The sequence below is a fragment of the Sphingomonas sp. Leaf208 genome (genome assembly GCF_001421415.1).
Classification (GTDB): Bacteria; Pseudomonadota; Alphaproteobacteria; order Sphingomonadales; family Sphingomonadaceae; genus Sphingomonas.
Genome location: NZ_LMKH01000035.1, coordinates 56,536 through 517,908, shown reverse-complemented (window position 1 = coordinate 517,908; position 461,373 = coordinate 56,536). Strand labels below are relative to the sequence as shown.

At 65.7% G+C, this 461,373-nt stretch carries 418 protein-coding genes, 1 tRNA gene, 1 pseudogene and 2 riboswitches (1 of these 422 only partly in view); of the genes and pseudogenes, 192 read left to right on the top strand and 228 right to left on the bottom strand.

The genetic code is table 11. From position 1 onward, the window contains the following. Positions 1-5: 5 nt before the first annotated feature. On the bottom strand, positions 6-698 hold the full coding sequence (gene epsC, locus ASE69_RS17340; RefSeq protein ID WP_056057758.1) for a serine O-acetyltransferase EpsC: 693 nt from the start codon (positions 696-698) through the stop codon (positions 6-8). 162 nt (positions 699-860) lie between these two features. Between epsC and ASE69_RS17335 the strand changes: the two genes are divergently transcribed. Continuing rightward, the gene (locus ASE69_RS17335; protein ID WP_056052944.1) at positions 861-1,628 is read left to right on the top strand and encodes a sulfite exporter TauE/SafE family protein; all 768 of its coding nucleotides are present in this window, start codon (positions 861-863) and stop codon (positions 1,626-1,628) included. Between the two features lie 115 nt (positions 1,629-1,743). On the opposite strand, the gene ASE69_RS17330 is transcribed toward ASE69_RS17335, so the two are convergent. Together ASE69_RS17330 and ASE69_RS17325 are read right to left on the bottom strand one after the other, a co-directional pair. Then, positions 1,744-2,262: a carboxymuconolactone decarboxylase family protein gene (locus ASE69_RS17330; protein WP_056489297.1), complete on the bottom strand. Its 519-nt coding sequence runs from the start codon at positions 2,260-2,262 to the stop codon at positions 1,744-1,746. 128 nt (positions 2,263-2,390) lie between these two features. Continuing rightward, a complete protein-coding gene (locus ASE69_RS17325) occupies positions 2,391-2,936 on the bottom strand; it encodes a peroxiredoxin (RefSeq protein WP_056489295.1) in 546 nt (181 codons plus the stop codon). A 148-nt stretch (positions 2,937-3,084) separates the two neighbouring features. Here ASE69_RS17325 and ASE69_RS17320 point away from each other — a divergent pair, with 148 nt between their 5' ends. The 3 genes from ASE69_RS17320 (at position 3,085) to ASE69_RS17310 (ending at position 5,682) form a co-directional block, all read left to right on the top strand. After that, the gene (locus ASE69_RS17320; RefSeq protein WP_056057748.1) at positions 3,085-3,987 is read left to right on the top strand and encodes a hydrogen peroxide-inducible genes activator; all 903 of its coding nucleotides are present in this window, start codon (positions 3,085-3,087) and stop codon (positions 3,985-3,987) included. A gap of 256 nt (positions 3,988-4,243) precedes the next feature. Then, the gene (locus tag ASE69_RS17315) at positions 4,244-4,876 is read left to right on the top strand and encodes a fasciclin domain-containing protein (RefSeq protein ID WP_056489292.1); all 633 of its coding nucleotides are present in this window, start codon (positions 4,244-4,246) and stop codon (positions 4,874-4,876) included. Between the two features lie 134 nt (positions 4,877-5,010). Then, entirely contained in the window at positions 5,011-5,682 is a 672-nt protein-coding gene (locus ASE69_RS17310) for a fasciclin domain-containing protein (RefSeq protein WP_082453195.1), read from the top strand. Between the two features lie 112 nt (positions 5,683-5,794). On the opposite strand, the gene ASE69_RS17305 is transcribed toward ASE69_RS17310, so the two are convergent. From ASE69_RS17305 to pgsA, 3 genes are read right to left on the bottom strand one after another with little or no spacing between them, the layout of a single operon-like run. Further along, positions 5,795-6,244: a molybdenum cofactor biosynthesis protein MoaE gene (locus tag ASE69_RS17305; RefSeq protein ID WP_056489290.1), complete on the bottom strand. Its 450-nt coding sequence runs from the start codon at positions 6,242-6,244 to the stop codon at positions 5,795-5,797. Next, on the bottom strand, positions 6,241-6,498 hold the full coding sequence (moaD, locus tag ASE69_RS17300) for a molybdopterin converting factor subunit 1 (RefSeq protein ID WP_056489288.1): 258 nt from the start codon (positions 6,496-6,498) through the stop codon (positions 6,241-6,243). The genes ASE69_RS17305 and moaD overlap by 4 nt, the downstream gene beginning before the upstream one ends. Positions 6,499-6,500: 2 nt before the next feature. After that, the gene (gene pgsA / locus ASE69_RS17295; RefSeq protein ID WP_056489286.1) at positions 6,501-7,052 is read right to left on the bottom strand and encodes a CDP-diacylglycerol--glycerol-3-phosphate 3-phosphatidyltransferase; all 552 of its coding nucleotides are present in this window, start codon (positions 7,050-7,052) and stop codon (positions 6,501-6,503) included. A gap of 114 nt (positions 7,053-7,166) precedes the next feature. Here pgsA and ASE69_RS17290 point away from each other — a divergent pair, with 114 nt between their 5' ends. Further along, entirely contained in the window at positions 7,167-8,492 is a 1,326-nt protein-coding gene (locus ASE69_RS17290; protein ID WP_056489284.1) for an MFS transporter, read from the top strand. Between the two features lie 101 nt (positions 8,493-8,593). On the opposite strand, the gene ASE69_RS22640 is transcribed toward ASE69_RS17290, so the two are convergent. Continuing rightward, positions 8,594-8,758 (bottom strand): hypothetical protein, encoded by a 165-nt coding sequence (locus ASE69_RS22640; protein WP_165895150.1) that lies wholly within the window; start codon positions 8,756-8,758, stop codon positions 8,594-8,596. Positions 8,759-8,953: 195 nt separating this feature from the next. Here ASE69_RS22640 and ASE69_RS17285 point away from each other — a divergent pair, with 195 nt between their 5' ends. Both ASE69_RS17285 and ASE69_RS17280 read left to right on the top strand, forming a co-directional pair. Then, positions 8,954-10,072, top strand: coding sequence for a DUF47 family protein (locus ASE69_RS17285; RefSeq protein ID WP_056489282.1), 1,119 nt, complete (start codon positions 8,954-8,956; stop codon positions 10,070-10,072). Positions 10,073-10,381: 309 nt separating this feature from the next. Further along, entirely contained in the window at positions 10,382-11,380 is a 999-nt protein-coding gene (locus ASE69_RS17280; RefSeq protein ID WP_056489280.1) for an inorganic phosphate transporter, read from the top strand. A gap of 118 nt (positions 11,381-11,498) precedes the next feature. Here the strand turns inward: ASE69_RS17280 and ASE69_RS17275 are convergent, their stop codons facing one another. Next, positions 11,499-11,945: a phasin family protein gene (locus tag ASE69_RS17275; RefSeq protein WP_056489278.1), complete on the bottom strand. Its 447-nt coding sequence runs from the start codon at positions 11,943-11,945 to the stop codon at positions 11,499-11,501. Between the two features lie 131 nt (positions 11,946-12,076). Here ASE69_RS17275 and ASE69_RS17270 point away from each other — a divergent pair, with 131 nt between their 5' ends. The 7 genes from ASE69_RS17270 to ASE69_RS17240 all read left to right on the top strand — a co-directional run bounded on the left by ASE69_RS17270 (position 12,077) and on the right by ASE69_RS17240 (position 21,185). Further along, the gene (locus ASE69_RS17270) at positions 12,077-13,378 is read left to right on the top strand and encodes a UDP-glucose dehydrogenase family protein (protein WP_056489276.1); all 1,302 of its coding nucleotides are present in this window, start codon (positions 12,077-12,079) and stop codon (positions 13,376-13,378) included. A 64-nt stretch (positions 13,379-13,442) separates the two neighbouring features. Continuing rightward, positions 13,443-14,057 (top strand): TetR/AcrR family transcriptional regulator, encoded by a 615-nt coding sequence (locus ASE69_RS17265; RefSeq protein WP_056489273.1) that lies wholly within the window; start codon positions 13,443-13,445, stop codon positions 14,055-14,057. A 311-nt stretch (positions 14,058-14,368) separates the two neighbouring features. Beyond that, on the top strand, positions 14,369-14,767 hold the full coding sequence (locus ASE69_RS17260) for a hypothetical protein (RefSeq protein WP_056489271.1): 399 nt from the start codon (positions 14,369-14,371) through the stop codon (positions 14,765-14,767). Then, positions 14,764-16,041: an efflux RND transporter periplasmic adaptor subunit gene (locus ASE69_RS17255; protein WP_056489269.1), complete on the top strand. Its 1,278-nt coding sequence runs from the start codon at positions 14,764-14,766 to the stop codon at positions 16,039-16,041. Before ASE69_RS17260 ends, ASE69_RS17255 begins: the two co-directional genes overlap by 4 nt. A gap of 174 nt (positions 16,042-16,215) precedes the next feature. Beyond that, positions 16,216-19,395, top strand: a complete 3,180-nt coding sequence (locus tag ASE69_RS17250) for an efflux RND transporter permease subunit (protein ID WP_056489267.1) — start codon at positions 16,216-16,218, stop codon at positions 19,393-19,395. A 10-nt stretch (positions 19,396-19,405) separates the two neighbouring features. Continuing rightward, a complete protein-coding gene (locus ASE69_RS17245; protein ID WP_156362383.1) occupies positions 19,406-20,818 on the top strand; it encodes an efflux transporter outer membrane subunit in 1,413 nt (470 codons plus the stop codon). 91 nt (positions 20,819-20,909) lie between these two features. Beyond that, positions 20,910-21,185, top strand: coding sequence for a hypothetical protein (locus tag ASE69_RS17240; RefSeq protein WP_056489265.1), 276 nt, complete (start codon positions 20,910-20,912; stop codon positions 21,183-21,185). A 21-nt stretch (positions 21,186-21,206) separates the two neighbouring features. Here the strand turns inward: ASE69_RS17240 and ASE69_RS17235 are convergent, their stop codons facing one another. Beyond that, positions 21,207-21,464, bottom strand: a complete 258-nt coding sequence (locus ASE69_RS17235; RefSeq protein WP_056489263.1) for a hypothetical protein — start codon at positions 21,462-21,464, stop codon at positions 21,207-21,209. A gap of 137 nt (positions 21,465-21,601) precedes the next feature. Between ASE69_RS17235 and ASE69_RS22230 the strand changes: the two genes are divergently transcribed. Both ASE69_RS22230 and ASE69_RS17230 read left to right on the top strand, forming a co-directional pair. Then, the gene (locus tag ASE69_RS22230; protein ID WP_156362382.1) at positions 21,602-21,754 is read left to right on the top strand and encodes a hypothetical protein; all 153 of its coding nucleotides are present in this window, start codon (positions 21,602-21,604) and stop codon (positions 21,752-21,754) included. 48 nt (positions 21,755-21,802) lie between these two features. Continuing rightward, complete coding sequence (locus tag ASE69_RS17230) at positions 21,803-22,849, top strand: lactonase family protein (protein WP_056489261.1); 1,047 nt, start codon at positions 21,803-21,805, stop codon at positions 22,847-22,849. Here ASE69_RS17230 and ASE69_RS17225 read toward each other — a convergent pair. The 7 genes from ASE69_RS17225 to ASE69_RS22225 form a co-directional block, all read right to left on the bottom strand. Continuing rightward, the gene (locus tag ASE69_RS17225) at positions 22,846-23,121 is read right to left on the bottom strand and encodes a hypothetical protein (RefSeq protein ID WP_056489259.1); all 276 of its coding nucleotides are present in this window, start codon (positions 23,119-23,121) and stop codon (positions 22,846-22,848) included. The two genes, ASE69_RS17230 and ASE69_RS17225, sit on opposite strands and share 4 nt — an antisense overlap. A gap of 133 nt (positions 23,122-23,254) precedes the next feature. Continuing rightward, complete coding sequence (locus ASE69_RS17220; protein WP_056489257.1) at positions 23,255-24,799, bottom strand: DHA2 family efflux MFS transporter permease subunit; 1,545 nt, start codon at positions 24,797-24,799, stop codon at positions 23,255-23,257. Between the two features lie 277 nt (positions 24,800-25,076). Further along, positions 25,077-26,240, bottom strand: a complete 1,164-nt coding sequence (locus ASE69_RS17215) for an efflux RND transporter periplasmic adaptor subunit (protein ID WP_056489254.1) — start codon at positions 26,238-26,240, stop codon at positions 25,077-25,079. Beyond that, positions 26,237-27,646 (bottom strand): efflux transporter outer membrane subunit, encoded by a 1,410-nt coding sequence (locus ASE69_RS17210; protein ID WP_056489252.1) that lies wholly within the window; start codon positions 27,644-27,646, stop codon positions 26,237-26,239. Before ASE69_RS17210 ends, ASE69_RS17215 begins: the two co-directional genes overlap by 4 nt. Next, a complete protein-coding gene (locus ASE69_RS17205) occupies positions 27,643-28,113 on the bottom strand; it encodes a MarR family winged helix-turn-helix transcriptional regulator (RefSeq protein ID WP_056489250.1) in 471 nt (156 codons plus the stop codon). Before ASE69_RS17205 ends, ASE69_RS17210 begins: the two co-directional genes overlap by 4 nt. A gap of 200 nt (positions 28,114-28,313) precedes the next feature. Then, complete coding sequence (locus ASE69_RS17200) at positions 28,314-31,898, bottom strand: autotransporter outer membrane beta-barrel domain-containing protein (RefSeq protein WP_235518913.1); 3,585 nt, start codon at positions 31,896-31,898, stop codon at positions 28,314-28,316. 225 nt (positions 31,899-32,123) lie between these two features. Then, positions 32,124-32,273, bottom strand: coding sequence for a hypothetical protein (locus ASE69_RS22225; protein WP_156362381.1), 150 nt, complete (start codon positions 32,271-32,273; stop codon positions 32,124-32,126). A 131-nt stretch (positions 32,274-32,404) separates the two neighbouring features. Between ASE69_RS22225 and ASE69_RS17195 the strand changes: the two genes are divergently transcribed. Both ASE69_RS17195 and acnA read left to right on the top strand, forming a co-directional pair. Then, complete coding sequence (locus ASE69_RS17195) at positions 32,405-32,755, top strand: hypothetical protein (RefSeq protein ID WP_056489248.1); 351 nt, start codon at positions 32,405-32,407, stop codon at positions 32,753-32,755. Positions 32,756-32,960: 205 nt separating this feature from the next. Continuing rightward, positions 32,961-35,657, top strand: a complete 2,697-nt coding sequence (gene acnA / locus ASE69_RS17190) for an aconitate hydratase AcnA (protein WP_056489246.1) — start codon at positions 32,961-32,963, stop codon at positions 35,655-35,657. Positions 35,658-36,172: 515 nt separating this feature from the next. Here the strand turns inward: acnA and ASE69_RS17185 are convergent. The 9 genes from ASE69_RS17185 to ASE69_RS17145 form a co-directional block, all read right to left on the bottom strand. Beyond that, positions 36,173-37,042, bottom strand: a complete 870-nt coding sequence (locus ASE69_RS17185) for an S-methyl-5'-thioadenosine phosphorylase (RefSeq protein ID WP_056489244.1) — start codon at positions 37,040-37,042, stop codon at positions 36,173-36,175. Further along, positions 37,039-38,430, bottom strand: a complete 1,392-nt coding sequence (locus tag ASE69_RS17180) for an amino acid permease (RefSeq protein ID WP_056489242.1) — start codon at positions 38,428-38,430, stop codon at positions 37,039-37,041. The genes ASE69_RS17185 and ASE69_RS17180 overlap by 4 nt, the downstream gene beginning before the upstream one ends. 306 nt (positions 38,431-38,736) lie before the next feature. Continuing rightward, positions 38,737-39,090, bottom strand: a complete 354-nt coding sequence (locus tag ASE69_RS17175; protein ID WP_056057673.1) for a HesB/IscA family protein — start codon at positions 39,088-39,090, stop codon at positions 38,737-38,739. 148 nt (positions 39,091-39,238) lie between these two features. Then, the gene (locus ASE69_RS17170; protein WP_056489241.1) at positions 39,239-39,700 is read right to left on the bottom strand and encodes an SUF system Fe-S cluster assembly protein; all 462 of its coding nucleotides are present in this window, start codon (positions 39,698-39,700) and stop codon (positions 39,239-39,241) included. After that, entirely contained in the window at positions 39,697-40,875 is a 1,179-nt protein-coding gene (locus tag ASE69_RS17165; RefSeq protein WP_056489239.1) for a cysteine desulfurase, read from the bottom strand. The genes ASE69_RS17170 and ASE69_RS17165 overlap by 4 nt, the downstream gene beginning before the upstream one ends. 189 nt (positions 40,876-41,064) lie before the next feature. Continuing rightward, entirely contained in the window at positions 41,065-42,138 is a 1,074-nt protein-coding gene (locus tag ASE69_RS17160; protein ID WP_056489236.1) for a SufB/SufD family protein, read from the bottom strand. A 2-nt stretch (positions 42,139-42,140) separates the two neighbouring features. Next, positions 42,141-42,884 (bottom strand): Fe-S cluster assembly ATPase SufC, encoded by a 744-nt coding sequence (gene sufC, locus ASE69_RS17155; protein WP_056489234.1) that lies wholly within the window; start codon positions 42,882-42,884, stop codon positions 42,141-42,143. Between the two features lie 291 nt (positions 42,885-43,175). Continuing rightward, entirely contained in the window at positions 43,176-44,666 is a 1,491-nt protein-coding gene (gene sufB, locus ASE69_RS17150; RefSeq protein WP_056489231.1) for a Fe-S cluster assembly protein SufB, read from the bottom strand. Between the two features lie 130 nt (positions 44,667-44,796). Further along, a complete protein-coding gene (locus ASE69_RS17145; RefSeq protein ID WP_056057656.1) occupies positions 44,797-45,225 on the bottom strand; it encodes an SUF system Fe-S cluster assembly regulator in 429 nt (142 codons plus the stop codon). 288 nt (positions 45,226-45,513) lie between these two features. Between ASE69_RS17145 and ASE69_RS17140 the strand changes: the two genes are divergently transcribed. From ASE69_RS17140 to ASE69_RS17130, 3 genes are all read left to right on the top strand, one after another. Beyond that, a complete protein-coding gene (locus tag ASE69_RS17140; protein WP_056489229.1) occupies positions 45,514-46,593 on the top strand; it encodes a quinone-dependent dihydroorotate dehydrogenase in 1,080 nt (359 codons plus the stop codon). Between the two features lie 187 nt (positions 46,594-46,780). Further along, positions 46,781-48,517: a gamma-glutamyltransferase gene (ggt, locus tag ASE69_RS17135; RefSeq protein ID WP_056489227.1), complete on the top strand. Its 1,737-nt coding sequence runs from the start codon at positions 46,781-46,783 to the stop codon at positions 48,515-48,517. Positions 48,518-48,749: 232 nt separating this feature from the next. Then, positions 48,750-50,534 carry an AMP-dependent synthetase/ligase gene (locus ASE69_RS17130; protein WP_056489225.1) on the top strand — a complete coding sequence of 595 codons (1,785 nt, stop codon included), beginning with the start codon at positions 48,750-48,752 and terminating at the stop codon, positions 50,532-50,534. A 156-nt stretch (positions 50,535-50,690) separates the two neighbouring features. On the opposite strand, the gene ASE69_RS17125 is transcribed toward ASE69_RS17130, so the two are convergent. Beyond that, positions 50,691-53,603, bottom strand: a complete 2,913-nt coding sequence (locus ASE69_RS17125; protein ID WP_056489223.1) for a M16 family metallopeptidase — start codon at positions 53,601-53,603, stop codon at positions 50,691-50,693. Between the two features lie 297 nt (positions 53,604-53,900). On the opposite strand from ASE69_RS17125, the gene ASE69_RS17120 reads away from it, so the two are divergent. The 16 genes from ASE69_RS17120 to ASE69_RS17045 all read left to right on the top strand — a co-directional run bounded on the left by ASE69_RS17120 (position 53,901) and on the right by ASE69_RS17045 (position 67,057). Beyond that, positions 53,901-54,638, top strand: a complete 738-nt coding sequence (locus ASE69_RS17120; protein WP_056489498.1) for an aspartyl/asparaginyl beta-hydroxylase domain-containing protein — start codon at positions 53,901-53,903, stop codon at positions 54,636-54,638. Between the two features lie 98 nt (positions 54,639-54,736). Further along, positions 54,737-55,762 carry a patatin-like phospholipase family protein gene (locus ASE69_RS17115; protein WP_056489221.1) on the top strand — a complete coding sequence of 342 codons (1,026 nt, stop codon included), beginning with the start codon at positions 54,737-54,739 and terminating at the stop codon, positions 55,760-55,762. 152 nt (positions 55,763-55,914) lie between these two features. Then, positions 55,915-56,487, top strand: a complete 573-nt coding sequence (locus ASE69_RS17110; protein WP_056489496.1) for a NifU family protein — start codon at positions 55,915-55,917, stop codon at positions 56,485-56,487. Continuing rightward, complete coding sequence (locus ASE69_RS17105; protein ID WP_056489219.1) at positions 56,487-57,080, top strand: malonic semialdehyde reductase; 594 nt, start codon at positions 56,487-56,489, stop codon at positions 57,078-57,080. The genes ASE69_RS17110 and ASE69_RS17105 overlap by 1 nt, the downstream gene beginning before the upstream one ends. A 120-nt stretch (positions 57,081-57,200) precedes the next feature. Continuing rightward, complete coding sequence (tsaB, locus tag ASE69_RS17100) at positions 57,201-57,818, top strand: tRNA (adenosine(37)-N6)-threonylcarbamoyltransferase complex dimerization subunit type 1 TsaB (RefSeq protein WP_056489217.1); 618 nt, start codon at positions 57,201-57,203, stop codon at positions 57,816-57,818. Further along, positions 57,818-58,306 carry a GNAT family N-acetyltransferase gene (locus tag ASE69_RS17095; RefSeq protein WP_056489215.1) on the top strand — a complete coding sequence of 163 codons (489 nt, stop codon included), beginning with the start codon at positions 57,818-57,820 and terminating at the stop codon, positions 58,304-58,306. Before tsaB ends, ASE69_RS17095 begins: the two co-directional genes overlap by 1 nt. 74 nt (positions 58,307-58,380) lie before the next feature. Beyond that, positions 58,381-58,803 (top strand): Fur family transcriptional regulator, encoded by a 423-nt coding sequence (locus tag ASE69_RS17090; protein WP_056047123.1) that lies wholly within the window; start codon positions 58,381-58,383, stop codon positions 58,801-58,803. A 31-nt stretch (positions 58,804-58,834) separates the two neighbouring features. After that, positions 58,835-59,521, top strand: coding sequence for a lysophospholipid acyltransferase family protein (locus tag ASE69_RS17085; protein ID WP_235518910.1), 687 nt, complete (start codon positions 58,835-58,837; stop codon positions 59,519-59,521). A gap of 321 nt (positions 59,522-59,842) precedes the next feature. Continuing rightward, on the top strand, positions 59,843-61,159 hold the full coding sequence (miaB, locus tag ASE69_RS17080) for a tRNA (N6-isopentenyl adenosine(37)-C2)-methylthiotransferase MiaB (protein ID WP_082453191.1): 1,317 nt from the start codon (positions 59,843-59,845) through the stop codon (positions 61,157-61,159). Positions 61,160-61,542: 383 nt separating this feature from the next. Beyond that, positions 61,543-62,547, top strand: coding sequence for a PhoH family protein (locus ASE69_RS17075; protein ID WP_056489208.1), 1,005 nt, complete (start codon positions 61,543-61,545; stop codon positions 62,545-62,547). A gap of 48 nt (positions 62,548-62,595) precedes the next feature. Next, a complete protein-coding gene (locus ASE69_RS17070; protein ID WP_056489494.1) occupies positions 62,596-62,853 on the top strand; it encodes a type II toxin-antitoxin system VapB family antitoxin in 258 nt (85 codons plus the stop codon). Then, the gene (locus ASE69_RS17065; protein ID WP_056489207.1) at positions 62,850-63,245 is read left to right on the top strand and encodes a type II toxin-antitoxin system VapC family toxin; all 396 of its coding nucleotides are present in this window, start codon (positions 62,850-62,852) and stop codon (positions 63,243-63,245) included. Before ASE69_RS17070 ends, ASE69_RS17065 begins: the two co-directional genes overlap by 4 nt. 9 nt (positions 63,246-63,254) lie before the next feature. Further along, a complete protein-coding gene (ybeY, locus tag ASE69_RS17060) occupies positions 63,255-63,764 on the top strand; it encodes an rRNA maturation RNase YbeY (RefSeq protein WP_056489205.1) in 510 nt (169 codons plus the stop codon). Positions 63,765-63,772: 8 nt separating this feature from the next. Further along, a complete protein-coding gene (locus ASE69_RS17055) occupies positions 63,773-64,669 on the top strand; it encodes a hemolysin family protein (protein ID WP_056489203.1) in 897 nt (298 codons plus the stop codon). 73 nt (positions 64,670-64,742) lie between these two features. Continuing rightward, complete coding sequence (locus ASE69_RS17050) at positions 64,743-65,336, top strand: outer membrane protein (RefSeq protein ID WP_082453190.1); 594 nt, start codon at positions 64,743-64,745, stop codon at positions 65,334-65,336. Between the two features lie 392 nt (positions 65,337-65,728). Further along, on the top strand, positions 65,729-67,057 hold the full coding sequence (locus ASE69_RS17045) for a PQQ-dependent sugar dehydrogenase (protein ID WP_056489199.1): 1,329 nt from the start codon (positions 65,729-65,731) through the stop codon (positions 67,055-67,057). Positions 67,058-67,255: 198 nt separating this feature from the next. Here ASE69_RS17045 and ASE69_RS17040 read toward each other — a convergent pair whose 3' ends face one another. Both ASE69_RS17040 and ASE69_RS17035 read right to left on the bottom strand, forming a co-directional pair. After that, positions 67,256-67,453: a DUF2007 domain-containing protein gene (locus ASE69_RS17040; RefSeq protein ID WP_056489197.1), complete on the bottom strand. Its 198-nt coding sequence runs from the start codon at positions 67,451-67,453 to the stop codon at positions 67,256-67,258. Continuing rightward, positions 67,450-68,010, bottom strand: a complete 561-nt coding sequence (locus tag ASE69_RS17035; RefSeq protein WP_056489196.1) for a pyridoxamine 5'-phosphate oxidase family protein — start codon at positions 68,008-68,010, stop codon at positions 67,450-67,452. Before ASE69_RS17035 ends, ASE69_RS17040 begins: the two co-directional genes overlap by 4 nt. Before the next feature lie 49 nt (positions 68,011-68,059). Between ASE69_RS17035 and ASE69_RS17030 the strand changes: the two genes are divergently transcribed. Next, complete coding sequence (locus ASE69_RS17030) at positions 68,060-68,305, top strand: type II toxin-antitoxin system CcdA family antitoxin (protein ID WP_056489194.1); 246 nt, start codon at positions 68,060-68,062, stop codon at positions 68,303-68,305. Next, positions 68,306-68,596, top strand: a complete 291-nt coding sequence (locus ASE69_RS17025; RefSeq protein ID WP_056489192.1) for a CcdB family protein — start codon at positions 68,306-68,308, stop codon at positions 68,594-68,596. Here ASE69_RS17025 and tldD read toward each other — a convergent pair. Both tldD and ASE69_RS17015 read right to left on the bottom strand, forming a co-directional pair. Beyond that, positions 68,593-70,020, bottom strand: a complete 1,428-nt coding sequence (gene tldD, locus ASE69_RS17020; RefSeq protein WP_056489190.1) for a metalloprotease TldD — start codon at positions 70,018-70,020, stop codon at positions 68,593-68,595. The two genes, ASE69_RS17025 and tldD, sit on opposite strands and share 4 nt — an antisense overlap. Before the next feature lie 18 nt (positions 70,021-70,038). Beyond that, positions 70,039-70,272: a zinc-finger domain-containing protein gene (locus tag ASE69_RS17015; RefSeq protein ID WP_031393477.1), complete on the bottom strand. Its 234-nt coding sequence runs from the start codon at positions 70,270-70,272 to the stop codon at positions 70,039-70,041. A 299-nt stretch (positions 70,273-70,571) separates the two neighbouring features. Between ASE69_RS17015 and ASE69_RS17010 the strand changes: the two genes are divergently transcribed. The 3 genes from ASE69_RS17010 (at position 70,572) to ASE69_RS17000 (ending at position 74,315) form a co-directional block, all read left to right on the top strand. Further along, positions 70,572-71,510: an ABC transporter ATP-binding protein gene (locus ASE69_RS17010; protein WP_056489188.1), complete on the top strand. Its 939-nt coding sequence runs from the start codon at positions 70,572-70,574 to the stop codon at positions 71,508-71,510. Beyond that, on the top strand, positions 71,507-73,084 hold the full coding sequence (gene nadB / locus ASE69_RS17005) for an L-aspartate oxidase (RefSeq protein ID WP_056489186.1): 1,578 nt from the start codon (positions 71,507-71,509) through the stop codon (positions 73,082-73,084). Before ASE69_RS17010 ends, nadB begins: the two co-directional genes overlap by 4 nt. A 118-nt stretch (positions 73,085-73,202) precedes the next feature. After that, positions 73,203-74,315: a serine hydrolase gene (locus ASE69_RS17000; RefSeq protein ID WP_056489492.1), complete on the top strand. Its 1,113-nt coding sequence runs from the start codon at positions 73,203-73,205 to the stop codon at positions 74,313-74,315. 130 nt (positions 74,316-74,445) lie between these two features. Here ASE69_RS17000 and ASE69_RS16995 read toward each other — a convergent pair whose 3' ends face one another. From ASE69_RS16995 to hflK, 5 genes are all read right to left on the bottom strand, one after another. Further along, on the bottom strand, positions 74,446-75,690 hold the full coding sequence (locus tag ASE69_RS16995; RefSeq protein WP_056489184.1) for a M20 metallopeptidase family protein: 1,245 nt from the start codon (positions 75,688-75,690) through the stop codon (positions 74,446-74,448). A 171-nt stretch (positions 75,691-75,861) separates the two neighbouring features. Further along, positions 75,862-77,517 (bottom strand): helicase HerA-like domain-containing protein, encoded by a 1,656-nt coding sequence (locus ASE69_RS16990; RefSeq protein ID WP_056489183.1) that lies wholly within the window; start codon positions 77,515-77,517, stop codon positions 75,862-75,864. A 110-nt stretch (positions 77,518-77,627) separates the two neighbouring features. Then, on the bottom strand, positions 77,628-79,184 hold the full coding sequence (locus tag ASE69_RS16985; protein WP_056057567.1) for a Do family serine endopeptidase: 1,557 nt from the start codon (positions 79,182-79,184) through the stop codon (positions 77,628-77,630). A gap of 102 nt (positions 79,185-79,286) precedes the next feature. After that, a complete protein-coding gene (hflC, locus tag ASE69_RS16980) occupies positions 79,287-80,153 on the bottom strand; it encodes a protease modulator HflC (RefSeq protein ID WP_235518904.1) in 867 nt (288 codons plus the stop codon). After that, entirely contained in the window at positions 80,150-81,283 is a 1,134-nt protein-coding gene (gene hflK, locus ASE69_RS16975; RefSeq protein WP_056489180.1) for a protease modulator HflK, read from the bottom strand. Before hflK ends, hflC begins: the two co-directional genes overlap by 4 nt. A gap of 70 nt (positions 81,284-81,353) precedes the next feature. On the opposite strand from hflK, the gene ASE69_RS16970 reads away from it, so the two are divergent. The 4 genes from ASE69_RS16970 to ASE69_RS16955 all read left to right on the top strand — a co-directional run bounded on the left by ASE69_RS16970 (position 81,354) and on the right by ASE69_RS16955 (position 83,664). Further along, positions 81,354-82,304, top strand: coding sequence for an Mrp/NBP35 family ATP-binding protein (locus ASE69_RS16970; protein ID WP_056489178.1), 951 nt, complete (start codon positions 81,354-81,356; stop codon positions 82,302-82,304). 98 nt (positions 82,305-82,402) lie between these two features. Beyond that, entirely contained in the window at positions 82,403-82,834 is a 432-nt protein-coding gene (locus ASE69_RS16965) for a CoA-binding protein (RefSeq protein WP_056489176.1), read from the top strand. Positions 82,835-82,889: 55 nt separating this feature from the next. Then, positions 82,890-83,225 (top strand): hypothetical protein, encoded by a 336-nt coding sequence (locus ASE69_RS16960; protein ID WP_056489174.1) that lies wholly within the window; start codon positions 82,890-82,892, stop codon positions 83,223-83,225. Positions 83,226-83,235: 10 nt separating this feature from the next. Next, positions 83,236-83,664, top strand: a complete 429-nt coding sequence (locus ASE69_RS16955; protein ID WP_156362380.1) for a hypothetical protein — start codon at positions 83,236-83,238, stop codon at positions 83,662-83,664. A 327-nt stretch (positions 83,665-83,991) separates the two neighbouring features. Here the strand turns inward: ASE69_RS16955 and ASE69_RS16950 are convergent, their stop codons facing one another. Beyond that, positions 83,992-85,281: a homoserine dehydrogenase gene (locus ASE69_RS16950; protein WP_056489170.1), complete on the bottom strand. Its 1,290-nt coding sequence runs from the start codon at positions 85,279-85,281 to the stop codon at positions 83,992-83,994. 91 nt (positions 85,282-85,372) lie between these two features. Here ASE69_RS16950 and ASE69_RS16945 point away from each other — a divergent pair, with 91 nt between their 5' ends. Beyond that, positions 85,373-88,120, top strand: coding sequence for a [protein-PII] uridylyltransferase (locus ASE69_RS16945; protein WP_056489168.1), 2,748 nt, complete (start codon positions 85,373-85,375; stop codon positions 88,118-88,120). 166 nt (positions 88,121-88,286) lie between these two features. On the opposite strand, the gene ASE69_RS16940 is transcribed toward ASE69_RS16945, so the two are convergent. The 4 genes from ASE69_RS16940 to ASE69_RS16925 form a co-directional block, all read right to left on the bottom strand. Beyond that, positions 88,287-91,199: a TonB-dependent receptor gene (locus tag ASE69_RS16940; RefSeq protein ID WP_056489490.1), complete on the bottom strand. Its 2,913-nt coding sequence runs from the start codon at positions 91,197-91,199 to the stop codon at positions 88,287-88,289. 546 nt (positions 91,200-91,745) lie between these two features. Then, positions 91,746-92,276 carry a translation initiation factor IF-3 gene (infC, locus tag ASE69_RS16935; RefSeq protein ID WP_031396176.1) on the bottom strand — a complete coding sequence of 177 codons (531 nt, stop codon included), beginning with the start codon at positions 92,274-92,276 and terminating at the stop codon, positions 91,746-91,748. A gap of 98 nt (positions 92,277-92,374) precedes the next feature. Next, complete coding sequence (gene thrS / locus ASE69_RS16930; RefSeq protein WP_056489167.1) at positions 92,375-94,366, bottom strand: threonine--tRNA ligase; 1,992 nt, start codon at positions 94,364-94,366, stop codon at positions 92,375-92,377. Between the two features lie 75 nt (positions 94,367-94,441). Then, positions 94,442-95,257 (bottom strand): LD-carboxypeptidase, encoded by an 816-nt coding sequence (locus tag ASE69_RS16925; protein ID WP_056489164.1) that lies wholly within the window; start codon positions 95,255-95,257, stop codon positions 94,442-94,444. 52 nt (positions 95,258-95,309) lie between these two features. On the opposite strand from ASE69_RS16925, the gene ASE69_RS16920 reads away from it, so the two are divergent. The 7 genes from ASE69_RS16920 to ASE69_RS16890 all read left to right on the top strand — a co-directional run bounded on the left by ASE69_RS16920 (position 95,310) and on the right by ASE69_RS16890 (position 100,282). Then, positions 95,310-96,707 (top strand): UDP-N-acetylmuramate--L-alanine ligase, encoded by a 1,398-nt coding sequence (locus ASE69_RS16920; protein ID WP_056489162.1) that lies wholly within the window; start codon positions 95,310-95,312, stop codon positions 96,705-96,707. 24 nt (positions 96,708-96,731) lie between these two features. Further along, positions 96,732-96,986, top strand: coding sequence for a DUF6356 family protein (locus ASE69_RS16915; protein ID WP_056489160.1), 255 nt, complete (start codon positions 96,732-96,734; stop codon positions 96,984-96,986). Positions 96,987-97,188: 202 nt separating this feature from the next. After that, positions 97,189-97,596 carry a hypothetical protein gene (locus ASE69_RS16910; RefSeq protein ID WP_056057533.1) on the top strand — a complete coding sequence of 136 codons (408 nt, stop codon included), beginning with the start codon at positions 97,189-97,191 and terminating at the stop codon, positions 97,594-97,596. Continuing rightward, positions 97,593-97,796, top strand: a complete 204-nt coding sequence (locus tag ASE69_RS16905) for a helix-turn-helix transcriptional regulator (protein ID WP_056489157.1) — start codon at positions 97,593-97,595, stop codon at positions 97,794-97,796. Before ASE69_RS16910 ends, ASE69_RS16905 begins: the two co-directional genes overlap by 4 nt. 1 nt (position 97,797) lies before the next feature. Next, positions 97,798-98,727: an alpha/beta fold hydrolase gene (locus tag ASE69_RS16900; protein WP_056489155.1), complete on the top strand. Its 930-nt coding sequence runs from the start codon at positions 97,798-97,800 to the stop codon at positions 98,725-98,727. A gap of 20 nt (positions 98,728-98,747) precedes the next feature. Continuing rightward, positions 98,748-99,515, top strand: coding sequence for an alpha/beta hydrolase family protein (locus ASE69_RS16895; protein WP_056489153.1), 768 nt, complete (start codon positions 98,748-98,750; stop codon positions 99,513-99,515). Further along, positions 99,512-100,282 carry a hypothetical protein gene (locus ASE69_RS16890; protein WP_156362379.1) on the top strand — a complete coding sequence of 257 codons (771 nt, stop codon included), beginning with the start codon at positions 99,512-99,514 and terminating at the stop codon, positions 100,280-100,282. The genes ASE69_RS16895 and ASE69_RS16890 overlap by 4 nt, the downstream gene beginning before the upstream one ends. A gap of 45 nt (positions 100,283-100,327) precedes the next feature. On the opposite strand, the gene ASE69_RS16885 is transcribed toward ASE69_RS16890, so the two are convergent. Then, positions 100,328-101,437, bottom strand: a complete 1,110-nt coding sequence (locus tag ASE69_RS16885) for a fatty acid desaturase family protein (protein ID WP_056489150.1) — start codon at positions 101,435-101,437, stop codon at positions 100,328-100,330. 177 nt (positions 101,438-101,614) lie between these two features. On the opposite strand from ASE69_RS16885, the gene ASE69_RS16880 reads away from it, so the two are divergent. Next, the gene (locus tag ASE69_RS16880; protein WP_056489149.1) at positions 101,615-102,766 is read left to right on the top strand and encodes an N-acetyltransferase; all 1,152 of its coding nucleotides are present in this window, start codon (positions 101,615-101,617) and stop codon (positions 102,764-102,766) included. Between the two features lie 123 nt (positions 102,767-102,889). Here ASE69_RS16880 and ASE69_RS16875 read toward each other — a convergent pair whose 3' ends face one another. From ASE69_RS16875 to ASE69_RS16845, 7 genes and pseudogenes are all read right to left on the bottom strand, one after another. After that, positions 102,890-103,132, bottom strand: a complete 243-nt coding sequence (locus tag ASE69_RS16875) for a hypothetical protein (protein ID WP_056489147.1) — start codon at positions 103,130-103,132, stop codon at positions 102,890-102,892. Between the two features lie 84 nt (positions 103,133-103,216). Then, on the bottom strand, positions 103,217-104,005 hold the full coding sequence (locus ASE69_RS16870; RefSeq protein ID WP_056489145.1) for a transporter: 789 nt from the start codon (positions 104,003-104,005) through the stop codon (positions 103,217-103,219). Then, complete coding sequence (xth, locus tag ASE69_RS16865; protein WP_056489144.1) at positions 104,002-104,772, bottom strand: exodeoxyribonuclease III; 771 nt, start codon at positions 104,770-104,772, stop codon at positions 104,002-104,004. The genes ASE69_RS16870 and xth overlap by 4 nt, the downstream gene beginning before the upstream one ends. A 7-nt stretch (positions 104,773-104,779) precedes the next feature. Beyond that, positions 104,780-105,118 carry an iron-sulfur cluster insertion protein ErpA gene (gene erpA / locus ASE69_RS16860; RefSeq protein WP_056057508.1) on the bottom strand — a complete coding sequence of 113 codons (339 nt, stop codon included), beginning with the start codon at positions 105,116-105,118 and terminating at the stop codon, positions 104,780-104,782. 192 nt (positions 105,119-105,310) lie between these two features. Further along, positions 105,311-105,907 (bottom strand): annotated as a pseudogene (locus ASE69_RS16855) (M23 family metallopeptidase); the annotation flags it as partial. A gap of 443 nt (positions 105,908-106,350) precedes the next feature. Then, positions 106,351-106,803: a peroxiredoxin gene (locus ASE69_RS16850; protein WP_056489140.1), complete on the bottom strand. Its 453-nt coding sequence runs from the start codon at positions 106,801-106,803 to the stop codon at positions 106,351-106,353. Next, positions 106,796-109,480, bottom strand: a complete 2,685-nt coding sequence (locus ASE69_RS16845; RefSeq protein ID WP_056489138.1) for a bifunctional [glutamine synthetase] adenylyltransferase/[glutamine synthetase]-adenylyl-L-tyrosine phosphorylase — start codon at positions 109,478-109,480, stop codon at positions 106,796-106,798. The genes ASE69_RS16850 and ASE69_RS16845 overlap by 8 nt, the downstream gene beginning before the upstream one ends. Positions 109,481-109,556: 76 nt before the next feature. Here ASE69_RS16845 and ASE69_RS16840 point away from each other — a divergent pair, with 76 nt between their 5' ends. Beyond that, positions 109,557-109,739, top strand: a complete 183-nt coding sequence (locus tag ASE69_RS16840) for a hypothetical protein (protein ID WP_056489486.1) — start codon at positions 109,557-109,559, stop codon at positions 109,737-109,739. A 25-nt stretch (positions 109,740-109,764) separates the two neighbouring features. Here the strand turns inward: ASE69_RS16840 and ASE69_RS16835 are convergent, their stop codons facing one another. The 3 genes from ASE69_RS16835 to ASE69_RS16825 form a co-directional block, all read right to left on the bottom strand. Further along, positions 109,765-110,412, bottom strand: coding sequence for a sigma-70 family RNA polymerase sigma factor (locus ASE69_RS16835; protein WP_056489136.1), 648 nt, complete (start codon positions 110,410-110,412; stop codon positions 109,765-109,767). 96 nt (positions 110,413-110,508) lie between these two features. Continuing rightward, on the bottom strand, positions 110,509-110,646 hold the full coding sequence (locus ASE69_RS22220; protein WP_162236661.1) for a hypothetical protein: 138 nt from the start codon (positions 110,644-110,646) through the stop codon (positions 110,509-110,511). A gap of 74 nt (positions 110,647-110,720) precedes the next feature. Continuing rightward, on the bottom strand, positions 110,721-111,524 hold the full coding sequence (locus tag ASE69_RS16825; protein ID WP_056489134.1) for a response regulator: 804 nt from the start codon (positions 111,522-111,524) through the stop codon (positions 110,721-110,723). A gap of 347 nt (positions 111,525-111,871) precedes the next feature. Between ASE69_RS16825 and ASE69_RS23240 the strand changes: the two genes are divergently transcribed. The 3 genes from ASE69_RS23240 (at position 111,872) to ASE69_RS16810 (ending at position 114,028) form a co-directional block, all read left to right on the top strand. Beyond that, complete coding sequence (locus ASE69_RS23240; protein ID WP_162236688.1) at positions 111,872-111,961, top strand: NepR family anti-sigma factor; 90 nt, start codon at positions 111,872-111,874, stop codon at positions 111,959-111,961. 161 nt (positions 111,962-112,122) lie between these two features. Continuing rightward, a complete protein-coding gene (locus tag ASE69_RS16815) occupies positions 112,123-113,589 on the top strand; it encodes a sensor histidine kinase (protein WP_321163589.1) in 1,467 nt (488 codons plus the stop codon). Positions 113,590-113,893: 304 nt separating this feature from the next. Next, the gene (locus tag ASE69_RS16810; RefSeq protein WP_056055798.1) at positions 113,894-114,028 is read left to right on the top strand and encodes an entericidin A/B family lipoprotein; all 135 of its coding nucleotides are present in this window, start codon (positions 113,894-113,896) and stop codon (positions 114,026-114,028) included. Positions 114,029-114,107: 79 nt separating this feature from the next. Here the strand turns inward: ASE69_RS16810 and tatC are convergent, their stop codons facing one another. The 5 genes from tatC to ASE69_RS16785 are packed head-to-tail and all read right to left on the bottom strand — an operon-like array spanning position 114,108 to position 117,099. Further along, on the bottom strand, positions 114,108-114,890 hold the full coding sequence (gene tatC, locus ASE69_RS16805; RefSeq protein ID WP_056489130.1) for a twin-arginine translocase subunit TatC: 783 nt from the start codon (positions 114,888-114,890) through the stop codon (positions 114,108-114,110). 43 nt (positions 114,891-114,933) lie between these two features. Then, on the bottom strand, positions 114,934-115,458 hold the full coding sequence (tatB, locus tag ASE69_RS21570) for a Sec-independent protein translocase protein TatB (protein ID WP_082453188.1): 525 nt from the start codon (positions 115,456-115,458) through the stop codon (positions 114,934-114,936). A gap of 38 nt (positions 115,459-115,496) precedes the next feature. Further along, a complete protein-coding gene (locus tag ASE69_RS16795; RefSeq protein ID WP_056055794.1) occupies positions 115,497-115,742 on the bottom strand; it encodes a Sec-independent protein translocase subunit TatA in 246 nt (81 codons plus the stop codon). A gap of 35 nt (positions 115,743-115,777) precedes the next feature. After that, complete coding sequence (gene scpB / locus ASE69_RS16790; RefSeq protein ID WP_056489128.1) at positions 115,778-116,380, bottom strand: SMC-Scp complex subunit ScpB; 603 nt, start codon at positions 116,378-116,380, stop codon at positions 115,778-115,780. Next, positions 116,377-117,099 (bottom strand): segregation and condensation protein A, encoded by a 723-nt coding sequence (locus ASE69_RS16785; protein ID WP_056489126.1) that lies wholly within the window; start codon positions 117,097-117,099, stop codon positions 116,377-116,379. Before ASE69_RS16785 ends, scpB begins: the two co-directional genes overlap by 4 nt. A gap of 106 nt (positions 117,100-117,205) precedes the next feature. Between ASE69_RS16785 and ASE69_RS16780 the strand changes: the two genes are divergently transcribed. After that, positions 117,206-117,412 (top strand): ParD-like family protein, encoded by a 207-nt coding sequence (locus ASE69_RS16780; RefSeq protein ID WP_056055789.1) that lies wholly within the window; start codon positions 117,206-117,208, stop codon positions 117,410-117,412. Between the two features lies 1 nt (position 117,413). Next, positions 117,414-118,187, top strand: a complete 774-nt coding sequence (gene map, locus ASE69_RS16775; protein ID WP_056489124.1) for a type I methionyl aminopeptidase — start codon at positions 117,414-117,416, stop codon at positions 118,185-118,187. 302 nt (positions 118,188-118,489) lie between these two features. Here map and ASE69_RS16770 read toward each other — a convergent pair whose 3' ends face one another. Genes ASE69_RS16770 through ASE69_RS16760 form a run of 3 tightly spaced genes read right to left on the bottom strand, consistent with a single transcriptional unit; the run spans position 118,490 to position 125,666 of the window. Then, positions 118,490-119,491 carry a glycoside hydrolase family 3 N-terminal domain-containing protein gene (locus ASE69_RS16770; RefSeq protein WP_056489121.1) on the bottom strand — a complete coding sequence of 334 codons (1,002 nt, stop codon included), beginning with the start codon at positions 119,489-119,491 and terminating at the stop codon, positions 118,490-118,492. 38 nt (positions 119,492-119,529) lie between these two features. Beyond that, complete coding sequence (locus tag ASE69_RS16765) at positions 119,530-123,675, bottom strand: translocation/assembly module TamB domain-containing protein (RefSeq protein WP_082453187.1); 4,146 nt, start codon at positions 123,673-123,675, stop codon at positions 119,530-119,532. After that, complete coding sequence (locus ASE69_RS16760; protein ID WP_082453186.1) at positions 123,672-125,666, bottom strand: autotransporter assembly complex protein TamA; 1,995 nt, start codon at positions 125,664-125,666, stop codon at positions 123,672-123,674. Before ASE69_RS16760 ends, ASE69_RS16765 begins: the two co-directional genes overlap by 4 nt. Positions 125,667-125,798: 132 nt before the next feature. On the opposite strand from ASE69_RS16760, the gene ASE69_RS16755 reads away from it, so the two are divergent. After that, on the top strand, positions 125,799-125,996 hold the full coding sequence (locus ASE69_RS16755; protein WP_056489478.1) for a hypothetical protein: 198 nt from the start codon (positions 125,799-125,801) through the stop codon (positions 125,994-125,996). Between the two features lie 217 nt (positions 125,997-126,213). Here ASE69_RS16755 and ASE69_RS16750 read toward each other — a convergent pair whose 3' ends face one another. From ASE69_RS16750 to nadC, 3 genes are read right to left on the bottom strand one after another with little or no spacing between them, the layout of a single operon-like run. Further along, positions 126,214-126,927, bottom strand: coding sequence for a ribonuclease T2 family protein (locus tag ASE69_RS16750; protein ID WP_056489119.1), 714 nt, complete (start codon positions 126,925-126,927; stop codon positions 126,214-126,216). Then, complete coding sequence (locus tag ASE69_RS16745) at positions 126,924-127,382, bottom strand: hypothetical protein (protein WP_056489116.1); 459 nt, start codon at positions 127,380-127,382, stop codon at positions 126,924-126,926. The genes ASE69_RS16750 and ASE69_RS16745 overlap by 4 nt, the downstream gene beginning before the upstream one ends. A gap of 52 nt (positions 127,383-127,434) precedes the next feature. Then, positions 127,435-128,286 carry a carboxylating nicotinate-nucleotide diphosphorylase gene (gene nadC / locus ASE69_RS16740; protein WP_056489114.1) on the bottom strand — a complete coding sequence of 284 codons (852 nt, stop codon included), beginning with the start codon at positions 128,284-128,286 and terminating at the stop codon, positions 127,435-127,437. A 165-nt stretch (positions 128,287-128,451) separates the two neighbouring features. Between nadC and ASE69_RS22215 the strand changes: the two genes are divergently transcribed. Beyond that, positions 128,452-128,604, top strand: a complete 153-nt coding sequence (locus ASE69_RS22215) for a hypothetical protein (RefSeq protein ID WP_156348710.1) — start codon at positions 128,452-128,454, stop codon at positions 128,602-128,604. A gap of 85 nt (positions 128,605-128,689) precedes the next feature. Here the strand turns inward: ASE69_RS22215 and nadA are convergent, their stop codons facing one another. From nadA to ASE69_RS16710, 6 genes are all read right to left on the bottom strand, one after another. Next, a complete protein-coding gene (gene nadA, locus ASE69_RS16735) occupies positions 128,690-129,673 on the bottom strand; it encodes a quinolinate synthase NadA (RefSeq protein WP_056489112.1) in 984 nt (327 codons plus the stop codon). Positions 129,674-129,688: 15 nt separating this feature from the next. Then, positions 129,689-130,414: a DUF4230 domain-containing protein gene (locus ASE69_RS16730; RefSeq protein ID WP_056489110.1), complete on the bottom strand. Its 726-nt coding sequence runs from the start codon at positions 130,412-130,414 to the stop codon at positions 129,689-129,691. Beyond that, positions 130,396-131,253: an MBL fold metallo-hydrolase gene (locus ASE69_RS16725; RefSeq protein ID WP_056489108.1), complete on the bottom strand. Its 858-nt coding sequence runs from the start codon at positions 131,251-131,253 to the stop codon at positions 130,396-130,398. The genes ASE69_RS16730 and ASE69_RS16725 overlap by 19 nt, the downstream gene beginning before the upstream one ends. 249 nt (positions 131,254-131,502) lie before the next feature. Beyond that, complete coding sequence (gene grxD / locus ASE69_RS16720; RefSeq protein ID WP_056057434.1) at positions 131,503-131,826, bottom strand: Grx4 family monothiol glutaredoxin; 324 nt, start codon at positions 131,824-131,826, stop codon at positions 131,503-131,505. An 11-nt stretch (positions 131,827-131,837) separates the two neighbouring features. Continuing rightward, on the bottom strand, positions 131,838-132,068 hold the full coding sequence (locus ASE69_RS16715; RefSeq protein WP_056489106.1) for a BolA/IbaG family iron-sulfur metabolism protein: 231 nt from the start codon (positions 132,066-132,068) through the stop codon (positions 131,838-131,840). Between the two features lies 1 nt (position 132,069). Further along, on the bottom strand, positions 132,070-132,393 hold the full coding sequence (locus ASE69_RS16710; protein WP_056489104.1) for a DUF1476 domain-containing protein: 324 nt from the start codon (positions 132,391-132,393) through the stop codon (positions 132,070-132,072). Positions 132,394-132,552: 159 nt separating this feature from the next. Between ASE69_RS16710 and ASE69_RS22210 the strand changes: the two genes are divergently transcribed. Further along, entirely contained in the window at positions 132,553-132,696 is a 144-nt protein-coding gene (locus ASE69_RS22210) for a hypothetical protein (protein ID WP_156362377.1), read from the top strand. Positions 132,697-132,719: 23 nt separating this feature from the next. On the opposite strand, the gene ASE69_RS16705 is transcribed toward ASE69_RS22210, so the two are convergent. The 10 genes from ASE69_RS16705 to ASE69_RS16660 all read right to left on the bottom strand — a co-directional run bounded on the left by ASE69_RS16705 (position 132,720) and on the right by ASE69_RS16660 (position 141,308). Next, entirely contained in the window at positions 132,720-133,718 is a 999-nt protein-coding gene (locus ASE69_RS16705) for an NADPH:quinone oxidoreductase family protein (RefSeq protein WP_200924189.1), read from the bottom strand. Continuing rightward, positions 133,681-134,310 (bottom strand): 3-isopropylmalate dehydratase small subunit, encoded by a 630-nt coding sequence (gene leuD, locus ASE69_RS16700; protein WP_056489099.1) that lies wholly within the window; start codon positions 134,308-134,310, stop codon positions 133,681-133,683. Before leuD ends, ASE69_RS16705 begins: the two co-directional genes overlap by 38 nt. Positions 134,311-134,407: 97 nt before the next feature. Then, positions 134,408-135,844 (bottom strand): 3-isopropylmalate dehydratase large subunit, encoded by a 1,437-nt coding sequence (gene leuC, locus ASE69_RS16695; RefSeq protein ID WP_414883300.1) that lies wholly within the window; start codon positions 135,842-135,844, stop codon positions 134,408-134,410. 157 nt (positions 135,845-136,001) lie between these two features. Further along, complete coding sequence (locus ASE69_RS16690; protein ID WP_235518902.1) at positions 136,002-136,916, bottom strand: alpha/beta hydrolase; 915 nt, start codon at positions 136,914-136,916, stop codon at positions 136,002-136,004. After that, the gene (locus ASE69_RS16685) at positions 136,883-137,566 is read right to left on the bottom strand and encodes a glutathione S-transferase family protein (RefSeq protein ID WP_056489096.1); all 684 of its coding nucleotides are present in this window, start codon (positions 137,564-137,566) and stop codon (positions 136,883-136,885) included. The genes ASE69_RS16690 and ASE69_RS16685 overlap by 34 nt, the downstream gene beginning before the upstream one ends. Then, on the bottom strand, positions 137,566-138,201 hold the full coding sequence (locus tag ASE69_RS16680; protein ID WP_056489094.1) for a 3-oxoacid CoA-transferase subunit B: 636 nt from the start codon (positions 138,199-138,201) through the stop codon (positions 137,566-137,568). Before ASE69_RS16680 ends, ASE69_RS16685 begins: the two co-directional genes overlap by 1 nt. Then, entirely contained in the window at positions 138,201-138,509 is a 309-nt protein-coding gene (locus ASE69_RS16675) for a DUF5076 domain-containing protein (RefSeq protein WP_056489092.1), read from the bottom strand. The genes ASE69_RS16680 and ASE69_RS16675 overlap by 1 nt, the downstream gene beginning before the upstream one ends. Further along, entirely contained in the window at positions 138,509-139,393 is an 885-nt protein-coding gene (locus ASE69_RS16670; protein ID WP_056489091.1) for a 5'-nucleotidase, lipoprotein e(P4) family, read from the bottom strand. Before ASE69_RS16670 ends, ASE69_RS16675 begins: the two co-directional genes overlap by 1 nt. 71 nt (positions 139,394-139,464) lie before the next feature. Then, a complete protein-coding gene (locus ASE69_RS16665) occupies positions 139,465-140,175 on the bottom strand; it encodes a CoA transferase subunit A (RefSeq protein ID WP_056489089.1) in 711 nt (236 codons plus the stop codon). A gap of 233 nt (positions 140,176-140,408) precedes the next feature. Continuing rightward, a complete protein-coding gene (locus tag ASE69_RS16660; RefSeq protein ID WP_056489472.1) occupies positions 140,409-141,308 on the bottom strand; it encodes an SMP-30/gluconolactonase/LRE family protein in 900 nt (299 codons plus the stop codon). Between the two features lie 111 nt (positions 141,309-141,419). Here ASE69_RS16660 and ASE69_RS16655 point away from each other — a divergent pair, with 111 nt between their 5' ends. Then, a complete protein-coding gene (locus ASE69_RS16655) occupies positions 141,420-143,063 on the top strand; it encodes a thiamine pyrophosphate-binding protein (RefSeq protein WP_056489087.1) in 1,644 nt (547 codons plus the stop codon). A gap of 294 nt (positions 143,064-143,357) precedes the next feature. Here ASE69_RS16655 and alaS read toward each other — a convergent pair whose 3' ends face one another. Both alaS and ASE69_RS16645 read right to left on the bottom strand, forming a co-directional pair. Continuing rightward, complete coding sequence (gene alaS / locus ASE69_RS16650; protein ID WP_056489086.1) at positions 143,358-146,009, bottom strand: alanine--tRNA ligase; 2,652 nt, start codon at positions 146,007-146,009, stop codon at positions 143,358-143,360. Between the two features lie 347 nt (positions 146,010-146,356). Continuing rightward, entirely contained in the window at positions 146,357-147,637 is a 1,281-nt protein-coding gene (locus tag ASE69_RS16645; protein ID WP_056489084.1) for a M24 family metallopeptidase, read from the bottom strand. A gap of 71 nt (positions 147,638-147,708) precedes the next feature. Between ASE69_RS16645 and ASE69_RS16640 the strand changes: the two genes are divergently transcribed. Beyond that, on the top strand, positions 147,709-149,046 hold the full coding sequence (locus ASE69_RS16640; protein WP_056489082.1) for a dicarboxylate/amino acid:cation symporter: 1,338 nt from the start codon (positions 147,709-147,711) through the stop codon (positions 149,044-149,046). Positions 149,047-149,275: 229 nt separating this feature from the next. Here the strand turns inward: ASE69_RS16640 and ASE69_RS16635 are convergent, their stop codons facing one another. The 6 genes from ASE69_RS16635 to ASE69_RS16610 all read right to left on the bottom strand — a co-directional run bounded on the left by ASE69_RS16635 (position 149,276) and on the right by ASE69_RS16610 (position 157,321). After that, complete coding sequence (locus tag ASE69_RS16635) at positions 149,276-149,899, bottom strand: glutathione S-transferase family protein (RefSeq protein ID WP_056489079.1); 624 nt, start codon at positions 149,897-149,899, stop codon at positions 149,276-149,278. Between the two features lie 16 nt (positions 149,900-149,915). Then, complete coding sequence (locus ASE69_RS16630) at positions 149,916-150,752, bottom strand: class I SAM-dependent methyltransferase (RefSeq protein ID WP_056489078.1); 837 nt, start codon at positions 150,750-150,752, stop codon at positions 149,916-149,918. 512 nt (positions 150,753-151,264) lie between these two features. Continuing rightward, complete coding sequence (gene recA, locus ASE69_RS16625; protein WP_056047175.1) at positions 151,265-152,338, bottom strand: recombinase RecA; 1,074 nt, start codon at positions 152,336-152,338, stop codon at positions 151,265-151,267. Between the two features lie 637 nt (positions 152,339-152,975). Then, on the bottom strand, positions 152,976-153,920 hold the full coding sequence (locus tag ASE69_RS16620) for a 4-(cytidine 5'-diphospho)-2-C-methyl-D-erythritol kinase (protein WP_056489076.1): 945 nt from the start codon (positions 153,918-153,920) through the stop codon (positions 152,976-152,978). Between the two features lie 325 nt (positions 153,921-154,245). Continuing rightward, complete coding sequence (locus tag ASE69_RS16615; protein ID WP_056489074.1) at positions 154,246-155,631, bottom strand: tetratricopeptide repeat protein; 1,386 nt, start codon at positions 155,629-155,631, stop codon at positions 154,246-154,248. 28 nt (positions 155,632-155,659) lie between these two features. Continuing rightward, positions 155,660-157,321 (bottom strand): electron transfer flavoprotein-ubiquinone oxidoreductase, encoded by a 1,662-nt coding sequence (locus tag ASE69_RS16610; RefSeq protein WP_056489470.1) that lies wholly within the window; start codon positions 157,319-157,321, stop codon positions 155,660-155,662. A 139-nt stretch (positions 157,322-157,460) separates the two neighbouring features. Here ASE69_RS16610 and ASE69_RS16605 point away from each other — a divergent pair, with 139 nt between their 5' ends. The 4 genes from ASE69_RS16605 to ASE69_RS16590 all read left to right on the top strand — a co-directional run bounded on the left by ASE69_RS16605 (position 157,461) and on the right by ASE69_RS16590 (position 161,201). Then, complete coding sequence (locus ASE69_RS16605; RefSeq protein ID WP_056489072.1) at positions 157,461-158,243, top strand: uracil-DNA glycosylase; 783 nt, start codon at positions 157,461-157,463, stop codon at positions 158,241-158,243. Then, on the top strand, positions 158,240-160,111 hold the full coding sequence (locus tag ASE69_RS16600) for a lytic transglycosylase domain-containing protein (RefSeq protein ID WP_056489070.1): 1,872 nt from the start codon (positions 158,240-158,242) through the stop codon (positions 160,109-160,111). The genes ASE69_RS16605 and ASE69_RS16600 overlap by 4 nt, the downstream gene beginning before the upstream one ends. 5 nt (positions 160,112-160,116) lie before the next feature. After that, positions 160,117-160,644: a molybdenum cofactor biosynthesis protein B gene (gene moaB, locus ASE69_RS16595; RefSeq protein ID WP_056489068.1), complete on the top strand. Its 528-nt coding sequence runs from the start codon at positions 160,117-160,119 to the stop codon at positions 160,642-160,644. 311 nt (positions 160,645-160,955) lie between these two features. Continuing rightward, positions 160,956-161,201, top strand: coding sequence for a hypothetical protein (locus tag ASE69_RS16590; RefSeq protein WP_056489066.1), 246 nt, complete (start codon positions 160,956-160,958; stop codon positions 161,199-161,201). Positions 161,202-161,261: 60 nt separating this feature from the next. Here the strand turns inward: ASE69_RS16590 and ASE69_RS16585 are convergent, their stop codons facing one another. Next, entirely contained in the window at positions 161,262-161,444 is a 183-nt protein-coding gene (locus tag ASE69_RS16585; protein ID WP_056057360.1) for a hypothetical protein, read from the bottom strand. Positions 161,445-161,613: 169 nt separating this feature from the next. On the opposite strand from ASE69_RS16585, the gene ASE69_RS16580 reads away from it, so the two are divergent. Both ASE69_RS16580 and ASE69_RS16575 read left to right on the top strand, forming a co-directional pair. Next, a complete protein-coding gene (locus ASE69_RS16580) occupies positions 161,614-162,306 on the top strand; it encodes an outer membrane protein (protein ID WP_056489064.1) in 693 nt (230 codons plus the stop codon). A gap of 43 nt (positions 162,307-162,349) precedes the next feature. After that, positions 162,350-163,420: a PA0069 family radical SAM protein gene (locus ASE69_RS16575; RefSeq protein ID WP_056489062.1), complete on the top strand. Its 1,071-nt coding sequence runs from the start codon at positions 162,350-162,352 to the stop codon at positions 163,418-163,420. Between the two features lie 267 nt (positions 163,421-163,687). Here ASE69_RS16575 and ASE69_RS16570 read toward each other — a convergent pair whose 3' ends face one another. After that, positions 163,688-164,047, bottom strand: coding sequence for a VOC family protein (locus ASE69_RS16570; RefSeq protein ID WP_056489059.1), 360 nt, complete (start codon positions 164,045-164,047; stop codon positions 163,688-163,690). A 177-nt stretch (positions 164,048-164,224) separates the two neighbouring features. Then, the gene (locus ASE69_RS16565; protein ID WP_056489057.1) at positions 164,225-165,760 is read right to left on the bottom strand and encodes an aminoacyl--tRNA ligase-related protein; all 1,536 of its coding nucleotides are present in this window, start codon (positions 165,758-165,760) and stop codon (positions 164,225-164,227) included. Between the two features lie 85 nt (positions 165,761-165,845). Here ASE69_RS16565 and ASE69_RS16560 point away from each other — a divergent pair, with 85 nt between their 5' ends. Next, the gene (locus ASE69_RS16560; protein ID WP_056489056.1) at positions 165,846-166,742 is read left to right on the top strand and encodes a DMT family transporter; all 897 of its coding nucleotides are present in this window, start codon (positions 165,846-165,848) and stop codon (positions 166,740-166,742) included. Between the two features lie 155 nt (positions 166,743-166,897). Here ASE69_RS16560 and ASE69_RS16555 read toward each other — a convergent pair whose 3' ends face one another. From ASE69_RS16555 to glmU, 7 genes are all read right to left on the bottom strand, one after another. Continuing rightward, entirely contained in the window at positions 166,898-167,422 is a 525-nt protein-coding gene (locus ASE69_RS16555; RefSeq protein ID WP_235518900.1) for a CcdC protein domain-containing protein, read from the bottom strand. A gap of 225 nt (positions 167,423-167,647) precedes the next feature. Then, positions 167,648-169,309, bottom strand: coding sequence for an aminomethyl-transferring glycine dehydrogenase subunit GcvPB (gene gcvPB / locus ASE69_RS16550; protein WP_056489052.1), 1,662 nt, complete (start codon positions 169,307-169,309; stop codon positions 167,648-167,650). A gap of 139 nt (positions 169,310-169,448) precedes the next feature. After that, the gene (gcvPA, locus tag ASE69_RS16545) at positions 169,449-170,807 is read right to left on the bottom strand and encodes an aminomethyl-transferring glycine dehydrogenase subunit GcvPA (RefSeq protein WP_056489050.1); all 1,359 of its coding nucleotides are present in this window, start codon (positions 170,805-170,807) and stop codon (positions 169,449-169,451) included. Between the two features lie 113 nt (positions 170,808-170,920). Then, the gene (gcvH, locus tag ASE69_RS16540) at positions 170,921-171,292 is read right to left on the bottom strand and encodes a glycine cleavage system protein GcvH (RefSeq protein ID WP_056489047.1); all 372 of its coding nucleotides are present in this window, start codon (positions 171,290-171,292) and stop codon (positions 170,921-170,923) included. A gap of 1 nt (position 171,293) precedes the next feature. Next, positions 171,294-172,526, bottom strand: coding sequence for a glycine cleavage system aminomethyltransferase GcvT (gcvT, locus tag ASE69_RS16535; RefSeq protein ID WP_056489046.1), 1,233 nt, complete (start codon positions 172,524-172,526; stop codon positions 171,294-171,296). Positions 172,527-172,681: 155 nt separating this feature from the next. Beyond that, positions 172,682-172,785: riboswitch (glycine riboswitch) on the bottom strand. 257 nt (positions 172,786-173,042) lie between these two features. Further along, on the bottom strand, positions 173,043-174,866 hold the full coding sequence (glmS, locus tag ASE69_RS16530; RefSeq protein WP_056489044.1) for a glutamine--fructose-6-phosphate transaminase (isomerizing): 1,824 nt from the start codon (positions 174,864-174,866) through the stop codon (positions 173,043-173,045). Between the two features lie 26 nt (positions 174,867-174,892). Continuing rightward, the gene (glmU, locus tag ASE69_RS16525) at positions 174,893-176,287 is read right to left on the bottom strand and encodes a bifunctional UDP-N-acetylglucosamine diphosphorylase/glucosamine-1-phosphate N-acetyltransferase GlmU (protein ID WP_056489042.1); all 1,395 of its coding nucleotides are present in this window, start codon (positions 176,285-176,287) and stop codon (positions 174,893-174,895) included. A 62-nt stretch (positions 176,288-176,349) separates the two neighbouring features. Between glmU and ASE69_RS16520 the strand changes: the two genes are divergently transcribed. Then, positions 176,350-177,033 (top strand): HAD-IA family hydrolase, encoded by a 684-nt coding sequence (locus tag ASE69_RS16520; protein WP_056489040.1) that lies wholly within the window; start codon positions 176,350-176,352, stop codon positions 177,031-177,033. Continuing rightward, a complete protein-coding gene (locus tag ASE69_RS16515) occupies positions 177,030-177,389 on the top strand; it encodes a hypothetical protein (protein ID WP_056489038.1) in 360 nt (119 codons plus the stop codon). Before ASE69_RS16520 ends, ASE69_RS16515 begins: the two co-directional genes overlap by 4 nt. Here the strand turns inward: ASE69_RS16515 and ASE69_RS16510 are convergent. The 4 genes from ASE69_RS16510 to ASE69_RS16495 are packed head-to-tail and all read right to left on the bottom strand — an operon-like array spanning position 177,386 to position 179,922. Continuing rightward, entirely contained in the window at positions 177,386-178,375 is a 990-nt protein-coding gene (locus tag ASE69_RS16510) for a nucleotidyltransferase family protein (protein WP_056489036.1), read from the bottom strand. The genes ASE69_RS16515 and ASE69_RS16510 overlap by 4 nt on opposite strands. Beyond that, on the bottom strand, positions 178,360-179,220 hold the full coding sequence (locus tag ASE69_RS16505; protein ID WP_056489034.1) for an HprK-related kinase A: 861 nt from the start codon (positions 179,218-179,220) through the stop codon (positions 178,360-178,362). The genes ASE69_RS16510 and ASE69_RS16505 overlap by 16 nt, the downstream gene beginning before the upstream one ends. Then, complete coding sequence (locus ASE69_RS16500) at positions 179,217-179,453, bottom strand: HPr-rel-A system PqqD family peptide chaperone (RefSeq protein ID WP_056489032.1); 237 nt, start codon at positions 179,451-179,453, stop codon at positions 179,217-179,219. The genes ASE69_RS16505 and ASE69_RS16500 overlap by 4 nt, the downstream gene beginning before the upstream one ends. Before the next feature lie 43 nt (positions 179,454-179,496). Further along, complete coding sequence (locus ASE69_RS16495; RefSeq protein ID WP_056489030.1) at positions 179,497-179,922, bottom strand: hypothetical protein; 426 nt, start codon at positions 179,920-179,922, stop codon at positions 179,497-179,499. A 213-nt stretch (positions 179,923-180,135) separates the two neighbouring features. Between ASE69_RS16495 and ASE69_RS16490 the strand changes: the two genes are divergently transcribed. The 9 genes from ASE69_RS16490 (at position 180,136) to ASE69_RS16450 (ending at position 189,106) form a co-directional block, all read left to right on the top strand. Beyond that, entirely contained in the window at positions 180,136-181,362 is a 1,227-nt protein-coding gene (locus ASE69_RS16490; protein WP_056489028.1) for an ATP-binding protein, read from the top strand. Between the two features lie 46 nt (positions 181,363-181,408). Further along, entirely contained in the window at positions 181,409-182,467 is a 1,059-nt protein-coding gene (locus ASE69_RS16485) for a substrate-binding domain-containing protein (protein WP_056489026.1), read from the top strand. Between the two features lie 304 nt (positions 182,468-182,771). After that, positions 182,772-184,148, top strand: coding sequence for a phosphate ABC transporter permease subunit PstC (gene pstC / locus ASE69_RS16480; RefSeq protein ID WP_056489024.1), 1,377 nt, complete (start codon positions 182,772-182,774; stop codon positions 184,146-184,148). Then, on the top strand, positions 184,141-185,439 hold the full coding sequence (pstA, locus tag ASE69_RS16475) for a phosphate ABC transporter permease PstA (protein WP_056489022.1): 1,299 nt from the start codon (positions 184,141-184,143) through the stop codon (positions 185,437-185,439). Before pstC ends, pstA begins: the two co-directional genes overlap by 8 nt. Then, complete coding sequence (gene pstB / locus ASE69_RS16470; protein WP_056489020.1) at positions 185,439-186,218, top strand: phosphate ABC transporter ATP-binding protein PstB; 780 nt, start codon at positions 185,439-185,441, stop codon at positions 186,216-186,218. Before pstA ends, pstB begins: the two co-directional genes overlap by 1 nt. A 14-nt stretch (positions 186,219-186,232) precedes the next feature. Then, entirely contained in the window at positions 186,233-186,922 is a 690-nt protein-coding gene (gene phoU / locus ASE69_RS16465) for a phosphate signaling complex protein PhoU (RefSeq protein WP_056489018.1), read from the top strand. Then, complete coding sequence (phoB, locus tag ASE69_RS16460) at positions 186,922-187,614, top strand: phosphate regulon transcriptional regulator PhoB (protein WP_055873047.1); 693 nt, start codon at positions 186,922-186,924, stop codon at positions 187,612-187,614. Before phoU ends, phoB begins: the two co-directional genes overlap by 1 nt. Before the next feature lie 116 nt (positions 187,615-187,730). After that, positions 187,731-188,096, top strand: a complete 366-nt coding sequence (locus tag ASE69_RS16455; RefSeq protein WP_056489016.1) for a hypothetical protein — start codon at positions 187,731-187,733, stop codon at positions 188,094-188,096. Positions 188,097-188,191: 95 nt separating this feature from the next. Beyond that, entirely contained in the window at positions 188,192-189,106 is a 915-nt protein-coding gene (locus ASE69_RS16450; protein WP_056489014.1) for an SDR family NAD(P)-dependent oxidoreductase, read from the top strand. Positions 189,107-189,248: 142 nt separating this feature from the next. Here ASE69_RS16450 and ASE69_RS16445 read toward each other — a convergent pair whose 3' ends face one another. Next, on the bottom strand, positions 189,249-189,881 hold the full coding sequence (locus ASE69_RS16445) for a helix-turn-helix transcriptional regulator (protein ID WP_235518899.1): 633 nt from the start codon (positions 189,879-189,881) through the stop codon (positions 189,249-189,251). Positions 189,882-189,994: 113 nt separating this feature from the next. On the opposite strand from ASE69_RS16445, the gene ASE69_RS22635 reads away from it, so the two are divergent. From ASE69_RS22635 to ASE69_RS16430, 4 genes are all read left to right on the top strand, one after another. Further along, positions 189,995-190,171: a hypothetical protein gene (locus tag ASE69_RS22635; RefSeq protein ID WP_165895153.1), complete on the top strand. Its 177-nt coding sequence runs from the start codon at positions 189,995-189,997 to the stop codon at positions 190,169-190,171. Positions 190,172-190,173: 2 nt separating this feature from the next. Then, on the top strand, positions 190,174-190,494 hold the full coding sequence (locus ASE69_RS16440; protein ID WP_056489010.1) for a hypothetical protein: 321 nt from the start codon (positions 190,174-190,176) through the stop codon (positions 190,492-190,494). A 67-nt stretch (positions 190,495-190,561) separates the two neighbouring features. Beyond that, positions 190,562-191,746, top strand: coding sequence for an acyl-CoA dehydrogenase (locus tag ASE69_RS16435; protein WP_056489007.1), 1,185 nt, complete (start codon positions 190,562-190,564; stop codon positions 191,744-191,746). A 73-nt stretch (positions 191,747-191,819) separates the two neighbouring features. Further along, positions 191,820-192,959: a CaiB/BaiF CoA transferase family protein gene (locus ASE69_RS16430; RefSeq protein WP_156362376.1), complete on the top strand. Its 1,140-nt coding sequence runs from the start codon at positions 191,820-191,822 to the stop codon at positions 192,957-192,959. Between the two features lie 80 nt (positions 192,960-193,039). Here ASE69_RS16430 and ASE69_RS16425 read toward each other — a convergent pair whose 3' ends face one another. After that, complete coding sequence (locus tag ASE69_RS16425; RefSeq protein WP_056489003.1) at positions 193,040-194,335, bottom strand: sugar MFS transporter; 1,296 nt, start codon at positions 194,333-194,335, stop codon at positions 193,040-193,042. Between the two features lie 105 nt (positions 194,336-194,440). Here ASE69_RS16425 and ASE69_RS16420 point away from each other — a divergent pair, with 105 nt between their 5' ends. The 6 genes from ASE69_RS16420 to ASE69_RS16395 all read left to right on the top strand — a co-directional run bounded on the left by ASE69_RS16420 (position 194,441) and on the right by ASE69_RS16395 (position 199,850). Further along, entirely contained in the window at positions 194,441-194,986 is a 546-nt protein-coding gene (locus ASE69_RS16420) for a (2Fe-2S)-binding protein (protein WP_056489002.1), read from the top strand. 430 nt (positions 194,987-195,416) lie between these two features. Next, positions 195,417-196,406: an RcnB family protein gene (locus ASE69_RS16415; RefSeq protein ID WP_056488999.1), complete on the top strand. Its 990-nt coding sequence runs from the start codon at positions 195,417-195,419 to the stop codon at positions 196,404-196,406. Positions 196,407-196,506: 100 nt separating this feature from the next. Continuing rightward, positions 196,507-197,190: a prolyl hydroxylase family protein gene (locus ASE69_RS16410; protein ID WP_056488997.1), complete on the top strand. Its 684-nt coding sequence runs from the start codon at positions 196,507-196,509 to the stop codon at positions 197,188-197,190. Positions 197,191-197,621: 431 nt separating this feature from the next. Further along, positions 197,622-199,385, top strand: coding sequence for a single-stranded-DNA-specific exonuclease RecJ (gene recJ, locus ASE69_RS16405; protein ID WP_056488991.1), 1,764 nt, complete (start codon positions 197,622-197,624; stop codon positions 199,383-199,385). A 47-nt stretch (positions 199,386-199,432) separates the two neighbouring features. Beyond that, positions 199,433-199,507 (top strand) — tRNA-Glu (locus tag ASE69_RS16400). A gap of 145 nt (positions 199,508-199,652) precedes the next feature. Then, positions 199,653-199,850: a hypothetical protein gene (locus ASE69_RS16395; RefSeq protein ID WP_056488989.1), complete on the top strand. Its 198-nt coding sequence runs from the start codon at positions 199,653-199,655 to the stop codon at positions 199,848-199,850. A 188-nt stretch (positions 199,851-200,038) separates the two neighbouring features. Here ASE69_RS16395 and ASE69_RS16390 read toward each other — a convergent pair whose 3' ends face one another. Beyond that, positions 200,039-200,506: a DUF2239 family protein gene (locus ASE69_RS16390; RefSeq protein WP_235518893.1), complete on the bottom strand. Its 468-nt coding sequence runs from the start codon at positions 200,504-200,506 to the stop codon at positions 200,039-200,041. 402 nt (positions 200,507-200,908) lie between these two features. Here ASE69_RS16390 and asd point away from each other — a divergent pair, with 402 nt between their 5' ends. Beyond that, positions 200,909-201,760, top strand: coding sequence for an archaetidylserine decarboxylase (asd, locus tag ASE69_RS16385; RefSeq protein WP_056488987.1), 852 nt, complete (start codon positions 200,909-200,911; stop codon positions 201,758-201,760). 185 nt (positions 201,761-201,945) lie between these two features. On the opposite strand, the gene ASE69_RS16380 is transcribed toward asd, so the two are convergent. Together ASE69_RS16380 and ASE69_RS16375 are read right to left on the bottom strand one after the other, a co-directional pair. Beyond that, positions 201,946-202,311: a cupin domain-containing protein gene (locus tag ASE69_RS16380; protein WP_056488985.1), complete on the bottom strand. Its 366-nt coding sequence runs from the start codon at positions 202,309-202,311 to the stop codon at positions 201,946-201,948. 220 nt (positions 202,312-202,531) lie between these two features. After that, on the bottom strand, positions 202,532-203,155 hold the full coding sequence (locus ASE69_RS16375; RefSeq protein WP_056489468.1) for a TetR/AcrR family transcriptional regulator: 624 nt from the start codon (positions 203,153-203,155) through the stop codon (positions 202,532-202,534). A 114-nt stretch (positions 203,156-203,269) separates the two neighbouring features. Between ASE69_RS16375 and ASE69_RS16370 the strand changes: the two genes are divergently transcribed. Continuing rightward, positions 203,270-204,232 carry an alpha/beta hydrolase family protein gene (locus ASE69_RS16370; RefSeq protein ID WP_056488983.1) on the top strand — a complete coding sequence of 321 codons (963 nt, stop codon included), beginning with the start codon at positions 203,270-203,272 and terminating at the stop codon, positions 204,230-204,232. Positions 204,233-204,456: 224 nt separating this feature from the next. On the opposite strand, the gene ASE69_RS16365 is transcribed toward ASE69_RS16370, so the two are convergent. Then, entirely contained in the window at positions 204,457-205,815 is a 1,359-nt protein-coding gene (locus tag ASE69_RS16365) for a hypothetical protein (RefSeq protein ID WP_056488981.1), read from the bottom strand. 92 nt (positions 205,816-205,907) lie between these two features. Next, positions 205,908-206,129, bottom strand: coding sequence for a hypothetical protein (locus tag ASE69_RS16360; protein WP_056488978.1), 222 nt, complete (start codon positions 206,127-206,129; stop codon positions 205,908-205,910). 108 nt (positions 206,130-206,237) lie between these two features. Here ASE69_RS16360 and ASE69_RS16355 point away from each other — a divergent pair, with 108 nt between their 5' ends. Continuing rightward, positions 206,238-206,726, top strand: a complete 489-nt coding sequence (locus ASE69_RS16355; RefSeq protein ID WP_156362375.1) for a hypothetical protein — start codon at positions 206,238-206,240, stop codon at positions 206,724-206,726. A 1-nt stretch (position 206,727) separates the two neighbouring features. On the opposite strand, the gene ASE69_RS16350 is transcribed toward ASE69_RS16355, so the two are convergent. The 13 genes from ASE69_RS16350 to ASE69_RS16290 all read right to left on the bottom strand — a co-directional run bounded on the left by ASE69_RS16350 (position 206,728) and on the right by ASE69_RS16290 (position 223,307). After that, a complete protein-coding gene (locus ASE69_RS16350) occupies positions 206,728-207,567 on the bottom strand; it encodes a glucosaminidase domain-containing protein (RefSeq protein WP_056488974.1) in 840 nt (279 codons plus the stop codon). Positions 207,568-207,574: 7 nt separating this feature from the next. Further along, on the bottom strand, positions 207,575-209,605 hold the full coding sequence (locus tag ASE69_RS16345) for a serine/threonine-protein kinase (protein WP_056488973.1): 2,031 nt from the start codon (positions 209,603-209,605) through the stop codon (positions 207,575-207,577). Continuing rightward, the gene (gene tssH, locus ASE69_RS16340; RefSeq protein ID WP_082453182.1) at positions 209,606-212,260 is read right to left on the bottom strand and encodes a type VI secretion system ATPase TssH; all 2,655 of its coding nucleotides are present in this window, start codon (positions 212,258-212,260) and stop codon (positions 209,606-209,608) included. Next, on the bottom strand, positions 212,257-213,297 hold the full coding sequence (gene tssG, locus ASE69_RS16335) for a type VI secretion system baseplate subunit TssG (protein WP_056488971.1): 1,041 nt from the start codon (positions 213,295-213,297) through the stop codon (positions 212,257-212,259). Before tssG ends, tssH begins: the two co-directional genes overlap by 4 nt. Beyond that, complete coding sequence (tssF, locus tag ASE69_RS16330) at positions 213,261-215,177, bottom strand: type VI secretion system baseplate subunit TssF (RefSeq protein WP_056488969.1); 1,917 nt, start codon at positions 215,175-215,177, stop codon at positions 213,261-213,263. The genes tssG and tssF overlap by 37 nt, the downstream gene beginning before the upstream one ends. Beyond that, the gene (locus tag ASE69_RS16325) at positions 215,177-215,689 is read right to left on the bottom strand and encodes a type VI secretion system baseplate subunit TssE (RefSeq protein WP_056488967.1); all 513 of its coding nucleotides are present in this window, start codon (positions 215,687-215,689) and stop codon (positions 215,177-215,179) included. The genes tssF and ASE69_RS16325 overlap by 1 nt, the downstream gene beginning before the upstream one ends. Further along, a complete protein-coding gene (locus ASE69_RS16320) occupies positions 215,686-216,393 on the bottom strand; it encodes a type VI secretion system accessory protein TagJ (protein WP_200924188.1) in 708 nt (235 codons plus the stop codon). The genes ASE69_RS16325 and ASE69_RS16320 overlap by 4 nt, the downstream gene beginning before the upstream one ends. Positions 216,394-216,415: 22 nt before the next feature. After that, positions 216,416-217,858: a hypothetical protein gene (locus ASE69_RS16315; protein ID WP_056488965.1), complete on the bottom strand. Its 1,443-nt coding sequence runs from the start codon at positions 217,856-217,858 to the stop codon at positions 216,416-216,418. Positions 217,859-217,935: 77 nt separating this feature from the next. Next, positions 217,936-218,421: an Hcp family type VI secretion system effector gene (locus tag ASE69_RS16310; protein ID WP_056488962.1), complete on the bottom strand. Its 486-nt coding sequence runs from the start codon at positions 218,419-218,421 to the stop codon at positions 217,936-217,938. Positions 218,422-218,465: 44 nt separating this feature from the next. Continuing rightward, positions 218,466-219,956 (bottom strand): type VI secretion system contractile sheath large subunit, encoded by a 1,491-nt coding sequence (gene tssC, locus ASE69_RS16305; RefSeq protein WP_056488959.1) that lies wholly within the window; start codon positions 219,954-219,956, stop codon positions 218,466-218,468. Positions 219,957-219,984: 28 nt separating this feature from the next. Next, entirely contained in the window at positions 219,985-220,542 is a 558-nt protein-coding gene (gene tssB, locus ASE69_RS16300) for a type VI secretion system contractile sheath small subunit (protein ID WP_200924187.1), read from the bottom strand. 94 nt (positions 220,543-220,636) lie between these two features. Then, the gene (locus tag ASE69_RS16295; RefSeq protein ID WP_056488958.1) at positions 220,637-222,295 is read right to left on the bottom strand and encodes an ATP-binding protein; all 1,659 of its coding nucleotides are present in this window, start codon (positions 222,293-222,295) and stop codon (positions 220,637-220,639) included. Positions 222,296-222,554: 259 nt separating this feature from the next. Then, positions 222,555-223,307, bottom strand: coding sequence for a response regulator (locus ASE69_RS16290; RefSeq protein WP_056488956.1), 753 nt, complete (start codon positions 223,305-223,307; stop codon positions 222,555-222,557). Positions 223,308-223,617: 310 nt separating this feature from the next. Between ASE69_RS16290 and tssK the strand changes: the two genes are divergently transcribed. Genes tssK through ASE69_RS16265 form a run of 5 tightly spaced genes read left to right on the top strand, consistent with a single transcriptional unit; the run spans position 223,618 to position 230,988 of the window. After that, positions 223,618-224,964: a type VI secretion system baseplate subunit TssK gene (gene tssK / locus ASE69_RS16285; RefSeq protein WP_056488954.1), complete on the top strand. Its 1,347-nt coding sequence runs from the start codon at positions 223,618-223,620 to the stop codon at positions 224,962-224,964. Then, positions 224,961-226,346, top strand: coding sequence for a type IVB secretion system protein IcmH/DotU (gene icmH / locus ASE69_RS16280; protein ID WP_056489463.1), 1,386 nt, complete (start codon positions 224,961-224,963; stop codon positions 226,344-226,346). Before tssK ends, icmH begins: the two co-directional genes overlap by 4 nt. Before the next feature lie 3 nt (positions 226,347-226,349). Next, on the top strand, positions 226,350-229,745 hold the full coding sequence (gene tssM / locus ASE69_RS16275; protein WP_235518890.1) for a type VI secretion system membrane subunit TssM: 3,396 nt from the start codon (positions 226,350-226,352) through the stop codon (positions 229,743-229,745). Then, complete coding sequence (gene tagF / locus ASE69_RS16270) at positions 229,742-230,224, top strand: type VI secretion system-associated protein TagF (RefSeq protein ID WP_056488951.1); 483 nt, start codon at positions 229,742-229,744, stop codon at positions 230,222-230,224. Before tssM ends, tagF begins: the two co-directional genes overlap by 4 nt. After that, positions 230,200-230,988 (top strand): PP2C family protein-serine/threonine phosphatase, encoded by a 789-nt coding sequence (locus tag ASE69_RS16265; protein ID WP_321163586.1) that lies wholly within the window; start codon positions 230,200-230,202, stop codon positions 230,986-230,988. The genes tagF and ASE69_RS16265 overlap by 25 nt, the downstream gene beginning before the upstream one ends. 67 nt (positions 230,989-231,055) lie before the next feature. Here ASE69_RS16265 and tagH read toward each other — a convergent pair whose 3' ends face one another. Genes tagH through ASE69_RS16250 form a run of 3 tightly spaced genes read right to left on the bottom strand, consistent with a single transcriptional unit; the run spans position 231,056 to position 234,776 of the window. After that, complete coding sequence (tagH, locus tag ASE69_RS16260) at positions 231,056-232,276, bottom strand: type VI secretion system-associated FHA domain protein TagH (RefSeq protein WP_056488949.1); 1,221 nt, start codon at positions 232,274-232,276, stop codon at positions 231,056-231,058. Next, the gene (locus ASE69_RS16255) at positions 232,273-232,812 is read right to left on the bottom strand and encodes a DUF6931 family protein (protein ID WP_056488947.1); all 540 of its coding nucleotides are present in this window, start codon (positions 232,810-232,812) and stop codon (positions 232,273-232,275) included. The genes tagH and ASE69_RS16255 overlap by 4 nt, the downstream gene beginning before the upstream one ends. Next, positions 232,809-234,776 (bottom strand): type VI secretion system Vgr family protein, encoded by a 1,968-nt coding sequence (locus tag ASE69_RS16250; RefSeq protein ID WP_082453180.1) that lies wholly within the window; start codon positions 234,774-234,776, stop codon positions 232,809-232,811. The genes ASE69_RS16255 and ASE69_RS16250 overlap by 4 nt, the downstream gene beginning before the upstream one ends. A gap of 113 nt (positions 234,777-234,889) precedes the next feature. On the opposite strand from ASE69_RS16250, the gene ASE69_RS16245 reads away from it, so the two are divergent. Then, positions 234,890-235,879, top strand: a complete 990-nt coding sequence (locus tag ASE69_RS16245) for an ImpA family type VI secretion system protein (protein WP_056488945.1) — start codon at positions 234,890-234,892, stop codon at positions 235,877-235,879. Between the two features lie 207 nt (positions 235,880-236,086). Here the strand turns inward: ASE69_RS16245 and ASE69_RS22205 are convergent, their stop codons facing one another. Next, positions 236,087-236,251 carry a hypothetical protein gene (locus ASE69_RS22205; RefSeq protein ID WP_156362374.1) on the bottom strand — a complete coding sequence of 55 codons (165 nt, stop codon included), beginning with the start codon at positions 236,249-236,251 and terminating at the stop codon, positions 236,087-236,089. A 361-nt stretch (positions 236,252-236,612) separates the two neighbouring features. Here ASE69_RS22205 and ASE69_RS23060 point away from each other — a divergent pair, with 361 nt between their 5' ends. Beyond that, complete coding sequence (locus ASE69_RS23060) at positions 236,613-236,801, top strand: hypothetical protein (protein ID WP_056488943.1); 189 nt, start codon at positions 236,613-236,615, stop codon at positions 236,799-236,801. Between the two features lie 150 nt (positions 236,802-236,951). Here ASE69_RS23060 and ASE69_RS23055 read toward each other — a convergent pair whose 3' ends face one another. Together ASE69_RS23055 and ASE69_RS23050 are read right to left on the bottom strand one after the other, a co-directional pair. Then, on the bottom strand, positions 236,952-237,425 hold the full coding sequence (locus ASE69_RS23055; protein ID WP_235518883.1) for an NmrA family transcriptional regulator: 474 nt from the start codon (positions 237,423-237,425) through the stop codon (positions 236,952-236,954). After that, entirely contained in the window at positions 237,386-237,817 is a 432-nt protein-coding gene (locus ASE69_RS23050) for an SDR family oxidoreductase (protein WP_235518882.1), read from the bottom strand. The genes ASE69_RS23055 and ASE69_RS23050 overlap by 40 nt, the downstream gene beginning before the upstream one ends. 106 nt (positions 237,818-237,923) lie before the next feature. On the opposite strand from ASE69_RS23050, the gene ASE69_RS16230 reads away from it, so the two are divergent. Further along, on the top strand, positions 237,924-238,811 hold the full coding sequence (locus ASE69_RS16230; RefSeq protein ID WP_056488940.1) for a LysR family transcriptional regulator: 888 nt from the start codon (positions 237,924-237,926) through the stop codon (positions 238,809-238,811). A 240-nt stretch (positions 238,812-239,051) separates the two neighbouring features. Here the strand turns inward: ASE69_RS16230 and ASE69_RS16225 are convergent, their stop codons facing one another. The 4 genes from ASE69_RS16225 to ASE69_RS16210 all read right to left on the bottom strand — a co-directional run bounded on the left by ASE69_RS16225 (position 239,052) and on the right by ASE69_RS16210 (position 243,802). Continuing rightward, complete coding sequence (locus ASE69_RS16225) at positions 239,052-240,992, bottom strand: PAS domain-containing sensor histidine kinase (RefSeq protein WP_200924186.1); 1,941 nt, start codon at positions 240,990-240,992, stop codon at positions 239,052-239,054. A 123-nt stretch (positions 240,993-241,115) separates the two neighbouring features. Next, on the bottom strand, positions 241,116-241,433 hold the full coding sequence (locus ASE69_RS16220; RefSeq protein ID WP_056488938.1) for a hypothetical protein: 318 nt from the start codon (positions 241,431-241,433) through the stop codon (positions 241,116-241,118). Positions 241,434-241,596: 163 nt separating this feature from the next. Further along, a complete protein-coding gene (locus ASE69_RS16215) occupies positions 241,597-241,953 on the bottom strand; it encodes a hypothetical protein (RefSeq protein WP_056488936.1) in 357 nt (118 codons plus the stop codon). Positions 241,954-242,236: 283 nt separating this feature from the next. Next, positions 242,237-243,802 (bottom strand): amino acid permease, encoded by a 1,566-nt coding sequence (locus ASE69_RS16210; RefSeq protein ID WP_056488931.1) that lies wholly within the window; start codon positions 243,800-243,802, stop codon positions 242,237-242,239. Positions 243,803-244,069: 267 nt separating this feature from the next. Between ASE69_RS16210 and katG the strand changes: the two genes are divergently transcribed. After that, complete coding sequence (gene katG / locus ASE69_RS16205; RefSeq protein WP_056488929.1) at positions 244,070-246,295, top strand: catalase/peroxidase HPI; 2,226 nt, start codon at positions 244,070-244,072, stop codon at positions 246,293-246,295. A 464-nt stretch (positions 246,296-246,759) separates the two neighbouring features. Here the strand turns inward: katG and kduD are convergent, their stop codons facing one another. The 4 genes from kduD to ASE69_RS16185 form a co-directional block, all read right to left on the bottom strand. Continuing rightward, positions 246,760-247,515 carry a 2-dehydro-3-deoxy-D-gluconate 5-dehydrogenase KduD gene (gene kduD, locus ASE69_RS16200; protein WP_056488927.1) on the bottom strand — a complete coding sequence of 252 codons (756 nt, stop codon included), beginning with the start codon at positions 247,513-247,515 and terminating at the stop codon, positions 246,760-246,762. A 119-nt stretch (positions 247,516-247,634) separates the two neighbouring features. Next, a complete protein-coding gene (kduI, locus tag ASE69_RS16195; protein ID WP_056488924.1) occupies positions 247,635-248,477 on the bottom strand; it encodes a 5-dehydro-4-deoxy-D-glucuronate isomerase in 843 nt (280 codons plus the stop codon). Between the two features lie 110 nt (positions 248,478-248,587). Next, positions 248,588-251,314 (bottom strand): hypothetical protein, encoded by a 2,727-nt coding sequence (locus ASE69_RS16190; protein ID WP_056489456.1) that lies wholly within the window; start codon positions 251,312-251,314, stop codon positions 248,588-248,590. Positions 251,315-251,325: 11 nt separating this feature from the next. Beyond that, on the bottom strand, positions 251,326-251,985 hold the full coding sequence (locus tag ASE69_RS16185) for a DUF6250 domain-containing protein (RefSeq protein ID WP_082453212.1): 660 nt from the start codon (positions 251,983-251,985) through the stop codon (positions 251,326-251,328). Between the two features lie 181 nt (positions 251,986-252,166). Here ASE69_RS16185 and ASE69_RS16180 point away from each other — a divergent pair, with 181 nt between their 5' ends. From ASE69_RS16180 to ASE69_RS16165, 4 genes are read left to right on the top strand one after another with little or no spacing between them, the layout of a single operon-like run. Next, complete coding sequence (locus ASE69_RS16180) at positions 252,167-252,958, top strand: rhamnogalacturonan acetylesterase (RefSeq protein WP_235518881.1); 792 nt, start codon at positions 252,167-252,169, stop codon at positions 252,956-252,958. Beyond that, complete coding sequence (locus tag ASE69_RS16175; protein WP_056488920.1) at positions 252,949-254,181, top strand: rhamnogalacturonan acetylesterase; 1,233 nt, start codon at positions 252,949-252,951, stop codon at positions 254,179-254,181. Before ASE69_RS16180 ends, ASE69_RS16175 begins: the two co-directional genes overlap by 10 nt. A 1-nt stretch (position 254,182) precedes the next feature. After that, positions 254,183-255,157 (top strand): alpha/beta hydrolase, encoded by a 975-nt coding sequence (locus ASE69_RS16170; RefSeq protein ID WP_056488918.1) that lies wholly within the window; start codon positions 254,183-254,185, stop codon positions 255,155-255,157. A gap of 16 nt (positions 255,158-255,173) precedes the next feature. After that, entirely contained in the window at positions 255,174-256,475 is a 1,302-nt protein-coding gene (locus ASE69_RS16165; RefSeq protein WP_056489452.1) for an oligogalacturonate lyase family protein, read from the top strand. Positions 256,476-256,487: 12 nt separating this feature from the next. On the opposite strand, the gene ASE69_RS16160 is transcribed toward ASE69_RS16165, so the two are convergent. Continuing rightward, positions 256,488-258,407 (bottom strand): rhamnogalacturonan lyase, encoded by a 1,920-nt coding sequence (locus ASE69_RS16160; protein WP_200924184.1) that lies wholly within the window; start codon positions 258,405-258,407, stop codon positions 256,488-256,490. A gap of 339 nt (positions 258,408-258,746) precedes the next feature. Here ASE69_RS16160 and ASE69_RS16155 point away from each other — a divergent pair, with 339 nt between their 5' ends. The 11 genes from ASE69_RS16155 (at position 258,747) to ASE69_RS16105 (ending at position 276,019) form a co-directional block, all read left to right on the top strand. Beyond that, positions 258,747-261,932, top strand: coding sequence for a TonB-dependent receptor (locus tag ASE69_RS16155; RefSeq protein ID WP_056489450.1), 3,186 nt, complete (start codon positions 258,747-258,749; stop codon positions 261,930-261,932). Positions 261,933-262,066: 134 nt separating this feature from the next. Next, positions 262,067-262,870, top strand: a complete 804-nt coding sequence (locus ASE69_RS16150) for an IclR family transcriptional regulator (protein WP_056488914.1) — start codon at positions 262,067-262,069, stop codon at positions 262,868-262,870. A gap of 10 nt (positions 262,871-262,880) precedes the next feature. Then, the gene (locus ASE69_RS16145; RefSeq protein ID WP_056488912.1) at positions 262,881-263,645 is read left to right on the top strand and encodes an SDR family NAD(P)-dependent oxidoreductase; all 765 of its coding nucleotides are present in this window, start codon (positions 262,881-262,883) and stop codon (positions 263,643-263,645) included. Between the two features lie 14 nt (positions 263,646-263,659). Then, entirely contained in the window at positions 263,660-265,180 is a 1,521-nt protein-coding gene (locus ASE69_RS16140) for a glycoside hydrolase family 28 protein (RefSeq protein WP_235518878.1), read from the top strand. 73 nt (positions 265,181-265,253) lie between these two features. Beyond that, positions 265,254-265,568, top strand: a complete 315-nt coding sequence (locus ASE69_RS16135; protein ID WP_056488910.1) for an L-rhamnose mutarotase — start codon at positions 265,254-265,256, stop codon at positions 265,566-265,568. Then, the gene (locus ASE69_RS16130) at positions 265,561-268,584 is read left to right on the top strand and encodes a glycoside hydrolase family 35 protein (RefSeq protein WP_056488908.1); all 3,024 of its coding nucleotides are present in this window, start codon (positions 265,561-265,563) and stop codon (positions 268,582-268,584) included. The genes ASE69_RS16135 and ASE69_RS16130 overlap by 8 nt, the downstream gene beginning before the upstream one ends. Then, a complete protein-coding gene (locus ASE69_RS16125; RefSeq protein ID WP_056488905.1) occupies positions 268,581-269,813 on the top strand; it encodes a glycosyl hydrolase 53 family protein in 1,233 nt (410 codons plus the stop codon). The genes ASE69_RS16130 and ASE69_RS16125 overlap by 4 nt, the downstream gene beginning before the upstream one ends. After that, positions 269,814-270,926, top strand: coding sequence for a glycoside hydrolase family 105 protein (locus ASE69_RS16120; RefSeq protein ID WP_056488903.1), 1,113 nt, complete (start codon positions 269,814-269,816; stop codon positions 270,924-270,926). Between the two features lie 74 nt (positions 270,927-271,000). Next, entirely contained in the window at positions 271,001-273,520 is a 2,520-nt protein-coding gene (locus tag ASE69_RS16115) for a glycosyl hydrolase 115 family protein (protein ID WP_235518875.1), read from the top strand. Then, positions 273,510-275,054, top strand: coding sequence for an MFS transporter (locus tag ASE69_RS16110; protein WP_056488901.1), 1,545 nt, complete (start codon positions 273,510-273,512; stop codon positions 275,052-275,054). Before ASE69_RS16115 ends, ASE69_RS16110 begins: the two co-directional genes overlap by 11 nt. Then, entirely contained in the window at positions 275,051-276,019 is a 969-nt protein-coding gene (locus ASE69_RS16105) for a glycoside hydrolase family 43 (protein ID WP_235518874.1), read from the top strand. Before ASE69_RS16110 ends, ASE69_RS16105 begins: the two co-directional genes overlap by 4 nt. On the opposite strand, the gene ASE69_RS16100 is transcribed toward ASE69_RS16105, so the two are convergent. From ASE69_RS16100 to rhmD, 7 genes are all read right to left on the bottom strand, one after another. Further along, positions 276,016-276,852: an alpha/beta hydrolase gene (locus ASE69_RS16100; protein ID WP_056489441.1), complete on the bottom strand. Its 837-nt coding sequence runs from the start codon at positions 276,850-276,852 to the stop codon at positions 276,016-276,018. The genes ASE69_RS16105 and ASE69_RS16100 overlap by 4 nt on opposite strands. Beyond that, positions 276,852-277,934, bottom strand: coding sequence for a glycoside hydrolase family 43 protein (locus ASE69_RS16095; protein ID WP_056488899.1), 1,083 nt, complete (start codon positions 277,932-277,934; stop codon positions 276,852-276,854). The genes ASE69_RS16100 and ASE69_RS16095 overlap by 1 nt, the downstream gene beginning before the upstream one ends. After that, positions 277,931-278,998 carry an L-rhamnose/proton symporter RhaT gene (gene rhaT, locus ASE69_RS16090; protein ID WP_056488897.1) on the bottom strand — a complete coding sequence of 356 codons (1,068 nt, stop codon included), beginning with the start codon at positions 278,996-278,998 and terminating at the stop codon, positions 277,931-277,933. Before rhaT ends, ASE69_RS16095 begins: the two co-directional genes overlap by 4 nt. Then, positions 278,995-279,897, bottom strand: a complete 903-nt coding sequence (locus ASE69_RS22200) for an amidohydrolase family protein (RefSeq protein ID WP_056488895.1) — start codon at positions 279,895-279,897, stop codon at positions 278,995-278,997. The genes rhaT and ASE69_RS22200 overlap by 4 nt, the downstream gene beginning before the upstream one ends. 221 nt (positions 279,898-280,118) lie before the next feature. After that, positions 280,119-280,868, bottom strand: a complete 750-nt coding sequence (locus ASE69_RS16080; RefSeq protein WP_056488893.1) for an SDR family NAD(P)-dependent oxidoreductase — start codon at positions 280,866-280,868, stop codon at positions 280,119-280,121. Further along, on the bottom strand, positions 280,865-281,722 hold the full coding sequence (locus ASE69_RS16075; protein WP_056488891.1) for a fumarylacetoacetate hydrolase family protein: 858 nt from the start codon (positions 281,720-281,722) through the stop codon (positions 280,865-280,867). Before ASE69_RS16075 ends, ASE69_RS16080 begins: the two co-directional genes overlap by 4 nt. 43 nt (positions 281,723-281,765) lie before the next feature. Continuing rightward, entirely contained in the window at positions 281,766-282,950 is a 1,185-nt protein-coding gene (gene rhmD / locus ASE69_RS16070; protein ID WP_056065412.1) for an L-rhamnonate dehydratase, read from the bottom strand. Positions 282,951-283,315: 365 nt separating this feature from the next. Here rhmD and ASE69_RS16065 point away from each other — a divergent pair, with 365 nt between their 5' ends. Both ASE69_RS16065 and rpsU read left to right on the top strand, forming a co-directional pair. Then, on the top strand, positions 283,316-286,294 hold the full coding sequence (locus ASE69_RS16065; protein ID WP_235518871.1) for a TonB-dependent receptor: 2,979 nt from the start codon (positions 283,316-283,318) through the stop codon (positions 286,292-286,294). Positions 286,295-286,439: 145 nt separating this feature from the next. Then, complete coding sequence (rpsU, locus tag ASE69_RS16060; protein WP_031393196.1) at positions 286,440-286,640, top strand: 30S ribosomal protein S21; 201 nt, start codon at positions 286,440-286,442, stop codon at positions 286,638-286,640. Between the two features lie 261 nt (positions 286,641-286,901). Here rpsU and ASE69_RS16055 read toward each other — a convergent pair whose 3' ends face one another. From ASE69_RS16055 to ASE69_RS16025, 7 genes are all read right to left on the bottom strand, one after another. Continuing rightward, the gene (locus ASE69_RS16055; RefSeq protein ID WP_056488889.1) at positions 286,902-287,105 is read right to left on the bottom strand and encodes a DUF5818 domain-containing protein; all 204 of its coding nucleotides are present in this window, start codon (positions 287,103-287,105) and stop codon (positions 286,902-286,904) included. 148 nt (positions 287,106-287,253) lie between these two features. Beyond that, positions 287,254-287,613 (bottom strand): hypothetical protein, encoded by a 360-nt coding sequence (locus tag ASE69_RS16050; RefSeq protein WP_056488882.1) that lies wholly within the window; start codon positions 287,611-287,613, stop codon positions 287,254-287,256. Between the two features lie 40 nt (positions 287,614-287,653). Then, positions 287,654-287,842, bottom strand: coding sequence for a hypothetical protein (locus tag ASE69_RS16045; protein WP_056488880.1), 189 nt, complete (start codon positions 287,840-287,842; stop codon positions 287,654-287,656). 100 nt (positions 287,843-287,942) lie between these two features. After that, complete coding sequence (locus ASE69_RS16040) at positions 287,943-288,248, bottom strand: cytochrome o ubiquinol/quinol oxidase subunit IV (protein ID WP_056488877.1); 306 nt, start codon at positions 288,246-288,248, stop codon at positions 287,943-287,945. Then, positions 288,245-288,871, bottom strand: coding sequence for a cytochrome c oxidase subunit 3 (locus ASE69_RS16035; RefSeq protein ID WP_056488875.1), 627 nt, complete (start codon positions 288,869-288,871; stop codon positions 288,245-288,247). The genes ASE69_RS16040 and ASE69_RS16035 overlap by 4 nt, the downstream gene beginning before the upstream one ends. Then, entirely contained in the window at positions 288,868-290,967 is a 2,100-nt protein-coding gene (locus ASE69_RS16030) for a cbb3-type cytochrome c oxidase subunit I (protein WP_082453175.1), read from the bottom strand. Before ASE69_RS16030 ends, ASE69_RS16035 begins: the two co-directional genes overlap by 4 nt. After that, complete coding sequence (locus ASE69_RS16025; RefSeq protein ID WP_056488873.1) at positions 290,964-291,842, bottom strand: ubiquinol oxidase subunit II; 879 nt, start codon at positions 291,840-291,842, stop codon at positions 290,964-290,966. The genes ASE69_RS16030 and ASE69_RS16025 overlap by 4 nt, the downstream gene beginning before the upstream one ends. Positions 291,843-292,106: 264 nt before the next feature. Between ASE69_RS16025 and ASE69_RS16020 the strand changes: the two genes are divergently transcribed. Beyond that, positions 292,107-293,864, top strand: a complete 1,758-nt coding sequence (locus ASE69_RS16020; protein ID WP_056488870.1) for an aspartyl protease family protein — start codon at positions 292,107-292,109, stop codon at positions 293,862-293,864. A gap of 42 nt (positions 293,865-293,906) precedes the next feature. On the opposite strand, the gene ASE69_RS16015 is transcribed toward ASE69_RS16020, so the two are convergent. The 6 genes from ASE69_RS16015 to ASE69_RS15990 form a co-directional block, all read right to left on the bottom strand. Continuing rightward, positions 293,907-296,234, bottom strand: a complete 2,328-nt coding sequence (locus tag ASE69_RS16015; RefSeq protein ID WP_056488868.1) for a GH92 family glycosyl hydrolase — start codon at positions 296,232-296,234, stop codon at positions 293,907-293,909. A gap of 21 nt (positions 296,235-296,255) precedes the next feature. Next, entirely contained in the window at positions 296,256-297,689 is a 1,434-nt protein-coding gene (locus ASE69_RS16010; RefSeq protein ID WP_056489435.1) for a glycoside hydrolase family 125 protein, read from the bottom strand. Positions 297,690-297,703: 14 nt separating this feature from the next. Beyond that, positions 297,704-299,965, bottom strand: coding sequence for a GH92 family glycosyl hydrolase (locus tag ASE69_RS16005; RefSeq protein ID WP_200924194.1), 2,262 nt, complete (start codon positions 299,963-299,965; stop codon positions 297,704-297,706). Positions 299,966-300,087: 122 nt separating this feature from the next. Continuing rightward, positions 300,088-301,266 carry a glycoside hydrolase family 43 protein gene (locus ASE69_RS16000; RefSeq protein WP_235518870.1) on the bottom strand — a complete coding sequence of 393 codons (1,179 nt, stop codon included), beginning with the start codon at positions 301,264-301,266 and terminating at the stop codon, positions 300,088-300,090. Continuing rightward, positions 301,266-304,337, bottom strand: coding sequence for a TonB-dependent receptor (locus tag ASE69_RS15995; RefSeq protein ID WP_082453173.1), 3,072 nt, complete (start codon positions 304,335-304,337; stop codon positions 301,266-301,268). Before ASE69_RS15995 ends, ASE69_RS16000 begins: the two co-directional genes overlap by 1 nt. A 369-nt stretch (positions 304,338-304,706) precedes the next feature. Further along, the gene (locus tag ASE69_RS15990) at positions 304,707-305,906 is read right to left on the bottom strand and encodes an ROK family transcriptional regulator (protein WP_056488864.1); all 1,200 of its coding nucleotides are present in this window, start codon (positions 305,904-305,906) and stop codon (positions 304,707-304,709) included. Between the two features lie 361 nt (positions 305,907-306,267). Here ASE69_RS15990 and ASE69_RS15985 point away from each other — a divergent pair, with 361 nt between their 5' ends. The 10 genes from ASE69_RS15985 to ASE69_RS15950 all read left to right on the top strand — a co-directional run bounded on the left by ASE69_RS15985 (position 306,268) and on the right by ASE69_RS15950 (position 316,572). Continuing rightward, a complete protein-coding gene (locus ASE69_RS15985) occupies positions 306,268-308,613 on the top strand; it encodes a GH92 family glycosyl hydrolase (RefSeq protein WP_082453172.1) in 2,346 nt (781 codons plus the stop codon). A 73-nt stretch (positions 308,614-308,686) separates the two neighbouring features. Beyond that, positions 308,687-310,612 carry a CocE/NonD family hydrolase gene (locus tag ASE69_RS15980; protein WP_056488863.1) on the top strand — a complete coding sequence of 642 codons (1,926 nt, stop codon included), beginning with the start codon at positions 308,687-308,689 and terminating at the stop codon, positions 310,610-310,612. Between the two features lie 186 nt (positions 310,613-310,798). Then, a complete protein-coding gene (locus tag ASE69_RS22195; protein WP_156362370.1) occupies positions 310,799-310,972 on the top strand; it encodes a hypothetical protein in 174 nt (57 codons plus the stop codon). Between the two features lie 122 nt (positions 310,973-311,094). Then, positions 311,095-311,424, top strand: a complete 330-nt coding sequence (locus ASE69_RS15975; protein ID WP_056488860.1) for a hypothetical protein — start codon at positions 311,095-311,097, stop codon at positions 311,422-311,424. Between the two features lie 42 nt (positions 311,425-311,466). Further along, the gene (locus ASE69_RS15970) at positions 311,467-311,832 is read left to right on the top strand and encodes a CsbD family protein (protein ID WP_056488854.1); all 366 of its coding nucleotides are present in this window, start codon (positions 311,467-311,469) and stop codon (positions 311,830-311,832) included. Positions 311,833-311,836: 4 nt separating this feature from the next. Next, complete coding sequence (locus ASE69_RS15965; protein ID WP_056488853.1) at positions 311,837-313,369, top strand: PAS domain S-box protein; 1,533 nt, start codon at positions 311,837-311,839, stop codon at positions 313,367-313,369. Continuing rightward, positions 313,366-313,617: a hypothetical protein gene (locus tag ASE69_RS15960; RefSeq protein WP_056488848.1), complete on the top strand. Its 252-nt coding sequence runs from the start codon at positions 313,366-313,368 to the stop codon at positions 313,615-313,617. The genes ASE69_RS15965 and ASE69_RS15960 overlap by 4 nt, the downstream gene beginning before the upstream one ends. Positions 313,618-313,655: 38 nt before the next feature. Then, positions 313,656-314,549 carry a hypothetical protein gene (locus tag ASE69_RS15955; protein ID WP_056488847.1) on the top strand — a complete coding sequence of 298 codons (894 nt, stop codon included), beginning with the start codon at positions 313,656-313,658 and terminating at the stop codon, positions 314,547-314,549. A 171-nt stretch (positions 314,550-314,720) separates the two neighbouring features. Beyond that, positions 314,721-314,864, top strand: coding sequence for a hypothetical protein (locus ASE69_RS22190; protein ID WP_156362369.1), 144 nt, complete (start codon positions 314,721-314,723; stop codon positions 314,862-314,864). 124 nt (positions 314,865-314,988) lie between these two features. Continuing rightward, entirely contained in the window at positions 314,989-316,572 is a 1,584-nt protein-coding gene (locus tag ASE69_RS15950) for a phospholipase D-like domain-containing protein (protein WP_056488845.1), read from the top strand. A 35-nt stretch (positions 316,573-316,607) separates the two neighbouring features. On the opposite strand, the gene ASE69_RS15945 is transcribed toward ASE69_RS15950, so the two are convergent. After that, a complete protein-coding gene (locus tag ASE69_RS15945; protein ID WP_056064942.1) occupies positions 316,608-317,210 on the bottom strand; it encodes a TMEM175 family protein in 603 nt (200 codons plus the stop codon). A gap of 309 nt (positions 317,211-317,519) precedes the next feature. On the opposite strand from ASE69_RS15945, the gene ASE69_RS15940 reads away from it, so the two are divergent. Continuing rightward, positions 317,520-318,362 carry an alpha/beta fold hydrolase gene (locus ASE69_RS15940; RefSeq protein ID WP_056488838.1) on the top strand — a complete coding sequence of 281 codons (843 nt, stop codon included), beginning with the start codon at positions 317,520-317,522 and terminating at the stop codon, positions 318,360-318,362. Between the two features lie 68 nt (positions 318,363-318,430). Here the strand turns inward: ASE69_RS15940 and ASE69_RS15935 are convergent, their stop codons facing one another. Continuing rightward, entirely contained in the window at positions 318,431-319,780 is a 1,350-nt protein-coding gene (locus ASE69_RS15935) for a DUF3999 family protein (RefSeq protein WP_082453171.1), read from the bottom strand. Then, on the bottom strand, positions 319,777-322,602 hold the full coding sequence (locus ASE69_RS15930) for a DUF2339 domain-containing protein (RefSeq protein WP_235518869.1): 2,826 nt from the start codon (positions 322,600-322,602) through the stop codon (positions 319,777-319,779). Before ASE69_RS15930 ends, ASE69_RS15935 begins: the two co-directional genes overlap by 4 nt. Before the next feature lie 311 nt (positions 322,603-322,913). Between ASE69_RS15930 and ASE69_RS15925 the strand changes: the two genes are divergently transcribed. The 6 genes from ASE69_RS15925 (at position 322,914) to ASE69_RS15905 (ending at position 332,393) form a co-directional block, all read left to right on the top strand. After that, the gene (locus tag ASE69_RS15925; RefSeq protein WP_056488829.1) at positions 322,914-324,104 is read left to right on the top strand and encodes a glycosyltransferase family 4 protein; all 1,191 of its coding nucleotides are present in this window, start codon (positions 322,914-322,916) and stop codon (positions 324,102-324,104) included. A 180-nt stretch (positions 324,105-324,284) separates the two neighbouring features. Next, complete coding sequence (gene glf, locus ASE69_RS15920) at positions 324,285-326,483, top strand: UDP-galactopyranose mutase (protein WP_082453208.1); 2,199 nt, start codon at positions 324,285-324,287, stop codon at positions 326,481-326,483. Continuing rightward, positions 326,480-328,564, top strand: coding sequence for a glycosyltransferase (locus tag ASE69_RS22630; protein ID WP_200924183.1), 2,085 nt, complete (start codon positions 326,480-326,482; stop codon positions 328,562-328,564). Before glf ends, ASE69_RS22630 begins: the two co-directional genes overlap by 4 nt. After that, positions 328,557-329,657 carry a zinc-dependent alcohol dehydrogenase gene (locus ASE69_RS23045; protein WP_235518864.1) on the top strand — a complete coding sequence of 367 codons (1,101 nt, stop codon included), beginning with the start codon at positions 328,557-328,559 and terminating at the stop codon, positions 329,655-329,657. The genes ASE69_RS22630 and ASE69_RS23045 overlap by 8 nt, the downstream gene beginning before the upstream one ends. Next, a complete protein-coding gene (locus tag ASE69_RS15910) occupies positions 329,654-331,912 on the top strand; it encodes a glycosyltransferase family 4 protein (protein ID WP_056488828.1) in 2,259 nt (752 codons plus the stop codon). Before ASE69_RS23045 ends, ASE69_RS15910 begins: the two co-directional genes overlap by 4 nt. A 100-nt stretch (positions 331,913-332,012) precedes the next feature. Further along, on the top strand, positions 332,013-332,393 hold the full coding sequence (locus tag ASE69_RS15905) for a hypothetical protein (RefSeq protein ID WP_235518863.1): 381 nt from the start codon (positions 332,013-332,015) through the stop codon (positions 332,391-332,393). A 63-nt stretch (positions 332,394-332,456) separates the two neighbouring features. On the opposite strand, the gene ASE69_RS15900 is transcribed toward ASE69_RS15905, so the two are convergent. From ASE69_RS15900 to ASE69_RS15890, 3 genes are all read right to left on the bottom strand, one after another. Next, on the bottom strand, positions 332,457-332,972 hold the full coding sequence (locus ASE69_RS15900) for a ferritin-like domain-containing protein (RefSeq protein ID WP_056489424.1): 516 nt from the start codon (positions 332,970-332,972) through the stop codon (positions 332,457-332,459). A 110-nt stretch (positions 332,973-333,082) separates the two neighbouring features. Next, the gene (gene wrbA, locus ASE69_RS15895) at positions 333,083-333,685 is read right to left on the bottom strand and encodes an NAD(P)H:quinone oxidoreductase (RefSeq protein ID WP_056064956.1); all 603 of its coding nucleotides are present in this window, start codon (positions 333,683-333,685) and stop codon (positions 333,083-333,085) included. Positions 333,686-333,853: 168 nt separating this feature from the next. Continuing rightward, on the bottom strand, positions 333,854-334,573 hold the full coding sequence (locus ASE69_RS15890; RefSeq protein ID WP_056488820.1) for a pirin family protein: 720 nt from the start codon (positions 334,571-334,573) through the stop codon (positions 333,854-333,856). A gap of 225 nt (positions 334,574-334,798) precedes the next feature. Here ASE69_RS15890 and ASE69_RS15885 point away from each other — a divergent pair, with 225 nt between their 5' ends. From ASE69_RS15885 to ctrA, 4 genes are all read left to right on the top strand, one after another. Then, positions 334,799-335,704 carry a LysR family transcriptional regulator gene (locus ASE69_RS15885; RefSeq protein WP_056488819.1) on the top strand — a complete coding sequence of 302 codons (906 nt, stop codon included), beginning with the start codon at positions 334,799-334,801 and terminating at the stop codon, positions 335,702-335,704. A gap of 249 nt (positions 335,705-335,953) precedes the next feature. Further along, entirely contained in the window at positions 335,954-337,672 is a 1,719-nt protein-coding gene (gene mqo, locus ASE69_RS15880) for a malate dehydrogenase (quinone) (RefSeq protein WP_156362368.1), read from the top strand. Positions 337,673-338,037: 365 nt separating this feature from the next. Continuing rightward, positions 338,038-339,129 carry an AI-2E family transporter gene (locus tag ASE69_RS15875; RefSeq protein WP_056488799.1) on the top strand — a complete coding sequence of 364 codons (1,092 nt, stop codon included), beginning with the start codon at positions 338,038-338,040 and terminating at the stop codon, positions 339,127-339,129. A 152-nt stretch (positions 339,130-339,281) separates the two neighbouring features. After that, complete coding sequence (gene ctrA, locus ASE69_RS15870) at positions 339,282-339,983, top strand: response regulator transcription factor CtrA (protein ID WP_056064964.1); 702 nt, start codon at positions 339,282-339,284, stop codon at positions 339,981-339,983. Between the two features lie 110 nt (positions 339,984-340,093). On the opposite strand, the gene ASE69_RS15865 is transcribed toward ctrA, so the two are convergent. Continuing rightward, positions 340,094-341,530 carry a phospholipase D-like domain-containing protein gene (locus ASE69_RS15865; protein WP_056488783.1) on the bottom strand — a complete coding sequence of 479 codons (1,437 nt, stop codon included), beginning with the start codon at positions 341,528-341,530 and terminating at the stop codon, positions 340,094-340,096. A 100-nt stretch (positions 341,531-341,630) separates the two neighbouring features. On the opposite strand from ASE69_RS15865, the gene dinB reads away from it, so the two are divergent. After that, the gene (gene dinB, locus ASE69_RS15860) at positions 341,631-342,716 is read left to right on the top strand and encodes a DNA polymerase IV (RefSeq protein ID WP_056489422.1); all 1,086 of its coding nucleotides are present in this window, start codon (positions 341,631-341,633) and stop codon (positions 342,714-342,716) included. Between the two features lie 2 nt (positions 342,717-342,718). Here the strand turns inward: dinB and ASE69_RS15855 are convergent, their stop codons facing one another. The 3 genes from ASE69_RS15855 to ASE69_RS15845 form a co-directional block, all read right to left on the bottom strand. Beyond that, positions 342,719-344,569 (bottom strand): sensor histidine kinase, encoded by a 1,851-nt coding sequence (locus ASE69_RS15855; protein ID WP_235518862.1) that lies wholly within the window; start codon positions 344,567-344,569, stop codon positions 342,719-342,721. After that, complete coding sequence (locus tag ASE69_RS15850; RefSeq protein ID WP_082453170.1) at positions 344,569-346,479, bottom strand: putative bifunctional diguanylate cyclase/phosphodiesterase; 1,911 nt, start codon at positions 346,477-346,479, stop codon at positions 344,569-344,571. Before ASE69_RS15850 ends, ASE69_RS15855 begins: the two co-directional genes overlap by 1 nt. An 87-nt stretch (positions 346,480-346,566) precedes the next feature. Continuing rightward, positions 346,567-347,481, bottom strand: a complete 915-nt coding sequence (locus tag ASE69_RS15845) for an ROK family protein (RefSeq protein ID WP_056488750.1) — start codon at positions 347,479-347,481, stop codon at positions 346,567-346,569. Between the two features lie 165 nt (positions 347,482-347,646). On the opposite strand from ASE69_RS15845, the gene ASE69_RS15840 reads away from it, so the two are divergent. Next, a complete protein-coding gene (locus ASE69_RS15840) occupies positions 347,647-348,255 on the top strand; it encodes a Dps family protein (RefSeq protein ID WP_056488739.1) in 609 nt (202 codons plus the stop codon). Positions 348,256-348,335: 80 nt separating this feature from the next. Here the strand turns inward: ASE69_RS15840 and ASE69_RS15835 are convergent, their stop codons facing one another. Further along, entirely contained in the window at positions 348,336-349,016 is a 681-nt protein-coding gene (locus tag ASE69_RS15835) for a hypothetical protein (RefSeq protein WP_235518860.1), read from the bottom strand. A 79-nt stretch (positions 349,017-349,095) separates the two neighbouring features. On the opposite strand from ASE69_RS15835, the gene ispH reads away from it, so the two are divergent. The 3 genes from ispH to rnhA are packed head-to-tail and all read left to right on the top strand — an operon-like array spanning position 349,096 to position 351,465. Further along, positions 349,096-350,052, top strand: a complete 957-nt coding sequence (ispH, locus tag ASE69_RS15830; RefSeq protein WP_056064973.1) for a 4-hydroxy-3-methylbut-2-enyl diphosphate reductase — start codon at positions 349,096-349,098, stop codon at positions 350,050-350,052. A gap of 1 nt (position 350,053) precedes the next feature. Further along, a complete protein-coding gene (gene thrB, locus ASE69_RS15825) occupies positions 350,054-351,004 on the top strand; it encodes a homoserine kinase (RefSeq protein WP_056488736.1) in 951 nt (316 codons plus the stop codon). After that, on the top strand, positions 351,001-351,465 hold the full coding sequence (gene rnhA, locus ASE69_RS15820) for a ribonuclease HI (RefSeq protein ID WP_056488733.1): 465 nt from the start codon (positions 351,001-351,003) through the stop codon (positions 351,463-351,465). Before thrB ends, rnhA begins: the two co-directional genes overlap by 4 nt. Before the next feature lie 3 nt (positions 351,466-351,468). Here the strand turns inward: rnhA and ASE69_RS15815 are convergent, their stop codons facing one another. Continuing rightward, positions 351,469-352,569 (bottom strand): NAD(P)/FAD-dependent oxidoreductase, encoded by a 1,101-nt coding sequence (locus tag ASE69_RS15815; RefSeq protein WP_268795505.1) that lies wholly within the window; start codon positions 352,567-352,569, stop codon positions 351,469-351,471. Next, entirely contained in the window at positions 352,557-353,504 is a 948-nt protein-coding gene (locus ASE69_RS15810; protein ID WP_056488730.1) for an alpha/beta fold hydrolase, read from the bottom strand. The genes ASE69_RS15815 and ASE69_RS15810 overlap by 13 nt, the downstream gene beginning before the upstream one ends. 79 nt (positions 353,505-353,583) lie before the next feature. On the opposite strand from ASE69_RS15810, the gene ASE69_RS15805 reads away from it, so the two are divergent. Genes ASE69_RS15805 through ASE69_RS15770 form a run of 8 tightly spaced genes read left to right on the top strand, consistent with a single transcriptional unit; the run spans position 353,584 to position 361,188 of the window. Next, positions 353,584-354,057 (top strand): prepilin peptidase, encoded by a 474-nt coding sequence (locus ASE69_RS15805; protein WP_056488727.1) that lies wholly within the window; start codon positions 353,584-353,586, stop codon positions 354,055-354,057. Between the two features lie 49 nt (positions 354,058-354,106). Then, positions 354,107-355,144, top strand: coding sequence for a Flp pilus assembly protein CpaB (gene cpaB / locus ASE69_RS15800; RefSeq protein ID WP_056488717.1), 1,038 nt, complete (start codon positions 354,107-354,109; stop codon positions 355,142-355,144). A 1-nt stretch (position 355,145) separates the two neighbouring features. After that, positions 355,146-356,759: a type II and III secretion system protein family protein gene (locus ASE69_RS15795; RefSeq protein WP_082453169.1), complete on the top strand. Its 1,614-nt coding sequence runs from the start codon at positions 355,146-355,148 to the stop codon at positions 356,757-356,759. Positions 356,760-356,806: 47 nt separating this feature from the next. Further along, on the top strand, positions 356,807-357,439 hold the full coding sequence (locus ASE69_RS15790) for a CpaD family pilus assembly protein (RefSeq protein WP_056488711.1): 633 nt from the start codon (positions 356,807-356,809) through the stop codon (positions 357,437-357,439). Beyond that, a complete protein-coding gene (locus ASE69_RS15785; RefSeq protein ID WP_056488708.1) occupies positions 357,439-358,728 on the top strand; it encodes an AAA family ATPase in 1,290 nt (429 codons plus the stop codon). The genes ASE69_RS15790 and ASE69_RS15785 overlap by 1 nt, the downstream gene beginning before the upstream one ends. Before the next feature lie 46 nt (positions 358,729-358,774). Continuing rightward, positions 358,775-359,740 (top strand): type II secretion system F family protein, encoded by a 966-nt coding sequence (locus ASE69_RS15780; RefSeq protein WP_056489416.1) that lies wholly within the window; start codon positions 358,775-358,777, stop codon positions 359,738-359,740. Between the two features lie 10 nt (positions 359,741-359,750). After that, on the top strand, positions 359,751-360,743 hold the full coding sequence (locus tag ASE69_RS15775) for a type II secretion system F family protein (RefSeq protein ID WP_056488706.1): 993 nt from the start codon (positions 359,751-359,753) through the stop codon (positions 360,741-360,743). A gap of 52 nt (positions 360,744-360,795) precedes the next feature. Continuing rightward, complete coding sequence (locus ASE69_RS15770; protein ID WP_056488703.1) at positions 360,796-361,188, top strand: hypothetical protein; 393 nt, start codon at positions 360,796-360,798, stop codon at positions 361,186-361,188. Positions 361,189-361,237: 49 nt separating this feature from the next. Here the strand turns inward: ASE69_RS15770 and ASE69_RS15765 are convergent, their stop codons facing one another. From ASE69_RS15765 to ASE69_RS15745, 5 genes are all read right to left on the bottom strand, one after another. After that, a complete protein-coding gene (locus ASE69_RS15765) occupies positions 361,238-361,591 on the bottom strand; it encodes a hypothetical protein (protein ID WP_235518937.1) in 354 nt (117 codons plus the stop codon). Between the two features lie 27 nt (positions 361,592-361,618). Beyond that, on the bottom strand, positions 361,619-362,176 hold the full coding sequence (pnuC, locus tag ASE69_RS15760) for a nicotinamide riboside transporter PnuC (protein WP_056488697.1): 558 nt from the start codon (positions 362,174-362,176) through the stop codon (positions 361,619-361,621). Then, positions 362,176-363,306, bottom strand: a complete 1,131-nt coding sequence (locus tag ASE69_RS15755; RefSeq protein WP_056488694.1) for a phosphotransferase enzyme family protein — start codon at positions 363,304-363,306, stop codon at positions 362,176-362,178. The genes pnuC and ASE69_RS15755 overlap by 1 nt, the downstream gene beginning before the upstream one ends. Before the next feature lies 1 nt (position 363,307). Then, positions 363,308-365,617 carry a TonB-dependent receptor gene (locus ASE69_RS15750; RefSeq protein WP_235518859.1) on the bottom strand — a complete coding sequence of 770 codons (2,310 nt, stop codon included), beginning with the start codon at positions 365,615-365,617 and terminating at the stop codon, positions 363,308-363,310. Between the two features lie 53 nt (positions 365,618-365,670). Next, positions 365,671-365,780, bottom strand: a riboswitch (TPP riboswitch). A 299-nt stretch (positions 365,781-366,079) separates the two neighbouring features. Beyond that, positions 366,080-366,415, bottom strand: coding sequence for a hypothetical protein (locus ASE69_RS15745; RefSeq protein WP_056488691.1), 336 nt, complete (start codon positions 366,413-366,415; stop codon positions 366,080-366,082). A 185-nt stretch (positions 366,416-366,600) separates the two neighbouring features. On the opposite strand from ASE69_RS15745, the gene ASE69_RS15740 reads away from it, so the two are divergent. The 4 genes from ASE69_RS15740 (at position 366,601) to ASE69_RS15730 (ending at position 370,120) form a co-directional block, all read left to right on the top strand. After that, complete coding sequence (locus ASE69_RS15740; RefSeq protein WP_056488688.1) at positions 366,601-367,002, top strand: GNAT family N-acetyltransferase; 402 nt, start codon at positions 366,601-366,603, stop codon at positions 367,000-367,002. Positions 367,003-367,135: 133 nt separating this feature from the next. After that, the gene (locus ASE69_RS22185; protein ID WP_156362367.1) at positions 367,136-367,279 is read left to right on the top strand and encodes a hypothetical protein; all 144 of its coding nucleotides are present in this window, start codon (positions 367,136-367,138) and stop codon (positions 367,277-367,279) included. Positions 367,280-367,390: 111 nt separating this feature from the next. Beyond that, on the top strand, positions 367,391-368,818 hold the full coding sequence (locus ASE69_RS15735) for a deoxyribodipyrimidine photo-lyase (protein ID WP_156362366.1): 1,428 nt from the start codon (positions 367,391-367,393) through the stop codon (positions 368,816-368,818). Between the two features lie 96 nt (positions 368,819-368,914). Continuing rightward, a complete protein-coding gene (locus ASE69_RS15730) occupies positions 368,915-370,120 on the top strand; it encodes an MFS transporter (RefSeq protein ID WP_056488682.1) in 1,206 nt (401 codons plus the stop codon). A 17-nt stretch (positions 370,121-370,137) separates the two neighbouring features. On the opposite strand, the gene ASE69_RS15725 is transcribed toward ASE69_RS15730, so the two are convergent. Beyond that, entirely contained in the window at positions 370,138-373,167 is a 3,030-nt protein-coding gene (locus ASE69_RS15725) for a glycosyl hydrolase family 28-related protein (protein ID WP_082453168.1), read from the bottom strand. Between the two features lie 121 nt (positions 373,168-373,288). Next, positions 373,289-373,546, bottom strand: coding sequence for a helix-turn-helix domain-containing protein (locus ASE69_RS15720; protein WP_082453206.1), 258 nt, complete (start codon positions 373,544-373,546; stop codon positions 373,289-373,291). A gap of 285 nt (positions 373,547-373,831) precedes the next feature. On the opposite strand from ASE69_RS15720, the gene ASE69_RS15715 reads away from it, so the two are divergent. From ASE69_RS15715 to ASE69_RS15705, 3 genes are all read left to right on the top strand, one after another. Continuing rightward, positions 373,832-375,178, top strand: a complete 1,347-nt coding sequence (locus tag ASE69_RS15715) for a GntP family permease (RefSeq protein ID WP_056489407.1) — start codon at positions 373,832-373,834, stop codon at positions 375,176-375,178. Then, positions 375,168-375,899, top strand: a complete 732-nt coding sequence (locus tag ASE69_RS15710; RefSeq protein ID WP_056488679.1) for a FadR/GntR family transcriptional regulator — start codon at positions 375,168-375,170, stop codon at positions 375,897-375,899. Before ASE69_RS15715 ends, ASE69_RS15710 begins: the two co-directional genes overlap by 11 nt. Before the next feature lie 203 nt (positions 375,900-376,102). Then, entirely contained in the window at positions 376,103-379,120 is a 3,018-nt protein-coding gene (locus tag ASE69_RS15705; protein WP_056488676.1) for a TonB-dependent receptor plug domain-containing protein, read from the top strand. Between the two features lie 94 nt (positions 379,121-379,214). Here ASE69_RS15705 and ASE69_RS15700 read toward each other — a convergent pair whose 3' ends face one another. Genes ASE69_RS15700 through ASE69_RS15680 form a run of 5 tightly spaced genes read right to left on the bottom strand, consistent with a single transcriptional unit; the run spans position 379,215 to position 386,547 of the window. Further along, positions 379,215-380,270 (bottom strand): SMP-30/gluconolactonase/LRE family protein, encoded by a 1,056-nt coding sequence (locus ASE69_RS15700; RefSeq protein WP_082453167.1) that lies wholly within the window; start codon positions 380,268-380,270, stop codon positions 379,215-379,217. Continuing rightward, positions 380,267-381,679: a glucuronate isomerase gene (gene uxaC / locus ASE69_RS15695; RefSeq protein WP_056488673.1), complete on the bottom strand. Its 1,413-nt coding sequence runs from the start codon at positions 381,677-381,679 to the stop codon at positions 380,267-380,269. The genes ASE69_RS15700 and uxaC overlap by 4 nt, the downstream gene beginning before the upstream one ends. Continuing rightward, positions 381,676-382,962: an MFS transporter gene (locus tag ASE69_RS15690; RefSeq protein WP_235518935.1), complete on the bottom strand. Its 1,287-nt coding sequence runs from the start codon at positions 382,960-382,962 to the stop codon at positions 381,676-381,678. Before ASE69_RS15690 ends, uxaC begins: the two co-directional genes overlap by 4 nt. Continuing rightward, the gene (gene manD, locus ASE69_RS15685) at positions 382,956-384,167 is read right to left on the bottom strand and encodes a D-mannonate dehydratase ManD (RefSeq protein ID WP_056488667.1); all 1,212 of its coding nucleotides are present in this window, start codon (positions 384,165-384,167) and stop codon (positions 382,956-382,958) included. Before manD ends, ASE69_RS15690 begins: the two co-directional genes overlap by 7 nt. A 10-nt stretch (positions 384,168-384,177) precedes the next feature. Beyond that, positions 384,178-386,547, bottom strand: coding sequence for a glycoside hydrolase family 3 N-terminal domain-containing protein (locus tag ASE69_RS15680; protein WP_056489404.1), 2,370 nt, complete (start codon positions 386,545-386,547; stop codon positions 384,178-384,180). A gap of 154 nt (positions 386,548-386,701) precedes the next feature. On the opposite strand from ASE69_RS15680, the gene ASE69_RS15675 reads away from it, so the two are divergent. Together ASE69_RS15675 and ASE69_RS23040 are read left to right on the top strand one after the other, a co-directional pair. Further along, positions 386,702-388,825: an alpha-glucuronidase family glycosyl hydrolase gene (locus tag ASE69_RS15675; protein WP_056488664.1), complete on the top strand. Its 2,124-nt coding sequence runs from the start codon at positions 386,702-386,704 to the stop codon at positions 388,823-388,825. A gap of 36 nt (positions 388,826-388,861) precedes the next feature. Next, positions 388,862-390,997: a GDSL-type esterase/lipase family protein gene (locus ASE69_RS23040; protein ID WP_235518855.1), complete on the top strand. Its 2,136-nt coding sequence runs from the start codon at positions 388,862-388,864 to the stop codon at positions 390,995-390,997. 42 nt (positions 390,998-391,039) lie between these two features. Here the strand turns inward: ASE69_RS23040 and ppdK are convergent, their stop codons facing one another. From ppdK to ASE69_RS15655, 3 genes are all read right to left on the bottom strand, one after another. Then, a complete protein-coding gene (gene ppdK, locus ASE69_RS15665; protein WP_056488661.1) occupies positions 391,040-393,703 on the bottom strand; it encodes a pyruvate, phosphate dikinase in 2,664 nt (887 codons plus the stop codon). Between the two features lie 91 nt (positions 393,704-393,794). Further along, the gene (glyS, locus tag ASE69_RS15660; RefSeq protein WP_056488658.1) at positions 393,795-396,233 is read right to left on the bottom strand and encodes a glycine--tRNA ligase subunit beta; all 2,439 of its coding nucleotides are present in this window, start codon (positions 396,231-396,233) and stop codon (positions 393,795-393,797) included. Positions 396,234-396,282: 49 nt separating this feature from the next. Beyond that, positions 396,283-397,122 carry a glycine--tRNA ligase subunit alpha gene (locus tag ASE69_RS15655; protein WP_056488655.1) on the bottom strand — a complete coding sequence of 280 codons (840 nt, stop codon included), beginning with the start codon at positions 397,120-397,122 and terminating at the stop codon, positions 396,283-396,285. 202 nt (positions 397,123-397,324) lie between these two features. Between ASE69_RS15655 and ASE69_RS15650 the strand changes: the two genes are divergently transcribed. The 4 genes from ASE69_RS15650 (at position 397,325) to ASE69_RS15635 (ending at position 400,548) form a co-directional block, all read left to right on the top strand. Further along, a complete protein-coding gene (locus ASE69_RS15650) occupies positions 397,325-398,191 on the top strand; it encodes a TraB/GumN family protein (RefSeq protein ID WP_056489399.1) in 867 nt (288 codons plus the stop codon). A gap of 269 nt (positions 398,192-398,460) precedes the next feature. Continuing rightward, positions 398,461-399,159 carry a 50S ribosomal protein L25/general stress protein Ctc gene (locus ASE69_RS15645; RefSeq protein ID WP_056488652.1) on the top strand — a complete coding sequence of 233 codons (699 nt, stop codon included), beginning with the start codon at positions 398,461-398,463 and terminating at the stop codon, positions 399,157-399,159. A 205-nt stretch (positions 399,160-399,364) separates the two neighbouring features. Beyond that, positions 399,365-399,934: an aminoacyl-tRNA hydrolase gene (gene pth, locus ASE69_RS15640; RefSeq protein WP_056488650.1), complete on the top strand. Its 570-nt coding sequence runs from the start codon at positions 399,365-399,367 to the stop codon at positions 399,932-399,934. Further along, positions 399,931-400,548, top strand: a complete 618-nt coding sequence (locus ASE69_RS15635; protein ID WP_056488648.1) for a TIGR02466 family protein — start codon at positions 399,931-399,933, stop codon at positions 400,546-400,548. The genes pth and ASE69_RS15635 overlap by 4 nt, the downstream gene beginning before the upstream one ends. A 30-nt stretch (positions 400,549-400,578) precedes the next feature. Here the strand turns inward: ASE69_RS15635 and ASE69_RS15630 are convergent, their stop codons facing one another. Continuing rightward, positions 400,579-401,454: a hypothetical protein gene (locus tag ASE69_RS15630; protein ID WP_156362365.1), complete on the bottom strand. Its 876-nt coding sequence runs from the start codon at positions 401,452-401,454 to the stop codon at positions 400,579-400,581. A gap of 319 nt (positions 401,455-401,773) precedes the next feature. Beyond that, the gene (locus ASE69_RS15625; protein ID WP_056488642.1) at positions 401,774-402,838 is read right to left on the bottom strand and encodes an NAD(P)-dependent alcohol dehydrogenase; all 1,065 of its coding nucleotides are present in this window, start codon (positions 402,836-402,838) and stop codon (positions 401,774-401,776) included. 350 nt (positions 402,839-403,188) lie between these two features. Here ASE69_RS15625 and ychF point away from each other — a divergent pair, with 350 nt between their 5' ends. Next, positions 403,189-404,286: a redox-regulated ATPase YchF gene (gene ychF / locus ASE69_RS15620; RefSeq protein WP_056488639.1), complete on the top strand. Its 1,098-nt coding sequence runs from the start codon at positions 403,189-403,191 to the stop codon at positions 404,284-404,286. A gap of 18 nt (positions 404,287-404,304) precedes the next feature. Here ychF and ASE69_RS15615 read toward each other — a convergent pair whose 3' ends face one another. The 3 genes from ASE69_RS15615 to ASE69_RS22175 all read right to left on the bottom strand — a co-directional run bounded on the left by ASE69_RS15615 (position 404,305) and on the right by ASE69_RS22175 (position 405,472). Further along, the gene (locus tag ASE69_RS15615; protein ID WP_156362364.1) at positions 404,305-404,706 is read right to left on the bottom strand and encodes an excalibur calcium-binding domain-containing protein; all 402 of its coding nucleotides are present in this window, start codon (positions 404,704-404,706) and stop codon (positions 404,305-404,307) included. 107 nt (positions 404,707-404,813) lie between these two features. After that, positions 404,814-405,155, bottom strand: a complete 342-nt coding sequence (locus tag ASE69_RS22180; protein ID WP_156362363.1) for a hypothetical protein — start codon at positions 405,153-405,155, stop codon at positions 404,814-404,816. A 77-nt stretch (positions 405,156-405,232) separates the two neighbouring features. Then, on the bottom strand, positions 405,233-405,472 hold the full coding sequence (locus ASE69_RS22175) for a hypothetical protein (protein ID WP_156362362.1): 240 nt from the start codon (positions 405,470-405,472) through the stop codon (positions 405,233-405,235). Positions 405,473-405,596: 124 nt separating this feature from the next. Here ASE69_RS22175 and ASE69_RS15605 point away from each other — a divergent pair, with 124 nt between their 5' ends. From ASE69_RS15605 to ASE69_RS15590, 4 genes are all read left to right on the top strand, one after another. Further along, on the top strand, positions 405,597-405,950 hold the full coding sequence (locus ASE69_RS15605; RefSeq protein WP_056488635.1) for a hypothetical protein: 354 nt from the start codon (positions 405,597-405,599) through the stop codon (positions 405,948-405,950). Between the two features lie 51 nt (positions 405,951-406,001). Further along, a complete protein-coding gene (locus ASE69_RS15600; protein ID WP_235518852.1) occupies positions 406,002-407,651 on the top strand; it encodes a hypothetical protein in 1,650 nt (549 codons plus the stop codon). 276 nt (positions 407,652-407,927) lie between these two features. Further along, a complete protein-coding gene (locus ASE69_RS15595; RefSeq protein WP_414883356.1) occupies positions 407,928-409,238 on the top strand; it encodes an ectonucleotide pyrophosphatase/phosphodiesterase in 1,311 nt (436 codons plus the stop codon). An 11-nt stretch (positions 409,239-409,249) separates the two neighbouring features. Beyond that, positions 409,250-409,711 (top strand): MaoC family dehydratase, encoded by a 462-nt coding sequence (locus ASE69_RS15590; RefSeq protein WP_056488626.1) that lies wholly within the window; start codon positions 409,250-409,252, stop codon positions 409,709-409,711. Between the two features lie 265 nt (positions 409,712-409,976). On the opposite strand, the gene ASE69_RS15585 is transcribed toward ASE69_RS15590, so the two are convergent. From ASE69_RS15585 to petA, 5 genes are all read right to left on the bottom strand, one after another. Continuing rightward, positions 409,977-410,720, bottom strand: coding sequence for a hypothetical protein (locus ASE69_RS15585; RefSeq protein ID WP_082453166.1), 744 nt, complete (start codon positions 410,718-410,720; stop codon positions 409,977-409,979). 253 nt (positions 410,721-410,973) lie between these two features. Next, the gene (locus tag ASE69_RS15580) at positions 410,974-411,522 is read right to left on the bottom strand and encodes an adenine phosphoribosyltransferase (RefSeq protein WP_056488620.1); all 549 of its coding nucleotides are present in this window, start codon (positions 411,520-411,522) and stop codon (positions 410,974-410,976) included. 138 nt (positions 411,523-411,660) lie between these two features. Continuing rightward, positions 411,661-412,503 (bottom strand): cytochrome c1, encoded by an 843-nt coding sequence (locus tag ASE69_RS15575; protein ID WP_056488616.1) that lies wholly within the window; start codon positions 412,501-412,503, stop codon positions 411,661-411,663. Positions 412,504-412,524: 21 nt separating this feature from the next. Then, the gene (locus ASE69_RS15570; protein ID WP_056488614.1) at positions 412,525-413,856 is read right to left on the bottom strand and encodes a cytochrome b; all 1,332 of its coding nucleotides are present in this window, start codon (positions 413,854-413,856) and stop codon (positions 412,525-412,527) included. Between the two features lie 9 nt (positions 413,857-413,865). After that, positions 413,866-414,432, bottom strand: coding sequence for a ubiquinol-cytochrome c reductase iron-sulfur subunit (gene petA, locus ASE69_RS15565; protein ID WP_056489394.1), 567 nt, complete (start codon positions 414,430-414,432; stop codon positions 413,866-413,868). Between the two features lie 203 nt (positions 414,433-414,635). On the opposite strand from petA, the gene ASE69_RS15560 reads away from it, so the two are divergent. From ASE69_RS15560 to ASE69_RS15550, 3 genes are all read left to right on the top strand, one after another. Continuing rightward, positions 414,636-415,085: a tRNA (cytidine(34)-2'-O)-methyltransferase gene (locus tag ASE69_RS15560; protein ID WP_056488612.1), complete on the top strand. Its 450-nt coding sequence runs from the start codon at positions 414,636-414,638 to the stop codon at positions 415,083-415,085. 173 nt (positions 415,086-415,258) lie between these two features. After that, a complete protein-coding gene (hemF, locus tag ASE69_RS15555) occupies positions 415,259-416,101 on the top strand; it encodes an oxygen-dependent coproporphyrinogen oxidase (protein ID WP_056488610.1) in 843 nt (280 codons plus the stop codon). A gap of 4 nt (positions 416,102-416,105) precedes the next feature. Next, positions 416,106-416,705 (top strand): GNAT family N-acetyltransferase, encoded by a 600-nt coding sequence (locus tag ASE69_RS15550; RefSeq protein WP_056488608.1) that lies wholly within the window; start codon positions 416,106-416,108, stop codon positions 416,703-416,705. Between the two features lie 180 nt (positions 416,706-416,885). Here ASE69_RS15550 and ASE69_RS15545 read toward each other — a convergent pair whose 3' ends face one another. Both ASE69_RS15545 and ASE69_RS15540 read right to left on the bottom strand, forming a co-directional pair. Next, complete coding sequence (locus ASE69_RS15545) at positions 416,886-417,626, bottom strand: hypothetical protein (protein WP_056488605.1); 741 nt, start codon at positions 417,624-417,626, stop codon at positions 416,886-416,888. An 8-nt stretch (positions 417,627-417,634) separates the two neighbouring features. Next, on the bottom strand, positions 417,635-418,495 hold the full coding sequence (locus ASE69_RS15540) for a glycerophosphoryl diester phosphodiesterase membrane domain-containing protein (RefSeq protein ID WP_162236893.1): 861 nt from the start codon (positions 418,493-418,495) through the stop codon (positions 417,635-417,637). A 61-nt stretch (positions 418,496-418,556) separates the two neighbouring features. On the opposite strand from ASE69_RS15540, the gene lipB reads away from it, so the two are divergent. From lipB to ASE69_RS15525, 3 genes are all read left to right on the top strand, one after another. Further along, positions 418,557-419,267, top strand: a complete 711-nt coding sequence (gene lipB / locus ASE69_RS15535; protein ID WP_082453202.1) for a lipoyl(octanoyl) transferase LipB — start codon at positions 418,557-418,559, stop codon at positions 419,265-419,267. A 103-nt stretch (positions 419,268-419,370) separates the two neighbouring features. Further along, positions 419,371-419,652, top strand: coding sequence for a hypothetical protein (locus tag ASE69_RS15530; RefSeq protein WP_056065069.1), 282 nt, complete (start codon positions 419,371-419,373; stop codon positions 419,650-419,652). Between the two features lie 274 nt (positions 419,653-419,926). Beyond that, the gene (locus ASE69_RS15525) at positions 419,927-420,637 is read left to right on the top strand and encodes a hypothetical protein (protein ID WP_056488597.1); all 711 of its coding nucleotides are present in this window, start codon (positions 419,927-419,929) and stop codon (positions 420,635-420,637) included. A 159-nt stretch (positions 420,638-420,796) separates the two neighbouring features. Here ASE69_RS15525 and queE read toward each other — a convergent pair whose 3' ends face one another. The 5 genes from queE to ASE69_RS15500 all read right to left on the bottom strand — a co-directional run bounded on the left by queE (position 420,797) and on the right by ASE69_RS15500 (position 425,635). Then, positions 420,797-421,429: a 7-carboxy-7-deazaguanine synthase gene (gene queE / locus ASE69_RS15520; RefSeq protein WP_056488594.1), complete on the bottom strand. Its 633-nt coding sequence runs from the start codon at positions 421,427-421,429 to the stop codon at positions 420,797-420,799. Position 421,430: 1 nt separating this feature from the next. Continuing rightward, positions 421,431-422,135: a 7-cyano-7-deazaguanine synthase QueC gene (queC, locus tag ASE69_RS15515; protein WP_056488591.1), complete on the bottom strand. Its 705-nt coding sequence runs from the start codon at positions 422,133-422,135 to the stop codon at positions 421,431-421,433. Between the two features lie 303 nt (positions 422,136-422,438). Continuing rightward, positions 422,439-423,356, bottom strand: coding sequence for an Hsp33 family molecular chaperone HslO (locus tag ASE69_RS15510; protein WP_056488587.1), 918 nt, complete (start codon positions 423,354-423,356; stop codon positions 422,439-422,441). A gap of 32 nt (positions 423,357-423,388) precedes the next feature. Next, positions 423,389-424,306 carry an ornithine carbamoyltransferase gene (gene argF, locus ASE69_RS15505; protein ID WP_056488586.1) on the bottom strand — a complete coding sequence of 306 codons (918 nt, stop codon included), beginning with the start codon at positions 424,304-424,306 and terminating at the stop codon, positions 423,389-423,391. A 138-nt stretch (positions 424,307-424,444) separates the two neighbouring features. Beyond that, the gene (locus tag ASE69_RS15500) at positions 424,445-425,635 is read right to left on the bottom strand and encodes an aspartate aminotransferase family protein (protein WP_056489390.1); all 1,191 of its coding nucleotides are present in this window, start codon (positions 425,633-425,635) and stop codon (positions 424,445-424,447) included. Between the two features lie 240 nt (positions 425,636-425,875). On the opposite strand from ASE69_RS15500, the gene ASE69_RS15495 reads away from it, so the two are divergent. Next, positions 425,876-426,664, top strand: coding sequence for a hypothetical protein (locus ASE69_RS15495; protein ID WP_056488583.1), 789 nt, complete (start codon positions 425,876-425,878; stop codon positions 426,662-426,664). Positions 426,665-426,854: 190 nt separating this feature from the next. On the opposite strand, the gene parE is transcribed toward ASE69_RS15495, so the two are convergent. Next, positions 426,855-428,864, bottom strand: coding sequence for a DNA topoisomerase IV subunit B (parE, locus tag ASE69_RS15490; protein WP_056488580.1), 2,010 nt, complete (start codon positions 428,862-428,864; stop codon positions 426,855-426,857). Between the two features lie 159 nt (positions 428,865-429,023). Here parE and ASE69_RS15485 point away from each other — a divergent pair, with 159 nt between their 5' ends. Continuing rightward, positions 429,024-429,881 (top strand): outer membrane protein, encoded by an 858-nt coding sequence (locus tag ASE69_RS15485; protein ID WP_156362360.1) that lies wholly within the window; start codon positions 429,024-429,026, stop codon positions 429,879-429,881. A gap of 497 nt (positions 429,882-430,378) precedes the next feature. Here the strand turns inward: ASE69_RS15485 and ASE69_RS15480 are convergent, their stop codons facing one another. Then, positions 430,379-431,137, bottom strand: coding sequence for a GcrA family cell cycle regulator (locus ASE69_RS15480; protein WP_056488576.1), 759 nt, complete (start codon positions 431,135-431,137; stop codon positions 430,379-430,381). A 65-nt stretch (positions 431,138-431,202) separates the two neighbouring features. Between ASE69_RS15480 and ASE69_RS15475 the strand changes: the two genes are divergently transcribed. Beyond that, positions 431,203-432,057, top strand: coding sequence for an ABC transporter permease (locus ASE69_RS15475; protein ID WP_056065087.1), 855 nt, complete (start codon positions 431,203-431,205; stop codon positions 432,055-432,057). Beyond that, a complete protein-coding gene (locus ASE69_RS15470) occupies positions 432,057-433,328 on the top strand; it encodes a serine hydrolase (protein ID WP_056488574.1) in 1,272 nt (423 codons plus the stop codon). Before ASE69_RS15475 ends, ASE69_RS15470 begins: the two co-directional genes overlap by 1 nt. 163 nt (positions 433,329-433,491) lie before the next feature. On the opposite strand, the gene ASE69_RS15465 is transcribed toward ASE69_RS15470, so the two are convergent. The 18 genes from ASE69_RS15465 to ASE69_RS15380 all read right to left on the bottom strand — a co-directional run bounded on the left by ASE69_RS15465 (position 433,492) and on the right by ASE69_RS15380 (position 450,120). Continuing rightward, positions 433,492-434,019, bottom strand: coding sequence for a GNAT family N-acetyltransferase (locus ASE69_RS15465; protein ID WP_235518850.1), 528 nt, complete (start codon positions 434,017-434,019; stop codon positions 433,492-433,494). 41 nt (positions 434,020-434,060) lie between these two features. Next, positions 434,061-434,843 carry a LysR family transcriptional regulator gene (locus ASE69_RS15460; RefSeq protein WP_056488569.1) on the bottom strand — a complete coding sequence of 261 codons (783 nt, stop codon included), beginning with the start codon at positions 434,841-434,843 and terminating at the stop codon, positions 434,061-434,063. Beyond that, a complete protein-coding gene (gene apaG, locus ASE69_RS15455; RefSeq protein ID WP_056488567.1) occupies positions 434,840-435,238 on the bottom strand; it encodes a Co2+/Mg2+ efflux protein ApaG in 399 nt (132 codons plus the stop codon). The genes ASE69_RS15460 and apaG overlap by 4 nt, the downstream gene beginning before the upstream one ends. Continuing rightward, positions 435,235-436,440 carry a trans-sulfuration enzyme family protein gene (locus ASE69_RS15450; RefSeq protein WP_056488564.1) on the bottom strand — a complete coding sequence of 402 codons (1,206 nt, stop codon included), beginning with the start codon at positions 436,438-436,440 and terminating at the stop codon, positions 435,235-435,237. The genes apaG and ASE69_RS15450 overlap by 4 nt, the downstream gene beginning before the upstream one ends. Positions 436,441-436,648: 208 nt before the next feature. Continuing rightward, the gene (locus ASE69_RS15445; RefSeq protein ID WP_156362392.1) at positions 436,649-437,746 is read right to left on the bottom strand and encodes a glycosyltransferase family 2 protein; all 1,098 of its coding nucleotides are present in this window, start codon (positions 437,744-437,746) and stop codon (positions 436,649-436,651) included. A 10-nt stretch (positions 437,747-437,756) separates the two neighbouring features. Continuing rightward, a complete protein-coding gene (gene leuB / locus ASE69_RS15440) occupies positions 437,757-438,803 on the bottom strand; it encodes a 3-isopropylmalate dehydrogenase (protein ID WP_056488562.1) in 1,047 nt (348 codons plus the stop codon). A 41-nt stretch (positions 438,804-438,844) separates the two neighbouring features. Continuing rightward, positions 438,845-439,576, bottom strand: a complete 732-nt coding sequence (gene recO / locus ASE69_RS15435; protein WP_056488560.1) for a DNA repair protein RecO — start codon at positions 439,574-439,576, stop codon at positions 438,845-438,847. Between the two features lie 119 nt (positions 439,577-439,695). Continuing rightward, positions 439,696-440,673, bottom strand: coding sequence for a polysaccharide deacetylase (locus tag ASE69_RS15430; protein WP_056488557.1), 978 nt, complete (start codon positions 440,671-440,673; stop codon positions 439,696-439,698). Between the two features lie 155 nt (positions 440,674-440,828). Continuing rightward, complete coding sequence (gene uvrC, locus ASE69_RS15425) at positions 440,829-442,754, bottom strand: excinuclease ABC subunit UvrC (RefSeq protein WP_056055419.1); 1,926 nt, start codon at positions 442,752-442,754, stop codon at positions 440,829-440,831. Positions 442,755-443,072: 318 nt separating this feature from the next. Continuing rightward, positions 443,073-443,393, bottom strand: a complete 321-nt coding sequence (locus ASE69_RS15420) for a DMT family transporter (protein ID WP_056488555.1) — start codon at positions 443,391-443,393, stop codon at positions 443,073-443,075. A gap of 155 nt (positions 443,394-443,548) precedes the next feature. After that, on the bottom strand, positions 443,549-444,121 hold the full coding sequence (locus tag ASE69_RS15415; RefSeq protein ID WP_235518928.1) for a hypothetical protein: 573 nt from the start codon (positions 444,119-444,121) through the stop codon (positions 443,549-443,551). A gap of 37 nt (positions 444,122-444,158) precedes the next feature. Then, a complete protein-coding gene (locus ASE69_RS15410) occupies positions 444,159-444,653 on the bottom strand; it encodes an ATPase (protein WP_056065115.1) in 495 nt (164 codons plus the stop codon). A 54-nt stretch (positions 444,654-444,707) separates the two neighbouring features. Next, positions 444,708-444,935 carry a F0F1 ATP synthase subunit C gene (locus ASE69_RS15405; protein WP_055873230.1) on the bottom strand — a complete coding sequence of 76 codons (228 nt, stop codon included), beginning with the start codon at positions 444,933-444,935 and terminating at the stop codon, positions 444,708-444,710. Positions 444,936-444,974: 39 nt separating this feature from the next. Beyond that, positions 444,975-445,733, bottom strand: coding sequence for a F0F1 ATP synthase subunit A (locus tag ASE69_RS15400; protein WP_056056028.1), 759 nt, complete (start codon positions 445,731-445,733; stop codon positions 444,975-444,977). A 70-nt stretch (positions 445,734-445,803) separates the two neighbouring features. After that, positions 445,804-446,124, bottom strand: coding sequence for an AtpZ/AtpI family protein (locus ASE69_RS15395; RefSeq protein ID WP_056488546.1), 321 nt, complete (start codon positions 446,122-446,124; stop codon positions 445,804-445,806). 279 nt (positions 446,125-446,403) lie between these two features. Further along, on the bottom strand, positions 446,404-446,784 hold the full coding sequence (locus ASE69_RS15390) for a YdbL family protein (protein WP_056488543.1): 381 nt from the start codon (positions 446,782-446,784) through the stop codon (positions 446,404-446,406). 1 nt (position 446,785) lies between these two features. Then, positions 446,786-447,013 (bottom strand): YnbE family lipoprotein, encoded by a 228-nt coding sequence (locus ASE69_RS15385; RefSeq protein WP_056488540.1) that lies wholly within the window; start codon positions 447,011-447,013, stop codon positions 446,786-446,788. After that, positions 447,010-450,120, bottom strand: a complete 3,111-nt coding sequence (locus ASE69_RS15380; RefSeq protein WP_235518848.1) for a YdbH domain-containing protein — start codon at positions 450,118-450,120, stop codon at positions 447,010-447,012. The genes ASE69_RS15385 and ASE69_RS15380 overlap by 4 nt, the downstream gene beginning before the upstream one ends. Before the next feature lie 140 nt (positions 450,121-450,260). Here ASE69_RS15380 and radC point away from each other — a divergent pair, with 140 nt between their 5' ends. The 3 genes from radC (at position 450,261) to ASE69_RS15365 (ending at position 451,724) form a co-directional block, all read left to right on the top strand. Beyond that, positions 450,261-450,965 carry a RadC family protein gene (gene radC, locus ASE69_RS15375; protein ID WP_056488537.1) on the top strand — a complete coding sequence of 235 codons (705 nt, stop codon included), beginning with the start codon at positions 450,261-450,263 and terminating at the stop codon, positions 450,963-450,965. An 82-nt stretch (positions 450,966-451,047) separates the two neighbouring features. Continuing rightward, positions 451,048-451,257, top strand: coding sequence for a hypothetical protein (locus ASE69_RS15370; protein WP_056488535.1), 210 nt, complete (start codon positions 451,048-451,050; stop codon positions 451,255-451,257). Positions 451,258-451,322: 65 nt separating this feature from the next. Continuing rightward, positions 451,323-451,724, top strand: a complete 402-nt coding sequence (locus ASE69_RS15365) for a BLUF domain-containing protein (RefSeq protein ID WP_082453165.1) — start codon at positions 451,323-451,325, stop codon at positions 451,722-451,724. Positions 451,725-451,799: 75 nt separating this feature from the next. Here ASE69_RS15365 and ASE69_RS15360 read toward each other — a convergent pair whose 3' ends face one another. Next, complete coding sequence (locus ASE69_RS15360; RefSeq protein WP_056488529.1) at positions 451,800-452,228, bottom strand: calcium-binding protein; 429 nt, start codon at positions 452,226-452,228, stop codon at positions 451,800-451,802. A 231-nt stretch (positions 452,229-452,459) separates the two neighbouring features. Here ASE69_RS15360 and purB point away from each other — a divergent pair, with 231 nt between their 5' ends. After that, positions 452,460-453,758 (top strand): adenylosuccinate lyase, encoded by a 1,299-nt coding sequence (purB, locus tag ASE69_RS15355; protein WP_082453164.1) that lies wholly within the window; start codon positions 452,460-452,462, stop codon positions 453,756-453,758. Between the two features lie 430 nt (positions 453,759-454,188). On the opposite strand, the gene ASE69_RS15350 is transcribed toward purB, so the two are convergent. From ASE69_RS15350 to dnaK, 4 genes are all read right to left on the bottom strand, one after another. Then, entirely contained in the window at positions 454,189-454,641 is a 453-nt protein-coding gene (locus ASE69_RS15350; RefSeq protein WP_056488524.1) for a TM2 domain-containing protein, read from the bottom strand. A gap of 72 nt (positions 454,642-454,713) precedes the next feature. After that, on the bottom strand, positions 454,714-455,184 hold the full coding sequence (locus ASE69_RS15345; protein WP_156362358.1) for a hypothetical protein: 471 nt from the start codon (positions 455,182-455,184) through the stop codon (positions 454,714-454,716). 32 nt (positions 455,185-455,216) lie between these two features. Continuing rightward, the gene (dnaJ, locus tag ASE69_RS15340; RefSeq protein ID WP_056055383.1) at positions 455,217-456,350 is read right to left on the bottom strand and encodes a molecular chaperone DnaJ; all 1,134 of its coding nucleotides are present in this window, start codon (positions 456,348-456,350) and stop codon (positions 455,217-455,219) included. Positions 456,351-456,471: 121 nt separating this feature from the next. Beyond that, complete coding sequence (dnaK, locus tag ASE69_RS15335) at positions 456,472-458,379, bottom strand: molecular chaperone DnaK (protein WP_056055380.1); 1,908 nt, start codon at positions 458,377-458,379, stop codon at positions 456,472-456,474. Positions 458,380-458,547: 168 nt separating this feature from the next. Here dnaK and ASE69_RS15330 point away from each other — a divergent pair, with 168 nt between their 5' ends. Both ASE69_RS15330 and ASE69_RS15325 read left to right on the top strand, forming a co-directional pair. Next, positions 458,548-458,985, top strand: coding sequence for a copper chaperone PCu(A)C (locus tag ASE69_RS15330; RefSeq protein WP_056488518.1), 438 nt, complete (start codon positions 458,548-458,550; stop codon positions 458,983-458,985). Beyond that, positions 458,982-459,500: a hypothetical protein gene (locus tag ASE69_RS15325; RefSeq protein ID WP_056488515.1), complete on the top strand. Its 519-nt coding sequence runs from the start codon at positions 458,982-458,984 to the stop codon at positions 459,498-459,500. Before ASE69_RS15330 ends, ASE69_RS15325 begins: the two co-directional genes overlap by 4 nt. A 73-nt stretch (positions 459,501-459,573) precedes the next feature. Here ASE69_RS15325 and ASE69_RS15320 read toward each other — a convergent pair whose 3' ends face one another. The 3 genes from ASE69_RS15320 to grpE all read right to left on the bottom strand — a co-directional run. Further along, positions 459,574-459,813, bottom strand: a complete 240-nt coding sequence (locus tag ASE69_RS15320) for a hypothetical protein (protein WP_056488513.1) — start codon at positions 459,811-459,813, stop codon at positions 459,574-459,576. Between the two features lie 107 nt (positions 459,814-459,920). Further along, positions 459,921-461,144, bottom strand: coding sequence for a threonine synthase (locus ASE69_RS15315; RefSeq protein WP_056488512.1), 1,224 nt, complete (start codon positions 461,142-461,144; stop codon positions 459,921-459,923). A gap of 178 nt (positions 461,145-461,322) precedes the next feature. Further along, on the bottom strand, positions 461,323-461,373 hold the final stretch of the coding sequence (grpE, locus tag ASE69_RS15310) for a nucleotide exchange factor GrpE (protein WP_056488509.1). The gene runs 489 nt beyond the window's last position; the window shows 51 of its 540 coding nt (coding positions 490-540); the start codon falls outside the window, past its right edge; its stop codon occupies positions 461,323-461,325.

Sequence of the window (461,373 nt, the reverse complement as noted above, 5' to 3'; positions counted from 1 at the left end):
CACCATCATGCGCGGTCGCGGCGGTCCTCTGGATGCTCGTCGGCGAGCAGCGCGTCGAGCCGCTTGCGCATTGTCTCCAGCTCGCAGCGCATGATTTCCATCTTCTGCGTCGCTGGATCGAACATCTCGCTGCACGGCGTCCCATAGGGCACGAAGCGCGGCACCTCGGGCGCGTTGCCGCCCTCGATCGTCGTCGCGCGCGCGGGGATGCCGACCACCGTCGTGCCCGCCGGCACGTCGCGCGTGACGACTGCGTTGGCGCCGACCCGCGAGCGCTTGCCTAGCGTGATCGGGCCGAGCACCTGCGCGCCTGAGCCGATGATCGCGCCATCGGAGATGGTCGGGTGGCGCTTGCCCTGCACGCCGTTGTCGGGGCTGGTGCCACCGAGCGTGACGCACTGGTAGATCGTCACGTCGTCGCCGATCTCCGCGGTTTCGCCGATCACGACGAAGCCGTGGTCGATGAAGAAATTGCGGCCGATCGTCGCACCCGGATGGATGTCGATCGCCGTCGTGAAGCGCGACCAATGGTTGACGCAGCGCGCGAGGAAATAGAGTTTCGCCTTGTACAGGCGATGCGCGATGCGGTGATAGCCGAGCGCCCAGACGCCGGGGTACAGCATGATCTCGGCGCGCGAATGCGGGGCGGGATCGCGGGCGCGGATTGAATCCAGATAGGCCAGTAATCCGCTCGACATCCGCAGTCCCCTTCGCGATTTCCGTATCTAGGGTATCGAACGACCGATTTCCAGAACCGCGCGCATGGGCCGCCTCACCCGGTCAGGATCGGGGTAAAGCCTATCTTTGTTGTGGGATAAGCCCGCGCATTGCACTCTGCGCGCGATATTGAGGGGATGCCGATGTTCGACCTGACGACCTTGAGCTTCGAGACGCTGCTGCCGTTCATCCTGGTCGGGTTCGCCGCGCAGATCGTCGATGGCGCGCTGGGGATGGCGTTCGGGGTAATCTCGAACACGCTGCTGCTGTGGGTCGGTGTGCCGCCGGCTGCGGCGTCGGCGGGCGTGCATACCGTCGAGACCTTCACAACCGCGGTGTCGGGGATCAGCCATGTGCTGCACAAGAACGTCAACTGGACGCTGTTCCTGCGGCTGATGATCCCGGGGGTCATCGGCGGCGTGCTGGGCGCGTACGTGCTGTCGAACATCGATGCGAGCACGGCGAAACCGTTCATCCTCGCGTATCTGACGTCGATCGGTGTGTATCTGCTGTACCGCGGGCTCCGCTATCCGCCGAAGCAGAAGGAGCCGAAGATCGTCGAGCCGCTGGGGCTGGTCGGCGGGTTTCTCGATGCGGCGGGCGGTGGCGGCTGGGGCCCGGTGGTGACGTCGAACCTGCTGGTGCAGGGAGCTTCGCCGCGGACCACGATCGGGACCGTCAATACCGCGGAGTTCTTCCTGACCGCGACGATCTCGGCGACGTTCATCACGCAGCTCGGCTGGGCGGCGTTCACGCAGGCCACCGTGGGTCTGCTGATCGGCGGGGTGCTGGCGGCGCCGTTCGGGGCGATGCTGGCGAAGCGCGTGCCGGCGAAGACGCTGATGGTGCTGGTTGGCGTGATCCTGACGATCACTAGCTTGTTCGGGCTGTACCGAGCAATCTGGCACTGACCGAACTCCCCTCCCGCTTGCGGGAGGGGTCGGGGGAGGGGCGTGCCAAATACGACCCTGAGCTTGGGGCTAGCCCCTCCCCTAACCCCTCCCGCAGGCGGGAGGGGAACAGAAGTCACAGCGTCGCGTGGACCGTCGCAACCGCCGTCATCACCGCGCCGATCCGGACCGACGTTTGGATCGCCTCGGCCGAAACGCCGGCCTTCTTCAGGATCTGCTCGTGGCTGTCGATGCACATGCCGCAGCCGTTCATCGCCGACACGGCCAGGCTGAAAAGCTCGAAATCGACCTTGTCGATACCTGGCTGGCCGATCACGTTCATCCGCAGCTTGGCGGGCATGTTGCGGTATTCCTGGTTCCCGGCGAGGTGCGTGAACCGGTAATAGACGTTGTTCATCGCCATCACCGCAGCCGCCGCGCGGGCAGCATTGGCGGCTTCGGGTGAGAGCTTCGGCGCGCATTCGGCCTCGGCGGCCTCGACCAGCGGCTTGTAGCCCGAGCCGTGCGCGCAGGTCAGCAACAGGCCGTATTTGCGCTGATCGGTCAGGTGCGTCTCGTTCAGCAGCGAGCCGACGTTGAGTCGGATGTCCTTGGCGTAGTCGGGCAGTTGCCCTGCGAATTCCTTGAGCGACATGATAATTCCTTCTGCTCCCCTTCCGCCTGCGGGAGGGGTCGGGGGAGGGACTGGAGACAAAAAGAGAGGGCGGCCCGTATGGACACGCCCTCCCCCGACCCCTCCCGTGAACGGGAGGGGAGTTTCAGTTACGCAGCGAGCTGGAGGACGTCATCGCCCTTGTTCCAGTTGCACGGGCAGAGCTCGTCGGTCTGCAGCGCGTCGAGCACGCGGAGCGTCTCGGCAGGATTGCGGCCGACGTTCAGGCCGTTGACCTGGACCGCCTGGATGACGTTGTCCGGATCGATGATGAACGTCGCACGGAACGCGACATGCTCGTTGCGATCGACGATGCCGAGCGCATCCGCGAGCTTGGCGCCGTTATCCGCGAGCCACGGGAAGTCCGCGGCGGCAAGGTCCGCGTCCGACTTGCGCCACGCGAGGTGGACGTGCGCGGTGTCGGTCGACGCGCCGATCAGGACAGCGTCGCGGTCCTCGAAATCGCCGCGGATGTCGCTGTAGCCGACGATCTCGGTCGGGCACACGAAGGTGAAGTCCTTCGGCCAGTAGAACAGCACCTTCCACTTGCCGGGATAGGCCGTCGTCAGGTCGAGCGTCTCGCCGGCGGGCAGCGCTGCGATGCCCTGCTGGACGGGAATGGTCATCGAGGGGAACTGGTCGCCGATGGTCAACATGATGGAAGCCTCCTGGAAATAAACTTGGCTCCAGGCATCCTCAAGCGCGGCGGTTGTCCCACTCGGTCGTTGTGCAATGCGGTATATGGGGGCTGGTGTAATCGATCCAACGCTCTATTTATCATCTGATGATCGATAGAGGCGATTAATGGCTGCGACTTACCTACCCACGTTGAAACAGTTGCAATATCTTGTTGCGCTGAAGGATCACGGTCATTTCGGACGCGCTGCGGAGGCGTGTTTCGTGACGCAATCGACGCTGTCGGCGGGCCTGCGCGAGCTCGAAACGCTGATCGGCGTGGTGCTGGTCGAGCGGACGCGGCGAGTCGTGCGGTTCACGCCGCTGGGCGACGGGATCGCCGACAAGGCGCGGCGTGTGCTGCGCGAGGCCGAGGAACTGGGCGACATGGCGCGCGCCGCGGGCCAGCCGCTGTCGGGCGACATGCGGATGAGCGTCATCCCGACGATCGCGCCGTTCATGCTGCCGAGGATTCTGCCACGGCTGCGGAAGGATTATCCGGATCTGAAGCTGTTCCTGCGCGAGGAGCCGAGCGGCCCGGCATGCGAGGGGCTGCACAACGGCCGGACCGACTGCGTGCTGCTCGCCCTCCCCTATGCGTGCGGCGAGGTGACGTCGGAGACGCTGTTCGAGGACCGCCTGTTCGTGGCGTATCCGTCGGGCGAGGAGCCGACCGCACTGCCCGCGATCCCCGCGTCGGCGATCGACGAGACGCGGCTGCTGCTGCTCGAGGATGGACACTGCCTGAAGGATCATGCGCTCGGCGCGTGCAACCGGCCTGAATTGCGTGCGGAGGCGACGATGCTGGGGACGTCGCTGCACACGATCGTGCAGATGGTCGATAACGGGCTCGGCATCACGATGCTGCCTGAAATGGCGCTGAAGGCGGGGATCCTCGACAACACCAACATCACCGCGAGGCCGCTCGACGAGAAGAATGCGGTGCGGCGGATCGCGCTCGTCTGGCGCCGCGCCAGTCCGCGCGAGAAGGACTTCCGGTTGATGGCAAAGGCACTGGCCGACGTGCAGTAACTGCATTGTCGTAGCGCCCCGCCCTTACTGCTGCCCCCATCCCTGAAAGGGAGGGGTTGGGGGTGGGTCGGCCAGCTTGTGTTGCTGACGGTCCAAGATGCGGAAGCCGCCCCACCCCCTGCCCCTCCCTTTCAGGGGTGGGAGACCGTTGCGAACTGGGCGCGCTCGGTCTTCACCCCATCCCGAGATCGACTCGCTTGCGCAACCAACTCGGTCTTCGATCGTATGTTTCCCAGTTCCCGCTGGAGATCGAACGATGTCGAAGACGCTTCCACTGCTGCTGATGACCAGCGCGCTGGCACTCGCCGCGTGCAGCGGCAAATCCAAGGACGACGTGGCCAGCGCCTCGACGACGCCCGCCAATCCCGCACTGGCGGTACCGAACGGGCCGCCCGCAGTCGCCAACCCTACCGTCGGCGGCGTGCCGATGATGGCGACGCGGACGATCGTCGACAACGCGTCCGCCGCGCCGAACCTATCGACCCTGGTTGCCGCGGTGAAGGCCGCAGACCTGGTCGGCACGCTGTCCGGCCCCGGCCCCTTCACCGTATTCGCCCCGACCAACGATGCGTTCGGGCGGCTCGCGCCGGGCATGGTCGACACCTTGCTGAAGCCAGAGAACAAGGCCTCGTTGACCAAGGTGTTGACGTATCACGTCGTGCCGGGCGTCATCACTGCCGACGACCTTCGCCAGCGGATTGCTGCAGGCGGCGGCACCGCGACGCTGACCACGGTCGAGGGCGACCCGATCACGGCTACACTCGTCGGCGCAGTCATCGCGCTCACCGACGTCAACGGTAACAAGAGTTATGTAGAGACCGCAGATGTCCGCCAGTCGAACGGCGTCGTGCACGTCGTCAATGGCGTGATCGTCCCTAAACTCAGCTAAATATGAGTTAGCCAGGCTCGGTTCATCGTATAGTCGATACGGCCTGTCGGTCAAATAGTTGAGATTACCGCCTCGATCCCCAATTTCCATCGTTAGAGTTTCATCCGTCCCAATCACAATCTCTGGAGTTGCAGATGACTGTTAAGACCAACCTTATGATTGCTGCGGCAACGAGCCTGTTTATTGCCACTGGTGCGACTGCCCAGACGGCAGCGCCAACCGCGCCGCCGACTGCGGCACCGGCCGCACCACAGACGGCGATGCCAGCGATGCCAACCACTCCGGCGGCACCCGGCACCGCGGTTGCTCCGCAACAGCCGGGCGCGCCCGCCGCCCCGACTGCCGCGGCAACGACGACCATCGCCGCTGCACTGCCGACGCTGCCGAACCGCGCGACGCTGGCGAAGCTGGTAACCGCTGCGAAGTTGCAGGCGACGCTCGCAGGCCCTGGTCCGTACACGCTGTTCGCGCCGAGCGACGAGGCCTTCACGCGCCTTCCGGCCGGTGCGCTCGACACGCTATTGAAGCCTGAGTCGGCACCGACGCTGGCGACGATCATCAAGTATCACGTCGTTGCCGGTGCGCTGACTGCGGACCAGTTGAAGGCGCAGATCACTGCGGGCGGCGGCAAGGCCACGTTGACGACGCTGGCAGGCCAGCCGTTGATCGCAGGACTCGGGCCGAACGGAAACATCGAGTTGACCGACACGGCCGGTATCAAGTCGTATGTCGATACGGCGGACATCAAGGAGACGAACGGCGTCGTTCATCTCACCAACGGCATGAGCGTTCCCAAGCTCGGCTAATGTGACTGCGGGCCGCGATCCCATCCGGGAGCGCGGCCCGCACTACTTTGTTTCCCCGCGAAGGCAGGGACCGAGTCTGGGCTCCCGCCTTTGCGGAAGAACATTCTTTGGGTTAGCCCTTCGACATATCCCATCTAGCAGCGGCGGCGTGGTCGCCATCACGCGCTTCGACCCAGCTAGCTTCAGTGCCACGCGTTTCGCGCTTCCAAAATGGCGCGTCAGTCTTCAGCCGATCGATCAGATACGCGCAGGCCTCGAGCGCAGCGCCGCGATGCGCCGCCGTCGCTGCGACGAACACGATCCGCTCTCCCGGATGCATCGGCCCGACGCGGTGCACGATGATCGCGGCACTCAGCGACCAACGCTCGATCGCGCCTTCCGCTACCTTGAGCAACGCCACTTCAGTCGCGCCGGGATAATGTTCGAGTTCTAGCGTACCGACGCCGTCGTCCGCGCGAACCAAGCCAGTAAACGTCGCCACCGCGCCCGCCCCTGCCGCCTCAGCGCGCGTCATCTCCGCGGCGATATCGATCGGCGACTGCTGGACCGAGATGTGGATCATCCGCCGGTTACCGGTGGGAAGATCGCGATCTCTTGCGCGCGACCGATCGGCGTATCAAGCGGCACGAAATCCTGATCGATCGCCGCGCGCAACCGCGATCGGTTCTCGAACGCCCCCGCATGCGCCGGGCTCGTTTCCGCCAGCCAGTCGACCAGATCCGCTACCGTCACGACGCTTGCCGGCGGCTCGACCGACTCCTCACCCGTGCCGATACGCTCGCGTACCCAGGCGAAATACACCATCCGTATCGTCATGATTAGTCCATGTGCTTCAGGCCGACGCGGAGATAATCCCACCCAGTCAGCAACGTAAGGACAGCCGCGCCCCACAGCGCGACGATGCCGACGGTGTGCACCCAGACCATCTCGGGCACCGAACCGCCAAGGATGATCCCGCCGAGCGACACGAGCTGCAGCGTCGTCTTCCACTTGGCGAGCTGCGATACCGGGACCGAAACCTGCACCTGCGCCAGGAACTCGCGCAATCCCGACACCGCGATCTCGCGCAACAGGATCACCAGCGCGGCGATGACATGAATGCCGGCGATATCCCGCGTGCCGACCAAGATCAGGATAACCGCCGCGACCATGATCTTGTCCGCGATCGGATCCAGGAAAATCCCTAGCCGCGATACCGCGCCGCTCGACCGCGCGAGGTATCCGTCGAAATAATCGGTGATGCCCATCAGGCAGTACAGCACGAAGGCGATGCCGTACCCGGCCTCCCAGTCGGGCCACCACAGGAACCAGACCAGCAGGGGCACCGCGACGATCCGCGACAATGTCAGGAGGTTAGGCAAGCTCAGCACCCACCACCCCTATACCGGTCGGTCGCGGGGCGAAACCGGTTTAACGTTGGCGTGCGGATGACGCTCGGCTAAGGGTTCGACACATTACCGCAACGATCAGGGCTATTTCCCGTCATGCTCAATGCCCTCGGGTTGCTGAAGCAACGTCGCTTCCTGCCCCTGTTCACCACGCAGTTTCTCGGCGCGTTCAACGATAATCTGTTCAAGACCTCGATGGTCCTGTTCGCGACCTATGCCGTCTTCAACGATCCGAAGATGGAGGCGAACTTCAACGCGCTGGCGACGGGACTCGGCATCCTGCCGTTCTTCCTGCTGTCCGCGCTTGCCGGGCAATTGGCGGACAGCGAAGACAAGGCGCGGATCATCCGGATCGTGAAGACGGTCGAGATCGGCATAATGCTGCTTGGCGCGACCGGCCTGATGGTCGCGCGTGCTGGGCACCCGTCGCTGGGGATCGGGCTGATGCTCGGCGCGGTGCTGTGCCTCGGCGTGCACTCGACGTTCTTCGGGCCGATCAAATACGCGATCCTGCCGCAGCATCTGAAACCGTGCGACGTGCTTGGTGGCACGGGCCTCGTCGAGGCCGGAACGTATCTAGCGATCCTGCTGGGCACGGTGACGGCAGGCTGGATCCCGATCGAGGGTGCGGCTGCCAGCGTCTTGATCGTTGCCGTGATCGGCTGGTTCTCCGGCCGCCAAGTGCCGCCAGCACCGCGCGAAGGCCCGCCGCTCAAGCTCGATTACAACCCGTTCACCGCGTCGTGGCGGTTGATCAGCGCGACGCTGCATATCCCCCGCCTGTTCCTCGCGATCGTCGCGATCAGCTTCTTCTGGACGATCGGCGCGGTGCTGATCATCGTCTTCCCGCCGCTGGTCAAGAACGTGCTGACCGCCGACGAGCGAGTCGCGAGCTTCGTGATCGCGGTGTTCTCGGTCGGCGTCGCGATCGGCTCGGTGGTGATCAACTCGATGCTGCGCGGGCGGATTTCCGCGAAGTTCTCGCCCGCGTCGGTGATCGCGATGGGCGGGTTCGTGGTGCTGTTCTCGTTCCTCGCGAGGAACTGGACGCCCGCGGCTCCGGGACATTATTACGATTGGGCCGGATTCATCCATCAGCCGGGCGCGATCCCCGTGCTGGCGACGCTGCTGGCGATCGCGATCACCGGCGGGATGTTCGTCGTGCCGCTCTATGCGTTCCTGACGACCACCGTCGAGAAGGACCAGACCGCGCGCACCGTGGCGGCGAACAACGTCGTCAATTCGGGCGCGATGACGATCGGCTCGATCCTCGTGATCGGTATCACCGCGATGGGCGTGACGCCCGAAGACATGCTGTTCCTGGTCGCGGCGATGTGCCTCGTCTCGGCATGGCTGGCGCAGAAGCTGCACCGCGCGTGCGACGACGACGCGATCGGCTGTTTGCCGACGCTGAAGGGGTAGCTCGTTCACCGGCCCACCCGCATCCGTTCGTGCTGAGCGAAGTCGAAGCACCTTCGCCCGGGACGTGCCCTTCGACTTCGCTCAGGGCGAACGGAATGTAGTCAAAAAATGAAGCTGTAGAAGCACGTAAAGAACGCGGCGAAGCTAAGCAGGAACAGCTTCACGTCCTGATCGTCGTTCCTCGCGCTCGCGATCACCGGTGGCGGCAGCGAACGGCGCATCGGATGGCGGGCGGCTTCGTTGGTGAGGACTAGGCGTCTGGTCATGATGCAAACGTTAACGTCGCGTTTACCAATTCGACCAGTGACAAAGGTGGTTAAGGGAGCGGCGTCCGGCAATGGGACAGAAATGGACCCGTGGCGACGGTCCGAAAACTCTCCGCCGCGCCGCTATTCTTGCGTAAAAACCGGGTATAAGCTCCCGACTTTCCCCGCGATTCTGCGGGTGCGAGGACCCGAACCATCGAGCAGATCGGCGCACTTCCCTATGTGATCGACGAAGCCGGCCACGCCCGCGTGATGCTGATCACCTCGCGCGACACCGGCCGCTGGGTGATCCCCAAGGGCAACCCCATTGTAGGCCTCGCCAGCCACGAGGCCGCCGCGCAGGAGGCGTACGAAGAAGCCGGCATCCGCGGCATTTCCTGCCCCTCGCCTGTCGGACAGTTCGCGTACCGCAAACGCCGCCGCACCGGCCGCTACCGCGACATGATCGTGACGGTGTTTCCGCTAGCGTTCGTCGAGCAGCTCGACGACTGGCCCGAGCGTCATCAACGCGACACACGCTGGTTTACGCTTGATCGCGCGGCGGAGGCTGTCAATGAGCCCGGCCTGAAGGCGCTCATCGCTGCTTTCCGCGAGCCGCCGATCCCGGCGTCGCTCGCGCAACGTATCTTACCCGCCGTGCGCACGAGTGCGAAAAGGAGAATTCCGATGCTGGGCTGGTTCCAGTCGCTGATGCCGAAGCAGGGACGGTTCTTCGAACTGTTCGACGCGCATGCCGCGACCTTGGTCGCCGGCGCCGATGCACTCGCACGGCTGCTCCACGGCGAAGGCTCGATCGAGGGTCAGATCGCCGAGATCGTCAAGCGCGAGCACGAGGCAGACGATATCACGCGCGAGGTTCTCCAAGACGTCCGCCGCGTGTTCGTGACGCCGTTCGACCGCAGCGCGATCACCGACCTGATCGGCGTGATGGACGACGCGATCGACCAGATGAACGGCACGGCCAACGCGATCGCGCTGTACGAGGTGACCGAGTTCTCGCCGCAGATGCGCGACATGGCCGGCATCATCGTCGAGGCCGCGCGGATCACCGCGGAGGCGATCCCGCTGCTGCGGTCGCTCGGCACCAACGCAGGCCGGTTGCACGACCTGACCGCGCGCCTGATCCAGATCGAGGGGCATGCCGACGATATCCACGATACGGGCCTGCGCGCGCTGTTCCAGGCGTCGAAGATCAGTGCGGATCCGATGACCTTCATCATCAACCGCGAGATCTACAGCAGCCTGGAAAAGATCGTTGACCGCTTCGAAGACGTCGCGAACGAGATCCAGGGGCTGGTCATCGACCATGCTTGATGTGTCGCTTGGGTCCGCGACCTCCCGCAGAACTCCCCCCCGGCGAAGGCCGGGGTCCAGTTGGGGGACGGCAACAATTGAGGGCGGCGCGTCATCACTGCGACCTCTCCAACTGGGCCCCGGCCTCCGCCGGGGTGGTGGCTGTGAGCGAGCGATAACGCTTGGAGCAACCGCATCTGCTCCCCTCCCTGGAAGGGAGGGGTTGGGGGTGGGTCGGCCCGAGACGGATCGTGACACCCGCCCCATACCGACCCACCCCCTGCCCCTCCCTTCCAGGGAGGGGAGTCCGACGGCGTCCGGAGCGGCGGCATGATCCTCTCCCTCCCCCTCCTCATCGGTCTCATCGGCATCGCGCTGCTGTTCGACTTCCTGAACGGCCTTCACGACGCGGCGAACTCGATCGCCACCGTCGTGTCGACGCGCGTGCTGAAGCCGCAATACGCCGTCCTCTGGGCCGCGTTCTTCAACTTCATCGCGTTCGCCGTCTTCGGCCTCCACGTCGCGCAGACCGTCGGCACCGGCATCGTCCAGGCACACGTCATCGACGCACAGGTGATCTTTGCCGCGCTGATGGGGGCGATCGCGTGGAACGTCATCACTTGGGTGCTCGGCATCCCGTCGAGCAGCAGCCACGCGCTGATCGGCGGGCTGCTGGGCGCCGGCATCGCCAAGATCGGCTTCAGCGCGATCGTCTGGAGCGGCGTGATCAAGACCGTCCTCGCGATCTTCGCCTCGCCGGCGATTGGCCTGATGCTCGCGCTGGTCCTAGTGCTGATCGTCGCGTGGACGAGCCTCAAGCTCACCCCGCTCGGCGTCGACAAGCGTTTCCGCAAGCTCCAGCTGATCTCGGCCGCGCTCTATTCGCTCGGCCACGGCGGCAACGATGCGCAGAAGACCATGGGGATCATCGCCGTCCTGCTGTATTCGCAGGGCCTGCTCGGCGGCGAATTCCACGTGCCACTCTGGGTCGTCCTGTCCTGCCAGGCTGCGATGGCGCTCGGCACGCTGTCGGGCGGCTGGCGGATCGTCCACACGATGGGCTCGAAGATTACCCGCCTCACCCCAGCACAAGGGTTCTGTGCGGAAACCGGCGGTGCTATCACGCTGTTCGCTGCGACGTTCTGGGGCATTCCCGTATCGTCGACTCACACCATCACCGGCTCGATCGTCGGAGTCGGCGCCGCGCGGAGGTTATCCGCCGTCCGCTGGAACGTCGCCAGCAACATCGTCGTAGCCTGGACGCTCACTTTGCCCGCCGCCGGGTTGATCGGTGCAGGCACGTACTGGCTCGTGGGACTGTTCGTCTAAGCCAGAAATAGTTGAGGCTGCCCTGCCGCCGCTCCGTCATCGTATCGGAGCGGCGGCGTTCTTGCTCGTCCGTACGCCGCTCCACCCGGAACGGAGAGCGGCGTATCGGCCGGTCGGCTTACTTGATCCCGCCGCCCTGCAACGGCGCGACCGCGTCCTTGCCGAACTTCATGATCAGCTCGCCGATCTCGCGTGCCTGGCTCATGCTGCGCTGGCTCTGCTCGCGCAGGTAGTCGCCCTGGATCTTCATCACCTGAGTCAGGTCGCTGGCGCTCGCCGCCTCGCGCATCGCCGCGAAGGCCTCGCGCGCGTTCTGCTCGGCCTGGTCGATCATAGCCTTGCCGATCGTCGCGCCGCCCTCGGCGATCTTGCCGCCCGACTCCTTCATCGCCTCGCCTGCGCGCCGCGCCGGATCGACGACCTTCTCCGAGAACGCATCGCGTGCTTTCTCGGCATGGTCGCGCATCGTGTCCGCGGCGCCCTTGGCCGCGTCCGCCGCGCGATCGGTCGCCGCCTTGCTCGCGTTCGCACCGTCATCGACTGCCTGCTTGAAGTCGTCAGCCATCGTCTCTCTCCTGTGTTGCGCTGCCATTTGGTCGAAGTTTCAACCGGTATGCTCCGCTTTGGTTGCGCCCGCCAGCTTGCACCCGCGCGCATTAGTCTCGATAGGTCGCGCGGCTTTTACGGGGAACGTCCATGCGTATCACGATGATCGGTTCTGGCTATGTCGGCCTGGTGTCCGGCGCCTGCTTTTCGGATTTCGGGCATGACGTGATCTGCGTCGACAAGGACCAGTCGAAGATCGATGCGCTGCATGCCGGCCGCATGCCGATCTTCGAGCCCGGCCTCGACCAGCTCGTCGCGTCCAATGTCGCCGCGGGGCGGCTGACCTTCACCACCGATCTCGCCAGCGCCGTCGCGGAAGCCGACGCGATCTTCATCGCGGTCGGCACGCCGTCGAGGCGCGGTGATGGTCATGCCGATCTCAGCTACGTGTTCGCCGCGACCGAAGAGATCGCCGCGGCGGTCACCGGCCCGACCGTGGTCGTGACCAAGTCGACCGTTCCGGTCGGCACCGGCGACCGCGTCGAGGCTATCCTGCGAGAGAAGCGTCCCGACATCGACGTCGCGGTGGTTTCCAACCCAGAGTTCCTCCGCGAAGGCGCCGCAATCGGCGACTTCAAGCGCCCCGACCGCATCGTCATTGGTACCGAAGACGAGCGCGCCAAGCAGGTCATGCGCGACGTCTATCGTCCGCTCTACCTCAACGAATCGCCGATCCTGTTCGTCGGTCGCCGCACGTCCGAGCTGATCAAATACGCGGCCAACGCGTTCCTCGCGACCAAGATCACCTTCATCAACGAGATCGCGGACCTGTGCGAAGCGGTCGGCGCGGACGTGCACGATGTGTCGCGCGGGATCGGGCTCGACAACCGGATCGGCAAGAAATTCCTCCATGCCGGGCCGGGCTATGGCGGCTCGTGCTTCCCCAAGGACACGCTGGCGCTGCTCAAGACCGCCGAGGATTACGACACCCCGGTCCACATCGTCGAAGCCGTCGTGAAGGTGAACGACAGCCGCAAGCGCGCGATGGGCCGCAAGGTGCTCCATGCGCTGGGCGACAATCCGCGTGGCAAGACAGTCGCGCTGCTCGGGCTGACGTTCAAGCCCAACACCGACGACATGCGCGACGCTCCGAGTCTCGCGATCGCGACCGCGCTCGCCGACGCCGGCGTGACGGTCCGCACGCACGATCCCGAAGGCATGGCGCCCGCCAAGGCGATGATGCCCGACCTCGTCTATTGCGCGGACGCCTATGATGCGGCCGAGGGTGCCGACGCGGTCGTGATCGTGACCGAATGGGATGCCTATCGCGCACTCGATCTCGCGCGGTTGAAGCGCGTGATGGCCGGACCGGTGATGGTCGATCTTCGCAACGTCTATCAGCGCGCTGACGTCGAGCAGGCCGGGTTCGCCTACACCGCCGTCGGTCGGTGAGCGTCCCCGGCAACATATTCCAGTCACTGGACCTTTTGCGCGCTCTCACTATATACCGAACGGTATGAATAGGCTTTGCACGCTCACCGCCCCCAAGGGCCGCCCCCGCGAGTTCGATCTCGACCAGGCACTGGCGGGTGCGTTGCGCGTGTTCTGGCGCAACGGGTACGAAGGCGCATCAATGGCGGAACTGACCGCCGAGATGAAGATCACCAAGCCCAGCCTGTACGCCGCGTTCGGTAACAAGGAGGCGCTGTTTCACAAGGCGCTCGACCTCTACGAGCGCGAGAAGCTGGCTTATATGACGTCCGCGCTCGACGCGCCGACCGCGCGTGCCGTAGCGGAAAACCTCCTGCGGGGTGCGTTGCAGATGCAGATGAGCACCTGCGACCCCAAGGGTTGCCTGAGCGTCATCAGCAGCGTCGCGTGCAGTGCCGAAGCCGAGCCTATCAAGGCCGAAGTCGCCAAGCGTCGTGCGTCGTCCGAAGCTGCGCTCATGAAGCGGTTCGACGAAGCCAAGGTTGCCGGCGAGTTCCCCGAGGGTCTCGAGTCGCACGCGCTGATGCGCTACCTCTTCGCGATCATGCAGGGGCTGTCGATTCAGGCCGGCTCGGGTGCGAGCTGCACCGAACTCCAGCAGCTCGTCGAGACCAGCATGCTCATGTGGCCGACCAAATAGACACGGTTTCTACCGCGCCGCGAAAAAAAATACCGGCCGGTACAAAAGTCTTGTTGACTAGATGAACGTCAGGTTTATATACCGACTGGTATCGAAGCTCTCTCCTACTTCGGATGGGGCAGCCGGGGACACCAACCCGTGACCACGGTTAAAACCTAGGCTTCGGCCGAACTTTCGAAAATTCCAAGCGGGCAAGCGCGGCACGGTGATGTGCCGGCAACGACCGCGCACGCCCTGCGACCAGCTGACGTCGGTGGACCGTCCACCGACGAAGGCTAGCGCTTGCCCAAGATCAAAAGGGGGACAATCCCATGGCTTATCTCGACCTCGACAACATGTTCGCTTCGCCCGTGACCAGCCGCGCCCAGACCGTGGCAGCACCTGCCCCGACCGGCTTTTCCGCGCTGGAATGGAGCGTCATCGCGCTTGCCAAGCGCGACACGCTGCGCAGCCTGTCCGGCCCGAGCCGCATGTCGCGCGCGATGGGCAGCCTGTTCGGCCTGAGCACCGCGTCGCGGCTCGCCGATCCCCGGCTCGAGGCGTTGCGGCGGATGGCGGTGTACGCCTGGCGCCGCGGCTTCGCGCTGCCGATGGCCGAGATCCAGGGCTTCCTCGCCGCCGGTTTTGCCGAGGCACAGATCGAAACGCTCGTCGAGAGCGTGACCGGCATGCGCGTCGGCATCCAGCAGAAGCGGAGCATCGCAGCGTGAACCAATTGACCACGATCACGGCCGCGAACGACGCCGACGTCGTCGCGTCGCCGCCCGCGGACCGTCACCGACGGCCGGCCTGGCAGCGCGGCGCGATGGTGCTCGTGCCGATCGCGCTGCTCGGTGCGGTCGGCGTGAAGCTGTTCGACCATCCCGACGCGGCGATGGCGGCACCCCCGCCTGCTTCCGTCACGGTCGCGTCGCCGTTGGTGCGCCAGGTGAGCGAGTGGGACGATTATGTCGGCCGCTTCGCGCCGAGCCGCACGGTCGAGATCCGTCCGCGCGTGGCGGGCGAAGTCACCGGCATCCACTTCCGCGACGGCGAGATCGTCAGCAAGGGCCAGTTGCTCTTCACGATCGACTCGCGCCCGTTCGCAGCGGCTCTGGCTGAGGCGCACGCCAACGTCGCTAGTGCCCGCAGCGCTCTGTCGCTCGCCCGTACCGATCTCGGTCGCGCACAGCGACTGGTCGCCGATGAAGCGGTTTCGGCAGGCGAAGTCGACGCGTTGCGTGGCAAGCTCGAAGCAGCCCAGGCCGCGCTAGCCGCAGCGCAGGCTCGCGAACGCGCCCGCGCGCTCGACGTCGGTTTCACGCAGGTTCGCGCACCGATCGGCGGTCGTATCTCCGATCGCCGCGTCGATGCGGGCAACCAGGTCGCGGGCGGCGAAGGCACCGGCGGCACGGTGCTGACGACGATCAACGCGCTCGACCCGATCTACTTCACGTTCGACGGCTCCGAGGCGCTGTACCTCAAGACGCAGCGCGCGCGGCAGCCCGGCGCGACGCCGGCGGCGGTCGAGATCCAGTTGCAGGACGAGACCGAGCATCGCTGGAAGGGCAAGCTCGACTTCACCGACAACGGGCTGGACCAGCGATCGGGCACGATCCGTGGTCGTGCGGTTCTCGCCAACCCGGGGTATTTCCTGACGCCGGGGATGTTCGGCAACATGCGGCTTGCGAGTGCGGGGACGCGGCAGGCGCTGCTGGTGCCCGACGACGCGGTGCAGACCGATCAGGCTCGGAAGGTCTTGCTGACGATCGATTCGAAGAACGTCGTGAGCCAGAAGCCGGTAGAACTCGGCCCGGTGGTCGGTGGCCTGCGGATCGTGCGCTCGGGAATCGGGCCGAACGACCGGATCATCATCCAGGGGACGCAGATGGCGATGCCCGGTGCGACCGTCGCGCCGAAGGTCGGCCGGATCGTGGTCGCCTCGGGTGCGACGGCGCCGGCCTCGGTCCAGCCGATCTCGGGCGAGGCTACACTGGCCAAGTAAGCGTCCACCCCGGCGAAGGCCGGGGCCCAATTGGGATAGCGTTTCGACTAAATCACTGCGGTTCGCCCAATTGGGCCCCAGCCTGGGTTTCCATCGTAGTAATACTTCGATGGGGCCCTGCCGCCGGGGTGGTGTTGGGGCGTGTCCGTCGCTCTTCTTTCGAGGACACAAACCATGCGCTTCTCGCGCTTCTTCATCACCCGGCCGATCTTCGCGGGCGTGATCGCGGTGATCATCACGATCGTCGGTGCGATCGCCTACATGACGCTGCCGGTGTCGCAATATCCCGACATCGTCCCCCCCACCGTCACCGTCAGCGCGACCTATCCCGGCGCCTCTGCCGAGACCGTCGCCGAAACCGTCGCCGCGCCGATCGAGCAGGAGATCAACGGCGTCGACAACATGCTGTACCAGTCGTCGCAATCGACTGGCGACGGCAAGGTCACGATCACCGTCACCTTCAAGATCGGCACCAATCTCGACGCCGCACAGGTGCTCGTCCAGAACCGCGTCGCGGTCGCCGTCCCGCGCCTGCCCGAAGACGTCCAGCGTCTCGGCGTTGTGACGCGCAAGACGTCGCCCGACTTCCTGATGGTGGTGAACCTCATCTCGCCCGACAACTCGCTCGATCGCGGCTATATCTCCAACTACGCGCTGACCCAGGTCCGCGATCGCCTCAGCCGTATCGATGGAGTCGGTGACGTGCAGCTGTTCGGCGCGCGCGATTATTCGATGCGCGTCTGGATCGACCCCGGTCGCGCCGCCGCGCTCGACCTCACCGCCGGCGAGATCGTCGCCGCGTTGCGTGCGCAGAACGTCCAGGTCGCCGCCGGCACGCTCGGCCAGCCGCCCTATGACAAGGGCAACAGCGCGTTCCAGCTCAACGTCGAGACGCAGGGTCGCCTGACCGATCCCAAGCAGTTCGCCGACGTCGTCATTCGCACCGACGCACAAGGCCGCCAGGTCCGCGTCTCGGACGTTGCCCGCGTCGAACTCGGCGCGCAGGATTACGGCGCCAACACCTATCTCAGCGGCAAGCCCACGGTCATCGCCGCGGTCTTCCAGCGTCCCGGTTCGAACGCACTCGGCGCAGCACAAGCCGTCACCGCCGAGATGGAGAGCATGTCGAAGCGCTTCCCCAAGGGCCTCGAATACAAGGTCATCTACAACCCGACCGAGTTCATCGCCCAGTCGATCGACGCGGTGAAGCACACGCTCTTCGAGGCGATGGTCCTCGTGGTGCTCGTCATCCTCGTCTTCCTGCAGAAGTGGCGCGCGGCGATCATCCCGATCGTGGCGATCCCGGTCTCGCTGATCGGTACCTTCGCGGTGCTGGCGGCGGCGGGCTATTCACTCAACAACCTGTCGCTGTTCGGCCTCGTCCTCGCGATCGGCATCGTCGTCGATGACGCGATCGTCGTGGTCGAGAATGTCGAGCGCAACCTCGAACACGGGCTCTCCCCGTTGGAGGCGGCGCGCACGTCGATGGACGAAGTGTCGGGCGCGCTCGTCGCGATCGTGCTCGTGCTGTGCGCGGTGTTCATCCCGACCGTGTTCCTTACCGGCCTATCGGGCGCGTTCTACCGCCAGTTCGCCGTGACGATCTCGACCGCGACGATCATCTCGCTGCTGATCTCGCTGACGCTGTCGCCGGCACTCGCCGCGATGCTGCTCAAGCCGACTGCCCCCGCCGACTCCGGCAACCGCCTGACCCGCACCGTGCGGCGCGCCGGCGATGCCTTTAATCGCGGCTTCGAGCGGATGAGCGACAGCTATGCCCGCCTCACCGCGCGCCTGGTCACCGCGCCGCGCCGGATGATGATCGCCTATGCCGCGTTGATCGCGGTCACGGTCGGCGTGTTCACGATCACCCCGTCCGGCTTCGTGCCCGCACAGGACCAGGGCTATTTCCTGACCGTCATCCAGCTTCCGCCCGGCTCGTCGGTCGAGCGTACCGATGCCGTCATGCAGAAGGTCGCGAAACGCATCCTGCCGCTCGCTGGCGTCAAGGGCGCGGTCATGCTCGCGGGCTTCGACGGCCCGTCGCAGACGCTCGCCCCCAACTCGGCCGCCGCGTACATTCCGCTAAAGAGCTTCGAGGAACGCAAGAAGCTCGGCGTCACGCTCGCGAGCATCATGGCGGAATCGCAGAAGGCGACCGGCAACATCACCGAAGCGCGCCTGCTGATCGTCCCGCCACCGCTGATCCAGGGCATCGGCTCGGCCGGCGGCTATCGCCTGATGGTGCAGGACCAGGGCGGCCACGGTTACGCCGACCTCGGCAAGACGAGTTACGCACTGATCGGCCAGGCGAACCAGACCAAGGGTCTCGCCCAGATCTACACGTTCTTCGACACCGCCACGCCGCGCATCTTCGCCGACGTCGACCGCGCCAAGGCCAACCTTCTCGGCGTTCCACCTGAGCGCGTGTTCGAGGCGCTGCAGGTCTATCTCGGCTCGGCATTCGTCAACGACTTCAACCTGCTGGGCCGGACTTACCGCGTCACCGCGCAGGCCGACGCACCGTTCCGCAACACCACCGCGGACATCGCCAACCTGAAGACGCGCTCCAACTCGGGCCAGATGGTCCCGGTCGGTTCGGTCTCGACGTTCAGGGACAAGACCGGGCCGTATCGTGTGGTCCGCTACAACCTCTTCCCCGCGGTCGAGGTCGATGGCGACACCGCCAAGGGCTATTCCTCCGGCCAGTCGCTGGTCGCGATGGAGAAGCTCGCCGATGCGTCGCTCCCCGCCGGCTACGCGCACGAATGGACCGGCATCGCGTATCAGCAAAAGGCCGCCGGCAGCACCGCCGCGCTCGTCTTCGGCATGGCGGTGGTGTTCGTCTTCCTCGTGCTCGCCGCGCAATATGAGAGCCTGACGTTGCCGCTCGCGATCATCCTGATCGTGCCGATGTGCCTGCTGGCCGCAATGACCGGCGTGAACCTGCGGGGCATGGACAACAACGTCCTGACGCAGATCGGCCTGGTCGTGCTGATTGCGCTCGCCGCGAAGAACGCGATCCTCGTGGTCGAGTTCGCCAAGCAGGCCGAGGAACAGGACGGCCTCACCCCGGTCGAGGCGGCAGTGCGCGCCGCGAAGGACCGGTTGCGGCCGATCCTGATGACGAGTTTCGCGTTCATTCTCGGCGCGGTGCCGCTGGTGATCGCGACCGGTGCCGGTGCGGAACTCCGCCAGGCGCTCGGGACCGCGGTGTTCTTCGGGATGATCGGCGTGACCGGGTTCGGTCTGCTTTTCACCCCCACCTTCTATGTCGTCGCACGGGCGCTGGCGCTGCGGTTCGAACGCCGCAAGCCAACCGCTGCCCAGCCGACCCTTCAGCCAGCCGAATAGGACCAGCATCATGAAGTCCGCCCTCCTCGCGAGCCTCTCGGCGCTGACGCTCGCCGCGTGCGCCGCCGGCCCCGACTATGTCGCGCCGATCACCCCACCCAAGGCGGCGGCGTCGTTCGTCACCGCGAATGCTGCCACCGTCACGACCGCACCCGACAACGACTGGTGGCGGATGTACCGCGACCCGGTCCTCGACGGCCTCGTCGCGGACGCGCTCGCAGCCAACACCGACCTCCGCGTCGCGGTCGCGCGTCTCGACAGCGCCCGCGCCTCGCTGCGCGGCGCCAAGACCGACCGCGAGCCACAGGTGAACGCCGGCGCGAGCGGCAATTACGCGCGCACCTCGCAACTCCAGAACCTGCCCGGCCTCGACCGCGAGCGTGCCACCTACGACGTAGGCCTGGACGTCAGCTACGAGGTCGATCTCGCTGGCCGAGTCCGCCGCAACGTCGAGGCAGCCCGCAGCGACGTCGGCGCGGCGCAAGCCGATGCGGACGCCGTCCGCGTCTCGATCGTCGCCGCCACCACGCGTGCCTATGTCGACGCAGCCTCGTCCGCCGAACGTCTCGCGGTCGCGCGGCGGATCGTCGACCTGCTCGACAAGTCGAACACGCTGACCGGCAAGCGCGTCGACGCCGGTCGCGCCGCCCGCCTCGACCAGGTCCGGATCGCCGCCCTGCGCGATCAGCGCGCCGCCAACATCCCGCAGATCGAAGCCGAGCGCCAGGCCGCACTCTTCCGCCTCGCCACGCTCACCGGCCGCACCCCGCAGGACCTGCCCGCAACCGCCGGCGCCCGCACCACCACGCCGCGCCTCGATCAGCCGATCCCGATCGGCGACGGCGCGGCGCTGCTCGCCCGCCGCCCCGACGTCCACGCCGCCGAACGTCGGCTGGCCGCCGCCACCGCGCGGATCGGCGTCCAGACCTCGCAACTCTATCCGCAGATCTCGCTCGGCGGTTCGATCGGCTCGACCGCGCTCAGCGTCGGCGACATCTTCACCGGCGGCCCGATCCGCTGGCTGCTCGGCCCCCTGCTGAACTGGTCGCTCAACCAGTCGGCAGCCCGCGCCCGCATTGCCGGTGCCGAGGCGGACTCACGCGGAGCGCTCGCCAATTTCGATGGCAGCGTCCTCACCGCGTTGGAGGAAACCGAGACCGCGCTGTCGAACTACGCCCGCGAACTCGACCGCCGCACGCAGCTACAGTCCGCGCACGACAACGCCGCCACCGCCGCCCGCATCACCCGCGCCCGCCAGCGCGAAGGCCAGATCGATTTCCTCGACGTCCTCGACGCCGAACGTACGTTGGCCGACACGGACACGGACCTCGCCGCCGCCGACTCGCGGATCGCGGGGGCGCAAGTCGACCTGTTCCGTGCGCTGGGTGGTGGCTGGCAGGCGCCAAGTCGCCCCGCCGCATGAGGTAGATGCAGCCAGAAACGATACGTTAACAAACATAATGGTGTAAGGAGCGACTAAGATAGATCAAGTTTGACATCTGGCGGAATGCAGTATGACCGACGACATCGCACAGACGGATACGAACGCCGCAGCGTGGCGTGATCGGGCCACGTATTATGAAGACCGAGCGGCGCAGGAACGGGTACTTGCCGTTTCCGCGCGCTCGGACGCGGCCTATACCGCGCATCGGGTACTCAGCGAGCGACATCTTCAACTCGCGGCTACTGCCGAACTAGTCGCCGATATGCCGGATGCCGAACCACCGCAAAGCTCGTCGCTGGAGCAGACCGGCGACCTGATCCGCCGGAGTTACGGTGATGCCGGATAGCAGCCCATCCGACCGGGAATGTCAGGCGATGTCGGCCTTGCCGAGGTTGATCTTGTCGTAGAGCGCCAGCAACGCGGTCACTTCCTCGACCACGGTTTCCTGCTCCGCCCGCCAGCGCGCGGTGGCGTCGTGCGACGGAATACCATCCTGCCCGTCATGCAGGGTAAACCCTTGGTCTATCAGCCAGATCGCGTCGCTCGCCCGCGAACGCTGTCGTCGCAGGTGATAGACCCATTGCTCGATTATCCCCGAAGGTACCAGTCTATCCAGATCGCCCATGACGCCGCGGTAGGGCAACGCCGACGCCAATACCAGCCTTCGGAAATTTTGCCGCAACACACTCCTTCCGGGAGGGATTTCGAGATTAACCGTGTTGCGAAATCCGGCCGCAATATCGTGCGGCCAAAAGCATGGTAATGGATTTCCTCCCGCACCCTTCCGTGATCGAACGCCGGATGGACGACCAGTCCGTGCTCGCGATTCAGGCGCCGAACGCGATCATCGCGCGGATGCACGAAGAACTGGCGTTGCTGTACCGCGAGCAATTGGTTGCGCTGATCGAGCGCTGATCTGAATTGGGAAGCGATGCAGCACCGACCCCGGTTATAAGCCGACGGATGACCCGTTCCGACCCCCACCCCAACACCGCAAAATTCCTCTGGATCGGCACCTATGCCGGCGGAGGCGGTATGGGCATCTATCCGCTTGATCAAATTGGCACGCTTGCCGCACCCTACGCGGACGCACGCAACGCATCGTTCGGTACCTATTCGTCGCGGTTCGATCTTCACTACCTGGTCGACGAGCAGGACGACGGCGCGCTGGGCGTACACCGTCGCACCGCCTCGGGCTGGATCCGGCTAGCGCATGTCCCGGTCGGTGGCGCAGCACCGTGCCACGTTGCGCTGGATCGCACGCAATCCTGCGTCGCGGTCGCGAACTATGCGAGCGGGAGCGTCTCGCTGTTTCGGCTGGATCCACGGAGCGGCTTGCCGATCGGCCAGCCAACGGTGCACGCCAATGACGGCAGCGGCCCCGATCACGAACGCCAGCAATCGCCGCATGCGCACTGGGTCGGCTTTGGTCTCGACAATCGGTTCCTGTATGTTGCGGATCTCGGCACCGACGAAGTGCTCGCCTTTGCATTCGACGCGGGCCGCCAGACGCTCGGCACGCCGCACGTCGCGCTCAAGGCCGTGCCCGGATCGGGGCCACGACACCTGCTGTTCCATGAGCAGCACACGCAATCGGCGTATTTAGCCTGTGAACTCGATAGCACGCTCGTCGCGCTGACCGTCGAGGGCCGCGATCTGAAGCCCCGCGCGTCCGTTTCGACCCTCCCCGCAGGCTGGCACGGCGCGAACATCATCGCGCACATCGGTGCCAATACCGCAGGCGACCGGCTGTACGTCTCCAACCGCGGCCATGACAGCATCGCGGTCTTCGCGTTGAACGAACGCGGCGATCCCACACTCCTCCAGCATATCGCCAGCGGAGGCGCATCGCCGCGCTTCTTTATTGTCTTGCAAGAGGAAAACCGGATGATCGTCGTCCATGAACGCGATCAGCGCGTGACGATGCTCGATATCCTGCCGGACGGGACGCTCGCGCCGACCGACTTCGCAGTGCACGTTCCTGGCGCCGCGTTCGCCTTCATCGCTTAGCTGACGCTGGCGATCAGCAGCGTCAGTTCGGTACGGACCGGATTGTCGTCGATGCGGATCGGCTTCACCGCACGGCGCTTGACGGGATAGGACGCGCGCACCGCGTCGCACAGATCCTTGACCGAGACGCGCACGCACGCCCCTTCGTCGCAGACCAGGCGCGGCGTGCTGATCGATTGGATGCAGGTAGTTGGCGTACCGGCCCAGACTGGCGCCGCGCTCGACAAAAGGCATGCGGCTGCGATCCGCAAAACGGTGTTCTTGGTCATCATGGTAGCTGGCCCCCCACAGGCAGTTCGTATCTGGTAAAGCGACCGTTAGGGGCCAAGTGGTTGCGATAACGTTTCAATCGGCGGGCAATCGTACGACGGCCCGCCGGTGGTGAGAAAACGACAACCGGAGCGATCAATCCGCCGCGATCGGTCCTTGCGGCGGACTGGCACGCCGCGTGAACCAGACGATGATCACCATTGCCAGGCACAGCCAGGCCGAGATGCGGAACAGGTCGGTCGACGCGAGCAGATACGCCTGCGCCACCATCTGCCGTGTGATCGCACCCGCCGCCTGGACGTCGGTCAGCCCCATCCGCGTCAGCGCACCCTGCGCCATCTGGTACGGCGAACCGGTCCCGATCGCTTCCGACAACCGGCTCTGGTGGAGCGTCTCGCGGCGATCCCAGGCGGTCGTTATGATCGATGCGGCGAAGCTGCCCGAGGTGATCCGCGCGAAGTTCGAGATGCCCGTCGCCGACGGCAGCCGCTCCGCCGGGATACGGTCGAGCGAGATCGTCAGCATCGCGAGGAAGAACGTGCTCATCGCGATCCCCTGCACCATCAGCGGCAGCATCAGGTCGTAGAAGCTCGCGCCCGTCGTATAGCCCGAGCGCAAATAATAGGAGTAGCCGAACGAGGCGAACGCAACCGTGGCGAGGATACGCGCGTCGATCTTGCCACTCAGTCGGGCGACGAACGGCGTCAGGATCACCGCCACCGCGCCCGATGGTGCGGCGACCAGCCCTGCCCAGGTCGCGGTGTAGCCGAGCTGCGTCTGCAACCAGAGCGGCAGCAGCAGCGTGTTGGCGAAGAACACCGCATAGCCGAGGCAGAACGCGATCGTCCCGATGGTGAAGTTGCGGCTCTTGAACAGCGACAGGTTCACCGCCGGATTGGCGTCGGTCAGCTCCCAGATGATCCAGCCGACAAAGCCGATCGCGGCGACGACCGCGGCGATGACGATGCGGTCGGCGGCGAACCAGTCGTCGTTCTTGCCGAGATCGAGCACGATCTGCAGCGCGCCGACCCAGATCACCAGCAGGATCAGCCCGACCTGATCGATCGGCAGTTTCCGCGTCGGCGTGTCGCGCTTGCCGAGCTTGTTCCAGCACACGAAGGCGCAGAACATCCCGAACGGCACGTTGATCAGGAAAATCCAGCTCCAGTGGTAGTTATCGGAGATGTAGCCGCCCAGGATCGGCCCCATGATCGGCGCGACCAGCGTCGTCATCGACCAGATGCCGAGCGCGGTGGAGCGCTTATGGACGGGGAAAATCGCGATCAGCAGCGCCTGGCTGCCCGGAATCATCGGTCCGGATACCGCGCCCTGGAGGATGCGGAAGCCGATCAGCGACGGCAGGTCCCATGCGATCCCGCACAGGAACGACGCGATCGTGAACAGGAAGACGGACACGCAGAACGTCCGCACCACGCCGAACCGCCCCATCAGCCACCCGGTCAACGGCACCGCGACTCCGTTGGCGACGGCGAACGCGGTGACGATCCAGGTGGAGTTGTCGCTGGAAACGCCGAGATTGCCGGCGATCGTGGGCAGCGAGACGTTGGCGATCGTCGTGTCGAGCACCTGCATGAAGGTGCCGAGCGCGAGCGCGAATGCGGTGAGCGCGAGCGAGCCGCCGACGAGGGGGGCGGGACCGGGGCCGGAGGGGGCTGCCATCAGGTAGCACTCCGTTCAGGGAGCCCAATCCCAACCAATCCACCACCCCGGCGAAGGCCGGGGCCCAGTTGGGGGACGCAGGTGACGAAAGACAGCGCGTCGTTACGACCACCTTTCCAACTGGGCCCCGGCCTCCGCCGGGGTGGTGCACCCTGAAACGCGGTGGACTGCCCCAAGCTTGTTTCCCCGCGAAGGCGGGGACCCAGACTGGGCTCCCGCCTTCGCGGGAGAACAAGGAGGGCAGGACCGCACCGAAGTAATGGCCACCGCAAAATCATCACCGGTTAGCCGCAATGATCTGGCGGATCTTCGCATCGACCGCGGCATCCCCCTGCCCGGTCGCGAGCCCCTTGTACGCCGCCACCGCAGGTCGCCCGACCATCGTCCCCGACTTGTCCGCCGTATCGACGATCGCGTTCACCGACAGCCCGACCCGCAGCGGATTGCGCCGCAGCTCACCCTTGTCGAGCGCGATCCGCACCGGCACGCGCTGGGTAATCTTGATCCAGTTCCCGCTCGCGTTCTGCGGCGGCAGCAGCGCGAACGCGTTCCCGCTACCCGCGCCCAGCCCGACGACATGGCCATGATAGACCAAATCATCGCCGTACATGTCCGCCGTGACCGTCGCTGCCTGCCCGATCCGCAGATCACGCAACTGCGTCTCACGGAAGTTCGCATCGACCCAGACCCGGTCGAGCGGCACCACGGCCATCAGCGGCATCCCCGCCGAAACCTGCTGCCCAAGCTGCACGGTGCGTTGCGCGACGACGCCGTCGATCGGCGCAACAACGTGCATATGGCTCCGCGTGATCGCCGCGCGACGATAGGCCGCGATCGCCGCCAGCACCGCCGGGTTGTTCGACACCGTGGTGCCGACGACGCCGTTACGCGACTGCGCCTGCTGGCTGCGCGCAAGTTGCAGCGTCGCGCTCGCCACCTTCACCTGGTCCGCCGCGTGGCTCAGTTCCTCGCCCGAGATCGCGCCTTCTGCGGCCGCCCCTCGACGACGCGCGAGGTCGTTCCGCGCCCGCGCCAGTTCGGCCTCCGCCTGCACGACCGCGGCCCCGGTCTCGTTCACCTTCGAGAAGTCGGACCGCGTAGCCCGTACCGCCCGCGCGAGTTCCGCCTCCGCCGAGGCCACGCCGACATCGGCAGTCGCCGCATCGAGATCGATCAACGGCTGGCCCGCCATCACGACCTGCGTGTTGTCAGCATGGATCGCGGTCACCTGCCCCGGATCGCGCGCGGTGATCGCCACCACGTCGCCTGCGACATAGGCGTCATCGGTCTCCTGCTCAGGCGCGGCGAGCAGAAAGTGGAACACCGCCCACACGATCGCACCGATCACGACGACCACGCCTAGGATCGTCAGCGCGCGCTTTCGTGCGCGCGGATTGCCGGTCGGAGCCGCGGCGGGCGCCGGCGTTTGCGTATCGGTCATCGCGTCATCCCCTGAAAATCATAACCACCACCCAGCGCCAGCACGAGCTGCACGCGCTGTTGCGCGGCATCGGCGGCGAGGTCGGCATCGGCCTGTTCGGCGGCCAGCGTACGGACGTCGTTGTCGACGAGGTCGAGCCGGCTATCGAGGCCGCTCGACACGCGGATCGCATTAAGCCGCCCGGTCTCGGCATAGCCGCGCACCACCTCGCGCTGTCGCTGCCGGTCCGCGTCGAGCGCCCCGATCCGCGCAACCGCATCGCCCGCCTCGCGCACCGCGCCGATCACCCGGTCGTTGTAATCCGCGGTCGCCAGATCGAGCGCCGCGGTCGCGCCGGCGAGGTCCGCCTTCAACCGGCCATTGTCGAAAATCGGCAGATGGATTGCCGGCCCGACGCCGACCGTGCCCGCATCGAGCGAGAACAGATTGCCCAGCCCGACCGCCTGGAACCCCGCCAGCGCCGCCAGATTGACGTTCGGATAGAACGCCTTTCGCGCGACCTGACGCCCGGCGGCCGCAGCCTCGATCCGCGCCTGCGCCGCCGCGATATCGGCACGTCGCGCGAGCAGGTCGGCCGGCACGGTCTTCGGCAACGGCAGCGCCGCGTCGAGCCGCAACGCGGTCGCACCGATCGTCGCCGGATAATCCGCACCACGCCCGGCCAGCGCCGCCAGCGCATTTTTCGCGAGCACCTGTGCCGCCTGCGCACGCAGCAACGCCTGCCGCGCCTGCGCCAGCAATGTCATCGCGGCCTGCGCGTCCAGCTTGCTCGCCAGATTGTTGCGGATCCGCACGTTCACCAGCTTCAGCGAATTCTGGCGCGTCGCGATCGTCCGCTGCGCGATCCCCGCCTGCGCCTCGGCGCGTTCGAGATCGATATACGTCTGCACGACCGCCCCCGAAAGCGCCATCCGCGCCGCCGCGACGTCGAGCGAAGCCGCGCGCACCGACGCCCGAGCACCCTCGATAGCCGCCTTCTGACGTCCGAACAGATCGAGGTTCCAGCTGAGGTTCGCCGCGGTCGACCCGACGAACCGCGTCGACCCGGCATAGGGCGGCGGGATCGTGTAGCGACCGCTCAGCCGCGCGAGTTGCTCTTGCGCATCGAGCGTCACGTCGGGGCCATTGTCGGCACGCCGCGTCGAAAGCACCGCCTGCGCCTGCGCGACCCGTGCCAGCGCCGCATCGAGCGACGGGCTGCCCGCGACCGAATCGCGCACCAGCCGATCGAGCTGCGGATCGCCAAACGACCGCCACCAGTCGGCCGCGATCACCGGCGCGGCGTCCGGAGCCAGCCCCAACGCTGTGGCCGATACCGGCTCCACGACAGTCTTCGAGGCCGGGATCGCGCATCCCGCGAGCAGCCCCGCCACCGTGATCGGGGCTAGGGCAGTGCCAATCTTCATGCGCGGCGTCCTTCGGTCAGAGCGTCGTCCAGCGTCGTGCGGAGTTTCTGCATCAGTTCGATCAACTTCTCGATTTCGGCCCGGTCCCAGCCCGTCAGCAGGGTATTCCAGTATTCTATGATCTTATCGCGACACCGGATCGCAACCGCCTCGCCGTCGGCCGTCAGTTCGAGATTCAGCACTCGCCGGTCGTCACTCGCGCGCGACCGTGTGACCCACCCGTTCTGCTCCATCGCGTCGACCAGCCGCGTCGTCGCACCCTTGTCGTGCGAAAGATCGCGCGCGAGGTCGGCACACGTCGCCGCCCGGCCTGCGAGGATGGACATGAGCGCCGACCACTGCGTCCCGGACAGACCCTCCGCCGCGAACACCGGCTCGATCAGGCTCTGCCCGATCTGATGGATCCGCCGCGCGAGGTAGCCAAGCGAGCAGTCCGGCCCGAATTCCGATTTGGTGTAGAACGCCATGTCGTTGCCATGGCAACCATTGCCCAGGCAGTCAATTGCGCGTTTTGCATGTTGAGTTGAGGACAGCGGACTGGTGGATGGACGCGCCTCGAAAGCGTTCAGTCCCCCAAATCTCAGGCCAGCTCGGCCGCGAATACGAAAAGGGCCACCCGCACGAGCGGATGACCCTTTCGCCATTCCAACGATCTAACCGCCCCCGATCAGAAGCGGAACTTGATCGAGCCCTTGTACGACTGGTTCGACACGTCCTTGCGCTCGACGGTGGTGTCCGCACCGACCGAGATGTCGACGCTGTCGCCGACCAGCGTCAGCCCGGCGCTGATCTCGCCCCAGTTCTTGTCCTGCCCGGCCAGCGCGAACAGCGCGTTCGGACCGATCCCGCCGACGAAGTTCGCGCCGAACACGCCCGGCGTCGACTGGAAGTCATGGACGTAGTTCGCGGCGGCATAAGGCCGGAACGAACCACTGCCGCTGAGCACCAGCCCGGCGCGCCCCTGCAGGCTGTCGAAGCTGTCGCGATCGACGAACAGGGCTGGTCCGCCGCCATTCTCGATCGACTTGCCGAAGCCGATATGGCTGGCGCGCATCGACACGCGCGGGCCGACCTTGAGCATCGACAGGTCGAACGCCTTGCCGAGCCCGACCTCGCTGACGACCGTCAACGCGTTGTCGGTGCCGCGCAGACGATAGCTGGTGCCGACGAAGCCGACATTGCGATCGGTCTTGGCGACGAACGCGCCTGCGCTGAATTGCGTATCGAGGACGATCCCCGATGCGGTCTCCAGCTTGCCGTACAGCGTGCCCTGGAACAGTTCGCCCTTCGCGCGCTGCGCAATGCCGCCGGTCGTTCCGTCGGTGTTGGTGTACGAGAACGAGAAGCCGATCACGCCGCCCTCGCCTGCCTGCTTTTCAAGACCGACAGCCGCGAAATAGCCGTCGAACTTGTCATGCCCGCCGAACGGATTGGTCCCCGGCATCGACCGGCTCTTGCCGTCGATATAGCCGCCCGCGATGAAGCCGCTCATGTCGTCGGGCAGACGACCCTGCTGCAACACGGTGCCGCTCGAGTCGCTCATCGTGTCCTGCCCGCCGGGAAGGTCGCTCGCCATCAGCGAGGCGACCTGGACCGGCTTGCCGATCAGCGCGAGCGTACCGCCGAGCCCGCCGCGCGTATCGATCTGCGCGATGTGATCCCGGTAGAAGCGCGACATCGTGTCGATCGACGCGACGCCGAGGCTCGACTTGAGCGTCTCGGCCCGCGGCGCAAGGCCCTCCAGCGTCGAGCGGATCGTCGCCGCGTTCTGCAGGTCGAGCGAGCCATATACCCCACTCAGCGCCGCATAGTTGGAGCGGTTCTGGTCGAGTAGCCCGGCATAGGCCGACTGGACCGGCGTCGCATCGACGACGTTGCGATACTGACCCGCGAGGATCCGCACCTGCACCGCGTTGGCGCTGTAGACATAGCTTGGCGTCAGGATCGCGCTGAGCGGGGTCACCGCACCGAACGCGCCGGTGATGCCGCCCTGTGCCGTCAGGATCGTGTAGAGGTCGTTATACCGCACGGTATAGCCGGCGACCGGCGCGAACCCGACGCGACCGCTGAGGCTGACGATGCCATTGGTCGCGGCCCCTGCCGTATTGAACGTCGTCGCCGCGAAGGCGAGCTTGTCCGAGGTGCCGTTCGGGCCGAGATCGACCAGCAGGTTGGTGCTCGAGGCGAGCACGCCGTTGCCGCCGATCGTCAGCGTGCCGATCGTGCCCGTCGTGCCGGGTGCGATCATCCCGGCGACGCTGGTGAAGAACGGCGTGTTGATCCGGCCCGATCCGGTGAGCATGCCCGACAGCATGAAGTAATCGCCGGGCGTCGAGATCACGCCGTCGTTCTGGACGACGCCGGTCACCTGGTTGATCGCCATCAGGCTGGTGAGCGACCCGGCCGACGTTACCGCCAGCTTCGCCGTGCTGCCCGAAACGGTGAACTTGTCGACCGTCACCGCAGAGTTCAGCGTGGTCGTGCCTGCCGCCGACAGCGTGACGTCGTAATAGCGTGCGCTACGCTGCGTCGTGCGATCGGGGTCGATGTTGTTGGGCACGAAATTGCTCGCGCCCGGCAGGCCGTTGGCGAGCGTCGGCGACAGCACCGCCAACGCCACGGCATCGCCGCCAGCACCGATGCTACCCGCTTGCGCGATGCTCTCGGCGCTACCGCCAAGCGTCGCGATATCCACGTTGGTCTTCTGCGCAATCGACTCGACGATCTTGCCTTCGCCGACCGTACCCGGTGCGCCCTTCGACGCAACGGCAACACCAGCCGCAGCCGATGTCGTTGCGCCATTGGTCGCAACCGGCTTGCCGTCGACATAGGTGACGTTGGTCTTGATGTCTAAACAGACGTCGATGCCGAAACCGGGCTCCTGATCGCAAATCTGTCCGAACTTGTTCGCATCTCCTGTGATCCCGGCCCCGGTCGTGGTCGGCACGCCGTTCACAAGCTTGCCGTCGACGATGATCTGGTAATTCGGATCGAGCGCCGTCACCCAATGCGACGCATCGGTCCACAGCCCGTCGCCAGTCTTCGTCTGTGCATAGCGGTAAGGATTGTTCGCCGCGATATAGTCCGAGAACAGGTATAGCGGCTGGTGCAAGCTCGCCGTGCCATAGGCGCCGAATGGCTGTTCGTTGAAAAAGCGATTGCCGCCCGACAGCACGCCGATCACGACCTGTTTGGCGAACGTCCGATCAAGGATCAGCGGACCGCCCGAATCACCACCCGCCGTCGTGCCTTCCTTGGCCAGCGGAGCGTCCTTGAACACGTTGAAATCATACGGGCTCGCAGCGGCGGTGCCACGGCGGGGATCGTCGAAATCGAGCTGGTACAGGTTCTGCGGCATGCCATCGATGGAACCGTAGAGGAACCCGTTCAGGTCGTCGAACGAGCCGAGGATACCGATCGTGTTCTCGGCGATACGGCGGCGGTAATCGATGCCGTTGGTGTCGCCGACCAGCGTGCCGCCCTGACCGCTGCGACCATAGCCGGTGATCGTGACGTGATAGCCGGTACCGCTGGTGTCGCCGATCGACGCAGGCGCGGGCAGTGCCGATAGCAGCAGCGCCCAGGTCGGCACGTTGGCGGCCGGCGTATCCAGCGTCGCGATCGCGACGTCGCCCTGCAGGAAGTTCTGCGAGAGCCCGAGCTTCAGCGAGTCGGCGTTATAGACGACCTGGTTGACGTTATAGAGGAAGTTGGCGGTGTTGGTCTTGTACTGCTGCGTGTTGACCGCGCCGGTCGCGGTGGTCGGCAGGAACCAGTCGAGCAGGGCCGGACGGTTGTTCTGCTGGAAACCAAACGCGATCGGGATGCCACCGCCCTGCGCACCATAGCCCCAGGGGTTCTGCGCGCCGGTGCCGGCGGCGTTCTCGTTCACGCAGTGCGCGGCGAAGATCACCGTGCGCGGATTGATCAGCGTCCCCGTGCACAGGCCGACGCCGCCGCCGCCCGTCGAGATCGTCATCTGGCCTACGCCGTTGACGCCGTTGCCGGGATCCTGCGCGGTCGTCGGCGTGCCCGGTGCCGAGATCACGATGTTCGGTTCGGAGACGAGGTCGGCGGGGTTCAGCGCGCTTGAATAGGCGATCGATTCAGGCCGCGGCAGGCGATCCTGCGCGGCCGCGATCGACGGCAGCGCCGCCGCGGCGAGCAACGCCGTCGAGGTCAGCAAAGCCGCGCGCGCATGGCGCGATCCGGTGCGTGCGCCGCGCGTGCGCGAGGTAGCGATAGTCGTCACATTCATCCCCTTGTCCGCGCCGCCCGCTGTGGGGCGTACGCCAATGTGACGAGGGTATGCAGACCATTTTGGGAACGCAATCAATGACTACGCTTCGTTCACGCTATTGTAATATTCCGTCGTGAACGTTGTAAAATTGTCACCTCGAGGCCGTTGCGGGCCATTCGATGTTTCACTGCACCGCGAGCGTTACTGTTCCCTCGGTTGGCGCAGAACTGGGTATTGTCAGGCGCTCGCCGGAGGAGTGTCCGCCAGTTCGTCGAGACAATGCGCCAGCAACGCTGCCATCAGGTATCGCTGCTGACCGTCGGCGATCGCTAACGCGTTTTCGATTGCGTCACGGAGAATCTGGGTGTCGTCGGTATTGTCGCCCATGACCTGTGTTCGGGTATGATGCGACGCCGCGCAATGTGAGAGGTTATCCTCGCCGTTACCAACCTGAGTTAGTCTCTAGAATGACATGATTTTTGCTAGCGCGTCGCAACCGCGATCTGTCATGTTAGCGTATGGCAATCGACACCGACTCGGCCCGCACCGCGGAAAACCTCCTCACGGTACGCGACATGCGCGGGGACATATTTCCCAGCGAGATCTTCGACGAACACGCGTGGAACATGCTGTTGCGGCTGTTCGTCGCGGAAGCCAGCGATGAGGCCATTACCGCACCCGACCTGATGGCGCTTACGAAGACGCCGCCGGCGGTGGGCCAGCGCTGGCTCGCCCATCTCGTCGCGGATGCGCAGATCGAGCCCTATTCGGACGGTGGTACGATAACGCTCACCCGTTCCGCGGTCGATCGCATGAACCTGTTCCTGCGACGCGCGGCCGGCGTCCACGAAAGTGATGGTCCCGCCTGACGCGCCAGTGCACTCGTCCACTCGGCAACGCGAAGGCGGAATAACCGGCCCACGGCACTCCCGCGCCCTTCCCCGATGCGCTCCCCCTTGCTAAAGCCCTCCCGGTAACAGCATTTTTTCGCTCGGTCCCCGACGCGCCCGCGTGGCCTATACGGCTGCTTTCCCCTCGGCGCCCGGCGGCCCGACGCCCACGGGAAGGACCCCTATGACTGCCATTGGCCAGGATACCCTCAAGACCCGCACCAGCCTCTCCACCGGCGGCAAGTCGTACGACTATTACAGCCTCGCCAAGGCGTCGGAACAGCTCGGCGACATCAGCCGCCTGCCCTTCTCGATGAAGGTGCTGCTCGAGAACCTGCTCCGCTTCGAGGACGGCGTGACCGTCACGCGCGAGGATATCCAGGCGATCGTCGACTGGCAGAAGGAGCGTCGCAGCGACCGCGAGATCCAGTATCGCCCGGCGCGCGTGCTGATGCAGGACTTCACCGGCGTCCCCTGCGTGGTCGATCTCGCGGCAATGCGCGATGCGATGACCAAGCTCGGCGGCAACCCCGAGAAGATCAACCCGCAGGTCCCCGTCCACCTCGTCATCGATCACTCGGTGATGGTCGACGAGTTCGGCACGCCCCAGGCGTTCCACGATAACGTCGATCTCGAATATGAGCGCAACATCGAGCGCTACGAGTTCCTCAAGTGGGGTTCGAAGGCGCTCGACAATTTCCAGGTCGTCCCCCCCGGCACCGGCATCTGCCACCAGGTGAACCTCGAATATATCGGCCAGGCCGTCTGGTCGTCGGCAGCGTCGGGTGACCACGGCGCCAAGCTTCCGGGGGGCACGATGATCGCGTATCCGGACACGCTGGTCGGCACCGACAGCCACACGACGATGATCAACGGCCTGGGCGTGCTCGGCTGGGGCGTCGGCGGGATCGAGGCCGAGGCCGCGATGCTCGGTCAGCCCGTGTCAATGCTGATCCCTGAAGTCGTCGGCTTCAAGCTGCTCGGCAAGCTGAACGAGGGCATCACCGCTACCGATCTCGTGCTCACCGTCACGCAGATGCTGCGCGCCAAGGGCGTGGTCGGCCGCTTCGTCGAGTTCTTCGGCCCAGGCCTGTCGTCGATGACGCTCGCCGATCGCGCGACGATCGCCAACATGGCACCCGAATACGGCGCGACCTGCGGCTTCTTCCCGATCGACGACAAGACGCTCGATTACATGCGCCTCACCGCGCGTTCGGACGAGAATGTCGAGTTGGTCGAGGCCTATGCCAAGGCCAACGGCTTCTGGCGCGACGAGAACGCCGAGGACCCCGTCTTCACCGACACTCTCGAGCTCGACATGGGCACCGTCGTCGCCTCGCTCGCCGGCCCCAAGCGCCCGCAGGACCGCGTCAGCCTCAACAAGGTCGACGAGGTGTTCAACAGCGACCTCCACAAGCTGTACCACAAGGAGCAGCCCGCGCGCGTCGCGGTCGAAGGTCGCGAGCATGACATCGGCGACGGCGACGTCGTGATCGCCGCAATCACCAGCTGCACCAACACCTCGAACCCGTCGGTGCTGGTCGCCGCAGGGCTCGTCGCGCGCAAGGCGAACGCACTCGGCCTGAAGTCGAAGCCGTGGGTGAAGACCTCGCTCGCCCCCGGTTCGCAGGTCGTCACCGACTATCTCGACAAGGCCGGCCTGACCGCGGACCTGAACGCGCTCGGCTTCAACCTCGTCGGCTATGGCTGCACGACCTGCATCGGCAACTCGGGCCCGCTCGCGCCTGCGATCTCGGCTGCGATCAACGAGAACGACCTCGTCGCCGCGTCGGTGCTGTCGGGCAACCGCAACTTCGAAGGCCGCGTGTCGCCGGACGTCCGCGCCAACTTCCTGGCCTCGCCGCCGCTGGTCGTTGCCTATGCGATCAAGGGCACCGTCACGACCGACATGATCGAGACGCCGCTGGGCCAGGGTTCGGACGGCCAGGACGTGTATCTGCGCGATATCTGGCCGACCAACGAGGAAGTCCGCACGACGATGGACGCCAACATCGACGCCGGCATGTTCGGCGCGCGCTACGGCGACGTCTATGCGGGCGACGCCAAGTGGCGCGAGATCGACGTCACGGGCTCGGACACGTACCAGTGGCGTGCGGGCTCGACCTATGTCGCCAACCCGCCGTATTTCGACGGCCTGTCGATGACCCCCGCCCCCGTGCAGGACATCATCGATGCCAAGCCGCTCGCGATCCTCGGCGATTCGATCACCACCGATCACATCTCGCCGGCCGGTTCGATCAAGGCCGACAGCCCCGCTGGCCGCTTCCTGCAGGAGCATCAGGTCAGCAAGGCGGACTTCAACAGCTATGGCGCGCGCCGCGGCAACCATGACGTGATGATGCGCGGCACGTTCGCCAACATCCGCATCAAGAACGAGATGGTCCCCGGGATCGAGGGCGGCATGTCGAAGTACGACGGCGAAGTCATGGCGATCTACGACGCCGCGATGCGCTTCAAGCAGGACGGCACGCCACTCGTGATCGTCGCGGGCAAGGAATACGGCACCGGCTCGTCGCGCGACTGGGCCGCGAAGGGCACCAACCTGCTCGGCGTCCGTGCGGTCATCACCGAGAGCTTCGAGCGCATCCACCGCTCGAACCTGGTCGGCATGGGCGTACTGCCGTTGCAGTTCGCCGAAGGGACCGATCGCAAGACGCTCGGCCTCGACGGCTCGGAGACGTTCACGATCCTCGACGTGGCGAGCATCCGCCCGCGCCAGGACGTCACCGTCAAGATGACCCGCGCCGACGGCAGCAGCGAGACGTTCCAGACCAAGTGCCGGATCGATACCGTCAACGAACTGGAATACTTCCTAAACGGCGGCATCCTCCACTACGTCCTGCGCAAGCTGGCCGCGTAAGACTGCCCTACGATCCTCCCCCGCAAGGGGGAGGTGGCGCCGTAGGCGACGGAGGGGGAGGACACGGAACAGAGGTTTCCCTTACCTCCCCCTCCGTCAGGCAAGCGCCTGCCACCTCCCCCTGGCGGGGGAGGATCGATAGAGTTCCAAAATCTCAGGTTATTGCCGCGCGTCTTTCGCCGCGATTCCCCGCGCTCCCAGCACGAAAAAAGGCGGGGCGATCGCAAGGATCGCCCCGTAGTTCAGGGAGAAGACCGGGACAGGGGAGACCCGGTCAAGTCGCCGTCCACAGGGGGAGAGGGAGCGGCGACGCACTCCCCTTCGCCTCGATATGTTGCAGGAATATGTCGAACGCGGCGAATGACGAACTTTTCACCTGACGAAACTTGAATCCAAATCCTCCCCTGAAAGGGGAGGTGGCAGCGCGCAGTGCTAACGGAGGGGTATCGCGCTCTCGATAGCGCGATACCCCTCCGTAGCTTCGCGCCACCTCCCCTTGCAGGGAGGATCGCAGTTCAGACCGAAAGCGCCCGCCCCGCCACGGCATCCAGCTTCGCCACCAACGCCGGATCGCGAGCCTCCCGCGCCGTGATGATCGCGCTATCCAGGCACGTATCGATCGGCGAAGCCTCCCGCTCCACCGGCAACGCGCGCAGCAACGCCATCACCATCGCCCGAGCCTTCGCCGCATTCGCGCCAAGCTGCGCCACGACCTGCGCCACATCGACGCCCGCCTCGTCCTCGCGCCAGCAATCGTAATCCGTCACCATCCCGACCAGCGCGTAGGGCAGCTCCGCCTCGCGAGCGAGTTTCGCCTCGGGCATGGCGGTCATGCCGATCACGTCGCAGCCCCATTGGCGGTACAGCCGGCTTTCCGCGCGCGTCGAGAATTGCGGGCCTTCCATCGCGAGATAGGTCCCGCGGTCGTCGACCTGTGCGCCGGCTTCGCGGGCCGCGTCGGCGGCATAGCGTGACAGGCGCGGACAAACCGGGTCCGCCATCGACACATGCGCGACGAGACCGGTGCCGAAGAAGCTCGACGGCCGCCCCTTGGTCCGATCGATGAACTGGTCGACGACCGTGAAGCTGCCGGGCGGGCGTTGCTCGACCAGCGAGCCGACCGACGACACGGCAAGAACGTCGGTCACGCCGAGCCGCTTCAACGCATCGATGTTCGCGCGGGCGTTAAGCTCGGAGGGAGATATCCGGTGGCCTCGACCATGCCGTGGCAGGAACGCGACGCCGACATGCCCGACGCGGCCGGTATAGATCGCATCGGACGGCTCGCCCCAAGGCGTCTCCACCGTCTGCCAACGCCCGTCCTCGATCCCATCGACCGCGTACAGCCCCGAGCCGCCGATGATCCCGATCGTCCAGCCGCTCATTCGGCAAGCGCTCTCGGCCGAGCGTAAACGAAGTAGATCACCAGCCCGAGCAGGTTCCAAAGCCCGAAATACAGCTGCGTCTTCGAAGGCAGGCTGAAGAACAGGTACAGGCACCCGAGGATACCGATCGTCCCGACCACCGTCGCAGCCGGTGCCCGGAACGTCCGCAAGGCGTCAGGCGCACGGCGGCGCATCACCAGCATGCACGCACAGACCGCAACGAACGCGGCTAACGTTCCCGCATTCGCCAGTGCTGCGATTTCGGCAAGCGGTAACAGCCCTGCGATGACGGCAACGATCGCCGCGGTGATCCAGGTAATGCGGACGGGGGCACCTCGCTTGGAGACCTTGGCGAGGCTCAGCGGCAGCAACCCGTCGCGTGCCATGGTGAAGAAGATCCGGCTCTGGCCGAACAGGAACGCGAGCAGCACCGTCGGCAACGCGATGACGGCGGACGCACCGAGGAAGGTCGCAAACCCCGGCCGGCCGATCTCGCGCAGGATCAGCGCGAGCGGCTCGGCGCTGCCGGCGAACTTGGTGTAGGACAGCGCGCCGACCGCGGCGACCGCGACGAGGATGTAGATCGCGATGCACGCGACCATCGACCCGACGATACCGATCGCGAGATCGCGGCCTGGGTTCTTGGTCTCTTCCGCTGCGGTGGAGATCGCGTCGAAGCCGTAGAACGCGAAGAAGATGATCGCCGCCGCCGCCATCACGCCGCGCTCGGCGCCGTCGGGCTGCACCGCCTTGGGGAAACCGTAGGGCATGAACGGGTGCAGGTTGGCGCTGTTGAAATAGTGCAGCGCGATGAACACGAACACGGCGAGCGCGATCATCTTCACGCCGACCAGCACCGCGTTGAGCGTCGCACTTTCGCGCGTGCCGAACGACAGCACGCCCGCGACGACCGCGATGATGAAGATCGCCGGCACGTTGAGGATACCGCCGAGCTCGGGGCTGAGCGTCAGCGCTTCGGGGAAACCGAACGCGCCACGCAGCAACGGTGCGGCGTAGCCCGACCAGCCGACCGCAACGGTCGACACGACGAGCGAATATTCGAGGATGAGGCTCCAGCCGATCACCCAGGCGATCAACTCGCCGAGCACGACATAGCTGTAGGTGTATGCGCTGCCCGACGCCGGGATCATCGTCGCCATCTCGGCATAGGCGAGCGCCGCGCAGGCACAGATCCCACCGGCGATTATGAAGGACAGGATCACGGCGGGACCAGCGAGCCCCGCCCCCACGCCGATCAGCGTCAGGATACCGGTACCGACGATCCCGCCGACGCCCATCGCCACGAGATGCGGCCACGACAGCGTCCGCGCGAGCTGATGCTCGGGCGGCTGCTCGGTGACGATTTTTCGGCGAAACAAACTGGCCACGGATATCCCCTCTTGTTGCGCGGGGAGTGGCACAGGTGGGGCGCGGCGGGCAAGGCCAGCGGCCAACCACTTACCCGAGCGCCAATATCCTCCCCGGCGGAGGCCGGGGTCCAGTTGGCAAGGTCATTGTGACGATGCGCAGCGCTATATCAGCAGCGTCTCCCAACTGGGCCCCGGCCTTCGCCGGGGTGGTAGAAGGGGAGCCAAGATCGAACGGTAGTCCGCTCGTCCTTGTTCTCCCGCGAAGGCGGGAGCCCAGTCTGGGTCCCCGCCTTCGCGGGGAAACAAACTACCTTACGCTGGGGTTCAGACGGTGAAGCTCTCGCCGCACCCGCACGCACCCTTGGCATTGGGGTTCTGGAACACGAACCCGGCGGTGAAATCATCCTCGACCCAGTCCATCGTCGAGCCGATCAGATACAAAATCGACCCGCCATCAACGAACAAAGTCCCGCCCGGCGTATCGATCCGCTCGTCGAAAGGTTTCGCCTCGGTGACGTAATCCACCGAATAGGCCAGCCCCGAACACCCACGCTTGGGCGTCGACAGCTTCACCCCGATCGCATCCTCCGGAGCCCGAGCCATCAGGTCCGCAATTCGCGCATGCGCCGTCGCCGTAAGGTTCAGCGCCGCCGGCCGTGCTCGCAATGTCGTCGCCATCACCAATTCCTTCTGCTCCCCTCCCGCCTGCGGGAGGGGTCGGGGGAGGGCTTGAACAGCAGCGTTCCGCTCTCCCCTCCCCTAACCCCTCCCGCAAGCGGGAGGGAAATTCATACGGCACCCCCTCCCGCAAGCGGGAGGGGAATGATTACAGCATGCCCAGCTCGAGCTTCGCCTCGTCCGACATCTTTTGCGGATCCCAGGGTGGATCCCAGACCAGGTTCACTTCCGCAAACCCGACGCCCGGCACCGACCCGACGCGCATCTCGACTTCCGCCGGCATCGACTCCGCGACCGGACAGTTCGGCGTCGTCAGCGTCATCGCCACCACCGCATGCCCGTCATCGGTCACCTCGACGCCGTAGATCAGCCCCAGGTCATAGATGTTCACCGGGATCTCCGGATCGTAGATCTCCGTCAGCGCATCGATGATCGCATCGTACACCGCGCCACCGGGCTCGCCGGGCGAGTCCACCTGCGGCTTCTGCGCCAGGAAGCCCGCCAGATAATCGCGCTTCCGCTCAGCGTCGGAGTCCGTCTCCATCACGACGCGCGCCTTGGGCGGCGATGCGACGGCATCCACTTCCTCGATCTCGAACCGATCGCTCATTTGAAGATCCTCGTTACTCGCTCGATACCGCGCACCAGCGCCTCGACGTCCGCCGGCCGGTTATACACGCCGAAGCTCGCGCGCGCCGTCGCCTCGACGCCCAGCGCCTCCATCAACGGCTGCGCGCAGTGATGGCCGGCACGGATCGCGACGCGCTCCTCGTCCAATATGGTGCCGATGTCGTGCGGATGAACCCCCTCTATCGTGAAGCTCACGATCCCCGCCGAGTCCGCCGGGCCGTACAGGCGCACCGAATTGATCCCCGACAGCGCATCACGCGTCGCCGTCACCAGCGCCGTCTCGTGCGCGTGGATCGCGTCGAGCCCGATGCTCTCGACATAGTCGATCGCCGCATGCAACCCGAGCGCACCGACGATATGCGGCGTGCCTGCCTCGAACCGTCCCGGCGGCGGCGCGTAAGTGGTCTTCGCGAACGACACCTTGTCGATCATCGATCCGCCACCCTGGTACGGCGGCATCGCGTCGAGCAATTCCGGCTTTGCCCACAGCACGCCGATCCCGGTCGGCCCGTACAGCTTGTGCCCGGAGAACACGTAGAAATCACAGCCGATCGCCTTCACGTCGACCGTGATCCGCGGCACCGACTGGCACCCGTCGAGCAGGATCTTCGCCCCGACCGAATGCGCGATCTCGGTGGCGCGCTTGGCATCGAGCACCGAGCCAAGCACGTTCGAGACATGCCCGAGCGCGACCAGCTTGTGCGCGGGCGTGATCATCCGCTCCATCGCGTCGAGATCGATGCGGTGGTCGGGCGTCAGCGGCAACACGTCGATCGCGACGCCGACGCGCTCGGCGACCATCTGCCACGGCACGATGTTCGAGTGATGCTCGAGCATGGAGAGCAGAATGCGATCGCCCGCCTTCAACTGCGTTCCGGCCCAGCACTGCGCAATCAGATTGATCGCCTCGGTAGCGCCGCGCACGAACACGATCTCGTCCGACGATCCCGCGCCGATGAACCGCGCGACGGCCTTACGCGCCGCCTCGTACGCGACCGTCATGTCAGCGGATCGCTGGTACACGCCGCGGTGTACCGTTGCGTAAGTCTCGCCATACGCGCGCGTGATCGCATCGACCACGACCTGCGGCTTCTGCGCAGTCGCGGCGGTATCGAGATACGCCCAGCCCTCGGGGATCGCGGGGAAATCCGACAGGCGATCTTTTGCGTCTGTATCGGCATCGCCATAGTCGTTTCATCCTCCGTGCCCTGTCGGTGACTGCAACAGTCTTNCTGGTGGAGGGGGTTCTCCACTGAGCGTAGCGCCTGTGGAAGCCCCCCTCCACCCCGCCGCTGCGCGTCGCGGTCCCCCTCCCCGTGCCGGGGAGGATTTCTGTCCCGTCAATCACAACGCCCGCTCCAGCCACGCATCGGCGTCCGCCACGAAAGCCTCGCGCACCGTCTCGTCCGCGATCTGCACGAACGCATCGCCGACGAATGCGCGCGTGAGCAGCGCCTGCGCCTTGGCGTGCGGGATCCCGCGGCTCTGCATGTAGAACAGCGCGCGCTGATCGAGTTCGCCGACCGTCGCGCCGTGCGCGCACTTCACGTCGTCCGCGAAGATCTCCAGCTCGGGCTTCAAATTCACCGTCGCGGTGCGCTGCAACAGCAACCCGCGCAACGACTGCACGCCATCGGTCTTCTGCGCATCCCGCGCCACCTCGACCCGCGCCGCGAGGCTGGCCGTCGACTTGTCCGCCGCGACCGCACGCCAGATCTGCTTGCTCTGCCCGTTCAGCGCCGCATGCCGCACCGACAGCGCGCACTCCTGCCGCTGGTCGTTCCGCGTCAGCAACGCGCCGCCATATTCGGCAAACGCATCGTCGCCCGTCACCGTGATCGCCCCATCGATCCGCGTCCCGGCATCGCCTGCGCCCAACACAGTCACGATCAGGCTCGCCTCAGCCCCGACCTCGACCTCGTCGCGCAACGACACGAAACCACCGGCCTGAAGCAACCGCACCGCCCGCGTAAGTTTCGCACCCTTACCAAGCGCCATCCGCGTAGACCGGTTCGACCAGCCAGCCCCGACATAGGTCTCGACCACCGACGCACTCGCGCCATCGGCAAGCACGATCTCCGCCGGAAGCTGGTTATCCCCGCCCGTCGCGATGTGGACGATCTGGAGAAGCTCAACGCGGGTGTTCGCCTCGACTTGTATCGACCAACCGCTACCCGTGGTGCGACGACCAAGCGCATGCTCGCCGCCATCGATCGCCGTCATCGTGACATGGCGCAGATCGCTCCGACCCTGATCCAGCACGCCATCGACGAACAGCGCCCGCGCACCCGGCAGGTCCATAAACCACGCATCGGCGTCCAGCGCCGCGCCGCGCGGCAGTCCGGCCGCCGCAGCAATCGCCGCCGGATCACCCCAGCGCCACGATTCCTCGCGCGTCGAGGGAAGGTCGAGCAGCATGGTCACGCGGCGATCCCCACATAGCCTTCGCTCTCGAGCTGCTTGGCGAGGTCCTTGCCGCCCGAGCGGACGATCTTGCCGTCCGCCAGCACGTGCACGAAGTCCGGCTCCACGTAATCGAGCAGCCGCTGGTAATGCGTGATCAGCAGCACAGCCTTGTCGGGCGCGCGCATGATGCGGTTGATGCCGTCGCCGACGACGCGCAGCGCATCGATGTCGAGCCCCGAATCGGTCTCGTCGAGGATCGCGAACTTCGGGTTGACGATGCCCATCTGGACCATCTCGTTGCGCTTCTTCTCGCCGCCCGAAAAGCCGACGTTCACCGGCCGCTTGAGCATGTCGTAATCCATGCCGAGCAGGTCCGCCTGCCCGCGCGCGAGCTTCAGGAACTCGCCCCCCGACAGCGGCTTCTCGTCACGCGTCGCACGCTGGGCGTTCAAGGCCTCGCGGAGGAACTGGACGTTCGACACGCCGGGGATCTCGACCGGATACTGGAAGCCAAGGAACACGCCCGCCGCGGCGCGCTCATGCGCCTCCAGTTCGAGCAGGTCGACGCCGTCGAACGTCACCGAGCCCGCGGTGACCTCGTAACCGGGCCGCCCGCCGAGCACATAGCCCAGCGTCGACTTTCCCGCCCCGTTCGGCCCCATGATCGCGTGCACCTCGCCCGCGTTCACTTCGAGCGACAGGCCCTTGAGGATTTCCTTGCCGTCGATCTCGGCGTGGAGGTTTTCAATTTTTAGCATGTTGTGCCTCGCAATCTTTCATTCCAACGCGAAAGCGATTTTCGGAATTTTCTCGTTGGTTCATCAAAATCTGGATTTCTTGCGTACTTTGCGGTGCCGCGTGGCTTGTCGACGACTGGATTTCCCTGACGCGAGCGGCGACATGCGCCAAATCTCGCTCATGCCGCTGCTTCACCGCCGCACAAGTTGGAACACCAGAAGTCTCGGAACGGGTGCACGCGCCGACAGCCAAGAGAGCCACTAAAAGCGGCAGTCGCTCCACTGAGCGCCTAACGGCAGATGACGAAGCGCTCACCCCACGGAGCCCTCAAGCGAAATCCCCAGCAGCTTCTGCGCCTCAACCGCGAACTCCATCGGCAACTGCTGCAGCACTTCCCGCGCAAAGCCGTTGACGATCAACGCCACCGCCGCCTCCTGGTCCAACCCGCGCGACATCGCGTAGAACAGCTGGTCCTCGGAGATCTTCGACGTCGTCGCCTCATGCTCGATCTGCGCGGACGGGTTGCGGACCTCGATATACGGCACGGTATGCGCGCCGCACTGGTCGCCGAGCAGCAGGCTGTCGCACTGCGTGAAGTTCCGCACGCCCTCCGCGGTCGGCGCGACGCGGACGAGGCCCCGATACGTGTTGTCCGAACGCCCGGCCGAAATCCCCTTCGACACGATCGTCGAGCGCGTGTTCTTGCCGAGATGGATCATCTTCGTGCCGGTATCGGCCTGCTGGCGATTGTTCGTCACCGCGACCGAATAGAACTCGCCGACCGAGCCATCGCCGAGCAGCACGCACGACGGGTATTTCCACGTGATCGCACTGCCGGTCTCGACCTGCGTCCAGCTGACCTTCGAGTTCTTGCCCTGGCACAACGCGCGCTTGGTTACGAAGTTGTAGATCCCGCCGACGCCGTTCTCGTCGCCCGGATACCAGTTCTGCACGGTCGAATACTTGATCTCGGCATCGTCGAGCACGACCAGCTCGACCACGGCGGCATGCAGCTGGTTCTCGTCGCGCATGGGCGCGGTGCAGCCTTCGAGATATGAGACGTACGAACCCTTGTCCGCGACGATCAGCGTGCGCTCGAACTGCCCGGTATTCTCGGCGTTGATGCGGAAATACGTCGACAGCTCCATTGGGCAGCGCACGCCCTCCGGGATGTAGACGAACGTGCCGTCGGAGAAGACCGCCGAGTTCAGCGTCGCGAAATAGTTGTCGCGCTGCGGCACGACCTTGCCCAGCCATTTCCGCACGAGATCCGGATATTCCTTGATCGCCTCGGAGATCGACCGGAAGATCACGCCCGCAGCCTCGAGCTCCTTGCGGAACGTGGTCGCGACCGAGACGCTGTCGAACACAGCATCGACCGCGACGCGACGCTTGGGCGTGCCGTCCTCTTTCAACGGATCCTCGACCACGCCAGCCAGCATCTTCTGCTCACCGATCGGAATGCCGAGCTTCTCGTAGACGCGCAGGATCTCAGGATCGACCTCGTCGAGCGACCCGAGCTTCGGCTTCGCCTTGGGCTCCGCGTAATAATACGCGTCCTGGTAATCGATTGGGGGGACGTTGAGCTTCGACCAGTCGGGCGCTTCCATCGTCTGCCACAACGCGAACGCCTTCAGCCGCCAGTCGAGCATCCACTGCGGCTCGCCCTTCTTGGCGGAAATGAAGCGCACGGTGTCTTCCGACAGGCCCTTCGGCGCGAATTCCTGTTCGATGTCCGAGGAGAAGCCCCACTCATACGTCTTGTTCGCGGCGGCGTATGCCTCTGCGTTCCGGGTAGCCATTATCTGTCCTCGGCCGCAAAGCGGCTCTCTAAAATCTCCGCGTCTCCGCGTCTCCGCGTGAACAAAATTAATTCACGCGGAGCCGCGGAGACGCGAAGGAAAGGGTGAAGCGCTGCGCGCGATGTGTTCTTCATGCGGGCACCTGTAAAACCGGGGTTTGCGAAAGGCTGGCGAGCGACACGCCGGCGAGCGCACCACGGACCGCGCCGTTGACGGCGTTCCAGTGCGGCTTCACCTTGCACGTCTGCTCCACGCAGCAATCCTGCGATGCACCATCGACACACGACGTCAGTGCGATCGGGCCTTCGACCGCTTCAATGATGTCGGCGAGCGAGATCATCGCGGGCGGCCGCGACAAACGAAACCCGCCACCGGTGCCGCGCGTGCTCTCGATTAGCCCGGCCGCGGACAGTCGGCTCACCAGCTTCTGCACGGTCGGCAGCGGTACGCCGGTCTCCTCGGCGAGCAGCGTCGCGTTCAGCCGCGCGATACCGCCGCAATGACGCGCCGCGGCGCTCATCATCACGACCGCATAGTCGGCTAGGCTGGAAAGACGCATGGTGGCTTCGGAGTCCAATCGGACCGATATGATCCGATTGGTCAAATGGGCTTTGTGCAGTGCATCGTCAACCCGGCCAGGGGTGCTAACGACTCGCAACTGGAGGCACGGTTTTGTGCATCGCACATGACCCGAAAGCTTGACTTCCCCCCTCCTTGGAAGGGAGGGGCCGGGGGTGGGTCGGCTGCTGACGTCAGGGAGCACCCCCCCCCCCCCCAGCCCCTCCCTTCCAGGGAGGGGAGCAAGAATGACCCTTCCCGACAGGTGGAAGGAGCAAGGACGACGCGCATGGCCTTCTACCACCCGATCCTCTTCCGTCTCGACGCCGAGCGCGCGCATACCCTCACCATCGCTGCACTTGCCGCATGGGGGAAGGCCGGCACGCCGCTCGCCCCCAGCGTACCGCGGCTCGCAACGACCGTGGCGGGGATCGCCTTCCCCAACCCGGTCGGACTAGCGGCAGGCGTCGACAAGGACGGCCGTGCGATCGACGGCTTCTTCGGCTTAGGCTTCGGCAGCGTCGAGATCGGCACGCTCACGCCGCTCGCCCAGCCCGGCAACCCCAAACCCCGCATCTTCCGCCTCCCCGAAGACCGCGCAGTCATCAACCGCTTGGGCTTCAACAACGGCGGCCTGGACGCAGCCCTCTCCCGAGTATGTTCACCCGCGAAGGCGGGTGCCCAGTCTGGGCACCCGCCTTCGCGGGTGAACAAGGGGCCGGGCGGTGAAGGCGTTTTGGGCATCAACGTCGGCGCGAACAAGGACGCGACCGACCGCACCGCCGACTACGTCCACGGCGTAACCCGAGCCGCCCCCCACGCCGACTACATCACCATAAACATCAGCTCCCCCAACACGCCCGGCCTGCGCGACCTCCAGCACGGTGCAGCGCTCCGCGACCTCCTCGCCGCCTGCACCGCCGCGAAGGGCAGCACGCCGATCTTCCTCAAGGTCGCCCCCGACCTCGAACCCGCCGACATCGACGACATCGCCCGCGCCGCGATCGACAACCGGATCGACGCGTTGATCGTCAACAACACGACGATCTCGCGCCCCGGCCTGCGCTCGGCCAATGCCAAGGAAACCGGCGGCCTGTCCGGAGCCCCCCTCGCCCCGCTGGCCCACCAACGCCTGTCGGATTTCCGCAAGGCGACCGGCGCAGCGATTCCCCTGATCTCGGTCGGCGGCGTAGACAGCGGCGCCGAAGCCTATGCTCGCCTCCGCGCCGGCGCGAGCCTCGTCCAGCTCTACACTGCGCTGGTCTATGAGGGCCCAGGCCTCCCCGCCCGCATCCTCCGCGAACTGGACGCGCTGCTGACCCGCGACGGTTTCGCCACGCTCGCCGACGCGGTGGGCACGGACACCTAACGATCCTCCCCCGCCAGGGGGAGGTGGCTGGCCCTTGCCAGACGGAGGGGGAGGTAATGGACAACCTGTGTTCCGTGTCCTCCCCCTCCGTCGCCTTCGGCGCCACCTCCCCCTTGCAGGGGAGGATTGCGAGGTGGATCGGCGAGACGGGTTGCCTCATACCCGAACCACGCTAGGCTCACGCTCGATGAAGACCTCCCTCCTAGCGCTCGCCCTCCTCGTCCCCGCAGCCACCGCAGAGGCACGCCAACCCGCCCCAGCAAAAGACCAAGGCATGGTCAGCGCCGCAGACCCCCGCGCAGCCGCCGCCGGCGTCGAGATCCTCCGCGCCGGCGGCAGCGCCACCGACGCCGCCATCGCTACGATGCTCGCGCTCAACGTCGTCGAGCCACAAAGCTCGGGCATCGGCGGCGGCAGCTTCTGGATTTCTCACGCCGCCGGCGGCGCCCTCAGCACGATCGACGCGCGCGAAGAGGCACCCGCCGCCGCCGACGCGCGCTGGTTCTACGCCCCCGACGGCACACCGCTGAGCCACAGCGACGCGGTCCCCGGCGGTCGCAGCGTCGGCATCCCCGGCGCGCTCCGTGGCATGGCGCTCGCGCACCACGCCTCGGGCAAGCTCCCCTGGGCGCAACTCTTCGCCCCCGCGATCCGCCTCGCGACCAACGGCTTCCAGGCCTCCCCCCGCCTCGTCAACGGGATGACGGCCTATGGCGACCACATCACGCCCGAGACGCGCAAGCTCTTCTCCGCCCCCGACGGCTCGCCGGTCGCGATCGGCGCGGTCATCAAGAACCCGCAGCAGGCCGCGCTCCTCCAGCGCATCGCCACCCAAGGCCCCGACAGCTTCTACGTCGGCCCCGAGGCGCATAAGATCGTCACCGCGGTCAACACTGCCGCGCGCAATCCGTCGAAAATGACGCTCGGCGACCTCGCCAGCTACGACGCCAAGTCGCGCCCGCCGGTCTGCGTCAAATACCGCGTCTACCGCGTGTGTGGGATGGGCCCGCCCTCGTCCGGCGGCATCACCGTGCTGATGATACTGAAGCAGCTCGAACGCTTCGACATTGGCAAACTCGGCAAGGACAGCGCGCAAGCCTGGCACCTGTTCGCCGAGTCCTCGCGCCTCGCCTATGCCGACCGCGACCTCTACGTCGGCGATCCCGATTTCGTCCGCGTACCGGTGCAGGGCATGCTCGACGCCAAGTATCTGGCGTCGCGGTCGGCGCTGATCTCCCCTACGAAGACGATGGCGACCGTCACCGCCGGCTCGCCCCCCGGCGCCCCCGCGCGCACCCGCGCCCCGGTCAGCGAAGTCCCCGGCACCACCGACATCGCGACGGTCGACGCCCGCGGCAACGTCGTCGAGGTCACCACCACCGTAGAGGGCTATTTCGGCTCCGGCATCACCGTCGACGGTACGGTCCTCAACAACCAGCTCACCGACTTCGACATCGTCCCCGTCAAGGACGGCGCCCTCGTCGCCAACCGCGTCGAAGGCGGCAAGCGCCCGCGCAGCTCGATGTCGCCGACGATCGTCTACGGCCCCGACGGGAAAGTCCGCCTCGCGGTCGGCGCGGCAGGCGGCTCGACGATCATCGCGCAGGTGGCCAAGGCAATCATCGGCGTTGTCGACTGGAAACTGTCGGCACAAGACTCGATCGCGCTGGGCTTGCTGTACGCGCCCGGCCACGTCGCCGCCGCCGAAAAGGGCACCGAGCGCGAAGCGATGGTTCCTGCCTTGCAGGCGCTAGGCGAGACCGTGCAGGTCGCGGCACTCGGCCTCAAGGCCAACGCGATCGAGCGCGTTGGCGGCAAATGGGTCGGCGCCGCAGACCCCCGCAGCGAAGGCGTCGCGATCGCGGAGGACGGTACCGTCACCAAGATCCAGCGCGTCGGCGCCCTTCAGCGCGCACCGGAATAACGACAAACTCCACCTCCCCGGCGGAGGCCAGGGTCCAGTTGGGAAACCTTGCTAATTGACGTTCGCGCGTCGTTACTGCGACCTTTCCGACTGGACCCCGGCCCCCGCCGGGGCGGAGCCGAGTCCGTGGCAGAGGTTGGGGTTGAGCCCTCGCCGGTTATGACGCACTAACCGTCCAACGCTCAGAATCGCGTCGTACAAGGCGCAACGGCACAGCGCCCAGGGAGAGACAATGGCCCGCCAGCTCGAACGCTTCCCGAACCTCGTCACGATGTTCTTCGCGCGCGCCACCGAGAAAGGCGACACGCCGTTCCTCTGGACCAAGACGAGCGGCACATGGGTCGCCACCAGCTGGGCCGAGGCGGCGCGCCAGGTAGCCAGCCTCGCCACCGCGCTGACCGCGATCGGCCTGAAACGCGGCGACCGCGTCATGCTGGTCGCCGAAAACCGCCCCGAATGGTGCCTCAGCGACCTCGCGATCATGGCGGCGGGGTGCATCACCGTGCCGACCTACGTCACCAACACCGAGCGCGATCACCTCCACATCATCGAGAATGCCGGCACCTGCGCGATCATCGTCTCGACCGCCAAGCTCGCGAAGACTTTGCTCCCCGCGGTCATCCGCTCGAACCAGGCGCAGACCGTGATCGGGTTCGAGGACATGAAGGTCCCCGCCGGGATCGATTTCCACAACTGGCACGCGCTGATCGCCGCGCACCAGACCGCGCCCGAGACCGCCGCCGCCCGCGCCGACTTCGAACGCGAAGACCTCGCCTGCATCATCTACACCTCGGGCACCGGCGGCGCCCCGCGCGGCGTCATGCAGCACCACGGCGCGATCCTCCACAATTGCGCCGGCTGCGCGTCCGTCATCTCGGAGGATTTCGGCTGGGACGACGAGGTCTTCCTCTCGTTCCTCCCCTTGAGCCACGCCTACGAACACACCGGCGGCCAGCATTTCCCGATCTCGCTCGGCGGCCAGATCTACTACGCCGAAGGCCTGGAGAAACTCGCCGCCAACATCGAGGAAACGCGCCCGACGATCATGTTCGTCGTCCCCCGCCTGTTCGAAGTCCTCCGCACGCGCATCTCGAAGACGATCGAGAAGCAGGGCGGCGCCTCGGCGTATCTCCTGCGCCAAGCCCTCGACATCGGCGGCAAGCGCTATGCCGGGCGTCTCCGCCTAATCGACCGCCCCATGCAGGCCGCCGTCGCCACCCTCTTCAAGCCCAAAATCTCCAAGAAGTTCGGCGGCCGTCTGAAAGCGATGATCTCGGGCGGCGCGCCGCTCAACCCCGAGGTCGGCCTGTTCTTCGAAGCGCTCGGCCTCACCTTCCTGCAAGGCTATGGCCAGACCGAAGCCGCCCCCGTCATCTCGTGCAACCGCCCCAAGGCCGGCGTCCGCATGGACTCGGTCGGCCGGGCGCTCAACGACACCGAAGTCCGGATCGCCGAGGACGGCGAGATCCTGGTCCGCGGCGAACTCGTCATGCACGGCTATTGGCGCAACGACGCCGAGACCGCCAAGGTGCTCAAGGACGGCTGGCTCCACACCGGCGACATCGGCGAGATCGACGACCGCGGCCGGATCCGCATCACCGATCGCAAGAAGGACCTGATCATCAATGACAAGGGCGAGAACGTCGCCCCGCAAAAGGTCGAGGGGATGCTCACGCTCCAGCCCGAGATCGCGCAGGCGATGATCGCCGGCGACAAGCGCCCCTACATGGTCGCGCTGATCGTGCCCGATCCCGAGTGGACGCAGGAATGGTGCGCAAAGAACGGCGACGCGTGCAGCTTTACCCGGCTGGCGGAGAACAGCGAGTTCCGCACGGCGATCGGCCATGCGGTCGAGCGGGTGAACGCGGACCTGACAGTGACGGAGCGGGTGCGGCGGTTCGTACTGGCGGATGGGCCGTTCACGATCGAGAACGAGCAGCTGACCCCCAGCCTGAAGATCCGCCGCCACGTCGTGAAACAGGCCTACGGCGAGCGGCTCGACGCGCTCTACAAATAACCCTCTCCCCTCCGGGGAGAGGGAGGGGCCCGCGCGCCCTTGCGCGTGGGAGGGTGAGGGGAGTGAGGCTCGAAACACTCGTCCCAAAACCCCTCACCCTTCCGTCGCCAAGCGGCTCCTCCCTCCCTCTCCCCGACGGGGAGAAGGACTAGGCGATCACTTCTTCGCCGAAGTCGCAGCCGGCACCACGGCCATCGTCCAGTCCTTCTCCGGCCGCAGATACTTCGCCGCCGTCGCCTGCAACTCCACCGGAGTCGTAGCGACCAAATCGCTCGCGATCCGCTGCGTCGCCGCGATCCGCCTTGGATCGAACGTCGCGCCGCCAAGCTGCTGCAACCAGAACTGGTTCCCGGTCGAGGCACGCAGGATGTACTGCCCCATCGGCTTCTTGATCCGGTCCAGCTCGTCCGCCGCGATCGGCGTCGACACCAGCTCCGCCGCGATCTGCCGCGCGATCTGGAAGAAGAACGACACCTTGTCCGGCGCGACCTGCCCAATCGCGACCATCCGCCCACCGGTGTTCATCCCCACCGGCCACTGGCTCGACACGTTGGGGCTGTAGCTCGCCCCCGCCGCCTGCCGCAGCCGCTCGAACAGCCGGTCGCTGAACACCTGCGCCAACACGTCGAGACGCCGCGCCTCGACGATGTTGTCGATCCCGCCGCCGGTCGGCCATGCGATCACCGCCGCCGCCTGGTTCTCAGGCCCGGTATGCGCGCGCATCACCGGCGTCGCGTTATGCGCGGGGAAGCCGACCGGCGCCCCCACCGTCGACACCGCCGTCCGCGGCTTCATCGCCCCGAACGACTTCGCCACCGCGGCGATCGCATCCTCGGTCTTCACATCGCCGAAGATCGAGACCTCGATCGACCCGGTCTTCAGGATCGGCTCCCAGAACGCGCGGAAGTCCTTCGCATTCAGCGCCTCGACGGTCGGCTTCGACGGCGTCCCCCAACGCGGATCGCCAGCCCGCAGTAGACCTTCGAGATCGCGCGACAACACGCCGTCCGGCGACGAATCATACCCCGCAAACCCTGCCAGCGCCGCCACCCGGGCACGCGCCACCGGTGCCGGATCCCAAGCCGGGAACGCGAGCTTGGCGGCCATGAGCCGCAACTGATCCGAATAATCCGCCGGCGAGGTGATCGCGCTCAGCGTGAACGCATCGTCGTCGATCCCGAAGTCGAGCCCGATCCGCCGACCCGCCGTTAGCTGGTCGAGATCGCCCTGGTCGAGCTTGCCGATACCGCCGGCGACCAGTGCGAGATCACCCGCCCAAGCTGGCGTCGGCCGGTTCGACGGGATCGCGGTATAGCCGCCACCGAACCGCACGCGCACATAGACGCGCCCGGTCTCGCCCGCGTTCGGGAACAGCAGCACGCGCGTGCCGTTCGCGAAGTTCACCTGCTCCATGTCGAACGCGGCGATCTTCTCGCGGCTTGCGACGACACCCGGCTTGCCGAACGACGGCAGCCTCGAGAAGTCGACCGCAGCCTGCGCACGACGCTTGCCGGCAAGACCCGAAACGTCCGCCTTCAACGCAGTCGCCAGCTTAGCCGCCGCCCCCGCATCAGGCGTCTGCGTATTCACGAGCGCGCGAGTTGCGGTCCCCTCGAAGATCGCCTTGCTCGACGCGAGCAGCGTGGCGGGCGTGAACATGCCCTTCGCCTTGGCGTCCTGCAAAATCTTGTACGACGTCTCCGGCCCCGCCACCGTCTCACGGATGTCGAGCGCGCCGACCATGTCGTCCGCCTGCTTCGACCCAGCCTCGACCTTCGCCGTCTCGACGCTGGTCCGCATGATCGTGTCGAAATCGGCATATTCGCGGTCGACTTCGGCCTGGCTCGGCGCGTTGGTCTGCGCGTCGGCGATCACCGCGCGGACGTCCTTCAACGCCGCTTCCCAGTCGGTCCCGATCGGCACGATATTGACGCTGGTCAGGTTCGCCGAGCGCGAGACGTCGTCGATCGACACGCCCGCCTGCAGGAAGCTCCCGCCCGCGCGCGCCCGCGTTTCCAGACGACGACTGATGAGCCGCGTTGCGAGCACGTCGACCAGCCGCTTCTGGTTCATGATCGCGGTGTCGTCCTTATACTCCCAGGGCCGCACCACGCCGAGCGTCACCACGGCGGGAATAGCCGGCTCGGCGATCGTCGCGGAGACCGGCGCCTTCGGATCGGGCTTGCCGAAGCTGGGCGCGGGCGTGAACGGCCCCACACCTTTCCAGTCCGCGAAGTTCTTGACGATCAGCCGCCCGAACAGCGCGGGATCCATGTCGCCCGAGATGATGACGACGGTGTTCTCCGGTCGATACCAGCGATCGTGGAACGCCTTCACGGTTGCGCCGGTGGCGGCCTCCAGCGTCTTGATGTTGCCGATCGGCGAGCGATCCGCGAGCGGCTGCCCGGCGAAGAACGTCGCGCGGATCGCATCGCCGAACCGCACCTGCGGCCCCGGCTGCTCGCGCTGTTCGGCCAGCACGACCGGCCGCTCGGCGGTGACGGAGGCGTCGGTGATGACCGGCTTCTCCATCATTCCCGACATGATCTTCAGGCTCTCGTCGAGGCCAGCTTCGGTCGCCGACGGAAGATCGAGCTTGAAGGTGGTCGAGGTCGGCGTCGTCTGCGCGTTGGTATCAGACCCGAAGGTCGCCCCGAACCGCTGCCACACGCGCTTGGCCTCACCGTCCGGCACATACTCGGACCCGCGGAACGACAGATGTTCGATGAAATGCGCGAACCCGCGTTCGCTGTCGGTCTCGTTTAGCGACCCCGCATCGATCCGCACGCGCACCGACACCTGGCCCGGTGGCACGCCGTTCTTGCGTACCGCAAAGCGCATGCCGTTGGGCAACGTGCCGAACTTCCACTCCGGATCCCGCGTGAGATCGCTGCCCTTGTAGAGCCACGCGGTCGTATCGATTCCCGGCAGCTCGGGAAGCGTCGGCGCTTCCTTTGCAGGGGTAGATACGGCCTGCTGCGTCGCCATCTGGCCGCTCGCCGGAATGGCGATGCCGAGGATGACGGGGATGAGGACGGGAGCGCGGTACAAGCGCGAAAAGGACACCATGGTTCACCTGTAGCGGTCGCGGGCGTCGCTCGCCAGTGCCCTGCCTCCGCACCGGGCGAGTGGTGCCATCATTTCGTCCAACACTGCCGGTATATCGTGTCCGAACAAGGGGATCGGCGCCACCGCGCGCCCGGATGCAGGGTAGAGATGACGGTCGAAGCCGAACTGGGGCACGAACTGGGCCACGAACTGGGGCAGTGTTCATTGTGGCGGGATTCGGGCGAGCCGGCAGTACGCCGTAGCACCCGCGTGCCCGATCTGAACGTCATATCCGGCGCGCCCAAACCCGGCGCGCCGATGGTCGCCGAGGCCAATCGCCCGCTGATCATCCGCGTCGGCAAGCATTTGCGCGGCGTGTTCGACCGGATGATCGCCTCGTCCTCGCTGGTCGCCAACGATCCGGTTCTCGACGTCCGCGACTTCGCCTGGACCGCAGGCCTGCGCGAGAACTGGGCCGCGATCCGCGACGAAGCCGTCCGCGTCGCGCTGCAGGGCAAAGCGTCGCCCAGCCTGGCGACGATCTCGCCCGATCACCGCTCGATCGCAGAGGTCGACAAATGGCGCTCGTTCTTCCTCTACGGCTACGGCTACCCGATCGAGGAAAGCCTCGCGCGCTGCCCGCACACCGCTTCCGCAGTCGCCCGCATCCCCGGCCTCAACAGCGCGTTCTTCTCGATCCTCGCGCCCGGCACGCACATCCCCGAGCATCGCGGTGTCACCAAGGGCCTCATCACCTGCCACCTCGGCCTGATCGTCCCGCGCGACGGCGACGTCCGCATGCGCGTCCACGACCGCACCGTCCGCTGGGCGGAAGGCGAGACGCTCGTGTTCGACGACACCTACCAGCACGAGGTCTGGAACGACACCAACGGCACCCGCGTCGTGTTGCTGATCCAGTTCGAACGCCCTCTGCGCAACCCCGGCAAGTGGATCGCCGACCTGTTCCTCGGCGTCGTCCGCCGCTCCGCCTTCGTCCAGGACGCGGTCCGCAACATCGGCAGCTGGAACGCGGCAGTGAAGCAACTCGACGTCTGAGCGATCCCACGTGAGAGGTTGCACCGATCCGGACCGATTTCCGGACGTCGTTGTGGTCGCCTACTGAGACGCTCGGCCCAGCAGTGGGAGAAGGTGCCGTGGACAGTGATCGTACGAAACCGAGATTCATCCTGACGATCGATGGCGGCGGCACGCGCCGGTTGATCCCCGCGCTGATCCTCGCCGAGCTGGAGCGTCGGATCGGCCGGCCGCTGCACGACTGTTTCGATCTGATCGCCGGTACGTCGACCGGTGGAATCATCGCCGCCGGTCTCACCGCACCCAGCGAGGCGGATCCGAAACGGGCCGCCTGCTCGGCGAGCGACCTCGTCGATCTCTACCGCAACGAAAGCAAGCGGATATTCCCACACGTCTTCGGCATACCCCTTCGCGTACCGGGCTGGCCCTATAGCGCCCGGCCGCTCGAACGGATCCTGGCGGCGCGGATCGGCACGCGCGTGACGACGCGCGACGCGCTGACGAATATCGTCATTCCGGCGTATGACCTGCTGGCGCGCAAGGCGGTGTTCATGGCCGGCGGCCCCGATTATAACCGTAAGCTCGGCATCCCCGAGCGGGTTTTCCCACTACATATCGCCGCACGCGCGACATCGGCGGCCCCGACGTTCTTCAAGCCGGCCGCGATCGACGATCCCACCAAATTGGAACCGGATCTGCTGATGGTCGATGGCGGCGTGTTTGCCAACGACCCAACGATCGCGGCGATCATCGAGGGGCGCAAGCTTGGCTGGCATCTCGGCGACATCGAGATCCTGTCGCTGGGTACGGGCCGGTCCGATCGACCCTATCCCTCCGCGCGGAACTGGTCGTTCCTCGGCTGGGTGAACCCGTTCCGGGGCGTGCCGATCTTCTCGATCCTGATGCAGGCCAGTTCCAGTACGATCTCCTATCAGGCCCGGCGGCTGGACATCGCCGCATATGACCGCGCCGATTTCGCGTTGCCCTCTGGTGATGGCGGACTGGACAATTCGAGTACCGCGTATCTCGCCGCTCTCACCACGCTGGCCCAGGACTGGATCGCCGCCAACGATGCAATGCTCACCCGCTGGGCCGACAAGCTGCGGACCAAGCAGTCAGGTCCGCCACTGCCGCTCGCGGCGTAAGCCCCTGACGCAATTTACACGTTTCGCGTTGCCAGACAGCCGGAGCGCAGTACCGGCGCGAACGCGTTAGCCGGAATGCCCCTCACCCCCCGAAAGAAACCGTTTCCCGTTCCGCGCTTGATCCCCCGCCCCCTTCGGGCCACATGCCCTTCATGCTCATCGAAACGGAATCCACTCCCAACCCGTCGACGCTGAAGTTCCTCCCGGGACGCACCGTCATGGAAGCCGGCACGCGCGACTTCGCGACCCCCGAAGAGGCCGAGGTGAGTTCGCTCGCCGATGCGATCTTTGGCCTCGGCGACGTCACCGGCGTGTTCTTCGGCCGCGATTTCGTGTCGGTCACCGCCGCGCCCGGTACCGCCTGGTCGGACCTGAAGCCCGACGTGCTCGCGATCCTGCTCGATCATTTCTCCGCGGCGATGCCGCTGTTCAAGCCCGCGCGCGCTGGCTTCTCGGTGCCGTCCGACGAGCCGGCACTGTCGGACGATCCCGCCGATGCTGACATCGTCGCGCAGATCCGTGAACTGATCGACACGCGCGTCCGCCCCGCGGTCGCGAACGACGGCGGCGACATCGTCTATCGCGGCTTCGACAAGGGCAAGGTGTTACTTCAGCTCCAGGGCGCCTGCGCCGGCTGCCCGTCGTCGAGCGCCACGCTCAAGAACGGCATCGAGCAGTTGCTGAAATACTATGTTCCCGAAGTCACCGAAGTGAGAGCCGTCTGATGCGTCAGAAACTCGACGACACCGTCCTCGACGCCGTCTTCCGCGATGCCCGCAGCTATAACGGCTACACCGATCAACCGGTCGCCGAGTCCGAGCTGCACGCGATCTGGGACCTGATGAAATGGGGTCCGACCTCCGCCAACCAGCTCCCCGCGCGCCTGACCTGGGTCACCAGCGACGAGGCCAAGCAGAAGCTCGCCGATGCATGCAGCGCGCAGAACCAGCCGAAGATCCTCAACGCCCCCGTGTCGGTGATCATCGGCATGGACACGAATTTCCACGAGCATTTGCCCGAGCTATTCCCGCACGCCGATGCGAAGTCGTGGTTCGACGGCAACGCCGAACTGCGTGAGGCGTCCGCGTTCCGCAACTCGACGTTGCAGGGGGCGTATTTCATCATCGCCGCGCGGATGCTCGGGCTCGATACCGGGCCGATGTCGGGCTTCGACGCAGGCAAGGTCGATGCGGCGTTCTTCCATGAAACGCCGGCGGTGCGGACCAACTTCATCTCGACGCTCGGCCACGGCGATCCCGCGACGATCTACGCCCGCTCGCCCCGCCCCGACTTCGCGAAGTTCAACAGCATCGCTTGAGGCGGGACCTGCTCCCTCTCCCCTGCGGGGAGAGGGTCGGGGTGAGGGGCAGTTGGGAAGGGCAGCGCTTGCGGCGCTCCTCACCCTGCCCTCCCCCCTGAGGGGAGAGGGTAAGAAGTAATGCGCACTTTAGTCATCGAAACATCCACCACCGCCTGCTCGGTCGCCCTCATCGAAGACGGCGCCGTCATCGCCCGCGCGCACGAAGTCGTCGGCCGCGGCCACGCCGAGCGCCTCATTCCGATGATCGCCGAGTTGCCCGAAGGTGGCCGAGCAGACCGCATCATAGTCGATTGCGGCCCCGGCAGCTTCACCGGCGTCCGCGTCGGGATCGCCGCAGCCCGTGGCCTCGCGCTCGGCTGGGGCGCGGAAATTGCCGGTTTTTCCTCGCTTCCGCTCATCGCCGCCGCCGGTTTCGCCGACCGCTTAACCGACGATATTGCGGTGATCATGGAAGGCGGGCATGGCGAGGTCTTCATGCAAGCGTTCTCCGCCGATCTGTCGCCGCGATCCGACATGGTATCGCTGAAGCCCGACGCCACGCTCGCCGCGCTGGCAGGACGGCGCGCAGTCGGCAACGGCATCCGCTGGCTCGCCGCACTCGACGACAGGTTGGACCTCACCGAAGCACTCCCCGACGCAGCCGCCGCGATCCTGCTGCCGGCAGCACTGACCGCGCTAGCGCCAAGCCCGATCTACGGCCGTGCCCCCGACGCCAAGCCGTCGGTCCCGAAATAATGGCCACGCGCCAGGCCGCCACGCGCACCGTCACGCTCCGCACCGGCGACGCCCGCGATCTCGCGATCGTCGACGCACTGATGACCGAGGCGTTCGACCCGCGCTACGGCGAGGCGTGGACGCGCAGCCAGTGCCTCGGCGTGCTCGCACTGACCGGCGTCCACCTGACGATTGCGTTCGTCGACGATTTCCCCGCCGGCTTCACGATGACCCGGTCGGTCGCCGACGAAGCCGAACTCCTGCTGATCGCGGTCGCGCCAGACTATCGCCGCCGCGGCGTCGGCACCGCGCTGATCCGCGCGGCGATCGCCGATTGCTCGGTCGGTAGCATCGCCAAGCTCCACCTCGAGGTCCGCGCCGGCAACGACGCGGTCAAGATGTACGACGCGCACGGCTTCACCAAGGTCGGCGAACGCCGCGCCTACTACCGTGGTAAGACCGGCGTTGCGTATGACGCACATACATATTCGAAAGATATCAACAGCTAAGGCTTATTGCGAGTCACTATCCCTTTTCGCAACAGCGCGGAGGCCCTACATGGCACTCAACGAGGGAACGACACATGCCGCGCAAAATCGATCTGGAAGCACTCTGCAACGAGAAGGGCCTGCGCATCACCGAGCAGCGCCGCGTCATCGCGCGCGTGCTGTCCGAGGCTGACGACCATCCCGACGTCGAGAAGGTCTATGAGCGCGCATCGCAGATCGACCCCGGCATCTCGATCGCGACGGTGTACCGCACGGTCCGCCTGTTCGAGGAAGCCGGCATCCTCGACCGCCACGATTTCGGCGACGGCCGCGCGCGCTACGAGCCTGCCCCGGAAGCGCATCACGATCACCTGATCGACGTCGAGAGCGGCAAGGTGATCGAATTCGTCGATCCCGAACTCGAGCAGTTGCAGAAGGCGATCGCCGAGAAGCTGGGCTTCCGCTTGGTCGATCACCGCATGGAACTCTACGGCGTCGCGCTTACTCGCAAGGACTGACGCGATCGGCCGGATCCGCCTTGGCGCGCGGTTGGCGGCGCTGCTGGTCGCGCTGATCCTGGCGCTGCCGTTGCATGGGATGTGGCGGCTATTCGGGCGCAAATCGCCGTGGCCGCCGCGCTTTCTCGGATTAGTCGCGCGGATTGTCGGCGCCAAGGCGCATGTCGCCGGTACCCCGCTTCGCCACGACGTGGTCTTCGTCTCGAACCATCTGAGCTGGATCGACATCCTCCTCCTGTCCGGCGCGACGGGCAGCGCGTTCGTGGCGAAATCCGAACTCCGCAGCGCCCCGCTGGTCGGCTGGCTCTGCACGCTCAACCATACCATCTTCGTCTCGCGTGCGGACCGCATGGCGGTAACCGCCCAGATCGCTCAAATCCGCGACGCGTTGGCGGCAGACTGGCCCATAACCCTCTTCCCCGAGGGCACGACGGGAGACGGCACCACGCTCCTACCCTTCAAAGCCGCGTTGCTGGCAGCCCTCGACCCGCCCCCGCCCGGTGTGAAGGTCCAACCGGTCCGCATCGATTACGGCGCGGCCACCGATGAACTCGCCTGGGTCGGCGACGAGCCCGGCCAACACCACGCCGCCCGCGTTTTGAAGCGCCGGGGCAATTTCGTCGCAACGCTGCACTTCGCCGAACCCTTCGACCCCGCAGAATACGGCGACCGAAAAGCCATAGCCGCCGAAGCCCGCCGCCGCATGGAAGCGCTGTAAGCCACGAACAATAGAGTGTTCTCCCGCGAAGGCGGGAGTCCAGACTGGGCCCCCGCCTTCGCGGGAGAACAAGGGAGGGACGCTCCATCCATCCCCAACAGGAACACCACCCCGCAAACTGAAACTCCACCCCGGCGAAGGCCGGGGCCCAATTGGGGGACGTCGCTAACGGAAGACGGCGCTTCGTTACTGCGACCTTTCCAATTGGACCCCGGCCTTCGCCGGGGCGGTGCCTGACGCGAAGAGGTGCCCGGGAACCGTGGGAGGCAACCTAGCAACGCCCCCTCCCCCCACGCGCACAAATTTGGTAGGGCCTCCCGCATGTCTCCCCCAAAAACCTTCCACGTAAAATCCTTCGGCTGCCAGATGAACGTCTACGACGGCGAGCGCATGGCCGAACTGATGGCCGCCCAGGGCCTCACCCAGGCCGATGCGATCGACGCCGACGTCGTCGTCCTGAACACGTGCCACATCCGCGAACGCGCCACCGAAAAGGTCTATTCGGACATCGGTCGCCTCCGGAAGGACCAGCGCCGCAAGTCCGGCAAGACTCCCATGATCGCCGTCGCCGGCTGCGTCGCACAGGCCGAGGGCGAGGAGATCTTCACCCGCGCGAAAGTCGACATCGTCGTCGGCCCGCAAGCCTATCACAACCTTCCCGATCTCGTGGCGAAAGCCGCCGCCGGCACGCCCTCGCTCGACACCGACATGCCGCTGCTGTCGAAGTTCGGCGCGCTCCCCGCGCGTCGGAAGGTCGCCCCCTCGGCGTTCCTGACCGTGCAGGAAGGCTGCGACAAATTCTGCACCTACTGCGTCGTCCCCTACACGCGGGGCGCGGAAATCAGCCGCCCGTTCGCCGCCATCGTCGACGAAGCCAAGGCGCTGGTCGACGCCGGCGCGCGCGAGATCACTTTGCTCGGCCAGAACGTCAACGCCTGGAGCGAAAACGAGCGTGGCCTGCACGACCTGATCCGCGACCTCGACCGCATCCCGGGCCTCGCGCGCATCCGCTACACCACCAGCCACCCCAACGACATGACCCAAGGGCTGATCGACGCGCACCGCGACATCGAAAGCCTGATGCCGTTCCTCCACCTCCCCGTGCAGGCCGGCAGCGACCGCGTGCTGAAGGCGATGAACCGCAGCCACACCCGCGACTCCTACCTCCGGCTGCTCGACCGCGTCCGCGAAGTCCGTCCCGACATCGCACTGTCCGGCGACTTCATCGTCGGCTTCCCCGGCGAGACCGATGCCGAGTTCGAAGACACGCTCAGCCTCGTCGACGCGGTCGGCTACGCGCAGGCGTACAGCTTCAAATACAGCCCTCGCCCCGGCACCCCCGCGGCGTCGATCGTCGAGCAGGTCCCGGAATCGGTCATGGACGAACGCCTCCAGCGCCTCCAGGCCGCGCTCAACCGCGACCAGCACGCCTTCAACGCCGCCACCGTCGGCCGCACCTGCACCGTCTTGCTCGAACGCGCGGGAAAACTCCCGGGCCAGCTGATCGGCAAGTCCCCCTGGCTGCAATCGGTCCACCTGATCGGCAACCACGCGATCGGCGACCTGGTGGAAGTGACGCTGGCGGCGGCTGGCCCGAACTCCCTCACCGGCATCGAACGGATCGCAGAAGCGGCCTGAGCCCCCCCTAATCCTCCCCCGCCAGGGGGAGGTGGCAGGCACTTGCCTGACGGAGGGGGAGGCAAGCGCCAACGCATGGATCCGTGTCCCCCCTCCGTCACCTACGGCGACACCTCCCCCTGGCGGGGGAGGATCGCAACGGCGTCCCTGAGGCATCAAAGCAAAACGCGCGGGCCTTGAAACCACCCCCCGCGATTTCGCTGTCCTACACCCCGATCGCCTGTCACACTCGCACCCGATGCAGCTTCGCCCACGCGACTCGAATCATCTCTCGGCCAGCGCCCCGGCGCGGCTTGAACGCGTCGCTTGGCGTGCTCATCTTCCTTTCAAAGGTTACGGTTCGACGCTTCCAGGCGTAACCTTTGACACTCTGAAAGGACCGTATGAGCCGTAAACCCGTTCCCGCCCAGTCCGGTGACCGCGCCCGAGTCGAGCTGCTGTTCGACAAGCCCCAATTGCTCGTCCGGCTCTTCGGCCAGTACGACCAGAACCTGGTAGCGCTCGAAAATCGCCTAGGCGTCTACATCACCGCGCGAGGGAACAAGATCGGTTTGGAGGGCACCGCCGAGCAGGTCGCCAAGGCCCGCGACGTGCTCCACGATCTCTACGCCCGCATTCAGCGCGGCGAGGACGTCGACGCAGGCTTGGTCGATGCGTCGATTGCGATGGCGGACGAACCCGTGCTCGAAGGCATCATCCGTGCCGATGCCGGTGGCGGTGCTGCGCCCCCGATCATGATCCGCACCCGGAAGAAGACGATCGTCCCGCGCACGCCGGCGCAGGCGCACTACATGCGCGAGCTTGCCAACAACGACATGATCTTCGCGCTCGGGCCGGCAGGTACGGGCAAGACCTATGTCGCGGTCGCCCAAGCGGTGCAGCAGCTGATCAACGGCAGCGTCCAGCGGCTGATCCTCTCACGCCCCGCGGTCGAAGCCGGTGAACGCCTCGGCTTCCTCCCCGGCGACATGAAGGAGAAGGTCGATCCGTACCTCCGCCCGCTCTACGACGCGCTCTACGACTGCCTTCCCGCGGAACAGGTCGAACGTCGCATCGCATCGGGCGAAATCGAGGTCGCCCCGATCGCCTTCATGCGCGGGCGCACCCTTGCGGATGCCTTCGTCATCCTCGACGAAGCGCAGAACACCACGCCGGCGCAGATGAAGATGTTCCTCACCCGCTTCGGCCAGAACAGCCGCATGGTGATCTGCGGCGATCCGAAGCAGGTCGACATCCCCGGCGGCGTCGCGGCGTCCGGCTTGGCAGATGCAGTCCGGCGGCTGGAAGGCATCGAGAGCATCTCGATGTGCCGCTTCACCGTCGGCGACGTCGTGCGCCACCCGATCGTCGGCCGCGTCGTCGAGGCCTATGAAGGAACCGATGGTTGATGCGTGGGATATCCCGGAGTATATCCGGGATATCCCAGGAGGATGACGATGGCGTCTCTCTACATCAAGGACAACGAAACCGCCGAACTCGCGACGGAGCTTGCGGTGCGTCTCGGTGTGACAAAGACCGAGGTCGTTCGTGATCTACTGCGTAAGCGCAAAGCGGAACTGGCACCGGAAGCTGCTCCGCTGAGCATGCGAGAACGATTGCGCGTATGGCGCGAGGCGCATCCATTAGGCGAGTCCACAGGACTTGAGGCCGACAAGGCCTTCTACGATTCGTTGAACGATGAGGACGACGATTGACCATTCTCGTCGACGCATCCGCTATCGTCGCAATCGTTCACGGCGAGCCGGAAGCGGATGATTTCGCCGATGTGATCGAGGCGCACGTCGACCGCTATTATTGCGCGGTCGGCGCGTGGGAAGCAGCGCAGGCCGTCGCAAGATTGAAAGCCGTCAGCCTCCAGCAGGCGGCCGACCTCATTTCGAGCTTTGCGTATGAAGCCGGACTTCGTCTCGTGCCGATCGCGGAAAGTGAGCGCCGAGAGGCGATTGTCGCGGCGGCGCGCTACGGCAAGGGCCGTCACCCCGCCCGTCTCAACATGGGCGATTGTTTCGCCTATGCCTGCGCGAAAACCCATGGCGCGGAACTTCTCTACAAAGGTAATGATTTCGCCCTCACCGATCTCGCCTGAAGGACCTGCATGCTCGAAATCGCGCTCTCCTCCGACGCCCCCTGGCCTGAGCAGGATTGGGACGTCCTCGCCCTGCGCGCAGCAACGGCAGCGATCCAGCGGACCCCGCACGGCGAACTGCTGACGAGCGCAGCCACGGTCGAGATCTCGATCCGGCTCGCATCGGACGACGAGGTCCACACCCTTAACAAGCAATACCGCCAGAAGGACAAGCCGACCAACGTCCTGTCCTTCCCGATGGTCCAGGCGGACTTGCTGGAGACTATCACTCAGAATTCGGACGATGGCGAGGTGCTGCTGGGCGACATCATCCTCGCGCACGGCGTATGCGTCGCGGAGGCCGGCGAGCGTGGCATTTCGGTCGAGGATCACGCAATGCATCTGATGGTGCACGGCACGCTGCATCTGCTAGGCTATGATCATATCGACGACGACGAAGCCGAGGGCATGGAGCAGATCGAACGCGACGCGCTCGCCGCCTTGGGCCTCCACGACCCTTACCTGATAACAGAGGACTGACGACCACGATGGCCGATGGCCCCAATGCCGGTAACGGCGATAGTAGCGACAGTATCTGGCGCGGGCTCAAGGGCCTGATCTTCGGTGCTCAAGACGAATCCCTTCGCGACCAGCTCGAGGATGCGATCGACCGGCACGAGGGCGATCCCGCCCCCGATGCGAAGGGTGATCTCACCCCGCTCGAGCGCCAGATGGTCCGCAACCTGCTCCACTTCAGCGAGCGCGATGCCGGCGACGTCGGCGTGCCGCGCGCCGACATCATCGCGGTCGAGGAAGACACGCCGTTCGCCGATCTCGTCAAGCTGTTCGCCGAAGCTGGTCACAGCCGCCTGCCGGTGTACCGCGACAACCTCGATACGATCATCGGCATGGTTCACATCAAGGACGTCTTCAACATCCTCGCGACCGGTGCCGAGCATCCAACGTCGATCACGGGGCTTATCCGCGAGCCGCTCTACGCGCCAATGTCGCGTGGTGCGCTCGATCTGCTCGCGGACATGCGCCAGAAGCACGTCCACCTGACGATCGTGCTCGACGAATACTCTGGAACCGAGGGTCTGGTGACGTTCGAGGACCTGATCGAGGAGATCGTCGGCGAGGTCGAGGACGAACATGACGAGGCGCCACAGGTGCTGATGACGCCGATCGAAGGCGGCGCCTGGGATGCCGACGCCCGCGCCGAGCTGGAAGACGCCGCAGAACTGATCGACCCCCGTCTGGCGGAGGTCGATGGCGATATCGACACGCTAGGCGGCTTGGCGGCGCTTCTTGCCGGGCATGTCCCGCAGATCGGCGAATGCGTCGATCACCCGAGTGGCTGGAAGCTGGAGATCATCGACGCCGACGAACGCCGCATAAATCGCCTGCGCCTCCATCCGCCGAAGGTCGAATTGATCGAAGACTGATCAATCTCCTCGATCTGCAAAACCCCGTTCATTTCGATCCGGCAATGATCGTCACTCCATAGGGAGATTGGCGATGCGGTATGCAATGGGTCTGGCGATGATGACGATCGCGAATGGAGCCGCGGCACAGACTGTCGACCGTCCGTTCACCGGTCCGTCGATAGGGATTGAGGCGGGGCTGCTCGAGCATCATTTTGCGCTCGAGTTCGAAGAATATGAGAACGATACGCTCGTCTCCCGGTACGACCGCTATTATCGTGCCAATGGCTTGGGTGAAGGCGTATTCGCCGGCTACGATATCGCCGCCTCGCGTAACTGGCGACTGGGCGTCGAGATCGCGGGGACCGCTGGTGGCCGCGACAACAGGGCGACGTTCGAGGGCCTCGTCTACGACCAGAAGCCAAAGTTTGGCGTCCGGGGCACCGTGCGAGCCGGTTACGTTCTGACACCGCGCCTGATGGCATATGGCTCGGTCGGCTATGGGGGTAACAAATACCGCATTCGCGACCAGATCGGGATAGGCGATGAGTTCGGGTGGGGAAGCAGCTTCGTTGTAGGCGGTGGTGCCGAGTATCGGATCGATCGCCGCTACGGCGTGCGTATGGACGTCAAGCATGTCGACAACCAGACTTGGCAGGCGTTCGTGGGCGTGCCGATCAGGTTCTGACCTTCACAAGCTGACGTGGTCGGCAATAGTCGTAGCTGAACAATGCCGACGTGATCTATTGCCGGTGCGTGCGTTGGCGGAGATGCATACGCCGATGATGCGAACGAGACGTCGCGGGTGCATTCGTGAAGGTTTGGAACAAGGTGAGGAACGCCGGCTTCGGCTTGTCGGGCGTCTCGTAAAGCAAGGCGTCATGAGGACCAGCCATCAGCGGCAATCCCGGCCTTTCACCCCTCCCAGAAACGAAGGGCGGGACCGCGACGCGCAGCAACGGCACAGAGAAGATCATCGCAAGCGTATCGCTCGTGGAAGTCCCGCTCCACGGCTACGCGAATCCCCTTCCCGTGCGGGGGAGGATTGCCCCGGCCCCCTCGTCCCCCTAATCTCTCGCCATGCGCAAACACATTCTCATCGTCCTCGGGCTGATCCTGCTCGTGATCGCCGCGGGCGTCACGTATCTCGCCTGGCCCGATACGGCGGAATTGTCGGTCGACCAGGTCGCCGGCAAGCTGCCCAAGATCACCGATCCCCGCATCCAGACGATCCCGACCGTCAAGGTCGCGAAGGTCGTCGGCTGGCAGAACGGCGCGATGCCGACGCCTGCCGCGGGTCTCAAGGTCCAGCCGTTCGCGACAGGGCTCGACCACCCGCGCTGGATGTACCGCCTCCCCAACGGCGACGTGCTGGTCGCCGAGACGAACTCGCCGCCACGCGAAGGCGGCGGGATCACTGGCTGGGTGATGAAGGTGCTAATGGGCCGCGCCGGCGCCGGCGTGCAGTCGGCCAACCGCATCACGCTGCTGCGCGACGCGAACGGTGATGGCGTGGCGGAAACGAAGTCGGTGTTCATGACCGGACTCAACTCGCCGTTCGGCATGACGCTGCTCGACGGCCAGCTCTACATCGGCAACACCGACGCGCTCGTCCGCGTGCCCTACACTGACGGCGCGACCAAGATCACCGCCAAGCCCGAGCTCGTCATCAAGCTCAATCCCGGCGGCAATCACTGGGCGCGCAACGTGATCGCGGCGGCTGACGGCAAGACGCTCTACGTCGGCGTCGGCTCGTCCTCGAACATCGCCGAGAACGGCATGGACGCCGAGAAATACCGCGCCAACATCCTGCAGGTCTGGCCGAAGGACAAGAACTGGCGGATCTACGCCGCCGGCCTGCGCAACCCCAACGGCATGGCGATCAACCCCAAGTCCGGCGGGCTGTGGACCGTCGTCAACGAGCGCGACATGCTCGGCTCCGACCTCGCACCCGATTACCTGACGCAGGTCGAGTTCGGCGATCACTTCGGCTGGCCCTGGTATTATTGGGGCGGCTACCCCGACAGCCGCGTCGAACCAAAGAATCCTGCGCTACAGCAATACGCCAAGCGCCCCGACTACGCGCTCGGACCGCACGTCGCTGCGCTCGGCCTGACCTTCTCCGCGGACGCAAAACTCGGCGCGAGGTTCGCCAACGGCGCGTTCGTCGGCGAGCACGGCTCGTGGAACCGCAAGCCGGTGTCGGGCTACAAGGTCGTCTACGTACCCTTCGGCGACACCGGCTTCCCGGCGGCGAATGCAAAGCCGGTCGATGTGCTCGGCGGATTCCTGAACAAGGACGGCGACGCGCAGGGTCGTCCGGTCGGCGTCATCACCGACAAGACCGGTGGCCTGCTGGTCGCGGACGACGTCGGCAACGCGATCTGGCGGGTTAGCGCTGGGGGCTGATCATGGCGGGCAGGGATTTGGCACCGCCCGTCTAGATTTGCACGACCGGCACCCAATTCCCGTCATCCCCGCGGAGGCGGGGATCCATAAACTCAAAGGGTCGTCGATAACCCGCGAGCTTTGCCAGTATGGGTTCCCGCCTGCGCGGGAATGACGATAGGGGTAGGCGACTTCCTTAAGAGCGCTTGCCCCGTCCCCTCAACCGGTTAGGATTCTCCGGGCCTCGTCCAGGTCATCCTCGTCGACCATCACGCGGACCGGGATCAGCAACCAGCTGCCCTCCATGATCGACATCCCGCCATCGAACGCGATCGCGGGGATGCCTTCGCTCTCGAGCCGCCCGACGATGATATGCGCCTCGTTGCGGCCGTACCGCCCCAGTTCGACCAGGCTCATGCGCCGACGCGATCCGGCAGAACGGTGCCGAGCCGAACCGGCAAGCCATCGATGCTCGCAATCGGCCCCGCCAATTCCTCGGTCCGTTCGGCATCGGATTGCCTGGCGTGATATTTCGACAGGGTCTGGCGTTCGCGGTCGAGCGTCATGAACGGTACACCCCAGCCGCAACTCGTCTGCACCTCGTCGACCGCAATTACGAAGATCTGCCGCGTCCCAGGCAACGGCGTGAACTGCGCGTAGAGGTCAGCCCAGCCGTCATCCTGCGGCAACACCGCACGCCCCTTGCCGTAAATGCGAAAGATCAGCGCAGGCTGGTCGAACGCGCAGAACATGATCGTGATGCGACCATCCACGCCCAGATGCGCGTTCGTCTCGTTCCCCGACCCACCGACGTCAAGATACGCGACCGTCTTCGGATCGAGTACGCGAAAGCTGTCCATGCCCTTGGGACTGAGATTGATCCTCGCACCTTCCGCGGCCGTTGCGACGAAAAATACCGGCTGCCGGGCAACGAACGCGCGATGGTCGTCTGTGAGTGCGGGGAAGAAGTCCATCGTTCGGCTCCGAATTGACGCGCATCGTTGACGCGCATACTCTATGCCCATGAAACATGATCCCGTCGCAACCGGCAAGCGCCAATCGGTTAATATGTCGCTCGATACCGGCATCGTAGCGGCGGCACGGGAAGCAGGGCTCAACCTCTCCCAGATCAGCGAACACGCTATCAGGCACGCAACGAAAGTCGAACAGGAGCGGCGCTGGAAGGAAGAAAATCGCGAGGCGATACAGGACTGGAACCACTGGTACGAAAAGAACGGCGATCCGCTCGCCCATTTGCGGTCGCTCTGAATGGCACAGTTCGACGTCTACCGCGTTCGCGGCAACGTGCTAGTGATCGATTGCCAATCTGATCTTCTGGCTGATTTGCCGACCCGCTTCGTGGTGCCGCTTCGTCCAATCGACACCGTCGCACTCAAGAGGCTGACGCCAACCTTCGTTGTCGACGGCACGACACTGACCATGATCACGCCGCTGGCACGCGCAATCGATGTCCGCGATATCGAAGATACCGTCACTACACTCGACGCAGCACAGTTCGAGATCAAGGCTGCGCTCGATATGTTGATCTCCGGGTTTTAGGCCGCCGTCCCGCCGACCGTAAGCCCATCGACCAGCAACGTCGGCTGCCCGACGCCAGCCGGCACCGACTGCCCGCCCTTGCCGCAGATCCCGATGCCCTCGTCGAGCGCGAAGTCGTTGCCGATGCCGCGCACCTTGGTCAGCGAACTCGGACCGTCGCCGATCAGCGTCGCGCCCTTGATCGGTGCGCCCAGCTTGCCGTCCTCGATCAGATACGCCTCGGTGCAGCTGAACACGAACTTGCCCGACACGATATCGACCTGCCCGCCGCCGAATGCCTTGGCGAAGATGCCCTTCTTCACACGGCTCAACAGTTCGGCGGGATCGTCGTTGCCCGCCTTCATGAAGGTGTTGGTCATCCGCGGCATCGGCGCGTGCGCATAGCTCTCGCGACGGCCGTTGCCGGTCGCCTCGACGCCCATCAGCCGGGCATTCAAGCGATCCTGCATATAGCCCTTGAGGATGCCGTCCTCGATCAGCACGGTCTCGCGCGTCGGCGTCCCCTCGTCATCGATCGTCAGGGAGCCGCGGCGATCCTGGAGCGAGCCGTCATCGACCACGGTGACGCCCTCGGCTGCGACACGCTCGCCGATCCGGCCGGAGAAGGCCGATGTGCCCTTGCGGTTGAAGTCGCCCTCGAGCCCGTGGCCGATCGCCTCGTGCAACAGGATGCCGGGCCAACCATTTCCAAGCAGCACGGTCATCTCGCCGGCGGGCGCGGCGATCGAATCGAGGTTTACAAGCGCCTGCGACAACGCCTCGTCGATCGCACGGTTGTACGTCGCCGGTTCGAACAGGTCAGTATAGAGATAGCGGCCACCGATCCCGTAGCTGCCGGTCTCGCGACGGCCATTCTGCTCGGCGACGATCGACACGTTGAGGCGTACCAGCGGGCGGACATCCGTCGCAAAGAACCCATCGGCGCGGACGATCTCGACGACCGACCACGTCCCTGACAGGCTGACCGAAACCTGCGCAACGCGAGGATCGCGCGCGCGCGCGGCGGCGTCGATCGTCTGGCACAAATTCACCTTGTCGGCGAACGGCACGAGATCGAGCGGATCGGCGGCGGTGTAGCGATGGCGGTTGGTGCCCTGGGGAGGACCAGCCTTGGCGGCGACACCCGGCTCGATCAGCGCCATCGTCTCGGCAGCGCGACGGATCGCAGCCGGCGTCATCTCGTTCGAATGCGCGAACGCGGTCATTTCGCCCGAGACGGCGCGCAGGCCGAAGCCCGAACTCGTGTCGTAGGAGGCGGTCTTCAGCCGACCATCGTCGAACCCGAATGCCTCGGCCTTGCGGTACTGGAGATAGAGCTCGCCGTCATCGGCCTTGCCGAGTGCCTTGGCGGTCAGCGCCTGCGCCTGCTCGGGGTCGAGCGTGTCGCGGTAGAGGAACGAACGGGGGTCTGCTGCTATCGTCATCCGATAGATATAAGCGGCTTAGCGGCCTGCGCCATCCCCGTGATCGCGCAATGTCGACTGGTCCGCGCCATCGGCAGCGCCGCCGACGAGGATAAAGCGGCGGTCGCAATAGCCGCAATCGACATAGCCGGTCTCGTCGATCTGCAACCACACGCGCGGATGGCCGAGCGCTGCACCGCCGGGAATATCGGTGGCGCCGTCGCAGGCGACGCGGGCGTGGGTGACGCGGGTGGTTTCGAGCGGCGGATGCATGAGGGGGGCGATAGCAAGGGTACGCGGGCCGGGCAATTGCTTCTTCCCGTGATCCAGAAGGAAGAATGGGTTCACGCGGAGGCGCGGAGACGCGGAGGTGTTGCGCTCGTCGCGTAGCGACTTTCCAATCACCTTTGGCGAAGCAGCTTTCCAATCACCTTTGGCGAAGCAGGTAGTGATGTCTCCCGACCGAAGACCTGAGCGCAACCCCTCCGCGGCTCCGCGCCTCCGCGTGAACAAATCTTCTTTGCAACGCCCGAGGGGATGACCAGCCCCGCCGGCCCCGCTATGCCGCAGCCATGACCGAAGCCGCGATCGCCATCAAAAACCTCAGCAAGACCTACGCGCCCGTCGGCACCGCGCCGCCCAAGCGCGCGCTCGACGACGTGACGTTCGACGTCCCCCGCGGTCAGATCTTCGGGCTGCTGGGCCCCAACGGTGCGGGCAAGTCCACGCTGATCAACATCCTCGCCGGGCTGGTCAACAAGACCGACGGCAGCGCGGCGATCTGGGGGTTCGACATCGACGAACATCCGCGCAACGCCAAGGCGTCGATCGGCATCGTCAACCAGGAGATCCTGTTCGACCCCTTCTTCTCGCCCTTCGAGACGCTCGAAATCCAGGCCGGGCTCTACGGCGTCCCCAAGGCAAAGCGCCGCACGATGGAACTGCTCCGTGCGGTCCATCTGGAAGACAAGGCGCACGCCTACGCCCGCACGCTGTCCGGTGGAATGAAGCGCCGCCTGATGGTGGCGAAAGCGATGGTCCATTCGCCCCCCGTCCTCGTCCTCGACGAGCCGACCGCAGGCGTCGACATCGAGCTGCGCCAACAGCTCTGGACCTATGTCCGCAGCCTCAACCAGGCCGGCGTGACGGTCGTCCTTACCACGCATTACCTCGAGGAAGCCGAAGAGCTCTGCGACCGGATCGCGATCATCAACAACGGCCGCCTGATCGCGAACGAACCGACGCGCGAACTGGTCGGCAAGGCGCAGGAGAAGATCGTCGCCGTCACCGTCGATCGCGACGTGACCGATATCCCCGCCAACGCCTGCTTCCAGAAGATCACGCTCAAGGGCATGCGGACGCTGGAGATCACCTACAAGAAGGACCGCGTGAACGCCGGCGAAGTCCTCGCCGCGATTCAAGGCAGCGGCTTCGGCATCGTCGACGTCTCGACCAAGGAGCCCGATCTCGAGGACGTCTTCCTCAGCCTGACCCGCGCCGCCAACGCATGACGAGCGACATCCTGATCGTCGGCTCGGGCGCCGCAGGTCTAACCGCGGCGCTCAACCTCGCCGACCGCTTCAAGGTCACGGTGTTAGCCAAGGGCGCGCTCAACGAAGGTTCGACCGCCTGGGCGCAAGGCGGGATCGCCGCGGTGCTCGAACCCGGCGACACGTTCGAGAATCATGTCGAGGACACGATGATCGCCGGCGCCGGGCTCAACGACCGCGCGATCGTAGAAATGGTCGTCGAAGGCGCCCCCGCCGCGATCGAACGCCTGACGCATCTCGGCGTGCCGTTCGAGACCGAAGGCAACGCACTCCACCTGACTCGCGAAGGTGGCCACAGCCATCGCCGCATCGTCCACGTCGCCGACGCGACCGGCTGGGCGGTGCAGGAGGCGTTGCAGAAGGCCGCCGAGGCGCATCCGAACATCACGCTAGTGCCCGACCAGATCGCGATCGACCTTGCCACTGGCCGCCACGAAGAACGCTATTCTGGATCCGGCAACGTCTGGGGCGTCTACGCGGTCGACCGCAAGACCGAACGCGTCGCCCTCTACACTGCGCGCGCGACGATTCTCGCGACCGGCGGTGCGGGCCGCACCTACCTGTTCTCGACCGCGCCCCGCGGCGCGACCGGCGACGGTATCGCGATGGCATGGCGTGCCGGCGCGCGCGTCTCCAACATGGAGATGATGCAGTTCCACCCGACCTGCCTCTACAATCTGGAGGTCAAGAACTTCCTGATTACCGAGGCGGTCCGCGGCGAAGGCGGGCGGTTGATCAACCCATCGACCGGCAAGCGCTTCATGACCTATTACGACCCCGCGCGGATGGAGCTCGCCCCCCGCGATATCGTCGCGCGCGCGATCGATGCCGAGATCAAGCGCTACGGGCTCGATTACGTCCATCTCGACATCAGCCACATGCCGCCCGAGTTCATCCGGCATCACTTCCCGAACATCCACGAGAAGCTGCTGACAGTCGGCATCGACTTGACGACGCAGCCGATCCCGGTCGTCCCCGCGCAGCATTATACGTGCGGCGGCATCGTCATCGACGAACACGGCAAGACCGATCTTCCGGGCCTGTATGCGGCAGGCGAGTGCACCGAGTCCGGCCTGCACGGCGCCAACCGGCTCGCGTCAAATTCGCTGCTCGAATGCTTTGTATTCGGCGAGGCGGCGGCGGACAGCATCGCAGCCGCGTGGGACTCGCTGCCCCCGCCCCCGCCGATCCGCCCCTGGGACGAAAGCCGCGTCACGGACTCGGACGAAGAGGTCGTGATCAAGCAGACGTGGACCGAGATCCGCCGCTTCATGTGGAATTACGTCGGCATCGTCCGCACCACCAAACGGCTCGAACGCGCCAAGCATCGCATCGAACTGCTCAACGACGAGGTCGCGGAATATTACCAGCATTTCCGCGTCACCCCCGACCTGATCGAACTGCGCAACCTGCTCCAGACCGCCGAATTGATCGTCCGATCCGCGCTGCATCGGCACGAGAGCCGGGGGCTGCATTTCACGCTCGACTACCCCGAGACGCTACCGGAGGCGGTCGATACGGTTCTCGTTCCCTAGCATGACGGCGGCTCAGCGCATCGTCGGCGCGCTTCGTCGCAGCGACGTGCTGCCGCAGTTTCGCGTGGCCGATCAACGGATAAGGATCGATGCTTCAGTGCAGGGCGTTCAAACCATCATGACATCGGCGAGTGCGTTCAAGCGTCTTTTGGCAACCGCCCTGTTCGGCACGGCGCTCGCCGGATGCGGATCGGCGTCGCGGCCGACCCCGCCTGCCGTCTCCCCGGTGCATCAGTCCGAGGGGTTCGTGTCGATCCCGGTGCCGCCGCCCCTGCCACGTACGCCGCGACCCGCGCCCGCCGGTCTCGTCAACGCGATCTCCGAACTGCAGAGCGGGTTCCAGGGCAAGGCTGGCATCGCGATACGCGCAGTCGACGATGGCTGGACGGTCGAGGCTGGCGGGCGGCAGTTGCTGCCGCAGCAGTCGGTCAGCAAGCTCTGGGTCGCGATGACCGTGATGGACCTGCGCGACCAGGGCAAGATCCGCCTCGACGAGCCGATCGTCGTGCGGCCGCAGGATCTGACGCTGTTCCACCAGCCGATCGCGATGCTGGTCAAGGGCGACGGCTACCGGACGACGGTCGGCGAGCTGCTGACGCGCGCGCTGACGCATAGCGACAATACTGCGAACGACCGGTTGCTCACGCGTGTCGGTGGGCCATCCGCGGTGCGGTCGATGATCGCGCGCAAACAACTCGGCGCGATCCGGTTCGGGCCGGGCGAGCGGTTGTTGCAGAGCGGCACGGCGGGGCTGGTCTGGCAGCCGTCCTACGCGGTCAATGGCGGTTTCATGACCGCGCGGAACCGGCTGTCGCCCGCGGTGCGCGAGGCTGCGCTGAACGCGTATGTGCGCAATCCGCCCGACGGTGCCGCGCCGATCGCGATCGCCGATGCGATTGCCCGGCTGGCGAAGGGCGACCTGTTGTCGGAGACCTCGACCAAGATCCTGCTCGACACGATGGGCCGCTCGGTCACTGGCCGCGCTCGCCTGCGCGCCGCGCTCCCGGGCGGCTGGGAGATCGCGCACAAGACCGGCACCGGCCAGGACCTCGGCCGCCGCAACGCAGGCTTCAACGACGTCGGCCTCCTCACCGCCCCCGATGGACGTCGGTATGGAATCGCAGTGTTGATCGGCGACACGATCCGGCCGATGCCCGAACGCCAGAAACTGATCCAGGCGGCTGCGGCGGCGGTGGCCAACTATGCGGGCACCACGCGCCCAAGAGGCTGAGTTTCTGCTCCCCTCCCTGAAAGGGAGGGGTCGGGGGTGGGTCGGCCAGTTTGACCCGCCGCCGTCTGGATCTGCGGACGCCGACCCACCCCCTGCCCCTCCCTTCCAGGGAGGGGAGCAACAGGCGCGCTCAGTCGAACCCGTTCGCCAGGAACCGCTCCGCCACCGCGCAGTGCATCGCGATCCCATGCGCCATCACGCGTTCGTCGATCGTCATCTTCGTGTTGTGCAGCGGCGGGTTGGTACCCGGATCGCTACCCTCGGGCGCGGCACCGATGAACGCCATCGCCCCGGGCAGCTTCTGCAGCACGTACGAGAAGTCCTCCGCGCCCATCATCGGCGGCATCACCTGATACGCGCCCTCGCCACCGATCGCGGTCGCACACGCCTTCATCAAATCGGTCGCGCGCTCGTCGTTTACCGTGACCGGATAGCCCTCCTCGATCGTCGGCATCCCGACCGCGCCGTGCGCGGCGGCGATGCCCTCGACCATGCGGATGAACGCCGCACGCACCTGCTCGCGCGTCCGCTCCGACAGCGTCCGCATCGTGCCGAGCATCTCGACGGTCGACGGGATGACGTTGTGCGCGGAGCCGGCGTTGAGCTTGGTAATCGACAGCACCGCGGGGTCGGTGACGGCGACCTGCCGCGCGACATAGGTCTGCAAGGCCGTGACGATCTCGCAGGCGATCGGCAGCGGATCGAGACAGTCGTGCGGCATCGCTGCGTGCCCCCCGCGCCCGGTGATCGTCGCACGCAGCGTGTCGGTCGACGCCATCAGCGTGCCCGCGCGGCTGACGACGTGGCCCATCGGCATGTTGGGCGAGATGTGCAGCGCGAAGCCCGCCTCGGGGAGCGGCGAGTCGAGCAAGCCGTCGGCTATCATGTGGCGAGCGCCATGATGCCCCTCCTCGCCCGGCTGGAACATGAAGACGACCGTGCCGGCCAGTTCGTCACGACGGGCGCAGAGCGCCTTCGCCGCGCCGACCAGCATCGCGGTATGCGAATCGTGCCCGCAGGCATGCATTGCGCCGTCGATCTTGGAGGCGAACGGCAGGCCGGTTTCCTCCTGCATCGGCAACGCGTCCATGTCGCCGCGGAGCAGTACCGTCCGCCCGTTGCCGCCGGCATTGCCGCCCCGCCCGCCGCGCAGGATCGCGACGAAGCCGGTGGTCGAAGTCCCCTCGCGGATTTCGAGCGGGAGCCCCGCGAGCGCCGCCTTCACCTTGTCCGAGGTACGGGGGCAGTGGAGGCCGACTTCGGGATCGGCGTGGATCGCGCGGCGGAGGGTGATCGCTTCGTCGAGGCTGTCCTCGCCGATGGCGGTCCAGTCGGTCGGGGCCCAGTCGGTAGTGGATTCGAAATCGAGGGACATCGGGAACTCCTGTTTAGCATTTGGGCCCCACCCCGGCGAAGGCCGGGGCCCAGTTGGGGAACAGCAGTAACGGCAGACGGCGCCCCGTTACATCGACCTTGCCAACTGGGCCCCGGCCTTCGCCGGGGTGGCGTTTGTGTGGGGCAGCCAGCCCCCGATCGCTGAGGCAGTCTACCCCCGGAATAGGCCGCCTAACACCCCACGCAGAACCGTGCCGACCAGGCCACCGCTAGACGACGACCGCCGCGACTTAGTCCCGAAGACCTGCTTGCCGATCTCGTTCGCGACCTGCCGGCCGATCGAAGAGCTCGCCGCGCGCGTCGCGGAGGTCGCCATCTTGGTCCAGGGCGAGTTCGCCGCCTCGCGGTCGGCCTCGCGGTCGGCCTCGCGCTGCTGGCGGTCCGCCTCGCGTTGGTCCGCAATGCGAGCGCGTTCCGCCTCTTTCGCGGCCTTGGCATCAAGCTTCGCCTGCGCCGCCGCGGCCTTATCCGCCTCGGTCGTCGCCTTCGCCTCCGCCGCCGCAGCGCTCGCCTCCTGCGTCTTCGCCGCCAGCAGCTCCTCCGCAGACTCGCGATCGACCAGCGTGTCATACTTCGCCCCGACCGCATCGGTCTCGATCATCACCTTCCGCTCGGCCGGCGTGATCGGCCCGACGCGCGAGGCAGGCGGCTTGATCAGCGTGCGCTCGACCGGCGTCGGCGCCCCATCCGCCTGAAGCAGCGACACAAGCGCCTCACCGACCTTCAGCTCGGTGATGATCATCGCGACGTCGACGCCGGGGTTCGCCCGGAACGTCTCCGCCGCGGAGCGCACCGCAGCCTGATCGCGCGGGGTAAACGCGCGCAACGCGTGCTGGACGCGGTTGCCCAGCTGTCCTGCGACGGTGTCGGGAACGTCGATCGGGTTCTGCGTGATGAAATACACGCCCACCCCCTTCGAGCGGATCAGGCGGACGACCTGTTCGATCTTCTCCAGCAGCGCCTTGGGCGCCTCGTCGAACAGCAGATGCGCCTCGTCGAAGAAGAAGCAGAGCACCGGCTTGTCGGGATCGCCGATCTCGGGGAGATGCTCGAACAGCTCGCTCATCAGCCACAGCAGGAACGTCGCGTACAGCTTCGGCGAGGCCATCAGTCTGTCCGCGGCAAGGACGTTGACGATCCCCCGCCCCTTGTCGTCGACGCCGATGAAGTCGTTCATCTCGAGCGCGGGCTCGCCGAAGAAATTCTCCGCACCCTGCGTGCGCAATTGGAGCAGCGATCGCTGGATCGCGCCGATCGACTGCTTCGAGACGTTGCCGTACGTCACCGTCAGCTCGTCCGCCCGCCCCGCGCATTCGGTCAGCATCGCCTGCAGGTCGTCGAGGTCGATCAGCAGCAGCCCTCCCTTGTCGGCGACGTGGAAGGCGATCGTCAGTACGCCCTCCTGCACATCGTTGAGGTCCATCAGCCGCGACAGCAGCAGCGGCCCCATCTCGCTGATCGTGGTGCGGATCGGATGGCCCTGCTCGCCGAACAGGTCCCAGAACTGCACGGGATTGTCGGCATAGGCCCAGCTATCGTCGCCGATCGCCTTGGCCCGCTCGGCAAACGTCGCGTGCGTCTTCGCGGTCGGCGACCCGGCCATCGCGAGGCCCGACAGGTCGCCCTTCACGTCGGCGACGAAGCACGGCACGCCGTTCGCGGAGAAGCCCTCGATGATTCCTTGCAACGTCACCGTCTTGCCGGTCCCGGTCGCGCCCGCGATCAGGCCGTGACGATTCGCACGCTTCAGCTCGAGCGTCTGGGGCTTGCCGTCCACGCTCGCGCCGATGAAGATGCCGTCGCCCATGATCTCGTCCTCGTTATCCGAAAGCGACCCTAACCCCGCACGCCAGAAAGAAAAAGGACCGCCGCTCGGGTGAGCAACGGTCCTTTTCGGTCAATCGTGTCGGTCGTGGATTACTTGATCTTGACCGGCAGGAACGTGGCCGGGCTGCGGCCGCGCTTGACCTGCAACAACACCTGCGGGCGACCGGCTGCCTTGGCGACGTTGACCGCGTTCTGGACGTCGACCGCGGTGCGCACGGGCGTACCGTTGACCGAGATGATGACGTCGCCGCGCTTGAGCTTGCCATACGCGTCGCTGGTCTGCGCGACCACGGCGATGACGACGCCCTGCGTGCTCGCCTCGACGCCGACCGCCTGCGCGATCGCCGGGGTCAGCGGCTGGACGCCGATGCCAAGTGCCGCGCCTGCCGTCGGTGCGGCGGGGGTAGCCGAATCGTCGCCGTCATCGCCGTCGTCACTGCCAAAGCCTTGGGCATCACCGCCGACCACCGCCGCCAGCTTGTCCGCACTTGGACGCGGCACGACGACCACATTGGCGACTACCGGCTTGCCGTTGCGCAGGATGTCGAGGCGAGCCGTCGCACCCGGCTTCACGTTCGAGACGAGGTAGGACAGCGACTGGTCGACCGTCACGGCCTGACCGTTCACCTTGGTCACGACGTCGCCCGCGCGCACGCCGGCCTTCGCCGCCGGGCCGCCGGCCGTCACGTCGTTGATCAGCTCACCCTGGTTCTTGGCGATGCCGAGTGCCGCGGCGGTATCCTCGTTGATCGTGCCGCCCGGCTGCAGCTGGACGCCGATATAGCCGCGCTCGATCGTGCCGCCCTTCATGAAGGTCGCGATGATCGGCTTGGCGACGGCCGCGGGGATTGCGAAGCCGATGCCGATATTGCCGCCCGACTGGCTGAAAATCTGCGAATTCACGCCGATCACGTTGCCGTTGAGATCGAACATCGGGCCACCCGAGTTGCCCTGGTTGATCGACGCATCGGTCTGGATAAAGCGGTCGTACGCGCCGCCCTGTCCCGTGACGCGGTTGATCGCCGAGACGATGCCCGCCGTGACGGTACCGCCGAGCCCGAACGGCTCGCCGATCGCGACGACCCAGTCGCCGACGCGCGCGCCGTTCGAATCGCCGAACTTCACGAACGGCAGGTTCGCCGCGTCGATCTTCAGCAGCGCGAGATCGGATTCCTGATCCTTGCCGATGACCTTGGCGACATATTCCTTCTTGTCGCTCAGCGTCACGGTGATCGAATCGACCGTCGCGCCCTGCGCGCCCGGCGAGATCACGTGGTTATTCGTGACGACATAGCCGTCCGGCGAGATCAGGAAGCCCGAACCGAGCGAGGCGCCTTCGCGCTTCACCGGCGCGCCACCCTGGCCGCCGCCGCCCATGCCGCCGAACAGGTCGCCGAACGGCGTGCCCGCGAACGGATTGGCCTGCTGCTTCTGGACGATCGTCTGCTTGGTCGAGATGTTGACGACCGCAGGCTGGAGACGCGCGACCATGTCGGCGAAGCTCATCGGCGCGCCGGGTTTCGGCGAGACCGCCTGGATCGCACCGGGTTCGTTCTGCGCGACCTGCGCGCCGCTCGGTTGGAGCGCGAGCGTCGCGGTCGCGCCGCCGAGGAGAAGAGCACTGGTAATGGCGTAGGCGTAACGCACTAGATGTTGTCCTCTCGTTTCATCAATCGAAACAGGTACCCCGTAGGGACGCCGTCCTGAATGATGCTTGAATATGAACAGGGGTTCAAAGGTTCCGCAGGCTCAACGCCCGCGGCCCTCGAATTCCCTCAGGTAACTATTGTTCGGCGACAGAATGATCGAGGTCGATCCTTCCGGTGCCGGGCCACCGTCGGCACCGAACGTGTGCCGGTACGACTGCATTGCGCGGTAGAAATCGTAGAAATCGGCGTCCTTGCCAAAGCTCTCGGCGTAGATCTTCGCCGAATCCGCATCCGCCTGCGCACGAACGATCTGTGCCTGCTTCTGGCCTTCGGCACGGATCGTGATCGCCTCCTGCTGACGCGCGCTCGACATGCGCTTGAGCGCGCTTTCGAGTGGCAGGCCGACGGGAAGATTCGCCTGCTTGATACGGACGTCGACGATCTCGACGCCGTACTGGCTGGCGACGCGCTGGAGACCCTTCTGGATATTGTCCATCAGCTCGGAACGCTCCGGGCTCAGCAATTCAACGAAGCGCCGCTTGCCGAGTTCGTTGCGCAGTGCCGAGCCGAGGATCGGGCGAAGCTGATCGGGAATCCGGTCCTCGCTGCCGACTGCGTTACGCATCTTGCGCGGATCGACGATCCGGTAGCGCGCGTACGCATCGACCTCGAGGCGAAGCTGGTCGGTCGACAGCACCAGCGTGTTGTCCAACTCCAGGTCCTGGACACGCTTGTCAATCCAGACGATCCGGTCGACGAACGGAATGCGGGCGATCAAGCCCGCGCCGGTCTGGCCGAACGGCGTATTGGGCTGCCATGCGTTGACGGTGCGGATCGGCTGGCCGAAGCGCAGGATCACCGCCTGCTTGGTCTCGGGGACGATCGCGAACGTCGATGCGGCGAGGATCACGAGCAGTAGCGCGATAATCCCTGCGACGATCGGGTTACGAAAACTCACGGCGTTCACTGGGCAGCTCCAGGCTGGGGGGCAGCCGCTGCCGCGGCAGGCGCTGGTGTCGACTGGACAGCCTCGGGGTTCGGCAGGCGCTTGGCATTCGAAAGCGGCAGATACGGCACCACCCCGCCCGGCGTCTCGACGATCGTCTTGTCGCTCTTGGCGAGCACCGCCTCCATCGTCTCGTAATACATGCGGCGACGCGTCACTTCCGGCGCAAGCTTATACTGCTCATATACCTTGTCGAACGATGCGGCCTCGCCTTGCGCGCGGGCCACGACCTGTTGCGCGTAGGAGCGCGACTGGTTGAGGTTGGCGATCGCCTCCTGTTGCGCGGCGGTGACGGCGTTGAAGTCCTCGACGATCCGGGCAGGCGCGGCGGCCTGCTTGATCGCGACACCCTGGATACGGACGCCGGACTTATAGTCGTTGAGGATCTGCTGGGTGAGATCGGCGACGCGCTGTTCGATGACCGTGCGGCCGGTGCCGATCGCCTGATCGAGGGTCGTCGTCGCGACCACCGCGCGCATCGCGCTCTCGGCGGCGGCGCGGACGGTGTCGTTTGGCTCGGCGAGCTGGAACACGTAATCGCGAGGATCCGAGATGTCCCAACGGACCGAATACGCCAGGTCGATGATGTTCTGGTCGCCCGTCAGCGTCAGGTTCTCGCCGTCACCGACGGGAAAATTGTCGGTACGGATCTTCTGCACGTCGACCACCGTCACGTCGGCGATCGGCGCGGGCATCGTCAGGCGAACGCCCGGATCGAGCGTACCGGCGTATTTGCCGAAATAGGTGACGACGCCGCGCTGCTGCGGGCCGATCTGGTGGACCGAGGTGAACAGGATCCAGACGACCGCGATGATCGCGACGCCGATCGCCCAGAGTGCGCGGGCGTTAGCGCCCGAGGGCAGGCCGCCGAAGCCGCCCGTGCCGCCACCGCCGCCGCCCGAGCCGCGCGCTTTACGCAGGAACTCGTCGAGCGCGGTCGGCTTGGCGGCAGGCTTGCGGCCACCTGGAGGTTGCGCCCAGGGATTACGCGGGCCGCTGTTACCGTCGTCGCCCGAGCCGCCCCAAGGGCCTTTCGGTGTTTCGGTGGCGAGGATATCGGGGCGCCGGAACCAGCGCGAGAAGATCGTCATACCAACCTTTATAGGTGTGCGCTGGCGGAAAAACAGTGCCAAGCGGCCTTAGCGGTCCTATCTGGCGCGGATGATCGACATCGAAGGCGTAAAGGCGGCGGTTGCTGCGGTAGCGGGCAAGCGGGCGACCGTCCGGCTAGAGGGAACCCGAGCAAGCATCATCATCGACGCAACCGGGCTCGACCCGCAAGCGCGCGATGCGCTGGAGGCGACCGTGCGGATGGCCGCGACCCAGCCCGGCATCTCCGAAGTACGGATCGCCGTAACAGCCGAACGCTCCACGCGAAGGCTCATCGCGGTCGCCAGCGGCAAGGGCGGCGTAGGCAAATCCACGCTCGCCGCCAATCTCGCCATCGCAATGTCGCGTGCGGGGCGCCGCGTCGGGCTCGTCGACGCCGATATTTACGGCCCGTCGCAGCCCCGGCTGATGAACGTCGAGGGCATCCGCCCGACCGCCAAGGACAAGGTCCTCGACCCCGTCCCTACCCCGTATGGTGTGCCGCTATTGTCGATGGGCCAGCTCGTCGAGCCGGGCAAGGCGATCGCGTGGCGCGGGCCGATGGCGGCGGGCGCGCTCGGCCAGTTGGTCGAGGCGGACTGGGGCGTGACCGATACGCTGGTGCTGGACCTCCCGCCCGGCACCGGCGACGTCCAGCTGACGATGGTCCAGAAATACCGGCCGGCGGGCGCGGTGATCGTCTCGACCCCGCAGGATCTCGCGCTGATCGATGCGCGTCGCGCGATCGACCTGTTCGAGAAGGCCGGCATCCCGATCATCGGCCTCGTCGAGAACATGGCCGGCTATATCTGCCCGCATTGCGGCGAGGCGTCGGACCCGTTCGGCAATGGTGGCGCAGAGGCGGCGGCGCGAGAACTCGGCATCCCGTTCCTCGGCCGCGTCCCGCTGACGATCTCGATTCGCACCGCGTCCGATGCCGGCACGCCACCCGCCTCGAACCCGGACGATATGATTTTCATGCCGATCGCAGCTCAGGTCGTCGCATGGCTCGGAAAACTGTGAAACCCGCAGGCCTGATCCACGTTGTCTGATTACCGGTCGTACCCGACGCGTAGAGTCGCGGTACGAGCGGACCAGGTTTATTCTCGCAGGAGGCATCGATGCCGTTGACCGCCGGTGCCGATATCAAGACGCTGCTCGAAAACGCGCGCACGATCGCGATGATCGGCGCCTCCGACCGTCCCGATCGTCCTTCCTACGGCGTGATGGCCAAACTGCAGGCGCATGGCTACCGCGTGATCCCGGTCAATCCGCAGATTACCGGCGAGCATGTCCATGGGGAGTTCGTTTTCCGAGACCTGTCGCAACTCGGCGACCCGATCGACATCGTCGACATCTTCCGCAACTCGGCGGCTGCTGGCGAAGCGGTCGATCAGGCGATTGCAGCAGGTGCGAAGGCCGTCTGGATGCAGCTCGGCGTGGTCAACGAAGAGGCCGCGGCACGCGCCGAAGCCGCCGGCCTCCAAGTCGTGATGGACCGCTGCCCGGCGATCGACATTCCCCGGCTCGGAGTTGCCAAGATCGAGCAATGACGCTTGCCCTCCCCGGCGAACGCGGCCAGTCTGCGTGTCTGTGCGGGAGGCACCGATGCTCGCGATGCTGCTGTCGATACTGATCGAAGACCCGCTGATGGCAACTGCCAAGGCCCGAATGGCGGCCGAGCAACCCTGTATCCAGAGCGCGGACGAGACCGACATTACCGTCTGCGGTATGCGCACCGCCGATCGGTTCCGCGTGCCGCTCGTGGTCCATGAAGCGGGCGACCCAAAGCACGAGAGCGTCCGCAACGAGCGTACCCGCCTGCTCAATCGCACCTCCCCGCTCGCCGATCTCAGCCCGTTCCAGGTTGGCGGCGGGATGGCAGGCGTCACCATGACGGTCGGCGGCGAAGGCGGCACGTCGTTCCGCAAGCCCGCACCGTAAGGACCTGATCATGTTCGCCATAATCCTGTCCGCGCTCCTCCAGGCGTCCGCCACCACCGTTGCGCCTGCGGCGCCGCCAGTGCCGGAGCGCTTCTCGATCCTGGTCGACCCGTGCGCGACGCAGACGCGGAACGGGAACGAGGTCGTCGTCTGCGGCAAATCCGCGACGACCACGCCCCGCCTGCCGATGCGCGACGATCGCGGCCCGTCCGATCACGCGGTTGCCTCCAACCCCAACCTCAGCGCCGTCCGCGCTTTGGAATTGTCGGATACACCATGTGCAGCGCGACAGGGAGGATGCCAGGTCGGCTTCGGCCCACCAATCGCCCCGATCGCGAAAGCCGCGGTAGGGTTGATCAAGAGCGCCCTCGCCAAGAAACCCGACAAGCGCGACCGCATGCCGATCGATCTCGACGGCCCCGTCGGCACGGTGAATTAGGCGGCAGGCAGAAGCCGTACCATTCAAGCGCGTATCGACATGCTGGATGGAGTCGGTGAACTAAGTCTTCTCAACACGCTTCGCCGTAATCGCCCGGCCGATGTTTCCCCGCGAAGGCGGGGCCCCAGTCTGGACTCCCGCCTTCGCGGGAGAACAGGGAGGTGGTTGCCTCGCTGTCCTCCACCCCGGCGAAGGCCGGGGCCCAGTTGGGAGACGGCGCTAACGAGGCGCGCGCGTCCTTACTGCGACCTTTCCAACTGGGCCCCGGCCTCCGCCGGGGTGGTAGCCTTTAGACGGGTGTGGCAGTCATTACCGGTCGCTCTCGCCTCAATCCAGAATATGCATCCACATCGGCTGCCCCACGAGACTCTGCGATCCCCGCAGCTTCTCCAGCGCCTGCGCGATCGAGCGTTCCGGGCTCTCGTGCGTCACGATCGCGACGAGAACGCTGCCGTCCGCAATCGCCCCGCGCTGGATCAGGCTCTCGATCGAGACGCCCGCGTCCCGCATCGCTGCAGCGATCTCCGCCAGCACCCCGACCCGATCCGCCACGGTGAAGCGCAGATACGCACGCCCCCGCCGCTCGCCGCTGTCCGCCTTGGGTGCCGCCGTAAGCGAGACGACCGGCATCGCGAACGGCGGGCCGAACTCGCCGCGCGCGATGTCGATCAGGTCGGCGACCACCGCGCTCGCGGTCGGACCATCGCCCGCCCCCGCACCCTGGAACAACAGGCGACCGACGAAATTACCCTCCGCCACGACCGCGTTGAGCGAGCCGGTAACGTGCGCCAACGGGTGATCGATCGGCACCAGATGCGGATGGACGCGCTGGAACAGTCCGTCCGCGCCCGCTTCCGCCAACCCGAGCAGCCGCACGCGATATCCCAAAGCCGCCGCCTCGGCGATGTCCGCACCCAACAGATGCCGGATACCGCTGATCGCAACGTCGTCGAACGCCGGCTGCGTCCCGAACGCGACCGCCGCCAGGATCGACAGCTTGTGCGCCGCATCGACGCCGTCGATGTCGAAGCTCGGATCGGATTCCGCAAACCCCAGCGCCTGCGCCTCGGCGAGAACCTCGGCGAAATCGCGCCCTTCCGATTCCATCTTCGAGAGGATGAAATTGCAGGTACCGTTCAGGATCCCATAAACGCGCGCGATCTCGTTCGCCGCAGCACCTTCCCGCAGCCCCTTGATGACCGGGATGCCGCCCGCGACAGCCGCCTCGAATTTCAGCGCGACACCTGCCCCTTCGGCTGCCTGCGCGAGTTCGAGCCCGTGATGCGCGATCATCGCCTTGTTCGCGGTGACGAAACTCCGCCCCGCCCCCAGCGTGCTCCGCGCGAGCGTCAGCGCCGGACCATCGGAACCCCCGATCAACTCGACCACGACGTCCGCCCCCGGCTGTTTCGCCAGCGCGGTCGTGTCGTCGACCCACGCGAACCGCGACAGATCGACGCCGCGATCCTTGCCGCGATCACGCGCGGAGACCGCGACGATCTCGATCTCGCGCCCGGCCCGCCGCGCGATTAACTCGCGGTTCGCATCCAGCAATCGGATAACCCCGCCGCCAACGGTCCCCAGGCCCGCAAGGGCCACGCGCAATGGTTCGCTCATTTTCGTCCTCCACTCGCGCGTCCGGTTACGTTTCGCGGACGTTTTGCGCAATCCTGATGACGCACGTTCCAGGTGCCCCTATCTGAGCGTCATGTCCGGCCGCTTCGATCACCTCCCCAACCGTCGCACGATCATCGATCGCCGCGCCGTCGCCGAAACCATCGCCGCGTTGGAGGGCGTCGACCCGACCGCGCTCCGCCGCGACGCAACCACGCTGCTGAAGGCAGCGCTGGAGAAAGGTCGGGTAGAAGTCGAACGTCGTCTCGTCGAACACCCATCGCGCGGATTGGAAGCATCGAGTGCGCAGGCATATCTGATCGACGCGCTGCTCCGCATCCTGTTCGATTTCACGACGCAGCGGCTCTACCCCCTGCCTAATCCCACCTCGGGCGAGCGCCTCACGCTGATCGCGGTCGGCGGTTACGGCCGCGCGGAAATGGCACCGCACTCGGACGTCGATATCGGCTTCCTGACCCCCGGCAAGCAGACGCCCTGGGCCGAGCGCGTGATCGAATCGATGCTCTATGCGCTATGGGATCTCGGGCTGAAGCTCGGCCAGTCCAGCCGCTCGCTCGACGAAATGGTCCGCCAGGCCAAGAGCGACGTCACCGTCCGCACCGCGCTGCTCGAGGCACGCTACGTCTGCGGCGATACCGAACTGTACGAGCAGGCGTCGCACCGCTTTAAGACCGAGGTCCAGGCGGACACCGCGCGCACCTTCATCGCCGACAAACTCGCCGAACGCGACGCGCGGCACCGGAAGATGGGCGACACGCGCTATGTCGTCGAACCCAACGTCAAGGAGGGCAAGGGCGGCCTGCGCGATCTCCACGCGTTGTTCTGGATCGGCAAATACATCTACGACGTCCAGCGCGCCGCCGAACTGGTCGAGGTCGGGCTGTTCACCAAGGCTGAATATCGCCTATTCCACCGCGCCGACAATTTCTTCCAGGCGGTACGCTGCCACCTCCACAGCATCACGGGCCGCGCTGAAGATCGCCTGACGTTCGACCTGCAACGCGAAATCGCCGACCGGATGCGGTTCTCCGACCGACCGGGGAAGTCGAAGGTCGAGCGGTTCATGCAGTTCTACTTCCTGCAGGCCAAGACCGTCGGCACGCTCAGCGGCGTCTTCCTCGCGCATCTCGACGAGAAATTCGCGGCGCGGGGCCGGCGTTTCGGGTTGCCCACGATTCGACGCTCTCCGCGCAAGCTCAACGGCTTCGTGCTCGATCGCGGGCGGCTCGCACTGCCGAGCGACGACTTCTTCCGGGCCGATCCCGAACGCCTGATCGAGATCTTCCAGCTCGCCGACAAGCACGGCGTCGAGATCCACCCGCTGGCAATGCGCGCCGCCGCGCGGGATGCCAAGCTGGTCGACGACGTCCGCAACAGCCCGACGGCGAACGCGCTGTTCCTCGACGTGCTGGCCTCGCCCCGCGATCCCGAACTCGTGCTGCGCTGGATGAACGAGGCGGGCGTATTCGGCCGGTTCGTGCCCGATTTCGCGCGCGTCGTCGCGCAGATGCAGTTCGACATGTACCATCACTATACCGTCGACGAGCACACCATCCGCGCGATCGGCTTGCTCGCGCGGATCGAGAACGGCACGCTGAAGGAGGACCATCCGCTCGCCAGTGCGATCTTCGAACAGATCGTGTCGCGGCGTGCGCTGTACGTTGCGGTCTTGCTTCACGACATCGCCAAAGGCCGCGGCGGCGATCATTCGATCCTCGGCGCGGAGGTGGCGCAGCGTTTGTGCCCACGCTTCGGCCTGACGCCTGCCGAAACCGAGACCGTCGCCTGGCTGGTGCGCTGGCACCTGCTGATGTCCGCCACCGCGTTCAAGCGCGACCTCAGCGACTTCAAGACGATCCTCGATTTCTGCGACGTGGTGCAAAGCCCCGAGCGCCTCCGCCTGCTGCTCACGCTAACGATCGTCGACATCCGCGCGGTCGGGCCGGGCGTGTGGAACGGCTGGAAACGCCAGTTGCTCGGCGACCTCTACGAATCGGCCGAGGAAGTCCTGCGGTTGGGCCATAAGCAAAAGGGTCGCGCCGAGCGGATCGCGGCCAAGCAGCAGCATTTGCGGGACGCGCTAGGCTGGAGCGAGGAATCGTTCGCGACGCTCGTTCACCGGCTCCCCGAAGCCTATTGGATTGCCGAACCCGAAGACGTTCTGGCGCACAACGCCCGCTTTCTGGCGACCACGGGCGACGCGCAGCTCGCGATCGACGCGCATGTCTATCCCGGTCGCGGCGCGACCTTGGTGACGATCTACGCCGCCGATCATCCTGGGTTGTTCTACCGCATCGCAGGCGCGATCCACGTCGCCGGCGGCAACATCATTGATGCGCGCATTCATACCACGCGCGACGGGATGGCCGTCGACAACTTCCTCGTGCAGGATCCGTTCGGGCGGCCGTTCGACGAGTCCGGGCAGCTTTCGCGCCTGAAGACCGCGATCGAGGACGCGCTCGCCAACCGCGGCAAGCTTGCCGACCGTCTCGTCGCGAAACCGCTGCCGCGCACGCGTGCGGAGGCGTTTGATATCGTGCCGAATGCGCTGGTCGACAACAAGGCCTCGAACCGGTTCACCGTGGTCGAGGTCAATGCGCGAGATCGGCCGGCGCTGCTGAACCAGCTCGCCAACGCGCTGTTCCAATCGAAGGTGACGATCCACTCGGCGCACGTCGCGACCTATGGCGAGCGGGCCGTGGATACCTTCTACGTCACCGACCTGACCGGCGATCGGATCACCCAGCCCGCGCGGTTAAGGACGCTGGAGCGGCGCCTGCTGGCGGCGGCGGCAGGCGAAGAGATCGATCTGGCCGCTTAGCGCGCTTCCGGTTCTCCCGCGAGGACAGGAGTCCAGGGTAACAGAGCGTAGCGCCTGTAATCCTGGGCCCCTGCGTTTGCAGGAGAACCGGGGTTTTCAGGGAGCACGAGCACGAAAAAGCCGGCCCGCAGCGAACTGCGCGCCGGCTTTTCATTCAATCACCCGATCAGAAGCGCGAGCGCAGCGTCAGGCCGTAGGTGCGTGGCTCGGCGAGGAATGCCGAGTAGAGCGCGTTGCCGGTGCCACCATAGGCTGCGACGTTGGCCGACGACCCGGCACCCTGGAACGGCGTGTTGAACGCGACCTGGATGTAGTTCTTGTTGAACACATTCTGTGCCCAGAACTCGAGTGCCCAAGCCTGGTCCTTGCCGCGCAGGCCAACGCGGGCATTCACCACGGCGAAGCCGTCCTGCTTCTTCTCCGGCGCCAGATCGGAACCAGTATTATAGTCCGACGACAGGCGGCTATCGACATAGATCAGCCCCGACATGCCGTTCGAGCCGAGATCCGGTGTCCAGGCGAACGACGTCGTGACGACGTTCTTGGGGGCGTTCGACAACTGGCTGCCCGGCAGCAGGAAGAGTGCGCGGTCGAGCGGCTCGCCGGTGGTCGAGCTGCCGATCAGGTTCTTGCGGAAATGGGTATCCGCATAGGTATAGCCTGCCGTGAACGTGACCTGCTTGATCGGCGACATCGTCGCTTCCAGCTCGACGCCCTGTGAGATCACGCCCGGCTTCTTCGAACGGTTGGTTGGGCACCCTCCGGTCTGCGCACCAGTGACCGGATTGAACCCGTTGTCGCTATCGAGGCCGCCCAGGCTGTCCTTGCACGCTTCGATGTTCTGCACGACGAAGATCGAGCCGTTAAAGGTGTTGAGCTGGAAGTCGGTGAACTCCTCGCGGAACGCCGCGACGTTGAACGTGAAGCCGCGCGTGTTGAACTTCGCCCCGAGCTCGTAATTGTTCACCTTCTCGGCGTTGAAGCGCAGGCCCGGTGCGTCGGCATTGGTCCGCGGCGTGAGCACGCCGTTTACCCCGCCGAGATCCGAACGGTCGAGGTTGTAGCCGCCCGCCTTGTAGCCCTTGGCGAACGACGCGTAGGTCAGCAGCTTGGTGAACGGCTTCCACGACAGGACCGCCGTGCCGGTGAACTCGCCGTCGCCGAAGCTGTCGTTGAGGCTGAGCGCGTTCAACGCCGGGCTGGAGTTGCCGGTGCAGGTCAAGGTCACGATGCCCTGCGCGAACGCCGTGGCGCCGCTCTGCGACTGCGTGAGGGGAGCGAGAGCCGCCTGCTGGATCGGGCAGACCGTGTTGTTGTTGTTGAACTTCGCGTTGAACTTCTTCGTTTCGTGCGTGTAGCGAAGACCGCCGGTCAGCGACAACGTGTCGGTCAGATGCAGGATGTTGTGTGTGAAGAACGCGTAGTTCTCGCTCTTCTGGCGATAGATCGAGCCGGAGTCGCCGACGTTGTTGACCCCGCCACCGAGACCGACCCCACCGGTCAAGCGATCGAGCGCCGACGTGATCAGGCCGCCAGCCGGGCCAAAGGCGCCGGCAATTGTCGCGCGTCCGGCCGCGCTCATGCAGCCTGGGTTGTTCTGGTTCTGCAGCACGGCATTCGGGCTGACCGTTGCGACGAGGCGGCAGGCAGCAAACTGCCCGTATTGCGCGCCGAAGACGACGTTATCGACCAGCTTCAGTTTCTCGTTCGAGTAGAAGCCGCCGACCAGCCAGTCGAGCTTGTCGTTGAACAGCGAACCTTGGAGGCGCGCTTCCTGCGTGAAGGTCTTGAACTGGCGGTAGGCATTGCCGTCCGCCGCACGGTGCGTGAGGTCGACATTGGTATAATCGACATCGCCCGCATTGCCCGACTTGTACTGGCGATACGCAGTGATCGACGTCAACGTCGCGCCACCGAGATCCCAGTCGGCCTGCAGCGAGCCGCCGTAATCCTTGGTCGTATTCCGGAAGGTCTGGCCGGGCGTGATTGCGACGTCGCGGCTGAACGGATCAGGCGTGTTGCCGGCTAGCGGGAACACCGCGCCCTGGCGCCGCAGGATGTCGACGATGCGGTTCGTCGTGTTGTTCGTGACCGCGCCATCGGTGTTGACAGTGGCGAAGAACGGCGCGACGCCGGCTGCGTTCGGGGTGGGATCGGTTGTCTCGACCTGGTTGTAATAGACCGCACCGCAGCAGCTTTCCTTGCGGTGCGAATAATCGCCGATCAGGCGGAAGCTCAGGGTATCGGTCGGCTTGAACAGCAACTGGCCGCGGACGAAATACCGATCGCGGTCGTTGACGCGGCTCTCGCTGCCGTTGGCTGCCGTGACGTTCTTGTAGAAGCCGTTGCGATTCACGTAGACGCCGTCGACCCGGAAGGCGAGCGTGTCGGCGATCAGCGGCCCGGTGATGCCGCCTGCAAGCCGCTTCTGGTCGTAATTGCCGTAAGTCGCCTCGGCGTTGCCATGCCAGTCGAACTCGGGCGACCGTGTGATGATATTGATGAGACCTGCAGAAGCGTTGCGCCCGAACAATGTGCCCTGCGGTCCGCGAAGAACTTCGACGCGGTCGATCTCGCCCAGTTCGTTGAGACCGACGCCGGTGCGGCTGCGATAGACACCGTCGATGAAGACCGCGACCGAGCTTTCGAGGCCGGGATTGTCGCCGACCGTACCGATTCCGCGAATACGCGCGGACGCGTTCGATTCGTTACCGGTCGACGAGATCAGCAACGACGGCGCAAGCTGGTTGAGCGAGCGGATGTCACTGCCGCCCGAATTCTGAAGCGCTTCCTGACCGACCGCCGAAACCGCGATTGGCACGTTCGACAAACGCTCGGAACGGCGCGTCGCGGTGATGACGATGTCGCTGGCGTTACCCTGAATCCCGGCGTTGGCACTTGCCGCCCGCGTGGTGTCGGCGTCCGTTGCAGCGTTAGTCTGACCGGCAACCGATGCGTTGGCAGTACCCTGCGAGGGCGAAGCCTGCGCTTCGACGGTGGACGTCGCCTGTTGCGCGAATGCCGGCGTGACGATGGCCGCAGTCGCGACGGCGGACAACAGATATGCGGTCATACGCATCGGCATTCTCTCCCTGACGTGTTCGAATGTTTTCGAACTTATGGTTTGGCCGTTAGGTAGAGATATTCCACCCTTCACGTCTAGCGATTTCCGCATACGGAAATCTATTTTTGAACATTGTGTCTCCAAACCGCCACATAGTACAAACAGCAAACCCTAGTTTCAAATTGAAACTTGGTTGCCATGGGCCCGCGCGACCCGGGAGTGCTGGGTTCGGCTGGAAGACAGGAAATAGCGCTGCATTCTGAGCACCGGCCGTGGATACGAACCATCCGTCGGCTACTTGGAAAGGGAATTTGAGCAATTCCGGCCTATCGAACGAGGCTTCTCAGGTTGCGCATCCGGCAACCCGCCTCACCGGTAGGAGGGAAGCCCGCACATCCCGTTTGAACCAATGCATACGGCCCCGGAATCTCACAGGAGCCGGAAGTCGGGCGCTAGATGCGAGCAACCAGACACCCAGTACCGACAAACAAAAAAGGCTGGCCAGTCCATCAGGACTGACCAGCCTCAAATCTCGTGGTAGCGGCCTAAGCCGCTACGCCATCACTTCGGTGCGAGCACCATCAGCATCTGGCGGCCTTCCATGCGGGGATACGCCTCAATCTTGGCGATCTCCGCGACGTCGTCTTGGACGCGCTTCAACAGGTTCATGCCGAGCTGGCCGTGGCTGAGTTCGCGACCGCGGAAGCGCAGCGTGATCTTGACCTTGTCGCCCTCGCCGATGAAGTCGTTCACCTTCTTCATCTTCGTGTCGTAGTCATGGTCGTCAATGTTCGGACGCATCTTGATCTCCTTGATCTCCTGCGTCTTCTGCGACTTGCGTGCGAGGTTCGCCTTCTTCTGCGCCTCGTACTTGAACTTGCCAACATCGAGGAACTTGGCGACGGGCGGATCGGCGTTAGGCGACACTTCGACCAGGTCGAGGCCATGCTCGGCTGCCTGCTCGATCGCTTCGCGCGTGTACATCACGCCCAGATTCTCGCCCTCGTGATCGATCACGCGGACCTTCTGGCTCTGGATGAATTCGTTGAATCGCGGGCCGTTCATTGCGGGCGTCTGCATCGGCCGGCGCATCGTGGGAGGACGTATGGGGTTTGCTCCTGAAGTTTCTGACAATATTTGGGCCGGCGTATAGCGCAGAAACCCGCGCTCGGAAAGCCGGCCCCGTCAGATCACATATCGGGTGCGCGAGCCTCGTCCGCAAGACGCGCGATGGCCTCGTCGAGCGTCAGGATGGTCTGGGCCTGGCTGCCGAGCGTGCGCAGCGCGACCTTGCCCTCCTCGGCCTCGCGCTTGCCGACGACCAGCAGATTCGGCACTTTCGCCAGGCTGTGCTCGCGCACCTTGTAGTTGATCTTCTCGTTGCGCAGGTCCGTTTCGACGCGGATGCCCGCCGCCTTCAGCTTCGCCGCAACCTCAAGTGCATAGTCGTCAGCATCCGACACGATCGTCGCCACGACCGCCTGTACCGGCGCCAGCCAGAGTGGGAATCGGCCAGCATGATGCTCGATTAGGATGCCGATGAAGCGCTCGAACGTACCGAGGATCGCGCGGTGGAGCATGACCGGGCGGTGCCGCTCGCCGTCCGCGCCAACGTACGACGCGTCGAGTCGCTCGGGCAGCACGCGGTCCGACTGGATCGTGCCGACCTGCCACGTCCGGCCGATCGCGTCGGTCAGGTGGAATTCGAGCTTCGGCGCATAGAACGCGCCCTCACCCGGCAGTTCCTCGAAGTTCGCCTTGATCGTGTCGCTCAGGCCCGACTGAATCACCGCCTCGCGCAGTTCCGCCTCGGCCTTGTCCCACATCGAATCTTCGCCGAACCGCTTCTCGGGGCGCAGCGCGAGCTTCACCGCATAGTCTTCGAAGCCCAGGTCCTTGTAGACGCTGTTGAGCAGCTCGCAGAACTTGCGCACTTCCTCGACCAGCTGGTCTTCGCGGACGAAGATATGCGCGTCGTCCTGCGTGAACTGGCGGACGCGCATGATGCCGTGCAGCGCACCGTGCGGCTCGTTGCGGTGGCAGCAGCCGAACTCGGCCATCCGGATCGGCAGGTCTCGGTAGGATTTGATCCCCTGCTTGAAGATCAGCACGTGCGCGGGGCAGTTCATCGGCTTGAGCGCCATCAGCTCGCCGTTGCCGGACAGGACTGCGCCCTCATCCTCGCCGTTCGGGATCTCGTCGGGCACGACGAACATGTTCTCGCGGTACTTGCCCCAGTGGCCAGACTGCTCCCACTGCTTGGCGTCCATCAGCTGCGGGGTCTTGACCTCAGCATAGTCGGCGGCGTCGAGGCGACGGCGCATATACGCCTCCAGCTGGCGCCAGAGCACGAAGCCGTTGGGATGCCAGAACACCGACCCCTGTGCCTCGGACTGGAGGTGGAACAGGTCCATCTCCGCGCCAATCTTGCGGTGATCGCGCTTGGCGGCTTCCTCTAGGCGGAAGAGATGCTGGTCGAGCTGCTTCTTGTTGAGCCAACCGGTGCCGTAGATTCGGCTCAGCATCGCGTTCTTCTGGTCGCCGCGCCAATACGCACCGCTGACGCGCGTGAGCTTGAACGCGGCGGGGTCGAGCTTCCCGGTCGAGGCCATGTGCGGCCCGCGGCACATGTCGAGCCACTCGCCCTGGCGGTAGATCGTCAGTTCCTCGCCCTCGGGCAGTTCGGCGGCCCATTCGGCCTTGAAGCTCTCGCCCTGCTGCGTCCAGCGGTCGATCAGCTGCTGGCGCGACCAAACCTCGCGCAGGAACGGCTCGTTCCGGGCGATGATCGCGCGCATCTCGGCTTCGATCGCGGGCAGGTCCTCCTCGGTGAAGGGGCGGTCCTTCGGCGCGAAGTCGTAATAGAAGCCATCGTCGGTCGCAGGGCCAAAAGTGATCTGCGTGCCGGGGAAGAGGTGCTGCACCGCTTCGGCCATGACGTGCGCAAGATCGTGGCGGACGAGCTCCAGCGCATCCGCCTCGTCGCGCGCGGTCACCAGCGCGAGCGCGGTGTCGCCCTCAAACGGTCGGTTGAGATCGCGCACCTGCCCGTCGATGCGTGCGGCGAGCGCGGCCTTGGCGAGGCCCGGCCCGATCGCGGCGGCGACATCCGCGGGGGTAGTCCCGGGCGCAACCTCGCGGACGGAACCGTCGGGCAGCGTGATTCGGAACATGACGGACATGGAGGACTTTCTGGTGTTGGAAGAGCCGCGGCTTATGCAGTCGCACACCCTATATAGGCAAGCCGGGGTCGAACGTCACGCCACCCCGAACGGGACGACATGGTTTGCCTGCGTGTGGCCGACTTCCGCGCGACCGAGATACGGCACGCCCATGTCGCGGCTCCACCGCACCATCATGTAATCGAGCGTCTCGCCCCAGGGTGGATCGTTCTCCTGGACCGCGGTCACGGCGCCGAGGCGCAGGCCGGCGATGCCCTTCAACTGCGTGGCGTTGGCGACTATGAACAGCATGCGATCGATCGCGTACATCGGTTCGGACACCTCCTCGACGATCAGCACGTGATCGGTCAGGTCGGGCAGCCACGGCGTGCCGATCAGCGACGTGAGGATACTCAGGTTGAAGGCGGCCGACGGTTGCCCATTCAGCCCCGGCTCCAGCCCCGCCCGATCACCGCGCACCATCCAGCCGAGCGAGCGCGCGACGGTCGCCTCGCCGTCGTGGCGGTTGATGTCGCTGACCATCGGACCGTGTACCGGCCGCCCGATCCGCCGGGCGTAGAGTGCGCCGAGCAGGAAGCCTACGTCCGAATAGCCGAGATAGGTCTTGTGGCGAGCGGCGCGGCCGAGTTCGGGCATGACCATCGCCAGGATGCGGTTCGAGCCATAGCCGCCGCGCAGGAACCAGATCGCATCGAACGCCGGATCGTTGGCGTATTCGAGGAACGCCGCCGCCCGCCGAAAGTCCGAGCCCGCGAAATGGCCATCGGTCTCCAGGCATTGCGGGTGGAAGACGAGTTCGACTTCCGGGAACGCAGTGGCGGCGTAGGCGGTGATCCTGGCAATTGCCGCAGGATTGGTCCGGCTCGACGCGGCGAGGACACCGATGCGCATTGTTCGTGTTCCCGACCTTGCCCCGTTACCAAACCGCCCATATCGCGGGCCGATGGATATCAGCAAACCCTGTTTCTTCGTCGGCATCGGCGGCAGCGGCATGATGCCGCTCGCGATGATCCTCGCCGGCCGCGGCGCGACCGTCGCGGGCTCGGACCGCAACCTCGACCAGGGCCGGGTGCCTGCGAAGTTCGACGACCTCGCCGCGAAGGGCGTCTCGCTGTTCCCGCAGGACGGCAGCGGGATCGTCTCGGCCGACCAGATCGTGATCGCCTCCGCGGCGATTGAGGCGAGCGTGCCGGACATGATCGCGGCGGATGCGCTCGGCTGTACCCGCTCGACCCGTGCGGCAATGCTGGCGTCGCTGTTCAATGACAGCCGGTTGCCGATCGGTGTCGCGGGGACGAGCGGTAAGTCGACCGTCACCGGGATGATCGGGTGGATTCTGCATGCCGTCGGGCGCGATCCGACGGTGATGAATGGCGCGGTGATGAAGAACTTCGCTACCCCCGACGCCCCGTTCGCGAGCGCGCTGGTCGGCGAGGGCGAGGCGTTCGTCAGCGAGGTCGACGAGAGCGACGGATCGATCGCGGGCTATGCGCCGAAGATCGCGGTGCTCAACAACGTCAGCCTCGACCACAAGTCGCTGGAGGAACTGCGCGTGCTGTTCGGGGACTTCGTCGCGAAGGCCGAGACGGCGGTGGTGAACGCGAACGATCCAGATGCGGTGGCGCTCGCGGCGCGGCTGCCGCGGGGTCAGGTGACGACGTTTGCGATCGATGCGTCTGCCGATCTGCGTGCCGAGAATCTTAAGCCGGAGCCGTTCGCGATCCGCTTCGACATCGTCTCGCGCGGCGTGCGGACGCCGGTGAAGCTCGCCGTACCTGGGCGGCATAACGTGTCGAATGCGCTGGCTGCGATCGGGGCGGCGATGGCGGCGGACGTATCGTTGGCCGATGCGGTGAAGGCGATTGCCGGGTTCACGGGGCTGCGTCGTCGCTTCGACTTCGTCGGGGAGGCAGGCGGGGTCGCGGTGATCGATGACTTCGGGCACAACCCGGACAAGATCGCCGCCACGCTCGACACACTCCACGCGTTTCCCGGTCGATTGCTGCTGTTCTTCCAGCCGCATGGCTATGGGCCGTTGAAGGTCATGGGGCGCGAGCTCGTCGCTACGTTCGTCGAGCGGATGGCGGAGGACGACGTGCTCGTCCTGCCCGACCCCGCCTATTACGGCGGGACGGTCGCGCGGGAGGTCACCAGCGCGGACATCGTCGGGCAGATCGTCGAGGGTGGCCGGGACGCGCGGCACATCGCCGACCGCGCCGAGGCCGCCGCGGCGCTGGTCGCGGAGGCACGGCCGGGCGACCGGATCGTGGTGATGGGCGCCCGCGACGACACGCTGAGCGTGCTGGCGGCGGGAATGGTCGACGCCTTGGCCGCTACCTGATACGGAGCAAGTAGGAGACTGCCCATGTTCCGCCGCCTGTTCCTCGACCACCCCGCCACCGTCGGGGAGAGCTATGTCGAGCATTTCGGCGTCGCCGGGCGCTTCGGCATGACGATGATCAAGGGCGGCCTCGGTGCGCTGGTCCATGCGTTCGTGCCCGTTTTGTGCAAGACGAGCGGCAGCGATACGGTCGCCGAACTGCACCGCCAGATGGTGCTGAAGCGCGGCGCGGTTGCGGCCGATCAGACGCAGATGAAGACGGTCGAATTCATCATCTGACGATCTTTAGGAAGCCCGCCGGCTTCCGAAGGTTAGGATAAAGTCACGCCTAGGACGCGTTCGCGGCCGGGTTGAGGCCGTGTGCCCCTGCGCCATCTCGGCGCTCCCCTACCGACGATTAGGCAAGCCGGTGTAAAGCGACGTTGACTCTTCATTCAAGTCATGACAAGTTTCCTTTACTGATTCGAAAGGACACTTGACCATGCATAAGAGTCCCGCTCTCCGCCGTTACAATTACACCGTGTTGGGCCTCAGCCTCGCTTACATGGGCGCGCTGTTTGGCATCGTTGCGCTGTTCAGGACCCGTCCGCCCCACGGGGCCCTCGCGTATGCCGCCGCCATCCTGCCGGCGCTGCCACTGGTCGGAATTTTTCTGGCCTGGGGTCGCTATCTCACTGACGAGCCGGACGAATATATCCGAATGCTCACGATTCGACAGACGCTGATCGCGACTGGCTTCATGCTTTCGGCGACGACGATCTGGGGATTTCTAGAAAGCTTCGGCTTGGCTGTGCACATCCCCGCCTATGCGGCCGGTATCCTGTGGTTTGCCGGACTAATGCTGGGCGGTTGTGTCAATATCTTCGCGGTGCGGACCGGTCGCTCATGAAGAACCGCCTCAAGGTGCTGCGCGCCGAGCGGGACTGGAGCCAGGCTGACCTTGCCGATCGCCTCGAAGTCTCGCGGCAGAGCGTCAATGCGATCGAGACGGGGCGGTATGATCCGTCGCTCCCGCTCGCGTTCAAGATCGCCGAACTGTTCGACCTCGCGATCGAGGATATCTTCACCAGCCTGTCGAAGGAGCCGTGACATGATTTCGCACTTCAAAGCTCGCCTTGCAGCGACCGCCGTGACGCTGATGATCGTCTTGAGTCCCGCCGCGAGCTACGCGCAGGCTGCGACGGCCGCTATGCCGAAGGTCGATGCGGCCGAGGCGCAGATGCCGCACATCTCGGTGCAGACTGTTGGCAAGGGCACGCCGGTTATCCTCGTTCCAGGGTTGTCGTCTCCCCGCGCGGTATGGGCGGGCGTTGTCCCTGCCCTCGCCAAGTCGCACCGGGTGTACGTGGTGCAGGTCAACGGCTTCGGCGGCGACGATCCGCGTGCGAACCTGTCGCCCGGCATCCTCGATGGGATCGTCGCCGATCTGCACACGCTGATCGCCCAGTCGAAACTCGGCAAGCCGGCGATCGTCGGGCATTCGATGGGCGGGCTGGTCGCGCTGATGCTGGCGAAGGCGCATCCGGAGGACGTCGGCAAGTTGATGATCGTCGATTCGCTGCCGTATATCGGCGAGATCTTCGCACCCGGCGCGACGGTGGCGGCGCTCGAACCGCAGGCCAGCGCGATGCGCGCCGGGATGGCCGCGGCGTACGGGAAGCCGGCGAACCCGGCGGCGAACGAGGCGCTTGCCGCGCGCATGGCACTGAAGCCGGACTCACGCACGACCGTGGCCGATTGGGCAGCGAAGGCGGATGCGCGGGTCTCGGCGCAGGCGATGTACGAAGATTTGACCACCGACTTGCGTCCCGACATGGCGTCGATCGCAGCGCAAATTACGCTGGTCTATCCTTGGAACGCGGCGGGGCCGACCAAGCCAGTCGCCGATGCGCTCTATCGGAAGGCCTACGCGACGGCACCGCACGTGACCTTCGTCGATATCGGCGATGCGGCCCATTTCGTGATGCTCGATCAACCTGCCGCGTTCCAGGCTGCACTCGACGCCTTTCTCCGCGACTGAGGGGCGGCTAAGGTGTCGGCATGACCGATACCGCCACGCCGCCTGCACCGACGCCGCCCGCCAAGGAGCGCCCTCGCCTTGCCTATCATCACACGCCTGCGGCTGAGGGCGTGACGGGACCGACGATCGTGTTCCTGTCGGGCTATGCGTCCGACATGATGGGGACCAAGGCGGTGACGCTGGAGGCGTGGGCGAAGTCCGAGGGGCGCGCGTTCCTGCGGTTCGACTATGGTGGCTGCGGGCAGAGCGAAGGCGCGTTCGAGGACCAGACCCTGGTCGACTGGCGCGACGACGTGCTGGCGATGATCGATGCGCTGGTGGAGGATTCGGCGATCCTCGTCGGATCGTCGATGGGCGGCTGGCTGATGCTGCTGGCGGCGAAGATGCGGCCCGATCTGGTGAAGGGGCTGGTCGGCATCGCGCCGGCGCCCGACTTCACCGACTGGGGCTTCAGCACCGACGAGAAGATGGCGCTGCTCAGCAACGGGCGGATCGAGCGCAAGAACCCCTATGGTCCAGAGCCGACCGTCTATACGCGCCCCTTCTGGTCGTCGGGCGAGGCCAACCGGCTGATGTTCGGCGAGATCGCGTTCGACGGCCCGGTCCGGCTGGTCCAGGGGCAGCGCGATCCGGACGTGCCGTGGCACCGCACCGCACGCCTCGCCGAGCTGTTGCGTTCAGCCGACGTGCAGACGTGGCTGGTCAAGGACGGTGATCACCGCCTGTCGCGTGACAGCGACATCTCCCTCATCATCCGGGCGGTCGAGGATGTGATCGCCGCCTTATGATCCTGATAGTGTTGCTTGCCGCTGCGCAGGCCGCCGCCCCCAGTCCAGCCACCGTCCCTGCTGCCGGACCCGTCGATGCGCAGAGCAGTCGGTTCGCTCGCTGCGCCGCCCTGACGCAAAGCGACCCCGCCGCCGCACGCGCCGAAGCGGGTCGCTGGCGAATCAGCGGGGGACGGTATTTCGCGCGGCAATGCGCCGGGCTCGCCTTCGCCGCCGAAAAGAATTGGCCGTCCGCCGCAGCCGAATTCGAGGAAGCGGCGCGGGAGGCTCAGATCGCGAAGGACACGCGAGCAGCCAATTATTGGGCACAGGCGGGCAATGCATGGCTCGCCTCGGGGCAGCCCGCCAAGGCGCGTGTCGCGCTCGATTCCGCGCTTACCGCGGGGTCGCTGACCGGACTGCCGCTCGGTGAAGCGCAACTGGATCATGCGCGCGCGCTGGTCGCGGCGGGAGAGCTTGATGCGGCGCGGAGCGATCTCGATCTGGCGCTAACCACCGCCGGCGCCGACCCGCTTGCGTGGCTGTTATCGGCGACGCTAGCCCGTCGGATGAGCAACATTCCGCGCGCCAAAGCAGATATCGCACAGGCGTTGAAGCGCTCGGCCGACGATGCGTCGGTTCAGCTGGAAGCGGGGAACATCGCGGCGTCGGCTGGCGACGAAGCGGCTGCGCGGGAGGCATGGGGAACGGCGGCGAAATTGGCGCCGACGACTGATGTCGGACGTAACGCGGTTATGGCGCTCAAGCAGTTCGACGCTGCGAAATAATCTGGACTGTTGGGCCAGTCACTCGGGACCGGCCCGGCATTCTGATCAGCGGCGGACCATCGTGCTGCGTGCGATCTTGCTCACCAGACCGGGCAGACCGGGATAGCTCGCCTTGTGATACGGCGAGAGCGCGTCGAGTTCGGCGGTAATCCGCCGGTGAGCCTCGCCGAGTGCGTGGTAGGGTAGACCCGGCAACAGGTGATGCAGCGCGTGGTAGCGTAAGCCCACCGGCGCCCAGAGCGCCGGCAGCAACGCCGGCGGCGGCACGTTGACGGTATCGAGATACTGCGCCGTGACGGTCATCGGCTCGCCGTCATTTTCCCAGAGATGTGCGACCAGCGTACGGACCTGGTTGAGGACCGCGAAGGCCGAGGCAACCGCGAAGATCGTCACGAACGCACGCAGCGGCAGTACGCCGGTCACCGTAATCGCGATCAGCGTGATCGCCCACAGGCTCGCGGCAATCTCGAGCCGATCCCAATATACCTTCGCCTCGCCTTCGGGCGCGCGACGGCGGAACTGCGGGTTGATCGCAAGCGCCGAATAGCGCTCGACGATCATCGTCCGCAGCTTGGGCGACAGCAGCGAGATCGGCGACAGGATTGCGAACCGGATCAGCAGCGCGATCGGTGCGAGCGCCGATACGACGATGAACAGGGGCAGCGTCCACGGCTTCATGAGCGCGAGCGGCAGGTATTCGGGATCCTCGACCGTGCCGTAGCGGGTCTTGGCGTGATGGAGGTTGTGGACGCCCTCGTACATGAAGGACGGGGTCAACAGCGGAATGCCGACCAGCACGTTCCAGCCGAGCCAGAAGTTCGGGACGGACGCATGCTTCATGTGGCTGACTTCGTGGATGAAGCTCAACCCGCGGTAGAGCCCCAGCATCGCCACGATACCGGCAACGATCGCCACCGGCGTCGACGTCGAGGTGGCCGCCACTACCAGTGCACCGTAGCCGAGCACCATCGATGCGATCAGGTCGCCCCAGTAGATCGCCGGGCGCGGCTTCACCAGATCTCGCGTCAGGTCTGCGGCTGCACGCAGCATCGCCTTGTCGTCGGCAACGCGCTCCATCCCGCCGACGCGGGGCGCACCCGCGGGAATGGAAGCTGGAGCGGCCGTGCCGCGAGCGAGGCTGAGCGATGTGTCCATGGGCATATCCATTGCCCGAAGATAGTGGCGGTACCGTGGCATTTACAGGCCGCACGGATGCCGCCGTGGCGCAGGAAACCCGATCACTCTGACAGGGTCTTGCGATGACGCACGTGTCACTCGCCTTTATTCGCTTCGCTGGGTAGACACGCGCAACTGCGTATTTGGGAACACGACATGGCCAAGCTCATCATTCGACCGGTCGAGACCAAGAAGGACCGCAAGATCTTCATCGATCTGCCGTTTCGTCTCTATGCCGACGATCCCAATTGGGTGCCGCCTTTGAAGTCGGAAGCGCTGGGACTGATCACGCCCGAGAAGAATGGATGGTTCAGCCATGCCAAGGCGCAGTTGTTCCTGGCCGAGGAGGACGGCCGCGTCGTGGGGCGAATCTCGGCGCATATCGATACGCTGGCGCTGACGATGCCGCCCGAGCAGGGGTTCGGGCCTGGTGTCGGCCAATGGGGCCTGATGGAAGCGGAACGGCAGGACGTGTTCCAGGCGCTGCTGGAGCGCGCCGAGGCGTGGCTGCGCGAGCAGGGCATGACGCGCGCGCTGGGGCCGATCAGCATGTCGATCTGGGAGGAGCCGGGCCTGCTGATCGACGGTTACGATCATCCGCCGACGATCATGATGGGCCACGCCAAGCGTGAGTATCGTGGCTGGATCGAATGGGCGCAGTACCGCCCGATCAAGCAGCTGATGACCTACGAGGTCGACGTCACGAAGCAGTTCCCGCCGATCGTCCAGCGGATCATCAAGTCCGGCGAGAAGAACCCGCGGATCAGCGTCCGCAACGTCGACAAGACGAAGTTCGAGGAGGAGGCAGCGATCATCCTGTCGATCCTCAACGACGCGTGGCGCGACAATTGGGGATTCGTGCCGCTGACCCCGCCTGAGATCAAGGACGTCGGCGTGAAGCTGAAGCCGATCGTCTTCAACGACCTGATCCGGATCGCCGAGCTGGACGGCAGGCCGGTCGCGTTCATGATCACGCTCCCCGACCTCAACGAGGCGATCAAGCCGCTGAACGGGAGCCTGTTGCCGTTCGGCTGGGCGAAGCTGTTGTGGTGGCTGCGCAAACCCAAGGTTCGGACGGTGCGCGTGCCGCTGATGGGGGTGGTGAAGGAACTGCAGGCGTCGCGGATGGCGAGCCAGCTGGCCTTCATGATGATCGAATATATCCGTCGTGCCTCGGTCGAGAATTACGGGGCGCAGCGGGCTGAAATCGGCTGGATTCTCGACGACAACCAAGGGATGCGGTCGATCGCCGAGACGATCGAGAGCCGGGTGAACAAGGTGTACCAGGTGTACGAGCGGGCGCTTTAGGGCAGGGCGGCGACATTCTTTCACCGAAAAACAGGGTGTTTCCCCGCGAAGGCGGGGATCCAGACTGGGCTCCCGCCTTCGCGGGAGAACAAGGAGGCTGGACCCGACGGTTGTTGCTGCCCCCTACTCCCGTTTCCCATTGCCGAACGGAAGCTTGAGGGTGACTGCAGCCCCCTGCCCGCTTGCGCCGGGTAGCTGCGTTCGGATCGCGTGGACGTTCCCCTTGCCGCCACCCGGCAGCCGGAACGACAGCGGGTCACCTCGCGGCGGCTGGACCGGCTCGGCAAGCGTCGCCAGCCTTTGATCGGTCGGGCGCGCACAGACGACGATCTCGCCATCGGAATCGGTCTGGACCGGACACGGCATCGTCGGCCTAACAGGCCTTTTGCGCAATTCGGGGGGAAGCGGCGGCCCGGCTACCGCTTGGAGCAGGAGCAGGCAGGCCAGCATCTAGAAGCGCCGGGATATGCCAGCATATAGCCGCGCATCCGGCGTATTGGCGTTCAACCCCGCCGCACCGAATATGTCGAACTGGAGATTGTCGTTCGCCATCCATGCCAGCGACAGCGCCGCGACCGCCTGCGTCTCATGCTGCTGCGGATCGTCGTCGCGCAGCGCCTGCATCTCGCCGGTCAGCGTAAATGCCTTGTCGAGCTTGATCGCCAGGCCAGCCGTCGAACTGTACGCGAGATGCCGGCCATTGCCGTCCTGATCGACCGCCGCATCTATCTCTGGTGTGAGATCGAGCGAGACCGTGTCGGAGATCTCGTAGGTCACGGGAACGAGGAACCCTGCACCCCAATCACCGGCGCCGATCGACGAGCGGCCGACCGGGAGCGTCACGAACGGCAGCACCGATACCGACAGGCCGGCGCCGTCGGGATTGTGAAGGTTCGCCTTTATCCCGAGCGACACGTCACCGACACCGTTCACCGTATCGACGCCGGTCGTATCGCGCATCCGGTCGTGCCCGAACGGCGTCCAGCCAACCCGCGCCTCGATCGAGTCGCTGACGCCGACGCGGACGAGCGTATCGCCGAACAGGATGTTGTCCTCGCGCGAGCCGGGCTGGTCGTCGCGCGTCCAGTCCGCGATCGACGTCTCGACCGAGATCTTGCCGGGGGCGATCGTGCAGGCGGGCGTATCGATGCCAGGACGATCGGGGCAATATTCGCGGTCCTGCCCCATCGCAGCGCCGGACAGGCTCGCCAGCGCGATACCGAGAAGCAACCGCCTCATCGCAGGCGCACCCAGGTCGGCGCATGGTCGCTGGCCTTTTCGCGCCCGCGATAGGTCTTGTCGACGCCAGCATCGATCATCCGGTCGGCGGCCTGCGGACTGAGCAGCAAATGGTCGATACGGAACCCGGCGTCGCGCTGCCATGCACCGGCCTGGTAATCCCAGAACGTCCAGACGCCGCCCTTGGGAAATTGCGTGCGGAGCGCGTCGGTCCAGCCCTGTACGACGAGCGCACAGTAATGCTCGCGGCTTTCGGGTTGCATCAGCGCGTCGTCCTGCATCGCGCGGACGGAGAAGGTGTCGTCATCGTTCGCTATGACGTTGTAGTCGCCGGCGAGGATGGCCGGCTTTTCCTCCGCGAGCAGGACGCGCGCGCGAGCGGCGAGGCGGTCCATCCAGCGGAGTTTATAGTCGAATTTCGGGCCGGGCTGCGGGTTGCCGTTAGGCAAGTAAAGCGCGGCAACGATCAGGCCGTCGATCTCCGCCTCGATGTAGCGGCTGTGCTCGTCCTCTGGTTCGCCTTCGAGACCGCGCTGGCGGACGACGGGCGTGCCGCTCTTCGCGAGGATCGCGACGCCGTTCCAGGCCTTCTGGCCATGCCAGACCGCACCGTAGCCGGCGGCTTCGATGTCGGCGATCGGGAAGGTATCGTCGCTCGACTTCAGTTCCTGGAGACAGACGATGTCGGGCTGGTCTTCGGTGAGATACTCGATCAGCCGCGGCAACCGCGCCTTGATGCCGTTGACGTTGTACGTGACGATTTTCATGGCAGTCTCAGACCGAGAAGCTGGAGCCGCAGCCGCAACCCGATGCGGCGTTGGGGTTCTCGACCTTGAATGCGGCACCGGCGAGCGACTCGACGTAATCGACCGCGCAGCCACGGACGAGATCGATGCTGACGCTGTCGACGACGAGCTTCACGCCGTCATGCTCGGCGATCACGTCGTCGGACTCGACCGAATCGGCGAACCCGAACTTGTACTGGAACCCGGAACACCCGCCGCCATCGACCGAGAGGCGCAGGATCGCCGGCTTCCCCTGCTTGACGGCGATCGCCGCGACGCGCGCCGCGGCGGAGGGGGTGAGGATGATGTCTTGGACCAGCGTTGCCATGCGCTGGAGATAGGAGGTTGCGCTATCCGCGGCAACCTTGGGGTTTGGGGGGCTGAACCAGAGCCTACTTCTCCCCTCCCTGAAAGGGAGGGACCGGGGGTGGGTCGGCTTCCGCATTGTGGACGGTGGTGGCTTAAGCTGGCCTACCCACCCCCAGCCCCTCCCTTTCAGGGAGGGGAGCTAGAAGGCGGTTCAGTCCTGCGCGGCGGGGCCGCCTGTCGAAACCGGGATCGCATTTACCGAGCGGTCCTGTGCGGCGAGGAGGTAATCCGCGGTCGTCAGGAACGGCACCGGGTTGACCGCGTGGCCGTCGATGCGGACTTCGTAATGGAGATGCGAGCCAGTCGAGCGGCCCGTCGAGCCCATCAGCGCGATCAGCTGGCCGCGAACGACGCGGGCGTTGTCGCCGACGAGGATCTTCGATAGATGGCCGTAGCGCGTCGCGATGCCCTTGCCGTGGCTGATCTCGACCATGTTGCCGTAGCCGCCCTGGCGACCGGCGTGTGCGATGATGCCGTCGGCGGTGGCGTAGATCGGCGTGCCGACCGGGCCGGGGATGTCGACGCCGGCATGCATCGCCGCGGTGCCGCGGAACGGATCGGAGCGGATGCCGAAATTGCTGGTGAACGAGAGTGAATGGACCGGCTGGACCGACGGGATCGCGATCACGCCCTGCTGCGTCGCGTCGAGCTTCTTCCAGGTCTGGAACAGCGTGCGGAACTGCGCGTCGGCGCGGAGATCGGCGGTGGCTTCCTCGGTGTTCGCGGCGATCATCGGACCACCGGTTGCCGCGACGTGGTGTGCTACCTTCGATGCGACGACCTGCGCCTGGGCGGTCGTACCGACCGTGGCCATCCCCATCATGGTTGCGGCGACCGCCAAACGGCGAAACGTGAACGACTTGGACACCATCGACACGGCCTTGAGGCGCGTCACGATGGCTGCTGCGGTAAATTCGACCATTGGTCCCCGACACAAAAATGCAGGGCCGTTCGCTTCAAGGCGGACGGCTCCGAAACTCTGTCCTGACTCGCAGCCCCTCCGCGCACCAGACACTGTGGGTTAGGCCGGATACCGCCGTTCCGGGCAATAGCTCCGCGCGGTCGGCGCGGCGGAGCGGCAGGTTGATGCGGCGAGTTGATGCAAATTGGGACGATTATTACGGAACAGGATGCGGACGACGACATCGGACGTGAAATGTCGACGAATCTCCGAACGTTACTGCGGGCTGTTCAGAGCGCCTTGGCGGCGGCCAGAACCGTCTCGGCGTGCCCCGCCACGCGGACCTTGTGCCAAGCCTTGGCCAGCGTGCCGTCGGCGCCGAATAGGAACGTCGCGCGCTCGATGCCCATGTACTTGCGGCCGTACATCGCCTTCTCGACCCACACGCCAAAAGCCTCGCAGGCAACACCTTCGACATCGCTGGCAAGCCGTACCGCAAGTTCATGTTTTGCGGTGAATTTTGCGTGCGATGCGGGACTGTCCTTGGAGACGCCGACGACGGTTACGCCTGCCGCTGAGAACGCGTCAGAGAGTGCGGAGAAGTCCTTCGCTTCGGTGGTACAACCGGCCGTGTCGTCCTTCGGGTAGAAATACACCACCAGCGGCGCGCCGAGGCTCGCGAGCGAAACCACGGCGTCATCGATCGTCACCGATACGTCGGGGATCTTCGAACCTTCATCCATCCTGCTCTCCCGTCACCTGCGCCCAAAACCGGCGCACCTCCTGCCGCGTCGTTTCCAGCGTGGCAACCACCGCTGCCCAGTCCGCCACCCCGATCGCGCGCGCGATGAGATCCTCCGTGGCATGCCCCGGCGGCGCGGCATCGGGTGCGACGAGCCGCAACGTCACGAGCAGGCGGGTGAGGACGTCGTGAGCTGGGCGGAGCGACGGCGGGACAAGGTCCAATCGGATCAACGCGTCGATCGCGGTACCGAGATTGGGATCGAAGCCGGCCCTGTTCACGAGTTGGACGACATGAGTCGCGAATTCGAGATCGACGAGGCCACCGGGAAGCAGCTTGGCGTCGAGTGCCCCCTTGGGCGGCTTGTGCGCGGCCATGTCGTTGCGCATCGTCCGCGCGTCGGCGATCACGTCGCGCGCCGGTCGATCGCCTTCGAGCACGCCGCAGACGATCGCCGCCACCGTATCCCGAGCTTCGGCCGATCCGAACACTGGGCGAGCGCGGGTGAGCGCCATGTGCTCCCAGGTCCAGGCATCCTCGCGCTGGTAGCGGGCGAAGCTGTCGAGCGTGACGACCAGTGGCCCCTGCCCGCCCGATGGCCGCAACCGGGTATCGATCTGATACAGCGGGCCTGCCGCGGTCGCGACCGACAGAGCGCCGGTCAGCCTCTGGGCGAGACGATTGTAGTAGAGCGTCGCGCCAAGCGGTTTGGGGCCGTCGGACTCTGCCGCAAAATCGCCCGTAAACAGATAGATGAGATCGAGATCGGACGCGTGGGTCAGCATCGCGCCACCCATTCGACCTAGCGCCAGCACGACGAGTTCGCTGTCCGGCACGCGGCCATGGACCTTGGCGAATTCGTCGATCGTCGCGCACGCGAGGACGCCGATCGCCGCCTCCGCCACCCGCGCATAGCCTGCCGCGACGTCGAGCGGATCGGACGCACCGGCGACAATCTGTGCCCCTAGCGCGAACCGCAGTTCGCCGACCACGCGCCGGACATGGTCGAGCCGGGACTGATAGTCGCCGCCCGCCTCGCCCGCGCGCATGATCGCTTCGAGCGCCGCGACGTCGCCGACCGGTTCGAACGCGGTCGCGTCGATCAGCCCGTCGAGCAGATCGGGGCGGCGCCCGAGATCGTCCGCGAGCGTGGGCGCATGGCTGAGAATGGCAGCAAGCAACGTCGCCAGACCCGGTCGCGCCTCCAGCAACCGGAAGATGTTGATCGCGCTCGGTAGGCGTTCGAGCAGCGCGTCGAGGCGGAGTAACGCCGCCTGCGGGACAGGGGCAGCCGCCAGCGCGGGAACCAGCGTCGGCAGTACCGCCTCCAGCGCCTCGCGTGCGGCTGGACTGCGGAGTGCGGGATAGGCGCCACCCCGCCACGCCTCGATCCGCCGCCGCGCCTGCTCGGGCTCACCGAAGCCTGCCGTGGCAAGGTCGGCTTCCAGCGTCACGGCGTCATGCGAGAAGGCCGGGCGGACAGTATCGTCGAGCGCGTCGTAGATCCGGCCGGTCGCCGTCACGCGCGGCTCGAGCAACGCCAACAGCGCGCCCGAATCATCCAGCCCGTGCAGTTTCGCCACGCGGTCTAGCGCGTCTCCGGTCGGCAAGGCGTGCGTCTGGCGATCGTCGATCATCTGGACGCGGTGCTCGATCGTTCGGAGCAGCATGTAGCCCTCGATCAGTGCAGTCGATTCGTCTGTGCCGATCCAGCCTGCTTCGGCCAGACGGGCTAGGGCATCGCGGGTTGCGGGCGCGCGCAGGGCGGGATCGCGACCACCGTGGATCAGCTGATGGATCTGCGCGAAGAACTCGGCCTCGCGGATGCCGCCACGACCGCGCTTCAGGTCATAGCCGGGGCCGAATACCTGGCCTTGCGAATGATGATCGCGGATCCGCGCGGAGATGCCGCGGATTTCGCCGATCGCGCCGAAATCTAGCGCGCGACGCCATACGAACGGGCGGATCGCATCTAGAAATCGCTGGCCTAGCGCGATGTCCCCCGCCGCTGCGCGCGCGCGAATAAACGCGGCACGCTCCCATGGCAGCGCCTGCGCCTCATAATAGCCGATCGCCGCATCGACCGGCAGCGCGATCGGCGTGATCTCGGGTGATGGCCGCAGGCGGAGGTCGACGCGCAGGACATAGCCGTCGCCGTCACGCGCCTGGAGCAATTCGACGACGCGCTTGCCGATCCGGACCGCCGCCTCTTCCGGCTCCTCGCGCGGGCGCCGTGGCAGCGCCACCGGGTCGAACAACAGGATCGGATCGATGTCGGACGAGTAGTTAAGTTCGCTGCTGCCCTGCTTGCCGAGCGCGATCGCGACGAAGCCGCGCGGTTCGGCGCCGGGAGTCCGCTCCTCGATCGCGGTGCGGATCGCGGTGTCGAGCGCATAGTCGGCGAAGCGGGTCAGCGCGCCGGTCACCGCGGTGAGATCGAGAACGCCGGCGAGGTCGCCGATCGCGACGTTGAGCGCCATCGCGCGCCGTTCGATCCGCAGGCGACGCGAGACCGGCATGTCGGCTTCGGCGCTCGACACGGAGAGGTCCAGCTTTCCCGCCGCCAGCGATCGCGCCAAGTCCGGCTCACGGTTGAGGACCATCGCCAGGAATGGCGACCAAAGTCTTGCACGGTCGAGCGCGGCGTTTATCGCCAGTTCAGGTAAGACTAAGGCCATGCGACATCGCTATAATCCGCTGCCGACGCGTGTCACGACAAAGCAACGAAAACGCTATTGGCCCGTTGTAGCGAACATGACTTACGCATTCCTCACGATCAGGCGCGAAGAGAACGGCCAGCAGGTTGTGCGCCGCCCCCGCGCAACCGACGTTATCGGTCACGCGCTACGGGGCGCGTTCGACGACATGCACTCGATGCCCGACGATATGATGATGATGTTGCGCCGCCTGGACGCGATGCCGCATCGCCTGAACTGAGCGATGCGGCATTCGTTAAACGGGTTTAGCGACCGCGGCTGAGTTCTTCGACATCGCCCATGATCGAATCGAGTGCAGTCTTGCTCGTATCCGTCTCATGATCGCGTCGCGACGGTAGCGAACCATCGGTGAGGATCGTTTCGAGGGCAACACGACCACGCGCAACGCGGCTTTTGATAGTCCCGACGGCTACGCTGCAAATTTCAGCGGCTTCTTCATACGCGAAGCCACCCGCGCCCACCAGGATCAACGCCTCGCGCTGCGGCTGAGGCAGATGCATCAACGCGCGCTGCATGTCACCTAGCTCGACGTGACGGTCCTGGCTAGCAGGAGCGGCCAGGATGCGGTCGGCGACCAGATCATCCCACTCGCCCTTGAAGCGCGCCCGGCGCATCTGTGACAGATACAGATTGCGAAGAATGATGAACGTCCACGCGCGCATGTTCGTCCCAGCCTGGAACCGAAGACGCGCGGCCCATGCCTTGAGCAGCGTTTCCTGCACGAGATCGTCGGCAAGATCGCGGCTGCCCGACAACGAACGACCGAACGCGCGCAGATGCGGGATCACCTGGGCAAGCTGAACCTTGAACTCGGCATCCGACAAGGAAACATGCTCGACCGGCTCGACAACGTTCTCGATTTCGTCATCCACGGGCGAAGCAGGCTGGGTCATGGTAATCCGATCAATCCCGATAAAACACTGCCGTACGCGGACGACAGACATAGGCACAGGTCGCGGGAAATACCAGCGACCTGCTCATAATCCGGCTCAGCGCAGGATTATAAAGCCAAAGATAACAATGACCAAGACGAGGGAGATCGCCAGGATGTACCGGGTCATGTGCGGCGTGGCGCCAGCCCGTGCATCCTCGGTATCGATATGAATTGGTTCGTTCGGATCAGCCATAATCACCAAACTCGCGAAAAACGTTTTGGGTCCGTAACCGTCTTGCGGTCACGAACCCGGTACGCGCTGCCGCTTCAGGCGGTCGGAACGGTCGCCTGGTCGAAGAACAGCGCCTGGCTGATCGCGGCCTTCACGGTCGACCGCTGGAACGGCTTGGTGATCAGGAACGTCGGCTCGGGGCGCTCGCCGGTCAGCAGGCGCTCGGGGAACGCGGTGATGAAGATCACCGGGACCTCGAATTCGGCCAGAATGTCCTTGACCGCGTCGATGCCCGAGCTGTCGTCGGCGAGCTGGATGTCGGCAAGAACGAGGCCAGGGCGTGTTTCCATCGCCAGGGCGACGGCTTCGTCACGCGTGACAGCAACGCCGGTGACGTCGTGGCCGAGATCGCGGACGATCGTCTCGATATCCATCGCGATGATCGGCTCGTCCTCGATGATGAGAACCTTGGCACGAGTCTGGTTCTCGATCTCGGACAAGGCATCCGCGACCAGATCGTCGACTTCGCTGGTATCGACCTCGATCAGATACGCGGCGTCCTCAGGCGTGAAACCTTCCATCGCGGTCAGCAACAGCGCCTGACGCGACAGCGGGGTCATCCGGGCGAGGCGAGCGCGTGCGACGGCTTCGTGGCCTTCAGAGTCTGTCGCAGTTTCGTCAGCGACCTCGTCGAAGTTCGCCGAGTTCCAGATCACCTGGAACATCCGGTACAGGCCGAGACGGGGATCGACGTCGCGGGGAAATTCTTCGGGTGCGGCGACGATCGCCTCGAGCGTGGCGCGCACATATTTGTCGCCGTGCATCTGGCTGCCGGTCAGGGCCCGGCCATAGCGCCGCAAAAATGGAAGGTGCGGTGCAAGTTGCTGTCCAAGAGACATGGGTAACGAATACTCCCTGATCCTACGCGGCCCCTCATGTGTCGGGTGGCTCGCGTCATTGCAATGGTGTCGGTCGAAAATGCCCCGTGTCCACGCCATCGCCGCCAGGTATCGGCCGCGATCGAGCGGAGATGCGTATTTTTCGCTCGGGTGTGGAACCATCCAGACGCTATTTGGTTTCACGAACATCTTTCGCGAGTATGTAGTCCGGTGCCCATGGGCGCAGTTTTGCTCGTCATCACATATTGGTTTGCGTCGTGCAGGGGGAAGTTTTGAGTTTGGGCCACGACACGGAGAAGACAGTGCCTGCAACGAAACCCGCCAAGGTTCCTGATAAGGACCAACAAATGGGTTCGGCGCTGCGTTCGGTGTATCAGAAGACCGTGGACGAGACGATCCCGGACGACCTTCTCGAACTCCTCGGCAAGCTGGACTGACGGTGGGCCGCGAGCCCATAGCGACCGCTGTAGATACGATCTCCCCGGAGCCAGCGCCGCTAAATAGACGTCGCCTGTTGTTCGCGATGGGCAGTTTACCCACTGGCGCCAAACTTTTCCTGATCATCAGTGCGGCTCTATTGCCGTTGGCCTTGATCGCTGTGTTTGCCACGTTGCAAACGACGCGACTTGCCGACGCGGAGGCGCGTGCTCGGTTGCGCGTGACGGCGGACGAAAGTGCGCGGGCCATCGCGATCGAACTGGTTGGTGACATGACAGCGCTTCGGGTGGCGGTGAACGCGCTCGGAACAGATCCTGCCGATGCCCCGAGTTGCGCGCGCGCTCAGGGCGTATTTGCGCAACAATCCTCTGCCGGGACCCGCTTCATCATCACCGACCGCGCCGGCCATGTCTTGTGCGGCGTTCCGCTGCCCAACCCGGTGACCGTGCGGCAAGACAACATGCCCGTCGCGGCAGCGATCGTCCCCGACAATGGATTGATCCTCGCGATTTCCGGCCCCAGCGGCGACACATCCGCCCGCGCTTTCTTCCCGCGCGCCTTCCTGGAAAAGATCGGCCGCCCCTCGACACGTGCGTCCGCGTTCAGCAGCGCGATCGTACTCGACGAGAACGCACTGCACCTCGAGACGATCGCCGACGAGCGCCCGCTCGATCGCATGGAGACGATGCGGACCGAACTCGGCGTCGCCGGGCTTGCCTTGCGGACGAGCATCCGTAGCGCGCCGGTGACGTCGTCGCTGATCGTGGCGATGCTGTTGCCGCTGCTGATGTGGATCGCCGCGGCGAGCATCGCGTGGTTCGTGGTCGACCGGCTTCTGATCCGCCCGCTCCGCCGCCTGCGCGGTGCGGTCGCCGCCTTCACGCCTGGCGAGGAACTCAACTTCGGCACCGTCCACACGTTGCCCGCCCAGGAAATCCGCGAACTGGGGGAAACCTTCCAGTCGATCAGCCGGACGGTTGCGCTGCACGAGGCCGGCCTTGCCGAAGGGCTGGTGCGCCAAACCAAACTGACTCGCGAGGTGCACCACCGCGTGAAGAACAACCTTCAGGTCATCTCCAGCCTGATCAACTTTCACGCCCGTAGTGCGCCAAGCCCCGACGCCACCGCTGCCTATTCGTCGATCCAGCGCCGCGTCGATGCGCTGGCGGTGGTTCACCGCAACCACTTTGCCGAGCTCGAGGAAAACCGGGGCCTGAACCTGCGGACGATGATCGGGGAGCTTTCCGCCAACATCCGCGCGACCGCGTCGGATCGCTCGCACGGCCTGGGCATCACGCTCGATATCGATCCGTATCTGGTCAATCAGGACGTCGCGGTCGCGCTGGCGTTCCTGGTGACGGAGACGATCGAACTGGCGATGAGCTGCGATCCTGCGGCGCAGATCAGGATCGTGGTGAAGCCGGCCGACAAGCTTGCCGACAAGCCCGACCGGGCGGTCGTCCGCGTCGTTTCGCGTGCGCTGGTCGAGAGCGATGCGTTCCGAGAGGCCCTGTCGCGCTATGGTCGCGTCATGGAAGGCCTGTCGCGCCAGTTGCGGTCGCCTCTGCACCACGATCCACTGGTCGGCGCGTACGAGATCGCCTTCGCCATTACGGGGCGCGACTAAGCCTTTTCTGCAACGTCGGCTGATCCATATCAAACGACGCATTAAATTGAATAGATTCGAAGAAAAGCGGGAACCGACCATCGCCGTTGCCGTTCTACACTTCGGATAGCGACTTTATGCCCCCCCGCTCTCGCTATCCAGAACACAGGCCCGGTAGCACACCCTCCCCCCCCTGGTGATGCTGCCGGGCCTTTATTCCGAAAACAGGCTTTTCCTGCCGTGAGTTGGTTCCAGCGGCGGAACGAATGGCGCCCCCGAACATTCCCCCTCCCGTGGCATTCAAGCCCTTCTAGGAGGAAGTATCATGCGTAAGTTGGTTGGACTGGCGATTGTAGCCAGCGCTTTGATGGTGTCGGCATGCAACACGGTCGAGGGCGCAGGCAAGGACGTGGCTTCGGCGGGCAAGACCGTCGCGAAGACTGCGGACAACGCCAAGTAAGCCTTTGCGCTTATGATAATGAAACGGGGCCCGGTGCGTATACACCGGGCCCCGTTTTTGTTTCAGCTATGCCGCGTGGTCAGCTTTCGACGATGTCGGTGCCGTCGCCTTCGACCGCCTTGGCCTTCGCCCGGCTACGCTCGGTAAACCAGATCCCAATCAGCGCCAGTTCGTACAGGATCACCAGCGGGATCGCGAGCAGCAGCTGCGAACCGATATCCGGCGGCGTCAACACCGCCGCAATCGCGAATGCCGCGACGATCGCGTAGCGCCGCGCGCCGATCAGTTGCTTGCGCGTGACGATCCCTGCCCGCTCCAACAGCATCAGCAGGACCGGCAACAGGAACGAGATGCCGAAGCCGAACAGGAACTGCATCGTGAACGAGAGGTAGTTGCCGATCGCCGGCAGCGCTTCGCGATGGATCCCGCCGACCATGCCGTCGAAGCCGAGCAGGAAGTGCAGCGCCATCGGGATCGCGACGTAATAGGCCATCGCGGCCCCCGTCAGGAACAGAACTGGCGTGGCGAGGATGAACGGCAGCAGCGCGCCGCGTTCCTTCTTGTACAGGCCGGGCGCGACGAACTGCCACACCTGGTTCGCGATCACGGGGAATGACAGCATCATCGCGGCGAAGAACGCCACCTTGATCTGGACGAAAAACGCTTCGAAAATCTCGGTATAGATGACCTTGTTCTGACCCGCAGCGAGCAGCGGGTGAACCAGGAAGCCGAAGATGTTCTCGGCAAAATACATCGCCACCGCGAACGTCACGACCAGCGCGGCGATGCAGTAGAGCAGCCGCCGCCGGAGCTCGATCAGATGGTCGAGCAACGGCGCCCGGCTTTCGTCGATCTCGCTCATGTCTGGCTTTCGGCGTTATGGAGGATAGTCACGGCCGCTGCGTTCACGATGACGCCACGTCGGACTTGCCGGTCTTGTCGTCGTGATGGGGCGCGGTCGCGGCCGGCGTATCCAGCGGCCCGTCGAACAGGTCCGGACCGCGATCCGCCAATGGCTTATGCTCCTGCTCGGCCGGTACCGGCGAAGCAGGCTCTGAGGCAGCAGCCACTACCGGCTTCTCGACCATCACCGGCTCGTCGGTATGATCGACGGACCGATAGTCACGGCGATGCTCCTCCGTCTCCGGCGAGTGCACCACCTGCGTGGTATCGGCCGTCGAGTCCGTGCCCGTCTGCGGATGCTCGCGCATGATGCGTTCGTTTTCGGACGCCCAGCGCTTTTCCATTTCTTCGAGTTCGGCCTCGCGGACCATCGAATCGAAGCCCGAGCGGAACTGCCGCGCGACGCCTCGCGCCTTGCCGACCCAATAGCCGACCACGCGCATCGCCTTGGGCAAATCCTTCGGACCGATCACGACGAGCGCGACGAAGGCCACGAGCAGAAACTCGGAGGGCGCGATATCGAACATTCAGCCGCGCCTATCTAGTGTCGTCAACTCTGCCGGCTTCAGGCAGGACGGTCGTCGCGGACGCGATTGCCGTCGCGATCGAACGCAGGATCGGCAGTCTTCTGCGCTTCGATCCGGGCCGATGGCTTGGCTGGCGTCTCGTCGTCGTTCTCGGACATGCCCTTCTTGAAGTTCTTAACGCCCTTGGCGACGTCGCCCATCAGGTTCGAGAATCGGCCACCGCCGAGAAGGAGGATCGCGACGACCGCGAGAACGAGCAAGTGAATCGGGCTAAAACCGCCCATGGCAATTCTCCTGGAAACTGAACCCTATCTAAGCCTCATCCTGCCGGTTTGCCAGCCACCTCGCCATCTCCGCTGTCATCTTCGCTATCTTCGAGGCGATCGAAGGCGAGATCGACCGGATCGAGCAGCCCGGCGGCACGCAGATCGTCGATTCCGGGCAGGTCGCGGCGGCTCTGGAGGCCGAAATGGACGAGGAATGCAGGCGTGGTCGCGAACATCAGCGGGCGTCCCGGCACTTCGCGTCGTCCAGAGGGCTTCACCCAGCCCGCTTCCATCAGGACGTCGAGCGTCCCCTTCGAGATTTGCACCCCGCGAACCGCCTCGATTTCCGCGCGGGTGACGGGTTCGTGGTAGGCGATGATCGCCAGCGTCTCGATCCCAGCGCGACTAAGCTTGCGCGGTTCTTCGCGGTCGCGGCGGAGCATGTGCGCCATGTCGGGCGCGGTCTGGAACTGCCAGCGCTCGCCGCGCCGGACGATCGCGATGCCTCGGCCGGCATAGTCAGCCGTCAGCTGATCGAGCGCGGCGCGGACGTCGCCGGTGCCGACATGCGCGCGAATCGCGTCGATCGTCAGCGGGATCTCGGCTGCGAACAGCACCGCCTCGACGGCGCGCGTGAAGTCGTTGGGCGGGGTCACGCGCGGGCTCTCAGATACAGCGGCGCGAAGGGTGACGCCTGGCGCAGTTCGATCTTCCCCTGCCGTGCTAGTTCTAGTGCTGCGACGAAGCTGGACGCGAGCGCCGACCGCCGGAGACGCTCGCCCGCTTCGGGGAGGAAGCTTTCGATCACGCTCCAGTCAATCCGCTCGCCAACCAGCATCGATACGCGCTCCAGCGCCGCCTCCAGCGTCATCACCTCGCGGTCGGCGACGACGTGCATGACCGGCCGCGTCCGCGCGGAAATGCGGCCGTACGCGGCGATCAGGTCGAAGATCTCGGCCTGCCATGCGGCCTTGCGCACCGTTCGCAGTCCCTCGGGCGCGCCGCGCAGGAACACGTCTCGCCCGGTGCGATCGCGCGCCATCAGCCGCGCACCGGCCTCGCGCATCGCGCTCAGGCGTTCGAGCCTCAGTTGGAGCCGCAGCGCGAGTTCCTCCGGGTCGGGCTCGGCGAGTGGATCGCGCGGCAGGAGCAGCGCCGACTTCAGATACGCCAGCCATGCCGCCATCACGAGATAGTCGGCGGCGAGTTCAAGCTTCAGCGCGCGGGCGGAGTCGACATAGGCAAGGTACTGCTCGACCAGCGCTAGGATCGAGATTTTTCGCAGATCGACCTTCTGCCCGCGCGCGAGTGACAGCAGCAGATCGAGCGGGCCCTCCCATCCGTAGAGATCCAGGGTCAGTTGCGCATCGTCCATCGCCGGACGCTACAGCGCACGTCGCCGGGCATCCACCCTCGAAGTTTGACGTTCGACCATATGAACCGTACACGTTTTATATGGTCAAGGTGAATGTGAGGCTTGCATGGGTATCGTGAAGATAGACGACGCGCTGCACGAGGATGCACGGCGGGCGAGTCAGGTGTTGTGCCGGTCGATCAATGCGCAGGCGGAGTTCTGGATGAAGATCGGCATGCTCGCCGAGGCCAACCCGACGCTGTCGTTCAACGATATCGTCACCGCGCAACTCGCCGCGGCCTCGGTCCGCGTCGCCGACAAGACGGCAGCCTGAGATGGTGAAGACGCCGGCCGAACTGGCGCTGATGCGCGTGTCGGGTGCGTTGCTGGCGTCGGTGTTCGAGATGCTCGACGAGCGGGATCTGGCGGGGCTGTCGACGTTGCAGGTCAACGACATGGTCGACCGCTTCATCACCGACGACCTCGCCGCCCGGCCTGCGAGCAAGGGGCAATATGGCTTCGAATATGTCCTGAACAGCTCGATCAACCATGTCGTCTGCCACGGCGTGCCGAACCCGCGCGACGTCATCCACGACGGCGATGTCGTCAATTTGGACATCACGCTGGAGAAGAACGGCTTCATCGCCGATTCGAGCAAGACGTATATGGTGGGTACCGTTCCGCCTGCCGCGAAGCGCCTCGTGCGGATCGCGCAGGAGGCGATGTGGCAGGGCATCCGGCAGGTCCGGGCGGGCGCGCAGCTCGGCGATATCGGCTTCGCGATCGAGCGGCACGCGAAGAAGCACGGCTATGCGGTGGTGCGCGACTATTGCGGGCACGGCATCGGTCGAGAGATGCACGAGGAGCCGCAGGTGCTCAATTTCGGGCGCGCGGGGACGGGCATGACGCTGCGCGAGGGGATGGTGTTCACGATCGAGCCGATGATCAACCAGGGGACGCGCAAGGTGTCGACCGAGGACGACGGGTGGACGGTGGTCACCGACGACGGCAAGCTTTCGGCGCAGTTCGAGCATACGGTGGCGGTGACACGCGGCGGGGTCGAAGTGCTGACGTTGCGAGGGGATGAGCGGGCTCGGGGGTTGGGGTGATTGCGGGGGGATCGCGTTTCGCTCAACCGTATTCCTCCCGCCCCTTAACCGTTCGTGCTGAGTAGCGACTGAGTAGGCTCGCCAGAGCCGTATCGAAGGCGCGTATCGAAGCACAGGTTCCGAGCGCCAACCTGTCCTTCGAAACGCCGCTTCGACAAGCTCAGCAGCTACTCAGGACGAACGGGGCCCCTCCACCAACACCACCCCGGCGAAGGCCGGGGCCCAGTTGGGGAACGGTACTGACTACCGTTACGCTTCGTTACTGCGACCGGGGGGGGGGGGGGGATGATGATGGGCTAGAGTCAGGCCCGCGCCAGCAACGCATCGCGCTTTGCGATCAGTTCTGCAAACTCGCCTTTGCCCGGCCCGACCGACGCCGTCGCCCGATCGAGCCTCGCGCGCGACGCTTCCGAGATTTCGCCAAGCCGCCCGGCGATCTCGACCATCTCGTCCATCCGCGCCCAGCAATCGAGCACCAGGTCGCACCCCGCCGCGATCGCGCCCGCCGCCTTGTCGCCGGCGGTCCCCGACAGCGCCTTCATGTCGATGTCGTCGGTCATCAGCAGGCCGTCGAAGCCAATCCGTCGACGGATAATCTCGTCGATCACGATCGGCGACAGCGTCGCGGGGCGGTCGGCATCCCACGCGTCGAAGACGATGTGCGAGGTCATGCCCATCGGCGCTTGGTTGAGCGTGCGGAACGGTTCGATGTCGATCTCGAGTTCGGCATCGGTGGCGGTAACGGTCGGCAGATGATGGTGCGTGTCCACTCGCGCGCGGCCGTGGCCGGGCATGTGCTTGACGACACCGACCACGCCGCCTTCCGCCAGCCCTTCGAGCGTCGCGCGGCCGAGCGCTGCGACGCGCATCGGGTCGGAGCCGAACGTCCGCGAAGCGACGGCTTCGGTTGTGTCCGGCTGCGACACGTCGAGCAGCGGCAGGCAGTCCACGGTGATGCCGACCTCGCTGAGCATGACGCCGAGGGCCTGCGCATTGGCGCGTGCCGCCTGGATCGCGGTCATCGGTGCGCGTTCATAGGCTGCATCGAATACCGGGCCGACGGGGAATGCGGGCCATTCGGGCGGTCCCATTCGCGCGACGCGGCCACCCTCCTGGTCGATCAGGATCGCGAGGTCGTCGCGTCCGGCCAGCGCGCGGAGCGAGTCCGTCAGCGCACGGACTTGGGTACGGTCGACGATGTTGCGCTTGAACAGGATGTACCCGGCGGGCTCGCACTCGGCGAAGAACGCGCGCTCGGCGGGGGTGAGGACGGGGCCGGACAGGCCGAAGATGACGGGCTTCATGTTTCGTCTTTATCCCAGCACCGCGGAAGGATCATCCTTCAATAATCCTTCGACACGCGGACGTTGGCGCTCTGGCGGCCGAGCGTAGAGATGCTTGACAGCAGCGACAGCCAGCGGGTGACCTGGAACTCGACCTGCGTCGCCGAATAGCCCTGACCGTCGGTAACGATCTCCGCATACAGCCGCCGGGTGACGTATTTGCCGGCGGCGATCGAGGTGCCCTGCCCGGTCTGCGGATCGGCGGGGAGGATGCGGAGGCGATCGAGCCCGGCGGCCCGGCGCACCGCGTTGATCGGGTTGAGGCCGCTGCCACCGCCCTGCAATGCCGCGACCGCCGCCGCAAGCTGGAGAGCTTCGGGCGCGGACAGGTTGGTGATCGAGGTGCCGAACAACAGCCGCGAGAGGAGCTCGTCCTCGGGCAGCGCTGGCGTGCTGGTGAAGCCGATCTCGGGTTTGAGCGCGTAGCCGGTAACGCGGATCGATGCGCTCAGGCCCGTCGAGTCCGCGTTCGCCTCGATATCCAAAGCAGGATTCGCGGGCACCTGCCCGTCGAAGCGGATCACGCCGCGTGCCAACTCGAACTGCCGCCCGGCAAACTCGTAGTCGCCGCGGATCAGCGTCGCGCGGCCGGTGATCGCCGGGTTCTCGGGTTGGCCGGCGATCTGGAGGTTGGCGGACCATTCGCTGGTGAGGCCGAGGCCGCTGACCATCACCTGGTTCGGCGCGCGCGCCTTGATCGCCAGCGTCCAGGGCTTGGTCGGGGTCGCGACTTCCTCGCCGCCGTCGGGCAGGTTGATCTCGCGGATGTTGAGCTGCGGCACGGCGCTGGCGGCGGTGGCCTGGCCGAGGCGGTAGCGGCTCTTGTCGAGTATGACGTCGCCGGCGATCGTGCCGCCCGAGCCGTTCGACTTGAACGTCAGCGGCCCGGAGACGGTCGCGCCGATGTCGTCGCGGTTGATCATCACCGCCTTGTCGGCCTGCAATGCGAGGTCGAGGCCGATCCCGGCGGCGGCGGCGAATTCGAACTGACCGGTGCCGGTGACGCGTCCGCCCTTGCCCGCGTCCGCACCGAACCGGTCGATCACGAGCCGCGAACCGCCGAACCGGCCTGTCGCCTGTACGTTGGTGAGAACGGTGCCGGTGGTCGCGCTTTCGATCCGCGCGCCGTTCGCCTGGACGACGCCGCGCAGGGTCGGGTTGGCGAGCGTGCCGACGACGTCCGCACCGATCGCGACCGGGCCGGAGAGGTCGAACAGTTCGACTCCCGTGAGGCGCCAGAGCGTGTCGGCCGGGCCACTGTAGCGGAGTTGTCCGAACAGGCGGGCGTTGCTGATTCGGGAGGCCAAATCCCCCTGCCCCAGCGGCGCAAGCTGGGCCTGGGCGCGGCCGATGGTCTTGCCAGCCGACGCGATCACCGCGCGCAGGCCGAGCTTGTCGGGGGAGAGCACCGCCGCGACGCCGACGTCGATCGGCCGCGACGAGAGGACGAGACCGGCGCGGCTGAGCCCGCGGATCGTCACGTTCGCCTTGCCGGTCGGGGCCGCACCATTGGCGGTCGCGATCGTGAAGCTTCCCGAGGCGCTGCCGCTGAGACCGAGCCCGGGATAGGCGATGTCGAGGATCGCGAGCGGCATGCGCGTCAGGCTGGCGTCGATCGCGGTGCTGGCGGCAGTGAAGCGGCCGCCGACCTGGGCCTCGCCGCCCGAGAAGCTGAGCTTGGTCGGCGCCAGATGCCAGCCATCTTGTTCCTGGGTCAAAACCGCCGGCGTGAGCAGTTTAAGCGGGCGGCCGTCGAGCGTGCCTTGCGCGGTGATCGCGTAGCTGTTGGCGGTCACCTGCGTAACGCTCTGGATATCGAACGCGCGGCCGCGGGAGCCGGCGATCGATGTCTTGATCGTGCCGACGCCGCCGCGCAGCGACGCGGAACCATTGAACCGGGCGAGGCTGAACGTGCCGCGACGCAGGCCGAGGCCGGTCGCGGTCGCCTCGATCGAGGTTCCGGCGGGATCGAGCAGCGTGACGAAATCGAGCTTGCCCTGGCGGAGCGCGATACCGTCGAGCGTCGCGGCCTTTGCGGCGAGATGGCCTTCGACGCCTTGAATCTGGCCGACCGGGCGGAACAGGAGTTCGCCGGAGATGCCACCGCCGGCAACCGCGAGCGCACCGTTGAACCCGCCATCGACGACCGCGATGTTCCCGGTCGCCTTGGTGCCCGCGACGTTCAGCGCGGCGATGGCGATCGTCGCATCGGCGCCGGGCGGCAACAGGATCGCGCCATTGGTGGTGAACGGCCCGAGCCGCGATCCGCCCACCGCGGTGAACGCGAAACCCTGCGGCGTCGGATCGAGATGCGCGCGGACGTTCGACAGCCCGAGTGACGCGTTCGGGCTGGCGAAGACGAGGTCGAGAGTCGGCTTCTCGATCTGGCCGTCGAGTTTCAGCGTCACCGGGCCGTAAGTCTGCTGGCGCCCGCCGCCCTCGAAATGGAAGGTGCCGTCGCGCCGACGATAGCCGTTGCCGGTCAGCCGGATTTGCGGCGCGGTGAGGACTAGGTTGGTGAAGTGCAGCACGCCGTCGGTGGTGCGTTCGAGGTTGGTAGTGATCCGCGGCAGTCCCCCTGCGAGGCTGCGGAAGAACGCGTTGTCGAGCCGCACCATCTGCGCGCTGCCCTGGCCGATCACCCGCGTGCCCTTGCGGTTCGGGCCGGGGACGACACGCAGGGTCGACTTGACGTCGACGATGCCGAGGCCGGGGATCAGATAGCGCCCGAGCCCGCCGTTGATGCCGACCTCGAACTGGCCGTTGCGGAGGTCGACCGCGAGATTGATGCTGCCGGTGAGCTTGTCCGACCGGAGCTTGAGCGCGTCGCCGGTGAGCAGCGTCGGCGTCACGCGGAGCAGGCCGTCGACCGACAGGTTGCGCAGAATCCCGCCCGCGACAGTGCCAACGCCAGTCACGCGCGCGGCGGTGAAGCGGATGGGGACCGCTACGGGTGCCGCGGACAGGCGGCCCTTGCCAGCGGCGTGGGCGTTCTCGAACCCGGTCTGGTCGAACGCGAAGCGGCTGGCGTCGAGGCGATAGTCGAACGCCGCGGTAGCGAACGGGCCGTCGAGGATCGCGCGCAACTCGACCATGTTGCCGGTCATGTTGGCGAACAGCGCGGGGGGCCGGAGCAGTCGTGCCTTGATCCGCACGTCGCGGTAGGCGTTGGCGGCGAGATCGATGATGCCGGTCGTGTCGACCGCGAGCGCGGGCGTGCGCAGCGAGAGCTGGCCGTCGAGGCGGCGGTTGGCGAACCCGGCGCTGCCGTTGACGAGGATGCGCGGCGCGGTCAGCTTTTGCAGCCGGCCCTTCAGCAGCGACGACGGCGCGAGCGTGCCCGAAAGGGTGTAGCGGCCTGCGACCTGCGCGAGCGCAAGATCGACGACGCGCGTCGTGCCGACGATGCCGTTCGCGCGGCCGTTCCACTTCGCCCAGCTGCCGTCGCCGGTGACCGCGAGCGCGACCGGGCCCTTCGCCTTCACCATCCGCGCGAGCACGCCGCCCGCGGCCCCCTTCGCGGCGACGTCGAGGTCGAAGCGGTCGCGGGCGGGCTCGGCGTCGATCCGGAGCTTCAGGTCGTCGCTGCCGGCGACGCGTGCCTCAAGGTCTACCAGCGCTCGGCCGGAGCGAATGTCCGCGCGGCCTTCGAGCGTCCCGATCCGCTCGGTCCCGAGCACGCGTTTCGCGAGCGTGAGGCGGCCGACCGAGAGCTTGCCGATATGGATGTCGAAGTCGGGCAGGATCGGGCCACGCGTCTTCGACGGGCGCGTGCGCGGGGTGTGCGTCAGGATCGCGCGATCGACGATCAGGCGGCGTATCTCGAGGCGTTTCGAGAACCAATCGAACGGCGACCAGTCGAGCGTGACGTTGGGCGCCTGGAAGACGAGACCCTCAAGATCGTACACGCGGAGATCGGTCAGGCGGGTGTCGCCATACAGCGAGCCGTCGATCCGACCGACGGTAAAGCGCAGGCCGTTGGCGGTCTTGATCGCCGCGATCCGGTCCGCGACGAAACGATGGCCGATGTCGGTGTCGACGATCAGCAACGCGGCGCCGACGATCGCGAGCAGCGCGATAACCGCGCTGACGATCCATCGCCACCAGGCGATTCGGCGCTTTGGGAGGATGACGTCTTCGCTCAAAACGCCTGCCCCAGCGAGACGTAAACGGCGATGCGGCTGTCGCCGGGCTGTGGGTTGATCGGGGTGCCGACGTCGAGGCGAATCGGGCCGAAGTTCGAATAATAGCGCACGCCGATCCCGGTGCCGTATTGCAGCCCGGTGAATTTCGGCAGCGGCGAGGTGTAGATATTGCCCGCGTCGAGGAACGGCACGATCCCGAAGCTGCCGAGGACGCGGACGCGGGCCTCGATCGAGAATTCGGTCAGGCTGCGGCCGCCGATCGGGTCGTTGTTGGGGTCGCGCGGGCCGATCGACTGATAGCCGTAACCGCGCACCGACGCGCCGCCGCCGGCGTAGAAACGCCGTGATGGCGCGACCTGGTCGCGCGGGGCGCCGACTATCGTGCCGAGCCGGGTGCGCGCGGCGAGGACCACCCGGTCGCCGAATGGTTGATACACGCTACCGTCGAACTGGGTGCGGGCATAACCGAATACCGAGCCCTGCAGCGACACTTCGGGGCTGATCCGGCCGCCGAGACGGAAGCCCTTGGTCGGGTTGAGCAGATCGTCCGAGCCGTCGTAATTGAGACTGGTCGGCAGTGCGCCGATGAAGAAGGTGCGGCGCCGTGGAGCGCCGGTCGAGAGGATCACGTCCTGCTCGTCCGAAGCGAGCAGTTCGGCGCCCACGGACCATGTCCAGGTCTTCTGGAAGAAGATGTTGGTCTGGCGCTCCAGCGTGCCGGCTAGCGAGTAGGTCTTCGCGTCATACGCGTTTCGATTGGTATGCGCCGCGGACGCCTGGAGTGTCAGCACCCGGTCGCGCGCCTTGAAATTATTGCGGCGGAAGACGACCGAGCCGAGCTGTTCCTGCGTTCCCAACACGCCGCGCAGTGTCAGCGCGCCTTCGGGCGGGAACAGGTTGCGGTGCGTCCAACTGAGTTCCGCGCGCGCGCCTTCGCCGGTGCCGTAGCCGAGTTCGCCCGCAATGGTATGCGGCGGCGCGCGATCGAGCTTGACGGCGATGTCGACGGTATCGGGCGTCGCGCCCTGCACCGGCTTCAGGTCGACCGCGGACACGAGGCTGGTCTGGATCAGCGCGCGGCGGAGGTCGTCGAGTTTGGCGGCGTCATATAGGTCGCCGGGCGAGAAGCGCGCGATCTCTGCGACATGGTCCGCGCCGAACACGCGATTGCCGGGGAGTGCGACGACTTGCCCGAACTTGCGCGCGCCGCCGGGTTGAACGGACAGGTCGAGCGTCGCGGTGCGGGTGGCGTGGTCGACGACGATCGCCGGATCGCCGACCTTGGCGAACGGAAAGCCTTCGCGGCCGATTTGCGTCGTCAGCTTGGCCTGCCCCGCGACGATCGCATCGGAATTGACCGGGTCTTCGGGCTTGATCCCGAACGCAGTCGTCAGGCCCGGTGCCTTGTCGCCCGCCGCAGCGATGCCGTCGATCGTCACGCCCTTGAATTTGTAGAGCGTGCCGGGGGTGGCGGACAGCACGACCATTGGTTTCGCGCCCGGCTCGACGCGCGTGACGACGCTGGAGTCGTAATAGCCCTCAGCGCGAAGCAGGCTGTTGAGCAGATCGGCATCCTCGCGCGCGCGTCGATCGAGTTGCGCGGCGTTGGCGGCCTGGTGGTCGTTCGCGTCGAGCGTCGAAAGTTGTGCGAACCGCTGTCGCAGCAGCGCGTCGTTGATCCCGTCGATGCCGTCGATCCGCCAAGCGTAGCGGCTTTCAGTATTGGCATCGACCGCGGCGACCGTGGCGGCCGGGTCCATCGGCGACGTGGCGAGATCGGGCCAGGCGACGCCGATATCTGGTAACGCAGCAAGCGGTGAATTGGGGTCGAGCGACATCGGCGTGTCGGCGGTCGGGCTTGCCTGCGTCTGGGTCGGCACGGGCGCGGTTTGTGCGCCTGCGGCACGTATGCCCGCGCAAGGTAGGGCACCCGCTGTCGTCAGAACGAAAAAGGCGGCGGCCGGCCCGGCTCGCCCGACGCGGAACACCATGTCCGGCTCCTAGCCGGGCTTGTCGTTGCGGAACAGTATCTAACGCCGTATTTCCGCCACGTTTCGTCTGGGCGGCGGATCGGATGTGGCGTGTGGCTGGCATCCCATGGCTGCGCGTGGCAGGATATGGCGATGGCCGAACCGACTTCCCGCGACACCCTCCCCCCCCACAAGGACCCGAGCGCTGCGGGCGGGTTCCTCGTCGCGCTGGGGATGCTGGGCGGTGCGGGGGTGGGGTTTGCGATCGGGCAGGCGACGCCGGGGTTTCTGGTTGGGACGGGCGTTGGCGTGCTGGCGGCGGTGCTGGTTTGGTTGAGGGACCGGCGGTAGAGGGCATCGCGCCTCATTTCCGTTCGTCCCGAGTAGCCGTCGAGTAGCTCCAACGGAGCGTATCGAGACGGCGTATCGAAGGACAGTTGGCGCGCGGAACCCATGCTTCGATACGCGCCCTCGATACGCTCCTTGCGGAGCTACTCGGTCTCTACTCAGCACGAACGGGATGTGGCGTGGGGCCCCGTACCATGCTTATTTAGCGACCACCTACCGCTTATCGACTACCGCGCCAGATCTGAAGCGGTGCGCTCGGGTTCAGTCCGCCCTGATGCACGGGGCAGCGGCGGTAGCGGAAGCGACGGTCCAGGCAGATCCAGACCTCGTCGAGCCAGCCCTGCTTCGTCGCGGTAACCCGCATCATGTCAGCCTTCAGGCCGGGGTTCACGCCCGCCATCGCCGTCGCGAACCGGCCCGCCGTCAGCGGTGCTCGCGACAACGCGTTCATGTCCGGATAGCTGAGCTTGCCGTACAGCCCGGCCGACTGGTTGAAATACTTCGCCGGACGATAGCCGGGCATGCAGGTACCGTGCTTGGCCCATTCGTGCTGGAGCAACTGCGCAGACGGCGTCGTGCAGAGATGCGCGCGGATCACCGGAGGCGGCACGAACTCGGCGTCATGACAATATTGCGGCCAGTCCTTGCCGACCCCGTCCGGCCACAGGCCGTGCAGCGTAAAGCCGAACCGGTTCCCCGCGCCGCACTGGAAGGTCGACCCGGTGCGATCACCATTCTCTCGGCAATATTGCGGCGCCCAGGTGATCGCGAGCGTGTAGCTGCCGATCGGGATATCGCGCTTCGGCTGGCTCTCCGACGGCAAGTCCGGGCGGACGCGCTCGACGGACGTGGGAGTCGAGCATTGATAAGCCTGCGCCTGCACGACGCTCGGCAACGCGATCGCGACGGCGGCGAGGGTCAGCCTGGAGATCATGCGACGTTCCCTCTGTCGGTATCCGTGTCGAAATCGGCGTCGTCGTCCTGACCGAACCAGGCTTTGCTGCCGGGCCGGAAGAGGTGGACGGCGGCGGCGACGTAGAGTGCTTCTGCGATGAGCGAGAGGATCGATGCCGCGCCGACAATCGCGCTACCCGTCGCGAGCGTCGCAAGCGCCTGGACGGCGGCCCAGGTCGACAAGGCGGCGAGGATCACGACCACCCATTTCGCGACGACGCTCGGCGCGCGGGCGGTGAAATACCAGAGCAGCACCGTCACCGCGATCCCGATCGCCTGGAACGTCGGCAATATCCACGTCGCCTTGGCGAGTACTGGGTAGGCGGTGACGATCGCCTCGCGCTGCGTCCAGGTCATCGCTGCAACGACCGTATCCAGTATGAACGCCGCCCAATAGAGGCGCTCGTAGCGAACGATGGCAACCGGCCTGATCATGGTCCTACTCCCTGACCTGGCCAGCCGAAGGCCCGCACCGGATCTGGCGGAGCTATTCGACGGTCGCGAAGTCCAGCCCTATATCTGCTGCGGGCGCCGACTGCGTCAAGCGGCCGACCGACACGTAGGTCACGCCAGATTCAGCAATCGCGCGGATGGTGTCGAGGTTGACACCGCCCGATGCCTCGGTGGGGACACGACCGGCAACGAGCGCCACCGCTTCGCGCAACATCGCTGGCGACATATTGTCGAGCAGCAGGTGGGTCGCTCCAGCCTCCAGCGCCGGCTTGATCTGGTCGATGCGGTCGACCTCGACGATGATCTGCGCGATTCCCGCGGCCTTGGCGCGCCGGACCGCCTCGCCAACGCCACCGGCAACCGCGACGTGATTGTCCTTGATCATCGCCGCATCCCAAAGCCCCATGCGGTGGTTCTGCGCACCACCCATCCGGGTCGCGTATTTCTCCAGCACGCGTAGGCCCGGGATCGTCTTGCGCGTGTCGAGCAGGATCGCGCCCGTTCCCTCGATCACGTCGACATACGCGCGTGTCATCGTCGCGATTCCCGACAGATGCTGGACGGTGTTGAGCGCGGATCGCTCTGCCGTCAGCATCGCGCGCCCTGCCCCTTCGAGCCGCATGAGTTCGGTGCCGGCCGTCACCTGCTGCCCATCGCGGACGAGGCGTTCGATCCGCACATCCGGGTCCAGCGCACGGAAGAAGGCTTCGGCAAGATCGAGGCCAGCGACGACGATCGGATCGCGGCTGTCCATGACGCCGGTGAACCGCGCGTCTGCGGGGATGACTGCGGCGGACGTTATGTCGCCGATCGTACCGAGATCCTCGGCCAGCGTCGCCGCGACGAAGGCGTCGATATCGAACGACTCGGGCAATGCTGTCTTCACCTGTCGTCTCCGGATTGTTGGTCGAAAATATGCTCGGCGCGCGGTGCCAAAAAAGAGACGGTCGGAACAGTGACTTCACGGTTCATTCGACTCATCGAATTATTTTCCGGCATAGGAACCATTCGAGACGTCGAGGGTTTGCCGATCACTACCGAGGATATTCTTATGCCCACCACCACGATGGCCGATACCGCACGCCTGCATGCCCTGCTGGACGAAGCCCTTACGCTGGCCGACACGCTGCAGCTGCCGCTTGCTGCCATCCATATCGACCAGGCGCTCGCCCAGTTGAGCGATGTCGACGTCCCGGCGCTCTGAGCGCGCCCTGATCTGAACTATTCCTGATGTGACCGCGCCGGGCTAGAGTAATCCAGCCCGAGCGGCGGCCAATTGAAACGGGCCGTCACTTCGGCCCGAGATCACCCTTCCCCACGCTATTCGATGCCATCGACAGCATGCGGTCGAGGCTCTTCTTCGCCTGGAGCCGGAGCCCCTCCTTGATCTCGATCCGCGGCGCCAGATCGCGTAGCGCAACGTACAGCTTTTCGAGCGTGTTGAGCGCCATGTACGGACAGATGTTGCAGTTGCAGTTCCCGTCGGCGCCCGGCGCGCCGATGAAACGCTTGTTCGGCAGCGCCTTTTCCATCTGATGGATAATGTGTGGCTCGGTCGCGACGATCAGCGTGTCGCCGGGCATCGCGAGCGCATAATCGAGAATGCCGCGCGTCGAGCCGACATAATCCGCGTGGTCGAGAATGATCGGCGGGCACTCGGGATGCGCCACGACGGGCGCACCGGGATGCTGCGCCTTCAGCTTCATCAGCTCGGTCTCGCTGAACGCCTCGTGGACGATGCACACGCCCGGCCACAGCAGCATGTCGCGGCCGGTCTTCCGCGCGAGGTAACCGCCCAGGTTACGGTCGGGGCCGAAGATGATCTTCTGCTCGGGCGGGATCTGCGCGAGGATCGTGTCCGCCGACGACGAGGTGACGATAATGTCCGAGAGTGCCTTCACCTCGGTCGAGCAGTTGATGTAGGTCAGCGCGATGTGATCGGGATGCTTCGCGCGGAAGGCGGCGAACTGCTCGGGCGGGCAGCTGTCCTCGAGGCTACACCCGGCGTCCATGTCTGGGAGCACGACGATCTTGTCGGGCGACAGGATCTTGGCGGTCTCGGCCATGAACCGCACGCCACAGAACGCGATCACGTCGGCATCGGTCGCGGCCGCCTTGCGCGACAGGTCGAGGCTGTCGCCGACGAAATCGGCGAGATCCTGAAGCTCGGGCTTCTGATAATAATGCGCGAGGATGACGGCGTTCTTCTCCTTGCGGAGGCGCTCGATCTCGGCGCGGATGTCGATGCCGGCGAAGTTCTGGTTCAATTCCATGGTCGTATCCCGAGTTTAACGTGCATTCCCTAGCACGTCCTGCAGCGAGCGCGAGGTGTCCCAGCGTTCGGTATTCGCGACCGGCTCGTCGGCGAAGCGCACCGCGACGGTCGCGTCGATCCCGGCAGCCCGCAGCGGCATGGCGAAACTGCGTTCGACCGCACGGCGCGTCGCGTCGCGGGCGAGCTTAATCATCGCGGGCTCGCGCGCTTGGCGGATCAGCTCGATCTGGCCGGCACGGCGGTTGGCGGCGTCAAGGCGCTTTTCGGCATCGGTGAACGTGGTCAGCACGCCGCCCGAACCATATTCGCGCACCGCGTTGAGATCGACCTGCGGGCCATCGGCCTCAACGGCGGGAAGGCGCACGGACAGCATCTTCGAAGTGCCATCCCACGCGACGTCCGACTGGGTGAGCTTGGCCATGTCGACTTCGTACCGGACCATGCCGGGCATGATCAGCGTCTTCTCCGTCGTGAAGCCGAGCTGCGACTGCTTCGAGGTGACGACCGCGACGTAGCGCGCGGCGAACGCGGAGAGCCGGTTCTGCTCGCGCAGTCCTTCGAGGCTGGCGCTGGCGATCGTCGTCGGATCGGGCGTGAGCCGGTCGCTGACGTAGCGCTGCACACCCCAGAGCACGAGCAGCCCTGCGAGGACAAGGATCAAGACGATTCCGACGGCCTTTGCCAGGAACGGGGCCACGCCGCTCTTACGTACGGGTTCGGTCACGCTGTCGTTCGCCATGTCTCGCCTTCCTCGATAACCAGTCCGCGGGCTTGCAGGTCGTACAGATGCGCCAGCACCGATCGTTCGGCGGCGGGCACGAGTTGCGCGCCGAGACCGACATACATGCGCTCGACCATCGCCGGGATCGCCAACGCGCTCTTGCCAAGCAGGCGAAGGATCTGGCCCTCGCGTTGCTTGCGGTGGCCGAGCATGCCGCGGACGAGCCGTTGCGGCTTGTCGATCGCCTCGCCGTGGCCGGGATAATAGATGCGGTCGTCGCGCCCCATCAGCTTTTCGAGGCTAGCCATGTACGCGGTCATATTGCCGTCGGGCGGCGAGACGATCGTCGTCGACCAGCCCATGACGTGATCGCCGGAAAACAACGCCTTCATCTCGGGCAGCGCGAAGGCCAGATGGTTCGAGGTGTGGCCAGGCGTCGCGATCGCCTCCAGCGTCCAGCCTGTGCCGGTGACGGTATCACCCTCCGAAAGAACGCGGTCGGGTTCGTAGGCGGCATCGAACGACGCGTCTGCTCGCGCGCCCATGTCGGCGAGGTCGAACGGTGCAGCGCCTACGATCGGGGCGCCGGTGAGCGACTGGAGCGAACGCGTGGCGGGGCTATGGTCGCGGTGGTGATGCGTGACGACGATCGCCTTGACCGGGCGGCTATCGATCGCGCGCCGCAGCGCCTCGATGTGCCCGGAATCGTCGGGGCCTGGATCGATCACGGCAAGATCGGTCATACCGACGATGTGCGTCTGCGTACCCGTATAGGTATAGGGGGAAGCGTTGGGCGCGAGCACACGAACGACGAGCGGCTCGAGCTGGATCGGGATACCGGTCGGATGCTCAGCCATGGATGCGAAATGGCGGCTCGGCGCGGCGATGGCAAGACCTCGTTAGTCGCGGAGAGCTGTCGGAAACTCTTACAGGCCGACGTCAGGCCAAACCTGAGTTAACTATCGAACGTCGCCAAAACAGCGAACGACGGGTTCTGGCACAGACAGTGCAGATGTCGTCCCGTCACCGAACGCGATCGCGTTCACAGGGTGGATCGACCGCTTTTCCTTCCGGTCTCGCGTCGATCCACCCACCCGGTGCCTCGATCAGTTGGCCTTCTGCGTCTCGAACAACTGCGCCAGCTCGCCGCTCTCGTACATCTCCATCATGATGTCCGAGCCGCCGACGAATTCGCCATCGACGTAAAGCTGCGGGATCGTCGGCCAATCCGAATAGCTCTTGATACCCTGCCGGATGCCCTGATCCTGCAACACGTCGACGCTCTCGAACTCGACCTCGAGGTGGTTGAGGATCGCGATCGCGCGGCTGGAAAAGCCGCACTGCGGGAACAACGGGCTGCCCTTCATGAACAAAACTACCGGGCTGGCTTTTACCAAGGCGTCGATGCGGGCGTTGGAATCGTCGGTCATGTCTTCGGTCCTCAGGAGATTGCGGTCGTAAGCTGTAGTGCGTGCAGGACGCCGCCCATCCGACCGCCGAGCGCGGCATAGACGGCCTGGTGCTGCTTCACCCGGCTCATCCCGGCAAAGCTGGCGGCGGTGACCTTGGCAGCATAATGATCGCCGTCACCCGCGAGATCGGTGATCTCGACCTGGGCATCGGGGATCGCGTCCTTGATCATCGCTTCGATATCGTTGGCAGCCATCGGCATATCAATGCGACTCTAGCAATTGGCGACGTGCCTCGATCATCTGCTGCGCCAGCGCGCGGCGGACGGTAGCTTCGTCATGGTCGAGCCCCGCGGCGGTCAGGTCGCCGACCAGTTTCCGCACGACGTCGTCGTCGCCACCGCCTTCCATGTCGGCATGAACAAGCGCGGTCGCATAGGCGTCCGTCTCTTCAGGGGTCAGCTGCATTTCCTGCGCGGCCCAGCCACCAAGCAGGCGATTTCGGCGGGCCGTTATCCGGAAGGCCATCTCTTCCTCGCGCGCGAAATTCGCCTCGCTGGCGCGTTCGCGGTCGTCGAAAGTGGTCATTGCGGGTCCCCGTTCAGTCTCGTCGTGGGCCCCGAGATAGGTCGCACAACGCCCCCGCGCAACAATCGACGAAAACGTACAAAAACTACTGGAACTATGGTCTGGTTGTAACGATATATAAGTCGATCACGTGACACAGTGCACGGATAGGAGAGTGATATGACGACGCTATCCCAGCCGACATCCGTTTCCGTGGCCAAGACGCGCGCTACACCGCCGGTCGTGCACGGGCTTGCCTACGGAATTTTTGCGTCGATAGCGATGTGGGGCGCGATCGCCACCGTTGCGTACAACGTGTTTTGACCCCCCTGTAGAGGCAGCTGTACTCAGCCGACCTCTACGACGAGTTTCCCGATAGCACCGCGAGCCGCCATCTTCGCGATGGCCTTGCCGCCGTCCTCGAAAGCAAATGTTTCCGTCACGCGCGGCGCGATCTTCCCGGCTTCCCACAAATCGAACAGCGTTTCGATATGCGCCTGGTTCGCCTTCGGATCACGCGCCGCGAACGCCCCCCAGAATACGCCGCACACGTCGCAGCTTTTGAGCAGCGTCAGGTTGAGCGGCAGTTTCGGGATGCCGGCGGGGAAACCGACGACGAGATACTTGCCCTCCCACGCGATGGATCGGAGCGCGGGCTCGGCATAATCGCCGCCGACTGGATCGTAGACGACGTGCGCGCCGTCACGACCGACCGCGGCCTTGAACTGCTCGGCGAGCGCCTTCGATTGGTCCCTGTCGAACGGGGCGCGGGCATAGATCAGCGTTTCGTCCGCACCGGCTGACTTGGCGGCAGCGGCCTTTTCCTCGGACGAGACCGCGGCGACGACCTTCGCGCCGAACGCCTTGCCGAGTTCGATCGCGGCGAGCCCTACCCCGCCGGCCGCCCCGAGTACAAGCAAGGTCTGCCCCGCCTTGATGTGGCCGCGGTCGAGCAGTGCGTGGATCGTCGTGCCGTAGGTGAGGATCAGCGAGGCGCCCTCGGCGAAGCTGCGGCCTTCGGGGAGGCGGTAGAGCTTGGCGGGGTCGGCGATCACCTTCTCGCAGAGGCCGCCGTGACCGAGCATCGCGATCACGCGGTCGCCGACTGCCCAGCCGGTGACGCCTTCGCCGATCGAATCGATCGTTCCGGCGATCTCGCCGCCCGGTGCGAACGGGCGCTGTGGCTTGAACTGGTATTTGTCCTCGATGATCAGGACGTCGGGGAAGTTGATCGCGCAGGCCTTGACTGCGACGACGACCTGTCCGGGGCCGGCTACCAGATCGGGCAGCTCGACCATTTCCAGAGTTTCAGGTCCGCCGACTGCCTTCGACACCAATGCTCGCATACCCGCTCTCCACCGTCGTCCAGGGGCGATTCGATGCGACCGCCTCCTCGAATTTCGAAATCTGGGTATCCCTTGCCAGCGTCAGGCCGACTTCGTCCAGCCCTTCCATGAGGCACTGGCGACGGAATGCGTCGAGTTCGAAGGTGAAGCGGTCCTGGAACGGGGTGGTGACCGTCATCGTCTCGAGATCGACGGTGACGGTCTGGTCTTTGGCGACCTCCAGCAGGCGGTCGATCGCCTCCTGCGGGAGGACGACGGGGACGATGCCGTTCTTGAATGCGTTGCCCGAAAAGATGTCGGAGAAGCTCGGTGCGATCACTGCGGTGATACCCATGTCGGCGAGCGCCCACGCGGCATGCTCGCGACTGGAGCCGCAGCCGAAATTGTCGCCGGCAATGAGGATCGGCGACCCGGCATAGCGCGGGTCGTCGAAGATGTTGCCGGGTTGCGCGCGGACCGTCTCGAACGCACCGCGACCGAGGCCCGTGCGCGTGATCGTCTTCAGCCAGTGTGCCGGGATGATGACGTCGGTGTCGATGTTTTTCGCGCCCCACGGATATGCGCGGCCCGAGACGGTCGTGACGGGGGTCATCGCTGTTCCGTACGCTCCGGAACGACACGCGCCGATGCGACATAGGCCGCGACGCCGCTGAGCATTGCCCCAGCCGCCAGCAATACGAAAACCTTCTTCATGCTTTTTCCCCCATCAACTCTCTGACGTCGCTCAGCTTACCGGTCACCGCCGCCGCCGCCGCCATCGCGGGTGATACCAGATGCGTGCGCGCTCCGGGACCCTGTCTGCCGACGAAATTACGGTTCGACGTGGAAGCGCAACGCTCCCCCGCAGGGACTTTGTCCGGGTTCATCGCGAGGCACATCGAACAGCCCGGCTCGCGCCATTCGAAGCCCGCGGTGATGAAGATACGGTCGAGCCCCTCGGCTTCGGCCTGACGCTTGACGAGGCCCGAGCCGGGGACGACGAGCGCGCGGACACCGGTGGCGACATGGCGACCGTCGGCGATCGCTGCGGCGGCGCGCAGGTCTTCGATACGGCTGTTGGTGCAGCTGCCGATGAAGACGTGCTGGATCGGTACGTCGCGCATCGCCGTGCCGGCGGTGAGGCCCATGTAATCGAGCGATTTCTGCGCGGCGGCCTGCTTGGCGGGATCCGCAAAGCTCGACGGTTCGGGGACGAATCCGGTGATCGGCACGACGTCCTCGGGGCTGGTGCCCCAGGTGAGGCCGGGGGCGATATCGGCGGCGTCGAGCGTGACGGTCTTGTCGTAGCGCGCGCCGGGTTCGGTCGCGAGGCTGCGCCACCATGTCACGGCCTTGTCCCAGTTCTCGCCGGTCGGGGCCATGGGGCGGCCCTTCAGATACGCGAAGGTGGTGTCGTCGGGCGCGATTAGGCCGGCGCGCGCGCCCGCCTCGATCGACATGTTGGCGATCGTCAGGCGACCTTCGATCGACATGTTGCGGATCACGCTGCCGGTGAACTCGATGACATGGCCGGTGCCACCCGCGGCGCCGATCTTGCCGATGATCGCGAGGATGACGTCCTTCGGGCTAACGCCGAAGCCGAGTTCGCCGTCGACGCGGACTTCCATCGTCTTGGCCTGCGACAACAGCAACGTCTGCGTGGCGAGAACGTGCTCGACTTCGCTGGTGCCGATCCCGAACGCCAAAGCGCCGAGCGCACCGTGTGCCGAGGTGTGACTGTCGCCGCAGACCAGCGTGGTGCCGGGCAGCGTGAAACCCTGTTCGGGGCCGACGACGTGGACGATGCCCTGCTCGGCGGCGGTCGCGTCGATATAGTCGATGCCGAACTCGGACGTGTTGCGGCGGAGCGCGTCGAGCTGTTGCGCGCTTTCGGGGTCGGCGATCGGCAGGACGCGGCCGGCGGCGTCTTTCCGCGCGGTGGTCGGGAGGTTGTGATCGGGGACGGCGAGCGTCAGATCGGGGCGGCGGACCTTGCGGCCTGCCACGCGGAGACCTTCGAACGCCTGCGGGCTGGTGACTTCGTGGACGAGGTGGCGGTCGATATAGATCAGGCAGGTGCCGTCGTCGCGGCGTTCGACGACGTGCGCCGCCCAGATCTTTTCGTACAGCGTTTGCGGAGTGGCCATGATGGAGCGCGCGTTAACCGAAAAGGGGTGCTGCGCCAAGGTTGTATGTAATTTTCGGTCGCTGAACCGTGCGCGTGGAGGGCCTGCGGAAAGATTGTCCACCCGCGAAGGCGGGTGCCCAGACTGGGTCCCCGCCTTCGCGGGGACACACGGGCGGTTACCGCGCGGGCATCGCCGCATTGAGAAACGCGACGCTGTCGACCACCACCGGCGCCTTCCCGCGGAACGGTTTCGAGAGTGCCATCGCGACGTTCTCGTGGCTGAGGCCGGGATAGTCGATATGCGTCACCGGCGCCCCAAGCGCCTTTAGTCGCGCGGTAAGGTTGATCGCGTTGTGCGGCTTGACCTGCGTGTCGTCACCCGCCGTAATCAGCAGCATCGGCGGTGCGTCCGGCCGCGCGAAGTGGATCGGCTGGGTCATCACCGGGTCCGCCGCCCCCTGCATCGCGTCGATCGCGCGCTTGGCGGTGAAGGGGTAGAAGTCGTAGGGGCCGCACAGGCCGACCGCGGCCTTGATGACGTGCGGGTCGACGCCTTCCGCCTTCAGCCAGCGCTCGTCGAGCGTCAGCATCGCGACGGTGTAGGCGCCGGCGGAATGCCCCGCGACCGCGATCCGGTTCGGATCGCCGCCGGCCTCTGCGATGTGGTTGCGGGTCCATTTCACCGCTTCGGCGCCGTCCTGGAGGAAGGCGGGGAAGCGAACGTCGGGGACTTTGCGGTAGTCGGGCATGACGACGACGTAACCCGCCTTCGCATAGGCGCGGGCGGCGAACGCATAGGCGCCACGTGAGCCGTGGACCCAGCCGCCGCCGTACCAGAAGATCAGCACCGGCAGGCCGGTCTTGGCGCCGCCGGACGGGCGCCAGACGTCGAGCTTCTGGCCGTGCGTGCCGAACGGGACGCCTTCGCGGATACGGGCGGTGCCGCGTCCGCCGCCCATGATGCCGTCCAGGACGCTGAGGGTACCCGGTCCCGCAGTGAACGCCGCGCCTGCGATCAGGATCACGATCAGCGCTATGACGATCGCGGCGCGGCGCATCAGCGGCGGAGGTCCGCGGTGATCGACCCGCATGTCGCGAGGTCGGCCTCGTGGCTTTCCTCGCGCCATGTCTCGGCGAGCGCGGTCGCTTCCCATTCGCTCATCGCCGGGTGCGCGATGATCCGCCCGACCCAAGCAAGACCTTTCGGACCGACGTCGATCCCGTAGGTCCGCACGCGGAACGCGACCGGCGTATAGAAGGCGTCAACCGCGGTGAAATCGGCGCCGCCGAGCCAGGGGCCACCGAACCGATCGAGTCCCTCGCTCCACAGTTCGGCGATCCGCGCGACATCGCGGTCGAGCGCAGCGCTGCCGGGGGCGGCGTCGACGCGAACGCCAACGTTCATCGTCCGCTCGTTGCGGAGCGCGGAGAACCCGCCATGCATTTCGGCGGTCGCGCAGATCGCCCACGCGCGTGCCTCGGCATCGACCGGCCAGACGCCGTCGTGACGGTCGGCGAGGTAGAGGACGATGCCGAGCGAATCCCACACGGTTCGCGTGCCGTCGATCAGCACCGGCACTTGCCCGGTCGGCGAGAAGGCGCGGAACGCCTCGTAATTGACGGGCGCCAGGAACGGCTCGATCCGGTCCTCGAAGTCGATGCCGAGCGCCTTCATCAAGGCCCAGGGGCGCAGCGACCAGCTCGAGTAATTGCGGTTCGCGGTGACGAGGGTGTAGCCCATCAGGCGGTGTAGCGCGCGGTGGTCTTCGCGGCGATCTCGTCCGCGGTTACGCCCGGCGCCATTTCGACGAGCTTGAACGGGCTGTCGTGATCCGCGCGCTGGAACACGGCGAGATCCGTGACGATCATGTCGACGACGTTCTTGCCGGTCAGCGGCAGCGTGCAGGACGGGATGAACTTGGGGCTTCCGTCCTTGGCGGTGTGATCCATCACGACGATGATCTGCTTGACGCCCGCGACGAGGTCCATCGCGCCGCCCATGCCCTTGATCATCTTGCCGGGGATCATCCAGTTGGCGATGTCGCCGCCTTCGCTGACCTCCATCGCGCCGAGCACCGTCAGGTCGATATGGCCGCCGCGGATCATCGCGAAGCTGTCCGACGAGCTGAAATAGACCGAAGAGGGGAGTTCGCTGATCGTCTGCTTGCCGGCGTTGATCAGGTCGGCGTCCTCCTCGCCCGCATAGGGGAACGGGCCGATCCCGAGCATGCCGTTCTCCGACTGGAGCGTGACGGTCATGCCATCGGGGATGTTGTTCGCGACCAGCGTCGGGATGCCGATGCCGAGATTGACGTAGTACCCGTCCTTCAGTTCCTTAGCGGCGCGCGCGGCCATCTGGTTACGGTCCCAGGGCATCAGTGCATTCCTTCCTGGATGGTGGTGATGGTCGTGAATTGTTCGCGGAGTTCGGTACCGACGCCGTCGACGATCGCCTGCAACGCGGCATCCTCGTCGAGGCCCCAGGTGCCCGCATAGGCGCGCGCGGCGTGGCGGATCGTGTCGGCGAGAAGGTAGCCGAACACGGTCGGATCCTCGAGGATGCCCGCGTCGATCAGCACGTTGCTGCCGGCGCCGTTGGTGATCCAGATCCGCGCGACCTCGACCGATTCGTTGGTGAGTTGCGCGCCCTTGTCGAGTGCGATCGCGTTGGGGTGGTCGGCCATTAGCGTACGCCTCCAGTCGGGGCCCAGCGGACTGCTGGCGGGAATACCTCGTCGCGGCTGCCCTTCAGCGCGGTGCCGTAGACGGGGTTGGGGAGGACGAACCACCCTGCCCCCCATCTGGCCGCGATCGCGGGCGACTGGACCGCGGCGCGGCGCGCGGCGGGGGTCTGGCCGGCGTTGAACAGGTCGCTGAAGTCGCCGAGCTGGTCGCCGCCCATCGCGACGACGCAGTATTTCGCAGCGATCGTCGCGCGGCGGCCGTCCTTCTTCGAGCCCATCGCGTCGTCGCCGGCGAGGAACAGCGTCTCGCCGTGGCGCGCGGGGCCTAGGCCGGCGGCTTCGATCGTGGCCTCAGTCTGCGCGGCGTTGGCGGCGGAACGGTTGGTGTTGAAGATTACCGTGATGCCCATCGCGCGGAGCTGGGTGAGCGCGGCGAGCGCGCCGGGGACGGGCGCGACCTGCTTGGCGCCGGTGCGCTCCCAGTCCTGCCAGCGGGGGTCGGACCATGCTTGGCCGGAAGATGCGTCGTATTCGAAGCCGAGGTTGAGGAGGACGGTCTCGTCGACGTCGAACACGGCGGCTTTTGGCTTGGTGCCGCAGGAGGTCCAGGCGGGGGCGGCTAGCGATGCGCCTTGAGCAAGCACGACGGAGGTTGGCGTGCGTTGCGTACGGACGTAGCCGACGAGCGCGTTCCAGGCCTGGATGCTGACCGCCGCGGCTTCGCCCGAGGCGTAGAGATACTGCATGCCGGCGGGTACGCCGTCGACGGTGACGGGTGCGGAGACAGTCGGCGTCGCTGCGATCGACGTCGGCGCGGAGACACTTACGCACCCCTGCAGCGCGAGTGCCCCTGCGAACGCAGGGGCCCAGGATACCGCCCGCAACGCTCGCGACCCTGGGCTCCTGCGTTCGCAGGAGAACCGGGAGCGTTTGCGATCAACCATCAGGCCTTGCTTCACGCGGAAACCCGCTCGCGGACGGTGCGGAATTCGATCTGCTTGTCGTAGGGCGCACCGACGATCATCCGCTTCACGTAGATGCCCGGCAGGTGGATCGTATCGGGATCGAGGCTGCCGACGGGGACGATCTCCTCGACCTCGGCGACGCAGATCTTCCCCGCCGTTGCCATCGGCTGGTTGAAGTTGCGCGCGGTCTTGCGGAAGATCAAATTGCCGCTTTCGTCCGCCTTCCAGCCCTTGATGATCGCGAGATCGGCGCGGATGCCGCGTTCGAGGATGTATTCCTGGCCGTCGAACACCTTCGTCTCCTTGCCCTCGGCGACCTGCGTGCCAACGCCGGTCTTGGTGTAGAAGCCGGGGATGCCCGCCCCCCCTGCCCGGCAGCGTTCGGCGAGCGTGCCCTGCGGGCAAAACTCGACCTCGAGTTCGCCGCTGAGATATTGCCGCTCGAATTCCTTGTTCTCGCCGACATAGGACGAGATCATCTTCTTGACCTGGCGCGAGCGAAGCAGCTTGCCGAGGCCCTGTCCGTCGATCCCGGCATTGTTGCTGGCGATCGTCAGGTCCTTCACCCCAGACGCCTCGATCGCGTCGATCAGCCGCTCGGGGATGCCGCACAGCCCGAATCCGCCCGCACAGATCGTCATGCCGTCGAACAGCAGGCCTTCGAGTGCCGTTGCCGCATCGGTGTAGCGCTTGTTCGCCATGCATCCTCCTCAGGTCTTTGGCCTCGCATAAGGCGCTGGCGGTCGGTCGGCAACGTACGTCGAGCGAGGCGCCGCATCTCTCCGTCATCCCCGCGGAGGCGGGGATCCATATCCTCAAGGTCTCGCGGTCATATGGCGAAGTCAGCCAATTTGGGTTCCCGCCTCCGCGGGAATGACGGTTGCGGTTGGAATGACGGTTGGGGCAGAAATGCCGGGCCTTCCTCCCGACGCCTTCAATACGCCAGCTTCAACCCCGGCCGCTTCCACCGCGTCTTCACCAGCCGGCCGCTGCCCGAGCAGGTGATGTACGCGTCCATCATGTCCTTGCCGCCCCAGCAGATGTTGGTGGTGAACACGTCGTCGGTGGCGACGAACTCGACCAACTCTCCGGCGGGCGAGATCACGCTGATCCCGCATTCGCCGATCGTCGCGACGCAGATGTTGCCGCTCGCCTCGACGCCGAGCGAGTCGAAGAATTTGTAGCCGGCCGGGCGGTAGAGCGGCGTGCCCGCGGCGCTGGCGACCTTGCCGGGTGCGACGATGTCGAACGCCATCAGGCGGCAGGTGAACGTCTCCGCTGCGTACAGCCGCATGCCGTCCGGCGAGAGGCCGATGCCGTTGGGGTTTTCGCTCGGGAAGATCACTTCTTCGAGCTGGGTCCCGTCGACTTTCGCGTAGAAGATCCCGGTGATGTCGCGGGCGCGGTCGCGCGATTTGCCGTGATCGGTGAACCAGAAACCGCCATGCGAATCGAAGACGATGTCGTTGGGTCCGCGCAGCGAGCAGCCGAAATCGCCGTCCGTGTAGAGGATCTCGATCGCGCCGGTGGCAATATCGATCCGTTCGATACGGCCGCCTGAATAGTCGTCCGGCTGGCCGTGCGGGGTTAGGAAGCCATTCGTCTCGCGCCACGCGAAGCCGCCATTGTTGCAGCAATAGAGCTTGCCGTCGGGACCGATCGCGAGGCCGTTGGGGCCACCGTCGGGTTCGGCTAGGGTCGTCTTCGTTCCGTCAGGGGCGATGCGCGTGATGCGGCCGGCCTCGATCTCGACGAGGATGACGCTGCCGTCGGGCATAGCGACGGGACCCTCTGGGAAGCGCAAGCCACTGGCGACGGTGGTGAATTCGGTCATGATCCTCTCCAGCGAGTCGAGTTGGCCCGACTTCGGCGCAAGCGTAGCCGCGTTGCGGCGCCACGCACGACGTTTCTCGACTTCGCGCGCTACCAGCGGCAGGATGCGCCGATGATCACACCACGCACCGGCGGCCGTATCCTGGTCGACCAACTCGTCGCACAGGGCTGCGACCGGATTTTCACCGTGCCGGGGGAGAGTTTCCTCGCGGTGCTCGACGCGCTCCACGACACGCCGGCAATCGACCTCGTGGTGTGTCGGCAGGAGGGCGGCGTCGGGTTCATGGCGTGCGCGGACGGGACGCTGACGCATCGACCGGGCGTCGCGTTCGTGACCCGCGGACCCGGCGCGACCAACGCGTCGATCGGCGTGCATGTCGCGATGCAGGATTCGCAGCCGATAATCCTCTTCGTGGGCGACATCGACCGCGCCACGCGCGACCGCGAGGCGTTCCAGGAGATCGATTTCCAGGCGATGTTTGCGCCCATCGCGAAGTGGGCGGCGCGGATCGACGATGCGCGGCGGATCCCGGAATATGTCGCGCGCGCCTATGCGACCGCGATGTCGGGGCGGCCTGGGCCGGTGGTGCTCGCGCTGCCCGAGGACATGCTGCTCGATGTGGTAGATGCCGTCGATCGGCCGCGGGTAGAGCGGGTGGCGCAAGGCTGCGACGTCGACACGATGGACTTGCTTGCCGATCTGCTGACGACGGCGGAGCGGCCGGTGGCGATCGTCGGGGGTGCGGGCTGGGATGTAGCAGCGTCGGGGGCGTTCTCGACCTGGGCGGATCGTAACGGCATCCCGGTGGCGGCGGCGTTTCGGCGGCAGGATGCTGTTCCGAACGACTGCCCGGTTTGGGCCGGGAATTTGGGGTATGGGCCCAATCCGAAGCTGGTCGAGCGGGTGAAGGCAGCGGATCTGCTGCTGGTTGTCGGGCCGCGGCTGGGGGAGGCGACGACCGATGGTTATGCGCTCATCACGCCCGATCATCCGGGGCAGCGGCTGATCCACGTCCATCCCGATTCCGACGAGTTGCATCGGGCGTACCGCGCCGATGTCGCGGTGTGTGCGGGGATGGCGGAGTTTGCCGAGGCGTTGCTGGTGGTCGACCTGCCGCCGCGGACTGCGGGGTCGGAGGCGCACGCGGAGTGGCTCGACTGGTCGACGCCGGCGCCGCGCGATCTGGTGATGGACCTCGGGCCGTGTGTCGCAGCGATGCGCGAGCGGCTGCCAGCGGATGCCATTATATGCAACGGCGCGGGAAATTACTCGGGGTGGTGGCATCGGTACTGGGCGTATGCCGGGCCGGGTACGCAGCTTGCGCCGACTGCCGGGGCGATGGGGTACGGGGTGCCGGCGGCGGTTGCGGCGTCATTGCGGCATCCGGAGCGGACGATCGTGGCGCTCGCGGGCGACGGGTGTTTCCTGATGAACGGCCAAGAACTGGCAACCGCGGTCGCGCACGGCGCGGACATTCTGGTGATCGTCGTGGATAACAGCGGCTACGGCACGATCCGCATGCATCAGGAGCGCGAGTATCCGGGGCGGGTGTCTGGGACGGCGCTGCGGAACCCGGACTTTGCCGCGCTGGGGCGGGCTTATGGGTGTTGGGCAGAAACCGTCGAGCGGACTGAGGATTTTGCGGGGGCGCTGGATCGGGCGATGTCGCGGGGCGGGGTGCGGATGTTGCACTTGGTGACGGATATCGAGGCGATTACCGCTGGGACTACGCTGGCGAAGGTGCGTGGGGGCTGAGCCTCGTTTCACGCCGACGCTTAGTAACCGAAGGAAGAACCACCCCGGCGAAGGCCGGGGTCCAGTTGGGGGACGGTAGTAACGAAGGACAGCGCTCCGTTATTGCCACCTTTCCAACTGGGCCCCGGCCTTCGCCGGGGTGGTGCTTATTTTTAGCGGATGACTTCATCAGAGCGGCCGCCGTTCCCCCCGCGGAGGCGGGGGTCCATGAGTCAGGGCAGCTAGCGGTACTTAGCTGTTCCCCCGCGTGCGCGAGGGAACATTGCTTGGAGTTGGGTGCGACGTCGGCGAGTTTTAGACCCCCGCCGCCTCCAGCTTTGCGCGCACCGCCGCAACTGCTTCCGCAGCCTTGTCGCCATCAGGCCCACCGCCCTGCGCCATGTCGGGACGGCCGCCACCGCCCTGCCCGCCTAGCGTCGAGACCGCGATCTTGAGCAGGTCGACGGCGTTGTGGCTGGCGACCAAGTCCGCTGTCACACCGACCGCGACCGAAGCGCGACCATCGTTGATCGCTACCATCACCGCGATGCCGGAACCCAGACGCTGCTTGGCTTCATCGACCGCGCCGCGCAGGCCTTTCGCTTCGAAGTCGTTGAGCACTTGCCCGATGAACGCGACGCCGCCGACTTGTTCGGGGCCAGCCGCTTCGCCCGAGCCACCGCCGCCGAGCGCGAGCGCCTTCTTCGCGTCGGCGAGTTCGCGTTCGAGGCGGCGGCGGTCTTCGAGCAGCGATGCGACGCGCGCCGGGACCTCGTCGGGGGTCGACTTCAGCACTGCTGCGGCTTCGCGCAGGCGATCGTCGCGGCCGGTGAGGTACGCGCGCGCCGCTTCGCCGGTGAGCGCTTCGACACGGCGGATACCGCTGGAGACCGCGCCTTCGCCGACGACCTTGAACAGGCCGATGTCGCCGAGCGCGTTGACGTGCGTGCCGCCGCACAGCTCGATCGAATAGGTCCCGTCCTCGGTCGAGCCCATCGACACGACGCGGACCTCGTCGCCGTATTTCTCGCCGAACAGCGCCATCGCGCCCATCGCGATCGCGCCGTCGGGGGTCATCAGCAGTGTCGTCACGGCGCCGTTGCCGCGGACCTGCGCGTTCACGTCGGCCTCAACCTGCGCGATGTCGGCGGGGGTCATCGCAACCGGCTGCGAGAAGTCGAAGCGCAGGCGGTCGGGTGCGACGAGGCTCCCCTTCTGCGCGACGTGCGTGCCGAGGCGTTCGCGCAAGGCCTCGTGCAGGAGATGCGTTGCGGAGTGGTTGGCACGGATCTGCGCGCGGCGGGCGACGTCGATCTGGAGCTTGACCGGGTCGCCGACCTTGATCTCGCCAGCGTCGACGATCGCGTGGTGGACGAACACGCGGCCGAGCTGCTTCGACGTCTCGGTGACGTTGGCACGCAGGCCGCTGTCGTTGGAGATGTGGCCGGCATCGCCGACCTGCCCGCCGCTCTCGCCGTAGAAGGGCGTCTGGTTGACGACGATCGCGACGGTGTCGCCGGTGGTGGCGTGGTCGACGCGGGCGCCGTCCTTGACCAGCGCGACGACCTCGCCCTCGCCGGTATCCGATGCGTAGCCGAGGAATTCGGTGCCGCCGGTCTGCTCGACGATGTCGAACCAGATGTCGTCCGAGGCCTTCGCGCCCGAGCCCTTCCAGGCAGCGCGGGCGGCGCGCTTCTGCTCGGCCATCGCGGTGTCGAAGCCCTCGCGGTCGACTGCGATGTTGCGTTCGCGCAGCGCGTCCTCGGTCAGGTCGTACGGGAAGCCGTAGGTGTCGTAGAGCTTGAACGCGACGTCGCCGGCCAGCGTGCCGTCGGTCATACCGGTGGTCGCTTCGTCGAGCAGCTTCAGCCCCTTGTCGAGCGTCTGGCGGAAGCGCGTTTCCTCCTGCTGCAACGTCGCCTCGATCAGCGGACGGGCACGCGACAGTTCGGGGTACGCGGCGCCCATCTCGGTGACGAGCGCGGGGACGAGGCGGTGCATCAGCGGTTGCTTCGCGCCGAGGATGTGCGCGTGGCGCATCGCGCGGCGCATGATCCGGCGCAGGACATAGCCGCGGCCCTCGCTCGCGGGCAGCACGCCGTCCGCGATCAGGAAGCCCGCGGTGCGCAGGTGATCGGCGATCACGCGGTGGCTGGCGGTGTTGGCGCCGTCGGTCGCGGTGTGCGTCAGTGCGCCCGAGGCGGCGATCAGCGCCTTGAACGTGTCGGTGTCGTAATTGTCGGTGACGCCCTGCATGACCGCGGCGATGCGCTCGAGCCCCATGCCGGTGTCGATCGACGGTTTCGGCAGGTTGCCGACGATCTCGGCATTCTCCTGCTCATATTGCATGAACACGAGGTTCCAGATCTCGACGAAGCGATCGCCGTCCTCGTCGGGGCTGCCGGGAGGGCCGCCGAAGATGTGGTCGCCGTGGTCGTAGAAGATTTCCGAGCACGGCCCGCACGGCCCGTTGTCGCCCATCGACCAGAAATTGTCCTTGGTCGGGATACGGATGATGCGGTGATCGGGGAGGCCGGCGATCTTCTTCCAGAGATCGAACGCTTCGTCGTCGGTGTGGTAGACGGTGGCGGTCAGCTTGTCGGGTGACAGGCCCCATTCGCGCGTGAGCAGCGTCCAGGCGTGGACGATCGCCTGTTCCTTGAAATAATCGCCGAACGAGAAATTGCCGAGCATTTCGAAGAAGGTGTGGTGGCGCGCGGTGTAGCCGACATTGTCGAGATCATTGTGCTTGCCGCCGGCGCGGACGCATTTCTGCGACGACGTCGCGGTGGTGTAGGGGCGCGATTCGAGGCCGGTGAAGACGTTCTTGAACGGCACCATGCCCGCGTTGACGAACATCAGCGTCGGGTCGTTCTGCGGCACGAGCGGTGCGCTGGGCACGATCTGGTGCCCCTGCGATCCGAAATAGTCGAGGAAGCCGCGGCGGATGTCGTTCGTCGATGTCATGCCGGGGACTTAGGCGAGCGGGGCGGTTCGCTCAAGTCGGGTGTGTGAGGGCCGTGCAGTAGAGAAGGGTGTTGGCGAACGACCGCGCTGCACGCATCCGATTGCAACGAAGAGAGCTTGTTTTTCCGCGAAGGCGGGGATCCAGACTGGGCTCCCGCCTTCGCGGGAGAACAAGGTAGGTAAGAGCGGCCGTTCGCCCCGATGTTCCACCCCGGCGAAGGCCGGGGCCCAATTGGAAAGGTGGAAATAACGGAGAGCAGTGCTTCGTTACCGCCGTCCCCCAATTGGGCCCCGGCCTTCGCCGGGGTGGTGGAGTGCGCGGCGAGGGCGACTGCCTCGTTGGAGTATTACCCTAGTGGCGCGTCGAGTGACTTGGGCGGCTCGCTAAACCATTTCGGGCCCGCATCCATCATGTGGAAACAATCCTCGATGCGGACCCCGTACCTTCCGGGAATGTAGATGCCCGGTTCATCGGAGAAGCACATCCCCGCTGCGAGGCTGGTCGTCTCGCCGCGGACGAGGTTGACGGGTTCGTGGCCGTCCATGCCGATACCGTGGCCGGTGCGATGCGACAGGCCGGGGAGCTTGTAACCGGGGCCATAGCCGAGCGTCTCGTAATGCCGGCGAACCGCGTCATCGACGCTTCCCGCGGGTGCGCCGATCTTCGCGGCGGCGAACGCGATCTGTTGCCCGCGGGCGACCTGGTCCCACGTCTTGCGCTGGTCGGCGGTCGCGGTGCCGTGGACCCAGGTGCGCGAGATGTCGGACTGATAGCCCTGCACCGTGCAGCCGCAGTCCATCAGCACGACCTGACCGTCGGCGACGCGGTGAATCTCGCGGCTTCCGTGCGGATAGGCGGACGCCTCCCCGATCAGTGCGAGCGCGAATTCGGGCGCGCCGCCGAGTTTCCTGGTCGCGGCGTTCATCAGCGCGCCGATCTCGGGGCCCGTCATGCCCTTCTCGGCGCGCGGCTTCGTCCAGCGATACGCGGCCAGCGTGACCTCGGTCGCGGCCTGCATCAGCGCGATCTCGGCGGGGGTCTTGATCATCCGGCAGGCGCGGACGACCGGGTCGGCGGACACAATCTTGGCCTCGGGCAACACGCGCTGTAGCCCCGCATAAGCGAAGTACCGCACCTCCGCCTCCAGGCCGACCGGCCGCGCGGCGAGTTTCCGGTCGCGCAGGAACCCGGCGACGACGGCGAGCGGGCTCTCGTCCTCCTGCCACACCCGGACCTCGGCGGGGACGGCGAGCGTCTCGCGCACCGACGGTTCCTCGAAGAACGGCGTGACGATGCACGGTTCGCCCTCGACCGGTAGGATCGCCAGCGTCAGCCGCTCGCTCGTGTGCCAGCGGACGCCGGTGAAGTAGATCATCGACGATCCGGGCTCGATCAGCACCGCGCCGATGCCCGCCGCCTTCATCAGCGATTGCGCGCGGGCCAGCCGCGCGGCGCGTTCGGTGGCGTCGATCGCCCTGGTGGTGCCGGTGATGTCGGACAGCGCCGACAGGTCCGGCTCGGCGGCGCGGAGGATCGCGGTGGTCGACAGCAACGGCGCCGCGATGGCGAGGCTCAGCAGGTCGCGGCGCGAGGGGCTGAAGGCGGGCTTGTGGCGTGCGGTCGACATCGCCGGACGATAGGGTCCTTGACCCGGGCGCCGCAATCCCCTTCCCTGTTCGCACTTCTCGGGAGCGATTAATGGCCAAGCGGCTAACCTATTACATCTTGTTCGGCCTCGTCGCGGGGATGGTCGTCGGCTGGATCCTGAACGCGTCGATCGACAACGGCACGGCAGGGTCCGCCGAACGGCTGAAAGACATCGCCGGCTATTTCTCGATCGTGACGACGCTGTTCCTGCGGCTGATCAAGATGATCATCGCGCCTTTGGTGTTCTCGACGCTGGTCGTGGGCATCGCGCATATGGGCGACACCGGCGCGCTTGGGCGGGTCGGATTGCGCAGCCTCGGCTGGTTCATCTGCGCGAGCCTGTTGTCGCTCACGCTGGGCCTGATTCTCGTCAACGTGTTGCAGCCTGGTGTCGGCCTCGCGCTCGCAATCCCGCCGGCCACCGCGTCGAGCGGCGTCGACCGCGCGGCGTTCGATCTCGCCAAGTTCATCACGCATATCGTGCCCGATTCGATGATCGCGGCGATGGCAGGCAACGAGATCCTCCAGATCGTCGTGTTCTCGGTGTTCGTCGGCGTCGCGATCACCGCGGTCGGCGAGAAGGCCGCGCCGCTCGTGAAGGCGATCGAGGCGCTGGTCGCAGTGATGCTCCAGATCACCAACTACGTGATGCGGTTCGCGCCGTTCGCGGTGTTCGCGGCGGTGACGGCGACGCTTGCCGAGCGGGGGCCGGCCATCCTCGGTCAGCTCGGTTATTTCATGCTGAGCTTCTACATCGGCTTGGCGCTGCTGTGGGCGGTGCTGATCGGGATCGCGTTCCTGCTGATCGGGCCGCGGACGCGGTTGCTGGTGCGGTATATTCGCGATCCGCTGATCCTCGCCTTCTCGGCGGCGTCGTCCGAGGCGGCGTATCCGCGGACGCTGGAGGCGCTCGACCGGTTCGGCGTGCCGCCGCGGATCGCGAGCTTCGTGCTGCCGCTGGGCTATTCGTTCAATCTCGACGGGTCGATGATGTACATGACGTTCGCGTCGCTGTTCATCGCGCAGGCGTACGGCATCCACATGCCGATCGGGCAGCAGATCGCGATGCTGCTGGTCCTGATGGTGACGTCGAAGGGGATTGCGGGGGTCCCTCGCGCATCGTTGGTGGTGATCGCGGGCACGTTGTCGATGTTCAAGATTCCGGAGGCTGGCATCCTACTGATCCTGGCGGTGGACCATTTTCTCGACATGGGGCGCTCGGCGACGAACGTGATCGGGAATGCGGTGGCGGCGACCGTCGTGGCGAAATGGGAGGGCGGGCTTGATGAGCGCGAGCCGGCGGATCGGGACTTTCCGCATGCGCCGACGGGGCATGGGCCGAAGGTGGACGTGGACAGTTACGAGAAGATCGGGCCGGGGCAGGTTTGAGGTTGGATGGCGAAGTTGAACCGATGACGTCTCAAGCATGCCCTTCCACGCTGGCGGTCAACTGCAGAAGTACCTCCCCGGCGAAGGCCGGGGTCCAATTGGGAGACGCCGATGGTGATCGCCGCCCTTCGTTACTCTAACCTTTCCAACTGGGCCCCGGCCTCCGCCGGGGTGGTGATTGAGGGAAGGCTGCGTTCTCAGCCTCGATGCGGTTTCTGATCTGCAGCCCTCAAGCGTAGGCGTAGGGCCCACCTTTCTTGAGACCCGCCTGATACGCCGGCCGCGCATGGACCTTCGCCAGCCATGCGATCGTCGCCGGGCGGGACTCGTTCAGGCCACCGCGGCTGCGGGCGGCTTCGAGGGGGAAGCTCATCATGATGTCGGCGGCAGTCATCTCGGCGCCCGCGAACCAGGGGCGCTGCAACAGCTCGGATTCGACATAGTCGAGATGGACGTCGATCATCGGCTGGATCTTCTTGGTCGCCGCCTTGCCCAGAATCGGGATGCGCGCGAGGACGAGCTTCAGCAGCAACGGTGGCATCATCGAGCCTTCCGCGTAATGGAGCCAGAAACGGTAGCGCAGCGCGTCGGCGCGGTTGGCGGGGGCGCCGAGCTTGCCGTCCGCCTTGTCGACGAGATATTCGACGATCGCGCCCGTTTCGGCGAACACCTGACCGTCATCCTCGATTACCGGCGACTTGCCGAGCGGATGCACCTTCTTGAGTTCGGGCGGGGCGAGCATCGTTGCTTTGTTCCGCTCGTAGCGTTTGATTGCGTAGGGGAGGCCGAGTTCCTCGAGCATCCAGAGGATCCGTTGCGATCTCGAGTTTTCGAGGTGGTGGACGATGATCATGCGGACTCCCCTATTCCTAATTCGTCGATTTACGCGCGGTCCAGATCCAGGCGGCGGCGGGGAATTCCACCGTGTCGCCGCGTCGGTGCTGGTCGCAGACCTGGGTGAGACGCGCGATGTGGCGCACGCGTTCCTCGGGGGCGGCGTCGCGGATGGCGGAGGCGGCGGGGCCGATGCGGCAGAAATAGTCGACGGCGTCGGCTACGGGGTCGGCGCCCTCCCCTGCTCGGTAGGCGAATTCGAGACGCTCGGGTGACGCGACATGCCAGCCGGATTTTTCGAGGATGTTCGCGACGTAGGTCGGGTCGGCGAAGGCGAAGGGGCCGGGTGCGGTGCTCGCCGGAGAGTCTGCATTGCCGCCGGTCGCGGCGATGATCTCGGTGGCCCAGCGGTTGACGGCGCGGTCGGCGAAGCAGGAGAAGACTAACGTTCCGTCGGGAGCGGCGGCTTCGGCTAATGTCGTGAAGGCGGCGACGGGGTCAGCGAAGAACATGACGCCGTGGCGGGAGACGTAGAGGCCGATCGGCGCATGATTTGGGGCTGCGGCGGTGATGTCCGCGCACTCGAAGCTCGCGTTGGTTTGGGTTTTGGCGCGGTGTTTGGCGATCTCGATCAGGTTTGGTGAGAGATCTATGCCGGTTATCTGGGCGTTCGGGAGCGCTTGCGCGGTGGCCAGTGAGGTTGCGCCGGCGCCACAGCCTATGTCGATGATCTTGCGGGTTTGGGAGGAGGCGGCGGACAGGATCGCGGCGTTCAGATGCGGGGTCAGGTTGGTGAAGCTGCGGTCGGTTCGGCGCCATTCCTCGGCCCAGACGTCGCCTATTCTGCCGGTCCAGTCGTAGGCGGTGGTCATTCGCTGATCCGTTTCCATGCTCGTGCGGGGGGGACGATCGGACGGCCTTTAGGGTCTCACATAAACGGTACATGGGGTCCAAAGTGCGCAAAGTGCAGACGCTGGCGCGGTATTTATGAAGCGGTGTTTTGCAGTCCGATGTAGGCGAGCATACTGACATCAGTAGCGTTGTTTTCCTGCGAAGACGGGGATTCAGACTGGGCTCCCGCCTTCGCGGGGAGAACAAGGGGGCGGGGGCTCGTTCAAGAATGTAGGGTTATTGCCGCTAAAGAGCTTGGTTAAGCGCGGGATTTTATTGCAGGGTCATGCCAACTGGGCCCCGGCCTTCGCCGGGGTGGTGCTGAGGCGGGGTGCCATTTCGCACTCGTTGAACTGTCGGCCGTGCGCATCCTTGGCAGCATGAGCCGTGAGCCATGAAGCGTTGAGCCATGAAGCGTGCCGCCACCGCGTGCCCTCACCCTCCCATTGCGAGGGCGATGGGTCCCCCCCCCTGAGGGAAAGGGAAAGTGGGGTTACGCGTCGTCGCCTTCTTCGGGGCCGGCCATCATTTCCTCGGCGACCTTGTCGGTGCGCGCGCGGATCTGCTTTTCGAGGCGGTCGGCGGTTTCGGGGTTGTCCTTGAGGAAGGTCTTCGAGTTCTCGCGACCCTGACCGAGGCGCACGCTGTCGTAGCTGAACCACGCGCCCGACTTCTCGACGAGCCCCGCCTTCACGCCGAGATCGAGGATCTCGCCGAGCTTGGAGACGCCCTGCCCGTACATGATATCGAACTCGACCTGCTTGAACGGCGGGGCGACCTTGTTCTTGACGACCTTCACGCGCGTCTGGTTGCCGGTCACTTCCTCGCCAGCCTTGATCGCGCCGATGCGGCGGATGTCGAGGCGGACCGAGGCGTAGAACTTCAGCGCGTTGCCGCCGGTCGTCGTTTCGGGGTTGCCGTACATGACGCCGATCTTCATGCGGAGCTGGTTGATGAAGATCACCATGCAGCGCGAGCGGCTGATCGAGCCGGTCAGCTTGCGCAGCGACTGCGACATCAGGCGGGCCTGGAGGCCGACATGGCTGTCGCCCATCTCGCCCTCGATTTCGGCACGCGGCACGAGCGCTGCGACCGAATCGACCACGAGCACGTCGATCGCGTTCGAGCGAACCAGCGTGTCGACGATCTCGAGCGCCTGCTCACCGGTGTCGGGCTGCGACACGATCAGTTCGTCGATGTTGACGCCGAGCTTCTTGGCGTAGACCGGGTCGAGCGCGTGCTCGGCATCGACGAACGCCGCAGTGCCGCCGCCCTTCTGCGCTTCGGCGATCACGTGGAGCGCGAGCGTGGTCTTGCCCGAGCTTTCCGGACCGTAGATCTCGATCACGCGGCCGCGCGGCAGGCCGCCGACGCCGAGCGCGATGTCGAGCCCGAGCGAGCCGGTCGAGATCACCTCGACCTGCATGGTTTCCTTGGAGCCCAGGCGCATTGCCGAGCCCTTGCCGAAGGCGCGGTCGATCTGCGCGAGCGCGGCGTCGAGCGCCTTCTGCCGGTCGTTGGTTGCGGTTGCCATGCCGGTGTCGATCACTTTCAGATTAGCGGCCATCGAATATGCTCCCATCGCTAAAGCAAGCGCGCGTGCCATTCAACGCGTCAAACACCATGTATTCTCTTTGTTCTTTTGGAACAAGTGGGGAACGGTGGGTTTGTTGCGGGAAATTTGCGACGGTGGCGTCGTGTAAGGCCAGTCGGGTGCGGGGACGGCGTCATTCTGGCATCCGCCGGTCTGCATGCTCGAAGCTCAGGCTCACGCGATAGTGAGTTCGTTGAGTGCAGGCCTTGGAGAAGGTTCGGTGCGGACACGATTCGGGCAAGTGCACCTCCCCGGCGGAGGCCGGGGTCTAGGTGGAGAGGTTGGCGTGACGGCGTGCGGCTGTCGTCAGGAGCGTTTCCCAACTGGGCCCCGGCCTTCGCCGGGGAGGTGCTTTTCTGGTGGGAGAGAATGCCGGACACGTTCGGGTGACCTACGAGGGACGGGATCGGCGGTGTTGGCGTTTAGGTCGAGATTAAGTCGGGTTGTTTGGACGCGGGGTTTGGAGAGCCGACTGATCTGATGTTTGAAGGGTGTCTGTAACGGACGGTTTCGTTTGCCGCTCTGGACGCTGATTTTCGTCAGGATGACGGGCGGTGGCGGCGCAGTGGCGTGGGCGACCGTCAGATGCCGGAATTGCTAGGCCGATCGATCAGGCGAGGGTTGTTGCGAGCGTCCACCAGCCTTTGGCTTGCGCGGCGGCGGTGGCGGTGTCTCTGGCTTCGGGGGTTTCGAACAGGGCGAAGCAGGTAGCGCCGGAGCCGGACATTCTCGAGAGGATGACGCCTTGGGCTGTGTCGAGGAGCGTGCGGACTTCGGCGATTACGGGGGCAAGCGCTAGTGCGGGGAGTTCTAGGTCGTTGCGACCTTCGAGGGCGCGGCCGAGGAGATTGCCTTCGGGGATCGGGCCTCGGTCGTAGCCGTCCCAGGTCTTGAAGACGGCGGCGGTGGAAACCGCGACACCTGGGTTTACGAGCAGGAGCGGGGTGCCGGACAGGCCTTCGAGATTGGTGAGGGTGTCGCCTTTGCCGGTGCCTAGCGTGGTGCGGTTGGCGAGGCAGGCGGGGACGTCTGCGCCGAGCTTTGCGGCGATTTCGTGGAGGCGGGGGTCCGTTGGGGGTATGCCGTGGAGGCGGGCTAGCGCTCGGAGGGTGGCGGCGGCATCGGCTGAGCCTCCGCCTATGCCTGAGGCGATGGGGAGGTGCTTTTCGAGGGTTATGGCGTGGTGGGCCTCGGGGGCGAACGCGGTGGTGAAGGCGTCTGCTGCGGCGGTTACCAGGTTGCCTTGCCAGGGGGCTGCACCTGGATTGGCGCTGGACGAGTGCGGTGCTTCGTCATTGTCCGTCCCCAATTGGGCTCCGGCCTCCGCCGGGGTGGTGTTGGGGGTTGGGGTGGTGCTCTGGGCGGGTAGCAGCGCTGCGGCGAAGGGGCCGGTTATGGTGAAGCTGTCGGTTTGGGCGGGTTCTACCGTGACCAGGTCGCCGTCGGTGGCGAAGGCGAAGAGCGTTTCGAGGTCGTGGTAGCCGTCGGGGCGGCGGCGGCGGACGTGGAGCGCCAGGTTGATCTTGGCGGGGGCGGGTTCGGTGATGGCGGGCATTGGGGGTCTCGGGGTTTGGCGGCGAAGGGGTCTAGCGCACCTTAGCGTAATACGCGTGATGTCTGCGGGTTTAAGCGCGTCATCCTGACGAAAGTCAGGATCCTGGGTAACGATTGGTGCCGTGCTTGGCTCTGGATCCTGACTTTCGTCAGGATGACGGGAGGGGGATGCCGCATACCTCGCGGGTTGCTGACGCGGTCGATCACTTCCGCGGATGCTCGGAGTTAGTGGCGATCTCGCGAAACGGCGCTTCCGCCGTCAACTCGACTTGCCCTCACCCTCGCCCACGCCTGCGGGGCCCTTCCCTACCTCGGTGGGAGGACTTTTAGCGGCGGGCTTTGGGCGGGAGGCCGTTGGCGATCTTGGCGGTTATGCGCGCCGTGTCTGCGAGTTCGGCGGTCAGCGACGCGGCGCGCCAGGCGTAGCGCGATTCGTAGTTTCGGCCGACGCTCCAATAGGCGTCGCCGAGGTGGTCGGCGATTTCGGCGTTGGTGGGTTCGGCCTGCGCGGCGGTTTCGAGCAGGGGGAGCGCTCGGGTGGTGTCGCCGGAGAGGTGGTAGGCCCAGCCCAGCGAGTCGGTGATCGAGGCGTTGGTCGGGTCGATCCGGCTGGCGCGTTCGAGCAGCTTGATCGAGGCGGGGATGTCGTCGCCATGCTCGACTTGCGCAAAACCGAGATAGTTGAGCGCGAGCGGTTGCGCGGGGCCGCGGGCGACGGCTTTTTCGAGCGCATCGCGCGCTTCGGGCCAGCGGCCGGCCTGGTCGAGCGCGCCGCCATATTGCAGCCAATTGCCCCAGCTGCCGCCCTTCGCGCCGTCGGCGGCGATGATACGCTGGTACCAGGTCGCGGCCTCGGCGGGGTTGCCGGTGGTCAGCAGCAGGTCGGCGTAGCGTTGCCAGTCGGCGGGCTCAGACCCCTTCTGGTCGACGCGGTTCTTGGCGGCGGCAAGCGCTTCGCCGTTGCGGTCGGCGGTGGCGAGGATGTCGATGCGTTCGGCGGCGGCTGCCGGGGCGGACGGGCTCTTGGCGTCGACGCCGTCGAGCACGACGAGCGCGCGGTCGACCAGCTTGTTGCGGGCGAGCGCGTCGGCGAGGAGGACGCGTGCTGCGTCGTAGCCGGGGTCGGCGCGCAGGGCTGCCTGGGTTAGCGCGATCGAGAGCGGCGAGGGTTCGCCTGCGCTGAGATCGCTGGCTAGGCGCGCGAGCAGGCGCGAGACGCCGATCGACGGCGGTTGCTTGCGCGGTGCTGCGGCGATGAGAGCGCGCGTTTCGGTGGCGAAGCGGTTGGCGACGGGGTCTTTTGCGGCGGTCGCTAGCGAGGGTTCGGGATCGCGGCCCTCGGCATGCGCGACCCACGCGTAGAGCGAGGGGGCGAGGACCACGAGGGGGCCGCTCGACAACGTGGCAATCGCAGCACTGGCGGCCTTCGCGTCGCCCCGTCGTGCGGCGTCGGCGAGCGGAATAAGCGCGGCGTCGGCGGGGGCTACGCCGGCCTTGTCAAGCACGGCGACGGCGCGGGTGGCGAGCGGCATGTCACCCGCCTCCAGCGCCTCCCGGTAAGCGCGGATCGCGACGACGGGATCGTCGGGCGATGCCGCCAGCACCTTGGCGTAGCTGGCGGCGGCCAGGCCTGTCTCGCCGGCAGCATCGGCGGCACGGGCCTTCAGATAGGCGGAAAGGTCAGCCGGCGCCGCCGTGGCGGGCGCCGCCACGACGAGACCGAGTGCGAGAAACAGACGCTTACATGTTGGGATAATTGGGGCCTCCGCCGCCCTCGGGTACGACCCAGTTGATGTTCTGGGTGGGGTCCTTGATGTCGCAGGTCTTGCAGTGGACGCAGTTCTGCGCGTTGATGACGAACTTCGGATCGGCCGTGTCCTCGCCGACGACTTCGTAAACGCCGGCCGGGCAATAGCGTTGCGCAGGCTCGTCGTACATCGGCAGGTTGTATTCGATCGGCACGCTCGCATCCTTGAGCGTCAGGTGGACCGGCTGATCCTCCTCGTGGTTGGTGTTCGAGACGAACACCGACGAGAGGCGATCGAAGGTGAGGACACCGTCGGGCTTGGGATAGACGATCGGCTTGACGAGATCCTTGCGCCACAGGCTCTCATTGTCGGGGTGGTGATGCATCGTGAAAGGCACCTTGATGCCGAGATGCTCCATCCACATCGTGATGCCGGCAAGCCCCGAACCGAGGAGGTCGCCGAACTTCTTGACCAGCGGCACGACGTTGCGGACCACCGACAGCTCCTTCTTAACCCACGACTTTTCGAACGCCTCGGGATAGGCGCCGAGTTCGTCATGGCCGCGCTGCGAGACGATCGCCTCGACTGCGGCTTCGGCGGCCATCATGCCGGACTTCATCGCGGTATGCGTGCCCTTGATCCGCGGCACGTTGAGGAAGCCGGCGCTGTCGCCGATCAACGCGGCGCCGGGCATGACGAGCTTGGGGATCGACTGTAAACCGCCGTCGCTGATCGCGCGTGCGCCGTAGCTGACGCGCTTGGCGCCCTTCAGCAGCGCGGCGATCTCGGGATGCGTCTTCCAGCGCTGCATCTCGTGGAACGGCGAGAGATGCGGGTTGGTGTAGTTGAGCCATGTCACGAAGCCGATCGAGACCTGGCCGTTCGCCTGATGATAGATCCAGCCGCCGCCGTTCGAGCCGTCGGTCTCGGTCAGCGGCCAGCCCTGCGTGTGGATCACGCGGCCGGGGCTGTGGAGCGCGGGATCGATGTCCCACAATTCCTTGATGCCGAGGCCGTAGACCTGCGGATCGCTGTCCTTGTCGAGCGCGAAATTGCGGATCAGTTCCTTGGTCAGGTGACCGCGGCACCCTTCCGAGAAGAAGGTGTATTTGGCGTGGAGTTCGAGGCCGGGCGTATAGTCGCCCTTGTGCGTGCCGTCGCGCGCGACGCCCATATCGCCGGTCGCGACGCCCTTGACCGAGCCGTCGTCGTTGAACAGGATTTCCGCGGCGGCGAAGCCCGGGAAGATCTCGACGCCGAGCTCCTCCGCCTTGCCCGCGAGCCAGCGGCAGAGGTTGCCGAGCGAGCCGGTGTACGTGCCCTTGTTGTGCATGAACGACGGCGTGACGAAGTGCGGCATCTCGCTCTTCTTCGTCTTGGTCAGGATCCAGTGATGGTTCTCGGTCACCGGCACCTCGGCGAGTGGGCAGCCGTCCTCGCGCCAGTTCGGCAGCAGTTCGTCGAGGGACTTGGGATCGATGACCGCGCCGGACAGGATATGCGCGCCGACTTCCGAGCCCTTTTCGAGCACGCAGACGCTGATCTCCGCGTCCTTCTCGGCGGCCAGCTGTTTCAGGCGGATCGCTGCCGAGAGACCGGCCGGGCCAGCGCCGACGATCACCACGTCGTACGGCATCGATTCACGTGTCGTCATCATCGTCTCCCGGGGGATGTCCCCTCTTGCCTCAGCATTGCGCCCCACCCTTCGTTCGGGCTCGGGCGGGCACCGTCTTGTCCAATATGGCGATTGCCTGAGTTGACCGCCACGTCAACCGTGCAGCATAGGTTACTCCGTGGGGGCGGACCAAACCATCGACTGGCAAAATACAACGGCGAGCGCGCTCGACTGGTGGCACGAGGCTGGCGTCGACACGCTGGTCGACGACGTCCCGCGCGACTGGTTTGCGGCGCCCGAGCCGCTTGTCGTACCCGCCGCGACGCCTGCTGCACCGGTCTTGGCGCCCTCCGCGATGCCGCACTTGCTGGCCGATTTCCTGGCCTGGCGGAGCGGCGCGGAGGTTCCCGAGGCGGACTGGAGCGGGGTTTCGCTCGCTGCCGTAGGTCCGGCTGACGCTACGGTCATGGTGCTTGTCGATTGCCCCGACCGAGACGACGGCGATGCAGGGGCTTTGCTGAGCGGCGCGTCGGGCCGGTTGCTCGACAAGATGCTCGCGGCGATCGGGCTGACGCGCGACGAAGTGCACCTCGCGGCGGTCTGCGCGAAGCGGCCGACCGCCGGGCGGATCCAGAGCGAGGTCGAGGCGCGGCTGTCGGAAATCGCCAAGCATCACATCGGGTTGGTCGCTCCCAAGCGGTTGCTGTTGCTGGGCAATGCGGCGAGCCGTGCGATCCTCGGGACGGAATTACAGGCAGCGCGCGGGCGTTTACACGAGTTTAACCATAAGACCGGAGAAACGGGGTCCGGTTCGACGTCTGGCGAAGCTTCCGACGAGACCGGCGTGGTCGCGAGCTTTCATCCGCGGTTTCTGATCGAGAAGCCTGCGGCCAAGGCCGAGGCCTGGAAGGATTTGCAGATGTTGATGCGCGGACTGACGTCGCAAGAGGGTGTGAGATGATTCGGACTCTAGCTATCGTTCTGGGGCTCAGCGCCCTCCCCTTTCCAGCACTCGCGGCGACCGTTGCCGGTGAGCCCGCTGGCGATGCTCGGCTCGGCACGACGCAGTTGATCGGCGCACCGACGATCGAACAGATTCCCGACCAGCTCGATGCCAGCCAGCGCGAGGCGTACAGGACCGTGTTTGCGGCGATCCGCGACGGCAAGTGGACCGACGCGCAGATCGGGCTCGACACGATGAAGCCCGGCCCGCTGCACGCGATCGCGCGCGCCGAAATGTACACGGCGAAGGGCTCACCCCGCGTCGAGATGGAGCCACTGGTCGCGCTGCTCAACGAAGCGCCCGAACTGCCCGAAGCCGCGCAGATTTCGCGCCTTGCAACGACTCGCGGCGCGGTCGACTTACCTCCCCTCCCCACGACGCAGCGGCTGATCTGGCAGGACGGCGCGCCGCGTCGCGTCCGTGCCAAGAGCCTGCAGGGCGACATGATCGCCGCCGATCTCGCGCTGAAGATGCAGCCCTACGTCAAGGCGGACATGGGCCGCGAGGCGCAGTCGCTGCTGGAGAGTACGCCAGGGCTTACTCCGGAAGCGCTGACCGAGTGGCAGCAGAAGATTGCGTGGATTTACTTCCTCCAGGGCGACGACGTGAGCGCGCGCGTGATGGCGGCGAAGGCACAGGACGGCGTCGGCGACTGGGCAGTCCAGGGTCGCTGGGTCGGCGCGCTGTCGGCATGGCGGCAGAATGATTGCGCGAATGCCGAAACCGGGTTCGAAGGTGTCGCGGCGCGGGCCGGCGATGTCGATCTCCGCGCGGCGGCTTTGTACTGGGCGTCGCGCGCGGACATGGTGTGCTCGCGGCCCGACAAGATCGAAGGCCGGCTGAAGGCCGCAGCGCAGTTCGGCGAGAGCTTTTACGGCCAGCTCGCACGCCAGCAATTGGCGATGAAGGACAAGGGCACCTCGGTCGGCGGGCTCGTGGCCAGTGACTGGAAGGTCGTCGGCAAGCGTCCGAACGTGCGCGTCGCCGCTGCCTTGGTCGAGGTTGGCGAGACCGACCTTGCCGATACCGTCATCCGCCAGCAGGCGAAGATCGGCGATCCGCGCGAGTTCGCCAACCTGGTCCGGGTGGCGGAAGCGCTGAGCCTGCCCGCGACGACCGTCTGGCTCGCGCACAACTGCCCGCAGGGGGTCACGTCGACCGCCGAGGCGCGCTATCCGACGCCGAACTGGACGCCCGACAGCGGCTGGCACATCGACAAGGCGCTGGTCTACGCGCACACGCTCGAGGAGTCGCGGTTCCGCAACACGATCAAGAGCCCGGCCGGCGCGTACGGCCTGATGCAGATCATGCCCGCCGCCGCGACCGACTTCGCGCGCGAACGTGGCACTTCGATCGACGTGAAAGCGCTGACCAAGCCGAGCACCAACATGGATGTCGGCCAGCGTCATCTCGAACGGCTGCGCGACATGGCGGGCGTCACCGGCGGGCTGCTGCCCAAGGTGATCGCGGCGTATAATGCGGGGCCGCGCCCGGTCGGCGACTGGAACGCGATCGTCCACGATAACGGCGATCCGCTGATGTATATCGAGAGCATCCCGTATTGGGAGACGCGCGGCTACGTCACCACCGTGCTGCGCAATTACTGGATGTACGAGGCGCAGGGCGGCAAGAAGGCGTCGACCAGCCGCAACGCGCTGGCGCAGGGCATGTGGCCCCGCTTCCCCGGCCTGCCGGGCGCGACCGCGGTGCGGATGGCGGCCAAGCCGTACACGCAATATCGTGCGAGCACGGCGCCCTTGAACGCCACCGTAGCGGTAAATGCCAGCGTCGGACCGCAATCCACCACTGTCACGCGCGCGGACTGAGTTTCATGCCGATCGACGAGAGCCGGACGTTCCTGCCGGTAAGGATTGCCGTGCTGACGGTATCGGACACGCGCGGCCTTGCCGAGGACCGCTCGGGCGATACTTTGGTCGCGCGGTTGACCGAAGCTAGCCATGTCCTCGCCGACCGCCGGATCGAGAAGGACGACGTCGAGACGATCGTCTCGCGCCTGCACGCCTGGATCGGCGATCCGGAGATCGACTGCATCATCACCACCGGCGGCACCGGCGTGACCGGGCGCGACGTGACCCCCGAAGCGGTGGAACAGGTCGCGGAAAAGATGATCCCCGGCTTCGGCGAGCTTTTCCGCATGCTCAGCTACCAGACGATCGGCACCTCGACGGTCCAGTCGCGTGCGTGCGCCTGCGTGTCGCACGGCACCTATATCTTCGCGCTGCCGGGCTCGACCGGTGCGGTGAAGGACGGCTGGGACGGCATTCTCCGCGACCAGCTCGACAGCCGCCACCGCCCCTGCAACTTCGTCGAGCTGATGCCGCGGCTACTGGAACGCTGAACCTTTTGCTTGAGGGGTGCTGGTAACTCCCCTGCCTTCCCGTCCCGGCTAGCTGCTGCGCCCCCTGCCTGGCGTGCAAAAGAGCGACGGGTACCGAATACCGCCCTTCCCAATTTGCTGCAATTTTTGCCAAGATGTGGCGCATCCCACCAGTCAGAACGGACCGGAACTGCGTCAGGAACTGGCGAAAATATCTCGCTGACTGAACACGTTCACCGCTGTGTGCTGCTGTATTATATAACTGGCACGGTCGATGCAGTAGTCGAGATACCGCCCAGCCGGGCGCGTCTCACCTACTGAAGGACGCTACCATGACCTCGATGATCCTGAAGAGCCTGGCCCTCGCCACCGTACTCGTCGCCAGCGCGCCCGCCTTTGCAGCACCTGCCCGCCCGCAGCAGACGGTCCTCAAATACGACGCGAAGACCCACCAATATTGCCTGACCGAACCCGCTGCGACCGGAAGCCTGATCGGGCGAAAAACCTGCCAGACCGCCGCGCAATGGTCAGAAGCCGGACTGAACATGCCGAAGTCGATCGAGCTTGCACAGAAGTGACCGGCGTTGCGCGGTCCGCCGGGTGGCGGGCCGCGTCGCGGCGTATGCACGACCAGACGGTCAGCCCTTGGCGGCGTGGATTAGGTCGACGAGCTGTTTGTTGATCGACGCCCCGTGCAGATGGAGATGCACCGCGTCATAGCCCTCACGCCGCAGTCTTTGGCGCAAGTCGTTGACCGAGTTGCACGCACCCGATCTTGCTAATTCGAAGGCGCGCTCCACCGTTGTGATCTGTTCCGTCATGTCCCTGCCCTAGGCGCTCTGCCGCACCTCTGCGAGCGATCATTCGCACTGGGGCAAACAGATCGAAAACGAATGTTTCACCACCGAATTAACCGTCTGGAAGGCACGTCGAATCCATGAACCCGGCGTGGGATCGGCCAGGGGGCCGGTCCGAAGGGGACATCGTCGAATGTACAAGTTCATGCTTATCGCGGCACTTGCCGCAACGCCGGCGGCACCTGCGTTCGCACAGTCCGATACCGGGCAGGATTTCGGCCGCGACGCCGGACCGGGCTACGGCTCAACCGACGGCGTCAGCGGTTTCCGTGCCGAGCCGCGCATCGGGTACGACCGCGTGATCACCGAATTGAACGTCGAGACCGCGGACGACTCGGCTAGCGTGCGCGAGGGCAAGAGCGGCGTCACTTATGGCGGCGAACTCGGCTACGACATGGTCGTGAACACCGACATGATGCTGGGCGTCTATGGCGGTATCGAGGGTTCGAGCGTCGAGCAGTGCTTCCCCGGCAACGGGACGGAAACGTGCCTTACCCCCGGCCGCAACCTGACGGCAGGCGTACGCGGCGGCTTCCTGCTGAACCCCAACACGGTGTTGTACATCAAGGGCGGCTATTCGAACGGCCAGATCCGCATCGGCTATTCGGACCGTGACTTTCCCCAGGATAATTTCCGCGTGTCGGACAATCTGAGCGGTTTCCATGCCGGTGCAGGCGTGCAGACCGCGTTCGGACGCAATTTCTACGGCAAGCTCGAATATGTCTACACCGACTATAACGGCTACGAGATCACCGACGGCACCGACAAGGCGAGCCTGGATTTCGGCCGGCATCAGGTAGTTGCAGGGCTCGGCGTTCGCTTCTGATTTCGTTCTTGCTATGTTCCTGGACGGCGCTTAGTTTCAAGTCATGAAACAGGCCCGTCCGGTTCGTGGTGCGACGCTCAACAGCGAGAGCCGGCGGTTCAACTTGCCGCAAACCGAGGCGGATGGCGACTGGCTCGACATGCGCGAGGGGATCGATGGGATCGCGCCGAAACTTCGGACGACGGTCACGGTCGAGACGCCGCGGACGATCATCAGCCGTAACGCCTCGCCCGATGTGCCGTTCGACCGCTCGATCAATCCGTATCGCGGGTGCGAGCACGGCTGCATCTATTGTTTTGCGCGGCCGAGCCATGCGTTCCACGATCTGTCGCCGGGACTGGATTTCGAGAGCAAACTGTTCGCGAAACCATCCGCGGCAGCGCTGTTGCGGGCCGAGCTCGGCAAGCCGGGATACGCCTGCGCGCCGATGGCGCTGGGGACGAACACCGATCCCTATCAACCGATCGAGAACGACTGGCGGATCACGCGCGGCATCATCGAGGTGCTCGCCGAGACCGATCATCCGCTGACGATCACCACCAAGTCGGACCGCGTGGTGCGCGATATCGACCTGCTGGCACCGATGGCGGCGAAGGGGCTGGCGGCGGTGGCAATGTCGATCACGTCGCTCGATCCGAAGGTGGCGTTGACCGTCGAACCGCGTGCACCGCATCCGGAGCGGCGGCTGGCGGCAGTTCGCAAACTCGCCGATGCGGGGGTGCCGGTCTACGTTTCGATCGCGCCGGTCATCCCGGCAATCACCGATCACGAGATCGAGCATCTGATTGCGCGGGCGGCCGAGGCTGGGGCGACGCGGGCGTTCTTCATTCCGGTGCGATTGCCGCATGAGGTGGCACCGCTGTTCCGCGCGTGGCTCGACGAGCATTTTCCGGACCGTGCGGGGAAGGTGATGGCGACGATCGCGTCGCTCCGCGGTGGCAAGGATAACGATCCGAACTTCTTTACGCGAATGCGGGGGCAAGGGCCTTGGGCCGATCTGCTGGGGACGCGGTTTCGGATCGCGTGCGCGAAGCATGGGCTGAACCGGGAGCGCGTTGCTTTGCGGAACGATCTGTTCCGGGCGCCGAGGGGGCCTCAGGGGGAGTTGTTCTAGACGGGAGCGTGGTGGTTCCAAGCTCGGCTAAAGCCCCGTAGCAACCTGCCGGTTAGAGAGGACGGGCCAACCTGTTCCCCCCCTCCCTGGAAGGGAGGGGTTGGGGTGGGTCGGCTTCCGCACACCCGAACCCCCGTGGCTCAAGCAGGCCAACCCACCCCCGGCCCCTCCCTTCCAGGGAGGGGGGAAGTCTTGGCGCTCGCCCGGTCGAGTTCTAGTACGCCACGAACCCGGCAGCTCGTCAGACCAGCTTAGCGCTTATCGTCCTCATGCAGCACCCTCGGGTTGCCAAAGTTCGATTGGATTACCTTCCGGATCATGGATCCGCGCGAAGCGGCCGAAACCAGGCATGTCCCATTCGGGATCGGTGATTACCGCAATTTCCGCTGCACGAAGGGTCGCGATCAGGGCATCGATATCATCAACGCGCAGATTGAGCATCCACGGGCGATCTGCAGAAAAATAGTCGGCATCGACCGCGAACGGCGCGAAGACGCTGAGTCCGGCCTGCGTTTCCCACGATCCATAGGGCACTGAGCCGACACCGAGATGCTCGACATACCAAGCGCGTATCGCCTCCGGGTCCTTTGCCCGGAAGAAGAAGCCGCCGATCCCGGTCACGCCCATAGCCGCCCCCTAATGTCGCCCCGCCAAAGCCGAGGCGATGATAGCAGACGAAGCATGGCAACACAGCCAACAGGCCGGTCCGTTTCGGTTGCTTCATGGCATCGGGTATACAAACTATTCCCGGCACAGCGCCGGTAAGCAGCCTTGGACGTGACGCCGGTCCCAGCTTGTCAGCGCCTAGTAGGCGCGGCCGATCAGGATGCGTTCCACCGCGGGTTCGCCGGTGAAGATGCAAGCGCCGTCGTCGCACCCGGTTTGCCCCATCGGCGCGTTGCGGATCGTGAGCTTCAGCGCCTTCAACCGCTCGACGACCTTATCGAGTGCCGCGCCGGTCGGCTTCGACCAGCGGACGTCGACCCAGCCGGGGTTCTTCACGCCGTCCGCGAAATGCGCCTCGACTGCGGCGAAGTCGTTCGCGGGGACGATGTTGCCCTTCACGCGGTTCATCGATTCGACGTGGAGCGTCGCCTGCACTTCGGCCAGCATGCCCGAGAGCTCGCCGACGAACGCGTCGCGCGGCGTGGCGACGCTGTCGAGCTTGCCATCCTCGCGGTACAGGCGATCGCGGCGGATCACGGTGACGTTGCCGCCGGCCATGTCGCGGCCGCCGACCTCGATCACGATCGGGGCGCCCTTCTTGACCCAGCCCCAGCGCTTGGTCGCGGCCTTGGCAGGTTTCAGGTCGAGCAGCGCGCGGACCGGCTCGCCGAGCGCGGACTGCTTGGCGAGTTCGGCCTGAAGCGACTTGCAATAGTCGACGATCGCCGCGTCTTCGGGGACGTCACGCAGCATCGGCACGATCACGACCTGCCACGGCGCGATCATGGGCGGCACGCGCAGGCCGTCGTCGTCGCCGTGGACCATGATGACCGCGCCGATCATCCGCGTCGACACGCCCCAGCTGGTGGTGTTGCACAGCTCGAACTCACCGCCTGCGTTCTGGAAGCGGATGTTCTGCGCCGAGGCGAAGTTGGTGCCGAGGAAGTGCGAGGTGCCGGCTTGCAGCGCCTTGCCGTCCTGCATCATCGCCTCGATCGAATAGGTCGCGACGGCGCCCGGGAAGCGCTCGTTCTCGGGCTTCTCGCCGGCGATCACGTGGACGCCGAGGCATTCCTCCGCGAAATCGCGATAGACTTCGAGCATCTTCAGCGTCTCGTCGCGTGCCTCGTCCGCGGTGGCGTGCGCGGTGTGGCCTTCCTGCCAGAGGAACTCGCTGGTGCGCAGGAACATGCGCGTGCGCATCTCCCAGCGGACGACGTTGGCCCATTGGTTGATCAGCACGGGCAGGTCGCGCCACGACTGGATCCAGCGCGTGAACGCGGCGCCGATGACCATCTCGGAGGTCGGCCGGACGACGAGCGGCTCCTCGAGCTTGGCGTCGGGGTCGGGGATCAGGCGGCCATAGCCGTCGGCCTTCAGGCGGTGGTGCGTGACCACCGCCATTTCCTTGGCGAACCCGTCGACGTGCTCGGCCTCCTTCTCGAAGTAGGAGAGCGGGATGAAGAGCGGGAAATAGCAGTTTTCATGGCCGGTCGCCTTGATCCGGTCGTCGAGCAGGCGCTGGATACGCTCCCAGATGCCGTAGCCCCATGGTCGAATGACCATGCAACCGCGGACGCCGGATTCCTCGGCGAGATCGGCCTCCGAGATGACGGCCTGGTACCAGGCGGAGAAATCCGCCTCGCGGGTGACGGGGAGTGCGCGCTTTATCATGGGGTGCGGATAGCGGGTACGGGGGTGTTCGTCACGTGTGAGTTGCGGGGTGGCGACGCGGCGGTGGTTTGCGTAGGGGTCGCGCATGCCCACCGACCGCATCCTTCCCGCCATCGGCATGCGGTTGCTGTCGGTCGTGATCTTCGCGCTGATGAACAGCGCGATCAAGCTGGCCGAGCGGCACGGCGCGAGCGTGTCGGGGATCCTGTTCTTTCGTCAGTTCGGAGCGTGCCTGCTGGTGTCGGGCGTAATCCTAGCCGGACCCGGCCTGCCGTCGGTCGCTACAAAGCGGCTGCCCGCGCACATCGTCCGCGCGATCGTCGGGCTTTCGGCGATGGCATTTACCTTCAACGGGATCGTCGCGTTGCCGCTCGCGGAGGCGACGACGATCGGGTTCACGGTGCCGGTGTTCGCGACGATCCTGGGGGCGCTGGTGTTGCGCGAGCCGACCGGGTGGCACCGCTGGGCGGCGGTCGCGACCGGGTTTGCGGGTGTGTTGATCGTCGCACAGCCCGGAAGCGGCGATCACTTTCCGTTATGGGGTGCGGGGTGTGCGCTTGCGGGGGCGTTCGGGACGGCGAGCGTGTCGATCCTGTTGCGGCAGATCGGCAAGACCGAGAGCGCGCTGACGACGGTGTTCTGGTTCTCGGCGCTGTCGTTAATTCCGTTGTCCGTGTTTTACGGGCGGGCGGCGCAGTCGCATGATCTGGTCGCGTGGGTGTGTCTGGCGAGCGTCGGGATATTCGGCGGGCTGGCGCAGATCGCGATGACGACGTCGTTGCGGCTCGGGCCGGTGTCGGTGGTGGTGCCGATGGATTATTCTAGTCTGTTGTGGGCGACGTTGCTGGGGTGGCTGGTGTTCGACACTTTGCCGGCGGAGGCGACGTGGGTTGGGGCGCCGGTCATCGTGGCTAGCGGGTTGTATATCGTGTGGCGCGAGCATGTGCGGCGACGGGAAGAGACGGAGCAGGCGATTGCTTGATGGCGAGACCTGTAATCCTCCCCCGCCAGGGGGAGGTGTCGCCGAAGGTGACGGAGGGGGAGGATACGGAACCAACGTGGCTCCTTACCTCCCCCTCCGTCTGGCAAGGGCCAGCCACCTCCCCCTGGCGGGGAGGATCATTTTGCAGCGGGGGGTTAGCGGACGCGTGCCGTTTCGAGCATCCGCTTGGCGCGGAGATACATTTCGATTCGTTGGGTGGTGAACAGGCCTAGCGCCAACGCGACCAGCATGTCGGTGATGGCGAAGGCGTCGAGGTGGAGCGCGTGGCCATCGCCGATCACGGCGCGCGCGCCGGTGCGGACTGCGACGATCGCTACGATGAACAGGACCGCTGCCGGTGAGGACGTCGTGTTGAGTGCGTGGCTATCGGGGTTGATCGTGATGCGCATGAGCTTGCCGCGTTGCCAGCCTAGTGCTGCGCCCATCACCAAAGCCAGCGCGCAGAACAGCCAAGCGAGGCCGTGCGGCGGGTACATCGCGAACATGTAGAGCGTGACGGCGGCGTAGATCGCAGGAAAGATCCAGAGGCGTTCAAGCTTTAGAGGTTTCGCCACGCTCATGCGGCGCCAGCGGACCGCGAAGACTATGCCGATGACGACCGCGGTGATCGCGTAGCTGATCCAGCCTTGTGCTTCGTGCGCCTGCATTGCGTCCCCCACGCCATCACCTTCAATTGGTGTAGTATGGCAGCAATACAGCCAAGGTAAAGAGGCGACGACACATTTGAACTGCCACCCCGGCGGAGGCCGGGGCCCAATTGAAAAGGTGGCAATAACGACACGCCGCCATCCCTCAGCAGCATCTCCCAATTGGACCCCGGCCTTCGCCGGGGTGGTATTGTCCTTCGGGTGCAAGCGTCACGCCCCGAAGATCACCTGCTCCCCTTACTCCGCGGCTTGCGCCATCGGAGCGGGGTCCTTCCAGACCAGTACCGGCTTGCGCGCCGCGAGAGTCTCGTCGAGGCGCGCGCGGGGGGCGAAGTGGGGCGCGGTCTTGAGGCTCGGGTCACCAGCTTTCGCGCGTTCGGCGACCGAGCGGAGCGCGGCGATGAACTGGTCTAGCGCCGCCTTCGATTCGGTCTCGGTCGGCTCGACCAGCATCGCGCCGTGGACGACGAGCGGGAAATACATCGTCATCGGGTGGAAGCCCTCGTCGATCAGGCCCTTCGCGATGTCAATCGTCGAGAAGCCGGCGGCGAGGCCCGAGTCCGAGAACAGCGCCTCGTGCATGCACGGACCCGACGGGCCGAACGGTGCGTCGAGCGTGTCGTCGAGGCTGCGCAGGATGTAGTTCGCATTGAGCACCGCGTCCTCCGACACCTGGCGCAGGCCGTCCGCGCCGTGGCTGAGGATGTACGTCAGCGCGCGTGTGAACATGCCCATCTGGCCGTGGAACGCGACCATGCGACCGAAGCTGCCGGCGTGATGTTCGTCGGCATTCTCTTCCTCGACCAGGACGAATTGATCGCCCTGCTTCTCGACGAAGGGGAGTGGCGCGTACGGTGTCAGAGCCTCCGAGAACACGACCGGACCCGAACCCGGACCGCCGCCGCCGTGGGGCGTCGAGAAGGTCTTGTGCAGGTTGATGTGCATCGCGTCGATGCCGAGATCGCCTGGCCGGACGCGGCCGACGATCGCGTTGAAGTTCGCGCCGTCGCAATAGACGAAGCCGCCCGCCGCATGCACCGCGTCGGAGATTTCGCGCATGTCGCGCTCGAACAGTCCACACGTGTTGGGGTTGGTGATCATCACGCCGGCGACGTCGGGGCCGAGCCGGGCCTTCAGCGCGGCGGTGTCGACGCGGCCTTCGGCGGTGGCGGGGATGTCCTCGACGCTATAGCCGGCGAAGGCTGCGGTGGCGGGGTTGGTGCCGTGTGCGCTCTCGGGGACGAGGATGATCTTCCGCGCGCCTTCGCCCTTGGCTTCGAGTGCCGCGCGGATCGCGAGGACGCCGCAGAGTTCGCCGTGCGCGCCCGCCTTGGGGCTCATCGCGACCGAGGTCATGCCGGTGAGCGTGACGAGCCAGTGCGCGAGCTGGTGGATGACTTCCAATGCGCCCTGCACGGTGTCGACCGGCTGGAGCGGGTGGACGTCGGAGAACCCGGGGAGCCGCGCCATCTTCTCGTTGAGGCGCGGGTTGTGCTTCATCGTGCACGATCCGAGCGGGAAGAAGCCAAGGTCGATGCCGTAGTTCTGGCGCGAGAGGCGGGTGTAGTGGCGGACGGTCTCTGGTTCGGAGAGACCCGGGAGGCCGATGGGCGCCTTGCGCGACAGGTTGCCGAGGCGCGATAGCCCTCTCCCCTGCGGGGAGAGGGTTGGCTGAGGGGTCGTACCGGGCGCCGCATTGCTGGGCTGCCCCTCACCCCGACCCTCTCCCCGGAGGGGAGAGGGAGCAGCGAAGTCTACGCCGGTGGTGTGCGCGTCGCCGATCTCGAAGATCAGCGCTTCTTCCAGCATCAGCGCCTTGTTGCCGGTTACCGATGCGGGGACGTTACCCGTGTTCGCCTCGGGCGAGGTCGGGCGCCAGCCGCTCTGGTTGATGCTCATGCCGTGATCTCCCAACCCATTCCGTTCGTCTCGAGTAGGCATCGAGCTTGTCGAGATGCCGTATCGAGAGACATGTGCCTCGATACGAGCCCTCGACAGGCTCGGTCTCTACTCGGCACGAACGGGGTAAAATGATCGCTCATGCCAGTATCTCCTGGAGTGCGGACGCAAGCGTTTCGACGTCCTCCGCGGTGGTCGTTTCCGTCACGGCGACGACGAGGCCGTTCGCGAGGGAGTCGTTGCCGGGGTACAAACGCCCGAGCGATACGCCGGCGAGAATGCCGCGATCGGCGAGCGTACGGACGACGGGGCGGGCTTCGACGGGCAACTTCAACGTGAATTCGTTGAAGAAGCTGTCGTTGACCAATTCGACGCCGGGGATCTGCGACAAGCGTTCCGCCGCCGAGACCGCGCCAGCGTGGTTCACCTCGGCCAACTGGCGCAGGCCGGCTTCGCCGAGCAGCGTCATGTGAATCGAGAACGCCAGCGCGCAGAGGCCCGAGTTGGTGCAGATGTTCGACGTCGCCTTTTCGCGGCGGATATGCTGCTCGCGGGTCGACAGCGTCAGGACGAAACCGCGGCGGCCGTCCGCGTCGACGGTCTCGCCGCAAAGGCGACCGGGCATCTGGCGGACGTATTTGTCCTTGCAGCCGAACAGGCCGACATAGGGTCCACCGAACTGGAGGCCGACACCGAGCGACTGACCTTCGCCGACGACGATGTCCGCATCCATCTCGCCGGGCGAGGTGATCGCGCCCAAGGCGACGGGCTCGGTGACGACGGCGATCAGCAGCGCCTTCTTCGCGTGGCACGCATCCGCGAGCGGGCGCAGGTCGGCGATGCGGCCGAGGATGTCGGGGTACTGGACGACCACGCACGACGTGTCGTCGTCGATCTTCGCGATCAGCTGGTCGAGGTCCATGTCGGCGACCAGTTCGGGCGCGGTCGTGTCGAGCACGTCGCCGGTGAACTTGGCCATCGTGTTCGCGACCGAGACGTAATGCGGGTGGAGACCCGACGACAGGATCGCCTTGCCCCGCTTGGTGATGCGGCGTGCCATCACGATCGCTTCCCAGCACGCGGTCGAGCCGTCGTACATCGAGGCGTTGGCGACATCGGTGCCGAGCAGACGCGCAACCTGAGTCTGGAACTCGAACAGCATCTGCAGCGTGCCCTGCGCGATTTCCGGCTGGTACGGCGTGTAGGCGGTGAGAAACTCGCCGCGCTGGATCAGGTGATCGACCGACGCGGGAACGTGATGCTTGTACGCGCCGCAGCCGAGGAAGAACGGCGCTTCGCCGGCGGTGAGGTTCTTCTTGGCGAGCGCCGACATGTGGCGTTCGACCGCCATTTCGGAGGCGTGCATCGGCAAGTCGCGGACCGGGCCGTCGAGGCGGGCGGCTTCGGGCACGTCGACGAAGAGGTCGTCGATGGTTGCGGCGCCGATGACGGCGAGCATGTCCGCACGGTCGGGCTGGGTCAGGGGAAGGTAGCGCATTCTAGTCTCCTCCCCTCCCGTTTACGGGAGGGGTCGGGGGAGGGAATGAGGCGGGGAACGACTGTATCAGCCCCTCCCCCGACCCCTCCCGCAGGCGGGAGGGGAGCAGCGACTTACAGTCCTTCGACGAAGGCTGCGTAGGCGGCTTCGTCCATCAGGTTGTCGAGTTCGCTCGGGTCGCTGAGCGTCAGCTTGAAGAACCAGCCGGCCGCTTCGGCGTCCGAGTTCACCAGGCTGGAATCGTCGGTGAGTGCAGCGTTGCCCTCGGTGACGGTGCCCGAGACGGGGGAGTACACGTCGGACGCGGCCTTGACCGACTCGACGACCGCGGCTTCGTCGCCCTTGCTCAGCGTCTTGCCGGCTTCGGGGACGTCGACGAACACGACGTCCCCGAGCTGGCTCTGTGCGTATTCGGAGATCCCGACGGTGCCGACGTCGCCGTCGACATCGACCCATTCATGATCCTGCGTGAAGTAACGGCTCATATCACTTGGCTCCTGCGCGGACGTAGCGGTGGGGAATGAAGGGCATCGCGGTGACGGTGGCGGTGTGGACCTTGCCGCGTTGCGCGATTTCGATGCGGGTGCCGGGTGCGGCGAGCGCGAGCGGCACATAGGCCATCGCGATCGGCTTCCCGAGCGTCGGTGCGAAGCCCCCGCTGGTCAGGCGGCCGATCGTCGCGCCGGTGTCGTCGATCACTTCGGCGCCCTCGCGCGCGGGCTGGCGGCCCTCGACGATCAGGCCGACGCGCTTGGCGGCGGGGCCGTGTTCGCGCTGGGTGAGGATGCGCTCGGCACCGGGGAAGTCGGCGGCTTCGCGGCGGCGCTTCGACAGCGCGAAGCCGAGGTCGGCCATGACCGGCGTGATCTCGGGATCGAGGTCGTGACCGTAGAGCGGCAAGCCGGCTTCAAGACGCAGCGAATCGCGGGCGCCGAGGCCGATCGGCTTGATCTCGGGGAGCGCGAGCAATGCGTTGGCAAACGCCACGGCATGTTCGGCGGGGAGCGAGATCTCGACGCCATCCTCGCCGGTGTAGCCCGAGCGGCTGATCCAGAGCGGCACGTCGTTCCAATGGAACGCACCGGCGGTCATGAATACGAGCGCGTCGACGCCGGGGACGATCCGCGCGACTGCCTCGACCGCCTTGGGGCCCTGCACCGCGAGCAGTGCCTGATCTTCGAGGATGTTGATCGTGACGTCGTAGGGAAGATGCTCAATCAGATAGCTGATGTCGTCATACTTGGTGGCGCCGTTGACGACGACGTAGAAGCTGCCGCTTGCGGTCGGCGACGGGTGGAGCGGGTCGTAGGCTTCGGGCTCGACGTCCTGCGCGGAGAAGGGCGACGGCTGGTCGTCGGGCAGGCGCGTGGCCATCAGGTCGTCGAGGATGCCGCCATCCTGTGCGAGCAGCAGCGAGTAGCGCATCTTGCCCTCGCCCAAGCCGGCGATATCGCCCGGTAGGACGGTTTCGAGCGCGTGCGCGACGCCTTCGCCGGAGAAGACGAGTTGGCCCATGTGGCTGACGTCGAACAGGCCCGCCGAGTCGCGCGTCCAGGCGTGCTCGGCCATGATGCCTTCATACTGGATCGGCATCTCGTAGCCGGCGAACTCGACCATCCGCGCGCCGTGCGCCCGGTGCCACGCATCGAGCGGCAACGGCAGGACCTCGGGCTCGACGTAGTCGTCCGCCTGGTCAATGATGCTCGCGTAATCGCTCATATCCGGTCTCCGTCGAAGGGGCGCGCGGCACCAATGGGTGCAACGATCCGAACCCCCTCTGTCACGGGACCTGAGAGCTTTCGCGCCGGATATGTCCAGCGCTTACCCCTTCGGTGGCCCTCGACTTACGCCAGGACGCTTTCCAGAGTGTCGATCAGCCCCGCGCGGTCTCTGGTGCCTGAGAGATTCCGGGGTGGTTGCTCCTTCGGCGGTTCCATCAGCCCTGAAAGGACCGGAAACGCTCTCCCGCGCGGTGCCATGCCGGTTGCCCGACATCGACGCCGCGAGTTGTGACGCGGCGCACAATCTTAGTCAATCGAGGGATGAGGAGCGCAGAAAGAAATCGCTCACTCGACCCGATAGAAAGGCACCACCCCGGCGAAGGCCGGGGCCCAGTTGGAAAGGTAGTCGTAACAGCGGACCATCCGTCGTTACTACCGTTCCCCAACTGGGCCCCGGCCTTCGCCGGGGAGGTGGACTTATCCCAAAGTGTAGGACCCGACGGTGAGCGGGCCGTTATTCGACCGTCACGCTCTTCGCCAAATTCCGCGGCTGGTCGACGTCCGTACCCTTCAGCACTGCTACGTGATACGCGAGCAACTGCACTGGTACCGCATAGACCAAAGGCGCGATCAGCGGGTGGACCTTGGGCATGGTGATCGTCGCCATGCAGCCTTCGCCGGCCGCCTGGATGCCGTCGTAATCGGAGATCAGCACGACTTTGCCGCCGCGTGCCATGACTTCCTGCATGTTGCTGACGGTCTTTTCGAACAGCGGGCCCGAGGGCGCGATGACGATGACGGGCACATGCTCGTCGATCAGCGCGATCGGACCGTGCTTCATCTCGCCGGCGGCATAGCCCTCGGCGTGGATGTAGCTGATTTCCTTCAACTTCAACGCGCCCTCGAGCGCCAGCGGGTAATCGGTGCCGCGCCCCAGATACAGCACGTCGCGCGCGCCGGCGATCTTGTGCGCCATCGCCTCGATCGCCTCGTCATACGCCAGCGCGCCGTTGAGCGCGGCGGGCGCCTCGGCGAGGTGGCGGACGATCTCGCGCTCCTGGTCCTTGGTCAGCAGACCCTTGGCATGCGCCAGATTGGCCGCAAGTGCCGCAAGAACCGCGAGCTGGCAGGTGAACGCCTTGGTCGATGCCACGCCGATTTCAGGCTCCGCATGAGTCGGCAACAGCAGGTCGGCCTCGCGCGCCATCGTGCTGGTCGGCACGTTGACGACGACCGCGATCTTCTGGCCTTCGGCCTTGGCGTGGCGCAGCGCCGCGAGCGTGTCCGCGGTCTCGCCCGACTGCGAGATGAAGAGAGCAAGGCCGCCCTCTTCCATCACCGGTTCGCGGTAGCGGAACTCGGACGCGACATCGAGGTCGACGGGGACGCGCGCAAACTGTTCGAACCAGTATTTGGCGACCATGCCCGCGTAGAAGCTCGTCCCGCACGCGACGATCGTTACGCGCTTGATCGTCGACAGGTCGAACTCGGGGATCGGCAGCGTGATCTCGCCTTCCATCCGCTTCAGATACGAGCGCAGCGTCTGCGCGACGACAATCGGTTGCTCGTAGATTTCCTTCAGCATGTAATGCTTGTGGTTGCCCTTCGAGATCACGTCGCCAGTGATCCCAGAAATCGTGATAGCGCGCTCGACCGGCGTGTTCTCGCGGTCATAGACCTGCGCGCCATCACGGGTCAGCACGACCCAGTCGCCCTCATCGAGATACGCGATCCGCTGCGTCAGCGGCGCGAGCGCCAGCGCGTCCGAGCCGAGATACATCTCGCCGTCGCCGTGGCCGACGACCAGCGGCGAGCCGAGGCGCGCGCCGATCAGCAGGTCGGGATGCTGGCGGAACAGGATCGCGAGCGCGAATGCACCGTGAAGGCGCGGCAGGATCTCGCGGACGGCCGATACCGGGTCCATCCCCGCCTCGACCTTCTCACTGACGAGATGCGCAACGACCTCGGTGTCGGTCTCGCTAGTGAACGTCCGGCCGCGCGCGATCAGTTCGTCGCGTAGCGGCTTGAAGTTCTCGATGATGCCGTTGTGGACCACCGCGACCTCGCCGGTCGCATGCGGGTGCGCGTTGTTGGTCGTCGGGCCGCCATGCGTCGCCCAACGCGTATGCGCGATACCGGTCTTGCCAGGCAGCGGATGCGCGGCGAGTTCGTTCGCCAGATTGACCAGCTTGCCCGACGCCCGCCGCCGCTCGATCGCGCCGTCATTGTCAGTCGCGATGCCGGCCGAGTCATAGCCGCGATATTCGAGCCGCTTCAGACCATCCAGCAGACGACCGGCAACATCTTCGCCGCTCAGGATTCCAACGATACCACACATTTACATCATACTCCGTGGAACGGGTCTTACTTGCCGCTTGCTTGGGCGGCCTTACGCGCGATCATGCCGTCGCGAAAGCGCCTGGCCCAGCCGGGCCTCGCGATTTGCGGCGGGCGGACCAGTGCCAGCGCATCGGCCTCGACGTCCTGAGTCACGACCGATCCCGCGGCGACGATGGCACCTGCGCCGATCGTGACAGGCGCGACCAGCGCGGAGTTCGAACCGATGAACGCGCCCGCGCCGATCACGGTGCGGTATTTGAAGTAACCGTCGTAGTTGCAGGTGATCGTCCCCGCGCCAATATTCACGCCCGCGCCGATATCCGCGTCGCCGATATAGGTCAGGTGGCTGACCTTCGCGCCTTCGCCGATGACCGCCTTCTTGATCTCGACGAAATTGCCGACCTTGGCGTCCGCATGCAGGTCCGCGCCGGGGCGGAGGCGGGCGAACGGACCAACGTTCGCACCCTTGCCGACCGAGGCGCCCTCGATGTGGCTGAACGCGTGGATCGTCGCGCCATTAGCGATGCGCGCGCCGGGGCCGAACACGACGTTGGGTTCGATCACGACATCACGGCCGAGGACCGTGTCGTGCGAGAACCAGACTGTATCGGGCGCGATCAACGTGACGCCATCGGCCATCGCCTGCGCGCGACGCGTTGCCTGCCATGCGCCTTCGACGCTGGCGAGTTCGCCGCGGCTGTTGACGCCAGCGACCTCGTCCGCGCCGGTTTCGATGACGGCGGACGAACGGCCGTCGGCCCCTGCCAGACCGACAATATCGGTGAGGTAATATTCGCCCGCCGCATTGTCGTTGCCGAGCCGGTCGAGCAGCGCGAACAGGTCGGTCGAGTGCACCGCCATCAGCCCGGAGTTACACAACGTCACCGCCCGTTCCGCCTCCGACGCGTCATTATACTCGACGATCCGGTCCATCCGGCCCGCGGCATCGGCGATCACGCGACCATAGGCGCCAGGGTTTTCCGGGCGAAAGCCGAGCACGACGACGGCGGGCGTGTCGTCGGCGTGCAACCGATCGATCATCCGCTGCATCGTCGTGGCGGTGACCAGCGGCACATCGCCGTAGAGGATCAGGACGTCGCCCTCGAACCCCGCCAGCGCGTCGCGGGCCTGCGCGACCGCGTGGCCGGTGCCGAGTTGCTCCGCCTGGAGCGCAGTGGCGATCCCAAGCGGTGCCACCGCCGCCTCGACCTGTTCACGCCCCGCCCCGGTCACGACGACGGTCTTCGCCGGCTGCAACGCCGCCGCGCTTGCGACGAGATGCAGCAGCATCGGTCGGCCGGCGATCGGATGAAGCACCTTGTGAAGATCAGATTTCATCCGCGTACCCTTGCCGGCAGCGAGGATCACGACTGCGATGGGGTGGGCCGGAATCGGTTGGTCGATGGAATGCGTCGTCATGGAAGGATCGCTGCCACGAAAGCCTTGCCAATTCCATAGTCTCGCTGGCAGGCCCGCATCCAATGACGCATTTTTTATTCGATATCGTCGGGTTCGACCTGGACGGCACGTTGCTCAACACGAGCGGCGACCTGGCCGCCGCGGTCAACCACGCGCTCGCTACTGTCGGTCGCCCGCCCCTCACCGTCGAGCAGGTCAAGCCGATGATCGGCGGCGGCGCGCGGCACATGCTCAAGCAGGGCCTGACCGCGACCGGCGGGTATGACGAACCGATGCTTGATGCGCTGCACGCCGATCTGCTCGCCTATTACGAGGCGAATATCTGCGTGCTTACAAAGCCTTACCCAGGTGTGATCGACGCGCTGGATGCCTTGGCTGCGAAGGGCGTGACGCTGGGGATCGTCACCAATAAGATCGAACGGTTTGCGCGGACCGTACTGGGCGAACTCGGGCTGATCGATCGATTTGCCTGCATCCTGGGCGGCGATACGATGGCGGAGTCGAAGCCGTCGCCAATGCCGATCCACGAGATGGTGAAGCTGTGTCGTGAAAGCGGGGGCGGCGGAGACCGCGCGGCGTTCGTCGGCGATTCGATCTTTGATATCCAAGCCGGGCATGCGGCGGGGTTGCCGACGATCGCGTGCAGCTTCGGCTTCCTGATGCAGCCCGTAGCAGAGCTTGGCGCCGACGCGGTGATCGACGGTTTCGACGTACTCGTCCCGACGCTCGAAAGGCTCCGCGCATGAACCGGACGACGCTCACGCGCATCGCGCTGGTCATGGCGATCGTGTTCGCAGTGACGATGGCTTTGCTGCCGAAGCCGCCGCACATGCCGATCGACCAGTTCGGGGACAAGTTCGGGCACATGCTCGCCTTCGCGACGATGGCGTTGCTGGCGGCGCTGTCGTTTCCGACCGCGCGGTTATTCAGGATCGGCGAGCGGCTGTCGTTTCTCGGCGCGATGATCGAGGTCCTGCAGGCGATCCCGTCGCTGCACCGCGACTGCGACATCTACGACTGGATCGCCGATACGCTGGCGATCACCGTCGTGTTGCTGATCGTCTGGGCCGTCCGACGCAGGCGTGGCGCACGTCTCAACTAAGCCTTGCGCCACTTCGTCCACAAATGGCGCGCGAGCATCGCTGGCGGCATGCGCAGCAAGTGCGATCGGACGTAGAAGCCTAGCCGGGTGATCGGTCGGGTCGGCCTGCCCCAACCGTCCCGTGCGGTGATGCGACGGATGTAGAGACGATCGGCCCCGCGCGCAGTTCCTTCGGCGAAAAGCGCATCGACGAGGCGCAAGGACCGGGCCACTTCGCGGGATAGGCCGTGACGTTTTGCCTCCATATCGAGCCCGTTGGTGCCGAACTCCTCGATCAGACAGCGGATGTCCCACAGGTTACGGAGGCCGCCGGCGAGGTCTCCATCGGCGAACAGATGCGCCGCCGCGTGTACAAGCATTCCGTTGGGGGAGAGGGTCCGCAGGCCGTTCTCCAGTGTGAAACTCCCGGCGATTAGCGCCGCCGCATCAGGCGTGATCCGCGCGGTCAGTGGCAGGATGGTGTGATGGACGTCGATCATCCGGTCGCGCTCGCGGTGGATCAGCGGCGGGAGCTCGTGCATCCAGCGGCGATAATAGACGTCGTCATACGGATCGGGCTTGACCCATTCCCATCCAGCCGCGAGCAGCGCCGCCTCGACCGCGTCGATCGATGCGTGCGGCACAAGGATGTCGAGGTCGCCAATCAACCGCCCTTGCCCTGCCGACAAACCCGCCGCGACGAACGCGGTGCCCTTCAGCAGGATGACCGGGCAGTCGACCGCGGACAGCGCACGCCGGGCCATCTCGGCCTCCCATAGCGCGGCACGGCGGCCGTGCTCGGCGGCGGCGCGGGCGTCGGCCAGGATGGCCTGCACGCCATCAGGCATCTGCAGGCCGTCGAGACGCATCGCCAGCGTACCGATCAACTGCTCCGCCCGCGCCATCGTCAGCAGTGCGGTCCAGCCGTCCGCATCGAGCCCGACGATGCTGCCCGGATCGGCGAGCGCGCGAGCGAGGATGCGGGCATCGTTCACAGGGCGGACCATAGCGCCTCGACCTGCTCTATCGCGCTCGCACCGTCCGGATAATCGATCGCGACCGAAGGAATGTCGGCGATCAAGCCCGTCAGCGACCGAAAGCCGGGCTCGCCCAGCGCGACGTAGTTGGTCGAGGCCTGCGTCATCCGCACGAACGCCTCGGCCGGCGGCACCGGTCGCGTCTCCGGCTCGAAACCGTAGCGCGGGAAGACGAGCAGTGCCGGCAAAGCGGGCGTGTCCATCGCCGCGATCGCGCGCGCGTCGGGGACCATGTGACGGATGTCGCCTTTCGGCGTCGCTGGCATCAGCGGCCCCATCCGCGCATCAGGCCACGCCAACTCGGCCGCAGCGATCGCTTCGTTCTTGAGACTGATCAATCGTGGGAACGCGTGGACCAGCCCGGTCGCGGCATCGAGCAACGCGAACTCGTCCCCCATGAACCGCCAGCCCTTCGCCGCGAGCAAGGTCGCGAGCGTCGACTTCCCTGCGCCCGAGATGCCGGTCATCAACACGGCGCGACCATCGCGCGCGACTGCGGACGCGTGAAGCAACAGATAGCGGCGGGCGCCCAGCGCCATCTGCAGGTTCATCGCCATCTCGGCAGCCAGCAGTCCCTGGCGCAACGGCAGCGGTGCAGCTTCGGGGAGCATGTAATCGCCACCGATCTCGACGGATGGGCGTATGATCCTGCGCCACGGACGCCGCGCAAACAGGCGCACGGTGAAGTCGGGGATGCCGTCGTGCGGCTTCGGGTAATCGCGGTACAGGCTTCGGAGTTCGGCGATCGGCGCGCGCCAGTCGGAGCCGATGCGGAAACCTATCGGCCCGATGCGGACGGAAAAGGCGTACCTCATGCCCGCTCGATCAGTCCGGCTTCGACCAGTTCTTCGAGCCGTGCCGCCAAAGCCTCACGCGTACCGTCGTCGAGATCATAGTCCCGTCCAAGCCGCTCCAGGAGGACGTCCAGCGACGATGCTCCCTCGCCCAGCACCGCTAGGATCTGCGGTGCGGGTTCGGTTAGTAAATGCGTGATACCCGACGCGCGATGATATACCGCGGTGAATTCATCGAGCGGCGCGATCAGCATGCCTCCGTCGGGCGGTCCCCGAAAGATCGTCCCCGACACGGCCTCAGCCGCGCGGCATCTGCAACGATGCGAAGCAGGTGAAGCCGCCCTGGCCGCGCTGCAACCGGCGGATATATTTGACGTACGCGCGGCTGCGGTCCGAATCGGTACCGGGCAGCGTGCTGCCGCTGGCCAAGGCGCGCTTGACCTCTTCACCCTTGAACGCGCGGGTCGAGGGCGGGAATGCACCCTTGGTACGCGCTGGCACGACGCCTCCATCCGCATCGATATAGCTGCCCGCGCGACCCGGATCGGGCACGGGGATCTCGCAGTTCAACACCGAACCCGCGGTCTGCGCGAGCGCCGGGCGAATCGACACCACCATGCCTGCAGTCATCGCGCCGAGCGCCAGCACGCGGCGACGCGATGGAACGCCGGTGTCGGTCTCCGCGGTTGCGACCGGATCTTGGTTGAGTTCGATGTCGTCCATGATGCCCCTGCTAGATCACAGCCCTTTCATAATCCTGAAGCGCTGACAACATCGCCGTATCGACGCTTGGGAGAGCGTGCCGGAGTAGGACGACTTCGCACGCCGTTCGTTTCCGCGGTCGGCAAGTCGATGGCGCCAACAGACGATACCGGTTTGCATCGTGCCGCTGTATGGCGCTGCGCATGGACGTCGATTCCGTCCCAGGAGACCGCAATGCTTTCCGGATTTGGCCTGCGTACGTTTTGGGCGATCGTCGTGGTCGTCATCGCTGCGGTCGCGGTGTTCGCGCTCACCCGCGACGTGCAGGGCGCGATCGTCGCGCTTGTCGGCGGGATCGCAGCCGCGCTGGTGGCTGCCGGCACCGGGGACGAGGCGCCTGCCCTGGACGACGCGACGAGCGCGTCGCCGTCTGTGCTCGACGACGTGCTCGACGCGATCGTCGCACCGGTAATGCTGGTCGAGGACGGCCGCGTCGTGGTCGCCAATCGTGCCGCGCGGACGTTGCTCGGCGCGCATATCCTTGGCGAGGACGCGCGCGTTGCGATCCGCCATCCTGCCGCCGCCGAGCGCCTGGGCACGCCGGGGCCGATCGATGGTGAGCGGCCGATCGAGCTGGTCGGGCTGGGCACGCGGGACCAGCGCTGGGAGATGCTGCTCAGCGAGACGTCGGACGGCCAGCGAATCGTCCACCTCGTCGACCAGACCGGCAACTACGCCGCCGAGCGGATGCGGATCGATTTCGTTGCCAATGCCAGCCACGAACTTCGTACGCCCCTGGCGTCTATTCTTGGCTTCATCGAGACGCTGCGCGAGGAGGCCGGCGAGGATGCGGAGGTTCGTGCGCGTTTCCTGAAGGTGATGGATGACGAGGCGCGGCGGATGCAGCGGCTGGTCGAGGACCTGATCTCGTTGTCGCGCATCGAGGCGGAGAAGTTTCGCCTGCCCGACCAGGCGGTCGATTTCGCGCAACTCGTCGAGGACACGCGCGACGAACTCGCCGATGCCGCGGGTGATCGCGGGCATGATCTGGTCGCGACGATCGATCCGAACCTCTCCTCGGTGTCGGGGGATCGGGTGCAGCTGTCGCAGATGCTCCACAACCTAATAGGCAATGCGATGAAATACGGGCGTGCGGGGACGCCGGTGACGATCGAACTGAAGCGCGACGATGCCGGTATGATCCGCTTGTCGATCCGCGACGAGGGCGACGGGATCGCGGCGGTGCACATTCCGCGGCTGACCGAGCGCTTCTATCGCGCGGATGCGGGACGCAGCCGGTCGCTAGGCGGGACGGGTCTCGGGCTGGCGATCGTCAAGCATATCGTCGAGCGGCACCGCGGTCGGCTCGATATCGCGAGTCAGGTCGGCGTCGGTACGGTGGTTTCGGTCATCCTGCCCCCGAGCGGCGGCGCGACCAAAGGCGCTGTCATAAAAGGGTAACCCAACTGTCACACAGGATCGTCTTAAGTACCGCTAAGGCCGGTGCATGACGGGAATTCTGGTGCAGCGGTTCGTTCTTCTAGGGGTGGTTGGGGCTCTGGCCGCGTGCGTCGATCAGGCGAACGGCGGTGGTGCGGGATCGCGCGACCAGATCACCGCGGTCGGGTCGTCGACCGTCTATCCGTTCACGACGATGATCGCCGAACAGCTCGTCGCCAACGATCCCGATGCGAAGGCGCCGGTGATCGAATCGACGGGGACCGGGGCTGGCATGAAGCTGTTCTGCGCAGGCGTCGGAGCGGCGCATCCCGATATCGAGGATGCGTCGCGGCGGATGAAGGCGAGCGAGTATGCGACGTGCGCGAAGAACGGCGTCCGCGACGTGATCGAGATCCAGGTCGGGATCGACGGCATCGCCTTCGCCGAAGCGAAGAACGGCCCGAAGATGCAGCTAACGCCGACCGATCTATACAAGGCGCTGGCAGCCAATCCGGGCGGCAAGGTGAACACGGCGCGGGTGTGGCGCGACGTGAACCCGGCGCTGCCCGCGGTACCGATCCAGGTCTATGGTCCGCCGGCCACGAGCGGCACGCGCGATGCGCTGGCCGAACTGATCCTGACCAAGGGGTGCGAGGCGAGCGATCCTTCGGCCAAGGCGCTCGCGAAGTCCGATGCCGAGGCGCACAAGGCGCTGTGCACGCGGGTGCGCGAGGACGGCGTGTATGTCGATGCGGGCGAGAACGACAATCTGATCGTCCAGAAATTGCAGTCGAACCCCAACGCGATCGGCGTGTTCGGGTATAGCTATCTCGAAGAGAACAAGGACGACGTGAACGGGGTATCGATCTCGGGCGTCGCGCCGACCTATGCGACGATCGCGGACAATGCGTATCCGGGGTCTCGGCCGCTCTATATCTATGTGAAGAAGGCGCATCTGACCGCGATCCCGGGGCTGCGGAATTTATTGAAGCTGTATGCGGCGAACTGGGGGGCGACGGGGCCGTTGGTGAAGCGGGGGTTGATTGCGTCTCCGGCGGCGATTCAGGCGCGGTCGGCGGCGATTATCGCGAATGAAACGGTGCTGGATCCGGCGGTGTTGTCGTGATGCGCCTTTCGTCCAGTTGTGCGCCCGTCCTAGTTCCCCCGCGAACGCGGCGGCCCATGAGCCGAGCGCGCGATCGGAACTTAGCTGGGCCCCCGCATCCGCGGGGGAACCGGGGTTCTGCTACGTTTGGTTCACACAAGGCCACCACCCCGGCGGAGGCCGGGGCCCAGTTGGGCACCGTTGCATTGGCTGCCGCTGCGCCCCGTTACCTCGACCTTTCCAACTGGGCCCCGGCCTTCGCCGGGGTGGCGGCTAGTGACTTGGTGCGCATGCGCGCAACCAATCATTGCGGGCGAGAAGTATAATGTCCCCCATCGCCCTCCTCTTCCTCGTCCTCGGTCTAGGCCTCATCGGCTGGCTCACCGCCCGCGTCCGCGCCACGCGCTTCCGCGCCGGCAGCACCGTGCGGTTCAGCTCGCTGCCGTCGCATCACGGCTGGTACGTCGCGCTATGGACCGCGATCCCGCCGCTCGTCTTCCTCGTGATCTGGTCGATGACCGCGCCCGCGCTCGTCACCGATGCCGTGCTCGCCACGCCAGCCGCGATCCAGCTCCCCCCGCCCGGCTTCGACCGCGCCTCGATCCTGTCCGAAGCGCGCAGCCTCGCCGAAGGTCGCAGCTTCGGTGCGTTCCACGGGCTCGCGCGAACGCTGGCCCCCTCCTACGCCGCGGCGCAATCGCGCTACGACTGGATCGCCACCGCCGCCGCGTTGCTGCTCGCCTTTGCCGGCGGTGCGTTCGCGTTCACGCGCGTCAAACCCGGGTTCGGCGCGCGGACTCAGGTCGAGCGGGTCGTGATGCTGATGCTCCTCGGCGCGTCGCTGATCGCGATCCTGACCACCGTCGGCATCGTCGCGTCGCTGTTGTACGAGTCCGCGCGGTTCTTCTCGGTTGTGCCGATCACCGACTTCCTGTTCGGCATGCACTGGAGCCCGCAGGTCATCGACGGGCGCGATCCGGGTGCATCGCTCGGCGCGGTGCCGTTGTTCTGGGGGACGTTCTTCATCGGCGCGGTGATCGCGATGATCGTCGCGATCCCGTTCGGGCTGATGAGCGCGATCTACCTCACGCAATATGCAGCGCCGAACACGCGCAAATGGATGAAGCCGATCCTCGAAGTGCTCGCGGGCGTGCCGACCGTAGTCTACGGCTATTTCGCCGCGCTGACGGTCGCGCCCGCGGTGCGTGACCTCGCCGTGTCGGTCGGGATCAGCTGGGCGTCGTCGGAAAGCGCGCTCGCCGCGGGCCTCGTGATGGGCATCATGATCATTCCGTTCGTGTCGTCGATGGCGGACGATTCTATCGCCGCGGTCCCCTCGTCGATGCGCGATGGCAGCCTCGCGATGGGCGCGACGTCGTCCGAGACGATCCGCCGCGTGCTGCTCCCGGCCGCCCTCCCCGGTGTCGTCGGCGGCGTGTTGCTGGCCGTGTCGCGCGCGATCGGCGAGACGATGATCGTCGTCATGGCCGCTTCCGGCGTCGCGACGCTGACGCTCAACCCGTTCGCGAGCACCACCACGGTCACCAAGCAGATCGTCGACCTGCTGACCGGCGAGGCCGAGTTCGACAGCCCCAAGACGCTCGCCGCATTTGCACTCGGCCTGACGCTGTTCGTGGTCACGCTCCTTCTCAACATCGTCGCGCTGCGCGTCGTCAAACGGTACCGCGAAGCCTATGAGTGACACGCTCGTGCCCCAGATTCCGGTGACGAATGCGGAGCCCGTGCGCCGCGTGCCGACCGACTGGACGACGCAGGCGATGCAGTCGCGCATCCGCCGTCGCTATGCATCCGAGCGCCGTTTCCGCTTCGCCGGGCTCGCCGCGGTATGGCTGTCCGCCGCGTTCCTCGCCTATCTGCTGATCACGATGGTGATGCAGGGCGCGAGCGGGTTCGTCGAGACGCGCGTGTCACTTCCGGTTGATCTCGCCGCCGCCAAGCTGCCGATCGAGCCCGCGCGCCTCGTCGGACGCGGCGCCGATCTCGCGCTTGCCGGTGCAGGACTGGAAGGCACCGTCGACCTCGCCGCGACCAAGGCGTTCGGCAAGGACGGCACCGACCTTCTTTCCCACGGCGCCTGGGCGGTGGTCCGGGACGCGATCAAGGCCGACGCGTCGCTGCTCCAGCGCAAGACCGTGTTCGAGGTCCCCGTCTCCAGCCCGATCGACGTCGCCGCCAAGGGCAACGGCACGCGCGATGCCGAGGCGATCGTCGCGCGGCTGAAGGCGAGCGGGGCGCTGACTCGCGGGTTCAACGCGGGCTTCCTGACCTCGGCGGACTCGACCGATGCGACCCGAGTCGGGATTTGGGGGGCTTTCAAGGGGTCGTTGCTGACGATGATCGTCACGTTGCTGCTGGCGTTCCCGATCGGCGTGCTGTCGGCGCTGTACCTCGAAGAATATGCGCCGAAGAACCGCTGGACGGACCTGATCGAGGTCTCGATCAACAACCTCGCTGCGGTGCCGTCGATCATCTTCGGTCTGCTCGGCCTCGCGGTGTTCCTCGGCACGTTCGGCATGCCCCGCTCGGCGCCTATAGTGGGCGGCCTGACCCTCGCGCTGATGACGATGCCCGTCATTGTCATAGCCGGCCGCAACGCGATCAAGGCCGTCCCCCCATCGATCCGCGACGCTGCGCTCGGGATCGGCGCGTCACCGGTGCAGGTCGTCTTCCACCACGTCTTGCCGCTCGCGCTGCCCGGTATCCTCACCGGCACGATTATCGGCATGGCGCGTGCGCTCGGCGAGACCGCACCGCTGCTGATGATCGGCATGCGCGCGTTCATCGCCGCCCCGCCGTCCGGCCTCGCCGATCCCGCGACCGTGCTGCCCGTCCAGATCTTCCTCTGGTCGGACCAAGTCAGTCGCGGCTTCGTCGAGAAGACCTCCGCCGCGATCATCGTCCTGCTCGTGTTCCTGCTCGCGATGAACGGCGTCGCGATCTACCTCCGCAACCGATTCGAGACCCGCTGGTGATGCCAAAACATTCTAAGCCTCCCATCCTCAAGATGACGGCGCGCAACGTCTCCGTCGCCTATGGCAGCAAAATCGCGATCAACGACGTATCGATCGACGTCGACCAGGACGAAGTGGTCGCGTTCATCGGCCCGTCGGGCTGTGGCAAGTCGACCTTCCTGCGCACGCTCAACCGGATGAACGACACCGTCGCCAGCGCGCGCGTCACCGGCGAGATCAAGCTCGACGGCCAGGACATCTATTCGCCCGACATGGACGTGGTGCAGCTCCGTGCCCGCGTCGGCATGGTGTTCCAGAAGCCCAACCCGTTCCCCAAATCGATCTACGAGAACGTCGCCTACGGCCCGCGCATCCACGGACTGGCGGGTGCGAAAGCGGACCTCGACCGGATCGTCGAGAAGTCGCTGCGGCGGGCCGGCCTGTGGGACGAGGTCAAGGATCGGCTGAGCGACAGCGGTACGGCGCTGTCGGGCGGCCAGCAGCAGCGTCTCTGTATCGCCCGCGCGATTGCGGTCGATCCCGAGGTCATCCTCATGGACGAGCCGTGCAGTGCGCTCGATCCGATCGCGACCGCCAAGATCGAGGAGCTGATCCACGAACTGCGCGGCCGCTATGCGATGGTAATCGTCACGCACAACATGCAGCAGGCGGCGCGCGTCAGCCAGAAGACCGCGTTCTTCCACCTCGGCACGCTGGTCGAATACGGCAACACCTCGGACATCTTCACCAATCCCCGCGAAGAGCGGACCAAGGATTACATCACCGGCCGTTACGGCTGAGTCGGGAAACGACCATGAACACGCATACGGTCAAGGCCTTCGACAACGACATCGGCGAGCTCCGCGGGTTGATCTCGCAGATGGGCGGGCTCGCCGAGGACGCGATCGACAAGGCGATGCAGGCGCTGCAACGCAACGACCTCGCACTCGCGGAACAGGTGCGCGTCGCCGACAAGCAGATCGACGTCATCGAGGCGGAGGTCGAGCGCCTTGCGGTGCGGATCATCGCGTTGCGCGCGCCGATGGCGGTCGATCTCCGCGAGGTGGTTGCCGCGCTGAAGATCGCGGGCGTCGTCGAGCGGATCGGCGACTACGCCAAGAACATCGCCAAGCGCGTGCCGATGATCGAGAGCGAGCACCGGATCGAGCCGATCTCGATCCTGCCCGCGATGGGTCGGATGGCGAGCGAGATGGTCCACGACGTGCTCGACGCGTTTGCCGCGCGGGACGCGGAAGAGGCGGTGCGGGTGGTCGAGAGCGACAATGCGCTGGACGATTTTTACGACAGCATCTTCCGTACGCTAGTCACCTACATGGTCGAGAACCCGAAGACGATCAGCCAGGTCGCGCATCTGCTGTTCGTCGCGAAGAACCTCGAGCGGATCGGCGACCACGCGACCAACGTCGCCGAGATGGTCTATTTCGCCGCGACCGGCACGCAGATGGTTGATCGCGAACGCGGCATAAAGAAGGAGCAGGCATAATGGCACGCGCGAAAATGCTGTTGGTCGAGGACGATGCTGCGCTGGCCGAATTGCTGGTCTGGCATTTCAAGCGCGAGGATTTCGAGATCGCGCATACCCCCGATGGCGAGGAAGCCTTGCTGCTCGCCAAGGAGAAGGTGCCCGATATCGTCCTGCTCGACTGGATGGTTGAGGGGCTGTCGGGGATCGAGGTGTGTCGTCGCCTGCGCCGTGCGCCCGAAACGCAGAACGTGCCGATCATCATGCTCACCGCACGCGGCGAAGAAGAGGATCGCGTGCGCGGGCTCGAAACCGGCGCCGACGATTACGTGACGAAGCCGTTCTCGCCGCGCGAACTGGTCGCGCGCGTTGGTGCGGTTCTCCGTCGCGTCCGCCCTGCCCTTGCCGGTGAAGCGCTGAGCTATGCCGACATCGAGATGGACACGGTCGGCCACAAGGTCCGCCGTTCGGGCGAAGTCGTCTCGCTCGGACCGACCGAGTTCCGGCTGTTGAAGCATTTCCTCGAGCATCCGGGCTGGGTGTTCTCGCGCGAACGCCTGCTCGATGCGGTGTGGGGGCATGACTCGGATATCGAGAGCCGGACGGTCGACGTGCACATCCGGCGGCTGCGGAAAGCGATCAATGTCGGCGAGCGTCCGGACATTATCCGCACCGTCCGTTCGGCGGGTTATTCGCTCGATACGGGCGGGTAAGGACTCTGTCCCGCGATGGGGCGAATGGAATCGGATGCGAAACGAAGGACCCAAGCGCGACTTAGTGCGTTCAGACGTCGCGCTACCAAAATGGTGCACCCATTTAGGAGATTCACATGAAGTCCATCCTTCTCGCCGCTGCCGCTCTTCTCGCGTCGCCCGTGATCGCCCAGACGACGCCGCCGGCAGACCCCGCCGCGCAGACCGCACCGGCCGATCCCGCGATGCAGACGGCACCGGCCGATCAGGCTGCCCCTGCCGACCCCGCGGCGCCTGCTGCACCGGCGGATCAGGCAATGGCTGCTCCTGCCGATCCGGCAGCGGCACCAGCCGCACCGATGGCAGGCGCACCGATGGCGCCTGGCGCAGGTCGCGTGACGTTCGGCCAGCCGACGGTAACGCCGCCGACGCCAGCACCGGCGACGTATCCGGTGTGCTCGAAGACGGTCAAGGACGGCTGCCGCAACCGCGGCGGCAAGTAAGTCCGGCAGCGAGCGGCGGGTGATCCTGCCGCTTGCGTAGCCAGCTTTACGTTCTAGGAAAGGCGCTCCAATCATAAGAGAGGGGCGCCTTTTCCATGTCTGAGAACTTTGGGTCTATCAGCTTTGAAGGCCGCATTGCGATCGTCACGGGCGCAGGCGGCGGTCTCGGCCGCGAATATGCGCTCGAACTTGCCCGCCGCGGCGCGAAGGTCGTGGTCAACGATCTCGGTGCGTCGCGCGACGGCACCGGACATTCCGACGCCGCGCTGAAGGTCGTCGAGGAAATCGAGGCTGCCGGCGGCGAAGCGATGTCGAACGGCGGCAGCGTCACCGACTACGACCAGATGGTCGAGATGGTCGCCCACGCTTCCGAGAAATGGGGCGGCGTCCACATCCTGATCAACAACGCCGGCGTGCTGCGCGACAAGAGCTTCGCCAAGATGGAGCCCGCCGACTTCAAGTTCGTCGTCGACGTCCACCTCAACGGCTCGGCGAACGCGACCAAGGCGGTGTGGGACACGATGCGGGCGCAGAATTACGGCCGCATCCTGATGACCGCGTCGTCGACCGGGCTCTACGGCAATTTCGGGCAGGCGAACTATGGCGCGGCCAAGCTCGGCCTTGCCGGCTTGACCAAGACTCTCGCGATCGAGGGTGCGAAGAACAACATCAAGGTCAACACGATCGCCCCGACCGCGGGCACGCGGATGACGCAGGACATCTTCCCCGAGGAAGCATTCAAGGCCTTTTCCCCCGACAAGGTCGCGCCCGCCGCGGTGTTCCTCGTGTCGGAAGATGCGCCGACCAACATGATCGTCGGCGCCGGCGCGGGCGTGTTCCAGGCGGCGTATGTGACGCTGACGCAGGGCAAACTGCTGACCGGCGACGACCTGTCGGTGGAGGGTGTCGCGGCACATTGGGACGCTATCATCGACCGTTCGGGTGAGATCGTCCCCCAGTCGGGCTCGGAACAGTCGATGACTATCCTGAGAAAGCTGCAGGGGCGCTGAGCACTGGCCCCACATGGCAGCTAGAATTTTCTAACCGTTCCCCCGCGAAAGCGGGGGCCCAGGACCACGAAGGTTGTAACCTGTAACCCTGGGCTCCCGCTTTCGCGGGAGAACGGGATTGGTTCGGGCAACCTGCTAGCCCTCAGCGTGGCTCGCGCATTTGCCAGACTACGCGGCCGATAACGGCGATCGCTCCGTCCGGCACAGCCGCCGCGTCCGGGTTATCGCTCGTTGCCACTAGCGCACCGCGTATAACGGCGACGCGCTTCACCATAACCGCGTCGTCGATCCGGATGACGTACACCCCGCCCTTTGCGCGCGGCGTACGGTCGGCGGTGTCGACCACGATGTGATCGCCGTCGAACAGTCCCGGCTCCATCGAACTCCCGCGCACGCGGATGATCGCCGCCTGCCCGTCCCTTAGCCCGAGTTTCCGCGCGAGGCCGGGGTCCAGCGTGTCGGTGCCGAGCACGATCTCGCGATCGACCAGCGCGCCCGGCCCCGCCGACGCTGCGACGTCGAGCTTGCGGATGCGGAACCCTGCCGGCCGGTCGGCGGGTGCACCCAGCGTCGCTTCACTCACCCCCAGATAGTCCGACAGCAATCGACGGTCGCGTTCGCCGAGCACCCGCGGCGATCCGCGCCGGACATATTGCTGAAGATAGGCCGCGTTGCGCCCCAGCATCGCTGACAGCGCCGCCAGACTGTCGCCACGCGCGGCGGCCAGCGTTGCCAGCGCGGTTCTTGGATCGGGATCGGACACGGTTCTAGCCACGCCCGAACCGTAGCGTAGGAATTTTCCTAGACAAGTAGGATTTGCCGGAACAAATCAAGAACACAGGCGAAGACTCGGGCGGGGTCTTGGGCTAGGAACAGGAAGGAGCGACCATGTCCGTTCTCATCAAGATCGACCGATATCTGCGGCAGACCGGCATGCCGACGTCGAAATTCGGCCGGTTGGCGGTCGGCGATCCGCGGTTGGTGCACGATCTCCGACTCGGTCGCCAGCCGCGCGCGCCGATGGTGGCGCGGATCGAGACGTTCATCGAACGGCACGGATCGTGAGGATGGACGCGATCCGCGGCCCCGATGCGGGCACGCTGTTGATCCGCGCGCTTCGCGGCCAAGCGACTGCGGCAGGCCTGACGATGCACGTCGAGTCGATCGCGTGCACGCCCTGGGCGAGCGCTACGTTCGTCGGCACGCTGCACCGGCTGACGATCGCGGCGGTGCCCGTACCCGGTCTTCGAGACTGGATCGACGCGTTGCCCGAAGCGGAGTTCGCGATGCGCGGGCATATCGTCGCCGATCTCGTGGTTAATCGCATCGAGTCGATCGGCGACCGCGAGCATGTGACGATCGCGGTGCTGACGCTGATCGACGCGTAAACGTCTCGACAGGGGTGGACTTTCGACGGCCGAACCACGAAGTCGGCGGTCAACGAAGGAGATTCATATGGCCGGGATGGGCAAGTTCGACTGGGCGGATCCGTTCCTGCTCGACGATCAGTTGAGCGAGGACGAGCGGATGATCCGCGACAGCGCGAAGGCCTATGCCGACGACAAGCTCGCGCCCCGGATCATCGATGCGTTCCAGCACGAGCATACCGATCCCGCGATTTTCCGCGAGATGGGCGCGCTCGGATTGCTCGGGCCGACGATCCCCGAGGAATATGGCGGCGTCGGTGCGTCCTATGTCGCGTACGGGCTGGTTGCGCGCGAGGTGGAGCGGATCGACTCGGGGTATCGCTCGATGATGTCGGTGCAGTCGAGCCTCGTGATGTACCCGATCAACGCGTTCGGGTCCGAGGAGCAGAAGCGCAAATACCTGCCCAAGCTCGCGACCGGCGAATGGATCGGCTGCTTCGGGCTGACCGAGCCGGATGCGGGGTCGGATCCCGGCGGGATGACGACGCGCGCGAAGAAGACGGCGAACGGTTATGTGATCTCGGGCGCGAAGACGTGGATCTCGAACTCGCCGATCGCCGACGTGTTCGTGATCTGGGCGAAGTCCGACGAGCATGGCGGCGGTATTCGCGGTTTTATCCTGGAGCGCGGGATGAAGGGGCTGGAAACGCCCAAGATCGAGGGCAAGCTGTCATTGCGCGCGTCGATCACTGGCATGGTGATGATGGATGAGGTCGAGGTCGGCGAGGACGCGCTGCTGCCCGACGTGCAGGGATTGAAGGGGCCGTTCGGCTGCCTCAACCGTGCGCGCTACGGGATTTCCTGGGGTGCCTTGGGCGCGGCGGAGTTCTGTTTCCATGCGGCGCGGCAGTACGGGCTGGATCGCAACCAGTTCGGGACGCCGCTGGCGGGGCGGCAGCTTTTCCAGAAGAAGCTGGCGGACATGGAAACCGAAATCGCGCTCGGGTTGCAGGCCTCGTTGCGCGTCGGGCGGCTGATGGACGAGGGCCGGTTCGCGCCGGAGATGGTCTCGATCGTGAAGCGCAACAATGTCGGCAAGGCGCTCGACATCGCGCGGATGTCTCGCGACATGCACGGCGGCAACGGGATTTCGGGGGAATATCAGGTGATGCGTCACCTGATGAACCTGGAGACGGTGAACACGTACGAGGGTGCGCATGACGTGCATGCGTTGATCCTGGGGCGGGCGATCACGGGTATCGCTGCGTTTTGATCGAATTAGGCAGTTTGTTTCCCCGCGAAGGCGGGGACCCAGTCTGGGCTCCCGCCTTCGCGGGAGAACACAGGTGAAGGATACGCCCCTCGCCGGCTTGAAGGTGGTCGAACTCGCGCGGATCCTTGCGGGGCCTTGGGCGGGGCAAGTCCTTGGCGATCTCGGTGCCGATGTCGTCAAGATCGAGAGCCCGGCCGGTGACGACACGCGAACCTGGGGGCCGCCGTTCATCGACAACCCCGACGGCACGCACGACGCCGCGTATTTCCATGCCGCCAATCGGGGCAAGCGGTCGGTCGTCGCCGACTTTACGACCGCTGAAGGCCAGGCCGTCGTTCGTGACCTGATCGCCGACGCCGACGTCGTTATCGAGAATTTCAAGGTCGGCGGGCTCGCCAAATACGGGCTCGACTACGCCGCGCTCTCTGCGATCAACCCGCGCCTCGTCTATTGCTCGATCACCGGGTTCGGGCAGGACGGCCCCTACGCTCCGCGCGCAGGCTACGACTTCATCGTCCAAGGGATGAGTGGGATCATGGACCTGACCGGCGAGCCTGATGGCGCGCCGCAGAAGATCGGCGTCGCGTTCGCCGACATCATGACCGGGCTTTATGCGGTGATTGCGATCCAGGCGGCGCTGGCGATGCGGACGCGGACCGGCAAAGGTCAGCAGATCGACATGGCGTTGCTCGACACGATGACCGGCGTGCTGGCGAACCAGGCGATGAACTGGTTTGCGAGCGGGGTGTCGCCGACGCGGGTCGGCAATGCGCATATGAACGTGTGTCCGTATGCGGTGTTTCCGTGCGCCGATGGGTGGTTCATCCTGGCGGTCGGGAATGACGGGCAGTTCCGGCGGTTCTGCGACGCGATGGGGTTGCCCGAGATGCGCGACGATCCGCGGTTCGCCACCAATGCGGGGCGGTTGGCGTTCAAGGAATTGCTGTTCGCGGGGATCGAGGCGGCGACGTCTCTGGTGCCTAAGCTCGAGTTGCTGGCGCGGCTGGAGGCGGTCGGGGTGCCGGCCGGGCCGATCAATACCGTGGCGCAGGCGTTCGATGATCCGCAGGTCGTCGCACGGGGGATGGCGATCGAAGTCGCGCGGCCGAATGGGTCTTTGATCCCGGGGCTGCGTACGCCGATCCGGTTTTCGGATGCCGATCTCGCGACCGGGCGGGCGGCGCCGATGCTGCCGAAACCACCGTCATCCTGACGAAAGTCAGGATCCAGAGCCGAGTGCGCTAGCGTCCGTGGCTCTGGATCCTGGGTCGAGCCCAGGATGACGGATGGGGCTTAGGCTGGGACCTCCGCCACCGGCTTCCGCGCATACAACCCGTACGCCAGGATCAGCGCGTAGCAGATCGCCGGGAGCAGCAGCGCGAAGTGCAGGCTGCCCGATTTGTCCGCGAGCATACCCGTCAGATACGGGACGATCGCGCCGCCGACGATCGCCGTGGCGATCACGCCCGAGCCTTCCGCCGCGCGCTTGCCGAGGCCTTCCGACGCCAGCGAGAAGATCGTCGGGAACATCACGGCGTTCATCAGACCGATCGCCAGCAACGCCCAGCCCGACAGCGCGCCCTCGGTGTTCGCCGAGATCAGGATCAGCGCCAGCGTGCCCGTCGCGACGCCCGCGAGCACCTTGCCCGGCGACACCTTGTTCAGCACGTATGCGCCGATGAACCGGCCGACCAGCGCGCCGCCCCAGTAGAACGGCACGTGCTTGCCCGCGGCGACGTCGCTCAGGCCCATCACGCTCGGCTGCATCAGGTAATTGACGATCAGCGAGCCGACCGCGACTTCGGCGCCGACGTACAGAAAAATGCACGCCGTCCCCATCGCGAAGCGCGGGCGCTTGAGCAGCGTGAATGCGTGGAAGATGCTGCCGGTCTGGTCCTGCTCCTCGTTGAGCCGGTTGCGACGGGTCCACACCACCGCGGCAACGATCAGCAGCGCGATCGCGAGGCCGATATAGGTGTGCACGACGGTCCGCGACGATTCCGTCCGGTACGCGTCGAGCGCGGCGCCGGTCAGCTTCGAAGAGTCGACCGTCGCCAGCCCGCCGAGGATCAGCGCGGAGCCGACATACGGGAAGATCGTGGTGCCGAGCGAGTTGAACGCCTGCGCGAAGGTCAGCCGGCTCGACGCCGACTTGGGATGGCCAAGCGCCGAGATCAGCGGGTTCGCGACGACCTGCACCACGGTGATGCCAGCGCCAAGCACGAACAGCGCGAACAGGAACATGCCGAAGCTCGCCTGCCCTGCGGCGGGGATGAACAACAGGCAGCCCGCGGTCATCGTCACAAGGCCGATCGACGCGGTCCGCATATAGCCGGCCTTGCGCACGATCGCCGCGGCGGGGATCGAGAACAGCGCATAGGCGAGGAAGAACGCCGACTGGACCAGCATCGCGGTCGCGTGGTCGAGCGTGAAGAGCTCCTTCATCTTCGGGATGATGATGTCGTTCAGCGAGGTGATGCCGCCGAAGATGAAGAACAGCGCGAACACGAACACGCGCAGGTCGGGCGCGTCGTAGCCGTGGCTGGCATCGCCTCCGGCCGCTGGTGTGGATTTGGTATCGACGTGCATCGTGGTGCGCCCCCTCGCGGTATTATCTGCGCGACATAAGCCGGGGCGACGGCGCGTGGCAATGCCGCGTGGTGCGATCCGTCCTGGCGAGCTAGGACGGGGGACATGAGCCGCTTCACCGTCAACAACGAACCGATCGAATACAAGCTCGACAACGAGACGCCGCTGCTGTGGGCGCTGCGCGATGCGTCGAACCTGACGGGGACCAAATATGGCTGCGGCACCGGGCAGTGCGGCGCGTGCACGGTCGATATCGATGGGCGCGCGATGCGGAGTTGCCGCGTGCCGATCGGGTCGATCGAGGGGGCGTACGTCACGACGATCGAGGGGCTGTCGCACGAGCGTAACCATCCGGTACAGCTGGCGTTTATCGCGGAGTCGGTTTCGCAATGCGGGTTCTGCATCCCGGGGATGATCATGGCCGCCGCAGCTTTGCTGAAGCGCAATGCCGACCCGAGCGAGGTGCTGATCCGCGAGCAGATCACGAACCTGTGCCGGTGTGGGGTGTATCCGCGCGTGGTGGAGGCGGTGCAGCGTGCCGGGCGGGCGACGCGTGGGGAAGAGGTTATCCCGGCAGGACCAAGGCCGGGGATCGATCCTGCGGACTCGGCGCTGCTGGTGCCGGCACTGGTGCCGCCGCCAGCGCGATAGCGCGTCCGCTCGGAACCAAGCCTGTTCTCCCGCGAAGGCGGGAGTCCAGTCTGGGCTCCCGCCTTCGCGGGAGAACATGCTGGGGAACGTGACGTGCACCCAGAACTCCAGTGCTGTTCGCAAAAGCCGCCTCCCTTCTTCGCCTCCCCGGCGGAGGCCGGGACCCAGTTGGAACGTCGATAGTAACGCATCGCAGCACTCAGCCACGACTATCCCCAACTGGGCCCCGGCCTCCGCCGGGGCGGTGGCTGTTTTGAAGATAAGTTTCATGCATCCGCTACGAAGACTAGCCGACATGAACTATCGCCCGCCCTGCAACTAAACCTGTCTAATCGCTGACGAACCCATTCAGCCTCCCCACACCCGAGATCGACCAGACCCAACACATCATAGGAGCCGGCTCGTGCGCCGGCAGTCGAGGACGACGGCAATGACGGGCAAGTTTCTCAAACTCTTGATGGCGGCTTCCGCGTTGGTGCCGGCAACCATGATGGCATCGACCGCGACCGCGCAACAGGTCGACCAGGACCGCGGTGACCGGGGCCAGCGCCCTGACCGCGGCCAGCGCCAGGATCGCGGCGATCGGGGCCCACGTCCGGACGGGCAACCTTTCCAGCAGCAGCGCCCCGACCGCCCCGCCGCGCCCGATCAGGGCCAGCGCCCGCAACGCGCCGATCTCGGCACGCAACCGCAAGTCCGCGGCGACCGCCCCGATGGTCAAGGCCGCCCCGATTGGAACGGTCAGCGCGGCGGACAAGGCGGAGACCGTCAGGCTTGGAACGGCCAGCGTGGCAACGGTCAGGGCTGGAACGGCCAGAGCCGTCCCGACCCGCAGGCTGGCCAGAACCGCCCCGACTGGAACCGCGACCAGGGACGCCCCGGTTTCGATCGCGGCAACCAGCAAGCGGATCGCGGCCAGTTCGACCGCAACGGTGGACGCGGCGATTGGCGTAACGACGGGCGCAATGACAACCGGGGCGACAACCGCGGCGACTGGCGCAACGGCGGCCGCGATGGCTATCAGAACCGCCAGCCCAACCGCGCCTACGGCAACGTCCAGGGCTATGGTCGCGGCGGCTACAACCAGGGTCACTATAACCAGGGCGGCGCATGGAACCGTGGCTGGCGTAACGACAACCGCTATGCCTGGAGCAACTACCGCGCATCCAACCGCGGCGCTTACCGCCTCCCACGCTACTACGCGCCGAGCGGCTGGGGATCGGGCTATCGCCGCTTCGGCGTCGGCTTTTCGTTGAACAGCATCCTCTACAACCAGAATTACTGGATCCAGGACCCGTACACCTACCGCCTGCCCGAGGCGTACGGCCCATATCGCTGGGTGCGCTATTACAACGACGCGTTGCTGGTCGACCTCGACAGCGGTCGCGTGGTCGACACGGTGTACGACATCTTCTGGTAAGCTTCAGCTTACCGTCACGCAGTAACAGGGGGAGCCCCGCGGTGATGAAGATCACCGCGGGGCTCTTGCGTTTTGGGGGCGCTTCGCCAAATCCTGCGGCGTGGGTATCTTTTCAAAAGCCAAGAAGGTCGATCCAGCCGCGGCAGTCCGCCAGGCCTTCGGATCGCAAGTCGCCGCGCGCCTCGACGCCAATCCGGCGGTGCAGCGCATCGCGATGGACACGGTCCAGTTCTATTATCAGGACAAGTTCCTCGATCCCGCGACCTGCAAGCGGCTGATCGCGGTGATCGATTCGAAGCGACGGCCGTCGACCTTGCTGTCCGATCGCCCGAACAGCAATTTCCGGACCAGCGAGAGCTGCGACATGGATCGCTGGTCGCCCGACGTGCAGCCGACCGACGAGGCGATCGCGACGTTGCTCGGGATCGACCTGCTCCACGGCGAGACCATGCAGGGCCAGCGCTACGCCCCCGGCCAGCAATTCCGCGCGCACCATGACTATTTCCACGAGTCCGAAAGCTATTGGGCGAAAATGCAAGAGCAAGGCGGCCAGCGCACCTGGACCGCGATGGTGTTCCTCAACGACGTTCCCGAGGGCGGAGCGACCTGGTTCCCGCAGGCCGGCGTGAAGATCGCGCCGAAGCGCGGCATGCTGCTCGCATGGAACAACATGAATCCGGACGGGACGCCGAACGGGCTGACGCTGCACGAGGGTATGCCGGTGGTCGAGGGGGTGAAGTATATCGTGACGAAGTGGTTTCGCGAGCGGCCGTGGATGAAGTGAAGGGGGCGCAATCCGTCTCCAACATCGCTCGCCCCTCCCCTGTTGCAGATCCGCCCGGCGCGGATTCTTTTTCTCGCCCCCCCCCGTTCGTCCTGAGTAGTCGTCGAGTAGGCGCCGCAGGCGGCGTATCGAGACGGCGTATCGAAGGACAGGTTGTCGCACGGAACCCATGCTTCGATACGCGCCCTCGATACGCTTCTACGAAGCTACTCGGTCGCTACTCAGCACGAACGGAATTTGGGGACTTCCTTCCTCGGCCGCCCGCAATTGCGAACTAGCGCCAAACTGTTTCCCCGCGAAGGCGGGGGCCCAGACCGGGCTCCCGCCTTCGCGGGAGAACAAGACGCACGTGGTGCACGCGGTTGCCAGATCGCCCTAACCACGCGCCCCTCTCCGCTCGACAATCCCCTCACAGCCACTACGTCCGAGACATGACAGTTCTTGGCGTAACCAATTCCATCCTCGGACAGCCTTGGCGCTGGCGCGCGCTCGCCGCAGACGGCCGGGACGGTTTCGGGATCAACGGTTCGGGCGACGACCTCGTCACACAGCTCCTCCTCGCCCGAGGCTGCCCCCGCGACGCGCTAGACGCGCACCGCACGCCGTCGATCCGCGCGTTCATGCCCGACCCGTCGATCTTCCGCGACATGGACCGCGCCGCCGAGCGCCTCGCCGACGCGGTACAGGCGCACGAACAGGTCGCGATCTTCGGCGATTACGACGTCGACGGCGCCACCTCCGCAGCGCTGATGGTCCTGGTCTTGCGCGATCTCGGCATCGAAGCCCGCCCCTACATCCCCGACCGCCTGCTCGAAGGCTATGGCCCCTCGGGCGAAGCGCTCGTCCGCCTGGCAAGCGAAGGCGCCACGCTGATCGTCACGGTCGATTGCGGCGCGCAGGCGTTCGAAGCGCTCGACGTCGCCCGCGACGCGAAGGTCGACGTGATCGTCATCGACCACCACAAATGCTCGACCGCGCTCCCGCACGCGCTCGCGCTGGTAAACCCCAACCGCCTCGACGAGACCGAAGGCGCCGCGCACGGCCACCTCGCCGCGGTCGGCATGTGCTTCCTCTCTGCCGCCGCGCTCGTCCGCACGCTTCGCACGCGCGGCTTCTTCAAGGACCGCGCCGAGCCCAAGCTGATCGACCTGCTAGACATCGTCGCGCTCGGTACGGTCGCCGACGTTGCGCAACTCCGCGGCCTCAACCGGGCGTTCGTCTCGCAGGGCCTCAAGGTCATGGGCGCACGCAAGAATATCGGCGTCGCCGCGCTGATCGAGGCGTCGCGCCTAACCCGCAACCCGACCTGCACCGACCTCGGCTTCGCGCTGGGCCCGCGCATCAACGCCGGCGGCCGCGTCGGTCGCGCAGACCTCGGTGTCCGCCTGCTCACCACCCAGGACCCCGACGAAGCCCGCAAGATCGCCACTGAGCTCGACCGCCTCAATGAAGAACGCCGCGCGATCGAGACCGCGGTGCAGGAGGCCGCCGACCTCCTCTCCAGCCGCGACCGTGCCGTCGCCGTGGTCGCTGGGCACGGCTGGCACCCCGGCGTGATCGGCATCGTCGCCGGCCGCCTCAAGGAGAAACTCGGCCGCCCCGCAATCGTCATCGCGATCGACGAGAACGGCATGGGCAAGGGCTCCGGCCGCTCGATCCCCGGCGTCGACCTCGGCGCCGCTGTGATGGCCGCACGCGAACACGGCCTGCTGGTGGCGGGCGGAGGCCACGCGATGGCCGCCGGGCTGACGATCAGCGAGGCCGCCATTCCCGCCTTCACCGACTTCCTCGAAGAGCGCCTCGCCGCCGCCGTCGAACGCTCGAACGGCGACCGAGCCCTGTTGCTCGATGCAGTCCTCGCGGCTGGCGGCGTAAACCCAGGCCTCGTCGAATCAATGGAAGCCGGCGGCCCCTACGGCATGGGCTGGCCAGCCCCCCGCGTCGCAATGGGCCCGGTCCGCGTGATAAAGGCAGACGTCGTCGGCAACGGCCACGTCCGTACGATCGTCGCCGGCGACGACGGCCGCTGCATCAAGGCAATGGCCTTCCGCTCGGCCGAGAGCGCGCTCGGCCAGGCACTGCTCGGCGCCGCCCCTCACCGCAAGCTCTGGCTCGCCGGCCGTGCGAAGATCGACGACTGGTCCTCGCGGCCGTCCGCGGAATTACACGTCGAAGATGCCGCCTGGGCCGATTGAGGGGTTGACGCATCGGTGGCTTCCTTTTAGGCGCCTCCAACCACGCAGGCCCCTTCGTCTAGCGGTTAGGACGCGGCCCTTTCACGGCTGAAGCACGGGTTCGATTCCCGTAGGGGTCACCATCCGCCACATTCGTGGCTGAGACGTGCGATTTAGTCATTCTTTGCTCTTCGCTGGTACAGCAACCTGGTACAGTGAGCACCCAGATAGCACTCATGGCGACCCTGGAAGCAGCCGACTACCGGTTTCTATTATCTGCGTCGGCAGATGCCCGGAAAGATGCGTCCCGCCTTCGGCGGTAAGGCGCTATGGAAGGTGTCGCTCAACACGAAGAGTGCGGCCGCAGCCCATATTTTGTTCCTTCAAGCTAACGCGGGTTTGAAGCAGGAGGTCGAGGAAATCCGGGATCGGATCAAGGCAACTGGCGAACCACTCCTTCACAGCGTGATCGGGCTCGCGACATGATCGCTACGTACTCTCAGGGCCCCGATGTAGATGGATTGGATGGCACGGAACGCCTTCTCCTGGCTCGCCTGGAGATCGACCGCGGACTTTGGAACATGACGCCACCGGGTGCTCCCCGGCTGCGGCGTCGACGACGTTCTCTCGATCGGTGGTTTGCAGCGGGCCGCTGCGTGCGCAGGCGACAATCCTCACGATCCTTCGGTTTTCGGATTGGGTTGGGCTAGGGCGAGGGCATAGTCCCGAACGTCTGGCGGCCACGCTGCCATCCGACCCGCAAACGCTTGATCCTCACCAGCAAACAGGACGCGGATCGCTTCCTCGTAACCGGGAAAATCGCCGGCCAGCCCGGACAGGAAGCGATACGTGCGCTCATGTGCGGCTTTGCGATCGGTCTGGCCGCCATCTGCACGACGCGCTTCGTCAACAAGGCGGCGCAACGCCTGCGAGGCTCCCCCCGGCTGCGTTGCAAGCCATTCCCAATGACGCGGCAGCAGCATCACTTCGCACGCGACCACGCCAAGTTTTGGTCGGCCTCTCGATCTGGTCGAGCTATCTGCCAGTTCGCGCCGCGCTGTCGCAAGCGCCTCGAGTTCGCCATGGTCTGTAAATCGCGTAACGATTTCCGCCGCAGTGCCTCGAAGGTCGAGGTCGACCACCGCGCCTGACGTATCATCGAAGGTAAGGACAGGGCCCTGCGTGTCGGCTTCCGTCGATTGTTCATTCCCGAAATCGTCTATCTTGCCTGAGAAACGGGAAAGGTCGCGCTCAACGAATGGCCACTATCAGGCCCCGGATCGGCACTCTGGACGTCCGGGTGTGGGCGAAACTACCCGGCAGTGCGGGGCTTCGTCCGGGATTTACGAGCAGGCATTTACGCCCCCCCTCCCCCTCCCCGCTGCCCGACTTCAGCCATTCGTTCAGCTTGAGGAGTGATGGTCTCGGCGCCAAGCCGGTCTACTTCCGGTGATCAGGATGCCTCGTCGCTTGAACGCGAATTGCGTAGGTCGGTCTGACCGTTCATAGCCCTACGAGGATGGTATCGACGCTCTGAGGTTCTGATGTCTGATCGCCTGCCGGTCTTACTCCAATACATATTGCCTAAGCAGCGCCTCACCACGCTGGCAGGTCACATCGCCAAGGCGCATGGGGGTGCGATGACAACGCGGCTCATCCGCTGGTTCGTTGGCAAATATTCCGTCGATATGAACGAAGCCGCGGATGCGGACATTCGGAGCTACAAGAGCTTCAACGAATTCTTCACCCGTCCCTTGAAAGCGGGGTCACGTCCAATCGCGGCTGCCGACTTTGTCTGTCCGGTCGATGGCGCAATTAGCCAGTTCGGCTCGATTGATGACCATCACATTCTACAAGCAAAGGGGCATCGGTTCACCACGACGCAGCTTGTTGGCGGCGACGCCGCACTGGCCAGTCAGTTTCGCCACGGCAGCTTCGCAAACCTGTACCTATCCCCCAGAGACTACCACCGCCTGCACATGCCCTGCGATGGCAAGCTCACCCGCATGATCTACGTGCCTGGTAAGCTTTTTTCAGTAAACCCTGTCACAGCACGCGGCGTGCCGAACCTGTTTGCGCGCAACGAGCGAGTAGTTTGCGTCTTTGAATCGGTAGAGCACGGCTTATTCGTCATGGTGCTGGTGGGAGCCACCATCGTTGGAAGCATGGCGACTGTGTGGCACGGCGTGGTCAATCCTGCGCGCATTAACAGGACGTCGGAGTGGGCATATACCGACCAGGACATCGTGCTGAAAAAAGGCGAGGAAATGGGCCGCTTTCTCCTTGGTTCAACGGTCGTGATGTTGTGGAAGCGGGGCGCCATTGCGTTCAACGAAGACTGGGTGCCGGAACGGAATGTGCGCTTGGGCGAACTGATGGGGCAGCGCGCAACCTGAGCTGCTTGCGCCGTTGGCCGGGATGGGAAGACCCATGTCCCGACACGCAGGCGCTCTTTCCTACTTCCCGGATTCGGACGCTCGTTCATCTTGGCGAATTTACCGCTCTGACGTTCGGCTACCGGCTTACGAACGCCGTCATTTGGAAGCAGCGGAGGTTCTCCTTGAAAGCCGCGGATGGAGGTTCAGCTTAGCTGCTCTTGCAGGCTGCGAGTACGCAAGGTCATCTCATCGCCGGTGTGCTTGGTTTCGGCGGGCTCGATCAACAAGACCCAACACTCGTCCTGTGCCACGGGATTATGCCGAATGCCGCTTGGCACTGTCAAAAAATCCCCTTTCTTGAGCTCAACCGCACAATCTTCGAACTCGATCCGCAGGGAGCCTTTGACAATATAGAACAGCTCGTCTTGCCCGTCATGGGCGTGCCAGACCAACTCGCCCTTCAGCTTTGCAGCCTTTAGCAACTGGTTGTTGACCCGGCCGATCACCTTCGGCGACCAATAGTCGGTTACTCTATCGAACGCGGCCGCGAGTGCTGTAGGGGACAACATACCTATCTCCAGGTGTATATCGGATTGGATGCAATATAATTGAAGCGATAGACATTGGCGATCGTGCCACCGCTTTTGCTCGTCAGATTAGCTTGGCCGGCCGGCTCCTGACGACGATGCTGGTTATTATAAATATACCACGCTTCCAAAGTCTTGTTTGGTAAGCGAGGAGGAACAAGAGTAGCCGATGGGGTGGACGCATGTGGGCTGCCTGATCCGCTCACGAATGTGACTGCCGGTGGCGTAATCCATCGATTAGCAGGTTCAGGATGCGCCCGGCATGCGCAGAGCCATCCTCGCCTGTCGCCACTCCAAGATTCCCAATCGCTCGCAGCAGGTCGTAAGGCTCGACGTCGTCCCGCACTTCCTTCGTCGCTGCTGCCGCATCGAGTAAGGAAGCAAGCGCAGGCTCGAAATGCGCCCGAAAATAGGCTGGCAGCTCGTCGAACGCCGGGTCGCCAGAGTGGAGAGCTACTGCGAGGCCCTTCTTCGTCCCAAGGAATTGCGCATACCGTTTTAGCCAACGCTCCAGCGCCTCTCCAGGCGTGTAGCGTGTCGCCAGTGTTGCCGCTTCCGCAGCGCAGGCATCGACTTCGCGGCGAAATACCGCGGCAATAAGGTCCGATCGCTTTGGAAAGCGACGGTAGAGCGTGCCCATACCGACACCGGCTCGATCTGCGATCTGCCTCACCGTCGCATCGACGCCCGCCTCCGTAAAGAGAGCTTTGGCCGCCTCCAGCACAGCGTCTTCACTGCGCTGGGCGTCAGCGCGAACGCGCCGCTTTGGTGTTCCTTCCGCGCTTGTCGCGGTCTTCTCACGTTCCGTCAAAGTACCATCCAACATAAACGGCTTGCCATACGGAGCATCGCTCCGCATATGGATATGCGGAGCGATGCTCCAGCTAGCGCGGAATAGCCAACCGGCGTTGGCTTGCAAACAGATGAAGCGAGATATGACGTGAACAACCTTATCGACAAAGCTCGGCGGCTTCCCGTGAATGCGGCAGTCACCACCATCTCGATCAGCCCGGTACCTCTGTCGATCCCGGATCACGAGAGAGAACTCGAACTCCGTATTACCGCGCCGATGAGCGGTCGCGACCTCCCGATCATCCTGCTTTCGCACGGACACGGCCCCTCGCTCTACATATCGTCGAAGGACGGTTACGCACCGCTTGCGAACTTCCTGGCGGAGCACGGCTTCGTCGTCATCCAGCCCACGCACGCAAATTCGAAGGTGGGCGGCCTGGCATCCGATGCGCCAGGCGGCCCCCTGTTCTGGCAGGAACGCGTCCAGGAATTGACCTGCATCCTCGATCAGATGGAAACTATCGACGCGTCGGTTCCAGTCCTTACCGGCCGACTTGACCACGATCGGATCGCGGCTGTCGGCCACTCACTTGGCAGCCACACCGTAAGCGTGCTGCTAGGTGCCCGCCTCAGCGACCAAAAAGAGGCAGCTCGTGACGGCGACATGCGTGACTCCAGGGTAAAGGTGGGCGTGTTGCTTGCTGGGCTAGGTCGCGGCGAAGACCTCGACGGACCGATGGGCTCGCGCTACCCCGCGCTCAGACTCGATTTTTCCACCCTCACCACCAAGACCCTGGTCGTATCGGGGGACGCCGATGTTAGTCCGCACCTGACGACCCGCGGTGCTGACTGGCATGCAGATGCCTTTTCCGATGCCCCGGGGGCCGACAGCTTGCTGACCTTGGCGGGAGCCAAGCATGGGCTTGGCGGCATCGCCGGCTACGACGCGAACGAGACGGACGACGAAGATCCCGACCGCCTCGGCGTCACGCAACGCATGGTTTGGGCATACCTGTGGTCGGCCCTAAACCCAGGTAATGCCGCTTGGCAGGACGCAATTTCAGCTTTCGAGAACGAAGCGACCGAGTTCGGTAAAGTAGATAGCAAATGACTTCTGCCCTGGCGCTTTTTGACAACGGGCGACGGGGCAAAATCTGAAAAGAACCTATCGAACTTGCCGAACAGTCGCGGCTGGTGGTCGAGAGGATCGCGGCGTAGCGTCTGGCCAGCGTCACGCGTTGGCGACCGATCGCGCCATCCGACGCGGACGCGATGGATGCGACACCCGCGGCGGTTGATGATCGAGCCAAAGCGCCTGGCTCTCGCATATCGATTTCAGGCCGAGTGCCGGCGCGCGGGCGCGGCGCGCGGGGGCGCTCCCGGCAACGCCGCGAATTCCAGCCGCACCTCGCGTTCCCTGGCCGCGGTGCCGGGATCGTCCGGAAGCGCGCCTTTCATGATCCCGAACGCATCCTTAAGCGTCCCGATCGCATCGTTGAACATTCCGAACGCCGCAGCGGTAACCGCCGATCCTTCGCCATCCACCGCGAAGGTCGCTGCCGCGGACCCGCCACCGGCCCCGTTGAAGATCGCGGGGTAGTTTATCGCGGCAAAGCCTGCGTTGGTCGTTACCTCCGCTGCCTGTACTGCCATCGCGACAAGCCCGGCGCGGTCGTCACGTGCGCGCAGATCGCGCAGCTTCGTCGCATACGTCTCGGCCGTCTTCTTGCGCTCCGCACACATCGCGATGCCGACGGGGATCGTGTAACGCCCCCGAAAGCCGACAAGACGTCCGCGCGCCGTGCCGCGTCCCTCGAGTAGCGCCGCGATGCTTCGGGCCACGCGGTCGTTGTCCTGCACTTGCTGCTGATCGAGCAGTTCCACCAGCCGCATCGTCATCCGATCGAGGAACGCGTAAAGATGGGCGACCTTGCCGCGATACACGGCGATGTTGCCCTCGATCGATGCGATCGACGGCGTCAAATCGCGACCGCTGACGAGCGTCGCGGCCTTGCCCAAGCCACTGCTCCGAAGAACGCCGCCCCCGATCTGGGTGGCTCGCCCAGCGCCCATCCCCCGATCATAGGCCCGATCGAGCGATTTCACGTCGTTGTCGATGCGGACGCCCCATTCGTCGACGGTCTTCCAGCATTGTACGAGCTTTTCCATCCCGTCGATGATGCCGCGCACCAGCCCGATGATCGCCGCCGCGCCGCTCACCCCCATGGTAAAGCCGGAGAGGCCGAACGCCGCGGCGCTGAGTGAAAGCGTGACGGTGACGATGGCGCCGTCTATCGCGGTGTGCTTGCGGACGGCATGCCACTCGCCAAGAGTGCTGTAGTGCTGGGCGATCTGTGCTTCGATCGCTTTTCCGACACCCGGGCTATTATCCGCCAAGATCTTGCTGACGCTTGCCCGCAGGATATCGTCCACAGGCCAGGACGGATTTATCTTCGGCGCGATCTTGTCTCGAATCATGGCCTGCATTGTCTTCGACACGTGGGCCAACACGTGCTGGTAGAGTTGCCCGTGCTTGTTGAGGTCGGCGGCGACGCGGTTCGGCACCTCGGCGATGACAACCAGTGGGATTGCGTCGAAGCGATCGTCGAACTCGTGCTTACCCGCGCCACGCAGGGCGCCGCCGAGCGTGTGAGTGTACAATTTGATCTTCTCGCGCGGCGGGCCTGCTGGCACGATCCCATCTCCTCTCCTGGACGGTGGCGACGGGATCGTCGCGCCCGGGGTTACGAGGACGGCAATAGCTTTCGGTGCGCTTCAGCCGGATTTCAGATGAGCCGTTCTACGCTACGATTGACATATTCGGCGGACGCGTCGGTCGGAGGCGGCGGGGGGCCGGGCACCGCAAGCAGCTCCTCGTCGCTCGACAGTCGCCGTATGTCGGTATTGACGATCAGCACCGTCTCGTTCTCGTCGCAACCCGCGCCGTCTGCGGGTACGGCGGCATCAGCGTCGATCGGTGCTGCCGACGTCGATCGCGCCGTTATCACTTTCTAATCCTAGTGCTCCAATGACAGCGCTACTAAATCGGGTCGAGGGCACTTATTTTTCCTTTCCAAAGGATTATAGTTTTGCGCTGAGAGCGGGATAGTATTCCAATGAAACTCGTTATGCGATCCGTGGTAATGGCCTTTGGTTTGGCGGCAGGTTTCAACGCTGGCACCGCCAACGCCGAACATACATGGGGTCGCTACGTAAACGATCGGTATCGATTCCAAATCTGCTACCCGGCGGCGCTGAAGGCGCAGGCAGAAGCGCCAAACGGCGACGGCCGTGTATTTCGTGCCGCGGACGGTGGAACGCTCACCGTTTTCGGCCGCAACGACGTGCTGAACTCCGGGATCGACGCTACCGCAAAGGAGGTCGCAGCTGATCTTGCCGGTCGAGAAGGTCGAACGACCTATGCTGCGGGACGTGGCAATTGGCGCGTCGTGTCGGGTGCCGATAGAGCCGGAACGATATTCTACGGCAAGGTGCTGCAACGCGGCGACCAGTTGGCAATCTTCCAGTTGCGATACCCGAAGACGGCCAACCGGTATCAGTCGATCGCTGCCCGGATGGGCGCATGTTTCTCCATGCTGAAATAGGCTATCGCGAGACTACTGCCGGCGCGTTGTAGCGGTACAAGTCCCGGCTGCGCATGATCGTCTTGAGCAATGTTCCGTAGTGGGTGTCGGTAGCGTAGCGCCCGGTCAGTGCGTCGGCATAGGCGTCGGGATCATCGCTATGGCGACGCGCTTCGCCATAGGCTCGGTGCGTGGCGAGCAGCCGGCCATGCGCTTCGAACGCCTCGGCCAGGGTTGCGAACTTTCGGAACGGTGCGCGGATGTGGAAGGATCGGCCGCTGCGCGTCTCCTCGCGCGTGCGCACCGTGACCGACGGCTGCCCCGCCGCCGCCTTGATCCCGAACGGGTTGTTCGAGCCGGGCGGCATATGCCGGCCCTCGCCGCTTTCGAGTATCCACTGGGCAATGCTGATCGAGGCGGGAACGTGCCAGCGCTGTTCAGACTGCCGGGCCGCATCGATCACCTCGATGGGGGGCTCGCGGCCAGCACGCCGGGCCGGTACGGCGTGCGATACCGGTCGCGGCGTGGGTGGTAGGACAGCACGCGGTAACACCGGCGGCGGCGTCGAGGTCGCGCGGGGTGCAGCGCGCGGCACGGGCCGCATGGCGTTGAGCAATCGCAAGGTGGGGCCATTCGGGTCGATGCGTCCATCGGCGCGCGGTCGACCGACGAGGCGGTGCTGCGCCTCGGCGATCGCACGAAGCGTTTGGGTCCCGCACATCCCGTCCACGCGCAAAGGCCGCGACGACCAGGCGGATCGCCGAATGTTTAGCAATTGCTGGATCGCGCGCACATCTGTCGACCGATTGCCGCCGCCCCGGCCGACCGCTCCGCCGATCGTGACATGAGGATAGCCCGCCATGTCCCGCCTACCGCGACGATGCCACCGGGCGGCCGTCGGCCCGAGAGTCGAGACGCGCCCACTGCCCGTTTACCTTGGTTTCGACGTGACCGTCATACCGCCGCAGCACCGTAAAGCCGTATTGCGCATAGCCCGAGAACCCACGCTTTAGCGCGGCGGAAATGCAGGCGTCGCGGCTGCGTACCCCGACATCCTGCCAGCGCCCCTCTCTGTAGCGGCGACAAAAGGCGGATGCCTTGGTCGGCGGGGAAACCGAAGATGTTTCCGTTCCGACGGAGGGCGCCCCCTGCACCGGGTAACCGTCGGCGATCGGCGTCGAGGACGTGCCGGGTAATCCCCGACCGACTCGTGTCTGGGCAGTCGCCGGAAGGACGATCCAGGACACGATCACGGGCCAGTTCTTCCGAACGGCAAGGCTGCGGTAGCGTTCGATGCTGGCTCCCGCCGACGCCGCCGGCAATACCGGCAACGAGGACGCACCATCGAGAACCCCCAGGACCGCGTTCCCCGGTTCGTTCGCGCAAAACCGTATGCGGTATCGTCCCGCACCATCCTGTCGAACCCTCCCACGCCGATCCGCGGATCGTGCCCATTGCTCCGCGTTGCCCGAAACGATTGTCTGCGGCTTGCCCGACGGCGAGACAAACACCAGCGTTGCCGTACGCGCGTCGACCATGCCGTCGATCGTCGCGGTGATCGCCGTGCCGCCGTTCCTCCGGCACAGAGCGGTTCCCCGACGCCGGTCGGCGTTGGTAGACGCAACGATCGACAAGGGCGGAAGCGCACTGCCGATCGGCGGGGATTGCGCAACCGGTGAGGAGGATTGCGGCGGCGTTGCAGAGGGCGTTGCAGGCGGCATCGATCGAACCGACGCAATTGCAGGCCGTGATGCGGGAATAGCAGGCGCCGGCTTGGGACGAGACGGCTGCGAGCCCGTGCCGGGCCACGCCAGCCATACCAGCACCGACGCGACGATGACCGTGACGAGCGCGACGACCAGTCTCTTGTCGACCGATCGAGCCGGCCTGGACTTAGGGCGGCCTGCGCGTTTCGGCGTGGCGAGCGGCGCGACCGTCGGGGCGGCTGACGGCTTGGCCGACGGCGCGTCCGGCCGGGTGGCAGGTTGAGCGGCCGGCGACGCGGCAGGCGTCGCGGCCCGGACGATCGGTGCGCTATCGAGTGCTCCGACTACCGCATCCATCGATGCGGGACGCTCGGCCGGGTCCGGCTGCAGCATGGCGCGGAACAGAGGATGCAGACTATCGGGCAGCGCGGACAGATCCGGCACGATGGATCGGCGCTCCATCGCCTCGGACATGGTCCGTCCCATGTCGATCGGTTCGGACCGCGCGAAGGCGAGCAGGACGAGCGCGGTGCTGTAGATGTCGGTCCACGGACCGATGCGGTTGCCGTACAGGCCAAACTGTTCGGGGGCGACATAGCCAAGCTTGCCAGCGAAGCCCTCGATCACGACCGTCCGATCATCGGGCTCGACATATTTGGCGATGCCAAAATCGATGATCTTGGCCTCGTCGATCCGCCCCCCGGGGAGCAGGATGTTGTCGGGCGACATGTCGCGGTGGACGGCGCCGAGCTCGTGCGTGACTCGCAGTCCGCCCGCCAACCGTCGGATCAATCGCGCGACTTCGTCAGGCCCGGGAACCTCGCCATGCAAGCGCGCGGACAGCGCGTCGCCGTCGATGAAGTCGGTGACGAGATAATGCACGCCGAGCGTCGCATCGCGCGCGAACACACGGTATTGAGCGACTGCCGGGTGCGCGACGCGGATCAGCAGTCGCGCCTCGCTGCGGAACAGCGACAGGATCTTCGGGTCTTCGGCGAGCCGCGGCAACATGACCTTGATCGCCACCAGCTCCTCGGTCTCGACATTGCTGCCGAGATAGACGTCGCCCATGCCGCCACGCGTCAGGAACCGGTCGATCCGGTAGATGCCGTTCAGGATGGTGCCCGCGCTCAACCCGAACGCTGCCGCGATCGCCGGCGAACTCTCGTGCGGATCGCGAATGCCGGTGTCCATCTATTCGGCCGCTTCCGCTCGAACGATCTGCGGCCCGGCCGTCTCGATCGCGCGGAAGGCGAGTTCGTCGTCGTCGACGCACAGCGCGATCTCGGCAGGAAGGTCGCCGAGCGCCTGCGCACGGAGCACCATCGTCGACAGTTCCGGCAAGACGTCACCGGTCAGGATCGCATCGATCATGCGCCCCCCCGATGCCGATTCGCGACAGCGCGACACGATCAGGTCGACGACCGCCTCGTCCCAGCGCAGCCGGATCACGTGATTGTCGGCCATCCGCCGGGCAATCCGCCCAAGCTGGAGGCGGACGATCGCGGTCAGCGTGGCAGCATCGAGCGGCCGATAGGCGAGTACCTTGAGCCGACCGAGCAGGGCTGGCGGAAAGGTCTGCAACAGGTCGTCGCGGATCGCGTCGGCCAGCCCCGGCCCGTCCGGCGCGGTGAGATCGTCCGCACACAACGCCGCGATCGTGTCGGTGCCGATGTTCGAGGTGAGCAGGATCAACGTGTTACGGAAGTCGATGAAGCGCCCTTCCGCATCCTCCATATAGCCCTTGTCGAACACCTGGAAGAACATCTCGTGGACGTCCGGGTGCGCCTTCTCGATCTCGTCGAGCAGGACGACCGCATAGGGCCGCCGCCGCACCGCCTCGGTCAGCACGCCACCCTGGCCGAAGCCGACATAACCGGCCGGCGCGCCCTTCAAGGTCGAGACGGTATGTGCTTCCTGGAATTCGCTCATATTGATCGCGATCAGGCTGTCGTCGCCGGAATAGAGAAGTTCGGCGAGCGCATGGGCGGTCTCGGTCTTGCCGACGCCGGATGGTCCGCAGAGCAGGAACACACCGACCGGCTTGACCGGATCGTCGAGCCGGGCGCGGCTGATCCGGATGCGCCGCGCGATCGCGTCGAGTGCCGCGTCCTGGCCGACGACGCGCTCCTTCAGGCGGTCTTCGATCACCAGCGCGGCGGCGATGTCGTCCTTGACCATGCGGCCGACGGGGACGCCGGTCCAGTCGGCGACGACCGCGGCGATGGTGTCGGCATCGACCTCACCGAAGACCATCGGTTGATCGCTGCGCAACCCGCGCGATGCGGCGATGGCATGGTCCAGCGCTGCCCCGGTGGCTTCGTCGTCCCCGAGTGCGTCCCTCGCCGCGTGGATTGCCGCGACGGCATCGCGCTCGGCGCGCCATTGCGCCTCTGTCTCGACGAGCGTGGCGCGGGCGAGTTCGAGCGTCTCGGCGAGCGGTGCCGCCGCCGCGCCGTCGGCGTAGCGCTGGCGCTGTTCGCGTTCGGCCGCCTCCAGCGCCGCCTCGACACGGGCGATCCGGCTACGGGCGTCCTCGACCCGCGCGGGCGTCGCGTGCTGCGACACGCCGACCCGTGCCGCGGCGGTGTCGAGCAGGCTCACGGCCTTGTCGGGAAGCTGGCGCGCGGGGATATAACGCTGTGACAGCCGCACCGCCGCGTCCAGCGCCTCGTCGAGAATGGTCACGCCGTGATGCCGCTCCATCGGTTCGCGTACCGAGCGGAGCATCGCCACCGCCGTCTCGTCGTCGGGTTCGCCGACCGCGACCGGCTGGAACCGGCGGCTGAGCGCGGGGTCCTTCTCAACATATTGGCGGTATTCGGCCCAGGTCGTCGCCGCGATCGTCCGCAGGCGACCGCGGGCGAGTGCGGGCTTGAGCAGGTTCGCCGCGTCGCCGGTGCCTGCCTGTCCCCCAGCGCCGATCAGCGTATGCGCCTCATCGACGAACAGGATCACCGGCTTGGCGGCGGTCTCGACCTCGTCGATGACCTGCCGCAGCCGCTTTTCGAACTCGCCCTTGACCCCCGCCCCCGCTTGTAGGAGCCCGAGGTCGAGCGCGTGGAGCGACACGTCGGCGAGCGCGGGCGGCACGTCGCCATCGGCGATACGGCGCGCGAGACCCTCGACGATCGCAGTCTTGCCGACGCCCGCTTCGCCCGTAAGGATCGGGTTGTTCTGGCGACGACGCAGCAGGATGTCTATCATCTGGCGGATTTCCGGGTCGCGCCCGACGATCCGATCAATCTCGCCGGCGCGGGCGCGGGCGGTAAGATCGACCGCATAGCGCGCGAGTGCCTCGCCGCCCGCGGTCGGCGCCGCAGCGGTGCCGCCAGTCGTCGCACTATCCGCAGCGGCTGCCGACATCGTCCGCTCCGTGCTTCCCTGGACCAGCGTCTCGAACCGATCGACGACCGTATCGGCGGACAGGCGCCGGAAGGTCTCCGAGATCGCGAACAGATGCTCGCGCAGCCGCGGGGTCTTCAGGATCGCGACGAGGAGATGCCCGGTACGCACCTCGCCCGCGCCGAACAGCAGCGACGCGTAGAGCCAGCCACGCTCGACCGTATCCTCGATCTGCGGTGCGAAGTCGCTGACCGCCGTGGCACCTGACGGCAATCGATCGAGCGCCGTCACGATATCCGCGGACAGACGCGCCTCGTCGAGGCCGCATGTCTGGATCAACGCCGCGACGTCGGTATCGCGATCCTTCACCAGCATATGCAGCCAATGGACGAGTTCGACGTACGGGTTGCCGCGCAGGCGACAGAACCCGGTTGCGCTCTCGATCGCACGGGTCGCGGCGGGGCCAAGCTTCCCGAACAGCACCTGCCGTCTGATATCCGTCATGCCGGTTCCTTCCGTTGCGATTGCGTCATCGTCCGCGCGCCGGCGCCGAGCCGGATATCGGCGCGCGAGCCGGTCTTCGATCGCGATCCGAGCCACCCGGTCCATCCGAGCCGGGAGCCGCTACCGAGCCGAGCGGGCCGCATCGCGGCAGGCAACGTCTCGATTTCCACATCCCAATCGAGATGCGTCGGCACGAAGGCCGCGATCGCCTCCTCCAGCAACCGGTGGCGACCGCCGCCCGGCAACAGCGCGATCACCTCGCGATGACTCCCGGCGGTGACCGTCACGCGAAACGCGTCGGCGACCGTGCGGACACGTCCGCCTGCCAGCGCCTCGCGACCGAGCACCATCATGCCACCGCCAAGCGTGGAACGATCCTCCGGCTCGAGGTCGCGCCAGCGCGGCATGAATTCGGTGAGACGAACCGGCATCCGCATCAGATCGGACAGTGCGTCTGCGATACCCGCCGGGCTGCGCGGCGTGATGAACACCGGCGCATATCGGAGCCGCGCGCGCGCCGGGAAGGCGGAATCGTCGGTTGCGCCGTCCTGCGCGCCCGACAGCGCCGCGATCCGGTCGGCGGCGTAATCGTCATCGGGGCGATCGCCGCTCGCGGTGGGCGACGTGCTTGCCCAGGCGCGATAGAACAGCTGGAGCATCCGTCCGGCGATGACGTCGAGAAAGCCGTTGAACGGGCGCTGCTTCGAGTAGCGCCGTTCATACGACGCGAACTCGCTGATGTGCAGCGGTAACGGCGCCATGGGCCCGGTCAGGCCAAGCCAGTGCCCCTCGACGCGCGCGCGCTCGTCGTCCACCGCGATGCCCTCGATGGTCGCGGCAGGAAAGGCCAGCGACGGCGTCTGGGCAATCTCGACGACGTCTTGCTGCGGCAGCCGCGCGGTACCGATCCGCGGCAACGCGCCCGCCCGCGCCTCCGCACCGCGCAGCAGCTCGAACGGGGCGAGTGCCTGCACGCGCTGGGCGCCAAGACGCAGGTACGTCAGATGGTCGGTCGACGACCGAGCCTTGCTGGCCATTGCGTCACGCCCTCCCTTCCCGTGGTTTCGAGTGCGGTTTCCGTGAAGCTGTTGATCGAGGCGAACTCGGCAAGGAACCGATCGATCACCGCGCCGAACAGCACCATCCGGCCATTGTCGAACCCGGCCTCGTCGAGACCCAGATGCAGGCGCTGGCCTCGCACGAACGCGCTGGGTCCCGCACCCGGAGCGCGCCGCGATACCGGTTCGGCACGTACCGTTTTGACCGCCTCGACCTGGCGCCGGGCGACGGCATCCTCGGGCCGCGCATACAGCGCCAGATGATGGCGCAGTGCGCCCGCGTCGCATTCGTCCGTGCCGCGGCCGGCAAAGCCGAACTGGTTGGGTGTCAGATGCGCGATCACCCGCCACGCCCCGTCGTTCAGCCCGAGCGGCGCACGCGGCGGCGTCGGCGGCCGGAGCATGGTGATGCCGCTGACCGCCACGCCGTCGATCGAGAAGGCGGTGCCGCGACCGCGGCCCATCCGTTCGGGCAGATCGCGGTTGGTGACCAGTGCGCGGATCGACAGTTCGTGGATGTCCTCCGTCCTGCTCGCGCGGGCGGGTGAAGATACGCTGATCCACGTTTCCGTGCCGACGTAATCGGACCGCCCATTCGCCCGTCGTTCGCGTGCGGGAAGACGACGCGGCGTCAGGCGCGTGGCGTAGAACAAGGCGTCGCTCCAATCGTACGACAACCCGGCAAAATCGTGCATCGGCACCACCGGCAGAGTGCCACCGTCGCGTCGGTGCGCGCGGACGTCGAGCAACCGGTTGACCTCGAAATCGAGCGGGCGCGTGCGATCGGCGATCGTCAGCCGCTCATGATCGAATGCAGTGACGGCGACCCGGTCGAGCTGCTTCTCGAACAGGTTGACCGCCGGGGTCGCGTACAGCCGCAGGTTGGCGGCGGTCACCGATCCGACGAGCGCGGTGGCGCGGCGGCGGAACAGGATGACCACGTCGCATTCGGTCGCCTCGCCGCACGCGGCGAAGCGACGAGCCAGTCCGTCGAGCGCAATGAACAGGAACCGTTCGGGACAGGCGAAATATTCGGACAGGAGACGGTATCCGCGATGCGTCCGCCCGTCGCTGGGGATCAGCGCGCACTCCTCCTCGAAGCCATGGGCACGCGGCAAGGGCAGATCCGCCGAAGGAGTCCCGACGCTGTCGGCAGGACGCAATACGACCGACACCGCATCCGCCACCAGTTGCCGGTACAGCTCGCCCGGGATCGCCTGTGACCCATCGAGGTATAGCGGGAGCGGACCGGGCGCGAGCTCCGACAATTTCGCGCCGCCCGTCGCAGTCAGGCGGATCCGAAGCCCGGCCTCGGCACCCTCCCCGGCGCCCCTGCCCCCTGCGTCCCTGCCCCCAGCGTCCTTGCCCCCAGCGTTTTTGCCAAGGAACGGTGCCAGCGATGCGCGCGACGGGAGATACTCCGCCTGGGTCAGTTGCAACGGCCAGAGCGTCACGTCGTGCCCGGTCCGGAACGTGACGGTCGCGCCGTCCCGTTCGCCAGCGAGCGCATTGAGATGACTCAGCCGCGGGATGTCGATGCCATCGGCCAGCGCGCCGTCATTCTCCCGCGGTTCGAACGCCACCACGCACATCGACGGCGTCGGCGCGAGGTAATTGGGCTGGAGCGCATGCAGCAGATGCTGGGTGAAATCGGGAAACTGGTCGCGCAGCTTGAGTTGCACGCGCGCACCGAGAAACGCGACGCCCTCCAGCAGCCGCTCGACATGGGGGTCGACTTCGGCGGGGGACTGCAGGCCCAGCCGGCCCGCGACCGTCTGATGCTCTTCTCCGAACTCGCGCGCGGCCTCGCGCAGGTAGACGAGTTCGTCGTTATAGGCCTGGAGAAGACGCGGATCCATCAGCCGACCCTCAACGATACGCTGCCGGTGTCGATCTCGACCTCGGTGCGCAGTTCGACCGGCACCATGTCCGCAAGGTCCCCGCGGATGACGAAGCCGACGCTGTTGGGACGATCCGGATCGACGTCGACCTCGACGTCCAGGCTGCCATGATCGATCCGCGGCTCGAACCGGCCGATCGCCTCGCGCATGTCGCGCGCGCGCTGCTGCAGTTCCTGGCGGTAGAGCATCTTGCCGGTCAGATCGCCGAGGCCGTAGTTGAGCGTCGACAGCGCGACTTCGGGATACGCGGAAAGGTCGGCGACGGCGGCCAGATTGGTGGTGTTCAGCAACCAGTTCAGCTCGCGCAGCAGTGTCGCCCGCAACGCCTTGTCACCGAACCGATCAAGCCGCGGCACGGCATAATGCCGGAGCGCGCGGTCGAGATTCTCGACGTCGGAATCGTCGCGTAGGCCGTCGAGCGCGAGATCGCCCACCAGCTTGTCGAACAGCGTCGGTTGCGGACCACTCACGCGGTGTTCTCAAAGCTGAGGTGGCGAAACTCGAGGATCGGCACGTCATGTCCGGTCGAGGTCGTCCAGATCCGCTGGCCGACCCCGTGAATGCCGCCACCATGTTCGCGCCATTCGGTGCGTCGAGCCAGCCGCAGCATGGTATCCGCTTCGGCGGCGGTGCCGGGGTAGGTCACGGGCAGCAGCGCGGCGAGCGCGCTGCCGTCGCGCAACCGGATCTGCGCGGGCAACCAGACCAGGTCGCGCAGGTCGACGGGGCCCTCGGTGTCGATCGAGAGGATGGTCGCGAACGGGATCAGCCTCCTCGTACCACCGACGATCGCCTCGAGATTCGGGCCGGACCGCGTGTCGCCGTCGAACAGGAAATCGAACCGCTGGCCGTCAGCCTCGCCCGGCGTGTCCGGCGCGTCGGTGAAATCGGCTTCCGCGATTTCGCCGTCGCGCGCTTTCATCGCCTCGATCGCCTGCGCATACGCGCGTGCGAGCATCTGTAGATCAGGAGATTGACCGCCCAGCACGCGGAGCTGCGCCTGTGCGCGGTCCCAGTCCGCGCCAACGCAGAGGACCTGGAACAGGACCATGCGGGTATCGCGATCGCCGGGTGCGGCGCGCAGGCGCGACGCCAACGCGGTCACCGCGCCGGACAGGTCGCCGGCGCGGACAACGGCCTCGATCTCAGGGCCAGCCAGGGTCGAACGCGTCATGCGAGGCCTTTCAGCGGCGCGATCATGCCGCAACCGCACCCTTCACCGCGCTGTAGGCGTCCAGCGCGCCCAGGCCGAATTCCTTCGACGTCGCGAGATACTCGACCTTGCAATCCTCCGAGATCGAAGACTTCGCTTCCTCGGGATAGTTGTGCCGCAGCGCGTTGATCACACCGCCGGCCGAGGCGCGCCATTCGTTAAGGGTGGTGGCAACACCGATGATGCCCGTCACGTTCGGGACCTCGCTGTCCGTGACGATACCGACCTTGCTGGCGAACCCCATCAGCGATCCACTCGTCAATGCTTCGGTCTGGCCCGCGAACCACATGCCGACTCCGAAGACGAGTGCGCCGCCCTGCTCGGCCGCATCCAACCGGTTCATCGTGGTTTCGCGCTGAAACTGCTGGACCTGAGTCCGCATCTTCTGTGCGATCACGCGCCCGATATCGTAATAGCTCTTCAGCCAGAGGATCGACACCTGGCCGCGAAATCCGTCACGTTTGCGCGAGACGCCGGCCGTACCGCGCTCGTCGCCGATGATCCGCACGGCGAGCGCCTCGTTGGTCGCAAGCTTTGCCCTGTCGTTGGGGTCGGTCGACATCGCGAGCTCCTCGTCGACGTCCAGAAGGTCCATGAGGATCGCGGTGAGTGCGTTCGCCTCCTTGACGAGGTGCGACAGTTTGACTTCATATTCGGCGATCGCACTCTGAAAGCCCGATACCGATGGCCCCAGCGATCGTCCGTTGGCGAAGGGAAGCTGGTTCAGCTTCAGGTTGGTGGCCATAATGTTTGCAACGGCCTTCCCGCCGAGCGCAGCGTTCTTCGCCACGCCGCGGTTCGACTGAGCGCCGTGCAACTGGGTGCCATACGCCTCGCCCATCTTGCGCACGTGGCGCATGACGTTCGCCTCGGATGTCTGGACGTCTCGCCACGCGCCGGCGAGCGCGCCTATCGTGGTCGCGACCGCCGACCATGCGCCGAATATGGCGGGAATGGACGTCACGCCGAACGATGCGGCGGCACTGGCCAGTCCCGCGCCGGACGATACCAGGCCCATCACGCACTTGGCGCAGGTGAGCGCGTTTTCGACCTTCGCCTTGCGCCAACGTCGCAGGCCGGCCTTCTGACCCTGTCCCGCCTGCTGTACCCACAACGGCACATCGCTGGCCGCCTTTTTGAGGATCGGGCTGTTGGCGCTCAGCGTACCGGTCCGCTTGAATTCGGCGGCGAATTCGGGCGCGATCCTGGTAGACATCTGACGCCCTACCGCGAGCAGGATTTCGGTGTGAAGAAGAGGCGACCGCACGACCAACTTGTACGATGCACGGTCGAGCTCTGCCGTGTAGACGACATCCTCCGCCTGCAAGCCGGGCGGTGCCGTGCCGCCGCCGGCCCGGAGCAGCGTCGCCGTCGTGCCGCGAAACACGACCAGCGGATAGGTCGTATTCGATGAGAAGATCGACATTCCTCGACTCCGCTGGTCAAAACGTCGTGGTCGCCGCGGGGCCCAAGCCCCGGCGGCGATCGTATCCATGGCGGGGATCAGGCGGCCTGGTTCTTGCGGATGTCCCATTTGAACGGAATGTCACCAGCCGAACCGCCGGTGGCGGACTGCGGCTTGTACTTGACGTTCACCTTCTCGAAGTTGAGCGTGACCGTCTCGGTGGTCAGCTCGTCGCCGAGGCTGCCGCCATGCTGGACGCCGGATACGAACACCTGGTCCATCTCGATCTCCAGATATTCGAGCGGCGCGTCGCCACCGACCTTGCGGCAGAACAGCGTCGCCTTGGTGAAATGCTTGCCCTTGGCGCAGTTCTCGAGGATCGTGCTGGTCGCCTTGTCGACGTATTTGGTGATCGTCAGATCGTGAAAGCTGGCCTTGCCGGTGCCGGAGCCGCCGCCCAGATGGCCGGAGCCCTGGTTGGCGACACCCCAGTTCCAGGCGAGGATGTCGACCTGGTTCTCGTGACCATTCGCAATCGATTCGCCTTTGCACGCATCGAGATCGAGGAACATTTCGACGGCCATGATGATCTCCTAGATAGTAAAAAACGGGAACAGGATGTTGTGGATCAGTTCGACTTGGGGAGGCGCGAGACCATGCTCAGCGTCACGTCCATGCCTTCCAGCTGGTAGTGCGGCACCATCTGGAAGATGCCGCGGTAATAGCCCGGGTTCTCCGGGTCCGGCAGCACCTGAACGTTAGCCTGCTTGAGCGGCTTCCTGGCCTTGGTGTTCTCGTTCGAATGCTCGGGCTGCAGATCGACATACTGCATGATCCAGCTCTGCAGGTCGCGTTCGAGCTGCGGTGCCTCGCGGGTGCCGCCAATCCAGTCGCGGACCATGCATTTCAGGTAATGGCCGAAGCGGCAGCTGGCGAAGATGTACGGAAGCCGCGCCGACAGGTTCGCGTTGGCGGTGGCGTCCGGATCTTCGTAGGCCTTGGGCTCGTGCACCGTCTGCGCGCCGATGAAGGTCGCGTGGTCGGTGTTCTTGCGGTGGATCAGCGCCATCAGCCCCGCCTTGGACAGCTCGGCCTCACGACGGTCCGAGATCGCGATCTCGGTCGGGCATTTGACATCGACGCCGCCCTCGTCGGTCGGGAACAGCGATACCGGCAGATCCTCGACCGTGCCGCCGGATTCCACGCCGCGAATGCGGGTGCACCAGCCATAGGTCTTGAACGCCTCGGTGATCCTTACCCCCAACGCATAGGACGCGTTGAGCCAGAGGTAATTATCGTGGTTGCCATCCACCTCTTCCTCGAACGAGAAATCGGCGACCGGTTCGGTCAAGGCACCGTACAACGGGCGACCGAGGAACCGCGGCAGGGTCAGCGCGAGATAGCGGCTGTCATGCGAGGCGCGGAACGATCGCCACGCCATGTAATCCGTCGCATCGAACTGCTTGGCGATGTCGCGTGGATTGGCGAGTTGCCGCCAGCTGTCCATGCCGATCAACTGCGGGGCCGCCGCGGCGATGAACGGGGCGTGCGCCGCCGCGCCGATCTTGCTCAGGCCCTTCATCACTTCAAGGTCCGGGCCGTAGTGATCGAACTGGTAGTCGCAGATCACGGCACCGTAGGGCTGGCCGCCAAGCTGTCCGAACTCCTGCTCGTACAGCTTCTTGAACAACGGGCTCTGATCCCAGGCAGCGTCGCGATATTGCCGCAACTGCCGCCGCGTCTCTTCCTTCGAGATGTTGAGCACGCGGATCTTGAGATCGCGCCCGGTCGACGTGTTGCCAACCAGATACCAGAGTCCGCGCCACGCCGATTCGAGCGCCTGAAAATCGGGATGGTGCAGGATCAGGTTGATCTGCGCGGTAAGTTTCCGATCGATTGCCGCCTTCAGCGCGTCGACCGTGAGGTAGACGTCCTCGCCGATCACCGCGGTATCCGCCAGCGCCTGTTGCGCCATCGTCTTGACCGCCTGCTCGATCCGCGCCTGCTTGGCGTCCGAGCCGGACTTGAATTCGCGTTGCAGCAACGCGGTAAAATCGTCGACCACGGCGTCCTGCACGGTCGGCTGCAACGCGTGGTCCTGCACCATCTGTTCGGCCATCACCTGTCTCCAGTTTGCGAGTTCGCGGTCACTTCTCGGTGCCGTCGGGGTCGATGGCGGACACGGCGTCGGATGCTGCGGCCGCATCCTCTCGTGCACGCTCTTCAGCGAGCGCCTGCATCAGCGCAGGATCCTTCAGCACACGGTCGAGCAGGTCCTGCGCACCCGCCTTGCCGTCCATGTACAGCATGAGGTCGTTGAGTTGCTCGCGTGCTTCCAACAGCTTGGCGAGCGCTGGAACAGTGCGCGCGATCCTGCCGGGCGAAAAATCCTCGAGCGTCCTGAACGTGATGTCGACGCCAAGCCGGCCTTCACCGGTCAGGCTGTTCTCCACCGCAAACGCGGCACGGGGGGCGATCGAGTCCATCCGCTCCTCGAAATTGTCCATGTCGAACTCGAGGAAGTCGCGCTGTTCGAAGGGCTTCTTCTCCACGTCGCTCTTGCCCGACAGATCCGACATTACGCCCATCACGAAAGGCAGTTCGATCTTCTGTCGGGACCCGTAGGTCTCCACCTCATATTCGATGTGGACGCGTGGTTTCCGGTTTTCGCGGATGAAGCGCTGTCCGCTCTTGTCCATCAGCATGTTTGGCCTCGCCGGTTGCTGCGGGCACCATGCCGGTGCCGCCTGCGCAAGAGATGCGGCTGCCGGGCTTCATCCGGATTTCAGATCGGGCGTTCTATGCTACGATTGTCACATTCGACGACACCCGCGGGTGGGTCGAAGGACCTTCGGGGGTGTTTGGAACCAGGCTCAGGGCAAGCGCATGGGCAAGGTTCGCGGGCTGGAATGGGTAACGGACAACCGCTCCCCCCTGTATTACCTGCCCAAGGATATCGGGTTGCGGCACCGCGACCAGCAAGGGCGCCGTAATGCCCGCGATCCGCAGACGCGCGGCAAGTTCATCCGCCAACCGCGGATCGAAGCTTGCTACGACCGCAACGTCGATGTCCCCCTCGATAGCATCCAGCGTCTCGGGACTGGTGATGCCAATCGGCTCATAGCCCAGCGCGGCGAACAATTCCTCGTCGTTGGACAGCCGTTGCCCGTCTGTGTTCACGATCAGCACCGTTTCGCCCGTACCCCTGTTGACGTCGCCCGCAAGCGGAGCGTCGTCGTCCGCAGCCAGCGGGATCCAGACCGTGAAACGGCTGCCAACGCCGACGATACTGTCGATGTCGATCGCGCCGCCAGCAGCCTCGATGATCTCGCGGGCCGTCGACAGACCCAGGCCGGTGCCCCCCTGCCGCGTGGTATAGAAGGCATCGAAGATGTGCGGGATCGCCTCGGCGGGAATCCCGCGCCCTTCGTCGGAGACCGCGATGGTCGCGTAGCGCCCTCGGCGCAGCACGTTGTGGCTCAACTTTATCGGATCGTCGAGCAAACGAAACGTCGACTGACAGGTGATCGCGCCGCCGCCCGCCATGGCGTTGTCGGCATTGCTGCAGAGGTTGAGCAGTACCTGCTGCAATTGCCCGAAATCGCCCTCGACGTGCATCGGCTCCTCGGCAGGTTGCCAGTCCAGCGTCACGACGCTTGGCAAAGCCGCCGTGACGAGTTTGTGCGTTTCGGCAAGCAGTGCGGCCAGCGAAACCGTCTCCGCCGGCCCTTCGACCCGGCGGCCGAAATGAAGCACGTCCGACACGAGGCCGCTCGCGCGTTTTACCGCCTGCCCGATTTCAACGAGGTTGGCGGATACCACGCCGTTCGCTGGCACGTGCAACGCGGCGGTCGCGCGAAACCCGTCGATCGCGGTCAGAATATTGTTGAGGTTATGCGAGAGCCCGCTGGCCAGTGCGCCGATCGCCTCCATTCGACGACCGAGCGCCATCTTCTGGTCGATGACCAGCCGTTCGGTCTCCAGCCGGTGACGCTGCTCGAGTTGCAACGCGGTCTGTAGCGCGGAGGCGAGCCCGTGGATCGTCTCGGGATAGACGACCCATCGATTGCGCGCGGTCAAGCACAGCAGCACGAGGTCCTGATGCTCTCGCGAGCGCATCATCAATGTCGTCGCCCAAGTGCCGCGCTGTCGGGTCATGACCTGGTTCCAGGAGGCTACCGACCGCGCGCCCGGTTCAACCAAAATCGTATTTTCGTCCCAAGGAAAGCGATCAACGATCCTGGCGGTTCGCGCCTCCGCGTCCTGCTGCGTGAGAGCCTGGTGAGACCCGTCTGCGGACCAGCCGTAGAATGCGTCGACATCGGCATCCCCACCGACCAGAAGCCATACCTGATCCACACCGATGATCGAGCCGAGGTCGGCAAGCGCATCCTCGATCCGCAGACCGAGTTCCGATGACGGCCCGTCCAGCAACAGCGTGAATACGGTCGAATGCATCGCTTCCAGACGCAAACGACGGTCATGTGCCCGCCGGTGGAGGCACCAGACCACGGCCATCGCAACAGCCAAGCCCAACAAGATGATTGCCGGACCTGCCTCGCTCGGCAAATGTGTTGCCATCAAGTCGGTCTACTTGGTTCTACCGGCAGCAATCGCGCCTGGACCCTATGCGACGCCATGGGCAGCGGCGGCGCAACACATCGTGCCCGCTCGTCCACGTGTCGGCGTGCTCGAGCATGAACGGATTTCACGCCGCTCAGTGGATCGTTACATCGGCGTCAAGAAGATAGCCGAGGCCGCGCTCGGTCCTGATCAGTCTGGGCGAACGCGGATCGATCTCCAGCTTGCGACGCAGACGTAAAATCTGGACGTCGATGCTACGATCGAACACGTCCTCGTGCAGACGGGTCGCCTGCAACAAATGCTCGCGGCTGAGCGGCCGGCGAGGCGCAGTGACAAAAGCGCTGAGCAGCGCAAATTCATTCTTGGTAAGCGTGACCGTCTCGCCCGTCGGGCTGATCAGCCGCCGCGTCCGCTGTTCGAAACGCCAGCCTGCGAACGCGTAATCGAGCTCGGCATGCCGCGCAGGCGCACTGCGATCCATCGTTCGGCGGCGGAGGTTCGAACGAATCCGGGCAAGCAACTCGCGCATGTCGAATGGCTTCAGCAGATAATCGTCGGCACCCAGCTCCAGGCCCACGACCCGGTCGATCTCATCGCGCAAATGCCCTGTCATCAGAATAACCGGCACGACACTCTTGCCGCGGATCTCACGCAGGAGATCCAGGCCGTCCTCTTCGCCAAGATGGATATCCATGACGATCAGGTCGGGTTCGCGCACCGCGAGGGTATGGAAAAGCCCCTGGCGACCCGGAACGGCAGACGCACGGAGGTTATGCTCGTTCAAATAGTTGACCACTGAGCGTCGCATTGAATCTTCGTCATCGACGACCAAAACTCGCGCGGAATGAAACGAATTGTTCGTTGAAATCGCTTCGATAAACGACATGCGGTACCGCTCCGACAGCTCGACGCTCTTTTTAAGCGAGCGCCTTGTTATTATCGTAAGAAAAATGTCACAAACATCAGCATAGACTTGATACTGAATTGCTAAGCACATTCTTACAATACCTACGTAGTCGAACTTTAAACCTTACTGGCAGATGAACGTCCAGACGGTAGGGTCGGCGTCATGTTTCAACCGTAACCCGCCGCGCAGTCCTCGACACGGCGTTGAAACCGGAACGCCGCAAGACGGTGGCCATGTCCATCGTTTCGCCCCTCGACGTTCCGCCCGACGACGCCCGCAGGTCGCAGTCATGGTAAGCCGCAGCCGGGTCGCATGGCGTGAGGGCCTGTTCCTGCGCCAGCAGCATTTCCAGCAGCAGGATCGGCATCTCGACGCGGCGATCGCCGCGCAGGGACGCAATGCCGGACCGTACCGCTGGGGCGTGACCGAGCTGGTGATCGACCGCGAGCTCGCCGGGCTGGGCAAGTTCGCGATCGAACGTCTGCGCGGCGTGATGCCCGATGGAACGTATTTCGCGATTCCCGACGATCTGCCGCCGCCAGCGCCGATGGACATGCCGGCCGATGCGCGCGACGCGATCGTCTTCCTCACCTTGCCCGCGAACCAGCCCGGTGCGGTCGCGTTTCGCAACGACGCGCATCCCGCCGCGCACACGACTCGGTTCGTGGTGGTGGAGGACGAGGTGATCGACACGTTCTCCGAAGATCGCAGCGCCGAGGCGGTCGAACTCGCTCGACCCAACCTCAGCTTCGGCGTTTCCCGCGACCAGACCTATGGACGCGTGATCCTGGGGCTGGCGCGGGTACGCGAGATCGTCAACGGTGCGGTGCAGTTCGACGCGCGCTATGTCCCGCCGGTGCTCGACATCCGCGCAAGCGACCGCGTGTCGGCGATGCTGCGCGATATTCTCGGCCGCGCCGCGCAACGTATCGACGAACTGGCACTGCGCGCGGTGGAGGCGACCGAGGGCGGCGCCGAGACCTTCGTCAACTTCCTCCTGCTGCAGACGCTCAACCGCTGGCACGCGCAACTGGCGCATCTCGCCGCGCTGCCGATGGTGCACCCGGAACGGCTGTACGAAATGTTGCTGGGCATGGCGGGCGAGATCACCACGCTGACGCATGTCGACCGGCGTCCGCCGACGTTCCCGAGTTACGATCACGAGCGGCTCGCAGACAGTTTCGAGCCGGTGGTGGAGTCGATCCAGGCCGCCTTGTCCGCGATCTTCGACCGTGCCGCCTTCCAGCTGCCACTCGAACAGGCGGGCCCCGGTGCGTACACGTCGCGCATAACGGACCCTGCGCCTTATGTGTCGGGCTTCCTCTACATCGCGGTAAGCGCCCGGATGCCGCTGGAAGACGTTCGCACGCGCTTCCCTGCGACCGCCAAGATCGGCCCGGTCGGCAAGATGCAGCAGATCGTCGAGTCCGCGCTGGCTGGCGTACCCCTGCGTCACGTGCCGACCGCGCCCCCGCAGATCCGCACGCTGCCGGGCTACGCCTATTTCGAGCTCGACCGACAATCGCCCGACTTCGCGGCGCTCGCGACCTCGCCCGCGCTCGGCCTGCATCTGTCGGGCGACTGGCCCGAGCTGCAGATCGAATTGTGGTGCGTCAAGCGGGGGCCGAGGCGGTGAGCCGGCGCGGCGACGAGAGCGAGCAGACGATCTTTCGGCCGAGCCCGCTGCAGGAGTTGCGCGCGCGGCAACAGGGCGCGACGCTGTTCGTAACGTCGGATCGGAATGATGCGGCGCCGGGTGCTACGCACGACTCCCTGCCGCCCTTGCCCCCTTCGTCCCTGCTCCCGTCGATCGACGAGGACTTCCCCGATCCCGGGGTCGCGCGGACGGCGCGCAATCCGGTGCGCGAGGCGGCGACCCCGCTGCTCGCGCTGATCTCCGCCGTGCGGTCCGGGCGGATAGACCTGCCGCTGCCCGAGCTTCATCGCCGCGCCAGTGCCGCCGCCGCGCGGTTCGACCAGGCGTTGCTGCACATCGGCCTCGACGTCGAGGAACAGCGGCGCGCGCGCTATGCGGTCTATGCCACCGTCGACGATGTCGCGCAGACACTGCCGGGGCGCGGCGCAGAAGGCGTCGAATGGGCGCGGCGCAGCATGGTGGTCCGCGGTTTCGGCGAGAATATCGGCGGCGACCGGTTCTGGATGCTGCTGGCGGACATGCTCGCGCATCCGGCCGATCATGCCGACCTGATCGAGCTTTACCACGCCTGCCTGGCCGCGGGGTTCCACGGCCGCCACCGGGTCGGCAACACCGGCAGCGCCGACCTCAACCGGACGATGGCCGACGCCTATGCCGCTTTGCCGCATGTCCGCGCCGTGTCGGAGACCGAACTCGTGCCGGCGTGGCGCGGCCGCCCGACGCCGCGCCGTACCGCCGGGGCATGGGCGCCGCTGTTGCTGGCCGCCAGCGTACTTGCCGGGGGGCTGCTTTGGCTGCTGCTCGTGCTGCGGCTTATCCTGGGGCAGACCGGCCAGCCCGCGCTGGCGGCGATGGCGGCGATCAATCCCCAGACCCCGCTGCGCCTGTCGCGCCGCGCCGATGCCGCCACCCAGCCGACGAGTGCCCAGCAATCGCGGATCGCCGGGCTGCTCGCACCGGAAATCGCCCAGCATCTCGTCACGCTCGACGAGGATGCGAACAGCGTGCGCGTACGGACCATGATCGGTCAGCTTTTCCGTTCGGGCTCCGACGTGCTCGAACCCGGGCGGCAGGCACTGTTCGAGCGGATTGCGCGCGCCGTCGCGCAGGAGCATGGCGCGATCCGGATCGAGGGGCATGCCGACAGCGATCCGGTGACCAGCCTGGCCTTCCCGGACAATCAGGCGCTGTCGGACGCACGCGCACAGGCGGTTGCGACGGTGTTCCGCGGGTTGCTCCCGGATCCTAAGCGGGTTTCGTCGCAAGGCTTCGGGGCGACCCGCCCCATCGCCACCAACGCCACCGCAGCGGGGAAAGCACTCAACCGCCGCGTCGAAATCGTCGTGCCGCGCACGGAGTAGACGATGAGCGGAATCGAAAAACTGCAGCGCAACTGGTACGTGATGATCGTGCCCGCGGGTGTCATCATCGCACTGCTGGGCTCGGTCGGCCTGCCGATGCTGTTTCCCGCACTCAACAGCTCGCGCTTCCGGTTCGGGCTGATCATAGCGGTGGTCGTCGTGTTCGGCGCGGTCGCGGGATGGCGCGCATGGCGGGGACGCCGCAACGCCGGCGCGATCGCCGAGGGCATCGCCACACCCGACCAGGGCGAGGCAGACGCAGCGGCGGTTTCGACGCGGCTGCGCGAGGCCCTGGCCGAGTTGCGCAAGGCGTCCGGGCGCCGCAAGAACTATCTCTACGCCAAGCCGTGGTACGTCATCATCGGCCCGCCCGGCGCCGGCAAGACCAGCGCCTTCCTCAATTCCGGCCTGCGCTTTCCCTATGCCGACGGTGCGCTGAAGGGGGAAGGCGGCACCCGCAATCTCGATTTCTGGTTCACCGACGATGCCGTGCTGGTCGATACCGCCGGCCGCTACACGACGCAGGACTCCGACCCGCGCGGCGATGCCAAGGGGTGGGAGCGATTCCTGACGCTGCTGCGTCGGACACGCCCGCTCGAACCCGTCAACGGCATTATCGTCACGATCGGTGTCGACATGCTGGTATCGGAGGATCGCGAGCGGATCGACGCGCACGCCGCGGCGATCCGCCGTCGTCTTCACGAACTCCGGTCCACGCTCCGGGTTGCCGCACCGGTCTATTTGCTGCTGACAAAGGCCGACCTGCTCGAAGGCTTTGGAGACTTTTTCGCCGATCTCGCCGCCGATGGCCGCCGCGCGGTGCTGGGTGGCACGCTGGCGATCGACGAGCCCGTCACCGCCGCGACCATGACCGCGGCGTTCGATCGGATGGTCGAGGCGATCGACGCACGAACCGCCAAGCGCCTGCAGGATGAGCCCGATCGCCAGCGCCGTAGCCGGATCATTGGTTTTTCCGCGCAATTGCTGTCGCTGCGCGAACGGTTTGCCCGGCTGGTGGGCGGGATGCTGCCCGAGGACGACGCGCCGGGCCATCGCCTCCGCGGCTTTTATTTCGCCAGCAGCAAGCAGGAGGGATCGCCGATCGACCGGCTGCTGGCATCGCTCGCCACCTCGTATGACGGCATTGCCAGTCCGGCGGCCACCACGCGGACACGCGCGTTCTTCCTGAACCGCCTGTTCGCCGAGGTGATGTTTCCGGAGGCGGGGCTGGTCGAACCGGAGCCCGTCGTGCAGCGACGCCGGCACCTCGCCAATATCGGCGGTATCGCCGCGTTCGCCGCGGTGGCGATCGTGATGCTGTTCCTGTGGGATGGCTCGTTCCAGGCCAATAAGGGCTTGCAGGCGGCCGACCTGTCGGGCGCGCGAGCGGCAGCGGCGGCAATCACTGCCAGCGGCGCCGACCTGGCGGAGGTGCGTGCCGACGATCCCGACCTGGAGCAGATGCTGCCCGTGCTCGATCGGCTGCGGGCGCTACCGGGCGGCTATGCCGCGCAACTGTCGGGACGGCCGTCGTGGCGAATGCGGCTCGGCCTCTACCAGTCCGGCCATGCGCAGGCGGCACGCGCGACGTATCTGGAGGCGCTGCAACGGATCATGCTGCCCCGCCTGTTGCTCGAACTCGAACAGGCGCTTCGGACCGACGCGCAGACGCCCATCCGACTGTATGATCCGCTCAAGACTTATCTGATGCTGGGTGGCTACGGCCCGATCGACGCGCGTGCCGTAGGCGCCTGGGTCCGGAACGACTGGGCGACGACCGCCTTGCCGGGCGCGGACCGGGAGGATGTCCGACGCCGCCTGACAGTACATCTCGATGCGCTGCTTGCCGACGACGATCTCGGGCGGGTGTGGGCGAACCGTCGGGCAGCGCTCGATGGCCGGTTGCTCGCCCAGTCGAGAGCGGCGGTGATCGGGCTGCCGCTCGCCGACCGCGCCTATGCGATGTTGCGCCAGCGTGCCGCCGCCTCCGGGCATCCCGACTGGCTTGCAAGCGCGGTGATGGCCGAAAGCGATGGCCGCGCATTCCGCAACGGCGGCACGGTCATGGCGCTGTCGGTGCCGTGGTTCTTCACCCGTGACGGCTATAAACGGGCGTTCGGTCCGGGGCTCGCGGACATCGGCGCGGAACTCGACCGCGACCTGTGGGTATTGGGGTCCGACGGGGCCAAGGTGTCGGTTCGCGATCAGTTGACCGCGATCAACGATACCGTCGCGCGCAGTTACGCGCAGGACTATATTGCCGCGTGGGATCACGTGCTGGCGACTCCACAGCCGGCAAATTATTTCGGCGACCGCCAAGCGCTGGGCAGTTTCACGCGGACGCCATCGCCGCTGCGGACGCTGTTGGATCAGACGGTGAAGAACACCACGCTCGGGACGTCGCAAACGGCGAGTACGCGGTTCGACGCGGGAACCGCGATCCAGGCGCATTTCCGGCCAGCGGCGGCCTTCACGCGCGGCGAGGCCGGAGCACCGCCGCCGGTCGACGCGCTCGTCCAGGCGGTCCGGCAGGCTGCGTCGGCTGCGTCGGCAGGCGCCATGCCAGGCGCGAACGTCGGCGGTGATGCGCTGCGTGGCCAGTTCGCTTCGGCGCTGGGCGATCTCTCGACCGCCGGCGTGTCCGCCCCACCACAGTTGCAATCCTTCGTCGGCGGTATCGGCCGCAACGGTCGCGGTGCCGCCGCCAGGACTACGGAGACCATGCTGAACGACCAATACAGCGCGACGATCCTCGCCAGTTGTCGCACGACCACGGATCGCCGCTTCCCATTCGACGCCGCCGCCACGACCGAGGTGTCGCCGGCCGAACTGCAACGCGTCTATGGCAACAACGGCGAAATCGACGGGTTCGTCCGCGGCAACCTCCAGCCGCTGCTCGTCCAGGCACCGGAGCGGTGGCGCTGGCGGACGAACGACACGGTCGCCAGCCGGTTCTCGCCGTCGAGTGCCGATGCGTTCCGCAAGGCCGCGGCGATCCGCGACCTAACGGCCGGCGGGCTGGTCCTGCAGGTCTCGCTCCAGACCGCGGGCGCCGATGTCACGACCGTTGACCTCGCGGTCGGCAACACCCGTTACGCGCTGGCAGCGCGCGATCCGGCCTCGTACCCGATCGTCTGGACACCGACCACGCTGCCGCAGGCGTCGCTCGCGCTGATGAACGGCACGCAGACGCTGTCGCGGATCGACCGGCAGGGCAGCTTCGCGCTGTTCCGGTTGATCGCCGCTGCCGAACGCATGCAGAATGCCGGCGCGCAGGCGATCGTCGTCTGGTTCGGCGACGCACCCCATCGCACCGCCTTGCGCGTGACCTACGCATCCGCCGACAACCCGTTCGCGCGCAACGGCCCCTTCTCCTTCCGTTGCCCGGAGCGGTTATGAGCGAAACCCGCCCCTTCCTGTTCGGCAAACTGCCCGCATTCGGCGATTTCCTGTGCCGTGGCCTGACGCTGCAAGCGCAGCGTATCTGGGACCGGCGCTGCATCGACACGCTAGCCACGACACGCGCGCGCGGCGGCGAGGCGTTCGACCGCATCCTCGAGACGACGCCGCCCCGTGGCTTCGTGCTGGAGCCGGGACGCGGCGAAGCCTATTGGCAAGTGGGGTGCGCGGCCTTTTCGTGCGACCGGGTCGGCCGGCCGTTCCTGTTCGTACTGGGCGTGGTCGGCGGTCGCGGACTGCGCGACGACGGCGAATGGATGGCGCCGAGCCTCGAACGCTGCCTGTACGACGCGTTCCTCCAGCAGCGTGATGCCGCCGCGATCCTCGACGATGCCGTCAATGCGCTGGCCAATATCCCTCCCAAGGCCGAGATCGCCTCCCCGCCGATGCGGGAATGGCAGGCGGACTGGACGTTATGACGATGCGATCGCCGGCAGCCCTCCGTCTCGAGCAGGCATATCGAACTCACCCGGGGACGGTACGTGCGGTCAACGAGGATGCAGGCGTGGTCCGTCTGCAAGCCGGGCTATGGGCCATTGCCGACGGGATGGGAGGGCACGAGCGCGGCCAATGGGCCTCGCGCACGATCGCCGACGCCCTGGAGCACATCGCGCTTCCGCTCGCGATAGAGGGCGCGGCCGATGCCGTGACGGAAGCCCTGAACGCTGCCAACGCCACGATCTGGGCCGCGACCCGCAAGAGCGGCGCACCGATCGGATCGACCGTGGCGGTATTGCTGATCCGCGACGACCGCTATGTCGTGTTGTGGGCCGGCGACAGTCGCGTCTATCGCCACCGGGCGCGTACGCTGAGCCAACTCACCACCGATCACACCGAGGTCGAACGAATGATCGCGCGGGGGCTGCTCGATCGGCGGGATGCCGCGGACCATCCGTTTCGCAACGTGCTCGCGCGGTCGGTCGGCACGTCCGAGGCGCTGCTGCTCGACCGGATCGAGGGATCGCTCGCGGGGGGCGACGTGTTCCTGCTATGCAGCGACGGGTTGAGCGGGATGGTCGACGATCGTGAAATTCGCCGTGCCTTGGTATCCGCATCACCCGACCGGGTCGCGCAACTGCTGCTCGATCGCGCCCTCGAACGTGGCGCGCAGGACAATGTGACGGTGACCATCATCGGCTGCGAACAGGCAACCCAGATCGGCGCGCTGCTGCTCGAAATCTGATGGCGTGGGAACGGCGCCGTGACGATCGTTCCCGCTTTTGCTTTACCGACCCGCGCCGATCTGCTGCCTATCGACGTGGGCGAGCAGCCGCCGCAGCGTCCAGGCAGCGCGCGTATTCGGTGCGGAAGGCCTTGCTGAACAGGTCCATGAACGCTTCGTCGGCATCGCGCACCACGCCCTCGAACTCGTCTTCATAGGCGTGCCACAACGCCGCGGCGCGCGCTTGCGGCAGCAGCTTCGCCAACCAGCCGCCACCCCGCCGCCGCGCGCGGATCGCGGCGGGCGAGAACCGCTTGATCGTCTGCTCGATCGCTGCACGCATCGCCGCCGCCGTCGCCATCTCGTGCAGCTGGATATCGCGGAACGCATCGTCGATCGCCAGCTCCGCCGGCATGAAACCCGGCTGCGGCGGCTGCAACAGCGTGTCCAGCATTCGCTCGGGCGACCGGATGAACTTGATCGGGTTGTTGCCGTCGAGCTCGATCGTCGTCGACACGACGCCGAGATCCGCCTTGGCTCGCGCCCGTGCCTCGACCAGCGCGGCCAGGCCACCCAGCATCCGCAGCATCAGATCGGTGCGGGGCGGAACGGTGACGTCCGGCTCGGGAACGCGCGGTTCCGTGCTGTCGTTTTGCGGTTCGGTACCGCGTGTCGGGACATCCTCCAACGCGCCCCAGCCACGCGCGACCGCGGGCGGCGGCGGAAGGACCGCATCGACCGGTTGCGTGCCGCGCTCCGCCAATTCTCCCCAGAGCTGCGCGGCGGACGGCGACGACTGTTCCGACGGTTCGCTCGCCCAGGCCGAGACCGAGAGCGGCGCCGGCGTGTCCCATCCACCCCCGTCGAACGGCAGCGGTACCGCCTCCTCGTTCGTGTTGGCCGTCGGTGATGCCGACCGGGATGACGGTGCCGGCGCGACCTCGTTCCATTCGCTCCATCCTGGGCCGACGACAGCGGCGGGTGGCGATGCCGCGCCCGCACATTCCGCCAGCACCTCGTAAGCGCCGATCACGATCCGATCGCCGTCCGCAATCCGGTGAGGCGCCGACAACCGCTCGGTCGCGCCGTTGACGAACGTCCCGTTGGTGCTGCGGTCGGTCAGTACATAGGTCCCGTCGCGGTAGCTGATCTCGCAGTGGCGCGACGACAGATGGTTCTTGCGGTCCGGCAAACTCCAGTCGGCATGGACCGACCGTCCGACGATGGCGCCGTGCCGTACCAGCCTCAGCATCGTCGGCGCACCATTCTCGAGCGTATCCACGCCCTGTATCGACAAAACCAGCGTCATGCTGCGCACTCCATCGTTTCGGCCATCCGCGCACCGGCGTCGAGGACCGCGTCCAGCCCGGCATCGCCGTGCGGTGCCGCCGCCAGGATCACCGCCGCTGCGGCAAAGCGACCGGTCGCATCGCGCGGCGCGAGGAACGGCGCGGAACCTTCGGGGGCGACGGATCCGCCCGCCATGAACGCCGCCCAGGCGCATAGTCGCTCGGGTGTCGGCGTGCGCATGGTCCGCGCGATCGCTTCGGCGTCGCGACGCCGCGCTTCCGACGGATCGCGCAACCAGGCCGTGACGGTCGCCATCGCATCCGCGTCGGGCTGGCGCACGAGATCGTACACGCCCCGGGCCGCCCACAGCACCGCCTCGTAGCGCGGCATCGCCACCGCGAGGAAAGAGGCCGCGTCCGCCCCCCTGCGTCGTGCCCGCAGTCGCGCGAAGCAGTCATCGGGCGCCAGCCGGTCGTCGGCACCCGCCGGCCACTCCAGCAGCAACCGCACCTGCCCCGCCTCGGTCCATACCGATCCGTGCCAGGGCCCGCTCATGCGATGACCACCGCGCCGCCGAGCACGTTCACAGCCGCCTTGCCGTGGATCGTGCTGACGGTGCCTTCCCAGGTGAGCGCGGACAGGGCGTTGCCGGTGATGGTCGTGCCGTTCAACGTGATCCCGGCGGGCGTCAGGCTGATCAGGTTGGGCCCGACGGCGAGCGTGATGCTGGCCGAGGTCATCGTGATGCGCGACATCCCCTGCGCAACGGTTATGGTCGCGGGAGTCATCAACACGCGGCTCGTGCCGACACGCAGCATGATGCGCTGGCGTGCCTGCACGGTCGACGCGCCGCGGGTGATCGTCAGGCTGTGGTTGCCGGTCTCGACCGTCGTGCTGTCGTTGCGTCGGACGGCGGTCTCGCGGTCGCGGCCGACCCGGTTCGCCTGGTCGCGGTTCACGGTTTCCGCGTCGTCGTACAGCACGTCGGTGCGACGATTGCGCTGCGCGCGCAGATAGACTTCCTCGGCCCCGCCCTTGTCGTCGAAGCTGAGTTCGTTGAACGCCGGCGCGCGCGGCCTGGTCTCGGCCCCCGCATAGCTGCCCATCTTGCCGATCGTATTCGACCGGTACAGCGACCGCGTCCGATTGGCGGGCAGCGCGTAAGCATGTTGGTGACGTGAATTATAGACGCGGCCGGTCACGATCGGGCGATCGGGATTGCCGTTGAGGAAATCGACGATCACCTCTTCGTCGAGCCGCGGCAGCGTCACGTGGCCGAAGCTCGCGCCTGCCGACGGATGCGAAACGCGCAGCCAGCACGACCGCGCCTTGATGTCGGCCTCGTCGGATTTTTTCCAGAGGAAGCGGACCCTTACCCGGCCCATGCGGTCGACGCGGCTGTCGTCGGCGCCACCCTCGATGACGATCGCGGTCTCCGGCCCCGCGAACGGCGCCGGCGTCACGATGGGCGCGCGCCACTTCGTCTGGCTGGTGACCGCCTCGATCGAGACCTCGCGCCGTGCCATGTCGCCGTCGCTGCGCCACGGTTCCGCGTCCATGGCATAGTCTAGTGTGGTCACGATGAACTCGCGGCCACGATCAAAGGCGTCGGTGGAGTCGAGCTTGAACAGCCCCCCGCAGGCGATGCCGATCGTGTCGCCCGATCCCGTATAGACCCGTTGGTCGGCGCGCGCCGCCTCCAGCCGCACCTGTGCCCAATGCTTGGCCAGCGTCGGATCGACGAAGTCCCCAGTATAGTCGTGAATTTCCTGCGTATCGGCCGGGCCGCGCGTACCGCCGTCCGCGCGTCCATCGCGGACCAGGGTCTTCTCATAGTCGAAGCTCTGGATCAGCACGCGCCGTTCGCCGCCGCTCCGTACGTGCTCATGCCACTCCCACAGCGAGTCCTCGGTACCATGACCGCCGACGAGGTCGGGACGAAGCTTCACGGTCGCGGCGCGGGGTGAGGGCTTGTGAGCGGCCCGACTATCGCAGAGCACCATCGTGTGCTCACCCTTCTCGTGGCGAAAGTAGAAATAGATCCCCTCTCGCTCCATCAGGCGCATGACGAACGACAGGTCGCTCTCGCGGTACTGCGCGCAGTAAGGCCAGGGCCGATAGGTCTCGGTCAGCCCGCCATAGTCGATATGTCGGCTATGGGGTGCGAGCACATCGCGCAGCATCTGCACCACGGTCTTCTGCTCGAAGATCCGATACGCACGATTGCTGTCGAGCAGGTGCAGCCAAGGCCGCAGCACCAATGCGTAATGATGCCCCTCGTCGGTCTGTCGCAAGTAATGCGCCTCGATCACCAATCCATGGAAATACCGGACCGGCGCGTCCACCTCGTAGACCGTGATGCAGGCGGACTTGCCCAGCGCAGGCAGGATGTCGACCCGATCCTCCAGCACGACTTCCGCTTCGATCTGGAAAGGCTGGCTCAGCCGCTCGGCCGAATGGAAGCCTATCAACCGGGCCCTGGATCCCAGCGCTACATCGATCTCCGCCTGCCGCTTCATGCGACCGCTCTTGCGTTACGTTCGACATCATTGCGGTGATTGCTGGACGCCGACTGACGGGTTAGCCCGCATCGCCGCCATCGTGGCGTCACGACCGACACGGAGCGGCCTGCATGACGATCGATCTCGAACGCTTCCTCGCCCCGATATCCGGCGACGATCCCGCCGGCCCGGACCTCGCCTACGACCCTGACCGTTTCCGCATCGAACAGGCGTTCGACACGCCGTCCGGAGGCGATGGATCGACGGATGCTCCCGCCACTTCGGTCGACTGGCGCGAGATCACCGCGCTGATCGTCGACCAGGCGGATCGCACCAAGGATATCTGGCTTGCCATCTATCTCGCCCGCGCCGGCGCGAGGTCGGGACGCCTGGACGTGACCGTTGCTGGCGTACAGGCGCTCGCCGGGCTCACCAATCGCTTCTGGGATACGGTGCACCCCCGGCTCGAGGATTACGGCTTTCCCGGCCGCCGTGGCGCCTGCGACACGCTCGCCAACTTCACCGCGTTCGTCAGTCCGCTCCAAGGTATCGCGCTGATCGAGCATGAACGTTTCGGACGTTTCGACGGCGCTGATCTGATCCGTTTCGCGCGTGGCGGTGCCAACGAGGACGGTTATGGTGCGTTTCGTGCCGCGCTCGACGATCCGGCGATCGGCCCGGAAAGCCTGATTGCAGCCATCGCCCATCTCGACGTGCTCACCGAGGCGCTCAGGGAGGTGGACGCAACGCTGGTTGCCTTTGCCGAGGGCGATACCGGCAGCAATTTCGCGCCTGTCTACGTTGCGATCCGCGCGATCCGGGCTGCGGCGAACGCGCTGCTGCCGGCGGAACTGCGCGACGATGCCGACATGGAAACGATTGTCGCGGCACCCGGCAGCAGCGCCCTCCCCGATGTCCTGAACGGTCGCGCCGACGTCGCCAAGGCGCTCGACCTGGTGATCGATTTCTATCGCCGACAGGAGCCTTCGAGCCCCATTCCTCTCCTGCTGGAACGCGCAAAAACGTGGATCCCGCTCGATTTCATCGAGATACTCGACGATATCGCCCCCCGTTCGATCGACGAGGTCAAGAACATCCTGTCTGCGCGTGCGCAACGTTGAAGGGCCAGGATCGCGCATGTTCGCCATCGTACTTTCCCGCGTTACCTTGACCTGCCAGATTGCTTAGGTCCGCGGGTTTGGCGGAGAAACATCATTCGGGTTTCATACGAAACATCAACCGCGCAGTTGCGAGTATGGGATCGACGTAGAAGGCATCGACACGAAGTTGCGCAGAGGCGAAACCCGTTTACCCGAACGAGCCGTCCATCAGCCAACTGTGGTGCGAAACCAATTCACTGACACGGCCAGCTTCACCCCCAGCGCAAGTGCCAGCAACCGCGTGACGCGGGCATCGATCGGCTCGACCAACCCGCTCCGTGCCCGGACCGGCAGCCCATCCCCGTCGGTGCGATGGACGACAATCTCGCTCACCCGGGCCCTGCCCACTGGTCCGTTATCGAGCGCTACCGGCGAAGTGGCAGCCGCATCCTATGTTCGCATCATGAATGGCACCGTTGTGCTGAGCATCGTCCTGGCGATCGCTGACGAGGTGGCGGCGTTCAAGATCGGGACGAGGTGTTCTCTATGGTGCGCTGCCAGAAAGACCTGATGAAAGGCAGCGTTACACATCCTCAGTATTTCAGGGCGTGGGCTACAGCGCTGACCCACAAGCTTGTGGGTATCGATCACGTTGATGCCGTGGCCACACCTGTATCGCTGCTGATCGCTTGGAAGTCCTGACCGAGGCAGGACACGAAGCACCCGATCCATTCCAGGCGTTTCACCCGGAGTCGTGCCGCTCGAAGGCAAGACGGGGGTCGTGAACGGCCCCCGCGGTGGGGTCGGCGACCGCCTCGTCCAGCTTACCAGATGGCAGGGGACGCAGGTGGTCGCCGTCGCATCGACCAAGGACGGGGAGCTGATGCACCAGCTGCTACCGCTTCGTCGACTCTACCAAGGGTACGGCCGAGGATGCTATTGACGATGCGGAGCTTGTCGTTGACGCGGGCGGTGGCGCGTTTGTCGCCTACCTTGAAACCGGACGATGGCCTTTTCCTAGTCCAACCGCGCAACGGTGACAGCGCGTTTGCACAAAAAGGCTCATCGCCACGTTCGACGCATGCGCCCGCTGCTAGCCAGCGGCGAGCGTCTCGGCAGTCTCGCGATAGGTGTGCAGTCGACGGCCCAGCAGTGTCGTGAGACGCTCGACGTCGTCTTCCTTCGGGATCATGCCGTCGCTGACGTAGCGCTCGGCCATCAGGCGCATTTCGTAGGCGCTCCACTTGGGCATGAAGGTCGCCATGTTGGACTCGAACCCGCTCGGATCGTCACCGCCGTACACCACGGGTCGACCGAGCACGTCGGACCAGATCGCGGCGATCTGGTCGCCGGTGAGCGTCTCCGGCCCGACGACGTTGATCGTTGTCATCGGCAGTTTGCCCGGTGCCTCATCTCGACGGATCAGCTCCAGCGCGGCGAGCTCGGCTATGTCGCGCGCGTCGACCATGGCGACGCCCTTGCCGCCGATCGGTATTGGATAGACGCCGTGCTGCAAGATCACGTCCTTCACCATGACCTCGTTGTCGATGAAATAGGTCGGGCGCAAATGGTCGCGCTGAAGTCCATTGCTTCGAGCATCCGCTCGGCACCGTATTTGACCGCGAAGTGCGGTACGTTGACCGCCCGGTCAGCGTCGAAGACCGACAGGTACACGATCCGCTCGACACCCGCCTCATGCGCAACGTTGAGGGTTACCAACGCCTGGGTGAACTCGTCGCCGGTCACGGCATTGAGCAGGAACAGCGTGCGGACGCCGACGAAAGCGGCACGCAGCCCATCGATGTCGAGCAGGTCTCCCTGGACGACCTCGACCTCGGCCGGGAAATCCGCCTTGGCAGTATCGCGCGTAAGGACACGAACACGGGCGTCGCGGTTCACGAGCTGGTCGACGACATGGCGGCCGACACGGCCGGTGGCACCGATCACGAGAATGGTCATTGGGTTACTCCTTCGATTTGTCTTGCTGACGAGCCGAAGATGCGTGATCCATCCGCCGACGAATAGACGTGCAATCTGGACGCGCCGTCTCACCAGTGGAACACTTATGGATCTGCTTGCGCTAGCCGACTTTACTCTTGTCGCCCGCCATGAGGGGTTCGGAAAAGCGGCGCGTGCGAGCCACCGCCCCAAGGCGACGTTGTCGCGACGCGTGGCAGAACTTGAAGCCGCGCTCGACGTGCGCCTGTTCGAGCGTGGTGCACGAACATTGAAGCTGACCGAAGAAGGCCGGGCGCTGTTCGCCCGTACTGGCCCATTGCTCGCCGAGTTGGAGGAAACTGCCGTCGCGATCGGCTCGGGTGGCGAGACGCCGCGTGGGCGGCTGCGGATTAGCGCGCCGCTATTGTTCTCGCAGACGGCCATGGGTCGGCTGGCCGCGGAATTCATCCACCGCCACCCGGATGTTCGCCTGGAAGTGACCACGGACGACCGAATGGTGGACATGATCGAAGAGGGCTACGATCTCGTCATTCGCGTCAATCCCGCGCCAGACGATACGCTGGTCGGTCGTCCTTTCCTGCATGACCGACTGGTGGTGGTGGCTGGTCCCGGCATGGTGCGGTTGGCAGCGGGGATCATGCCCGCCGTGGTGCGCGGCAACGACCCTGAGCGAAGCTGGACCGTCGACACGCCGGACGGCCCTATCGAGATCGCGGTCAATCCTGTGCTGCGCCTCTCATCGCTGATCATGATCCGCGATGCAGTGCGTACCGGGGTCGGCGTGGCCAAGCTGCCGTTATCGCTCGTCAGCGAGGACATCGACTGTGGGCGGCTGGTGCCTTGGGGCAACGTTGCGAAATCTGAGATTGCGTTATGGGCGCTCTACCCGACGCGGCGGCTGCTTAACGCTCGCGTATCCGCCTTCTTGGAGTTTCTGCGAAACTCCTTCCCGCGGGCAGCACCAGAAGAACTCGCTGCCTATCTAAAGAGGTAAGGCCGGCATCAAGCTGCACTCTGATCGTTCCCAATCGTGGATGCATTACGCTGCTACATAGGCCGGCACGTAGACGTCCGGATGCCGGGATATCTCCGCCGCAGTCGTTTTCCCCACTTCTTCGCTATGGCAGTAGGCACGCTGAAGAACGCGCGAGGCCTGATGGACCTGATCATGCCCCCTGTTCGACCTTGTCTACGGGAGCAAGGCGCGCGCGCCTGACGGACTTCGCCCGCTCAACTAAGCTGATGACGGGGAACTACCGATCATCTCCGCAACCTTGGCTGCCAGCCCTTGCATCGTGAAAGGCTTGGTGAGCAACGCCATCCCGGGTTCGAGATGCCCGTTACCGACCGCCGCATTCTCCGCATAGCCGGTGATGAAGAGCACCTTCAGGTCGGGGCGGAGAGAACGCGCTGCGTCAGCGACCTGCCGCCCGTTCATGCCGTTGGGTAAGCCGACGTCGGTGATCAGCAGCTCGATCTTGGCCCCCGATTGCAGCACCTTGATGCCTGCTGCGCCATCCGCTGCGCCAATCACGGTATATCCCTGCTCGTCGAGCACCTCGTCGATGAGATGTCGGATCGTCGCTTCGTCATCGACCACCAGGATCGTCTCGCCGCTAGCCAAGGCAGCGGTTGCGATTGCCTCTTCCTGATCACTCGGCAAGGCATCGCCCGCATAGCGAGGAAGATAGATGCAGATCGTGGTTCCCTGCCCCAGCTCGGAGGAGATCCTCACCTGTCCACCCGACTGGCGAGCGAAACCGTAAATCATCGAAAGACCGAGCCCGGTGCCCTGACCAATCGGCTTGGTCGTATAGAAGGGTTCGAAGGCGCGCTCGATCGTTGCCGGCGACATGCCAGTGCCGGTATCGGTGACGCAGACCGACAGATATTGGCCGGGCGGCAGGTCGCGCTCCAGAGCCGCGCGATCGTCCAGCGATGTGTTCGCCGTATCGATCGTGATCCGCCCGCCTTCGGGCATGGCGTCCCGTGCGTTTATGCAGAGATTGAGAATGGCGCTTTCGAGTTGCGTCGCGTCGATCATCGCGGGCCATAGCCCGGCCGCGCCCACCACCTCGATATTGGCGGTCGACCCGACCGTCCGGCGCAGCAGATCCTCCATTCCCGCGATCAGGCGATTGACGTCGGTTGGCTTGGGATCGAGCGTCTGCCGGCGCGAAAACGCGAGCAGCCGCTGCGTCAGGGAAGCGGCCCGCCGTCCGGCACCTTGGGCGGCGTTGATGAAGCGCTCGGCGTCGTCGAGCTTGCCACGTTCCAGGCGCAACTGGAGCAACTCCAGATTGCCCATCATGCCGGTAAGGAGGTTGTTGAAATCATGCGCCAGACCACCGGTAAGCTGGCCGACCGCTTCCATCTTCTGTGCTTGGCGTAGCTGATCTTCGATTTGCCGCTGCCCGGTCATATCGACGCCGACGCCGGTTCGCCGGACAGGTTTGCCGTTCTCGTCGAAATAGGTGTGCCCACGGGACAGCACCCATCGGATCGATCCGTCCGGATGAACCAATCGATATTCTAGCTCCAGATCTCCCGAGCGTTGCAGACCGCCAGACATTGTCTTCTGCAGCGAAATACGGTCCTGCGGATGAACGTTGGCGAGGAACTCCTCGCGAGGCAGGCCGGCGGCACCGCGCTCGGGGTCGAGTGCGTACAACGCCGAGACCGCCGCGTCGCAAAAGAAGAGGTCGGTGGCGACGTCATAGGTCCACACGCCGACGCCCCCCACGGCCGAAAGGGCGAGGCGCGCGAAATCCTGCTCGTCGTGCAGCCTCGCCTCCATCTCGCGCTCGGCCGTGACGTCGCGGCCGGTAGCGTAGGTGATGTCACCAGCCGGTGCGGCGACCCATGAGATCGTGCGGTTCGAGCCATCCTTGTGCCTGTACCGGTTTTCAATTCTCAGCTGGTTCCCCGCCGCGGCCGTCTCATAGGCGTCGACCGTCTTGTCATGATCGTTCGGGACGACGAATTCGTTGACATGGTGTCCAATCAGCTCGTCGGGCTCATAGCCTAGAACCGTGGTCCAGGCCGGATTGACCCGGCGGAACATACCGTTGAAGTCGACCGCCACGAGAAGATCGGGCGAGGTGTCCCACATGCGGTCGCGCTCGGCCGTACGCTCATTGACCTGCCGCTCGAGCGTCGCGTTCAGCTTACGCAACTTCGCCTCGCTCTCTTGAAGAGCGGCCTCCGCATCGCGCCGGGCACTGATGTCGCTTGCCGCTCCGAACCATTCGATGATCTCGCCTGCCGCGCTCAGCAGCGGAACGGCACGCGACTGCGTCTAGCCGACAGTGCCGTCCGAACGGACCACGCGATGTTCGAGATCGAACGTCGTCTTGAGCCGGATGGCGTCATCGATGGCTGCGGTCACCGCGGCTTGATCGGTCTCGGGAATATAGGACAGCAACCACGAACGGTTCGGCTTCGACGAAGACGTGCTCGGCAGGAAGCCGCCGCCGTCGAGCTCCTTCATCTCTCCCCAGTCCGGACTCATCCGGTAGAGGACGTCCGAACTCGCTTCGGTCAGGAGGCGGAGGCGGGCTTCGCTCTCGCGCAAGCGCTGTTCGACGCTAACCGCGTTCTCGGTCCGATCTGTCATAACGTCCTTAGCGCGCCGATCTATTCCAGCCATTTACCAACTGCCGAACACAGTGCAAATCGCACCTGATTACCTACGCAATTGAGGTACTCCTATCGCTCCATAACCTGCCCGACCACGGGCGGGTTGGAGATGCGGCTTTGCGACTTTGCCGCGTATGCCGCTATTCGGATACGCGGTGTTTCAGCATGCTGGCCTTGTACAGAAGACGTTCCATTTTCCCTATCGCGGCGCCCGACAACGTCAGCGGATCGTCGAGATCACCCGTACCATCGCCGACGATCAGACCCTCGGCGGTCAGATGCAGGAGCCAACGGGATGCTACTGCGGCTGGAATGCGGTGCAACTCGCTGATGTCTCGCCCGGTCATGCGGACACTGCGCGCGTCGGCAATGAACAACTCGAGAAGAAAGTCCCAGCTGGGTTCGCCGAACAGCGATGCGGGAAGTTCCTCTGTACGGCTGCGCCGGAAGGCCAGCATGAACGCCGCCAGATCGGCAGCCTCGTCATGATCGATCACCCCACGGCACTCCAATCTTCGCGTCTCTTCACAAACAACATCTACACGACGTGGTGGTTGCGACGGTTCGAGACGCAGGAGGAGTGGGCGCGTGCGCGACCGGTTCAAGATGGTCACGCGCCCTATACATTTGGCAGCCGTCACGGTCGAGTGTTCTCACTCCCACGTCCGACAGGCTGATGTATCAACAGCCCGACCAGATCGTCCGCACCTGTCCGCCCCTGCCCCGCGCTTTCGTCCAGGTCGGACGCCAAACCCTCTGAAGACAGCCCCCTGAAAAGGCTCAGGGCTGCTCCCCGACCGGTGCGACATACTCGCCCATGTCGGGCGCATCGTCCTGCGGCTCGCCACGCTGCAGGTTCGAGTGGCGGATGCCGTAGGCGAAATACAGCACCACCCCGCCCGCCAGATACCATAGGAAGAACATCAGGACCTTCATCGGCACCGTCGTGATCAGGTAGACGCACGACGCGATGCCCAGCAGGGGGACCACCGGATAGAACGGTACGGTGAAGCCGCGCGGCAAATCGGGCGCGGCGCGACGCAGATAGATGACCGACAGGCAGACGATCGAGAACGCCGACAGCGTCCCGACCGAGGTCATGTCGCCGAGCACGTTGATGTCGAAGAACCCCGCCGCCACTGCGGTGATGACGCCGACCAGCACCGTGTTGACATAGGGCGTCTTGAACGTCGGGTGCACGGTCGCGAACACCCGCGGCAACAGCCCGTCGCGCGCCATCGTGTAGAAGATCCGGGTCTGCCCGTACATCAGCACCAGCACCACCGACGTCAGGCCGATGATCGCGCCGATCTTGATGAGCTTGGCGAGCCAGCTCCAGGTCGGGCCGAAACTGTCGACGACAACGGCGACCGGATCGGGCACGTTGAGCGCGGTATAGGGCACCAGCAGCGTCATGATCGCGGCGACGAGCATGTAGATCAGCGTGCAGACGACCAGCGCCCCGATGATCCCGAACGGCATGTCCTTCTTTGGATCCTTCGCCTCTTGCCCCGCCGTCGAGATCGCCTCGAAGCCGACATAGGCAAAGAACACGATCGAGGCGGCGCGCATGATCCCGTCGACGCCGAACTTGCCGTCGCCTTGGCTGGCGGGGATGAACGGCGTCCAGTTGCGCGCGACCAATTCGTTGAAGTGCGACAGCACGATCGCGCCGCCGACCGCGATGAAGGCGACCAGCACGCCGACCTTGATCGCGACGATGATCGTGTTGACCTTGGCCGATTCCGCAACGCCCCGCACCAACAGCGCGGCAAGTGCGAGGCAGATCAGGAACGCCGGCAGGTTGAAGATCGTCGTCACCCGTTGTCCGTCGACCAGCACCGGCACGCCGCCCCGCATGAGCGGGTACCCGGCCGGTCCGGTGAACTGCGGCGGAATGTGCACGCCGAAATCGGCCAGCAGGCTGACAACATAGCCCGACCAGCCGACCGCCACCACCGACGCCGCCAGCCCGTATTCGAGCATCAGCAGCGCGCCCATCATCCACGCGACGAACTCGCCGAGCGTGGTATAGCCATAGGTGTAGGCCGATCCGGACACCGGCAACGTCGAGGACAGCTCGGCGTAGCACAGCCCGGCAAACGCGCAGACGATACCCGCCACGACGAACGACAGCAGCACCGCCGGTCCTGCATGCAGCGCGGCCGCCGAGCCGGTGCGCACGAAGATGCCCGCGCCGATGATGCAGCCGATGCCCAGCATCAGCAGGTTCCATTTGCCCAGCGTACGCTTCAGCTCGCTCGCCGCGGTTTCGCGTTGCACCTGCGCAATGGATTTGCGCGCGAACATGCGCTCGACGATGCCCCTCGCGGCCTTGGTTGCCATATTTCCCCCGGGGTCAGATAAGCCAGCCAACGCGTCTAAGCGCAGCGACCAACCGGGACAACGCAATCTTGCTGCTTTCTAAGGGGTTAGCGTTTCGAAGCCCGTGGCAGACACACGGCTCCCCTGCGCTCCGCAACGCGACACTCGGCCAGCGTTGGTGATCGACTGCTGTCATCAATCGTATCCGAATAATCGATTGGACAAATGTCGGTCATATCCTGCATCTTCCGATCACGCAGGTAACACTGATTGAGAGAGGACGCCGACATGGCCGATTACGAACAGCCCAAGAGCAGCGGTTGCCCGATGGGCCCCAACGGCGGCGGCGAGGTCAAGGCCCGCTCGCTGCTCGGTCGCACGAACAAGGATTGGTGGCCGGACGCGCTGCCGATCGACATGCTGCACCAGCACGGCGTATCCCCCGACCCGATGGGCGAAGAGTTCGACTATGCCGAGTCGTTCCAGCAGCTCGATTATGCCGCGCTCAAGGCAGACCTGACGGCGCTGATGACCGACAGCAAGTCCTGGTGGCCTGCCGATTACGGTCACTACGGCCCGTTCATGATCCGCATGGCATGGCACGCCGCCGGCACTTACCGCGTGACCGATGGCCGCGGTGGGTCGTCGTCGGGCCAGCAGCGCTTTGAGCCGCTCAACTCGTGGCCGGACAACGGCAACCTCGACAAGGCGCGTCGCCTGTTGTGGCCGCTGAAGCAGAAGTACGGCAAGAACATCAGCTGGGCCGATCTGTTCATCCTCGCCGGCAATGTCGCGATCGAGAGCATGGGCGGACCGATCTTCGGTTTCGCCGGCGGCCGCAAGGACGTCTTCGCCTCCGAGGGCGACACGTTCTGGGGTGCCGAGGAGCTGTGGGTCAACGAAGGTGCGCAGACGCGCATCAGCGAGGACATGCCCGAGCTGGAAGGACCGCTGGCTGCGATCCAGATGGGTCTCATCTACGTCAACCCGGAAGGTCCGGGCGGTGATCCGAACCCGCTCCTGTCCGCGCGCGACATGAAGGCGACCTTCCTGCGGATGGCGATGAACTCCGAGGAAACCGTCGCGCTGACCGCCGGCGGCCACGCGTTCGGCAAGTCGCATGGCGCCAAGCCTGCCCCGCATTTCAAGGCTCCGTCTTCCGAATCCGTGCACATGCAGGGTCTTGGCTGGATGACCGACAGCGAGGAAATTGGCCTGGGTCACATCACGACCTCGGGCATCGAAGGCGCATGGTCGAACAACCCGACCAAGTGGACCGGCGACTATCTGCGCCTGCTGTTCAAGTACGACTATGAGCTGACCGAGAGCCCGGCCGGCGCAAAGCAGTGGCAGCCGGTCAATCCGGCACCCGAGGACATGGCACCCGACGCGCGCGATCCCAACAAGCGCGTACCGACGATGATGACCACCGCCGACATGGCGCTGAAGATGGACCCCGAGTTCCGCGAGATCGCGCTGCGCTTCCGTGACGATCAGTCGGCACTCGACGACGCGTTCGCACGCGCCTGGTTCAAGCTGACGCACCGCGACATGGGTCCGCGCGTTCGTTACCTCGGGCCTGAGGTTCCGGAAGAGACGCTGATCTGGCAGGATCCGGTTCCCGAGGGCACCGCACCGTCGGACGCCGACGCCGCTGCGTTCAAGGACGCCGTGCTATCGAGCGGGCTGACGATCGGCGAGCTGGTCAAGACCGCTTGGGCGTCGGCATCGAGCTATCGCCGGTCGGACCACCGCGGTGGTGCGAACGGTGCGCGCATCGCGCTCGCCCCGCAGAAGGACTGGCCGGTCAACGAGCCCGAGCAGCTGAGCAAGGTCCTGGCCAAGCTCAACGAGCTGCGCGGCGACATGTCGCTGGCCGATGCGATCGTGCTGGCCGGATCGGCTGCGGTCGAGAAGGCAGCGCGCGATGCCGGCCACGACGTGTCGGTGCCGTTCCTCGGTGGACGCGGCGATGCGACGCAGGAGTGGACCGATGTCGAGAGCTTCGTGTGGATGGAGCCGCAGGCCGATGGCTTCCGGAACTACCTGAAGACGCGTCACCCGGTGAAGACCGAAGAGCTGCTGCTCGACAAGGCCTCGCTGCTCGGCCTGTCTGCGCCGGAGATGACGGTGCTGGTCGGTGGCCTCCGCGTACTCGGCGCGAACTTCGGCGATGCGCCAGAGGGCGTGCTGACCGAGCGTAAGGGCCAGCTGACCAACGACTTCTTCGTCAACCTGCTCGACAACGACACCTTCTGGGATCTGGTCGACACGTCGAGCGACGAGAAGTTCATCGGCTACGATCGTGGTGGTCGCGAGAAGAAGTGGCAGGCGACCCGTACCGACCTGATCTTCGGCTCGAACTCGCAGCTGCGCGCGACGGCCGAAGTCTATGCCGAGAACGGCCACGAGAAGAAGTTCGTGCGCGACTTCGTCAAGGCGTGGGTCAAGGTCATGAACGCCGATCGTTTCGACGTCACGGCCAAGCCTGTTTCGTCAAACCAGGCGACCTGAACTTCGGTGACATGAATATAAGCCGTGGTGGGTCGGACAATGTTCCGGAACACCACGGCTTAGCTATGACTGGCCTATGTAGTTCATAGGCAATTACACGGTACCCGCCCTCGCTCGTCGTCTGGGGCCATTGCGCTACACACGTATGCGAGACGGTCTGCGAAAGCGCCGGTTATCAGATCTTCGCGAAGATGATCGCATTCGTCACGCCACTTCAGGAACGCCCAAAGTCACCCGTTTCGGCGGTAGACAGACGCATCGCGTGATCGTGACAGGACCAGCCAGAGAGGCCGATTTCGACAGGTTCCTGGCGATGCTCATCGACCCAACCAAAGTTACGCAGATGCCTTAGCTCACGGCGCAGTTCGTATGAGCAATTTTGCGCTAAATTTTATAGTTCTCGGCAAAGGCTCGGGAGGAGACGGAACCCTAACGTCTCGCAACTCTCTACGATGACGTGAGGATCACCGTGCGAGCCAGCCGCCATCGACGGCAAGGATGTGGCCCTGGACGTAGTTGGCTGCTGCCGACGACAGGAACACCGCCGCACCGCCGAGATCGCTCGCGTCGCCCCATTTCCCTGCCGGGATGCGGTCGAGAATCGAGCGGTTGCGGGTCTCGTCCGCCTGTAGCGCGGCGGTGTTGTTCGTCGCGATGTATCCCGGTGCGATCGCATTGACGTTGATGCCCTTGGCCGCCCATTCGTTCGCGAGCAGCTTCGTAAGGCCACCGATCCCCGACTTCGATGCAGTATAGCTCGGCACGCGAATGCCGCCTTGGAACGTCAGCATCGAAGCGATGTTGACGATCTTGCCCGAGCCTTGCACGATCATGTGACGGCCGGCGGCCTGGCACAGGAAGAACACCGACTTGAGGTTGGTGTCGATCACCGCGTCCCAGTCCGCTTCGGTGAAATCGACCGCGTCGGCGCGGCGGATGATGCCGGCGTTGTTGATCAGGATGTCGAGACCGCCGAGCTTGGCCACCGTCTCGTCGACGACGCGCTGGACCGGTTCGATCGTCGACAAGTCGGCAGACACGATCTCCGCTTTCCGGCCAAGCGCGCGGATCTGCGTGACGGTATCCTCGGCAGGCGTGCGGCCGACACAGGCCACGTCCGCGCCGGCGGTCGCGAGCGCGAGTGCGATCGCCTGGCCTATGCCGGTGTTGGCGCCGGTGACGATGGCGACCTTGCCGGTGAGATCGAAGGGATTTGTCATGCTTTCTCTCTCGTTCCCCTCCTGCCTGCGGGAGGGGCTAGGGGGAGGGGAAATGCGGACCAACGCTCGTGGACACGCCCTCCCCCCGACCCCTCCCGTTAACGGGAGGGGAGCAGAAGTTACGCCAGTTGGCAGATATCCAGCACGTTCATGTCGGTATAATCCTGGTTCTCACCCGCCATCGCCCAGATGAACGCGTAAGCCTTCGTGCCCGAACCCATGTGGATCGACCAGGGCGGGCTGATCACCGCTTCCTCGTTCGCCATGACGATGTGGCGCGTGGCCTCGCCTTCGCCCATGTAGTGGAACACGCGATCCTTCTCGAGATCATCGAGCTCGAAGTAGAAATAGATCTCGCTGCGACGCTCGTGGATGTGCGGCGGCATCGTGTTCCAGACCGAGCCGGGCTTCAGCACCGTCAGTCCCATGACGAGCTGCGCGCTGTCGCAGATGCCGGGGATGACCATCTGGTAGATCGTGCGCTCGTTCGAGTCCTCGAGGCTGCCGCGCTCCAGCGTGGTCGCATCGCCGACCGAGATCACCCGCGTCGTGAACGCCTTGTGCGCCGGGCACGATGCCAGATAAAGGCGCGCCCCGTCGCCGGAGAACTGTACGTCCTTCGCGCCCATCGTCACGTACAGGCAATCCTTGTTGCCGAGCGTGAACGTCTCGCCGTCGACCGTGACGGTGCCCGTGACCTTGCCGACGTTGACGACCGCGAGTTCGCGGCGTTCGAGGAACGGGTGACCTGCCGCCGATGCCGGCTCGACCTGATCAGGCAGCTTCACCGAGCCGCTGGCGACGGCGACCCCGCCGATCACGAAACGCTCGGCATGGGTGTAGTTGAGCACGCATTCGCCGTCGCGGAACAGGTCCTGGATCAGGTACCGGTCGCGCAGTTCGTCGTTGGAGACGCACTCCATCATGTCGGGATGCGTGGCGTAGTAGGTGCGGTCGTACATGCGGGACTCCGATGGCCGAGAGATGGATGCCGGAAGCGACACCTCAGTTGATAGAACCGATACCGCTCCGCATATTTTGGCGCAAGTGACCACAATACGGGATTTATAAATCAGTCGCGGCCAACGTCGCCAACGCGGCGTTCACCCAACGCCGCCGGCGATTGGATGGTCGCGCGGTCGAGCGCCTCGGGGATCAACGCCAGACACTGGATCGCGGCAAGACCCCATTGCGCGGACGCATTGGTCGAGACACCGGGCCATTCGGTGACGTGACCCTCGGTATGCCGTGGATCCGTCGGCCATGTGCCAAGCCCCGCATCGCCGGACAGGAACTCTCCCGCCGCCCGTGCCGCGAGCGTCATATCCTGCGTTTCGTGCGCGACATACGCAGTCAGCCGGGAATGCGCCTCGCGTAAGTTGCGCGGGCCAAACGGTGCGCCGAACTTTGCCAGATAGTCGGCTTGGGGCGCGTTGTACCAGCGGCAATAGTCGAGCCAGGCGGTCCGATAGCGCGGCACATCGAGCAGGCGGATAAGTTCGGAACTTACCTCGACAGCGCCGAATACCGCGTTGAGATGCGAGAGCCGGATACCGCGATTCTGGTCAATGAACCGGCCCGAGGCGAGATCGAACGGCGCGCTACCGGTCATCCAGCCGTGCGGCAGGCGGCCGATGCTGTCGAGGCCGGCGACGATCCGGTCGCGCCAGCGAGAGTCGCCGGTCCGCTCCCATTCGGTCAGCCACGCCGCAGCGAGCGGGCACCAGGTCGTGCCGAAGGTCATCTCGATCGTTCCCGTCGGCAATACCGGCTTCTCCGCCCCCGGTACCTTCCGCCCAATCTCGACCTGCTGGAGCGTCTGGTCGGAGGTGAGCAGGTCGCGCATCAGGTCGCCGACGCGCTCGTCCGCGGTCAGGTAATAGAAGATGCGGCGATAGCTGGCGTTGCTGACGCGTGGCTGTTTGGAGCTGTCGCTCCAGTGCTGGACACCGTGGCGCGTACCCATGCCGGCGAAACGCCCGCCATGATAGACGTCGACTTCGCCGGTATGGCGAGTCATCGCTTCGGCAAAGCGGAACGCCTGCGCGTTGCCGGTGCGCAGGACCGAATACCAGAGCCAGAGATCGGGCGAGAGTTCGCTGTTATCCCACGCGAACCCGCCGATATCGTAGCGCCAGCGATGCCGGTCGCTGTCATAGGTGTGCATGATGTCGCCGTGGTTCCAGAACCCGTACCAGGACCGGCGGTCGACCTCGCCCGCGTAGAAGTCGATCAAATTGTCGAGCTGGTTCTCGATCGCGGTGCGGTTCGGCGTCGAGCGATCGGGCAGGCTCCAATCGCCGAACACGTGCGCGGCGTGGAGATGCTCGGGGCTCGCCATCAATTGCGGCGGTGTCGCTTGAGCCTTCGCCATCTGCGCGAGCGTCACGGTGTCGGGCGTTGCAGGCAACGCCCAGAGCGTCAGTTCACTGGTCCGCGCGATGCCGGATGCGTCGTCCCAGCCAGGCTCGTAATCCTCATAGGTGACGGACAGCCCCTCGTTCTGCGCGGCAAATCCCCCCATCCCCATCGCACCGTGATAGGGCCGCAGGTCCATCGCGGGCGCCTCGGGCGACCAGAGCCACGCGGTCAACCGTGCCGCGTCGCCATCCGCGCCGTCGATGTGGAGCGCAGTCGGGTGCCGCTGCCAAAAATAGCGCTGGCCGAGCGCGACGCCGCCATTCGGACCGCCAACATAGGCGAGCCCAGGCGCGCGGCGACCTTCGTCCGCGTCGATCCAGCCCTGGCCGGGCGCGGTCCGCTTAGTCAGTTGCCAGCCATTGGCGTTGGGCTGTTCAAGCCGGAAGTCACCCCAGGCGGGGATTCGCTCGAGCGTGTCGCGCACCGCTGGCGCCATCGTTGCCAGCGGCGGGGTCGCGCGGCCGGCGACCTGCGCCCCGCGAAACGCTCGGCCGGGGTCGCGACGCAGGCCGGTAAGCGGTCGGACACCCTCGGCGAACATCTGGCCGTCGGCGGCGATGCGGACGTGGCGATCGTGGAGTGCGCCACGCATCGGCACGGACGCCTGCACGCCCAGGCTCGCAAGAAAGTCGTGCCCCGCATTGCCGTCGAACACGAAGCTGTGGACGATCCGCAACGCCGCCGATCCGGCATAGGCATAGAGCCGCACCGTAAAGGGGAGCCAGCGACGATCGGCCATCGCGTGCCGTCCCTCGATCTTGACGACCGCGCGGACGGGTCCGCGTTGCTCGATGGTGACCTTTTCGATCTCGCCGGCGAACGACATGGGTTCGCCGTGGAGCGGGTCGGACTTTACCGAACCAACGAGAGAAACCGCGCCGAGTACGAGCCGCCCGGACTGACTGGCCGAGCGGACCAATGCGGGGCCGGTGCGACCGATCTCCCAGCGCAGGTCGCCGACGTCGATGACCACCGCATCGGTGGTTTCGGTGACCTTCACCGCGCGCGCTGGTGCCGTCGCCCGACCGCGCGTGACGATCAGGCCAGCGGGCGCGACATCGGCGGGTATCGCGTGGGCGGTCGACTTGATCGAACCGTCGGGCCAGGTCGCGGTGGTCCAGGTCTGCGCGGGTATGTCGGCACCATTGGCGGTGCGAACCGCGAGCGCGGTGTTGCGCTTAAGCACGCCGCGCGGCCACGCGACGCCGAACGTCTGCCCCATGTGCATCGTCGGCGCTGCCCCGTCGATCCAGCGGATCGCGGCAGACTGGAACGCAGGCACAGGCGCGGCATCGAGCCGGACCGGCAGCAACGCGGTCGCACCGCCAAGCAGTGCGACCTTCAGCGTATCGCGCCGCGTAGGGTTCATTGGGGTCATGATCGTCTCCATCAGCGGCGCGTGATCGACAGGTGGCGGATGCGCAGGTGGCTCCACGTGGTCCGCAGCCCGAACTGGCCGGACGCATAGGGTGCGGGATCGTCGAGCGTGAACACCCGCCGCCCGTCGCGCTCGACCGCCACCGTCCGCCCGTCCGCGATCAGCCGGATCGTCGTCCAGCGATTGGGCTGAAGCATGTCGGCGGCATCGCGCCTGTCGTGCTGGGGCAGCAGCGGGCGATCGCCGGTGCGGCCGACATAGCGGCGGAAGCGGGTCGTCGTGTTCCGGTTGCCGCCGATGCCGACATAATAGGTGCGCAGGCTGTCATAGTCCGCGAAGGCACCGCGGCGGCGGTGGACGAGAACGGAACTGCCGTCGTCTTCACGGGCCATCCAGAACGCGTTGAGATCGCTGACCGTGTCGTTTGCGCCACCCTGCGATACCGCCAACGCTTCGAACCGAATGACGACCGGTCCTGCGACCGGCTTACGCCACCATAGCGTCAGGCCCTTCGCGGTATCGATATCGATGATTCCGCCGCGTTCGGTGACTCGCGCCGCGGGATCCTCGGCTTCGACGACCCAATCGGCGAGCGGCTGGCGGGCGATCGACATCGACGGCACGCTGGCGAGGATACCCGCTACGATGTGAAGCCGTGCATTCAAGCGCATGCTGCCCTCCCCATGCGCTGTCATCGCGCTCCGCCATTGCATAGGCCGCGAAATCGCCGCCGCCAAGTTCGTGCCGAATATTAGTTAGGCATTCCACATGATGGTTATTTCATCGAGATGCCGGTTGCTCTTTCCGGAACGGCGTCGCATCATGCGGGAAAGAAGACGCGGGAGAGTGTGGGTGAAGAACGGCCTGTTGATAGCCATCGCTCTGGTTACGCCTGCATTGGGCGGAGCCGCCCCTGCCCCGATGCGGATCTTCATCGCCAGCGACTCGACCGCACAGGACTACAAGGCGGATCGCTATCCGCAGTCGGGTTGGGGCACGATGCTGCGATGCGCCGTGACGCCAAACGTCAGCATCGAGAACCGCGCGATCGGTGGGCGCAGCACCAACAGCTTCATCCGCGAGGGCCGGCTCGACAAGATCGCCGCGGACCTGCGGAAAGGCGACACGCTGCTGATCCAGTTCGGTCACAACGATGCGAGTGTCGACAAGCCCGAGCGCTTCACGACTATCGAGCAGTATCGCGCGAACCTCCGCCGCTTTCTCGACGTCGCCAGCCATGCGGGTGCGAAGGTGGTGATCCTGACTCCGGTCGCGCGACGCGATTTCAAGGACGGGGTCGAGCAGCCGAGCTTTCCGACCTATGCCGACGCGGCGCGACAGGTGGCGCATGAGACGCGGACGCCGCTGATTGATCTCGGCAAGACGTCACAGGCCTGGGTGCAGGCGGCCGGGGCCGACGCGGCGAAGGGCTATTATTTGCATTACACCGGCGCAGCAGGAGCGCCCGGCTATCCCACCGGCGTCGCCGACGACACGCATTTCAGCGAGATCGGCGCGCGGCGGGTTGCCGATCTGGTGGCGACCGGGCTCCACCGTCTGAAGCTGCCGATCGCGCGGTACGTGACGCCTGGCACTCCCGCCCTGACACGCGCGACGCCGGCGGGTGGCCCGTCGTGCGGCTGATCGGCGCGCTGGCTCTGGGACTTACGTTAACGAGTACCGCAGCGGAAGCGCAGGTACGACGGTTCGTGTTCGGTGGTGGTGCGGCCCCAAAAGACGCCGTGTCGGTGACGGTCGGGCGCGTCTATGCGGACGGCTACGGTTTCGAGGGCGGTAACCCCGCGCTGTTCTCGGTTGCGGTCCCGCCAGGTAATTATCGGGTCACGGTGACGCTCGGCCTGCCCAAGATGCGTACCGACACCAGTATCAAGGCGGAATCGCGACGGTTGATGCTCGATACGGTCGTCGTGCCGGCGGGGCGATCGCTCACGCAGAGCTTCGTCGTCAACGTCCGTGATGCCGCACTCACCCCGCCGCCGCTGAACGCGCCGGGTGGGACCGCGGTGCTGCTCAAGTCACGCGAGCGCGGTTCGTTCAGCTGGGACGACCGGTTGTCGCTGGAGATCCTAGGCACGAAGCCCGGCGTGACTGCGATCACGATCGAGCCGATCACGGTGCCGACGATATTCCTGCTCGGCGACTCCACCGTCACCGATCAGCCGGCCGAGCCTGCTGCGAGTTGGGGGCAGATGCTCCCCGCATTCTTCCGTCCGGACATCGCTGTCGCCAATCACGCGGAATCGGGCGAGACGATGAAGTCGTTCATGACCGAATTGCGCTTCGCCAAGGTGCTGGAGTCCGCGAAGCCGGGCGACTGGGCGCTGATCCAGTTCGGGCATAACGACCAGAAAACGCAGTGGCCGCAGACCTACGCCGCTGCCGAGACGACCTATCGGGATTACCTCCGCGCGTGGATCGCGGAGTTTCGGCGTCGGGGCGTCGACCCTGTGCTCGTGACCTCGCCAGAGCGGCGGATGTGGGCGGGCGAGAATATCCGCCCGACCCTCGCGGAGTATGCCGCGGCGGTGAAGGCGGTCGGCGCGGAATTGCGCGTGCCAGTGATCGACCTGAATGCCGCGAGCATCCATTCCTACGAAGCGCTCGGACCGGCCCGCGCGCCGCTCGCGTTCAACGATGGCGGCAAGGACGCGACGCATCACGACAATTACGGCGCGTGGGTGCTCGCGCGGGCGGTAGCGGCGGGCATTGCTACCGCGAAACTGCCGCTCGCCGAGCATCTGAAGCCGGACCTGACAGCATTCGACGCAGGCCATCCGCCCGACCCTGCCACGTTCCGGCTTGCGCCGAGCGTGGCGCATGATTCCACCCGACCGGACGGAAACTGAGATGATCACGCGACGTACGATCCTGGCCGGTGGTCTCGCCAGTGGACTGACGAGCCTGTTGCCGCTCCGCGCTTTCGCACAGGACACGACGCTGGCGGTGGAGCGGTTCGCGCTCTGGCCAAGTGCCGCACCCGGCGGCCCGACACCGGCGGTTGCCGACCAGTGGGTCAAGCGATCGCCGACCGGCGCGGCGGACGACATCGCCTGGCCGCATGTCGCGACGCCGATGCTGGCGGTAGTGCGGCCAGCCAAGCCCAACGGCGCCGCGGTGCTGATCTGTCCCGGCGGCGGTTACGCACGCGTAGCGGTCGGCCGGACCGGCGGCGGCATCGCACGCGACTTCGCGGCGCGCGGCATCACCGCGTTCGAGCTGCTCTATCGCCTGCCGCACGATGGCTGGGCGGCGGGACCGGATGCGCCACTGCAGGATGCACAGCGGGCGATGCGCGTGATCCGCGCGGGTGCGGGCACGCGCTGGACAGTCGACCCGGCGCGCGTTGCCGTCACAGGCTTCTCCGCTGGCGGGCATCTCGCGGCACGGCTGGCGTCCAGGTCAGGTACGCCGATCTACGCGCCGATCGACGCGGCCGACCGCCTGTCCGCAAAGCCCGTGATCGCCGGGCTGTTCTTTCCCGTCGTGACGATGCTCGACGACGGTGTGCATGCGCAATCGCGTCGCGAATTGCTGGGGCCACACGCCGCCGATCCAGCCTGGCAGCGGCGCTATTCGACGCAGATCGACCTTCCGGCCGACATGCCGCCGAGCTTCGTGATGGCGAACGCCGATGATCCAGCAGTGCCGGCGCGCAACAGCATCCTGCTGTACGAAGCTCTGCATGCCGCCAAGATCCCGACCGAAATGATGGTGTTCGAAAAAGGCGGCCATGGCCCGCCTGCCCCGCACCGCGACGGCACGGCGATACCGTGGATGGACCTGTTCCTGGCCTGGTCGCGCGACCATGGCTGGCCCGCGTGACGATAAGGATCTGACGATGCGAAACATTGCATTCGGGCTGAGCATCGCGCTCGCCATCGCCGCGCCTTCGATGGCGGCAAAACCGGCCTCATGGATCGATGCGAAGACCGGCCACAAGGTCCTGCGACTGTCCGACGCGTCCGGCAATTACGCGCTGTATTTCAACTACAACGCCTACACGCCGCAGGGCGACCTGATGATCTTCCAGACTGCCGACGGTATCTCGGTGGCGGATACGAAGACATGGGCGGTCAGATCCTTGCTGCACCGGCCGGGCGCTCACCTGCTGTTCGCCGGGCACAAGACGCGCACCGCGTACTTCTCCGAACAGGCCAAGGGTGGCGACGACGCGCCGATTACGATCTATGCCGCCGACATCGATACGGCCAAGGTCCGCAAGATCGCGGTCGTGCCGAAGGGCAGCCGCATCGATACGCTCAACGCCGACGAGACATTGCTCGCCGGACAGGTCGCGTCGCGCGACATGCCGCTCCAGCCCAACGCGGCGGGGGTCGATATCAAGACCGGACAGACGGCGTACGCGGCGAACTGGCCCGACGGCCGGCCGATGGTCTATGCCGATGCCAAGGAGTTCCGGCTGAACCAGCGGCTCGACGCCAAGATCCCGATGGAGATTTTTACCGTCGACGTCACGACCGGGCAGCGGCGCAGCGTGGTGAAGGCGACCGACTGGCTCAACCACCTTCAATTCTCGCCGACCGACCCGACGCTGCTGATGTATTGCCATGAGGGGCCGTGGCACCGCGTCGACCGTATCTGGACCATCCGCACCGATGGCAGCCAGATGACCAAGGTTCAGACGCGGACGATGAACATGGAGATTGCCGGCCATGAATTCTGGTCGCCCGACGGCAAGACGATCTGGTACGATCTGCAAACGCCGCGCGGCGAGGATTTCTGGTTGGCCGGCTACGACGTCGCCACTGCCAAGCGCCGCTGGTATCATCTCGAGCGCAACGAATGGTCGGTCCATTATAACGTCTCGGCGGACCAGACACTGTTCTCGGGCGACGGCGGCGACAGCGAGATGGTCGCGCACGCCCCCGACGGGAAGTGGATGTACCTCTTCCGCCCCAAGCCGGTTCCGGATGTCGCCGGGATTCGCGCCGACAATGCCGACAGCCTGATCGAAGCGGGAACCTTCGCCGCGGAGAAACTCGTCGACATGGGCAAACAGGATTACAAACTCGAGCCCAACGCGCGCTTTTCGCCGGACGGGAAATGGCTCATCTTCCGCGCGAACATCGAGGGCAAGGCGGCGATCTACGCGGTGGAGATCGCCATGCCCCGGCCCTGACGGCCGGCAGCCTCAGTCGGGATCACCCGATGGCGTGAGGCTGCCCGGAAAATAGCCGAGATGCGGCGGCTGGTTATAGGCGGTGTTCTGCCACGCGACGCCCGCGCGGTAGACCGGGTCCTGCATCAGCGTGACGAGGCGGTGCCTGGTCGAGTACGGCGTCACGTAGATGCGCAGTTCGCGGTTGTCCGCCGAACGCCACACCACCTCCTCGCGCCAGTCGCCGAGAATATCCGCCTGGAGCGCAGGGTTGGATTTGGTGCCGTTATTCGATGCGACGTCGGTCGGATGCAGTAACGGCGAGGCGGTGCCCGTCTTCCAGTTCCATTTGCTGATCGTCGTACCGTCGAGCAACTCCTGGAGCAGGTCGCCGTCCCAATAGAGCGCGAAGTTGGTCTGGCGCGGGGCCGGCCCGATCGCATTGCCCTTCACGTCGAACAGGTCGCGACTGTTCGAGCCCCATAGCTCGGCCCCGACATGACGTGGGTCGATATCCGCGGCGAGCCCGCGGCCCGTGTCGGTATCGGCGGGCTTGGTCCAGAGAATGGCGCCGGTGCGCGCGTCGAGTAACGCCGAGCCGATCCCGCCATTGGTCTTCACCTGCTCATGCACGCCCCATTTTTCGAGCCCCGGCCGCAGCGGATCGAGATCGGCGACATGCATCGCGTCGCCGTGGAACAGCGGCACGGTCCACAATCCCTTGCCGTCGTCGTCGACCGCCATCGATCCGTAGATCACCTCGTCGCGACCATCGCCGTCGACATCCGCGATGCTCAGCTGGTGGTTGCCGCGGTCGGCATAGTCGGCGTTACCCGGCGCCGCGCTGTCGAACAGCCAGCGCTTGGTCAGCTTGCCGCCGCGATAATCCCACGCAGCGATGGCGGTGCGCGCATAATAGCCGCGGCCGAAGATCATGCTGGGGTGCTGCCCGTCCAGATACGCTGTCCCGGCCAGGAACCGGTCGGAGCGGTTGGCATAGCCATCGCCCCAAGTCTCGCGCATCTGGTCGAAGCTTGGATTACCGCCGGGATAGCGAGGTGGATCATAGGCCGCGGTAGCGAGCGCCTTGCCGGAGCGGCCATCGAACACCGTCAGATATTCCGGGCCCTTCAGGATGCGGCCGACAAGCGGCGCAACCTTGGTGCCATCCGCGAGCACCTTCGCGCCGGTCTTATCCGGTTGCGGAACTTCGCCGTCGCGACTGCGCCAGTCCGCCTTGGTGTCGCCGATCGTGACTCCGGTGCCATCGACGGTACCGTCCGCAGTCTTCATCGCGATTTCGGCGCGGCCATCGCCATCGTAGTCGGCAACCTGGAACTGCGTGTAATGCGCACCCGCGCGGATGTTGCGGCCGAGGTCGATCCGCCAGAGCCGCTTGCCGTCGAGCGTATAGGCGTCGACAAAGACGTTGCCGGTATAGCCCGCTTGGCTGTTGTCGTGGCTGTTGGTCGGATCCCATTTCAGCATCAGTTCGTAACGCCCGTCGCCATCGAGATCGCCGACGCTGGCATCGTTGGCGATATAAGTGAACGCGTCGCCATCGGGCGTCGTCCCGCCGGGCGGGGGCACGAGCGGGATCGACAGATATCCGTTCGGTGCCATTAGCGCGGGGGCACTCGGTGCTGCTGCCTTCCCGCCGACGAGGGCACGAATGGTATAGCGGGCGCGATCATTACCCTCGCGATCGACGAACGACGTCGCGTCGGCGAGGGGTTGCGGGGTGATCTTGCGGCCGTCGCGATAGACGTCGAAGCGGGTCGCGGACGGATCGTCTCGCAACAGCCGCCAGCTGACGAGCCAGCCGCCGTCCTTCGCGGGCGTGGCGACGACGCCGCGATCCAGCCGCTCTACCGCGCGGGACGGCGATGCCGCCAGCGCGGGCGTAGCAACACCGACCATGAGCGCCAGGAACGCGCGGCTGCCTATCGTCATCATCATCTCCACTGCGGCGTGCCAATTATCGCACTTATCCCAATTATTATGATTGCCCTTCAGGAAATGGCAAACTAATAAACGGGACAGAGCTTCACAATATGGTTTTTCGTCGGTCATGGTACCGGCGTTGGCGACGGTAACGACCGCGCCGAGACGAGGGGATGATGATGACTGGACCCAGCACAGAAATCGATCGCGCATCATGCCGCAAGGCCTGCCGCGCCCGTGCCTTGTCGACGCGCCCAGCCGGCTAGCCCAGCCACCTAGCACGGTGACTTCACGATGGGCCGGCTACCGCATGCGTCGCCGCCCGGAACGTCTTTCGGGGGAAATATGATGACACATCACACTTGTTCGGTGCGCAATCTGGCGATCACGACGTCTGCACTGGCGCTGATGCTGGGCTCGGCGACCGCCGCTACCGCCCAGACAACTGCACCTGCGACGCCCGCGACAGGCGTTGCGCAACCCGCACAGAAGCCCGCGCCCGACGCGACGCTGCCGGACGGCGCGACCTCGGAAGACATCCTCGTCGTCGGCACGCGCGCGTCGCTGCAGTCGGCGATCGCCCGCAAGCGCAAGGCCGGCACCGTGGTCGACTCGATCGTCGCCGACGACATCGCAAGCTTTCCCGACAAGAACCTCGGTGACTCGCTGGCCCGCGTCACCGGCGTGCAGCTCGATCGCGACTTCGGCGAAGGCACCAAGGTGTCGATCCGCGGCGTCGAACCCGATCTCAACCGCATCGAGATCAACGGCGTCACCCAGGCCAGCGCCGATGGCAGCCGCTCGGGCGATCTACGCGACCTCGCGACCGAACTCGTCAAGTCGATCGACGTCTACAAGGGCTATAGCGCCGACCTGACCGAAGGCGGCCTCGGCGGCACGGTCAGCGTCGAGACGCGCCGTCCGCTCGAACTGGCAAAGCCACTTCTCAGCGCAGTGGCCTCCGCCCAGCATCTCGACACCGCGCAGAAATGGCGTCCCCGCCTCACCGGCATCTTCGGGACACCCCATTTCCTGCTCGACGGCCTCGGCATCCTCGGCACCGTCAATTACGAGAAGAAACAGCTTCGCCAGGACTATATCAGCAACACCAACTGGAAGCGGATCGCGGATTTCGATCGCTCGGACGAGAAGACCGTCGCCAACCCCGCTTATGCCAATTTCAATACCTATGGCAGTTGCGCAGGCGTCGGCGGAGCGAATGCGGCAGCGGCGACGACGCGGCGGCTGGCTTGCGAGACGCAGTTCTTCGACTGGGTCCCGACCGTGCCGCGCCTGCGCCAGCGCCGGATCGACGACCAGCGCCTGTCCGCCGATCTCCAGGTCCAGTATGAATTCGCACCCAACTTCCGCGCGTACGCCGAAGCGATCATCACCAACCGCAAGCAGCAGTTCAACGACGTCAACTACTCGCTCGATCTCGGCCGTTTCGAGCGCTTCAACTACGACGCCGCGCTGCCGGTTGGACTGATCGGCGGGACGTCGCGTCCGCAGATCACCGCGGGCACCTCGACCAGCGAGAACCACGTCGTCACCAGCGCGCTCACCGCGCTTAATTCGGTCAACGTCGGCACCGCCGCTGCACCGGTCTGGAACGGTGCCAGCAACATCCTCGGCGTCCAGCGTCGCGATTTCAAATACGATCAGCGCACTCGATATTACCTGACCGGGTTCGACTGGACGTTCGACGATCTCAAGATCAAGGCGCTCGCGTCGCATTCGACGGGCCGAACCGTCAACAATACCAACCTGCTCGCCTATTCGACCGGTATCGGCGGGATCACCGTCGACCGCCGCAACGACCTCGGCATTCCGGTGTTCGTGTTCCCCGAGAACTTCGACCCGAATTCGACCGGCGCCTATGTCCGCCCCGGCACGATCAACGCGCCCGGACGGCAGGCCGGACCGACGGTCCAGTACCGCCCGGAGGACAAGAACAACAAGGAAGACCAGCTCAAGCTCGATGCGGACTGGAACACCAACCTGCCGTTCCTGACGAGCATCGAATATGGCGGGCAGTTCCGCTGGCAGGAGTATGAGAACTACAACGGCGGCGGCTCGCGCCTGCTGACGCCGGCGGTTTCGGCGAATCCGTCAACCGGCGCCGCGGCCGTCCCTGCCGTGTATCAGACGAGCGCCAACGTCTCGTACACCACCGTCGTCACCGATACGCCGCCAGCAGTGCGCGCCGCGAACACCTATTACATGACGCAGGCCCAGTATGCACAGTTCATCGCGGCCAATACCGGCGGCCTGCCGGGTGCGGGCCTGTTCACCGGGCTCAAGGGTGCGCCGGCCGGCCTGCCGTCGCAACTGTCCGTCCCGACGATCGACTTCGACCGACTGGGCCAGATCTACGACCTGTCAGGTTTCGATCAGGATCTGGTCCGCAACGCCGATGGCCAGTCGCAGATCCCGACCGTTTTCATCAAGGAAACCGTCGCTGCCGCATATCTGAAGGGCAATTTCGAGCAGGACGTCCTCGGCATGCGGTTCAGCGGCAATGCCGGCGTTCGCTATATCAAGACGACCGACAAGGGCACCGGCACCAACATCAGCCGCCAGACCCGGATCCGTCCCGGCACGGGCGTGCCCGGTATTCCCGCAGTGATCGAAACGGTCACGCTTGCGGCAAACTCGCTGTCGTTGAAGAACAGCTACACCGACTGGCTTCCTGCGTTCAACGGCGCGCTGGAAATCACGCCGAACCTGACCTTCCGCGCCAACTGGGCCCGCAATCTCGCCCGCCCCAAGCCGACCGATTTGGTCCCCAACGTCAATTGTCTCGATGACTCGACCGACATCACCGGGCTCCAGGACGCCTGCACCGCGGGCAATCCCGATCTCGTGCCGTATCGCGCCGATCAGTGGGAAGTGAACCTCGGCTGGTTCCCGAACAAGGACACCGCGGTCAGCATCGGCTATTTCAAGAAATACGAGAAGAGCTTCGTCATCTCGAACGTAACGCGCGGCGATGTCGATCTCTTCCAGGACGGCTCGCTGTTCACGGTGCGCCAGCCGGTCAACGGGTTCGGCGCGTTGCTGGACGGGATCGAAGGCAGCGTACAAACCGCCTTCACGTTCCTCCCCGCACCGTTCGATGGTCTCGGGGCCAGCGGCAACTTCACCTATGCGCGCGCAATCCGGACCAACCTGACCAACGTCGCCACCGGTCAACCGCTCAACGACTATCCCGGCCTGTCGAAGTGGACCGCGAATGCGAGCATCTTCTACGACAAGGATTGGCTCAACATCCGCGTCAACTACAATTACCGGTCGAACTGGCTGGCGGTCGTGTCCGACGTCAACTTCGACAACAGCCCGATCTATCGTCGCGGCGAAGGCTATTTCGATGCCAAGGTGACGTTCCGGTTCCCCGAGCAGCACACCCAGTTGTTCATGGAGATCCAGAACATCAACAAGGAGTCGTCGGCGAGCTACATCGACAAGGCTCGGCCGGTGGAATATTATTACGCCGGCCAGCGTTTCTTCGCCGGTCTCCAGCTGAAATTTTAGAGTGCTCCCCCCTCGGCCGACCGCCGCAAGACGGTCGGCCATTTTTTCCCGGTTTTCCAGACGTGTAGCGTGACCGGAATCGACGCCAGATTCGCTGATTGCCAGCATGTAGGAGGCCGTCTTATGGAGTGGGCATGAACACTTCCACGACGAACATCGACAAGTCGGAGTCGGCCGGAAACGGCGTCGGTGCCGGCAGCCAGACCCTCATGCGCGGGCTCGATCTGATCGAGGCGGTCAGCCACGAGGTGCTGACGCTCAGCGAACTCGCGGTGAAATTAGACCTGACCAAAAGCACGACGCACCGGCTGCTGAGTGCGTTGGTCGATCGCGGTTATCTCGCCTTCACGCCGCGCTCCGGATACCGGCTCGGGCCCAAGCTGTTGCTGCTCGGCACGCTTGCGCAGGCGCAGGCCGATCTGGTGCAGGTCGCACGACCCTATCTGGAGGAGCTTGCCGCCTCGACCGAGGACACCGTGCATCTCGGCGTGTTCGACGGCGATTTCGCGCTGTATCTCGACAAGGTGCCGGGGCGGCGGCGGATCACGATTTCCAGTCGGGTCGGCGATCGCCAGCCGCTGAGTTCGACCGGGCTCGGCAAGGCGCTGATGATCGATTCCTCGCCCAAATATTGGCAGGAGCGCTTCGACGCGGACCAGGCGGCGGGTGCACCCAAGGCCGATGCGAAGGTGTGGCGCGAGCGGATGCAGGGCTATGCGACCAGTGGCCGTGCGTTCGATCTGGAGGAGAACGAGGACCAGATCCGCTGCGTCGCCGCGCCGATCCGCGATGCCGCGGGCAAGATCGTCGGCGCGATCAGCGTGTCGAGCGCTGCACAGTATATGAGCGACGACCGCATGACGACGCTGACCGACGAAGTGCGCGGCACCGCGGGCGCGATCAGTCGCGAACTCGGGTTCGAGCCGCCAACCGACTAACTGGGAGAAAATAATGTTGCTCGAAGGCAAGACCGTGCTGGTGACCGGCGCATCGGCAGGAATCGGCCGCGCGGTGGCTATCGGTTGTGCGCTACACGGCGCCGACGTCGCGCTGAATTTCGCGCGTGACGTGGCGGGTGCCGAGAGCGCCGTGGCCGAGATCGAGGCACTCGGTCGAAAAGCCGTGGCGATCCAGGGCGACGTCGCCGATCCGGATACCGCGCGCGACTTCATCGACAAGGCCGTAGCGGCGCTCGGGCGGGTCGACGTGTTCGTCAACAACGCCGGGATCTGCCCGTTCCACGCATTCCTCGACATGCCGGTCGAGACGTTCGAGCGGACCATGCGCGTCAACCTGCATGGCGCGTATTACATGGTCCAGGCGGCGGCCAACCAGATGGTCAAGCAGGGCGACGGCGGTTCGATCATCGCGATGTCGTCGATCTCGGCGCTGGTCGGCGGCGAGTATCAGACGCATTACACCCCGACCAAGGCTGGCCTGCATTCGCTGATGCAGTCGGTCGCGATCGCGCTCGGCAAGCACGGGATCCGCTGCAACTCGCTGTTCCCGGGGACGATCCTGACGGACATCAACAAGGACGATCTCGCCGACGAGGGCAAGCGGTCGTACATGGAAAAGCGCATTCCGCTTGGGCGGTTGGGCAAGCCGGACGATCTGGTCGGACCGACCGTGTTCCTCGCGTCCGATCTCGCGCAATACGTCACCGGAGCCTCGCTGCTGGTCGACGGCGGCATGTACGTGAACCTGCAATAACCGGCTCTGGGGCCTTGTGCCTGACGCGCCGCGACGTCGGGTTGGGGATTGGCGCGGCGCTGCTTCCCTTCCCTGCGCATGCCGCGATGGTGATCGACGTGCGCAAACTCGGCGCGCGCGGCGATGGGAGCGCGATCGATAGCGCCGCGATAAATGCGGCGATCGTTGCCGCCGCGCGGCAAGGCGGCGGGACGGTGCTGATCCCCGCGGGACGGTACCTGTGTTTCTCGATCCGGCTGCTGAGCCATGTGACTATCCAGCTTGCCAGGGGCGCGGTAATCGAGGCGGCCGATCCGGCGCGTCATGCCGAGCACTACGACCCGCCCGAAGACCGCGGCGAGCAACTGTACCAGGACTTCGGCCACAGCCATTGGCGCAACAGCCTGTTCTGGGGCGAGGATGTCGAGAACGTCGCGATTGTCGGCCCCGGCCTGATCCACGGGCTAGGGCTCACCCGCGATGGTCCCGGCGCGCGGTGGAAGGCGCAGACCGGCGAGCGGCCGCTATCGATGCGCCAGATGAGCGCGGCCGAGATCGCCCGGCTCGAACCCGATGCCGCGCGCATGAACGGTCTGGGCAACAAGGCGATCGCGTTCAGGAACGGCCGCAATATCCGCCTGTCCGACTTTTCGATGCTCAAATGCGGGCATTTCGCCATCCTCGCAACGGGCACGCGCGACCTGCACATCCACGACCTGACGATCGACACGGATCGCGACGGCATCGACCTCGATTGCGTCCAGCGCACGATCGTCGAGCGGTGCCGCGTCAACACGCCCAACGACGACGCGATCGTCATCAAAAGCAGTTTCGCGCTCGGTCGCGCGGTCGCTGCGGAGGACGTGACGGTGCGGCATTGCGCCGTCTCGGGTTACGACCTCGGGACGATGCTCGATGGCTCGCGGCGGATGACGCAACAACTCGCACCCGACCGCGACCGCGTGACGGGGCGGATCAAGCTCGGGACCGAGAGCAACGGCGGATACCGGCGCATCCTGATCGAGGATTGCAGCTTCACCCACTGCCGCGGGCTCGCACTGGAGACGGTCGATGGCGGCGTCATGGAGGACGTCGTCGCGCGCCGCATCACGATGCGCGACGTGACCACCGCACCGCTGTTCCTGCGGATCGGCGACCGACGCCGCGGTCCAGCCGGAACGCAGGTAGGTGCGATCCGGCGGGTGGCGCTAAGCGACATCGACGCGACGGGGATCGATCACCGCTTCGCCGCGGCGATCGCGGGGCTTCCCGGCTATCCTGTCGAGGACGTCACGCTATCCCGCATCCATCTGTCCTATCGTGGCGGCGGCACGCCCGAAGATGCCGCACGCAGGCCTGAAGACCTCGCGGGCGCCTATCCGGAACCGGGCATGTTCGGCGTACTGCCCGCCTGGGGCTTGTGGGTCCGGCACGCGAAGGGCCTCGTGATCGACCGCCTCGATCTGGCCACTACCAGACCCGATGCCCGCCCGCCCTTCGGGATCGAAGACACCGCCGGACTTTCGGTGACGCGGACGCCGCTCTGGCGCGGTTAGCGTTTGACCTGAGCCCGGAACGCCTTTACCAAATCGTACATAGCAATACCACATAGTGGATTGGGAGGGTGCGATGTCGATCCATGCGTTCAGGATGCAGCTGAAGCCCGGCGTGGTCGATGAATACCGCAAGCGCCACGACGAGATCTGGCCCGAACTGTCCGCCTTGCTGACCGAAAGCGGCATCCATGACTATTCGATTTTCCTCGACGAGGGGACGCTGTCGCTGTTCGCGGTCCTGAAGCTCGCCGAACCGAACACCCGCGATGCCCTCCCCGATCACCCGGTGATGAAACGCTGGTGGGATCACATGGCGCCGCTGATGGAGGTTGAGAATAACAACCGCCCGAAGGAATGGTCGCTCCCGCTGATCTTCCACCATGATTGACCGCACCCGCCTGATCGCGCTGGCGCTCGCCACCGCGCTGACGCCGGTGATGGCAACGGCGCAGGTCGCCCGCCCGACGCAGAACCTCGCGGCGCCGGTCAAGACCTTCGGCCGCGTCTCGTACGACGCACGATCGCTGATGATCGACGGCAAGCGCGAGGTGATCTGGTCGAGCGAATTCCACCCGTTCCGCCTGCCCAGCCCCGATCTGTGGCGCGATATATTGCAGAAGATGAAGGCGAGCGGGTTCAACACCGTCGCGCTGTATTTTGACTGGGGATATCACAGCCCCAAACAGGGCGTGTACGACTTCACCGGCATCCGCGACGTCGAGCGCGTCCTGGCGATGGCCCAGGAAGAAGGGCTTTATGTCATCACCCGCGCCGGCCCGTATGTGAACGCGGAGCTGTCGCGCGGCGGGTTTCCGGGCTGGCTGGTCAACCAGAAGGCGCGGGCAAGGACCGACGACCCGGCGTATCTCGCGGCAGTCGATGAGTGGCTCACCCACGTCAACGCGATCATCGCGCGGCACCAGATCAATGGCGACGGCAAGGGCCATAGCGGCAGCGTCATCCTCCACCAGATCGAGAACGAACTGGCGCTGACCACGCCTGCGCAGCGCCGCTACATGGACCATCTCTACGCCAAGGCGCGCGCCGACGGCATCACCGTGCCGCTGTTCCACAACGACCAGGGTCGCAACGGATACTGGGTCCCCGAGTCCTCGACCGTCGCGAACGTCGTGAAGGGGCCGGGCGATCTCTACGCGTTCGACGGTTATCCCGGTGGCACCTGCACCGTCGCGGGCAAGCCGACGCGCGGCGTCGCGGCACCCGACTGGGGGTTCTACGGCCCCGGCGGTGCAAAGGGCGGCGCGTCCGCCTCGCCCGATACGCCGGCTTTCCTCGCGGAGTTCGGTGGCGGCTGGTTCGATTACTGGGGCTCGAACGGCGGCTACGAATGCAACGCCGTCCAGCGCGGCAAGCGGTTCCAGCGCGTGTTCTACGGCACCAATCTCGCCAACGGCATCGACATCCAGAGCTTCTACATGGGCTATGGCGGCACCAGCTGGGGCTGGCTCCCCGCCCCGGTCGTGTTCACGAGCTACGACTACGGCTCCGCGATCTCCGAAGCACGCGAGCTTAGGAGCAAGGCGGAGGAGATGAAACAGCTTGGTGGGCTGATCGCCACGGTGCCGGATCTTGCGGGCATGGTCCCCGCCGCACCGGTAGAGGTGTCGTCGCCGAACGTGCAGGCGTATCACAACCGCAGCCCGGAGAGCGATGCGCGCTTCCTGATGGTGACGCACAAGCCGTCCAACGGCCAGACCGACGACCGCTTCACGATCACCGCCGACCTGCCCGACGGGCGCTACACCTTCCCGCAGGCCGAGCCGATGCGGCTGAACGGGTTCGACGCGAAATGGCTGGTTGCGGGGGTTAATTTCGGCGGGCAACGGCTGGTCTATTCGACGTCCGAATTGCAAGCCGCGCTGACGATCGATCGCGGCGACGTGATGCTGCTGTACGGTCGCGCAGGTGAGACCGGCGAGACGGTGCTGCGCTATACGTCTGCGCCAACAGTGACCGTGCTCGAAGGCAAGGTAATGTCCGCGTTCGACGCGGCGAAAGGCGACCTCAGGCTCGACTATATGCATGCCGGGCGCGCGGTGGTGCGGATTACCGGCGGCGGGCGTCCTGCCCTCACGCTGATCCTTGCCGACGAGGCCGAGGCGGTACGCTATTGGCGGGGCAGCGACGCGGTGCTGGTGCGCGGCCCCACGTTGCTGCGCTCGACCAAGGCGACCGGCGGCACGCTGGCGCTGACCGGCGATACTGCCGACACAACGCCGCTCGAAATCTGGGCTCCCGCCGCACTTCGGTCGGTGCGGTGGAACGGGACGGCGGTTGCGACGAAGACGACCGCGATCGGTAGCCGAAGCGCGACGACGGCATTGCCCGGTCCAGCGCCCGTCGCGCTCCCAGCATTGACCGGATGGCGGATGGCCCAGGGCTCCCCCGAAGCTACACCCGGCTTCGACGACAGCGGTTGGCAGGCGATCGACGGGCGCGGCAGCGCGACGACGACCGCGAAGCCCGATGGCCAGCCGAACCTGACGATGGACTCCTACGGCTTCCACGACGGCGACGTCTGGTATCGCGGCCGCTTCACCGGCACGCCTGACGCCAAGCAGATCGCCTTGTTCTACGGCGCAGGTGGTTCGGGGATGATCCAGGTCTGGATCGACGGACAGTTCGTCGGCCAGAATGAGCTGCCCAGCGGACTGCCACGGCCGATCACGACCGGGCTCGCACGGTTCGACCTGCCCGCCTCCGCACAAGCCGCTCGCGAGCATGTCGTCAGCGTCATGGTGCGCAACAACGGTCACAATTGGGACCTCGATTCCGACGATTATCACAAGGAAGCGCGCGGGCTGGTCTCCGCGTCGATCGAGGCACCGGGCGGGCGCAGCTTCGGCGTGCCGATCGCGTGGAAGATCCAGGGCAAGCTCGGCGGCGAGGACCTCCCCGATCCGGCGCGCGGCCCCGCCAACAACGGCGGCCAATATGGCGAACGGTTCGGCTGGCACCTGCCCGGCTTCGACGACGAGGCCTGGGCCGCAGCGACCCTCCCCGCCACCACGGCGACACCCGGCACGACCTGGTATCGCACGCGCTTCGATCTCGCGGTGCCGAAGGGCCAGGACACGACGATCGCGCTCGCATTCGGCGACACGACGACGCCGCGCTCGGTCGCCCGCTACCGTGCGCTGCTGTTTGTCAACGGCTGGAACATGGGGCAGTTCATCGCGCATGTCGGACCGCAGCGCGTGTTCCCGATCCCCGAGGGCATCCTCAACCACCACAGCGCGAACACCGTCGCGCTCGCAGTCACGTCCGACGGCGCGCCCGGCGATGCGATCGAGCAGGTCCGCCTGGTGACGATGCGCAACGTCAAGGGCGGCGTGCCGGTGCGGATAATGGCGGCACCCGACCGGCTGGGCGCCGCCAAATGATCACGCGCAGAACATTTGGCGCGGGCGCTGGAGCAGCCTGTCTCGCCAGCATCGCACCAGCCGCAAAGGTCGGAAGCGGCGCAAGGCCATGGCCCTATCTGATCGGCGCAGACGTCTCGTGGATTCCTGAGGACGAGTTCGGCGGTGCGAAGTATTACGAGAACGGCGTCGCGAAGGACCCGCTCGAGATCCTCCGCGGTGCCGGGTTCAACGCGATCAAACTGCGGCTCTTCGTCGATCCCGCGAAGGGGTATTCGAGCGGCAAGCCGGGCGGGCCGTGGTGCGACCTGCCGCGCACGATCGCGTTCGCCAAGCGGATCAAGGCCGCCGGTTTCCACCTGTCGCTGACGCTGCATTACTCGGACACCTGGGCGGATCCGCAGCATCAGGACAAGCCCGCCGCCTGGGCTGCGCTCACGTTCCCCAAACTGGTCGAGGCGGTCCACCGCCATACCGTCGACGCGCTGTCGGCAATGAAGCGCGCGGGCGCCGCGCCAGACCTCGTCGTGATCGGCAACGAGACGACCTTCGGCATGCTCTGGCCCGACGGACGCGTGCCGCTGACCATCCCTACCGGCAATCCGCAAACCGACGCGGTACACATGAACGTGCCCGGCGCCGGCGGATACGACCGGTTCGCGATGCTGTTGAAAGCCGGGATCGCCGGCGCGCGTGAGGCGACGCCCGAGGCGCGGGTGGCGGTGCACAATCATCTCGGGCGGCACTGGCCGATCGTCCGCTACTGGATGCACAATCTGCTTCAGCGCGGCGTCAAATTCGATGCCACCGGCTTCTCGTGCTACCAGCAACAGGCGCAGGGCGACTGGGCGCGAACCTTTACCGAGTTCGCCAAGACCTATCCCGATCACGGCTTTCTCGCGCTCGAATATTCGTCGCGCAAACGCTACATCAACGACCTCGTCCACGCGCAGCCGCACGGCTGGGGCAGCTTCATCTGGGAGCCGACGCGGCACCAGGAAGCCATCTTCACGCACAACGGCACGCCCGCCGGCGAAGGCCCCAAGCCTGACCTCCTCTCGCAGGGGATCAACGCCGCCGAAGCACCCGACGCCGTGACGACACCAACCGCACTGACGCCACCGAACGGCACGACGCCGTCGACCGGTCATGGCGGCCGCTACGACGCGGACCCCGAATTTCTCACCCTCTATCGGACGATGGCGCGCGACTACGGGCTCAGCCCTGCGCGTCCCAACAGGAGACTATAAGTGGCTGCCCTCACCCATAATGTGCCGCGCGCGGACGTGACCGCCGCGATCGCCAAGCTGATGGACAACCTCGTCAACATCAAGGACGAGACGGGCGAGTTCCTCCTGCGCCTCGAAGACGGCCGGGTCATCGACACCAAGGGCTGGGCCGGCTGGGAATGGACGCACGGCGTCGGCCTGTTCGGGATGTGGCGCTATTACGAGCAGACCGGCGACGCAGGCGCGTTGGCGATCATCAAGCAGTGGTTCGAGGATCGCTTCGCCGAGGGCACGCCGACCAAGAACATCAACACCGTCGCGCCGTTCATCACGCTCGCCTATCTCTACGAGCGCGAGCCGGATCCGCGCTACATCCCCTATCTCGACACCTGGGCCGAATGGCTGATGGCGCCGGACGGGCTGCCCAAAACCGAGGAGGGCGGGTTCCAGCACATCGTCTACAATGACGAGAATCCGGGCGAGATGTGGGACGACACGCTAATGATGTCGGTCTTGCCGCTCGCCAAGATCGGCCTGCTGCTGAACCGGCCGCACTATGTCGAGGAGGCCAAGCGGCAGTTCCTCGTCCATATCAAATACCTGTTCGACAAGAAGACCGGGCTCTGGTTCCACGGCTGGGACTTCAACGGGCGGCACAATTTCGCGGAGGCGCTGTGGGCCCGCGGCAATTGCTGGGTGACGATCGCGATCCCGGAGATCATCGAGATCCTCGACCTGCCGGTGGGCGACGCGTTCCGCACCTTCCTGATCGATACGCTCGCAGCGCAGGTGAAGACGCTCGCCGAGACGCAGGACGATAGCGGCCTGTGGCACACGCTGGTGATGGACCCGACCAGCTATCTCGAGGCGTCGGCGACCGCGGGCTTCGCCTACGGCATCCTGAAGGGCGTCCGGAAAGGCTATCTGCCGCCCCACTATGAGGCGGTCGGGATCAAGGCCGTGCAGGGCGTGCTCGCCAATATCGACGAGGCCGGCGAACTGAAGCAGGTCAGCTTCGGCACAGCGATGGGCGACACGCAGCAATTCTACAAGGACATCGCGCTCACCTCGATGCCTTACGGCCAGAGCCTCGCGATGGTCGCGCTCGCCGAGTTCCTGCGGACCTATATCTGACCCTGCGGCGTGCCTTGTTCGCGGCCGCGCTATGGCTCGGGGCGCCAGCCTCGGCCGAGCCGGTCGCACGTCTCGTGTCGTTCGAACCCGGGGCGGGTCTCGCACTGGCGGATGCGCGAGGCATCGCGCGCGTGGTGACGGCGCCGGGTGACCACGCGGTCGTCCGGATCGCCGCCGCCGACCTGACGAGCGACCTCCGGCGCGTGACCCGTGCCACGACCGCCAACGGCACGCAGGTCTGGCTCGGCACGCTCGGTCGCAACCCCGCGATCGACCGGCTGGTCCGGCGGGGCGCGCTCGACGTCTCGAAACTGCGCGGCGCGTGGGAGAGCTTCGTGATCGCCACCGTCGCCAACCCCGCACCCGGTATCCCGGCAGCGCTGGTGATCGTCGGCAGCGATCGTCGCGGGACCGCGTTCGGCGCGTACGAGCTGTCACGCGCGATCGGCGTGTCGCCGTGGCATTGGTGGGCCGACGCCACGCCCGAGCATCACGCCGCGATTTATGCGGCGACCGGTCTCCACCGCTTCGGGCCGCCGTCGGTCCAGTATCGCGGGATTTTCCTCAACGACGAGGACTGGGGGCTGCAACCCTGGGCTGCCAGCACGTTCGAGCCCGAGGCCGGCACGATCGGGCCGAAGACCTATGCCAAACTGTTCGAGCTCATGCTGCGGCTGAAGGCGAACATGGTCTGGCCGGCGATGCACAAAGTCACCGCGCCGTTCAACGCGAACCCGGAGAATGCGCGCCTCGCCGACCGCTATGCAATCGTCATGGGATCGAGCCATGCCGAGCCGATGCTGCGCAACAATGTCGGCGAATGGACGGCACCGGCGACCGAGTTCAACTATGTGACCAACCCCGCCGGCGTGGCCGACTATTGGCGCGCGCGCGTCCGGGCGAACGGCCAGTACGAGAGCGTCTGGACGCTCGGGATGCGCGGCATCCACGACAGCGGGATCGTCGGCCCGACTACCGACGATGCGCGCCGCTCGTTGCTCGGACGCATATTCACCGATCAGCGCGCGATGCTGGCGCGCGGCGTGAACCGGGATCTGACGCGCGTCTCGCAGGTCTTCACGCCGTACAAGGAAGTGCTCGACGTATATCGCGGCGGGCTGAAATTACCCGACGACGTCACGCTGATGTGGCCCGACGATAATTTCGGCTATATCCGTCACGTCCCCGACGCCGCCGAGCGCGAGCGGGCGGGCGGATCGGGCATCTATTATCACTTGTCCTATCTCGGGGCGCCGCTGTCGTATCTCTGGCTGTCGACCACCCCGCCCGCGCTGATCCGCGAGGAACTGGGACGTGCCTGGGATGCGGGTGCACGGCGGATGTGGGTCGCCAATGTCGGCGACCTCAAGCCCGCGGAACTCGCGACCGATTATTTCCTGCAGCTTGCGTGGGACGTACCGGGCACGCGCGGCAAACCGATCGATACCGTCGTCGGGGACTGGGCGGCCGGCACGGTCGGCGCCGATGTCGCGCCGGAGATCGCCGCGATCATGGCCGAGCATCACCGGCTGAACTTCCAGCGCCGGCCCGAGCATCTGCAATGGTGGCTGCCCGGCGAACTCTCGAAGCCGAGCCCGCTTGCCCCTGCCGAGATCGCTACCCGCCTCGCCGCCTTCGATACGTTGCGCGCGCGCGTCCGCTCGATCGCGCCGCGCATTGCGGCCGACCGACGCGACGCGTTCTTCGAACTGGTCGACTATCCGGTGACTGCGGCGGCACTCGCTAACACGCGCGTGTTCGATGCCGAGGCGCATGACCGCCTGCGCGATACCGAGCCGGTTGGTGCGGCAGTCGCAGGCGAGCGTTCGCGCGCAGCGGATACGGAAATCACCGCGCTGACGCGCCGCTACAATAATGAGCTCGCGGGCGGGAAGTGGCAGGGGATGATGGCGGTCGAACCTGCCGACGGGCAATGGCGCCGTTACCGCTTGTCGGTTCCAATCCTGCCCGCCCCAACTGCACCTCCCCGGCGGAGGCCGGGGCCCAGTTGGAAGGTCCCTGGTGAGATCGCGCCGCCCTCCATTACCTCAGTCGTTCCAACTGGGCCCCGGCCTTCGCCGGGGAACCGGGAGGTTTTGCCAACGGCAACGATCGTGATCGAGGCGGAAGAGGCAGAAGGTCCACGCACCGGCTGGCGCGTGGTCGACCGCCTCGGCCGCAACGGTGCTGCGGTAGCCGCGGCGGCGCCGGCAACGCTGTCGTATAATGTCACGCTCCCCCCTGGTCGCTGGCGGCTCGCAGCGGAAATGTTGCCGACCTATCCTACGACCGAAGGCGCCGACCTCGCGGTAACGATCGCGATCGACGGCGGGACACCCGTGCGCGTCGGCGTTCCCCGCAAGACCGGCGACCGCGCATGGGCGCTCGCGGTGCTCGACAACCGTCTCGACCTCGCGCTGCCGACACCGATCGCGGCCGGACGGCATACCGTGTCAATCGGCATCGACGACCCCGCGATCGTGTTCGACGCGCTGCGCTTCGATCCGATTCCCGCCTCAACTCCAGCCGCCTCATCTTTAGCCGCCTCATCTTCAGCCAACGCCGGTACCCAAGGACTTTCGCATGGCCACTGATCCGATCGCCGCCCGTCCGGCCCTGCCGCTCGGGCCTGCCCGTCCGGTACGCTGGTACAATCTGCTCGCCTACGGATCGAACGACGTGCTCGGCGCGGGGTCGATGGCGGTCATCAGCACGTGGATCCTGATCTTCTACACCAGCTTCTGCGGACTGTCCGCGGCGCAGGCGACGATCATCTTCGGCGTCGCGCGGGTGCTCGATGCGTTCACCAGCCCGACGATCGGCCACCTGTCGGACAATCTCGGGCGGAGCTGGCTGGGGCGCAAGTTCGGACGGCGGCGGTTCTTCATCCTCGCCGCGATCCCGCTGCTGCCGTCGTTCGCGATCATGTGGGTCGCAGGCCAGGGCTTCTGGTATTATCTCGTGACGTACGTGCTGTTCGAGATGGTCTACGCGATGGAGATCATCCCGTACGAGACGCTCGCTTCGGAGATGGCGACCGACTACCGCACCAAGGCCAAATTCGCCGGCGCGCGCATCCTGTGCGGCCAGTGCTCGGCGATTGCGGCGGCGTTCCTCCCAGGCTGGCTGATCGCGTATCTCGGCCCGGATTCGCCCGACACGTATCTGTTTATGGGCATGATCTTCTCGGTGCTGTTCATGGGCGCTGCGGGTCTGCTGTACGCGTTCAGCTGGGAGCGGCAGCGGCCGGAGGGGCTCGACGAGGTCCAGGCCGTCGAGAAGGCGTCGCTCGGCGCGGCGTTCAAGGCGCTTTATCGCAACCTGTTCTCGACGTTGCGGATCCGCGCGTTCCGCCTCCATCTCGGCATGTATCTGGGCGGCTATATTAGCCAGGACATCTACAACGCGGCCTTCACCTATTTCGTGATCTTCGCGCTTGCCGGATCGACCGCGATCGTCGCGAACCTGGTCGGCGTGACGTACATCGTCCAGCTCGTTGCAGTGGTGCTGGCAATCAACTTTGCGCTGCGGCTGTCGCCCGCCGCCGCCTACCGGTTCGCGGCGTTGAGCTTCGCGATCGGCGTGGTGATCTTCCTCGCGATGTACGCGGCGGGCTATACCGCGACGTCGGCGCTGTTCTGGCTGCCGGTGGTGTTCGCCGGGTTGGGGCGCGGCGCGCTGAACTACATCCCCTGGGCGACCTACAACTACATGGCCGACGTCGACGAGATCGTTACCGGGCGCCGTCGCGAGGGCGCGTTCGCCGGCGTGATGACGTTCGTGCGAAAGATGAGCCAGGCGCTGGCGGTGATCTTGGTCGGGCAGGTCATGCAGGCATCAGGCTTCGTCTCGAAGGCGACCGCGCAGAGCCCGCAGGCGATCTACGCGATCGTCGCGGTGCTGGGCGCAGGGACGATCGCGATGCTGGTGTTCGGCGTGCTCGTGTCGACGCGGTTCCGCCTGACGCCCGCCACGCATGCGATCCTGCTGGAGGAGATCGAGCATCTGCGGCGCGGCGAGCGGACTCCGTCGACGCCGGACAACGCGCGCGTGGTCGAGGATCTGTCGGGCTGGTCCTATGACAAGCTCTGGGGCAACAACCCCGTCGCGGCGGCGGGCACGCGGTGATCCTGATCGCCGCTGCGTTGCTCGCCGGCGCAGGCTCGCCAGTCGCGCCGAAACCTCTGTTCCGTGATCCGGTGCACGATGGCGCCGCCGATCCCTCGACCGTCTACGACCCCGCCCGCCGCGAATGGGTGATGTTCTACACCAACCGCCGCGCCGACCTGCCGATGGCCGACGCGAAGGACGTGCGCTGGGTGCACGGTACCGCGATCGGCACCGCCCGCTCGCGTGACGGCGTGCGCTGGCGTTACGGCGGCATCGCGGCGATCCCCGCATCCTGCACCGGCGCGACGTTGTGGGCGCCCGAAATCCAGTATCTCGCGGGCCGGTGGCATATGTGGCTGACAGTCGTGCCGGGCGTCTTCCGCGACTGGAACGCGCCGCGGTTCATCGTTCACCTGACCTCGCGCGACCTGAAGCGCTGGACCTGCGGCGAGCGGCTGTCGCTAGGCTCCGACCGGGTGATCGACGCGAGCGTCGCGGCACTGCCCGGTGGCGGCTATCGACTCTGGTACAATGACGAGCGGCTGAACAAGGCGATCCGTTATGCCGACAGCGACGATCTGGTGCACTGGCGCGTAAAGGGCACTATCGTCGACACGCCCGGCGAGGGACCGAAGGCGTTCCGCTGGAAGGGCCGCTGGTGGCTGATCTCCGACGCGTGGAAGGGATTGCTGGCGATGCGCTCGACGGACGGCGAGCACTGGACGCGGCAACCGGACTATCTGCTCGCGACGCCGGGCCGTGCCGAGACCGATCGCGCCAAGGGGCAACATCCCGACGTGATCGTCGCGGGAGATCGCGCGTACATCGTCTATTTCGTCCAGCAGTCCGGCGAACCACAGTCCGCGCGCGATCCGGAATGGCACCGCCGCAGCGTGCTCCAGATTGCCGAACTGAAGGCAAACGAAGGCATCCTCACGGTCGACCGCGACGCGCCGACCGAGATCCGGCCCGTGCGCCGCTAATCGAGAAAGCCGACCTGCCGCAGCCACGCCTCGCACAGCGTCGGCCAGATCGAGACCGGCAGCTTCTGCGTATCCAGCGCGAAACCATGCGGCGCGTCGGCGAAGACGTGGAGTTCGGCCGCACCGCCGGCGTCCTGCCACGCCGTGTGGAGCCGGCGGGCATTCTCGACCGGAACGACGGGGTCGTTGCCCGCATAGACGATGAATGCAGGCGGCGGCGACGGCAGAAGTTGCGCATCGGGTTGCAGCCGATCGTACATCGCCTGTTTCTCGGCCGGCGGCAAAGGCGGCTTGTCGGCGATGATCGTCCGTCCCGCCGCGTTGGTGGAGATCGGGGCATACCCCATGACCATCACGTCGGGCCGCGTCGGCGCGTCGGGATGACGCGATACCGGCGCCGTCCATTCGTCCGGATACGCCGCGGCGAGGCATGCAGCCAGATGACCGCCAGACGATAGTCCAACCACGCCGAGTCCCACCGCCGCCAGACCGCTCGCGCGAACGCGACGCATAGCTTCGCGCGCGTCGTCGAGCGGTGCGGCAATACCGTGCGCAGCGTTGGGAAAGCGGTGGATCAGGAAGAACGCGTGATAGCCGAGCCCCGTCAGCCAGGCCGCGACCTGCACCCCTTCCCTGCCCGCCATCAACTGCGTGTAGCCACCGCCGCCAAGCACGAGCATCGCCCGGCCATTGGGCTTGGCGGCACGGAACCCGAGCAGCACCGGCTGGTCAACCGCCGTGACGATCGCAACCTCGGCCGCAACCGAACGATCCTCGAACGTCACCGCCGGCTCGTCCGCCCACAGCGGCCACACATCATCTGTACCCAGCATCACGAACACCCCGGTTTAGCGTTGTCGAACGACGAGTGCCCCGGCGTGCAGGGATGCGTCGGATACGCCTCGCCGTCGAGTTCGGTCGCCTCGCGCACCACCGCCAGCCGATCGCCCTCGTCGCGCATCTCGTAGAGCTTGCCGAGTGCGAAGTTGAACGGCCGGTGGAGGATCATCATCAGTCGCCCGTCGAACGCGCGGAACAGCATGCCGTGGCCGCTGTCGCGTTCGACGAGCGGACCGAGTTGCTCCCACGGCCCCTCGATGCGGCCCGATCGCGAGCGTGCCTGCCCCTCGACATAGCCCTTCTTGCCATAGCTCGACCACAGCATCAGCAGCTTGCCGGTCTTGCTGCGGTACAGTTCGGGGCCGTCGGTGACATAGACCGTATCGCCATCGGGCTGTTTCTGGCCGACCACCCACGCCGCGTCGTTCGCCGCGAACAGGCGCTTGGCCGAGCCCGTCGCGGACAGGTCGTCGTTCAGCGGCACGGCCTCCATCGTGCCGATCGTCGTCTGCCACCATTCATGCGCGTAGACGAGCCACGGCTTGCCCTTCGGGTCGACGTACAGCGTGCCGTCGAGCGACATCTGGTCTTTCGACACGATCGGCTCACCGCCCCGGACCAAGGCGTAGGGCCCGTCGATCTTGTCCGCGACCGCGAGGACGGTCCCGCGGCGATAGGTCGCGCGGTTGCCGTTGGGCGTCAGCGGCGAGGCCGGATCGTGGAACGTCGCGAAGAGATACCAGCGGTTCTTCCAACGGTGCACTTCCGGCGCCCAGCTTCCCGCCTTGGCCCAGACGTCGCCGGGCAACACGAACACCAGCTTGGGCCTGGTCCAGTGCTTCAGGTCGCGGCTGGCATACATCATCGTACCCAGCCGCGGGTCGCCGGTCATCGCGACCTCGTTGCGGGTGAAGAGGTAGTAGGTACGGCTGGCCTTGTCGGCGACGATCCACGGATCGTGGAGGTGCATCGCGGTCATCACCAGCGGGGCATCGGGCTCGCGCGGCGGGGTTGCCGGTGCGGCCCCCGCGAGTGCCAGCAGGTTAGCGGCGATCAGGTGCGCGATCCGGGTCATGCGACGGTCTCCACCGCTATGCTGTTGCCATAGCCGATCACCACGGTCGCGATCAGCAGCAGCGCGACACCCGACCAGACCACAGTCTTGATCTGCGCGCCGGCGTCCTTCCACTCGCGGAACGCGAAGCCCCACAGCGTGCCGAAAATGATGATGCTCGCCATGTGCAGCGTCCAGCTCGAGAAGCCGAGGCGTCCCATTTGGCTCTCCCCCATCGTGTAGAAGAAGAACTGGAAATACCAGGTGACGCCCGCGAGTGCGCTGAGTGCGTAATTGCGCACGAGTGGCGGACGGGCGCCGCCGGTCGTGCGGCCAAGCCATTGCTTTGCGCTCCGGTTCTTCACGATCAGCCACGCGCACCAGGCGCCGTTGGTGACGAGCCCACCGGCCATGATGAGGCACAACACGGGAAGCCCGGTCCAGAGCGGCCCGGTCCCCGCGGTCGCCGACAGCGCCTTGATCGGTTCGCCAGCGGCCAGCCCGAACGCGAAGCACGCGGACATGATCCCGGCGCCGATCGCGACGACGATGCCCTTGCGGAAATCGAACTCGGCGACGACCGCCAGCTTCTGCTCCGGCGTCAGCAGCGCATCCTTCATCGCGCCCGCGATCGCGACGACGACGATGCCGGCGAGCGTCAGGCCGATACCGGCGAGGACGATGTTTCCGGAGGTGGTCGCGATCAGCTTTTTATGGAACTCGCCGGTGAACGCCGGCGGGATCAGCGTGCCGAATACGGTGCATAATCCAAGTACGACCGCCATGCCGAGCGACAGCCCGAGATACCGCATGACGAGCCCGTAGCCGAGCCCGCCGAACCCCCACAGCACGCCGAACACCATCGGCCACCAGAACGCAGTCGACGGCGCGCGACCGAGCACACCGAGCGGGTCCTGCGTCTGAAGGCTGGCGAAGAACCACGGCGCGACCAGCCACGACACGATACCGCCCGTCAGCCAGTAGATCTCCCACGACCAGCGCTTCACGCCGCGATAGGGGACGTAGAAGCTCGCCGACGCGAGCCCGCCGAGCCAGTGATACAGCACCCCGAGCAGCGGGTTCAAAGGTTGAGACCCAGCCGGTAGATCCGGTTCGCATTGCCGCCGAACAGCGCGCGGCGTTCGTCTTCGGCGAAGTCGGCAACCAACGCGTGATAGGTTTCGAGATAGCGATCGATCGGCGCGAACAGTGTGTCGGTCGGCGCGTCGCTGGCGAACAGACAGCGATCGGTGCCGAACAGGTCGATCGCTTCGAGCAGGAAGGGCCGCACGCTTTCCGGCGTCCAGTCGCGCGCGATGAAGCCGAGCCCCGACAGCTTGATCGCGACATGCGGCAAGGCAGCGAGCGCGCGAAGGCTGTCGCGCCATTCCGCGATGCCATCGGGATCAGTGAGCACCGGCATGCCGAGATGGTTGATGATGACCGGAACTTCGGGATGATGCGCGATCAGCCGCGCAAGGCCGGGCATCTGCGCGGGATAGCATTGCAGGTCGAACGAGAGCGCGTGCGTCCGCAGCAGCGCGTAGCCAGCCTGCCACTGGGCATCCTGCGTGAGGTCGCGCGCCGTGTAGCTGCGAGCCGGATCGGTGTGCCAGTTGACGATCTGACGGATGCCCCGAACATGGGGGAACGCAGCCTGCGCAGCGAGGTGCGTCTCGACGTCGGCATCGTCCAGCGGTGCGTAGGCGACGATCGCGTTGGGCAAGCCGTGCTCGGCGGCGATCCCCTCCAGCCAGCGCGTCTCGTCGAGCGCGTGCACCGGGTCCGCACCCGCGTCGACATGCACCGCGCCGACGACATTCCACCGCGCGAGCGCCGCGCGGTACTCGGCGATCCCGAAGTCGCGCGCGATCGGCTCGACGCTGCCATTGGGGCCGTCATCGGCGAACGGCGGCGACAGCCACGGGTAGCGGATGTGGCTCAGGTCCCACAGGTGGATATGCGCATCGACGAACGGGATCATCGCCTTCTCTCCTGGGTTTGTTGAACCGTACCGCCTCGTGCCGGGCAGCGTTGGCTGAGCGATTTGGGATGACAGTCGGAACGATCCTCCCCCGTCAGGGGGAGGTGGCGCCAAAGGCGACGGAGGGGGAGGATACGGAACAGAGGTTACCCTTACCTCCCCCTCCGTCTGGCAAGTACCAGCCACCTCCCCCCGCCAGGGGGAGGATACAGAACTCACCCCTAGAACGTCGTCCTTCCGCCCGACGTGTCGAAGGTCGACGCCGTCGTGAAGCTGCACTCCTCGGACGCCATGAAGCATACCATCGCGGTCGATTCCGGGATCTCGCCCAGCCGCCCCATCGGGATCTTCGAACGCATATACTCGACCTGACTCGCTGGCAGCTGCTCGAGGATCGGGCTCTCGAACGTCGCCGGGGTCAGCGCGTTGGCGATGATGCCCCTGCCCGCGAGTTCCTTGCCGAGCGATTTCGTCAGGCCGATCACCGCCGCCTTGGTCGCCGAATAGGCGGACGCGTTGGGATTGCCCTCCTTGCCCGCCACCGACGACACGTTGACGATGCGGCCATAGCCGTTCGCCAACATCAACGGCACGACCGTCCGGCAGCAATAGAACAGCCCATTCAAATTGATGTCGACGACGCGTTTCCAGCTGTCGAGCGGGTATTCGTGGACCGGTGCGGTCGCCCCGGTGATTCCGGCCGAACAGATCAGGATGTCGACCTTGCCGAGCACGGCCGCGCTCTCGGCCGCCGCCGCGACGACCGCGTCGACGTCGGACACGTCAAGCGCGACGACATGCGCCGCGCCGACCTCGTCCTTCGCGACCGCGAGCTTGGTGGCATCGAGATCCCACAGCACGACGCTGCCGCCCTCGGCGACGATCCGCTTGGCGACATCCTTGCCGAGCCCCGACGCGCCGCCGGTGACGATCGCGCAGCGACCGGCAAACCGCCCCCCATAGATCGTCATGCGATCGAACCTTCACCCAGATGGCGCCATTCGACGACCGACTGACGCTGCGTGCCGAGCCCGGCAATGCCGAGTTCCATCACGTCGCCCGCCTTCAGGGAGATCGATTCGGGCTTCTTGCCCTCGCCGACGCCCGGCGGCGTGCCGGTGATCAGGAGGTCGCCGGGGTACAGCGTGACGTATTCGCTGACGTAGGAAATGAGCTGCTTCAGGTCGAAGATCATCGTCTTCGTGTTGCCGGTCTGCATCCGCACGCCGTTGACGTCGAGATGCATGTCGAGGTCCTGCGCGTCGCCGATCTCGTCGGGCGTCACCAGCCACGGGCCGACCGGGCAGAAGGTGTCGTGGCCCTTGCCCTTGCTCCACTGTGACCCGCGCTGCTTTTGATTGAAACGCTCCGACACGTCGTTGGCGAGGACATAGCCCGCGACCTTGTCGAGCGCCTCGTCTTCGGAGACGTAGCGGCAGGTCTTGCCGATGATCACGCCGAGCTCGACTTCCCAGTCGCCATGCGTCGAACCGCGCGGCAGGACGACGTCGTCGTTCGGACCGCTGAGGCTGGACAGCGGCTTCATGAACATCATCGGTTCGGTGGGGATCGGCAGGCCGGATTCGATCGCGTGATCGCGGTAGTTGAGACCGATCGCGACGATCTTGCCGATGCCCTTGATCGGGACGCCGTAGCGCGGCGTGCCGTCGACGACCGGCAGCGACGCGGGATTGGCCGTAAGCGCCTGCCCCAGCGTTGCGACGCTGAGATCGTCGATCACGCCCGACAGATCGCGGATCGCACCATCGGCATCGACGATGCCGGGCTTTTCCTGGCCGGGTTGGCCGTAGCGGCAGAGTTTCATGAGGGGACTTTCGGAAAAGAGAATGGCAAAAAGAGAGACTGGATCAATGCGTGTACGGGCGGTGCATCGCGATCTCGGGGTTGAGCGTGACGCCGAACCCTGGCGCATCGAGCGCGCTCGCCTTCATCCGGCCGTTCTGCGGCACGGGCTCGCCGAGCAGCTGCGGATGGAACATCGGCACCACCTCGGTCGGTCCCGGATGCATCATCAGGAACTCGGCGAACGGCGAATTGTGGCGCGTGATGACGAAGTGGTAGCTGTAGACCGACGACCCGTGCGGCACGACCATCTTGCCATGCGCATCAGCCAGCGCGCTGATCTTGAGCAGTTCGGTGACGCCACCGCACCAGCCAACGTCCGGCTGGATGATGTCGCAACAGTCCATCTCAAGCAGCATCCGGAAGCCCCAGCGCGTCGCCTCATGCTCGCCGGTGGTGACCAGCATGCCCTTGGGGACGTTGCGCTTGAGCTCGGCATAGCCCCAGTAATCGTCGGGGCTGATCGCCTCCTCGATCCACTTCAGGCCATGCTCGTGCGCGGCGATCGCGAGCCGCGTGGCATAGTCGACGTCGAGCGCCATCCAGCAGTCGAGCATCAGCCAGAAATCGGGACCGCATTTCTCGCGCATGTCGGCGATCATGGCGATGTTCTTCTTCATGCCCTCGGCGCCCTCGGCAGGGCCGTGGTGGAGCGGCATCTTGCCACCGATGAAGCCGAGCTCCTTCGCTACGTCGGGCCGTGCGCCGGTCGCGTAGAATTGCAGTTCGTCGCGCACCGCACCGCCGAGCAGGTGATAGACCGGCTCCTGCCGCAGCTTGCCAAGCAGATCCCACAGCGCGAGATCGACGCCGGAGATCGCATTCACGACCAGCCCCTTGCGGCCGTAATATTGCGTCGAGAAATACATCTGGTCCCAGATCTTCTCGTACTCGGTCGGCGAGCGCCCTTCGAGGAACCGTGCGAGGTGCTTCTCGACGATGAACGCCGCGGGTTCACCACCGGTGGTGACCGCGAAACCGACCGTGCCGTCCTCCGCCTCGATCTCGACGACCAGCGTGCCGAGCACGTTGATCCCGAAGCTCTGACGCGACTGGCGGTATTCGGGATAGCGGCTCATCGGCGTCGCGATGTGGTCGTCGATCCAGTGCCCCGCGCCCTGGTCGTGATAATCGGCACCACCACCACGGACGACGAACGCCCGGACGTGCTTGATCTTCGGCAAAGTCACAATCGCCACGCTCAACGCTCCTCATCCCCCGCGCCCCACCGGAGGCGCGTCGCACACACCATCGAACGATGTCCGCGTCCTGCCCGCCTGGTCTGCTTCGACCCGGCAACGCAGCACATTCACGTCTCACCCGATGATTTGTATCATCTCATTTTGTGAGACGAATGATTACTTGATGAGAATGTCCGCGTCAAACGCAGACTTGGGCTGATACTGGAAATCCCTCGTGAATGTCTGCAGACCGGGTCGCATCCAACCACCCCACGGAAAAGGCCTGACACGGCCATAAATAGATGATATGTGATCAGTCATCTTACAATGTGGTAAATCACCGGAGAGTGGTTCTGCGCAAAGGGGGGATACCAATGAACGGTTTACGTCTCACGGCCTGCATTCGTAGCGGCACATCGATGCTCGCGCTGCTCTCTGCCGGGGTTGCGACCACCGCCACGGCTCAGCAGGCAGCCCCGCCGACGACGATAACTGCGGAGACTCCCCCCGAACCTGCGACGCCCGCGGACGTAGTTCAGACCGACGACATCATCGTCACGGGTTTCCGCGCGTCGCTCACCACCGCGATCAACCAGAAGCGCAACGAAACCGCTGCGATCGACAGCATCGTCGCGGAGGACATCGGCAAATTCCCCGACTCGAACCTGGCCGAATCGATGCAGCGCATTCCCGGCGTCGCGCTTGCCCGCGGTGACGGTGGCGAAGGCCGCAACATCTCCGTTCGCGGGCTGGGCGCGGCGTTCACCCGCGTCCGCATCAACGGCATGGAAGGCACGTCGCAGACCGGATCGTCCGACATCTATGGCGGCGGCAACAACGGTCGTAGTTTCGATTTCAACGTTTTCCCGACCGAGATCTTTTCGTCGCTCGCGGTACGCAAGACGCCCTCGGCCGATGTCGAGGAAGGCTCGCTCGGCGCAACCGTCGACCTGTCCGCACCCAAGCCACTGGCCGGCAAGCAGGACTTCACGCTCAGCGCGACCGTCCGCGGCGTCTACAGCGAACTCGCCAAGAAGGTGAACCCGCGCGCTTCGTTGCTGATCGCGAAGAAGTTCGACGACGGAAGGTTCGGCGTCCTTGGCTCGGTCGCCTATCAGGAACGCGACATCCGCGAAGTCGGCTATTCCGCCGTCGACATCCTGTCCGCCAATACCAACGGGCTGTTCTGTTCGCCAGTCGGCTTCGCGCCCGCCACGCCGGCGATCGGCAGCAAGGGTGCCGATGCCGCGAACTGCTATCCCGGCACGCCGCGTACCAGCACGGCGGCGGCGTTCAATACGGTGCTCGCCGCCCGCCGCCCCGACCTGCCCAACACCGCCGGCAGCGGCGCGTTCTTCCCGCGCATCCCGCGCTATCTGAATTCGGAACAGAAGCAGAAGCGGCTCGGTGGCACGCTCAGCTTCCAGTTCCAGCCCGACGCGGCGACCGATATCTCGCTCGACCTGCTCTATTCGCGCTTCCACGTCGTGCGCCGGGACAATTACATCGAGGCGATTTCGTTCGCGCGTTCAGCGGCGAACAACGGCCAGCCGGTGATGTCGATCAAGGACGTCCAGCTGACACCGCAAGGCAGCCTGATCTACGGCCTGTTTGACGGCGTCGACGTTCGCTCCGAAGGGCTGGTCGACGATTTCACGTCGACGTTCAAGCAGGCCAATCTCAACATCAAGCACGACTTCACCGACAGCTTCGGGATCACCGCCTTGTTCGGGCTCAATCAGGCCAAGGCCTTCGGCAAGCGGCGTTTCCAGTATTTCATCGATGCGATCGACACGCCCAATTTCTCGATCGACTACCGCGACGGCAAAGATACGCCGAAGCTCGGCTTCGGTTTCGACGTGTCCGATCCGACCCGCTTCAACTACGGACCTGCGCTTGCCGACGGCACCGTGCGCGGCGGCTACAGCTTCCAGGCGCGTCCCTCGACCAACACCAACAACGGACTGACCGCGGAAACGAACCTGCACTGGAAGGTCGCCGACGTGCTGACGCTGAAGGCGGGCGGCCAATATCGCCGCAGCGATTTCACGTTGCGCAACGTCATCCCGTACACTGCGGACACGCTTACCAGGGCGCTGCCCGCCGGTACCACGCTCGCCAACATCACGCACCAGATCAGCGGAGTCGGCAATCTCTGGGGCAACGGCGCGCCGTCGAGCTGGGCATCGCTCGATCCCGACAAGTTGATCAGCACGTTCAACCTGGATGCGGTGCGCTATTGCGGCACCGAATGCGGCGCGCAGTCCAGCCGCGTGCTCGAGGAAGTCTCGTCGGCCTATGCGATGGCGGCGTTCGATCTCGGCGACCGGCTCGGCGGCATCGGCGTCCGCGGCGATGCGGGCGTCCGCTTCGTCCACACCGACCAGCTGTCGTCGGGCTTCATCTCGGTCGCGCTCGCAGGCTCGCCGACAGGCGTGACGGGTCGGTTCGCCACCGCGAACAAGCGGTACAGCGACTGGCTGCCCTCCGGTAACCTCGTGATCGAGCCGATCAAAGACCTGCTGTTCCGCTTCTCGGGCGCGAAGGTGCTCGCCCGACCGGAACTCGGCGTGCTGACCCCCACCAGCGGCGTCAACGCGATCACGCGCAACGGCAGCGTCCAGAACCCGCAACTCGATCCGATCCGCGCCAACACCTTCGATGCGGCGATCGAATGGTATTTCCGCCCCGGCGCGCTGCTGTCCGCCGCGTTCTTCTACAAGGATCTCAAATCCTACGTGCAGAGCGTCAACACGCTCATCCCGTTCAGCGATCTCGGCCTGCCGAACGAGCTCCTCGCGGGCAGCAACACGTTGCCGAGCGAACAGTTCACGATCGCGCAGCCGCTCAACACGCCGGGTGGCCCGTTGAAGGGCGTCGAGGTCAACGCGCAGGTGCCGTTCACCTTCCTGCCGGGGTTCCTCAGGAACTTCGGCGCGCTGGCGAACTACACGCACGTCACCTCGCGGATCGACTATATCCTCGCCAGCGTGAACGGCGTGCCGACCGTCACGACCACCGCCAACCTGATCGGCCTGTCGAAGAACACCGCATCGGGCACGCTCTATTACGAGGACAGCAAGTTCAGCATCCGCGGCACCGCCAATTACCGCGACGGCTTTATCCGCGGCATCCCCGCCTCCCCCGGCAGCGATCTCCAGGGCAATGACAGCACGCTGTTCGTCGATGCCTCCGCCTCGTTCGCGGTCACGGACACCGTGAAGCTTATCCTCGAGGGCACCAACCTGACCGACGAGCAGAACCGGCTTTATACCGACAGCGTCCGTCAGGACACGCTGTTCCAGACCCGGATCGGTCGCACGGTGACGTTCGGCGTCAACTTCAAGCTGTGACGATCGACCCAAACAGGGGAAAACTCCCCTTCAACGACGGCCGCGTGGTCGGCCAGGCCGATAGGGACTTGGCTTCCTGTCGCGGCGCTCATAAAGCGGGCGTTGATTCGAAAGACCGTCACGATAGCCGAGAGCCCTTGATAGCATGCAAATAATCGTTCGCGACAATAACGTCGACCAGGCCCTCCGCGCCTTGAAGAAGAAGCTGCAGCGCGAAGGCGTGTACCGCGAGATGAAGCTTCGTCGTCATTACGAGAAGCCGTCGGAAAAGCGTGCCCGCGAGCATGCTGCCGCGGTCAGCCGTGCACGCAAGGCCGATCGCAAGCGCGCCGAGCGCGATAACTGATCGTTCCCGGACCGGGCTTGCACGATAATGCTCGTGCAAGCCCGGTCCGACATCATGCGCCGCTCCGGAATGGCGCCTGCGGTACTGGCCGATTGATTCGCGACATCGCGTATCCACTCGATCCCGACATCCTGCCGACGTAACTGTGAGTTCACAGCAGCATCATCGCTGCTGACGATGACGGCTGACTAACGGCTTTGGCAGTTGAGCCCGTCCCGGCTCCGGCCCAGGCCTCACGCCGCCATCCATACCTTAATGCGTCTATTCCGGGGCGACACCGTCCGCGTTGACCAGGTCGGCGCCGACGAGCGTACCGCGCACGCGGACCCGCTTCTCGACCAGATCGACCGGTACGCGGTGCAGCTCGAGCTGGTAGCGACCGCCAAGATCCCGACGCAGATAGAATGCACCGCCATCGCGAAGCAGCATCCCGGTCTCGTCGATTACTGTACCGATTGTCGTCATGCGCGTGCCATTCCCGTTGCTCGAGATAGCGCGTATCCCAAGAAGCGAGGCGTTTCCATGCAGTTACGCCGCATATTATTTCTCCGCCCCAACGACCAGGTCGATCACTGCATCGAACGATACTCTCCGCACCGATGCCGATCGCGCGCTAATGGCCGCCCTCGACCCACGGAACGCCCGCCTCCCGAAACGCATCGGCGAGCGCGGCTTCGAGTTCCAGCGACTCCCATTGCTGCATAGGGTTCAGATGCTCGACGAGCTCGGGCAGTAGATGCACCCCGAACCTCCTGACCGCACCGCTGGCCTTGTATCCGAGCTTGTGCTGATCGAACCGCCAGTCCGGATCGCGCGACGTCTGCCCGACATATAGTCCCCAGCGCTCCGGGAACCGCGAGTCATGCAGCAGCACGATATAGACGGAATGCCTCGCGTTGCGCGAACCGGCGGTCGCGGCGCGAAAATTCTCACAGGCTCCCCGAGCCGCCGGCATCCAGCCAATCGATGTCATCCTCGTCGACTCGCCGACAGGTCGATACGGTCCGAAACCCCTAGGCGTCTTTCGCGGTCTTGGTCTTGCCCGAGCGCGCCGGCAGGCGGTTCTCTTTCGCCAGTTCGGAGAGATGCTCCGCCGCCCTGATGTGCATGGCGCGGACCTCGGTGATCGGTGAGGCGACCGCCGCAGCGATATGCCTGGCCAGTTGTTCCCGCGGATCGTTCAGGAACGGTGATTGCGCCACGCTCTACTCTCCTACTGCGCCGCGCACGTCGCGCGTGTCGGCTGCCGTTCAAACGCTGCGGGCCCTCGTTCGGTTCACCCCGCTACGCAGTCGCCTGCCCTCACCCCATCATCCGCCCGCGAAGGTTGAACAGGATCACCAACGTTCCCGACACCATCAGCGCGATAATCAACGCGGAGAAGAGGATCAGCTGAAGGTCGTGCCGCGACGATCGCTTGAGGCTGATATGGAGGAAACAACGGAACTGCACCGCCATCTGCACGAGGCCCAGCGCCAGCACGCCGCCGAAGATCGCACGCGCACCGAACGACGGCCAGCGGACCATTACGAAGGCCGCCACGGTCAGCGCGAGCGACAAGGCATAGCCGACCGCATAGGTGCGCAGCTCGCGGGTCCGGTCGCTCATCCGATGTTCCCTTGCAGATAGACGACCGAGAAGATCGCGATCCAGACGATATCGAGCAGGTGCCAGAACAGCCCCAGCCGCAACAGGTTGATCCGCACTCGCGCATCGAGGCCGTACGCGCAGACCTGCCCGACCATCACGACCAGCCAGAAGCACGCGACCGCGACGTGGAGTCCGTGCAGCCCGACCAGCGCGAAGAACGACGACAGGAAGCCGCTGCGCATCGGATAGGCGCCATGCGCGAACATCGTCGCGAAGTCGTTCGCTTCGAGCGCGAGGAAGACGAGGCCTAGGCCCAGCGTCGCACCGAGCCAACCGAACAACACGCGGCGCGGTTCGTCGTACTTCATGGCGATCGTCGCGCGGCCGAACGTCGCGCTGCTCGTCAGCAACAGCAGCGTCTCGATAAATGCCGACAGCAGCTTGAACTCGGAGGCGGGCGTCGGGCCGCCGACGGTGCTGGCGATCATCGTGCCGTAGGTCGCGAACAGCAGCGCGAAGATCACCGCATCGCTCATCAGGAATATCCAGAAGCCGAAGATCGCGTTCTCCGCCTGGTCCTGCGTCAGCGCGCCGGTGTCGCCTAGGTTGAGGCCGGCATGCGCCAGTTCGGGTTCGCTCACGCCACGATCTCCGCAAGGCCACGATTGACCGCGGCGGTCTCCAGTTGCCGCGGGATCGCGGGCGTCGCCCGTACGCGCGTCAGCCAGGCCTCATGCTCGCGCGCGACCTCCGCAGCGGGAATGGTGCGGTGCTGGTCGCGACCGAAGCTGCGCAGCACGACCGCGGCGACGATCACCTGGAGCGCGACGATGGTCAGCCCCCAGATCTCCCAGATCAGCCCGAACGCGGCGAACGCGGCGGTGATCCCGATCACGACGCTGGTCGCGCTACCCCGCGGCACAACGATGTCCTCATATGCTAGCGGCGAGGCGTAAGGATCAGGCTGGCCCTCGTCATGCTTGTGATCGTAGAACGGGTTGCGTCCGTCGATCAGTGGCAGCACCGCAAAATTATATTCGGGCGGCGGTGCGCTGACCGACCATTCGAGCCCGCGGCCATCCCACGGGTCGCCTGCCTCGACCTGCGTCTTGGCACGGTCGCGGATGCTCACCCACAACTGGATGCCGAGCGACGTCAGTGCTGCCAGCAGGACGAACGCGCCGACGCCGGCGACGTACAGCCAGGGCCGGAACGACGGTTCGAAGATCGCCTGCGTCCGCCGCGCCATCCCGCTCGCGCCGAGCACGTACAGCGGGAAGAAGGCGAGGTAGAACCCGACCACCCAGCAGGTGAACGCGATCCGCCCCCAGCGCTCGTCGAGGCGGAACCCGAACGCCTTGGGAAACCAGTAATGATAGCCCGCGAGCATCCCGTAGAGCAGCCCCGGGATCAGCATGTTGTGGAAATGCGCAACCAGGAACAGCGTGTTGTGGACGAGGTAATCGAGCGGCGGCATCGCCAGGATGATGCCGGTGAAGCCGCCCAGCACGAACGTCATCATGAACGCGAGCGCGTACAACATCGGCACCGTGAAGCGCACCTCGCCGCGAAACATCGTCCAGATCCAGTCGTAGATCTTCACGCCGGTCGGCACGCCGATCGTCATCGTCGCGATCCCGAACGCCGCGTTGACGTTGGCCGACTGCCCCATTGTGAAGAAATGATGGACCCACACGGTGAAGCTCAGCACCGCGATCGCCATCGTCGCGATCACCAGCGAGGTGTAGCCGTACAGATCCTTGGTCGAGAAGGTCGAAACGACCTCAGAATACACGCCGAACGCGGGCAGGATCAGTATGTAGACCTCGGGATGGCCGAACAGCCAGAACATGTTGGCATAGTTCATCATGTTGCCACCAAGGTCGTTGGTGAAGAAATGGAACCCCAGATAGCGGTCGAGCGCGAGCAGCAGCGTGGCGACGGTCAGCGGCGGCATCGCGAAGATCATCAGGATCGACGTGCACAGGCTGGTCCATGCGAACATCTGCATCCGCATGAACCGCATCCCCGGCGCGCGCAGTTTGTAGACGGTGCAGGCGATGTTGATCCCCGCCATCGTCGAGCCGATCGACCCCAACGTCACCGCCCAGATCCAGTAGTCGACACCGACGCCGGGACTGAACGCGCGCTCGGTATAGGGCGGGTAGGCGCTCCATCCGCCGGTCGAGAATTCGCCGACGACGAGGCTCGCCATCATCAGCCCCGCGGCGCCGATCGTCAGCCATAACGCAATTGAGTTGGCCCAGGGAAACGCCATGTCGCGCGCGCCGATCTGGAGCGGCAGGACATAGTTGATCATCCCCGTCAGGAACGGCATCGCCATGAAGAAGATCATGATCGAGCCGTGCGTCGAGAACAGCTGGCCGAAATGGTCGGGCGTCAGGAAGCCGGGGTTCTCGATCGCGACCGCCTGCTGCATCCGCATCAGCACCGCCTCGACCAGCGCCCGCGACAGCATCACGAACGCGACGACGATGTACATGATGCCGATCTTCTTGTGGTCGAGGCTGGTGAGCCACTCGGTCCACAGATACCGCCACTTACCATAGCGCGTCAGCAGCGCCGCGACGACGACCGCGCCGACCACCACCAACGCGCCCGCGAACGCGCCGATGATCTCGCTGATCGTCGGGTTCTCCCATGCGCGCACGAACGGCAGGTCCTGCCAGCCGAACCGGCCGAGCACGGCGGGCCAGAGGGGAACGGAAACGGTCATCGAGCGGCTTTCGGAGAAGAATGGGTCATGCCGCCGGTCGCGGCGACGATGTGCTCGAACAGGTTCGGCGTGACATGCGCGAACTCGACGGGGTGCGTGATGATCGACCGTGCGGACAGCCGCCGCCACGTCTGCGCATCGAGCGTGCGCTTGCCGCTTCGTGCAGCCACCGCCCAGCGATCGTATTTCGCCGGCGACACCGCAACGACGTCGAACTTCTGCTGCTGGAAGCCGGCCCCGTTATACTGCGTGTTCTCGCCGCGAAACCGTCCCGGCCGGTGCGCCTGGATATTCAGCTCGGTCGTCATCCCACCCATCGCATAGATCTGCCCGGCGAGCTGCGGGATCAGCATCGACTGCATCACCGTGCCGCTGGTCAGCGTGATATGTACCGGCCGTCCAGCGGGAATGGTCAGCCGATCGACCGACGCGACGCCGAGGGTGGGATAGACGAACACCCATTTCCAATCGAGCGCGATCGCCTGCACCTCGACCGGCACCGCGCCCGGCAACCGTCGATACGGATCGTCGATCTGCGTCCAATGCCACAGCAGCACGGCGAGCCCGATGACGATCCCGGCGGGCGGGATCCAGATCAGCCCTTCCACCCACCACGAGAAATTCCACTTCGGCCGGTACGCGTCGCCGCGGTTGGACAACCGGTAATGCCACGCGAACAGCGGCGTCAGCAGCAGCACCGGCCCGGCGACGAACAGCAGCACGATCGACACGGTGACGAACAGGTCGCGCTCGTGCCCCGCCACCGGCCCCTGCGGGTTGAAGAACCCGTGCGACAGCGCAGTGCAGCCCCCTAGACCCATCAGGATCGAGAGCGGCGCCAACCGCGATAGACTCCACTTCAATCGAACGATCACCTGGCCCCCTTGTCGCACCGCCCGCGCCCAGGAACGGTTTCGCGCCGGCTCCGTGAAGAAGCGTCTTATGGCGTGATGCTCTAAGGTTACCATTGCCGCAACGCACGACTGCCGGTCCGGCTGCTCCTTAACAAAAACTTCATGCCCAAATCCGGTTTCCGTTGGATCATCCAAATGCTCCGCGTGACACCGTCGTCACTTGCTCGTGACAGTCGCTCCGATAGTCTTCCGCTTGGAATCGAGAGTCGGGATCGGGAGACGGGTGTGCGCGGACGGGTTCGGTTGGGTGTGCTCGCGCTATTGGGCCTGACGGCGGCCGGCCCGGCGGTGGCCGCGTGCAAGGTCAGCAAGATCGCCGAACTGCCCGTGACCCTCACCGGTCGCCGCGCGATGGTCGATGCGAAGTTCGGCACGCACGACACGCGGTTCATCGTCGATAGCGGCGCCTTCTACAGCACGGTGTCGCGCGCGTCGGCTGCGGAGTTCGGGCTGTCGAGCGAACCGGCTCCCCCCTGGTTCCGGCTGCGCGGCGTCAACGGCGACACGTCCGCAGCCGTCGCCAGCGCAAAGGATTTCTCGCTCGCCGGCCTGCCGATCCCGCGTGTGAGTTTCATCGTCGGCGGCACCGACACGGGGACGGCCGGTCTGCTCGGCCAGAATATCCTCGGTCTCGCCGATGTCGAATATGATTTGCCGCACAGCGCCGTGCGGCTGATGCGGGTCGATGGCTGCGGCAATGTCGGGCTCGCCTATTGGGCCGCGGGAAAACCGTTTTCGACGATCCCGCTCGAACGCGGCGGCACCGGGCCGTTCAAGCCGCACACGATCGGCACCGTCCTGGTCAACGGCGTCAAGATGCGCGCGGTGTTCGATTCAGGCGCGCAGACCACCGTCATGACGCTCGCCGCGGCCAAGCGCGCCGGCATCACCCCGACCAGCCCCGGCGTGACTGCGGTCGGATTGAACTCGGGCATCGGTGCGAAGCAGCTCGCGACCTGGCGCGCTCCGTTTGATACGATCGACCTCGGCGGCGAGACCGTGCCGCACCCGAAATTCCAGATCGCCGACATCCGGATCGACGGCGACATGCTGATCGGGTTCGATTTCTTCCTGACGCACCGCATCTTCGTGTCGAACGCGAACCACCTGCTCTACATGACCTATGAAGGCGGCCCGGTCTTCGGGCTGACGCCGAGCGGCGCGCGTACCACCGCGGGCGAAAAGCTCGACCTGACGGACACCGCTGCCGTGCCGACCGATGCCGAGGGATTCAGCCGACGGGCCGCGGTGTTCCTGTCGAAGCGCCGGATCGAGGAAGGTCTCGCCGATCTCGACAAGGCGGTGGCGATGGCACCGAGCGAAGGCCGCTACGTGTATCAGCGCGCGCAGGCCCGGCTCGCGCACGGTCAGCTCCTGCTCGCCGCGGCCGACCTCGACAAGGCCGTGACGCTCATGCCGGACAATACCGACGTCCGCCTGCTGCGCGCACGCCTCCGCTTGATGAGCCGGGATCCGGATGGCGCGGGCGAAGATGCCAAGGTCGCCGATCGCGCGCTGCCGGCCGGGTCGGATCGCCGGCTCCAGCTTGCCGGCTTGTACGAAAATCTCGACCAGCCCGCGCTCGCGATCGTCAATTACGATGCCTGGCTGAAGATGCATCCCGAGGACGCCGCCCGCTCCACCGCGTTTAACGGCCGATGCTGGGCGCGCGCGCTGCTGAACCGCGAGCTCGATCGTGCGATGTCCGACTGCAACACCGCCGTGAAGCTCCGCCCCGGCTATGCCGCCTATCTGGACAGCCGCGCGCTGGTGAACCTGCGGCTCGGCAAGCTCGACGCCGCGCTCGTCGACTATGACGCCGCGGTCAAAGCCAACCCGCGCAACGCCTGGTCGCTCTACACCCGCGCGATCGCCGAACGACGCGCGGGCAAGACCGAAGCGGCAGACGCCGACCGCAAGGCCGCGCTCGCGATCAACCCGAACGTCGCCAAACGCGCGGCGCGGTACGGGCTCAACGGCTGACCGGACGCCGACGTCTACCTGCTGGCGCCCGGCGCAGCACCCTTATCGCGGCTGGGATCCGAACGACGGCGGGCGGTCCGCCTTGGCGGTGCCGAACGACGACGGCTTCGGTCCCATCGTGAATTCGAGTTCACCACCGCGCGCGAGGTCGGCGTGTGCGATCCAGTTCCGCGTCCAGGGCTTGCCGTTCCAGCGGACCGACTGGACATAGGGGCTGGCCGGCGCATTGCCCTTCGCGACGACGCGCAACGTGCGCCCCTGGCCGAGATCGACTTGCGCCGCGTCGAACAGCGGCGAGCCGAAGACATAGACGCCGCTGACCGGATCGACCGGGTAGAAGCCGAGCGCGGAGAGGATGAACCACGCGCTCATCTGGCCGCAATCGTCGTTGCCGATGACGCCGTCTGGCTCGGCCTTGTACATCTCGGTCAGCAGGCGACGGACCATCGCCTGCGTCTTCGACGGCGCACCAGCATAGGCATAGAGATAGGCGGCGTGCTGGTCGGGCTCGTTGCCGTGCGCATATTGGCCGACCAGCCCGGTGATGTCGGGCGGCGCATTCTTGGGGAGCGTCGACGGCGCGGTGAACAGCGCGTCGAGCTTCGTCACGAACCCCGCATCGCCGCCGAACAGCGCGATCAGGCCATAGACGTCGTGCTGGTTGAGGAACGTCGCCTGCCACCCGTTCGCCTCGGTATAGTCGCGCTGTTTCTCGGGATTGTGGCCAAGCTGGATCGGATCGTAATCGGCCCACCATCTGCCATCGGCGAAGCGCGGCCGGGCGAAGCCGATCCTGGGATCGATGACGTTGCGGTAGTTGAGGCTGCGCTTGCGGAGCGCGGCGGCGTCGGCCTTGGCGCCAGCCGCATCGGCGAGCACCGCCATCGCCCAGTCGTCATAGGCGTATTCCTGCGTGCGGCTGACCGACTCCCAGGTCTTGTCCGCGGGCACGAACCCGAGGTCGTAATAGAAGCCGCGGCCGAGCGTGCTGTCGATGTCGGGGAAATTGCGATCGAACGCGCGGCTGCGGATCTGCGGCCACGCGGCGGCGTAATCCGCCTTGATCCCCTTGGCGCAGGCTTCGGCGAGCACCGACACCGAATGCCAGCCGATCATGCACGCGGTCTCGACGCCCTGCAGCGGCCAGACCGGCGATCCGGTCGGGCTCTGCACCGTCTGGCGGACGAGATCGCGGGTGAACTGCGCCGCCTTGTCGGGCTGGACGAGGGTTAGCAGCGGATGCAGCGCGCGATAGGTGTCCCACATCGAAAAGGTGCTGAACGCGGGTTCGGCGGCGGTCGTCTGGTGCACCTTGCGGTCGAGCCCGACATAGCGGCCGTCGCGGTCGGTGAAGAGCGTCGGCGAGAGGAACGCGTGATAGAGCGCGCTCGCCATGATCGTGCGCTGTTCGGGCGTACCGCCATCAACGCGGATGCGGTCGAGTTCGGCCTGCCACGTGCGCGCCGCCGAGCGTCGCACCGCGTCGAACTGCCAGCCTGCCGCCTCGCCGTCGAGCGCCGCCTTGGCGCCGGCGACGTCGACCGCGGAGATGCCGGTCTTGATGAGGATCGGCGCGGCGCCCGCCTGGTCGAAGAACAACGCGACCTTCAGGCGGTTGCCGGTGACGCCCTTGGCGCCCGCGGGTGCAGGCGCGTCGTCGTCACCGAAGAACTGGACGCGGTCGGGCTTGCGCGAGAGTTGCATCGCGAAATGGATGCGCCGGCCCTTCGCCCAACGGTGGACGCGGCGGCTGCCCGTCAGCATCCCGTCGGGGGAGATCGCCAGCGATGCCTCGTCGATCAACGTACCCTTGTCCCAGACGTCGAGGATCATGTGCGCGAAGTCGACCAGAATGTGGCCGGGCCCCTGCGGGAAGCTGTAGCGGTGATGGCCGGTCCGCTCCGTCACGGTGAGTTCGGCGAGCACGCCCGATTCGAGCTTCACGCGGTAATAGCCGGGCTCGGCGAGTTCGTCGGTAAAACGCTGGCGATACCCCTGTTCGGGTTTGCCGAGTGCACCGGGCTTCAGCTGCAACGGGCCGCGCGTCGGCACGACCAGCACATCGAGCATGTCGCCGATCCCGGTGCCCGACAGATGCGTGTGACTGAAGCCCATGATCGAGCCATCGTCCTGGTGATAGCCCGAGCACGCATCCCAGCGACTATTGTCGGTATCGGGTCCGAGCTGGACCATCCCGAACGGCAGCGACGGGCCGGGATAGGTATGGCCGTGGCCGCCGGTGCCTACGAACAGATCGGGCTTGCCCGCGACCGGCGCCTGCGCGGCCGCGGCGTTGGTGACGGGCAACGCAGCAGCTAGGCTTGCGAGACCGGTGCCGGCGAGCACCTCGCGGCGGTTGGCGGTGGTCATGTTTATCTCCCGGAATTCAAATCAGTAGCGAGCTGCCAGCAAGGCAGGCTTGCGGCGCTCGAGGTCGAGGATCAGCTCGCCAAACAATCCATTGGCCCAGGCGAACCAGTTGCGCGTGAACTTGCCCGGATCGTCCTTGTCGAAGGATTCGTGCATGAACCCCGTGCCGCCATGCGTCGTCTTGAGCCATGCAAGACACTGGCGGATCACGGCGTCGTCGTCGCTGTTCATCGCGTGCGTGATGATCGACATCGGCCAGATCATGTCGAGCCCGATATGCGGGCCGCCGATCCCGCGCGCGGCGGTACCGGTGAAGAAATACGGGTTGCGATCGCTCCACGCGAGCGCGGCAGTGCGGCGGAACAGCGGGTCGCTGCGATCCGCCGCGCCGAGCAGCGGCAGGCCCGACAGGCTCGGCACGTTGGCGTCGTCCATGAAGATCGCGTTGCCGAAACCATCGACCTCGTACGCCCAGACCTCGCCGCCCTGCCCGTCCGGCATCCGGCCATGCGCGCGGAGTGCCGCCTCGACCTCGGTCGCCAGCGCCTCGCTATCGGTCGCGCCCGCCATATCGCCGCGCGCTTCGCGCTGGACCGTCGCCAGCATGCGCAGCGCCGACACCGCGAACAGGTTCGACGGGATCAGGAACGGATAGAGGCACGCATCGTCCGACGGGCGGAACATCGAATGGATCAGCCCGACCTTCCGCGTCGGGGCGCCGTAGCCCTCGAACATCAGCGTCTCGGTCGGCGAGACGTTCAGGCGCTGGAAATGATACGGGCCCTTGCCGTCCTTGCGCTGCTGTTCGCGGAAGGTCGCGACCGCGCGGCGCATCGCCTTCGCCCACAGATCGTCGAACGGCGTCTTGTCGCGCGTCGCGGTCCAATAGCCGTGCGCGAGCCGCATCGGGTAGCAGAGCGAATCGATCTCCCACTTCCGCTCGGCAACGCCCGGCTTCATGTCGGTCTGGTCGGTCCGCGCGCCGAGGTTCGACCTGGCGGTCGGATCCTCCATGAACGCGTTGGCATAAGGGTCGATCAGAATGCACCGCGCCTGCCGCGCGATCAGCCCGGTGAAGACACGGCGCAAGGCAGCATCCTTGGGCGCGAGGTGGACATAGGTCTGCATCTGCGCCGAACTGTCACGCAGCCACAGTGCCTCGATATCGCCGGTGATGACGAACGCGTCGGGCTTGCCGTCGACCGTGCCGATCTTGACCGTAGTATCGAGCGTGTTGGGATAGCAATTCTCGAACAGCCAGGCGAGTTCGGGGTCGGCGATCTTTGCCTTCACGCGCGCGATCTCGGCCTCGACCGCGGGGCTGACGAAGCGGCGCTGGCCGCGTGGCGGTCGCTTGCTCACGAGTGGCGCGGCGGCGGCGGCAGCGCGCGGCACGCTCGCGGTGACGGCCAGCGCGGCGGCGCCCGTCATCACGTCGCGTCGACGAAAGCCCATTCCGGTCTCCACGGTCAACGTCCCGCCACCGGTGCACTCATCGAGAACGGCGCATCCGCCTTCGCCGATCCCCAGGCGGTGTTCGGCGTCGGCCCCATCACGAACCGCAGCGTGCCGCCCTGCTGCAACGCCGCGCGCGTCAGCCAGGGCTTGTCGTGCGGGGTGCCGTTGAAGCTCGCCGACTGGATGTAGACGTTGCCGGGGCCGTTGTTCGCCGCCTCGATCGTCAGGATCTTGCCGCCCGGCATCGTCAGCTTCACGGTCTGGAACAGCGGGCTGCCGATCGCATATTGCCCGACCGCAGGCGTGACCGGGTAGAAGCCAAGCGCCGAGAACACGTACCATGCCGAGGTCTGGCCATTGTCCTCGTCGCCTGGATAGCCGTCCGGCGCGGGCGAGTAGAGCTTCTTCATCACGTCGCGGACGTGATATTGCGTCTTCCACGGTGCGCCGGCCCAGTCGTAGAGATAGGTCATGTGCTGGATCGGCTGGTTGCCGTGCGCATATTGCCCCATGTCGACGATCTGCATCTCGCGGATTTCGTGGATGGTCTGCCCGTAATAGCTGTCGTCGAAGATCGGCGGCGTGGTGAAGATCGAGTCGAGCCGCTTCACGAACGCCTCGCGCCCACCCATCAGGTCGGCCAGCCCCTGCACGTCCTGCATCACCGACCAGCTGTAATGCAGCGCATTGCCCTCGGTGAACGCGTCGCCCCATTTGTACGGGCTGAACGGCGTCGACCAGCTGCCGTCCTTGTTGCGGCCGCGCATCCAGCCGCTCTGCGTGTCGTAGAGCTTGCGGTAATTCTGCGCACGCGTGGCGTAGAGCTTGGCGTCCTCGGTCTTGCCGAGTGCCGCCGCAAGCCGCGAGATCGAGAAGTCCGCGGTGGCGTATTCGAGCGTGCGCGCGGCATTCTCGTTGATGCCGACGTCATACGGCACATAGCCGAGCCGGTTATAATATTCGACGCCCTCGCGCCCGACCGCGCCGACGATCTTGCCCTTCTTGTCGACCGGGCGGCCCTGCGATGTCGTCGCGTTCTTGACCATCGCCTCATATAAGGTCTCGACGTCGAACCCGCGCACGCCGTTCAGATACGCGTCGGCGATCAGGTTCGCCGAGTTCGATCCGATCATTACGTCGCGGTGGCCGGGGCTGGCCCATTCGGGCAGCCAGCCGGACTCCTTGTAGGTGTTGGCCAGCCCCTGCATGATCTCGCTGTCGCGCTCGGGATACATCAGCGCGAAGAACGGGAAGACCGCGCGCCACGTGTCCCAGAAACCGTTATCGGTGTAGAGGAAGCCCGGGTGCACCTTGCCGTCATACGGGCTGTAGTGGACGGTCTGGCCCGTGGCATCGACCTCGTGGAACATCCGCGGGAACTGCAGCATGCGGTACAGCGCGGAATAGAAGATGCGGCGGTTGTCGAGATTGGGATCGGTGACCTGGACGCGGTCGAACTCGCGTTGCCAGATCGCCTTGGCCTTCGTCTTGGTCTGCTCGAACCCGTCGCCGCCGATCTCCCCGCGCAGGTTTCGCTCGGCCTGTTCGAGACTGATGAACGACGAGGCGACCTTGACGCCGACCTGCTCGCCCTTGCGCGTCTTGAAGCTGACGACCGCGCCGACATGATCGCCCTCGCGCGTCGACGTCGCGCTGACCTGGCCCTTGCCGTCCCAGGTCTGGCTAACGGTGAAGTCGTGGTCGAATTCGGCGACGAAGTAATTGTGGAAGTTGTCGGGCACGCCGCCGTGGTTGTTGCGGACATAGCCGGTGATGCGGCGCTTGGCCTTGTCGATCGAAACCATCGAGCCGCCAGCATAGCCGTCGAGGATGATGTGCGCGTCGTTGCTCTGCGGGAAGGTGAAGCGGAACTGCGCGGCGCGGTTGGTCGGCGCGACCTCCGCGGTCACGTCGTAATCGGCGAGATAGACCTTGTAGCTGTACGGCCGGCTATCCTCCGCCTTGTGACTGTACCAGGACGCGCGTTCGTCCTCCTTCACCTTCAGCGCGCCGGTCGTCGCCATCAGCGAGAACGCGGCGTAGTCGTTCATCCACGGACTGGGCTGGTGCGTCTGCTTGATGCCGTTGATTGTGTTCGCGTCGTAGGTGTAGCCCCAGCCGCTGGTCGTCTTGCCGGTGACCGGCGTCCAGAAGTTCATCCCCCACGGCACCGCCACCGCGGGATAGGTATTGCCGTAGGACAAGGTGTAGTCGGAATCGGTCCCCATCAGCGGGTTGACCAGATCGACCGAGGGCTGATCCTGCGGCTGCATCGCGCCGTTGGCCGACGCGGCGGCCGTCGCCTTGGTCTGGGCCAGTATCGGCGCGGGCGCGACGAGGGCAAGCGACGCGACCGCCGCTACCGTGCCGCGCAAATTGGCGATCGCCCTGTTTCTCACATCGCTCTCCCTGAATTTCGTGTCGGCTTCTGCACGCCGATCGGTCGCGGCTTCACGCCCGCATCGGTCATCACCACCGGCTCGATCCGACCATCGGCGGCAAAGACCATCCTGTCGATCGCGATCTGCCGGTGTTCGCCGCGATCGGTGTCGAGAGGGCGGCGGTGATACGCGATGTACCAGTCGTCGGTACCCGGCACGTTGACCACCGAATGATGCCCCGCCCCGCGCGCGATGCGCAGGTCCTGCGACAGGATCTTGCCGCGCGGCGTGAACGGCCCGGTCGGCCCCGGCCCGGTCGCATAGGCGACGCTATAGTCCGGACCGGTCCAGCCGCCCTCCGACCACATCAGGTAATAGACGCCCTTGCGCTCGATCATGAACGAGCCCTCGACATAGCCGGGTGGCGTCACTTCCTTATAGGTCGAGCCATCGGCGAACGGCAGGATGCGCTTGAGGTCGGGGCTGAGCCGGACGACGTTGCAATGCTTCCAGCCGCCATAGAACAGATAGACCTGGCCATCGTGATCGCGGAACGCGAACGGGTCGATCGGTTGCGCGCCGTTGTGGAACGCGCCGACCAGTGGCTTGCCGATCGCGTCCTTGAACGGACCACCGGGCCGGTCGCTGACCGCGAGGCCGATCCCGCCAAGCTCCGCATCGCTCTGGATGTCGTTCGCGCTGAAGAACATGTAATAGCGCCCGTTCGCCTGGATCACCGATGGCGCCCAGATCGCGTACGCTGCCCACCCTGCGTTTCGCACGTCGAACACGTGGTCGTGCTTGGTCCAGTGCACCAGGTCGGGTGAAGAGAACGCGTTGAAGAAGGTCTGCATGCCGTAGGAGGGGCGCACCGTCTTGCGTTGCCGCGCGGGCTTTTGCGCGGCCGAGAAACGGCTGGTGACGTCGGGCTTGCCGTAGTGATCCGAATAGGTCGGATAGATCCAGTAGCGCCCGCCGAATACCCGGATCTCGGGGTCGGCATACCAGCCGGGAACGATCGGGTTCGACGCACTCGCGAGCCCGCACATCATCAGCGCCGACGCGGTCAGCGCGATCCGAACCCTGCGCCGTCCGTGCGTTTCGCCAACGCCGTGCAACGCGACACTGCGAGAAAAGGGAGGGTAGCGCCGCGAAGGCGCCACCCGAGAGACAAGCCGATCAAACCAGGTCATCAGAAGTTGAACGACACGCCGACATAGGCCCGCCGCCCGAAGTAATTCCGGTAGGTGAAGCGGTCCTTCGTGTCGTTGCCGAGATGGCGGCTTTCCTCGGCCTTGGTGAGGTTGATCACCGAGGCGGTGAGGTTCAGCCGGTCGGTCAGCGCGTATGCCGCGTTGAGATCGACCTGCGCATAGGGATCGGTGTATTCGTTCAGGCCCGACTGCAACCCGCCGACGACTTCGCCGCGCCGGTTGTACGAGGCGCGCATCAGCACCTTGCCGTGTTCGTAGAAGACCGAAGCGTTGACCTGCGTCTTGGCGCTGCCGACGAGCGCGGACGAACCGACCTTCTGCCCGTCGAGCGTGACGTCCGCCACCGAGGTGTCGTTGTAGGTAAAGTTGACCTGCGCGCCGAGACCGAACGACAGCGTGTGCTGCGCGTACAGTTCGACACCCTGCGACCGCGCATTCGATCCGTTCGCGACGGTCGAGTAAGGCTGGATCAGCTGCTGCGTTCCGTTGACGTCGCGCGTGACGTTAAGGACCAACGGAACCACGAAATCGGACACGTCCTTGCGGAAGAAGGTCGCGCCGAGCACCGATCCACGGTGGAAATACCATTCGATGCCCAGATCATATTGCCACGCGGAGAACGGATTCAGATCTGAATTGCCGCCGCTGCCCGACCAGCCGGCGAACTCGCCGAACTGGCCGCGATCGAATGCATAGGCATCCGAGCGGAAGGTGAGCGACCGCTGCGACCCCAAATTCTCGAACGACGGCCGCGCGATCACCTTCGCGACCGCGCCGCGAACGAGGAGATCAGGCGTGACTTCGTACGACACGTTGAAGCTCGGCAGCCAATCCGTGTACGTCTTCGACTGATCGGCGCGGGTGTTGACGATCGTCTCGCGCACGCTGAGCGGCAGCACCTGGCAGTTGCCATCGGGGCCGAGCGGACGGTTGGGATCGGCCGCCCCGCCGGGGCCGTTGACGCAATAGTCGTTGAGATATTGCAGGCGATCGGACGTGTTGCCCGACTGTTTCGTGTTGGCCATGCGGAGGCCGACGTTACCGCGAAGACCACCGGTCCCGAAGTTCACCTGCGCGTAGCCGGCGAAGACCCGCTCCCCCAGCGCATAGACGAAGTCGGGTTCGTACACCCGCACCGCCTGGCCGTAGGTCGAATTCAGATACTTCAGATATTCGTCGAAATTGATGCCCGGCACGACGTTCGCGTTGAAGCCGCCGTTGATGTTGCCGATCTGGTTCGCGTAGAAGAATTCGGGCCGCGCGACAGCGCCAGCGGCGGTATCCTGGTAACGCAGCAACGTCGCCGGATCGGCATACCAGTCGTTGCGACCGGTCTCGCGGCCGATCTTCAGGTCGCGCCACTTGCCGCCGATCTGTACCGATTTCAGGAACCCGTCGAACCGCCTTGTCAGGTCGAGCTGCGCATAACGCTGGCCGAGGTCGCTGTTGACGAAGCTCGAGTTGGTCGAGCCCACGTCGATCTGCGCGATCCCGTTGCGGATGTTGTTCTGCAGCTCGGGCGAGAACTCGAAATTGGCGATGCCGTCCGAGATGTCCCAGTTGCTGACCAGATTGCCGTTCTGCTCCCGGCCCGGCGTCGTCAGGCGCGGCTTGGCGGCAACGCTGAAGCGCACCGACGGGCCACCGCTCGACTTGGTCTTGCCTAGTTTCAGGACGGCGTCGAAGCGATCCTGGCTATATTTGACCTCGGTCTCGAACGTGTTCGAAACCTGCTTCTCGCGGCTGTACGTGCCGGCGATCTGCGGCGTCTCCATCGTGCACGGGGTCGGGCGCGCGAGGCAGCCCGTTCCCGCCGCCGGCACCGCGAAATTGGCCGACTGGAAGATCGTCCCGCTCTTGTCGAACGTCGCGCCGGTAAAGAAGTTGTCGTAGCCCCACTCGGGGATCTTCAGCACGTTCGAGGTATAGTTGCTGCTATAGCCAAACCGGAAATAGTTCGCGGTGACCGTGACCGCCTCGAACGGCTTGAACTGCGCGGTCGCCTGGATCCCGTACCGCTCGCGTTCCTGGTCGAAGACTTCGGCGTTGACCGACTGCGGCGCCCAATAGCCCGAATAATGCGTGCCATCGCGCGCAGTCGTGCCCTGCCCCGGCCAATAGGAGATCGCGTCGTTGTTCGCGAAGGTCTTGCCATCGACATCGGTCGCGGGCTTCAGGACGTTGCCCTGTGCGTCGCGGTCGCTCCACCACAGCCAGCTCTCTGACGAGCTACGCAACTCGCGGTTAGTACGCTTCTGCCAGACGCCGCCGACCAGCAGGCCGAACGTGTCCTCCTTGTTCTTCCACGACACCTGCCCGCCAAGCTGCGGTTCGTACTTCTCGGTCGTGTCCGAATACGTCCCCTCGGCGGAGACGAAACCCGACCACGCCGGCACGTCGAACGGCCGTCGCGTGTTGAGGATGATCGTGCCGCCGACGCCGCCTTCCTCGAGCCGCGCTTCGGGCGACTTATAGACCTCGGTGCTGGCGATGAACGTGGACGGCAGCAGGACGTAGTTGAACGACCGCTGCGGCTCGCCACTGTCGGCGCCGGCAAGGAAATTGCCGTTGAGCAAGGTGAGCGTCAAGCCCGACTGAAGCCCGCGAATACTGACGCGGCTACCTTCGCCGCCGTCGCGGGTGATGACCACGCCCGGCACGCGCTGCAACGCATCGGCGACGTTCTTGTCGGGGAACTTGCCGACGTCTTCGGCAGTGATGACGTCGACGAACGCGTTCGCCTCGCGCTTCTGAGTGAGGCTTTTCTCGATCGAGCGCCGATACCCGGTAACGACGATGTCGCCAGTGTCCTGCGCCGACCCATCCGGCTGTGTCGTGCCAGCGGCTTGCCCGGACTCCGCCGTAGCAGTCGAGGCGGGCTGCGCCTGGACGGACGGCGTCGCGCTCTGGGGAGGCATAGCGGAAGGCGCGGCCTGTTGAGCCTGCGCGGCACCGGCCAACGCAGCAGTAAGACTGACCGTGGCCAACAGGAACGACAACGGACGATGGCGACGCGCCACGATCGAGCATGATTCTATGCTTGCGGTCATCAGACTTTCCTCTTCCTCGTGAGGATGCCTGCGCCCCCTCACTTACCCCTGCGAATAGCGCGCCTGCCCCCGTTTTCGGTTGGGCTGTCCGGTTGAATCGGATCCTGTCGGCGTGCAGTCTCGACCCGTCTATTTGCCAATTGTAAAAGCAAATTGTCAAATAGATTGTTGCGCTAGTTTTGGCCCGTTGTGGACATAACTCGCCGAATACCCTTTGACGGGCTGATAGTCTGAGCGAAGACACCGCCACGATTCACGTCTGCCTTCGCGTAGTCGCACACGAACAACGACAGCAGCCTGCGCTCCGCAACGCCAGGCGCGCGGAGTCCCTTCATGCCAAGATAGCGGTACCGAAACCGATTACCGGCGTCAGTCGGCTGCCACGCCAGAATCCTTCCAAAGCGCTGCGGCCTTGGGCAGCAGGAAATGACTGAACGGCAGGATCGCCGCACCAACGGCAGGCGCATCCTCCGACAGCGCGGCACGGCGGACCGGCGCGATCGCGGGCGCATCGGTCGCGTCCCGGATCAACGCGTTGACGCGCTCCGCCACCCGTTCCACCAACCGGCTCGGCAGGCGCCCGCCGATCAGGATCACCGCCGGATCGATCAGGCAGTTGATCGCGTCGAGGGGCGTGCAGAGCGTGTGCGCCGCCCTCTCCACCCATTCCTCCAGGCAGCGCTCGATGTCTGGCGCCCAGTCGGCCTGATGCAGAACCTGCCCGATCTCGAAACCCGAATTCGCCAGATGCTCGGCAAGTCCGGATAGCGATACCAGTTTCTGCACGGTCTCGCGTCCCCGCTTGCCGCCGCCGGCCGCCATGAACCCCAGTTCGCCGCTGCGCCCGTGCGTGCCGCGAACATACGCGCCATCCGCAACGAAGCCGCCGCCCAGCCCCGACGACACGAGGATATAGAAGAAACTGCTGTAATTCTGTCCGAAGCCCAGTTGCATCTCGCCCATCGCGGCGGCGGCAGCATCGTTCTCGACGAACACGGGCAGCGACAGCGGCTTGTCGAACAGCGTCGCCATGTCGATTCCGTCCCACGCCGCATAGGCCGCCGGACGGCCCGGCATCGCGACCAGCGCGAGGTCGTCGGGACGCGCGACGCCGATGCCGACCAGCTTGGCGGGATCGACCTTCGCGCTTTTCAGCATCACGCGGACCGAGCGTCGGAACAGATCACGGACGTCGTCGGGCAGCGCGAAGCTGATCTCGAGCGACTTGCGCGCGAGGATCTGCGCGAGGAAATCGACCAGCACGATCGTGATATGGTCGCGGTCGATATTGACGCCGATCGAGTAACACGCGTCGGCCCGGACGACGAGCTTTGTCGGCGGCTGGCCGCGCCCGCCGCGGCGCTGCCCCGCCTCCTCGATCATGCCTTCCTGCAACAGCCGCCGCGTGATGTTCGCGATCGCCGGCCCGGTCAGCCCGGTGATCCGCGCAAGATCGATCCGCGTCAGCGATCCGCCGAGGCGAATGGCATGCAGCGTCACGCGCTGGTTGTGGTCGGCGGCGCGCTCGAGGTTGGTCCCCGACAGACGCGGCGGCGTTTGAAGAGTCATGCGGACCGAAAATCCAGGCTGGAGAACAGAAGACGAAGCCGCTTTGCGCTGCACCGTAGTGACTTCAGCGTTGGCGACGAAGTGATCCCGCGATTGCGAAGGCTTGGCAAGCGCACACTATTGGCGTTCAGTGAACGCGCGGCATATCGGCCCGGTCTGAAGACCATCTTCTGCATCCCCCCGTTTTCAAACTGTTCGTTTGAATTATCCAATTTGATGTTCTAATCCACTTCTGCGGTTGCGCAAGAGCTGGCGATGAAGCCAGTCTGGCGACCGAACGAATAGAGGGGATGCGCGCGACATGGTTCACTTGGCACCCGGCAAGCTCCCCCGCCTATTTCCCTCCGAACGGGTGACCTCGATGTCCATCTTCACACGATCGTGCCTCGTGGGTGCACTGTTCACCACGATCCTCGCCGGCCCCGCTTTCGGACAGGATGCCACCAAACCGAGCGATGCGGTCGATCCGTTCATCGGCACGGGCGGCGAAGGCCACACCTTCCCGGGCGCGGTCGCTCCGTTCGGCATGGTGCAGTTGTCGCCGGACACCGATACCTCGTGCGCCATCCGCACCTGCTACGGCCATGCTGCCGGCTATCGCTACGACGATCCGACGATCGAGGGGTTCAGCCACACGCATTTCTCGGGCGCAGGGCATTCCGATCTCGGCGACATCCTCGTCATGCCGGTATCGGGCGAGACCGTGCCGATGGACCCCGGCACGCCCGCCGCACCTGGCTATCGCTCGCGCTTTTCACACGGCACCGAGGTCGCCAAGCCGGGCTATTACGCGGTCACCCTCGACGGGCCCGGCGTACGCGCGGAAATGACTGCGGGCACGCGGATCGGCGTGCATCGCTACAGCTTCCCCAAGGGCAAGGCCGCGCACCTCGTCGTCGATCTCCGGTCTTCGCTCTATAATTACCCCGGCAAGATCCTGTGGTCGGGGCTGCACCTGCGCGACGACGGCGTGCTCACCGGCTTCCGCGAGACGCGCGGCTGGGCGCCCGGTCGCAAGCTCTATTTCGCGATGCGGTTCTCCGCGCCGCTGGTCGGCCACGCGCTGGTCAACCGCGAGAAGGATATCCCGTACAAGGGCTTCCAAGGCCCCGGCCGTGGCAGCGATGTGCTCGCGGAAAAGCTCGGTCAGGCACTGGAAGCGCGGCTCGATTTCGGCCCGCTCGATGCACCGCTCGAGGTGAAGGTCGGGATATCCGGCGTCGACGAAGCCGGCGCACTCGCCAATCTCGACAGCGAGCCCGGCGGCTTCGACGCCGTCCGCGCCAAGACGCAGGGCGACTGGAATACCGCACTCGGCGCGGTCAAGTTCGAGGCCGCGGCACCGATGCGCCGCATCTTCGCGACCGCGCTCTACCACAGCCTGCTCGCCCCCAGCGTGTGGAGCGACAGCGACGGGCGCTACCGCGGCCCCGACGACCAGGTCCACCAGGCCGATGGCTTCACCGTCCGCTCGACCTTTTCCCTCTGGGACACGTTCCGCGCCGAACATCCGTTGCTGACGCTGATCCAGCCCGAGAAGACCAATAGCGACATCGTCCGCTCGCTGATCGCCAGCCAGCAGCACAGCCCCGACGGCATCCTCCCGGTCTGGCAATTCGCCGGACGCGAGACGTGGACGATGATCGGCTATCACGCCGTCCCCGTCATCGCCGACGCGTATATGAAGGGCATCGGCGGCTTCGACGCGGACGCCGCGTTGCAGGCGATGGTCGCGAGCGCCGACCACGCCTCCTATGGCGGGCTCGGCGAGTATATCCAGCGCGGCTACGTCCCGATCGACAAGGAGCCGGAGGCCGCGTCGAAGACCGTCGAATACGCCTATGACGACTGGACGATCGCGCGGATGGCGCGGCGGATGGGCAAGACCGACATCGCCGAGCGGTTCGAGAAGCGCGCGGGCAACTGGCGCAACAGCTTCGACGCGAAGTCCGGCTGGCTGCGCGCAAGGCTCGTGAACGGCGGGTTCCGCACCCCCTTCGATCCGACCGCGATCAACTACGGCTCCGATTATACCGAGGGCAATGCGTGGCAATATAGCTGGTTCGTGCCGCAGGATCAGGCGGGCCTGTTCCGGCTGCTCGGCGGCGATGCGAAGACCGTGAAGAAGCTCGATGCGATGTTCGACTTCGATAATTCGAAGGTCGATTACAGTCACGCGGAGGATATCGCCGGGCTGATCGGCCAGTATATCCACGGCAACGAACCCAGCCACCACGTCGCCTATCTATACAATTACGCCGGCGCACCTTGGCGGACGCAGGAGCGCCTCGGCCAGATCGTGCGGAGCCAATATGGCGCCAAGCCGGAGGGGCTCAGCGGCAACGACGATCTCGGCCAGATGTCCGCATGGCTCGTCTTCACCGCGCTCGGCTTCTACCCGGTCGCGCCGGGATCGAACGAATATGTCATCGGCCGCCCGTTCCTGTCGCAGGCGACGCTCGCGCTGCCCGGCGGCAAGCAGTTCGCGATCCGGACGGATAATTTGTCCGATGCCAACCCCTATATCCGCTCCGTCACGCTGAACGGCACACCCCTCACCCGCAGCTATTTGCGCGACGACGATATCCGCCAGGGCGGCGAACTCCGCTTCGTGATGGCCGCGAAACCCAACAAGCTCTGGGGCAAGGGGGTGAAGGCCCGGCCGTTCTCGTCCTCGACCGCGGCTTCGACCAGGCCGCGCCACTAAAGACCGTCAGACCGATTGCCCCCGCGCCCCGGTTGCGCCTAGCTTCGCCCCAACGCTTCCGGAGCCCTTCGCCATGTCCCTCAAATTCGTCTTGCTCGCCTCGATCGCCCTTGCCACCACTGCAATCGCGCAGGACAAGACCGCACCCGTCGGCGGCGACATCCCCGCCAAGTTCGTCCCGCCGACCGCCGCGCAGGATTACGTGAAGCGCGAGGTGATGATCCCGATGCGCGACGGGACCAAGCTCTACACCGTCATCGTCTATCCGAAAGGCGTCGCGAACGCGCCGATCGTCCTCACCCGCACGCCCTACAACGCCAAGGGTCGCGCGAACCGTTCCGACAGTGCGAGCATCCTCGCCACGCTGCCGCTCGCCGACGAGATGTTCGTCAAGGCGGGCTATATCCGTGTCTACCAGGACATCCGCGGCAAATACGGGTCGGAGGGCGAGTACGTCGTCACGCGCCCCGTCATCGGCCCGCTCAACCCGACCAAGGTCGATCACGTCACCGACGCGTACGACACGATCGACTGGCTGGTGAACAAGGCGAACCTGCCCGAGAGCAACGGCCGCGTCGGCATGATCGGCTCGTCCTACGAGGGATTCACGGTCGCGATGGCGCTGCTCGCCCCGCACCCCGCGCTGAAGGTCGCAGCGCCCGAGAGCCCGATGATCGACGGCTGGATGGGCGACGACTGGTTCCACTACGGCGCGTTCCGTCTCGCCAACATCGCGTGGCTCGGCAGCCAGACAGGCTACAAGGGCGCGGGCAAGGCACCACCCACCGGCGGCTACGACGATTACGACAATTTCCGCGAGGTCGGCTCGGCCGGCGACTGGGCGAAGAAGTCCGGCTACGACCAGCTTCCCTATTGGCAGCGGATGGTGTCGCACCCCGCCTATGACGGCTTCTGGCAGGGCCAGGCGCTCGACAAACTGCTCGCCGCCAACCCGTCGAACGTGCCGACGATCTGGGAACAGGGGCTGTGGGACCAGGAGGACATGTACGGCGCGATCACCGCTTGGGAAGCGCTCAAGGCGAAGGGCAAGCTCGGTAACAACCATCTCGTTATGGGTCCGTGGCGCCACAGCCAGATCAATCGCGAAGGTCGCAGCCTCGGGCCGTTCCAGTGGAACGGCGACACCGCACAGCAATTCCGCGAGGACATGCTGCTCCCCTATTTCAATCAGTATCTCAAGGACGGCCCGGCCGTCACGCTGCCCGCCGCGGCGATCTACAACACCGGGGAAAACCACTGGGACAAGTTCGCAACGTGGCCGCTCGCGTGCGAGACAGGATGCACGTCGCCGCTCAAGCCGATCTACCTGCAGGAGGGCGGCGCGCTCGGCTTCGGCAAGGCGACGACCGGCGGTGACAGCTATGTCTCCGATCCGTCGAAGCCCGTGCCGCACCTACCCCGCCCGGTGAACTTCGGCGACGGCCGCTGGGGCGACTGGCTGGTCAGCGACCAGCGCGGCGTCGATGGGCGACCCGACGTGATGACCTACACCACCGAGGCGCTGACCACGCCTGTGCGCGTATCGGGTGCGCCGATCGCCGACATCTTCGCGAAAACGACCGGCACCGACGGCGATTTCGTCGTCAAGGTGATCGACGTCTACCCGGCCGAGAACGCGACCGATCCGAAGATGGGCGGCTATGAACTGCCGATCAGCCTCGACATCTTCCGCGGCCGCTATCGCCAGAGCTTCGCCAAGCCGACCGCGATCCCGGCGGGCAAGGTGCAGGAATACAAGTTCCGCCTGCCGACCGTGAACCACGTGTTCCAGCCGGGTCACAAGATCATGATCCAGGTCCAGTCGAGCCTGTTCCCGCTCTACGATCGCAACCCGCAGACGTTCGTGCCCAACATCTTCCTCGCGAAGAAAGCGGACTATAAGGCGGCAACGGTGACGATCGTCCGCGGGGGCGCATCGGCTAGCGCGGTCTGGTTGCCGGTCGTGCCGCTCGATCAATCCGCGGCAATGGCCAAATAATCGATCGAACCAGACCGACATAAAGATGGAATCGTCGCCCGGCCGATTCGGCCGCGGCGGCGTCCCTGCAGCGTCGTGCCCCCCTGACGCCAGACTGATCATACTACCGCATCGCCTAGTCGTTTCCGCTCACGCGCGGCCGCCTACAATTTCGTACTGAAGGCGCAGGTTACCAAGGGCAATGCCATGACGACGGATCAAGACGACACCCGCTTCCCCGCCGACGACAGCGACGATTCGAGCTATTTTCAGCGTCGAGCCGAGTGGCATGAGGGTCGCGCAAAGGTCGCCGAAGACTCGAGCACGCGGTCGCTGCATCTGCGGTTCGCGCGGCTCTATGCGGCGCGTGCGACGTCCTGATATGGTACATTACAGCTAGTAGTCTTACACAAAACTACCAGGAACCAAGAGGTTACCGGTAGGTTTATGCGTCCAGTCCCGTCGCGATACCCCGCGTGCGGCAAGATACTGGAGCTGCTCACATGAAGCGCATGACGTCCGCCACCGGGGCCCTGGCCCTGCTGGCGTCCATTGCCGGTTGCGCTGCGCCCGCGACGCGCATCTCGTCTGGGCTCCAGCGCTATGGGCTCGATCAGTCGCGCTCCGATTGCGTCGGCGGTCGGCTTCAGGCGAACCTCTCGCTTGGCCAGTTGCAGCGTCTGGGCAAGGCCGCCGCGGCGTACCGCCAGGGCGACACCACGCCCGGCGTGCTCACCCCGTCCGATCTTATCCGCGTCGCCTCCGAGCTCCGCGATCCGAAGATCGCGCTCGAAGTCGGCAAGGCCGCCGCGGGCTGCGGCGTGCTGCCGTAACGCGGGGCCTTTCCCACCCAATTCCAAACGTAAGGATCTGACATGAACAAGGACGAATTCCAGGGCGGCGCCCGCTATGTCGGCGGCAAGGTCGAGAAGGCTGTTGGCGACACCGTGAACAGCCGCGACTGGCAGGTCGACGGCGTCGTCGACCAGGTCGCCGGCGGCGCACAGAATCTCTACGGCCGCGCCAAGTCGGCGATCGAGGACGTCGTCGACGGTGCCCCCGAACTCGCCGACAAGATCGGCAGCGAAGCGCGCGGAGCCGGCGATCGTGCCGCCGACGCCGCTCGTCGCGCTGCCTCGACCGCACAGGCATCGGCCAAGGACGCGCCCGTCCTCTGGGCACTCGGCGCCGCCGCGATCGGCTACGGCCTCGCCTGGCTCGTCCACGGCCAGCGCGACTGATCGCATGACCGTGGCGCCGCCTCTCAAGTCGCTTCGTGACTCCCCCGATCTGCGCCATCTGCGCCAGATCATCGCGGGGTTGGACGAAGGCGTCATCCTCGTCGATCCCGATCAGGACATCCTGTGGGCCAATACGGCCGCACTCGGGATGCACGGGGTCGACTCGGTCGAGGATCTCGGCACCACGGTCGACGATTACCGCCAGCGTTTCCAGCTGCGCTACCGAAACAACCACAAGCTCAACGACGCCGATTACCCGATCGAGCGCGTCGTGTCGGGCGAGGCCTTTTCCGAGGTCGTGGTCGAGGTCGCGGTCGCCGGCGAGGACGAACCCCGCTGGGTGCATCAGGTGCGCAGCCTCGTCCTGACCAACGACGACGACGAGCCCGAATGCCTCGTTATGATAATCCAGGACGTCTCTGCACAGTTCGAGGCCGAGGATCGCTTCGAACAGTCGTTCAACGCGAACCCTGCGCCCGCGGTCATCTGTCGCCTGTGCGATCTTCGCTTCGTGAAGGTCAACCAGGGCTTCATCGACATGACCGGGCACGACCGCGACGCCGTCCTGTCGCGCACGGTCTACGATATCGACGTCCTCGAACGCGGCGAAAAGCGCGATCTCGGCAAGCAGCGCCTCGCCGAGGGCCGGACCATCCCGCAGATGGAGGCGGAGCTCAGCCTGCCCGACGGCGAGACCAAGCTCGTGATCGTCGCCGGCCAGCCGATCGACATGGGCGATCAGCCCTGCATGCTGTTCACCTTCGCCGACCTCGAACCGCGCCGGAAAGCCGAGACGCAGCTGCGCCATAGCGAGGAGCGCTTCATGCGGACTTTCTCGCTCGCCCCCGTCGCGCTCGCGATCGGCGCGCGCGACGGTCACCGGCTGTGCGACGTCAACGAGGCCTTCACCAGCCTCACCGGTTATTCTTCGGCGGAGATCATCGGTCGCCCGCTCGGCGACGTCGACCTGTGGGAAACGCCCGCGCTGCGCCATGCGATCGAGGCCGATATCGACGCCGGGCTACCGATCCGCGACCGCGAAGTCCGCATCCGCGGCAAGGACGGTGACATCATCGACTGCATCGTCTCGACCGAGCCGATCCAGCTCGACGACGAAGCGTGCGTGCTGTGGGCGATGCGCGACATCAGCACCCGCAAAGCGTCCGAGCGCGAACTCGTCAACGCGATCGAAGCGGTGATGAAGGACACGAGCTGGCTCAGCCGGTCGATCATGGAGAAGCTTGCGCGGATCCGCACGCCGAACGCCGAGCCGGTCGGCGTCGGGCTCGACGAACTGACGCAGCGCGAGCGCGAGGTGCTGGCGCTGATCTGTCGCGGGCTCGACGACAAGTCGATCGCGCGCACGCTCGACGTCTCCAGCAACACCGTACGCAACCATGTCGCGCGGATCTATTCGAAGATCGGCGTCAACCGTCGCAACGCTGCCGCCGCCTGGGCGCGCGCGCGAGGGTTCGATGGCGATTCCATTCCGCACGCGCTCCACCTCAAGGCGCCCTCGAAGGAGATCGCCGCATGACGCGCGACAAGGATAAATCGGACCAGGACGACGCCCGCACCCGCCAGGCGAAGGGCTCTATCCAGGAGGCGATCGGCAAGATCATCGGCAATGCCGCGATCGAGCAGCGCGGCTCGCAGGAAAGCGCGGCCGGCGCGCGCCAAGCCAAGGCCGACGAAGCCTCGAAGGCTGGCAAAGGCTCGAAGGCCGGAACCGCAAAGGCCGACAAACAGATCGACACACCCATCGATAGGGCCGGCAAAGACTGACGCCGTCCCTCGAATTTCGTGAATAACAGGAGTGAATTATGGCTAACCATGTAAATCCCGGCGTCCTGCCGACGGACGACTTCCGTCGCGTGAAGACCCCGACCCGCATCTCGTGGGGCGCAATCTTCGCCGGCGTCGTGATCGCGATCGCGATCCAGCTGGTGCTCGGCATCCTCGGCACCGGCATCGGCCTCAGCCTGGTCGATCCGGTCGAGGGCACGACCCCTGGCGCGACCGGCTTCGGCATCGGCGCAGGGATCTACTGGATCATCACGACGATCATCGCACTGGGTGCCGGTGGTTATGCCGCAGCACGCGGCGCCGGCGTGCATGACCGGTTCGACGGCCTGATCCACGGCCTGGTCGTCTGGGGCGTCACCCTGATCCTCACCATGTACCTGCTCACCTCGGCCGTCGGCGGCATCATCGGCGGCGCATTCCGCACCGTCGGTTCGGTCGCATCGGCAGCCGGCACCGGCATCGGCGCAGCAGCCCCGAAGGTTGCCGACGTCGCCAATGTCGACGTCACCGACGTTCGCGCCGAAGCTGCTCAGTATCTGTCGGACGCACCGTCGGATCCCGCGCAGATGACGCCGGAGCAGGCGCAGAAGGAAATCGCCAAGGAGCTGCCGGCACTCGCAAAGGGTGGCCAGGATGGCGCACAGGCTGAAAGCCGTATCGTCGACATCGTCGCTGCACAGCGCAAGATTAGCCGTCCGGAGGCTCAGGCCCAGGTGACGCGCGCCAAGGCGCAGTTCGTCCAGACCAAGAACAAGACGATCGAGACCGCAAAGTCGGCGACCGACACCGCCGCCGGCGCAGCCGCAGGCACGTCGTTCATGATCGTGATCGCACTGCTCATCGGCGCCGCCGCAGCAGGCTTCGGTGCGACCACCGCCGCCCGCCGCCGTGTCTACACCGACGCCGTCTGATACGGCCGATCGGTTCGTGTAACGGGCGCCGTCCGCGTAACTGGACGGCATCCCATTCGGCGAACGGCCGCGCACTCGCGCGGCCGTTCGTTCGTCAAACAGGTTACATCGTCGCTGCCGACCGGGTAAGGACCCGCCGCGAGGACCTGATAGAAATCCAAGGGTACCGAGATGACCACGTCGCAACAGGATCGCCGTTCGCTTCGCATTGCCATCGTCCGCGCGTTGCAACTTGCCGACGCCCAGGACGACCATCTCGTGGCGGCCTTGCTGGCGCAGGCGCTCGACGCAGCCGAGAACGAGCAGTCCGAATAAGACACCCATGGTGCGTGCGCGCCACGAACATTTTATAATGAATGCTGCCTCCAGTTCGTCCATCAAGGGGCAAAACGCGCCTCCGTGGGTTGGCTGATCGCGCCAAGCCTGCGATGGCAGCATCATGAATTCTCACGGAACACTGCTCGAGCCCGGTCGCAACTGCTGGCGGATCGAACCTGCCAAGCAGGCCACCGTCATCGTCGACGCCGACGATTATTTCAAAGCCGCCCGCGCGGTGATGATGAAGGCCAAGAAGCAGATCCTGCTCGTCGGCTGGGATTTCGACGCGCGCATCCGCTTCGGTGGAGGCGACGACGGCGGGGACGACGGCGATGGCGGTCCCGAGCGCGTCGGCGAGTTCGTCACCTGGCTCGCGCGCCGCACGCCGGGGCTCAACATCCATATCCTCCGCTGGGATACCGGCGCAATCAAGACGCTGTTCCACGGCCAGACGCTGTTGCGCATCGCCAAGTGGATCCGCGACCCACAGGTCCATCTGCGTCTCGACGGCCATCATCCCCCCGCCGGTTCGCATCACCAGAAAGTGGTCGTGATCGACGACGACGTCGCGTTCTGCGGCGGGATCGACATGACCGTCGACCGCTGGGACACGCGCGCGCATGCCGACGACGAACCGCGCCGGATCGAGCCCGACGGCTCGCCCTACGGTCCGTGGCACGACGCGACGACGATCCTGCAAGGTCCGGTCGCGCGCGCGCTTGGCGACATGTGCCGTGGTCGCTGGGAAGTGTCCGGCGGCGGCGCGCTGGAGCCGGTGACCGATGGCGCCGACTGCTGGCCCGATCATGTGAAGGCCGACTTCACCGACGTCGAAGTCGGCATCGCGCTCACGATTCCCGAAATGGCCGAGCAGGAGCCCCGCCACGACATCGAGGCGCTGTACGTCGACCTGATCGCGCGGACGAAGCGCTTCTTCTACGCCGAGAGCCAGTATTTCGCGTCGCGCAAGGTGGCCGAGGCGATCGGCAAGCGGTTGCGCGAACCCGACGGTCCCGAATTCGTCATCGTCCACCCGACTACAGCAGAGGGCTGGCTCGAACCGATCGCGATGGACTCCGCGCGCGCCCGGCTGGTCGAGGCTTTGCACGAACAGGACCCGCATAACCGGCTGCGGCTCTATCACCCGTTCACCGCGGGTGGGCAGCCGATCTACGTCCACGCCAAGGTGACGGTGGTCGACGACGAAGTGCTCCGCGTCGGCTCGTCCAATTTCAACAACCGTTCGCTGCGGCTCGACAGCGAATGCGACGTCGTCATCGACGCCGCGCGCGATCGCAACGCCGGTGAGCGCGACACGATCGCCAGCATTCGCAATGGCCTGCTCGCCGAGCATCTCGACACCGACGTCGCGACGATCGAGACGTCGATCGCGGAAACGGGCTCGCTGATCGAAACGATCGAACGGCTGCGCGGCGACGGTCGCTCGCTCCGCCCGTACGAGGTCCCCGAACTCGACTCCGTCCGCGAGTGGCTGGCCGACAACAAGATCCTCGATCCCGAGGGCCCGGGCGAAATGTTCGAGGGACTGTCCGGCCGCAAGCCGCTGCTCAAGAACCTGCGCCCGCACCTCCACCGCGCCGACGGCAGCATCTCGCCGGTCATGGCCGCAGTCGCGGTCGGCGGCACAGCGGCCGGCATCGCGCTGGTCGGCACGATGCTGTGGGGCCTCCGCACCAAGAAATGATGCGCAACTCCTCCCCCTTGCTTGGGGGAGGAGGATCAGCCTCGCAGCTCACCCTCGAACGCGCGCACGATCCGCCGGTCGGGGATCAGCCACAGCGCAACCACCGCCACGTACAACGCGATGGCGAACCAGCGGCTGACGAACGCGAGCGGCACGCCGGTGAAATACAGCGCGATGCTGCCCCACCCCTTCCAGTCGGAACCGATCGCGCGCGCGACCGCGGACTCCTTGCCGTTGCAGGCGATGATCGCGCGTTCGGTCAGCGAATAGCCGATCGCCGCGAGCCCCAGGACGATGCCATAGGCGGCCGTCGCCCCCGCTGCGAACGCGCTCTCGTCGAGCCAGCGGATCACGAACGGCACCAGGCTCAGCCAGAACAGCAGGAACAGGTTCGCCCACATCACGCGCCCGTCGACGCGCTCGACAGCGGAAAACATGTGGTGGTGATTGTTCCAGAACAGCCCGACGTTCACGAAGCTCAACACATACGCCAGCAGCACCGGCGCGCTGCCGATCAACGCGTGCAGGTCGCCCGTTTCCGGTACCTTCAGTTCCAGCACCATGATCGTGATGATGATCGCGACCACGCCGTCGGTGAAGGCCTCGACTCTGCCCGGCCCCAGTCGTCGTCCGCTCATAGTCGCCCCCCCGCCAAATATCACCGCGAACACGGCCTCAATTGAATCAAGAATTCAGTATCTTGCAAGAAACCGGCCCAGTTTTCGCTGTGCCAATGCTTTTCCTATATCCGATCGACCGATCTATCCCAGTCCGATCCGGGCTTTTACATCACACGATGGCATGGCAGTCATGCGCGAACGCGGTTTCTGTTTGCCATTCTCCAGACGTGATAAACGCCCGGCAGATCAGGAAAACCTGTGTTCGGAGAGACTTGACCCTGAATCGCACGCTTCCTTGCACTTCCATGACAAGACGGAGTTACCGAAATGAGCAGCGGCTTCATCAAGACCGAAGACGGCGTCGACATCTTCTACAAGGATTGGGGACCCAAGGACGCGCAGCCGATCGTGTTCCACCACGGCTGGCCCTTGTCGTCGGACGACTGGGACACGCAGATGCTGTTCTTCCTCGCCGAGGGCTACCGCGTCGTCGCGCATGATCGCCGCGGTCATGGCCGCTCGTCGCAGGCCGACACCGGCAACGACATGGACCATTATGCCGCCGACGCCTCCGCCGTCGCCGAGCACCTCGACCTGACCAACGCGGTGCATATCGGCCACTCGACCGGCGGCGGCGAAGTGGCGCGCTATGTCGCGCAGTTCGGCCAGCCCCAGGGCCGCGTCGCCAAGGCCGTCCTCGTCAGCGCAGTCCCGCCGCTGATGCTAAAGACCGACGCCAATCCCGGCGGCACGCCGATTGCGGTGTTCGACGGGTTCCGCAAGGCGCTCGCCCAGAACCGCGCGCAGTTCTTCCTCGATGTCGCATCGGGGCCGTTCTACGGCTTCAACCGCCCGAACGCCGTCGTCTCGGACGGCGTCATCCGGAATTGGTGGCGGCAGGGCATGATGGGCAGCGCGCTCGCACACTACGACGGCATCAAGGCGTTTTCGGAAACCGACCAGACCGCGGATCTGGAGGCGATCACCGTGCCGATGCTGGTGCTGCAAGGCGATGACGACCAGATCGTCCCCTATGAAGACGCCTCGCTCGTGCAGGCGAAATTGCTCAAGAACGCCACGCTGAAGATCTACAAGGGCTTTCCGCACGGCATGCTGACGACGCACGCCGAGGTCCTCAACCCCGATCTGCTGGCGTTCGTGAAGAGCTGAAAACCCGCCACGATCGGCCCGCAGCGTGATCTAAATCCCGCTGCGGGCCGATACCTTGGACCACCACCTCAGCTCGGATCGCGCGGCGTTTGCGTCGCCTGTTGCCGCCACAGCACCCATGCCACCCCCGCCAGCACTGCCGTCGCCGCAAGCAGCACCGCCCACAGCACGATATTGCGCGTCGGCGCGCCCGCATCGCCGACCGCAGACAACGCCACCGTCGCGGCCGGCACCGACGCCAGGCGCGCTTCGCCCGGCCTGCCCTGCCCATCGGCAAGATCGGCGGGCGACACGAACACGTCCTTCGCCGCAACGCGCCCGGCGGCCAGCGTGAACGGCGCGGTGCCACTGGCGAGGAAGATCACGCCGCGGTCCGCAAAGCCGATCCGCAGACGTGGCGCGACGGTGAACCCCGCACTGCGAGCATCGGCCTCGATCCGGATCGCACGCGGCGCGTCGCCGGACAGCGTGATGTCGCGCCCGCCATCGCTGCGCGCGACGCCTTGCCCCAGCAGAGCCCAGGGCTGCTCGCGGTCATCTCGCCCCAATATGCGAACCGGGACGACGCCATCGCCCTCGACCGGTATCACCCGCAAGCTCGCCATCGGTGTGGCGAACGGCACCGCGAAATCGACGACGCGCGCATTCCCGGACGCCGGCGCGGGCGCCTGAGCCTCGACCGTTTCCGACGCCGCCGCACCGTCGGGCCGCACGTCGAGCACGGCGCCACGGATCGCGACCGGCGCCAGCAACCGCGACCCCGCGCTCCACGTGATCCGCAGATACTCCCGCGCCACGGCGGCACCGTCCAACGCGACGATCGACGACCGCACCGCTTCGCCCGCGCGCCGATACACCGTCGCCTCGCCCAACCGCCGCCACTCGCGCAGGTCCGCACTGGCCTCGACCGTCAACGTCACCGGCTGGCCGACCGGCAAGTCCGCGGCAACCGCAACCCGCGCGACCGCGCCCGACACACGCCGCGCATCGAGCAGCACGCCGAGCAGCACGGGCGCGCCGCCAGCCGCAACCGGCTCGCCGCGCACTTCCGCGACCTGCGCCGCACCGCGCCCATCGAGCCTCAGCGACACGCCCGACACCTTCAGCGCATCGGGCGCCCCCAGGATCGGCATCGGATCGAGCGATACATGGCCGACCACCGCGGACGCCCCCGCACGCGCGATCGGCATCGCCCGCCCCTTCGCATCGAACACGCGCACGTCATGCCCGTCGCGAGTCTGCAATCCCGCCAGCACTGCGGCGGGCAACACCAGTCGCTGGACTTTCGCACCCGCCTCCACCGATAGCGGCAGGCGAAGCGCATAGCCGTCCGGCTCGCCATCCGACCCCGCCGGCGCCGCAGCGACCAACAGCACGAAGCCGACCATTGCGCCCAACCGCCATCGAACCCCGCTCATGCCACCGCCCCGCGTTTCGTATCGTCCGACGTTACCTTAGGGGGCAGCGGCGCCAGATATCCGACCAGCAGCATCAGCATTCCGACCGCGATGAAGGCGATGATCCGCGCACCGCCACCGGTCGCGTACAGATCGACCATCAGCAGCTTGACGACGGTCGCCCCCAACAGGCTTGCCCCCGCCAGCCACAAGCTGCGCGTCGCACGCCGGTGCGCGACGACCATTAGCGTCAGTGCGATCACCGTCCACAGGATCGCGATTCCGGTCTCGACCAGCGCATTGCCGAGCAGCGTATCCGCCTCCCATGCGACACCCGCCAGATGATGCGCCGTCCGCAACCACGCGCCGTTCGCCGCGACGAAACCAAGCGCTGCGATCGGCAGCCAGATGCGCTTGCTCGCCAACAGCGCGGCGCCCGCCGGCACCGCATCCGCGGCCAGCACCGCCCGCCGCCACAGCAGCAGCACGCCCGCCGCCAGCGCGACCATCACGTCGACCGGGTTGAGCACCGGCACGAACGGCAACGGCGCGGTATCACCCGACGAAAACAGCGCGATTGCGATTGCGCCACTGAAGATGCCCAGCGCGATCGGCACCGCCGCCGTCCACGCATAGTGCAGGGCATGACGATCGAGCGGCCACCGCGTCGCAGCCTGCTCGCCGCGCAACGCCGGCCCCGCCCACAGCGTAAGGCCCGCAAGCACCGCCACCGCGCCGGCCAGGAACGTCACTTCGTTCCAAGCCGTCGACCACAGCGCCGCGCGATCGATCCCGTACCACAGCATGTCGGCGAGCAGGACCACCGCCAGCCAGACGCCCGCGACATGGCTCGCCGACGCCACCGCCCGCGTGCCCAATGTCTCGACGTCGTCACGATCGCTGCGGAACAGCATCCAGCCATGCACGGCGAGGGCGACGATCCACAGGAAACAGCCGGGCGACGACAACACGGTTCCGCCCCGATCGGCCTGCGCGACGAAGCCGATCCACAACGCGCCTACACTCACGCGCGCCGGCCACGCCGCGACCGGCCAGTCGCGACGCCGTGCAATCGTCTGGAACGCCGCTGCGCTGACCAGATACGCCAGCATCGCCAACAGGATCTGCACGTTCGTGGAGAACACCGGCACCGGCGACAGCGATCGCTCGACCGCCGGATAAAGCCGCGTCGCCTCCATCAGCCAGCCGATCCACCACGCCGCAAACCCGGTCAGGAACGCAGGCGTCGCGATCACCGCCTCGCCCCGTGCATAGGCCCGCGCAAGTCGCGTCTCCCCAGGCGCGATCGTCTCCCGCGCGATCGTTTCCCGCGCGAACCAAGCCGTCGCGAACCAGCCTAGCGCCACCAGGATCGCACCGACGAACGCCGGATTGGCGAACGGCAGCGCCGCGACGTTATCGTCGAGCGTGCCGAGATACAGCAAGGTCGCGACGACCTGCAGCGCCAGCCCGAACAGCCGCGGCATCCAGCGTGCCTGCCGCATCCCGACCCAGAACGCGCCCGCGCCTTCCAGCGCCCACGCCGCCGAGGTCCAGCGCGCGCCCAGCGCAAGCGGGATCGCCATCGTGACGAAGCCGATGCCGATCGCCAGCATCGCCTCATTCATCACGCGCAGCCCTTGGTCTTGTCGGCGCCGCGCCACCAGCGAGACACCGAGATACAGCGCCGCAAAGCCCAGTGCTGCAAACGCGCTGCCGAACGGCCGGTCGCCGATCAACGCGACCTCGAGCCCGAACCCCGCCAGCGCCGGCCCGAACAACAGCGTCGTATCGACCGCATTGCCGAACTTGCCCGGCGTCGCCCGCGTATAAAGCACGGCGGTCACGACGTAGATCAGTACCGAGACGATCAGGAATATCTGCGCGATCAGGAAATGCTCGGGCCGATACGCGGTCGCGCCCCACAGGCTCGCAATCCCGAACGTCGCGAAGAACCCGACGAGGTTCAGCACGCGCCATGTGCGCGCGCGTGCGATGAACAGGATCGCGAGGTTCAGGATCGTGCCGTACCCGAACAGGCCGAGCGCATTGCCGCCCTCCCCGCCCAGCAGCAACGGCACCGCGAACCCGCCTGCGAACGCCGTCACCGCCAGCGCCTGCGAACGCTGCAACAGCGCCAGCGCACAGCCGAGCGCGCAGACCGCGATCATCAGCACGAACGCCGCCGACAGCGGTACGAGATCGTAGAAGCGCGCCGCCCCGAACAGCGTCAGGTAGATGATCGCGACGCCGCCGCCCTGCAGCGCCAGCGCGAAATCCGGACGCTTGGTCCGCGTCCGAAAGCCGATGCCGAGCAGCGCGATGCCGAACAGGCCGACCACTGCGAGACGGAACTCGATCGGGAACAGCCCCGCCGCCGCGGCATAGCTGGCGAGGAACGACAGTCCGACGAACAGGATCACGAGCCCGAGCCGGACGATCGTGTTGCCGCCGAACAGCCAGCCGCGCGCGGCCGCCACGCCGCTCGCCAGCCAGCCCGGTTCGCGCGGTTCGGCGGGTGCAGGTGCAGACGCAGAGCGGTCGCCCGAAGGCGGCGAACCCCAGCGGCTTCCCGCCGGAGTATCGAAATCGGTTAGTGCTTCACGTTGCGATACGACCTCCGGCGCAACCGTCGCGGTTAGCGGTTCGGCGACCAACGGCTCGATCGATCGCGGCGTAGTGCGGACCTCCGGCGCATCGGCGACACCGTCCGTGCGATGGCGCGGCGCGTCCATCAGCTCGTTGACGTGGGCCCGCAACAAGGCGACCTCGGCGCTCAGGACCGCCGTCTCGCGCACGATCTCGATCCGCATCGCCCGCCGCAACGCCCAGCCGATGCACAAGCCAACCGCTCCGCCCAAGAATAAAGCGGTTTCTGAAAAGCTTCCGAGCACCCAGCCGAGCAAAGCACCGACTATCGCCATCCAGATTAGCATCGTCCGCGCTGCCCTCGCCTAGTCATCGCCCCACCTACTCATGGACGTCTTTGCACTAACATGGCGCAAGCCCCGCCGGCGGTCGAGCGTGATTGCGAATACGCGCGCCGACTAAATTTAAGCTGCATGATCCCGTTTCTCGATTTCGCCCGTTAAGTGCCTGCCCTGCAACGAAAGGGTGCAAGACCAGGGGAGATACCGATGCAGGGGATGCGTGCATGGTGGCGTTGAGCGAACGACGATCGGTCGTCGTCATCAGCGACTGGGTCGACGGCTGGCCTCCCGCGGATCCCTCCGCCGCAACGCCTCCTCGCGACGGATCGGCATGGCGCGCGCTCGATTCCGCTAGCCGACCCTGGACGGGTGTCGCCGACCACCGCCAGCCCGTCGCCGGCGGGTATCTCGAACGCCTTCCGCTCGCACTCGTCGCGGCCGGCATCGTCGAGCAGGTCGAGATCTGGCATCACTGGCGCGGCGAAGGCGACCCGCCATTCCACCGCGACAGCCCGGTGCTCGCGCGCCGCGCCTTCCGCCTCGACCACGATTGCGCACCGTTCGCCTCCACAGAGATGATCGACTTCGTGCGGACTTTTGGCGCGCCACACATTCTCGTCGTGCTCGGGCTAGGCATCGCACCCGAACTGCTCGCGCTCTGCGAAAACAGCATCATCCTCTACAATTCGATCGACGCGCCCTCGTTGCGCGTGCCGCCCGAAGTCAGCGAGTATTTCGATCTCGTCATCACCGGCGCGCAGTGGCAGTCGGACGAGGTCGAGGCCCGCCACCCCGGCGTTCGCACCGCGATCCTGCCGGTCGGTCCCGAATTCGCCGCGATCGACCAGTTCCGCCCGCTCGACACGGTCAAGGACATCGACCTGATCTACGTCGCCGCCGCGCAGCCGTACAAGCGCCACGACATCCTGTTCGATGCCATATCGCAACTTCCACGCGACGTCCGCGCGCTGTGCGTCTTCGGCTACGGCGAGGATGCCGACGCACTCCGCCACCGCGCCCGCGATCAGAACCTCTCGATCGAGTTCGTCGGACCACCGGGCGTGCCCATAGACGAGGTCAACCGCCTGATGAACCGCGCCAAGTTCGGCGTCGTCTGCGGCATCGACGACGGCGCGCCGGCGATCCTTACCGAATACATGCTCGCCGGCCTGCCCGTGCTCGCCAACGCGGGATTACGCTGCGGATTGCAGTTCATCCTGCCCGAGACCGGCATGACTGCTTCGACGACCGGGTTTGCTGATGCGATCCTTACAATGCGCGAAACCTACGCCGAATTCCGGCCCCGCGACGCCGTATTGGAGCGTTGGACTTGGCAGCATAGCGTTGTGCGTTTGGGGGCGATTATCCAGCAAATACATGATGCAAAGCAATTACATTTGCATAGTCAGGTCTGAGGCGTGGGCTTAGGTTCGATCAACAACGCGGATGACCGCGGATTCGCGGATTGGAAGAGCGTGCACGGTATCGGACCTACCCCCAGCCTCGCCACGATCGACGATACGAGCCCGCCGCCGCCGCTGATCTGCTTCTCGCATCTCCGCTGGGATTTCGTCACGCAGCGCCCGCAGCATCTGATGAAGCGGTTCGCGCAATCCCAGAGCGTGTTCGTCTGGGAAGAACACATCCCCTGCGACCACCCGCTGCCATTTCTCGAACATCACCCGTTTCCCGCCGACAACGTGATCGCACTGCGGCCGCGCCTGCCGCATTGGTGGAATGCCGAACAGGTCGAGGCAGGCTTGCGGCAACTCCTCGACATGCTGGTCGCGACGAGCATTCGCGCAAAGCCCGTCCTCTGGTTCTACACGCCGATGATGCTCCCGTTCGCCGAGCATCTGGATGCCGCCGCAGTCGTCTATGACTGCATGGACGAGCTGTCCGCGTTCCGCTTCGCCGACCCCGCCCTGCTCGACCGCGAAGCCCGCTTGCTCGCGCGCGCCGACCTCGTCTTCACTGGCGGCTATAGCCTGTACGAAGCAAAGCGCGACCGCCACCGCAACGTCCACGCCTTCCCGTCGGCAGTCGACGTGGCGCATTTCGCTCAAGCCCGCGCCGGCAACACCGAACCAGAGGACCAGCGCCACATCCCCGGCCCGAAGCTCGGTTTCTTCGGCGTCATCGACGAGCGCATCGACCTCGCGCTGCTCGACGCGGTCGCTGCTCAGCGGCCCGACTGGTCGTTCATCATGATCGGCCCGGTCGTGAAGATCGACCCCGCGCACCTGCCGCGCCGCGCCAACATCCACTGGCTCGGCGGACGCGGCTATAACGAACTCCCCGCCTATCTCTCGGGCTGGGACGTCGCGCTGATGCCGTTCGCGATCAACGCTGCGACCCGCTTCATCAGCCCGACCAAGACGCCCGAATATCTCGCCGGCGGCCTGCCGGTCGTCTCGACCCCGATCGTCGACGTGATCCGCCACTACGGTGACGCAGCGGCCGTCGCGATCGCCGACGATGCGCCCGCGTTCGTCACCGCCTGCGAGGCCGCCCTCGCGCTTCCCCGCGAAGGCGCATGGCGCGACGAAGCCGACCGCCTGCTCGCCACGCAATCCTGGGACCGCACGCAAACCACCATGGCCACCGAGATCGACCGCGTCTTAAATGGTAAAAAATACGCTCCTGCAGCAAAACGCGAACGCTACGACACGCTGGTCGTGGGCGCAGGCTTCGCCGGCGCGGTCCTCGCCGAGCGGCTCGCGAGCGACAGCGGCCAGCGCGTCCTCGTCGTCGATCGCCGCCCACACATCGGCGGCAACGCGTATGACGAACACGACGCGGCGGGCGTGCTGATCCACCGCTACGGCCCGCACATCTTCCACACCAACTCCGCCGACGTGTTCGACTATCTCTCGCGCTTCACCGACTGGCGCCCCTACGAACACCGCGTGCTCGCCAGCGTCGACGACAAGCTCGTGCCGATGCCGATCAACCGCACCACGCTCAACGACCTCTACGGCCTCTCGCTCAAGGACGACGCGGAAGCCGCCGCCTTCCTCGCCAGCCGCGCGGAATCGGTCGAGGACATCCGCACCTCCGAGGACGTCGTCGTCGCCGCAGTCGGCCGCGATCTCTACGAGACGTTCTTTCGCGGCTACACGCGGAAGCAATGGGGCCTCGACCCGTCCGAACTCGACCGCGCCGTCACCGCGCGCGTGCCGACCCGCACCTCGACCGACGACCGCTATTTCACCGACACCTTCCAGGCGATGCCCGCAAACGGCTACACCCGGATGTTCGAGGCGATGCTCGATCATCCCGGCATCACGCTCGATCTCGGCGTAGAATACCGCGACGTGATCGACCGCGTCGACGTCGACCACATCGTCTTTACCGGCCCGATCGACGAATATTTCGACTTCCGCTTCGGCAAGCTGCCCTATCGCAGCCTCCAGTTCCGCCACGAAACGCACGACGTCGCGCAGTTCCAGCCGGTCGCGGTCGTCAACTATCCCGACGAGGCCGTGCCGCAGACGCGCATTACCGAGTACAAGCACCTCACCGGCCAGCTCCACGCGAAGACCAGCATCAGCTACGAATTCCCGAGCGCGGAAGGCGATCCGTATTACCCGATCCCCCGCCCCGAAAACCAGGCGCTGTTCAAGCGCTACGAGGCGCTCGCCGATGCGGAGGAAGGCGTAACCTTCGTCGGCCGGCTCGCGACGTACCGCTACTACAATATGGACCAGGTCGTGGGCCAGGCGCTCGCCACCTATCGCCGCATGGTCGCGAAGTCGGCTGTTCTCGAGACCCCCGTGATGGCCGCCGAATGACCCGTATCTGCCTGCTGACCGACAGCCTCGCCCCGTCCGGCGTCGGCGCGCACATGATGACGCTCGCCGAAGGATTGGGTGGAGACGAGATCGTCGTCGCCGCGCGGCCCGGCACCGGCCTGCTCGAACACGCCGCCGCCAAGGGTTACGCAGTCAAGGCGCTCGACGACGATGCAAACCTCGCGCGCTGGCTCGACCGCGCCGGACCCGACATCGTCCACGTCCATGCCGGCATAGGCTGGGAAGGCCACGCCGCCGTCCGCGCCGCGCATGCCGCCGGCGTCCCCGTGGTCCGCACCGAACACCTCCCCTACCTCCTCACCGACCCCGCGCAGCGCGACGAACACCGCGACACATCGGCCGCGCTCGCACGCCTGATCTGCGTCTCGGACGCGGTCGGTGACAGCCACCGCGCGGCCGGCGTCGATCCCGCCCTCGTCGCAACGATCCACAACGGCGTCGGCGCACATAAACCCTCGCGCTCACGCGAAGTCCTCCGCGGCGAATGGGGCGTCGGCAATGCCCCCGTCCTGCTGATGGTCGCGCGCTTCGCCGAGCAAAAGGGCCACACACTCCTGCTCGATGCGTTGCCGGCAATCCGCGCCGCATATCCAAACGTGATCGTGTTGCTCGCCGGCGAAGGCCCCCTCCTCACCCAGACCGCACGCGCGATTGCCGCCAAGGGCCTGGCCGGCACCGTCCGCATGCTCGGCACCCGCAGCGACGTCGCCGACCTGATGACGCTCGCCGACCTGCTAGTCCTCCCGTCGGCGTTCGAAGGCCTGCCACTGGTCGCGCTCGAAGCGATGGCCGCCGGCCTCCCCGTCGTCGCCACCGTCGCCCCCGGCAATGCCGAAGCGATCGAGGACGGCGTTACCGGTCGCCTCACCGCCGCGGACCCGGCCAGTTTTGCCGATGCGGTGGTCACGTTGCTCGCCGACCGCGACACCCTGAAAACGATGGCCAGCGCCGCGATCGAGCGCCAGCAGGACCTATTCTCGGCCGATCGCATGATCGCCGACACGCGCGCGGTCTACGCCGCTGTGCACGACCATACAGACACCAAACATAAGGGAGACGGCGTGGAGCGGACACGGATCGGGTTCATCGGCGCAGGCGGGATCGCCAATCGCCATTTCGGCGTGCTGGAGCAGTTCGACGACGTCGCGATCGTCGCGGTTGCCGACGTCGACATGGCGCGCGCGACCGAAGCCGCCGCCCGCTTCGGAGCGCGCGCGTTCGACGATGCCGCTGCGATGCTGGCCGCGGTCGACCTCGACGCGCTCTACATCTGCGTGCCGCCCTTCGCACACGGCGAACCCGAACGCCTCGCGATCGAGCATAAGCTGCCGTTCTTCGTCGAGAAGCCCGTCGCGCTAGACCTCGGCACCGCAGAAGACGTCGCCGCCGCAGTCGACCGGCTCGGTCTCGTCACCGCGGTCGGCTATCACTGGCGCTATCTAGACACCGTGGACGAGGTAAAGGCGCTGCTCTCGGCGACCCCCGCCCGCCTCCTGTCCGGCTATTGGCTCGACTCAACCCCGCCCCCGCGCTGGTGGTGGAAGAAGGACGCATCGGGCGGCCAGATGCTCGAACAGACGACGCACTTGGTCGATCTCGCACGCTACCTCGTCGGCGACGTCGTCCGCGTCTACGGCCAGTCGGGCCACATCGACCGCGCCGCCTTCCCCGGCCTCGACGTCGCGACGACCAGCACCGCGATGCTCACCTTCGCCAGCGGCGCGATCGCCAATTTCGCGTCCACGTGCTTGCTCAACTGGAACCACCGCGTCGGCCTGCATCTGTTCGGCGAAGGCCTAGCGATCGAACTGACCGATCGCGACGTGATGATCGACATCGGCCGCGGTCGCCCGGTCCGCGGCACCGGCAGCGATCCGGTCGTGCTGGAGGATCGCGACTTCATCGACGCGGTCCGCGGGGGCGAAAACCGCATCCGCTGCCCCTACCCCGCCGCCCTCGAAACGCTCCGCCTCGCGTTGGCGATCGAACGCTCAGCCGTCGAAGGCCGCGCGATCGACGTCCGCGAGCGGGAGGCAACTAAGGAGATGGGGCATGTCTGAGTGGCGCCACGTCCGCTCGCTCGGCGTCGAACGTCCCGGCCAGGCCTATTTCTTCGGCTATGACGAAGCGCCCCCAGGCGACGGTCAGGTCCGGCTCGACCTGCTCTACACCGGGTTCTCCGCCGGGACCGAACTCACCTTCGTCAAGAACAGCAACCCGTATCTCCACTCCCGCTGGGACGCAGGCCGCGGCGTGTTCGTCCCCGGCGAACCGAGCGCGCACTACCCCGTGCCGTTCCTCGGCTACATGGAATGCGCCCGCGTCAGCGACAGCCGGGTCGGCGATTTCGCCAACGGCGACGTCGTCGGCACCGTCTTCGGCCACAAGACCGGCCACACCGCGGACCCGTTCAACGATTTGCTGACCAAGCTCCCGTCCGAGCTCGATCCGATCCTCGGCATCTATATCGGCCAGATGGGCCCGATCGCCGCCAACGGCATTCTCCACGCGGACGTCGAACTGCTCGGCCCCAACGTCGTCAACCTCGGCGACGGCATCCGCGGCCGTCCCGCTTTGGTGATCGGCGCAGGCATAGTCGGTATGCTGACCGCCCTGTTCGCACAAGCCGCCGGCGCGAGCGAAGTCGTGATCGCCGACCCGTCCCCCTTCCGCCGCCTGCGCGCCGAATGCCTCGGCATCACCGCGATGACCGAGGACCAGGCTTGGGCGTACGCCAAGGCACGCTGGCTCCACGGCGGCGACGATCGCGGTGCCGACGTCGTGTTCCAGACCCGCGCCGACGCCGCCAGCCTCCACGCCGCGATGCGCGCGCTGAGACCGCAGGGCACGGTGATCGACCTCGCCTTCTACCAGGGCGGCGCGGATCGGCTCCGGCTCGGCGAAGAGTTCCACCACAACGGCCTCAACCTCCGCTGCGCGCAGATCAACCGCGTCCCCCGCGGGCTCGGCTTCCAATGGGACCGCCGCCGCCTCGCCAACGAGACGGTCAAGCTGCTGCTCGCCCGCGGCCCAGAGATCCGCGCGCAGCTCATCACGCACGTCGTGCCCTACGACGACGCTCCCAAGTTCATCGCAAAGCTGGTCGGCGAGCGGCCCGAGTTCCTCCAGATCGTCTTCAAGGTCGGCGATTGAGCACCGCACTCACTGCCGACGCCCGACCGATCCGCATCCTGTTCGTCTTCGCCTGGCTCGTCGTCGGCGGCGAGGAGACGGAAGTGCGTCTGCTCGCCCAGGCGCTCGACCCGACCCGCTACCGGATCGAGGTCGTCGCGTGCTTCCGAAAAGACGGCATGCCCGAGCAGACTCACGCGCAATTGGAAGCGATCGGCGTCGCCGTCGACCGCACGCCCTACGCGCTCGGCTTCGACGAGACCGTCGCCTACCTCGCGAGCAAGCTGCCCGCGTACGACGTCGTCGTCTCGTGCCAGAACGTCGCCGACATCTATCCCGCGCTCGAACGCATGCACCTCCGCCCGCCGTTGATCGAACATGGCGGCCTCGTCTCCGAAGCACTCGCCGGCCCCAAGCATTTCACCGCGCGCTATGTCGGCGTCTGCGCGTCGATCCGAGACGCCGCCGCCAGCCGCATGCCCGGCCGCGAACACCACGCGATCGAGATCCCCTCGATGGTCGACACGCGCGCCTTCGACCCCGCCCGCCCCGCGCCGGTCCGTGCGGCGCTAGGGATCGCCGAAGACGTGCCGCTGATCGGCTGGCTAGGCCGGCTCGACCCGAAGAAGCGTGTCGAAGACTTCATCGAAGCCGCCGCGCTCGTCCACGCCCGCCACCCCCGCGCGCGCTTCGTCGTGATCGGCGGGCCGGACGCCTTCATCCCCGAATACGCCGTTGCCCTCCGCAACCGCGCGCACGCACTCGGCCTCGACACCGCCCTGACCTTCCTCGGCGATCGCGACGACGTGCCCGACCTGCTCGCCGCACTCGACATCTTCGTCTGGCTCTCCCGCGGCGAAGGCATGCCGCACGTCATCGCCGAAGCCGGCGCCGCACGCCTCCCCGTCATAGCAACGCGCGACAACGGCTCCGAACAACAGATCGTCGACGGGGTCAGCGGCCTGTTCGTGCCCCACGAGGATCCCCCCGCAGTTGCCGCCGCGATCACAAAACTGCTCGAAGACCCGGCACTGCGGACCCGCCTCGGCACTGCCCTCCGCGCCAAGGTCGACAGCGAGTACGCCGTCGCCGCCGTCGTCCCCCGCTGGGAAGCCCTGTTCGCCGAAGTCCTATCCGACCGACCGCCCCTCCCCCGCCCGACCGGCCTGTTCCGCAGCTTCCTGCAAGGCGGCTTCGAATCCTCCACGCACCGCCGCGCGCACGACCGCAAGCGCGTCGACGTCATCGCCGCCAGCCATCACGAAACCCTCGCCGCGCATGATTACAGGGAACTCGCCAAGCTCGGCATCCTGACGGTCCGCGACGGCCTGCGCTGGCATTTGATCGAGCGCGAACCCGGCCGCTACGACTGGTCCAGCCTTGATCGCCAGCTGGAAGCCTCCAAGGCGATCGGCACCGAAGTCATCTGGGACCTGCTGCATTACGGCTGGCCCGACGACATCGACATCTGGACGCCCGCCTTCGTCACGCGCTTTGCCGCCTTCGCCGCCGCCGCCGCCCGCCACATCGGCCCGGCCGCACCCGGCGAGACCCGCTTCTACGCCCCGGTCAACGAGGTCTCGTTCTTCGCCTGGGGCGGCGGCGACGCAGCCTATCTCAACCCGTTTGCACAGCGACGCGGCTACGAACTCAAGGTCCAACTCGCGCGCGCCTCGATCGCCGCGATGGAAGCGATCCTCGCGGTCGACCCCGCCGCGAGGTTCGTCCACGCCGATCCGGTCATCAACGTCATCACCGACCCCGCCCGCCCGAACGACGCCCCCGCCGCCGAAGGCCACCGGCTCGCGCAATACCAGGCCTGGGACATGATCGCAGGGAAAGCGTGGCCACAGATCGGCGGCCGACCGGCGTTGCTCGATATCGTCGGTGTCAATTTCTACCACAACAACCAGTGGATCCACGGCGGCCCCCCGCTAGCCTACGACCACCCCCTCAGCCGGCCGCTCCACGCGATCCTCGCCGACGCCTACGCGCGCTACGGCCGCCCGATCTTCATCGCCGAAACCGGCATCGAAGGCAGCGCCCGTCCCGCCTGGCTCCGCATGATCCTCCGCGAAGTAAAGATCGCCCAGTCGCTCGGCGTGCCGGTCGAGGGCGTGTGCCTCTACCCGATTTTGGACCACCCCGGCTGGGACGACGACCGCTACTGCCCCAACGGCTTGCTCGCCTGCTCGCCGGTCCTCGCCGACCGCGTGCCGAACGCCGCGCTCGCCGACGTCATCCGGCAGGCGGAGGGGCCCGATATCCTGCGTTAACTTGGGCCCCGATACTGATCGAAGTCGATACGATCGACGGGACATTTCCGCCGCCACGTCGCGTTGACGGTTGCCAACAAGGCATGCGGAGAGAGATCACATGGCCATTAAATTTGCAGGAACGATGAACGCGATCAATCGCGGGCTCGACGCGACCAAGCCCACCAAGGGTGCCGACATGGTCGAGGATTGGGAAGCCGCGCTGGCCGATACCGAAGTATCCGGCGCCAAGGGCATCCTTCGCGATCTCGGTTCGCTGCGCAAGCAATTGGAGAAGGACACGCCCGACGCCGACCGCGTCCACGCGCTGCTCCACCGCCTCGGTACCGCGACGACCAAGATCGCCGATAAGGCCGACAAGTCGCAGGACAAGCTGAAGGCACTTGGCGAAGCGCTGACCGAAGCCGGTGAGGACGAGCCGGACGAGGAAGAGGACGTCGCCGCCGCCGCCGCTCCCAAGCGCGCGCGCAAGAAGGCCTGAACGAAAAACGGGCCGGCGATCGCATGATCGCCGGCCCGTTTTCTTAGTTACGTCGCGAAAGGCTCAGGCAGTAACCGCCTCGGCCTTCGGATTGACCTTCGACGTCGCCATCGCGGTCAGCTTGTCGTCGGTCGCATATTCCTCATCGAGCGTTTCCTTCAGGATCGCTGCGATCTCGCTGCGACCAAGCTGGTTCGCCCACGCGATCAGCGTGCCGTAGCGCGTGATCTCGTAATGCTCGACCGCCTGCGCCGACGCGATCAGCGCCGCATCGAGCACCGCCTTGTCGGCGATCTCGCCCGCGACTTCGTTCGCTTCCTTGATGATCCCGTCGATCGCCGGGCAGGTCACTGCCTTGGCCTTCTCGCCGAGCAGTTCGAAGATCCGCTCGAGCCGAACGATCTGTCCTTCGGTCTCGCGCAGGTGCGTTTCGAACCCGGCCTTCAGACCCGGCGCGGTCGCCTTGTCGGTCATCTTCGGCAGTGCCTTGGTGATCTGGTGCTCGGCGTAATACACGTCCTGCAACTGGTGCAGGAACAGGTCTTCGAACGTCGCGATGTCCTTGGAAAACAAGCCCATGATCATATCCTCGCATAGCTGGTGCACGCGAAGCGAAATGCTCCGGTGGTGGGGAAACGCCCTTACCGCGGGGTAAGTTTCGTCTCCCCAACCACCGAAGCCTCGGGGGATCAGCCCTTCAGCTTGGCCGCCGTCTCGGCGATCCGCTTGCCCTGGTAGCGCGCACCGTCGAGCTCGTCCTTGCTCGGCATGCGGCTGCCGTCGCCGTCAGAGATCGTCGTCGCGCCGTAGGGCGAGCCGCCCTTGACCGTGTCGACGCCCATCTGCGCCTGGAAGCCATAGTCGAGCCCGACGATCGTCATGCCGTGATGGATCAGGTTGGTGATGATCGAGAACAACGTCGTTTCCTGGCCGCCATGCTGGCTCGCGGTCGAGGTAAACGCACCGCCGACCTTGCCGATCAGCGCGCCCGAGAACCACTGGCCGCCGGTCGTATCCCAGAACTGCGCCATCTGCGCGGGCATCCGGCCGAAGCGGGTCGGCGCACCGACGATGATCGCGTCATACTGTTCGAGCGCGGCGGGGCCTTCGATCTCGGCATGCGCGGTGTCGGTCTTGAAGTGCGCCGCTTCGATCACCGCCTGCGGTGCGGTTTCGGCGACGCGGCGGATGTCCACCTCGGCCCCACCGGCGCGCGCGCCCTCGGCGACGGCATCCGCCATCTGCTCGATATGGCCGTAGGACGAGTAATAGAGAACGAGAACCTTGGTCATGGGCATTTCCTTCTTAAGGCTCCCCCTCCCGCAAGCGGGAGGGGGCTGGGGGGGTGGGCACCCGGCTTCATCAAGCGAGCCGGATCGAAGTGCGTATCTTCAACGATGGTCACGGCGGAGGTGAGCGCGAGCCCTCCCCGGACCCCTCCCGCAATCGGGAGGGGAGTTTTACTCCGAGTCTACCAGAACGATCTCGGCGTCCTCTTGAGCCGTGATCGTCACCGTCTGGCCGCCCAGCAGCGCCGCTCCGTCGCGCGCTCCAAAGGCTTCGTCGCCGATCGTGATCGCACCCGTCGCCGGCACCAGATACACATGGCGCCCCTCGCCGACCGCATAGTCGACGCTGTCGCCAGCCTTGAGCGTCGCCGCCAGCACCCGCGCATTCGCCCGGATCGGCAACGCATCGCCGTCACCCTCGAACCCGCTGGCCAGCGTCACGAACTGCCCCGAACGCTCGCCCTTCGGAAACGGCTTGGCACCCCAGCTCGGCGCGCCACCTTTGCGCGACGGCTCGATCCAGATCTGGAAGATCGTCGTCGTCTCGGGCTCGAGATTATACTCGGCATGCCGCACGCCGGTCCCCGCGCTCATCACCTGCACATCGCCAGCCTCAGTACGGCCCTTGTTGCCAAGCGAATCCTGGTGCGTGATCGCGCCGCTACGGACGTAGGTGATGATCTCCATGTCCTGATGCGGATGCGGCGGAAAGCCCGAGTTCGCGGCGATCTGGTCGTCGTTCCACACGCGGATCGCGCCCCAGCCCATCCGGGCGGGATCGTAATAGCTCGCGAACGAGAAATGATGCCGCGCATTCAGCCAGCCATGATCGGCATGGCCAAGGCTGTCGAAACTGCGGCGTTCAACTTTGGAAAGGGTCGTGGTCGTCATGATAGGTCTCCACTGGTTGACCCCAAGATAGGCGCTGCGATTACGCCGTAAATAGAAACGCTGGAAACCGATCGTTTCGGTTGGTAACGTGGCCTACTTACCCCCCTCCCTGAAAGGGAGGGGTTGGGGGTGGGTCGGCCGCTTGGCGAATGCGACGTTCCCTCGATAGCGACCCACCCCCAGCCCCTCCCTTCCAGGGAGGGGGGAAGATCTGGAGACCCCCACATGCGCCTGCCCGATCTCGAAGCCTGGGCGATCTTCGCCAGCGTCGTAGAGCACCGCTCGTTCAGCGCCGCCGCCGACGCGGTGGGGCTCAGCAAAGCGACCGTGTCGAAGGCGATCACCCGCCTCGAAGCACATCTCGGCCAGTCGCTTTTTCACCGCACCTCGCGCCGCCTCGCGCTCACCGAAGCCGGCAAGCCGCTCGCCGAGCACGCCGCACGCATCCTCGCCGAAGCCCGCGCCGCCGAAGAGTCCGCGCACGACGCCGCCAGCGCGCATACCGGCCGCGTCCGCCTCGCCGCCCCGATGAGCTTCGGCGTCACCAACGTCGCACCGATCCTCGCCGAGTTCCTCGTCGCGCACCCGGGAATCGAGGTCGATTTCCACCTTTCCGATGCACGAGTCGACATCGTCGCGGAAGGCTTCGACGTCGCGCTGCGGATCGCCGAACTCCCCGACAGCTCGCTTCGCGCCCGCCGCTTGTGCAGCATCCAGGCGCACACCGTCGCCGCACCCAGCTACCTCGCGAAGCACGGCACCCCGACGCATCCGGCCCAGCTCGGCGAGCACCAGCTGGTCGGCTATTCGAACGTCGTCGGCCCGTGGCGCTTCCACGGCCCCGGCGGCGCCGACGTCTCGGTCCGCCTGCAAGGCCAGCTCACCGCCAACAGCGGCGAAGCGATCGTCCCCGCGCTGATCGCCGGGCTCGGCATCGCTCGCCTGCCCGACTTCATCGTCGACCCGCATATCGCGTCCGGCGCACTCGTCATCATCCTGGAGGACTGGGCGCCCGCAAAGATCGGCCTCCATCTTCTCACCCCGCCAAGCCCCCTCCGCCCGGCGCGCGTCGAGGCACTGATAGACTTCCTCGCAGCACGCCTCCGCGATCCGAACGCAGGGCAAGCATAAAGCGGCGACCTTGCGCAAAACCGGGCCGGATGCCATGTAAGAGGCTGGATAGACGCTCGAGTTTGCACCCCAGCGCGATCCCAACGACACCCGATACCGGGATGAGGACTTTGAGCAGCGGCCGCGCTCAGTCGGTAGTACGTGTATCGATTTACGTGATTTCCGCGTGGCTGACCCGATAATCCGGTTATGGATTCTCGTCGTCTTCGGCCTGTGTCGGGACAGCGGACCATGCCGAAACGAAAAGGCATGACCATGCGGCCAGACGCTAACGACACGATCTCCCCAGAAACCAAGACCGGCGTGACCCGCCGCAACCTGCTCGGCTCGGCGATCGTCGCCGGCGGTGCAGCGGCGCTGCCGATCGCACACGCCGACGCTGCGACCACCGAGCGCACCGTCGACGTCCTGCTGATCGGCGGCGGCATCATGAGCGCGACGCTCGCCGTCCTGCTCCGCGAGCTCGAGCCGACCTGGACGATCGAGATGGTCGAACGTCTCGACAAGGTCGCTGACGAGAGCTCCAACGGCTGGAACAACGCCGGCACCGGCCACTCCGCGCTGTGCGAACTCAACTACACGCCGGTCAACAAAGCCGACGGCAAGGTCGAGATCGCCAAGGCGGTCGAGATCAACGAACAGTTCCAGGTCACGCGCCAGTTCCTCAGCCACCAGGTCGATACCGGCATCCTCGCCAACCCGCGCTCGTTCATCAATTCGACGCCGCACATGAACCTGGTGTGGGGCGATGCCAACGTCGCCTTCCTGCAAAAGCGCCACGCCGCGCTCCAGGCGAGCCCGCTCTTCTCCGGCATGGAATTCACCACCGACCCGAAACAGATCTCGCAGTGGGTGCCGGTGATGATGGAGGGCCGCGCGCCCGGCACGAAGCTCGCCGCGACGCGCTCGCCGCTCGGCACCGATTGCGACTGGGGCGAGGTCACGCGCCAGTACATCGGCTCGCTCGCCAAGCAGGACAATTTCACGCTGACCACGGGGCATGAGGTCCGCTCGCTCGAACGCGAGACGATCGGCGGCAAGAAGGCGCGCTGGCGTGTCACCGCACGCGACATGAAGACCGACGAGAAGCAGGTGATCAAGGCACGCTTCGTGTTCGCGGGCGCCGGCGGCGGTGCGCTGCCGATCCTCCAGAAGTCCGGCATTCCCGAGGCCGACGATTATGCCGGCTTCCCGGTCGGCGGCTCGTTCCTCGTCGCGGACAAGCCCGAAATCACGCACCGCCATCTCGCCAAGGTCTACGGCAAGGCGGCGGTCGGCTCGCCGCCGATGTCCGTGCCGCATCTCGACACGCGGTTCCTCGACGGCAAGCAGGCGCTGTTGTTCGGCCCGTTCGCGACCTTCTCGACCAAGTTCCTCAAGGAAGGCTCGTATTTCGATCTTCCGGCGTCGGTCACGCTCGACAATTTCCGGCCGATGCTCGCGGTCGGCTGGGACGATTTCGACCTCGTCGAATATCTCGCGGGCCAGCTCATCATGTCGGACAGCGACCGGATGGATGCCCTGCGCGAGTATTTCCCGGGTGCGAAGGACGGCGACTGGCGCCTGTGGCAGGCGGGCCAGCGCGTCCAGATCATCAAGCGCGATCCGGAAAAGGGCGGCGTGCTGCGGCTCGGCACCGAGATCGTCGCGTCGAAGGACGGCTCGATCGCCGCGCTGCTCGGCGCCTCGCCGGGCGCCTCGACCGCACCATCGATCATGCTCAACCTGCTGAAGAAGGTGTTCCCGAACCACCTCGCCACCGCCGGATGGCAGGCGAAGATCCGCAAGATCGTGCCGACCTACGGCGTGATGCTCAACGAGACCCCCGACGTCCTCGCCGAGCATTGGGCATCAACCGCGGACACGCTGCAACTCGCGATCCCCTCGCCCACGGTCGGCGTCGCAGCCGGCCCACGCCCCGCGGCCATGCGCGTAAAGCCAGACCGCAGCCCCGACCTCGCGCTGTAATCTATACCAAACCCCACCTCACGATCCTCCCCCGCCAGGGGGAGGTGTCGCCGAAGGTGACGGAGGGGGAGGACACGGAACGGCGGTCGTCGCCTGCCGCCCCCTCCGTCTGGCAAGCGCCAGCCACCTCCCCCTGGCGGGGGAGGATCAGCGAGTGTCGTTTCCGGAACGTACCTTAAGTCCTTGGAACGGCTGTCCTACGCTGCGACGATCTGCCACGGTCGCAAGATGATCGCCCCGCCACCCTCGCAAAACCACCACCGATCCAGCCACGGAACGGCCGCAAAAGCCCGAAGTGCACACTCCGCGCAAACCGCGCCAGCGTGTGCACTTTGTGAACTTCCGGCTTTTCGGCGGGCCGCAGCATGAACCGCCTGGCCCCCGATGCAGACGATTCGCGCTTCATCCGTCGCGTCATCCTGACCATCGTAATCGTCGCGGTCGTCGCCGCACTCTACAAGGCGGGCGACCTCCTCATCCTCGCCTTCGGATCGATGCTCGGCGCGATCGTCATCCACGCGATCGCCGATCTCTACCGCGACCATCTCCGCGTTCCACGCAAGCCCGCGCTCGGCCTCGGCATCGCCACCGTGCTCGGCATCATCGCGTTCCTCGTCTGGCTGTTCGGCGTGCAGTTCCGCAGCCAGGTCAACGTCCTGATCGCGCAGACGCCCGCGCTGCTCGACCAACTCGCCGCGTATCTCTCGCAAAGCGCGGTCGGCGCGAAGCTCGTCGATGCGGTGCAGCAGGCCTATGCCGGGTCGAAGGTCGCGCAGGACGTCGGCGGACTCGTGACGGGCGCGGGCGAACTCGTGCTCAACTGCCTGTTGCTGCTGGTCGGCGCGCTGTTCTTTGCTGCCGATCCCAAGGTGTACGAACGCGGCTTCCTCTTGCTGATCCCGCGCTCGAAGCGTGCCGCGGTCGAGGATGCGCTGTTCGACGTCGGCTCGACGCTGCGGCTGTGGCTCGGCTCGTCGCTGATCCTGATGACGACGATGGGAATCCTGGTCGGCATCGGGCTCTGGTTGTCGGGCGTCCCCAGCGCCGCCGCGCTCGGCCTGCTCGCCGGGTTGTCGGAATTCATTCCGTACATCGGACCCACCGCGGCGATGATCCCCGCGCTCGGGCTCGCCGCGACGCAGGGCACCTCGTCGATCGTCGGCACGCTCGTCACCTATGCGGTCGTGCGGCTCGTACAGACCAATTTCATCACGCCGTACGTGCAGAACCGCGTGATCTCGATCCCGCCCGCGATCACGGTTTTCGCAATCATCGGCATCGGTACGATCTTCGGCCTGTTCGGCTTGTTCTTTTCAGCAGCGCTGCTGGTGGTGATCTTCACGCTCGTCCGCAGCCTGTATCTGCGCGAGGTTCTCGGGGAGGATATCCCCAAGACGGTCCACCGGACGTTGCTCGGCCCCGACCTGACGCCGAGCCCTCCGGCCGAAGATTTGTAAAGAATTCAACTGCTCGGCGATGATCCGACCGATTCGTCGCGTCAACCTTAGTTCGAAATTAACCTTTTGCCTTCAGATGTTGTGTGGTTAATGAATGGAAGTCGAGCTGCTGACATGGGGTGTCGGGCGGTCTCGCGAACAGGGGACGACGCATGCGAGTGCTGCTGATCGAGGACGAGCCGACGACGGCCAAGGCTATCGAGCTGATGCTGACGACCGAAGGGTTCAACGTCTACATCACCGATCTCGGGGAAGAAGGCCTCGATCTGGGCAAGCTGTATGATTACGACATCATCCTGCTCGACCTCAACCTGCCCGACATGCACGGTTACGACGTGCTCAAGCGCCTGCGCGTCGCCCGTGTCGCGACGCCGGTGCTGATCCTGTCGGGCGTCAACGAGATGGACTCGAAGGTCCGCAGCTTCGGCTTCGGCGCCGACGACTATGTCACCAAGCCGTTCCACCGCGAGGAACTGATCGCGCGCATCCACGCCGTCGTCCGTCGCTCGAAGGGGCACAGCCAGTCGGTCATCCGCACCGGCAAGCTGGCAGTCAATCTCGATGCCAAGACGGTCGAGGTCAACGGCAGCCGCGTTCACCTGACCGGCAAGGAATATGCGATGCTGGAGCTGCTTTCGCTCCGCAAGGGCACGACCTTGACCAAGGAAATGTTCCTCAATCACCTCTACGGCGGGATGGACGAGCCCGAGCTGAAGATCATCGACGTCTTCATCTGCAAGCTCCGCAAGAAGCTCAGCCTCGCCTGCGACGGCGAGAATTACATCGAGACGGTCTGGGGTCGCGGCTACGTGCTGCGCGAGCCCGACGAAGTGCTCGAATCCCAGGTCGCGTAACTCCCCAGTTTTCGGGAGCACGAAGGCCGCGGCATCGGGGGGTGCCGCGGCCTTTCCTATTTTGGGGTTCCAAATCCTCCCCCGCCAGGGGGAGGATACTGAAATCCGCCCTAAGCCTTACGCCGCCACCGCCGGAACAGCCCCCGCTTGCTGAGCGACTCGAACATTTCCCCCGGCCCTTCCGGATCGAGCACTTCGTTATCCGCCAACCAAGCCTCGACTGCAGTCAGATCGGGCACCTCGTAACACCGCAGCGTCTTGCTCAAGCCGACCCGCTCCTGCCGCAACCGCTCGATAGTCTCGATCAACGACCCAGTCTCGGCGATCATCGCACTGACCACCTCGACCGCGACGCCCAGATGCTCCGCCATCAACCCATCCCGGATCGCCGCAATCGCCGCAATCGCCGTGTCGGCAGCCCGGATCGCCAGGTCGCACTCGGTATCGAGCCGCAGCGACCGATTGTTGACGTTGGAAGACCCCAACCGAAACACGTCGTCGTCCGCGATCAGGATCTTGGCATGGCAATAGATCGGCGCGCCGTCCTTGGTATACGGATGATACATCCGTAGCCGCCCGTGCGTGTCGCGCCGGTGCAGCGCCTCCATCAACCGCGCCCGCGCGGTGTCCATCGCGAGTGGCTCCAGCCACCCCTGCGCTACGGTCGGGTTGATGATGACGATCTCCGGCCCATCCGCCTCGTCGAGCCGCCTCGCCACCGCTTCCGCCACTTTCCGCGACGCGAAATACTGGCTCTCGATATACAGACGCTTCTTCGCGCGAGCGATCTGCCCGAGGAACAGCGCCTCGCTCTCGTACACCGGCTCTTGGTCCGACATCTCCGGCTCGGTCCGCGCGATGCCCACGTCGGCGTCGTGGAAATCGACCGCCAGCCCCTCGGGCCAGAACGTCCCGCCCGGCACGCCCGCCGCCATCGGCTTGCCGCCCGCCAGTCGCCAGCGCCGGCGGAACAGCTCGCCCAGCGCGTGCGCAACCGGGCCCTGCACCGCGCTGATCGCGTCGTGCCACGGCTTGTACGGCTTGCCCGACGGCTGGACGCGGTGCGGATCGCCGTCGCGGTGCTCGCGCGTGTCCCAGCGGTCGCCGGTCATGTCGATCCCGCCGCAGAACGCCAGCGCATCGTCGATGATGACGATCTTCTGGTGATGCGACGCCGCGGTCGGATGATGCCCGTCGAGCTTGGTATGGATCCGCTTGTGGCGCATCCACTTGATCATCGTGAACAGCGTCGACCCGCGGAACAGCGACTTGATCGCCCCGGTATCCCAGCGCAGCACGTAAATCTCAAGGTCGGGTTCGCGCTCGACCAGCCAGTGCATGAACGCGCCCAGGGTCTTGGGTTCGCCGGGTCGATCGACGCCCGGCTCGAGCGAAATACGCGCATCGAAGTCCCAGCCGATCAGCAGGATGCGGCGCTTCGCTCCCAGCATCGCGACGCGCGCCGTCCGGAAATAGTCCGCCGCATCGACGATCACCGCCATCCGCTCGGCACGTTCGATCCGCCAGCACTCCGTCCCAACCTGCATCGGTATCCCTTCGTCCGTTGCCGAGTGATATGCGTGGCGCGCGGTTTGGTTGCGTGAATGCCCTGTATCGGCGCGTCCCGCCGCCCTATCTGGGATGACGATGGCCGCTCCTCCTACCCAGCCGCCGGTGCAGCGCAAGGTGATCCATGTCGACATGGACGCCTTCTATGCGTCGGTCGAACAGCGCGACGATCCCTCGCTGAAGGGCCGCCCGGTGGCAGTCGGAGGGTCGCGTGCGCGGGGCGTCGTGGCCGCCGCAAGCTACGAGGCACGCGCGTTCGGCGTGCGCAGCGCGATGCCGTCGGTCACGGCGATCCGAAAATGTCCCGACCTCGTGTTCGTGCCCCCCCGGTTCGACGTGTACCGCGAAGTCTCGGACCGGATCCGCGCGATCTTCGCCGACTATACCGACCTGATCGAGCCGCTGTCGCTCGACGAGGCGTATCTCGACGTGACCGAGGATATCCGCGGGCTCGGCACGGCAGCCGCGATCGCGGAGGAAATCCGCGCGCGGATCAAGGCGGATACCGGCCTCACCGCATCCGCCGGTGTGAGCTACAACAAGTTCATCGCCAAGCTCGCCTCGGACCAGAACAAGCCCGACGGCATCTGCATCATCACGCCGAAGCGCGGTGCGGCGTTCGTCCAGTCGCTGCCGGTCAAGCGCTTCCACGGTGTCGGGCCGGTGACCGCGCAGAAGATGGAACGGCTCGGCATCCTCACCGGCGCGGACCTCTACGGCATGACGCTCGCGTTCCTCCAGGCGCATTTCGGCAGCTATGCGGATTATCTCTACGGCGCCGCGCGCGGCATCGATCACCGGCCCGTGCGCGTCAACCGAGCCGCCAAGTCGGCCGGGGCGGAGCGGACGTTCGAGACGAACCTGACGACCGCGGAGGATCTGCGCGCGGCGTTGCACCGGGTGGCGGATGCGGCATGGGTGCGGATCGAACGGCACGGCACGCGCGGTCGCACGGTCACGCTCAAGCTGCGCCACGCGGACTTCCGCACGATCACGCGCGCACGATCGTCGCAGGCGCCGGTCACGGACAAGACCGCATTCCTCTCGGCAGGCCTCGACCTGCTCATGGCGCAATTGCCCGTACCAGACGGCGTGCGCCTGCTCGGGCTGACGTTGTCGGGCATCATGGGAGAAGACGACGAAATACAGCCCAGCCTGTTGTAGGCTCAACTGGCGTCGGCGACCCCTGCATCGGGCGCCAGCAGCGTCAGGATCGCAACGGCGCCGTGCCCCGGCCCCTCGCTCTCCAGACGCAGCGAACCCTGCATCGCGTTCACCGAATTGGCGCACCAGTGCAGCCCTAGCCCGCCCGACTTGTGTGCGCGCGTGGAGAAGCCCCGGTGGAACAGCGTCGCCGCGACCTCGGGCGTGATCCCCTCGCCATCGTCGCGAATCTCGATCGTTACGCGGCCATCGCCCTGCTCGATGGCGGTAACGATCGATCCGCTGCCCGTTCCCCGCGCGACGATAGATTCGGCTGCATTGGCGAACAGATTGCCGATCACCTGGCTCAGGATCAGCCGGTTCGCCATGACCAGTTTGGGTCCCGCGGGAAATCCGAACGCGATCGAAGCGCCGTCGAGGTAACGGACGATCGTCGCATTGCGCGCGATGATCGCGGTGACGTCGCATATCTCCAGCGCCGGACGTTCGTGCGCGCCCTGCTGCTGCTGGCCGATGATCTCCAGAACATGCCCCATCGCCTCACGGCCAATGCTGAGTTCGTGACGGGTGGATTCACGGTTGGCGGCGTCCGCGTCGACCGCTGCGGTGACGAACGCGGCAAGTTTCTGGCGGCGTTCGTCGGAAACATCGCCTCGCGCGAGTTCCTCGATCGCTCGGTCGAGCGTGGCGCGGTCGATCGGCGGCACCTGCGCGATCTCGCGACTGAGGATCGTGCTGATCGGGTTTAGCGCGTTGCGGACGTTGTGCATCACCGCCACCGCGCTTTCGCTCCGTCCGAGATCGAACGACTGCACGCCGATCTGTTCGCGCAGATCCTTCAATTGCTGCAACATCGCGTTGAAGTTGCGCCCGAGCGAACCGATCTCGTCGCGCCGTTCATCCTCTTCGAGCAACGTGAGCGATCCCGACGCGCGAACCCGCCGCATATGGTTCTCGATGCGCAGCAACGGACGCAGAACGAGTTGCGCAATGAGGCGACGCAGCACGATGAGCACGAACAGCAGAAGCACGATCGATCCTGCGATCGCAAACACCAGCACGCGCCTGCCCAGCCGCGTTGCATCACTTGGCACGGCGAACCGAACCATGGCCACGGCGCGTCCGTCGGCGCCGATCAGTGGCACGGCAATTGGCGCTCTCGACCCTCGATAGGTCGCCACCCCCGAACTGCTGGAACCGACATCTAACGTCGCATCGACACCCAAAGCGTCGGAAATCTGCTTGGCGGTTATCAAGCGTGCGACCGCGATATAACCCTGCCCGGTATCCGCGCCGCTCGCCCCCCCCATTCGCGCGACACCTATCGCTGCGACACTATTCCCCAGCCGCGTATAGAACCGCGCCGAACGACGCCGGCCAAGCACGTGCGCGAAGTCCTCGCGATCGAGCAAATCATTCCATTGTTGCGACGAGGTCGAACCCGGCGATCCGTTCCAGCGCGCACGAGCAATACGGCCGTTTGCTGCGATCTCGGCAACGCCATCGGCAGGGAGCGATCGCGTCGCAGGCGTAGCGCGACTACCGGGCGCAAGTCGCGTCCCGGATAGCCCCGCTACATCGCGGCGGTCACGCGCTTCCGCCTGGACCCCGGCAGCGTATTTGGACAGCATCGCGCGCGTCCGTTCGACCTGCCCGGCGATCGCCGCGTCCTCCAGCTTGGTAAAGCTTGGCGTGATGATCGACGCCAGCAACACCGTGATCGCGACCGTTCCACACAGCGCGACGCCCGTCATGATCAGCACGAGTTTCGCACCAAGCGACGCAGGCCGCCGCATCTTGCCGAATTGCCGGCCGAGCGTCGCCGGAACGCGACCCATGCCGACCGTCGGCACTAGTTCAGCATTCCATTGCCCAATTGCCGCGGTGCCGTCGGTCCGTCACCCGCCACATCGTCTTCGCCGCCGAGATAGCGCGCGTTTGCCATGCCGAGTGCGACATCCGCGGCAACCGGGCGCGAGTAGAAATAGCCCTGGAAGTGGCTCGCTCCAGCCAGCTTGAGCGCCTGGACCTGCGCGTCGGTCTCGACGCCTTCCGCAATCACGCCCAGCCCCAGCGCGCGACCGAGATGGATGATCGAATGCACGATCGCCGCGCTTTCGCGCTCCCGGCCCATACCATCGATGAACGAACGGTCGATCTTCAGGCAATCGAGCGCGAACTTGCGGATGTTGTACAGGCTCGAATACCCCGTCCCGAAATCGTCTAGCGCGATCCGAAACCCCATCTGGCGCAGCTTGTAGAGCGTTTCCGCAGCGCGTTCGGCATCGTCGAAGATCGCGGTCTCGGTAATCTCGATCTGCAATCGCGCAGGCTCGATTCCGGCGCGCTCGACGCTCTCCATGATGTGCCCGACGAAATTGTGACGGCGAAACTGGCGCGGCGAGAAATTGACCGAGACATACTGGCCGGGCCATTGCTTCAGGACGTCGAGTGCCTCGCCCAGCACCCAGTCGCCCAGTTCGTGGATCAGGTTCGATTCCTCGGCGATCGGAATGAACGTGCTCGGGCTCATCGCGCCATATTCGTCGGTGTTCCAACGGATGAGCGCCTCGAAACCGATCACCTCGACCGCGTCGCGCGATACGATCGGTTGATAGACCAAACTCAGCTCGCCCTTCGCAATCGCCTGGCTCAGCCCACCCTCGACTCGCCGGCGAAAACGGATGCCTTCGTCCATGCTCTCGTCGAACAGGCGGACGATCCCTCGCCCACCACGCTTGGCGTCGTTGAGCGCGAGATCGGACCGTCGCATGACGTCGACCGGATCGCGGCCCTGCCCGCCTTCGCTGACGACCACGCCCGCCGACGCGCCGCCCTGCACCGAATTGCCGAACACCTGCAGGCTGACCGAGCACGCCGCGACGACTCGCTCGCATGCCATGACACCCGCCGCCTCGCCGGACGTCTCGAACAAGATGCCGAACTCGTCGCCGCCGAGCCGGGCCACCAATGCTCCCTCCGGCGCCGATCGTTGCAGGATCGCGCAGATCTCACGGATCAGCGCGTCGCCCGCCAGATGGCCGAGCGTGTCGTTGACCAGCTTGAACCGATCCAGATCGACCATCACCGTCGCGAACAGTCCCGCCGCGCGCGTTCGTTCGGCCAGCGCGCGCAGGAACGCGAGCCGGTTCGGCGCATCGGTCAGCGAATCATGCGTTGCCATATGAACCGCGCGACTCTCGTTCGCGGCTAATTCGGCACCCTGCTGTTCGAGTTGAACAACCTGCGCGGCCAACGTGACGCGGGCCGCCTTCAGTTCGCGATCGATTTCCCACCGTTTCGCAAGCGCCGTCGCAGTCTGCGTTACCTCGGCGACCTCGAACGGCTTGGCGATGTAGAAGATCTTGTCGGCGGGTCCGGCGACCTTGCTGATCTCGATCGGCGAGAAATCGGAAAAGCCGGTGACGATGACGAGGTTGATCTCCGGGTCGAGCGCCCGGATGCGCTGCGCCGTCTCGCGCCCGTCGATACCGGGTGGCATGCGGATATCGATGAACGCAACTGCGAAAGGTTCGCCATCCGCCAAGGCGCGCGCGACGTCCGCGACCGCGTCCAGCCCTTGATGCGCATGCGTCAGCGCGAAGCCGGCGATGTCCCCGCGGCGGAGCTCACTGGCGTTCCCGCCAAACAGGTCCGCCGCCATCGCGCCGAGCGCCTCGCCGCTCTCCGATCGCTGACCGGCGAAGCTGCGCCGGTAGCTGTCATGCATCGCTGGCTCGTCGTCCACGATCAGAATGCGCATCGATACAGTTCCTCACTGGCCACCGCATCCGTGCCTTGCGGTACGCCAAGTGCCTTCATCGTTACGAAGGATAGTAACCTAAAGCAGTTAAGACGCTGTGAACGATGTTTGTAACTTATGTCCAAGTGCTTGAGCACCCAGCACGATTGCGCCAAGCGGCCCGGCGTTGTTGCCTAACGCGGGCGGCACGATGAACGTGTCGACCAGCGCGACCTCGGGCAGCGTGATGTACCCGCCGAGGCTGCGCGTCATTGCTGCACGAACCCGCGGGAACAGGTGCGATGCCCCCATCACGCCACCGCCCATGACGATGCGGCGCGGGATGCCGGTGAGCACAAGCGTATGGCAGAGCTGCCCGAGCGCATCGGCGACGTTATCCCAAACCGGATGCTCCGCAGGCGCTTCGTCGGCGGGAAATCCGATCCGTGCCGCAATGGCCGGTCCCGCGACCAGTCCCTCGATGCACGCGCCGTGGAATGGGCAATTGCCGATCCAGTCGTCACCCTGGAACCGAGCGGGGCGGATATGCCCGAGTTCGGAGTGCGTGAGGCCATCGACCGGACGGTTGCCCGCGATCATGCCGGCGCCGACCCCGGTGCCGACCGTGACATAGGCGATGTCCGGCAGGCCCTTCGCCGCCCCCCAGAATGCTTCGGCCAGCGCCGCGCCGACCACGTCGCTATGGAAGCCCGTGGGCACGCCGTAACGTCGGCTCAGCCGTCCCGCGATGTCGGTCCCGGCCCAGCCCGGCTTGGGCGTCGAGGTGATATGGCCGTAATCGCCCGAATGGCGATCGATCGAAACCGGCCCGAAGCTCGCGATACCGATCGCCACGAACCCGCTCCAGCGATCGAGTACCGCCTCGATCGCGGCCAGCGTTTCTTCGGGGCGGGTCGTCGGGATCCGCACGGTTTCCTCGATCTGGTCGGGTCCGCGCGCAAGAATGCAGATGCATTTGGTGCCGCCAAGTTCGATACCTGCGACCAGCGGTGCTTCCGTCATCCTCAACTCCCAACACGTTTACCGCGCCCGCTTCCTTCGCCGACGCCGTCCAGTCAAGAGCAGGTCGGTTCTGACGATCACGCTGAACGAGGATTTGATCTGCTGTCGATCCGTCCGTTCGTGCGTTATGCCGGTCGAGTTCACCCGAACAGACAGGAATTCCGAATGGCAAAGAAACCCGCGAAGCTGATCAAGGCGGACACCGATGTTTCGGTCGAGGCACAGCCACAGTACAAGGTCGAATATCGCGAGATCCAGCCTTATGGGACGCTGAAGAAACTCCCGATCGCACTTGAGGACAATGCCCGCGCCCAGAGCGTCGCGACGCTGAACCAGGTGCTCGCGGACACGATGACGATCCGCGACATGTACAAGAAGCATCACTGGCAGATGTCGGGCGCAACGTTTTACCAACTGCATCTGCTGCTCGACAAGCATTACGAAGAGCAGGCAGCACTCGTCGATCTCATCGCCGAACGCATCATGGCGCTTGGCGGTATCTCGATCGCGATGTCGCACGATGTCGCGGAGATGACGACCATCCCCCGCCCGCCCAAGGGTCGCGAAGACGTCCCCACGCAGCTCGCGCGCCTGCTCGAGGCGCATGAGATCATCCTTCGTCAGGCCCATGAAGGCGCCGAAGCTGCCGACGAATCGGGCGACGACGGCACCAACGATCTGCTGGTGAGCAACATCATCCGCACGCACGAGCCGCAGGTGTGGTTCCTGGCGGAACACCTCGCCGCGACCGAACTGGTCCGCAGCGACAAGTAAGATTACGGCCCCCTCTTCATGCGAAGAGGGGGCCGTACTTTCGTTCCGGCAATGCCGTGGGCGATAGCCGCGCGAGGTGTTTAGCGCGTGGCGTTATACTTCAACTGATCGTCGGTCAGCTGGAACCCGACCAGCGCCTCGAAGCTCGCACGCAGCACGGCCTGGCGAACTTCCGGCGTGCTCAGCGGATCGACCGCAGCGTCCTGATCGCCTGCCTTTCGCTTGCGGGTCAGCTTTTCCCGAACGTCTTCCGGCAAGGTGGCCGCAGCCCGCGATACCGTTGCCGTCGTCGTGGCCGACGCCGATGCCAGCGCCTGTCCGGCGGCGAAGTGCAACGTCACACGGCCGATGCGCTTCGCGACGACCGCGCTGCCGCCACGCACGACGGTGATGAAATACGGCAACGTCACGTCGCGCGCCGCCTCGGTGCGCGTCCGGCGGGCGCGGATGTCGAACGTCACGTTGGTCACGACCTGATCCGTCGCATCCGCGCAGGTCGATCGGACGTTGGTCATGAAGCCGGCGACGTCGATCGCCGACTGGTCGCGGCTGGTGACCGGATCGAACAGCGTGATGTCGCCGGTCGCTGCCGGGATCGCCACGGGCGGGCAGACCGAACGGACTGCGGAAATGCCGCCGGTCGCATCGACTTCGCCCTTGCCGGCGCACCCGCTCAACAAGATCGCACACGCAGAAACGGCTAGGATAGGGGCTTTCACGGCGACGCTTACCTTCTCGAACGAGCGAAAGGGCCACCGCATGTCGCAAGCGGCCCCTGTCGCGGCGCACCATAGGAACCGGCTATCGTCCAGGCAAGCAATCGCGTAGAGGCGTGGCATCATGAGCCCAATCGACAAGCCGCCGCTCGAACTGTTGATCGCAGCACCCCGAGGCTTTTGCGCAGGCGTCGACCGCGCGATCCGGATCGTCGAACTGGCGATCGAGAAACACGGGGCGCCGGTCTACGTCCGCCACGAGATCGTCCACAACAAGTTCGTCGTCGACACGCTGAAGGCACAGGGCGCGATCTTCGTCGAGGAGCTTGACGAGGTGCCCGATGGCGCGCCGGTCGTGTTCTCCGCGCACGGCGTGCCCAAGTCGGTGCCGCTCGATGCGCAGAATCGCGGGCTCGAATATCTCGACGCGACCTGCCCTCTGGTGTCGAAGGTGCACCGCCAGGCCGAGCGTCTGGTCGCGCAGGGGCGGCATATCGTGTTCATCGGCCATGCCGGGCATCCCGAGGTGATCGGCACGTTCGGGCAGGTGCCGGCGGGCGCGATGTCGCTGATCGAGACGGTCGAGGACGCCGAGGTGTTCATGCCGATCGATCATACCAACCTCGCCTTCCTGACGCAGACGACGCTGTCGGTCGACGATACCGCCGCCGTGGTGGCGACGTTGCAGCGCCGCTTCCCTCAGATGTTGCCGCCGCGTGGCGAGGACATCTGCTACGCGACGTCGAACCGCCAGACCGCGGTCAAGGCGATCGCGCACAGCGTCGATGCGGTGCTGGTGATCGGCGCGCCGAACTCGTCCAACTCGGTGCGGCTGGTCGAGGTCGCCGAGCGCGAGGGTACGCCGGCGATGCTGATCCAGCGTGCCAGCGAGCTCGACTGGGACTTTCTCGCCGGTGTCGGCACGCTGGGGATCACGGCTGGCGCATCGGCCCCCGAATTGCTGGTCCGCGAACTGGTCGACCGGCTGTCGGAGCGTTTCACGGTGTCGGAGCGCGAGGTCGAGACGAACCGCGAGACGATCGCGTTCAAGCTGCCACGCGGACTGGAGGCAGCCGCCTAGCATGGCGGTCTACACGCAGGTGTCGGCGGAGGCGCTGGGCGCGTTCCTCGCGCGGTACGATCGGGGCGAACTCCTGTCCGCCAAGGGCATCGCGGAGGGCGTGCAGAACAGCAACTACCTCGTCGAGACGACCGCCGGCCGCTTCATCCTGACGCTGTACGAGGAACGGACGTCGACCGACGACCTGCCGTTCTTCCTCGACATGCTCGATCATCTCGCGGCCGACGGCAATCCCGTACCGCGGGCATTGCCCGATCGTGACGGCGTGGCAATCCAGCAGCTCGCCGGACGATCGGCATGCCTGATCGAGTTTCTGACCGGCGTTTCGGTATCGTATCCAACCGCGGCGCAGGCGTATGCGGCGGGTGCGGCGATGGGGCAGATGCACACGAGCCTCGCCGGGTTCGACCAAGTCCGCCCCAACCCGCTCGGCGCGGATACGTGGCGACCGTTCCTAGAGCGCTGCGGCCGCGACATCGACACGATCGAACCGGGGCTGTTCTACCGGACCGAGGCGGCATTGACGGCGGTCCTGGCGGAATGGCCGCGCGACCTGCCGATGGCAGCGGTCCATTCGGACCTGTTCCCCGACAACGTGCTGATGCTCGGCGACCGCGTGACCGGGGTGATCGACTTCTATTTCGCCTGCACCGACGTCCGCGCCTATGATCTGGCGGTGATGCACACGTCGTGGGCGTTCGACGGCAATGGCGAGAATTACGACCCGGCGATCGGCAAGGCGTTGATCGACGGCTATGCCAGCCGCTTTCCGTTGTCCGACGCCGAGCGCGCCGCGCTGCCGATCCTGGCGCGGGGGGCATGCCTGCGGTTCCTGCTGACGCGCGCGTGGGACTGGCTCAACACGCCAGCCGATGCGCTGGTGACGCGCAAGGATCCGCTCGCCTATTGGCGGCGGCTCGAGACGTATCGCAAGGACGATCTATTCGCATGACTGACGAAGCTTCCGTTTCCATCACCAAGGTCGAGATCTTCACCGATGGCGCGTGCAAGGGCAATCCGGGGCCCGGCGGCTGGGGCGCGGTGATCCGCATGGGCGCACACGAGAAGGAATTATCGGGCGGCGAGACGCCGACGACCAACAACCGGATGGAGATGACCGCGGCGATCGAGGCGCTCAATGCGCTGACCCGGCCGTGCGCGGTGACGCTGTACACCGACAGCAAATACGTCATGGACGGCCTCACCAAGTGGGTGAAGGGATGGCAGCGCAATGGCTGGAAGACCGCCGATAAGAGGCCGGTGAAGAACGCCGAGCTGTGGCACGCGCTGCTGGCGGCGGTGGCGCGACACAAGATCGAGTGGCAGTGGGTCAAGGGTCACGCCGGCCACGCGGAAAACGAACGCGCCGACAAGCTGGCGAGCGATGCCGCGGTCGCTGCCGGGCGTAAGTAGAAGCTAGAACCGCTCGGGCGAATACCGTGCGGCGTCGATTGCTGCGACCGCGGGGTCCGGACTGACGCCGAGCAGCAGGCTGGCGGCGAGCAACGCAGCCGCGGGGGCGGTCTGGATGCCGAAGCCGCCCTGCCCGGCGCACCAGAAGAAGCCGGGCACGTCGTGGTCGAACCCGTAGATCGGCAGGCGATCGGGCGCGAACGTGCGCAGGCCCGCCCAGCGTCGCTCGACCGCCGCGACTCGCCAGTCGACGACCTGCTCGAACCGATCGATCGCGATCGCGACGTCGATCTCCTCAGGGGCGGCGTCGCACGGGTCCGTCGGCGTCTCGTCGTGCGGGCTGAGCCACAACCGACCGCCGGGCTCGGGCTTGAAATAGAAGCGACCGCCGAGATCGGCGACATGCGGCATCCCGTCGGACGCGCCGGGATCGGTGCGGAGTTGCACCATCGTCCGACGATACGCCTGCAAGCCGAGCGGGCGCACGCCGGCACGCGTTGCGATCGTATCCGCCCAGGCCCCGGCAGCGTTGACGATCGTCCGCGCCCGGAACGCGCCGGCCTTCGTCTCGATCGTCCATATCCCGTCGGCACGGGCCGCCCCCGCAAACGCCGCATCGGTGACGAAGACCGCACCGGCGCGGCGCGCCGTGGCAATACTTTCGGCATGAAGCGCGGCAACGTCGATATAGGCACAGGTCGCCTCCTGTACGCCGAGCGTCCATTCGGAACGCAGTCCGGGCACGAAAGCAGCAGGATCGACCCGGTCCAGACGCACCTCGCTATCGGCAAACTCGGCAAGGAACGTGTCCATCGCCGCCTCGTCCTCAGCGCGGCCGATATGCAGCGAACCGAGCGGCGCAAGATGGCCGGCTGCACGCAGCAACGGGCCGGATGCCGTGGTCAGAGGCTGGATATCCGGCCCGCCGTAAGTTTCTGACCAGAACGCAGCCGATCGCCCCGTCGCGTGATAGCCCGGCGCGTCCTCCGCCTCCAGGACGAGCACCCGCGCCTGCGACCCGATCGCCGCGGCCAAGCTCGCCCCCGCCATGCCCGCGCCGACGATCGCGATGTCGTATACGCCCGTCACCGTCAGGCCACGCACGCAGCCAGGAACGAATCGATCGCCGACAGCGCCCGATCTCGCACCCCATCCGCCTCGCGCAGGATTTCGTGCGCGGACTTGGGACCGAAGCGAACGACCTGCGCATTAGGCAGCCGCGCCGCGAGCCGGAGCGCCGCGCGCGGACCGACCAACTTGTCGGCCTCTGCGATCAGCATCAGTACGGGTGTCGTGATCGATTCGACCCGCCCATCGGTGGCGAGCGTCGCTGCGCCTGCAAACCCTTCGGCGAGCCATGCCCAACTCGGCGGCCCCAGCACAAGTTCGGGATGCGCCGCCTGCCACCATCCCTCGTCGCTGTAGCGATCGGCGTCGTGCGTCAAAAGCGACTGGCGCGAGGCGACCGATCCCGGCCGCTCGTTCCTGCGCCATGCCGCGCGCGCCGGGTCACCGCGACCGGCAATCCACCGCGCAATCGTTGCGCTGAACGCCGCGCCGAACGGCCCCCTCAACCCGATCATCGGCGCGACCAGGATCGCCGCATCGGGCTGGATCGACCGATCGGCAAGCGCGCGCATCACCATCATCCCGCCCATCGAATGGCCGAGTATAACGCTTGGCAGGCCGTGGCCCGCGTCCTCCGCGGTCCAATCCGACCAGAACGCCGCGAGGTCGGCATCGAACACCCGGTAGTCGCTCGCATGGCCGACATGCGGGTCGCTCGACAAACGCCCGGACCCGCCCTGCCCGCGCCAGTCGAACGCCGTCACCGACCAACCCGATGCATGCAGATGCGCGAACGTCTCGAGATACTTCTCGAAAATATCGCCGCGCCCCGTCTGGAACAGCATTCGCCCTCGTGGCGTCTGCGCAGGCCAGTCGAATCGGCGCAGCTTCCAGCCGTCGGGCGCGGTCCAATAGCCGATGCGCGCCTTGTCCGGAATCGTCCGACGCACGGCTGCCGGATCGATCGTCATGCGCAAACCCGTGGCATCATTCGAAATTCCTCCAAGCACGGTTACTTTTTCGAAAGCCATGTCCGTTAGGGACTAGCCGATGGGATGGAACATTGCTCTTCCAATTTTGATTCTGGTGCTCGGCGGCCTGCTGGTCTCGGCGGGTATCCAGGATGCGCGGACGCGGGAGATCGCGAACTGGAAGACCGCGGCGGTCGCTCTGCTGGCGCCGCTGTGGTGGTATGCGAACGGCCTCGATCCGTGGCCCGACATGGCGCTGCAGATCGGCGTCGCGCTCATCGTCTTCGCGCTGTTCCTGCTTGCCTTCCACTTCGGCATGATGGGCGGCGGCGACGTTAAGCTGATCGTCGCGCTCTCGCTGTGGCTGCCGTTCCCGGCGTTCCTGTCGATGCTGATGGTGATGTCGATCGTCGGCGGCCTCGTCACGCTCGTCATGATAATCGAGCATCGCGCCAAGAAGAACGCCGGACAGATCGAGGTCCCTTACGGCGTAGCAATAGCAATCGCCGGTCTTCTCGCGCTGCGCGAACCACTCCTTAACCAGTTTCAGTGATGATTAACGTCGAAATACATTCGCGGCGCCTGAAAGGCACGATCTAGTCATGGATACACGCAAGATCATTTTGCTGGTCGGCGCGCTTATAGTCGCAGCCGTCACGGCCTTCTTCGCCCGAACGCTGATCGCCGGCAGTTCGGCGCCGCAAGCTGGCGCGACCGCCATCGCCGCGCCGGTCATCGACGGCCCCGAAGTGTTGGTCGCAACCCGCTCGCTCCCGGTCGGCACGATCCTCGACGCCACGGCGCTGAAGTTCCAGCCCTGGCCGAAGGAGCTGGTCGACAACGCCTATTACCTTCGCGACAAGACCGACCTGAAATCGCTGCAGGGCACGGTGGTGCGCAGCATCATCACCGCCGGACAGCCGGTGACGCAGGGTGCCCTCGTGAAGCCCGGCGATCGCGGGTTCCTCGCCGCGGCACTCGGGCCCGGGATGCGCGCGGTCACCGTCCCCGTCTCGGCACAGGCCGCGGTCGCCGGGTTCGTGTTTCCCGGCGATCGAATCGACCTCGTGCTGACGCAGGCGGTCAGGGGCGGTGGCGATGGCGATCCGTTAAAGGTGTCCGAGACGATCATGCGCAACATCCGCGTGCTCGCGACCGATCAGCGGACCGACAATCTGGTCGGCGCGGACGGCAAGACCGAGGTCAAGACGTTCTCCAACGTGACGATCGAGGCGACGCCGAAGATGGCCGAACAGGTCGCGCTCGCGCAGACGCTCGGCTCGCTGTCGCTGTCGCTTCGGTCGATCGCCGACAATTCGGCCGAACTCGAGGAAGCGATCGCGTCCGGCGCGGTGAAGGTGCCCGACGGTACCGATCCGAAGGCGGAGAAGGCGATGTTGGTGCGTGTCGCGAGCCAGCCGAGCTCCGGCGCGGGTAGCTATCAGACCGGCGCCGACGTCTCGCGGTACCAGCGCAGCACGGTGCCTGGCAAAGCATCCAGCGGCGAAGACGGTCGTCCTATGCCGATGATGAGTGCGCCGCAGTCCGGTGGCGGGGCACCGGTCGTGGTGCAGGGCCCGGCCGTACGGGTCGCCCGCGGCAATGCGGTGACCATGGTTCCGGTCGGGGGGAAGAATTAAGATGCGTATCGCCATGACGCGCCCAGTCGGACGGCAGATGGGTTGGCCGCTCGCGGTCGCCCTTGCCGCCGCCACCGCCGCACCATCCGTCCCCGCGCTCGCCCAACATGCCCAGCGGGCTCAGGCTCGTACGCAGGCCGCCCCCTCGGGACTGCCCGTCGTCCAGGTCAACACCGGTCGCGGACGTCTCGTCACGCTGGCGCGGCCGATGAGCGACCTGTTCGTCGCCGACGACACCATCGCCGACGTTCAGGTCCGCTCGCCGACGCAGCTCTACGTGTTCGGCAAGAAGACCGGCGAGACGACGATCTCGGCAACCGCGAAGGGCGGCGGCGTCGTCTACGCCTCGACCATCCGCGTCGGCAACAACCTTGATTCGGTGCAGCAGATGCTCGGGCTCGCGATGCCCGAGGCACAGGTCGTCGCGACGCCGATGAACGGGCTGATCCTGCTCACGGGTACGGTCGCTGCACCCGAGGATGCCGCGGAAGCCGAGCGACTGGTACAGGCGTTCGTCGGTGATTCGACAAAGGTCCTGTCGCGACTGAAGACGGCGACGCCTCTGCAGGTAAACCTCCAGGTACGCATTGCCGAGGTCACCCGCTCGTTCGTAAAAAACATCGGCGTAAACATTCAATCGTTCGATGGAACTGGCGGTTTCAAGTTCGGCTTGGGGCAAGGACGCGACGCCCCGCTATATTCGCCCCGCGGTGGAATGTTCGTCGGCGGCACAACGCCGACAGCAGGTACTACTGGCATAGCCAAGACCGCCATCGGATCGACGTTCGGTCTGGCAGGCAAGTTGCTCGGTGTTGATCTCCTCGGCGCGATCGATTTGGGCGAGACCCTCGGGCAGGTGACGACACTCGCCAACCCGAACCTGACCGCGCTGTCGGGCGAGACGGGCACGTTCCTCGCAGGCGGCGAGATACCGATCCCGCTGGCGCAGGCGCTCGGCACGATATCGGTCGAGTACAAGCAATACGGCATCAGCCTCGCCTACACGCCCACGGTCTTGTCGGACGGTCGGATTTCGCTTCGGGTACGGCCCGAAGTGTCGCAACTCGATTACGCCAACGCGATCACCCTCAGCGGCACGCGCGTACCCGGCCTCACGACGCGTCGTACCGAGACGACGGTCGAACTCGGCTCGGGCCAGAGCATGATGATCAGCGGACTGCTGTCGAACAACAACAACAACAGCTACGACAAGACGCCGGGCCTTTCGAACCTGCCGATCATCGGCGCGCTGTTCCGCTCGAACGCGTTCCAGCGCAACGAGACCGAACTCGTGATCGTCATCACGCCGTATCTGGTGAAGCCGGTCAACAACGCCAGCGACATCGCGCTGCCGACCGATGGCGCGCGCGCACCGACCGATATCGATCGCGTGCTGCTGGGAACGCTCAGCGCCACCGGCGGCGGCAAGCGGCCTGTGCCGACGATCGCGCGGCCTTCCTATGTTCCCCCGGCGATCGGTGCCGCCGCCCCGGTCATGCCGATGCCGCATAGCGACGTCCGCCGCAGCGAGGACGATATCGCCGCGCGCCCTGCCAACGGGAATGGCGCCAAGACCAAGAAGGGCGCCGTGCCCGCGCCAGGTTTCTCGAATTGAGCCGGCCCCTGCTCCGCTGCTCGCGAACACCGCATCAAGGATTTCCGATGATCACCAAGTCGATCCTGTTAGCGTCCCTCGTCCCCGCGCTGCTGCTCGGCGGGTGCATGGGTACCGAGAATCGCGGTCTTGAATCGATCCACCAACCGGTCGTGAGCCGCTCCGACTATGCGCTAGATCTCGGCGTGTCTGGCGGTGCCCTGGCGTCGGGCGAACAGCAACGGCTTGCCGGCTGGATGAACGCGATGCGGCTTGGTTATGGCGACCGCGTAGCCATCGACGATCCCGCGGGCGAAGGCCCCGCCGCGCACGGCGACGTTGCCGCGGTGGTCGCGAGCTATGGCCTGTTGCTGAGCGACGACGCGCCGGTCACCCCGGCTTCGGTCACGCCGGGATCGATTCGGGTGGTCGTCAGCCGGATGCGCGCGCAGGTGCCGCACTGCCCGGACTGGTCGCGCAACGCGACCAACGAGTTCGAATCCAACACGTCGTCCAACTTCGGCTGCGCGATCAACAGCAACCTGGCGGCGATGATCGCCAATCCGGCCGACCTGGTTCGCGGCAAGGAAGGGGCGGAGACCACCGATACCGCCGCCTCGTACAAGGCGATCGACACGTACCGCAAGAAAGCGCCGACCGGTGCCGGTTCGCTCGCCGCAGCCACGCCGGGAGGCAAGTGATGAACGCTCCGTGGAAGCCCGCTGGCGCCGCCAGTCGCGATCCCTTCACCGCCTATGTCTGTGACGAGACGACCGCGGCGGCACTGCGCCCGATCGCGACCGAACTCGGCTGGTCGGTCGACAAGATCTACAAGGGCGGACTGCGCAACGCGATCCAGTCGCTGTCGGTTGCCGCATCACCGCAGATCCTGTTCGTCGATCTCGCCGAGTCGGGCGATCCGCTGAACGACATCCACGCGCTCGCCGAAGTCTGCGAGCCCGGCACGGTGGTGATCGCCGCGGGCCAGGTCAACGACGTCCGCCTGTACCGTGACCTCGTCGCGAGCGGGATTCAGGATTACCTGCTGAAACCGCTCCATCCCGACATGCTGCGCGAGGCGTTCGTCCATGCGCAGATGATGCTCAATGCACCGAAGCCCGTCGACCTGTCGCCGGAGCGTCCGCATTGTTCGGTCGGCGTGATCGGCACGCGCGGTGGCGTCGGCGCGTCGACCATCGCGACCTCGATCGCGTGGTTGCTCGCTGACAAGGAGAAGCGCTCAACCGCACTGCTCGACCTCGACGTGCATTTCGGCACGGGGGCGCTCAGCCTCGATCTCGAACCCGGCCGCGGCCTTACCGACGCGATCGAGAACCCGAGCCGCATCGACGGGCTGTTCATCGAACGCGCGATGGTCAAGGCGACGGAGAACCTGTCGGTGCTCAGCGCGGAGGCCCCGATCAGCTCGCCGGTGGTCACCGACGGCTCCGCCTTCTACCAGTTGCAGGAGGAGATGCGCGCGGCGTTCGAATGCACCGTTGTCGACCTGCCGCGGGCGATGATGATCCAGCACCCGCATCTGATCAGCGACGTGAAGCTCGCGGTGATCGTCACCGACCTGACGCTGGCGGCTGCGCGCGACACGATCCGGATCCTGTCGTGGTTGAAGACGAATGCCCCGCAGATCGAGCTGTTCGTGGTCGCCAACCGTGTGCACACCGGCGGCCAGCTCGAGATCAGCCGCAAGGATTTCGAGGGCTCGATCGAGCGCAAGATCGATTATCTCGTCCCGTTCGACCAGAAGCTCGCGGCGCAGTCGGCCAAGCTCGGCAAGCCGATCGTCGAGGTCGGCAAGACCAGCAAGACGATCGCGCCGATCGTCGCGCTCGCCAGCGCGCTTGCCGCGGCGGTCGCGGACTGCGGCATCGACGGTGCCAAGGCGTCTCGGGGCCGGTCGCTGATGGGCAAGTTCGGCGAACTCCGCGGGCTGATGACCAAGCGCACGCTGAAGCCGGCAAAAGCGAAATGATCGCTTATGATCACGCCCACCTGACAAGCGTCACGCGATGACCGGCATGGCGCCGCTCCTGCTCGTGATGGTCGGCGCGAGCATCGTGCTGGGGATGATCGTGTTCGCATTCGCCGGGCCCTCCCCGGGCCGCGCGAAATCGCGCCGGCTCGTGGCGTTACGCGAACGGCACGGCGACGAGATCACCGTGGCGGACGCACACATGCGGCGCATTTCGCATGCACGCGATACCAAGATGGATCTGGCGTTCGGTCGTATCCTGCCCAATCCGGTGCAGCTCGCGAAGCGGCTCGCGATGACGGGCAAGGACTGGACCGTCGGCCAATACGGCATGGCGACCGCGGGGATCGCATTGGTCGTCGCGGCACTCATGCTGTTCAAGGGCATGCCGATCCTGCTCGCGTTGCTGTTCGGCCTGTTCGTCGGCATCGGCCTGCCGCATCTGGTCGTCGGCAAGACGATCAACCGCCGCGTCGGCAAGTTCACCGCGAAGTTTCCCGACGCGATCGAGCTTCTCGTCCGCGGCTTGCGCTCCGGCCTGCCGATCAGCGAGACGATCGGCGTCGTCGGCCACGAGCTCGACGGCCCGGTCGGCGAGGAATTCCGCTCGGTCAGCGACAAGATGAAGATTGGCCGGACGATGGACGCCGCGCTCCAGGAGACCGCGGACCGGCTCGGCACGCCCGAATTCCAGTTCTTCGTCATCACCATCGCGATCCAGCGCGAGACCGGCGGCAACCTTGCCGAGACCCTTGCCAATCTCGCCAACGTGCTGCGCATGCGCGGCCAGATGAAGCTGAAGATCAAGGCGATGTCGTCGGAGTCGAAGGCGTCCGCGTACATCATCGGCGCGCTGCCATTCATCGTGTTCGCGCTGATCTGGTTCATCAACGGCACCTACATGCAGCGGTTCTTCGTCGACGAACGGCTGATGGCGATCGGCATGGGCGGCATGATGTGGATGGCGATCGGCGCCTTCATCATGGCCAAGATGATCAACTTCGAGATCTGAGGGACTGACGATGGGCGAGACCGCCGGACCTACCCTGCTCGGGGTCGACGTACTCTGGGTCGCGACGATCCTGTCGGGTGTCGCCGCGTTCGCCGTGATGATCGCGATCTATGCGGTGACGACGGTCCACGATCCGATGGCGAAGCGCGTCAAGGCGCTGAACGACCGACGCGAACAGTTGAAGGCCGGCATCACCGCCTCGACCAAGCGCCGCGCCAAACTCGTCACGCGCAACGACACCGCGGATCGGATGCGCGGCATCCTGTCGTCGATGAAAGTGCTGCAGGACAGCCAGGTCAAGGCGGTCCAGGTCAAGCTGATGCAGGCCGGCATCCGCTCGAAGGAATGGGCGCCCGCAGTGATCTTCGGACGCTTGGTGCTGCCGATCGTGATCGGCGGGGCGATGCTCTACTGGGTCTATGGCACCGATGGCTTCGCGACCTGGGGCCCGCTCAAGAAATACGGGCTCGTCGCGATGAGCTTCATCCTGAGCTACAAGGCGCCGGACCTGTATCTCGACAACAAGATCAAGAAGCGCTCGGATGCGATCCGCAAGGGCCTTCCCGACGCGCTCGACCTGCTCGTGATTTGCGCCGAGGCCGGCCTGACCGTTGATGCCGCGTTCCACCGCGTCGCGCGCGAACTCGGCCGCGCCTATCCCGAACTGGGCGAGGAATTCACCCTCACCGCGATCGAGCTGGGCTTCCTGACCGACCGCCGCAGCGCGTTCGAGAACTTCGCGTTGCGCGTGAAGCTGGACGCGGTGAAGGGCGTCGTCACGACGATGATCCAGACCGAGAAATACGGCACACCGCTTGCCTCCGCACTGCGCGTATTGTCGGGCGAATTTCGCAACGAACGCATGATGCGTGCCGAGGAGAAAGCGGCACGTCTGCCCGCGATCATGACCGTGCCGCTGATCCTGTTCATCCTGCCGGTGCTGTTCGTCGTCATTCTCGGTCCAGCCGCCTGCTCGATCTCCGACGCGCTGCTCAAGGGGTAAGCAACCGCAACGCCAACGGATCGTTGAGCCCCCGTAACAGGAGGGTTTTTCGATGCCGTTGTTTTCCACGCCTACGCAATTCGCCGCGCTCGCGCTAATCTTCGTCGCCGGCTGGCTGTTCGGATTGGCGAGCCATCCCGGTGGCAAGAAGTGGAAGGCGCGCTATCACGCCGAGCGTGACGCGCACGCGGTCGCCAAGAAGGATGCCGACATCCGCGCCGCCGCCGCCGAAAAGCGTGCGGTTGAGGCCGAGCATGAGAATGCGCGCCTCGTAAAGGCCACGCCGGTAGCGCCAGTCGTACCGGTGACGACGACCCGTGCGCCGGTAGAGGATCGCTCGATCTTCGTGTCGCCTGACACGCGTCCCGTAGCCGCGTCGTCGGCCCGCCCGGCCTATAATAATGATGGCACGAAGCGCGGCTGGTTCGACTTCGACCGTCGCTAATCGCTGAAATACGGCCCGCTCTCTGTCGAGCGGGCCGCCTTATCCAAGCCTATTGGTAATGTGCGACGTTCTTGAACCCGGTGTTCGTCTTCGCCATCTTAACCAGCTTTCTAGCGTAGGACCGCACGTGCCGGTCGAAGCGCGTATCGTTGTAGACGCCGCGCCAGATATACTCGTCGCGGTCCAGTATCGCAGCAAGCGCGGCGGTAAACGTCGCTTGGCTGTCCGCGACGCCTTTGCGGCTCATCAGCGCACAGACCATTTCCTCGGCTGATGCCTTGTCGCAGTCATCCTGCAATTCACGGCCGCCACGCTCGGCCACAACCTGCTCGGATCGCGCAGCAATACCCCGTGCGTCCAGCCATTTGCGGACCGCGTCGCCGTCCCAGTCCTTTTTGTCCACCAACGCCCAATCTCCGTTTCGCGCGCACTAGCCGGTGGAGCGCGCCTGCCAGCGCCGATATCCGATCACGGCCAGCACGACCATCGCCGCGTACAGCCCGGCAGTGAGCATGAGCCCCTTGTAGGCGAACATCCCGACATACAGGACGTCGACCGCGATCCACAGCAGCCAGTTCGCCGCATGACGCCGCGCGACCCAATATTGCGCGACCAGACTAAAGCTGCTGAGCGTCGCGTCGGCCCAGGACAATGCCGCGTCGGTGTAACGGCTCATGAACCAGCCGATCACGAACGCCCCGACCGCGCCCGCGCCAAGACCGGCGAGCGCACGCGATGGCCGCAAAGGCTCCACGACGACATCGCCTTTATCGTCCTTCCCCCGCGCCCAGGCCAGCCAGCCATAGACGATCGCGATCGCAAACAGCGCCTGAAGCACCATGTCCGCATAGAGCCGTACGTCGAGGAACAGCTTGAAGTAGAGCGCACAGGCGACGAAATTGATTGGCCAGCACAGCATGTTGCGCTTCGCGGTCAGCCATATCCCGGCGAAACTGACGACGACCGCGATGATCTCGAGCGGCGTCATCACGGCGCGATCCGACGCAGGAAGTCCTGGCCCGGACGCGAGAAGAACCACGCGGCATGGTCGATCAAATACCCATCCCAAGCCATGGCGGCGGACGCGGTGTCCGCCACGAAGGCGGTGAAATAATCGGCCTCCGACAGCGCGAATTCAACATGAACCAGCGGCAACAGCGACACGACCGCGGCGATCTCCTCATCGCTCAGCGGTAGGACTTCGGCATAGCCCGCCATAAGCGCCAGCGCCGTCTCGGGATCGGCGATCGCATCGTCAGCCCCCTGCCCCAGATCCAGCCATCGCACCGACGTCCGCTCGATCGCCGTCGCGATGTCGTGAACGGCATTCGTGCGATCGGCCAACCCGAAGTCGAACACGGTCCGTACCGCGCCCTCTGGCGTCCAGAGAAGGTTGGAAGGATGCCAGTCATTGTGCGTCCACAACGGCGCTTGTTTCGCGAGAAGCAACGACAGGTCGCTATCGGCCTGCTCGAACAATCGCGCAAGTTGCGCCTGCCACGGCCGGTCCGCGAGGAACGCGGCCAGCGCCGGGCGGGCGGCAACATAGGCGCTCGCCGCAGCCAGCGGATCGGCGGCAGGAAGTATCGTGAAACTCGAGACCAGGGGTTGTCGGCGTCGCACTGGCGCATCGAACCCGCGCGCCGCGACGTGCAGTTCCGCCAGCGCCACGCCGGCGGCATGGGCATGGTCGAGCGACAGGAACGACGTCCACGACAGCCGGTCGCGATACAAATCCTCCCCCGGCGCCTGGCGGTGCAGTTCGTACGACCACGGACCGATCGCGACGGCGCTCGCCCCTTGTGCGGTCGCCATCACTTCGGGCACCGACACGCCCGCACCGGCGAGATGCACGATGTACGCATGTTCCTCGGCGAGCCCTTCGATCGTGCGGACAAGGTGATGGTGGCGCTTCAACAGGAACGCGCCGTTCGTCGTGTGCACCAGCGTCGCGGCGGAGAAGGGGCGCGGGGAATGCCAGTGTAGCCCGGTCATCCGCCCAGCCGCGGGAAAGTGCGCCAGCGCGGCTTGGGCCTCGTCCGCTGCAATCGCGGGCCATGTCGGCGCCTCCAGCGTCGTACCCATGCCATGGACCAGATGCTTCAGCTGCGACGCCACCTCAGAACGCCCGCGAGATCGTCGCCATGACCGCCGCGCCACTGCCGATGTAATAAGCGGGCGGCGCGCCGGCGATGACCGTGCCGTTGCGGCCGATCGTGTCCTGCGCATTGGTGCTGACCGACTGCACGCCGGCGAGGACGTGTGGATCGGTGACGTTGATCGCGTTGACCCGCAGATCGGTGCGCTTGCCGTCGAGCCAGTCGGCGAGGTGCATGCCGACCGATAGGTCGAGCGTCGCATAGCCCTTGATGCGCTCATCGTTCATGAAGCTCGCATATTGCCGCCCGATATATTTCGACGCGACACTGCCGAAGAAACGCCCGTCGTCGTAGATCCCACCGGCGCCGAACTGGACGGTCGGACTGGACACCGCGTGCTTGCCCCTGGTCGGCAGAAAGTCCGCACCGACCGGAAGATCGTCGTCGATCCGTGCGCGCAGATATTCGCCCGAGAGATACAGGCTGACACCCGCGACCGGGCGGTAGTCGATCTCCGCATCGACGCCGTACGAGGTCTGGCCGCCAGCGTTGAGCGTCGCATTCACCTGCGCGCCGCCCTGGTCGAGCACGGTCGCGAGCTGGCGGTTGCGGAACTTGTAGTGGAAGCCGGTCACCGAGGCGGAGAGCTGTTCGCCGATGAACCGATAGCCGATCTCCTGCGAGACCGAATATTCGTTCTTCAGCGCGTTCGTCCCCTGCACGACCACTTCGCCACCATAGTAGCTGTTATAGAGCGTGAACTCGTTGGGCGTGCGGAAGTTGGTGGTGATGTTGGCGAACAGCTGCTGGCGATCGTCGATCCGGTAGTGGATCGCGGCACGCGGCAACGCGGCGAAGCTGTCGTTGCGCACCTTGTCTTGCGGCCCGGGGAGGTAATTGCGGCCGTTACGCACGACGTTCACGCCTTTGAACCCGGCATCGATCGTCAGCCGCGGGGTCAGCGCGATGCTGTCGGCGACGAAGAAGCCCTTTGTCACGGTGACGGTGCGCTGGTTCTCATAGGCGAGCAGGCGGCCATCGGCGGTGCGGATCGCCTCGGCGCGATAGCCCCAGCGATCGGTCGGCTGCCCGTCTGCGTCGATCGAGGTGTAGGACTGCGTGACGCGGTCGGTGCCGTAGTCGAACCAGAGCCCCGCCGTGAGCGTGTGCGCGCCGGTCCTGAAGGTCAGCTTGCTGACGTTGCCGGTCCGCATCTGGTCGCCGGTGTAATTGCCGAGCACGGTCGCGACGCCGTCGACCGCACCGGGCAGCGCAATCGGCTGTGCCAGTTCCTCAGTGCCGAGGAAATTCCCTTCCGTGGTCAGCTGCGTCCCGTAGGGCGAGTTGCCGTAGCCGAACTGGAGATAGGTGGTGGTGTCGAGCGCCAGCCGATCGGTCAGCACCAGATGCACCGGCGCGGAGGCGTAGAGATTCCGGAACGGCGCGCGGTACAGGCGCCAATAGTTCGTGTTCCCCGCCGTGTAGCGCTTGTCGTAGTTGAAGTCGCGGCCCTGCGCGTTCCATTCGGCGAGCGTCGGGCTCGGATAGCTCGACGAGTTCGCGTCGTTGTACGACAACGCAAGGCTGGCGCGGTTGCCGGCGCCCCATTCGCCCAGGATCTTGGCGTCGATATGCTGGCGCGTATCGTAGCCGGCACCTCGCCAATTGTCCGCACGGGTATTCGAATAGGACAGGAACGCCTTCAGCCCGGTATTGCCGATCGTCCCGCTATCGACCCGGAAGAACCCACGCCGCGCCGCGTAGCTGCCGAGCGACAAGTCGACGAGCGCACCGGGACGCGCCTTGGGATCGTCGAGCGCGAGCGACAACAGCCCGCCCGCGCCGCCGAGCGTGGGTGAGTCGATATCGACCGAGCCCTGCGCGAGCGAAATGCGCTTCAAATTCTCGGGATCCGCGAACTGCGACGGATAGGCATAATAATAGCCGATGTCGTTCTGCGGCGCGCCTTCCATCAGCACGCCGATCTCGTCCTGGCCGAGCCCGCGCAACGTGAGGCTGGAACTCGTCGACAGACCGTACGGGTCGCTCGACGCGACGTTCGCGCCGGGCAGCAGCGTCACCAATTGAAACGCGTTGAGCGTGGGCGCCTGCTTGACGATGAAGTCGGCGGAGATCGCACTCTGCGCGCGCGGTACCTTTTGGTCCGGGAGCAAGCCGGCCGGATCCTGCTTGCCGACCACACGAATTTCCGTGGGTTCGACCGGCTCGGACGCGACCTGCGCGCTTGCAGAGGATGCGGCAAGGCTCGCCGAGAGGGTCAGCGCTACCCGGAAAGCAGGGCGGCCACGCGCTATAAACGGGCGCGTCACAACAAAAAACCAGCATTAAAAAACGTCACGTCCACTCCAATCGGAGGGACGACGGGCCAGCCGCAGACCCTCCCTACGCCGGTATAAGCCGGATCAGGTTCAGCGGGTCATGGGCTGTTGCCCACCTCTCAGCCGCACATCAGCGGCCCCCCGGGGATGCGTTTCGCTTAGGCGGTTGGGCGGGTGGTGGAAAGGGCTATCACGTTGATCTGGCTGGAGTGCCGGACGCGGTGCACCGGCGAACCTCAAGCCCCTCCCCAAGAATGGCGCGCAGCGGCCGGCCTACCCAGAAAACATGCTGTGAAAACAAGGTAGGCCGACCGCCTCTACTGCTCGATCGACGAGCACCACCAGGGTCGGCAAGGGAACGCCAACACCGCGGCGGTGTGACAGTTACGTTGCAACGCGGCATAAAGACTCACCGCATCACAAAATGTCTCGGCTAACGGCGGCGTCGCACGGTCAGGCGCGACCCTCGCGGCGCTTGATCTCGCCCAGCAGCGCCTCGGCCACCGGGTTGCCGACCTCGCCACCCGACTGGTCGTACGCGCCCGCAAGCTCCGCGTCCGTCGCGCCCTGCAACAGCGCGTTCACCTCGGCGTTGAAGTCGTCGACCTCGCCCGCGGCGGCATCGGCGGCGTCCTCGCTCGTCACGGCCGGCTCCGCTCCAGCGACCGGGGCGTGTGCCATCACGGCATCCTGCTTGAAGACGTCGAAGGCTTCGGCGGCCTCGTTGCGCTCCTCGATCGCGATTTCGAGGCGGGTGAACAGATCGAGCTGCGGTGCGGTGTTTTCCATTCCGCCAGCTTATCCGCGCGAACACGGTCCAGGCAACTCGTTCGCGCACGACCGGCGCACGGAGCAGGAACGTACCAGGAATCTCTATAATCTAAAGCAACTCGTGAGACTTCCAGCCGGAACGTCCGTTCTGCCCTTCAAGCCGCCGACCTGGAACCAGCGATCGGTTGCAACAGGGAGAGACCATGACCGCGATCCGAGCCGCCGAACCCTATGACCTTTCACGGTTGATGGCGTTCGATTCCTTCCCCGGAGACCGGATCGCGGAGATCGTCGAGCGCCGCATGCTTGTAGCCGAAGCGGACGGCGTCATCGCAGGCTATATCGCGTGGCAGACCGGCGGATGCATCGGCAAGGACTATGTGAACAAACTGGTCGTCGATCCGGACTATCGTCGCCACGGGATCGCCCAATCGTTGATAGCCGAACTGAAATCTGTCTTGAGTGGCAGAGTTTTCATCTCGACCGGTGTCGATAACAGCGCCGCTGTCGGACTTTTGACACGCACCAATTGGCAATTAGCCGGGCAGATCGTTGGCTTGCGCCCTGCAGACGAAGCGGAAATCTTTTACTACCGAGACCTCTGAGTCGCGGCTTTGCCCATGATATTTACTACCAACATCAGTTCTCACGGAGTTAAGCGGGCAGGTCGAGACATTTTTGCGACTAGTCGAGGGACCGACTTGTATCACCAAACGTTTGCGGCGATATAACTCAGACATGCCCCAACGGATGCTCAATCCCGATCAACGGCTTCGCGAGCATCTCGAGGATGCGCTGGCGGAGGCTGATGCGCTCGGCCAGACGGTCGTCGCCGCATTGATCTCCGAGGCACTCGACGCTTTGGCATACGTCCGCCCCTGAAGGGATCGTCGCAACGGCCCCGTGTGTTGGGCCATCATGGTAACGCCGCTCTCACAACCTTCGACTATAGAATCGCTGGACTCCTGGGCCGAGGCGTCCCGCGTCCGCCGGATGAACGCGGCGGAAGTACGTCCGACGGGGCGCTACGTCCTTTGCTGGCTGCAGCAGGCGTTGCGTGCCCGCGACAATCCGGTGATCGACGCGGCTATCCGTCTCGGCAACGATCTCGGCCTGCCGATCCTCGTCTACCACGGGCTGCGCGAAGACTACCCCTACGCGTCCGATCGCCTTCACCACTTCATTCTGGGTGCGAGCCGCGATCTCGCGCGCGACTGCCGACAGCGCGGCCTTGCCTGCGTCCAGCATGTCGATCGCGACGACGCGCGCGAGAAGGGCCTGGTCTATCGTCTGGCCGCCGACAGCGCCGCGGTGTTCGTCGAGGACCAGCCGACCTTCGTCGCGCGCTGGCAGTCGGACCGTGTCGCCGCCCGCACCGAAGTCGCGATGTTCGCGGTCAATGCCGCATGTCTGGTCCCCCCCGCGCTACTCGGCGACGGCATCGGCTCGACCACCGCGTTCCGGCGCAAGCACGAGGCAGTGCGTGCGGATTGGCTGGCGATCGACGACCTTCAGGCGGACATTGCCGCGTATGACGGCCCCCTGCCCTTCACATCGGATCGACTTGAGTCATGCAGCAATGCCGACCTTGACCGTCTGGTCGCTAGCGCGGCGATCGATCATTCGCTTGTGCTCAGTCCCGACTTCCCGGCCGGCCGCGACGGCGCCCTGACGAAACTCGAACGGCTGATGGACACTGTGCTGCCGACCTATGCCACGACCCGCAACGATGCGACCAAATCGGTCGGTGCCAGCATGCTCTCGCCCTATCTGCATTTCGGCGTGATCGGCCCACGCGAAGTCATGGCCACCGTCGAAGCCGCCGATGCGCCCGCCGCCGCCAAGACCAAATTCGCCGACGAACTGCTGACATGGCGCGAATGGTTCCACTACCAGGCTCGCGCGCTTCCCTCGCCCGAGCGCTACGACCGCGTCTCGGAATGGGCCCGCGAAACGCTCGCAGCGCACGCTTCTGACCCGCGTCCGGAAGTGGAAACGCTCGCCGACTTGCTCAACGGAACCACCCGCGACGAGACCTGGAACGCCTGCCAGCGCCAGTTCCTGGTCGATGGCTGGATGCACAATAATCTGCGCATGTACTGGGCCAAGCGGATCATCGCCCTGACGCCCGATCCCGAGACGGCATGGGCGACAGCCTGCTACCTGAACGACCGGCTCAGCCTCGACGGACGCGATCCGTCGACCTACGGCAACATCGCGGCGTCGTTCGGCGCAGGATCGCCCGGTCGCGACGGGCCGCCGATCTACGGCAAGGTGCCGACGCGGTCGGATAGCTCGACCCGGCACCGCGACGGTGGCCCGGAGTGGCTTCGTACCGCCGCAACGCGTACCGCGCCCGAACCTACGCTGCCGTCGAGCCCGCCGTCCGCACTTTACCTTACGGGCGAACTGCCCATCTAACCCGAGCGCGCGTCGCCGCCCGCTAACAACGCCCGATCCATTCACCTGCAAGCATGGCGCGCCCGTCAGGCGCAGCGCCGTACACCGGAATTGACCATGACATCGACTGCGCAAGACCGCCCGGAACCTCGTACGACGGGCTATGTCCTGACCAGCAGCGTGACGTTTGCGATGGCGGCCGCTGCCGGCGTCGCGGTCGCCAACATCTATTACAACCAGCCGATGCTCGGCGTGATCGAGAAGGATCTGCCGGGCAAACTGTCCACGCTGATCCCCACCGCGACACAACTGGGGTATGCCGCGGGTCTGTTCTTCCTCGTACCGCTCGGCGACCTGATCGAGCGCAAGCGCCTGATCGTGATCCAGTTCGCGGTCCTCGCCGCCGCGCTGGTCGCCGCCGCGATTGCGCCCACCGCAGGCCTGGTCGTGGCTGCCTCGCTTCTGGTCGGCATCGCCTCCACGGTCGCGCAGCAGATCGTCCCGCTAGCCGCCAACCTCGCCGCCCCGGATCGACGCGGGGCGACCGTCGGCACGGTCATGTCGGGCCTGTTGTGCGGCATATTGTTGAGCCGAACACTCGCCGGCTTCGTCGCCACGCATGCCGGCTGGCGCGAGATGTTCTGGCTCGGCGTGCCGATGGCGCTCGCCGTCGGCCTCTGGATGGCGATCAAGTTGCCCCGCAGCCAGCCAGCCGCGACGCTGTCCTATGGCGGCCTCCTCCGCTCGCTCGTCGGGCTGTGGCGCGAGTTCGGCGCATTGCGGCTCGCGACCGTCACCCAGTCGCTGATCTTCGCCGCGTTCACCGCGTTCTGGACCATCCTCGCGCTTAGGCTTCAGGAGCCGCGCTATGCGCTGGGCGCCGACGTGGCGGGCCTGTTCGGCATCGTCGGCGCAGTCGGGATCTTCGCCGCACCGATCGCCGGACGGTACGCGGATCGAAAGGGACCGCATATGGTGATCGCGCTCGGCGCCGCGCTGACGCTGGTTTCGTGGATCCTGTTCGGCGTGTGGACCTCGATCGCGGGCATGGTCGTCGGTGTCATCGTGCTCGATTTCGCCGTCCAGAGTGCGCTCGTGTCCAACCAGCACATCGTCTACGCGCTGCGCCCCGAAGCGAGGGCGCGGCTCAACACTATCTTCATGGGCGGCATGTTCCTGGGCGGCGCGGTCGGGTCCGCCGCCGCGACGCAGGCTTGGGCCGCGGCCGGCTGGTCCGGCGTGGCCATGCTCGGCATCATGCTGACCGCACTGGCGACGCTGATCCAGACGGTCAGCCTGGTTCGGCGCAAGCGGGCGATCTGACCGACCGCCCGGCGCGCTTACAGTCCGATAGAGTAGAGTGCGTGGTGCGCCAGGATGAACAGCGTACGACGATCGGCGCCACCGATGACGAGTTGCAGCGGACGTTCCGGTACGTCGATACGGCGTAACAGCGAGCCGTCCGGCCGGTAGACGAACACCTGTCCATTGGCGACGTACAGGTTGCCGGCCGCGTCGCGCGTCGCGCTCTCGCCGCCGCGCGGTGCGACGACCTTGAGGTCCGTCACCCGGCCATTGTCGCCGACCAGACCGCTATACGTGCGGTTCTCCGACCCGTTGGTCAGCACCACCCTCTCGCCGGGGGGCGCCGTGACGAACCCGTAAGAGTCGAGCGTATCGGACCAGCGCCAACCCTGATGATCGTCCGGCCCCTGATTCCACACGCGGAACGCCGGCAGCACCAGCGAACCGTCGGGCGAGACATATTCCTGCGCCTTCGCCTCGCCCATCTTGCCGGTGAAGAAATCGGCGAGCGGTGGATATTGGTACGTCGTAGGATCGATCCGGTCGGCGAACTCGCCATTCGCCCAGACGTTGACTGGCAACACCGTCGCCGCACCGCGTCTCGCCTTGGCTGGGGTCGGTGCGATGACTCGAACGTCAGCCGGCTTGGTCGGATCGATGCTGTAGACGGTCCCGTCTCGCCCGGCCGACGACAGCACCAGCAGATCGCCAGACTTGGCGACCGCTAGGTTCACCGCGTCGAGCGGCGCTTCCGCGACGATCGACAGGCCTTCGGTCTTCGACCAGCCATGGATCCGCTGGAAGCGGCGATCGATGAAGTAGAGCTTGCCCTGCGCATCGACTGCACCGCCGGCGATCGAATAGAATCCGTCGGCCAGTTTCTCGACGCCCGGCGTTGCCGGTATCGGGGTTTGGACCGCCGTTGCAGGTGCGGCCGGCACGTCGAGCTTGGCGAACTCCAACTCGCGCACCTCCTGCCCGCGCGTCATGTCTTTGATCGTGTTCTCGAACGGGAACTTGCTCGCGCGCAGATACGTGCCGCAGCCCTTCGCATCGCAGCTCGCAAACCCGCTTTCGGCGTTCACATGGACATTGCGGAAACGGATATCGCCGGAGTTGTAGAGCTTTACCGCGGCGTCCATCGGCTTGATCGACCGCGTGACGCGGTAGCTGTGGTAATTGGCGAACAGGATGTTGCGCGAATTGCGGATCTCGGTGGAAATCGCGTCGACGCCGTCGCGCACCTCCTGCTCGGTCTGCGGCGCGAGGAATTCCCAGTTCTCGACGTTGTCGAGCACGATCTCCGCGCGATAATGATGTTCGGCCGACAGTTCGTAGACGTGACCGGGAGTCTTGGTGTTCGAGACGTGGAAGCCCGCCGATGCCAGCGTGTTCGGCGACCAGATCGCCGCGAACGTGCCGCCGCCGCCGTCGGTCACCCAGATGCTGGGATGCTGCCCATCGAAGCGCGCGCGCGGATCGCCGAATCCGATCGGGCTGCCCTTGGTCAGCACGGTGCCGCCCCCGCCCTGGATCTTGACGTCATTGACCATCGACGCCTCGCCCGCCTTCCAGAGCAACGCCGTCGCGCGCGGGTTCACGCCGCCGGTCCAGAGCCCGAGGCCGGAGACGATCGCGTTGCCGCCCTTCGCGCTCTCCAGCAGAGCCTTCGGGCCACCGACGCCCATATAGGCCGGCGTCTCGTCGGGGAGATAGAGATGCGTGAGGCTAGGATGCAGCGAGATCAGCACGCTGTCGGGCCGCAGCTTCAGCGTGTCGGTGACGCGGTACCGACCGACCGGGAGATATAGCACGCGGTGGGTGTCGATCGCGCGCTGCAAGGCTGCAGTATCGTCGGTGGCATCGTCACCTTTGACGCCCAAATCACGCACGTTCGTCCATTCGCGCACGGCCGGCATGGCCCGGATCGCCGGCGCACGTCGAGTGGGTAGTCGTGACAGCGGCGCGATCGAAACGTCGGTCGCATATTCGCCGATCGTGCCGAGGCCCGCCAGTTTCAGACCGTAGGAAAAGTCGGCGACCCGGTAGGTCGGCCCCGCGGCCGCGATCGTCTTGCCGCTGTCGCGGAAGCGCGCGAAGGTCGGCGTATTGCTGGCGACCGCATTGTCGAAGCCGATCTGCGTGAAGACGCTGTTCTCCGCCGAAACGACGATACCTGCCTGCGATACGTTCTCGAACCGGACGTCCTTACCCCAGAACGAATCCGAATAGCCGCGGTCGATCTCGATCCCGACCGGCGTATCCCGGATCGCGACGTTGACCAGGGTCAGGTCGACCTCATGCTCGCGGATCGCTGCGTCGCGCTGTCCCTGGAACTCCGAATCCAGCAGCGTGAACTGCCACGCGGGCGAGGTCTTCTCCGACATGATGCCGTAGCGACCGCCGAAGAACCGCAGATTCTCGAACTCGTTGCCCGCCTGATAGACGCCGGCAAGACCCGAGCCGATGTGGAAGTCGATGTGCCGCAGATAGCCATGCTGCGCGACGCGGAAACGTACCGCGACCGCGCCCGTATTGCCGTCACCGATCCGGAAATCGACGTTGGACAGCGTGGAATAGAAGGTGCTCGAGGTCGCATCGTAGATCGCCGGATCGAACGGGACGCTGGTGCGCGGCGGTACGGGTGCCTTGCCGACGCGGTACTGGTCCTCGCCGGTGAAGCTGACCATCGCCGCCACGCCGGATCCAAAGCCCGCGCTGTTGTCGGCAAGGACGATCTCCGGGCGAGTCGAGCCGACACCGAAGACGCGGACGGCGGACCGGATGAAGATCGTGCGTGTGATCCGATAGCGTCCCGACGGCAGGAACACGACGCCGCCATGACCGCCGGCCGCCGCCGCGTCGATCGCCTGCTGGATCACCGCGCTATCGTCCGCGCGGCCGTCGCCGACGCCTTTGACGGTTACCGCCTGCGGATCATTGGGCTGGCTGAGATAGACCGAGACCGACTTGGTTGGCGCCGCCGTCTTTGCAGCCACGGTCTTTGCAACGGCCGGGCTGGCGACAAGAAGCACCGTTCCGCAGAGCAGCCATTTCGCAACCATCGTCCGTCTCCCGTTATCAGGACAGCAGTCCTACCGTTCGTGGAGGTCCGCTTCATCTGCGACGAAGGTCGTATTCGTAGCCCTTCGCCCCTCCCCGCCAGAAGGAGATCGAAGGCAAGTGTCAGATCGCCAGCGTCTGCGCGACGATCGCGGCCTGCGTCCGGTTGCGGACGTTCAGCTTGCGCATCAGGGCGGTCATGTGAACCTTCACGGTAGCCTCGGCGATGCCCAGATCAAAGGCGATCTGCTTGTTGAGCAAACCCGAATGGACGCCGCGGAGGACCCTGATCTGCGTCGGCGTCAGGCGCGGCGACGCAGCGCACGTCGCGGCAGTGGTCGCGACCGAAGATTGGTGCGTATCGTGTCCAGGCCGTTCCATGGTCATCCCTCCCTGTGCGCCGGCCGAAGTCGTAGCGGCCGATGGGTGGCCGAGACGCGGTGGCTGTCGCTGTTGATCCAGTGATCCGTTACGCGGATTCGGTTGGACAGGTTTTGACTATGGGCCGTGCGATCGGACGCAATCAAGCCTTTTTTGTTGTCAGATCGAAAAGACCTGTCGTACAGATATGCGATCAATTCGGCAGGCGAACGCGCCGCCGACTATCGGGAGGGGCGTGATGTCACGAGCACTGGACGAGCGCACGCGACTGCGACCTGTGGGCCGATGATCAGCGCAGACATGCGACTCGTGATCGCCGCACTCGCGGGGATATTCCTCGCCGTCCTGATGATCGTTCGCGGTCGACTCCACCCCTTTATCGGCCTGTTGTGCGGCGCGTTCACCGTCGGCCTGCTCGCCGGACTTCCCCTCCCCGACGTCGCGAAGGCGGTGCAGAAGGGCGTGGGCGACATCATCGGCGGCACCGGGCTGGTGGTCGCGCTGGGCCTGTCGCTCGGCGCGATGCTGCATCTGTCGGGCGCGGCTGCGTCGCTTGCCAAAGGCGCGTTGCAGTTGACCGGCAAGCAGGCCGCGCCGTGGGCGACGCTAGGCATCGCGATCGTCGTCGGGCTTCCGCTGTTCTTCGAGACAGGACTCGTGCTGCTGCTGCCGATCGTCGTCGCCGCTGCCGAGGAGATGACCGGCAAGGACGGCGCAGAGCGCGATGCAGCCAAGTTGAGGCTGATTATGCCGGCGCTGGCAGGGCTCGGCGTGGTCCATGCGCTGGTCCCCCCCCATCCCGGCCCCCTGCTCGCGGTCGAGGCATTGGGTGCCAACCTCGGCAAGACGATGCTCTACGGCATCGCGATCGCCATTCCGACGGCGATCATCTCGGGGCCGCTGCTTGCGAAGTTCACGACGCGCGGCGTGCGGCTGGAAGCGCCGGTATTGCATGATCCGGGGCTCGGCATCGCCCCGCCGCCGCGGCTGTGGTCGCTGCTGATCGTGCTCCTGCCGGTGCTGATGATCGCGACCGGCGAGCTTGGCCAGATGATCCCCGGCCTTAAGGGCACCGCCTGGCTGGTCGCCGCGAGCAACCCTGTGGTCGCGCTGCTGCTGACCAACCTGATCGCACTCCCGCTGCTGTTCGGCCGCCGCCTGCGCGAGGCTGCCATCCAGAACGCGGTGTGGCACGAGACGATGGGCGCCGCGGGCGCGATCCTGCTCGCGATCGGCGCGGGCGGCGCGTTGAAGCAGGTGCTGGTGACCGCAGGCCTATCCGACCTGCTCGCGCGCACGGTACTGATGTATTCGATCTCGCCGCTGTTGCTCGGCTGGCTGGTCGCAGTCGGCATCCGCCTGGCGGCCGGTTCCGCGACCGTGGCGACGATCACCGCGGTCGGGATCATGCCGGGCGTCGTCGCAAGCTCGGGCGTGTCACCGGAACTCGTCGTGCTGGCGATCGGCGCGGGCTCCGTATTCTTCAGCCACGTCAACGATCCCGGCTTCTGGCTCGTTAAAAGCTATGTCGGCACCAGCACCGCGGACACGTTCCGCACCTGGTCGATGCTGGAGACGTCGATCTCGGTGGTCGGCCTCGCGTTCGTCCTGGCGCTCAGCCATGTCGTCTGAGACTCCGAGCACCACGCCGCCGATCGTTCCGGACAAGCCCGCCGCGAACGGCATAAGGCTGGCGGACCGCGCCTATACCGCGATCGTCCAGATCATCCTCGACGAGCAGCTCGCGGTCGGCGACCGGCTTCCGGCCGAGGACAAACTCGCCACGATGTTCGGCATGTCCCGCACGATCGTCCGCGAGGCGCTCGCGAGGCTCGCGTCCGACGGCATCACGCAGGCACGGCGCGGCGCGGGTTCCTACGTCAAGCGGCGACCGTCGGAGCGGCTCGGGTCGCACATGCCAATGGCCGACATCGCGGCGACGCTCGGCACCTACGAAGTGCGCTTCGTACTGGAGGCGGAAGCGGCGCGGCTCGCGGCACAACGCCGGTCGCATCACCAGATGGACGCTATCGAGCATGCTTTGGAAGCGTTGCGCACCGCGTTGCTGTCGAATGCGCCGGCGCATGACGAGGACTGGGTGCTGCACCGGGCGATCGCCGAGGCGACCGCCAACGCTGCGTTCCTGCCGGTCTTCGATCACCTCCAGGACGCGGTGATGCGGATCCTGCGCGCCGGTGTCGACATCTCGCGGTCGCGCGCGCCGGAAGTGATCAAGGCGATGATGGACGAGCACGACGCGATCGTCGAAGCTATCCGTGCGCAGGATGCGGACGGCGCCGCGCTGGCGATGCGCTGGCATCTCTCGCAAGGCCGCAAGCGCCTGATGCCCTGACGCGTCAGGCTTCGGCTCACGCGCCGCACCTGCGACCATGGTCGTAGATGATACCGCGCTCAGTATATCGTAGAGAACGGCAAGAATGACACGTCGCCAAGCCGGACCACGGCACGCGCTACGTGCGACAAGGGGATGGACGGATGAACAAGGTTACGCGCGGTCGACGGTCAGTCGGATCTTTCAATGTTAACGCAACCAGCATGATCGTGCTGGCCACCGCGTTACTCTGCGCCCCTGCCGCCGCCCAGACCGCTGCCCCGCCGTCCGACCTGCCCGCTCCGACCCAATCGGCCGATCCGGCAGCGCCGCCCCAGACCCTGACCCCGCAGACTGCTGCCGAAGATCAGGCTGCGCCGGACAGAGACATCGTCGTCACGGGGTCGCGCATCGTCTCTAGCGGGTACAACGCACCGACGCCGACGACCGTGATCGGCGAGGACCAGATCCTCAAGAACGCCCAGCCTAACATCTTCAACGCGGTCGCGCAGTTGCCGTCGCTGCAAGGCTCGACCGGCGCCTCCACTGGCACGTTCAGCACGTCCAGCGGCACGCAGGGGCTCAGCTCCTTCTCACTGCGCGGCCTCGGCCCGATCCGTACGCTGACCCTGCTCGATGGCCAACGCGTCGTCGGGGCAAACGTGTCGGGCGTGCCCGACATCAGCATGTTCCCGCAGTTGCTGGTCAAGCGCGTCGACGTCGTCACCGGTGGCGCATCGGCCTCCTACGGCTCGGACGCGGTCGGCGGCGTGGTCAACTTCATCACCGACACGCGCTTCAAGGGCTTCAAGGCGAACGTCCAGGGCGGCATCACCAACTATGGCGACGACAAGCAGGGCCTGGTCCAGGCGGCATTCGGCACGTCGCTGTTCGGCGATAAGCTGCACCTGATCGTCAGCGGCGAATATGACGACGAAGACGGCGTCGGCCCGGGTGACTTCGGCACCGACCTCGCCAAGGGTCGCGACTGGTACCGCGCCACCACGCTGGTCAACACTGGACAGGCGAACAACGGCCTGCCGCAGTTCAACTACCGCGACTATGCCCAGCCCTATCAATATGCGCGCTACGGTCTGATCAACAATGGCCCGTTGCAGGGCATCGCGTTCGACCAGAACGGCGCGCCGTACAATTTCAACTATGGCTCGAACGGCGTCCCGGTCCGCAACGTTCCGAACAACAATGCCCCGGCCGGCGTCACCGGCTGCTTCCCCGGCAACAGCTTCTGCGTCGGCGGCGACCTGAGCGGTGCGCCGGGCTCGGGCGCGTCGCTGAAATCGTCGCTTGAGCGACTGAACGGCTTCGGGAGGATCGGCTTCGATTTCGCGGAAAACAACGAAGCCTATGTGACCGTCAACATCGCGCAAGTGAAGACCAGCAACCAGCCAAGCCCGGGCTACAACCGCGCCAGCCTGACCGTGCAGTGCGCCAACCCCTTCCTGCCGCAGCTGGTGCGTGATCGCTGTGCGACGGCGATCAATCCCGCCGCCAATACCGTGGGAATCACGCAGTTCGGCTTCGGTACGAGCAACGGCAACTTTCCCGATCCGCTGGTCCAGACCGACCGTCGCCAATACCGCTTCGTCGGCGGCCTGAAGGGCAAGTTCGAGATCGGCGGTACACCCTGGAACTACGACACCTATTACGAACACGGCATTACGCTGGCGGCGATCGACGTCGACAATACCGTGTTGCAGCCGCGCTACGTCGCCGCGACCAACGCGATCACGCTGAACGGCGCGATCGTCTGCGCCGATCCGGTCGCGCGTGCCGCCGGATGCCAGCCGATCAACATCTTCGGCGGTGCGGTGCCGTCGGCATCGGCGCTCGCCTATGTCACGCCTGCCAACGGCCCGCTCCAGCGCACCAAGCTGACGCAGGACGTCGCCAGCCTCAACTTCTCCGGCGAGCCGCTCAACCTGTGGGCCGGGCCGTTGTCGGTTGCCTTCGGTGGCGAGTATCGTCGCGAATTCTACCGCGTCCACGGCGATCCCTATGGCGCCGGCGTCACCGCACTCAGCCCCAACAGCACTGCCTATCCTGCCGATCCACTGTTGAATTCCGCGCTGGGCAGCAACTGGGCAGCCGGCAACTACAAGAACGGCCGCGGCAAGTACGAGGTGTACGAAGGCTTCCTCGAACTCAACCTGCCGTTGTTCAATAGCGAGGCGATCGGCCGCGCCAACCTCAACGGCGCGGGTCGCGTAACGCATTACAGCACGTCGGGCACGGTCTGGGCATGGAAGGCCGGCGGCACCTGGGATACACCACTGGACGGCATCCGGTTGCGCGCCGTCACCTCGCGCGACGTCCGCGCGCCGAACCTGTCCGAGCTGTTCGCCGCACCGACCGTCACCACGCTGCCGAACTTCACCAACCCCTTCCCGCCCGCCGGCGGCGTGCAGGCATTCCAGAACACGATCGGCAACCCCAATCTGAAGCCGGAAATCGCGCGCAATACCGAGGTCGGTATCGTCCTGTCGCACCCGTCATGGGCACCGGGTCTCGGTCTGTCGTTCGACTATTACAAGATCAAGCTAGACGGCGTCGTCTCGACACTGTCGCCAGACCAGATCGTCCGCTTCTGCTTCGAGGGCAATCAGGCATTCTGCGGTGGCTTCGTACTGAACAGCCCGACCCAGGGCGGCAATTTCATCAACGTCCAGCCGTTCAATCTGGCATCGTGGAAGACCAGCGGGTTCGACATCGAGGCGAGCTATCAATGGAAGAAGCCGCTCGGCATTCCCGGCAACTTCACGCTCCGCGTGCTCGGCACGCATGTGAAGGAGTTCCTCGTCGACGCAGGAATCGCCGGCGTTGACGTCGTCGACCAGGCCGGAGCCAACAACGGCGCGACGCCGGACTGGAAATGGCTGGCGACGCAGAGCTACGACAACGACGTCTTCAGCCTCAACCTGCAGGAGCGCTGGTTCTCGGACGGCGTGTTCGGCAATCAATATGTCGTCTGCACCAGCGCTTGCCCGGCCTCGACGGCCAACCACCCGACCATCGACTATAACACGATGAAGGGCGCCTTCTACATCGACCTCGGCGGTTCGGTGAACCTGACCAAGCAGGTCAGCATGTTCTTCAAGGTCGACAATCTGTTCGATCACGACCCAGAGCCCGCGCCGCAGACCAATACCGGCCTGGACGTGAACCCGGCCCTGTACGACACGCTCGGCCGCTTCTACCGCCTGGGCGTCCGCGCCCGGTTCTGATCGACCTGTCCCCGGTAGCGGTTGCTATCGGGGAGCGTCCCAAGACCGTGCCAACGTGACCGATGGGCAACGACCCGTGTCGAACGAAGTCGGATCAGCCCTCGCTTTGCCAACCCGCACGGAGCGGCAGGCGCAGGACGCGGTCGTTCGCGGTCATGAACAACGCCCGCCCCCGTTCCCCGAACGCGCAGTTGGCGATGGGCGCGCCAGTCGTCGCCAGCGCGAGCGGCTCTGCATCAGGCGTCATGAACATCATCCCGCCGGGCACAGAGCACACCAGCGTTCCATCCCGCGCGACCTTCATGCCGTCGGGCAACCCAGTCCCACCCCGCGCCTTCATCGCCTTGGCATCGAGCAGCACCCGGGCATTGCGCACGCCCTTCGTATCGAGATCGTAGACCATGATCCGCGGCGCAGCTTCGTCCGATACCGATACGTAGAGTCGCGTCTCGTCGGGCGACAGCGCAATGCCGTTCGGTCGCGTCAGGCCGCCCTCCAGCAGTTCGACCACGCCACCGGGACGCAGCCGATAGACGCCGTTCACCGACATTTCCTTCAGCGGCGAGGTATCGCCTTCGGTCAAGCCGTAAGGCGGATCGGTGAAGTAGATCGTCCCGTCGCGCGCGACGTGCATGTCGTTCGGGCTGTTGAACCGCTTGCCCTGATACCGGTCGATCGCCACCTCGCGTCGCCGCGTGACCAGATTCACGCGATCGATCGAACGCCCGCCACTGTTCGCGATCAGCAACCGGCCCTCGCGGTCGAGCGTCAGTCCGTTCGCACCCGGCTCGCGGATGAGCTTCGGATCGGTACCGCCTGCCCCCGACGGATCAAGGAACGGCACGGCGGGGCCACCCTTGTGCCAGCGACGAACGATATTGGCAGGCGGATCGGAGAACAGCAGATATTGTCCAGCTTCCACCCATACCGGCCCCTCCGCCCAGCGAATGCCGGTCGCGATAGTCTCGACCCGCGTGCCCGGCGCGACCATTCGGTCGAACGCCGGCGACAGACGCTGGATGCGCGGCTCGGCGGCGGGGCCAGCTCCAAAAGCAGGCGCGGCGACCATCGCCATCGCTCCGAACAGGATGTCGCGACGTCCCGGCCGGAACGTGCCCTTCGCGCAAAGCTCAAGGTCGGGCTGCTTCATAGTCGATAGGCTTGCTTGACGAGGTCGTAGGCGAGCGCACGGGCGACTTCGTGCGCCTCATCCTCTTCGAGCCGATGTTCGGCAACGAGTTTGGCGAGGAACGCGCAGTCCATCCTGCGCGCAACGTCGTGCCGCGCGGGGATCGACAGGAAGGCGCGCGTGTCGTCGTTGAACCCAACCGTGTTGTAGAAGCCGGCGGTCTCGGTCGCCCGCTCGCGGAACCGGCGCATACCCTCCGGGCTGTCGTGGAACCACCAGGGCGGGCCGAGCCGCAACGACGGGTAATGGCCGGCGAGCGGGGCGAGTTCACGGGAATAGGTGTCCTCGTCCAGCGTGAACAGGATCAGCGTCAGCCGGGGATCGTTGCCGAACCGGTCGAGCAGTGGCTTCAGCGCGCGGACGAATTCGCCCGGCAGCGGAATGTCGCCGCCCTTGTCGCGGCCGAAGCGCGCGAGGACCGAGGCGTTGTGGCTGCGCGAGACGGCGGGGTGGATCTGCATCACCATGCCGTCCTCGACCGACATCGCCGCCATCTCGGTCAGCATCAGCGCCCGGAACAGTTCGGCCTCTGCGGCGGTCGGTTGGGCCATCACGCGGGCATAGAGCGCCTCGGCTTCGGCGGTTGTAAGGTCCGCGGTCGCGGCCGAAGGGTGGCCGTGATCGGTCGAGGTGGCACCGGCGTCCCGGAAGCGCGCGCGGTGGAAACGATGCGCGGCGAGATAGCCCGCATAGCTGCCGACATCCGCGTTAGCAGTCTCGCCGAAACGGCGGACGTTGGCGGCGAAGCCCGGCGTCTCGGGATCGACGACAGGGTCTGGGCGATAGGCGGTGACGACGCGGCCGTTCCAGTCGCTCGCGCGGATCGCGGCATGGTGCTCCAACGGGTCCAGCGGGCTTTCGGTGGTCGCGATCAGTTCGATGCCGAACCGGTCGAACAGCGCGCGCGGGCGCAATTCGGGGGTCTTCAGCGCGGCGTCGATGGTGTCGTAATACTGGTCCGCGGTCGCCGGTTCGAGGCGGACGTCGATGCCGAACGCCTCGGCGAACACCCAGTCTAGCCACATCCGCGAGGGGGTGCCGCGGAACAGATGGTAGTTCTCCGCGAAGATGCGCCAGATCTTTCGCGGATCGGTTTCTGTCGGGCTGCCATCGACCGTCGGCACGCCGAGCGCATCGAGCGGCACGCCTTGGCTGTAGAGCATCCGGAACACATAATGATCGGGGACGATCAGCAGCGAGGCGGGATCGCTGAACGCTTCGTTGCGCGCGAACCATGCCGGATCGGTGTGGCCGTGCGGACTGATGATCGGCAGGTCCTTCACGCCCGCATGCAGCGCGCGGGCGATGTCGCGGGTGCGGCCTTCGCTAGGAAACAGGCGGTCGGGGTGGAGACGTAGCGGATGTGTCATGCGAGGCGTTCCGGATCAACGGGAGTATAGTGCGGGACGAGCAGGTGGATAACCAGCAACGCGACGAGATAGGCGCAACCGGCGACCGCGAAGATCGGACCATAGCTGCCAACCCCGGCAAGGATCGTGCCCGCGAACTTGGCCATCAGCATGCCGCCGCATGCTCCCGCCAGTCCGCCGAGACCGATCACCGATCCGCCCATGCCGCGCGGAAACAGATCGCCGGGGATCGCATAGACGTTGGCGGAGAAGCCCTGGTGACACGCGCAGGCCAAGCCGATCGCCGCGACCGCCCACCACAATCCGGGTGCCTGTGCTGCAAAGATGATTGGCAGCGCGAACAGCGCGCAGGCGAACAATGCGGTCTTCCGTGCACGGTTGGGCGTCTGGCCGCGTGCCAGCAGCCGCGACGAGAACCAGCCGCCCGCGACCGAGCCGACATCGGCCAGCACGTACACGGCGACCAGCGGCGGACCGAAATCGAGCATCTTCACGCCGTATTGCCTGTTGAAGAAATCGGGCAGCCAGAACAGGAAGGTCCACCACACCGGATCGATCAGGAAGCGGCCGAGCATGTACGCCCAGGTCTGGCGCAGGCGCAGCAGCGTGCGCCAGCGGACCGGCTTGGCGGCGGGCACCGGGTCAGCTTCGATCCAGGCCAGTTCCTCCGGGGTCACGCGCCGGTGTTTGCGTGGCGATCGGTAGAAAGCGAGCCAAGCGAGCAGCCAGAGCACGGTCAGCGCGCCGGTCGCGATGAACGCCATCCGCCAGCCGAACGTCACCGCGATCACCGGCACGATCAACGGCGTGAGGATCGCGCCGACGTTCGAGCCCGCGTTGAAGATGCCGATCGCCAGCGCGCGTTCGCGTTGCGGAAACCACTCGTTCGCCGCAGCCAGCGCGGCAGGGAACGCCCCGGCCTCGCCGATCGCGAGCGGGATGCGTGCGAAGATCATCATGCCGGCGCTCGTGAACAGCGCATGCGCGACATGACCGATCGTCCACAGCGTCACCGCGACCGCATAGCCGATCTTCGCGCCCACCCGGTCGACGAACCGCCCGAACAGGACATAGGCGATGCCGTACGCAGCCTGGAACGCGATCGCCAGATCGGCATAGCCCTGCTCGCTCCAATTGTAGCGCGCCTGCAGTTCGGGCTTGAGCACCGGCAGCACAAGCCGGTCGATATAGCTCAGCGCGACGGCGGCGAAGAGCAGCGCGCAGACGATCCACCGCACTTTCCCGCGCGGCTTCTCGATCGCGGCGGGGGCCGCGTTCACCAGTTGCACAGCGTGCCATCCTCGAGACGCGCGACCGGAAGATAGGCGCGCTTATAGTCGTAGGTCGCGGCAAGATCCTCGTCGATGTCGACGCCCAGCCCCGGCGCCTCGCCCGGATGCATCATGCCGTCGTCGAAGCTGTACGCGTGCGGGAAGACCGCATCGGTCTCATCGGTGTGCGGCATATGCTCCTGCACGCCGAAATTGGGCACCGACAGCCCGAAATGCAGCGCCGCCGCCATCGCCACCGGCGACAGGTCGGTCGCACCGTGGCAGCCGGTCCGCACCTGGTACAGGTCGGCAAGCGACGCGATCCGGCGCAGGTGCGTGATGCCGCCCGCGTGCACGACGGTCGCGCGGATATAGTCGATCAGCTGGTTCTGGATCAGGTCCTTCGCATCCCAGATCGAATTGAACACCTCACCCACCGCGATCGGCGTCGTCGTGTGGTGGCGGATCAGCTTGAACGCCTCCTGGTTCTCGGCCGGCGTCGGATCCTCGATCCAGAACAGATTATACGGCTCGAGCGCCTTGCCCAGCCGCCCCGCCTCGATCGGCGTCAGCCGGTGGTGGATATCGTGGAGCAAATGCACGTCCCAGCCCATTGCCTCGCGCGCCACCTTGAACAATTCGGGGACGACGCGGAGGTATTTCTCGGTCGACCACACGCTCTCGCTCGGCAGGTCGGCATCGGCGGGCTCGTAGCGTGCGCCATGCTTGGCGACACCGTAGGTCGAGGCGAGCCCCGGCACGCCGCATTGCAGCCGGATCGCCTTGTAGCCCTTCGCCTGCTCGGCCTTTGCGACCGCGATCGTGTCCTCGATCGTGGTGCCGTTGGCGTGCGCGTAGACCATGCACGCATCGCGCGCCGCGCCGCCGAGCAACTGGTACACCGGCATGCCCGCAAGCTTGCCCTTGATGTCCCAGAGCGCGGTGTCGACCGCAGCGATCGCCGCCATCGTCACCGGGCCGCGCCGCCAGTACGCGCCCTTGTAGAGATACTGCCAGACGTCCTCGATCCGGTGCGCGTCGCGGCCGATCAGGCACGGCACGACATGGTCGGTCAGGTAGCTCGCGACGCTCAACTCGCGGCCGTTGAGCGTGGCGTCACCCAGCCCGGTAGTGCCGTCGTCGCACTCGATCTTCAGCGTGACGAAGTTGCGGCCCGGACAGGTGACGATGACGCGGGCGGAAACGATCTTGGGCATCGCGGGTCCTTCAGGCGATTTCGAGGATGGCGGATTTCAGCTGTGCCGAACTCGGCCCGGCCATGATCGTGAACAAGCCCGGCTCGACGACCTCGCGCATGTCGACATCCCATAGCGCGAAGGCATCGGGGCCGAGCGTGAAGCGCAACGTCCGTCGCTCGCCGCGCGCGAGCGTCACGCGCTCGAACCCCTTCAGCTCCATGACCGGCCGAGCCACCGACGAAACCTGGTCGCGCACGTAGATCTGCACGACCTCGTCACCGGCGCGCTGGCCGATATTGGCGACGTCGACCTCGATCCCGACGCTGCCGGCGATCCCGATCCTCGCCGCCGACAGCCGCGGTGCGCTCACCTCGAAGCGGGTGTAGCTAAGCCCGTGCCCGAACGGGAACAGCGGCGCCGTCTCCGCGAACAGATAGCCGCGCTGGGTCGACGGCTTGCGGTTGTAATAGAACGGCACCTGCCCGACTTCGCGTACCACCGTCACGGGCAGCTTGGCGCCCGGATTGATCCGCCCGAACAGCGCCTCGGCCATCGCCGTGCCGCCCTCCTGCCCCGGATACCAGCATTCGAGCACCGCGTTCGCCTTCGCCATCACGCCCGGCCAGCTCGGCGGACGCCCGTTGATCGCCGCGATCACGATCGGCTTGCCCAGCGCATGCAGCGCGTCGAACAGCGCATTCTGCTCGCCGAGCAAGTCCAGCGTTGTGCGGTCGCCCAGGTGATTGGCCGAGAACCCCTCGCGGCTGGTCTGCTCGGTATCGCCGATCGCGAGAATGATCGTGTCCGCCCCGCGCGCGACCTCGACCGCCTCGGCGATCAGCGCGCGGTTTTTGGCGGGATCGGCGAGCAGCACCGCGTCCTGAGACCGGTCCTCGCTCTGCGTGATGAAGACGCCTTGCGCATGGACGATCGTTGCCACGCCGCCGACCAGTGCACGCACGCCGTCGAGTAGCGACACCGTCTGGCGCGGCGGCGCGGAATAGCCGCCGAGCCGGGCGACCGCTGCATTGGGCCCGATTACCGCGATCTTGCCCTCGGGCGCGAGCGGTAGCGTCCCGTCGTTGGTCAGCAGGCACATCGATTTGCGGGCGGCCTCCAGCGCGACGCCGCGCGCTTCCGCGTTTCCGGTCAGACGAGCGGCGGCGCGGGGATCGACCGGCGACTCCTCGAACAGGCCGGCGCGGAACTTCAAGGCCAGCATGCGCGCGCAGGCGGCGTCGACCTGCGCGATCGGCACCGTCCCCGCGCGCACCTGCGCGGGGAGCGTGCGATAGGCCAGACCGTCGGGCAGCGCGCTGTCGACCCCGGCAGCCAGCGCCAGTTTCGCCGCGCCGTTCAGGTCGCGCGCGATGTGGTGAATCGTGTCGAGCTCCTCGATCGCGCCGTAATCGCTGACGATCGCGCCCGAAAATCCCCATTCGCCACGCAGCACGTCGCCGAGCAGCCAGTGGTTCGCATGGCTCGGCACGCCGTCGATCTCGTTATACGATGGCATCACCGCGCCAATCCCGGTCCGCGTCACGACCGCGCGGAACGGCGGGAAGAAACTCTCGCGCAGTTCGCGCTCGCCGATCGGAGCGGGACCGATATTGTTGCCCGCCTGGGGCTGACCGTGGCCGGTCATGTGCTTCAGCGTCGCGAAGACCTTGCCGGGTGCCAGCGTCGTGCTGTCGCCCTGCAACCCCTCGACCGCGGCGACCCCCATCTCGCCGCACAGATACGGATCCTCGCCGAACGTCTCCTCTATCCGGCCCCAGCGCGGATCGCGGGCAATATCGACGACCGGCGACAGCGATAGGTGGCTGCCGTGCGCGCGCACCTCGCGACCGATGATCACTTGCGCGCGTCGCATCAGATCGCGGTCGAACGCGCCGGCCATGCCGATCGCCTGAGGGAACATCGTCGCGTCGGGCGCCATGTAGCCGTGCAGCGATTCCTCGTGGAAGATCACCGGGATGCCGAGCCGCGTGCCGCGCGCCCAACGCTGGACCGCGTTGACGAACGCGATCGTCGAAGCTGTCCCCCGCCACGCGGCCCCGGTGCCGCCGGCCGTTACCGCGACCGAAGGGCCGCCGCGCTTGTCGGACGGTCGCGTGACCTGACCGAACCCCGCCGGATACGCCGCGGTCGCGCGCGCCGGATCGAAATCAAGCCCACCCGGCACCATCACGTCAGCCTTGGTCGCCCACAGGGAAATGGTCTGGCCAACTTTCTCCTCCAACGTCATCCGCGCCATCAGGTCGCGGACTCGAAGATCGACCGGCGCGCGGGGATCGCGGTAGGTGGGTGACGCGGTCGCGGCGTACGCAACGCCGGGAATAAGCCCTGTAATGGAGACCGAGCCGAGCAGGCCGAAAAGGTCACGCCGGGTCGGCATCATGGTCGGCGCGTTCCCTGCTGTCTTCGTACCGGCCAAGATTATCTCCTAATGTGAAACGCGGCATTGCTGTCGAAGCCGTCGTCGTGATAGCGATAACATGGCTGATCATCCGCGATCCTGTCAATGTGGTGCGGAACGGCGGGAGAGGATTATGACGATATTCGGCCGATGGATCGGTAAGTTCGCGCTTCTGTTCGGAGCGGTAATTGGTTTGACCGGACCGGCGCAAGCTGAAGACGGCTATGATCTCTGGCTGCGATATCCGGCTTCGGCGACGACAGGCGCGCGCGGCGCACCCACGATCGAGGCGCGCGGCGATACACCTACGCTGAACGTGGCCGCGGCGGAATTACGCCGCGGCGTAGGTTTGTTCGGGACGAGTACGCTGCCGATCCTGCTGGCCACCGCCAATGATCGCGACGTCGCAGCACTCCGCCTTCCGCTGGCAGCGCTCGGCGATGAAGGGTACCGCGTTGGACAAGTCACGCTCGGCAGCCGCCGGGTTCTCCTCGTCACCGCCAACACCGATCGCGGCGTGCTGTATGGCAGCTTCGCGTTGCTGCGACATCTGCAGACCGGCGGCAGCATCGACCGAATCGACCTGGCCTCGACGCCGCGGGTGAAGCTGCGCGTGCTCAATCACTGGGACAATCTGGATGGCGTGGTCGAGCGTGGTTATGCCGGCGCGTCGCTGTGGGACTGGTGGACGCTCCCCGATTTCCGCGATCCTCGTTACACCGACTACGCGCGCGCCAACGCCTCGATCGGGATCAACGGCACCGTCCTGAACAACGTCAACGCGAAGACGGAAAGCCTGACCGCGCCGTACATCGCGAAAGCCGCCGCGCTCGCTGACGTGTTCCGGCCGTACGGGATCAAGGTGTATCTGTCCGCACGGTTCTCGGCCCCGATCGAACTCGGCGGGTTGAAGACCGCCGATCCACTCGATCCGCAGGTCGCTGCTTGGTGGAAGGCGAAGACCGACGAGATCTATCGCAGCATTCCCGATTTCGGCGGCTTCCTGGTCAAGGCGAACAGCGAGGGGCAGCCTGGCCCGCGTGATTACCACCGCAGCCACGCGGACGGCGCCAACATGCTCGCCGCCGCGGTTGCACCGCATGGCGGGATCGTGATGTGGCGCGCGTTCGTCTATGCCGAGACCGACCCCGATGACCGCGCGAAGCAGGCGTATACCGAATTCAAGCCGCTCGACGGCAAGTTCGCGCCGAACGTCATCGTCCAGGTCAAGAACGGTGCGATCGACTTCCAGCCGCGCGAGCCGTTCCACCCGCTGTTCGGCGCGATGCCCAAGACCCCGCTGATGATCGAGTTCCAGATCACCAAGGAGTATCTCGGCTTCGCGACGCACCTCGCCTATCTCGGGCCGCTGTTCGCCGAGACGCTCGGCAGCGAGACGATGCGGACGCCCGGCGAAACCGTGGCGAAGGTCGTCGATGGCTCGGTCGAAGGTCATAGACTTACCGGCATGGCGGGCGTGGCGAATATCGGCCGCGACCGCGACTGGGCAGGCTCCACCTTCAACCAGGCGAACTGGTACGCGTTCGGACGGATGGCGTGGGATCCGACGCTCGGCGCAGCCCCCGTCGCCCGCGAGTGGGCGGCGATGACCTTCGCCCCCTCCCCGAAAATCGTCGACCCGGTGGTCGCGATGATGATGGGATCGCGTGAGGCGGTAGTCGACTATATGACACCGCTGGGCCTCGCGCACGTCATGGCGACGGGGCATCACTACGGCCCCGGCCCGTGGGTGGCCGACCTCAAGCGCCCCGAATGGAACCCGGTCTATTACCACCGCGCCGATAAGGGCGGGATCGGCTTCGATCGGACCAAGACGGGAAGCAACGCGGTTGCGCAATACGCGCCCGAGCTTTCCCGCAAGCTGGCCGCCCCTGCAACGACGACGGAGCGCGACCTGCTGTGGTTCCACCATGTGCCTTGGACGTACCGGACGAACTCAGGGCGATCGGTGTGGGCGGAAATGGTCCATGATTACGATGCGGGCGTGGGCTACGTGGCCGGCATGCGTCGGCAGTGGGACGGCGTGAAGACCGAGGTCGACGCCGAGCGCTGGGCAAAGACCGCGACGTATCTAGCGGTCCAAGAGCGCGAGGCGCGCTGGTGGCGCGATGCGAGCCTTGCCTATTGGATGTCGGTCAACGGCCTGCCGCTACCGGCGGGCGCCGCGGCACCCGCACATGACCTGGCATGGTACAAGGCACAGCGCTTTCCGTACGCGCCCGGCAACCCGCAATAGCTGCGCGCTGACACTGGATAAGAGGACGAGGACGCGATGATGAGACGATGGCCGGTAGCGCTGGTGTTGGGCGCCCTGATCGTGACGGGCGCGGGCGCGCGGGACACTGCGCCGCCCCGAGACGCACATTGGATTGCAACATGGGGATCGTCGCAGATGATCGCCGAGGGCGACAATGCGCTCCCAGCCGATCGGGCCGGTGCGATCACGTTGCGCCAGGTGGTGCGGGTCTCCGCCGGCGGCGAACGCGTACGCATCCGACTCTCCAACGCGTTCGGCACGCGCCCACTGGCGATCGGCGGCGCGTACGTCGCTCGATCGGTCGCCCCCGGTACGCCGCGGATCGAAGGCGACGCGCGGCTGACCTTCTCCGGCCGGAGCGACGCGGTAATCCCGGCCGGCGCGGAGATCTATAGCGACCCGGTCGCGTTCCCCGTAGCAGCGGGTGCCGATCTCGCCATCAGCCTGTATCTGTCGGACCCCGCCAGCCCGCAGACCGGCCACCCCGGCTCCCGCGCTACGAGTTTCACGCTGGCCGGCAACGCGTTGGCGGACGCGACGTTGGCGGGCGCGACGCCGACGACGCATTGGTATGCGCTCGCGGACGTCGAGGTCGCTGCCGCACCGACGGCGGGTACGATCGTGGCGATCGGCGACTCGATCACCGACGGTTACGGCGTGAAGCCCGAGCGCAACACCCGCTGGCCTGACGTGCTAGCACAAAGACTTCGCGGAACGACGGCGACACGCGCGATCGGCGTCGTCAATGCGGGGATCGGCGGCAACCGCGTTCTGCTCGACGGGCTTGGTCCCAATATGCTCGCACGGTTCGACCGCGACGTGGTCGCGCGTAGCGGCGTGCGCTGGGCGATCGTGCTGGAGGGTGTGAATGACCTTGGCGTGCTGACGCGTGAGGCACCCGCCACTCCCGCGCAACATGCCGCGATCGTCGCGCAAATCACAGGCGGGTTCGCGCAGGTCGTCGCGCGGGCGCATGCTCACGGGATCAAGGTAATCGGCGGGACGGTGATGCCGTTCGGCGGCAACACTTATTATCATCCCATCGCGGAGAACGAGGCGGATCGGCAGGCCGTCAACAGCTTCATTCGCACGTCCGGGGTGTTCGACGCCGTCATCGATTTCGACCGATTGATGCGCGACCCGGCGCATCCCGATCGGCTGTCCCCCGCGTATGACTCGGGGGATCACCTGCACCCGTCCGAGGCGGGCTATCGGACTATGGGCGAGGCCGTACCGCTGAGTCTGTTTGGTAATTCGCGCACGCCTGCTCGGTCGCGATCGGTGATCGGGGTTGCGGCCCCTGTGCCGGTCGGTCCTGGCGGGGACAAGGGGCCTGCCATCGCGATCACCTTCGACGATATTCCTGCCCATGGTCCGCTCGTACCGGGGCAGACTCGGGTGGATGTGATCCGGGCGATTGCCGGGGCGCTGGCCGCTGGGAAGGCGCCGGCGTTCGGGTTTCTGAACGCGGGTTTCGGGCTGGATGCGCCGGATGATGCTGCGAAGGCGATAGCGGCGTGGCGCGCCGCTGGCCTGCCGCTTGGCAACCACACTTATTCGCATGCCAATCTCGACAAGGTGGGCGCGGCTGCGTTTTCCGCCGATATGGTGCGGAACGAAGCGCCGCTTGCTGCTGCCGCCAAGGGAACCGATTGGCATTGGTTTCGATATCCGTTCCTGTCGGAGGGTAGCACGCCCAGTGTTCGCGACGCGGCTCGTGCCGACCTCAGGGCTCGGGGGTACCGGGCTGCGGCGGTGACGATGAGCTTCAACGATTTCAGCTGGAACCCGGTCTATGTCGCCTGCTCGGTCAAGCGGGATGTGGGTGCGATCACCACGCTTGAGGCGAGCTTTCTTCGGGATGCGCGCGTTGCGGCTTCGGCGGCGCGGGCGCGGGCCAAGGCTCAGGTGGGACGGGATATTCCCTATGTCCTGCTGATGCATGTCGGGGCGTTCGATGCGCGGATGTTGCCCAAACTGCTCGCTCTGTACCGCGAGATGGGGTTTCGTTTCGTGACGCTGCCCGAGGCGGAAGCCGATCCCTATTATGCGCGGGCGACCGACCTTTCGCTGCCGGGGCCGACGCCGTCGCTCGCCGGCCCGCCTGCCCTGCCCGCGCTGGCCGGTCCGCCAGCAGGCCTGTGTAGTTGATTGCCCCCCCTCTCCCGAGGCTCGAGAGAGGGGGGTTTCACGTCACTTCTTGTTGAGTGCCGCCTGCGCTGCCGCAAGGCGGGCGATCGGGACGCGGTACGGGCTAGCCGAGACGTAATCGAGGCCGACCTTTTCGCAGAACGCGATGCTGGCCGGGTCGCCGCCGTGTTCGCCGCAGATGCCGAGCTTGATGCCTGCCCGCGTTTTGCGGCCGCGTTCGGCGGCGATTTCGATCAGTTCGCCGACGCCTTCGACGTCGATGCTGACGAACGGGTCCTTGGCGTAGATGCCCTGCTCGACATACGCGCCGAGGAAGCGCGAGGCGTCGTCTCGGCTGACACCCAAGGTGGTCTGCGTCAGGTCGTTGGTGCCGAACGAGAAGAACTCGCCGACTTCCGCGATCTCGCCGGCGCGGAGGGCTGCGCGGGGGAGTTCGATCATCGTGCCGACGAGATACTCGATCGTCCGGCCCTTTTCCGCGAACACGGCCTGGGCGGCCTTGTCGACGACCGCCTTCATCAGTTCCAGCTCGCGACGGGTGGCGACGAGCGGGATCATGACTTCGGGGATCGGGGCGGCGCCGGACTTCTCGGCGACGTCGACCGCCGCCTCGAAGATCGCGCGGGCCTGCATCTCGTAGATCTCGGGATAGGTCACGCCGAGACGGCAGCCGCGATGGCCGAGCATCGGGTTGAACTCGTGCAGCTCCGCGGCGCGACGCTTGAGGGTGTCGACGTCGACGCCCGCCGCGGTCGCGACTTCGGCGAATTCCGATTCCTCGTGCGGGAGGAACTCGTGGAGCGGCGGGTCGAGCAGGCGGATCGTCACTGGGAGCCCCGCCATCACCTCGAGGATTTCCGTAAAGTCCTTGCGCTGTTCGGGGAGCAGCTTCTCGAGTGCGACGCGGCGCCCCTTCTCGTCCGACGCGAGGATCATCTGGCGGACGTTGGTGATGCGGCTGCTCTCGAAGAACATGTGCTCGGTGCGGCAGAGACCGACGCCCTCGGCGCCGAACTCGCGGGCGACTCGGCAATCCTCGGGGGTCTCGGCATTGGCGCGGACTTTCAGGCGGCGGACCTCGTCGGCCCAGACCATCAGCGTGGCGAAATCGCCCGACAGCTCGGGCTGCACGGTTGCGACGGCGCCGATCATCACTTCGCCGGTGGTGCCGTCGATGGTGAGCAGGTCGCCCTCCTTCACCTCGCGGCCGCCGCAGCGCATGATCTTCGCCTTGGCGTCGATCGACAGCGTGCCGGCGCCGGAAACGCAGGGGCGTCCCATGCCGCGCGCCACGACTGCCGCGTGGCTCGTCATCCCGCCGCGCGCGGTGAGGATGCCCTTTGCCGCGTGCATGCCGTGGATGTCGTCGGGCGAGGTCTCGGTCCGGACGAGGATCACGGCGACGCCGTCAGCGGCCTTCTTCTCGGCGGCATCGGCGTCGAACACGACCGCACCCGAGGCTGCACCCGGCGAGGCGGGGAGGCCCTTGGTCAGCACGTCACGGTGCGCCTTGGGGTCGAGCGTCGGGTGGAGCAGCTGGTCGAGCGCCATCGGCTCGATGCGCAGGATCGCTTCCTCGCGGGTGATGAGACCCTCGTTGGCCATGTCGACGGCGATCTTGAGCGCGGCCTTGGCGGTGCGCTTGCCGGCCCGGGTCTGGAGCATCCAGAGCTTGGTCTTCTCGACCGTGAACTCGATGTCCTGCATGTCGCGATAGTGGTTTTCGAGCGTGTCGAACACGTCGGCGAGCTGATGATAGACCTCGGGCATCGCCTCTTCCATCGACGAGGCCTTCGCGCCGGCGTCTTCGCGCGCGGTCTTGGTCAGATATTGCGGGGTGCGGATGCCGGCGACGACGTCCTCACCCTGCGCATTGATCAGGAATTCGCCGTAATAGGCGCGGTCGCCCTTCGACGGGTCGCGTGTGAACGCGACGCCGGTCGCCGAGGTGTCGCCCATGTTGCCGAACACCATCGCCTGGATATTGACCGCGGTGCCCCAGCCGCCGGGGATGTCGTTGAGGCGGCGATAGACTTTCGCACGCTCCGACTGCCACGAGCCGAAGACGGCGCCGACTGCGCCCCAGAGCTGATCGTGGACGTCCTGCGGGAAGGGCTTGCCCCAGAGCTTCTCGACGAGGCCCTTATATTCGCCGACGAGCTTGCGCAGGTCGTCGGCAGACAATTCGGTGTCGAGCGTGAAGCCCTGGTCTTCCTTGGCGATCTCCAGCGCTTCCTCGAACGCGCCGTGATCGAGTTCGAGGACGACGTCGGCGTACATCTGGATGAAGCGGCGATAGCTGTCCCAGGCGAACCGCGCGTCCTCGGACTTCGCGGCGAGGCCTTCGACGGTCTCGTCGTTGAGGCCGAGGTTGAGGACGGTGTCCATCATCCCCGGCATCGACGCGCGTGCGCCCGAGCGGACCGAGACGAGCAGCGGGTCGGCTGGGTCGCCGAACGTCTTGCCGGTGACGCTCTCGATGTGCGCGAGGCCGGTTGCGACCTCGTCGCGCAGGCCCTGCGGGAACTGGCCGCCCTCGTCGTAATAGACCGCGCAGAAATCGGTCGAGATCGTGAAGCCCGGCGGGACCGGCAGGCCGATCGACGCCATCTCGGCGAGGTTCGCGCCCTTGCCGCCGAGCAGGTTCTTGTCGCCCTTGCCGCCATCCGAAACACCGCCGCCGAAGCGGTACACATATTGGGTCATGGTCGGTCCTCTAAGTGTTTGTTTTTACCCGCAAGACGGCGCGGAAGTGCACAAAGTGCAGACGCTGGGAGCATCTGCACTTCGCCTCAAATCACCCCTCGATCTTCGAGAAATCTGCCACGTTGTGCACTGCGGCGCGGACTCGCTCAAGTAGCGCGAGACGAGCGGATCGCTTGGCGGGATCGGAGTCGTTGACGATAACGCTATCAAAGAACGCGTCGATCGGCGCGCGCAGCGAGGCGAGCGCGGCCATGGCGGCGGCGAAATCCTCGCGTGCGATCGCGGCCGTTGCGCGGGGTTCGGCGGAGTCGAGCGCGGTCATCAGCGCAGTCTCTGCGGGTTCGGGGGTGTAGGACAGCGTTTCCTCTTCGCCCCTCCTTGGAAGGGAGGGGTTGGGGGTGGGTCGGTCCGAGGCGGGCGCGGCGTTCCCACGAGGGCTACCCACCCCCGGCCCCTCCCTTTCAGGGATGGGAGCAGAAGAGGCGGCGTCGTCCTTCGGCGCTTCCTTCTTCAGGATATTGGCGGCGCGCTTGTAGCCGGCGAGCAGGTTCGCACCGTCCTCGGTGGTCACGAACGCCTGGAGCGCGTGGACGCGCGCGAGCAGGCGGACGAGATCGTCCTCGCCGCCGAGCGCGAACACCGCGTCGATCAGGTCGTGACGGACGCCGGCTTCGCGTTGCTGGACTTTGAGGCGGTCGGCGAAGAAGGCGATCAGATCAACCGCTGACCGAGACGAGAGATGGGGGGCTACGTTTGAACGGGTGAATTGATCGTCGTTGATCAACTGTAAAAATCGCTGCCGCACTAACTCAATATCATCAGCGTTACGAGCTAGTGCAGTCCACAAAGCTGCTAAATCGGCCCGCGTCTCCAATTGAGCTGCCCGCCGAGCGAGCTCTACCAAAGTCACACGAATTACATCGCCAAGTTTCACCCGTAAATTTTGGTTAACGGTGATACGGATTACCGCCAAAGCAGCCCGTCGTAATGCGTAAGGGTCACGGGATCCCGAAGGCTTTTCATCGACAGCGAAGAACCCGACCAGCGTATCCAGCTTGTCCGCCAGGCTTACGGCCACCGTTACCGGGTCGGTGGGGACGTCGTCGCCTTGACCGACCGGCTTATAGTGGTCGCGGATGGCGGTGGCGACGGCCGGGTGCTCGCCCTGCGCGGCGGCGTAGTAGCCGCCCATCAGGCCTTGCAGCTCGGGGAACTCGCCGACCATGCCGGTGACGAGGTCTGCTTTTGCGAGGCGGGCTGCGCGGTCTGCGAGATCTGCCAATTCCTCCCCTGCAAGGGGAGGGGGACCGTCAGCCGCAGGCTGAGGGTGGAGGGGGTTCTCCGCGGACGCTGCGCTTCGCGGCGCACCCCCTCCACCAGCTTCGCTGGTCCCCCTCCCCGTTCCGAGGAGGATTATGCCCTCTTCTACCAGCCACCGCGCGAGCTTCGCGACGCGGTCGACCTTGTCGGCTACGGTGCCGAGCTTTTCGTGGAAGACGATCTTCGACAGCTTCTCCGCCTGCTCTTCGAGCGGGACCTTCAAGTCGGTGTCGTAGAAGAACTTCGCGTCCGACAACCTTGCCGCGAGGACCTTGCGGTTGCCCTCGACGATCTTCGCGCCGCCGTCGTGGGCGGCGATGTTAGCGGTACAGACGAACGCGTTCGCCAGTTTTCCATCGGCCTCGCGGCAGACGAAATATTTCTGGTTCACGCGCGCCGTGAGCTGAATCACCTCGGGCGGGACGTCGAGAAACGCGGGGTCGAACTGGCCTAACAGGGGAATCGGCCGTTCGGTGAGCCCGGCATTCTCCGCGACGAGGCCTTCGTCCTCGATCAGTTCGAGGCCGGCCTGCATCGCGGCTTCGCGGGCGTGGTCGCGGATCAGCGTGGCGCGTTCGTCGTGGTCGACGATGACGTGGCAGGCGCGCAGTTTCTCGACATAGTCGTGCGCGCCGCCGATCGTGATCTGGTACGGGTGGTGGAAGCGGTGGCCGAGCGTGGCGGCGCCGCTGGCGATGCCGGCGATCTCGAACGGCACGATCTCTTCGCCGAGCAGCGCGACGATGCCTTGCAGCGGGCGGACCCACCGGAGCGACTCGGTACTGGCGGAGGCGTCGCCCCAGCGCATCGACTTCGGCCACGGGAACGCGCGGACGATCGCGGGGATCGCCTCTGCGAGCACGGCGGCGGTGGCGCGGCCTGGCTTTTCGGTGACTGCGAAGAGCGTGCCGTTGCGGTCTATCAGTTGCTCGCGGGTGAGGCCGGTTTTGCGGAGGAAGCCTTCGAGCGCCTGGGGGGGCGCTGAGGTCTTGGGACCTTTGGTTTCTTCGGAGACGGCGGCAGTCTCGAGCGGCAGGTCGCGGGCGATCAGCGTCAGGCGGCGCGGGGTCGCGTAGGTGACGATGGCACTGGTGGCGATGCCGGCCTTGGCAAGCTCGGCGGTGAACAGCCTGGCGAGGTCTTCACGCGCCTTGGACTGCATCCGGGCGGGGATTTCTTCGGAGCGGAGTTCTAGGAGGAAGTCGGTCATGGGACTCTCAAATCCTCCCCGKYMCGGGGAGGAATGGCGCTAGCGGGCATCATGCCGCCCATCCGTGCTTGTCCATCCAGGCTGCGCACGCGCCTTTGGCGAGGTCTCGGACGCGGCCCATATAGGCTTGGCGTTCGGCTACGGAGATTACGCCGCGGGCCTGGAGCAGGTTGAAGATGTGGCTGCCTTTGATCGCCTGTTCGTAGGCTGGGATCGGGAGCTTGGCGGAGAGGCTGTTCTCGCATTCGGCGACGTGCTTGCGGAACTGGTCGAAGAGCGAGTCCGTGTCGGCGATCTCGAAGTTCCACTTCGACATTTCCTGCTCGTTCTCCAGGAACACGTCGCCGTAGGTTACGCCGGCGTCGTTGAACGCCAGATCGTAGACCGAGTCCTTGTCCTGGATATACATCGCCAGGCGCTCGAGCCCGTAGGTGAGTTCGCCGGCGACGGGCTTCATGTCGAAGCCGCCCATCTGCTGGAAATAGGTGAACTGCGTCACCTCCATGCCGTCGCACCAGACCTCCCAGCCGAGACCCCAGGCGCCGAGCGTCGGGCTTTCCCAGTCGTCCTCGACGAAGCGGATGTCGTGCTTCAGCATGTCTATGCCGATCGCGGCCAAGCTACCGAGGTAGAGTTCCTGGAGGTTGGCGGGGCTCGGCTTCAGGATGACCTGATACTGGTAGTAATGCTGGAGCCGATTGGGGTTCTCGCCGTAGCGACCGTCGGTTGGGCGGCGGCAGGGCTGTACGAACGCGGCGTTCCACGGCTTGGGGCCGAGCGCGCGGAGCGTGGTGGCGGTATGGAAGGTGCCCGCGCCCATTTCCATGTCGTAGGGCTGCAGGATCAGGCATCCGTGTTCGCTCCAGTAATCGTGGAGCGTGAGGATCATGCGCTGGAAGCTAAGAGGCTTTGTCGGTGGCTGGGTCACGGGCTGGGTCACGGGCTGGGCTTTGGCGGATGGGGGTGCGGGAGGCAAGTGGTGCGTTGCGGCCGGGCGTCCTACATGGGGCCAAACCAACAATGAGGATGTCGTCGTCTTGAAGCTGTTTTCGAAGATCGTTTCGTTCCGATCCGCGCTCTCTGCCATCGCCATGGCGTTCGCCCTGCCCGCCTGTGCGCAGGTCGCGCCGAAGCCTGTACAAGCCGCGAACGATGCCGATCCCGCGCTCTGGGTGGTGAAGGACAAGGACACGACGATCTACCTGTTCGGGACGATCCATGTGTTGAAGCCCGGCATGACGTGGTTCGACGAGGCGGTGAAGACTGCGTTCGATCGCTCGAACCAGGTGGTGCTGGAGCTGGTGATGCCCGATCCTGCCAAGATGCAGTCGCTGGTGATGGCGACGGGGGTGTCGAAGGACGGGCCGACGCTGACCGAGCAGCTGCCCGCGGACAAGCGCGCGGCGTATGCGAAGGCGGTGACCGATCTGGGGCTGCCGGCGAATGCGTTCGATCGGTTCAAGCCTTGGCTGGCGGCGACCAACCTGTCGATCGCGCCGCTGTCGAAGCTTGGCTATGATGCGGCGAACGGGCCCGAGCAGGTGATCACGGCGGCGGCCAAGGCTGCGGGCAAGCCGGTGATCGGGTTGGAGACCGCGGAGCAGCAGCTGGGGTATTTCGGCGGGCTGTCGCAGAAGGCGCAGATGCAGTTCCTCGGCAGCACGATCGACGAGTTGCCGAAGCTCGAGAGCACGATGGCGACGATGGTCGACGAGTGGGCGAAGGGGGATCCTGAAGCTTTGGCGAAAGAGATGAACGATAGTCTGAAGGATTCGCCGGAGGTGGCGAAGGTGCTGCTGGTGGATCGTAACGCGCGGTGGGCGGAGTGGGTGAAGACTCGGCTCGGGACGCCGGGGACTGTGTTCGTCGCGGTCGGCGCCGGGCATTTGGCGGGCAAGGACAGCGTCCAGGCGCAATTGGCTAAGCTTGGCGTGAGGGCCGAGCGGGTAAAGTATTGATGCCCAAGTCCCTCTCCCCTCGGGGAGAGGGAGGGAGGAGCACTTGCGACGGAAGGGTGAGGGGGAGTTGGGATACCCGCCCCGAGCCTCACCGCCCCTCACCCTCCCACGTGCAAGCGCACGCGGGCCCCTCCCTCTCCCCGGAGGGGCGAGGGTACAGGTTTAGTTGATTCTAACGCCGCTTTCCGCTATGCGCCCGCGCTTCCGGTCCATGGTCATCCCTGGAGGCGTGGGCGGGAAGGACAACAAACGAGTTTCGGAGAATACAGATGAGCGACCAGTTGACGCTCGCAGCCGAGACGCGTGACCGGGTTGGCAAGGGAGCCTCCCGGGCGCTGCGTCGTGATGGCCGCGTGCCTGCCGTGATCTACGGCCTGAACCAGGAACCAACCTCGGTTCACCTCGAGGAAAAGGCGCTGATGAAGGCGCTGATGACCGGCCACTTCATGAATTCCGTCGTGATGGTCAACGGCGTGCGCACGCTGCCGAAGGACGTCTCGTTCCACCCGGTCTCGGATCGCCCGATCCATGTCGATTTCCTGCGCATCGGCGAGCATTCGACCGTGACGGTCGCCGTGCCGATCGCGTTCACCGACGAGGACGACGCACCGGGCATCAAGAAGGGCAAGGGCGTCCTCAACATCACGCGTCACGAGATCGAGCTGGTCGTCGACGCTTCGGACATCCCGAGCGAGATCACGATTTCGCTCGCAGGTCTGGAGATCGGTGATTCGATCCACATCAGCGACGTGAAGCTGCCCAAGGGCGCGACGCCCGCGATCGACGACCGCGACTTCGCGATCGCCACGATCGTGCCGCCGACCGTGCCGACCGTCGAGGACGAAGAGCTCGAGGCTGAAGTCGCCGAAGCTCAGGCTGCCGAGGCTGCTTCGGACGAAGAGCCGGTCGTTGAGCCTAACGACGACGACAACGACGATGACAAGATCACGCCGCAGAAGAAGGACTGAGGGTTCAGCCCTTCGTCTTAGGATGATCTGGCGGGCGGGAAAGCTAGGGCTTTCCCGCCCGTTTCGTTTTATGGGGCTTGCCCTCCTGTTCCCTCGCGAACGCGCGGGTCCAGGATCAAGCAGTGCCGCCGCCCGTTACCCTGGGCTCCTGCGTTCGCAGGAGAACACGGTTGAGTGGCCGACGCGTTCTTTTGGAGAATCACACGTGCAGATCTGGGCGGGACTCGGCAATCCGGGGGCGCAATATGCGATGCACCGGCACAATGTCGGGTTCATGGTCGCCGACGCGATCGCCGAGGTACACGGCTTCGGCGCGGTCAAGAAGCAGTTCCAGGGCTGGACGCAGGAGGGGCGGATCGGTTCGACCAAGATCCTGCTGCTGAAGCCAGCCACCTTCATGAACGAGAGCGGCCGCGCGATCGGCGAGGCGTTGCGGTTCTACAAGCTCGGCGTCGAGGCGCTGACGGTGTTCCACGACGAACTCGACATCGCGCCGTTCCGCGTGAAGGTGAAGACCGGCGGCGGGACCGCGGGGCATAATGGCTTGCGCTCGACCGACCAGCATCTGGGACCCGAGTTTCGCCGCGTTCGGCTGGGGATCGGGCATCCGGGGCACAAGGATCGCGTGACCGGCTATGTGCTCGGCAATTATGCGAAGGCCGAGATCGAGCCGCTGTCAGACATGCTCGGCGCGGTCGCGGCGGAGGCGAAGTGGCTGGCGGAAGGCGACGACGTCCGCTTCATGAACGATGTCGCGTTGAGGATGCAGCCATGACCACCCGTTCCTTGTTTGCCACGCGGTTCTACGAGGCCGATCTCGGCGACGACGATCTGGTCGAGGAATTGGAGGACGCCGCGCTTGAACTGGCGAAGGCGGATCGCGCCGGAGTCGCGTGGTCGAAGGCGCATGGGTATCGCGGGTATACGTCGTATGCGTCGCTGAACGACCTGCCGTTGCGCGATCCGCGGTTCGGGGATCTGGTGCGGGTGCTGAACAAGCATGTCGCGCAGTTCGCGAAGGATTGCGCGTTCGATCTGGGCGGGCGGAAGTTGAAGCTGGATAGTCTTTGGGTGAACGTCCTGAAGCCTGGGGGCGCGCATTCGGGGCATATCCATCCGCATAGCGTGGTGTCGGGGACGATGTACGTGGCGATTCCCGAGGGGGCTGGGGCGTTGAAGCTGGAGGATCCTCGGTTGCCGATGATGATGGCGGCGCCGACGCGGCTGGAGGATGCGGCGGAGGATCTGCGGACGTTCGTGTATGCCGAGCCTAAGCCTGGGAGTGTGTTTCTGTGGGAGAGCTGGTTGCGGCATGAGGTCGTCACGAATGCGGGCCTCAAAAAGATGGACGGCGAGCGGATCAGTATCAGTTTCAATTATCGGTGGTGATCACTGCTCGAACACCGGTGCCCGCGTTTCTCAGTGAAGCTCGCTGCCCGGTCGAGCTTGGGGTTTGAATACAATATGGCGACACTGGTCGTCTCGAACTGTAACTCGTCCTGCAATTTCAGATGCAGTCAGTTTCGGGGCCATAGGTTCCATATCGGTGTTGATCTGCAGCCGCTTGCAGGCCGTGCGAGCAATATGCATGATCGCGTCGAAACTGCTGATGCTGACGGTTTTCCCTAGCTCCGTTCCCTTCGCCTCGTCGGGGCTGGAGAAGAGGTCATCGTGCGACAACCCCATACACTCCACGGCATCCCAAACGGTCGAATGTTCCTGCGCCTCGATCGCGCCTTTAGACGCAAGCGCTGTGTTGGCACCCAATGTGTTGATTGGCTGACCCGATTTCGGCTTGCACGTCGTCATGTTCGCCGCCACCACTTCCATGCCGGTGCGATAGACACCTGTGGCACGGTGCAATCCGCCGGCGGCTTCCGAGACAGCCCTGATCGCGTTCAATCCAGCCGACAAGACATTGCCCTTCGCCGAATCCTGCAAAAATGATCGAACGCGCTCCTCAGGTAGAGCGGCCAGCATCAGCCTTGATATCCGCGCCTCCATCATAGGCACGTCGCTTTCGAACAAGCTGTAATACCCGCCAGTGCACGCGACATAGTTCGCAGGCGGTAGCGTCGGAAGCCCATCGACCGGAGATATATATGGGTTCGCGCCCTTAACCTTGCAGGGCAATTGCCCATCGACCGGATAGAGACTTGCGCCTGCATAGTTAATCTCGTCCGCCGCAGCGGCAAGATAATCGACGAAGGCGTCCGCATCCTTCCCGTCGCGAATGGTGGCGGTGCCCATCCGGGCCGCCATCGCCATAATCAGCGCCGCCCTGAACAGCTGCAACTGTTTCGATCTCGACGCGTCGAATGTTCGCTTGTCGAGCAGATATCCGGGATACCCCCCCGGGTGACGGACATCTCGCAATATCGGCCCGCATCCCGTTGTCATTGCGATGGTAAGCAAGCTTGCACTTATTCTTTTACGCATTGCAACGCCCCCCGAACATCCGAGGTAATACACTACGCTAATCTATGACTTGTGCTGAAAACCTGATCGATTACGGATCAGTATTATAGTTATAGTTGAAAACTAGACTGATATAACCGGGCTCCGGTACATGATGGTGGTGCCGGCTCCTCCGCTGGGACGGGCCGGCCTTCGATCAGGCCGCTTTCATCGAGGCCATGTCGATGACGAAGCGGTACTTCACGTCGCTCTTCACCATGCGCTGATACGAGGGTTCGATCTCGTCCATGCGGATCATCTCGATGTCCGACACCAGGCCGTGCTCGTTGCAGAAATCGAGCATCTCCTGCGTCTCGGCGATGCCACCGATCAGCGAGCCGGCGATCGCGCGGCGCTTGAAGATCAGGTTGCCGACCGAGGGCGACGGATGCGCGTGCTCGGGAACGCCGACCAAGGTCATCGTGCCGTCGCGCTTGAGCAATGCCGTGAACGTGTCGAGGTTGTGGCTCGCTGCGACGGTGTTCAGGATGAAGTCGAAGCTGTTGGCGTGTTCGGCCATCGCGGCTTCGTCCTTCGACACGATCAGGTCCTTCGCGCCGAGACGCTTGGCATCGTCGCGCTTGTTCGGCGAAGTCGAGAAGACATAGACCTCGGCGCCCATCGCGTTGGCGATCTTGACGCCCATGTGACCGAGACCGCCCAGGCCGACGATGCCGACCTTCTGGCCGGGGCCGACCTTCCAGTGCTTGAGCGGCGAATAGGTGGTGATGCCCGCGCAAAGCAGCGGCGCGACCGCGGCGAGGTCGGCTTCGGGATGCGAGACCTTCAGCACGAAGCCTTCGTCGACGACGATCTTGTCCGAATAGCCGCCGAAGGTGTGGCCGCCGAGCACGGGATCGGGGCCGTTATACGTGCCGACGAAGCCGGTGGTCTCGCAATATTGCTCCTCGCCGTCCTTGCACGACGGGCATTCGCCGCAGCTGTCGACCATACAGCCGACGCCGACGACGTCGCCGACCTCGAACTTGGTGACGTCGCTGCCGACCGCGGTGACGTGGCCGACAATCTCGTGGCCGGGGACGCAGGGGTAGAGCGTGCCTTCCCATTCGCCCTTGGCGGTGTGGAGGTCGGAATGGCAAACGCCGCAGAACGCGATGTCGATCGCGACGTCGGTCTTGCCGGGTTCGCGGCGTTCGAAGCTGAAGGGCGCGAGCGTGGTTTCGGGGGATTGCGCGGCGTAGCCGTGGGCGGTCGTGGTCATGTAATTCCTGATCTATCTCAAGCTAGGATCGGGATATAAGCGTCGACCATATGATAACTACCGTTCGGTATGATTATTTTGCTGCACTGCGGCAATCGAGTGGGTCGATCAGGGGGAAGCGGGACCGTGCCGCAAGGCGTGGGCTTCTCCCCTCCCTGGAAGGGAGGGGTTGGGGGTGGGTCGGTGTCCGGATCGTGGAACAGTTGCGGCCAAGGCTGGCCTACCCACCCCCAGCCCCTCCCTTCCAGGGAGGGGAGCCGGACGAACTCTTACCGCGCGCACGGCCTTCACTGGCCTTCCTTGCCGCCCTGCCCTAAAGCGCCACCACATTCTTATACCAAGGGCATATCATGGGTTTTCGCTGCGGCATCGTGGGGCTGCCGAACGTCGGCAAGTCCACTCTCTTCAACGCGCTGACCGAGACGGCCGCGGCGCAGGCGGCGAACTATCCGTTCTGCACGATCGAGCCGAACGTCGGTAACGTCGGCGTGCCCGACAAGCGGCTCGACGCGCTCGCCAAGATCGCCGGATCGCAGAAGATCATCGAGACCCAGCTCGGCTTCGTCGACATCGCCGGCCTGGTGCGCGGCGCGTCGAAGGGCGAAGGGCTCGGCAACCAGTTCCTCGGCAACATCCGCGAGGTCGACGCGATCGTCCATGTGCTGCGCTGCTTCGAAGACGGCGACGTGACTCATGTCGACAACAAGGTCGACCCGATCGCCGATGCCGAGACGGTCGACACCGAGCTGATGCTGAGCGATCTCGAAAGCCTCGAGAAGCGTGTCCCCAACCTCACCAAGAAGGGCATGCAGGGCGACAAGGAAGCCAAGATCGGCGCCGCCGTGCTCGGCCAGGCGCTCGAACTGCTCCGCGAAGGCAAGCCCGCGCGGCTGACCGTGCCGAAGGACGAGGACGAGGCGCGCGTGTTCGCACAGGCGCAGCTGCTGACCGCGAAACCGGTCCTGTACGTGTGCAACGTCGACGAGGGCGATGCGGCGAACGGCAATGCGCTGTCGGCGCGGGTGTTCGAGAAGGCGAAGGCCGAGGGCGCCGAGGCGGTCGTGGTGTCGGCGGCGATCGAGGCGGAGATCGCGACGATGCCGGCCGAGGATCGCGGCGAGTTTCTCGGCGAGCTGGGGCTGGAGGAGACCGGCCTCGCGCGTGTCATCACCGCCGGGTACAAGCTGCTCCACCTGCTGACGTTCTTCACGGTCGGCCCGAAGGAAGCGCGTGCCTGGACGGTCCACGAGGGCGCGACCGCACCGCAGGCGGCGGGCGAAATCCACGGCGATTTCGAAAAGGGCTTCATCCGCGCTGAGACGATCGCATTCGACGACTTCATCGCGCTGGGTGGGGAATCGAAGGCACGCGAGGCGGGCAAGCTGCGCGCGGAAGGCAAGGCGTACGTCGTCCATGACGGCGACGTGATGCACTTCCTGCATAGCTGAGGGTTTGGCGGTGGCGGGTCAGCGATAGTTTTCGCAGGCTATCCCGTCGCCATCGCCGTCCATGCCTTCGCGGTAGCCCGGCTGGCCTCGGTGGAGCGGTGCGGCGCCTGCCGCGCGTACTTCGCGACATCCGCTGTAGAATACCGAGCTTTCCGATCCGGAGTTGGTTGAAGGGCGGGCCGGTGGCGATGATCCAAATGCTGGTCGCACGACGTTGTAGGGCTCGGCGTGTGCTACGCGCCGTGCAGGCGCGACGGCGTGTCGCTGCACCACCGGCGGCGCGGCGATCGCCATATCGGGGACCGCCTTGGTATCGACCATAGCCGGGGCAGGAATGGGCTGCGGCTCAGTGGCTTTCCAGACACCGGCAAACATCAATGTCGAGGCGATCGCCGTGACCGCGATAAAGGAACGCTCCATACGCCACCATACGGGCGTACTAGTTGACGAATATTTATCGGTGGTTGCTGCCTCAACTGCCGAGACAGTAGATTACACGATTTCCATTGCGGCAGATTAGCCCCGGTTCAGCACGGATCATGCCAGAACACACCGCGACTTGGTTCCGAGTAGCAAGCTGCGGGCATCGGAAGGTTCGCTTTGCTGACCGGCACATCGTAGCCATAGCCACCATCGAAATATGCTTTGGTCGTGATATCCACGCCCCAGGTGTGGACCGTTACATCTTCAGGGTAGAGGTCGGCGATAGCCGCAGGCCATTTTCCCTTCGAGATTTTTCTCCAGTTTTTTGGTCGTTCCGCCGGGTATTTTTTCATCAGCGCCTGAGCCCCGGCTCGAATCGCCTCAAGTTTGTTGGCATCGGAAATGGGCCGGTTGCAACCACTTAGAAGCGACATAACCGCCAACATGGTAAGCATAGTTGTCGCGGATCTCGATCTGTCCATCAGGTATCCAAGCACATCCATCAACCGTCCACTATCAGCCGTTAGCCGTTGCTCTTGGTAAGATCAGGCAATGCCAATGGTCGTCTTGCGGCCTTGCGACTTGCTGCGGCGACTATGACGGCGCTGGACAGGAGGATGCTGGATACGAGCGCGCCGACCGATAGCAGTCCGACGGTTGTTACCGAGGCGTCGAAGGTCGTGCGCTTGCCGATCCTGATCGAGACTTTGGCGGCGGGGGTGCTCGGGGTTTTGGTTCGTTCGGGGTGCGTTGGGGTCTTCATGGGTCGAGGCTGAACCTTTCGCGGCTTTCGGGCAAGTCGGCGGTTTGACGCGGCCGTAGGTTTGACGGGTTCAAGGAAAGACTGCGCGGTTGTCGCGGGTCGCGTGGGGGTCTAGACCGGCGACATGCTCGCGCGCCTGATCCTGGCTTTGCTCCTTGCTGCGTTTGCGTTTCCTGCGGTGGCGCCGGCGGCGTGTCATGATGCGTCTGCTTCGCGGGGGCCTGCCGTCGTCATGGATATGGCGGCGATGAGCGGGACGCACGAGGCGATATCGGTCTATCGGCCGGATCACGAGGCGCCCGATCGGAAGGCTACGCCGCTGCATGGGTGCATCGGGTGCGTGCCGCCTTCGAACTGGAATGGCGCTCGGGTGCTCGGCGTGGCGTTGCGGGAGCCGGCTATGGTGACCGAGCGCGTGGCGGTGCTGGATCTTGGGGCGGGCGTCGCGCCGGCTTTGCGGCCTCCGCGGGAGGCTTGATCGCCGGGTGCTGAGGCACCGTGATTTTCAGGCTTTTCCAAGGATATAATGATGACTCGATCGAGGTTTCTCGCGGCTGGTGCCGTGAGGGCGATGCTGCTTGCGGGCGGTGTCGTGGCGGCGGTGGTGCCCGTTGGCGCGGTGGCGCAACATGCCACGTCCATGCCGGGTATGACGATGCCGGATGCGGCTCCCAGGAAGACGGTGAAGAAGGCGAAGTCGCGGCCGGTGGCTAAGCGGTCGGGTGCGCGTTCGGCTGCGCCGGCGGTTCCTCCGTCGCTGTCTGGAGGGGCTATCGATCATTCGACGATGGACCATTCGGCGATGGGCCACCCTGCTCCGGTCGCTCCGCCGACCCCAGCCACGCCGTCTGCGATGACGGACGCGATGCCGGGGATGGATCATGCGCAGATGGATCACTCGGCGATGCCTGGGATGGCGATGGATCATGGCGCGATGGGGCATGCGATGATCGCCGACCCCGCCTACCGCGCGGCATCCGATGCGGCACTGGCAAAGATGCCGGCGGGTTCGGCAATGGCGGGAATGGCGATGGGGACGTCGGCCGGGTTCTACAGCCAGGGGAGCGGGACGTCGCGGTTGCCGGCGGCCGAGGGGCCGATGCGCGGGTATATGGCGCAGGTCGGCGAGTGGATGCTGATGGCGCATGGCTATGCGTGGGGCGTCGCGACCGACCAGGGGGGACCGCGCGGGAAGAGCGAGGCGTTCGTGCAGTCGATGGCGATGCTGATGGCGGACCGCGACCTGGGCGACCGGTTCCATATCCAGCTGCGGACGATGAACAGCCTCGAGCCGCTGATGGGCGCGCGCGGCTATACCAATCTGTTTGCGACCGGCGAGCTGGCGAACGACCGGCCGCTGGTCGATCGGCAGCATCCGCACGACCTGTTCATGGAGCTTGCCGCGAAGGTCGATTATCGGCTGGGGAACGGCAACACCGTCTTCCTGTATGGCGGGCCGGTCGGCGAGCCGGCGCTAGGGCCGAGCGCGTTCATGCACCGGGGGTCGGCGCGGTATCAGCCGATGTCGCCGATCACGCATCACTGGTTCGACTCGACGCATATCACCTACGGCGTGGTGACGGCGGGGTATGCGACACCCGCGTTCCAGCTGGAGGCGTCGGCGTTCAAGGGGCGCGAGCCGGACGAGCATCGCTGGAATATCGAGACGCCGCGACTCGATTCGTGGAGCGTGCGCGGGACGTGGACGCCGTCGCCGTTCTGGGCGGTGCAGGTGAGCCATGGCCATCTGAAGGAGCCCGAGGCGCAGCATCCGGGCGAGGATGAGAACCGCTCGACTGCGAGTGTGCAATATGCGCGGGGCGGGCTGGCGACGACGTTCGCGTATAGTCTCAAGGACCGGGTGCCGGGGGAGAAGTTGAGCGCGTTCCTGGCGGAGGCGACGTATGAGCTTTCGGCGCGGCATGCGGTGTTCGGGCGAGTCGAGAACGTGGCGAACGACGAGCTGTTTCCCGACGAGGGCGATCCTTTGCATGATACCAAGTTCCGAGTGACGAAGGCGGAGGTCGGGTATGCGTACCGGGTGCCGATCGTCGGACCGCTAGGGTTGGCGCTCGGGGGGACAGTGGCGGCGTATGCCAAGCCGGCGGCGCTGGAGGCGGCGTATGGGAAGACGCCGGTGAGTTGGACGTTGTTCAGCAAGCTGGCGGTGGGGTTGTAGGCCGACGACCCGTGCCGAGTCTTGCAGGTGGCCACCTCACCTGTACGTCTCGGCACCTCCGTTACCTCCCCGGCGGAGGCCGGGGTCCAGTTGGGTAGGTAAGAGTAACGGCGCGCAACGCCTCTCAGCTACGTTCCCCAACTGGGCCCCGGCCTTCGCCGGGGTGGTGCTGTTCGTTGGGCGACCGGTGCCCTGCGCAAACGGTCGCTTCCGCTCGCCGTTCGTGCCGAGTAAGGACCGCGCGAAGTCGCCACTTGGTCGGGACGAACGGTTATGATGAAGAACGCGCTGGCTCTCCTCGGTTCTGCACTCGGGCTGACGCTCGCTGGGTGTGCCTATCCGTATACACCCCCTGCCCTTGCGCCGATTACTGCGCCTGCTCCGACCACGACGGCGGCGGCTGCGATGCCGGGCGAGACCCGGGCGCCGGTCACGATCCTCGTGTCGATCGATGGCTTCCGGCCGGATTATCTCGATCGGGGGGTGACGCCGCACCTTAACCGGCTGCGCGCTGGCGGCGTGTTCGCGAGCATGCGGCCGTCGTTTCCGAGCATCACCTTCCCCAATCACTGGACTTTGGTGACGGGCCTGCGGCCCGACCGCAGCGGGATCGTCGGGAACAGGATGGAGGATCCGGCGCGGCCGGGGGAGACGTTCACCATGGCGACGGACGATCCGTTCTGGTGGAGCGAGAGCTCGCCGATCTGGGTCGATGCGGAAAAGGCCGGGATCCGGACCGCGACGATGTTCTGGCCAGGCGCGAACGTTGCGGTCGGCGGCAAGGTCAAGCCCGACAGCCACGGGGTGATCGACGGCGGGACGCGGCCGGAGGATTGGCAGCAGTTCAACCAGCAGGTTTCGGGGACGCAGCGGGTCAACGCGGTGCTCGACTGGATGCGGCGGCCGGCCGCGATCCGGCCTAAACTGGTGACGTTGTATTTCGATACGGTCGATAGTGCGGGTCATGCGGGTGGGCCGGACAGCGCTGGGGTGACGCAGGCGGTGGCGGATGTCGATGCGAGCATTGGCGCGCTGGTCGATGGGCTTGCCGCGCTGGGGCAGCGGGCGAACCTGGTGATCGTCGCGGATCATGGCATGGCGGCGACGAGCAGCTCGCGGGTCGTGGCGCTGGATACGATCGCGGACAAGGCGGACTATCGCACCGTCGAGACCGGACCGTACGCGACACTGTTCGCGGTGCCGGGACATGAGGCGGCGCTGGAGGCGCGATTGCTAAAGCCCCACGATCATCTGCAATGCTGGCGCAAGGGCGAGATCCCGGCGCGGTTCCATTATGGGCGCAATCCGCGCGTGCCGAGCTATCTGTGCCTCGCCGATGTCGGCTGGCGGGTCGATCCGAGCGCGCCGACCAAGGCTTCGGTCGGCGGCATGCACGGCTATGACAATATGGCGCCGGAGATGCGCGCGCTGTTCATCTCCAACGGGCCGGCGTTCGTGGCGGGCAAGACCATTCCGAGCTTCGACAACGTGGCGATCGAGCCTTTGCTGCGTGATCTGATCGGGTTGCCGGCCGAGGCGGGGCTGGACGGCACCGACGCACCCTTCCAGAAGGTGCTGCAACGATAAGAGGAGAGGTTGTGCAGTATTTCGAGGATATCGAGGTCGGTCGGACCGCGTCGTTCGGTTCCTACGCGGTCACGCGCGAGGAGGTGATGGACTTTGCCGCGAAATACGATCCGCAGCCGTTCCACTTGTCCGACGAGGCGGCGGCGCAGACGCATTTCGGGCGGTTGTCGGCGAGCGGCTGGCATACGTGTGCGATGGTGATGTCGATGGTGGTCGCGAACCTGAAGGAGAACCAGCAGGCTGGCCTCGGGTCGCCTGGGATCGACGAGTTGAAGTGGGTGAAGCCGGTGTATCCGGGAGATACTCTGCGTTGCGAGACCGAGATCCTGGAGAAGCGGGTGTCGGCGAGCCGGCCGGAGATGGGGATCTTCAAGAGCCGGATGCGGGTGTTCAATCAGGACGACGTGATGGTGATGACGTTCGTGTCTAATGGGTTAGTGGCTACCCGCCCTGCTGGCACGCCGACCGGTTGATTGGCGGTCGATCACCCCTCACGTAATCCGGCTTTTCGTCTGACGTCGGTGTTTTTCACGCGAAGGCGCGAAGGCGCTAAGAGAAGATTTGTTCACGCGGAGGCGCGGAGGCGCGGAGAGATTTAGGATGGCAGAGCTTCGTCGTGGGCTTCACTGTCGCGATGAGTGGACCGCGCCGTTCCCGAACTACTCTCCGCGTCTCGGCGTCTCCGCGTGAAAAACTAATCCTTCTCTTCGCGCCTTCGCGTGAACCGATCTGCTCTAGTTACTGCGCCGGACGACCGCCGCCGCGGTTGCCACCGCCCTGACGTCCGCCACCGAAGCGCTGTCCGCCGCCGAACCGCTGGCCGCCGCCGCCGCGATTGCCTCGGAATGCGCCGTCGCCGCGATTGCCGCGGAAGCCGCCTTGAGCCTGGGGCTGTTGCGGGTTGGTGACCTGGCCGGGCTGAGCGGGCTGGCCGGGTTGACCGAACTGGCCGCGATCGGGGCCACGGCCACGATCCCAGCCTTGGCCGGGACCTCGCCCGGGACGGCCGTTGCCGAACTGGCCCTGACCGGGGGTGCCGGGGTTGCCCTGGTAGCCCGGACGGTTGCCACGCCAGCCGCCGTCTCGGCCGCCATTTCCGCGGTTGCCGAATCCGCCCCAGTTGCCGCGACCGCCGTCGTTGTGGTTGCCGCGATATTGCTGGCGGCCCTGCCAGTAGCGCTGCTGGTTTCCGTTCCAGCGGTGTGGGCGACGGTAGCGGTCGTAGACGTACACGCCCGAGCCGGGATAATAATAATCGCCGCTCCAGCCGTAATAGGAGTTCAAGCCGCCATAGCCTGCGAAGCCGTCATAGCCGCCGCCGTAGCCTGCGCCGTAATAGCCGTCGCCGTAGCCACCACCGTAATAGGGATCACTGGCATAACCGACGCCCGCGCCGCCATAGCCATAACCGTCAGTACAGCCCGCGACGCCTAGTCCGAGACCCAAGGCTAGGCCGATAATGCCGAAGCGCTTCATAAACATGGAAGTTCTCCCGTACGTGGAGAGCGGACACAACGCGCCGCCATTCATCGCATAACGGAGTCGGTGTATCGCAAGTTCCATGAATGGGGTCTGACGGGGTTTGGGGTTGTTCAGGAGCCCCACACGTTTCGTTGCACACGCCCCATACTGTTCCCCCGCGAACGCGGGGGTCCAGGGTGACGGTATGCTACGGTATTTAGCTGGGCCCCCGCGTCCGCGGGGGAACGGCTATGTGATTATGTCCTTCGAGCCGTCAGTGGCCGGGGAAGTGGATCAGCGCGGTTGCTTCGATGCCGTCTGTGCGCAGTGCTTCCGCGCCGCCCAGGTCGGGAAGGTCGACCAGGAACTGGGCTTGCATGACGACCGCGCCGGCTTTGTGGAGCAGGCGGACGGCGGCGCGGGCGGTGCCGCCGGTGGCGATCAGGTCGTCGACCAGCAGGACGCGCGCGCCGGGGGCAAGCGCATCGGCATGAATCGCGATGCGGTCGGTGCCGTATTCGAGCGCGTAGTCTTCTGCGATGGTGGCGCCGGGGAGCTTGCCGTCCTTGCGGATCAGCAGGACGCCGGCCTTTAGCGGTGCGGCCAAGGCGGCTGCGAAGAGGAAGCCGCGGGCTTCGATTCCGGCGACTAGGTCGACGGGGCCGGATACTGCTTCGACCATTCGCTCGATCGCGGTCGCCCAGCCTGCCGGATCAAGCAACAGTGTGGTGATATCGCGGAACTGGATGCCTGGCTTGGGGAAGTCCGGGATGGTGCGGATCAGGGCCTTCAGATCGGCGTTGCGCTCGTTGATATCGGCCATGGACGTTCCCTTCTTCGCGCGGAGCGGCGGCCGTATCGCGACAGGGTGCTACGGCCAAAACGAAAGCGGCGGACCGGGCTTACCACCCGTCCGCCGCTCCCTTATCCATGCGCCCTTACCGCGGGAGCCCGGCCACCATCAATGCTTAACGTCGCGCCAGACGTTCTGGTACGCGCCCCAGGCGAGGCCGCAGAAGATCAGGATGAAGATGATCGACGCGAACCCGGCGGCATGACGCGCCTCGAGATTGGGCTCGGCGGTCCAGGTCAGGAACGCCGAGACGTCGGTCGACATCTGCTCCTTCGTCGCCTTGGTCCCGTCCGCGTAAGCGACCTGGCCATCAGACGTGAGCGGTGGCGGCATCGCGATGTTGAGGTTCGCGAAATACGGATTGTAGTGGAGCCCGGTCGGCGTCTTGATATCCGGGAATTCCTTCAGCAGCGCGGCGGGCTGCGTCGTGTAGCCGGTCAGCAGCGAATGGACATACGCGGTGCCGTCCTCGCGCGCCTTGGTGATCAGCGAGAGATCGGGCGGCAGCGCGTTGTTGTTCGCGGCGCGCGCGGCGATCTCGTTGGCGAACGGCGACGGGAAGTGATCCGACGGGATATTCTTGCGCGTTGCCGGCTCACCCGTCTCCGGGTTGATCGACGGCTGCTCGATGACCCACTGGTTGGCGATCGCCTTAACCTCGGGGTCGGTATAGCCGATCTTGGTCAGGTCGCGGAACGCCACCAGCCGCAGCGAGTGGCAGGCCGAGCAGACTTCCTTGTAGACCTGGAACCCGCGCTGCAGCTGGCGACGGTCGAACTTGCCGAATACGCCATTGGAGGCGAGCTCGAGTTCCTTGGGGTGCTTGTGCGCGACGCTCTCCGCGGTCGGCGCGACGGGATCGGTGATGACCCCGTAGACGCTGCCGAAGAGCGCGATGCCGAGCACCAGCACGAAGGCCGCGCCGACGAAGGATGCGATGAGACGAACCATGTGTGTGTCCTCGAGTTCGTATCAGTGCGCGGCGTGCGGCGCGGAGGGCGCGCCATGCGACGTGGGCGCCGTCGACAGCGCGGTGTGGGCCGGGCTGGTGCCGCCATGCTTGTTCAGCACGGCCTCGGTGATCGAGTTGGGCAGCGGCCGCGGACGCTCGGACCGCGAGATCAGCGGCAGGATGATCAGGAAATGCGCGAAATAATAGGCCGCGCAGATCTGGCTGAGGATCACGTAGAACGCGTTCGCCGGGGCGCCACCGCAATAGCCGAGCACGAAGATGTCCGCGACCAGCACCCAGAACGCGATCCGCGCCTTGGGACGATAGTTCATCGAACGGACCGGCGAGCTGTCCAGCCACGGCAGGAAGAACAGCAGCAGGATCGAGCCGAACATCGCCAACACGCCCCAGAGCTTGGCCGGCAGGATGAAGTCCGCGGTGAAGGCGCGCAGGATCGCGTAGAACGGCCAGAAATACCATTCGGGGACGATGTGCGCGGGCGTCGAGAGCGGGTTGGCCGGGATGTAGTTGTCCGGGTGGCCGAGATAGTTCGGGAAGAAGAACAGCAGGCTGGCGAAGATCAGCATGAAGATGCCGAGCCCGAAGCCATCCTTCGCCGTGTAATAGGGGTGGAACGGGACGGTGTCCTGCTCGCCCTTCACGTCGACGCCGGTCGGGTTGTTCGAGCCGGGGATGTGCAGCGCCCAGATGTGCAGGATGATGACGCCCGCGATCACGAACGGCAGCAGGTAATGCAGCGAGAAGAAGCGATTGAGCGCGGCGTTGTCGGGCGCGAATCCGCCGAGCAGCCAGATGCGGATGGTGTCGCCGACGAGCGGGATCGCGGAGAAGAACCCGGTGATGACCTGTGCGCCCCAGAAGCTCATCTGGCCCCAGGGAAGCACATAGCCCATGAACGCGGTGGCCATCATCAGCAGGAAGATGACGACGCCGAGCAGCCACACCATCTCGCGCGGTGCCTTGTACGAGCCGTAATAGAGCCCGCGGAAGATGTGCGTGTAGACGACGATGAAGAACATCGAGGCGCCGTTCGCGTGGGCGTAGCGCAGGAACCAGCCGGCGTTGACGTCGCGCATGATGCTCTCGACCGAGTCGAACGCGACCGCGCCGTTGGCGGCGTAGTGCATCGCCAGCACGATGCCGGTGACGATCTGGATCGCCAGTGCGGCGCCGGCGAGCACGCCGAAGTTCCAGAAGTAATTGAGGTTGCGCGGGACGGGATAGCCGCCGCCGAGTGAATTGTAGACGAGCCGGGGAACGGGAAGCCGCTCGTCCAGCCACCGCGTCAGCGGCAGCTTCGGTTCGTATTGCTTGGCCCAGGGAAAGCTCATGGTCGTTCCTCAGCCTACCGTGACGACGGTGTCGGAATTGAAGGCATAGTCCGGAACGTGGAGGTTCGACGGAGCGGGGCCTTTGCGGATGCGTGCGGCGGTGTCGTAGGCCGAGCCGTGGCACGGGCAGAAATAGCCGCCGAACGGGCCCTTGTTCTCACCCTCGCCCGCGCCGAGCGGAACGCAGCCGAGGTGGGTGCAAACGCCCAGCGTGATCAGCCAGTTCTTCTTGCCCGCCTTGGTGCGCTGTTCGAGCGTCTGCGGATCGCGCAAGGTCGAGATGTCGACCGCGTCGGCTTCCGAGATTTCCTTCGGCGTCAGGTTGCGGACGAACAGCGGCTGCTTGCGGAACGACGTCTTGATCGCCTGACCGGGGAGGATCTTCGACAGGTCGATCTCGGTGGTCGACTGTGCGAGCACGTCTGCGCTCGGGTTCATCTGGTTGATCAGCGGCAGGACGATCGCGACCGCGCCGACACCGGCGAACGAGACGGCGGCGATGTTGATGAAATCACGGCGGCGAGGATCATGGGCCTCTTCGTGAAACGGCTCTGGCGATTCGCCGGGGGGAACCATGTCGTCGACTGTCGCCATTCATCTCGCCCTTGCACGTTATTTTTTTCGTGGCCTGGCGGGGTTTCCGGTTTCGACGAACCGTTGCCCACCCTGCCCGACCGTCCCCACGGAGGCTGGCCTTTGATAGACGGCGGGGTGCGGGTTTGCCAACTGCATTTTGCTTTGGGTTACCACCCGGCCCCCGGCGCGCTAAGGGATCGGGCATGAGAATTGCCCTCTATCAGCCCGATATCGCCGGAAATGTCGGCGCCATTCTTAGGACCGCCGCGTGCATGGGGATCGGCGTCGACCTGATCGAACCGATGGGATTCACCTGGAGCGAGAAGGCCGTGGCGCGCTCGGGGATGGATTATGTGGGGGCGGTCGACGTGGTGCGGCATGTCGATTGGGACGCGTTCCTGGCGCAGGTGCAGGGGCGGATCGTGTTGCTGACGACGAAGGGCGCGGTGCGGCTGGATGTTGCCGAGTTTCGTAGCGACGACGTGCTGCTGATGGGGAGCGAGGGGACTGGCGTGCCTGAGGACGTGCATGAGCGCGCCGATGTGCGGGTGCTGATCCCGATGCGGCCGGGGTTGCGGTCGATGAACATTTCCGTGGCGACGGGGATCGTTGCTGCCGAGGCTTTGCGGCAGACGGGCGGGTGGCCGAGCTGATCCTCCCCGACACGGGGAGGGGGACCGTTCGGCACCTTTGCCGAAGGGTGGAGGGGGAGCGCCACACACGTCACGGCGGCCATTACGCAACGGTACGATCGCGGTGAGCCCCTCCACCATGCTTCGCACGGTCCCCCTCCCCGTTCCGGGGAGGATTTGGTAGAGACCCGCGCATGATCGATCTCGACCCCCAGCAAGCCGCCGCCCGCCACTGGTTCGAATCCCTGCGCGATCGTATCTGTACGGAGTTCGAGGCTATCGAGCGGGAGGCGGGCTCCGACGCGTCGTTCGAGTACACGCCGTGGGACCGGATCGATCCGTCGGGCGAACCGGGTGGCGGCGGCGTGCGCGGCGTCATGAAGGGCAAGGTGTTCGAGAAGGTCGGAGTGAACGTCTCGACCGTCGGCGGCACGTTCGAGGGCGATTTCGCCAAGTCGATCCACGGTGCCGGCGAGGACCCGCGGTTCTTCGCGACCGGGATCAGCCTGGTCGCGCACATGACCAACCCGCATGTGCCCGCGGTGCACATGAACTGCCGCTTCCTCAACACCACCAAGCGCTGGTTCGGCGGCGGCGGCGATCTCAATCCGCCCTTGCCGGTCGAGGAGGATACGGCCGACTTTCACGCGACGATGAAGGCGGCGTGCGACGCGCACGATCCCGCACACTACGAGCGGTTCAAGGAGTGGGCGGAGACCTATTTCTACATCCCGCACCGGAAGGTGAGCCGCGGCGTCGGCGGGATTTTCTTCGACCATCTCGACGGCGATTTCGAGACCAACTTCGCCTTCACGCGCGATGTCGGCGAGGCGTTCCTCGACGCCTATCCGCGGATCGTGCGGCGGCGGATGGATACGCCGTTCGATGCGGCCGACGAGGCGCGGATGCTCGAATGGCGCGGGCGCTATGCCGAATTCAACCTCGTCTATGACCGGGGGACGCTGTTCGGGCTCAAGACCGGCGGCAACATCGACGCGATCCTGATGAGCCTGCCGCCGCGCGCTACGTGGTCGTGATCCAGTGGCGCTGATCCCGGTTGCCGACGACGTCCTCGCGACCATCGTCACGACGCTGGAGATGCGCAAGCGGCCACCGCTGCGGCCGAGCCCGGGGTCGCGATTGCGGCTGGTGAAGTGGGAGCGGCCGACGCTGGAGAAATACCGCGCGCTGTTCCGGCGGGTGGGGAGCCCGTGGCTCTGGTTCTCGCGGCTGGTGATGGCGGACGATGCGCTGGCGGGGATCGTCCATGATCCGGGGATCGCGGTGTATGCGGTGCTCGATCCGGCGGGGATCGAGGTCGGGATGCTCGAACTCGATTTCCGCGAGGCGGGGGCGTGCGAGATTTCGTATTTCGGGCTGATCCCGGAGTTGGCTGGCCAGGGTCATGGGCGGTGGCTGATGGCGGAGGCTTGCGCGCGGGCCTGGGCGAAGGGGGTGGAGCGGGTCTGGTTGCACACCTGCACGCTCGATCATCCGAGCGCGCTGGGGTTTTATCGGGCGCAGGGGTTCGTGGCGGTGAAGCGGACGATCGAGACGTTTCCCGATCCGCGGGCTTCCCGCTTGTTGCCGCCGGAGACGGCGCCGCAGATCCCGTATCTGGGTAAGCGGCCTCAGAGCTAACCCACTCGGTCTCGCGGAGCGGTTCGTCGCCAATCCGTTAGTTCATCTTTACCTCCCCGGCGGAGGCCGGGGTCCAGTTGGGGGACGTTGCTAACGAGGGTGGCGAATCGTTACTGCGACCTCTCCAACTGGGCCCCGGCCTTCGCCGGGGAGGTGCTGTTATATTGAACGGAGCGGCCTTTACCTAACCAGCCGCCGATAAGCAGAGATCGCGATCAGGGCCATCGCTATACCGGCCGCCATCGCCGCCACCGCAGCGCCGGCATCGACGATCGCCAGCGCGACCGGATTGGCCTGCCCGCCGTCGCGCAATGCCTTGTCGGCCATCATGAACGGCGCACCGACGAGCCAGCCGCTGATGTAGCTGAACGCGGCCAATCCCATGAGCGGGAGCCCCGAGCCTCGGCTGAGCGTGAAGCTGCGGCGGATCGCGCCGAGGGCGCCAAGCGGGGCTTCGGCGAACATTGCCGGGCCGGTCAGCATCGTCCGGCCGAGGATGTAGAGACCTGGGATCGCGTACAGCAACAGCCCTGCCCCGGCCGGCAGCGAGACGATCACCATCGCCAGCAGGAAGCGCGGGAAGATCCGTAGGCAGCGCGTCAACGCCTGCCGCAGGTCGAGATGCTGGCGATCGAGATACAGCGCGTAGAACAGCGACGTGCCGAAAAAGCTCATCACATAGGCGAGCAGGTACCAGCCGCCATGCGCCGCCGCCCAGGTCTGCACCGCGTCGGCCCAGACCATCGCCTGCGCCTCGTTGTTGCCTGCCGCGGCATCGGGCATCGGCGGATCGGGGACGACCAGTGCGAGCGCAAACGCGGGCAGGAACAGGAACGGTGCGGCGATCCGCAGCAACAGGTCGCGGTCGCGCTTGAACAGCGTCCAGGCGTCGGTGAGAACGGTCGCGAAATCGAGCTTCATCGGGGATTTCATTCCTGGGGAAGTTTCTCTCTGACCGCGACGTAGAGCTGCGCGGTGAAGACCGCGGCGAGCGCGGTGAAGACGGTGGTGACGATCGTCGCGACCACGCCCGACAGGAAGGTCGCGGTGGCGATTCCGTCGGCGCCGAGCGCGAGGCGGAAGATGATCCCGGTCACCGACTGCGCGGCCCAGGTGGACACGAGCATGACGATCGCGAACAGGATCAACACGCCGATGATCCGCCACGTCAGCCCCTTGGTGAGCTGGACCGAACGGCGGATCGCACCGATCCCGCGACGCTCGTTGAGTATGACCGGGTTGAGCAACACCAGTCGAGCGCCGATCCAGATCGCCACCAGCAGAAAGGCAAGCCCGTACAGCGCCACGAATGCCGCCGCATTTGCGCTGGGCGGAGTCATCTGGACGCCCGCCCCGCTGGCCGCAGCCGCGAAATCGAACCCCGAATTGAGCAGGACGATCACCGGCGGCACCACGAACAGCGCTGCGACAAACGTCAGCAACATCGTGATGCCGAGCGCTGGGAGCACGCGCTTGCCCGCCACGCGACGCGCTTCGGCGGCGTTGGTGGCGGGATCCGTCGCGATCGCGACGATCGCCAACTGTGCCCAGATCACCGCGACCAGTGCGGCGATCGCCAACGTGGCGCCGACCAGCGCGAACGTCAGCGTGCCCGGCGTCGAGAAGGCGGCGAAGCCATCGCGGAGCACGCTCGGCAGCGCTATGCCAAGCAGCGCGATCGGTGCGATCATGCCGGTGCGCCCGTTGAGCACCTCGATCGTGCGATCCCAGACCGTTCCCATCTTCACGCGTGCGTTGACTATCCCTGTCGTCGCGCCTGTCGTCGCCATGCCTGTGCTCCCGCCATTCCCGTTCCTGCGCGAGGTAGCCCAAGCCCTCGCGCTTGACCACATGGTTGAAACGCTCGCCGCGGTTGCAACTTGCGGCACGGGTGCGCAATTGGGTTCGGTGATCACCCCTCCCCTCTCCGATATCGAATGGCGGACCAACGCCGGCCTTACCCCCTATGCGGATGCGCTGGCCAAGATGGAGGCGCGCGCGGTCGCAGTCGGCACAGGTGAGGCGCGCGAACTGCTGTGGATGCTCGAGCACCCGCCGGTCTACACCGCGGGCACCAGCGCGGAGCCGGGCGACCTGATAGACGCGCGATTCCCGGTGATCCCGACCGGGCGTGGCGGCAAATACACCTATCACGGGCCGGGGCAGCGGATCGGCTATGTCGTGCTCGACCTTACCAAGCGCGGGCGCGACGTGCGCTGTTACGTCCACGCGCTCGAATCCTGGGTGATCGCGGCGCTCGGCGAACTCGGCGTCGAGGCGTTCGCGGTTGATGGCCGGGTCGGCATCTGGACGCTCGATCGGGGTCGCGAGGCCAAGATCGGGGCGATCGGGGTGCGGGTTAAGCGCTGGGTGACGCTCCACGGCTTCTCGGTCAACGTCGACCCGGACCTGTCGCACTTTGGTGGTATCGTGCCCTGCGGCCTGCCGGAATACGGCGTTACCAGCCTGCAATCGCTCGGCATTCCGGCCGACCTTGCAACTTTCGACGCAGCCCTGGCGTTGACGGCCGATGCTTTCCTTGAAACAGTTTCTTGTCCTTGAGAAAACGAGGCTTGAGGGCAAAGCGTTATCGGATTAATGTCCACTACGATTTGGGTATTAAGGGCGAGCAGCCAGCCAAATCCTCTATCTAGGGAGCTTCCACATGCGTGCACTCATTTCCAAGGTTCTGACCGGTTCGCTGATCGCCAGCGCAGCACTCGCTGTTTCGGCTTGCGGTCCCAAGACCGAGACCACGACCGACAACACGATGGTCACCGACATGAACGCCACTGAGGGCATGGACACGATGTCCGACAACATGACCGCAGTCGACGGCGCGTCGAACGGTGGCATGATGGCCAACGACACCATGATGGCGAACGACACGATGATGTCGAACGACACCATGATGACGAACAACGCGATGACCACCAACGCAATGTAATTTCCGCAAGGAAACTACGACGTTGTGGAGGGCCGCCCGGGCAACCGGGCGGCCCTTTTCGTTATTGGTGGTGCGCGATGGGTTGCGGCGATCGAAGCACGTGCGGGGGCACCCCCACAGCTCCGCCGTCGAGCGATCGTTTCGGCGCCGACGAATTTCTGACGGTCCCACCCGACAACGGCGTCGGACGACGGGTCGGAAAGGTTAAAATCGCTTGGGAGTTTCGCGGAAACGCTTTAGATTCGATCACTTGGAATGCCCTGGGGAGGTTGGAATGAAGGTGTTGCGTACCGCGCTCGCGCTTTGCGTGGCGTCGAGCGGGCTCGCTGTAGCGCAGTCGGCGTCGGCGCAGTTTTTTTTACAGTCGCGCGATTTTTCGGGCGCAGCCGTCACCGGTGAAGAATCCGACCTTGGCCAGGCCCTGCCCGGCGCGACGTCGGCGGAAATGCGGGCGGCGTTGGTGTGGCACATGCGTGCGGCGCTCAACGTCGCGGCGTTGCAGTGCCAGTTCGAACCGACGCTGTTGACCGTGCCGAACTACAACTCGATCCTGGCCGATCACGGCGAGGAACTGAAGGGGGCGTTCGATACGCTGACCAAGTACTTCGTGCGCGTGAACAAGGCGGCGGGCCCCAAGGCCGGCCAGACCGCGCTCGACCAGTTCGGGACGCGGACCTATTCGAGCTTTGCCACCGTGGCTGCGCAATACGGCTTTTGCCAGACCGCAGGGTCGATCGGACGTGATGCGGTGTTCGCACCGCGCGGTCATTTCGCCGACGTCGCGCTGGCGCGTTCGCGTGAGTTGCGCAACAGCCTGATCCCGTGGGGCGAGCAGCGCTTTCCCCGGTACATCGGTCGCGAACGGGGAGCACCGATGATGATCCGCCTCGATCCGATCTGCTGGAACAAGAAGGGCGAATGGGTCGTGAAGAAGTGCGGCGCGCAGAACTGGCCGCCGGTCGGTTTGGGTATGGCGACTCGCTGAGTGAGCTGGCCGAGGGTTGAGTGATCTGGAGAAGTACCTCCCAGTCCTCACCCTTCGCACCTGGCAACCAGCCGCCCGGCCTTCCCTTTGTTCAACATCCTGATCACCTAGCGTTACGCAATATCCAAGCGAGAGCTGGAGTGGTTCGTGAGGCTAGGGTTAGCGCAGACCGAGCAGCTTGTGCGTCTGGAGCGACAGTCGCCATTGCGGCCGCTCCATGACCAGGTCCACGCACGCCTCTCGGTTCGCATCCGCCCGGGGATCATCGAGCGGCTGGAGCAGAAAGTTCTCGAAATTCCAGGTCTCGACTTCCTCGATGTCACTGCCCGGCTGCGGCCAGACGAGCTTCAGCTCGTGCCCGGTACGCTGGACGACGATGCTGCCGGCCTTGGGACTGATGCAGACCCAGTCGATTCCTGGATGCGCCGGGATCGTGCCGTTGCTCTCCATCGCGATCCGGAAGCCGTGAGCATGCAGCGCATCGACGATAGCGTCGTCGATCTGGAGCATCGGCTCGCCGCCGGTCAGGACGACGAATCGATCGTGCACCCCTTCTCCCCAGAAGCCCGCTACCGCTGACGCCAAAGCCTGCGCCTCGGCAAACTTGCCGCCGCCGAGCCCGTCGGTGCCGACGAATTCGGTATCGCAGAACTTGCAGACCGCGGTCGCGCGATCCTGTTCGCGGCCCGACCAGAGGTTGCAGCCGGCGAACCGGACGAACACTGCACGGCGACCGGCATTGACGCCCTCGCCCTGCAATGTGAGGAACATTTCCTTGACGGCGTAGCTCATATCAGGCCGGCTTGACGGCGTAACGCGTCGGGTCGGCGATCCCCGCCTCGTCGAAGCCGCGCGAACGCAGGCGGCAGCTGTCGCACTCGCCGCAATGCTCACCGGCGGGCGTCGGATCGTAGCACGACCAGCTCAGGCCGAGATCAAGCCCTAGGCGCGTGCCTTCGCGGACGATATCCGCCTTGGTCATCATCTGGAGCGGTGCCTGGATGCGGAACGGTTCGCCTTCGACGCCGGCCTTGGTGGCGAGTTCGGCGAGGCCTTCGAAGGCGGCGATGAACTCGGGGCGGCAATCGGGATAGCCGGAGTAATCGAGCGCGTTGACGCCGATATAGATGTCGCGCGCGCCGGCCGCCTCGGCCCAGCCGAGCGCGAGGCTGAGGAAGATCGTATTGCGCGCGGGGACGTAGGTGACGGGAATGCCGCCGCTGTCTTCGGTACCCGCGCCGTCCTTCGGCACGTCGATATCGGCGGTCAGCGCGGAGCCGCCGAACGCGGACAGGTCCATCGGCAGGACGATGTGGCGCTCGGCACCGAGTGCACTGGCGACCCGGCGCGCTGCGTCGAGTTCGATCCGGTGGCGCTGATTATAATCGAACGAGAGCGCGAGCACGCGCTGGCCGGCTTCGCGCGCAAGCGCGGCGGATACCATCGAGTCGAGCCCGCCCGAGACGAGGGCGACCGCAAAGGGAGCAGGGGATGTCATGATGCGTGTTCGCTAGGCCAGCGAGCGCAAAAAAGAAAGGGGCCGCCCGGCGGAGCGGCCCCGAGTTTGGCGCGGACGCGCGCCACAAGGGAGAAACGTGCTGAATAAGAGCACGTGACCAGTGGTAAGGGTGAGGGGTAAAAGCGCCGTTAACGCCTGTTTGCCCTCTCCCCTTGGGGGAGAGGGAAGGAGCAGCCCCTTGGCTGCGGGAGAGTGAGGGCACGTGATGGACGCGACCGTGCCCTCACCCTCCCACGACTGCGTCGCGGGCCCCTCCCTCTCCCCTGCAGGGAGAGGGGAATTTTATCCCTCCACCGGCACCGGGAACTTCTTCGCGCAGAACGCACAATCCACGATGATGAAGCCGGTCTCGTCCGCCATCGACTGGCGCTCCTCCAGGGGAAATTTCGAAATTACACCCCGGATATAATCCGGATCGCAGCGGCACCCGCGCACGATCGGGATGTCGGCGAGGATGCGGACGTCTTCCTCCTCATTGAAGAGCCGCCAGACGAGCGTCTCCAGCGGCAACGTCGCATCGGTGAGTTCATCGACGCCCATCGTGTTGCCGAGCGTGGCGACATGCTCCCATTCCGGATGATCGAGCTTGGTATGCAGGCGTTCGCGCCCGTCCTCGCCCTCGGGGAGATGCTGGAGGAACAGCCCGCCGGAAATGCAGCGACCGTCTGGGCCCTTCGCCATGCCGGTGCGGATCATCGTCGGGATCTGCTCGGACTGCGTGAAATAGCTCTGCGCGGCCTGCGACAGCGTATCGCCGTCGAGGGGGACGATGCCCTGATAGCGTTCGTTGCTGGTCGCCATGTCGAACGTGATCGCGAGATAGCCGGCGCCAAACAGCGCGAACAACGAGGGCTCGGCGGGGGCCTCGGCGAGCTTGCCGGCGTCGTACTCGATGTAGCCACGGACTTCGCCGCCGCGATAGTCGCAGACGAGCAGCTGGACGACGCCGCTGTCGGTGCGCGTCTGCATCGTCAGCTGGCCGCTCGAATCCTTGAGCGTCGAGCCGATCAGCGCCGCGAGCGTGAGCGCCTCGGCGAGCAGCTTCTCGATCGCGGGCGGATAGGCGTGCGCGGCGAGCACTTCGTCGAGCGCGGTGCCGAGCCGCACGATCCGGCCGCGTGCACTGCGCGTCGGGATCGCGAAAGCCAGCGCGCGGTCGATATCGGTCATGTTGGGGTCGAATTTTGGCGTATCGTTCATCGTTCGCCAGATGGTGACCCTGCCCGTTCAGGTCAACCGATCTGCCCGAAGCACCAGCGCAGGACCGACTTCTGCGCGTGGAGGCGGTTTTCAGCCTCCTGCCAGATCAGCGACTGCGGGCCGTCGATGACTTCGGGCGTGACTTCCTCGCCGCGATGCGCGGGGAGGCAATGGAGGAACTTCGCATCGTGCTTGGCGAGCGCCATGAGCGCGGCGTCGACCTGGTACGGGGTGAGCGCCTTCAGCTTGGCCTCGGCATGCGCCTGCCCCATCGAGATCCAGGTATCGGTGACAACGATGTCCGCGCCCTCGACCGCTTCGCGCGGGTCGGCCACGACGCGGGCCCGGCCCGACGCGCGGACGATCGCCTCTTCTTCGGGCTGGAACCCTTGCGGGCAGGCCGCGACGACGTCGAACTGCATCAGCCCGGCAGCTTCGACGATCGAGGCAAGCACGTTGTTGCCGTCGCCGAGCCATGCGACCTTGAGGCCGGGCAGCGACTTGCCGCTCTCGATGATCGTCAGCAGGTCGGCCATGATCTGGCACGGATGCGACGCGTCGGTGAGGCCATTGATGACCGGGACGGAGGCGTAGTGGGCCATCTCCTCGATCTTGGCGTGATCGTCGGTGCGGATCATGATCGCGTCGACATAGCCCGACAGGATCCGCGCGGTGTCGGCGATCGACTCGCCGCGGCCAAGCTGCATCGAGCCGCCGTCGGACACGATCGAGGTGCCGCCGAGCTGGCGGATCGCCATATCGAACGAGAAGCGCGTGCGAGTGGAGCTCTTCTCGAACACCATCGCGAGCGTGTGGCCGGCAAGCGGCGCGTCGGCGTCGGCCCGGCCCTTGGGGAAGCCGGCGCGCGCCGCCTTGCGGTCGAGCGCGTCGGCCAGCATCGCGGCAATGCCGTCGGCTCCGGCGTCGGTGAGATTCAGGAAATGGCGCATAATTCCTCCCCGGCACGGGGAGGGGGACCGCGCTCGCAGAGCGGGGTGGAGGGGGACCTCCACGGGCGCTACGCTGCGGGGAAAGCCCCCTCCACCATGCTTCGCATGGTCCCCCTCCCCGTACCGGGGAGGATCAGTTCAATCGTCGGCGGCGGGTACGTAGACGCGCGCGGCGGTCGACAGCTTGTCGATGCACTCGGCGATGTGGCTCTCGTCGATCACCAGCGGCGGCAGGATGCGGACGACGTTCTCGCCCGCCGACACCAGCAGCAGATTATGGTTGTCGCGCGCGAACGCGACGAACGCGCGGCTGTCGCTCTTGAGCTTCAGCCCGAGCATCAGCCCGGTACCGCGAACGCTGTCGAACAAATGATCGTGGTTGGGGATCATCTGCTCGAGCCCCTGCCGCAACCGGTCGCCCATCGCGGTGACGTTGTCGAGGAACCCGTCCTCGAGCATCACGTCGAGGATCGCCTCGCCCGCCGCCATCGCCAGCGGGTTGCCGCCATAGGTCGAGCCGTGCGTGCCGGCGACCATGCCCTTGGCCGCTTCCTCGGTCGCGAGGCACGCGCCGAGCGGGAAGCCGCCGCCGATACCCTTGGCGACTGCCATGATATCGGGCGTGATGCCGTACAGTTCGTGCGCGAAGAACTTGCCGGTACGCCCGTAGCCGCACTGGACCTCGTCGAGCACCAGCAACAGGCCGTGCTCGTCGCAGGCCTTGCGCAGGCCGGTCAGGAACTCGTGGCTCGCCTGGCGGATGCCACCCTCGCCCTGGATCGGCTCGACCAGGAACCCGGCGGTATTGTCGTCGATCAGCGCCAGTGCGCCTTCCAAGTCGTCGAACTTCGCATAGGCGAACCCCGGCAGCAACGGCTCGAACCCGTCGCGCATCTTCGCCTGATTGGTCGCCGAAATCGCGCCGAGCGTGCGCCCGTGAAACGCGGTGTCGAACGTGATCAGCGTGTGACGCTGCGGATTGCCGTTGGCGAAGTGATAGCGGCGCGCGGTCTTGATCGCGCACTCGACCGCTTCCGCACCCGAATTGGTGAAGAACACCGTGTCGGCGAAGCTGTTGTCGACGAGGCGCTGTGCGAGATGCTCGCCCTGCGGCGACCCGTACAGGTTCGACACGTGCATCAGCGTCGCCGCCTGCTCGGCGATCGCCTTGGTCAGATGCGGATGGCCGTGGCCGAGCGCGTTGACCGCGATGCCGCTGGCAAAATCGAGATACTGCTGGCCGTCCTCGCCGAAGAGGTACGCGCCCTCGCCTCGGACCGGACGCACGCCACACCGCGGGTAGACGGGCATGAGCGGGGTGATGGTCACGACGGCAAGCTCCTTCAAACAGCGAGGGCGACCCTTAGCGGCCGCCCGAACCGCCTGATACGAGCGCGCGACGCCGGGAGCAACACCGCTTGCATCGCCCACCAAAGCTGACCGGGATTATATCGCCGTCGCCCTGTCGCATCACCCTAAACAAGCGCATGCATCGGCAGACGCGGCGCCAGGATCCTGTGTGCTTTGATTCGCTTCGAATGACCTCGTCGAAGTACAGGGGATATAATCATGATCAAAATTACAATCGGCATAGCATTGGTATCGACCGCGATATCGCCGGTAGTCGCGCAAGACGTGCTATCGGGTACTTGGAAGGGCGATATCAGTGCCAGTCAATTGTCCACCAAACCTTCCAGCACGTTGATAGACAAGGGACTATATACCTGCGCCACGTGCAAGCCGGTGGTGAAGGTCGTCGCCGACGGTGGCTGGCATGCGGTGGCTGGACAGCCTTACTACGACGAGATGTCGGTGACCGTCGTCGATCCGGCGGTCGTGAAATACGCGACGAAGAAGGGCGGCAAGATCGTCAGCGAAGCGACCGAGACGGTGTCTGCCGACGGAAAATCGATTGCGACGGCCTTCAGCGAGACGGTGGGCACGACCGGCGTTCCGATCACCGGCACGTCGGTCAGCGATCGCGTTGCCCCCGCCCCTGCCGGCGCGCATGCCACGTCGGGCTCTTGGCGCCAGACCAAGGATGCGCAGGTGTCCGACAGCGGGCTGACGTTCACGTTCGCGCAGGTCGGCAAGGTCGTGACCTATTCCACGCCGATCGGCATCTCGTTCGCCGCGACGATCGGCGGTCCGGCAGTGCCGGTGACGGGCGATCCGGGCTGGACGACCGTGTCCCTGACGCAGCCCAGTGCCCGCACGTTGCACGAGACCGATATGTTCGAAGGCAAGGTGACCGGCAAATTCCTCATGACGGTCTCGCCCGACGGCAAGACGATGACGATCGACGTCAACGACATCAAACGTGGGAAGACGTCGACGCTGGTCGCCTACAAGCAGTAGGTGATCGTTTGAGAGCCATGACGGTGCCCAGCTAGGTTGTACTCTCGCGAAGGCGGGAGCCCAGGCTGGGCACCCGCCTTCGCGGGTGAGCGCAATGGTGGTGGCAAGCTTGGCGAACTCGGGCCGCCTCCGTGGCGTTTTCGGACTGGCGCGACATCGCCACCCGTTCTCGAGACGCGCTACCGTTACGTCACGCGTCGATCGCTTCCTCGTCCATGCGCCCCGCATTCTCCTGGATGAACGCGAACCTGTGCGCGGGGTTGTTGCCCATCAGGCGGTCGACCAGGTCCTTCACCTGCGCGCGCTCCTCGTATTCCTGCGGGAGCGTGATGCGGAGCATGCCGCGGGTGGCGGGGTCCATCGTGGTTTCGCGGAGCTGGCTCGGGTTCATCTCGCCGAGGCCCTTGAAGCGGCCGACATCGACCTTCTTGCCCTTGAAGACGGTGCGCTCGAGTTCGGCCCGGTGCGCGTCGTCCCGCGCATAGACGCTCTTGGTGCCAACCGTCAGGCGGTAGAGCGGCGGTTGCGCGAGGTAGAGGTGCCCGCGGCGGACGAGTTCGGGCATCTCCTGGAAAAAGAACGTCATCAGCAGCGTGGCGATGTGCGCGCCGTCGACGTCGGCGTCGGTCATGATGACGATGCGTTCGTAGCGCAGCGTATCCGGCGTGCAGTCCTTCCGCGTGCCGCAGCCCAGCGCGAGCGTCAGGTCGGCGATTTCCTGGTTGGCGAAGATCTTGGCGCTGGTGGCGGACGCGACGTTGAGGATCTTGCCGCGGATCGGGAGGATCGCCTGGGTTTTCCGGTCGCGCGCCTGCTTGGCCGATCCGCCTGCCGAATCGCCCTCGACGATGAAGAGTTCGGTGCCCTCGGGTGAGTTGGCCGAGCAGTCGGTGAGCTTGCCGGGCAGCCGCAGCTTGCGCGCGGAGGTGGCGGTCTTGCGCTTGACGTCGCGTTCCTGCTTGCGACGCAGGCGTTCGTCCATCCGCTCCAGCACATAGTTCAGCAGCGCCTTGCCGCGCTCCATGTTGTGACTGAGGAAATGGTCGAAATGATCGCGCACCGCCTTCTCGACGAGGCCGGCGGCTTCGGGGCTGGTCAGGCGATCCTTGGTCTGGCTCTGGAACTGTGGTTCGCGGATGAAGACCGACAGCATCAGCTCGCTGCCGACCATCACGTCGTCCGCGCTGATATCCTTGGTTTTCTTGTTGCCGACGAGATCGCCGAATGCGCGCAGGCCGCGGACCAGTGCCTGGCGGAGGCCCTGTTCGTGCGTGCCGCCGTCGGGGGTCGGGATGGTGTTGCAATACCAGCTATACGAGCCGTCGCTCCACAGCGGCCATGCGACTGCCCATTCGACGCGGCCCTGCGTCTCGCCGTTCGCGCTCGGGAAGTCCTGCGAGCCGGAGAAGAAATCGGAGGTTGCGCATTCGCGGCCGGCGATCTGGTCGCGGAGGTGATCGGCGAGACCGCCGGGGAACTGGAACACGGCCTGTGCGGGGGTGTCGTCGGCGATCAGGTCGGGCGCGCAGTGCCAGCGGATTTCGACGCCAGCGAACAGATACGCCTTCGAGCGGACCAGCTTGTAGAGACGCTGCGGCTTGAAGTTCAGTTCGGTGCCGAAGATCTCGGTATCCGGCGTGAAAGCGACGCTGGTGCCGCGACGGTTGGGCGTGGCCCCAAGATGCTCGATCGGTCCGAGCGTCAGGCCCTTGGCGAAGCGCTGGCGGTACAGCTGGCGATCGCGCGCGACTTCCACGACGGTGTCGGAGGAAAGTGCGTTGACCACGCTGATGCCGACGCCGTGCAAGCCGCCCGATGTCGCATAGGCCTTGCCGGCGAACTTGCCGCCCGAGTGGAGCGTCGAGAGGATCACCTCCAGCGCGGACTTGTCGGGGAACTTCGGATGCGGATCGACGGGGATGCCGCGGCCGTTGTCGACGATCGTAAGGCGGTTGTTCGCTTCGAGCGTGACCTCGATCCGCGTCGCGTGGCCGGCGACCGCCTCGTCCATCGCGTTGTCGAGCACTTCGGCGGCGAGGTGATGCAGCGCGCGCTCGTCGGTGCCGCCGACGTACATGCCGGGGCGGCGGCGTACGGGTTCGAGGCCTTCGAGCACCTCGATCGAGGACGCGTCATAGGTGTTGGCGGCGGTTTTGCCGGCGCCGGGCGTCGAGGGGGACGCGAACAGATCTTCAGCCATGGCGGGAACGTAGCCGCAGGCGTCGGACAAAGCCACAGGCTCTGTTTGTTCTCCCTGTGATGCAAAAGTCACATTGATATAGATTGTTACTTTGGGGGGATAACTTTCGCGGAACCGGCCGTTTATGAAAAACCTGTCATGAAGTTTCCGGGAGTGAATATGACAAAGACGATGATGGTGGCGCTTGCCGGCGCCGCTACGCTGGGTTTTGCCGCAATGCCTGTCGCGGCGCAGGAGATCACCGAAGACGCACCGTTCAGCGGCATCTATTTCGGTGCGGCCGGTGGGTATGACGTGCAGCCGAACGACGAGGGTTCGTCGATCCTGTTCGACCGCAACCTCGACGGCCGGTTCGGCGACGCCGTCACGACCGCTGCTGGCGCCAACGCGTTCTCGCCCGGCTTCTGCAACGGCGCCGCGCGGAGCAGCACCGCTCCTGCCGTCGGTGGCCGTGGCTGCCGCAACGATAAGGACAATACCGCCTATTACGCGCGCGTCGGCATCGACCAGCAGCGTGGCAACATCGTCGTCGGCGTCGTCGGCGAGTTCGGCAAGTCGAACATCCGCGACAGCGTCACCGCCTTCTCGACCACGCCCGCCTTCTACACGATGACGCGCGACCTCGACTGGGAAGCCTCGATCCGTGGCCGTGTGGGCTATGCGGTCAACACGACGCTGTTTTACGGGACGTTCGGCCCGGGCTATGCGCGCATCAACCGCGATTTCTATTCGAGCAACACCGCGAATGCCTATGCGCAGAGCGGCAAGAAGAACCAGTTCGGCATCACCGGCGGCGGTGGCATCGAGCAGAAGCTCGGCAAGAACATCTCTGTCGGCATGGAATACATGTTCCATCAGTATCAGGACGACGACGCCCGCGTTCTCGTGACGCGCGGCACGCAGCCTGCGAACAACCCGTTCGTGCTCGCGCCGAACACGGCTGGGACAGCGTTCAAGCGCTCGGATGACAACTTCCGCTGGCACAGCCTGCGCGGCACGGTTGCGTTTAGGTTCTGAGGCGCAGGGCGGCCGCTGCCACGCTGGCAGCGGACTCGCCCAAGCCCGGCCGGCGCGGTTCACCGCGACCGACGACATGGGCTTTGCCCATGGCTAGCTGATATAGAAAGGGCCGCTTCCTCACACGGAGAAGCGGCCTTTTCTGTTTCCCCGCGAAGGCGGGGATCCAGTCTGGCCTCCCGCCTTCGCGGGAGAACAAGTAAGGAGCGGTAGACGCGTTGAGCTACAAGAAGCACCACCCCGGCGGAGGCCGGGGCCCAGTTGGGCAACGCTGCTAACCGCAAGCTGCGCTTAGTTACCGCGACCTTTCCAACTGGGCCCCGGCCTTCGCCGGGGGGGGGGTAGCAGTTTCGAAAAAAGCCGCTTCCTCGCCCGAGGAAACGGCCTTTTCTACATCACGCTAGCCATGGGCAAAGCCCATGTCGTCGGCCGCGGCTAGCCGCGCCGGGCAGGCTTGGGCGGGTCCTGCGCCAGGTTGGCGCGGGCCGCCTTTCGCCTTACCTCGGCCGCGGACCGCCGAACGGCAGCGGCGGGGTCGGGCGGCGATCACGGCGGGGCAGCTGCGCCTGGTAGGCGTGGCCGCAGTGATCGACGCAATACGGGAAGCCCGGGTTCACCGCCTTGCCGCAGAAATGGAAATCAGGCTCGCCGGGATGGCCGAGCGGCCATTTGCAGATGCGGTCGTTGAGTTCGAGCAGGCTCGTCTTGTTCGCCATCTCGGCCGACGGCTTGGCGGGGACGAGGCGGCGCGGCGGGGCGGGCGTGCTGGGAGGCTGCTGCTCGCCAGGCGCCTGGCGGAGGAAGCCGCCGGGACCGACCGAGCGCAGGATCGGCTGCGGCGCACGGACAGGTGCGGCGACGGCCGGAGCAGCCTCGTCCTCATCCTCGTCCTCTTCGTCCTCCGGCTCTTCGGCAACCGGCTCTGGTTCGACCGGTGCCGCAGGCTTGGCCGCTGCCACGACGGGCGGTGCGACCGGGTCGGGCTTGGGGGCCTCGACCTCGACGGGCTCCGGTGCCACGACCGGCTCGGGCGACGCCGCAGCAGCCGACGCCGTTGCCTCGGCAGCAGCAGCCGCCTTGGCCTCGGGATCATTCGGCTTCACCGGCGACGGGCGCGCCTGCAGCTCGAGGCGGTGCGCCTTGCCGATGACGGCGTTGCGGCTGACGCCACCCAGTGCTTCGGCGATCTGGCTGGCGGTCTGGCCGGCCTCCCACATCGTCTTGAGCGTCGCGATGCGCTCGTCGGTCCAGGACATGTTCGTTCCTTAGTCTTGCTCAGCCGGGTTGCGGGCGGCAGCGGCAGCGATTACCCGCAACGCCTATGAGCAGCCAGCCCCCAATCGGTGAAATCCATTCGGCGGTGCATTCCGCCCCCGGCGTTCCCGTCATAAAGAGCGTGAACTGGGAGGGATTGCGAACCCTCTATATCAAGGAGGTGCGCCGGTTCTTCAAGGTGCAGCTTCAGACGGTGTGGGCGCCGGCGATCACGACGCTGCTGTTTCTGATCGTGTTCACCATCGCGACGGGCGCGAAAAGCCCGGTGCCGGTCGACGGCCAGATCGTCGCGTTCGCCGATTTCATCGCGCCGGGGCTGATCATCGCGCAGGGCATGATGGGCCCGGCGTTCGCCAATGCGAGCTTCTCGCTGCTGGTCGGCAAGATGCAGGGGACGATCGTCGATTACCTCCAGCCGCCCTTGTCGACGGGTGAATTGCTGGGCGCGCTGGTCGCCGGCGCGGTGACTCGCGCGGTGATCGTCGGGATCGTCGTGTGGGCGGCGATGGCGCTGTATCCGGGCGTGCACGTGACGCCGCATGCGCCGCTCGCGATCATCTGGTTCGGGTTGCTGGGCGCGACGTTCCTCGCGCTGCTCGGCGTGCTGACCTCGATCTGGGCGGACAAGTTCGATCATGCGGCTGCGGTCACCAACTTCGTGATCGCGCCGTTGTCGCTGTTGTCGGGGACGTTCTACTCGGTCGACAAGCTGGCGCCGGCGTTCCGCGCGTTCAGCCATGCCAACCCGTTCTTCTACATCATCTCGGGGTTCCGATACGGGTTCCTGGGGATAGCCGACTCGCCGGTGATGATCGGAGGGATCGTGATCCTGGTGATCGATCTGGTGCTCGCGACGCTGTGCTACCGGTTGCTGAAGAGTGGTTGGAAGCTGAAGAACTGATGCACAGGCTCGCGCTCTGGCTGGTGGCGTTGGCGGTGGCCTTGCTGCCGGTCGGTGCGGTGGCGCAGGGCGCGGTGGCCGACCCTGCGTTGCGGGCGAAAGCGGATGCGTTGGTCGCGATCCTGGACGGGCGTGGCGCGTATGACGCGTATTTCGCGGCGAGCTTCCGCGAAAAGGTGCCCAAGGCGCAGTTCTCGGTGATTGCCGAAAAGCTGAAGACCACGCTCGGCGCGCCGCAAAAGATCGAGTCGCTGACGGCGACGTCTGCATGGAGTGCGGATCTCGTGGTCGGCTATGCGCGAGGTACGGCGAGCGTTCGGCTGGTGATAGACCCCGCGGCGCCGCATGCCGCGACCGGGTTGCTGATCACGGGTACGGGGGCGCGGGACGATACTTTGGCGAAGGTCGAGGCGGAGTTTCGTGCCCTGCCGGGGGCCAGCGGGTTCGGGCTGTATGCGCTGGGCGTGGGCAAGCCTGCGCCGATCCTCGAATACCGTGCCGATGTCGGCGCGCCGCTTGGATCGGCGTTCAAGCTGTGGGTGCTGGCGGAGTTGGCGCGGCAGGTGGCGAGCGGCGAGCGGCATTGGGATGACGTCGTGAAGGTTGGGGCGCCGTCCTTGCCGTCGGGCGTGTTGCAGACCTGGCCCGCTAGATCGCCGGTGACGGTGCAGACGCTGGCGACGATGATGATCTCGATCAGCGACAATACCGCGACGGATACGCTGCTGACAACGCTCGGACGCGCGAAGGTGGATGCGATGGCGGAGGCTGCTGGCGGCAGCGTGCCGGTAATGACCACGCGCGAGATGTTTGCGCTGAAGGGCGATCCGGGGCTGACGAAGGCCTGGGCGGCTGGGTCTGGGGACGAGCGGCGGGCGCTGCTGGTGGACAATGCGGTGAAGATCGCGACGGCCAAGCTGGATCCGACCGTGTTCGCCGGGAAGCCTGTGGCGATCGACAGCATCGAGTGGTTTGCGAGTCCTTCGGCGATGGCGGGGCTGCTGGATCGGTTGCGGGGGGCGGACGCTACGACCCTGGCGGTGCTGGCGGTCAATTGCGGGGTCGATCCGGCGATTGCCAAGCGGTTCGGGTATGTCGGCTTCAAGGGTGGTGGCGAGCCTGGGGTGCTGACGCTGAACTACCTGGTGCAGGCCAAGGACGGGCGCTGGTATGCGGCGACCGGGAACTGGCACCGGACTGATGACGGCGTGAACGAGGTTCGGTTCGCGGGGCTGATGGGGCGGGCGTTGGCGTTATTGGCGGCGCGGTAGGCTATCAAAGAGATACCCTACGCTTTGCCACCACCCCGGCGGAGGCCGGGGCCCAGTCGGGGGACGTAGCTAACTGAGGGCCGAGCGCCGTTATGACTGCCTTTCCAACTGGGCCCCGGCCTTTGCCGGGGTGGTGCATGTAGCGATACGATCAGTACCCGGATCAGGCCCGCCCAACCGCCTGCCAGCTATCCGCGCAGAGCCCGTAGATCAGGCTGTCGCGCAACCCCAGATGCGTTTCCCACTCGTCGCGCAACAGCCGCTCGCGGCGGAAACCGAGACGTTCCAGCAACGTGATCGACGCGGTGTTCTCGGTATCCGCATCGGCGAACACCCGGCTCCGGCCTTCCGCAAACAACCGATCGATCACCGCCGACACAGCCTCACGCGCGATCCCTCGCCCCCACGCTTCGCGCGCGAGGATGAAACCGATCTCCGTCACCCCTGCCCCGTCGGCCTCGCTCCCAGAGACCCAGCCGATCGCGCGGTCGTCGCCGGTGCGGGTGATCGCCCAGGTGCGCTGGTTGCCCGGTGCGGCTTCCTCGGCGAGGTAGGTGCGGACGTCGTCGACGGAGCCCAAGGGGCCATCGGCGGAATAGGCCATCAGCTCTGCATCGGCGAGCATCGGGTGCAGCGCGGTCGCATCACCTTCGACTAGCGGCCGCAACCGCAGTCGTCGCGTCTTCAGCACCGGCGATACGCCAGCGCGCCGTGGTCTGCGCCCGGGTTGCCTCACGTGGTCAGGGCATCCACGAGCGCGCGGACCTTCTTCTGGCGCCACTGCGGGAGCGGGGCGACGAGCCAGTACCCCCCCTTTGAAGGCTGCGACTCACCGATCAGCCGGACGCGATCCTGCGCAAGATCGCGACGGGCAAGCAGTTCGGGCACCGTCGCCCGACCAAGCCCAGCCGCAGCCGCGTCGATTGCGAGCCCGGCATCGGTGACGCGGACCAGCGCGACGCCGTCCTCACCCAACCATGCGATCGCGGCTTCGCTGTCGCTACCGGGCTTGCCGATGGTCACCATGCCCTCCGACTCGAGCGCCTCGCCCTCATGCTCGCCAGGACCATCGCCCCAGCGGATCGCGAGATCGAGATTGGCTTCGGTGAAGTCGACATTCTCGTCGGCGGTGATCAGCACGAAGCGCAATTCGGGATCCGCCTCGGCGATCTGGGCAAGCCGCGGCATCAGCCACTTCTCGGTCAGGTCGCGCGGCGCGGCGATCGTGAGCGATTTGGAGGACTGCCCGGCCTGCATCGCCCGCACAGCTTCCTCGAACTGGAGGAAGCCGCCGCGGAGCGCGCCTAGACCCGCTTCCGCCTCAGGCGTCAGTTCGAGCCCGCGCGTGGTGCGGCGGAACAGCACGACACCGAGCGTATCCTCCAGCGCGCGGATCTGCTGACCGACCGCCGCCGGCGTCACCGCCAGCTCGTCCGCAGCGCGCGTGAACGACAGATGCCGCGCGGCCGCATCGAGCACGCGCAGGCCGTTAAGCGGGAGATGCGTGCGCTTCAATTCAGCACCGCGGGGGCGAACAGCGAGAAGCGGGGGATCTCGACCGCGAACACGGCGCCGTCTTCGCGGACCATCTGGTAGCTCCCCTGCATCGCGCCCGACGGAGTCGCGAGCGGGCATCCGGAGACGTAGTCGAAGCTGGCGCCCGGTTCGATCACCGGCTGTTCGCCGACCACACCCTCGCCCTCGACCGAATGGCGCGCGCCGCGGCCGTCGGTGATCACCCAGTGGCGGGTGAGCAACTGGACGGTCTCGGTGCCCTCGTTCTCGAGGCGGATATGATAGGCCCAGAACCAGCGGCCACGCTCGGGCTCGGACTGTTCGGGCAAATAGCTGACCGACACGCGCACCGTCACCCCATCGGTCGTCGCCGCGTTGGGGAACAGCGCCTTCATAGACGGGCCCGCGTCAAAGCCTGGTCGAGGTCGTCGATCACGTCCTGCGCATCTTCGAGCCCGACGTTGATCCGCAACAACCCCTCGGTCACGCCCATCTCGATCTGCTTGTCGGGCGAGACGCTCGCGTGCGTGGTCGAGGCCGGATGCGTCATCAGCGAGCGCGAGTCGCCGATGTTGTTCGAGATATCGACCAGCTCCAGCGCGTCGAGCAACGCGTGCGCCTGTTCGCGCCCCTCGACCTCGAACGCGAAGATCGGCCCGCATGCGTCCATCTGGCGCTTGGCCAGTTCGTGCTGCGGATGGCTCGGCAGGAAGGGGTGCAGCACGCGGGGCACGCGGCCTTCGAGGAATTCACCGACCTTCATCGCGTTCTCGGACTGGCGGTGGATACGCAGGTCGAGCGTCTCGAGGCCCTTGAGCACCACCCACGCGTTGAATGGCGACAGCGTCGGCCCGGTGTTGCGCGTGAACGGCAGCAGCGTGTTGGTGATGAAATCCTCGGTTCCGCAGACCGCGCCGGCGAGCACACGGCCCTGCCCGTCCATCATCTTGGTCGCGCTATAAGCGGTGACGTCCGCGCCGAACTCCATCGGCCGCTGGAGCGCCGGCGTCGCGAACGCGTTGTCGACCACGGTCGTGATCCCGCGCTCGCGCGCGATGTCGCAGATCGCCTTGAGGTCGGCGATGTCCATCGTGGGGTTGGCGGGCGTCTCGAAGAAGAACACTTTCGTCTCGGGGCGCACCGCGTCGAGGAACGCCTGCGGGTCACGCGCATCGACGATCGTCGTGGCAATCCCGAACTTCGGCAGCAGCGTGTCCGTGAGCCAGCGGCACGAACCAAACGCCGCACGGCCGCCGACGAGATGGTCGCCGGTCTGGAGCTGGCACAGCAGCGCCGCAGTCATCGCCGCCATGCCGGTCGCCATCGTCCGGCACGCCTCGGCGCCCTCCAGCAGCGCGATGCGCTCCTCCAGCATCTGGACAGTCGGGTTCTGCAGGCGGGAATAGGTCATCCCCTCCTGCTCGCCGGCAAAGCGCGCCGCGGCGTCGCCTGCTTTGTCGTAGCAATAGCCCGAGGTAAGGAACAACGCCTCCGACGTCTCGCCATATTCGCTGCGGGCGGTGCCGCCGCGGATGGCGCGCGTCGCGGGACGCCAATGCTGAGTGATCGAACGATCCTGGCCGGTCTTGCGCTTCATGCGCGCCGCTTTGCCGGGGGGGAGCCGCGATGACAAGCCCGGGGACAAGCCTTGCGGGCGTGTGCCCCTGTTACGGGGGGCGTCATTCTCCCCTCCCTGGAAGGGAGGGGTTGGGGGTGGGTCGGGTTCCGGATCGTGGAACGGTCGCGACACAAGCTGGCCTACCCACCCCCAGCCCCTCCCTTTCAGGGAGGGGAGCAGGTTCCGCCTAGTACCGCCCCCAGGTGAATTTCGAGGATAGCGCGTAGTTCCAGACCGCGCCGACCAGCACGCCGATCAGCGCCGAGGCCGCCCATGCCCCGTCCCTCATCTCGTACAAGAACGCGGCGATGCCGACATTAGCGACCGCGCCGACCGAGCAGATCACCGCGAACGATACCCAGCCGTCGACCAATTGCCGCCACCCCTTGAGACGCCGATCGCGATAGGTCAGCGCGTTGTTGAGGAAGAAGTTGAACGTGAGCGCGGCAAGCGTCGCGACGATCTCGCCGACCAGGAAGTGCGTGCCGAACCCGACGAACAACGCGGTCAGCACGGCCATGTGGATGCCGACGCCGAACACGCCGATCGCGGAGAACATCGCGAACCGCACGGGAATGACCCGCCCGAACATCCGGTCGTAGATCGCGATCAGATATTCCATCGCGACGACGTGATCGAGCTTGCTCTCGCCCTCGGTCCGGCAGCGGAAGGTGTACGGCACCTCGACGAAGCGCAGCGGCGTCGGCGAGGCGGTGAGCAGGTCGAGCAGGATCTTGAAGCCGATCGCCGACAGCGACGGCGAGAGGCGGCGGACGATGTCGGTGCGGATCATGAAGAAACCGCTCATCGGATCGTTGAGATCGCATTTCAGCACGCGGCGCGACAGCTTGGTCGCGAGCGCCGACTTGGCGACGCGGTCGCTGTCCCACTCGCCGGTGCCGCCGCCGCTGACGAAACGCGAACCGATCACCACGTCGGTATCGTCGTCCTTCAATAGATCGAGCATCGCCGGCAGCAATGTCTCGTCATGCTGGAGATCGCCGTCGATCACCGCGACGACCGGCGCGGCGGTGGCGCACATCCCCTCGATGCATGCCGACGACAGCCCCCGCCGACCGATCCGCTGGATCACGCGGACTCGCTTGTCGAGCCGGGCGATCTCGCGCGCAGCGTCGGCGGTGCCGTCGGGACTGTCGTCGTCGACGAAGATCGCTTCCCAGTTCAGCCCGACCAGTGCCTGGTCGAGCTTGGCGATCAACGTCGCGACATTGGCCTTCTCGTTGAACGTCGGGATGACGACCGCGAGTTGCAGCAGGTCACCGATCACTGGGCGGTCAAACGAGATTAGCCAACACTGCATCGCCCATGTCGCGGGTCGACAGCGTGCCGCCGAGATCGGGCGTGCGCGCGCCGCCGAGGATCGCGGCAGCGACGGCCGCCTCGATCCGATCGGCCGCTTCTGGGAGGTCGAGCGAGTGGCGCAGCATCATCGCCGCGGACAAAATCGCCGCACACGGATTGGCCTTGCCCTGACCGGCAATGTCCGGCGCACTACCGTGGATCGGCTCGTACATCCCCTTGTTCGAGCCGTTGAGCGCAGCAGACGGGAGCATGCCGATCGATCCGGCGCACATCGATGCCTCGTCCGAAAGGATGTCGCCGAACAGATTCCCGGTGACGATCACGTCGAACTGGCCGGGGTTGCGCACCATCTGCATCGCCGCGTTGTCGACGTACATATGGCTGAGCGCGACATCGGGATACTCGGCCGAGACCTCGATCACGACGTCTCGCCAGAGCTGCGAGGTCTCCAGCACGTTCGCCTTGTCGACCGAGAGCAGCTTGCCCTTCCGGGTACGCGCGGTCTCGAAGCCGACGCGCGCGATGCGCGCGATCTCGGTCTCGTCGTAGCGCATCTCGTCATGCCCTTCGCGCAGGCCGTCGGCGGTGGTGCGGATGCCCTTCGCGCCGAAATACACGTCGCCGGTGAGCTCGCGGACGATCACCATGTCGATCGAGCGGGCGATCTCGGGGCGGAGCGCGGACGCGTCCTCGAGGCCGGCAAACAGCTTGGCGGGACGCAGGTTGGCGAACAGGCCGAGGTCCTTGCGCAGGCCGAGAATGGCTTGCTCGGGGCGGAACTGGCGTTCGAGCGCATCGCAGTCGGGATCGCCGACCGCACCGAACAGGATCGCATCGGCACGGCGGGCGAGCTCGAGCGTCTCGGGCGGCAGCGGATGGCCGACCGCCTTGTACGCGGCACCGCCGACGAGGCCTTCCTCATAGGTCAGGTCGAGGCCGAGCGTATCGAGCACGCGACGGGCCTCCGCCGTGACTTCGGGTCCGATGCCGTCGCCGGCCAGTATCGCGATCAAGGGCATGTGCGTTTCTCCTGCGCGGCCCCTTGCCGGGCGGTGCGCGCTCACGCAACCGCCCTTTTGAGGCGATCGACCAGCCGGTCGCGCGCCGCCAACGGGTCGGCGCGACGGTCGACGAGGATGTCACGAGCGAGGAAATGGCCGGTCAACCGCAGGCCGTCGAATATGTCCGGCCATGCCGCTTCACCGCCTGCCAGCAGGAAGTCGGGTAATCGCAGGAGCTTGCCTTCATACCCGAACGCCGCCCCGCGCGAGACGGCTGCGCCGCTCTTGGGGCTGACAAAGCCGAGATCCTCTTCGATTCCGCTCGCGACGCAGCGGTCGAGATCGAGACCGAACCCCAGTTCCGCCAACACCAGTAATTCGTACCGGACCAGCGCCGCCGCCCAACCGCGAGCGGATGGCGCGCTCTCGATCGCACCCAGCACGCCGTCGAGCGCGTCGTGGATCTGCGGATAGGGCTGTGCTTCGGGGAGAGCTGCGGCGGCCAGCGCAGTCGCCCATTCGAGCGCACCGGCGGCAAGCGGTTCGCCGTGCAGCGTCGCGCGGCTGTGGATCAACTCCGCGGTCAGCGAGGCGAGTTGCTCGCCGGTCCGCGCGCGCCACTCGCCCTGGATGACGTTCGCCTGGAGCAACACCGGCCGCATGGCGCGCGACCGCCCGCCGCGGACGTAACCGGGCTGGACGCCGTCGTTCCGGGTCAGCGCGCGCACGATCGCGCCATGCTCGCCATGCTGGCGAACGGCGACGACGATGGCGGAGGCGCGGAGGTGCATGGGTTACCCTGTACCGCTCTGGCTCGAAGGAGAGGAGAGATTTAGCCGCAGATCGGCTTTGCCGTCACGCCGACCGTTCGTAAGTCGCACCGAACCCTCTGTGCCACGACCGACGCGTGTCAGGTGCGCCGCGACCGGGGGCGTTCCGAGATCCAGTTCGACCACAGCTGCTCGGCCTGTCGCCAGCGCGTGCGTACCGGGTCGGGGCCGAGCGGGACGTCGCCACGGTCGAGTTCGAGCGCCGGGCGATCGGTGAAATGCGTGGTCGGCAACACGTCGCGCATCTCGGCGAGCATGGTGCACAATGCCTGGAAGCGGCGGACATGGACCGCGTTGGCGCGCGTGCCGCGGCGGTTGGCGAGTTCGAATCCGTGGCTGACGATCGTCACCGCGGCATGGTGCGACACCGCCGCATGTTCGAGCGCGTCGTAGCTTTCACCCGCCGACAAGGCGCAGAGCTGGAAGGTGCGGATCCGGCCGCGCAGGTCCTCGATCACGGTTACCGGGACTTCGGTGATGCCGGTGCCGTGTGAACGCCGGACCGGGGCGATCTGGCGTGCAGGCAGCGATATGCGGCTGGTGTGCGGCGCCTCTGACCCGTTGTGGCTGCTGTCATAGGCGAAGCCCAGGCCTTCGAGCGCGGTCAACGTATCGTCGTTCGCGGCATAGCTCCCTGCGCGAAACGCGATCGGGTGCGCCGCGCCGGCCTCGACCAGCAATTCCGTGGCGCGAACGAGCAGGTCGGTCTGTTCGGCGAGGCTGTACGTGTAGAGCTGGAACCGGTCGTGCGCGACGCCGCGATCGCCCGGTCGCGCGCTAGTCCAGTTGGGGTGGAGGTGGAGCTGGACCTCTTGGCCGGCGTCCAGGATCGTATCGATCATCCGACGGATCGGCGCCGGTCCGAACGTGATCGCGGGCATCGGGTCGACGAAGAAACACGCCTTCAGATTGTGCCGGGCCAGCTCGGCCAGTTGATAGCCCAGCCCTACCCCGGCCGGTTCCAGCGACCGCGCATAGATCGCGTCGCAATCCAGACCGGCAGCATGGTGGCGCCACGCGAACTCGGTATCGATGGTCAGGAAAACAGGCGTAGTCACGGATTAGTATGTAACAATCAGTAGTGAAAATGGCGTTGTGATTTTATACAAATCAACTTGATTTGGGTTATAAATTTTTCCCGATCCGGGACGTCATCATCTTCAGGCCCGCATGACGATCTGTGCGTTCTCGATTGGCGGCCAAGTCCATGCGGCTACCGTGAATGATAGAAGTCGTAGACCTGTTGCGCGACGCCCGCCGACACGCCGGGTGCCTGTTGCAGATCCTGCAAGCTCGCGTTGCGCACCGCGCGGCCGGTGCCGAAGTGCATCAGCAGCGCCTTCTTGCGCGCGGGGCCGATGCCGGGGACTTCGTCGAGCGGGCTGGCGCCGATCGCCTTGCTGCGCTTGTCGCGGTGGACGCCGATAGCGAACCGATGGACCTCGTCGCGCAGCCGCTGGAGGTAGAACAGCACCGGGGCGTTGACCGGGAGCTGGAACTCGCGGCCGTCGAGCATGTGGAACACCTCGCGACCATCGCGGCCGTGTTCCGGCCCCTTGGCGATCCCGACCAGGCACACGTCCTCGACACCGATCTCCTCGAGCGCGGCCTTCACCGTGTTGAGCTGTCCCTTGCCGCCGTCGATCAGCACGAGGTCCGGCCAGTCGCCCGAATCGCGATCGGGATCCTCGGCCTGCGCGCGTGAGAAGCGGCGGGTGAAGACCTCGCGCATCATCGCGAAATCGTCTCCCGGGGCGGTATCCTTGTTCTTGATATTGAACTTCCGATACTGGCCTTTCCGAAAGCCCTCCGGCCCCGCGACGACCATCGCGCCGGTCGCGGCGGTCCCCTGGATGTGGCTGTTGTCGTAGATCTCGATGCGCTCGGGCGGCTCGGCGAGGTCGAACAGGTCGGCGACTTCGCGCAGCAGCTTGGCCTGCGTGGTCGATTCGGCCTGGCGCCGTTCGATCGCCTCGATCGCGTTGCGCTTCGCCTGGTCCATCAGACGACGCCGATCGCCGCGCTGCGGAACCTGCAACGCGATCTTGTAGCCGGCGCGTTCGCCTAGTGCTTCGGCTAGTAGTGCACCTTCCGTCAGTTCGCGGTCGAGCAGGATCTGCTTGGGGGGCGGGACTTCTTCGTAGAACTGGCCGAGGAAGCTGGTCAGCACCTCGTCCTCGGGGACGTCGTTGGTGTGTTGCGGGAAGAAGCTGCGATGGCCCCAGTTCTGACCGCCGCGGATGAAGAACGCCTGGATGCCGATCAGTCCGTCCTTGCACGCCATCGCGAAGATGTCCGCGTCGCCGACGCCCTCCGCGTTGATCGCCTGCGTGCCCTGGATGAAGGTGAGCGCGCGGAGACGGTCGCGGAGCAGCGCCGCGAGCTCGAAGTCCATGTTCTCGGCGGCGGCCTGCATCTGCGCGCCGAGCTTCGCCTGCACGCCGGTCGACTTGCCGCCGAGGAACGCCTTCGCATCCTCGGTCAGTTCCCGGTACGCTGCCTCGTCGATCCGCCCGACGCACGGCGCCGAGCAGCGCTTGATCTGATACAACAGGCATGGCCGGTCGCGGGTCTTGAAGAAGCTGTCGGTGCAGCTGCGCAGGAGGAACAGCTTCTGGAGCGCATTGAGCGTGTTGTTGACCGACCCGGCGCTGGCGAACGGGCCATAGTAATTGCCCTTCGCGCGGCGCGCACCGCGGTGCTTCTGGACCCGCGGGAAGGCGTGGTCGTCGCGCAGGAGGATGAACGGGAAGCTCTTATCGTCGCGCAGCAGCACGTTGTAGGCAGGGCGATATCGCTTGATGAGCTGCGATTCGAGCAGCAGCGCCTCGGCCTCGTTGTTGGTCGTGACGATCGTCATCGACCGGGTCTGCGACACCATCCGCTGGAGGCGCTTCGTCAGCCGCTCGACCTGGACGTAGTTGGCGACGCGGTTCCGCAGCGCGCGCGCCTTGCCGACGTAGAGCACGTCGCCCCGCGCGTCCTGCATGCGGTAGACGCCGGGGCGGATCGGCAGCGTGTCGAGCACGTTGCGTATAGCCGCCACGCCGGCCGCGAGGTCTGGCGCTTCACCGCCGCCGCGGACGGCGAATGTGGACTTGTCTTCGTTGAACCGGTCGGGGGAATTGGGGGAGGACATTGTTGGGGAATCTAGGGAGTGCGAGGGGGTTATGCCAGCGGAAGGCAGTGATGTTCACGCGAAGGCGCAAAGGCGCGAAGAGAAGGAGTTTAGTTCACGCGGAGGCGCGGAGCCGCGGAGACAAGATTCGAGCACTCAGCGTTCGTTCTCAACCTGCCAAAGGCTTACATCCACTCGTGGCTGCTCGGTACATCATCCCGAGCTGCAACACCTCCGCGGCTCCGCGTTTCCGCGTGAACCCGCCTTCTCTTCGCGCCTTCGCGCCTTCGCGCCTTCGCGTGAGTCAATCTTACGCGCCCTACGGGCGAAGGCAGAAGATCAGGTTTGGGCGAAGACCTTGGTACCGACGATGCCGACCACGGTCAGGGCCATGAAGCAGGCCTGGATGCCGCTGACCTTGTCGCCGAACAGGATGACGCCACCGATGATGACGCCGATCGCGCCGGCGCCGGTCCAGATCGCATAGGCGGTGCCGGCGGGGAGGCCGCGCATGGCGAGCGCGAGCAGGCCCATGTTGACGAAGCTGAGGATGATCGGGACGCTGGAGGCCTGCCACGTGGCGACGGTGGCCGCCCATTTCAGGCTGAGCGCCCAGCAGATTTCGGTGACGACGGCGACGGCGAGGATGAGCCAGGACATAGGTGTTCTCCAACGGGCTCAGATTGGAGACTCGGCCGCCGGAAACCCGGGAAGAGACGGCCGTCAATAATGATGAGTCGTGGGAGGGGCGTGCCCTCACCTTCCCACTGCTTTGCAGTGGGCCCCTTCCTCTCCCCGAGGGGAGAGGAGTAGAATTAGTTCAGGCGGCTGAGGCCCGAGATCGAGCGGTCGACCATCATGCGGTCGGCGGCGGCGTCGTGGTGCTCGGCGATGAGGATGCCGGCAGCTTTCGCCGCGGCATCGGCCGCCCGCGCGCGGACTTCGGCGATCGCGGCGCGCTCGGCGGCGGCAATCTTGTCCTCGGCCATCTTCGCGCGACGGGTCATGAGGTCTTCGGCACCGGCCTTCGCCTTGGCGATGATCGCCGCGGCTTCGTGATGCGCATGGGCCTTCATGGCTTCGGCTTCGACGTGTGCGGTCTTGGCCTTTGCCTCGTACTCGGTGCGGATCGCTTCGGCTTCGGCACGGAGCGCCTTCGCTTCGTCGAGCTGCGTGCGGATGCCGGCGATGCGCGTGTCGAGCATCTTGCCGATCATCCCCGGAACCTTCTTCCAGATCATCAGCAGGATGACGACGATCATCGCCACCGCGACCCAGCCGGTCGAGGTCAGGCCGAGCGCGGTCGGATCGGGCACATGCTCGACGCCGCCGGGCGCGGCCGTGTGACCCTGGAGGCCCTGATTGTCGATCGCACCCTCGGGCGCCATGCCCTCGCCGTGGATGACCTTTGCGGCCGAATCTGGATTAGCCATGCGCCGTCGTCCTGCGTACCGCGTCGGTCGCCGCGTCCAGGCTGACCTGGAGGCCGGCTACCTTGGCGGCCAATTGCTGTGCTGCTTCGGCGGCGACACCCTGCAAGTTCGAGAGCGCCTCGGCCTTCGCGTTCGCGACCGCCAGATCGTGGTGACCCAGACGCTCGGCGAGTTCGGCGTCGGCCGCATGGACCTGCTGCTCGAATGCGGTCGCCGCACGCTTCGCAGCTGCCGCGGTCTCGGCCTGCGCCGCAACGCGGGCGGCGTCCATTTCGGCCTGCCAGTTCGCCTGGACCGTATCGGCCTGCGTACGGGCGGCGACCGCTGCCGCCAGATCGCCCGCGATTCGGCCTTCGCGCGAGTCCACGTTGGACACGATCTTTGGCACCATTCCCTTGCCGATCCCGAAATACAGGATGCCGAAGGTGAGGAGCAGCCAGAAGATCTGCGAGGCGTAGGTAGCGGCTATCTGGGAAATCTGGGGCATGTCGGTCCTTCGTGAAACGGCCGGGCGCGGTCGCCCGGCCAATTCAGCGAGTTGTTAGGCGACGAACACGAGGATGATCATCGTGACGAAGGCGAGCAGACCGAGAAGCTCGGCTGCTGCGAAACCGATGAACAAACGGCCCTGCTGGCTGTCGGCTGCGCCCGGGTTGCGGAGAGCACCGGCGAGGAACTGTGCGAACACGTTGCCCACGCCGAGTGCCGCGAGGCCCATGCCGATCGCTGCGAGGCCGGCACCGATCATCTTTGCTGCTTGTGCGTCCATGGTAAATTCCCTTTGAAAATCAGTTGGTAATGGAAAAACTTAGTGAAGGTTTACGGCGTCGTTCAGATAGACCGACGTCAGCAACGCGAACACGTATGCCTGGATCGCGGCGACCAGCAGTTCGAGCAGCGTGATGCCGATCATCAGCAGCATGCTCGGCGCGCTCACCAGACCAATATACATCCCGCCCAGGTTCAGGCCGTTGATCACGAACGCGGCCAGCACCTTCAGCAGGATATGCCCCGCGGTCATCGCCACGAACAGTCGCAGACCGAGCGAGAACGGACGCACCAGGAACGACATCAGCTCGACCACGAAGATCAGCGGGATCATCAGCGCGGGCGTGCCGCTCGGCACGAACAGCGAGAAGAAATGGAAGCCGTGCTTGCCGAAACCGACGAGCAGCACGATCGCGAAGCTAATCAGCGCCAGCACTCCGGTGACGGTCATGTGGCTCGTCACCGTGAACGGATGCACGCCGGGGACGATGCCAAACGGCAGCAGCCCGATGATGTTCGCGAACAGGATGAACATGAACAGCGAGAAGACGTAAGGCACGAAGCGCTTGCCGCCGGGGCCGACATTCTGCTCGAGCATGCCGGAGATGAAGCCGGTGAAACCCTCGACCGCCATCTGCCAGCGACCGGGCACGAGCTCGCGCTTCATGCCACCGATCATGAACGCCCAAAGCGCGACCAGCGTCACCACCATCCACAATGCGGAATTGGTGAACGACAGGTCATAGCCACCAACGATCCAGTGCGAGCCGAACGCCGGCTCGATCAGGAACTGGTGCATCGGATCGATCTTGCCGCCCTGTTCTGCCGCCACGTGGAATCCCTGCCGTCTTGATACGACAAACGCCCGGTTACTCCGGGCGTTCGCCTGAAATTCGAATGATCTGCCTGAACGCGACCGCTATCCCGAGGAACAGCAGCACGATCAGCCCCCAAGGGCCAGTGCCGAACCAATGGTCTATCAACCACCCGATCAGCGCACTGCCGACGAGACTCCCGATGAGAGCGGAAATGACGCGATTGCCTTGCGAGTAACCCCGCTCGGCATCCGCCCCCTTCTGCCCCTTTGCGAGCGTTTCCCGATGCTGCGCCTCTCGCAATCGCTCATCGAGCGCGGAAAGTCGCGGATCTTCAACACCCTGGGGGTCCTGTCCGGGTTCGATCTCCGCCACGCACGTTCCTCCACATGATTTCGCATCGGGGAGGAAGCAAGCAGCGACGAGCGATCCCGCCAAGGCGCGGTCCGTTTAGAAAAGGGGGGGGTGCAAGTCAACCGGTGTGACAGGGGTGTCATTCATCGAGGCGGCGATGGGATTGGGCCGACCCTACTTCTTCCCCCCTCCCTGGAAGGGAGGGGCCGGGGGTGGGTCGGCCGGTTGGCTGGCGTCACGGATCCCAAGCAGCCTACCCACCCCCAGCCCGTCCCTTGTCAGGGAGGGGAGTACTTCAAATTAAACGCAGCGCGAATCGCGTTCGGGGGCGCCGGCGGTTCGCGTCTTCCAGACACCGTTCGGCGTCTTGTACTTCTCACCAGGGTTGGTCTGCATGATCAGGTTGCAGCCGCTCGTGAAGGCGAGTTGCTCGACCGTCGCGCCGCTCGCCTGCGCCTTTTGCGTGTACGCCGACTTGCGCTGGATATTGATGTTGTTGACCAGCGCGCGAAGATCGCCGCTCGCCGCGCCGACCAGCCCCAGATAGCCGTCGGGCTGCTCGCCGACCTCACCGCCCGCACGCGCCGCCGCGTAGGCCGGATCGCGCTGCGCGGTTGCCGCGACAGACAGGCCACCGAGAGCCGCCCCTGCGGCAACCATCATAAGGACCTTGGTCTTCATCTTAGAATATCCCCGGGTTCTGCTGGATCAACGATTTCGCCTCGCCATCGAGACGATAGACCACTTCCTGCGTGACGTTGATGTTGAGGTTGATCTCGATCGGCTTGTCGGGCGCCGACACGTTGATGCAGCCCGGCAAGGCCGCCGTCAGCCCGATTAGTGCGATCGTCCTCGTCATCATCTGCAAGATCGACCTTTGCTCCAGCTTCTTCAATCCTGTTTCGGTCATGGCACGATCCTGCTTGCGGGAGGCTGAATGGTTGGGGGTTTCGGGGGCGGCGCCGACTGCTGTTGCAGCAAAGCCGGCAGGTTGCGCTGGATCAGCCGCTTCGGATCGTAGAAGCTCTGCGCCGAATCGAGCAGCCCGCGGAACGGCGCCTTGATCCGGATATTGAAGATGAACGGCAGTTTCTGCAGGCGACGGACGATGAAGTTCGCCTTTGCCCCCTCGCCCTGACTGATCCCGGCGAACCGCACGTCGGTGACCATTTCGCCCGCGAGCGGCCCGTTCATGCCGACTCGCAACGACTGGTAGCGGAGCGACTTCAGCGCCTGGAACGCGATGTTCGCCCATACGCCGAGATCCTTCTGGCTGAGGTCGCCGACATAGGCGAGCGTGCCGCCGCCCGGCCGGACGCGCAGGTCGCCGCCCTCGATCCGCCCGCCGGTTTCGTCGAAGATCATCGGCAGCACGCCGTCGAAGATCCCGGTCGCATCGAGATTCTTGAAATCGAACTGTTGCAGGAATTGGTCGGCCGCCATGTTGGCGACGTGGAACGTCATCCGCCGCTCGGACTGCGCGGAGAAATCGAGCAGCGTCGGGTCGAGCGTCAGCGATCCCCCCGCGAACGGCCACCGCCCGCCCTCGACGCGCACGCGCGCGCGCGGCAACGTCTGGTAGCGGATCGTGCCGTCGCTGACCGGAATGCCGGGGTTGAGCGTACGGATCGTCGCCACCTGCCCCGGTGCGCTCTGGAGGTTGAGCAGGTCGGTGAAGCGGATCTCAGTGGCGATGCCGGTGACGGGGCCGAATGCGGCAGCAAGATCGGTGCCGGCTGTGCGGAACACGCCGGTGCTCGTCACGCCATCGGGGTTCCAGGCGATATGCCCCTCGCCGCTGACCGATCCGTTGACGTCGGCGATCACGCCGAAGGTTAGCGGCGTGAGCGCGTCGGGTTGCAGCTTGTCCTTGGCGAACGCGATCGCGGGGACGTTGAGGTCCGCCTTGCCTGCGCCGGCACCGAGTGCGTGGGTCAGCGTGACGTCGGCGACCTTGGTGTTGGTGGTCGGCTCGAACAGCGTGCCGGCGGCGGTGATCGTGCCGTTGACCAGCGCGAGAGTCACAGTACGCGCGGCGAGCGGCTTGAACCTAGGCGTTGGCGCCGCATCAGATACCCCCATTGCGCCGGTGAGGTTCAGCGCGCCAGTGACGAGCGTCCAGTCGCCGGCAGCCTCGCCGAGCAACAGCGGCACGTTGGCGATCTGCCCCGAGCCGCCGGTGAACGCGCCCGCCACGCCTCGCCCGGTCATACGGCCCGTGACGGTGGCGAAGTCGAGTCGCGTGACGCGTTCCGACGCGCCGATCCGGGTCTGGACGCCGTCGATGGCAAAGCCGCGATCCGCCAGCCGCACGGTCGCTCCGGCGGTCGCGAGCGTGATCGGGGTAGTGCCGAGTCGGCCGCCCAGCTTGGCCGCGGCGATCTTTGCGCCGCCGCTGACCCGCGCGCCGTTGACCTGCACCAGCGCGCCGTCGAGCGGGCACAAGGTCAGCCGCGACGGATCGAGCACCAACCCGGATATTGCCAGACGCTGGACGACCAGCGGCGCGCAACCGGTGTTGACGACCAGCCGTCCGCGTCCATCCCACAGCGCCGCAACCGGCATCGACAGACCATCGACCCGGTTGGCGGAACCGCCCGCACCGATCGGTCCCCCGAGCGTGACACGCGTCGCGATCGAGGTTGCCCCGCCCGGCGTCGCGCTGAAGGTGACGGGAGTAAGGGCAAGCCGCGCATCCCCCGCCGCATAGGGCGCGATGGTGGCCACGCCGCGGATCGCCGCGCCCGGTTTCGCCTGCGCCAGCGACACACGCGCCTCGGGCAAGCCGCCGCCGCGCATCGCTAGTACCGTGTCGAGCCGGACGCCGCCGTTCGGCCAACCGAACGCGACCCCGGTCCCGCCGCCGAGCGCCACGCGCGCACCGCTTGCGGAGGCAAGCGCCAGACGCGACAGCACGGCCTTGCCGCGTCCGCCATCGATCCGCACGCGAAGGTCGGCGTCCGCGGCAAATCCGCGGCCGGCCTTCTGAACCGCCTGTGTTACCGCTTTAGCCAACGGCGCGACGGGCGTCCCGGCGCCCGCATCACCGACGTCTGCCAGCCCTGCGAGTCGCTTCTGCGCGACTGCCGCCCCGCTCGCCTGGACGCGCCCGTCGAACGCGATCTGCTTGCCGGTCCGGTAGGTGCCCGCGAGCGCAAACCGCCGCGCGCCGCCCTCGGTGGTGCGAACCGTGTCGGCGGCGATGTCCGCCTTGCCGCCGGTCGCCGCCGCGGTGCCGGTGAAGTCGATCGTGCCCCCGACACCCGCCAAAGTCGCACCCGGCGTCCGTGCTGCGCCCGTCTTGAGCGTTGCTTTGCCCTGCCAGCGATCGAGCGCGGCGGAGAGTCCGACGTCCAGATCGGCCACGATCCGCTCGGCCTGCGTCGTCCCGCAGGTGAGGCGCGACACGCGCACCGGCCCCGTGATCGTCGGTTTCGCCGCATCGATCCGCAACCTCACCGTCGCCGCGAGCCGGTCGATCACGCACCCGCCGACATCGAGCCGCTCGCTGATCGCTGCCAACGTACCGCGAAACCCGTCGTCGAGCTTGCCGGAGCCCGCGACCTTCAGTCCGACGATCCCCTGCGGCATCTCCAGCCGCATCCGCCCGTCCGCGACGTACACGTCGAGCGCGGGCAACGCGAACGGCTTGCCCGACGGCGCCGGAAGCAGTTTGTCGATCGCGCCGAGCGAGACTTTCCCGTCGACCAGCCGCCCGCGCAACCGGACCTTCCCCGCGCGCACGCCCTCCAGATACGGCCCCGACAACCCGACGCCGGTCCGCGTCTCGACCCAGTCGGCGACCAGATCGGGATGCGCCGGATCGCCGATCACGACGTTGGTCAGTCGCTGGCCGCCCAGCGCGAGGTTGGCGATGTCGTAGCGCGCAGGCACGCCGGCCTTGGCGAGTTCGCGGTCGATGAATCCCTCGGCGATCGGCTTCCGGACGAGCCACAGCACGACCAGTCCAACGATCAGCAGCAGCGCGATCCCCAGCGCGACGCGGCGGGCAGTCACAGAACGGCGAGGTTCGGCCCCGGGGTCGGCCCCCGTCTCGCTCGTCTCGGTCACCAACTCACTCCGCCACGCTTTCAAGGCCTGCATAGGCGGGAGCGAGGGCGTCATGCAATTGCCCAGGGATGTGCTAGCATCGCAAAATGGCCGATCCGGACGAAGACGCTGACGTCCGGGGGGACGATTTGAAGGGCCATCGCGGCCGCCTCCGCAAACGCCTGTTCGAGGGCGGCAGCGATGCGCTGCTCGACCATGAACTCATCGAATATCTGCTCGCGATCGCTATCCCGCGCGGCGATACCAAGGCGCTCGCCAAGGCGCTGATGCGCGAGTTCGGCGGGATCGGCGGCGTGCTGACCGCGGATGCCGAGGCGCTCGGCCGGGTGAAGGGCATGGGCGAGATCTCGACCGCGGCGATCAAGATCGCGCACGCCGCCGCGATCCGCCTGCTGCAATCGCATGTCAGCGACCGCCCGGTGCTCGCCAACTGGCAAGCGTTGCTCGATTATCTCCGCGCGGACATGGCGCATCACGCGATCGAGCGGTTCCGCGTGCTGCATCTCAACACCAAGAACATGCTGATTCGCGACGAGGTGATGAGCAAGGGATCGATCGACCAGGCCGCGGTGTACGTCCGCGAGGTCATCCGCCGCGCGATCGACCTCGGCTCCGCGTCGATCATCCTCGTCCACAACCATCCGAGCGGCGACCCTTCCCCCAGCCGCGCCGATATCGACATCACGCGGACAATTGCGGAGGCGGGCAAGCGGCTCGGCATCACCGTCCACGACCATATCGTGATGGGCACCGCCGGCCATGTCAGCCTGCGGGCGCAAGGGTTGATCTGACGCAATCAGATAAAGGAGAAAGAACCGAAACTCCTCGTGCCTTTTCATCCGTATCTTCGTTGTCACAGCAAAGGAATTGCATGTGGATAACAAGTTGCACGACGAAGCCTCGGAGGTAGCCGCCGAGCACGGTCAGGTCATGGTCGACGGGCCGGACGGGGTCGCCGTATCATTGACGCCCGACGCCGCGGCCGAAACTTCCGATCGGCTGCTCAATGCCGCCCTCGAGGCGCAGGGGCAGATCCTGGCGGAAACCCGCATTGCGAAAGATCGGGTGCGCAAAGCCGACTGATCTACCGCAAGTCGTAGCTCTCCGATCTATAGTAGCGATATGCGCAACTATCGACCGGAGACGCGATGCGCCAAATTCTATACATGAGTTCGAGCACCATAGCCGGCGACAAGGCCGATCTTGTGGGAATATTGCAGCAGTCGCGGCACAATAACGCGCTGCATGACATCACCGGGCTGTTGTGGTCGGACGGCACGCATTTTCTTCAGGTAATCGAGGGACCGACCGCTTTCGTCGACGCGACGTTCGGCCGTATTACGCAGGACGATCGTCATTACGATCTGTCGCTCCAGCACAATATTCCGATCCACGAACGGCAGTTCGGTGCTTGGACGATGGCACACAGGCGCGCGGACGATCCTGTCGATGCGTATGATGCGCGGATGCGACGCCTGCTCAACGGCGCGTCGCAGCGGGTGCGCGATCCCTTCCTCGCGTTGATGGCGACGGGTTCGCTGGACGGCTGACGTAACAAAGGCCGCCGGGCCCGAACCCGACGACCTTGATCCGTGCGATGGGACTTTGCGGACGTGCCATTGCCGTCAGCCCTGCGACAGGAAGCTGGTGACCTCGGTCTTGGTCAGCGACTTGCTCTTGTCGGTATCGGCCTGCGCAAAGGCGGCGGAGACCGATTTCTTGGTCTCGGGGGCGTCGGGCTTGGTCGACGGATCGGTCTTGCTCTTCAGCGCGACCATCCAGCCGCCGAATTCCGTCGCGCTGAGCTTCCCGTCGCCGTTCTTGTCGTAGGTCGGGAACTCGGTGTCGACGACCTGTGCGACCTGGCTGCCGGTCGCGGGCTGCTCGCGCGCGGCGGGTTGCATCGGTACTGCATCGGTTGGCGTACCAGATGGGGCGGCCTGCCCGACAGCAGCACCGCCCGGCCCCGAAGTCTGCGAGGATGCCGTGGTCGTCTGCGCCAATACGGGTGCAGCAACCAGTGCCGCGCCGGCCAGCATAGCATATTTCAACATTGCGTCTCTCCGGTAGTGTTCTACGCATCTACTAAGCGACGTTGCGCCCATGCCCGATATATACTCGGCATAGCGAACCGCTTAACCACTCTATAGGCGCGACATCGCCGGATTTATACCTCGCGGTGGGTGTTTGAACCTTCCCCTGCGTCCTGCTACCGCGTTTCGCATGCAACCGTGGGCCTGATGGCACGCGACGCGCCCTACCCTTCACGCTCCCGAGGAAACCCGATGGTCCCCCGCTATTCCCGCCCCGACATGGTCGCGATCTGGACGCCCGAAGCGCGCTTCAAGATCTGGTTCGAGATCGAGGCGCACGCCACCGACGCGCTCGCCGAACTGGGCGTCGTCCCCAAGGAAGCCGCCGCCGCGATCTGGGAAAAGGGCGCGTTCGAGGTCGACCGGATCGACGAGATCGAGCGCGAGACCAAGCACGACGTCATCGCCTTCCTGACCAACGTCGCCGAGCACGTCGGCCCCGAAGCACGCTTCATGCACCAGGGCATGACCTCGTCGGACGTGCTCGACACGTGCCTGGCGGTGCAGCTGGCCAAGGCGAGCGACATCCTGATCGCCGATCTCGATGCGCTGCTGGTGGTGCTCGAACGCGGCGCGCGCGAACACAAGATGACGCCGACGATCGGCCGCAGCCACGGCATCCACGCCGAGCCGGTGACGTTCGGGCTAAAGCTCGCGCAGGCGCATGCCGAGTTCGCGCGCAACCGCGCGCGGCTGGTGGCGGCGCGCGAGGACGTCGCGACCTGCGCGATCTCGGGCGCGGTGGGGACGTTCGCGAACATCGATCCGTTCGTGGAAGAGTATGTCGCGGGCAAGCTGGGCCTGTCGGTCGAGCCGGTTTCGACGCAGGTGATCCCGCGCGATCGCCACGCGATGTTCTTTGCGACGCTGGGCGTGATTGCCAGCTCGATCGAGCGGCTCGCGACCGAAGTGCGTCACTTGCAGCGGACCGAAGTGCTCGAAGCGGAAGAGTTCTTCTCCCCCGGCCAGAAGGGTTCGTCGGCGATGCCGCACAAGCGCAATCCGGTGCTGACCGAGAACCTCACCGGCCTTGCGCGCATGGTCCGCGGCTACGTCACGCCGGCGATGGAGAACGTCGCGCTGTGGCATGAGCGCGACATCTCGCATTCGTCGGTCGAGCGGTACATCGGACCCGACGCGACGATCACGCTGGACTTCGCCCTCGCGCGGCTGACCGGGGTGATGGACAAGCTGGTCGTGTACCCCGAGCGGATGTTGAAGAACCTCAACAAGATGGGTGGCCTCGTCCATTCGCAGCGCGTGCTGCTGGCACTGACGCAGGCGGGGGTGAGCCGAGAGGACGCGTATCGCTTGGTCCAGCGCAACGCGATGAAGGTGTGGGATTCGGACGGCGCGCTGTCGCTGCTGGAGTTGCTGAAGGCGGACCCGGAAGTGACACTGTCGGATGCGGAGCTCGAGGACAAGTTCGACCTCGGCTATCATCTGAAGCACGTCGACACGATCTTCGCGCGGGTGTTCGGCGCAGCCTGAGGACTAGGGCGAAGGTTGCTCCCCTCCCTGAAAGGGAGGGGTTGGGGGTGGGTAGGCTGGTTCGAGCCATCCCGTCTGGCGCTTGCGGAAGCCGACCCACCCCCCGCCCCTCCCTTTCAGGGAGGGGAGACCGTTGCGGATCGGCGAATGTAACGTCGAAAACGACCCAAAGTGCACGCAACGCAATTGCGATTACGTGTTACAAAATTGCGACAACGCGCAACTAAGCCCATATCCCGCTTGCCGGATATTGTTCCGGCATCGGAGACCTATCCATGCGCATGTTCGAAACCGTGACCAGCACCATGCTAGCGATCGCGGCTCAAGCGCTGGTGGTCGGGGTGGTCATCACCGCCTTCTGATCCATCGGCCCGCCCGCCCCCTTCCGAGGGGGCACGGCTAGGCCGGCAGTTTCAAGACCCGCGCATAATCACCGCTTTCGCGGATAGCGCGCGGCGAATTCCTCGTCGGACATCATCAGGTAGCGGATCATGTCGATCAACGCCCAAGGTGCGCTGATGATCAACCCGATCACGGTGATGCTCAGCACCAGCATGATGATCCCGGAGCCGGTCCGTCCGAGATAGAAGCGGTGGATGCCGAGCGTGCCGATCACGAACGCCATGACCGCGGCGACGTATTTGTTGCGGTCGTTGGTTGGGAGAGCCTCGGGCGGCACGGCGCGACGGGGGCCCGGTGCGGTCGGCATCGGGAAGACGCTGAGCGCGCGGTCGTTGGCGGCTTCGAAATCCACTTCAATGCCGATCGCGGGCTCGCCGCGATGCGCCCAGTCCTCCGGCGCGAACCGGTAACGCTGTCCGTCCTGTCCTGCGACAATCCCTTCGCCCGTACGGGGATCGACGCCTAAAACCTGTCCGCGCATATCATTCCTCGGTGTTGGTTCGGCATTCTGGCGGATGATGCGAATCAGGCAAGCTCGAACTTACCCCCGGTGTCAGGCGGCAAGCGCGGTTTGACGCCAATGTCTGTTGTCGTCGTTGTCTGCATTCGTCGATCGCGTTTTCCGCGAGCGGATCGCACGCTTGTGCGCCTTTGCAGCCGGGCGGCGAGTGAAGACGCTGATCCAGCCCGTCATGAAAGTCCGAACGCGCAGGCTGGATGCTGCAGCAGCTACCGCCATGAGAATGTCGACATAGACCGAAACCTCGAACGTCGTGATCCAGATCGCGACATCGGGGGCGGCCAGAGTAAGCAGCCTGATACCGTCGCCTTCGCCGACGAGCGTGACCATTGCGGCCGTCAGCATCAGCAGGAACATGACGGCAGCATCGCCCCGCGTGAACCGTGCCAACCGGACTGCAGGCTTGTCGATCAGCACCCGACGCAAGGTTTCGCCGATTGGCGTCCGGGGGGCGGTGGCCATGAGCAGCCAACAGGCGAGCGCGGTGAAAAGACATGCCAGCATTGCGCCCCCCTTGGTTCAGTATGTAGCCGGGTTTATTCTCCGGCGAACACGCCCTTCAGCTTGGCGAAGAAGCCTTGGCTGGCCGGGCACTCATCGCCCGTTTCCGTCTCGCGAAACATCTCGAGCAGTTCCTTCTGGCGGTTGCTGAGACGCGTCGGGGTTTCGACGTCGATCTGGACGACGAGGTCGCCGTGGCCGCGGCCTTGCAACACCGGCATGCCGGCACCGCGCTGGCGGAGTTGCTTGCCTGACTGGATGCCGGCCGGGATCTTCACCTCGTGCGTGCGGCCGTCGAGACCGGGGATCGACAGCGACCCGCCGAGCGACGCGACCGTGAAGCTGATCGGCGCGCGCGCGAACAAAGTCGTGCCTTCGCGCTCGAACAGATTGTGCTTGGTGACGTGGAGGAAGATGTAGAGGTCGCCGGACGGCGCACCGCGGGCGCCCGCCTCGCCTTCACCCGACATGCGGATGCGCGTGCCTTCGTCGACGCCGGGAGGGACGTTGATCGACAGCGTCTTGGTCTTCTCGACGCGACCTTCGCCGCGGCAATCGGGGCATGGGTCGGCGATGACTTCACCGGCGCCGTTGCAGACCGGACAAGCGCGCTCGACCACGAAGAAGCCCTGCTGTGCACGGACTTTCCCATGACCACCGCAATGCTGGCAGGTTTTCGCGCGCGTGCCAGCCTTGGCGCCCGACCCATCGCAGGTGTCGCAGAGCGCGGAGACGTCGATCGTGATCTCGGTCGTCTTACCGTGGAACGCTTCCTCCAGGCTGACTTCCATGTCGTAGCGCAGGTCCGCGCCGCGCCGGGCCGCCGAGCGACCGCCGCCGCGCTGCGCGCCGCCCATGAATTCGCCGAAGACGCTTTCGAAGATATCGCTGAAGCCGCCGAAATCCTGTGCGCCGCCGCCGTGACCGCCACCGCCGCCGTTCTGGAACGCGGCGTGGCCGAAGCGATCGTATGCCGCGCGCTTCTGCGGGTCCTTGAGGCACTCGTACGCCTCGCTGACCGCCTTGAACTGCGCTTCGGAATCCTTGCAGCCGGCGTTCTTGTCCGGGTGATACTTCATCGCGAGCTTGCGGTAGGACGACTTGATCGTCCCCGCATCCGCGGTCCGCTCGCATTCGAGCAGTTCGTAATAATCTGTCTGGGTACTCATAGCGGCCCTCTTAGCCCTCTCCCCTCCGGGGAGAGGGTTGGGTGAGAGGCCATTCCACACGGCAGCGCGCGGAACTGCCCCTCACCCCGGCCCTCTCCCCTGAAGGGAGAGGGAGTTTCGGTTACGCCTTCGGGTTGTCGTCGACTTCCGAGAACTCGGCGTCGACGACGTCGTCGTCCTTCTTCGCCGCGTCGCCGTCGGCCGACGGCGATGCGTCCGCCTGGGCCTGCTTCTCGTAAATCGCCTGGCCGAGCTTCATCGCGACCTGGGCGAGCGCGGTGCTCTTCTCGGTCATCGCGTCCGCATCGCCGCTTTCGACCGCGGCCTTGGTCGCGTCGATCGCAGCCTGGATCTCGGTCTTCAGCGACTCGTCGACCTTGTCGCCATTGTCGGCAAGCTGACGCTCGGTGGTGTGGACCAGCGACTCGGCGTTGTTCTTCGCCTCGGCGCCGGCACGACGCTTCTTGTCCTCCTCGGCGAAGGTCTCGGCATCGCGGACCATCTGGTCGATGTCGTTGTCCGACAGGCCACCCGATGCCTGGATGCGGATCTGCTGCTCCTTGCCGGTGCCCTTGTCCTTGGCCGAGACGCTGACGAGACCATTCGCATCGATGTCGAACGTGACTTCGATCTGCGGCACGCCGCGCGGTGCGGGCGGGATGCCGACGAGATCGAAATTGCCGAGCATCTTGTTGTCGGCGGCCATCTCGCGCTCGCCCTGGAACACGCGGATCGTCACCGCGCCCTGGTTGTCGTCGGCGGTCGAATAGGTCTGCGACTTCTTGGTCGGGATCGTCGTGTTGCGATCGATCATCCGGGTGAACACGCCACCCAGCGTCTCGATGCCGAGCGACAGCGGCGTTACGTCGAGCAGCAGCACGTCCTTGACGTCGCCCTGCAGCACGCCGGCCTGGATCGCGGCGCCCATCGCGACGACCTCGTCCGGGTTGACGCCGGTGTGCGGCTCCTTGCCGAAGAACTGCTTCACGACTTCACGAACGCGCGGCATGCGCGTCATGCCGCCGACCAGCACGACTTCCGAGATATCCTCGGGCTTCAGGCCGCCATCTGCGAGCGCCTTGCGGCAAGGCTCGAGCGTGCGCTTGACCAGGTCCTCGACCATCCGCTCCAGGTCGGCGCGGGTGATCGACTTCACCAGATGCTTCGGGCCGTTCTGGTCCGCGGTGATGAAGGGCAGATTGACCTCGGTCGACTGCGCCGAGCTGAGCTCGATCTTCGCCTTCTCGGCCGCTTCCTTCAGACGCTGCAGAGCGAGCTTGTCCTTGGCGAGGTCGATGCCCTCGGCCTTCTTGAACTCGTCGGCGAGGTACTGGACGATCTTGTTGTCGAAATCCTCACCACCGAGGAAGGTGTCGCCGTTGGTGGCCTTCACCTCGAACACGCCATCGCCGATTTCCAGCACCGAGATGTCGAACGTGCCGCCGCCGAGATCGTAGACCGCGATCGTCTTGCCGTCCTGCTTGTCGAGGCCGTAAGCCAGCGCCGCCGCGGTCGGCTCGTTGATGATGCGCAGCACTTCGAGACCGGCGATCTGGCCGGCGTCCTTGGTCGCCTGGCGCTGAGCGTCGTTGAAGTAGGCCGGAACGGTAATGACCGCCTGCGTGACCGTCTCGCCGAGATACGACTCGGCGGTTTCCTTCATCTTCTGCAGCGTGAACGCCGAGATCTGCGACGGCGAGTAATCCTTGCCACCCGCCGAAACCCATGCGTCGCCGTTCGGCCCGCGCGAGATCTTGTACGGGACCAGCTCGGTGTCCTTCTTGGTGATCGGATCGTCGAAGCGACGGCCGATCAGGCGCTTCACCGCAAAGATGGTGTTGTCGCCGTTCGTCACTGCCTGGCGCTTGGCTGGCTGGCCGACCAGTCGCTCGCCATCCTTGGCGAACGCGACGATCGACGGCGTGGTGCGCGCGCCCTCGGAATTCTCGATAACCTTGGGCTTGCCGCCTTCCATGACGGAAACGCAGCTGTTGGTCGTGCCGAGATCGATACCGATTACTTTAGCCATGAGTTCTGATTAGCCCCTCACTTGAAACGAAAATACGAAACCGGTTCCACCCCGTTACGGCAGTGGAACCTTTCTGATGATGGGCGCGATATAGGTGGCCTCGCGCTTGCCGCAAGATTGTACCGGTCATAGGATGCGCAAGTGGTCAGGCCCGGAGAAAAGTAACCTATGCGTATCGTTTTCGGACTGGGTGTTGCCGCGATGGCACTGGCGTCGTGCGCGCCGCCCAAGGAACTGTCCGTCGACGGGGCCTGGGTGCGGCTCGGCGCGGTGACCGGACGGCCTGCGGCGGCGTATTTCACGGTGCATGGGGGCCCTACGCCGGCGACGCTGATCTCGGCCACGACCGACGTCGCGATCAGGTCTGAGATGCACGAGACGATGGACAAGGGCGGCATGTCGACGATGGCACCGCTCGCGAAGGTCGAGATTCCGGCGAATACGGACGTGGCGTTCGCGCCGGGCGGGCGGCACGTGATGCTGTTCGACATGAATTCGGGGATCAAGCCCGCCGATCGCGTGACGCTCACGTTCGCGTTTGCCGATGGGACGCGGATCATAAACAACGCGACCGTGGTCGCGGCGGGAACCCCGGTAGGGAAGTGACCGGAGCAGGCTCAAGGCGCGGGCTTACCGAGGGGGAGACGGCGCTCGCGGCATCGGTGTTCGGGGGCGCGATCGATTACGGGCAGGTAAGTCTGGCACGCAGAAAATGGGCGTTCTTCCAGCCGCGCGATACGGTGATGGCGCCCCGCGGCTGCATCCACTTCCACCCCAAGGGTGATCTGTGGTGCGACGACTTCGCGCACGCGAACCTGACATTGCAGGGGCTGTTCGTCCACGAGATGACGCACATCTGGCAGCACCAGCGCGGCGTGTTCCTGCCCTTGGCGCGGCATCCCTGGTGTCGGTACGATTATGCGTTCAGACCGGGCGTGGCGCTGCACCGCTACGGTATCGAGCAACAGGGCGAGATCGTGCGGCACGCCTTCCTGCTGCGTGCGGGCGCGAAGGTGGCGGGCGCGCCGCCGCTCGCGCAGTATGAGACGGTGCTGCCGTTCACGCCCGCTCGTTCCGCCAACTCCCCTCGTCATCCTGACGAAAGTCAGGATCCAGAGTAACTCAGCGCGACGGCTGTGGCTCTGGATCCTGACTTACGTCAGGATGACAGAGTCTTAGATGATGCGTCTGGCTTTACAGCCAGCTACGACCATCCGGCCCGGCACAGCCATAAGGCGGCAACTGGCCCGGGAACCGCGCCTGCATCTTGTGGCAACCCCAGGCACGCATGGGCCCCGGCGCATAACCGTTCAACGCGATGCCGACCTCGTCATAAGGGCTCGAACCCCGTGCGACGTACATGTACCAGCGACCGCCGAACATCACCGCCGCCGCGATGAGCAAGACGCAAACGACCTGGACGATTTTCTGCATTGGAGACCCTTTTTGTAAAGAAGGGCGCCCCGTTGCAGCCAACATGGATCAATTTCAACCACCGATCTGGTAGATCGAGACCCACCCGATCGGCAGAAATGCGCCGTCTACAGCGCGTCGAAATCGATAGGTCGTGTTCTATCAAGCGCTTGCGGCGCCTCGGGCATCGGATATTTCAACCCGGTCGCGCAGTTGAAAAGTACGACCTTGTCGTCCTCGTCGACCAGCCCAGTGTTCAACGCCTGATGATACGCCGCGAGCGTCGCACCGCCCTCCGGGCATAGCAGCAACCCGTCCTGCTTCGCCGCCGCATCGACCGCCTTCAGGATCGCCGGATCGCCGACCGCCAATGCCTTCCCGCCGCTCTCGCGAACCGCGCGGAGGATCAGGAAGTCGCCGACCGCCTTCGGCACGCGGATGCCTGCCGCGACGGTGCTCGCGTCCTCCCAACGCTCGGCATGCTCCTCGCCCGCCTCGAACGCGCGGACGATCGGCGCACAGCCGCTTGCCTGCACGGCGAACATCTTCGGGCGTTCCGAGCCGATCCAGCCGAGCTTTTCCAACTCGTCGAACGCCTTCCACATCCCGATCAGCCCGGTGCCGCCGCCGGTCGGGTAGAAGATCGCGTCCGGTAGTTTCCAGCCGAACTGAGCGGCGAGTTCGAGCCCCATCGTCTTCTTGCCCTCGATTCTGTAGGGCTCCTTCAACGTCGAGAAATCGAACCAGCGGCCTTCCGCGGCGCCCTTCCCCACGATCGCGCCGCAATCGTCGATCAGGCCGTTGACCCGCCAGACCCGCGCGCCCTGCATCGCGATCTCGCGGACGTTGATCTCGGGGGTGTCGTCGGGGCAGAACACGATCGTCTCGATCCCGCACCGCGTCGCATAGGCTGCCAAGGCCGCACCGGCATTGCCGTTGGTCGGCATCGCGATCTTCGTGACCCCCAGCTCCTTCGCCATGGCGACCGCCATGACGAGGCCGCGCGCCTTGAAGCTGCCGGTCGGAAGGCGGCCTTCGTCCTTCACGAGCACGTTAGGCCCGCCGGACTTGGTCAGCGGCACCAGCGGCGTCTCGATTTCGCCAAGGCTGACGATGTTGGACGTGTGCCGAACCGGCAGAAGTTCGCGCCACCGCCACAGGTCGGTCGGCCGCGCCTCGATCGTGTCGCGCGAAATCGCGGTTCGCACCGCGTCGAGATCGTAGCGCACCAGCAACGGCCGTCCGGCGCGCGACAGCCCGTGAAGCTGATCCGCCTCATACCGCTCGCCGGTAATCGAGCATTCGAGATGCGTGACGAAGGTCTGGCGATCGGTCGTGAGGTTCTGGTTCATGGACTGACTTTCAAATCCTCCCCTGCAAGGGGAGGGGGACCAGCGCAGCTGGTGGAGGGGGCGTGCTGCGTTCGTAACGCTCGACGTAAGCCCCCGGCCGCAGATGGTACGCGGGAGGTGAGCCCCCTCCACCACCACGCAAGCGCGTGGCGGTCCCCCTCCCCGTTCCGGGGCGGATTCAGCCCGCCTTGGCGACGCCGACCATGGCGGGACGCAGCAGGCGATCCTT

Coding starts and splice junctions, on each gene's coding strand:
- ASE69_RS15330 (WP_056488518.1), top strand. CDS start 458,548: ATGCGTATCGTTTTCGGACTGGGTGTTGCCGCGATGGCACTGGCGTCG.
- leuC (WP_414883300.1), bottom strand. CDS start 135,844: ATGGCCACTCCGCAAACGCTGTACGAAAAGATCTGGGCGGCGCACGTC.
- glyS (WP_056488658.1), bottom strand. CDS start 396,233: ATGACCGACTTCCTCCTAGAACTCCGCTCCGAAGAAATCCCCGCCCGG.
- ASE69_RS23240 (WP_162236688.1), top strand. CDS start 111,872: ATGGGTTCGGCGCTGCGTTCGGTGTATCAGAAGACCGTGGACGAGACG.
- ASE69_RS15780 (WP_056489416.1), top strand. CDS start 358,775: ATGGCGCCGCTCCTGCTCGTGATGGTCGGCGCGAGCATCGTGCTGGGG.
- ASE69_RS22200 (WP_056488895.1), bottom strand. CDS start 279,897: ATGATCCCGTTCGTCGATGCGCATATCCACCTGTGGGACCTGAGCCAC.
- ASE69_RS17015 (WP_031393477.1), bottom strand. CDS start 70,272: ATGCATCCGCCGCTCGAAACCACCCGCGTCACCCACGCCCGCGTCGCC.
- ASE69_RS17210 (WP_056489252.1), bottom strand. CDS start 27,646: ATGAAGATTGGCACTGCCCTAGCCCCGATCACGGTGGCGGGGCTGCTC.
- ASE69_RS17120 (WP_056489498.1), top strand. CDS start 53,901: ATGGTCGCCGAGGCCAATCGCCCGCTGATCATCCGCGTCGGCAAGCAT.
- ASE69_RS16505 (WP_056489034.1), bottom strand. CDS start 179,220: ATGAGGTACGCCTTTTCCGTCCGCATCGGGCCGATAGGTTTCCGCATC.
- ASE69_RS15645 (WP_056488652.1), top strand. CDS start 398,461: ATGAGCGACCAGTTGACGCTCGCAGCCGAGACGCGTGACCGGGTTGGC.
- ASE69_RS15495 (WP_056488583.1), top strand. CDS start 425,876: ATGATCAAAATTACAATCGGCATAGCATTGGTATCGACCGCGATATCG.
- ASE69_RS17130 (WP_056489225.1), top strand. CDS start 48,750: ATGGCCCGCCAGCTCGAACGCTTCCCGAACCTCGTCACGATGTTCTTC.
- ASE69_RS15570 (WP_056488614.1), bottom strand. CDS start 413,856: ATGAGCTTTCCCTGGGCCAAGCAATACGAACCGAAGCTGCCGCTGACG.
- ASE69_RS22220 (WP_162236661.1), bottom strand. CDS start 110,646: ATGGCTGATCCGAACGAACCAATTCATATCGATACCGAGGATGCACGG.
- ASE69_RS16785 (WP_056489126.1), bottom strand. CDS start 117,099: ATGGACGATGCGCAACTGACCCTGGATCTCTACGGATGGGAGGGCCCG.
- ASE69_RS16080 (WP_056488893.1), bottom strand. CDS start 280,868: ATGACGATCTATGGGGGGCGGTTTGCCGGTCGCTGCGCGATCGTCACC.
- ASE69_RS16375 (WP_056489468.1), bottom strand. CDS start 203,155: ATGTTGGATGGTACTTTGACGGAACGTGAGAAGACCGCGACAAGCGCG.
- ASE69_RS16885 (WP_056489150.1), bottom strand. CDS start 101,437: ATGGACACATCGCTCAGCCTCGCTCGCGGCACGGCCGCTCCAGCTTCC.
- ASE69_RS15345 (WP_156362358.1), bottom strand. CDS start 455,184: ATGCTGGCATGTCTTTTCACCGCGCTCGCCTGTTGGCTGCTCATGGCC.
- thrS (WP_056489167.1), bottom strand. CDS start 94,366: ATGTCCGTCATGTTCCGAATCACGCTGCCCGACGGTTCCGTCCGCGAG.
- sufB (WP_056489231.1), bottom strand. CDS start 44,666: ATGGCTACCCGGAACGCAGAGGCATACGCCGCCGCGAACAAGACGTAT.
- ASE69_RS16250 (WP_082453180.1), bottom strand. CDS start 234,776: ATGAAGCGGCAGGCGGAGATCGATGTAGCGCTGGGATCCAGGGCCCGG.
- ASE69_RS15595 (WP_414883356.1), top strand. CDS start 407,928: ATGAAGAACGCGCTGGCTCTCCTCGGTTCTGCACTCGGGCTGACGCTC.
- ASE69_RS16905 (WP_056489157.1), top strand. CDS start 97,593: ATGAAGAACCGCCTCAAGGTGCTGCGCGCCGAGCGGGACTGGAGCCAG.
- ASE69_RS15700 (WP_082453167.1), bottom strand. CDS start 380,270: ATGAAGCAGCCCGACCTTGAGCTTTGCGCGAAGGGCACGTTCCGGCCG.
- ASE69_RS17310 (WP_082453195.1), top strand. CDS start 5,011: ATGACTGTTAAGACCAACCTTATGATTGCTGCGGCAACGAGCCTGTTT.
- grxD (WP_056057434.1), bottom strand. CDS start 131,826: ATGACCGACGATTCCAACGCCCGCATCGACGCCTTGGTAAAAGCCAGC.
- ASE69_RS16150 (WP_056488914.1), top strand. CDS start 262,067: ATGAACACTTCCACGACGAACATCGACAAGTCGGAGTCGGCCGGAAAC.
- ASE69_RS16185 (WP_082453212.1), bottom strand. CDS start 251,985: ATGCGCTTGAATGCACGGCTTCACATCGTAGCGGGTATCCTCGCCAGC.
- ASE69_RS16110 (WP_056488901.1), top strand. CDS start 273,510: ATGGCCACTGATCCGATCGCCGCCCGTCCGGCCCTGCCGCTCGGGCCT.
- ASE69_RS17335 (WP_056052944.1), top strand. CDS start 861: ATGTTCGACCTGACGACCTTGAGCTTCGAGACGCTGCTGCCGTTCATC.
- ASE69_RS16925 (WP_056489164.1), bottom strand. CDS start 95,257: ATGCGCATCGGTGTCCTCGCCGCGTCGAGCCGGACCAATCCTGCGGCA.
- hflK (WP_056489180.1), bottom strand. CDS start 81,283: ATGACGATCTTCTCGCGCTGGTTCCGGCGCCCCGATATCCTCGCCACC.
- ASE69_RS22185 (WP_156362367.1), top strand. CDS start 367,136: ATGCCCCAACGGATGCTCAATCCCGATCAACGGCTTCGCGAGCATCTC.
- phoB (WP_055873047.1), top strand. CDS start 186,922: ATGGCACGCGCGAAAATGCTGTTGGTCGAGGACGATGCTGCGCTGGCC.
- ASE69_RS16770 (WP_056489121.1), bottom strand. CDS start 119,491: ATGAAGCCCGTCATCTTCGGCCTGTCCGGCCCCGTCCTCACCCCCGCC.
- ASE69_RS16320 (WP_200924188.1), bottom strand. CDS start 216,393: ATGACGCGTTCGACCCTGGCTGGCCCTGAGATCGAGGCCGTTGTCCGC.
- ASE69_RS15745 (WP_056488691.1), bottom strand. CDS start 366,415: ATGGAAAACACCGCACCGCAGCTCGATCTGTTCACCCGCCTCGAAATC.
- ASE69_RS16190 (WP_056489456.1), bottom strand. CDS start 251,314: ATGACCCCAATGAACCCTACGCGGCGCGATACGCTGAAGGTCGCACTG.
- ASE69_RS15485 (WP_156362360.1), top strand. CDS start 429,024: ATGACAAAGACGATGATGGTGGCGCTTGCCGGCGCCGCTACGCTGGGT.
- ASE69_RS16310 (WP_056488962.1), bottom strand. CDS start 218,421: ATGGCCGTCGAAATGTTCCTCGATCTCGATGCGTGCAAAGGCGAATCG.
- moaB (WP_056489068.1), top strand. CDS start 160,117: ATGCCGATCGACGAGAGCCGGACGTTCCTGCCGGTAAGGATTGCCGTG.
- ASE69_RS17140 (WP_056489229.1), top strand. CDS start 45,514: ATGGCCTTCTACCACCCGATCCTCTTCCGTCTCGACGCCGAGCGCGCG.
- ASE69_RS15650 (WP_056489399.1), top strand. CDS start 397,325: ATGGCGTTCGCCCTGCCCGCCTGTGCGCAGGTCGCGCCGAAGCCTGTA.
- ASE69_RS16610 (WP_056489470.1), bottom strand. CDS start 157,321: ATGACGACACGTGAATCGATGCCGTACGACGTGGTGATCGTCGGCGCT.
- ASE69_RS17245 (WP_156362383.1), top strand. CDS start 19,406: ATGAAGTCCGCCCTCCTCGCGAGCCTCTCGGCGCTGACGCTCGCCGCG.
- ASE69_RS15770 (WP_056488703.1), top strand. CDS start 360,796: ATGCCGTTGTTTTCCACGCCTACGCAATTCGCCGCGCTCGCGCTAATC.
- ASE69_RS15315 (WP_056488512.1), bottom strand. CDS start 461,144: ATGAACCAGAACCTCACGACCGATCGCCAGACCTTCGTCACGCATCTC.
- sufC (WP_056489234.1), bottom strand. CDS start 42,884: ATGCTAAAAATTGAAAACCTCCACGCCGAGATCGACGGCAAGGAAATC.
- hemF (WP_056488610.1), top strand. CDS start 415,259: ATGATCGATCTCGACCCCCAGCAAGCCGCCGCCCGCCACTGGTTCGAA.
- argF (WP_056488586.1), bottom strand. CDS start 424,306: ATGCGCCATTTCCTGAATCTCACCGACGCCGGAGCCGACGGCATTGCC.
- tssF (WP_056488969.1), bottom strand. CDS start 215,177: ATGGATCCGCGTCTTCTCCAGGCCTATAACGACGAACTCGTCTACCTG.
- ASE69_RS17235 (WP_056489263.1), bottom strand. CDS start 21,464: ATGGGCGATCTGGATAGACTGGTACCTTCGGGGATAATCGAGCAATGG.
- moaD (WP_056489288.1), bottom strand. CDS start 6,498: ATGACGATACGGATGGTGTATTTCGCCTGGGTACGCGAGCGTATCGGC.
- ASE69_RS16725 (WP_056489108.1), bottom strand. CDS start 131,253: ATGGCTGAGCATCCGACCGGTATCCCGATCCAGCTCGAGCCGCTCGTC.
- ASE69_RS23045 (WP_235518864.1), top strand. CDS start 328,557: ATGTCTGAGTGGCGCCACGTCCGCTCGCTCGGCGTCGAACGTCCCGGC.
- ASE69_RS16095 (WP_056488899.1), bottom strand. CDS start 277,934: ATGACCCGGATCGCGCACCTGATCGCCGCTAACCTGCTGGCACTCGCG.
- uxaC (WP_056488673.1), bottom strand. CDS start 381,679: ATGACACATCCGCTACGTCTCCACCCCGACCGCCTGTTTCCTAGCGAA.
- ASE69_RS15615 (WP_156362364.1), bottom strand. CDS start 404,706: ATGGAGCGTTCCTTTATCGCGGTCACGGCGATCGCCTCGACATTGATG.
- tsaB (WP_056489217.1), top strand. CDS start 57,201: ATGCGCACTTTAGTCATCGAAACATCCACCACCGCCTGCTCGGTCGCC.
- ASE69_RS16570 (WP_056489059.1), bottom strand. CDS start 164,047: ATGGGCGTGACCGGGATCGGCGGCTTCTTCTTCCGGGCAAAGGACCCG.
- ASE69_RS16825 (WP_056489134.1), bottom strand. CDS start 111,524: ATGTCTCTTGGACAGCAACTTGCACCGCACCTTCCATTTTTGCGGCGC.
- ASE69_RS17055 (WP_056489203.1), top strand. CDS start 63,773: ATGGCCGATGGCCCCAATGCCGGTAACGGCGATAGTAGCGACAGTATC.
- ASE69_RS15905 (WP_235518863.1), top strand. CDS start 332,013: ATGGCCATTAAATTTGCAGGAACGATGAACGCGATCAATCGCGGGCTC.
- miaB (WP_082453191.1), top strand. CDS start 59,843: ATGTCTCCCCCAAAAACCTTCCACGTAAAATCCTTCGGCTGCCAGATG.
- ASE69_RS16220 (WP_056488938.1), bottom strand. CDS start 241,433: ATGACAGATCGGACCGAGAACGCGGTTAGCGTCGAACAGCGCTTGCGC.
- tssK (WP_056488954.1), top strand. CDS start 223,618: ATGGTAAGCCGCAGCCGGGTCGCATGGCGTGAGGGCCTGTTCCTGCGC.
- ASE69_RS22635 (WP_165895153.1), top strand. CDS start 189,995: ATGTCCGTTCTCATCAAGATCGACCGATATCTGCGGCAGACCGGCATG.
- ASE69_RS15580 (WP_056488620.1), bottom strand. CDS start 411,522: ATGGCCGATATCAACGAGCGCAACGCCGATCTGAAGGCCCTGATCCGC.
- ASE69_RS15710 (WP_056488679.1), top strand. CDS start 375,168: ATGTCGTCTGAGACTCCGAGCACCACGCCGCCGATCGTTCCGGACAAG.
- pnuC (WP_056488697.1), bottom strand. CDS start 362,176: ATGACGCCGCTCGAGATCATCGCGGTCGTCGTCAGTTTCGCCGGGATA.
- ASE69_RS16395 (WP_056488989.1), top strand. CDS start 199,653: ATGCCCGGAAAGATGCGTCCCGCCTTCGGCGGTAAGGCGCTATGGAAG.
- ASE69_RS15605 (WP_056488635.1), top strand. CDS start 405,597: ATGCTCGCGCGCCTGATCCTGGCTTTGCTCCTTGCTGCGTTTGCGTTT.
- rnhA (WP_056488733.1), top strand. CDS start 351,001: ATGACTGACGAAGCTTCCGTTTCCATCACCAAGGTCGAGATCTTCACC.
- nadB (WP_056489186.1), top strand. CDS start 71,507: ATGACGAGCGACATCCTGATCGTCGGCTCGGGCGCCGCAGGTCTAACC.
- gcvH (WP_056489047.1), bottom strand. CDS start 171,292: ATGAGCCGTTACTTCACGCAGGATCATGAATGGGTCGATGTCGACGGC.
- ASE69_RS15775 (WP_056488706.1), top strand. CDS start 359,751: ATGGGCGAGACCGCCGGACCTACCCTGCTCGGGGTCGACGTACTCTGG.
- tatB (WP_082453188.1), bottom strand. CDS start 115,458: ATGTTCGATATCGCGCCCTCCGAGTTTCTGCTCGTGGCCTTCGTCGCG.
- uvrC (WP_056055419.1), bottom strand. CDS start 442,754: ATGTCCTCCCCCAATTCCCCCGACCGGTTCAACGAAGACAAGTCCACA.
- ASE69_RS15955 (WP_056488847.1), top strand. CDS start 313,656: ATGGCTAACCATGTAAATCCCGGCGTCCTGCCGACGGACGACTTCCGT.
- ASE69_RS16755 (WP_056489478.1), top strand. CDS start 125,799: ATGGCCGAACCGACTTCCCGCGACACCCTCCCCCCCCACAAGGACCCG.
- ASE69_RS15850 (WP_082453170.1), bottom strand. CDS start 346,479: ATGCGCATTCTGATCGTGGACGACGAGCCAGCGATGCATGACAGCTAC.
- ASE69_RS17045 (WP_056489199.1), top strand. CDS start 65,729: ATGCGCAAACACATTCTCATCGTCCTCGGGCTGATCCTGCTCGTGATC.
- ASE69_RS16840 (WP_056489486.1), top strand. CDS start 109,557: ATGACTTACGCATTCCTCACGATCAGGCGCGAAGAGAACGGCCAGCAG.
- ASE69_RS22630 (WP_200924183.1), top strand. CDS start 326,480: ATGACCCGTATCTGCCTGCTGACCGACAGCCTCGCCCCGTCCGGCGTC.
- ASE69_RS15900 (WP_056489424.1), bottom strand. CDS start 332,972: ATGGGCTTGTTTTCCAAGGACATCGCGACGTTCGAAGACCTGTTCCTG.
- ASE69_RS16135 (WP_056488910.1), top strand. CDS start 265,254: ATGTCGATCCATGCGTTCAGGATGCAGCTGAAGCCCGGCGTGGTCGAT.
- ASE69_RS16995 (WP_056489184.1), bottom strand. CDS start 75,690: ATGTCCCTCGATTTCGAATCCACTACCGACTGGGCCCCGACCGACTGG.
- ASE69_RS17260 (WP_056489271.1), top strand. CDS start 14,369: ATGGCTTATCTCGACCTCGACAACATGTTCGCTTCGCCCGTGACCAGC.
- ASE69_RS15655 (WP_056488655.1), bottom strand. CDS start 397,122: ATGATCCTCACGCTCCACGATTACTGGAGCGAACACGGATGCCTGATC.
- ASE69_RS15735 (WP_156362366.1), top strand. CDS start 367,391: ATGAACGCGGCGGAAGTACGTCCGACGGGGCGCTACGTCCTTTGCTGG.
- ASE69_RS17325 (WP_056489295.1), bottom strand. CDS start 2,936: ATGTTGACCATCGGCGACCAGTTCCCCTCGATGACCATTCCCGTCCAG.
- ASE69_RS16680 (WP_056489094.1), bottom strand. CDS start 138,201: ATGCCCTGGGACCGTAACCAGATGGCCGCGCGCGCCGCTAAGGAACTG.
- ASE69_RS17030 (WP_056489194.1), top strand. CDS start 68,060: ATGAAACATGATCCCGTCGCAACCGGCAAGCGCCAATCGGTTAATATG.
- infC (WP_031396176.1), bottom strand. CDS start 92,276: ATGCGCCGGCCGATGCAGACGCCCGCAATGAACGGCCCGCGATTCAAC.
- ASE69_RS15805 (WP_056488727.1), top strand. CDS start 353,584: ATGGGATGGAACATTGCTCTTCCAATTTTGATTCTGGTGCTCGGCGGC.
- ASE69_RS15350 (WP_056488524.1), bottom strand. CDS start 454,641: ATGCGCGGACAGGTTTTAGGCGTCGATCCCCGTACGGGCGAAGGGATT.
- ASE69_RS15715 (WP_056489407.1), top strand. CDS start 373,832: ATGATCAGCGCAGACATGCGACTCGTGATCGCCGCACTCGCGGGGATA.
- dnaK (WP_056055380.1), bottom strand. CDS start 458,379: ATGGCTAAAGTAATCGGTATCGATCTCGGCACGACCAACAGCTGCGTT.
- ASE69_RS16520 (WP_056489040.1), top strand. CDS start 176,350: ATGACGCATTTTTTATTCGATATCGTCGGGTTCGACCTGGACGGCACG.
- ASE69_RS17000 (WP_056489492.1), top strand. CDS start 73,203: ATGACATCGGCGAGTGCGTTCAAGCGTCTTTTGGCAACCGCCCTGTTC.
- ASE69_RS15540 (WP_162236893.1), bottom strand. CDS start 418,495: ATGGCGACGACAGGCGCGACGACAGGGATAGTCAACGCACGCGTGAAG.
- ASE69_RS16100 (WP_056489441.1), bottom strand. CDS start 276,852: ATGCTGGGTACAGATGATGTGTGGCCGCTGTGGGCGGACGAGCCGGCG.
- ASE69_RS16875 (WP_056489147.1), bottom strand. CDS start 103,132: ATGCCGTGTCCGGTCCAGACCGATTCCGATGGCGAGATCGTCGTCTGT.
- ASE69_RS16380 (WP_056488985.1), bottom strand. CDS start 202,311: ATGTTGTCCCCTACAGCACTCGCGGCCGCGTTCGATAGAGTAACCGAC.
- thrB (WP_056488736.1), top strand. CDS start 350,054: ATGGCGGTCTACACGCAGGTGTCGGCGGAGGCGCTGGGCGCGTTCCTC.
- ASE69_RS17250 (WP_056489267.1), top strand. CDS start 16,216: ATGCGCTTCTCGCGCTTCTTCATCACCCGGCCGATCTTCGCGGGCGTG.
- ASE69_RS16900 (WP_056489155.1), top strand. CDS start 97,798: ATGATTTCGCACTTCAAAGCTCGCCTTGCAGCGACCGCCGTGACGCTG.
- ASE69_RS16635 (WP_056489079.1), bottom strand. CDS start 149,899: ATGATCATCGTCCACCACCTCGAAAACTCGAGATCGCAACGGATCCTC.
- ASE69_RS16005 (WP_200924194.1), bottom strand. CDS start 299,965: ATGCAGCCGCAGGATCAGCCCTCGGTCGATCTGGTCAACCCGCTGATG.
- ASE69_RS16630 (WP_056489078.1), bottom strand. CDS start 150,752: ATGACCACCGCCTACGACTGGACCGGCAGAATAGGCGACGTCTGGGCC.
- ASE69_RS16030 (WP_082453175.1), bottom strand. CDS start 290,967: ATGACCGTTTCCGTTCCCCTCTGGCCCGCCGTGCTCGGCCGGTTCGGC.
- nadA (WP_056489112.1), bottom strand. CDS start 129,673: ATGGAATTGAACCAGAACTTCGCCGGCATCGACATCCGCGCCGAGATC.
- ASE69_RS15740 (WP_056488688.1), top strand. CDS start 366,601: ATGACCGCGATCCGAGCCGCCGAACCCTATGACCTTTCACGGTTGATG.
- cpaB (WP_056488717.1), top strand. CDS start 354,107: ATGGATACACGCAAGATCATTTTGCTGGTCGGCGCGCTTATAGTCGCA.
- ASE69_RS16450 (WP_056489014.1), top strand. CDS start 188,192: ATGTCTGAGAACTTTGGGTCTATCAGCTTTGAAGGCCGCATTGCGATC.
- ASE69_RS16640 (WP_056489082.1), top strand. CDS start 147,709: ATGGCCAAGCGGCTAACCTATTACATCTTGTTCGGCCTCGTCGCGGGG.
- ASE69_RS16780 (WP_056055789.1), top strand. CDS start 117,206: ATGGGTATCGTGAAGATAGACGACGCGCTGCACGAGGATGCACGGCGG.
- map (WP_056489124.1), top strand. CDS start 117,414: ATGGTGAAGACGCCGGCCGAACTGGCGCTGATGCGCGTGTCGGGTGCG.
- ASE69_RS15360 (WP_056488529.1), bottom strand. CDS start 452,228: ATGTTGAAATATGCTATGCTGGCCGGCGCGGCACTGGTTGCTGCACCC.
- apaG (WP_056488567.1), bottom strand. CDS start 435,238: ATGAAGGCGCTGTTCCCCAACGCGGCGACGACCGATGGGGTGACGGTG.
- ASE69_RS15720 (WP_082453206.1), bottom strand. CDS start 373,546: ATGGAACGGCCTGGACACGATACGCACCAATCTTCGGTCGCGACCACT.
- ASE69_RS16415 (WP_056488999.1), top strand. CDS start 195,417: ATGACGGGCAAGTTTCTCAAACTCTTGATGGCGGCTTCCGCGTTGGTG.
- ASE69_RS16950 (WP_056489170.1), bottom strand. CDS start 85,281: ATGAGCGAACCATTGCGCGTGGCCCTTGCGGGCCTGGGGACCGTTGGC.
- parE (WP_056488580.1), bottom strand. CDS start 428,864: ATGGCTGAAGATCTGTTCGCGTCCCCCTCGACGCCCGGCGCCGGCAAA.
- rpsU (WP_031393196.1), top strand. CDS start 286,440: ATGCAAATAATCGTTCGCGACAATAACGTCGACCAGGCCCTCCGCGCC.
- ASE69_RS16075 (WP_056488891.1), bottom strand. CDS start 281,722: ATGAAACTCTGCCGCTACGGCCAACCCGGCCAGGAAAAGCCCGGCATC.
- erpA (WP_056057508.1), bottom strand. CDS start 105,118: ATGGCAACGCTGGTCCAAGACATCATCCTCACCCCCTCCGCCGCGGCG.
- ASE69_RS17290 (WP_056489284.1), top strand. CDS start 7,167: ATGCTCAATGCCCTCGGGTTGCTGAAGCAACGTCGCTTCCTGCCCCTG.
- pstA (WP_056489022.1), top strand. CDS start 184,141: ATGAGTGACACGCTCGTGCCCCAGATTCCGGTGACGAATGCGGAGCCC.
- ASE69_RS23050 (WP_235518882.1), bottom strand. CDS start 237,817: ATGACCATTCTCGTGATCGGTGCCACCGGCCGTGTCGGCCGCCATGTC.
- ctrA (WP_056064964.1), top strand. CDS start 339,282: ATGCGAGTGCTGCTGATCGAGGACGAGCCGACGACGGCCAAGGCTATC.
- ASE69_RS16920 (WP_056489162.1), top strand. CDS start 95,310: ATGGATATCAGCAAACCCTGTTTCTTCGTCGGCATCGGCGGCAGCGGC.
- tagH (WP_056488949.1), bottom strand. CDS start 232,276: ATGACGCTGGTTTTGTCGATACAGGGCGTGGATACGCTCGAGAATGGT.
- leuB (WP_056488562.1), bottom strand. CDS start 438,803: ATGCCCTTGATCGCGATACTGGCCGGCGACGGCATCGGACCCGAAGTC.
- ASE69_RS17170 (WP_056489241.1), bottom strand. CDS start 39,700: ATGAGCGATCGGTTCGAGATCGAGGAAGTGGATGCCGTCGCATCGCCG.
- ASE69_RS17070 (WP_056489494.1), top strand. CDS start 62,596: ATGGCGTCTCTCTACATCAAGGACAACGAAACCGCCGAACTCGCGACG.
- ASE69_RS16645 (WP_056489084.1), bottom strand. CDS start 147,637: ATGTCGACCGCACGCCACAAGCCCGCCTTCAGCCCCTCGCGCCGCGAC.
- ASE69_RS15390 (WP_056488543.1), bottom strand. CDS start 446,784: ATGAAGACCAAGGTCCTTATGATGGTTGCCGCAGGGGCGGCTCTCGGT.
- lipB (WP_082453202.1), top strand. CDS start 418,557: ATGGTTGAAACGCTCGCCGCGGTTGCAACTTGCGGCACGGGTGCGCAA.
- ASE69_RS15975 (WP_056488860.1), top strand. CDS start 311,095: ATGAAGCGCATGACGTCCGCCACCGGGGCCCTGGCCCTGCTGGCGTCC.
- ASE69_RS16160 (WP_200924184.1), bottom strand. CDS start 258,407: ATGACGATAGGCAGCCGCGCGTTCCTGGCGCTCATGGTCGGTGTTGCT.
- recO (WP_056488560.1), bottom strand. CDS start 439,576: ATGCACCTCCGCGCCTCCGCCATCGTCGTCGCCGTTCGCCAGCATGGC.
- ASE69_RS17010 (WP_056489188.1), top strand. CDS start 70,572: ATGACCGAAGCCGCGATCGCCATCAAAAACCTCAGCAAGACCTACGCG.
- ASE69_RS15790 (WP_056488711.1), top strand. CDS start 356,807: ATGATCACCAAGTCGATCCTGTTAGCGTCCCTCGTCCCCGCGCTGCTG.
- ASE69_RS16955 (WP_156362380.1), top strand. CDS start 83,236: ATGTTCGCCATAATCCTGTCCGCGCTCCTCCAGGCGTCCGCCACCACC.
- ASE69_RS17025 (WP_056489192.1), top strand. CDS start 68,306: ATGGCACAGTTCGACGTCTACCGCGTTCGCGGCAACGTGCTAGTGATC.
- ASE69_RS15385 (WP_056488540.1), bottom strand. CDS start 447,013: ATGACCGAAACAGGATTGAAGAAGCTGGAGCAAAGGTCGATCTTGCAG.
- ASE69_RS17040 (WP_056489197.1), bottom strand. CDS start 67,453: ATGAGCCTGGTCGAACTGGGGCGGTACGGCCGCAACGAGGCGCATATC.
- ggt (WP_056489227.1), top strand. CDS start 46,781: ATGAAGACCTCCCTCCTAGCGCTCGCCCTCCTCGTCCCCGCAGCCACC.
- tssG (WP_056488971.1), bottom strand. CDS start 213,297: ATGGCCAGCAAGGCTCGGTCGTCGACCGACCATCTGACGTACCTGCGT.
- manD (WP_056488667.1), bottom strand. CDS start 384,167: ATGCCCAAGATCGTTTCCGCCCGCGTCATCGTCACCTGTCCGGGCCGC.
- ASE69_RS15785 (WP_056488708.1), top strand. CDS start 357,439: ATGAACGCTCCGTGGAAGCCCGCTGGCGCCGCCAGTCGCGATCCCTTC.
- ASE69_RS15840 (WP_056488739.1), top strand. CDS start 347,647: ATGGCAAAGAAACCCGCGAAGCTGATCAAGGCGGACACCGATGTTTCG.
- ASE69_RS17270 (WP_056489276.1), top strand. CDS start 12,077: ATGCGTATCACGATGATCGGTTCTGGCTATGTCGGCCTGGTGTCCGGC.
- ASE69_RS16425 (WP_056489003.1), bottom strand. CDS start 194,335: ATGCACGTCGATACCAAATCCACACCAGCGGCCGGAGGCGATGCCAGC.
- ASE69_RS17320 (WP_056057748.1), top strand. CDS start 3,085: ATGGCTGCGACTTACCTACCCACGTTGAAACAGTTGCAATATCTTGTT.
- tssM (WP_235518890.1), top strand. CDS start 226,350: ATGAGCGGAATCGAAAAACTGCAGCGCAACTGGTACGTGATGATCGTG.
- ASE69_RS16165 (WP_056489452.1), top strand. CDS start 255,174: ATGCGAAACATTGCATTCGGGCTGAGCATCGCGCTCGCCATCGCCGCG.
- wrbA (WP_056064956.1), bottom strand. CDS start 333,685: ATGACCAAGGTTCTCGTTCTCTATTACTCGTCCTACGGCCATATCGAG.
- ASE69_RS16665 (WP_056489089.1), bottom strand. CDS start 140,175: ATGGCGAACAAGCGCTACACCGATGCGGCAACGGCACTCGAAGGCCTG.
- ychF (WP_056488639.1), top strand. CDS start 403,189: ATGGGTTTTCGCTGCGGCATCGTGGGGCTGCCGAACGTCGGCAAGTCC.
- ASE69_RS16055 (WP_056488889.1), bottom strand. CDS start 287,105: ATGACGACAATCGGTACAGTAATCGACGAGACCGGGATGCTGCTTCGC.
- ASE69_RS22210 (WP_156362377.1), top strand. CDS start 132,553: ATGACGACGCTATCCCAGCCGACATCCGTTTCCGTGGCCAAGACGCGC.
- ASE69_RS22195 (WP_156362370.1), top strand. CDS start 310,799: ATGACGACGGATCAAGACGACACCCGCTTCCCCGCCGACGACAGCGAC.
- glf (WP_082453208.1), top strand. CDS start 324,285: ATGAAGCGGTTCGCGCAATCCCAGAGCGTGTTCGTCTGGGAAGAACAC.
- ASE69_RS15990 (WP_056488864.1), bottom strand. CDS start 305,906: ATGACTCTTCAAACGCCGCCGCGTCTGTCGGGGACCAACCTCGAGCGC.
- ASE69_RS15995 (WP_082453173.1), bottom strand. CDS start 304,337: ATGACCGCAAGCATAGAATCATGCTCGATCGTGGCGCGTCGCCATCGT.
- ASE69_RS16040 (WP_056488877.1), bottom strand. CDS start 288,248: ATGAGCGACCGGACCCGCGAGCTGCGCACCTATGCGGTCGGCTATGCC.
- gcvT (WP_056489046.1), bottom strand. CDS start 172,526: ATGAGCGATTACGCGAGCATCATTGACCAGGCGGACGACTACGTCGAG.
- ybeY (WP_056489205.1), top strand. CDS start 63,255: ATGCTCGAAATCGCGCTCTCCTCCGACGCCCCCTGGCCTGAGCAGGAT.
- recA (WP_056047175.1), bottom strand. CDS start 152,338: ATGGCCGCTAATCTGAAAGTGATCGACACCGGCATGGCAACCGCAACC.
- ASE69_RS17160 (WP_056489236.1), bottom strand. CDS start 42,138: ATGCTGCTCGACCTTCCCTCGACGCGCGAGGAATCGTGGCGCTGGGGT.
- ASE69_RS15935 (WP_082453171.1), bottom strand. CDS start 319,780: ATGAGCGGGGTTCGATGGCGGTTGGGCGCAATGGTCGGCTTCGTGCTG.
- ASE69_RS22230 (WP_156362382.1), top strand. CDS start 21,602: ATGGATTTCCTCCCGCACCCTTCCGTGATCGAACGCCGGATGGACGAC.
- ASE69_RS16810 (WP_056055798.1), top strand. CDS start 113,894: ATGCGTAAGTTGGTTGGACTGGCGATTGTAGCCAGCGCTTTGATGGTG.
- ASE69_RS15400 (WP_056056028.1), bottom strand. CDS start 445,733: ATGCACCAGTTCCTGATCGAGCCGGCGTTCGGCTCGCACTGGATCGTT.
- ASE69_RS15675 (WP_056488664.1), top strand. CDS start 386,702: ATGACGATATTCGGCCGATGGATCGGTAAGTTCGCGCTTCTGTTCGGA.
- ASE69_RS17110 (WP_056489496.1), top strand. CDS start 55,915: ATGCTCATCGAAACGGAATCCACTCCCAACCCGTCGACGCTGAAGTTC.
- ASE69_RS15845 (WP_056488750.1), bottom strand. CDS start 347,481: ATGACGGAAGCACCGCTGGTCGCAGGTATCGAACTTGGCGGCACCAAA.
- ASE69_RS16440 (WP_056489010.1), top strand. CDS start 190,174: ATGGACGCGATCCGCGGCCCCGATGCGGGCACGCTGTTGATCCGCGCG.
- ASE69_RS16870 (WP_056489145.1), bottom strand. CDS start 104,005: ATGAGGCGGTTGCTTCTCGGTATCGCGCTGGCGAGCCTGTCCGGCGCT.
- ASE69_RS16590 (WP_056489066.1), top strand. CDS start 160,956: ATGACCTCGATGATCCTGAAGAGCCTGGCCCTCGCCACCGTACTCGTC.
- glmS (WP_056489044.1), bottom strand. CDS start 174,866: ATGTGTGGTATCGTTGGAATCCTGAGCGGCGAAGATGTTGCCGGTCGT.
- ASE69_RS16350 (WP_056488974.1), bottom strand. CDS start 207,567: ATGGCGGGCTATCCTCATGTCACGATCGGCGGAGCGGTCGGCCGGGGC.
- xth (WP_056489144.1), bottom strand. CDS start 104,772: ATGAAAATCGTCACGTACAACGTCAACGGCATCAAGGCGCGGTTGCCG.
- ASE69_RS16600 (WP_056489070.1), top strand. CDS start 158,240: ATGATTCGGACTCTAGCTATCGTTCTGGGGCTCAGCGCCCTCCCCTTT.
- ASE69_RS16910 (WP_056057533.1), top strand. CDS start 97,189: ATGCATAAGAGTCCCGCTCTCCGCCGTTACAATTACACCGTGTTGGGC.
- ASE69_RS16750 (WP_056489119.1), bottom strand. CDS start 126,927: ATGATCTCCAGGCTGACCCTCGCCGCCGTCGCGATCGCGTTGCCGAGC.
- ASE69_RS15635 (WP_056488648.1), top strand. CDS start 399,931: ATGACCACCCGTTCCTTGTTTGCCACGCGGTTCTACGAGGCCGATCTC.
- ASE69_RS16500 (WP_056489032.1), bottom strand. CDS start 179,453: ATGCTGATCGCGCCGCTCGATGAATTCACCGCGGTATATCATCGCGCG.
- ASE69_RS15705 (WP_056488676.1), top strand. CDS start 376,103: ATGATCGTGCTGGCCACCGCGTTACTCTGCGCCCCTGCCGCCGCCCAG.
- ASE69_RS16565 (WP_056489057.1), bottom strand. CDS start 165,760: ATGATAAAGCGCGCACTCCCCGTCACCCGCGAGGCGGATTTCTCCGCC.
- mqo (WP_156362368.1), top strand. CDS start 335,954: ATGACCATGCGGCCAGACGCTAACGACACGATCTCCCCAGAAACCAAG.
- ASE69_RS15600 (WP_235518852.1), top strand. CDS start 406,002: ATGACTCGATCGAGGTTTCTCGCGGCTGGTGCCGTGAGGGCGATGCTG.
- ASE69_RS16345 (WP_056488973.1), bottom strand. CDS start 209,605: ATGGACACCGGCATTCGCGATCCGCACGAGAGTTCGCCGGCGATCGCG.
- ASE69_RS15980 (WP_056488863.1), top strand. CDS start 308,687: ATGTCCCTCAAATTCGTCTTGCTCGCCTCGATCGCCCTTGCCACCACT.
- ASE69_RS15470 (WP_056488574.1), top strand. CDS start 432,057: ATGCACAGGCTCGCGCTCTGGCTGGTGGCGTTGGCGGTGGCCTTGCTG.
- ASE69_RS16660 (WP_056489472.1), bottom strand. CDS start 141,308: ATGACCGAATTCACCACCGTCGCCAGTGGCTTGCGCTTCCCAGAGGGT.
- ASE69_RS15410 (WP_056065115.1), bottom strand. CDS start 444,653: ATGCCCCAGATTTCCCAGATAGCCGCTACCTACGCCTCGCAGATCTTC.
- ASE69_RS16845 (WP_056489138.1), bottom strand. CDS start 109,480: ATGGCCTTAGTCTTACCTGAACTGGCGATAAACGCCGCGCTCGACCGT.
- kduI (WP_056488924.1), bottom strand. CDS start 248,477: ATGTACGACCGCACCTACTACGCCACGCATCCCGACATGATGGAGTGC.
- ASE69_RS17075 (WP_056489208.1), top strand. CDS start 61,543: ATGAGCCGTAAACCCGTTCCCGCCCAGTCCGGTGACCGCGCCCGAGTC.
- ASE69_RS16940 (WP_056489490.1), bottom strand. CDS start 91,199: ATGCGTATGACCGCATATCTGTTGTCCGCCGTCGCGACTGCGGCCATC.
- ASE69_RS16960 (WP_056489174.1), top strand. CDS start 82,890: ATGCTCGCGATGCTGCTGTCGATACTGATCGAAGACCCGCTGATGGCA.
- ASE69_RS16715 (WP_056489106.1), bottom strand. CDS start 132,068: ATGCCGATGGCTGCCAACGATATCGAAGCGATGATCAAGGACGCGATC.
- ASE69_RS16705 (WP_200924189.1), bottom strand. CDS start 133,718: ATGCGAGCATTGGTGTCGAAGGCAGTCGGCGGACCTGAAACTCTGGAA.
- ASE69_RS15575 (WP_056488616.1), bottom strand. CDS start 412,503: ATGGTTCGTCTCATCGCATCCTTCGTCGGCGCGGCCTTCGTGCTGGTG.
- ASE69_RS15945 (WP_056064942.1), bottom strand. CDS start 317,210: ATGAGCGGACGACGACTGGGGCCGGGCAGAGTCGAGGCCTTCACCGAC.
- ASE69_RS16130 (WP_056488908.1), top strand. CDS start 265,561: ATGATTGACCGCACCCGCCTGATCGCGCTGGCGCTCGCCACCGCGCTG.
- ASE69_RS16230 (WP_056488940.1), top strand. CDS start 237,924: ATGGATCTGCTTGCGCTAGCCGACTTTACTCTTGTCGCCCGCCATGAG.
- ASE69_RS15415 (WP_235518928.1), bottom strand. CDS start 444,121: ATGGCGCCCGAGGGTGCGATCGACAATCAGGGCCTCCAGGGTCACACG.
- ASE69_RS17050 (WP_082453190.1), top strand. CDS start 64,743: ATGCGGTATGCAATGGGTCTGGCGATGATGACGATCGCGAATGGAGCC.
- tldD (WP_056489190.1), bottom strand. CDS start 70,020: ATGACGATAGCAGCAGACCCCCGTTCGTTCCTCTACCGCGACACGCTC.
- ASE69_RS22640 (WP_165895150.1), bottom strand. CDS start 8,758: ATGACCAGACGCCTAGTCCTCACCAACGAAGCCGCCCGCCATCCGATG.
- ASE69_RS22175 (WP_156362362.1), bottom strand. CDS start 405,472: ATGAAGACCCCAACGCACCCCGAACGAACCAAAACCCCGAGCACCCCC.
- katG (WP_056488929.1), top strand. CDS start 244,070: ATGGCCGATTACGAACAGCCCAAGAGCAGCGGTTGCCCGATGGGCCCC.
- ASE69_RS16965 (WP_056489176.1), top strand. CDS start 82,403: ATGCCGTTGACCGCCGGTGCCGATATCAAGACGCTGCTCGAAAACGCG.
- tssB (WP_200924187.1), bottom strand. CDS start 220,542: ATGCTGATGGACAAGAGCGGACAGCGCTTCATCCGCGAAAACCGGAAA.
- petA (WP_056489394.1), bottom strand. CDS start 414,432: ATGGTTCCCCCCGGCGAATCGCCAGAGCCGTTTCACGAAGAGGCCCAT.
- ASE69_RS15365 (WP_082453165.1), top strand. CDS start 451,323: ATGCGCCAAATTCTATACATGAGTTCGAGCACCATAGCCGGCGACAAG.
- ASE69_RS16245 (WP_056488945.1), top strand. CDS start 234,890: ATGACGATCGATCTCGAACGCTTCCTCGCCCCGATATCCGGCGACGAT.
- ASE69_RS17275 (WP_056489278.1), bottom strand. CDS start 11,945: ATGGCTGACGACTTCAAGCAGGCAGTCGATGACGGTGCGAACGCGAGC.
- ASE69_RS15530 (WP_056065069.1), top strand. CDS start 419,371: ATGCGTGCACTCATTTCCAAGGTTCTGACCGGTTCGCTGATCGCCAGC.
- ASE69_RS15585 (WP_082453166.1), bottom strand. CDS start 410,720: ATGTTTATGAAGCGCTTCGGCATTATCGGCCTAGCCTTGGGTCTCGGA.
- kduD (WP_056488927.1), bottom strand. CDS start 247,515: ATGACAAATCCCTTCGATCTCACCGGCAAGGTCGCCATCGTCACCGGC.
- ASE69_RS16690 (WP_235518902.1), bottom strand. CDS start 136,916: ATGCGGGTCGATCACCGCGGACCTCCGCCGCTGATGCGCCGCGCCGCG.
- epsC (WP_056057758.1), bottom strand. CDS start 698: ATGTCGAGCGGATTACTGGCCTATCTGGATTCAATCCGCGCCCGCGAT.
- ASE69_RS16515 (WP_056489038.1), top strand. CDS start 177,030: ATGAACCGGACGACGCTCACGCGCATCGCGCTGGTCATGGCGATCGTG.
- ASE69_RS15730 (WP_056488682.1), top strand. CDS start 368,915: ATGACATCGACTGCGCAAGACCGCCCGGAACCTCGTACGACGGGCTAT.
- asd (WP_056488987.1), top strand. CDS start 200,909: ATGTCTGATCGCCTGCCGGTCTTACTCCAATACATATTGCCTAAGCAG.
- ASE69_RS16050 (WP_056488882.1), bottom strand. CDS start 287,613: ATGACATCGATTGGCTGGATGCCGGCGGCTCGGGGAGCCTGTGAGAAT.
- gcvPB (WP_056489052.1), bottom strand. CDS start 169,309: ATGAGCATCAACCAGAGCGGCTGGCGCCCGACCTCGCCCGAGGCGAAC.
- ASE69_RS16890 (WP_156362379.1), top strand. CDS start 99,512: ATGATCCTGATAGTGTTGCTTGCCGCTGCGCAGGCCGCCGCCCCCAGT.
- ASE69_RS16850 (WP_056489140.1), bottom strand. CDS start 106,803: ATGGATGAAGGTTCGAAGATCCCCGACGTATCGGTGACGATCGATGAC.
- alaS (WP_056489086.1), bottom strand. CDS start 146,009: ATGACATCGACGAACGACATCCGCCGCGGCTTCCTCGACTATTTCGGA.
- dinB (WP_056489422.1), top strand. CDS start 341,631: ATGGCCGCTCCTCCTACCCAGCCGCCGGTGCAGCGCAAGGTGATCCAT.
- ASE69_RS16685 (WP_056489096.1), bottom strand. CDS start 137,566: ATGGGCTACACCCTCGTCACCGCGAACCGCAATTACTCGAGCTGGTCG.
- ASE69_RS15320 (WP_056488513.1), bottom strand. CDS start 459,813: ATGCAGAAAATCGTCCAGGTCGTTTGCGTCTTGCTCATCGCGGCGGCG.
- queE (WP_056488594.1), bottom strand. CDS start 421,429: ATGAGCTACGCCGTCAAGGAAATGTTCCTCACATTGCAGGGCGAGGGC.
- ASE69_RS17315 (WP_056489292.1), top strand. CDS start 4,244: ATGTCGAAGACGCTTCCACTGCTGCTGATGACCAGCGCGCTGGCACTC.
- pstC (WP_056489024.1), top strand. CDS start 182,772: ATGTCCCCCATCGCCCTCCTCTTCCTCGTCCTCGGTCTAGGCCTCATC.
- ASE69_RS15960 (WP_056488848.1), top strand. CDS start 313,366: ATGACGCGCGACAAGGATAAATCGGACCAGGACGACGCCCGCACCCGC.
- ASE69_RS17105 (WP_056489219.1), top strand. CDS start 56,487: ATGCGTCAGAAACTCGACGACACCGTCCTCGACGCCGTCTTCCGCGAT.
- ASE69_RS15890 (WP_056488820.1), bottom strand. CDS start 334,573: ATGACGACCACGACCCTTTCCAAAGTTGAACGCCGCAGTTTCGACAGC.
- ASE69_RS16575 (WP_056489062.1), top strand. CDS start 162,350: ATGAAACAGGCCCGTCCGGTTCGTGGTGCGACGCTCAACAGCGAGAGC.
- ASE69_RS15475 (WP_056065087.1), top strand. CDS start 431,203: ATGAGCAGCCAGCCCCCAATCGGTGAAATCCATTCGGCGGTGCATTCC.
- dnaJ (WP_056055383.1), bottom strand. CDS start 456,350: ATGAGTACCCAGACAGATTATTACGAACTGCTCGAATGCGAGCGGACC.
- tssH (WP_082453182.1), bottom strand. CDS start 212,260: ATGACGGATATCAGACGGCAGGTGCTGTTCGGGAAGCTTGGCCCCGCC.
- ASE69_RS15405 (WP_055873230.1), bottom strand. CDS start 444,935: ATGGACGCACAAGCAGCAAAGATGATCGGTGCCGGCCTCGCAGCGATC.
- ASE69_RS15420 (WP_056488555.1), bottom strand. CDS start 443,393: ATGTCCTGGCTCATCCTCGCCGTCGCCGTCGTCACCGAAATCTGCTGG.
- ASE69_RS16255 (WP_056488947.1), bottom strand. CDS start 232,812: ATGAGCGGGCCCTGGCACGGATCGGTATGGACCGAGGCGGGGCAGGTG.
- ASE69_RS15510 (WP_056488587.1), bottom strand. CDS start 423,356: ATGAACGATACGCCAAAATTCGACCCCAACATGACCGATATCGACCGC.
- ASE69_RS15525 (WP_056488597.1), top strand. CDS start 419,927: ATGAAGGTGTTGCGTACCGCGCTCGCGCTTTGCGTGGCGTCGAGCGGG.
- ASE69_RS15725 (WP_082453168.1), bottom strand. CDS start 373,167: ATGGTTGCGAAATGGCTGCTCTGCGGAACGGTGCTTCTTGTCGCCAGC.
- ASE69_RS16620 (WP_056489076.1), bottom strand. CDS start 153,920: ATGCCCGCCATCACCGAACCCGCCCCCGCCAAGATCAACCTGGCGCTC.
- recJ (WP_056488991.1), top strand. CDS start 197,622: ATGACAGTTCTTGGCGTAACCAATTCCATCCTCGGACAGCCTTGGCGC.
- ASE69_RS22215 (WP_156348710.1), top strand. CDS start 128,452: ATGCCCACCACCACGATGGCCGATACCGCACGCCTGCATGCCCTGCTG.
- ASE69_RS15865 (WP_056488783.1), bottom strand. CDS start 341,530: ATGCAGGTTGGGACGGAGTGCTGGCGGATCGAACGTGCCGAGCGGATG.
- ASE69_RS16495 (WP_056489030.1), bottom strand. CDS start 179,922: ATGGACGACATCGAACTCAACCAAGATCCGGTCGCAACCGCGGAGACC.
- ASE69_RS16065 (WP_235518871.1), top strand. CDS start 283,316: ATGAACGGTTTACGTCTCACGGCCTGCATTCGTAGCGGCACATCGATG.
- ASE69_RS15795 (WP_082453169.1), top strand. CDS start 355,146: ATGCGTATCGCCATGACGCGCCCAGTCGGACGGCAGATGGGTTGGCCG.
- ASE69_RS17125 (WP_056489223.1), bottom strand. CDS start 53,603: ATGGTGTCCTTTTCGCGCTTGTACCGCGCTCCCGTCCTCATCCCCGTC.
- ASE69_RS17220 (WP_056489257.1), bottom strand. CDS start 24,799: ATGGCAGCCCCCTCCGGCCCCGGTCCCGCCCCCCTCGTCGGCGGCTCG.
- ASE69_RS16015 (WP_056488868.1), bottom strand. CDS start 296,234: ATGACCACCGCCAACCGCCGCGAGGTGCTCGCCGGCACCGGTCTCGCA.
- ASE69_RS17185 (WP_056489244.1), bottom strand. CDS start 37,042: ATGAGCGGCTGGACGATCGGGATCATCGGCGGCTCGGGGCTGTACGCG.
- ASE69_RS16580 (WP_056489064.1), top strand. CDS start 161,614: ATGTACAAGTTCATGCTTATCGCGGCACTTGCCGCAACGCCGGCGGCA.
- phoU (WP_056489018.1), top strand. CDS start 186,233: ATGAACACGCATACGGTCAAGGCCTTCGACAACGACATCGGCGAGCTC.
- ASE69_RS17330 (WP_056489297.1), bottom strand. CDS start 2,262: ATGTCGCTCAAGGAATTCGCAGGGCAACTGCCCGACTACGCCAAGGAC.
- ASE69_RS16010 (WP_056489435.1), bottom strand. CDS start 297,689: ATGGGCTTTCGTCGACGCGACGTGATGACGGGCGCCGCCGCGCTGGCC.
- ASE69_RS17145 (WP_056057656.1), bottom strand. CDS start 45,225: ATGCGTCTTTCCAGCCTAGCCGACTATGCGGTCGTGATGATGAGCGCC.
- ASE69_RS17305 (WP_056489290.1), bottom strand. CDS start 6,244: ATGATCCACATCTCGGTCCAGCAGTCGCCGATCGATATCGCCGCGGAG.
- queC (WP_056488591.1), bottom strand. CDS start 422,135: ATGACATCCCCTGCTCCCTTTGCGGTCGCCCTCGTCTCGGGCGGGCTC.
- ASE69_RS17090 (WP_056047123.1), top strand. CDS start 58,381: ATGCCGCGCAAAATCGATCTGGAAGCACTCTGCAACGAGAAGGGCCTG.
- ASE69_RS15885 (WP_056488819.1), top strand. CDS start 334,799: ATGCGCCTGCCCGATCTCGAAGCCTGGGCGATCTTCGCCAGCGTCGTA.
- ASE69_RS15970 (WP_056488854.1), top strand. CDS start 311,467: ATGAACAAGGACGAATTCCAGGGCGGCGCCCGCTATGTCGGCGGCAAG.
- tatC (WP_056489130.1), bottom strand. CDS start 114,890: ATGAGCGAGATCGACGAAAGCCGGGCGCCGTTGCTCGACCATCTGATC.
- ASE69_RS17215 (WP_056489254.1), bottom strand. CDS start 26,240: ATGACCGATACGCAAACGCCGGCGCCCGCCGCGGCTCCGACCGGCAAT.
- ASE69_RS16675 (WP_056489092.1), bottom strand. CDS start 138,509: ATGGCCGACCACCCCAACGCGATCGCACTCGACAAGGGCGCGCAACTC.
- ASE69_RS15450 (WP_056488564.1), bottom strand. CDS start 436,440: ATGAAGCGCAAGACCGGCCAGGATCGTTCGATCACTCAGCATTGGCGT.
- ASE69_RS15625 (WP_056488642.1), bottom strand. CDS start 402,838: ATGACCACGACCGCCCACGGCTACGCCGCGCAATCCCCCGAAACCACG.
- ASE69_RS16585 (WP_056057360.1), bottom strand. CDS start 161,444: ATGACGGAACAGATCACAACGGTGGAGCGCGCCTTCGAATTAGCAAGA.
- ASE69_RS16945 (WP_056489168.1), top strand. CDS start 85,373: ATGTCCGGCCGCTTCGATCACCTCCCCAACCGTCGCACGATCATCGAT.
- ASE69_RS16290 (WP_056488956.1), bottom strand. CDS start 223,307: ATGTCGTTTATCGAAGCGATTTCAACGAACAATTCGTTTCATTCCGCG.
- ASE69_RS16210 (WP_056488931.1), bottom strand. CDS start 243,802: ATGGCAACCAAGGCCGCGAGGGGCATCGTCGAGCGCATGTTCGCGCGC.
- ASE69_RS16420 (WP_056489002.1), top strand. CDS start 194,441: ATGAGCCGCTTCACCGTCAACAACGAACCGATCGAATACAAGCTCGAC.
- ASE69_RS15835 (WP_235518860.1), bottom strand. CDS start 349,016: ATGCGGTGGCCCTTTCGCTCGTTCGAGAAGGTAAGCGTCGCCGTGAAA.
- glmU (WP_056489042.1), bottom strand. CDS start 176,287: ATGACGACGCATTCCATCGACCAACCGATTCCGGCCCACCCCATCGCA.
- ASE69_RS15965 (WP_056488853.1), top strand. CDS start 311,837: ATGACCGTGGCGCCGCCTCTCAAGTCGCTTCGTGACTCCCCCGATCTG.
- ASE69_RS17230 (WP_056489261.1), top strand. CDS start 21,803: ATGACCCGTTCCGACCCCCACCCCAACACCGCAAAATTCCTCTGGATC.
- ASE69_RS15875 (WP_056488799.1), top strand. CDS start 338,038: ATGAACCGCCTGGCCCCCGATGCAGACGATTCGCGCTTCATCCGTCGC.
- ASE69_RS16560 (WP_056489056.1), top strand. CDS start 165,846: ATGCCCACCGACCGCATCCTTCCCGCCATCGGCATGCGGTTGCTGTCG.
- ASE69_RS16170 (WP_056488918.1), top strand. CDS start 254,183: ATGATCACGCGACGTACGATCCTGGCCGGTGGTCTCGCCAGTGGACTG.
- ASE69_RS23040 (WP_235518855.1), top strand. CDS start 388,862: ATGATGAGACGATGGCCGGTAGCGCTGGTGTTGGGCGCCCTGATCGTG.
- gcvPA (WP_056489050.1), bottom strand. CDS start 170,807: ATGCGCTACCTTCCCCTGACCCAGCCCGACCGTGCGGACATGCTCGCC.
- ASE69_RS22225 (WP_156362381.1), bottom strand. CDS start 32,273: ATGGGCGACAATACCGACGACACCCAGATTCTCCGTGACGCAATCGAA.
- ASE69_RS17035 (WP_056489196.1), bottom strand. CDS start 68,010: ATGGACTTCTTCCCCGCACTCACAGACGACCATCGCGCGTTCGTTGCC.
- ASE69_RS16835 (WP_056489136.1), bottom strand. CDS start 110,412: ATGACCCAGCCTGCTTCGCCCGTGGATGACGAAATCGAGAACGTTGTC.
- ASE69_RS17095 (WP_056489215.1), top strand. CDS start 57,818: ATGGCCACGCGCCAGGCCGCCACGCGCACCGTCACGCTCCGCACCGGC.
- ASE69_RS16125 (WP_056488905.1), top strand. CDS start 268,581: ATGATCACGCGCAGAACATTTGGCGCGGGCGCTGGAGCAGCCTGTCTC.
- ASE69_RS16895 (WP_056489153.1), top strand. CDS start 98,748: ATGACCGATACCGCCACGCCGCCTGCACCGACGCCGCCCGCCAAGGAG.
- radC (WP_056488537.1), top strand. CDS start 450,261: ATGGCCGATCCGGACGAAGACGCTGACGTCCGGGGGGACGATTTGAAG.
- ASE69_RS16355 (WP_156362375.1), top strand. CDS start 206,238: ATGAAACTCGTTATGCGATCCGTGGTAATGGCCTTTGGTTTGGCGGCA.
- tagF (WP_056488951.1), top strand. CDS start 229,742: ATGAGCGAAACCCGCCCCTTCCTGTTCGGCAAACTGCCCGCATTCGGC.
- ASE69_RS16795 (WP_056055794.1), bottom strand. CDS start 115,742: ATGGGCGGTTTTAGCCCGATTCACTTGCTCGTTCTCGCGGTCGTCGCG.
- ASE69_RS16510 (WP_056489036.1), bottom strand. CDS start 178,375: ATGGTCCGCCCTGTGAACGATGCCCGCATCCTCGCTCGCGCGCTCGCC.
- ASE69_RS16745 (WP_056489116.1), bottom strand. CDS start 127,382: ATGATCAGGCCGGTTGCCATCGTTCGCTACGAGCGCCTCTATTGGGCG.
- ASE69_RS15560 (WP_056488612.1), top strand. CDS start 414,636: ATGAGAATTGCCCTCTATCAGCCCGATATCGCCGGAAATGTCGGCGCC.
- ASE69_RS16485 (WP_056489026.1), top strand. CDS start 181,409: ATGACGGGAATTCTGGTGCAGCGGTTCGTTCTTCTAGGGGTGGTTGGG.
- pstB (WP_056489020.1), top strand. CDS start 185,439: ATGCCAAAACATTCTAAGCCTCCCATCCTCAAGATGACGGCGCGCAAC.
- ASE69_RS16990 (WP_056489183.1), bottom strand. CDS start 77,517: ATGGGCGACGGCATCTTCATCGGCGCGAGCGTGGACGGCAAGCCCCAG.
- ppdK (WP_056488661.1), bottom strand. CDS start 393,703: ATGACCCAATATGTGTACCGCTTCGGCGGCGGTGTTTCGGATGGCGGC.
- purB (WP_082453164.1), top strand. CDS start 452,460: ATGGTCCCCCGCTATTCCCGCCCCGACATGGTCGCGATCTGGACGCCC.
- ASE69_RS16880 (WP_056489149.1), top strand. CDS start 101,615: ATGGCCAAGCTCATCATTCGACCGGTCGAGACCAAGAAGGACCGCAAG.
- ASE69_RS16760 (WP_082453186.1), bottom strand. CDS start 125,666: ATGGTGTTCCGCGTCGGGCGAGCCGGGCCGGCCGCCGCCTTTTTCGTT.
- ASE69_RS16915 (WP_056489160.1), top strand. CDS start 96,732: ATGTTCCGCCGCCTGTTCCTCGACCACCCCGCCACCGTCGGGGAGAGC.
- ASE69_RS15545 (WP_056488605.1), bottom strand. CDS start 417,626: ATGAAGCTCGATTTCGCGACCGTTCTCACCGACGCCTGGACGCTGTTC.
- ASE69_RS15925 (WP_056488829.1), top strand. CDS start 322,914: ATGGTGGCGTTGAGCGAACGACGATCGGTCGTCGTCATCAGCGACTGG.
- ASE69_RS17225 (WP_056489259.1), bottom strand. CDS start 23,121: ATGATGACCAAGAACACCGTTTTGCGGATCGCAGCCGCATGCCTTTTG.
- ASE69_RS22190 (WP_156362369.1), top strand. CDS start 314,721: ATGACCACGTCGCAACAGGATCGCCGTTCGCTTCGCATTGCCATCGTC.
- acnA (WP_056489246.1), top strand. CDS start 32,961: ATGACTGCCATTGGCCAGGATACCCTCAAGACCCGCACCAGCCTCTCC.
- ASE69_RS16455 (WP_056489016.1), top strand. CDS start 187,731: ATGAAGTCCATCCTTCTCGCCGCTGCCGCTCTTCTCGCGTCGCCCGTG.
- ASE69_RS17175 (WP_056057673.1), bottom strand. CDS start 39,090: ATGGCGACGACATTGCGAGCACGGCCGGCGGCGCTGAACCTTACGGCG.
- ASE69_RS17280 (WP_056489280.1), top strand. CDS start 10,382: ATGATCCTCTCCCTCCCCCTCCTCATCGGTCTCATCGGCATCGCGCTG.
- ASE69_RS17240 (WP_056489265.1), top strand. CDS start 20,910: ATGACCGACGACATCGCACAGACGGATACGAACGCCGCAGCGTGGCGT.
- ASE69_RS17205 (WP_056489250.1), bottom strand. CDS start 28,113: ATGGCGTTCTACACCAAATCGGAATTCGGGCCGGACTGCTCGCTTGGC.
- ASE69_RS16710 (WP_056489104.1), bottom strand. CDS start 132,393: ATGACCACTTTCGACGACCGCGAACGCGCCAGCGAGGCGAATTTCGCG.
- ASE69_RS17195 (WP_056489248.1), top strand. CDS start 32,405: ATGGCAATCGACACCGACTCGGCCCGCACCGCGGAAAACCTCCTCACG.
- ASE69_RS15480 (WP_056488576.1), bottom strand. CDS start 431,137: ATGTCCTGGACCGACGAGCGCATCGCGACGCTCAAGACGATGTGGGAG.
- ASE69_RS16315 (WP_056488965.1), bottom strand. CDS start 217,858: ATGTCGATCTTCTCATCGAATACGACCTATCCGCTGGTCGTGTTTCGC.
- ASE69_RS22180 (WP_156362363.1), bottom strand. CDS start 405,155: ATGTTGGCGGTTATGTCGCTTCTAAGTGGTTGCAACCGGCCCATTTCC.
- ASE69_RS15810 (WP_056488730.1), bottom strand. CDS start 353,504: ATGACGATCGATCCGGCAGCCGTGCGTCGGACGATTCCGGACAAGGCG.
- tssC (WP_056488959.1), bottom strand. CDS start 219,956: ATGGCCGAACAGATGGTGCAGGACCACGCGTTGCAGCCGACCGTGCAG.
- ASE69_RS16970 (WP_056489178.1), top strand. CDS start 81,354: ATGATCGACATCGAAGGCGTAAAGGCGGCGGTTGCTGCGGTAGCGGGC.
- ASE69_RS16655 (WP_056489087.1), top strand. CDS start 141,420: ATGATCACACCACGCACCGGCGGCCGTATCCTGGTCGACCAACTCGTC.
- ASE69_RS17265 (WP_056489273.1), top strand. CDS start 13,443: ATGAATAGGCTTTGCACGCTCACCGCCCCCAAGGGCCGCCCCCGCGAG.
- ASE69_RS16490 (WP_056489028.1), top strand. CDS start 180,136: ATGCTTTCCGGATTTGGCCTGCGTACGTTTTGGGCGATCGTCGTGGTC.
- ASE69_RS16730 (WP_056489110.1), bottom strand. CDS start 130,414: ATGGCGAACGACAGCGTGACCGAACCCGTACGTAAGAGCGGCGTGGCC.
- ispH (WP_056064973.1), top strand. CDS start 349,096: ATGAGCCCAATCGACAAGCCGCCGCTCGAACTGTTGATCGCAGCACCC.
- ASE69_RS15985 (WP_082453172.1), top strand. CDS start 306,268: ATGTCCATCTTCACACGATCGTGCCTCGTGGGTGCACTGTTCACCACG.
- ASE69_RS15680 (WP_056489404.1), bottom strand. CDS start 386,547: ATGCCGACCCGGCGTGACCTTTTCGGCCTGCTCGGCTCGGTCTCCATT.
- ASE69_RS16435 (WP_056489007.1), top strand. CDS start 190,562: ATGGCCGGGATGGGCAAGTTCGACTGGGCGGATCCGTTCCTGCTCGAC.
- ASE69_RS16000 (WP_235518870.1), bottom strand. CDS start 301,266: ATGACCTGGTTTGATCGGCTTGTCTCTCGGGTGGCGCCTTCGCGGCGC.
- ASE69_RS16265 (WP_321163586.1), top strand. CDS start 230,200: ATGGCAGGCGGACTGGACGTTATGACGATGCGATCGCCGGCAGCCCTC.
- ASE69_RS15950 (WP_056488845.1), top strand. CDS start 314,989: ATGAATTCTCACGGAACACTGCTCGAGCCCGGTCGCAACTGCTGGCGG.
- ASE69_RS16295 (WP_056488958.1), bottom strand. CDS start 222,295: ATGCATTCGACCGTATTCACGCTGTTGCTGGACGGGCCGTCATCGGAA.
- ASE69_RS15940 (WP_056488838.1), top strand. CDS start 317,520: ATGAGCAGCGGCTTCATCAAGACCGAAGACGGCGTCGACATCTTCTAC.
- leuD (WP_056489099.1), bottom strand. CDS start 134,310: ATGACCCCCGTCACGACCGTCTCGGGCCGCGCATATCCGTGGGGCGCG.
- ASE69_RS16155 (WP_056489450.1), top strand. CDS start 258,747: ATGACACATCACACTTGTTCGGTGCGCAATCTGGCGATCACGACGTCT.